This is a genomic window from Pseudomonas vanderleydeniana (assembly GCF_014268755.2).
Taxonomy (GTDB): Bacteria; Pseudomonadota; Gammaproteobacteria; order Pseudomonadales; family Pseudomonadaceae; genus Aquipseudomonas; species Aquipseudomonas vanderleydeniana.
The window spans coordinates 2,463,288-2,922,805 of the sequence record NZ_CP077093.1 but is presented as its reverse complement, the minus strand read 5'-3'; the positions used below and the strand labels follow the sequence as shown (position 1 = coordinate 2,922,805).

The window sequence follows — 459,518 nt, the reverse complement described above, 5'->3', positions numbered from 1 at the left end:
GCCAGTTGGCACAGGCGGCCGGCGGTCAGCGAATCGACCCCACCGCTGATGCCCAGTACCAGGGCCTGGCAGCCGGAACGCTTGAGCGTGGCCTTGATGAACGCGATACGCCGGGACAGCTCCGCGGCCTCATCGCCGCGGGCCAGTTGCCGATTCACCCCGAGCGCCTTGGCAATTCGATCCTGAGTTTCGGTTCCCATCTCACACCTCCAGTTGCCGATTGATTTCAGTCACCTTGAACACCTGCGCCGCATAGCGCAGGAACGACGGGTCTTCACAGACGTTCTTCACCGGATCATCGGAAAACTTCACCACCGGCTCGCCGTGCACCCGCACCAGCTTCATCACGATGCTCAGCGGCTCGACACCCTCGACATCGCACGCCAGGCTGGTGCCCATGCCGAAGCCGAAACGCGCCTTGCCCCGCACGTGGCGCATGATCGGCAGGCACTTCTCGAAGTTCAGGCCATCGGAGAACATCAGTTCCTTGCTCATCGGGTCGATGCCCAACTGCCGATAGCGCGCCAGTACCTTGTCGGCCCAGACGATCGGATCACCGGAGTCCTGGCGCAGACCGTCGTAGAGCTTGGCGAAGTACAGGTCGAAGTCCTCGAGGAAAAAGTCGGTGCTGATGCAGTCGGTCAGGGCGATCCCGAGCCGGCCGCGATACTCGCGCACCCAGTTTTCCAGTGCCGCGTTCTGGCTTTCGCGCAGGCGCCCGAGCTGCTGGTGCACCATCAGCCATTGGTGGGCCATGGTGCCGATCAGCGGCAGGTCGAACTCGTAGGCCAGGTGCGCGTTGCTGGTGCCGACGAACACGCCGGGGAAGTCGCGGCGCATGATGTCGACCACCTCGCGCTGAGCGCGGAAGGACAGCCGCCGGCGGGTCGAAAAGTCCGACACCCGCAGGTCGGCCAGCTCCTCGCGACTGAGGTTCTTCTCCAGCCATTCGAACTTCTGGTAGAGCTTGCGGCTGACGTCTTCCAGCAGCACATCCGGGTACTTCTCGCGGTTGCGCAACTCGCTGACCAGGGCCAGCACCGGCTGCTCGAACATGATGCAGTGCAACATCGGGCCACGTACGCGAATGGTCAGCTGACCGTCCACTTCGCTGACGTGGATGTAGCGCAGGTTGAAGCGGAACAGGCCGAGAAACTGCTCGAAGTCCGCGGTCAGGTACTCGCGAAACCGCCGGTTGAACAGGAAGCGCAGTTCGCCTTCGCGCATCTGCAGGCCCGCCAGCTTTTCCAGCTCGGCGCGCACTTCGGGTATCAGGTGGCCGAGCTTCTCCCGGGAACGAACGATGAACTGGTACTCCACCTCGACGTTGGGGTGCTGGTGCAACACCGCCTGCATCATGGTGAAGGTGTAGTAATCGGTATCCAGCAAGCCCTGGATGACACCGCCTTCGCGGTTGAATGCGCTTTCCATGAGTTACTCCTTGTGGCCGGTCGCACGGACCAGTTGTTCACGACTGTTGACGACCTCGATCCGCGCCTGTTGCAGATCGTGGATGGCCTGTTGCGCCCCTTCGGCACTGATGGCCCGGCAGGCCGGCAGATAGACGATGACCCTGAACCCCGCCCCTGCCAGTTGCAGCGCCGTGGTCTTGACGCAGAAATCCAGGGCCAGGCCGCCGACGATCACCTGCTGCACCCCGTGGGCGTTCAGGTATTCGATCACCCCGGTGGAGAGCTGGTGGTAGAGATCGTGGAAACAGGCTCCGTAGGGGTGCAAGGCCGGCTCCACGCCCTTCCAGACGAAATAGTCGTAGTCCTGGGGCGCCGGCAGCTCATCGAGCAGGGTAAAGCCTTCGGTGCCGGGAACGCAGTGGCTGACCCACGTCAGGTCGGCATGTTCCAGGCCGGTCGGCTTGAGCATTTGCTCATGGGACTCGACGACCCAGGGCGCCTTCGGGCTGTGCGCGTCCTTGCTGCCGACACGGATCCCGGCCAGCGATGCCATGAAGTTCAATTCGGCACCGATCAGGTGGCCACCCACCACGGGCAGTTCATCCGGGCATAGCGGCGTGAAGCCCTTCTGGGCATCGACATCGAAGGCGGCTGTCTTGATCACTTGAGCGTTCATGGCGGGTTCTCCCTTGGCGATGAAACAAAGGTACATGTCATGTACTTTCAAATCAAGCTTCGATTGAAAAAATATTCAAACAACACAAAATAGCCATTATCCACATAAATCATCCTTGACCTATAAGTACATGACACGTACTTTTAAGAAAAAGGAGATCCCATCCATGTACGAGCTCGCAATCTATGGCGGCGCCTTCAACCCACCTCACGCCGGTCACGCCCAAGTGATGATCGAGGCCTCCCGCCACGCCCGCTCGGTGTGGGTGGTGCCCTCCTTCCGGCACCCTCATGGCAAGCACATGGCTGAATACGAACGGCGCCTGCGCTGGCTGCAGGCAATCGTCGAACAGGTGCGCCCCTCCTGCTCTTCAACCCTTTCGGTCAGCCGGATCGAGCAACAGCTGGCCCAACTGACCGACGCACCGATCTACAGCTATGGGCTGCTCTGCACCCTGGCCGACATCACCGGCCTGCCAACCCGGCAGATCGCCCTGGTGGTCGGGCAGGACGTTGCCGCGCAACTGCCGGATTTTCATCTGGGCGCGCAATTGCTCGAACGCTTTTCGGTACTCTGCATGGATGAACAGGTGGGTGTGCGCAGCACCTTGCTGCGCGAGCGCCTGGCCGTGGGCGAAACACTGCCCGCCCACTGGATGGCACCGGGGATGAATCCGGTAGACTACGGACTCTATGCCGCACACAGGAACTGACATGCCGGACCCGACCCCCAGCCCACCGAAGAAAAGCGACTACCTGCACACCGTCGACCTGTGCGTGCTTTTCTACTGCCGCGAGGCGCAGGCACTGCAGATCCTGCTGCACAAACGCGAGGCCGAGCCATTCCAGGGCCACTGGGCCCTGCCCGGCCTGGTGGTCAACGGCGCGGTGCCCGACCGGACGCTGGACGATGCAGTGGAACGCCTGCGTGCCAGTGACAAGGTCAACCTGCCGCTGGCCTGGTGCGAACAGGTCGGTACTGTCGGCGATGCCTTTCGCGACCCCCGTTGCTGGTCATCCTCGACCTACTACCTGGCCATCGTCGCCGAGTCACCCAGCCTGAACGAACAACAGGCCTGGTTCGCTCTCGACAGCGTCGCCAACGGCTCGGTACGCCTGCCGTTCGACCACAACACGCTGGTGGCGGCCACGCAGGAGCGACTGCTGTCCAAGTCGCTGTACAGCAGCCTGCCACTGACCTTTCTCGGCACCGAGTTCAGCGCCCCGGAAGCCACTGCGATCTTTTCCCTGGTGCTCGCGCGCCCGGTACTCAAGACCAGTACCCGCCAACGCCTGCTGAAGATGACCGAGGCCGGCTACCTGCGCGAAACCGGACGCAAGAAACAGGGAGACGGCGGCCGTCCGCAAGCCACCCTGCAAAACCTCAAGCCCGACGCCCTCTACCTGTTCGACCGCTGCTTTCTGGAGTGATACCGCGCATGAAGCCCGACACCGAATCCGAATGCCTGCTGCACACGCCCTACTTCGACGTGGTCAAGCAAGGCAGCTACTTCATCGTCAAGGAGCGCCAGGCCATCAATGGCGTGGTGGCGATTCCCGTCATGCCCGACGGCCGCCTGATGCTGGCGGTGCTGCAGCGCCGGGCCATCGGCGCGCAGTCCATCGAGTTTCCCCGCGGCGCGATCGACCCGGGCGAGACCGCCCGCGACGCCGCCGCCCGTGAGCTGCAGGAGGAAACCGGCTGGCCGGCACGCCATGTCACCGAACTGGGGTTGCTGCACAGCAACACCTCGCTGATCGCCAGCGCGGTGGCCGTGTGCCGGGTGGATATCGAGGGCGAGGCCAGCGACAGCACCGATGGTGAGGTCGACAAGGTGCTGTTCGTGACGCGCCAGGAACTGATGACGATGATTGCCGAGGGCCGGATCACCGATGGGCACACCCTGTCGGCCGCGATGATGCTGGTCGCCCAGGCACCCGGCCCGACGCTATAGCGTCAGGCTGCCGCTGATGCAGGTCACGGCGGCGCCACCGACCCAGATCTCGTCACCGATCTGCTCCACCTGCACCCGCCCGGCACGCCCCATCGCCGTGCCCTGGCTGACCCGATAGGAGCGTGGCGCCCGCCCCGCCCCCAGCAGCCAACGGGCGATACCGGCGTTCAGGCTGCCGGTGACCGGGTCTTCAGGCATGCCATCACCGGCGATGAAAGCGCGTACCTCAAACTGGCAGTCATCGCCATCCCGCGCCGGACTCCAAGGCGCCACGACGCCAACGGCCAAGCCTTCCAGTTGCACGTAGTCAGGCTTGATCGCCAGCACCCGTGCCCGGCTGGGCAGCATCAGCACCATCCAGTCCGCACCGTTGTCGACCCACTGGGCTTCGAGCACCTCCTCGGGAGCCAACCCCAGGCCCCGTCGAGCACGCTCGCGCAGTTCCGGCTCGAGCGGTCCGGCCCGCAGCAGCGGCGGCGCGAGAAAGGCCAGGTCATTCCCCTGGCGGCGAATTCGCACCAGGCCGACACCACACTCCTGGATGATTTCTTCGCCCTTGGCTACGCCACCCGCCTCCAGCCAGGCATGGCAGGTACCCAGCGTCGGGTGGCCGGCGAACGGCAGCTCCTTGGTGGAAGTGAAGATCCGCACCCGATAGTCCGCCCGAGGGTCGCGGGGCGCCTGCAGAAAGGTGGTTTCGCTGAGGTTGGTCCAGGTCGCGAAGGCCTGCATCCGCTCGCTGGTCAGCGAGTCGGCGGCGAATACCACGGCCAGCGGATTTCCCTTGAGCGGTTCGCGACTGAAGACATCCAGTTGCTTGAAATCGTGCTGGCTCATGGTGCTACTCCCTGTCGAAAGAACGTGATCGGTGGTCTGTGCGCCATTTCAGCACACAACCCTCGTTCAAATCCCGTCGCGGGCGATGTCCATCGCAAAATAGGTCAGGATGATATCGGCGCCGGCGCGCTTGATCGCTCCCAGGCTCTCGCGCACCACCCGGTGTTCGTCGACGGCGCCGGCCTGGGCACCGAACTTGATCATCGCGTATTCGCCACTGACCTGGTACGCCGCCAATGGCAGACGCGAGGCCTCACGGATGTCGCGGATGATATCGAGGTAAGCGCCAGCCGGCTTGACCATCAGCGCATCAGCGCCTTCCTGTTCATCCAGCAGCGATTCGCGCACCGCTTCGCGGCGGTTCATCGGGTTCATCTGGTAGGCCTTGCGATCACCTTTGAGCGCGGTACCGCCGGCTTCACGGAACGGCCCGTAGAGTGCCGAGGCGAACTTGGTCGAATAGGCCATGATCGAGGTGTCGAGGAAGCCGGCAGCATCGAGCGCACTGCGGATGGCCTGGACCTGGCCATCCATCGCCGCGGACGGCGAGATGAAGTCCGCCCCCGCCTGGGCCGCGATGACGGCCTGGCGCCCGAGGTTGCGCAGGGTGGCGTCATTGTCCACCGCATCGCCATGCAGCACGCCGCAGTGACCATGAGAGGTGTACTCGCAGAAACAGGTATCGGACATCACCACCATTTCCGGCACGGTGTCCTTGCAGATCCGCGCCATGCGCGCCACCAGCCCCTGTTCGTTCCAGGTATCGCTGCCCTCGGCATCCAGGTGATGGGAGACGCCGAAGGTCATCACCGACTTGATCCCGGCGCGGGCATAGCGCTCGATCTCGCTCGCCAGCTTCTTCTCGGGAATCCGCATCACTCCCGGCATGCTGGTGATGGGCACGAAATCGTCGATCCCTTCCTCGACGAAGATCGGCAGGACCAGGTCGTTGAGGCTGAACTCGGTTTCCTGGAACAGGCCGCGCAGGCTTTCATTTCGGCGCAGGCGACGCAGGCGCGTGGTCGGAAATAGCTGTGACATGGAGTTTCCCAAACAGATTCGCGAAGACGGATTCAGAGGCTGCCGAGCTTAGGCCAATCGCCCCCCGGTTTACACCGGAAGATCGAGAAAGCTCTGTTGCACCCCTTGCAACAGTCTGCCGCTGGCCAACCCTGCGGCGCCAGTGGTTTTTGCCATGAAATCAAGACTTGCCGGTCACTTTTCGGCCAATCGGCCTGTTGGCCGAATGATCGGGCGTGGCGAATTTGCAATATGTAGTGAGATAAAAAAATCACTACAAAATCATTGACGCGCGCTTTTTGCCCTTGCATGATGAAGCCATCTCCCCGATCGGGAGTGCTGTAGAAAGCTGTTGTGACAGGCTCGACAAGCCGTCGAGCTGTTCTGGATATGTACTGCCCACAAGGCAGATTGATGAAGCTGACCTGTCGTGATCGTCCCAACGGGCGAGAAGCACCGGCCTAACGTCCTCAAAATGCTTGTGGCTGACTTCGTTACTGTCGTCGGCGCCGTTCAAGGATCGCGCTGCTGCTTCTTTTCGTCGAGACGTCCTGTGTAGCGAGCCTGGTTTCACGCTACACGAAATCACCACCGGGGTTGGAGCCACATTCAACGGGCGCTATTGCCCGCGTGCGGCACCTCAGCAATTCGCCGTCTTGGCAACGATACACACGTAAACCAGACAGATTAACGAGTGGTCAAAGGGGCTTTAACATGAATCTGAACAATCATCCGACTATCGATCAATTGGCTGGACTGTTCGCATCCCGCAAGGACAGCCACGACGACCATATCCTCTGGATCAGCGAAGCCGGAGACGTGAAACTCGACCGCCGCGCGACCCATGTCGACGAGCAGCATTTCAGCCGCGCCCAGCCCAACCTGCTGGCCTGCCTGGTGATGTACCGTCGCGGCCAGGGCTACACCGGCAAGAAGGCGGCAGCCGACCGCGACTTCATGGGCCGCGTCCTGCAGAGCCTGAAGGCCGAGTGGGCTTCGCACCACGCGCTGGCCAAGAGCGCCTGATGGTCTGAACCATCGAGCCCACCCGACACGGGTGGGCTCCCCTGCTCTGTCACTACCGTGCAAAAATCCAGAAACCCGCCGGTTTTATCCAACTCTGCATGACGTCGCGCTCCCACACTGGAATCACCGCCTGCCAGCTACGGCTCGATTCCACCGAGGAGAACTCCATGAGCGACTATGTCTTCGCCCCCCACCAAACCCCATCCCTGGCCGTTGCCGGCGAATCCGCCCGCTTCCCGATTCGCCGGGTGTTCTGCGTGGGCCGCAACTATTCCGAACACGCCCGGGAAATGGGCCACGACCCGGACCGCGAGCCACCGTTCTTCTTCATGAAACCTGCCGACGCGGTGGTTCCGGCCAGTGGCGTGATCGCCTACCCGCCCCTGACCACGGACCTGCACCATGAGATCGAACTGGTCGTGGCGATTGGCGAAGGCGGCGAGAACATCGAGCCAGAGCATGCCCTCGCCCATGTCTGGGGTTACGGCGTCGGCCTCGACCTCACCCGCCGGGATATCCAGGCCCAGGCCAAGAAGCTCGGACGTCCCTGGGATTGGGCCAAGGGTTTCGATGAATCGGCACCGTGTACGGCGCTGCATCGGGCCAGCCAGCTGGGGCACCCGCAAAGCGGTGCGATCTGGCTGAAGGTCAATGATGTCGAACGCCAGCGCGGCGACCTGGCCGACCAGATCTGGTCGGTGCCGGATGTGATCAGCCACCTGTCGCGCTCGGTCGCCCTGCGCGCCGGCGACCTGATCCTCACCGGCACCCCGGCCGGTGTCGGGGCGCTGCAGCCGGGCGATCGGGTGAGCGCCGGTATCGACGGCATCGCCACCTTCGAGCTGAGCATCGGCCAGCGTTGAGCGGGTGCCGGGATGTCGCCATTGCCCTAGGCTGTGTACGAAATTGTTTGAAACGCAGGTTAGGCAAGGCAAAAACCGGCGAGGAAGCGCAGTTGACTGGTTGTCAATGAGCATTCCGAGCCGGTTTTTAACGCCGCATAACCAAGTTTCAAGCGATTTCGTGCATAGCCTAGAATGCCGACATCCCCTCCTGGCCGCTCAAGGATCGTGTCGATGTCGAGTACTTCCCGCGTGCGCACCTACGGCATGCAGCAACGCAGCGACCGCCCGGATTTCTACATCCGTGACAAGCAGGCCCGACCGGCTATCGTCGCCCCGCACCGCCACGACTACTTCCAGATCCAGATCAACCTGGGTGGCGACACCGTGCAGCACATCGGCGGTGCCATCAGGCCCTACCCGCAGCGGGCGCTGGCGTTCATCCTGCCGCATCGCCTGCACCTGATCCCGCATCCCGAGGACAGCAACTTCGTCCTGATCAACTTCTCCCAGGCATTCTTCCTGCCGCACCTGGATTGCGACCCGCTGGACCTGGAAGACCTGTCCATTCACGAGCGCCCCGAACTCTCGCCATTCCAGTACCAGGAACACCTGGACTTCATTCTCGACGAGCAGGATTTCGCCGAAGTCCTGACGCTGCTGGAGAAAATGCGTGAGCTGGACCAGGGCCGCGACCTGGGCACCCGCCAGGCGCTCAGGGGCTGCCTGCTGCAACTGACCGGCAAGATCTGCAGCCGCTTCGGCAACGAACTCGAGGCGCTATCAGCGAACAAGGCCGCGCGGCGTGGCCGACGGGATGCCATGGCTCGGTTGTCAGGCTACCTGCGCGAGCATATCGCCGACCCGGCGCTGAACCTCAAGGACACCGCCGAGGCGGTCTTCCTGTCGCCCAACTACCTGACACACCTGTTGCGCAAGGAGACCGGCAAGACCTTTTCGGACCTGGTGCTGGAGCGACGCATGCACCTGGCGCGCACGCACCTGCTCAACGGCGATCACCCCATCAGCCAGGTCGCACGGCTGTGCGGCTTTGCCGATGAGGCATACTTCTCACGTCGTTTCAAGGCGACCCAGGGCTTGCCACCGGGTCAGTTCCGACGTCAACGCCAGGCAAACTGAATCAGGCCCGGCACTCGACCTGCAACACCCCATCCGGGCCCGAGGCACCTACCAGCTTCAGCGGCAGGAAGGCTTCGATCACCCGCATGTTGCTCTGCAGGTGCTCGGTCATCTGCGGCGTGGTTAAACTCCCGCCGCCCGCCATCGCCATGGGCAGCAGCAGTTGATCGGCCAGATGCTCGCCCACCGCCGCCTTGCTGTTCAACCAATGCCGCGCCGCGTCGACCGCCGCATCGGCGACCGCCTCGGAGCGCACGTTGAACTGCCCGAAGGCGCAGAACACCTCGCTCAACTGCGCGCAGCGGAATTCCAGCAGCAACACGTTGCCAGGGCTGTCCGCCGCGACATGCTCCGTGCGACAGGCCTCCTCGGGCAGGTGCAGGCGCTTCGCAACCCGGGCCAGCTCACGCTGGGCCACGCCGTCGACAATACCGCCGAGCAGCACCCGCGCATCACGTTCGAGCACTTCACCGCGCTCGTTCAGGTGCAGAGGCTGCAAGGTCGAAGGCTGGACGAACACTTCCAGTTCGCCACCGCCAGCTGGCACGAAACCATGGCGCAGCAGTTGCAACTCGACCTTGGCTCCCATCCGCCGCAGCAGCGGCAACCAGGCGCGCTCGAGAAACTCGAAGGGCGGAGCCAGTGGGTTGTGGGTTCCGCCGCTGATACGCACCCGGCTGGGCTGCGGTGCTTGCAGCAAGGCCGGCAGCAGGGTCTGCAACACCAGCGAGCAACTGCCGGCCGTGCCGATGGCAAAGCGGAAGTCACCACCCCGAATCGGTCCCGGTTCGAAATACAGGCTTTGTGAACCCAACTGCGCGCCTTCCAGCCGCGCCCCACAGACCTCGGCGGCCGCCAGCACCGCCGTCAGGTGCTGGCGTAGCAGGCCCGGCCGACTGCGCCGGGCGCGAATGTTACCGATACGCAGTGCCCGCCCCGTCAACATCGACAGGCTCAAGCCGCTACGCAACACCTGGCCGCCGCCCATGGCGCCGTCCAGTTCGATCATGTCCTTTTTCATATCCTTCCTGAATCATGCATAAGTACGGACCATCTCCCTCAGGTAGTGGTCCAGACGCTCACTGTTTTCGTGGGTACGTGGCAATACCGGCACCGGCTGCTCCAACTGCGCCTCGATGAATTCGTGCAACGCCGGGCGACGCGAGCCATAGGCCGCCTCGTCGGCGCCGCGCTTGAGTTGCAGCAACTCATCGACCTCCGCCAGCAGCAGCGGATCGTCGACCGTCTCGAGCAACGCATCGAAGGTCATCGGCGGCCGCCCCAGCCCACTGTCAATCCAGCGCACCGCCAACAGGGGCCGTAGCACGTAGAAGTACTTCTTGAACCGCACCGTCTCCCCCTGCAGGTAGCCACGGAAGTTCTTCCGGGCCATCGACAGGTAGTGATTGCGTGCGGCGGGCGGGCTGTAGAACGCCTCCGCCAGCTCACGCAATGAGCGGGTCGCGGCCTCCTCACTGCGATACACCAGTGGCGAATCGAGCCATTCGAGCAGGGTCGGGTTGGATTTGCGCAACAACCCCAGGGTCTTGCGCAACTCCCAACCACTGATATCCAAATCATCGTCCAGCGGCCGCTCGATCACATCCCGCGCCTCGCTGACCTGGATGAACCAGTCCGGTTTCTCCACATAGACGAAGCGCACATCGTAATCGCTGTTCGTCGACGAGAAACCCCAGGCGCGGCTGCCCGATTCGCAGGCATACAGCACCTTCACATTACGCTCGCGCTCTATCCGCGCCAGCTCCTCCAGCACCCGGGCACGCATCGCGTCATCCAGCGGGTGGCGTTCGTCATATTCCCCATTCATGCCCTTCCCTCTCCAACCAGGCCAATCACTCTACCCCTTCACACAAACCACCTGCCGCAAGGTATGCAGCACTTCCACCAGTTCACGCTGGGCGTGCATCACCTGGTCGATGTCCTTGTAGGCCATCGGGATCTCGTCGATCACCGCCTCGTCCTTGCGGCACTCGACATGGGCCGTCGCGCGGATCTGGTCCTCGACGGTGAACATCTGCTTGGCCTTGGTACGGCTCATGACTCGCCCGGCACCGTGGCTGCAGGAGCAGAACGATTCCTCGTTACCCAACCCACGAACGATGAAGCTCCTGGCGCCCATCGAGCCGGGAATGATCCCCAGCTCCCCCTTCTTCGCCGATACCGCGCCCTTGCGGGTCACCAGTACTTCCTCGCCGAAATGCCGCTCCTTCTGCACGTAGTTGTGGTGGCAGTTCACCGCCTCCAGCGCCACGTCGAATGGCTTGCGAATCACCTGGCGCGTGGCGGCGATCACCGCCTGCATCATCACCGCACGGTTCTGCCGGGCGAAGTCCTGCGCCCAGGCGACCGCCTCGACGTAATCATCGAAGTGCTGGCTACCTTCCTCGAAGTACGCCAGGTCGCGGTCCGGCAGGTTGGCGATATGCCCACGCATATCGGCCCGCGCCAGTTCGATGAACAGGTTGCCGATGGCGTTACCGACACCCCGCGAACCGCTGTGCAGCATGAACCAGACCCGGTTCGCCTCATCGAGGCAAACCTCGATGAAGTGGTTACCCGACCCGAGGGTTCCCAGGTGCTTGCGATGGTTGGCGTTCTTCAGCTTCGGGTACTTGTCGATAATGGCCTTGAACCGCGGCTCCAGTGCCGACCAGGCCAGGTCGGCCACGTCCGGAACATCTTCCCAGGCGCCCTTGTCACGCCCGCTGCGTGGACTGGTACGACCGTGGGGCACCGCCCGCTCGATGGCGCTACGCAGGCCCTGCAGGTTGTCCGGCAGATCGCTGGCGGTCAGCGAGGTGCACGCGGCAATCATTCCGCAACCGATATCCACGCCCACTGCCGCCGGGATGATCGCGCCCACCGTCGGGATCACGCTACCGATGGTCGAGCCCTTGCCCAGGTGCACGTCGGGCATCACGGCCATGTGCTTGAAGATGAACGGCATCTTCGCGGTGTTCATCAATTGCTGGCGAGCCTCGGGCTCGACCGGAACCCCCTGGGTCCAGAGTTTGATCGGTTTGCCGTTGGCGACTTCGAGCAGGGTGTAGGTCTGGTCTTGCATGTTCTTCATTTCCTGATGGCCAATTCGGCCTTGTCCTGGTTTGACGGCGACAAGGGGCGGTGAAACATGGACACGCTCTACCTCTGAGCTATCACCACTGAGCTATCACCTTGTGGTGAGCGGGAATCGAACCCGCGACAATGTAGTTCCACCAGCATTCGCCGGGTAAATCATCAAAAATGGGTGGTACGACAAGGTAAGTGACTGATCCGTGTTGCCACGGGCCGGATTCAGACCGGCATTCAGATGTACAGCCACTGGCATTCGTACCTTTCGTGGCAACCGACAAGAGGGTGATGAGACGTCTTTGGATGTAGTCCCACCGGCATTCGGTTGCCGCGAAATTCAACAGTGTGGTGCTCAGCCCATCAGGGCTGAACGGGTTTGCCTTCATTCATATCGACAGTTCGTCGATCACTTTCACCCAGTGCCGTGCACCGTAGGTACCGGCGGTGAACTGGTCGATGACATCGAACACCGCGTCACTGAAACCGCCGACATTCAGGATGTCCGGCCGATCCGGTGCCTGGGTGCTCGCCCCGGGCTGCAGGTCGATGCAGATCAGCCGCGCATCGGGGTTGATCCGCCGGATGTGCTCCCACTGCACCAGGGTTTCGCTGGCGCCGTAACGGCGATCATCGATCCAGGACTCGTTGTCCGAGACCAGGATCAGCGTATCCACCCTGGCCTGCTCGCGAACCAACTGCGCCAGCGGCGCCGAGCAGCGGGTTCCGCCACCGCCAACGGCGGCGAGTTGCTGGGCATTGCTCATGACGCTGTCGCGTGGGTTGAGTTGCACCTTCACCACCTCGTTCTCAAAGGGCAGCACCCTCGCCTGGGGCGTCTTGCGCAATACGGCGGCGGCAATCAGGGCCGCCACATCGATGCACCGCACTGCCGTGGTCGCCCCCTGGCGATAACCGGTGACCGGGCTGTGCATGGAGCCCGAGACATCCGGGCAGACCACCACCGTGCCGCGCAGGGCCGGGACATTGTCCAGCGACAACTCCAGGGCATCCTGCAACGCCTCACCTATCTGCGGAGGAACATCCTCGCCGATCATCCGGTAGGCCGCGAGCAACTGGTACGGATAAACCCGCGCCTTGGCCACCTCCTCCGGGTTCGACAACCGCGCGGCCACCGTCCCGGCACATCCCGGCACCTTGAAGGCACCGTGGCGAGCCAGGGTGTTCAGGTTCATCCGCAGGGCCTGCCAGCCCATGGTCACGGCCAGCTGCGCCCATTGTCGCGAGTCCAGCGTCTCGTTGCCCAGCAACTGGAATGGCACCTGCGGCAGTTGCCGGCTGGCCCCGGCGCGAAACTCCAGCAGCGAGCGGGTCAGCGGCGGCAAGGCATCGAACGCCACCGGCTTGCCGATCACCCAGGCGAAGAACGCCTCGCGCCAGGCCTCTGCCGGCTTGGGGTGAACCATCTTCAGCACATCGGCCAGCGACGGCTGGTTACCCACCGACGCCTGCAACAACTGGCGCTCGCTGGCGCTGTTGAGCCACTGCTGCACCAGGCGCTTGGGCTGCGAACCCAGCGACTTGCGCCCGGTGGCCCCGCTGCGCAGGATCTGCACGAAGTTGCGCAGCATCTTGCCGCTGTCCACCACCTGGGCGAACACCACCGGCAGCATGGTCGAGCGCTGGGCCGCCAGGGCGGCCAGCAGCAAGGCGGGCATGTCCTTCATGTGACCCTGCTGGCGAGCGTAGATCGCGGCCTTGGCAACGAAGGCACTGTCGACCTCGGCAACGCGCTTGAGCACCGCCTCCAACTGGCCTTGCGCACTGGCATGGTAGGTCTGGTTCAGGCAACCGGTCACCGCCAACTGTGCCAGGGCATGGCGCGCCGTATAGGCGTAGGCCACGGCGCCGGAGGCATTGCGGATGTCGCAGGCCGCAGGCTGGGTGCGGGTCTGGAACAGCTGGGTGTTGGCCATCTTGGCTTCTCGCTCTGTTGTTTCGTTCGTTGCCAGAGATATTGCAGAGCACGTGCCAGCTTCTGAAAATTCACCTAATAAAATTTTAAATATTTGATTTTATTGGAAAAAATATTTATTCCAGGAAAAACACGGCTCGATAGCCAGACGAGCCTTCATTTTTTATTTATCATTGGATATCGCCATTTATCCATAAAGATAAACATGTCCAGCAAGCGCACGGTCACCATCGGTTTCATCGGTTCCAACCTTGATCGCGTCGGCAAGGGCGCCAACCGCTGGGGCCACTGGCGGCCCAGCATCGGCCTGTGCCAGCAATCCGACCTGCTGGTACATCGTTTCGAACTGATTCATGGCACCGATGCCCGCGATGTCAGCCTGGCCGAGCGAATCCGCAGCGACATCCAGCAGGTTTCACCGGAAACCGAAGTGCGCCTGCACCCGATGCACCTGCGCAATCCCTGGGATTTCGAGGAGGTCTATGGCGCGCTGGACGACTTCACCAACGCCTATCACTTCGATACCGAGCATGAGGAGTACCTCGTGCACATCACCACCGGCACCCACGTGGCACAGATCTGCTGGTTCCTGTTGACCGAGGCACGCTACCTGCCGGCGCGCCTGGTGCAGACGTCCCCGGCTCGCCGCCTGAACGAAGAGGCACGGGTCACCGGCACCCACACCCTGATCGACCTGGACCTGTCGCGCTACGACCGGATCGCCAAGCGCTTCAGCGACAGGCAACTGGAGGGGCTGGCCTTTCTCAAGTCCGGCATTGCCACGCGCAACGCCGACTTCAACCGGACCATCGAGCAGATCGAACGGGTGGCGGTGCGCTCGAAGGCCCCGATGCTGCTGATCGGCCCGACCGGCGCGGGCAAGTCGTTCCTCGCCCGACGCATCTATGAGCTCAAGCGCAACCGGCATCAGGTCGAGGGTCGTTTCGTCGAGGTCAACTGCGCCACGCTGCGCGGCGATGGCGCCATGTCGGCGCTGTTCGGACACACCAAGGGCGCTTTCACGGGCGCCCAGAACAGCCGCGAGGGCCTGTTGCGGGCGGCCGATGGCGGCCTGCTGTTCCTGGACGAGATCGGCGAACTGGGGCTGGATGAGCAGGCGATGCTGCTCAAGGCCATCGAGGAGAAGCGCTTCTTCCCATTGGGTTCGGACAAGGAAGTCGAAAGCGACTTCCTGATCATCGCCGGCACCCACCGCGACCTGCGCAGCCGGGTGGTCGAAGGCCTGTTCCGGGAAGACCTGTACGCCCGTATCAACCTGTGGACCTTCGACCTGCCCGGCCTGGCGGACCGTCGCGAAGACATCGAGCCGAACCTGGACTTCGAACTGGAGCGCCATGCCCGCGAGCAGGGCCACCTGGCACGCTTCAACATCCAGGCGCGACGCCGCTACCTGGCCTTTGCCAGTTCCACCGAAGCCAGCTGGCTGGGCAACTTCCGCGAGCTGTCGGCCTCGATCACCCGCATGGCGACCCTGGCCGACAGCGGGCGCATCGACGAAGCCCAGGTCGAGGAAGAAATCGCCCGCCTGCGCCGGGCCTGGGGCCTGGTCGACGCAGCGGACAGCGTGGATCACCTGCTCGGCGAACGTGCCGGCGACATGGACCTGTTCGACCGCCTGCAGCTCAACGCCGTGATCGACGTCTGCCGCCGCGCCAGCAGCCTCTCGGATGCCGGCCGACAGCTGTTCAACGCATCCCGGCAAGCCAAGGCCAACCCGAACGATGCCGACCGCCTGCGCAAGTACCTGGCCCGTTTCGAGCTGGACTGGAAGCAGCTGAACGACAATCGGTAAGACGGCCAGCCTGGAGAAAGTTGATCCAAACCACGGGAAATGACGTTTTTTCGCGTCTGGAGGCCGCTTTCCGCATCATCTTCGCGGTATCAGTCTACGATTCTGTAAGACCGGTCGCCATGGAGTGTGGCCGCGACACAAGAACCACATGAAAACCGCATGAGAGAGCCATCCATGAAGACCGTCGCAGAACTGTTGAAACTCAAGGGTAGCCAGCGCCAGGAGGTTTATACCGTCCGCAACGATCACACCGTGTTCGAGGCGCTGATCAAGATGGCCGAGAAAAACGTCGGTGCCCTGCCGGTGGTCAACGAGAGTGGCCAGGTGGTCGGTATCATCAGTGAACGCGACTATGCCCGCAAAGTGATCCTGCACGGGTTGAGTTCGGTCACGACCAAGGTCAGCGAAATCATGAATACCCCGGTCATCACCGTGGATACGCACCAGAGGGTCGAGGCTTGCATGGCCATCATGACGGAGAAGCACCTGCGCCACCTGCCCGTGGTGGAAGACGGCCGACTGATCGGCCTGCTCTCGATCGGCGACCTGGTCAAGGAAGCCATTGCCGAACAGGCCAACCTGATCAATCAGCTGGAACAGTATATTCGCGGCGAATAACGCCGCGCCCCCTTACTTCGATACCGATGCCGATCACCCCACTGATCGGCATCGCCATGAAGCAGATACCCCGCAAATCCCCCGCATAAATATTTCAAAATATTGCCCAGGCACCCGAAAACGCTGGGCAAATCGCACTTCCAAATTTTTCACAACACTTTCACTTCGCGCCCACCTGCTCCTCTTTAAATTCCCATTATCGTTATCGGTATCGCTGTAGGCCGCCTGATCACGACTGTCATTTACCGGGGCGATGCCCTTCCTAGTTGTCAGACCAGCCAATGGGTGAATCCGTGGTTATCCTTAGTGCCGTTCAGTCAGTGCTGCCGCAGCCCCTCAAGCCCCGCGTCAAGTCAACCCTGCTGGCGATCAGCATGACCCTGGTGGCCTTGATGGCAACCGGCTTTGTCCTGTGGCCCAGGTCGCCCCTCGACCTGGCAGTGCGCGACCACATGCACAGCGCTGGCGTCTACGCCCAATGGAAAGCCGGGGATGTCATCGTGCTGGTGCGCCATGCCGAGCGGTGCGATCGCTCAAGCAACCCATGCCTGGGCCCAGAGGATGGCATCACCCAACTGGGCAATCGCTCCGCAGCGGATGTCGGCAGGGCCTTCCAGCAAGTCGGCATGAACAACACCGACGTACTGAGCAGTCCGACCACCCGTACCGTACAGACTGCCGAAGCGATGTTCGGCAAGAGCGCTATCACTGCAGACTGGCTGGTGAGCTGCGGGCCGACCCTGGGCCAGGATGCTCTCGCCCACAAGGCCGCGCATCGCAACCTGGTGCTGGTAACCCACAGCGGCTGCATCGATGACCTTGAGAAACAGCTGGGTTATCGACATGTCCCCAAGAGCGAATACACCAGCTCCGTGTTCGCCTCGGTGGGTGCCGACGGCCAGTTGAAAATGTTGGGGATCCTGAATGCCGAGGACTGGCAGACCGCGCTCAGCACGAAAATATGAGCGACCTGTAACGGCGCTTTGCAATTTTAAACATCACGCCCATGGAACATGGCCGTCAGTTGAATGCATCTTGCTTCACCCGTTTCCGTTGAAGCCCCGCTCGCTGCCAGATCCACCCCCTATCGCCTTTGCCCCTCGCGGGCTCAAGTCCTCTCGCGCACTTGGGCCCGCCAGGGCAGGCGTGTGCCTGGGCCTTGCAGCGTTACCGGGCGAGCAACCGCAATCGCGAATCCTGGTTAAACCCTTGTGGCGGTAGGTACCGCTAAGGCCGAATCATGAACTCTCACATGCCATACCCCTCCCCCGCGACGCTCAAGCGCTGGTCGATACCGGCGCTGATCCTCGCCTTCGGGCTGTTCTACCTGCTGCCGATGCTGTTTCACGGCCTGTGGATTCCCGACGAGACCCGTTACGCCCAGATCAGCCAGGAGATGCTCCTGAGCGGCAACTGGACCTCTCCGCACTTCATGGGCCTGCGTTATTTCGAGAAACCCATCGCCGGCTACTGGATGATTGCCATCGGCCAGGCGATCTTCGGCGAGAACCTGTTCGGCGTACGCATCGCCTCGGCGGTCAGTACCGGGCTCAGCGTCCTGCTGACCTACCTGATCGCCCGCCGCCTGTGGAACGATCCACGCAAGAGCTTCGCCTCGGCGCTGCTGTTCATGAGTTTCGGCCTCGTCGCCGGACAGGCCGGCTACGCCAACCTCGATCCCCAGTTCACCCTGTGGTCGAACCTCAGCCTGGTCGCCTTCTGGTTCGCGACCGACAGCCAGCCACGCAGCCAGCGCCTGACGGCCTGGGCCGTGCTGGGCCTGGCCTGCGGCATGGGTTTCCTGACCAAGGGTTTCCTGGCCCTGCTGCTGCCGGTGCTGATCGCCCTGCCCTACATGCTCTGGCAACGACGCCTGAGTGAGTTGCTGCGCTGCGGCCCGATCGCGGTCGTGGTCGCGGTGGCCGTCGCGCTGCCCTGGGTCCTGGCCGTCAATGCCCAGGAACCCGACTACTGGAATTTCTTCTTCTGGCACGAGCACATCCAGCGCTTTGCCGGCAACAACGCCCAGCACGCCCAGCCGTGGTGGTTCTACCTGCCCCTGCTGGTGGTGTCGTGCCTGCCATGGTCGGTAATGCTGGTGCCGACGTTCAAGCAGGCCTGGCAGGAAAAACGCCAGGCAGGCATCGGTTTCCTGTGGTTGTGGTTCGCCCTGCCACTGGTATTTTTCAGCCTGAGCCGAGGCAAGCTGCCAACCTACATCATGCCTTGCCTACTGCCTTTGGCACTGATGATGGGCAATGCGCTGATCGACCGGGTCACCCGCGCCGAGGGTCGTGCACTGCGCCTCAACGGTGTGCTCAACCTGACTCTCGGGGTGGTGGCACTGGTGGTGCTGATCGTGCTGCAGACGACCCGCTCCGTCTATGCCAACAGCCATGCCGAGGTCTTCAGCCTGTCGCTGGTGTTCATCATGCTGATGGCGTGGATCATCACCAACGCATTGCAGGTCCTGCGTCCTGTCGCGTTCTGGGCGATGCCGGCACTGGGCATCGCCCTGCTGGTGACCCTGCTGCCAGCCGGCATGCCGGCCAGCGTGGTGAGCAACAAGATGCCTGACCAGTTCATCGCCGAGCACCTGGACGAGCTGCGCCAGACCAACCGCCTGCTGAGCAACGAACTGGGGGCCGCCGCGGCACTGTCCTGGCGCCTGCAACGCCCCCAGGTCGATTTGTTCAACACCGCTGGCGAACTGAAATATGGTCTGGATTACCCTGATGCGCAGGGACGCCAGGTCACGCTCGAAAACATCGGGCAGTGGATGAGCGAAGCACGCAAACAGGGTTCGGTAGGAGTCGTCATGCGCGTCAAGGGCACTGCGGAAATGGAAGAAATCGGGCTACTGCCACCCGATGGCAAACGCTACAGGAAAGGCGACAGCGAGATCCTCATCTTCCCACAGACACAACCATGAGCCTGGGCTACTGGAAGACCGACAGGGGAGCCCTGACACTGCTGTTGGGCGTCTCGGCCTTGCTGCTCCTGCTGGGCCTGGGTTCGCGTGAACTGTGGGGAGCGGAAACCCGTTGGGCCAACATCGCCCTGCAGATGCTGCAGTCGGGCAACTATTTCGATCCCTATCTCAAGGGGCTGCCCTACTATGACAAGCCCCTGCCCTCCTACTGGCTGATCACCGCCAGCGCGAAACTGCTGGGAGGACTGGGCAACGTCTCGTTGCGCCTGTCCTCGGTGGTTGCCGCCTGGCTGAGCATATGGCTGATCTATCTGCTCGGCGAGCGCCTGTGGCGCAAGGGCACCGGCCTGGTGGCGGGCTGGATGCTGGCAACCACCTTCTACTTCGTGTTCTGGGCTCGCGTGGCCACCGCCGACATCCTCACCGTGTTCGGCGTGCTGGCCGCCGTCTGGTGGTACTGGCGCGGCCCGGATGACACGCGCCTGGGGCGCTACACGGTGTTTTTCCTGATACTGGCCCTGACCTCTCTGCTCAAGGGTCTGATCGGCTTCGTCCTGCCGGGGTTGGTGCTGCTGCCGCACCTGTTGGCCGAAGGCCGCTGGAAACGCCATTTCAATCCACGACTGCTGGTTGCCCTGCTGATCGCCCTCGCGCTCTATGCCGTACCTTTCGTACTGTCGAACCTGTACGGTTCGCCGACCTACGGTGAAAGCGGGCTGGCCCTGGTATTCAAGGAAAACGTCGTCCGTTTCTTCGACCCCTTCGACCACATGGGGCCGATCTACACCTATTTGATCTACCTGCCGGCCTACACCCTGCCCTGGGCTCCCTTCTGGGTGCTGGGCCTGTGGCTCGCGCTGCGCCAATGGAAGCGGATCGAGCCCAATACCCGCTGGCTGGTTTGGGGCCTGTGCCTGCTGTTCGTGTTCTTCACCGCCAGCGGCAGCCGGCGCAGCTACTACGTGCTGCCGCTGGTGCCGTTCGCACAATTGCTGGCAGCCTGGTGGGTGACCCGGCGCCTGGATGAGACGCGCGCCGCCGGCAAGGCCAGCGGCCCTGGCTGGACCAAAGGCTTCGCCGCGGCGGCCGCCTTCACGCTACTGGTCGTCGGTGTCGCCTATCCCTGGAGCAACGGTGGCGGTGGCGCCATGCGCTTCGCCGAGGATGTACAGACCAAGGCCAGCCAGAGAGCGCCCTGGGATGAATGGCAGATGGTGATGATCGAGGTCGACAACAAGTTGCCGATGTACCTGAACAACCAGGGCCTGCCCTTCTACTACGTGCAGGAAAACCAGGACTATCCACGCAACGGCGACAGCGATGAACTGATCGACTGGCTGGAGAAAACCAGCGGCCGTCGCTGGGACCCGACACGAACCCTGATCGTCACCAGCTTCAAGGCCGGCGACAGCCTGCCGCTGAACTACCTGGCAGCCGATCATGACGTCGTGGTGACCCAACCCAGCAATGGCGCGCGCCTGGCCCACAACCGCGAGGACGGTAGCGTGGCATACATCCCCAGGCGGGATGGACCGCTGGAAATCGAGGGTCGCACCCAGTAGCGGATCGAGCGGCGGTGCACGAACCTGCGGGTTCACGTAGAGTGGGGCTCCCGAGGCGACTCGGGGCCCCATTCATTTTTTGCAAGGACCGCCATTGATGAAGCCCAGCGTGCACCCCTGCCCGGTGCCACCCGACTCATCCATCAACCGTTTCCTGCCCAATGCCGATTTCGTCGATAGCCAGTGCATCAGCGATGATCGCCTCGAGCGCACGGCGCTGCGCCATGCCCTGAACATGATGTCGACGACACCGGCCTGGATCGACGGGCTGATGCAGTTGCGCAACCGTATCGTAGGGCTGTTCGGGCTCAAGGATCTTGGACGCCTGACCCGTATCGACCTGTCCCGGGCGGACGTCGACTACCGGGAAAACGATCGCGTGGGGATCTTCACACTGATTTCCAATCAGCCGGATGAGGTGATGCTGGCCGATTGCGACAAGCACCTCGACGTCTACCTGACCCTGCATCGCTCGCCGGTCACGGCGCAGGGAACGCGCACCCTGACGCTATCGACGGTGGTCCACACTCACAATCTGCTGGGCCGCCTGTACATGCTGCCGGTGGCGCCATTTCATCGGCTGATCGTACCCATCACCCTGAGAAACGCCAGCCGCCACTGAAACCGCGACGACCCTGACGCACAAGCCGTACGCCAGGGTCGCCAGGGGCCAGTCCTCAGTAGCCCAGCGACAACCCGGTATTGCGCCGCGGGTCATTGGCACCGTAGAAGCGGTTGTTACCCACCGGTTTGCCATCGAGCGAGGGCGCACCGACCAGGATCGCCGCCAGGTGGTTCAGCGGCTGCGGCCCGGTGAACTTGTGTCCCCAGCTTTCGAGGATCTTCTGCGTGTCGGGGCTCACCGCGTAGGTCTCGAGATTGGTTTCCTCCGGCAGCCATTGCTGGTGGAACCGCGGGGCATCCACCGCCTCCTGGATGTTCATCTTGTAGTCGATGACATTGAGGATGGTCAGCAGGGTCGCAGTGATGATCCGGCTGCCCCCTGGCGTGCCGACCACCATGACGGCCTTGCCATCCCGGGTGACGATGGTCGGGCTCATCGACGACAGCGGCGTCTTGCCGGGCGCGATGGCGTTCGCCTCGCCCTGTACCAGGCCGTACATGTTCGGCACGCCGACCTTGGAAGTGAAGTCGTCCATCTCATCGTTGAGGATGACCCCGGTCTTGCTCGCCATCACCCCGGCACCGAACCAGTCGTTGAGGGTGTAGGTCACCGACACCGCGTTGCCCCACTTGTCGACGATCGAGTAGTGGGTGGTGTTGTTGCCTTCATGAGGCGCGACGCCTGGCTTGAGGTCCTTGGAGATGCCCGCCTTGTGCGGGTCGATCGCGGCGCGCAGCTTCTCGGCGTAGGCCTTGTCCAGCAGGTGCGCTACCGGGTTCTTGACGAAATCGGGGTCGCCCAGGTAGCTGTTGCGATCGACATAGGCGTGGCGCATGGCCTCGATCTGGTAGTGCAGGCCCTGGGCCGAGTGATAACCCAGCTGCTCCATCGGATAGCCTTCGAGAATGTTCATGATCTCGCAGATCACCACGCCACCGGAGCTGGGTGGCGGCGCCGAGACGATGTGGTAGCCGCGGTAGTCGCACTCGATGGGGGCCAGCTCGCGGGTCTTGTACTTGTCGAGGTCGGCCTGGGTGATGATGCCCTTGCCGGCCTGGCTCGAATCGACGATGGCCTTGGCCACCCAGCCCTTGTAGAAGCCGTCGGTGCCCTTCGCGGAAATTTCCCGCAGGGTCTTGGCCAGGTCCTTCTGTACCAGCTTCTCGCCGACCTGCATCGGTTCGCCCTTGTTCAGGAAGATCGCGCCAGAATCATGGATGTCCTTCTTGAACTCATCGGTGGCGGTGTGCAGCAGGTCGATGTCACCCTGCTCCAGCACGAAACCGTCCTCGGCCAGCTTGATGGCCGGGGCGATCACTTCGGCGCGCTTTTTCGTGCCGTACTTTTCCAGTGCCAGCTCCATGCCCGAGACCGTGCCCGGCACGCCGACCGCCAGGTGGCCTTTCGAACTGAGGTCGGGGATGACATTGCCGTCCTTGTCCAGGTACATGTTGGCCGTGGCCGCCAGCGGCGCCTTTTCGCGGAAGTCGAGGAAAGTCTTGCGGCCGTCGGCCAGTTGCACGGTCATGAAGCCACCGCCACCCAGGTTGCCGGCCGCCGGGTAGACCACCGCCAGGGCATAGCCGACCGCGACCGCGGCATCCACCGCGTTGCCGCCGGCCTTGAGCACGTCGACACCGACATGCGTGGCCAGGTGTTGGGCCGTGACGACCATGCCGTTCTCTGCGGCGACCGGTGCCTGGGAGGCGGCATGGACAGGGGTAACAGCCAGGATCAGCGCCGTCGCCAACAGCGAGCGCGCTAGGGGTTCGAATTTCATGGGCCGATTTCTCTTTTTCTTATTTGCTGGAAACGCAGACGCCTGTCTGCGCGGGCCTTTACCAAGGTAGACGCTGGCGAAGGATTCACCTAGTACCCATCACTCGCTTTTTTGCAGGACCAGTTACATTTCCGTAACATTCGCCGCCTTTCATATAGCCCTCGCTTGCCCCCGCTGGCCCCAATCTCAGGTACACCATGAAACCCGCCCGCCTACGCGCCGATGTCCTGGCCGGACTCACCACCTCCTTTGCCCTCGTGCCCGAGTGCATTGCCTTTGCCCTGGTCGCCCACCTCAACCCGCTGATGGGCCTGTACGGTGCCTTCATCATCTGCACCCTGACCGCGCTGTTCGGCGGCCGACCGGGCATGATCTCCGGCGCCGCCGGCTCGATGGCCGTGGTGATCGTCGCCCTGGTGGTGCAACACGGCGTGCAATACCTGCTGGCGACGGTCTTGCTCGGCGGCCTGGTCATGGTCGCGTTCGGCCTGTTGCGCCTGGGCAAGCTGGTGCGGATGGTGCCGCACTCGGTGATGCTCGGTTTCGTCAACGGCCTGGCGATCATCATCGCACTGGCACAACTGGAGCAGTTCAAGGAGGGCGAACACTGGATCAGTGGTGAACCACTGGCCGTGATGCTCGGGCTGGTGGCACTGACCATGGCGATCGTCTACCTGCTGCCGCGCGTGAGCCGCGCCGTACCGCCAGCCCTGGTGGCGATCCTCGGCGTCGGCCTGCTGGTCTACCTGTGCGGCCTGCCGACCCGCACCCTAGGCGACATGGCCCACATCGCCGGTGGCCTGCCCATGCCGACACTGCCACAGGTGCCGTGGAACCTGGAAACCCTGCACATCATCGCGCCCTACGCGGTGCTGATGGCCCTGGTGGGCCTGCTGGAAACCCTGCTGACCCTCAACCTCACCGACGAAATCACCGAGACCCGCAGCTATCCGGACCGCGAATGCACGGCGCTGGGCGTGGCCAACATCGTTTCCGGCCTGTTCGGCGGCATGGGCGGCTGCGCGATGATCGGCCAGACCGTGATCAACCTCAGCTCCGGTGGCCGGGGTCGGTTGTCGGGCGTGGTGGCCGGGGTGATGATCCTGCTGTTCGTGCTGTTCCTGTCGCCACTGATCGAGCGTATCCCGCTGGCCGCCCTGGTGGGGGTGATGTTCGTGGTGTCCCAGCAGACCTTCGCCTGGGCTTCGTTGCGGGTACTGAACAAGGTACCGGTGAACGACGTGCTGGTGATCATCGCCGTCACCGTGATCACCGTGTTTACCGACCTGGCGACCGCGGTACTGTGCGGCATCCTGATCGCCGCCCTGAACTTCGCCTGGCAGCACGCCCGCGAGCTGTATGCCGATACCCACGAGCAAGCCGACGGCAGCAAGCTGTACCGCCTGCACGGCACGTTGTTCTTCGCCTCGACCACCCCCTTCCAGAACCTGTTCGACCCGGCCAACGATCCGCAGAAAGTGGTACTGGACTGCCGCCACCTGAGCTTCGTCGACTACTCGGCGATCGCTGCCCTGAAAAGCCTGCGCGAGCGTTATGCCAAGGCCGGCAAGCAGTTGCGGGTCGAGCACCTGTCCGAGCGCTGCAGGCAGTTGCTCAGGCGGGCGGGCGTGCAGCACGGCTGAAGTGCGCTCAGAGGCGTAGATTGAAGCACTGGTGCGTGCAGGGATGATTTCGTCGCGTTTCGCCTTGCCGCCCTGTCTATTCGAGCAGCCCCTCTATAGGACCGTACCGACAACCATCGGAGCAATGGCTTGGAAATATTGAGACACAACTGACCCTCCCCAACCGGACACTCCTGCATAATCGGCATGGACGGGAATACCCACCCACCTGCCAGTTTCAGTCAGTAACCACTGACGAAAAGCCTAATGAAACAAGGAATGTCAGGATGAAAACCCTTCTATTGATGATCGTCGGCCTGCCTCTGGTTGCCTGCGGTAACGACAACCCGCCAACCGCCGGTGCGGTGCTGGAGGCCCTGAAAGCCAACGGGGTGCCATTCGGTGCCGTGAGCTACCCCCAGCGCAAGCCGTTGAGCCTGTTGCCCAACACCTACAGGGAGCGGGTGGAAGTGGCGTTCCCGAGCATCGCGCCCAAGGGCGGCCAGTTCTTCGTCTGCGAAACCCGCGAGTACTGCGATCATCTGCAGGAGCATTTTCATACCCTGAGGGCCCTCGCCGGGCCGCATGTCTATCGCTCGAAAAGCGGCCGGGTCCTGGCCCAGCTCTACAGCACGCTGGAGCAGCCGGTCGCCAACCAGATCCGGGCAGCGATCGAGGAGTTGTAGAGGCGGTCAGTCCGTGGTGCCATCTGGCCGTTTGCGCCAGACCAACGCCGGAATGACGCGAACGTAGATCAACTCGCCCACCAGTTCGACCAGGGTCTGGGTGATCACGGCCGCAGCCGCCAGCCCACGGATATCCTCGGGCAAGGCCAGGGCCAGCGGCAGGACCACCAGGGAGTTGCGGGTCGAGGCACTGAAGACAACGGCCCGCGCAAGACTCGCCGGCAGCCGGCACAGGCGTGCAGCCAGCGCTCCCGCCAACGGTGCCAGCAGCAGGAAGCCGAGGTACACCGGCAGCACCGGGGCAAGGCGCTCGATATCGCCGACCACGGTAGCAATCTGCGAGCCGACCACCGCCACCAGCACCGCCGCCATCGCCGGTACCGGCAGCCAGGCCCAGGTGTCGCTCCAGAGCGCAACACCGCGCGAGCGCCGGGCCAGTGCCGAGGTCAACACCGCCAGCAGCAGCGGTGCGACGATCAGCAGGAGAAAGGCCTCGACAAACGGCCCGATCGAGATGACCACCGCGGACTGGCCATCGAGCATGAAAGTCAGGTAGGCCGGCAACAGCAGCAACTGCAACAGCAGCAGGATTGGCGTCGCCGCCAGCACCCGCCGTGAATCGCCCTGGCCGATATGGGTGAACACCACCACGTAGTCGATGCAGGGAGTGAGCAGCACCAGCAGCGCTCCCACCAGGATGGCCGGCTGCGCCACCAGGCTACGGCTCAAGGCCCAGACCAGCAGTGGAACCAGGACAAAATTGGCCAGCAACAGGGCCGACATGAAGCCCCTGCCGCCAAGCCCCCCGCGCAAATCGAGAAAGGGAATCTGCAGGAACATCGCATACATCAGCACCGCAATACCCGGCGTCACCAGGGTATCGAGGCCCTGGGCGATATCGGGAGCCATCAACCCAACCAGCATCGCGATGATCACCGCAACGAAATAGACCGGTATCTGGTTCTGTTCAAGTGTGTCCCGGCTCAAGCCGCACTCCCCTACCCCAAAAGCCCGTAAGCCTATGCAACCGCAGGGCGCTCGTCGAGCGGGGCGCTAGCGAAGTACCTTCGGCCAGCCTCAATTTTCAATAAAGCATTGAAAGTTCATCAAGGAACCGGCCGATTATCAAACGTACTGCGATCCTGCAGATTACCGACCTCGTCACTGCAATCCCGAATCCAACCAGGAAGGTAGCCCCCGACATGAACCGATCCGTGCTCGCAAGCCAGCCACCACTCATCGCGACTCGCCTGCCGGTCATGCGCCTGCTGGCGCTGACCCTGACCAGCTTCATCGCCACCGCCAACGAAACCGTACCCGCCGGACTGCTGCCCCAGATCGCCAGGGGCCTGGATGTCTCCGAGCCCCTGGCAGGCCAATGGGTGACCCTGTGCGCCCTGGGTTCGGGACTGGCGGCAATTCCCCTGACACGCGCGACGCAGGGTTGCGCAAGACGCACCCTGCTGCTCCTGACACTCGCCGTGTTTTGCCTGGGCAACGCACTGAGTGCGGGATCGTCCTCCTACGGACTGACCCTGTTGGCCCGCCTGCTGATCGGTGCCGCCACTGGCCTGGCCTGGAGCCTGCTCGCCAGTTGCGCACGGAGCATGGTCGAGGTTCCACTGCAAGGTCGAGCCATGGCCCTGGCCATGCTGGGTATCCCCCTGGCGCTCGCGCTGGGCGTCCCCCTCGGCACCTGGCTCACCCACTGGGTGGACTGGAGAACGATCTTCGCCCTGTTGTCGGCGCTGAGCCTGGGGGCGATGTTCTGGATCAGGCTGGGTGTTGCGCAAACCCCATCCACGGCATCCACCCAAGACCATTCCCTGCGCCGGGTGCTGAATATAGCGGGTGTACGACCGGTGTTGCTGGTGGTCTGGCTCTGGATCATGGCGCACTACAGCCTCTACACCTACATCGCCCCCTTCCTGGAGCGGACCAGCCCGGACATCTCGCTGGAGCATGTACTGCTGGTGTTCGGCGTCTCGGCAATGTGTGGCATCTGGCTGGTCGGCCTGCTGGTTGACCGCTGGCTGCGCCGACTGGTGCTGCTCAGCCTCTGCACCTTCGCCGGCGTGGCGCTGATCCTGGGCCTGCCGCACGGCTCGACGCCAATCCTCTATGTTGGCGTGGTGTTCTGGGGTCTGAGTTTCAGTGGCGCGCCGACACTGCTGCAGACGGCACTGGCTGACGCGGCTGGCAAAGCGGCCGATACCGCACAATCGATGCTGGTGACCGCCTTCAACCTGGCGTTCGCCAGCAGTGGAATGATCGGTGCGCTACTTCTGGACAGGTTCGGCGCGGCCTCCATTCCCTGGTCCCTGCTGGCCTGGCTGCTGCCGGCGCTGCTGATCACCTGGGCAGCCCGCCAGCATGGTTTTCCAGCGGGGCGGCGATAGCGCCTGAACGCCTGGCGATCAAACCAGGCGCTCGATCCGCTTGTGTCGCCAGACCAACTGGTAATAGGCGATCTGCAGCAACAGCATGCCGATGTAGGCGGCCGGAAATGCCATCCACACCCCTTCGAGTCCCAACCGGGCATCGAGCAGGTAGGCCACCGGCAGCTCTATGCCAACGATGCAGAAAATGATGATCAACACCGGCACCATCACCGTGCCGCTGGCGCGCATGATCCCGCCGATCAGGGCCTGGAAACCGAAGATCAGCAAGCTCCAGAGCATGATGTGCAACAGATGCTCGGCGGTTGCCCGGGTAGCAGAATCGGTGATGAACAGCCCCAGCAACCAATGGGACAAGCCATAGCCGAGAACGACCAGCCCACCGGTCAGGCAGGTATTGATCAGCATGCCCGTACGCAGGATCGGCCCGATGCGCTCCAGGCGTCCGGCGCCAATAGCCTGCGCCCCCAGGATCGAGGCAGTGATGGCAATCGACAACGCCGGGAACTGTACATAGTTGACGATCTGCGTGACCGCCCCATAAGCCGCGGTCGCCTGCGAGCCATGCTGGTTGACCAACGCCAGGATCACCAGCTCGGACAACGACAGCACGATCATCTGCAGGCCCGTCGGCAGGCCGATACGCAGGACCTTGCCGAGGATCTTCCGGTCCAGTCGCATCGCCGCCAGCATCTGGCGATCCGGCGCCATGACGCTGCGCTTGTAGCGCAGGCGCAAGCCCAGGAACAGCATGGAGCAGGCGGTACTCGCCAGGCCGGCCAGTGCGGCACTCTGAATGCCCATTTGCGGCAGCCCCAGCCAGCCACGGATCAGCGCCGGGGTCAGCACCAGGCCAATCCCGGTGGACACCAGCAGCGCCAGCAACGGCGACAGTGTGTCACTGATGCCACGCAGCAGTTGAGTGAAGAGGATGAAGACCAGCAACAGCGGCATGATCAGCATCATCACCCGCGCGTAGCCCACCGCATCGTCGAGGACATCGACGGGCGTCCCCAGCCCTTGCAGCGCTGGCCGGGCAAAAATGCTCCCGAGCACGGCCGCCACCAGCCCGATCAGCACCCCCAGGGTCAATGTCGCGCCCACGACAGCCTTGACCGTATGCGGCTCGCGTGCGCCCCAGGCTTGGCCGATCAGCACCGACGCGCCCGCCCCCAGGCCGATGATCAGGGCGATGAAAAAAAACACCACCGGGAACATCCCGGACACCGCGGCCAACGCCTCGGTACCCAGCATCTGACCGATGTAGATGCTGTTCAGGGTGCCGGAGAACGATTGCAGGAAGTTGGACAGCACCATCGGCGCCAGGAAAAACAGATAGACCTGCCACAAAGGGCGTTGCGGATGTGGCTGCATGTAGGACTCGGTTCTCGAATGAGGTACATCGACGTAGTCGCCGACTCTATCTTATAGAAGGCGTTGCGAGGTACCTGCGTCACATGTTCTGCCTCACCGCGCAGGCATGTCCTTGACCTGCTCCAGCCATTGCGGGTCAAGCCGGGTACAGTCGGGATCGAGTCCCAGTGCCTGCATCGCGGCCTTGTGCTGCTCGACCTCCGCCGCCATCTGGTCGAGGCTGCTGGTATTGCCGTCCAACTGATGCATCTGGTTCAACCCCAGGTGATAGAAACGCAGCAGCTTCATCGCCGATGGATCACCAGCCAGGACCCCGGCCTTCACCCGGTGCATGAGGTTGGTGACGCGCATCAGGCTGCGCTTGAGCTGCCAACCGTAGACAGCCGCCGCCATCCAGGGCTGTGACCAGAAGACCTGGCGCATCAGCAGCGTCATCACCAGCACGGCAGCCAGGACCCCACCCGCATTGAAACGGAAGTTGTCGCCACCCGGCGTGCCGAACAGCATCACCGCCAGCCCGGACAGCAGCATGGCCAGCGCAACAAAGACCGCCGCAATGATCAGGGTGCTACGGCGGGTCTGCTGTCGATAGGTTTCGGGGTTGAACGGTTTGATTTCGAACATCGGTACGAGGCGCCAGAGGGAGAAAGGTCGCGGCATTATGCTGCCTTGCAGACGACTCGGGGACGCCCAGGTCAATGAAAGATGTTTCTGTGGAGCCGCACGCTTCGTTTATTTGCATGCAAAAAGCTAGGTAATTACCTACAAGATCTGAAGAACGACCTGACTATCAGCTCTTGCCAGTTTGAATCGACTATCGCTCCCGAGTCGCTATCGTCTATCGCAGGAGCAATGATGAACCTATCCCTGAGCCTATACGAGGCGCTGACCGCAGCCAGCGCCCCACCCGAAAAAGCCAAGGCAGCGGCAGATGCCTGGGAGGCCGAAGTGCAGAATCTTGCGTCAAAATCCGACCTGCAACAAACCGAGGACCGCCTGCAGGCATCGATCACCGAACAGGGCAAGGATCTGCGTAACCTGATGAGTGAAGAGGTGCATGAGCTGCGTGCCACGATCAGGGAGCAGGGTCACGAACTACGCACCATGATCAAGGAGCAGAACCACGAACTACGCACCATGATCAAGGAACAGAACCATGAGCTGCGCACCCTGATCAGCGAACAGGGCAGCGAACTTCGCCTATCGATACAACAGCAGGGAGCCGATCTTCGTTTGTCGATGTCCGGGTTGCAGTCGCAGATCAATGTGATGCGTTGGCAGATTGGCCTGATCATCGTCTGTGTCGCGATACCGCTGATCAAGCTGGCGTTCGACCTGCTGACACGCTGAACCTTCAGGCTAGAGCGGTTGAATCATCATTTCGCTTGATCATTCAAATCGCAAAACAGAATTTTTTATTTGCATCCGCTCCCGGCAGGATAAGCCACCTCAACCACCTGCCGGATGCTCCACCATGAACCTGAACCTGGCCATCGCCTGCGCCATCGTCGTCTCTTTCGCCGTTGCGTTGATCCACGCCTGAGCACCTGGCGGTAGCAGACTCACAACTGGCCATTCCTGGCCTGGAGCACCCGGTCCAATGCCGCCTGTCGTGTCGATGCTCATACAGCGAGCCGATCCAGTTGCCCAATCAACCAGTCACGGAAAACCGCCATCGCCGACGTCTCAGTGCGTGACTGCAACCTTGTCAGCCAATAACTGCCCGTAACGATACCGATATCGAACGGCTGCCGGATATCACCGGCATCCAACTGCCGGGAGAACATCATCGGCGGAGCCAGGGCCACCCCTGCCCCCTGTAACGCTGCCTCCATCATCGCCAGCGACGAGTCGAAGACGACACTGTTGGCGACCAGGCTGTTGGCCGGCAGGCCGGCGTTCTCGAACCATTCGGGCCACTCATCGGTGCGGTAGGAACGTAACAGCGTCTGCTTCAGGACATCCGCCGGAGACTGCAGTTGCCGGGCGATCTGCGCCGTGCACAGCACCGACAGCGGCGCTTCCAGCAAACGCATGGCCTCGACGCCATGCCAGGCTCCCGTACCGAAGCGGATGGCGAAGTCGAGCCCTTCGGCCGCCACGTCGACCCGGTTGTTGTTGGTGGAAAGACGCAGGTCGATGAACGGGTGGCGCTCGCGAAAATCCGCCAGTCGCGGCAACAACCAACCCACGGCGAATGTCCCCACCGCTCCTACCGTCAGCACCTCCCGGTAATGCCCGCCGTCGAACCGCCCCAGGGCCAGGGCGATGCGGTCGAACGACTCGCACAGTACCGGCAGCAGGCTTTCACCCTCGGCCGTCAACATCAGGCCACGGGGCAGGCGCTTGAACAGCGCGACCTTCAACTGCTCTTCGAGACTCTTGACCTGATGGCTGACCGCCGCCTGTGTCACGCACAACTCGACCGCCGCCCGGGTAAAACTCAAGTGACGCGCCGAGGCTTCGAAAGCCCGCAGGGCATTGAGCGGCAAGTGAGGCCGGACCATACCTAGCTCCTAGTTTTTCTAATGGCTAATCCGAAATTTCATCGTTTGTCCGCAGTGGGCTCATCGCCTAGATTGGGCCTCGCACCGCAACTGCGGCTCCAGCCAGTCGATCATCACGCCCAATGGCCTGGAAGTGAACGACAGCGCAGCCCGAGAGGATGCGGGAAAAAATCAAGATCATGGAAACTGCCCGATTATGCTGAAAAAAACCCGACTTCATAGCACATTGTTCATGAGCACCCTGTGCCTGTTCGCCAGTGGGCACAGCGTTGCCGCCGAGACGCCAGCCGACCCACTCAAGGCCGTGGTGGATGCCGCGATTCAGCCGATCATGCAGGAACAGGGCATTCCCGGCATGGCCGTGGCTGTGCTCATCAATGGCAAGGCACATTACTTTAACTACGGTGTCAGCTCCAAGACCGACAAACAGCCTGTTACAGAAAACACGCTGTTTGAAATCGGTTCGATCAGCAAGACCTTCAATGCCACGCTTGCGGCCTACGCCGTGGCCCAGGGCAAGCTGTCACTCTCGGAGAACACCAGCCATTACCTGCCCGAACTGCGTGGCAGCGCGTTCGACAGGATCAGCGTGCTCAACCTGGGCACCTATACGCCTGGCGGGTTGCCGCTGCAGTTCCCGGACGATGCCGATAGCACCGACAAGATGATGAGATACTTCCAGCACTGGAAGCCGGCCTACCCCGCCGGCGCGCGCCGCCAGTATTCCAACCCGAGTATCGGCCTGTTCGGCTATGTGGCTGCCAGAAGCCTGGGCCAGCCATTCGACGACCTGATGGAAAAGAACCTGCTGCCCAAACTGGGCCTTCAGCACACCTACCTCAAGGTGCCCAAGGACCAGATGAACCGCTATGCCCAGGGCTATACCAAGGACGACCGCCCATCGCGGGTCGGCCCTGGCGCACTGGACTCGGAGGCCTATGGCATCAAGACCACCTCCAGCGACCTGCTGCGCTACGTCCAGGTGAACATGCAGCCCCAGCAGCTCGAGAAGCCCCTGCAACAGGCCATCGCCTCGACCCACGCCGGGTACTACCAGTTCGGTGACACTATCCAGGGCCTGGGTTGGGAGTTCTACCCGTACCCGGCCAAGCTCGACACTCTGCTCGAGGGCAACTCGTACAAGATGCTCGAGCCGCAGCAGCTCGACTGGTTCAAGGCACCACAACCGCCACGCGCCAATAGCTGGGTCAACAAGACCGGCGCTACCAACGGCTTTGGCGCCTACGTGGCCTACATTCCGGCGAAAAACATCGGCATCGTGCTGCTGGCCAACAAGAACTACCCGAACCCGGCCCGGGTCAAGGCCGCGTACGAGGTACTCGGTGCGGTAGAAAAACTGCAATAGCGATCGACGCCTGACGCACCTGCCGCCGGAAACGGCAGGTGCCCTGCCCCATGGGCAAAAGCCCTCGCACTTGGCTATGATCGGAGATCATGAACACCCTGCCTCCGCTCCGCCAGCCTTGTCCTCCCGGCGCCTGCAACTGCGAGCGGGATCGGCTGTTGGAGACCCCCGGTACCGATATCCGGATCCTGCGCCTGACCCGCCAGGAAGAAAAAATCCTGCTCGAACGCCTCGAAGACCTCAAGAGCCTTGCCGACCTCGAACGCATGCAGCAGCGAATGTACGAACAGCTGGGTATTCGCCTGACCATCGCACCCGGCCCCAACGAGGTCCGGACCATGCGCGGTATCGGCATTCACATCGAAGAGCTGCCGGGCCTGTGCCGCAAGACCCGCCAGTCGATCCCGGCAGCGATCCGCCGCGGCCTGGAAAAACGCCCGGAAATCGCCTACGACCTGCTCAACGCCCACGACCTGCTGGGTGGTATCTGACCCCCTTCTCAGCGGCCCGTCTGCCGGCGCTTCAAGGTCTCGCTCGGCAACTCGCGGAACAACGCGCGATAGCTGCTGGAAAAGCGCCCCAGATGCCAGAACGACCAATGCATCGCCACTTCGGCAACGGTGTTTTCCACCTTGCCGTGCAGCAGTTCGTGACGCGCGCTATTCAGGCGACGCAGGCGCAGCCATTGGCTCGGCGTCATGCCGGTGAATGCCTTGAAGGCATGCTGCAACTGCCGTAGCGGCACGCCGGCGACCTGGGCAAGCTCCAGCAGGTTCAGGGTCTCCTCGGGCGTATCGGCCGCCCACTCGCCAATGCGCTTCATGATGCCCCGCTCCTCTGCCCGCCGCTGCAACGAACCACGGTCCAGGCACACGCAGGCGTTATCGAGGATGTACAGGCAGTCATCGAGCAACTGCTGGGCCAGCACCTCCCGGCTCGGCGGGTCGAGGGTCTGGCCCAGGCGAGTCAGGGTTGCGCTCAGCCAGCGGCCGAACAAGGCATTCTGCTGCGAGTTGAGCGGTGCCATGAACAGGCCATCGAGGCGGGCAATGTCCAGTGCCTGGTGCTGGACGAACTCCGGACCGAACACCACGGCCACTTCCTGGTAGTTCTCCGGCGTGATCCAGATATTGCGACTCTCGCCGTTGAGCACGTACAGGGCGTTGTCACTGCGATCGAAGCAGAAGGCCAGCGCCCCCGCTGGCGCACTGAAGTTCTGCTCCACCCGGGTGTTCATGCACTCCTCGTAGATCTCCACTCCCTGCAGGTCCAGGTAGCGAATCTGCCCGGCGAAATGCCCAGGCGACATCTGCTGGTAATGCTGGACCCAACCTGGCGTGGCCCGGATCTGTTCGGTCACGTCGGCGGTATTGAACGCCTGGACCCGCAAGGGATTTGGCTCTGTCATGGGAGACCATTGCGCACCTTTTTGGTGCATCTTCGAGTTGGAAAAGTGGATAGATGGAAGCGCGCAGCTGACAGCAAGATAGTCGCCAACGCGCTACAGGGGAAGCCTCCTGCCGTTTACAGGCAAGCGGAGGGGCCAACCTGGCGTCGATAAAACCAACGACGAGGTCCTTATGAACGCCCCTTTCGATCAGCTGTCCTCCTGGCTGAAAGAACACAAGATTACCGAAGTGGAATGTGTGGTCAGCGACCTGACCGGCATCGCCCGCGGCAAGATCGCACCCACCAACAAGTTCCTGCATGAGCGAGGCATGCGCCTGCCGGAAAGTGTGCTGCTGCAAACGGTAACCGGGGACTTCGTCGAGGACGACGTCTACTACGACCTGCTCGACCCCGCCGACATCGACATGATCTGTCGCCCCGACGCCTCGTCGATCTACCTGGTGCCATGGGCCATCGAACCGACCGCGATCGTGATCCACGACACCTTCGACAAGCAGGGCAACCCGATCGAACTGTCGCCACGCAACGTCCTCAAGAAAGTCCTGCAGCTCTACACCGACAAGGGCTGGCAGCCGATCGTCGCGCCGGAGATGGAGTTCTACCTGACCCAGCGCTGCGAAGACCCGGACCTGCCGCTCAAGGCCCCGCTGGGGCGGTCGGGCCGCGCCGAAAGCGGCCGGCAGTCATTCTCCATCGACGCCGCCAACGAGTTCGACCCGCTGTTCGAGGACGTCTACGACTGGTGCGAAGCCCAGGGCCTGGACCTCGACACTTTGATCCACGAAGACGGGCCGGCGCAGATGGAAATCAACTTCCGCCACGGCGACGCCCTTGACCTGGCCGACCAGATCACCGTGTTCAAGCGCACCCTGCGCGAGGCGGCGCTCAAGCACAATGTCACCGCCACCTTCATGGCCAAGCCGATCGCCGACGAACCCGGCAGTGCCATGCACCTGCACCAGAGCGTGGTCGACATCGCCACCGGCAAGCCGATCTTCGTCAATGCCGACGGCACCAAGAGCGAGCTGTTCCTGCATCACATCGGTGGCCTGCAGAAGTACATCCCCAAGGTGTTGCCGATGTTCGCGCCCAACGTCAATTCGTTCCGCCGTTTCCTGCCGGACACCTCGGCACCGGTCAACGTCGAATGGGGTGAGGAAAACCGTACCGTCGGCCTGCGCGTACCGACTTCCAGCCCCGACGCCATGCGCGTGGAAAACCGCCTGCCCGGCGCCGACGCCAACCCGTACCTGGCGATCGCCGCGAGCCTGCTGTGCGGCTACCTGGGCATGGTCGAAGGTATCGAGCCCAACCCACCGGTGGAAGGTCGTGCCTACGAGCGACGCAACCTGCGCCTGCCGATCACCATCGAGGACGCCCTGGCCCACATGGAAGATTGCCCGACCCTGGACCGCTACCTGGGCAGCCAGTTCGTACGTGGCTACGTGGCCGTCAAGCGCGCCGAACACGAAAACTTCAAGCGGGTGATCAGTTCCTGGGAGCGCGAGTTCCTGCTGCTCAGCGTCTGATCCCGAATCCCGACCGCACCCAAAACAACTCAACGAGGTGTCGACATGCGTCTATTGAAATCCGTGGTCCCCTTCACCCTGGCGCTGCTGTTCAGCGCCGCGGCTCACGCCGAGCCGACCGTCAGCGTCTACAACTGGACCGACTACATCGGCGAAACCACCCTCGCCGACTTCCAGGCCAAGAGCGGGATCAAGGTGATCTATGACGTGTTCGACTCCAACGAAACACTGGAGGGCAAGCTGCTCGCCGGACGCACCGGCTACGACGTGGTGGTGCCCTCCAATCACTTTCTCGGCCGCCAGGTGAAGGCCGGGGCGTTCCTCAAGCTCGACCGCTCGCAGTTGCCGAACTGGAAGAACCTCGACCCGAAACTGCTCAAGCTGCTGGAGCAGAACGATCCCGGCAACGCCCACTCGGTACCGTACCTGTGGGGCACCAACGGCATCGGCTACAACGTCGAGAAGGTCAAGCAGGTGCTGGGCATCGACCACATCGACTCGTGGGCGGTGCTGTTCGAACCGGAAAACCTGAAGAAACTCACCCAATGCGGTGTCTCGTTCATGGACTCGCCGGACGAGACCTTCCCGGCGATCCTCAACTACATGGGCATGGACCCGCGCAGCTCCAATCCCGAGGACTACAAGAAGGCCGAAGCCAAGCTGCTGACACTGCGGCCCTACATCACCTACTTCCACTCCTCCAAGTACATCTCGGACCTGGCCAATGGTGACATCTGCGTCGCCTTCGGCTACTCGGGCGACGTGTTCCAGGCCGCCAACCGGGCCAAGGAAGCGAAGAACGGCATCACCATCGCCTACTCGATTCCCAAGGAAGGCAGCAACCTGTGGTTCGACCTGCTGGCGATCCCGGCCGATGCCGCCAACGTCAAGGAGGCCCATGCCTTCATCAACTACCTGCTCGACCCGCAGGTGATCGCCAAGGTCAGCGCCTCGGTCGGCTACGCCAACCCCAACCCGGCTTCCCAGCAGTACATGGATGCCGACCTGGTGCACAACCCCGAGGTCTATCCGCCACAGGACGTGCTCGACAAGCTCTACATCTCGACGACGCCGAAACCGGAAATCATGCGCCTGATGACCCGTTCCTGGAGCAAGGTGAAGACCAACAAATGAACCACGACAGCACCCTGGAACACGCCCGTTCCTATTACGCTGCCACCGCCCACTCGATGCCGGCTCGCCCCCGGCTCGAGTCGGACCTGGTCGCAGACGTCTGCGTGATCGGCGGTGGCTTCACCGGCGTCAACACCGCGCTCGAGCTGGCCCAGCGCGGGCTCTCGGTGATCCTGCTCGAAGGCCGGCGCATCGGCTGGGGGGCCAGCGGTCGCAATGGCGGCCAGTTGATCCGCGGGATCGGCCATGATGTCAGCGGCTTCGCCCGCTACGTCGGCGCAGAGGGCGTGCGCTATCTGGAGCGGGCCGGTATCGACTCGGTGGCGCTGGTCGCCACGCGAATCCGCGAGCATGCCATCGACTGCGACCTGCGCTGGGGCTTCTGCGAGCTGGCCAACACCGCGGCGCAGTTCGCAGCCTTCCAGGGCGAACAGGAACACCTGCTGCAGTTGGGATACGAGCACGAGACGCGGATCGTCGAACCACGGGACATGCGCCAGGTGGTGGCCTCCACTGCCTATGCCGGTGGCCTGATCGACATGGGTTCCGGCCATCTGCACCCGCTCAACCTGGTGCTGGGCGAAGCCCGGGCTGCCGAGTCGCTGGGGGTGCGAATATTCGAGCAGAGCCCGGTACTGGAACTGATCCACGGCAGTACCGTACAGGTCCGCTGTGCCCATGGCACGGTGCGGGCGGACAGCCTGGTGCTGGCCTGCAACGCCCACCTGGACGACCTTGAACCGCGCCTGGGCGGCAAGGTGCTGCCGGCCGGCAGCTACATCATCGCCACCGAACCGCTGACCGCGGCGCTGGCCGCCGAACTGATCCCGCAGAACCTGGCGCTGTGCGACCAGAAGGTCGGTCTGGACTACTACCGGCTGAGCGCCGACCGCCGCCTGCTGTTCGGCGGTGCCTGCCACTACTCCGGACGGGACCCGGCGGATATCGGTGCCTACATGCGACCGAAGATGCTCAAGGTCTTCCCGCAATTGACGGACGTGCGTCTCGACTTCCAGTGGGGCGGCAGGATCGGTATCACCGCCAACCGGTTCCCGCAGGTCGGCCGCTTGCGCCAGCAGCCGAACGTGTTCTATGCCCAGGGCTATTCCGGGCATGGCGTCAACGTCACCCACTGGACCGCCCGCCTGCTCGCCGAGGCGATTCATACCGGGCAAAGCCAGGGCATGGACATCTTCAGTGCGGTGCCACACATGACCTTCCCCGGCGGCAAGGCCCTGCGCTCGCCACTGCTGGCGCTGGGCATGCTCTGGCACCGGATGCGCGAAGTGCTGGGCTGAGCATCACGCCCAGGGTTGCAGTTGCCAGCCATCGACACCCGTCTGCAAGCGCTCGGTCAGCTTGAGCTGATCGAGAAACCGCTGGTCATGGGACACCACCAGCAGCGTGCCCTGGAACTGCAGCAACATGTTCTCCAGGGCCTGGAGCGACACCAGATCCAGGTGATTGCTCGGTTCATCCAGCAGCAGTACCTGCGGCGGCTCATCCGCATAGAGCACGCAGGCCAGCGCCCCCTTGAGCCGTTCCCCGCCGCTGAGCAGGCCGCTGGGCTGCAGGACGCACTCGGCGCCCAGGCCCAATTGCGCCAGGCGAGTACGCAACGCGCCCTCGCTCGCCTGCCGGTTCGCCGCTCGCAACTGCTCCAGGATCGAACGCTGCGGGTCGATGGTGGACAGCCCCTGGTCGAGATAGGCGAGCGTGCCATTCACGGAAAAGTCACCGCCCACGGGAGCCAACTGACCGGCCAGCACCTTGAGCAAGGTGGACTTGCCACTGCCATTGCGCCCCACCACACCGACTCGCTGCTGCCCATGCAGCACCAGGCTGAGCGCCCCTGGCACGCGGGGCAGGCGCAGTTCGTCGAGCACCAGCACCCGCCGTCGCGCCACCTGCGAACTGACCGGTGCCTGCAACACGACCGCCACTTCCTGCTCCACCGCACGGGCCGCGTCACGCACCTGTTGCGCCAGGCCTTCGCGGACGGCCACGTGCTGTGCCTGCTGCTTGCCGCGGGTCTGCTCACTGATGCCCTTGCGTCGCCCCAGCAGGATCGGCGCCTGGTTGGCCTGCCCGGCCTGGCGCTCGGCACGGGCCTGACGCTGTTCCTGGCGCTCCTGTTGCAGTCGTATCGCCTGCTCGGCACGCCTGCGTTCGAGTCGGGCATGCTCCAACTGGCGCAGGGCCTCGTCGCGCTCAACGGCCTTCTGTTGCATATAGAACGCGTAGCCACCGCCATAACTGCGCAATCCCAGGCTGGACAGCTCGACGATCCGGCTCATCTGCTCCAGCAGTTCCCGGTCGTGACTGATCACGACCAGGCCACGCGGCCAACGACGCAACTGCTCCATCAGGAACTGGCGTGCCGGCCGGTCGAGGTGGTTGCTGGGCTCGTCGAGAATCAGCGTTTGCGCATCGGACAGGCTGGCTCCGGCCAGGGCCACGCGCATCGCTTCGCCACCACTCAGGCTGGCGGCAGGACGGCTGATATCCAGACCCTTCAGCGCATGCCGTTCCAGTTCAGCCTGTAGCTGCTGGCGAATATCCCAGCGTTCACCGATCAGGTCGTAGTCGGCAGGGTCGAGACCACCGTCCTCGATACGTTCGAGGGCCGCGAGCTGTTCCCCTATCCCGAGCAGTGCGGCAATCGAAGCGTGCGGATCGATCTGCTGGGCCAGGTAATGCACCTTGCCACGACGCCGGCAATGCCCCTCGGAGGGCGACAGCTGCCCGGCCAGGATCCGCGTGAGCACACTCTTGCCGACGCCATTGCGTCCGACAATCGCCGTCGGTTGTTCATCGAATCGGGCTTCGAGCCCGGAAAAAAGTACCCGGCCATCAGCCAGTACATAGGAAACGCCTTCCAGCGCCAGGTGTGAATTCGTCATGCGAACTCCAATCAATGCCATGGACTCCACCCTGTAGCAGGGGGTATGGAGACTGGCCGTCAGGACAGACGGCGGCATTAATTGCGCATGGGACGAACACCTCAAAAGAAGATAGCAGGCTCACAGTATTGCCCTAACCGCCCCCTATGACAACCCATCAGGGCTTTTCTACAAGGGCTATGAATGAAAAGGTTTCTCATTTATATTTGCGCCTGCACCACCTCGCCCCAGGTCCATCATGCCGTTCGACCCAGCCAAGCCCTCCCTGCTCAGCACCCTGGTGCGTCATTACGACGAGCTGGTCGATCACGTGCGCCGGCGCTTCGGTGATCGCGGCTTTGCCCGCGAAGTGGTCCACGATGTCTGCGTGCAATTGCTGGAAAAGCGCGAACCGCAGGAAGTGCGTACACCACTGGCGCTGTTGCGCAAGATTTCCCACGACCAGGCTGTCGACCGCTATCGTAGCGAGCGGCGGCGCCAGGCCTGGATCGTCGAACAGCCCGAACACTTCGATGCCGTCTGCGACGCCCCTTCGCCCGCTCGCCAATACGAGGGTGAACGCGAACTGGAGCGCCTGGTCCAGGCCATCGAGCAACTGCCGGCGCGCTGCCAGATGGTCTTCGTCATGCACAAGATCCACCAGTTGCCGCAGGCAGAAGTCGCGGCACGCCTGGGCATCTCCCTGAAGACCGTGGAGAAGCACCTGAAACTCGGCCTGGCCGCCTGCCGCGCCCACCTCGACCTGTCGGAACGTGCCTCATGACCGCCCTGCCACCCTCCTCCCGTGAAGAAGAAGCCCTGGCGCGGCATCGAGAAGAATTGCGCAAGCGTTTTCCCCTGCCCGAGCCCAAGCCACGCACGCCCCGCAAGGCCCTGGGTGCCGGTGCGCTGGCCGTGCTGCTGGCCGGCGGACTGGCCTGGTTGGACCCGGCCTATCACCATGAGTCCTATGCCAGCGCAGTGGGCGAACAACGCGTGCTGACCCTGGCCGACGGCAGTCGCATGACCCTGGACAGCAACAGCCGCGCCACGGTGGAATGGCACCTGCGCTCGCGGCGGGTCGAACTGCAGGCCGGGCGTGCGCTGTTCGATGTATCGAAAACCGTGTTCCGGCCGTTCCAGGTGGATGCCGGTACGACCCAGGTCCGCGTATTGGGCACGCTGTTCAGTGTCGACCGGCTCGATCCGGCCGTGCGCGTGACCCTGGTTCGCGGCAAGGTCGACGTGGCGACCGGCGATGGCCAGCGCCTGCAACTGCTCCCGGGCCAACAGGTGGAAACACGTACGGGACAAAGCCTGCACTCGGTCAATGTCGACGCCGAGGCCGCCATTGCCTGGAAGCACAACCAACTGATCTTCGACCGTACGCCACTGGCCGAGGCCCTGAAGCAGATCCAGCGCTACCGCGCGGCGCCGATCCGCCTCGACTCCGCGGACCTGGCGAACCTGCCGATCACCGGCGTGTTCGACAGCAGCCAGGTCGAGGGCCTGCTGACCCTGCTGCCGAGCATCCTGCCCTTGAGCCTGAACAGCGACAGCGACGGCACCTTGCACATCCGGCACAAGGCAGCGAAAAAATAATCGTTTCGACAGGTAGGGTTTTCCACCGCGGCTGACGGCAGGTAGTCAAAGCTCCCACTTTCCGAGGACCACCGCCCCATGAAGCCCCTCCTGCGCAGCGCTCGCCTGCCCCTGTCACTGTTGGCCAGCAGCCTGTTGTTCGCCCTTTCCGCCCACGCCCAGGACCAGGTCGAACTCGACCTGCCCGGCTCGCGCCTGGACCAGGCGCTCAATGCCCTGGCGCGCCAGTCCTCGGTGCAGATCCTGTTCGCCAGCGATATCGCCCAGGGCCGCACCACGCAGCCGCTCAAGGGCAGTTTCACCCCCCAGCAGGCCCTGGAGCGCTTGCTGGACAACAGCGGCCTGCAACCCCAGGTCAAGGACGAGCGGACCTTCGTCATCGTACCGGCAGGCACGCCGCAGGCGGCTGCGCAAAAACCGGTGCAAACCACCTATATCGCGCCGATGGTGATCAAGGGCGACGTGCTGGGCAGTGCCAGCGACCCTGAAGTGCTGACCTACGCGGGCAGCCGCACGGTGGTCGGTGCGGACAACCTGAACAAGGCCAGTGTGCGCGGCGTCGACGATGCCCTGCAACGCGTTCCCGGGGTGAAGATCTTCGACGAAACCGGCACCGGCGCCCTGCCGCAGATCGCCGTGCGCGGCCTGTACGAAAGCCGCAGCGGGCGACTGCAGGCGCTGTCCGACGGCATTCCGCTGGCCCTGGCACCCTATGGCCAGACCGGCCTGTCACTGTTCCCCGTGACCATGGCCACCGTCGACCGGATCGATATCGTCCGTGGCGGCGCCGCAGTGCAATACGGCCCGAACAACGTCGGCGGGGTGATCAACTTCATCAGCAAGCCGATTCCCCGCGAGTGGGAGAACACCCTGCAGGAGCGCACCACCTTCAATGCCGGCGGCCGCCAACTGTGGGACACCTACTTCGGCACCGGCGGCTACCTGACCGACAACTTCGGCCTGCAACTGGACCTCAACACCCTTTCCGGCGAGGCGGGCCGCCAGCACTCCGATACCGATATCCAGAACTACCGACTGCGCGGCCAGTGGAACATCGACGACGACCGCGAGCTGAGCTTCGGCGTGCAGCACTACGAGGCCGACATGGACCTGGCCGGCGCCCTCAGCGTCAGGGACTACCGCGACGATCCACGCCAGTCGACCCGACCGCTGGACCACTTCGACGGCAACACCGACCGTGTCTGGGGCACCTACACCCAGCGCCTGGGCGCCATCGGCCCATTCGATTCGGTGGAGTTCAGCTGGACCAACTTCGCCCACGACAGCTATCGCAACTTCATCGTCGGCCTGCCCTTCACCCCGGACGGCATCGCCGCCACGCGGCAGGATGGCCCGCGCAACTTCAAGGTCTGGGGTACCGAGCCGCGCCTGAGCATGAGCATCGACGGCGATGACGTCAGCCAGACCTGGCTGGTCGGTGCCCGCTACGTCAACGAAGACATCGACTACAAGGTCAACCGCCAGAGCGTCGCCACTGGCCGGACCACGCCATTCCGCGACTGGCAGTTCAATGACGAGGCCAAGGCGTTCTACCTGAGCAACGCCATCGGCCTGTTCAACAACCGCCTGACCATCACCCCCGGCGTGCGTTATGAAGACGCACAGATGGACTACAAGGACGGCCTCTCCAGCCTCAAGCACGACAACGAGTCCAAGGAGTGGCTGCCCGGCCTGACCGTCGGCTGGCAGGCCAGCGACGACTGGTACGTCTACGCCAACGCGCAGAAATCGCTGCGGCCACCGCAGGTGACGCAGATCGTCAAGGAAGGTGATGTCGGCGCCGAACTGGCCTGGAACTACGAGACCGGTGTGCGTTATACCCCGTGGCAGGGGCTGCGGGTCGACTTCGGTGTGTACCGCATCGACTTCGACGACCAGATCGTCTACGACGCCACCAGCGACCGCTACGTCAACCTCGGCAGCACCCGCCACCAGGGCATCGAGAGCGAGATATTCTGGACCCCGGGCGCCCTGCCCGACCTCGACCTGCATGCCAGCTATGCCTACCTCGATGCCAAGCAGCGCAACGGCAGCTTCAAGGGCAACGAAGTACCGTTCTCCTCACGCAACCAGTTCAGCGTCGATGGTCGCTACCACTTCGCCGAGCGCTGGACCTACAGCCTCGACGGCCTGTACGTGAGCAGCGCCTACACCGACGCCGCCAACACCGGCGCCGAGGATGCCAACGCCTCCGTGGGCCGGCTGCCATCCTACTGGGTCTGGAACACCGCCATCGAACGCCAGTTCCCGCTGCACGACAAGACAGTACTGACGGCTTCGGCAGGCATCAGCAACCTGTTCAACCGCGAGTACTACTTCCGCGGCATCGACACCAGCCCATGGGGTCGCCAGCCGGCACCGGAACGCTCGCTGACCCTGGGGCTGAACTATCGGTTCTAGCGCCTACAGCCACCAGCGCAGGAGAAAGAAGAACGCCATGCTCAGCAACATGCTGAGCAGGGTGTTGCGGGTATAGAGCACCAGGCCGATCGCGACCAGCGAGCTGATCAGGTAGGGGTTGTCCAGGTGCAGGTTCAACTGCCGTTCCGGCAGGAACACGATCGGCCCGCAGATCGCCGTCAGCATGCCCGGCACGGCAAAACCGAGAAACTGCCGGGCATTGCTGCTCAGCCGCAACGGCAGCCGTGGTTCGAGGAAGACGTAACGGTTGAGGAACACCAGCAGCCCCATGCCGAAGATCACTGCCCAGACCATCATTCACGCCCCCGATACAGCTTGTTGCAGACAAATCCCGCCGTCATTCCCGCCAGGCCCGACAGAACCAGCGCCGAGCCCCACTGCCAATAGCTGAACAGCACCGAGCAGAACAGCGACACCGCCACGCAGACCACCGTCGGTACGCTGCGCACCACCGGCGTGATCAGGGCGATGAACGTCGCGGCAATCGAGAAATCCAGCCCCAGGTGCTCCAGGCCGGGAATGCTGCTGCCCAGGATGATCCCCGCCAGGGTGAACAGGTTCCAGGCCACATAGAACGTCAGCCCCACGCCCAGTGCGTACCAGCGATCGAACTGCTGGCGGTCATGCTGGCTGGTCAGGGCGAACAGCTCGTCGGTCAGCAGGAACCCGAGCCCCAGGCGCCAGCGTCCCGGCAATGGCGAGATCACCGAGCGCATGCTCATGCCGTACAGCAAGTGCTGCGAAGTCAGCAGCGCGGTGGTCAGCAGGATCGAGAAGATCCCCGCCCCACCCTTGAGCATGCCGATGGCCACCAGTTGTGCGGCGCCGGCAAACACGATGCTGGACAGGCCCTGGCCCTGCAGCGGGGTCAGGTTGGCCTCGATGGCCATGGAGCCAGCCAGCAGCCCCCAGGGTGCGGTCGCCAGGGATAACGGCATGATGGCCACGGCACCGCGCAGGAAGGCGGTGCGAGGCAAGGAATGTTCGGACATAAAGCTCGGACTTCAGGAAATGGCCGCTGACTGTGGCAGGCCATTTCCGTGCTGTCTTGAACAATCTTGCAACTTGAGCGGCACCAGCCGACACCGCTCAGCAAGAGCCTGGCCTCAGCGAATCGGTGGCAGGCGCACCTTGCCGTCGCGGCACTGGGTTTTCACACCCTTGCCACACGATTCGAAGCCCAGGTCCTTGTTCAGGCACACCCGTACTTCCGACAATTGCGGGCCGCTGCAACCCACGGCGATGCCGTCGGCCGGCAGGCCCGGGTTGCTCTGCTGGAACAGTTGGGCAATTTCCGCGGCGGAGTACTCGCGCACACGGGTCGATGGCTGCAGCTCATCGGGAATGTGCACCTTGCCCAGGGCCTGGTCGGTGGTATTGAGGTAGCTGTCAGCGCCCAGGCCGCTGCAGGTACCGTGTTTGCTCCACTCATGCTCGAGCAGCTTGGCCGTCGGGAACATCGTGCGTCCCTGTTGGCGTTGAGCGGCGGTCAAGGGTGTCAGCGGCGCACAGAACTGCGGCCAGCCGCCCTTGGCATACTGCGGCCAGAGCCCATGGAGGACGAAACCATAGCCCTTGCCCTTGCATTGCTCATTACCGGCATGGGTCAGGCAGAAGGTCGGAGACCATGACAGGCTCAGCAGGTAATAATCGAACTCACCTGCCTGGCCTTTCTGTTTGTTCTTGCCCGATGAAGACTGCTGATCCGCCTGTGCGCCGCCCATCGACAACATCAACACGGCCAATCCCACGGAAACCCACTTCATATTCATGCCCTGCTCCTTGTTGGGGTTGGACATCCATTACCCCGATGCCAGTGACTGCTTTACACGCATCACGTTAAATAAATTGTTAAGAAACCTTACAAAACAGTAACATTTGATACGATTATCCATCGCCCGAGCTTCTATGATGGCAGGCATCGGCTGACCTGCCAGGCCTGCTGATTCGGGCAGACCGTCACCCCGGACGGTTGCGCACCCTCACAGGGTGCTTTCCTGGGTTCCAACGCGCCATCCGGCGCCCGCCACACCTGACGCAATCGCTCTGAGGGAGCCCCGGTTCATGAGTATCCGCAACATCCGCAAGAAAATCGTCTCGCTCCTCTGGACGCTCGGCGTGCTCCTGGTCATCTACTGCTTCCCGAAAACCGTCTTCGGCTTCCTGGCGCTGGTGGTGATCTGCGGCATCTACGATTTCCTGCGCAATGGTATCTATACCGCCGAACTGGCGAAAAAATATTTCATCGGCAACGGCCGCAACACCTGGGTGCTGTCGCCATTCAATACCCTGTTCGACCTGGTCAGCCGTCGCAACCGCGGCGTCTACCGCATGCAGGACCTGCCCGAGGACTGCCAGCGCGAGTTGCAGCAGGTCATCGACCGGGCCATGGACCACAAGGACGAGATCATCCAGTTCCTCGACGGCCGCATGGCGCAGAACAAGCGCGGCATGCTGTTCTTCCAGTGGTACGGACGCAAGATCGACACCGAGCTGGACATCCGCGAGCTGCAACAGAAATACCCCTACGTGAAAACCATCGGCGTCTCGGTGTTCAACGCCAACCAGTCGACCTCGTTCCACTTCGGCCCGCTGCGCATGATGTTCCGCGTGCTCTACAACATGGCACCGGCCCCGCATCATGACGGTGTGTATATCCAATGCCGCAAGGACAAGCACTTCTGGCATGACGACCCGCTGTTCATCTTCGATGACACCCTGCTGCATGCCTCGTTCAACAAGAACGACACCAAGCGCTACTGCCTGTTCATCGATATCGTGCGGCCATCCCGCACGCCCTTCATCCTGCGTGGCGTGATCGCCGGTTTCGCCGGCGCGGTGTTCGCCCTGCGCCGGGTCTTCTACAAGAACTGGAAGCTGATCCAGTAACCCTCCCCCGCCCTGGGCGCCGGCTCTCGCGCCCAGGGTTCCCCGCTCCGACAACGCCTGCACAAAAGCGACTACCTACCCATTCGGAGTATGGTGACGCTGGCGCGCCCACCTGATAGTGGATTCACCCGCTCCCCGCGAGCTGAATCCAGCCCAAGGTGAAATGCCCATGCACAAGGCGTTAGTGGTTACCCTGAGTCTCCTGCTTGTCCCCACGGCGTTGTCCCTGCACGCCGAGGAAGTGGACGCGTCGCACACCCTGCGACTCTACAACTGGACCGACTACATCGGCGAAAACACCCTCGCCGATTTCGAGAAGGCCACCGGCATCAAGGTCATCTACGACACCTTCGATTCCTATGAGACCGTCCAGGCCAAGCTGCTCACCGGTCATTCCGGCTACGACCTGGTCACCCTCAACGCCTCGCTGGCACCGCCCTTGATCAAGGCACGGGTCTTTCAACCACTGAACAAGCAACGGCTGCCTGACTGGAAGAACCTCGACCCACGCACCCTGCAGCACCTGCAAGGCTATGACCCGGGTATCGCCTACTCCGCGCCCTACACCTGGGGCAGCAACGGCGTGACCTACAACGTCGACAAGATCCGCGAACGCATGCCCGACGCCCCCATCGGTTCGCTGGCGATGCTGTTCGACCCGAAAATCGTCTCACGCTTCGCCGACTGCGGCGTGACCTTGCTCGATGCGCCGACCGAGGTCATCCCCCTGGCACTCACCTACCTGGGCCGCGATCCGCGCAGCGCCCGACCTGAAGACCTCGAAGCCGCGCAGAAGCTGTTGATGGACGTGCGCCCCTACCTGAGGAAGTTCGACTCGGTGAACTACCTCAACAGCCTGCCCAACGGTGACATCTGCATGGCCATGACCTGGTCCGGTGACGCCGCCACCGCCCAGGCCCGGGTCCAGGAGGCCGGTTCGAATACCCATCTGGCGTACTTCATTCCCAAGGAGGGCTCGCTGATCTGGTTCGACAACCTCTACATCCCCAGCGATGCCAGTCACGTGGAAAACGCGCACAAGTTCCTCGAGTACCTGTTGCAGCCCAAGGTCATGGCCGACGTGACCAACTTCATCCACTACGCCAACAGCAACAGCGCCTCGACGCCGCTGGTCAACGCCGACGTGCGCGCCAACCCGGCGATCTACCCGGACGATGCCACCCGCCAACGGCTGTTCGCGCAGAAGACCCAGGACGCCAGGGACATGCGCGCCATCACCCGCGTCTGGAACACGGTGAAGACCGGCCTATAGGGCGAGGCTTGCCCGCGAACAGCTCCCCAATCAACTCCAACGACAAAGGACAGCCCCATGGCCATTCCAACTCCCGCCTTTCTCGCCGGTTTCGATCAGCAAGAGCTGGTCGAAGCGGACAAGGCGCACTACATGCACGGCTACCACATGTTCGACGAACACCGCGAACAAGGTGCCCTGAACATCGTCGCCGGCGATGGCGCCTACATCTATGACACCGAAGGCAACCGCTTCCTCGATGCGGTGGGCGGCATGTGGTGCACCAATATCGGCCTGGGCCGCGAGGAAATGGCCGAAGCCATCGTCGAGCAGGTACGCCAGTTGGCCTACTCCAACCCGTTCTGCGACATGGCCAACCCGGCCGCCATCCGCCTGTGTGAAAAGCTTGCCAGCCTGGCCCCCGGCGACCTGAACCACGTGTTCCTCACCACCGGCGGCTCCACCGCCGTGGACACCGCCTATCGCCTGGTGCAGTTCTACCAGAACAGCCGTGGCAAGCCGCAGAAGAAACACATCATCGCGCGCTACAACGCCTACCACGGCTCGACCACGGTGGCGATGTCGATCGGCAACAAGGCCGCCGACCGGGTGCCCGAGTTCGACTATGCCAACGACCGCATCCACCACGTGTCCAACCCCAATCCCTATCGTGCGCCGGAGGGCATGGACGAGGAGCAGTTCCTTGAATTCCTGGTGGCCGAGTTCGAGGACAAGATCCTCAGCATCGGCGAGGACAAGGTCGCGGCATTTTTCGCCGAACCGGTCATGGGCTCCGGCGGCGTGATCATTCCCCCAAAGGGCTATCTGCGTCGCATGTGGGAAGTCTGCCAGCAGTACGACATTCTGTTCGTCGCCGACGAAGTGGTGACCTCCTTCGGCCGGCTGGGCAAGTTCTTCTCGTCCCTCGACGTGTTCGACGTACAGCCGGACATCATCACCACCGCCAAGGGCCTGACCTCCGCCTACCTGCCACTGGGCGCCTGCATCTTCTCCGAGCGGATCTGGAAGGTGATCGGCGAGCCGGGCAAGGGCCGCTGCTTCACCCACGGGTTCACCTACAGCGGCCACCCGGTGTGCTGCGTCGCCGCGCTGAAGAACATCGAGATCATCGAGCGGGAAAACCTGCTGGGGCATGTCGAGGAAGTCGGCAGCTACCTGGAACAGCGCCTGGGCAGCCTGCGCGAACTGCCATTGGTGGGCGACGTGCGTTGCCTGAAGCTGATGGCCTGCGTCGAGTTCGTCGCCGACAAGCAGACCCGCGAGCTGTTCCCGGACAAGCTGAACATCGGCGAACGCATCCACCTGCGCGCCCAGGCCAAGGGCCTGCTGGTGCGGCCGATCATGCACCTGAACGTGATGTCGCCGCCGCTGATCATCAGCCGTGCCCAGGTCGATGAAATCGTCGAGACCTTGCGCGAATGCATTCTCGAAGTGGCTGACGAACTGCAGAAAAGCGGTCAGTACACCGGTCGATGAACGCACTGACCGCCACTTGGCGGACGCCACGGGCACTGGTTAGACTGCGGGGCATGAGCCCCGTAGTCGACGATACCCGCCTCTGTTGTGACGCCCTGCACCGCTGGCATGCCGGGCTGGCGGACGCCTTTGCCCACCTCGACCAGCCCGATGGCCTGAACCACCTGGCCCAGGCCTTCGCCGAGCTGGTGCCGGTCGAATCGGTGATGATCAGCCTGGAACGCAAGGACCGCCCGCCGCAACTGCTCTACCTGCAGGGTATCCCCGAGGAGTTTCGCGCCGCGCTGATCGAACGGTATTTTACCGCCGGCTACCTGCTCGACCCCTTCTGCCTGGCCGTGGAGAACGGCCTGGCCGAAGGTTTCTATCCGCTGGCGGAAATCGCCCCGGACGATTTCTTCGACAGCGAGTACTACAGGACCTACTACCTCAAGCTCGGTTGCGCCGAAGACAGCTACTACATCGTCAACCTGGACGAGCACAGCAAGATCTCCATCAGCCTGTTCCAGGGCCTCGGTGCCGAGAACCTGAACGCGGCACAGTTGAGCCTGCTGCGCGCGGTCGAACCGATGGTAAGGGCACTGGTGCGGGAGTTTTCAGGGCGGGGGCTGCAACGCCATCCGTTGCTGTTCGACCCGCCGGCCGAAGGGCTGGTCCGGGACGCCGAAGTCAGCCGACGTATCCAGGCGGCCTTCAGCCGCTTCGGTTGCCAAGTGCTGACCGAGCGTGAGCGTGAAGCGGCGCAGATGGTCCTGCGCGGCCACTCGGTGAAGTCCACGGCCAGGGAAATGAACATTTCCCCGGAAACCGTGCGCATGCACCGCAAGAATCTCTATCTGAAACTGGGGATCAGCTCCCAGTCGGAGCTGTTCGCCCAGTTCATCGACTGGCTGCGCCAGGGCTGACCTGATGTGGGAGCCGGCTCCCGCGAAATCAGGACGCCAGCGAGTAGATCAGCGCCGAGATCGAGACCAGCCCGACCAGCGTGACGAACACGTTGGACAGCTTGCCCGAGTACTGGCGCATCGAAGGCACGCGACGGATCGCATACATCGGCATCAGGAACAGCAGCGCCGCGATGATCGGCCCGCCCAGGGTCTCGATCATGCCCAGGATGCTCGGGTTCAGCGTCGCCACCAGCCAGCAGACCACCAGCATGAAGGCTGCGGTCATGCGGTCCAGCGCCTTGGCACCCGGCTTGCGGCCACTCTTGATGATCAGCCCCTTGAGGCCCTCGCTGGCACCGATGTAATGGCCGAGGAACGACTTGGAGATCGCCACGAAAGCAATCAGCGGCGCGGCAAAGGCGATGGTCGGGTTGCTGAAGTGGTTGGCCAGGTACGACAGGATCGACAGGTTCTGCGCCTTGGCTTCGGCCAGTTGTGCCGGCGACAGAGTCAGCACGCAACTGAACACGAAGAACAGCACCATCACCACCATCAACAGGTGCGCGCGGGACAGGATCTGGCTGCTGCGCTCTTCGGCGTGGACGCCATAACGACGCTTCTGGTCAACCGCAAAGGCCGAGATGATCGGCGAGTGGTTGAACGAGAACACCATCACCGGAATCGCCAGCCACAGTGTGTGCAGCAGCGCCGAAGGCTCTGGGACACTGCTGGCGGTGGCGAGGATGCCCCCGTTCCAGTGCGGGATCAGGTACACCGCCAGCAGTGCCAGGGCGACGATGAACGGATAGACCAGCATGCTCATGGCCTTGACGATCAGTTGCTCGCCGCAACGCACCACCGCCAGCAGGCCGAGGATCAGCGCCAGCGACAGGATCGCCCGCGGTGGTGGCGCAATGTGCAACTGGTGCTCGAGGAAGCTGCCCACGGTGTTGGTCAGGGCGACGCTGTAGATCAGCAGGATCGGGAAGATCGCGAAGAAGTACAGCAAGGTGATCAATGCACCGGCGGTGAGACCGAAATGCTCCTCGACCACTTCGGTGATGTCCGCGCCGTCGCGCCCGGAGAGCACGAAGCGGGTCAGGCCACGGTGGGCGTAGAAGGTCATCGGGAACGCCAGCAACGCCAGGATCAGCAACGGCCAGAAGCCGCCCAGCCCCGCGTTGATCGGCAGGAACAGGGTCCCGGCGCCGATCGCCGTGCCGAACAGGCCCAGCATCCAGGTGGTATCGTGACGGCTCCAGCTGCTCAGTGCAGCGGGCGCCGATTCATAGCGTTCGTCGACGCTGTTGGCCTGGTCATTCATCCGGTCGAGTCTCCGTTAGCCGGTCATTACCACGCGACCGGGGCGGAAAGAACAACTTGTTGGCAGCGCCCCGGCCATAAGAGGGGCGCGATTGTCCGGGATAAAGCTTGAGAAGCAAAGGGTTAGCTGAGCAACGGTCGCCTGTGTCGCGGTTTCCAGGGGCTTGTGTACGGCAGCCCGAGGGGCCGCGCGGCGCAGATGCGACCTGTCGTCACAGCACTACAAAGACAGGTTTTCCCTGATTTTATCGGCAAGAACCCAGCCGATCGGGACAGCACACCCGTCCGGCCTGGAAGCCAGGCACCCCACCCAAGATTAAGTTATTGATTAATAATGAAAAATAGAAAATCCAATGAAAATGGCCATGGCCACTCGTTCCAATACGCCGTTGAGCTCAAGACCACGTAGAAGAATCGGTTTCTTGCATCAAACTATTGATACACTGTAACAATAATGTCCATCTTCCCTTGCCAGTGCCTTCCATGACCCCTGTTCGATCCCGCGCCTGTTTTACCGCCCTGCTCCTGCTGCTCGGCGGCTCTTCCGCCCTGGCGGATGACCTGATGATCACCTGGCCCGGCAACTGGGAGGTGCAGACACTGCCACCGGCGCAAAACGCCGCTGGCGAGGTGATCAGCGGCCTGCGCCAACGCGCGGTGAAGAACGATGCCAACGGCGACCCGCTGATGGTCATGGAACTGACCCAGTCGGCCCTCACCCCCGGCCACGAGGTCAACCTGCCCGGCGTACTGCTGGAAATGCGCAAGGCGGTGCAGAAGAACTTCGTCGAACGTGGCTTCATGAGCGTCTGCAATCGCATTCACGACAGCACCCTGGGCGGCATGCCAGCGGTGGAAACCACTTGCACCATCACCCAGAACGGTGGCCACGTGATGACCCAGACCCTGGTGGCTGCGGCACGTGAGGGCAAGGCCTATTCCCTGCTGTATGCCGGCTCCGCGGACGGCTACAAGGCCCAGGAGCCAGTGGTCAACGGCATCCGCGCCAGCCTGCACCTGGAACCCTGAGGCCGGGCCCCAGCCCGCCAGGAATCCGTGGGTGAGCATCGCGGCATCTGCGTCGTGGGACACCACGGTCGTAGCTCAAACCACCCCATTTGCCGCCCTTGCGAAGACTCGATCGTTCCCACGCTCCGCGTGGAAATGCCTCTCTGGAAGCTCGGCGTCCGCGCTTGTGACGCAAAGCGTCACGGGCTGCATTCCCACGCAGAGCGTGGGAACGATCCGCTTCAGGGCAGCAGAATCACCTTCTCGCTGCTGCCCTGGTTGACCTCGGCATACCGCGCCGGCCCATCCGCCAGCGGCGATTCGCGCAAGCCCGAGGGCAACGCCAACAGCCCTTCATCAAAGAAGCGACCGAACTGTTCGAGCATCCGCGCGCATGCCACGGTGCCGTAAAGCAGCGAGTTGATGCCAACCACCGAGCCCCCCTTGCGATACAGGGCCAACGCCGGCAATTGCACATGCCCGTCGACCGGCGCGGCGATGATTGCGATGCGGCCAAACGTTGCCAGGGCTGCCACCGCCGCAGGCAACCAGAACCCCGTGGTATCGAAAATCACCTCGGCACCGCCAGGGAATACGCCATTGACCGAGGCCGCCAGGTCCTCCGGCTTGTCCAACACGATGGCATCGAAACCGCGGGCCCGCAGCGCCTCGGCCTGCTCCGGCCGACGTACCGCCGCCAGCACCTGCGCACCACGAATCTTCGCCAGGGCGATGGCCGCACTGCCGACCGCGCCGTTGGCGCCGATCACCAGCAGCCGGGTGCCGTCTTTCACCAGGCTGCGCTCCAGAGCATCCCAGGCGGTGGTGTACGGCACGCCGAGGCTGGCCGCCTGGGCAAAGCTCAGGTGCGCCGGCTTGAGCGCCACCCCATCGGCCGGCAAGGTCAGGTACTGCGCGTGGGAACCGTCGCCAGTGAAACCCAGCTCCTTGCCGGTGCCCCAGACCTCCTGACCGATCAACGCTTGCGGGCCCTCGACCACCACCCCGGCGAAGTCACGCCCAGGCACTCGCGGCAAGGTGGTGTAGGAAAAACGGCCCAGCACGTTCTTCACGTCGCTGGGGTTCAGGCCGGCCGCCTTGACCTGCACCAGCACCTCGCCGACAGCGGGTACGGGCATCGGCAGGTCGACCAGTTGCAGGGCGGACAAGTCGCCGGTTTTCAAAAATTGCAGGGCTTTCATGAAGTGCGCATCCAGACAGGGAAAGGAAAGAGTTTCAGGACAACCAGCCAGCCACCAGTTGCTTGCCCAGCGGCCAGGCCTTTTCGCCCAACTGCATGCCGAGCAGGCCCACCAGGGCCACGGCGGGAGGCGCCGGGGAACGGAAATCCAGCCCGCCGTAAAGCAACCCGACGGCAAGGCCAATGGCGAGGGAAATCAGATAGCTCATGATGAAATCCAGGCTTCAGGAGAGAATGCCCGCAGTCTATGACCGACAAACCCACGCTGTCGGCCAAAGGCTTCTGAATATCGGACAACCGCTGGAAGGAGCGGCTCAATCCACCGGGTAATGCGAGGGCGAGATGCCCAGGGCCCGACGGAACATGTCGCTGAAACTGCTGGGCGAATACCCCAGCGCGCGGGCGATGCGACTGACCGGCACGCCCTGGACCAGCTCTGCCACTGCCGTCGCCAGTTGCACCTGGCGTCGCCACTCGGCGAAACCCATGCCCAGCTCCGCCTGGAACAAGCGCGCCAGGGTACGCACGCTGGCACCGGCGGTCTCGGCATGCTGGTCGAAGGAAATCGCCAGCGACGGTGCACCCATCACCGCCTGGCACACGGTCAGCAAGCGTCGATCACTGCCGGAAGGCAGGGCGACCTTCAGCATCGACCGCCGAGCTCGCCGCAGTTCCAACAGCGCCAGGCTGGCCAGTGCTTCGTAGTACTCGCCCTGGGTCTCGTCGGCCTGCTCCACCAGGCCAATGATCAACTCACGCAACAGCCCGCCGACCTCGATCACCTGGACCGAGCTTTCCAGGGTCGCGGCCAGGGCCGGACGCAGGTAGATGTTGCGCATCTGCAGGTCCGACACCACCCGGATGCCGTGGGAGACGCCCGGTGGTAGCCAGACCGCTCGCTGTGGCGGCACCGCCAGTGCCTCGTGGGGTGTCTCGACCCACATCACCCCCGACATCGCATACAGCAACTGCCCCCAGACATGCTCGTGGGGCTCGATGAACAAGCCTCGCGGGTAGGTCCGGGCCAGCGGCTGCACTGGCCGGTTGGTGTCGCTCAGGTCGGGCGGCGCGGCCAGGGCCATGATCAGCCCGCGACAGGCGTACGCAGGGTGACGAACTCCTCGGCCGCCGTCGGATGCACGCCGATGGTTTCGTCGAAATGCTGCTTGGTGGCACCGGCCTTCAGCGCAATACCCAGGCCCTGGATGATCTCGCCGGCGTCCGGCCCGACCATGTGGCAACCCAGGACCTTGTCGGTACGGGCATCCACAACGAGCTTCATCAGGGTCTTCTCCTGGCAGTCGGTCAGGGTCAGCTTCATCGGCCGGAAACGGCTTTCGAAGATGGTCACCTCATGGCCCTGCTCACGCGCCTGTTCCTCGGTCAGGCCGACGGTACCGATGTTCGGCTGGCTGAACACCGCCGTGGGGATCTGGTTGTAGTCGACCGGGCGATACTGCTCGGGCTTGAACAGGCGACGGGCCACGGCCATGCCTTCGGCCAGGGCCACCGGCGTCAGTTGCACACGCCCGATGACATCGCCCAGGGCGAGGATCGACGGCTCGGCGGTCTGGTACAGCTCATCGACCTGAATGAAACCGTTCTTGTCCAGCTTCACCCCGGTGTTCTCCAGGCCCAGGTTGTCCAGCATCGGACGACGCCCGGTGGCGTAGAAAATACAGTCGGCGACCAGTTCGCGACCGTCCTTGAGGGTAGCCTTGAGGCTGCCATCGGCCTGCTTGTCGATACGCTCGATATCGCTGTTGAACTGCAGCGTGAGGCCCTGCTTGGTCAGCTCCTCGGCCAAGTGTTTGCGCACCGAACCGTCGAAGCCACGCAGGAACAGGTCGCCGCGATACAGCAACTGGGTCTCGGCGCCCAGGCCGTTGAAAATGCCGGCGAACTCGACGGCGATGTAGCCACCGCCGACCACCAGGATGCGCTTGGGCAGTTCCTTGAGGAAAAACGCCTCGTTGGAACTGATGGCGTGTTCATGCCCTGGAATGTCGGGAATCTGTGGCCAGCCGCCCGTCGCGATCAGGATATGCCGGGCGCTGTAGCGCTGGCCGTTGACCTCGACCTGGTGCGGATCGACCAGCTTGCCATGACCTTCGAGCAGCGTGACGCCGCTGTTGACCAGCAGGTTGCGATAGATGCCGTTGAGGCGATTGATCTCCTTGTCCTTGTTGGCGATCAGGGTCGCCCAGTCGAAGCTCGCTTCGCCCAGCGACCAGCCAAAGCCCTTGGCCTGCTCGAAATCCTCGGCGAAGTGCGATCCGTAGACCAGCAGCTTCTTGGGCACGCAACCGACGTTGACGCAGGTGCCTCCCAGGTAGCGGCTTTCGACCACCGCCACCTTGGCCCCGAAACCGGCGGCGAACCGCGCTGCACGCACACCGCCGGAACCGGCGCCAATCACAAACAGATCAAAATCGTAGGCCATTTCTATCTCCTCGGCAGGCACACAGCATACCCGCTGTAGCCTCTCAGGTCAGTTAGCCATTACCTAAGGGCAGAAAACAAAAAAGCCACCCGAAGGTGGCCTTTTTTTGCAACGCAACGAAACTGCGGGCTCTTAGTAAGCCTTGCCAGTCTTGTAGAAGTTCTCGAAGCAGAAGTTGGTGGCGTCGATGTAGCCTTCGGCGCCACCGCAGTCAAAACGCTTGCCCTTGAACTTGTAGGCGATTACGCAACCGTCCTGCGCCTGTTTCATCAGGGCATCGGTGATCTGGATCTCGCCACCCTTGCCTGGCTCGGTTTGCTCGATCAGGTTGAAGATGTCCGGGGTCATGATGTAGCGACCGATGATCGCCAGGTTCGACGGAGCGTCTTCCGGCTTCGGCTTCTCGACCATGTTGCGGACGCGGTACAGGTCGTCACCGATCAGGTCGCCAGCGATCACACCGTACTTGCTGGTTTCCTGTGGGTCGACTTCCATGATCGCCACGATGGTGCAGCGATACTGCTTGTACAGCTTGACCATCTGCTTGAGTACGCCGTCACCTTCCAGGTTGACGCACAGGTCGTCCGCCAGCACCACGGCGAACGGCTCGTCGCCGATCAGCGGACGGCCGGTCAGGATCGCGTGGCCCAGGCCTTTCATTTCGGTCTGGCGAGTGTAGGAGAACGAGCACTCGTCCAGCAGGCGGCGGATACCGACCAGGTATTTTTCCTTGTCGGTGCCCTTGATCTGGTTTTCCAACTCGTAGCTGATGTCGAAGTGGTCTTCCAGCGCGCGCTTGCCGCGGCCGGTGACGATCGAGATCTCGTTCAAGCCAGCATCCAGCGCTTCTTCAACGCCGTACTGGATCAGTGGCTTGTTCACCACCGGCAGCATTTCTTTGGGCATGGCCTTAGTCGCTGGCAGGAAGCGAGTACCGTAACCGGCTGCTGGGAACAAGCATTTCTTGATCATATGAGTCCTTAAAAAGGGCGGTGTGTACGAGTTTCGGCGCAGTCTAATCAGGCGGCAGTCACCTTACAATGCCCCGCTGATAGCATACTGACGTCAACATAGAGAAAAACTGGGGCAGATAGTTCCAAAGCATTGAAAAATTGTCGATGCCCGGTCTTGGCTACGCTCGACAAACCCGCGCCAGCCTGCCTCCAAAGCGTCAATTCTAGCCGCTGATAGCGGTTTGCGCCGCGTTCTGCGCTATCATCGTGACATTTCCCCAACCAGTGAGACGGATCGATGTCGGCAGCAAAGAAAGTGAACGGTTACCTGATTACCCAGGCCGCCGATGGCCAATGGTGGGTGGCGGGTGTCGACGGCGAACAGATCGCCGGCCCGTTCGCCAGCGAAGCCCTGGCCAGTGAAGTGGCTTCGGTGTTCGAGGATACTCCTGCCCCGGCGGCCAAGCGCCGCGACAAATAAGGCTGAACGACATGAAGCGTTTTCTGGCACTGCTCGCGGTACTGGCCCTGGCGGGATGCGCTACAGCCTCCAAGACCTATCTGAACAACGGCCAACAGGGCCTGGAGATCGACTGCTCCGGCGAAGCGATGTCCTGGGCCAAATGCTATGAAAAGGCCGATGATTCCTGTGCCGGTACCGGCTACACCATCGTCGGTACCGATGGTACGCCGCAACCCAAGGAAAGCGACAAGACCCTGGGCGTGGATGTCGGCAACTTCAAGAGCCGCACCGTGGTCGTGATCTGCAAGTGACGCAGGTGTTCAGGCCAACCTCAGGGTTGGCCTGAAATGCAGTGGGTCGCCGCATCGAGTACCGCACCGGAACGCAGCGGGTTGTTCGACATGCTCTCGTAGAGCTTGATGCTGCTGCCACTGGAGCGCTCCTCGATATCGAGCAGCGCCGCCGGCGAACTCGACAGGCGATCGCGCACCACCATCTTGATCCCGCTCTTGTGCGGCGTCAGCAACGAAGGGCCGCGGCTCTTGTTGAGGATCGTATCCACGCACCTGGCGTATTCATCGGGTTTCTTGCCCGAAATCACATTCAATGTCGGGGGTGTCTGCTGGATATCCGAGACCGTTGCACACCCTCCCAACGCCAGCACCGCCAAGCCCCAAGCGCCCCACTTCATGAAAAAACCTCCAATAAAGACGCTCCGACAGCATCCATGCGATTTTTCTCCCTTTTGACGTGGAATTTAATCCAACTTTTCTGGCGACAAGGCGGTGTAATCCGTCAGACTTGTCACCTTACCCGGAGAGTCAATCCATCGTAGCCGTAAAATCGAGCTGCGCCACGTGCTATCTTTTTGATTTTGTAGAAAAAGCCTTCTGGAGGCGGTCATGAAATTCATCCACCAGCGCGAGCACCTCAACGAAGACGACATTGTCGTGATCGAATGCTCCCAGACCTGCAACATCCGCCTGATGAGCGACGCCAACTTCCGCAGCTTCAAGAACGGCGGTCGCCACACCTACCATGGCGGCGCCTTCGACACCTTCCCGGCCCGAATCACCGTCCCCAGCACCGGCTTCTGGAACATCACCCTGGACACCGTGGTGACCAAGCGCGCCATCAGCGTCACCCGCAAGCCGAACATGAAGCACTCGATTCGCATCATCCGTCGCTCCAGCTCGAAACTGCGCTGAATCCCGACCTCACCTTCCTTTAATGAGTGGAATGATCGTGACGACAAAATATGTCATCAAATACACCCTCAACGGCGAACGCCGTTTCGAGTTCGCCCAGTTGGAGAACGGCACTGAAGCCGAAGCCCGTGCCGCGCTGGAAGCGATGCATGGCAAGGATGACGTCATTGCCGATGTGAAAGTCAGCAAGGCGCTGTAGGCAAGACGGCGAGAAACCCGCATGACCCTTGATCTGTTTGCCGACCAGGACCTGCGGCAGCCCGAACGCCACGAGCGGATCGGCGAACAATCCTGGGTACTCCGGGGTTTTGCCCTACCCCGGGTCGAGCAGTTGCTTCCCGCCCTGCGCCAGGTGCTACGCCAGGCGCCCTTTCGCCAGATGGTCACCCCGGGCGGCTTCACCATGTCTGCCAGCCTGAGCAGTTGCGGTGACTGGGGCTGGACCACCGATCGCGACGGCTATCGCTACAGCGCCACCGATCCGCACAATGGCCAGCCCTGGCCGACCATGCCCGAGGTGATTCGGCAACTGGCGGTGGACGCAGCCGAGGCAGCGGGTTTCGCAGATTTCGTACCCGATGCCTGCCTGATCAATCGTTATGTACCAGGCGCAAAGATGTCCCTGCACCAGGACCGTAACGAACACGACCTGACTGCCCCGGTGGTCTCGGTGTCGCTGGGGTTGCCGGCCATGTTCCTGTTCGGTGGGCATGAACGCGCCGACAGGAGCCTGCGCATCCCGCTACAGCACGGCGACGTGGTGGTCTGGGGCGGCGTCGACCGCCTGCGCTTTCACGGCATCCTGCCGGTCAAGGACGGTCACCATCCCGTACTGGGGGCACAGCGCATCAATTTCACCCTGCGCCGCGCCGGCCCGCGCTAACGATTGACGTCGACCACCACTCGTCCGCGCACCTGCCCGGCAAGCAGACGGGGTGCCACGTCCAGGGCTTCACGCAGGCTGATTTCCCGACTGATCAGTGCCAGTTGCTCAAGATCGAGGTCTCTTGCCAGGCGCTCCCAGGCCACGATGCGTTGCGCCCGGGGCTGGGTCACGCTGTTGATCCCGGCCAGGGTCACGCCACGCAGGATGAACGGCGCGACCGTCGCCGGAAAGTCCATGCCCTGGGCCAGGCCACAGGCGGCCACGGTGCCGTTGGCCCGGGTACTGGCGCAGACATTGGCCAGCGTATGGCTGCCCACCGAGTCGATGGCCGCCGCCCAACGCTCTTTCGCCAGCGGCTTGCCCGGCTGCGACAGCGCCTGGCGATCGATGACCTCGGTAGCCCCCAGTTGCTGCAGATAGGCGTGTTCGTCGGTCCGTCCGGTCGAAGCCACCACCCGATAACCGAGTCGTGCCAGCAGCGCTACGGCAAAGCTGCCGACGCCACCATTGGCCCCGGTCACCAGTACTTCACCCTGGTCCGGCGTCAGGCCGTTGCGCTCCAGCGCCAGGATGCAGAGCATCGCGGTATACCCTGCGGTGCCGACGGCCATGGTCTGCGCCGGGGTAAAGCCCTTGGGCAACGGGATCAGCCAATCGCCATTGAGCCGGGCCTTCTGCGCCAGGCCGCCCCAATGCCCTTCGCCGACACCCCAGCCATTGAGCAGCACCCAGTCACCGGCCTGGTAGTCGGCGTGGCTGCTGTGCTCCACCGTACCCACCAGATCGATGCCCGGCACCATCGGGAAGCTGCGCACCACCGGGCTTGCACCGGTGATCGCCAGCCCGTCCTTGAAGTTCAGGGTGCTGTAGGCCACCCGCACCGTCACGTCACCCGGAGGCAGTTGCGCCTCGTCGAGCGAGGCCAGGTTGGCCCGGTAACCGTTGTCATCCTTTTCGATCAAAATGCCGCTGAACACATTTGCCTCCGATTCAGGCCCAATTGACAGGAAGGTAAGGCCGACGCCGATGCCGCTCGATCAGCCGGCGATACCGCTAGGGATCGCCACGCTGTCAGGCCCGGTATAGGCCTCGAAATCGGTGGCATAACGACGACGCTGCCCGGGGTTCTGCTCGAAACAGGCCCAGATTCGTCCCCAGGTGGTGCGGCAACTGTAGGCGGATTTCGAGTCGCCGTCACCGGGCAACCGGCTTTCACCCAACCGTCACTGGCCTTGCCGTTGGCATTCCTGATACAACCCTGCGCTGCTGTCGTCGTCATCCCGTTACCCGCCCCGGAGAGAAGTCGTCATGAGCAACTGGCCCGACACCCGCATCCTCAAGCTGTTCGGCATTCGACACCCGATCATCCAGGGCCCGCTGGCCGGCGCGACCACCCTGGCGATGATGGTCGGCGTCGCCCGGGCCGGCGGCCTGGCCTCGCTGCCCGCCGCCCTGCTGACCGTGGAACAGCTCCGCCAGCAGATCGAGGCGTTTCGCCGTGCCGTCCAGGCGCCGCTGAACATCAACTTCTTCTGCCATCAGCCGCCCACGCCGGACCCCGAGCGCGAGAAGCGCTGGAAAGAGCGCCTGGCCCCCTACTATCGCGAGCAGGGCCTGGATTTCAATGCGCCCACACCGGTGTCCAATCGCGCGCCCTTCGACGAGGCCAGCTGCCGGCTGGTGGAAGAGTTGCGCCCAGAGATCGTCAGCTTTCACTTCGGCCTGCCACCCCAGCCACAGCTCGAACGGGTCAAGGCCACCGGCGCAATCATTGTCGGCTGCGCCACCACCGTGGACGAGGCCCGCTGGCTGCAGGAGCGCGGCTGCCACGCAATCATCGCCATGGGCAATGAGGCCGGCGGCCATCGCGGTATATTCCTGAGCAGCGACCTCAACACCCAGGTCGGCACCATGGCCCTGGTGCCGCAGATCGTCGACGCGGTGAACGTACCGGTGATTGCCGCAGGAGGTATCGGCGATGCCCGGGGCGTCGCTGCCGCGCTCATGCTCGGGGCCAGCGCGGCACAGTTGGGGACAGCCTACCTGTTCACCCCGGAAGCCAAGATCTCAGCCTCCCACCAGCAGGCGCTGCGTACGGCCAAGGAAAGCCAGACCGCCCTGACCAACCTGTTCACCGGCCGCCCGGCGCGCGGGATCATGAACCGGGTCATGCGCGAACTCGGACCGATCAGCGACCTGGCCCCGGCATTCCCCCTGGCCGGCGGCGCGCTGCTGCCGTTGCGGGCAAAGGGCGAGGCAGACTTCAGCAACCTGTGGTCGGGCCAGGCCTTGCGGCTGGGAGTGGAGCTGCCGGCAGAAGAACTGACCCGGCAGCTGGCAGAGCAGGCACTGGCCAGGTTACAGGGTCGTTGATCTCATTGAAGGGCCGCCTTCGGCGCATCGCCGGGACACCAAGGGTGGCCATTCCCCTCATGCCAGCCCAGTTCGCTCGCCATGGCCATGAAATCGCTATATATTCCAATACATAGCGATTCACCCTACCCGGCGCCGCACCCTTCTTATAACAAGCGACGCCCGCCCCCAGTGCTACCTTTGAACGGAGCTGTTTCATGATCATTCGTGCCTCACGCTTTGCCCCGACCTGCCTCGCCGCACTGTTGGGCGTCTTCGCCTTCGCCTCGGCCCAGGCCGCCGAAGTCCAGGTGGCCGTCGCCGCCAACTTCACCGCACCGATCCAGGCGATCGCCAGCGACTTCGAGAAAGACACCGGGCACAAGCTGGTGGCCGCCTACGGCGCCACCGGCCAGTTCTACACCCAGATCAAGAACGGCGCCCCGTTCGAAGTGTTCCTTGCCGCCGACGACACCACCCCGGCCAAGCTGGAGAAGGAAGGCGACATCGTTGCCGGCTCGCGCTTCACCTACGCCGTAGGTACCCTGGCCCTGTGGTCGGCCAAGGATGGCTACGTCGATGCCAAGGGCCAGGTGCTCAAGGACAACCAGTACCAGCACCTGTCCATCGCCGACCCGAAAGCCGCGCCCTACGGCCTGGCTGCCACCCAGGTACTGGCCAAGCTGGGCCTGACCGACAAGGTCAAGGACAAGCTGGTCACCGGCCAGAACATCACCCAGGCCTATCAGTTCGTCTCCACCGGCAACGCCGAACTGGGCTTCGTCGCCCTGTCGCAGATCTACAAGGATGGCAAGGTCACCAGCGGTTCGGCCTGGATCGTCCCGGCCGACATGCATGAGGCGATCAAGCAGGACGCGGTAATCCTCAACAAGGGCAAGGACAACGCCGCCGCCAAGGCGCTGGTGGAATACCTGAAAGGCCCGAAAGCCGCAGCCATCATCAAATCCTACGGCTACGCGCTGTAAATGCCGCTCGACAGTACCGATTTCGCCGCGATCTGGCTGACGCTGAAACTGGCGTCGCTGGCCACGGCGATCCTGTTGCTGGTCGGTACGCCGATCGCCTGGTGGCTGGCCCGCACCCACTCCTGGCTGCGCGGGCCGATCGGCGCGGTGGTCGCCCTGCCGCTGGTGCTGCCACCGACGGTGATCGGCTTCTACCTGCTGCTGGCCTTCGGCCCCCACGGCTTCATCGGGCAGTTCACCCAGGCCATTGGCCTGGGTACCCTGACCTTCAGTTTCACCGGACTGGTGATCGGCTCGGTGATCTACTCGATGCCGTTCGTGGTGCAACCCCTGCAAAACGCCTTCAGTGCCATTGGCACCCGCCCACTGGAAGTGGCCGCGACCCTGCGCGCCAACCCCTGGGACACTTTCTTCAACGTCGTCCTGCCCCTGGCACGCCCCGGCTTCATCACCGCCGCGATACTCGGCTTCGCCCATACCGTCGGCGAGTTCGGCGTGGTGCTGATGATCGGCGGCAACATCCCGGACAAGACCCGCGTGGTGTCGGTACAGATCTACGACCACGTCGAGGCCATGGAGTATCTCCAGGCCCACTGGCTCGCCGGCGCCATGCTGGTGTTCTCCTTCCTCGTGCTGCTGGCGCTGTACTCGAGCCGCAAGACCAAGATGGGCTGGAGCTGAGTCATGACGTCCTCGATACAGGTCCACCTGAAACAGAGCTATCCGGGCTTCACCCTGGACCTCGACCTGCACCTGCCCGGCCGCGGCGTGACCGCCCTGTTCGGCCACTCGGGCTCGGGCAAGACCACCTGCCTGCGTTGCATCGCCGGCCTGGAAAAGGCCCCGCAGGCCTTCATCCAGGTCAACGACGAAGTCTGGCAGGACAGCCGCCGCCAACACTTTGTGCCACCGCACAAGCGCGCCCTGGGCTATGTTTTCCAGGAGGCCAGCCTGTTCCCGCACCTCTCGGTGCGGGCGAACCTGGAGTTCGGCCTGCGGCGCATTCCCCGTGCTCAGCGGCGGGTGGACATGGCCCACGCCAGCGAGTTGCTGGGCATCAGCCACCTGCTGGAACGCCACCCGCAGCACCTGTCCGGCGGCGAACGCCAGCGCATCGGCATCGCCCGCGCACTGCTCACCAGTCCCCGGCTGCTGCTGATGGACGAACCGCTCGCCGCGCTCGACAGCCAGCGCAAGGGCGAGATCCTGCCGTACCTGGAACGCCTGCATGACGAACTGGACATCCCGGTGCTCTATGTCAGCCATTCGCAGGATGAAGTCGCCCGCCTCGCTGACCATATCGTGCTGTTCTCCGCCGGCAAGGCCCTGGCCAGCGGCCCGATCGGCGATACCCTGGCACGCCTCGACCTGCCCCTGGCCATGGGCGACGATGCCGGCGTGGTGATTGCCGGCCAGGTCAGTGCCTACGATCCGCACTACCAGCTCGTCACCGTCCAGTTGCCCGGCAGCCCGTCGACCATCCGCGTGGCCCATACCCCGCTGTCCGTCGGCAAGCAGCTACGCTGCAAGGTCCAGGCACGGGACGTCAGCCTCAGCCTGCAGGCGGAAGAACACAGCAGCATCCTCAATCGCCTGCCGGTCACCGTGACCGGCGAAACCGCCGCGGACAACCAGGCCCATGTGCTGGTCAAGCTCGATGCCGACGGTACCCCGTTGCTGGCGCGGATCACCCGCTACTCCCGGGATCAGTTGCAACTGCGGAGCGGGCAGCGCCTCTGGGCGCAGATCAAGGCGGTGGCGGTACTGGCCTGATTAAAACGCACCTCCGGGCACGGCTGCGGTCAATCGCTCATACCGTCTGACTCTCCCTCAAGGACGCCGCCATGCCCGATGCTTCAGCGCCCATGGAACTGCCCGCCGAACTGCATTACGTCGACGACACCCAGCCCGGCATTCGCCGCCGGAAGTGGCGTGGCGGCTTCGCCTACTTCGACGCCGATGGCGAACGCATTCGCAACCGGGACGAAATCCGGCGCCTCAACGCCCTGGCGATCCCGCCGGCCTACCGCGACGTGTGGATCTGCGCCGACCCACAAGGCCATCTGCAGGCCACCGGCCGCGATGCCCGTGGCCGCAAGCAATACCGCTATCACCCGCGCTGGCGGGAGATCCGCGACCAGGACAAATACGCAAGACTGCAGGCATTCGGCAAGGCGCTGCCCAAGCTGCGGCAACAGCTGCAGGCTATCCTGGCGACACCGGGCTTCAACCGAGACAAGGTCATGGCCACGGTGATCAGCCTGCTCGACGCCACCCTGATCCGCATCGGCAACAGCCGCTACGCCCGGGAGAACCGCTCTTATGGCCTGACCACCCTGCGCAACCGGCATGTCGAGATCAACGGCAGCGCCATCGTATTCCAGTTCCGAGGCAAGAGTGGCGTGGAGCACCGGGTCAAGGTCAGGGACCGGCGCCTGGCCACGGTGCTCAAGCGCTGCCTGGAATTGCCCGGCCAGCACCTGTTCCAGTACCTGGACGAAAACGGCGAGCGGCGTGTCGTCAGTTCCTCGGACGTGAACGCCTGCCTGCATGAACTGACCGGTGCCGACTTCACCGCCAAGGATTTCCGCACCTGGGCCGGCAGCGCCATGGCCCTGACCGTGCTGCGTGAACTGCAATGGGAACCGGAGGCCGAGGCCAAGCGGCAGATCGTCGACATGGTCAAGAGCGTCGCCAAACAGTTGGGCAATACGCCCGCCGTGTGCCGCAAGTGCTATATCCATCCTGGCGTGCTCGAAGCCTTCGCACTCGGCGAGCTGGCCAGGCTGCCCAAGCCGCGAATGCGCAAGGGCCTGCACCTGGAGGAAGTCGGGCTGGCGATGTTTCTGCAACGCCAGGCTTGAGGGCCGCCATCCCGATCAGCTTCGGGCCTTCCAGTCGCGCAGCCATTGCAGGCCGGCCGAGGTTTCGCCGCGTGGGCGGTACTCGCAACCGATCCAGCCCTGGTAGCCCAGCTGGTCGATCAGCTCGAACAGCCAGGGATAGTTCACTTCCCCGTGGTCCGGTTCGTGGCGATCCGGCACGCCGGCAATCTGGATATGGCCGATGTGGGCCAGGTCGCGCCGCAAGGTCATGGCCAGGTCGCCCTCGACGATCTGGCAGTGATAGCAGTCGAACTGCACCTGCAGGTTGGCCGCGCCGACCGCTTCGCGGATGGCGTGGGCCTGCTGCTGATGATTGAGGAAGAAACCGGGCATGTCTCGCGTGTTGATCGGCTCCAGCAGCACGGTGATGCCGACCTTGGCCGCCTCGGCGCAGGCATGGGCGAGGTTGTCCAGGTAAATCGCCTGGTGGCGTTCGCGACTGGCCTCGGCGGGTAGCAGGCCGGCCATCACATGGACATGCCGGTTGCCCAGCACGCCGGCATAGTCCAGGGCCCTGGCAAAACCGTCGCGAAACGCCTGCTCGCGCCCGGGCAGCGACACGGTTCCGCGCTCGCCTGCCGCCCAGTCGCCGGGCGGCGCATTGAACAGCACCTGGATCAGGCCATGGTCGTCCAGGCGCCGCTTGAGCTCCTGTGGCGAGTAGTCATAGGGAAACAGGTACTCCACCGCCTCGAAGCCATCGGCAGCGGCGGCCTCGAAACGATCCAGGAAGTCGTGCTCCGGGTAGAGCATGCTCAGGTTGGCGGCAAAACGGGGCATGGCAATTCTCGGTGTCCGTGAAGAAAGAGCCAGCAATATACAAGGTTGCTGGATCGAGCAATGGTTGATGAGAGGCACGAACCGGAAAACCTGCTCCGGCGATTCCCGTTTCCCCGCAGCATTTGCCTTCGCGCTCGGCCACCGTACGCCCTCGGGATCATGACGCAGGGCCAGGGACATGACGCAACAGCATACGATCGAAGTCCTGCTACGCCCCGCCGTTGAGCTATACACCGTCGCGGTGTGCCTCGTCGGCATCGGGCTGTGCCTGTTCGCTCCCTGGGTTCTGGGCCTGACACCCTTGTTCGGGGTGATCACGGCCCTCGCCTACCTGCTCCTTGGCTGGGTACGCCTGCGCCAGGCACTGGAGGTGCTGCGCTTTCGCCGCAATATCCGGCGTCTGCCACGCTACGTGATCACCAGTCAACGCATTCCGGTGAGCCCCCAGCGACTGTTCGTCGGTGCCGGCTTCAAATGGGAACAGCGCCATACCCAACGCCTGATGCAGACCTACCGTCCGGAGTTCCGCCGCTATGTCGAGCCGGCGCCGCTGTTCCAGCAGGCGCGGCGACTGGAACGGTATCTGGAACAGGCCCATTTCCCCTTGAGCCTGGTCCCCCGCCTCACGGCCTGGGACAGCCCGTTCAACCCGGTACGCCCGCTGCCACCGGTGGGCGGTTCGCCGCGCCTGCATGGCGTGGAGCCGAATGAAGTCGAAGTGTCACTGCCCCTTGGCGAACGCGTCGGCCACAGCCTGGTGCTGGGTACCACCCGAGTCGGCAAGACCCGCCTGGCCGAGCTGTTCATCACCCAGGACATTCGCCGGGCCCGGCAACTCGATGGCCGCACGGAGTTCGAGCCGGTCATCGTCTTCGACCCCAAGGGCGACGCCGACCTGCTCAAGCGCATGTACGTGGAAGCCCGCCGCGCCGGGCGCGAACAGGAGTTCCACGTGTTTCACCTCGGCTGGCCGGATGTCTCCGCGCGCTACAACGCCATCGGCCGTTTCGGACGCATCTCCGAGGTCGCCAGCCGGATCTCCGGGCAGCTCTCGGGCGAAGGCAGCAGCGCCGCGTTCCGCGAATTCGCCTGGCGTTTCGTCAACATCATCGCCCGGGCCCTGGTGGAACTGGGCTGCCGCCCGGACTACCTGAAGATCCAGCAGCACGTGATCAATATCGATGCGTTGTTCGTCGACTACAGCCACCACTACTTCGCCCGCCATGACCCGGATGCCTGGGAGCTGATCGCCGGCCTCGAAGGCAAGCTCAACGACAAGACCACCCCGCACAACATGCGTGGCCGGCCGCCACGGGTGACGGCCATCGACCAGTATCTGGCGCGCACCCGCGTCGCCGATCCGGTGATGGACGGCCTGCGCTCCGCCGTACGCTACGACAAGACCTACTTCGACAAGATCGTCGCCTCGCTGCTGCCGCTGCTGGAGAAACTCACCACCGGGCGCATGGCCGAACTGATCTCGCCCGACTACGGCGCCCTCGATGACCCTCGGCCGATTTTCGACTGGATGCAAGTGATCCGCAAACGGGCGGTGGTCTACGTCGGGCTCGATGCGCTGTCGGATCCGGAGGTCGCCACAGCGGTGGGCAACTCGATGTTCGCCGACCTGGTGTCCGTGGCCGGCCATATCTACAAGTTCGGCGTCGATGACGGCCTGCCCCACGCCGATCGGGCGCAGAAAATTCCGATCAACCTGCACGCCGACGAATTCAACGAGCTGATGGGCGAAGAGTTCATCCCGATGATCAACAAGGGCGGCGGCGCCGGCATCCAGGTCACCGCCTACACCCAGACCCTCAGTGACATCGAGGCGCGGCTCGGCAATCGCGCCAAGGCCGGCCAGGTGGTCGGCAACTTCAACAACCTGTTCATGCTGCGGGTGCGCGAAACCGCCACGGCGGAACTGCTGACGCGGCAGCTGCCCAGGGTCGACGTGTACTCGACCACCCTGGTCAGCGGTGCCACCGACAGCTCGGACACCGAGGGCAGCACCGACTTCACCAGCAACACCCAGGACCGGGTCAGCTCCACCTGCGTGCCGCTGATCGAACCGGCCCACGTCGTCAGCCTGCCCAAGGGCCAGGCCTTCGCCCTGATCGAGGGGGCGAACCTGTGGAAGGTCCGCATGCCCCTGCCCGCTCCCGATCCGGATGAGTGCATGCCCGACGCTCTGCAGGCACTGGCCGCGAACATGCGCCGGCGCTACCTCGATGGCGGGGGTGAATGGTGGAATGCCAACGGCGCACGGGGACCGGACGAATCGACCATGGTCCGGCAGGGGTTTACCCGGTAGCATGACATCCCAAAACGACCGGACGGTAACCCATGCTCACGGTGCAGGACCTGATCGATATCGACTTGCTGAAACTGCAGGCCGTCGCCGGCCTCGCCGGAACCGGCAGGCTGATCACCTGGGCCCATGCGGTAGAGTTGCCGGACCCGTGGCGCTGGGTATCTCCCGGCGATCTGGTGATGACCACCGGCATGGGCATGCCCACCGCGGCCGAGGAGCAAGTCGGCTGGCTGGAACAGTTGGTGCAGAGCAACGCCAGTGCGCTGGTCTTCGCACCCCGGCAGGATGCACCCAAGCTCTCGACCAAGCTGCTCAAGACCGCCGACCGCCTGCTCTTCCCGATCCTGCTGGGCAGCTTCGAACTCGAGTTCGTCAAGCTGTCCCACTGCGTCATCGAAAGCGTCCTGCAGGCCCAGCGCGAACGCTTCAATGCCAGCGAACGCCTGTTCCAGACCTACGCCGATGCCCTGCGCAAGGAACCCGACATGGCCGGTCGCCTGGCGATCCTCGCCCGCACCCTGGGCCTCGATCTGGCCATCGAGGATACGGCCAGTGGCGTCAATATCGTCGAAACGAAAACCGCTGCGGCGCAATCCCCAGGGTGGGTCGAGCGCATACCGATCGCCGGGCGCGCGCGGGCCAACCTGGTGCTGGCCCGCCAGGGCAAGCGGACACCGGATGACCCGATCCTGGTACGCTCACTGGTCGGCCTGCTCGGTGTCGAGCTCGAGCGCCTGATGATTCACCGCGACCTGCAACGTGAGGAAGGTTCGGCGCTGCTGCGCAGCCTGCTGGACAGCGAGACGGAATTTTCCCTGGCCCGCCCGCTGCTCGAACGACGCGGCCTGACCGGTACCCTGGTGAGCCTGGCAATCCTGCCGGGAACCTCGGGCTCCTGGCGCGCGGACGAGCTCCACCAGGCCCCTGCCCTGCACCATTGCACCCCGCTGCTGCTGGACGAAAAAGGCCTTCTGCTGGCGCTCGGTTGCGATGACAGCAACACCTTCAACGCCCTGATCGACGCACTGGGCACAGACAGCGTCATCGGTATCAGCGGACCGATTGCGACGGCCACCGGCTTTCGCGAAAGCGTCCGGCAAGCCCGCCTGGCCCTGACCCAGGCGCGGGAAATCGATGCGCAGACCCTGCGCTACGGCGAGGCCGAAACTGGCCTGATCATGGCGCCCAAGTCCCTGGCCGAGGCCAGGGCACTGGTCGGGCGCTACCTGGGGCCACTGATCGAGCACGATCGCACCCAGGGCGCCGCCCTGCTACCCACGCTGATAAGCTTCCTGGAAAACGACGGCAACTGGAAAGCCGCCGCCTTCGACCTGGGAATCCACCGCCAGACGCTGGTCTATCGCCTCAAGCTGGTGGAACAACTGACCGGCATCAAGCCCACCACCACCCAGGGCATCGCCCGCTTCTGGATCGCGATCCAGGCCGGCAAGAATACCGAACTGCTCGACAGGCCCTGAATGCAGACGGCCCCGCTGCGTGGGCGGGGCCGTCTGCCTCTCGACTAGCCGATCACCTCAGTGACTGGTCGGCATCGCGAACTCCGCGCCCTTGGCGATGGCCTGCGGCCAACGCTGCATGATGCTCTTCTGCCTGGTGTAGAAGCGCACACCCTCCTCACCGTAGGCATGCATGTCGCCGAACAGGCTCTTCTTCCAGCCACCAAAACCATGCCAGGCCATCGGCACCGGAATCGGCACGTTGATGCCGACCATGCCAACCTGGATACGCCGGCCGAACTCACGGGCAATGTGGCCGTCACGGGTGTACAGGCTTACGCCGTTACCGAATTCATGGCTGTTGATCAGTTCCACCGCCTCGGCGAAATCCTTCACACGCAGGCAGGCCAATACCGGGCCGAAGATCTCTTCCTTGTAGATACGCATGTCGGGGGTGACGTTGTCGAACAGCGTGCCACCCATCCAGAAACCATCACCGCAGCCTTCGCCAGCGGTCTGGCCGTTGAACTGGCGCCCATCGACCAGCAGGGTCGCGCCTTCCTTGACACCCCGTTCGATGTAGCCGGTGATACGCTCATGGGCAGCACGGGTGACGATCGGGCCCATCTCCGCCTCGAGATTGGTGCCGTTGAGCACCTTCAGTTCGCGGGTGCGCTCGATCAGTTTCGGCATCACCTTCCCGGCCGTGTCGTCGCCGACGAACACCGCCACGCTGATCGCCATGCAACGCTCGCCGGCTGAACCATAGGCGGCACCGATCAGGGCGTCGACGACCTGGTCGATATCGGCATCGGGCATCACCACCAGGTGGTTCTTCGCGCCACCCAGGGCCTGCACGCGCTTGCCGTGACGGGCACCGGTCTCGTAGATATGGTTGGCGATCGGCGTCGAACCGACGAAGGAGATCGCCTGCACGTCCGGGTGTTCGATCAGGGCGTTGACCGCATCCTTGTCACCTTGCACCACGTTGAACACGCCATCGGGCAGTCCGGCCTGCTTGAGCAGTTCGGCGATGAACAGGCTCGGGCTCGGATCGATCGGACTCGGCTTGAGCACGAAGGTGTTGCCAGTGGCCAGGGCCACGGGGAACATCCACATCGGGACCATCACCGGGAAGTTGAACGGGGTGATACCGGTGACCACGCCCAGCGGCTGGCGCAGGGTCCAGTTGTCGATATTGGTGCTGACCTGGTCGGTGAAATCGGTCTTGAGCAACTGCGGTGCGCCACAGGCGAACTCGACGATCTCGATGCCACGCATGACCTCGCCCTGGGCATCGGTGAACACCTTGCCATGCTCGGCGGTGATCATCCGGGCCAAATCGTCACGATGGTCGTTGAGCAGCGCCAGGAACCGGTTGAGGATGCGCGAGCGGCGCAGCGGCGACAGGTTGCTCCAGGCCGGAAACGCCGCCTTGGCCGAGGCCACGGCGGCCTCCACATCCTTTGCTGCGGACAGTTGCACCTGGCCGGTCACGACACCGGTGGCCGGGTTATAGACCGGCAGTTGCTGGCCACTGGTGGTTTCGACCGGGGTACCGGAGATCCAGTTCATGATGGTTCGAGTCATTGTTTTTCTCACATCGAAAAGTAACGGTGGCAGCGTGCGGCCACCGGGGAAATCAATAGATCGCGTAGACCTTGCGTACGGTTTCCAACACATCCCAGCGGCCGGTCCAGCCCGGTGGCAGGATGATCAGGTCGCCCCCGGTGACTTCCACCACCTCCTCCGTGCTGCTGTCGGTGAGCAGGGCCTTGCCGGAAATGATGTAGGTGAACTCGGTGTCGGGGCGCTCGATCACCGGCCAACCACCGGGCTGGCACTCCCAGACACCGAGATTGCCGACCGCTTCGGGTGCCAGTTTGTGGATGGCGATCTGCGGATCACCCTTGTCGGCACCGGCGCGCTGGCCGGCAGGGGTCAATGGCAACGCCTGGATGGCAGCGTTTTTCATGATCGTGAAGGTAGTCACGGCTTACTCCTGTTTAATGCGCACCTGTCAGCTTTTCCAGCAACATCGCAGTGCGAGATGGACGATGGGTGAAACGCTCTTCGATATCGCTCAGCGAAGCCGCGGCCAGGCCGCTGTTGATGCCGAACCAGCGCAGGGGCTCGCGCTCCCAGGATGGCGAGCGGTGGTTGACGAAGGGCAGCGTGTCGATGTCTTCGCTGCGCTCAAGAATCAGGTTGCGCAGGATCCGTCCTGCCAGGTTGCTGGTCGCCACACCGTCGCCGACATAGTTGCCGGCCCAGGCCATGCGGTTTTTCCGGTCGATGCTCACGGTCGGGCACCAGTCGCGGGACACACCCAGTGCGCCACCCCAGCGATGGGTGATCCGCGCGTTCGCCAGCGCCGGGAAGAACTCGGTCATGGTGGTGTGGATCTTGCCGTGGATGCTGTCCACCAAGTCATTGCTGTCGGACATCCGCGAGCCCCATTGATAGGGCGCGCCGCGCCCACCGAACACCAGCCGTCCTTCGGCGGTGACCTGGCCATAGACCCGCAGGTGGCGCATGTCGTTGAACGCCAGGCGATGATCGAGCCTGAGCGAAGCCAACTGGTCGCGGGACAACGGCTCGGTCGCCAGCACCAGCGAATAGAGCGGAATGACGAAGCGCGACTTGCCCGGTTGCTGCGAGGTGAAAGCCTCGGTGGCGCGCACCGTGATGTCGGCCCGGACCGAACCTCGCTCGGTATGGACGACACCCGGTGCCATCTGCAAGACGGCAGACTGCTCGAAGATTCTAGCGCCCAGGCTCTCGACCAAGCGGGCCAGCCCACGGACCAGCTTGCCGGGATGAATCAGCGCGCAATGCTCGGTGTAGAGCGCGCCCTGGACATCCTCGGCGCCGATGCGCGAACGCGCCTCGGCCCCCTCGAGCACCTGCCACTGCTCCGACAGCCCGAACTGCGTCGACGCGGCCACCGCCGCCCGTACCCGCTCCATCTGCGGGGTACTACGCGCCAGGGACAGGAAGCCCTGTTTCGCGTAGTCGGCATCCACGCCTTCCAATGCCAGGACCCGGCCGATCTCATCGACGGTTTCGTTCATCGCCGCCTGCAACTGGAGAGCCGCGGCATGGGAGTACATCTGCGCCACTCTCGGCAGGGAGATCGGAAAGATCGCCGAGGCCCAGCCACCGTTACGGCCGGACGCGCCGAAGCCGACTTCCCGCTTTTCCAGCAGCACCACGCGCAACGACGGATCGCTCTTGAGCAGGTAGTAGGCCGTCCACAAGCCGGTGTAGCCGGCCCCGACGATCACCACGTCGGCCTGTAGCGCCGCGTCCAGGCGCTCGCGCGGCGGACTCGGCTCGAACCAGAGCGGCTTGTTGGGTATCTGGGACAAATCGATTTTCGCTGACATGCTTTTGGCTTCCCATTGACGGCCCGCAATACGGGGATGTCGGATAAAACGTGATTGACTAGGTGCTACGCGCCGATTGCGCCTTGATCCCGGTTCCCTGCCGCCGCGAGCGCGACAGTTGCAGCAGCCCATAGGAGGCGCCGATTACCGCGATCGCGATCAAGCACTGGGCCAGGCTGATCTGCATCGTCGGATCGAAGGCCATGCTGACCAGCACCGCCACGATCGACGCGGTCACCAGCAGTGGCAGCCAGGGGTGTCCCCACATGGCGAATTTCAATGTGCCCTCGGCCACCCACTTGCGACGCAGCTTGAGTTGCGACAGGCAGATCACCAGGTAGACGAAGAGGAACACCGTGCCGGAGGAGTTGATCAGGAACTGGAACACGGTGTCTGGCCACAGCGCCGCGATGACCACGCAGCCATAACCCACCAGCGTCGAAGCGATCACGCCACGTACCGGTACGCCCTTGCGACTGACTCCGGCGATCCAGCGCGGCGCCTCGTCATTGGAGGCCAGGACGTACAGCAGGCGCGAAGAGGTGTAGAGCCCGGCATTGAGCACCGACAGCACAGCAACCAGGATGACCCCCGTCAGCATGTGCCCGGCCCCAGGGATACCGATATGCTCCAGCGTGGCGACGAAAGGCGACTTGCCCGGTTTGATGTCCGTCCATGGCTGCACCACCACGATGAAGAACGTCGCCAGGACGAAGAACACCAGGATCCGCAGCATCACGGTATTGACCGCCTTGCGGATGTTGCGCGACGGGTCTTCGGATTCGGCGGCGGCCAGGGTCGCGACTTCCACGCCAGTCATGGAGAAAATCACCACGACCACCCCGGTGAACAACGACGTCACACCATGGGGCAGGAAACCGCCGTGATCGACCAGGTTGCCAAGACTGGCATCCGAGCCGGGCCACAGCTTGAAGACATAGAGGCCCGCCACGACCAGGAACACCACGATGGCCGCGACCTTGATCCCGGCAAACCAGTACTCGGCCTCACCGAAGGAATGTACCGACATCAGGTTCAGCAGCGTCATGCCCACCATCAGCCCGAGGGCGATGACCCAGACCGGGATGTCCGGTAGCCAGCCGTTGATGATCTGCCCACCGACCACGGCTTCGAAGCCGACGACGATGACCCAGAAGTACCAGTAGAGCCAGCCGGTCATGTACCCCACCGGACGGCCAAAGGCCAGGCGGGAATAGTCGACGAAGGACCCCTTGGCGGGATGCGCGGCGGCCATCTCGCCGAGCATGCGCATCACCAGCGCAACGATGAGACCGGTGATGGCATAGGTGATGAAGGCACCGGGACCGGTTGAGGCGATCACGGCACTGGAACCGACGAACAGACCGGCACCGATCACGCCGCCCAGGGCGAGCATGCTGATGTGCCGAGTCTTGAGTGCACGCTTGAGGCGCGGATCATGCTCCGACTGAATAGGCATAAGTCGTCTCCTTTATTATTTAGTAATCAACGCTGCCTGCTCAGAAGGTTATGCGCCGGCCATGGCGCGGAACATCATGAAAATCCATGCGCCGACCCATCCGTTTGTACAAATGTATGAACACCATCGATGCGCAGAGGAAGCCGCCGGATGCCTGTCAGGGAGCAATCGCTACGGCCTTGCGGGGAGAGAGAAACAGTGGGAATGGACGCGCCCCGTCGGAGGCGTCGGGTGGACTTGTCTGGCCTGGCTGGTTAATGTCCCCAGGCTTGGAACACCCCCCATTCGCTTGCCAGGAAGATTTTCATATGGACGTACGCTGCACTTCGATCGAAGAGGTCCGCCAGCACATCGATCACATCGACCGCGACGTCGTCGCACTGCTGGCGCGGCGTGGCAATCTGGTCGCGCAGGCGGCCACCTTCAAGAAAACCACGGATGATGTTCGCGCACCGGCCAGGGTCGAGCAGGTGATCGCCAAGGTGCGCGCAATGGCCGGCGAAGTCGGTGCCTCACCCGAGGTGGTCGAGCAGGTCTACCGGGCCATGATCGCCGCATTCATCGAACAGGAACTGCACGCCCACGCGGCCCTGTCGGCCCGCTGAGGCCATCGGTTGCCCGCTCGACCGGGCAACCGGCCTGTCCCTCAGGCATCGCGAAGCAGGCTCGCCTTTTCCGGCTGCCCGTGCTGACGGGCCGTCACCAGCCCGATGAAGGAAATCGCCAGCGCCAGGACAATGGTCGAGGTCACTTCCGTACGGTGCTCGGGCGTCGCCATCATCACGGCCAGTGCCGCGCAGATGAAGGCGATCACCAGGTAGGTCAGCCACGGGAACAACCACATGTGGAAGACCAGCTCGATGTTCTGCCGCTGCAGCCGCCGACGCATGCGCAACTGCGAAATCGCGATCACCAGGTACACCAACAGGGCGATCGCGCCGGAGCTGGCGAGCAGGAAGTCGAACAGGCCGGCGGGGGCGAAATAGCTGAACAGGGTCACGCCGGCCCCGAGCACACTGCTGGCGATCACCGCTGCGCGCGGTACACCGGCCGACGAGGTACGCTTCAACGGCGTGGGCGCATCACCGCGCTTGCCGAGCGAAAACAGCATGCGCGAGGCGATGTAGATCGACGAGTTCATGCAGCTGGCGACGGCAATCAACACCACCGCATCCACCATGAACTTGGCGTGGGGAATGTTCATCAGTTCCAGTGCCCGCTGGTAGGAACCCACCGTGGTCAGTTGCGGATCGTTCCAGGGCACCACGGAAATGACCACGAAGATCGACAACAGGTAGAACACACCGATCCGCCAGATCACCGAACGGGTCGCCTTGGCGATATTGCGCGACGGATCGTTGGACTCGGCCGCGGCGATGGTCACCGCCTCGGTACCGATGAAACTGAACATGATGGTGATGAACGCGCCGACCACCGCCGACAGGCCATTGGGCGCAAAACCACCGTGCTGCGCCATGAGTCGGCTCAGGCCACTGGCCTCGCGCTCGGGAATCCAGCCCATCAGCACGGCGAAACCGACGCCGATGAAACCGATGATCGCGACGACCTTGGCCATGGCGAACCAGAACTCGAACTCACCGTACTTGGACACGCTGAACAGGTTGGTCACCACCAGCAGCACGATCGACAACAAGGCGAACAACCAGGCATCGACCCCGGGGAACCACTGGTTGAGCACGTGACCGGCGGCCAGGGCCTCGATCGGAATCACCAGGACCCAGAACCACCAGTAGAGCCAACCGATGGTGAAACCGGCCCAGCGGCCAATGGCCTGGTCGGCGTAGGTGGAAAAGGAACCGGTGTCCGGATTGGCGACGGCCATCTCGCCCAGCATGCGCATGACCAGCACGACGAGTAATCCGGAAAACAGATAGGCCAGCAGGACGGCGGGACCGGCTGCGGCAATCGCATGCCCCGAGCCGACGAATAGACCTGCGCCGATTATCCCTGCGATAGACAGCATCGTGACATGGCGCGGCTTGAAGCCCTGCGCCAATTGACCATTGGAATCCTTGGAGTTCGGGCTATGCATTGGTTTTTATTCCCTGGTGGCCGGCGTTGGTTCGGAGAAACTGGCGTTTCACCCTGTCGCCTTTTTATCGAAAGCGGCTCACCTCACACGCTTGCGAGCATCAACAATCAGCCGTCTTGGCGCTCATCGCAACGAGGCGGCACGCCACTTTACGGACTTTGACAGGTCGGCAAATGTCCTGAGCGCGTCACTCACCGCACTGATCTCGACATATATAGACCGGTCGGTCACGAGCGGTTTTCTGGCTGAACACCATGAAAAGAAGGCTTGGCCGAAGGGATTTGCGTAGATCGGATGGGCAAACGCCCGGAAAAACATCGACGATGCACGAGGCATGACCGACCCGGCGGTTCTACACCGAGGCGACCAGGTACTTGAAGGCCCACAACGCCGCCATCCCCACGCCCAGGGTCAGCAGGGTACTGCGGGTGAACCAGGCCACACCGGCGGCGATGATCGCTGCCGGCATCTGCGGGTTGTTCAGCACGAACTCGCCGTGCCCAGCCGGATACACCACCGCCGGCAGCACCAGGGCCGCCAGCACGCTGGCCGGGACATAGCGCAACGAGCGGCTGAGCAGCGAGGGAATACGCCAGCGGCCGTGAATTTCGATGAAACACAGGCGCAAGGCAAAGGTTCCCACTCCCACCGCCAGGAATACGCCCCAGAGCGCCAGATCACTGTTCATGAAGTTTGCTCCTGGGGTTCAGCGACTCGATTGTGCAGACTCTCGATCAACAGGCCGGCAACGATCCCACCGATGGCCGCCGTCACCAGTCCCAGGTTGTAGGGCATCCCGATCGCCAGCACCGCGATTCCTCCCCCGACCACCGCCGCCCCCAGGCTCGCCAGGTTACGCAAGGCCGGTACCAGCAGGGCAAGGAACGACAGCGGGATGGCGAACCCCAGCGACCACGACTCGGGAATCTTCGAACCCACGCAGACGCCAGCCAGCACCGACAGCTGCCAGGCCAGCCACATCGCCACGGCCGTGCCGGCGAAGAAGTGGTAACCGAAGCGCCCCAGCTCCCCCGAGGCGAACCGCAGGCTGCACAACGCAAAGGATTGATCGGAAATCAGGTAGGCCAACGGCCACCTCCAGCGCCGCGGCAAGTGATGCAGGTGCGGCGCCAGTGAGGCGCTGTACATGATGAAACGCAGGTTGATGATCAACGCCGTGAGCACCATCGCCACCGGCAGTGCTCCCTGGTGCAGCAACTGCAGCACCACCATCTGCGCCGAGCCGGAATAGAACAGCACCGTCATGCCCATTGCCGTGCCCGGCGACATGCCCATCTCCGTCGCCATCACCCCGGTCACCAGCCCGAATGGCACCACCCCCGGGATCAACGGCAGCAAGGCACGCACCCCCTGCATGAAGGCATTCGTCGCGGATGGGTAAGGCATGTGGGTTCCTTTCTTGTCGTCGCAGGCGAAGGCGCTGCCCGGCGCTTTGTGAGATAAAGTGTAAGCGCAGCCGATCGCGGGCCAGAACCGACTTTTTTTACGAGAAAACAGGCAGTTTTTGTTATGACGAACCACTCCCCGACCGACCAGGCGCTGATGCGGATGCCGTCGTTCAAGGCCATGCGCTCGTTCGTGGCGGCGGCCAAGCACCGCAATTTCACCCGGGCCGCGCAAACCCTGTGCGTGACCCAGGCGGCCATCAGCCGGCAGATCCGCGACCTGGAGATCTACCTGGGGACCGACCTGTTCATCCGCACCGGCCGCGAACTCAAGCTGACCCCTTCGGGCGCGGTGCTGTTCGATGCCGCGCAGTTGTCCCTGCTGAACATCTTCCAGGCCACCGAACGCATCCGTCGGGACCAGAGCGACAAACAGACCCTGACCCTGTGCTGCCCGCCAGCGGTCGCCGCCCTATGGCTGTCGCACCGGCTCAAGGGCTTCTGCCAGGCCAACCCGGACCTCGACCTGAACGTCATCACCACCCAGCACGTGCTGGCCATGGAGCCAGGCGTCAGCCCCGATATCTTTCTCACCAAGGTTCTCGACCTGCGCCCGGGCTACGTGCGTACGCCGCTGTTCCATGAGGTGGTCTATCCCGTCTGCGCCCCGGCTTACCTGCAGGCCCATCCCGAGGCCGGCAGCCTGGAAGGCCTGTACCGCAGTGCCCTGCTCGACCTGCATCCGTACGGTCGTGCGCAACTGTCGGAACAGGTCGACTGGGACGCCTGGTTCGCGCGCAAGTCCCCAGACCTGGAAGTGCCGCTGGAGCAGAGCCCGCAGTATTTCAGCAGCAACGACTACAACCTGCTGATCCAGCTGGCGCTGGACGGCCAGGGCGTCGCCCTGGGCTGGGATCACCTGGTCAGGCACTACGTGCAGCAGGGGCGGCTGGTGCGTCCGATCACCGAGGAGATGCACCTGCGCGAGTCGGTGATGTACCTGGTGATCGACGAACAGAAAGCCCAGGACCCGGCCTGCCAGCGCTTGAAGGACTGGCTGGTCGCGCAGTTCGCCTAGGCCTGCAACTGCTGGTGCAACTGGCGGATATGCTCTGGGCCGATACCGCAGCAGCCCCCCACGATCAGCGCGCCTTCCTCGACCCAACGCTGCGCCCATTGCAGGTACGCAGCCGGTCCCAGGTCGGCACGGATATCGAGCAGGGTGTCGTTGGCCTGCGCCTCTTCGCTGACGGGCGCAAACGCGTTGGCATACACCCCCAGTCGCAGCTCAGCGGCTCGAGCCCCCAGTGCCTGTCGCGCCTCGATCAACGCCGGTCCCATGCTCTCGGGTTGGCTGCAGTTGAACAACAACGCGCTGACCCCCAGTTCCAGCGCCACATCCACCGCCTGTGTCACACGCTCCCCTGAGCGCAGGCGCGGTGCATCACTCGGTGCGCAGGCGTCTACCAGGGTGAAGGACAACCACAACGGTTTGCCGTCATCGCCCAACGCCTCGCGTACCGCCCGTGCCTCGGCCAGGGAACTCTGGGTTTCCGCCAGCCACAGGTCGACATGTGGCCCCAGGCCGTCGATCAACTCACGATGGATGGCCAGCGCGCGCGGCTGATCGAACAGGTCGGGCCGATAGGAGCCCAGTGCCGGTGGCAACGAGCCAGCCACCTGCACGGCGGTTCCTGCCGCCGCCTCGCGGGCCAACCGACCGGCCAGCGCCGCCAGCCCGCGCCCTTCGCTGGCGAAACGTGCCTCGCCGATATGAAACGGCACCACCGCGTAGCTGTTGGTCGTGATCACCTGTGCGCCGGCATCGATGAACGCGCGGTGTACCTGGGTCACATAGTCCGGGCCCTGCAATAGCGCCAATGCCGACCATTCCGGCTGACGGAACGGCGCACCGACACGCTTGAGCTCGCGCCCCATGCCACCATCGAGCAGTGTCAACGTCGCTTGGCTCATTGCGCAGCCACCTTGTCGCCGGCAGCTTGCAGCCACTGGTTCACGGTCGACGGATTGGCCGCAACCCAGGCCTTGGCCGCCTTCTCGGGCGGTTGCTTCTCGCGCTCGATCTTCAGGATCAGGTCGTTCAGCGAAGCCGGGTCGATACTCACGTTTTCGAGGAACGCGGCGATACGTGGCGCACGCTGGCGCAGGCTGGCGGATGCGAGAATGTGCACCTTGGCGTCCGGATAGGCGCAAGTGATCCGGCTCTTGTTCAGCCAGTCGGTATCGACCGTCGGGCTGATGAATTTCCAGCAACCGTCAGCCTTGTACAGTGGGTCGCCCTTCTTGTTGTCCTGGGCGTAGCCATCGAACGGCGGTTCATCCAGGCGCCGCAGGTCATAGGCCGAGAAGATCCAGTCGGGGGTGTAGGCATAGAACACCACGCCTCGCCCAGCCTTGTAGGCCGCGTCCAGGCGCGCATAGGTCACCGAGGCCTCGGTGGAGACCGATTCGAAGTTCTTGGCAAAGCCGAAATCCTTGGCCTTGATCTCGCCGATGTAGGTCGACTCCCAGCCGGCCGGTCCCACCAGCAGTTGCGCCTGGCCACCGCCCAGCGGCGCGAACAGCTTGGCCACCTCGGGTTTCTGCAGGTCATAGACCGACTTCACCCCGTACTTGTCCTGGATGTAGCCAGGGATATAGAAGCCCTGCACACCGATGTAAGGCTGTTTATTGGGGACCAGCGAATGCGTGCCGCCGGTGACGTACTTGGCCCACGCCGCCGACTGGTTTGGCAGCCAGATATCGGTGAGCACGTCAACCGAGCCGTCGCCCTTGGCCGCTGCCGCGAACAGCACCGGTACGTCACCGGCAAGGTAGGACACATCACCGTCGAGCCGGGAACTGATGATGTCGCCGAGGATGTACTGGATGGCGATGGCGCCCGTCCAGTTCTGCTCGCCGATGACAATCTTGTCCTTGGCCAGCGCCGCGGTGGACGGCAACAGGGCTCCCAGTAGAGCGGCACCCGCCAGGGCGCGTGAGAGGAACTTGGGCATGACGTGATTACTCCTGAATGAAACGATGACGTTTGCGAAGGGAGGCCTGGATGATCCGGTCCGGTACCAGGGCACAGAAGACGATGGCGATGCCGGCGAGTACGCCCTCGCCGCCCTTGATGTTGCGCAGTGCGGTCATGACGTCGTAGCCCAGCCCGCCGGCGCCGATCAGCGCCGCCACCACCACCATCGACAGGCTCATGACGATGGTCTGGTTGATGCCCAGCAGCAGCGAACCGGCGGCCAGGGGCAGTTCGACCCGGGTCAGCGTCTGCCAGGGTGTCGCGCCATGGGCCACGGCCGCCTCCACCGCCGCCTTGGGCACCTCCTGGAGACCGAGCGCCGTGAGACGGATCATCGGCGCCAGGGCGAAGATCACCGTGGCGATGACCGCCGGTGTCTTGCCGACGGAAAAGAACGCCACGGCCGGGATCAGGTAGACGAAGGTCGGCAGGGTCTGCATGACGTCCAGCAACGGTGTCAGCAGGCGTCGCGCCAGCGGCCGCTTGGCCAGCAGGATGCCGGTGGGAATACCGATCACCAGCGACAGCAGCACGGAAGAGCCGACCAGGGCGATGGTCGAGACGGTGTGTTCCCAGAAACCGAACAGGCCGATGTAGCCCAGGGCCAGGGCGCAGGTCAGGGCCAGTGTCACCCCGGCGCTGCGCCAGGCCAGGTAGACCAGCGCCAGTGCCGGTACCGGCCAGGGGATCCAGCTCAATGCGCCCTCCACGCCCTCGATCACCGTGCGCACGGCCACGATCACCCCAACGAAAGCGCTTTCGAAGGTCAGCTGCGACCAGCCGATCAAGCGGTCGATGGCCCCCGCAATCAACAGCATGCTGTCGCGGTCGGCCGGAAACTGCAGCCACGCACCGGCCGCATCGGGGGTGAAGGCTCGCCAGAGCGTCAGCACCTGACTCGCCGACAACAGGGCCAGCGGCCATACCCAGGCTTGCGGTTCACGCCCCAGGACGTGACGACTCAACCGAACGTTGGCAACGCGGTTGCCCAGCCACACGGCCAGCGCAACGGCCAGGCCCGCTCCAGAACCTGCATGCCAGCTGCTACCCAGCACTGCCAGGGAGGCCAGCTCGATCAGCAACGCCAACCAGAACAGTCCGTTGCGCCCGGCCGCTGCCAACGCGGCCGGACCCAGCAACCAGGAGCGCAGCCCGGTGTTGCCGGAAACCTTTTCGGCCACCGCTCGGGATGGCTCCGCTGCCTGGGGAGCTGGCTCCAGCGGCGCTGCGGCGGCCCGCGGGCGTTCATCGAAGAAATCCGCCACCCCGGCATCCGCCGGCCGTTCGAGCAGTTCCTGCGGTGTGCCGACCTGGATCAGTTCGCCATTGCGCAAGACCGCGATGCGATCGGCCAGGCGCAGGGCCTCGCCCGGATCATGGGTGACCAGCAAGGTGGTGATGCCGCGCTCGCGCACCAGCTGCAGGAAGCGTCCCTGCAGATCACGGCGAATGGTCGGGTCCAGCGCACTGAACGGCTCATCCATCAGCAGGATGTCGGGCTCGGTGACCAACGCCCGTGCCAGTCCGACCCGCTGCTGCATGCCGCCGGACAGTTCATGGGGAAAGTGCTCCCCCCACTCCGTCAGGCCCACCGCCTGCAGTTGTCGCTGTGCCGCGGCCAGCCGGGAGGCTGGCGCCTCGCCACGCAACTCCAGGGGCAAGGCGACGTTGTCGCGCACGCTGCGATGAGGCAACAGCCCGAAATGCTGGAACACCATGCCGATACGCTGTGAGCGCAATTCGCGCAGGGCTTCGGTCGACAGGCTGTCCAGGGCCGTGCCATCGATCAGCACCCCGCCGCTGCTGGGCTCGATCAGCCGATTGACGTGACGCAACAACGTCGACTTGCCGCTGCCCGAGGTTCCCATCAGGCACAGCACCTCGCCCCGCCGCACCGCCAGGCTGACGCGCTCCACGGCATTCGTCGAAGCACGCCGGCCGCTGCTGGCATAGCGCTTGGTCACCTCGCGGAACTCCAGCGCAATATCGAAGGCCGGTGCAGGCGACGGGGAAACGGACGAAGCCAGTACGGCAATCTCCGCCCGGCTTCTGGAAGTGGATTGATAGTCGCTGACGCTCACATGTGCCTCTGGAATTCATGACGTTCCAGAGGTACAGGGCAGACTTCGTGCCAACCCACAAGGCCTTTGAATACAAGGCCTTATGAGCTGATCAAGGCGACCTGCCTGCTGCTAAACCAGCATCGCTGCCCGGCCACTGTTGGCTGGCGAACAGCGTTTGCACGGTATCCCGTCAGTTGCGTGGATTGAGCGTGGCGTTGTCGATGACGAAGCGGTACTTCACATCGCCCTTGAGCATGCGCTCGTAGGCATCGTTGATCTCGTCGGCACGGATCAGTTCGATGTCGGCGGTGATCCCGTGCTCGGCGCAGAAATCCAGCATTTCCTGGGTTTCGGGAATGCCACCGATCATCGAGCCGGCGATGGTGCGGCGCTTCATGATCATGTTGAACACGTTGGGCGATGGATGCGGCGAAGCCGGCGCGCCCACCAGTGTCAGGGCACCGTCACGCTTGAGCAGGACCAGGAAGGCGTCGAGGTCATGCGGCGCGGCCACCGTGTTGAGGATCAGGTCGAAGCTCCTGGCATGCGCCGCCATCTCCTGCGCATCACGGGACACCACCACTTCGTCCGCGCCCAGGGCCAGAGCCGCCTCGCGCTTGGAAGCCGAGGTGGTGAACGCCACCACGTGCGCGCCCATGGCGTGGGCCAGCTTGATGCCCATGTGGCCCAGGCCACCGATACCGACCACGCCGACCTTCTTGCCAGGGCCGGCATTCCAGTGCCGCAGTGGCGAATAGGTGGTGATGCCGGCACACAGCAGCGGTGCGACCGCAGCCAGTTGGCCTTCCGGATGGCCGATGCGCAGGACGTAGCGCTCATGCACGACGATCTTTTCCGAGTAGCCGCCCTGGGTCCAACCGGGTGCGTCAGGCGTCGGGAAGTTGTAGGTGCCGATCATGCCGTCGCAGTAGTTTTCCAGGCCCTCGTCGCAGTCGGCGCAATGCTTGCAGCTATCGACGATGCAGCCGACGCCGACCAGGTCGCCGGCCTTGAAGCCGCTGACATGAGCACCGACCGCGCTGACCCGGCCGACGATCTCATGGCCGGGCACGCAAGGGTAACGAGTGCCTTCCCATTCGGAACGCACCTGGTGCAGGTCGGAATGGCAGACACCGCAGAAGGCAATGTCGATCTGGACATCGTGGGCACCGGGCGCACGACGGGTGATCTGCAGGGATTCGAGTGGTTTATCGCCCGCGTGGGCACCATAGGCATGCACTTGCATCGGAGTTTTCCCCTGGCTGTGAATCGAATGGATGGGCTGTTGCCGGGACAACAGCGGATATCCATGGTTACAGAGAGACCCCGCGCGGTAGTAGAGCGATCCGGTCGGATTCTTGCCTGATCCTCTCGATCAGCCATGAAGCTCGATAGACAGGCGCCCCGGCAGCCCCTGCCGGAGCGCGGTGGCTCAGCGCAGCTGGCCGACCAGGGCCTTGGCCACGCCTTCGGAGCTGGCCGGGTTCTGGCCGGTGACCAGCTTGCCGTCCTCGATCACGAACGGTGCCCAGTCCGGGCCTTTCTCATACAGGCCGCCGAGCTTCTGGAACTCGTCCTCAATGAGGAACGGCACCACATCGGTCAGTTGCACCGCGGCCTCCTCGCCATTGGTGAAACCGGTCACCCGGCGGCCCTTGATCAGCGGCGAGCCGTCAGCGGCCTTGACGTGACGCAGCACGCCCGGCGCATGGCAGACGAAACCGATCGGCTTGCCGGCGCGCTCGAAAGCCTCGATCAGGCTGATCGAATGCCTCGACTCGGCCAGGTCCCAGAGTGGGCCATGACCACCCGGGTAGAACACGCTGTCGAAGTCCTGCTCGCGCACCGTCTCCAGCTTCACGGTGTTGGCCAGGGCCTGCTGGGCAGCCGGGTCGGCCTTGAAGCGGTGGGTCTGCTCGGTCTGGAAGTCCGGCAGGTCGCTCTTGGGGTCCAGCGGTGGCTGGCCACCAGCCGGCGAGGCCAGCACCACCTCGGCGCCGGCATCCTTGAACACGTAGTAAGGCGCGGCGAACTCTTCGAGCCAGAAACCGGTTTTTTCGCCGGTGTTGCCCAGTTGATCGTGGGAGGTCAGAACCATCAGTACTTTCATTTCAAATTCCTTCTTTGTCGCCTTGCGGCACTGGGATCAGTTGTTGAAAAAGGCTTCGATTGCCGGGAGCTTGTCCGCGTAGGGAGCCCGCAAGCGCAGGTTGGAGGCACCGTCCTCGCTCTGTACGACCACGGGCTTGGCGTGGGTGAAACGACGGAAACCGTGAACGCCATGGTAGGCGCCCATGCCCGAGGCCCCGACCCCACCAAACGGCAGGCTGTCGATCGACGCATGGGTCATGACGTCGTTGATCACCAGGGCGCCCGAGGTGGTGCCGGTCATGAAACTGCGGCGCTGGGCCGCGTCATCACCGAAGTAGTAGGCCGCCAGCGGTCGCGGGTGAGCATTGATGTAGGCCATGGGCTCATCGGCATGAGTGTAGGTTCTGACCGGCAACAGCGGGCCGAAAATCTCCTCCTGCATGATGTCCATGTCCTCGGTGACATCCAGCAGCAGATGCGGGGCGATCTTGCGCGATTGCGCATCGAACGCCAGCTCGCTGCCCGGAGCCAGGCTGATCAGCGTCGCGCCCTTCTGCTCGGCGTCCTTGAGCAGATCGACCAGGCGTTCGAAATGCCGCTGGCTGATGATCGAGGTGTACTCGGGGTTGCGCAGCAGGCTCGGGAAACTGTCCGCCACGAACTGCTTGGCCGCGATCACCAACAGTTCGAGGTGCTTGCGTGGCACCAGCATATAGTCCGGCGACAGACAGATCTGTCCGGCATTGAACAGCTTGATGGTCAGCGTGCGCTCGACCGCCGTGCGAATATCGGCATCCTCGGCGACCACCACGGGCGACTTGCCGCCCAGTTCCAGGGTCACCGGCACCAGGTTCTCCGCGGCGGCGCGCATCACATGCTTGCCCACGGTGGTGCTGCCGGTGAACACCAGGTGATCGAACGCCAGCGTACTGAAGGCCTGGCCCACCCGGGCATCGCCCAGCACCACGCTCAGTTCGTTCGGGTCGAAGTAGCGGGCCACCAGCTCGCCGAGCAGCTCGGAAGTCCGCGGGGTCAGTTCCGACGGCTTGAGCATGGCGGTATTGCCGGCGGCGAACACTCCGGCCAGCGGGCCGAAGGCCAGGTTGATCGGGAAGTTCCAGGGGCTGATGATGCCGACCACACCCAACGGCTGCTGCTCGATCCAGGCCTGCATGCCGGGGCCCGGGCTCTCGACCGGCTCGGCCTGCATCCACTGCTCCACATGGGCCGCCGAATGCTCGAGCATCTTGATGGTGGTGGCAAGGTCCGCAACCATCGACTGATAGGTGCTGCGATTGCCGAAGTCGGCGCTCAGCGCGTCGATGATCGCCTGGTAGTTGTCACGAATCAGTTGGACGCTGCGCTGCAGGCGATCCTGGCGCAACCGGGCATCCGCCGGGCCGGCACACAGGTGCGCGCGCTTCATGGTGCGCAGGATGGCCCGCAGGTCCTCGAGGTTGGGCTGGTCGGTCATGGCTGTTCTCCTCACCGCTGTATTCGAACGATGACGCCATCCTAGAGGGCTGGCAGAAGCAGGAATAGAAAGGGTATTTTGTGCCACCTATAAATTATTTTATGGATAGCACATGTCGCTCGTTCGCCTGCGGACCTTCATCGAGGTCTATCGCCAACGCTCCATCAGCGGTGCGGCCCGGACCCTGAACCTCACCCAGCCGGCGGTCTCGCAACACATCTCCGGGCTTGAGGCCGCCATCGGCCGCAGCCTGTTCGAACGCCAGGCGCGGGGCGTCGAGCCGACCTCGGCGGCGCGGGAGCTGGCCGCCGACATCGGGGACAAGCTGGATTCGGCCGAGGCCGCGCTGGCCTCGGCACGGGCCCGCTCGATCGAGCTGGCCGGCGCCCTGCAGATCGTCGGGCACGCCGACTTTCTCGCCGAAATGGTTTCCCGGCAGCTCAAGCCGCTGCTGGAGGAAGGCATTCGCATCCGCATGCAAAGCGGCGACCACGAACTGATCTGCCGCCTGCTGCTGGAAGGCAATTGCGACCTGGGCATCGCCGCCTCTGCACCGAACGACACGCGCCTGCGCAATGAGCTGTTGTATGTCGACGACGTGATCGCGGTAGCCGCCCCCAGCGTGGTTCAGCGCCTGACCGCGGCCCGGGACTTCCAGCGCGCGCTGGAAGCCGAGCCGGTGCTGGCCTACAGCCTGGAGCTGCCATTGATCGACTCCTGGCTAGCCATAAATAAAATCGAGATGCAGGCCCCGATGCCGGCCATGGTCGGCCAGGACCTGCGTACCCTGCGCACCTTGCTGGTCGACGGTTTCGGCTGGAGCACCCTGCCCGCCTACCTGTGCCGGGAGCACATCGAGCGTGGCGAGCTGCAGGAAATCCCGGCGCCGGTCGGGCACGCCAGTCGCGAGTACCATCTGCTGTGGACACCCAGCGCCCTGCGTCAGCCACGGGTAGCCCATGCCCGCCAGGCGTTGCTGTGGCGGCTACGGGAAAGTCGCGGCAGGAGCTGAAGCGGCGCTGCTGCGCAGGCAGCAGGCCAGCAGCAAGCGATGCTGCCCCACCACCACCCGACTCCACCCGCCCCTCCCTGCCGGTCCCGCAGGCCACGCCCCACAAGGGCTGCAGCCCTGACCGGGCGCTGGCACACATCCTGCTCAAGCCCCGGGGACTGCCGGCCCACCCGGCGCCCACGGAGCAACGCGATGATGAGAACCGCTGACGCAGTACGTCTACTGATCCTGGCCGCCCTGTTCGGCGGCGCGGTGGTCCTGGCGCCGGCACAGCCACGCCAGGACGGGTTCGCCCACGTCACTCCAGGGCATGCCGCGTGGGCTCCCAAGGACTACTGGCCAGGCCCCTGAGCCCTGCCAACGCCTTCATCCAACCAGGAAGCAATCCATGAAACTGCCGTTCAAGCTGGCCTGCGGTGCCGGCCTTCTCGCCCTGTCGCTGCAGGCCCTGGCCGCCGTGCATGTACCACGCCCGGACCCGCAACAGGGCGATGGTCGTGTCTCGCCGTTCTACACCTGGCAGCAGGAAATCCCGGCCCAACCAGGCAAGCTGCTACGCACTGAGCCACTGCCGGTGCAACTGAGCCTGGCCGAAGCTGGCGCCCAGCAACGCATCCTCTACAGCTCCACCAACGGCATCGACGGCAAGACGCCGATCGTGGTGTCCGGCGCGCTGTTCCTGCCTAGGGGCAAGGCGCCTGCCGGCGGCTGGCCGGTGGTGTCCTGGGGCCATGGCACGGTCGGCGTGGCCGATATCTGCGCGCCCTCCTGGGCCGGCCGTTCGATCCGTGACGTCAACTACCTCAATGCCTGGCTGCGCGAGGGTTATGCCGTGGTCGCCACCGACTACCAGGGTCTCGGCGTGCCCGGCGGGCATCCGCTGCTCAACAGCCGCGTCGCCGCCTACGGCATTCTCGATGCCGCCCGTGCGGTGATCGCCGGCAACCAGGGGCTGGCCAACAAGGTGCTGATCGTCGGCCAGTCGCAAGGCGGCGCCGGTGCCTACGCGGCGGCAGCCTATGCGCCGGACTACAGCCCGTCCCTGGGGGTGAAGGGGACCGTGGCGACCGGCGTGATCTACAAGATTACCGATGACAAGACCCGCCCGCCGAAGGATCCGAACCAGGTCGATGAAACCCTCGCCTACGGTTTCTATACCCTGCTCGCACAACAGCAGTACGACCCGAGCATCGATCCGAAGGACTACTTCACCCGCGAGGCCCTGCCATTCGTGGAACAGGCCCGCACCAGTTGTCTCGCTGCGCTGGAGGCGGACACGGTGTTCAGCGGCCGGACCCTTGCCAACACCCGCAAGCAGCCCAGCGCCGAAGCCGCCGCGAAACTGAAGCCGTGGGTCCAGGCGATCGACTTCCCGACATTGAAGCTCAAGCAGCCGATCTTCATCGGCGCCGGCGAGACCGATCCGAGCACCACCGCCAAGAGCCAGAGCCGCCTGGCGCGCGACAGCTGTGCCGCCGGCAGCGTGGTGGAGGCGCATGTCTATGCCGGGCTGGAACACAGTGGCACGGTCAACGCCTCGCTGAAGGACTCGATCCCCTTCGCCCGCAAGGTGTTCGCCGGTGAGCCGATCCAACCGGTCTGCGAGCCGACTGCGCAATAGTCGTGAACGCGGCAGCCGTTCTACTGCCGCGTCCCCCACGGAGCCGCCCTGGCGCTCACGACGCTACATGCCCGGGGATCAATTGAGCCACAATGGCCACTGGTCCCCCGAGCAAGAGCAACACTCGATGTCACTACGCGAGTTCCGCACCCTGGTCGCCATTGCCCAGTATGGTTCCTTCGCCCGAGCCGCCGAGGCCATCCACCTGACGCAATCGGCAGTCAGCCTGCATGTGAAGAGCCTCGAGGAAACCTTCGGCGCGCCGCTGTTCGACCGCAGCCGACGGATTGCGGTGATGACGCCGGCCGGCCACCTGGTGCTCGACCGGGCACGGGAGATCCTGGCGCTGCACGACAGCATCACCGCCGACCTGAGCGACGGTTCGCAGTTGCGCGGCACCTTGCGCATCGGCGCGATTCATACCGCCCTGTCCGGCTTCCTGCCGGCGGCCTTGGCGACCCTCAGCGCGGAACATCCGCACCTGCGGGTGAACGTGGCGTCCGGTATGTCCGCGGAACTGGCCATTCGCATCGACAATGGCGAACTGGATGCGGCCATCACCACCGAGCCGGTCAAGCCCTACCCGTTCGGACTGGTCAGCACCCCTCTGTACCAGGAAGGTTTCTGGATCGTTGCGCCAGCCGATCTGTCCTGTCGCGACCCACGCACCCTGCTGCAGGAGCACCCCTTCATCCGCTTCGACCGCCGGGCCTGGGCCGGCAGGACGATCGAGCGGGAACTGCGCAGGCTGCGCATCCGGGTCCAGACCAGCATGGAACTGGACAGCCAGGACGCCATCCTGCAAATGGTTGCCAGCGGCCTTGGCGTGTCGATCATCCCGCTGTCCCGGCAGAACCTGCCAGCGTCGCGCAAGATGCTTTGCCTGCCCTTTGGCGAGCCACAGCAGATGCGCACGGTGGTGCTGCTGGAGCGCGAGGACCGGCCGGCAGGACGCCTGGCCCAGGCCCTGGTGCGGACGGTGCGGGCCAGCGCCGGCCCCACGGCGACCCATGAGTAATTATCAAGCTGGCAGCAATTTTATATCGTTTTTTATTGTTGATCGAGAAGGCTATCTTGGGGCCGTTCCTAGCCATCCGAGAGCACCATGCCGACTCCCGACAACCGATCGACCCCCACCCCGGGAGAAACCGGACAGTCCCCCCATCCGACATCCGGAGGCGGTCGATGAATGCCACGCTGATCCTCGCGCTGATGCCCATCGCACTGCTGATTGCCCTGGGGGCATGGTTGCGGCATGCGCGCTTTCTCGCCGACGGTTTCTGGCCCCAGGCCGAACGCCTGGGCTACTACGTGCTGCTGCCGGCGCTGTTCTTCCATGGCTTATCCAGCGCGCAACTGGATGACATCCCGGTCCGGGAGATGATCCTTGCGCTGGTCCTCCCGACCCTGGCGGTGGCGGCGATACTGGTCCTGGTACGGCGCACCCTGGCGATCGACGATCCGGCCTTCACCTCGCTGTTCCAGGGCGGCGTACGGTTCAACAACTATGTTGGCGTCTCCGCTGCCGCCGGCCTGTTCGGCAGCCACGGCATCGCCCTGGCCGCGGTCGCCAATGCGGCCATTGTCCCCACGGTGAACATCCTCTGCGTGCTGGTCTTCGCCCGTTATGGCAGTGCCGGCAGACCGGGCCCGGCGGGCGTGGCGCGGCAGCTCGCCCTCAACCCGCTGGTGGTGGCCTGCACGCTGGGCATCCTGATGCAGGCCACGGGCACCCGCCTGCCAGCCGGTATCGAACCGACCCTGAAAGCGCTGGGCCAGGCCTCCCTGCCCCTGGGCCTGCTCTGCGTCGGTGCCGCGCTGGACCTGGCCGCCTCGCGCAGTTGGCTGCGGCCGGTAGGCGTTTCGTCCGTTGCCAAGTTCGTTGCCATGCCGCTGGCGACCCTGCTGCTCTGCCACCTGCTGGGCCTGCGCGGCGACGCCGCGATCGCCGCCATCCTGTTCCAGGCCCTGCCGACCGCCTCGTCCTCGTACATCATGGCTCGCCAGTTGGGTGGCGATGCGCCGCTGATGGCCGGCATCATCGCCAGCCAGACGCTGCTCGCGGGGATCACCCTGCCACTGGTGGTAATGAGTTGCGCGCAATGGTTGTGAAGCCGTCGGACGCAGGTCGAAGCTGACGCCGACCGGCTATCGCGGGTATCGTTGAGCCTGACGCTCGCAACCCCGGATATCGCCCTGATGGACTCAGACACCTCGCCCCCTGTTTCCGACTGGGTCGTGCGCAACGCACCACCCGGGCGGGTGGAACGGATCGAAGCCTGGTTCGGCGGCCATGGCTACGACCCGCACCGCCACGACACCTACTCCATCGGCCGTACCCTCTCGGGCGTGCAGAGCTTCCACTACAAGGGCTCGCTGCGCCATGGCATCCCTGGCAACACCCTGGTCCTGCACCCGGATGAACTGCATGACGGCATGGCCGGCACCGAGGCCGGCTTTCGCTATCGCATGGCCTATGTCGACCCGGCGCTGATCCAGCAGGTGCTGGGTGGCGAGCCGCTGCCGTACATCGCCGGTGGGCTTTCCCAGGATCCGCGCCTGTATCATGCCAGCGAGGCGTTCGTGCAGGCCATGGATCACCCGCTCGACACCCTGGAGGAACAGGACGCCCTGTTCGACCTGGCCATGGCCCTGCGCGCGGTCGCCGGCAAACCCCGCGGGCGCAAGCGCCTGGACTACCCGGCGGCCGAGCGGGCCCGGGAATTCATCATGGCGCACCTGCACCAGGAAATTACCCTGGACATGCTTGAACACGTCAGCGGCCGCGAACGCTGGAGCCTGTCGCGGGACTTTCGGGTCCTGTATGGCACCAGCCCCTACCGCTTCGTGACCCTGCGCCGCCTGGACCAGTTCCGGCGACTGATCCTCGACGGCTTCAGCCTGGTCGACTCCGCACTGGCCACCGGCTTCCATGACCAGAGTCACATGACCCGCCACTTCACCCGCTGCTACGGCGTGCCGCCCTCTCGCTGGCTGGAGCGCCTGCGGGCGGACGGCCAACTTGCAGGATCGTACAAGCGCCGCTGAACCGCCTTTCGCTAGCCTGACGACTCCCCTTCATAGAGAGAATTCGTCATGCCTCATTCCCAGCCCGAACCGAGTCGGCAAGCCGTGAACCTGGCCCACAAGGCCTCGCTGATCGACCAGCAGTGGAGCCCGCGGGTCGTAGCCGAAATGAACGACTACCAGTTCAAGGTGGTGCGCATCGAGGGTGAATTCATCTGGCACTCCCACCCGGAAACCGATGAAGCCTTCATTGTCCTCGAGGGCGTGCTACGTATCGACCTGCCCGAGGGCAGCGTCTTCGTCGGCCCGGGCGAGTTGTATGTGGTACCGCGTGGAGTGCAACACCGGACAGCCGCCGACGGTGAGGCCCGACTGATGATGATCGAACCACGGGGCATCCTGAATACCGGCCATGAAGGGGGAGAACGCACGGCGACCAACGACCTCTGGATCTGATCCTCCCTTGCCGGGAACGTGGCCCCTCACCGACGCCAGAGATAGGCCCAGGTGAGGCCCGCCACCGTGCCCGCCAGCAGGTACCAGCAGCCCGGAATGAACACGCCGAAGAGCACTGCCACGGCTATGCCGAACAACCACGCCGAAGTGATAGGCAGGCGACTCCCCTTTTCGGAAAAGTCTTGTCCGGGACTGCCATCGTCATTCAGGAACATCGGGACCTCGCTCAAGGATGAACGACGATGATGGCGCCCCCTTGCCCTACGGGTCTTGAAGGTTTGTGCAAGCGAGGGTCGAGCCGGCCTCTTCGGTCTGCTGCCTGGAAAAACCTCCTGAGCCTGTTGGCGGATTCCCGCGAACAGGCTCACCCCGATTCCCAGCCAACAGCATTGAGCCGGCAGCCTCCTGTCCACTATAGTTGCACGATGAAAGCAGACACCGATATCGATGCCCGCATCGGCGCGCGCATCCGCACCGAACGGGAAAGCCGCGGCTGGTCGTTGACCGAGCTGTCCCAACGCGCCAGCGTCTCGCGCGCCATGATCCACAAGGTCGAGCGCGGCGAGAGCAGCCCGACCGCCAACCTGCTCGGCCGACTCTCGGGCGCCTTCGGCCTGAGCATTTCCAGCCTGATCGCCCGCGCCGAGGTCGAACAGGGCCGCCTGCTGCGCAAGCAGGACCAACCGACCTGGACCGATCCGGAGACCGGCTACCTGCGCCGCCATGTCTCGCCACAATCCGACCTGCCGCTCGATCTGGTGCACATCACCCTGCCCGCCGGCAAGGCCGTGCCCATGCCGGCCTCGGCCTACAGCTTCCAGCGCCAGTTGATCTGGGTGCTGCAAGGCGAGCTGATCTTTACCGAAGGCAGCGTGCGCCACGCCATGCACGCGGGCGACTGCCTGGAACTGGGCCCGCCCGTGGCCTGCCAGTTCGCCAATGAATCGGCTGCCGACTGCATCTACGCCATCGCCCTGCTGAAAACTGCCTGAGCCTCACGGCCTTGCCCGACCTGGCGTCGCGGAAAGGCTTGCCTGCAAAGTCCACTATATTGGATTATAAGTCCACCATAGTGACAACCCCCAGGAGTGGCCATGCTCATCCGCGACGCAATCCCTGCCGACATCGCCGGCATCACCCCGATCTACAACGACGCCGTCCAGCACTCGACCGCCATCTGGAACGAGGCGACGGTCGATACCGCCAACCGCCTGGCCTGGCTGGCCGACCGGCAACAGGCGAACTACCCGGTGCTGGTGGCGGTGGACGAAGCCGGGAACGTGCTGGGTTATGCCTCGTTCGGCGACTGGCGGGCCTGGGACGGCTATCGGCACACGGTCGAACACTCGGTCTATATCCGTGCCGACCAGCGCGGCAACGGCCTCGGCAGCCTGCTGATGCAGCGGCTGATCGAACCCGCCCGGACGCTGGGCAAGCATGTGATGGTCGCCGGTATCGAGGCGCAGAACCTCGGCTCGATCCGCCTGCATGAAAAGCTGGGATTCGAGCAGGCTGGCCACTTGCGCCAGGTCGGTGCCAAGTTCGGCCAGTGGCTGGACCTGGTGTTCCTCCAGCTCATCCTGGATGATCGCACCACCCCGGCCCCGCGCTCGTGAGCGGGCTGATCCTCGCACTGCTGGTCGCGGCCGGCGCCGCCGTGGTCGCGCAGAACCTGCTGATGGTCCAGATCACCAGCAGCGTCTCCACGGTGCTGATCACCCTGCTGATCAACTCGGCCGCCGGCTTCGTCATCCTGCTCAGCCTGCTGCTCGGTCGCGCCGGCCTGGCCGGCATCGGCGAGGCCTTCGGCGCCTTGCGCTACTGGAGCCTCTTGCCCGGATTGCTCGGATCGTTCTTCGTCTTCGCCAGCATCTTCGGCTACCAGCGCCTGGGCGCGGCGGCGACGATTTCGGTGCTGGTCGCCAGTCAACTGCTCGTCGGGCTGGCCGTCGATTTCATTCGGGCGAGCCACCTCGACCTGCAGGGCTGTCTATCCTCCCTCTGCGGAGCAGTCCTGCTGGTGGCTGGCGCCTATCTGGTGGCGTCACGGCACTTCTGAAGCTCAGCCGGGCTGCGCGACAAAAAATGTTACGACTATGGACGCAGTTGGTGCACACTCGCCCCGCCTTGAAGCATCCTGCACATATTCAACGGCGATATCGCAATAAAAATGTGCAAGTTGCACATAAAAAAATGTAATACCTGCCTGCTTTTTCTACCGATCTCCAGCGATTGAAAGTGGGCCTGGTTATTGCTCATGCCCCGGCATCGCAAGCCAACCTTTCATTGCACCGTTTTTCGGTTCGGAGAAAAGCACATGAGTTCCACCGGCGAATTCCCCCTGAGTGAAGCCCCCTCCCATGCCCGCAAGGGACTGCTGTCCATTTCCATGGTGCTGTTCAGCTTCACCTTCTTCACCGGCACCATGTTCGCCGGCGGCAAGCTGGGCATGGCCTTCGATTTCGTCGACATGCTCTGGGTTGCGGCCATCGGCAACAGCCTGCTGGCGCTGTACGCCGCGGTGCTGGCCTTCATCGCCTCGCGCAGCGGCCTCAATACCGTGCTGATGGGGCGCTTCTGCTTCGGCGAGGCCGGCAGCCGCCTGTCCGACTTCATTCTCGGTTTTGCCGAACTGGGCTGGTACGCCTGGGGCACTGCGACCGTCGCCATCGTGCTGGTGAAAATGCTCGGCCTGGCGAGTGGCCTGACCATCCCGTTGATGATCCTGTTCGGCCTGGGCTTCAGTCTCACCGCGATCATCGGCTACAAGGGCCTGGACGTGCTGTCGCGGGTTTCGGTACCGCTGATGTTCGTGCTGCTGGTGATCTCGATGGTCATCGCCACCCGCAAGATCGGCGGCCTGCAGGGCCTGGCCGCGGTGATCCCGCATGAGGCCATGAGTTTTTCCGCCGCGGTGACCATGGTCTTCGGCACCTTCGCCAGCGGCGCCACCCAGGCCACCAACTGGACGCGACTGGCGCGCAGTGGGCGGGTCGCGGTGATCGCCAGCGTGATCAGTTTCCTGGTCGGCAACGGTCTGATGATCGTCGCCGGCGCCTGGTGTGCAATCGTCTATCAGCAGGCCGACATCGTCGAGGTGATGATGCTGCAGGGCCTGTCCTTCGCCGCCGTGGTCATGCTCTGCTTGAACTTGTGGACCATTCAGGGCCCGACCATCTACAACGTCTCGGCCGCGGCCTGCCACCTGCTGCGCAGCGAACGTCGGCGCAGCATGACCCTGGCCGCCGCCGGCGTCGGCATCCTGCTGGCGATTGGCGGCATGTATGAAATGCTCATTCCGTTCCTGGTGCTGCTCGGCTCGATCATCCCGCCGATCGGCGGCGTGATCATGGCCGACTTCTGGTACCGCCATCGCGGCCAGTACCCGCAGTTGGGCAGCGTCCAGCTGCCGCGCTACAACTTCAACGGCCTCGTCGCCTATGCCGTGGGCGCCCTGCTGGCCTACAGCTCGCCCTGGGTCGCGCCGCTGGTGGGTATCGCCGCCTCCGCGGTCTGCTACATCGGCCTGGTCGAGCTGCGCGGCCGGCGCAATGCCCTTCAATCCATGCAGGGCGGTCAATGAGCCTGACGGTCGAGGAAATCCTCAAGCTGCCCGGGCTTGAGGAGTTGCGCGTGCGGGCGGGTGCTGCCCACCTGCAGCGCAGCGTGCGCTGGCCCTACGTGGCCGAGAACGAAGGCATCGCCGAATGGGTGATGGGCGGTGAGCTGGTGTTCGTCACCGGCATCAACCATAGCCGCGAGGAAGGCAACCTGCTGGGCCTGGTCGAAGATGGAGTCGCCGTCGGCATCGCCGGGTTGGTGATCCTCACTGGCGAGGCGTTCATCCAGCGCATTCCCCCGGCCGTCATCGAACGGGCCGAACAACTCGGCCTGCCACTGATCGAACAGCCCTACCTGCTGAAGATGGTCGTGGTCACCCACGCCATCGGCACGGCACTGGCACACATGGCCCAGGCCCGGCGCTCACGGCAGGACATCCTCGGCCAGTTGCTGACCGGCGACTACCCGAGCCTGGCCATCGCCCGCCAGCGCGCGGCCCATGCGCAACTGCCGGTCGAGGGGCCACGGCGCCTGGTGGCGCTGCGGCTGTCGGCAGTCAGCCTGCTGTTCGAACGCCATGCGCCCGACCAGGCGGAGCAGTTGCTGCAGCAGACCCGCCAGGCGCTGCAGGATCACCTGGAAGCCTGGAGCCGCCAGCAGAGCGAGCCGCTGCCGGTGATCCTGCAAGGCGACCTGTTCGTGCTCCTGCTCGCCGACCAGGCCGACCTGCCCCAGGCCCTCGCGGCCCTGTATCGCAGCGCCAGCGCACACGTCGGCGAACTGAGCCTGTTCATGGGCCTGGCCAGCCGTGTCGAGGACTGCGGCCACTATCGCCGGGCCTTGAGCGAGGCACGCCAGGCGCTGGATGTCGCCGAGAGCCTGCGCCCGGCCAGCGGCCTGTGCGACTTCAGCGAACTGGGCGTGCTGCGCCTGCTGCAGGGCATCGGCGACCGCTCGCTGATCGACGACTTCGTCAGGCAGACCCTCGGCCCGCTGATTGATACCGGACGCAAGCAGCCGCTGACCCTGCTCAGAACCCTCGACGCCCTGCTCCAGGAAAACGCCAACACCTTCAAGGCGGCCAGCCGCCTGCAGATCCACCGCAACACGCTGGCCCAACGCATCCAGCGCATCGAACAACAAAGCGGGCAATCACTGGACGACCCGCTGTTTCGCATGAATGCCGCCGTGGCCCTGCTGGCCTGGCGCATGACTCAAACCTGTAAGGAGCCTGCATGAACATCATCAATGCCCGCCTGCGCGGCAAGACCGGCCTCTATCGCATCGAACTCGACGGCGAGCGCATCGGCGCCATCGTCGCCCAGCCCGGCGTCGCCCAGGCACAAGACACAGACCTGGACGCCGCACAGAACCTGGTCACCGCGCCCTTCATCGAGCCGCACATCCACCTCGACGCCACGCTGACCGCCGGCGAACCGAGCTGGAACATGAGCGGCACGCTGTTCGAAGGCATCGAGCGCTGGGCCGAGCGCAAGGCCCTGGTGACCCACGAGGACACCAAGACCCGCGCCCGCAAGACCATCGACATGCTGGTCGACCACGGCATCCAGCACGTGCGCACCCATGTCGACGTCACCGACCCGACCCTGGCCGCGCTCAAGGCCATGGTCGAGGTCCGCGAGGAAACCCGCCACCTGATCGACCTGCAGATCGTCGCCTTCCCCCAGGAAGGCATCGAGTCGTACAAGAATGGTCGTGAGTTGATGACCGAAGCGGTGGCCCTGGGCGCCGACGTGGTCGGTGGCATTCCGCACTTCGAGAACACCCGCGACCAGGGCGTGTCCTCGGTGAAGTTCCTGATGGACCTGGCCGAGCGCACCGGTTGCCTGGTCGACGTGCATTGCGACGAGACCGACGACCCGCACTCGCGCTTCCTCGAAGTGCTGGCCGAAGAGGCACGTGTACGCGAGATGGGCACCCGGGTCACCGCCAGCCACACCGTCGCGATGGGCTCCTACGACAACGCCTACTGCTCCAAGCTGTTCCGCCTGCTCAAGCTGTCCGGGATCAACTTCGTCTCCTGCCCGACCGAGAGCATCCACCTGCAGGGGCGTTTCGACACCTTTCCCAAGCGCCGCGGCGTAACGCGCGTGGCGGAACTGGATCGAGCCGGTCTGAACGTCTGCTTCGGCCAGGACTCCATCGTCGACCCGTGGTACCCGCTGGGCAATGGCAACATCCTGCGGGTGCTCGAGGCCGGCCTGCACATCTGCCACATGCTCGGCTACCAGGATCTGACCCGCGCCCTGGACCTGATCACCGACAACAGCGCCCGCACCCTGAACCTCGGCGAACGCTACGGTATCGAGACCGGCCGCCCGGCCAACCTGCTGATCCTCTCGGCGCCGGACGACTACGAGATGATCCGCCGCCAGGGCCAGGTCCTGGTGTCGATCCGCGCCGGCAAGGTGCTGCTCAAGCGCACGCCGGCGGTCGTGGAGCGCTTCTGCGAGCAGCCGTAACGTCGGTACCGGTTATCGCCGACAGCACCAGGCTGTCGGTTCCTCAGCGCAGAACCGTGCCCTGGAACCAGGCGACAGTTGGCAACCGCCACGCCCCTCTGATCTCAATTATTACCCGGGCAATATTGACCATAAATTAATACCCGGGTATTAATGGCCTCCTCACACGGAGGAATGATCAAATGTCCGACCTGCTTACCAAACCCGTCACGGCCTTCGCGGCCCATCGCCTGTTGAGCGCGGGACCGCTGGTGGAAGTGGCCTTGGCCGTCAAGGCGGCCAACGAAAGCGATACCAGCTGCACGGTGCTGGTGTTCGACGACAGCACCGGCCGGGTCATCGACCTGGACCTGCGCGGCAGCAAGGCCGACATCATCGAACGCCTGTCCCAGCCACCACGGCCATCGGCCGGGCGCTACCGTCCACCGGCAGAGGCTTCGACCGAGGCCTCGACGCAACAGTCCAGTGAACCCAAGGGCCGTGGCCGACCGAAACTCGGCGTCGTGGCGCGCGAAGTCACCCTGTTGCCACGCCAGTGGGAATGGCTCGCACAGCAGCCCGGCGGCGCCTCGGCCGTGCTGCGCCGGCTGGTCGACGATGCCCGCAAGAATGGCGGTTCACGCCAGCAGCGGCGCGCCGCCCAGGAGGCCACGTACCAGTTCATGCTCGCCATCGCCGGTGACTTCCCCGACTACGAGGAAGCGACCCGGGCGCTGTTCGCCGACGACCGTACGGCCCTGGAACAGCGCATCGCCGCCTGGCCCGAGGATATCCGCCAGCATTTGCTGCGCCTGGCGTTCGGTCCCCAGGACAACGCCCGGTAAACCATCCGACGACAGGAGTCACGATGCACAACCCCATTGCCGCCTGCTACCTCGAACCGACCTGGGAAGCCGGGCGGCGCTTCGTTCAGCAAGGCCTTGCCGGTGAAGTGACGATGCTCAACCTACTGCGCTTTCGCCAAGTCGCCGACTACAGTGCCAACCCCGAACTCGCACCGGCGCGCCCTATCAGCGGCGCCGAGGCCTTCGAGCGCTACATCGACCATACCCGACCGCTGCTGCAGCAGACTGGCGGCGAGCTGTTGTACCTGGGCAACGCTCAAGCCTGGCTGATAGGCCCCGAAAGCGAACGCTGGGATCTGGTGATGCTGGTGCGCCAGAGCAGTGTCGAGGCGTTTCTCGGCTTCGCCAGCCATGCCGGCTACCTCGAAGGCCTCGGCCACCGCACCGCGGCCCTGGAAGACTCGCGCCTGCTGCCGATGACCGCCCACCGGTTCAACGCTGTCGAAGGAGCCCGCACATGACCACCCTGCCAGCCAATGGCCTGGAACTGGCCTACGACAGTTTCGGCGCCCCCAACGACCCGGCGATCCTGCTGATCGCCGGACTCGGCACCCAGATGCTCCGCTGGACCGTGCCCTTCTGCCGAAGCCTGGCGGCCGAAGGGTTCCGGGTGATCCGCTTCGACAATCGCGACAGCGGCGGCTCGACTCATTTCAGCCAGCGCGGCACGCCGGACCTCGGCGCACTGGTCGCCACGCTGATGGCCGGGCAGCGCCCACAGGTGCCCTACAGCCTGCACGACATGGCCCGGGACGCGCTCGGGCTGCTCGACGCCCTCGCCATCGAACGTGCCCACGTGGTAGGCCGCTCCATGGGCGGGATGATCGCCCAATTGCTGGCCAGCGAGCACCCCGGGCGGGTGCTGTCGCTCACCTCGATCATGTCCAGCACCGGCAACCCCGCACTGCCCCAGACCGCCCCGGAGTTGATGGCGATGCTGATGCATCCCGCCCCCGACCCGGCCGTGGACGAAGCCGCCTACCTGGCACACAGCCTGGCGTTCGCCCGGCGTATCGCCGGCAGCGCCCAGCCCTTCGATGAAGCTGCGCAGCGTGAGTTGATTCTCGAAGAAAGGCGCCGAGCCGGTGGCACCGGCGGCCTTTCGCGCCAGATAGCGGCCATTGCCGCCACCGGTGATCTGCGCCCACGCCTGGCAACCATCCGGGCGCCGGCGCTGATCATTCACGGCGCGGATGACCCATTGATCCTGCCCGCCTGTGGCGAGGACAGCGCGGCGTCGATCCCCGGTGCCGAACTCCTGCTGGTCGAAGGCATGGGCCACGACCTGCCACCGGCGCATTATCCGCTCGTCAGCGCGGCAATCGTGCGCAACGCTCGCCGGGCCTGAATCACCGCTGGTAGGGTGCGTCGACGATCAGCGCCGGATCCAGTCCGCGAATACGGCTCTCGGAGTGATAGGCGCCGTCATCGTTGTAGCGCAGGTAGGCGCGCCCACATGCCAGGCACTCCCAGACGCCACATTGGTTGTACGGATAGTAGAGCGGTGCGATGGGGGCGGCGACCGACCAGTAGGAGGTGCCGTCGGGATGGTATTCATCGAGGGTCGCCTCCTCTTCCGCCAACTCGGCCAGCGAGCCGATCTGGCGCAGTTGGCTCTCACGCAGGGTGACCGGCCACCCCTCCCAGCCGGCCAGGGATTTGGCGGTGCATGGGCAGGTTTGGCTGACGGCTGCCGAGCGTTGCGCAATGGCGCGCAATGAAGAGACATCGAGTAGCGGCGACATGGATTCCTTCCCATCGGATGCAGGCCCCTACCCTACCGTACGGCAACTGCTCTGGCACGCAGAGAATACAGCAACTGCGCCTTGCGGTGCTGATGGCGGCCATGCTCCCAGCGCTGGGAGACCTGCGAAGCAGGCAAGGCATGGATGGGCCGCGGGATGTCGTCGACAGCGCGGTGGCCTGCGGATTCATCGGAGGGGATCTGCAGCACGCCAGGCAGTCCATTCAAGGATGGGCGGCCCTTGGCCGTTTTGAACAATAATGTGGCCATATTGCGCAATGACCTTCAGACCAGCGCCGGGTATCGTGAACTTATCGCATTAACCCCAAGGAGTAAGGACATGCAGGTCGATGACAGCCATTTCCCGCTGGTCTGGATGCAGGTCAACCGTGCCCTGGCCCCCACGGCCAACCCCTTCGCCGGCTTCGAAGCCCTGCTCGAGCGCGAGCAGGCCTTCGTCCTGCTCAACGACGAGGGCCTGGGTGAAGGTCGCTACGAACACACCCATGAAGAGAGAAAGCAGGTATCGCTCTGGATGAAGCGCCACAAGGAAGCACTGCGGGCCTTTGTGAAAGTGGCGATTTACGTCGAGGCCGATGCCGCGATACGGGCAGCGACCGAATCCTTCGCCCCGGCCTACGAGAAGTTCTGGGGCTACCCCATGCTGATCGTCGCCACCCGCGACGAAGCCCTGGCACGGGCCCGCGACTCCCTGCAAGCCTGAGGCGAAGCCCTGTCCCCCAATCAACCCACGATGGAAGGGACCATGCCCCTGGTTGCCATCAGCACCGTCGAGATCGGTGCGACCGACCACCGGTCGATGCTCCTGCAGAAGCGGCTGGCCGACCGTCTCAGGTTCGCCGCCTTTGAACTCAGTACCGCCCGCCCCACGACACTTGATCCTGGGCCACACTGAGCCCGCCCTGGTCAGCGAGCAGCAAACGCGCCTGCAAATCTGCCCGACTGGGCAGGAACCAGACACTCCGGCCCGCGTTGGACTCGCTGACGAACTCGGCCAGGGCCTCGCTGCCGCGAGTGTAGACCGCTATCTCGCCAATGATTGCCACACGCAGGCGGTAGTTGACGAACTTCTGCAGCACCACGCCGGCCAGGCCACTGCGCAGGTCGAAGAACGCCGGGGCCAGGCGCCCGACCGGAATGGCCAGCAGACTGGCGCCGGTCTCCCAGGCCACAGCGATCAGCTCCTGGGCATCCTGCTCACATGCCAAAACCGCGCCGCTGTCGGCCCAGGCCAGCACGACGACGGAGCCCATCCGGATCAATGTATTTTCACTCATTGCCGCGCGCGTCCTCATCGCACAGAAACGCCCGCACCACTTCGCCCTGCCCCCTGACATGGTGCGGTGCCTCGGCCACCAGCCGAGTCACCGCATGGGGAACCTGCGCCGCAACCCGCGCCATGGTTTCGAAGCTGTCGAGCAACACATCCTGCCCGCCGGCCACCACCAGCAGTGGCATGCCCAGGCGACGCAAGGCAGCATCATCGAGGATCGGTATCTTTTCCAGGCGCGGCCTGAGACTACGGCCGATCAGTTCCATCAACGCGAATACCTCGTGCGCCTCGGCCGACAATCCCGGTGGCGGCGGCCCCAGCACGCTCTGCCGAACCCGGCGACGCCCCCACTCTCCGAGCAACAACAATGGCAGCGCCTTGTACCAGAAGGCACGCTGCCGGCCGATGCCCGAGGGATAGAGCAACACCAATTGACGCACCCGTTGGGGATGACGCGAGGCGAAATCCACGGCCAGCCAACCGCCCAGGGATGCCCCGACCAATGCCACCTGATCGATCCCCAACTGCTGCAACACCTCGCCCAGCCACCGGGCATGGGCATCGCTGGCAAGGGCCGGGCGGATCGCCGCACTGCCGCCCGCCTCGCCGATCATGTCCAACGCATAGACGCGAAAATGCCTGGACCAATTGGCAGCGTCGAACATCCACGCCGCCGCATTGGATAACGACCCGTGCAACAGTACCAATGGCGGTGCCGCCGGATCGCCGCAAGCCACGACGAAGGTCTCGCCGAAGGTGGTCTGCAAGTGCAACTGCTGGTTGGCCACCGGCCAGTGCGAGAGCACCGCACGGTAGCGCTCGCGCACCAATCGTTCGAGCCCGGCGGACCTGTAGAACTGAGTCACTGACAGTCATCCGCCAGCGTCTGGATCAGGCTCAGCAAGGCCGCCGCGTCGGCGGGCGCAGCGATCAGCACGATCTTGAGCAATGAGCGCGACACATCATGGGCGGTCTGGCACTGGATCGGCTCGGACCCGCCCCGGCGCCCCAGCAGCGTGGCTTGCAACAGCGTGATCAAGCGCTCGGCCCGCGAGGACGACAGCGCCGGCACTTCGACGATGCAGGTGGCCCGAATCGGCTCCGGCGTCAGGCTCTCAGCCGATTCACTGCCGGCAAAGACAGCCACGTCCCCGGCCTTCAGTCGGTAGGACTTGCCAATCCGGGTCGCCGGCAGACGCCCTTCCCGGATGAAACGCAGGACGGTCTTGGCATGCAGCTGCAAACGCTCGGCAGCCTGGGCAACGGTGTAGAACTCTTCAGCCATGCTGGCACCTATTAACTCCCTATTACTCCCTAAAATACACAAAAAAGGAACAATAAAGAACAAGTAAGTGCCAAATATTGGGTTGTAACCCCTTTTTAGGGAACAATACGCCCTACGAGGAACTGCCCATGGCCTTCAGCAGCACCGGATCCCGCCCATAGATATCCGGCGCGTAGAGCAAGGTGCCATCGTGATCGACCTGCACGGTCCAGTACGCAAGCAGGATCGGCACCGGCGCCGTCAGCCGGTACTCATGGGTGGTGCCAGTCGCCAGCAGGTCGTCGGTGCGGGTGCGCTCGCCGCTGCTGAGCAACAGGTCACGCAAGTGCAACGGCTGCTCGACCCGCACGCAGCCTGAACTGAAGGCCCGCGGTCCCTTGGCAAACAGCGGCTGGCTGGGGGTGTCGTGCAGGTATACCGAGAACGGGTTGGGGAAGCGCAGGACGATCTTGCCCAGCGGGTTGCGCGGGCCGGCACCCTGGCGCAGCAGGATGTTGCCCGGCCGCTCCCAGTCGACCTCGTTCGCCGCCAGCGGGCGCCCTTCGCTGTCGAGCACCTGGAAGTTCTGCTGGGCAAGGTAGGCCGCGGGGTCCGGGCGGATGGCCGGCAGCTTGTCCTCACGCAGGATGGTCGGTGGCACGGTCCAGGTCGGGTTGAGGGTCAGGCGGGTGATGCGCGACTTGAGCAGCGGCGTCTGCCGATCGGCGCGACCGACCTGCAGGCGGGTCTGCCACAACGGTTCGCCGTCACGATAGAAGCTCAACTGGGCCGCCGCGACGTTCACCAATACGCCCTCGGGCTCCAGATCCGGCGACAGCCAGCGGAAACGCTCGAGGTTGAGGCGCAACTGCTCGCGGCGCAGCGCCGGGCTGACGTTCAACTCGACCAGGGTGCCCGGGCCGATCACGCCATCGGCCTGCAGCGAATGCCGGTACTGAAAATGCTTGACCGCCTCGGCCAGCTCTTCGCCGTAGACCTTTTCCGTATCGGAGGGCCGGTTCGGCAGATAGCCTTCGGCGAACAGCCGCCGGGCCAGCGCCGGCACCCGGGCATCCTCCATGCCGGGGCGCAACAGCGGGCCGCCATCGACGGTCGACCAGTGTGGCAGCGGTTGCTGGCGCTGCGCCGCATAGGCGCTACGCAGGTTGCGGTACAGCTCGGCGTTGGGCCGGGCCTGATTGAAAGCCTGGGCCATGTCCTGCAAGCCGGTCGCGGCCAGCGTCAGCAGCTCGGCGTCAGGTTCGCCGGTCGACGGCTGGGAGCGCCACAACGGCTCGAAACGCGCCTGCGACAGACGCCCGTAACGCAGGTCGTGCAGGGCCTGCAGGTACTGCCGGCTGACCTGGATATCGCTGCACAGCGCATCACTGGTACCGGCATCCCGGGGCAACGGATAACGCGCCGGGTCCAGTCCGTCGTCGGCCAGTTGCGGCAGTTGGGCCTGCAACGCCGCCAGCCGCCCTTCGGCGGACCACAGCGGGGCATTACCCTGCTGCTGGTAGAAGGCCTGCAAGCGCAGTTGCGTGGCCGCATCCATCTGCGCCGCCAGGCCCGGGCAGCTCGTCGACAATTGGGCCAGTGTCGCCTGCAACGGCGTGGGCGGATCGCCGAGCAGGTCGTCGGCCGTCGCGACCAATGGTGCAACGAGCAGGCAAAGGCTCAAGTAACATGCGTGTTTTTTGAACAAGGGCTAGGCTCCCATCCACGGTCATCGCGCGGGCGGTCTACGGTTATGGCAGAGGCGAATACCCTCGAGACGGCCGGGATCGCACAACCCATGGGATGCATGAACCTGCACTGAAGGCGGAGACGCTCTCTACATGCTGACATCTTGCTATCGACTCTGCCTGATCATTCTGACCCTGGCTGCTCCCTGTGGTTCAGCCCTGGCCGCCAGCGCAGTGAAACCGACGCTGTACGGCAGCCTCGCCCACGCCGCGCCGGAACTCAACCCCCTGGTGCTCAAAAGTGCGCTGAATGCGATGCAGTGCGCGGTTGGGCACGGTCATGAACAGTCCGAGCGCCTGGCCGTGATCGACTACTCGCTGCCCTCCACGGCCCGGCGCCTGTGGATCTTCGACCTGCGCAAGAGAACCCTGGTACTGCGCGACCTGGTCGCCCACGGGCAGAAATCCGGGGAGAACTTCGCCACCCGCTTCTCCAACCGGGTCGGCAGCTATCAATCGAGCCTGGGCCTGTTCCGCACCCAGGAGAGCTACGAGGGCACCCACGGCTACTCGTTGCGCATGGATGGCCTGGAACCGGGCTTCAACGACCGCGCGCGCGACCGCGACATCGTGATCCACGCCGCCGACTACGTCAGCCCCCTGTGGAGCCGGCGCGAAGGCCGCATCGGCCGCAGCCAGGGCTGCCCAGCCGTACGCCCGCAGGTGGCCAAGCAGGTGGTCGACAAACTCAAGGATGGCCAGTTCATGTTCTCCTGGTACCCGGATCGACACTGGCTCAAGTCCTCGACCTACCTCAACTGCAAGCCACAGCAGATGGCCAGCGCCAAGGCCAGGGGCGTGGCGCGCTAGGACCGGCGCCGCCCGCCGTGGGAGCCGGCGTGTTAAGGTGGGCGCTGATCAGCTCGGACCCGACATCCGTGGACGACTGACTGCCAGAAGAGAAGGAACTCAGCGCTGGACGGCATGAAGAAAACAAACCGGATCAAGACGATCTATCTACGAACACTGGGTGTCCTGATTCTTGCCCCAACGTTCCTGGCAGCCTTCCTGGCCGGCCTTGCCGCCTTGGTCATTTCCGTGTCGACCCTGACGCATGCGGGCAATGCCTGGAGCATTGTCGTGTCATGCATGGCGTACATCACTGTAGTGACAACCGGCTGGTCGGGAGTCATCACTGCCAGTTGCCTGTACGGCCATTTCATGGATTGCGACTCCCGTCCGTCCTGGTCCCCCCTTGCCTGGATCGGACTGTCGCTCGGAGTGGCAACCTCCCTGGCACTCATGATCGTCTTACCTGACGTCAAGTGGCTGTTCGGCTGGCCCATTCTCGGCGCCGTCGGGCTTGCAGCGCTGCTCCTCCATGCGAAACCAACTGCAGCACCAGCGCCTGGTTCCCAGGGCCGACCCACATCACGTCCTGCCTCGGAAGGCGCCTGGTCCAAAGGATAACTTCGTGATTTTTTGATCGTTCACACACTCTGAGTGGAAACGTGATGATCGTTCCCACGCTCTGCGTGGGAACGCAGCCCGTGACGCTCCGCGTCACCAGGACGGATGCGCAGTGCGAGAACGATCGACAGGGCCGGGTCCGGCTAGTACCGAGTGATGGTTAGCCCTTCCGCCTCGACAGGCGTGTTGAAGTAGCTGGTAATCAACTCGAACTCGGCATCGGTGGCCGCGAAGTCGTGCTCCCCCCTGGCGTTGCGTGCATGCAGGCGGGCCTTGCAGGTGGTGTCGTCGAGGTCGATGAAGTGCAGGCAGTGCTCTACTCCCGCCTGATCGGCGAGGCTGCGCAACCATTGACGGTCGGCGACGGTGTTGGCGGGGAAATCCAGTACCACCGACAGCCCCTTCGACAGCAGTCCGACTACCAACGGGCCGAGTACACCGCGAATACGCCGGGCACCGCGGACATAATCCGCCACGGACTTGATCTCGTCCGGATACAGGGCCGCCAACCACGGGTCTTCGCTCAACAGCACAGCGTCATGTTCATCCGCCAGGCGTTTCGACAGCGTGGACTTGCCCGAGGCGATCTTGCCGCACATCAGGTGCAATATGGATTGGCTCATGGCGCTCGCGCCTCCTTGCGATCAGTGCCCGTCCTGCTCGGCGGCCTCATGCTGCCGCGCATAGCTGGCCCCCGCCAGGTAGAAGCAGCCACCGGCGATGATGAACCCGGCCAGCATGTAGAACATGAACTGTGGCGCCCACCAGGCCAGGGCGAAACCGCACAGCACCGGCCCCATCGCGCCGCCCAGGGAAGACAGGTTCTGCGCCCCGTAGTACATGCCCCGCAGGTGCGCCGGCGCGATCCGGTCGATGAACATGTACTCGGCCGGGAACACGATGATTTCGCCCAGGGTGAACACCGCCATCGCCAACGACCAGTGCAGCATCGTGCTCGACAGCGCAAAGCCCGTCACCCCCAGCAGGAACAGGGTGAAGCCGGCGGTCAGCCACAGGTTCAGGTGTTCATGGCTGATACGCTTGCCTATCAGGAACTGCAGGCTGATGACCACCACGGCGTTGACCGCCACCACCGCGCTGATGATGTGGTAGGTGAATTCCGGGCTGGTGGTGGTCACCAGGTACTGCGACAGGTACGCGGTGAACTGCCCGAACACCACGGCGCTCAGCACACCCCCCAGGGTGAAGCAGACCAGCCGCTTGTCCTTGAGCAGGATCCGCCCCACGCCGATGAAGGACACCGGTACACTGGTGCGGTCGACCGGTGCCAGGTGCCGCTCGCCGAACTGGTAATACGCCAGGAACGCCACCGCCCCCAGCAACGCCGAGACCACGAACGGCAGCCGGACATCCAGGTGCGCCAACCCAGCGCCCACGAATGGCCCCACCGCATAGCCGATGTTGATCAGCGTATAACGTGCCGAGAACACCCCGGACTGCTCCGACTCCGCCAGCACACGGCCGAGGGTCGCCTTGACCACCACGTCGATCGCCGCGTAGGCGAAGTTGAACAGCACCAGGAAGAGGAAGAACAACCACAGCCGATGGGTGACGCACATGCCGATGAAACCAAGCATGAACAGCAGGGTGAAGCCCAGGATCAGGCGAAAACTGGAGCCGCGGTCCGTCAGGTAGCCGCTGTAGACACTGAGCAATGAACCGGCCACCAGCGCACAGCCGACCGTCATGCCGATCTCGCTGATCGCCAGGGAAAACTGGGTGGACAGGAAAATCACCAGGTACGGCAGCGTGATCGCCCGCCCCAGGGTCAGGACCAGCGTAGAAAACAGCAGCAGATTGACCGAAGTCGGATAACGCTTGAGTACCGCCAACATCCTTATTGTCTCCTGGCTGGCCGCCAATCAGGGCCGCTCCCTGCAAGGCTCGATGAGATCTTCTGACGAAAGGTTTCCAGTATCACAGATACCGGACCGGGCCGTCATGCTCCCCCCCAGCTCCGCCGTGCAGGGCATCTGCGCCAGAAGCCGGTAAGAAATACACACTCTGAAACATAAAGTTTCAATTTTCCCGACCGATATTCCAGCGGTGCCCCTTCGACCGGGGTACGGCCCCTTTCATATCAGCGGTTTGTCACGGCGGAGATTGCCCGAATGCTTGCCCCACTTAACAGGCTGTTGGAGAACATCAGTGTCAGAGCCAAGCTCACCTTGGGCTTTGGTGCCGTCATGCTGCTGACCCTGCTGATTGCCCTCACCGGCTGGCTGGGCATTCAGGCCCTCGGGGATCGTAGCGACCGCATCCTCGACATCGCCAAGCTCAACGACCTGACCCGCGACGTGCGCAACAGCCGGCTGTTCTACAGCATCAACCCGGACGCCGAGCGCGCCGCCGCCGTGGTCAAGCTGCTCGACAGTCTCGACAACCACCTGGCCCACGACCGCTCGGTGTTCCATTCCCCGGCCAGCCAGCCTTTGCTCGACACCGCGACCACGGTCGCCAAGAGCTACCGGGCGCACTTCAACGATTTCAGCCAGGCCGTCCAGGCCCGGGACGCCACCCGCGCGGTATTTGGCGGGCATGCCGACCTGGCCGTGGCGCAACTGAAAAAGCTCATGGAAATGGCCACCTCGCCCAATGGCGACCAGGCCCAGATCGACAACCTGGTAAAGGCGCAGACCGTGGTCCAGCAGGCACGCTTCCAGTTGCGCGGCTACAGCTACAGCCTCAAGCCCGAGTTGCAGAAACCGGCCAGGGACGCCATCGAAGATGCGATCACCTATATCAAGACCCTCCCGGGCCACCTTCCTGCGTCCTCAGACAGCGACGTGCAACGCCTGCTGCAGGCCATGACCAGCTACCGCGATACCGTCGCCCTGTTCGCCGACGCCCAGGGCAAGGCCGATAGCGCCCAGGTGCAGCTCGATGGCGATATCAGGAACCTGCTCGCTGCCACCCAGCAACTGTCGCAGGACCAGGTCGACCAGCGTCGCGATGACGTCCTGGCTGCGCGCAACCTGCTCGGCGGTGCCCTGCTCGCCGCGCTGCTGCTCGGCGTGATCGCCGCCTGGGCCATCACCCGGCTGATCGTCGGCCCGCTGATGGAAACCCTGCGCCGGGCCGAACAGGTCGCCAGCGGCAACCTGACCGACCATTCCACGGTCTCGCGTCGCGACGAACTGGGCCTGCTGCAACTGAGCATGCAACGCATGACCGTCAACCTGCGCGAGCTGATCGGCGGCCTGCGCGACGGTGTGATCCGCATTTCCGGCGCCGCCGAGCAACTGTCGGCGGTCACCGAGCAGACCCGCAGCGGCGTCAACAACCAGAAACACGAGACCGACCAGGTCGCCACCGCCATGAACGAAATGGCCGCAACCGTGCAGGACGTCGCGCGCAACGCCGAGCAGGCCTCCAGCGCCGCCGTCAACGCCAGCCACGAAGCCCGCGCCGGCGACGAGGTGCTGGCCCAGGCCATGGCGCAGATCGAGCGGCTGGCCGGCGAAGTCGGCAACTCCACCGCGGCGATGAACGACCTCAAGCAGGAAAGCGACAAGATCGGCAGCGTGCTCGACGTCATCAAGTCGGTGGCGCAACAGACCAACCTGCTGGCGCTCAACGCCGCCATCGAGGCCGCCCGTGCCGGCGAAGCCGGTCGCGGCTTCGCCGTAGTCGCCGACGAAGTACGCAGCCTGGCGCAGCGCACCCAGAGTTCCACCGAGGAAATCGAGCAACTGATCACCGGCCTGCAGGGCGGCACCGACAAGGTCGCCCTCAGCCTGGAAAGCAGCCGCGCCCTGACCCACAGCAGCGTCGAATTGACCCGCCAGGCCGGCACATCGCTGCATGGCATCAGCGAGTCGGTGCAGGCCATCGAGTCGATGAACCACCAGATCGCCACGGCGGCCGAGCAACAGAGCGCGGTGGCCGAAGAGATCAACCGCAGCGTGATCAACGTCCGCGACATCTCCGAACAGACCTCGGCGGCCAGCGAGGAAACCGCCTCGTCGAGCGTCGAGCTGACCCGCCTGGGCAACCACCTGCAGATGCTGGTGGGCAAGTTCACCCTGTAGCCACAGGGAGCGGACTAGCCACGAACGTGCATTCGGCGGCAGACTGCGTGGATCAACCCTCCACGCACGGCGGCCGACATGCACGACGATCCCTCACAGGCGCTGATCGACAGCTGGTCCGGCAACGCCCAGGCCTGGACCACGGCGGTTCGCGAGGGCCAGATACGCAGCCGCCGCGAGGTCACCAATGCGGCGATCATCGATGCCGTGCGGCCCTATCTGCCCGGCCGGGTGCTGGATGTCGGTTGTGGTGAAGGCTGGCTGTGCCGGGCCCTGGTCGAACACGGTGGCCAGCTCACCGGTGTCGACGTGTCACCGCGGCTGCTGGAGTTGGCCGCACAGGCCGGTGCCGGCGAATTCCACTGCCGGTCCTATGCCGAGGTGATTGCCGAACCACAGCGGCTCGGCACGGACTTCGACGTGATCGCCTGCAACTTCTCCCTGCTCGACGAACAGACCGCCGACCTGCTGGCGGCCCTCGCCGACACGGCCCGCCCCGACGCCCACCTGATCATCCAGACGCTGCACCCATTGTGCGTGGAGCCGCCCTATGCGGACGGCTGGCGGGTCGAGCACTTCACCGCGATGGGCGCCGGCGACTGGCAACCGATGCCCTGGTTCTACCGCACCCTGAGCAGTTGGCTCGCCACCCTCGCCCCGGCCTGGCGCCTGGAGTCCATCGAGGAGCCGCGCCTGCCCGAAGCGCCATTGCCAGCCTCATTGATCATCAAGGCCCAGCGCACCGCGCCCAACACGTAACAAGATTTTACAAGCACACCGCCACTTGGCTATGATCGACGCTCCGGAGATGGCATTCCTCCGTACCCAACCGCTGTGCTGCAGCTGATGATGCCTACAGACACCTGATCACCACAGGTCTGTAGGCGCGCGCGTGCAGATTTCCCGTTGGTCAGGCCCCCTCGATTCCTGTGGCTGACCCTATGTCCAGATTTTCACGCCCCGAACAACTCGATCTCCTGCCCTACCTTGGCAAATGGCTGCTATTGGCCTGTGTCGTGGCCGTGCTGGCCGGCAGCGCCTCGGCGTTTTTCCTGTTCTCACTGGAGCACGCCACCCAATGGCGCGAAAGCCATCCCGGGTTGATCTGGCTGCTGCCGCTGGCCGGACTGGCCGTCGGGCTGGTCTATCACTGGTTGGGCAAGCCGGTGGACGCCGGCAACAACCTGCTGATCGATGAAATCCACGACCCGAAGAAGACCGTGCCGCTGCGCATGGTTCCGTTGGTGCTGGGCGGTACGCTGGTGTCGCACCTGTTCGGCGCCTCGGTCGGCCGCGAAGGCACCGCGGTGCAGATGGGCGGCGCCCTCGCCGACCAACTGACCCATTGGCTGCGCCTGCGCCGCGAAGACCGGCGGATCATCCTCATGGCCGGCATCAGTGCCGGTTTCGCCTCGGTGTTCGGTACGCCTTTGGCCGGAGCACTGTTCGGCCTGGAGGTGCTGGCTATCGGCCGGATGCGTTACGACGCGCTGTTTCCCTGCATGGTCGCGGCCATCGTTGCCGACCAGGTCGGCCTGGCCTGGGGCGTGGTGCATAGCCACTACCCGATTGGCGAAGTGGTGCCGGTGCAGTTCTGGAGCATCACCGCGACCGTACTGGCCGGTGTCGTGTTCGGCCTGGCCGGCCTGCTGTTCGCCAGCGCCACCCACCGGCTGGGCGCCTGGGTGAAACGGCTGATCAAATACCCTCCGCTGCGGCCACTGCTCGGCGGCGCGGTGATCGCCCTCGCCGTCTGGGCACTGGATGCCCATCAGTACATCGGCCTGGGCATTCCCGGCATCGTCCAGTCGTTCCAGGTACCGGTCGCGCCGTGGGACTGGTTCGGCAAGCTGGCATTCACCGTGACCTCACTGGGATCAGGGTTCAAGGGCGGTGAAGTGACCCCGCTGTTCTACATCGGCGCCACCCTGGGCAACGCCCTCGCCCCACTGCTGCACCTGCCATTCGCCATGCTCGCCGGGCTCGGCTTCGTCGCGGTGTTCGCCGGCGCGGCCAATACGCCGCTGGCGACCATCGTCATGGCGATGGAGCTGTTCGGTCCCGAGATCGCGCCGTTCGCGGCCATCGCCTGTATCGCCAGCTACCTGGTGTCCGGCCACACCGGCATCTACAACGCCCAGCGCGTCGGCCACAGCAAGCATCGCGGCGACCTGCCCGAAGGCTTGCGCCTGGGCGAAGTGAAGCAGTACCGGGCACAGGCCAGGTCCGCCGAAAAAGACAGGAAATAAGGCCGGAGAACTCCCGCCTGAAATGATCCGGCAGGATTGGCGCCAGCGCGGCGCCAATCCCGTTGCGGTACTTACTGTTCGCCGACACCCAGCGGCGGGGTCCGCGGCGGGACCAGGCGCTTGCTGCCGGTCGCCTCGAAAGCCGCGGCCAATTGCAGCAGCGCCGAGTCGTCATAGGCCCGGCCGGCGAAGGTCAGGCCCACCGGCATGCCGATATCGGCCATCACCCCCATCGGCACGGTGACCGTCGGCACGCCCAGGTGACGGATCGCCAGGTTGCCGTTGGCGACCCAGATACCGTTGCTCCAGGCAATGTCGGCGGACACCGGGTTCACATCGGCATCGGCCGGGCCAACGTCGGCCACGGTCGGGAACAGCACCGCATCCAACCCTTGCTCCTGCATCCAGTCCTCGAGGTCGATGCGCCGGGTCTGCTCCAGCCCGCGCAGGCCGTCAGGCAGCGTGTTGATCTCGTTCCAGGGCGTGATTCCGCGCTCGGCCATGCGCACGTACTCGTCCATGCCGGCGGCCAGGTCACCCTCGCGGTTCGGCAGCGTGCCCGGGTCGTGCGGGAAGATCTTCGGCCCGTCGACGTCCACCAGGCGATTGAGCTTCGGATCGCCGTTGGCCCGCAGGAAATCGTCGAACGCCCAGGCGCTCAGGTCCCACAGTTCATGATGCAGGAACGCCTTGGACACCAGCCCGCGGGTGAACACCGTCGGCGCACCGGGACGATCGCCCTCGCAGTTGGACACCAGCGGGAAGTCCACCTCGAACACTTCGGCACCGGCGGCTTCCAGCGCCTGGCGTGCCTGTTTCCACAGGTCGATCACCGAGGCGCGGGTGTTGATGCGCTGCCCGGTCGGGCCGCCGATGCCCGGGGCGTCGCTGGTGCCCGCCTCAGGGTCGGCGTTGATGAACATGCGTGGCACGCCCAGGCGCTTGCCGGCCAGGGCCTGGGGGCCAACCGCCAGGGCCGGATAGGACTCGGGCCGCACCGAAGCCACGCTCGGAATCGCTACCCAGGGTTGCAGGCGCCACAGGTCGCCACGGGTGTCCGAATCTTCGGCAACCACCACGTCGAGCACTTCCAGCAGGTCGGCCATGGTCCGGGCATAGGGCACCACCACGTCCATGGTCGGCGTCAGCGGCCAGTTGCCGCGTACCGAAATTACCCCGCGCGACGGGGTGTAGGCGCACAGGCCGTTGTTCGAGGCCGGCCCACGACCGCTCGACCAGGTTTCCTCGGCCAGGCCGAAGGCGGAAAAGCTGGCCGCGGTGGCGGTGCCCGCACCGTTCGACGAGCCCGAGGCAAAGGGCGCCGTCAGGTAGTCGGCGTTGTACGGGCTCTCGGCCCGACCATAGACGCCCCGCTGCATGCCGCCATTGGCCATCGGCGGCATGTTGGTCTTGCCCAGGCAGATCGCCCCGGCGGCGCGCAGGCGCTCGATGGTGAAGGCATCGCGATGGGCGACCAGGTCCTTGAAGGCCGGGCTGCCGGAGGCGGCGGTGAGGCCCTTGACCAGGTAGCTGTCCTTGGCCGTGTAGGGAATCCCATCGAGCGGGCCCAGGGTCTCGCCTCGCGCCCGGCGCGCGTCGGAAGCCCGCGCCTCGTCGAGCGCCTCGGGGTTGCGTACCACCACGGCGTTGAGCGCGGTGGGCGTGTCGGCGCCATCGTAGGCATCGATCCGGGCGAGATAGGCCTGGACCAGTTCGACCGCTGTGGTCTGGCCGGATTCGAGCGCGGCGCGCAATTGCGCGATGGAAACCTCGGTTACTTCGATCATGCTGTTACCGTCGACTGCTATAAGGGGGACGCGGTGATTGGAATCGCCACATCTTACCCTAGTGTCCTGTACGGTTAATTCGAATACTTAAATTTGCGTCCAAGAGTTTGCCAGGCAAGGCGCCATGACGAGTCGTAGCAGGGCTACGGCGAGGAATGGCAACGCCGCCTGGCGAAGACTTGGACGCGAAGTTGAGTAAGCGAATTAGCCACACAGGACACTAGTGTCCAACCTGCGACGCGGCTCACGTGTCCAATGGCGATTGCGGCGTATCCGGGTTGAGCTGCTGGCGACGGAACTGCCCCGGCGGCTGGCCATGGATCTGTCGAAAGCGCCGGGAGAAATAGGCCTCGTCGGCAAAGCCGCACAGGCGCGCCACCTCGCCCACCGCACGCGTGCCATTGAGCAGGTAGTTGCGCGCCGCATGCATCCGCCGCTCCAGCACCAGCTCGGTGAAGGTCTTGCCGATCTCCTTGCGCAGCCAGTGGGTCAGGTACGTCGGCGAGAGATAGGTCGCGGCCGCCACCTTGACCAGGCTCAGGTCCGGGTCGGCGATGTTCTTGCGCAGGTACTCGGACATCCGGCTCAACGCATCGCGGCGGCTGACTTCGGCGGCATTCTCCTCGGCCAGGCGCTTGAGCGGCTCGGCATACAGGGCGCAGACGCTGCCGATCAGTTGCAGCAGCAAGCCCTTGAGCATCTCGCGGGTGCCGAACTGGCGGTTCTCGTCGAGCGCCCGCATCTGCTCGATCAGGCCGCAGACCCGGGCGAAATCCTCATCGCCGAGGATGAAGTCCAGGTGCTCCTGGAAGCGGAACGGCGACAACTCCGGGGCCAGCAGGATCGAGACCTCCTCCAGGTCCATCGGGTCGCACTGCAGGTGCGGCAGCAGGAAATGCTGGGAGAAGTTGATCACCATGAAGTTGCTCTCTTCCGGATGCGGGATCACATGCACCCGGTGCGGCAGGATGAACGCCAGGGTATTGCGCGGGAACGGCCGCTCGACACTGCCGATGTGCTGCACGGTGTCGCCACCGAGGTTGACCTGGATCTGGAAGTACTCATGGCGATGCGGGCTGGTCTCGGCGCGACGGCCCTTCTTGTCGCGAATGTAGAAGTCGGTCAACTCGCTGCGTTGCTGCATGCCATAGGTCGGTACTCGGTGGGCTGACGACATCGTCCGGGGTTCCTCGATCAGTGCGTGGGCAGGTCGGTATCGCCTCGAACGGTGCGCGCCGACAGCCTCGATTCTGCGGCTGTACCCCGACAGGATTCAATAGTGGTACGACGACACATCTTGAAACCTGTTTTTCTGCCTCCCAACCGACGAGTTCAATTGTCCAAAACGGGCAAAATCGAGAATCAATATAAATTCATTTAAAAACAACGACTTAAAATAAGAACCAGGAAACCGCCGAAAATCGATCGATTTTTGATTTTTTGGACAAGCCCACCCCACCCGGTTTCAAGCGGGAAAAATGATCTAACGCACCAATTGATTCTATCGAGTCATACGACCACTGTTATGACCAATGCAGCTCCACCTCATCCAACAACAATCAAAGGTGCGCACGTCATGACCCTGCTTCCGTCGCTTGTCGACCTCCCGCCCCCCATCGCCATGAACCCCACAGTCCGGTGCACCTGAACACCTGACAGCGCCGCCGCGCGCTCCCGATCCGCCCCCTGTTGGCCTTGTCCGCGATTTCGCGGGCGACGGATTCGGCTGCGCGCAAGAAACCGCCTACACCCACAATAACAAGGTCTACTCATGTCGAACTCACACACTTCCCCGAGCAGCGCCGCGTCCGTGGTCGCCGCGCCCATGGAGGCCGCCTCGTCCCGCAGCCTGCCCACCCGGCGCCGCTGGGTCATGCTGTCGCTGCTGCTGGTGGCCACCATCATCAACTACATCGACCGGGTGAACATCTCGATCGCCGCCCCCTTCATGGCCAAGGACCTGGGCCTGGACAAGATCGAGATGGGCCTGATCTTTTCCGCCTTCGCCTGGACCTACGCCCTGGCCCTGGTACCGGCCGGGTTCATCGCCGACCGCTTCGGTTCGCGACTCACCTACGGCGTGTCGCTGATCAGTTGGTCGACGGTCACCGTCTGCCAGGGCCTGGCCTCGGGCTTCGCCTCGCTGTTCGGCCTGCGCCTGGCCGTCGGCGCCATGGAGGCACCGGCCTTCCCGGCCAACAGCCGCGCGGTCACCGTGTGGTTCCCGGCACGGGAACGGGGCATGGCCAGCAGCATCTACGTGTGCGGCCAGTACCTCGGTACGGCCCTGTTCACCGGCGCGCTGCTGTGGCTCGCCACCACCTACGACTGGCGCCATGTGTTCTACAGCACCGGCCTGATCGGCATCGTCTTCGGCGTGTTCTGGCTGTACGTGTATCGCGACCCGCTGAACTGCAAGAAGGTCAGCCCGGAAGAACTCAAGTACATCGAGGCCGGCGGCGGCCTGGTCAAGAGCAGCCAGGAACGCACCCGCCTGAACTGGAAACAGATCGGCGAGCTGTTCCGCTACCGGCAGATCTGGGCGATCTGCATCGGCAAGTTCGCCAGCACCTCGGCACTGTATTTCTTCCTGACCTGGTTCCCGACCTACCTGATCGAGGAGCGCCACCTGACCACGATCAAGGCCGGGATCTTCGCCGTGCTGCCGTTTGTCGGCGCCACCGTTGGCATCCTGCTCGCCGGCATCGTCTCCGACCTGCTGATCCGTCGTGGCTACTCGATGTCCTTCGCCCGCAAGCTGCCACTGGTGGTCGGCTCGATGCTCGGCATGTCGATCATGCTGGTCAACTTCACCGACTCGAACCTGGTCTGCATCGCCATCCTCACCATCGCCTTCTTCGCCCAGGGCATCGCCTCGGCCTCGTGGGCGGCGGTGTCGGAAGTGGCGCCCAAGGAACTGATCGGCCTCACCGGCGGCATCACCAGCCTGGCGGCGAACATCGGTGGCATCGTTACACCGATCGTGATCGGTGCGATCGTCCACGCCACCGGCTCGTTCGCCTGGGCTTTCTGGTTCATCGGCGGCGTGGCACTGATCGGCACCCTGTCCTACTCGTTCCTGCTGGGCAAGCTGTACCGCATCGAACTCAAGGCGCGCTGAAACCAGGAACCCGGTTTTTTCCAACACGAGGCGGCTTTCGTCCAACTTCGCAAGCGAAGGCCGCCGTAAGCTCAAGCCTCCAACAAGGCCAAGAACAACATGACCATGACCGACTACGTCTTCACGCCCGATGTGCCCGTCACCCTGCCGGTCGCCGGCAGCCAGCAACGCTTTCCCGTGGGACGGGTGTTCTGCGTCGGCCGCAACTACCCCTGGCCTGACAGCCAGGGCCAGGCGCGCAAGCCACCGGTGTTCTTCATGAAACCGGCGAGCAACGTGATCGACGCCACGGGTGAAGTGCAGTACCCGACCCAGACCGAGGACTTCGCCCACGAAATCGAACTGGTGGTGGCGATCGGCGAAAGCGGCGCCAACATCCCCGAGAGCGAGGCCCTCGCCCACGTCTGGGGCTACGCCGCCGGCCTCGACCTGACCCGCCGCGACGTCCAGCGCCAGGCCAAGGAACAGGGCCTGCCGTGGGAAGGCGCCAAGGTCTTCGACGGTGCCGCGCCGATGACCGCCATCGTCCCGGTCAGCCGCGCCGGCCATCCCGCCGGCGAACTGTGGCTGAACGTCAACGGCCAGGAACGCCAGCGCGACAGCCTCGACAACCAGATCTGGTCGGTCAGCGAAGTGATCAGCCGCATCTCCCAGGCGATCCCCCTGCGCGCCGGCGACCTGATCATGACCGGCAGTCCCGCCGGCGTCGACACCCTGCACCCGGGCGACCTCATCAACGCCGGCATCGACGGCATCGGCCAACTGGAAATGCGCGTCGGCCCGCGCCCCTGAACCCCGACCCCAGCGAATCGAACAGGAGATAACAACATGTCCAATCCCACCCTGAAAGTCGCCCTCGTCACCGGCGCCGGCAGCGGCATCGGCCGCGCCGTGGCGCTGGGCCTGCTGGCCGACGGCTTCACCGTGGTGCTCGCCGGGCGCCGCCCCGAGCCGTTGCAGGCCCTGGTCGACCAAGCCGCCCTCGACGGCCACCAGGCCCTGGCCGTCCCCACCGACGTACGTGACCCCAAGAGCGTGGAAAACCTGTTCACCACCATCGACGCCCACTACGGCCGGCTCGACGTGGTCTTCAACAACGCCGGCATCAATGCCCCCGCCGTCCCGTTGGACGAGCTGACCTTCGAACAGTGGCGCAACGTGATCGACACCAACCTCAACGGTGTCTTCCTCTGCGCCCAGGGCGCCTTCGGCCTGATGCGCCGGCAGCAGCCGCAGGGCGGCCGGATCATCAACAACGGCTCGATCTCGGCGCACACCCCGCGCCCCTTCAGCAGCGCCTACACCGCCAGCAAGCACGCGGTGCTGGGCCTGACCAAATCCCTGGCCCTGGACGGCCGCGAATTCAGCATCGCCAGCAGCCAGATCGACATCGGCAACGCCCTCACCGACCTCTCGGTGCGCATGACCAAGGGCGTGCGCCAGGCCAACGGCACCATCGCCGTCGAGCCGATGGTCGACGTCCAGCACGTGGCCGATGCCGTGCGCTACATGGCCAGCCTGCCGCTGTCGGCCAACGTGCTGAACATGACCGTCATGGCCACCAACATGCCTTTCGCCGGGCGTGGTTAACCCGGCTTTTTTATTCCGCTACGCGAGGTTCACATGAAGCCAGAAGTCCTGCAGCTCAGCCCGATCCTGATTCCGGAAATCAACGCGCGACTCGCCGAGCTGTTCACCATTCGCCGCTACTTCGAACAGGCCGACAAGGCCGCCTATATCCAGGAACACGGCGCCAACATCCGCGGCGTGATCACCGGTGGCCACACCGGCATCACCCAGGCGCTGATGGCGCAGCTGCCCAAGCTGGAAGTGGTGGCGGTCAACGGCGTCGGCACCGACGCGGTCGACCTGGCCTACGCCAGGGACCGCGGCATCCGCGTGACCGCCACCATCGGCGCGCTGACCGAAGACGTCGCCGACCTGGCCATCGGCCTGCTGATTTCCGTGTGCCGCGGCCTGTGCACCAGCGACCGCTACGTGCGTTCCGGCCATTGGCCGCACAGCCCGACGCCACTGGCCCCACTGCCGCTGGCGCGGCAGGTTTCGGGCATGCGTATCGGCATCGTCGGCATGGGCCGGGTCGGCCGCGCGGTCGCTACCCGCGCCGCCGCCTTCGGCTGCCCGATCAGCTACACCGACCTGAAACCGATGAGCGACGTCAGCCACACCTTCGTCGCCGACCTCAAGCAACTGGCGCGCGACAGTGATGCGCTGATCCTCGCAGCGGCGGCCGACAAGGCCGAGGGCCTCATCAATGCCGAAGTGCTCCAGGCGCTCGGCAAGGGCGGCTACCTGGTCAACGTCGCGCGCGGCAAGCTGGTCAACGAGCCCGACCTGGTGGCGGCGCTTGCCGCTGGCGACATCGCCGGTGCGGCGCTGGATGTGTTCGTCGATGAACCACGCGTGCCGGAAGCACTGTTCAGCAACGAGCAGGTGGTGCTGCAACCGCACCGCGCCAGCGCGACCGTGCAGACGCGGACGCGGATGGGTGAGATGGTGGTGGCGAGCCTGGTGGACAGTTTTGCCGGCAAGGTTCCGCAGGGTAGCGTGACGGACTGAAAGCCATAACCTGATGTGGCTCGCGCAAGGCCAACCTCCCCGGCCGAGCGCGAGCGCATCGTTACCCGACTGCCGGGAAATACTTCGCCACCAGCGCGGCGAGGATGGCTGCAGTCTCGACGTCAAACACCCCATCATAATTCGTCGGCCGGAAATGCAACTGGAAGGCCCGGACCAACTGCTTGAAACCTGCCGGCGTGTCCGCGCCCGTCACCTCGTAACCGTACCTCTTGAACAGCGCCAGGGCCGTGGCTTGGGATGGCAGCCCATCACGGGTGTATTGCCGTTGGTAGCCATCGCGCGTCGCCCCATCGAACCAGGCCCCGACGCCCGCCAGAGACAGCTCACACCAGGGAAACGCCGCGCCCGGATCGCTCTTGCGGCTCCAGGCGATATCCGAATGACCGACCACCTGGGTCGGGCCGATATTGGGATAACGGGCGAGGATATTCAGCGACAACTGTTTCACGGCCTCGATCTGCCGGGGCTCATAAGGCGGGAAAGTGAACACGCCGCCGCTCTCGGAAGCCAGGTTGACGATCTCGATGCCGATCGAGGTGTCATTCAGGCGCGCTCTGCCGCCCCAGGCACTGGTGCCCGCATGCCAGGCGCCCTTGGTTTCGTCGACCAGGCTGAAGATTTCCTGCTGGCTGAAGCCGGCCTGGACATAGCTCGGGTCGGTGACATCGGGCACCAGGTAATGGCTGCTGACGCTGGGGCCGGTCAGCGAGGCGATTGAAGAGGCGAAGTTGCCGGCGGTGTAGTGCAGCACCAGGAAGCGCACGCGCTCCTCGAAACCCCGCGTGTTCCGATAGGCCTTGTAGTTGATTGCTTTCATGAGCGATTCCGTTCCCTGTGAATTGGCGTTGTTGAGGGGAACAGGGTGAATCGTGGGGCCAGTTGGTGAATATCGGACGAGAGGCTTGCCTCTCATAGGAGATGTCTGGGCGGGCGACTCCAACCAACCCGCACGGATGGCCGGTTGCATCAGCCGGGTTTTCAGTGGCCAGCAAGACGCCTCCCTTTCCCTTGACTGAAACTTTCTAACTCTGTACGAAATGTATCTACACTTACCCAGACTGCGTTGAAAACCGGCTCGGAATGCTCATTGACCCCAGTCAACTGCGCTTACTCGCCGGTTTTCATCTTGCCTGGCCTTCGCTCGAAAACATTTCGTACATACCCTAGAACCGCCCGACAGGTCCATGTAGACGAATGGAGAGCTGGCAGCGGCTTATGAGCAGGCCGAAGTTACGGCATATAATGCGAAACCTCCAAGGCTCGCTTCACCAGTTGGCATTGGAATAGCTAACTACGAATACCCCGCTTGGCTCGCTGCGACTTATTGAGTTTCTTTATATCAAGAGCCTGCCTGTAACACGGATGAATTTCCCACTTCATATTAAAGTCGTTATCCGTACGAGATGACAAGAGATCAGGCATCTCCCTAAAATTATAATGCTCATAGTCTCCAGACACCTCATCCGACCTCCCTACCAAAAATCCAATTCTATACAAGAAATTTGCCACCTCCAATTGCGTAGTAGCTTTTTTTGAATCTATGTATGGCGTTACATGATTCAGGATCCGATTGCGGACAAAAGTCAGCAATTCATCTCGGCTAAGTCGCCTGTCCGTGCCTCTGAATGCCGTTATAAGCTCTTCAATTTGCTTGCACTGATGTTTGTGCTCAGCCACCAAATCAGCTATTCGCCTTACCCCGTAATCCCCCCAGATATCATCAATATCTTCTTTTGATATTACTTTATTGCGCCTCCGAACAGCGCTTTTCTGAGCAAGCTTACACAGTTGAACAGCCCATCTCGGACGTTCATACGACAATGTATGGATAACTTTATAGGAGTGGACGTTCTTTTGCCCCCACTCAACCTTTGCAACAAACAGTAGATTTAGGAGACGTTCCTCGTGACTTTCGCAGCTTTCAAGCTCATCTTGTGCGGGAGGCATGATCCCGCTCTCCTTGTATTGAGACTCAATACGCTTAGCCAGGAGAGCTCTAAACTCCTCGGCACTCCAATTGATCTCCGCTACATATTGTTCCAATTTATCCAACGATTCATCGTATCTGCGAATGGTTGGCCAAACATCACTGCGCATGGTTATTCTAAAATTTACCCCTGTCACATCCTGAGCCAAATAGCGACAAGCCGAGAAGAACGTACTTAGCGACAGACATTCCAATTCCGTATTCTGAAAAGTCGCATCCAAATCATCAATAAGTATATAAATTATCGGCGTAGGATTTCTTTTCAAAATCTCAACATGATTTCTTATTTCTTGAGATTTGGCCCCAAATTTATCGAGAAACTTTTCAAAACGCGACGTAAGACAACTAATAAGATTTCGCTCTTTAAATCCATCAATTTCAGCTGATTCGACTAAAGTTATTTGGTCATCCGTCAAAGCGAGCTTGATATTCTTCGCAATCTCCCTATTAACAAGAGCGCATATCCTTATCATCCAATCTCTAATGTAGTCATTTGGTGTTATTAACGGCGCTGTAAGTTTGAAAGCATCCCTTGCCAAGTCGGAACCGCGACAGTTGATAACCATAGGCTCGCCGGGTGAGTCCCTCAGCACTGCCGCCAACCGCTTGAGTAAAGCAGATTTCCCAACCCCTTTACGCGCTGTAGTAATCAACACACGGTTATTCTTTTTCAGATAATTAGGAAAATCCTCCTGTTCGACAAAATACGACTCCAACTCCTCGTTACTCGCGTCATCCCCTGCTTCATTACCAAAGTCAAAATTTCGAAGTTCCATCGTCCTAGCCATACGAATCTCCTTAAGGAGAGATCAAATTGCCATCATTTTGCCACATCTGCAACCTGCCCCCCCTCAGAGCAGGCAGGCGCGACGGCACTGCAGTGTTGACATGCCCCTCTGGACTCGACGCGGCGCCCTTGGTCCCGTATTCACTTTTCACCTAACCAAGGGGTATGCAATCAGCAAATGAGACACACATTAGCTCCAGCTTCAAATGCCCAACTCTTGCCGATGTCTTCTTGGTCGCTAGTTCTAGTGATCAACTATCGTCGATACCTCATCCGGTACCTGAGAAGCCCTTACCAGACGACTCACCGCAGACGGCTGGCACTTGGTCTTTAGTGGGCAAACCTTTCGGAGTCGCGAGCCTCGAACACGCCACGCAGCTCATTCAACAGGCCGTCCGCAAGCGCAGCCAGTTTGCTTACACCAGCCGTCGTCGGCGCCTTATGGCGCTTTTTGTTGCACCTATTGCCAGCCGCTTGAGCCAGCTTTGCAGCTCCCAATAGGACAGCTACTTCTCCATTAGCTGAAATCTCCAAGCTCCAAGCGCTCGTAGGACTTTTCCCAAACAACAACGCCCCTGGCGGCAAGAGCCAAAAACGAGGCTCATTTAGGCCGCGGCAAGACAGCTCTCTTTTCCTTGAGTGAAATTTCCGAGACAATCCCAACTGCTTGTTTTGCGCGCCATCCCCCCGCTAGTCTTCGGCCCGTCACTGCTCATCAGTGATCGGGTTTAGCAGCCTGTCGTGCACTTGCATTGCGCAAAACACCACCTTGAGAGGTTCTCGATCCTCGTCTTTATGGTGGTCGTGCGCAGGGCGTCTTCGGGCGCGCCGGTTTCCAAGTGCACCGGTCTGCTAACCTGCGTACGGCTGCCACCTCTCGTTTAGCAGCGATGGTGATAGCTCCCAATCAAGCACTTGGAGTTATCGAATCATGTTCAAACCAACTCCCAACCCGCCGGCGCAATCCCGCTCAGCAAGCATCGACTGCAGCATCGCCGACCGGGCACTGTCTCACTACAATCTTGATCCGGATCCCGGGCCAACCTCCGCTCCACTGCCCTCCACGGCAAGCTCCCATCATTCATCGACACCAGAGAACCAGGAAGACACCCTCGTCGACATCCACTCAATTCTCCAATCCGCCGCCGCCACCGCCTACGAGCACGCCGACAACCAGACCGGCGCAAACCGCAAGCTCGCGATGGGCGTAGTGCACCTGATCGAACTCGCGCAGTTGAAAATGGACTCGGTACTGGATAAACAGAGCGCCAACGCGGTCTGTTGAGGAGGCTCAGTGGCTGGGCGGGAAGTTGCCGTTCCCGCCCGGCGCTCTCCGCCCGCACGTTTCCACGCCCTCACCTCTCATAGCACCAGGATCTTGAAGCATGAAAGCAGCACGGATAGCGACACTGCGGCCGATGATGCCCGTCGAGGAACTCGCCCGCCTGATGGGCAGCCAGTGGTCGCCGCCCGACGGCGACGGCCGCGTACCCGATACCTTCTCAAGAGGGTTCAGCGTGCAGGTGGATATGGCCGGCAAAGTCGGCAAGGTGGGCTTCTACAAGACGTTCCAGGCCAAGGAGATGATCGAGGGCCTATCCATCGGCATGCCCCTGGCGGATGCCCTGTCCGCCCGCTCCGGCTTGCAACGCCTGCCTGATGACCCCGAGATGCCCGCCGGCTGGACGCAGTATGCCGACCGGACAGAGGCAGGCTTTGCCCTGCTCATGCGCGTGCGTGACAACCGGGTCGGCGCCCTGGAGATCAGCAATCCCGAGGCGGTCTACCCCGAGCCCGAAAAGCTGCTGGCCGACCCGCGACTGACCCTCGCCTATGACCTGTTGCGTGAGCCCCAATGCCTGCAACCTGCGACCCATCGCGACACGCACTGGAACGGCGGCTGGAGCCTCGGCCTGCCCCCCGGCATCACCCCACACCAGTGGCCCCTGAGCAAAAGCCTCGGCTATCCGCTGCGTCACGCGTTCACCTTGCATCTGCCTGCGCAATACCGCACGCAGGGCGCCGACTACGTGGCGCTCAGCCTGTTCGTCGACGACCAGCTCGAAGAACTGCCGTCCAGCGAGGCGATAGAGGCCTTCTTCGCCGCTGAGCTGTCACCGCAGCCCCCCAGCGACCCCGCGCTGATGCCCTTCTGGGAACATCGCCGAGCACGCCACCCCATGAACTTCGAGATGAGCGACATCCTGGGCACGGCGTACGTAGCGATCTGGCTGACCCAGGCGGAGTTCGATGGCGCACTCTGCCCCGTGCCCGAACTGACGGGCAATCCCTTGCTGAAGCAAGCGCCTGGTTGGCTGGTGCAAAGCTATGCCGATTATTTTTACGACATGAAAGTCCGCAATTTTGATGCGCCCGCCCTTGCCTGGCTGCCGGGTGAGGGCCGTACGGCGGGCATTGAAACGGCGTTTCCCATCCGGGCGCAGGTACGCGAAGGCGACCCGAATGTCGGCAAGCCGCCACGTGAATGGGATCATGAATGTAGAGACAGCGGTTACGTAACAGCCTTCAGCGAACAAGGTGATGCGCTCGACCTGAAACGCCTGCACGGGCGCAACCACCTGGGCGGTACGATGTTTCCCGAACAGGCTTACCCCGAGTTCGGCCCCTATTACCTGGAGTTCGAAGAGGACTTTGGCGGCTTCAACTTCGGTGGCGGCAATGGGCAGTTGGACTTGCAGAAGATGGAGTTGGATTGGGCGTGCGGCTGACGGTTGCCTGCCACCAATGGCAGACCCAGTAAAGGCTGACACCCATCAGCCGACCTCGAGTCAAGGTCAAGACCACCGCGCCCTGCTGTTTTCAACGGCAGATTTTTCCTTCACCCACTTACACAGAGACTGAACACCTAACCTTTTAGGGTACGCATTATTTCCTGAACCATTGGTTTTGTGTATTTCTCACTGGGTTCAGTCTCCGGTGGATCACTACTGCGAATCCATTCGCCTTGATCAAACGCATGATAAAGCGAGTAAGCGGGCTCAGGGAGTTCGTTAGTCATGCCCAGGTCAACCACGGCATTTATCATTCCGTTCATGACAGTGTCGCAAAAATCATAAGTCAAAGCCCCCTGCAGATAGCCTTCCGCAACCGAGACGGCTAGCTCATTCAGCACATCTCGCGGCTCAACCTCAAATTGTTCGCAAGTGACGGCAAGATCACTCTGCGTCAAACAGTCTGCTTCAGCTTTTAACGAGAGCGCCTTGAGTTCACTCTTCGGCAACAACCTGATCATGAATTTCTTCCGTACCATTCGTGCGCCCGTTGTGCCATTCGAGACAGATCTTCTTTTCCATGAGTACCCGCAATCACCGCTTCTGGTCGTGATGATAGAAAAAGCCTACCCCTCAGCGAAACAGTTTTGCCAAGCTTTCCAACCACTCGACAACGCTTCTTTTTACATACTCGAGCGGTGGTACCCGTGCGCCAATACAACACACCTCGGGGTCGGCTTTGGCGTGCCACACCTCGATACTGTCGCCTCGGTTGTAACGGGCGATCGCTTCCTTCAGCCGGGTATCCGAATGGCCGTCCAGTGTTTCGGCCCAGGTCTTGAAACCGCTGTCCATTGGCGGTGTAGCTGAAGGTCAATAAAGCCTGGCCACCTATGCCGGGTTTACCTTCAACGTAAGTGACTTGACCTTCGACTATTGAGCCTTCCTTCATGCGCAATACTCTAATCGTTCGCCACACAGACCATAGGGCTCCAAAAATGGCTGCGAAAGCCTTGAGCAATAGGAGGGATGACATCGAGAAAGCAATCCTTGCTGGCGACTGGGTGTGGGTCATTATCAAGTGACATTCCGGCTATCGCCAGTGCTTGGAGTAAATGGTGATACGAGCAGTTGGTTTGTTTTCCTGCCGCCAACCAGACACCCGCGCCCCTCTGCCAGAACTCCAGAATATCAACCTGTTACAACCCGGCCACCAATGGCAATATGTCGCCCGCTCGACACACGGACGAAACCCCAGCCAAGGATTGCACATGTCAGGGACAGCAGGATTCACCGCCAACGATATCGCCCAGGCCATGAAGGCCAAGGCCGAGGAAGCGTTCGGCGACAAGGTCACGTCACCGTTCGGCGTGGAGGCCATCGAGCAGCACCGTGCGGAAATCACCTACACCGTCACCGTCGAGCATGCATTCGAGTACCAGAGCCGGGCGGTCCGCCGGGCGACCGGCCCCTTGTATGACCAGGCTCATATCCGATCCGTACTCACCCAGCGGCAGAACCAACTGCTGAATGCGCCCGGCTACCTGCGTGAACACACGCAGGCGCAACTGAAGAACAACGTCGCCCGCTACCGGGAACCCGGCAGGTTTCACGTACTCAGTGACAGCGAGGTCTGCTGCGGCGTGGAGGCTTGCCACGGCTGCGCCGGCCGAGGCACTTGCAACTGCTCGACCTGCCACGGCCACGCCAGCTACACCTGCTCCCGCTGCTACGGCCAGTGCCGGATGACATGCACCGGTTGCAACGGTCGGGGCAGCTCGCCCACCTTCGTGAACAACGCCCCACAGCGCTGTTTCCAGTGCAGCGGCTCGGGGAGGGTCATCTGCCATGGCTGCCACGGCTCGGGCCGCGTGGTCTGTCACGCCTGCCGCGGCGGCCAGGTCACCTGCAATACCTGCAGCGGCGCCGGCGAGTTGATCTACGAATATCATCTGGAAGTCCTGGCCGACACCGCCGTCAACTACGGCTGGGGCACGATGAGCGCGGACTGGATGCTGCCGGCGATGCGCGAGGTCATGAATACACCAGAGCGCCATGCGGTGTTCGCCGTGGACCGCTACCAGGTCGATAGCGACAACCCGCAAGTGTTTACCGCCAGCGGCCATGTGGTGGCCGCCCAGGCGGTGGTGTCCCATCAGCAGGCCAGCGGCACCTGTCGCTTCATCGGGCCGAAGTTGCAGGCGGTGTTCCTGGACGGCGTGTTGAGCGGTGGTTTCAAAAAGGCCGTCGACGGCGTGAAGAACCACGAGGACATCCACCAGGTCAACCGGGCATCGGGCAGCAGGATCGCCCGCCAGCTGATCCGTGAGATGGAGCAGCACGCCGACGTGCAGCAGGCTTCGCCGGTGCGCAAGGGCATCATCAGCGCGGCGGACGCCGCGGCCTTCATCCACTCGCGCCACCAGGCGCTCCAGCACATCATCGCCACGCGCCATCGCTTCCGCTGGAGTGCGGTGCTGAGGTTCGCGCTCGCCCTGTCGGTCATGCTGACGGTGTTCTATGGCCTGATGAGCCTGCTCAGCCGCCAGGTACCCAGCGCCCTGACCGGCAACGAAGGGTTCCTCGGGCTGTTCGCCCTCCAGCACAACCACGGATCGGTGGCGGCGGCTTTCCTGCAGCCGCTGAACCAGTTGGTGAACAGCGTCATCAACAAAGGCGACTATTGGCAACTGGCCTGCTGGCTGCTGGCCGCGCTGCTGTTCAACCGCTGCTTCCTGCCCAAGCTGGCACCCCGCGTGTGGGGCTGGGCTGAAGGCCGCCTGCTGCGCGGCATCCTGCTTAGCGTGCCGGGTATCGTGCTGCTCAACCTGTTCATGGCCCTGCATCCATCCGCGTACGTGACGTTGCGCTTCACCGAGCTGGTGCCGAACCTTCACTGGAACGGGGCCATGGGCCGCATCACCCAGTGGGGCATCACCTATGTACCGCAGATCTGCGCGCTATCGCTGGTGATCTCGCTGGTGCGCTACAAGGCGGCCGGCGTGCATTGGGGGCAGCGGATGCTCAGGATGCTGTTGCAGAAGCGGGATGTGTCCAAGTATCACGCGTTGATCAGGTGATATTGCACGCCTGCGTTCCACAAGGCCAGCCCGACACCCATTTGCCAAAAATCGGCCAGAACGTAGATGGCCATGACCTCACCGGTGTTTGTCGCCGCGGCGTCTTCATCACGGCTGGCTCCGAGCGATATCCAGCCGACGACCTGCCCGTCAAGCTCCGCGACGAATACCTTGCATTCGTCCGCCTCGATCGAGCGAAACCAGTGGGATTCACGCCGGGCCAGGTTCGCGCCCAACGAGTTAAGATACTCGGCAGGCATCAGGTCACGGTATGCGGATTGCCAACTGCCGACATGGATCTGTGCAATGGCCTTGGCGTCGGAGGGCAACGCGCTGCGAATCATCGAAGTGCTCCTTCTTCGAGTACTGGCTCGGGAACTCAGGGGTAGGCCTGTCGTTGAGAAACAGGCAACGAAGTCAGGCTGACTCTGCACCAATGACGTGACAATTTGGCCGTGTGCTTACCTCGCTCATCCTGAGTCGGCCGTTCCGGAAGCCCTCCAGACCGAACCCTGAACATCCAGCTTCGGGAAGTCATTGCGCGGCGAATGGAGGTGGACCCGGGTACGTCACACAGTAACCAGGGCGGATGGCAATCCACTGCCGATATCATCCGCTGGGGCGGCGAACCGGCGCAGGCGCTGCTGGACTTCGGCCGAGCCTTTGCCAACCAGCTGACGGCGGTTCATAGCGCCGAGCATGGCTTGATCGAGCCAGCCTTCGGGTGGCAGTGCAACGCCTGGGCGAACGTCAATTTCCCGGGCGACTCCAACCATCTGCATGGACATCCGGGCGCATTCTGGTCCGGGGTGTATTGGGTCGACGACGGGGGACGGCAGATGGACCCTTCCGGAGGGGGCGACATGGAGTTTCCAGATCCACGCGGCATGATGCCCTCGGTCTACAACCCGGAACTGCGGATGCGCATCGAGGGCTGCCTGACGGCTGGCTACAGCACCACCGTGGCTCCGTCGACGGGTACCTTCATCATGTTTCCCTCATGGCTCATGCATTCCGTACAGCGTTACAACGGGACCCGACCACGCATTTCGATTGCGTTGAATTTCAGCGTTTGAGCCGGTCGGCGTCACAAGTGGGTTTTATGAGAAAATCCCGATGCCTCGCAAAATCCTGAACGCACACCCAAGGAAGACCCATGTCGGAACAAACATTTGAGCGCCTGTTGGAAACGGCCACGGCCGCGTTGATGAGCAAGCAGGAGGAGCTTCATCGGCTCTACGCATTGGGTGACATGGCGCGCTGGTCGCTCGATCAGGAAACCGCCACCACGCAGTTCTTCGATGCGAGCGACCGGATGGCCGTCGAAGCGCAGATACTCAACATTGGATCGTTCTCCCCCAGGCACTCGACCTGGAAGTGGGCCTGGGGCAATCCCAGCGTGCCACAGGCCCTGCGTGAAAAGGCCCTGCCCTTGAAGGAACTGCAGACGATAACGGGCTTCGATCTCTTTGCCAGCGAAGAAGCCATTGCCCTCGAGGACGAGTCCATGGCCTGGGAACTGACGGCTCTCGCCGTTCAACACCTGGGTGCGCTGGGCTGCTACCGGGCACCCTCGACACCCGATGGGCCAACGGTGTTCCTGGCCATCACCGGCCTGAAGCACGCCAGTCACTGACACTCGCAGCCCCATGCCCAACAGTGGGCTCAATATGATCGAACGTCTTCAAGCCTGGCGCCTGTAGGAGCCGGGCTTGCCCGCGAACCGCCAAGGGCGGCCATTCAAGCCTGACAGTGAGCCGCACTCCACCGTTCGAACGCCTCCATCATCCTGCACTTGGTAAAGACATCAGCCGGGATCAGATGCTCGATCCGCAATGACTCCACAGTGATATCCAGCGGCATGCCGAACGTTGTGAAGGTGGAGAGAAAACTCAGCTCCCCTTCCAGAGTGCACACACGGGTCAACAGCACAGGGCTGGCAGCCAAAGCGTCTGAAGAAATGGCTGGCGCGGGCAGATCGCTCAGGCGCCTTGCAAGCTCCGGGTTGCTGACCGACTCCCGGGAGGCCCGTTGCCACGCAACTGCACGGACCTCTTGCGCATTGACCAATCGATCCCCCAAGCCTCCGGGACAAAGCAGTGTGTCCAACAGATTGAGGCCTGAGGTCATGTCTTGTGCAACACCGGCCATCGCCAACAGCAGGCCTGTACTCACATTGGCGGCTGCGATGTCCCAGTTGCTGTCGATCACGATTGCAGGCGCCGGGTTGTTCGCCTGCAGGATGTGTTCGATGGCGGCACGCACCACCTCCATAGCTGGCGCATCCAGCGGTGATGCGGCGTAACGGGGCGCATAGCCTGAGGCGAGGAAGACTTCGTTGCAATGCTCCAACGAGGTACCCAGTGCCGAAAGGATGGCATGCAGAGTACTGGGGCTGGCCTTCGAACGCCCCGTTTCGACGCAACTGAGATGACGCTGCGAAACCCCGGCCAGAAGCGCAAGATCGAGCTGGCTGAGCCCTGCCTTTCGACGTAAATGGCGCACCTGTTGGCCCGCCGCCAGGCCCTGCGTAGCGCGTTTATGGTGGAACAGGTGGTGAGTCATGCTTCGCCTCTGACGGTCCTTGTGCCTGGCGCTCATGACCTCTGAGGTCATTGAGCGCAAACAACGCTACCACTACTGTGCCGGGAAACCCAACCAAGGACAGGACCATGGCACTTCGTTTCATTGCGCTGGTATCGCTGGTGCTCTTTTCGCTCTATACCGGCTGGACGCTGCTGATCACCGAGCAGTCGCTCGTGGCCTTTGGGCTTGAGCTGATGTCCCGGCCTGACACGGCCCAGGTGGTCATCGACCTGTACCTGATGGCCGGGCTTTCCTGCCTATGGATGGTGAAGGACAACCGCTCGCGTGGCAGCTCAGCCCTCACCGTGCTCCCCTACCTGCTGCTGACGGCCGTGTTCGTTTCCCTGGGGCCACTGCTGTACCTGGTGATCAGAGGAGTTGATAAGGAGGGCCAGGCATGAACAACACCTTCGTCTGTGCGCTGTACGCTGGCCTATCTGAAGGGGATCCAGCCTAGGCGGACCGTGTTCTATGGCGTTGGAGCCCTGTGTCTACTAGGGCTCTGCACATGCGTCACGGTGAAGGTGGCGATGGTGTGAGCCACTATACAACATAGTCATCCGTACCCTGAATCTTGTCCATTTCGATGTACATGGCCATGTGAGCCCCCCATCATTTCAACTTGAAACGGAGGGAAATTACCCTCTCATTGAGCGGTCCTACACCAGCATTCTGTTAAGATCTCGGACCAGACTCCGGGAATTATCATGCGCATCAAGCCCCTGCTTTGCCTCCTTTCAAGCTGCACACTGGCCGCCTGCGCCATACCGTATCAGACGCCTGAAGCGAGGCACCAGATAGAGCGAGAGCTGGGCGTCGACGCCAACGACATCGTCAGCATTTCGGAAACCAATTTTTGTGCGCTGAGATACGGTGATGAGGCTGTGTGTCACGCAAAAATCGGGCTGGGAGTACTGACCCGGAAAGGGCTTGTTCTGACTCTCTACAGCGGTGGCCATTATCGCGCTGACCTGACACTGAGGTCTGAGGATGTCCTGTGTGGTTCAACGGCCACATCTCGCGAAACCCCTGAGCCGGTAAACATGTACACACGTGAATACGCCGTGGTCCTCCTCCCGCTCAATGAGCAAGGAAAATGGAACGGCAGCATGCATGCGCAGATAATCGACTACATGCTGCCAAATGGCCAGCCCTTGTTAATCGGGGCTGATGGCAAATCATCGAGACCCAGTGACAAGAGCAAGGTCGTTGCGGGAATGGTACCCGGTACAAAAATTCCTTACGCGACCACTCTTGGCTACATGGAACAGTTCAACCCCTGCCCAACAACGACTGGCGAAGGCCACTGATAGTCAGTTGGACTCTCCAATACAGCCGTCAGTTTTGAGTCGATAAAAAGCCCAACCATGGCGCAGACCTTGGAAGGAACAGCCAGAGTTGGCGACCTGCTTTTCTGTGACGCTGTTGAGTTAAAAGCGCACCGAACAGTGATAGCTCCAAAATCGCCCCCAGTCACCTGAGCTGGGCTCCCTTTAAGCATGATTATTGGCATCCTTCGCTGCCTCCTTTCATGTTCCAGCGCAAGGGCGCAATGACCATCATCAATGTCATCCAGATGAAGGTCGCCGGCCCCGCCAGCACGAAAACGAGGCTGGCGATCAGGCCCGAGGTTGCATCACCGATGACAGCTGTGAAGTAATAGAGGGAGAAGTTCCTGCCTACCTGGCGGTCGTCGGACAGGCACTGGATATTGGTCACGATGGCGATATCGACGAAGGCGCCGACGAAGCCAACCACGAACAGGATCACCAGGAACACCCAGCTGTCGAACTGCAGGGCAATTGCAGCCGCGAAGAACAACGCGCCGTACAACACCCAGTAGCGCAGCACCAGGCGGGCCGTGGTCTGCCGGTTGAACCGGGTGTACAGCATGCCTCCCAGCACGGTACCACTCGCCAGAAGCGAGAAGACATAGCCGACGGCCGCTTCCGATCCAAAGTGCTCCAGTACCGAAGCCGGCAGAATGAAACGAATCACCGACGTGGCAAACAGAGCCTGGCTTGCAGCAGCCAGCAAGACAATTCTCATTCTTTTGCCAGAGGTTTCCTGAAGAGAGCCGATCGGTTGTTTACGCGGATATCACCGGACTAGGCTCGCCAGAGTGGCAATGAAGCCACGCCCTACTCGATGCCTGCTGCTGCATCTTGCCGAGCACGTCGTTGAATCCCAGGTTTCACTACAAGGATCGTCATGAAAAAGCGTTTTGTTCTCTGTGTACTCGCTTCGACCCTGGCTGGCTGCAAGGCCGAGTACAACTTCGATGAAGTGTCCGCCCAAGCCGGTACTCTCGGCTCCCCCCATGCGCTGTATGTCGAGACCCGGTCCGGCAAGCTGCTCAATGGCACGGTGACTCACAAGATCGGTGATCGGGTGCTGCAGTCGTTCAAGGTAGAAAATGGTCGGGCGGTGGGAGAATGGAAAAAGTTCGATCGGGACGGCAGGCTGCTGGTGGAAGGCCAATTGCAAGCCGGCGTGTTCGTCGGAGCGAGAAAGACCTGGTGCCAGGGTAAGTTCGCCAGCCAACTGGACAGCCTGATGACGGAGGAAGGCGGTGTTCGCTCCGAGCAAAGCTACGATTGCGCCACCGGCCTGCAGATCGGTGACAGCACGGTCATCCCCGGCAGGGAAGTGCGCGTCGGCGAGCAGCGCGAATGGCGGGTGATCGACGGCAAGCAGAAACTGACCTTGCTGGAGACTTTTGCCAGCGACGGCTCCGACAGGCTCGATGGCCTGGTGGAGCACTATGACTACAAAGGCGAACTCAAGGACCGCGCCACCTACAGGAACGGCGAGCTCGAGGGCGTGCTCGAAACCTGGGTGACCGCCGACGGCACAAGAGTACCGGCAGACAAAGTCACCTACAGCGCCGGCAGGAAAAACGGCCCTTCTGAAACCTACTTCAGCCATGGCTGGCCTGCTGGCACCGTGGCCGAAAAAGGCAACTACAAGGATGACCGACAGGTAGGTGTGTGGATCTGGTACCAAGCCGGCAAGGCCTCGGTGCGCGACTACGACAACCCGCCAAACCGCACGCCGATGGCCAAACAGCTGTGGAAAGCAGCACACGGCGACTACCGTGCCTCGGACCGGAACAGGGCGATCCGGGACCTGGACGGCTTCGCCTATCTATTGAAAAGCTCTGGCATCGATATCAATCAACGGCTGACCGACGAGGATCGCCCACTGATCACTACAGCTACGGATAACGCCTACGACTACCTGGTGTCGGCAGGTGCCGACCCGATGGGCCGGGACTCCGAGGGGAACACGCGGTTGATGACCTGCCTGACGAACCTGAACGTTCTCAACTGCGGCCTTGAGCACATGATCATGCTGGCCGGCAAGGAGGACCTCAAGGCACACAGTGTCTACGGTGACACGGCGCTGTCACTGTTCTGCAGGCAGGCCGATGAGCTGAAGAGGCGCCATGGCGTTGGCGGACGAGAGCAGGCATTGTTTCAGGCGCTGCTCAACGGCAGTGATGTGAACGCCAAGGCCTACGGTGGCGAGACTGCGCTGCATGCCTGCATAGCCGAACACAACCTCAGCTTCGCCGAGGCCCTCGCGGGTGCTGGAGCCAACCTTGATGCGACGGACTTCAAGGGCACCCCTGCGCTGGCAGCGGTATTCCTCGAGAACTATCGCGCTGGAGAAAGCAGCTACCGTATCCGCTGGTCCGAAGAACGGATACGCTTCGTTGCCCGCTACCAGGGTCAGTCCGACTTCACCTTCGACACACCGGTGCCCGCGTTCGGTAAAACGTTTCGCCAGCTCGTGCTGGAAAACGGCGATACCGCTTCGGCGATGTTGATCGACGCCCTGGTGGGTACCGCCAAGGGCTGACCGCCGTGTCGGCAGTATTCGGGGTCGAGCACCGGGCTCAGGCCCCCAATCAATACCAGGCCACCGATCCGGCACAACCAATAGCTGCAACAATGTCGATGATAGCGGTGTTTTCTGGACATCCGTATCGTCGATCCGGCAAGCGGGCCAATGCCTTCACACTCCAGGTACCGATTTGGTAAAGAACCCTCTCCGTACTCCCTTGCGACTTTTTCGCCAGTCAAGCAATCGAGCACACCCGGTCCCAAGCCCGATAACACCAACAGAAGATCACTGTCGCGGTGAAAACCAACTTCATGCAAACCCGCGACGACATCGAGCAGACTCGACCCAAGAGAGTGATATCATATAAATATCACTCTCCGTCCCATCTGACGACCGCCTCCAACGGTAGTTCATGGGCTTAGTTCAGCAAGGAAGAACTGTGCGATCGTTGCTCCCCCTGTCGTCTCTCAAGCTATCGGCTGCCCTGCTGGCCGCCACCCTCAGCACCGCCTGCTCCAACTACCACTACAAGGATTACCAGGGCGACTGGGCGCCGGAATTGATGAAACCCCATGACCTTTCCGACAACGCCGCCGATGCACCGGTCGTGTATTTCGCGACGGTCAGGTATCGCGCACTGGGCGTGCCGTTCCACCGGTTGCTGCTGGTAACGGAAGTGGATGACCAAAGGTTACCGGGCGCCGGACGCCGCTCGATTCTCGACGTTTCCGGCATGCAGGCGCTCAAACTGACGCCTGGCAAGCATTCACTGACCTGGTGCTGGGCCTCGATGAACGCCCTGGGCACCGGCGGCGCCAAATGCGGCTTCAACGCACGCGATGTCGAATTCCTTGCGGGCCAGCGTTACATCGTGGACTTCTCGACCCGCGAAGATATCAGTGGGCCTCCGGGTCGCGAGATGTCGACCATAACCATCAAGTCCGAAATTCGAAACCTGGATACAAAGGAGGTGGTTTATCCGATTGGGAGTGCATCGCAGAAGGTACTGCAGTAATTCTGCAGACGTTTGAGAAGGTTTAATGACTGCCCCCGGAGTCAGGTTGCAGTAAACACTTTGGCCTTGATCAAAGCGCTCGGTCCTTCAGGAAGCCTGGTCATGCGAAGGCTGCGTGACCAGCAGACGATTCAGGCCACAGGTCCAGTGACAAGGGGCTGACAAACCCGCTCGATGATACGATCCAGCACCATCAACTGCCCATCGGCAGGAACCCGCAACCGCTCCCCCACTCCCCTTTCAACCGCCGCCTGCCGCAGTTCCTGCCGCGTCACCGGGCAGTGATTGATCGCCTCCAGGTGATTCGCCACCACGGTCCCGGTGCTGAGCGTGACGAGCTCCAGCACCTCCTCCCGCCCCATGATGATGTCACCACCGACATCGAAACGCGCTCCACCGGCCGGCACGACACTGACCTGCGGCTGATGCTTTTGCACGAAGCCACGGACGACGTCACTCAGCACCGTATCCCCCGCCAGATACAGACTCGGCTCACCCGGAAACTCGATGAAATAACCGACACCATGCTCCATCAGCCCGCCAACCAACCCACGTCCATGAGTGCAGCGTACCGTGCGGATACAGCCATCCAGGAATGGCACCGGCTCCTCGTGCCCCTGCGCCAGCGGTTGGACATTAAGCTTGCGCCGCCTCAGGTAGGCGGCGTCATGCGGCGTACAGATAACTGGAATCCCACGCGCCCTCAACCACCTGATGCCCGCCCGGTCCAGGTGATCGAAGTGTCCCTTCTGGCAATGCGTGATCAGGCAATGGGTCACCGACTCCAGCGCCTGCCAAGCATCCGCCGGCAACTCGACGATCGGGTTTCGCTGCCGTGCCTTCAGCAACCGCAGCGAAGGCAGCGTGCCTTTGTCGGCCAGCATCGGGTCGACCAGAACTCGGTAGGCTCCCAGTTCAAGAATGAGGGTGGCGTTACGGATCTGCTGAATCTTCATGGTTGTGCCCTGCTCGATGAGGGCCCCATGGTGCCAATCTGCAGCAATGCCCATAATGGCAGACTTGGACATTAACCATTCATTTTCAGCCATGCCCAATACACTGCGAATCGGCCTCGTTCTCTACCCCGACTGCATGCCCGCCGGACTGCTGGCCTTCGGCGATATCCTTCACGCCGCCAACCGCCGTACCGGACAGGCCCTGTTCGAAATGCAGCATGTCGGCGCGCAACGCGGGACAGTCACCTGCGCCCACGGCTTGCAACTCGCGGTCAGCCAGCGCCTCGACGAGCTGGCGCTGGATGCGGTGCTGATCCCCGGTTTCTGGGCCGAGTCCGCACAGCAGGTCGAAGCGGTATTGAAGGCAGAGAGCCAATTGCTGCAAGCACTGGCACGGCTCGACCGGCAGTGCAGTGTGTGGAGCTACTGTACCGGCGTCAGCCTGGCCGCCGCTGCGGGGCGCCTGGCCGGTGAAGACGCCACGGTCACCTGGTGGCTGGCCGATGCCCTGCTCAAGCGCTTTCCCAGCACTCGCTGGCAAACCGAGCGGCACTGCATCTTCAACGAGCGCAACGCCACGGCCAGTGGCGTAAATGGCTACCTGCCCATCGCCCAGGCACTGGTCGAGCGCCATGTGAACCCGACGGCGGCGCACGACCTGATCCGCCTGATGGTGCTGCCACGGCCGACACCGTCGCACGACGCCTTCCAGGCGCTCAGCCTGATCGAGCAGCAGAGCGAGCTGCTGCGGCAGTTGCAAATCCAGGTGCAGAAACTACCGGCCGAACACATCACCGTACAGGTGCTCGCCGATGCCCTGGGCGTCGCACAACGCACCCTTGCGCGCAGGGTCCTGGCAGAAACCGGAGAAGCGCTGGCCGCCTATGCGCGGCGAGTAAAGCTGGCGCAAGTCGGCGAACGGCTGACCTTCACCGACGCGCCGCTGAAGTCGATTTGCGACGAATTGGGCTTCAGCAGCGAGTCCAACCTGCGACGAATGTTCAAGGCACTGACCGACCTGACCCCGGCCGAATACCGACAGCGCTTCGCGAGATTCTGATCGCGTCGTGCCTCACCGCCCCCAAAACGACGCCTAGCGAATCGGCAACAGCGCGCCAAACGCGACGAAGAACCCACCACAGACCTGGTTGAAGCGTCGACCGGTCCGCGCCAGCCACGGCCGTACCCGGTTGGCGGCACTGGCCACGCCGAACTCCACGGCGAACTCGACCACCGCGTAGGTCAGCGCCATGACCACGGTCTGCCACAGCAGGTTCTGGTGCGGGTCGATGAAAGGCGTGATGAACGCCGTGAACAGCAGCAGTGCCTTGGGATTGGAGATCGCCGACAGCAACCCCTGGCGGAACAGCGACCCGTCGCTCGACACACAAGGATTCCCCAGCGACAGCGTCACCGGCTCCGCTCGCCAGAGCTTGATGCCGAGCCAGACGAGATAGAGCCCGCCGACGATCTTCAAGACCGTCAGCCAGATTATCGACGCCTTCAGCAAGGCCCCCAGGCCCAGCACGCAGAGCGCGATCACGGCGGCAAAACCGATGACACCACCGCTGATGGTGAAGAGCGTCTTGCGGTTGCCATGCAGCGCGCCATGAGTGAGCACCAGCAGCGCATTGGGGCCAGGGACAACCGCGATGCCCAGGCAGGTGAGCACATAGAACAGCCAGATATCGAATTGCATGGGGTCTCCAGATTGGGTGCTGTCAACGACAGGCCCGTGGATCATGCAAAGTATTTCGCTGGACGAAAAGCTAATATTCTGGCAATCAGCTATTCGTTTATCGAATGCATGAGGGATGCAAATGTCGCCCCGGGATCTACAGATCGACTGGCTCAAGTGCTTTGTCGCCGCAGTCGACACCGGCTCGCTTTCGAGCGCCGCCACCGAAGTGCATCGGTCGCAGTCGGCGGTCAGCATGCAACTGAAGAAGCTGGAAGCCGCGCTCGGACGCCAGGTGCTGAGCCGTGGACCACGGCACCTGCAATTGACTGACGACGGCCAGACCCTGCTGGGCTACGCACGGCGGATGCTGGCGTTGCACGCCGAGACCCAGGCGGCCTTCCGCGACGAGGAACTGACCGGGCGCATTCGCCTGGGCGTCGCCGAGGATTACGCGGCGCATTACCTCACGCCGGTGCTCAAGCGCTTTGCCCCACGGCACGGCGGCGTCGAGATAGAGCTGACCTGCGAGCAGTCGACGGCGCTGATTCCCCGCGTGATGAATGGCGATCTCGACCTGGCGCTGGTTTCGCGCGACAACCCGCGACGGGGCGCCTTCCTGTTCCAGGAACCCATGGTCTGGGTCGGCTCGGCGCAGTTCGACCTGTGGCGCCGCGACCCGTTGCCGATCGCCGTCTATGAATCAGCCAGCCTCGCCCGCCGCTGCGCGGTCAACTCCCTGGCGCGGCAAGGGCGCGACTACAAGATCGTCTACAACAGCTCAAGCCTGGCCGGCCAGATCGCCGCCGTGGAAAGCGGCATCGCCGTGGCGGTGCTCACCCGCTGCACGGTGCCGGCGCACCTGCAGATCCTTGGCAGCGAGCATGACCTGGGGCCATTGGACTCAATGGACGTTGCCGTCTATCGCAGCAAGGCGTCCCAGGGTTCCAAGGCGGTGGATGGCCTGAGGAGCTTTCTGATCAGGACGCTGGCCTCTCCAGGGACTGCGTGATCGACCTGGGGCAACCGTCTGTCGCCACTGTCATTTCTGACAGTATCGGGCGTACCCCGAACGCAGGAAAATCCTGCCCATCTGAAAAGGTATTAGGGTGGTCTTTCAGGTCATCGCTCAATGATCAGGAGACAGCTATGACCAACCATGTCATCGAGTCACATACCCTCACCGTCCAGCCGAACGACACCATCGAAATCACCCGCTGGCCGGGTGCTCAGAGCGCCGGCAACACGGCACTGCTCATCGGCAATCTGGTTCCGGCAGAGGACAGGAGCATTCGCTGCTATGCCGCGACAGTGGCCCATACGAGTGAAGGATCGGTGAAGGTTGTCAAAGTCACCGTTCCAGCGATTCCCCATGGCCATTACGGCCTGCATCTCAGTACGGGTGGGGCCTTCATTCGGGTCGTCGGCGTTCAACTCTCTTGACCGGTGGAGCGCCTGCCCCCAGGCGCTCCACGTTTCTTTCAAGGCCGGCAGTATCACCTGAGCGATGGCAACCTCCGGGCATAGCCCTTCAGGAAATCCAGGACCGAGGTTTTCCCACCCGCTCTCTCAACGCTTCCAGGTTCATCGGCTTGGCAAAGTAGTACCCCTGCGCCTGTCCTGCGCCCATCTCGCGCAGCAGTTCCAGCGTCTCCTGGTCCTCGACGCCTTCGGCCACCACGCTCAGGTCCAGCGACTCGGCCATCCGCACGATCGCGCGCACGATGGCCCGGCTGCGCGCACTGCCGGTCAGCTCGAAGATGAATGACTTGTCGATCTTCAAGCCGCTGAAACGGTACTGGTGCACGTAGCTCAGCGACGAGAACCCCGCGCCGAAATCATCGAGCACCACCGACATGCCGTTGTCGGCCAGGCGCTGCATGGTCTGCCGGGCAATCGCCGGCTCGGCCACCAGCGCGCCCTCGGTCAACTCCAGGCAGATCCGCGACGGCGAGACGCCGTGCTGCGCCAGCAGCGCCAGCACATCACCGGCAAAGTCCGGGCGCGCCATGCTGTAGCTGGAGCAGTTGACGTGCACCGGCGGCCAATGGGCATGCTCGGGCTGGGCCAGGATCGCGGCGACACTGCCGAGCATGTACAGGTCCAGCCGGCCAATCAGGCGCAGGCCCTCGAAGTCCGGCAGGAACTCGCCCGGGGCGATCACCCGGCCGCCTGGCTGATGCCAGCGCACCAGCGCTTCCAGGGCCAGCAACTCGCCAGTTTCGACACTGACGATTGGCTGGAAGTATGGCAGCAACTCATCACTGCGCTTGAGTGCGTTGCGCAGGGCCCCTTCACGCTCGACCTGGTCCGACACCTCGCGGCGCAGTTCCTGATTGAACACCGCATAGCTGTCGCGCCCGGCGCTCTTGACCCGGTACATCGCCGCGTCGGCATCGCGCAGCAGGTCGGCGGGCTCGTGGTGAAACTGATTGTCTGCGCTGACGATGCCGATGCTGCAGGAGGAAAAGACTTCATGGCCGTTGATGAAGAACGGCAGGTCGAAGGCCACCAGGATCCGTTCGGCGATTTCGCTTGCCACCTCCAACGGGGCGTCGGGAGCGAGTACCGAAAACTCGTCGCCGCCCAGCCGGGCCAGCATGTCGGTTTCGCGCAGGCAGCCGCGCAGGCGCTGCGCGGCCTGCATCAGCAGCAGGTCGCCAAAGTGATGGCCGAGGCTGTCGTTGACCATCTTGAAACGGTCGAGGTCGATGAACATCACCGCCAGGTGCCCGCCGCCGCTCTCGAAGCGCGACCAGGCCAGGCTGAGGCGCTGCTGCAGGTAGGTGCGGTTGGGCAGCCCGGTCAGCGCATCGTGGGTGTTTTCGTGCTGCAGCTTGGCATTGGCATGGTCGAGCTCGCGGGTGCGGCTCTGCACCCGGGCCTCGAGCATGAGGTTGGCGGCGTGAATCGCTTCGGCCGCGGAACGTCGCGACAGGGCGGTGTCGATATGCCGCGAGACGAAGGTCAGCAGTTCCTGGTCGCGCTGGGTGTAGTGCACCTGCGCGGTATAGCTTTGTACCGCCAGCACGCCGCGCACCACGTCGCCATCGAACAGCGGGATGCCCAGCCAGGAGTGCGAGCGGACGTTGTCCTGGGGCGCGTCGATCTCGCCGATCGAGGTCAGGCGATCCACCGCCTCGACATCGAACAGGCAGGCCCGGCGCTGGCGGATCACATACTCGGTCAGGCCGCGGCAACCACGTCGAGGCGCCGGACGGTTGGTCTGGCGCTCATCGACGTAGTAGGGAAAGGTCACTTCGCCGGTCGCGTCGTCGAACAGTGCAATGTAGAAGTTCTGCGCGAACAGCAGTTCACCGACGATGCCATGCAGGGTCTGGAACAGCTCGGCCATGTCGCCGGGCCGACTGGACAGCTCGGCGATCTGGAACAACACGCTCTGCAGGTGCTCGGCGCGCTCGCGGTCGAGCACTTCCTGGCGCAGGGCGTCGTTGAGCGCCGACAGCTCCAGGGTACGGCGCATCACCGTTTCTTCCAGGTCCGCCCGGTGCAGCATGCGGTCCAGCGCCATGGCAACGTGGCGGACCACCACCAGGAACAGCGCGCGGTCTTCCGCGCTGTAGATGCGCGACACGTCGTAAACCTGCATCGCCAGCATGCCGAACACCTCGTCCGAGGCGTTTTTCAGCGGCGCCCCCATCCAGAACTCGGGACGGTCGCCCACACAGTAGAAACGCTGCTCGGCCTGGGCCGCGAGGATGCCCGCCGAGTCGATCAGCAGCGGTTGGCCGCTGGTCAGCACCTGGCCGGTCAGGGACAGGTGGTTGGGGTCGAGGTATTCGTAGTTCTCGGACTGCAGCGCCTGGGTATCGATGATGTCGACGTAGTACGGATAGTCGATCTTGCCAGTGACCGGATCGTACAGCGCGAGGTAGAAGTTCTCGGCGTCGATCAGGCTGGCCAGGAGACGATGAATACCGACCAGGAACACCGAACGCTCGCGGGTCGAACTGGCCAGGTAGATGATTTCGTAGAGCACGCGCTGGGTGATCTGCGCTCGCGCCAGGGCATCGGCCTGCAGCCGGGTACCCAGGCGCCGGGCGAACTCGGCGAGTGTCGGGTGCGTGGCCTGAGCGCCCGGTGCGAGCAGCCAGCCCAGCACGCTCTCGCCACGGCCGGTGGGCCAGCGATGCAGGTGCCGAGCCCGGCAGAAGGCGTCGAACTCGTCATTGGAGACAATGGACGGCCACTGCGCCTGTGGGTCGCCCTGCCCGACCAGATGCAGTTCTTCGCCACTGCGGTAGACCGCCCAGGCGCGGGTCTGGACCTCGTTGCGCGCCGAGTCCAGCAGTTGCTCGATCGTCTCCTCGTCGCCGGCGATGAACGCGGCAATGTCCGAGTGACTGACCTGTTGATCCACGACAGTGTCGCAATCGTTCGTCTGCCGAGAGGAGTCGGTCAAAGGACGAAAACTCATCAGCGCTCCCAAAGCCAAAACTGGCAATACTCAGTGACTGGCTGCGAGCCACTCGCCCCCAGGTCAGTCTTGTCGCGTTCTTTCAATCGTTTATTGGTTGGGTGCCAGCCATAGCGCCTTAATGCCATATTGACAGTATCCAGGCGCGTTGAGAATGGGTTGTTGCAGGAGACTTCCGAACGGTAGATTCGATTTTATGGAACGGCTCGACCCTTTGCTACGGAGGTGGATGGCCGCCGTGGGCGGTTCGCGGGCAAGCCCGGCTCCTACGGGATTTGTGTCGTCCGCGGACTCTGTGCATGACGCATCCCCGGCAGGAGCCGGGCTTGTCGGGACGCCGTCCCGCCGCGAACAGGCACTCCAACCGTGCACATGATCTGGGAAACGCCCCGCTATAATCGGGCCGCACCCAACGGACAGGAGTCAGCATGCCTCATCATGATCCCCGCCAGGCCAGCCAGCGGCTGCTCGACTGGAACCGTCGCCACCTCACGGCCCACAGCGAGCTCGACGAAGCGGCCATCAACAGCGAGGCGGCAAACACCAGGGCGTAGGCATTGACGACCCACTGCAGGCCACGGACGTCCGTGTCTAACGCGTTCGACTATGTTTCGGAAACGGTGGGACAGGTGTTCGCCGTCTGATCCTTGGTCGACGGGCTGAAGACTCCGGCCGACACAAGCATCTGTATTAACGTCTCAGGCCATACGATGTCACGGGTGGACTTCAGCTCGCTCGCGGACCACCAGCGATGGTCCGCCATGACCTTCGCCTCCTCGGCGGTCCATCCAGCACGCGAGATAGCCCGGGGCGAGGCGTGAACCACGAAGTACCGTTCAGCGGCAAGCACCCACTCTCCATTGGGAAGGCACAAGGGGAGCGTCCGCTCCGCTATCGCCTGCGCCACGGAGTCGACCCGGATGCCGGTTTCCTCGAACAGTTCGCGAATGGCCGCAGCCTCGAACGTCTCCCCCTGTTCGAGCCCACCACCGGGCGTCGCCCAGTAATCGTCGCCCGCCAGCGCACCCTCCTTGTGAACGAACCTGAACAGAAGAACTTCCCGATCAGGATTTATCACCAACAATCGTGCTGCTTTTCTTTCACGCATTTGATCCTCTCCCTGGAACCGGGCCCTTAATCAGGGCGAGTTCAATAGAGCATTGTGCCCTATCAGTGGCTTGCGCATGGGCACACACGCCAGTTGCACGCCGTAGGGCGACTGGTAGACCGCCTGCGTATCGCCGACGAAACCACGACGCCGATAGAAGGCAGCCGCATTGAGCGTCGCCTCCAGGTGAACTTCGGCCAGGCCGGCGTCGCGGGCCAGTTGCTCAAGATAATCGAGCATTCTCAGGCCAATACCCTGCCCCATGAAATCGGGCCGCACGAACAGCGCACCGACCTCGCCACTCTCAAAGTCGATGAATCCCGTGGCAACGGCAACACCCTCCTGCCAGGCTAGGTGATAAAGCGCCTGCACCGACGCCCGATACCCTTCCGTCAGCGACATGGACGTCCAGGCCATCACTTGCTCATTCGTGTAGACACTGGCGCACTGGTGTCGTATCGCCTCTCGGCGGATGTCGAAGGCCGCCTCGGCATCCTCCGATCTGGCTGGGCAAATCTGCAGCATCCCTGCTCTCCTTTCATGACAGATACCGCCAAAGATACCCAGTCTCGTCCGGTGTCGCTTCCTTCCCGGCGAAAAGCCCGGATAATAGCCGCCATTCGTATTTTCGCTCTTCTGGTAATCCCGCATGGAAATCAAGGTCAACTTTCTCGACAACCTCCGACTCGAAGCCAAGTTCGATGACTTCACGGTGGTGGCCGATCAACCCATCCGCTACAAGGGCGATGGCTCGGCACCGAGTCCCTTCGACTATTTCCTGGCCTCCTCGGCCCTGTGCGCGGCCTACTTCGTCAAGGTGTACTGCGAAACCCGCAACATCCCCACCGACAACATTCGCCTGTCGCAGAACAACATCGTCGACCCGGAGAACCGCTACAACCAGATCTTCAAGATCCAGGTCGAGCTGCCTGCGGACATTTCCGACAAGGACCGCCAGGGCATCCTGCGCTCCATCGACCGCTGCACGGTGAAGAAGGTCGTACAGACCGGCCCCGACTTCGTCATCGAGGAAGTGGAAAACCTCGACGCCGATGCCCAGGCCCTGCTGATGCCCGGCAGCGGCTCGCAAACCAGCACCTACATTCCCGGCAAGGACCTGCCGCTGGAGCAGACCATCGCCAACATGTCCTCGATCCTCTCGGGCCTGGGCATGAAGATCGAGATCGCATCCTGGCGCAACATCGTGCCGAACGTCTGGTCGCTGCATATCCGTGATGCGCAGTCGCCGATGTGCTTCACCAACGGCAAGGGCTCGACCAAGGAAAGCGCGCTGGCCTCGGCCCTCGGTGAGTTCATCGAGCGCCTGAACTGCAACTTCTTCTACAACGACCAGTTCTGGGGCGAGGAAATCGCCAACGCCGAATTCGTCCACTACCCGGACGAGCGCTGGTTCCAGCCCGGCCGCAAGGATGCCCTGCCCAAGGAGATCCTCGACGAGCATTGCCTGGCGATCTACAACCCCGATGGCGAGCTGCGCGGTTCGCACCTGTACGACACCAACTCCGGCAACACCGAGCGCGGCATCTGCTCGCTGCCGTTCGTGCGCCAATCGGATGGCGAGGTGGTGTACTTCCCGTCCAACCTGATCGAGAACCTGTTCCTCAGCAACGGCATGAGCGCCGGCAACACCCTGGCCGAAGCGCAGGTGCAGTGCCTGTCGGAAATCTTCGAGCGCGCGGTGAAACGCGAGATCCTCGAGGGCGAAATCGCCCTGCCGGACGTGCCGCAGGCAGTGCTGGCGAAGTACCCGGGCATTCTGGCCGGCATCCAGGGCCTTGAGGAACAGGGCTTCCCGGTGCTGGTGAAGGACGCCTCGCTCGGCGGTGAATTCCCGGTGATGTGCGTGACCCTGATGAACCCGCGCACCGGTGGCGTGTTCGCCTCGTTCGGCGCCCACCCGAGCTTCGAAGTGGCGCTGGAGCGCAGCCTGACCGAGCTGCTGCAAGGCCGCAGTTTCGAAGGCCTGAACGACCTGCCGCAGCCGACCTTCGAAAGCCAGGCGCTGATGGAGCCGAACAACTTCGTCGAACACTTCATCGACTCCAGCGGCGTGGTGTCGTGGCGCTTCTTCAGCGCCAAGGCCGACTACGAGTTCGTCGAGTGGGACTTCTCCGGCCAGGGCGAAGACTCGAATGCCGAGGAAGCCGCCGCACTGTTCGGCATCCTCGAAGGCCTGGAGAAGGAAGTCTACATGGCGGTGTATGAGCACCTGGGCGCCTCGGCCTGCCGCATCCTGGTGCCGGGCTACTCGGAAATTTACCCGGTGGACGACCTGATCTGGGACAACACCAACAAGGCGCTGTTCTTCCGCGAGGACATCCTCAACCTGCACCGCCTGGACGAGGAGGGCCTGGAAGCACTGGTCGGTCTGCTGGAAGAAAGCGAGCTGGACGACTACACCGATATCACCACGCTGATCGGCATCGAATTCGATGAAAACACCGCCTGGGGCCAGTTGACCATCCTCGAACTGAAGCTGCTGATTCACCTGGCACTGAAGAACTTCGAGGAAGCCAAGGAACTGGTGGAAACCTTCCTGCAGTACAACGACAACACCGTCGAACGCGGCCTGTTCTACCAGGCGCTGAACGTTGCGCTGGAAGTGGAGCTGGACAACGAGCTGGAAATGGCCGACTACGAAGCCAACTTCCGCCGCATGTTCGGCAACCCGCGGATGGACGCGGTGTTGGGCTCGGTCGACGGCAGCGTGCGCTTCTACGGCCTGACGCCGACCAGCATGAAGCTGGAAGGCCTCGACCGTCACCAGCGGCTGATCGACAGCTACAAGAAACTGCACGCGGCACGAGCCAGGATGGTCGCCTCCCGCTAAGCCCTCCCGAGAGAAAAGCGCCCCGTGCGCTTTTTTCTCGTGGGATACCGAGGCAGCCTGAAACCGATGCCCAACGGGTCAATCCAGAGCGTCACTCGCCAGTCCATCGATGAGGTGGTCGGCTTCGTCAACGAGGCCCGCCGTCACCTCTTCCCGATGCTCGCCGGCACGCCCATGCCGGTTGACCTGGTCCGTTTCGCCGAAACCTACCTCGAAGGCGAAGGCCGGTTCCTGATCGCCCGCGACCACGGTCGGCTGGTGGCCGCCATCGGCTACCTGCCCTACGACCATCGTTTCCAACAACTGGACTATCGAGGAGTCCGGGTGGTCGAAGTGGTACGCCTGTTCGTGCTGCCGGAGTACCGCCGGCACGGCCTGGCCGCCGCGCTGTTTGGTGCACTGCGGGAGATGGCGGCGCAGGCGGGCGTCGAGTGCCTCTATCTGCACACCCACCCGTTTCTGCCAGGCGCGATCGCCTTCTGGGAGCGGCAGGGTTTTGCCATCGTGGACGTCGAGGCCGACCCGCTATGGCAGACCACGCACATGCAGTTGATGCTCGACTGAGGCGCCTTCACGCCTTCAGTCGCAGGGCCGGATTGTCTGCCGGTGCCTCGGCGAAAATCAGCAGCGGGTCCTTGAACAGATAGCCCTTGATGTCGCGGGTCTTGCGCAGGTCCTGAAGCTCGCAGGTCCAGATGTTCAGGCCCTTGCCGCTTCTGCGGTGCACTCGCCGTTTCTCGAAACAGCGCTGGACCCAGCGCCAGTCATCAAGGCCCTGCGGCCTGGCCAGCTCGGCCACCTCGGGATGCTCCTGGACATAACGGTGGAAGATACCCGGGGAAACCATGAATGCCGTGCCGGCCACACTGTGCACCTTTGCGGCGGTGGTGTTGGTCACGATCCTGCCACCGAGAATGCCCTCACGAAGCCAAACCATGAAAGCCTCGCCCTGGGCCTTGTCGGCCGTCTCCTCGCCCATTTCGTCGTCAGCGACTATTGCAACCGGAGCAGGCGATATCTCGACCGTGGGCGTCTGAAGTGTCTTGACGGGACTGCTCTCCTGCTCTCCGGCAATCGATGCCTGAATAGCCTGGATGACAAGCTCGGCCAAGGCGCCGCCCTCCTCTTCATGTCCCGCCAGGAGGTGAATCAAGGCACTCCAGAGTTCGGGGTAGCCGCTGAGCCATTGAAGCGTCGAGTGCGGCACCAGTTGGGTTAGCAACATGCCAGCTGCCACCGTATGCAGCCCATCAACGCTATCGCTGACGTATCTGAAACGATAAGGCCTGTCAGGCGGCCCCATCCAGGGATGCCAGACTGCACCATTCGACAGTTGCACATCCACCTCGACGATCAACCGGCCCATGCCACGCAGCAACGTCGCATACACCGTGGCGACGCTCCAGGCCTCCGCCTGGGCGCCCTGCTTTTCCGCACTTGCGCCGACCGGCAACAGCCGTGACTGGCGCAATTTCAGCGCATAAACCGTGGTATTCAGGCAGTGATCGAGCAGGCCACCGTGATAGGCATGATGCCCCTGCTGCGAGGCGGGAAACTGTTGGGCCAGCCCGGCGCAATGCTCGATGGGCTTGAGGTAGAGCGCATCGAACTGATCGCGCGACAGGGAAACGAGCTGCCAGACCTGCCCGAGGAGCGCCTGGCGACGCGGCGTCGAAAGAAGCTCGGCGGCCGACTGAGGCATGAAGTAGCCGACAGCGGGCTCGCCCCCAGGGGAACCTGAACCCGCAGCGTTTCGTTTCAGCAAGCGGCGCCAAAGCATCGAACTGTCATCCGTCTCCGTGGAAAGACCTTTCGAATCCCTGGACAGCCGTTCGACGAACCCAACCGCCCATGAATCCTCGTTTTCTACGCGGATTTATAAGCTTGCGCGGAGAGAACGGCCAGGGGAAAACAGGTTCGCGGCGGGCGTGTTTTCAACCGCCGCAGCGGCGCTCAGCGCTGGGAAAGAATGCAGCCGAGCAGCCCGGGAAAGCGTGCATCGAGCATTTCGGAGCGCAACGAGTTCATGTGCGTGGTACCGACGTTACGGGTATGCACCAACCCCGCATCACGCAGCACGCGAAAGTGATGGGACATGCTGGACTTGGGCCGTCCGCCGTCCAGCTCGCCGCAGGTCGCCTCGGCGACGCCGGCCAGGCAGCGAACGATTTCCATGCGCACAGGGTCGCTCAAGGCGTAGAGCACGCGTTCGAGCATGAGGTCTTCGGGAGCCGGGTGTTTGAATTCTCGCATGCCGTGATGATAACAAGACTTCCCTTTATTGCCATAGTTCGATTACCATCGAACAAACGAATCAACCTCACCCACCGTCTCCGGGAGATTTTCCATGTCGGCATTGTTCCAACCCTACACGCTCAAGGACGTCACCCTACGCAACCGCATCGCGATTCCACCGATGTGCCAATACATGGCCAACGACGGCCTGATCAACGACTGGCACCAGGTCCACTATGCCGGTCTGGCACGCGGCGGTGCCGGCCTGGTGGTGGTCGAAGCCACCGCCGTGGCACCGGAAGGCCGCATCACCCCGGGCTGCGCCGGTATCTGGAACGACGAACAGGCCCAGGCCTTCGTTCCCGTGGTCAAGGCCATCAAGGCGGCCGGCTCGGTACCGGGCATCCAGATCGCTCACGCCGGTCGCAAGGCCAGCGCCAACCGCCCATGGGAAGGCGACGACCACATTGCCGAATCCGACGCCCGTGGCTGGCAGACCCTCGCCCCATCCGCCCTGCCCTTCGGTGCGCACCTGCCGAAAACGCCAAAGGCCATGACCCTGGACGACATCGCGCGGATCAAGCAGAACTTCGTCGATGCCGCCCGTCGTGCCCGCGATGCCGGTTTCGAGTGGATCGAATTGCACTTCGCCCACGGCTATCTCGGCCAGAGCTTTTTTTCCGAGCACTCCAACCAGCGTACCGACGCCTACGGTGGCAGCTTCGACAACCGCAGCCGCTTCCTGCTGGAGACCCTCGCCGCCGTGCGTGAGGTCTGGCCGGAAAACCTGCCGCTCACCGCGCGTTTCGGCGTGCTGGAATACGACGGTCGCGACGAGAAGACCCTCACCGAATCCATCGAGCTGGCCCGTCGGTTCAAGGCCGGCGGCCTGGACCTGCTGAGCGTCAGCGTCGGCTTTACCACTCCGGATGCCAACATCCCGTGGGGCCCGGCGTTCATGGGCCCGATCGCCGAGCGCGTGCGTCGCGAAGCGGATATCCCGGTGACCTCGGCCTGGGGCTTCGGTACCCCGCAACTGGCCGAAGGCGCCCTGCAGGCAGGGCAACTGGACCTGGTCTCGGTCGGCCGCGCGCACTTGGCCGACCCGCATTGGGCGTACTTCGCGGCCAAGGAACTGGGCGTCGACAAGGCTGCCTGGACGCTGCCGGCGCCTTACGCGCATTGGCTGGAGCGTTATCGTTGAGCTGAAGCAGCGTTGAACCAGGAAGGCACCGATAGTTCGGTGCCTTTTTTGTTGCTGCATCCCCTCTAAGGGCGACAGGTTTTGGGCGCCAATAAATCAAAATCGACCGTTTTCATTGGCAAAACGCCACTACATCCCTTAGGCTTCGCATCGCGAAAAGCATGCGCCAGGGCGGCCGATACACAAGACCTGGGCGTGCCTTCCTCTCCTTTCTGCCCAAAGAGCAATGGAATGTCCCGCAATATCGGTAACGAATACCTCCAAGCCGTACTGACCGGCCTGCGCTTCGTATTCCTGATGGTGATCTCGGCCTGGCTTGCCGGCAAGTTGCAGGGGCTGTTCCACAACCACAACACCTTCGTGTTCATCGGCCTGTTGATGGTGATCTGGTTCGCTCTCAACGAACTGTGGGAACGGATCGGCAAGAAACGCCGCCGCGCGCCATCAAAAAACACTCTCAAGGATATTCATCAGCAATGAAGAGAACTCGACTGCTAACCCTGGCGCTCATCCTGGCCTTGCCCGCCTGTCACTCCAATGTCAGGGATTCCTCGCCCACCTTCCTCAAGGACGGTGTGCAACTGGGCCAGAACAAGGTCACCGTCGATGCGCAGCACGCCAAGGTCATCATGAAATCCGCGGGCAATGCCATCCCCGTGGAGTTCTCGATCCGTCGCTCGGCAGACCCCGACCAACGCAAGGAAGTGCTGGGCACAGTGGTGTATACCGGCCGTGGCCAGGTATTCGGCTGGATCGCCAAGCTCAACGAAACCAGCCACAGCGCGTTGCTGAAACACTTCCCGCAATTGGAAATGCGGGCCGATGCTGACCAGTTGCTGGAGGTATCAGGTTATGCAAGTGGCGACACCGCAGCCGCCCACTATACCTGTGGCCCCATCAGTACCCGTTTTACGCCACAGCGCAGCAAGGTCTATCTGGTCGAGTTCCAGTCCACCCAGCAGCGCTGTGAACTGCATGTCTATGACGTGACGAAGCCGAAGGAACGTATTCCTGTGGAGAGTACGCCCTCGACGGCAGAAATTTCGACGCCGCCAGGGCAATGAAGCCATAAGGGAGGGCCCGGTTCCAGGCCTTCCCTTATGCTCAAGGGCTAAACACCTCCCCTTCCCGTTTCAGGTCGACGCGGCCTGGCTATTCGCATCAGCCGTCAGCGGCTTATCCAACAACGAATCCACCCACCATTGTGCCAACTCGATCAGGTGCACGACGCCCAGCGCGACGTTGCGGTTGGAGCCCGTTTGGCTGTCGGCATTTTCGTAGGCGGTAGCAGCAGCGGACTGCAGGATGGAGTAGACGGTGACAAGGGTGGTTTCCGGGTTGTTCGTTTGCGGTGGGAACCGTGGTGGGGGAATCGAGCGCTGCGGCTGAACGTTGGCGCCGGATCATTGCCATGAGAGTTGTTCTGTCTTGGCCGTACTCATGAAAGCGAACCCGTTTCCTTCCCTCTAATCATAAAAAAACACAATACTGACCCCGGCATCACTCAGATAATAAAGCCCTTCAAGCTCTCCTGTTATACTCGGCATCGCAAAGAGTGGTTCCGAGACAAATGAAATAGGAAAATTCGAACTCATAAAATCAAAGATCCCTGGGTGTTTCTCCCAGGCGGGCTTGACAATCCCGTTCCAAAAGCAAAGGCAAGTCCCATCGTCCATGAACATGACAGGCTTCAAATACTCCACTGAGGCATTCGCATCCCAATATAAGTAACCGATATATTCCTTTCCATTGGCACAGCAGAACCGAGTTCTTATGACAACCTGGAAATCAGAGCAGACATCCTCCTTACCAATAGGGCGGACAGTCAGCTCATCCTCTGCAGAATCATCCATCGGAAAAAACCACGCCCCATACTGCGCAAAATCATCGGCAGTCAGTTCATACACCTGTTTGTCCACTACAGCCACCACTCCTTTGTCCCCCCTGCGCTCACGAATCAGCTCGCAGCTGTTTCCAGACAAATGCCGTATACAGAAGGCCAGCTATCGACCCGATCAATGCGAAAGCACCAAGACCGAGCCAGAATGCAGGGAGAAGCACAGTCGTCGACTTTTCCACGAACACCGATCCGGTAAACATCAGCCACATCAGCAAACCACTGCCCGCTCCGCCGATCACATAACGCCAGGCTGTTTTCAGGAATCGCTCCACCAGCCACAGCACCGGCCAACAGACCAGCATGCTGAGCAGTGCCCCGCTCACGAAAAACAGGAAAAATATCGGCAGAACCGACGCCTGGGCAAAAAAGAAATACACGGACGCAACGCTACCAACCACCAATCCTCCCGCCAGAGGAAGCGCCATCACCGAACGCCAGCTCCGCCCTGCCGGCGCGCCCTCCCGACCGTTCAAGCGTTCCACCCAAGGCAGAACCAGAGCGTACCAGGCGCCTAACGCAATACCGCCGAGCACCGCTGACTTGAATAACGACAGGGAAAAACTGCCGAAAAAGAGGTAAAGCACCAGGCTTTGGACCATCCCATTCGCCAAGTGCCGCGTCCTGGACATTGGCCAGCGACGATCCCCCAGCAATAACAAGGGGAGCCCCAGAGCCAGGGAACTGATGAATCCAAACAATGCCCGGGGAAACAGCGACTCGGCGGAGAGCCTGGTGCCTTCCGACAGCACCAGCGCGGCGACGAGTGCACCGCCGCTCAGCACAGCGAACAGGCGTAGCTCAAGGTTGGATTTCACTTGTAGCGTGCGGCTAGAGGTCACGGCTTCCTGCCTTTGGAAATCGAAAAGTCTATCCTGCCGTCTCAGGCTTTGGCATCAGCTTTCCAGTCATTTATTGACCACCATGGTCATGGCAAGCATGTCGCCCAGGCGCCGCCGGAGCCCGAAAAGTGCAAAGAGGGCATCCAGTACACTGAACAATACCTTCGGCACGTTGCGCAGAAACGACTGAAACACCGTGCACCGTGTATTCACAGGGAAACCGACAACCGAGATACCCATCAGCCACTTGCCCAGCGTTTGACCGCTGGGCAAGGCATCACCCAACAAAAAATAACCTAGAGCCAGAAAAAGCAGGGCCCGATGGCGCTTGACCTTGACTCGAGACCGGCTAATGGGCGTCTCCGTTTCTCTAAATTGGCTTAACCGCGAATGCGGCGCTCAGTGAATTCATAGTCTTCCTGGCAATCCCCGGAAGGGTCTGACGCCACATTCACGTAATGTACCGTGTCAGCATCGATAAATTGGTAGGTATAGACATCGGGTAACCGCACTCCATCAGTTCTCAATTCGTTCTTGCCATTGGCGGCAGACCATCTGCCATGTTCGGTTTGAATCGGCTGGGTCTGCTGAGCATCCCGGAAGAAGGTGACGGTGAAGCTGCCATCGGGCTTGAAGTCATTGTTCCAGGATAGGAACTGGCATTTGCCGTTTTCTGCCCGCAGACCTTTCCATGAACCAATCAAGGCTGGATCGTTGGCCGGTTTGTGGGCGGCACAGCCACCTAGAGCTGCAGCCAGTACAACAAGGATAAGGGAGAAATTTCGTTTCACGTAGTGCTTCCTTTTCAAATAGATTTTTCGTATTGCGAACTTCAGCAAAAAATGATTTTACAAATTTTGCGGATTATTGCGCAGCATTATTCCAAGCCCTTAAAAACAAACCCACCCTCATCTTCATCATGACCACCCGTAACACCTTATCACCCTTAAAGCAACCTATATTCACGAAATCATACATCGCAAGCCCGATAACATTTTAAATCATAGAACCGTACTTCACAGCAAGACGCCCCGCCTATACACGCAGAAAATAAATTTGTCTCCGCGACCCTGCCATCGCCTCCCTGGAAGGATAGCTAGCCACCCCAAATAAAATCCGGCTTAATGCTACACCTTAACCCAGCAACAACAAGCTCATCACGGATTTTTAAAATATCTACTGCCTTCCCACAAAATACAACAAACTCTCCCTGACAAAGATTCTCCCTGGATTTCAAAAAACCAAATCCAGACGCCTTTGAGACACACGTCACATGAGCCTTATCTTTATAATCACCAACACAGAAGATCTCATAATTCGTTTCATCAAACTTAATCCCCGATATGTCCGTAGTAACCAAAGACCAGCCACAAGCCAAACATTTGCTACCACAAACGCTACCTTCCTTGAAGGAAACTAACTCACCAGCACACTGCTCACACGCCGTTGAAGAAAAATTCGCCATCATGGCTTACCTGGATAGAAAGCTTTAAATTCACCCTGACTAGACAAACCGCGAAGACTCGGATTAATAGTAGACCTCGGTGTAGCAACCCATCTTCTTCACGCTCAAGCAGCGTCAATGCGAGCCGTGAGCGCTGTCGGGTTCGAGGAAAAATCCCCCCCACCGTTGCAGGCCAGCAATTTATGCACGGTTCCAGTGGGTTTCTGGATTGCAATGGTTATGACGCTCAGGGTCTCACCTTTGCGCAATAACCTCCAAGCTTTGATTTCTGCTCGACGGAAAACGCATACCTCTGGCGACATGATCTTCTTGCTTGCTCCAATCAACGGACCAGTGGTGTACGCTGCGTCGGCAGGTTGCGCCCGCCGCCCCTGTTTCTGAGCATGGCAGTGAAGGAGCTTTAGGAAAAAGATGACGGATTCATTTCGCAAATTTATTTCACACTTTCAGAAAATAAATCCGTCCACGTTGCTAGCCCCCGCTTCTACGGAGGCTAGCAAAAAAGTTGGCAGCCTCTGCTATCTTCCAGTGAAAAATTTCCGGTTGCTTAATAATTTCCAGAAAATATTGCTCGATCGAAGGCATGTATTCGAGAAAACCTTCACGACGGATGAACTCCAGAATCGCGGATATCTCGAAGCGCCGATTGGCAGCCAACGCAATGACCCTCGACAGAGGAGCGTACACCTGTCTCCTTGCCTCTTCGACTTCACCACGGTCAGCCAAATCTGCGAAGTAACGTAGAACGGCAAGCTGCACATGATTGTAGGTGTCATCGCAGCCATGCAGCCGATGGGTGATGAAACCCTCGAGTCCTTCGGGCTCGGCCATGCCTTTCTCCAACGCAGCCAAACCCTCATGATAGCCCCAACTGCATAGCAGCCTGGCCGCCAGGAAATGTTCCTCACGGTCGTCGCTCTTGCGCAGGATGTCCATGACTGCATCGACCCTGGCCTGCGGAATATCTTCCTTGTCGAGTTCCGTCGCATCCACGGCGTACTCGGCTCCGATGGGGACGCCGTGGAGCAACTCATAGGTTGTGAGGCTCATTTCAAATACCAATTACCTAATCGCCCATGCATGGACACTGAAGATTCTTACGGTTCAATGAAGAAAACGGTGGTGAGAAAACGGCAGACAACGGGGGCGCATTTATTTCCCAATTCTATTTCCCTTACGGTTATCTCAGGTTTTGACATTAACCTTTTCAATCAGACTCAAAAGATAAGATTCAACGATATCAAAGCGAATGACTGTTGCATATGAACGTCTCGGATCCTGTCGAGCATGCGCCCTAATCAAAGATGGAATTTTCTTGTCCAGCCACATTTCCTTGAACTGAAAAATTGCATATACATGATCATCAATTCCCTCCACAACCATATGCCCACGCCAAGAATCTTCGTATAGCGAGCCGGCAGCCAAACGACGTACAAATAACAAAGCTTGGTCCCCAACCTCCAGGACCTGATCGTGTCCCAGGACGTGGTGTAACTCATCATGGCTCTGGCCACTGAGTTTGCCGTTTAGTTGATCACGGCCGACAGCTTGGCCTGCGGATTATCGCTGACCGCCTCGAAGGCCTCCAACTGCATATAGCGCCGTTGCAGGCACCACTCGTCGTTCTGCTCCAGCAGCATTGCCCCAACCAACCGTGTAATCGCCGGATCGTTGGGGAAGATGCCCACCACTTCGGTACGCCGCTTGATCTCAGCGTTTAGCCGTTCCAGCGGGTTAGTGCTGTGTAACTGCTGTCGATGTGCCTTCGGGAAGGCCATGTGCGCCAGCACTTCATCTTCGCAGCCGTCCATGAGCGTGGCGATCTTGGGGTATTTCTCACGAAGTTGATCAGCCACCAGCCGCCATTGCTGATGGCATTCGGTTCGACTGTCCTGGGCAAACACCGTGCGCAGCAAGGCCGCTACCATGGTGCGCTGGCCCTTGCCGACATGGGCCATGGCATTGCGCATGAAGTGAACGCGACAGCGTTGCCAGGTCGCGTGGAAAACCTTGGAAACAGCGGCCTTGAGCCCTTCGTGAGCGTCAGAGATCACCAGTTTCACACCCCGCAGCCCGCGTCGCATCAGGCTTCTCAGGAAGTCCGTCCAGAACGGTTCGGCTTCCGACGGGCCAACCCGCATACCCAGCACCTCGCGCCCGCCGTTGGTGTTCACGGCCACAGCGATTATGACGGCGACCGAGACGATGCGCCCGGCCTCCCGCACCTTGACGTAGGTAGCGTCAATCCACAGGTAGGGCCAATCGCCCTCAAGCGGTCGATCAAGGAAGGCGTGGACGCGCTCATCGATCTCGCCAGCGAGCCTGGATACTTGGCTTTTCGAGATGCCGGACATGCCCATGGCCTTGACCAGTTCGTCGACCGAGCGCGTCGAAACGCCCTGGATATAGGCTTCCTGGATCACGGCTGCCATGGCCTTTTCGGCGGTGCGTCGTGGTTCGAGAAAACCGGGAAAATAGCTGCCCTGGCGCAGCTTGGGGATCTTCAGGTCAACGTCGCCAGCGCGAGTTTGCCAGAGGCGATCGCGGTAGCCGTTGCGGCTGTTTGTTCGGTCAGGGCTTTTGACGTCGAAACCGGCGCCGCACAAGCCCTCGACGTCGAACTCCATCATGCGCTGGGCAACAAACTGGATCATTTGCTTGAGCAGATCAGCGTCTGCCCCTTTCTCAACCAACTCGGTCAATGCGATAGTGGGCTTGGTCATCGTGGTTTCCTGGTGAAGGTTAAGTCCGCAAACTCAACGTTAGCCAAGAACCACGATGACCCACCTCTTTCGCCCGCAGGGCGCCTTCGGTTGGTTCAGTTACACCACTTCTAGGGACACGATCCAGGACCTTGTTCCCCCAAGCCCTGCTGCCTCGAACGAACTCAATGTCTCTCCCAAGGAGCGCATCATCAAGCCCTTTCCCGCTAGAATATACTCGTCGAACCGTTGCCTTTAGCATTTGCGGGCCAGGCTCGCCAAAAACATCTACCAAAGCAAGATCATTATGCAGAACCTTATCAAATAAAAATCTGAATTCTTAATCATTTCGCTGGTTTCCATGAGAAATGAGGGCACATTTACTTTACCAAACATCTCGCTGGTCGACCCGGACCTCGTCTCCCTACCTGTAAGCCAGTAACCCTTTCCACCTCATCCACGAAACGATCTGTCCCGGTCAACTGGCTTCGTTGCAGAGCATCGCGGATCAAACTGATTTCGTCAGCAGAAACGGCTTGTCTTACAAATATCTCATAACGATGGCGCCGCTCTTTCGCCGTATCATCCAAAAGGGTCAACACCCAGCAAACAGTCATTTCTAATCCACTCATCCGAGTCTGGTACCTCGACCATGGGTAATCCAAGGGATCAGCGACCATGCGAGCACGCACAGGATTCAGTTCGATGTAACGACAAAACGCCAGTAGAGTCTGAGTGGAGGCCGGCTTTCACCGCCTGAGTGTGTTGTAACCGGGTCGTCTGCCAAGTGAGCCCGTTGAGATTGGAGGTGTGTTTGCACGAACCACAGTTCTGCGCCACGGTTGGGACATCTTGGCGGCACCAACGTTTCTCTGGGGCAGTCAGTTGCCAGGGCGCGCGCGCAGTATCGCGACCGCTTGATCCAAATGGGTGTCAGGCACGACTCGGTCGTAGTCAGAACATGAGAAAACGGGTTCGACCGATCAGGTTGAGTTGAATGGCAAACCCTGCAGCTAAAAACAGCAGGGCGCTGTGGCTATTGACCTTGACTCGAGACCGGCTAAAGGGCGTCCCAGTTTCTGCCACGCCCTGCTGTTTCTAACTGTATTCCACACTCGAACCTCTTACCGCCCTGCCTTTTCAATCAAGCTCAAAAGGTAAGATTCCACAGCATCAAAACGAACCGCCGTTGTATGTGAGTTCTTCGGATCCGGCCTTGAGTTTTCTCTAAGCAAAGGCGGCATATCTTCATTCAACCACATTTCCTTATGCTGAAAAATAGCGTACAGATCGCCTTCAATCTCTTCAACAACCATATGCCCATGCCAGCAATCCTCATACAACCGACCACTAATGGTACTCAAAAACAAAAAAGCTTGATCTCCGACCGCTAGAGCCATATTCCCCCAAGCCATACTAGCCTGGACAAAATCAATCTCCGAACAGAGAGAGAAATCATCAAAACACTTTCCGCAAGAATATACACGCCTAACCTTTGCTCTCAATAACTGCGGGCTCGGCTCGCCAACAACATCAATAAAAACAAGATCATACTCGGAGACCTTGTCAAATAAAAACTCCGACTTACCACTCATTTAACTGGACTCCATGGCTTTCCAAGCCTCTCAAGATAAGGCATATAATTAATCATGACTCCCGTACTCTCTGGAATCTTCACACCTAAATAACTTGGAAACGTGGCGCAGTTAAAATAGCAGACACCAGGTTCAGCCCCCTCTCTACCAGGAAAAACATAACGCACGTCATCCAGAGGATTTTTAACACCTATAGAATCATGCATTTTCTGAATTTCCGAGAATTGCTCCTGCGTAACAGGGATTTTTTGCTCGTAGACAACCTGAGGTAAACCACCGCGCGCCTCACCAGGGTTATTCGCAACATATTTGAAAACACTAGTATCATCAGTCACCAACCCTGGGTAGCTGTCACCCTTCCTTAGCGACTGGATAATCTCGAAATTCGACTTCCCATAGACGTCTGGACCAAAACCAAAAATTGTCTTACCGCCATCAAATGAGTATCCCACATGCCCAGTTACTGTATATGGATGGACAGTACCATCGATCAAATCTCTGGGCGACCCCGCCCCCCGGAAACCGAAGATACTGATCTCCCTGAGGCTATCTGCAGCATTGGCCAGCTCAGCAGCCTCTCCAAGCTTGCCTAGCTTCCCAACGGTTGCAGCCTCGCCAGGCCCGGGGAGTAATAGCGTTGCAAGGTCAACGGCGTTTTTAGTGGTCTGCTGCGCCTGACCATAAACGTTATTTTGCAGGTCGAAGACAAGCTTCTGACCATCACTGATAACCTTCCAGCCACCAATTATATCTTGAGGTTCTACAAATGGGTCGAGCGTGTTATTGGCCACATTCAGCACATGGCCAGAAAAGATCTCGTTCCCCATCGAAGCCGTTGCCTGCACTAGAGACCAGAGGCTCATTCCCCCGCCAGCAAGAACTCCTCCAAGACCGTCAAAAGTCCCAGCTTTTCTGCCACTGTAATCGAGATTGAGCTTATAGAAGTCAACCAGACCATCGGTGTTGTAGGTCTTTGGATCGCCGAGATAGGCAATACCAATATCTGCATTCTTGAAATCAGACTGATGAGCCTGACCATAGCCCTTGATTAAATCCAACGTCTCGCTGGCGCTATAACCCTTTCCTCCGTTCTCAATCGCACCAACGGCACTGTCATACCTCGAAGCCAGTGGCGCAAGCGCCTTGCCCAGAGACGCCAACGTATCAGCATCAAACTGCTCACCTGCCCCGCCGATCGTTTTTTGCCAGTTGCCATCGATATAGAAGGCAAACGCCCGCGCCATCCGCTGCTCAGCCTCGGCATCACTGATACCCAGCTTGGCCGCAAGCTTCGGAGCCTCCTGCTCGATCAAGCGCGCTTCAGTCGGGTGAATCTGACGGTTGTACTGCTCAATGTTCCCCGCAATGGTCGCCCCGCTGGCCTGGCTGATACCGTTCTTGCCTACTGCAGCCCCCAGACCCGCTGCCAACAGCGCGTCAAACGCATCGCGGCTTTCAAAGCCGATACCATTCTTTTTCAGTACCTCATCCAGGGCCGGCATGAGCGCCGCCGAAGTGCCTGCACTCAAGGCCCCACTGAGCGCCGAGCCGCTGGACAAGCCTTGCGCGGCACCCGCCAGACTGTGCAGCAGGACCCGGGCAGCGCCACCCTCACCCCAGGCAGCCTGGAGAGGCTTGTCGTTGTCGCGCGTGGCTTGTGCCAATTGCTGATCGGCGTAATCACCAATCTTCTTGGCGGTGTCCGCGGCGGTCGTGTTGGCCACAAGGCCAATTGCCGTACTGCCGCCCACACCGCCCATGCCTGCAGCGATCAGGCCGGCGGCGATGTCCGCCATGAAGCGCTTGTCGCCACCTACCCCCCAGCTCTTCGCATCGGCAATGGCCGCATCACGCTCCTGCTCGGTCGTGGCCTTGTTGGCCCGTTCTATCGCGGCCTGCTGTTGCGAGCTGGCGACCTTGGAGATGACCGACTTGGACAGGGCGACGGTGCTCTGGATCAGGTCGATCCGTTCCTGCATAGCTTTTTCGTCTGGTCGATCCAGATGCGAATTCGCATTGGCGGTATCGCGATTAAGACCAACCAGATCATTAGCCCCGTCCGCGCTACGTACAATGATCGTGCCTTCGCTGACCGCACTACGGGTGGTACTGTGGTCGGAGTCTTTCAGCGACAACGGCACGCTGCCGCCAAAGTTGGTACTTGGCTTGAGGTCTCCGTAGTTGCCACTGCCGTAGGAAACCGAGATGCCTGCGGACTGGCTCTTGATCTCGCTGACATTCTTGATGTCGCTGACGATCAGCCTGTCGGTGCTCAGACGGTTCTTGTCGGCAGATGCCTCACTGGCGATCACCGAGCCCTGCAGCACCGTGTTCTTGCCAACGCTGATGTCGTAGCCATCCTTGCCGGCGAACAGGCCGCTCTGATCAGCCACCGCCTTGTATTTGCTGTTCATGTTGCTGGCGGCGAGGTTGGCTGTCGCCGTCACCGTTTCGCCATAGCAGAAAGGCGGAACACAGATGCTGGCACCAAAGCCACCACTGCCCTGCTTGTTCTTGTGCTCGGAGGTGTCCTGCCGCGAAGCGATGTTCAGGTCACCGCCAATCACGGCCTGGATGTTGTCGGCGTGGATCTGCGCCCCGGCCAGGGTTGTGTCCTTGCCGCTCTGCAGTTTCAGCGTTCCGGTATCGAGCGTGCTGTTGACCTGGGTAACGTCGTGGCCACTGCCCTTGCCCTGAGCAAGTTGCGCCCCGAGGTCGAGTGTGAAGCCATTCTGCGAACCGATGTTGAAGCTGGCACCGATCGCCGTTTTGCTATGGCTGTTCTTGTTCTCGCGATCCTCGGTGTTCTGCGCACTCTCGAATGTGATGTCGTTCTTGGCCAGCAACAACGTGTCAGCAGATTTCAGGCTACTGCCGACGACATGAATGTCGCCTGCGGTGTCAGCAGCCTTGCCAGAAGCAACGATCACCAGATTGCCGCCACTGTTGACGGTGGTCTGCTTGGCGGTGCTGCTGTCGTACTGAGTGCTGCTCTTGCTGTGGGTGCTGGCAAGCTCAGTGCCGATCTTGAACACCGCGCCGCTGGAGTTGGGCTTGCCCTGGAGGGCCGCCATGAGATCATCTGCACGGTCGCCCAAGTCATTGACCGACATCAGTGCCTGAGCACCCTTCACCGCCTTGAGACGGCTATCGTCCGAGTTCTGTGCTGCCTTGGTGCTGGCCTGGATGCTCTTGACTGTATCGACGATGGCACCACCCACCACACGCCCAACCGCAAGGCTGCTGGACTTATCGGTACTGCTCTGGCTGGCGGTTTCCATGCCTGCAGCCAGCGTCACGTTCGAACCGGCAAGGCTGGTGTTCTTGGTGCTCACCAAGTCGCTGGCGATGACACTGAGCTCACGCCCGGCAGCCAGGTTGATGCTACCCTCGCTGGAGCCCACCGTACTGCCGGTGAGGGTCGTCTGGGCGGCTTTACCGGTGTGGTTCCGACTGCTGATCGACAGATGCTGGTTACCGGTGATGTCATCAATGCCCATGTTGTTGGCAGTCAGCACACCGGTCAGGTCGCGGTTTTTCTCCTTGTGCAGCTCGTTCCGGGTGAATGTGTTTTCCGCTGCATCGATTTTCAGGTCGCGTCCGGCCTGGACATTCAGGTCCTGGGTACTGACCAGGGATGAACCGGTCACTGTGACATCGCGGGTCGACGCCACATCCACGGTATTACCCGAGATGAGACTGCCTACTGCCGTGGTTTTCGTCTCGGCAACCTGATCCTTGACCTTGCTCGACTTGAGGCCGCCCCAACTGCTTTTGCTCTTGCTGCGCTCATGGCGAGCACTGCTGCTGTCGGTGGCGGCAACGACTTGCAGGTCATTACCGGCGACCAGCGTCACGCCACCCTTTTCAGAGTCGACGGCACTGCCCTTGATCGTCATGTCCTGCCCGGCGACCAGGGTAGTCTTGTTGCCACTACTGACCGAACTGGCCATGTTGGTACTACTGGCCACCTCATCCAACTGGCTCTTCTTGCCCGAAGAGCTTTTCTTCACCTTGCTGAAGAAGCTGTAGTCGTCATTGGTCGCGGTCTGCAGCGTCAGGTTGGCGGCGGCGCTCAGGTAGGCCTCGTTGCCCGCACTGACCTTGCTGGCGATCAGCCCCAGGTCCTTGCCGGCGGTCAGTACGGCGTTGCCACCCGCCGAAACGCTGCTCGCCACCTGCTGGGTATGGTCCTCCTGGCGCGTCACCTTCCGCGTCTGGTCATAGACATGCTGCTCGTTCGCCGCCGAGGCCAGAGTCAGGTCGCCAGTGGCCGACAGGGCAACATCACGCTTGGCGTCGATCTGGCTGGCGATGGCCGTCAGATCTCGCCCCGCACCGAGCGAAACGTCGCGACCAGCCGTCAACGTCGAGCTGAGCTGAGTGACCTGCTCGGTACTGTGGCCCTTGCCAATGCTGACGGCATCGCGCTGTTCAGCGGCAATCAGGTTGATGTCACGACCGGCGACGATCTGGGTATCACGGCCGCTCTGCAGCACGCCACCCTGGCTGGTCACGTCACGGCCGGCACGCACGACCAGGTCGTTGGCCGATTCGATACGGGCCGCGCTGTCGACGACATCGCGATGGAGCGTGACATCGCCCCTGCCACTGTCGATCTGGGTGACCGTGCGCTCGTTGATCACATCGCCCGTGGTGGCGGTGAGGCTGACATCACGGCCGGCGATCACACCACCGGCCTTGTTGACGATGTTGTGCCCGGCCAGCAGGTCGAGACGGTTGTCGGCCTGGATCAGGCCGCTGTTGGTGAGGTCATTGCCGGCGCTGGCAGAGAGGTTGTTGCTGGCGCGCAAGGTCCCGGCGTTGCTCAGGTCCTGGCCGGCGATCAGTTGGACGTCGGAGCCCTGGATCAGGGCGCCGTCAGCGGTCAGGCGGTTGTTGGCATTGGCCAGGTACAGTACCGGCACCAGCACCTGCTCGCCGTTGACCTCGGTGTTTTCCAGCCAGACGATGTCATGGGTCAGGGCCGCCACCTGTTCGGACGTCAGGCTGACGCCGACGGCCAGGTTGAGTTCCTGCTTGCTCTTGATGGCGTTGTCCATCAGGTACTTGTAGAGACCTTCGTCAGACGTCTGCCCATCGATGAAACGTTGGCCGGTTCGCGCCGTCACGGCCTGCTGGATCAGTTTCTGCTCGTAGAACCCATCACCCAGGCGCTTGGCGCTGGTGTCCGGGTCATAGCCCAGATTCGACAGCATGTAGTCCGAGCTCATGAACTGCTTGAGGTCGGTTAGCACCGGGTTGGTTTCGATCAGGTACTTCTGCGGGCTGGATTTGCCCGAAACATCAGGCAGGCCCCGTACATGGTTGACGACCTGGCTGCCGGCGGGCAGCAGGACACTGCCGGCATCCCCTGGCCCGGCGACATTGCCACTCACGATGGTTGCAGTAGTCGGCCGAGCATTTTGCTCAAGCTGCAGGTCGCCTGCAGTGCCCCGAGCCGCATCGGCCAATGGCAGGTGGCGTGCCTGCCCGTCACCCGCATTCTGCTGGCGCTGGGCGGCATCGACTGCCGAGGAATGCATGCCCTGGGCGCCCGCCACCGTTACCAGCGAAACGCCCTGCCCGCTGAGGCGGAACAGACCATTCTGGCCGGATGGCAGGCTGAAGCCCGGCAGGGTCACCGGATTCACTTGTTGCTGCGCCAGGTTCGGCGGCAGTTGGGCATTGAGCAACACGACCGAAGGCAACACCTTCGCGGTAGCGGTTGCCGCCGAGCGCTGTTGTGTGATTTCGGGACGGGTGTAGTCGACGACCGAACTGTTGATCAGGTTCTGTGTTGCATTGATGGCAACGCTTCCACCCGCCTGGATCACAGCGGCTGCCAGCCCGGTCCCCCCGGACGCGGCCGTCGTGGTGTCTCCGATCAGACCGCCGCCCCAGGCCGAGGTGTAGTTGGTGAAGGCATCGACCGAAATTGGCGTCGGCGTCGATTGGGCGTTGTAGGGCACGACATAACTGCTGATGAACCCATAGTCCGAGCCCTTCTTCGCCCAGCCGGAATACCAGGTGCGGGTTCGGGTCGTACGACCAGCCACCGCGCCTTCGTTGGTCAGGTTATTGGCGGCGATGTTGATGTTGCCAGAGGCGGTCATCGCGCTGTAGCGGTTGACGATATCCCCACCGTCAATCGTCAGGTTGCGCCCGGACTGCAAACTGGCTTGCCGGGAATCCTCGTCGATCGCGCTCTGGAAGACTTCGGTGGCAATGTAGTTGGTCTGGCGGTGTTTCGAGCCGGTGTAGTAGTTGTTGACGCCAATGCTGCCGGAGACAAAGCTGCTCTTGTAGGTCAGCTTGTCCTTGCGATTGAGCAGACTCTGCGCCCGCAGGGTCATGTCCCCCTGGGACTCGAGGCTGCCGGAGATGTTTTCCAACTGGTTGGCGCGAGTGCCGTCGGCGTACCCGGATACCGTCAATGCCCCCAGGCTGTAGATGTCGCCCTGGTTGTTGGTCAAGGTATCGACCTGCAAGCCCATGTCACCGCCACTGAACAGCAGCGAGCCGTTGTTGCTCAGCAGGTCGTGCGCCTTGATCGACAGGTTCTGGGCACTGGCCAGGGTGCCGTTGTTGGTCAAGCTGCCGGAAACAACGCTCAGGCCGGCATTGGAAGTCAGGCGCCCCGCATTGCTCAGCAGGCCGCCCACGTTGAGCGTGGTATCCCCACCGCCAGCGATACTGCCGGCGCTACCCAGACTGACCGAGGCCGCATTCAGGCCCAGTGTCCCCTGGGTACTGTAGCGACCGTTACCTCCATAGCTGCCGCTCAGGTTCAAACTGGCCGTGCCATCACTGGCGATCAGGCCGTCGTTGTTCCAGTTGCCACCGGTGCCGGTCAGGCTATCGACAGCCAGCAGTTGCCCGTTGGCCGTCTGGTTCAGGGTACCAATGTTCAGCGTCAGTCGGTTGGCCTGCAGCACACTGCTATTGGTCCAGTTGTCCGCCGTCAGGGTCAGGCCACCACGGGTGGTCACGGTGCCGCCGGCGTTGAGCAGCTTGTCGGTGGCGATATCGAAGGTGCCGCTGCCCACATGCAGCAGGCTGCCGCCCTGGTTCTGGAAGCCACCGACGTTCAGGGTCAGGTCGCTGTTGGCGGTTTCCAGCTTGCCGTTACGGTTGTCGAACAGGCCGCCGATCTGGAAATCGGTCTTACCGCTGTTACCCAGGGCGCGCAGTTGGCCGGTCTGGTTGTCCAGGCTGGCGGCGCGCACGCTCAGGGTGCTGTCGCTTTCGATGATGCCCAGGCGGTTGTTCAGGACGCCGTTGAGGCTCAGGTCGATGCGCTGGCCGGCGATCTGGCCATCGTTGTCGCCGCTGTTGTCGAAGTTGTTGCCGGTGACCTGCACCAGGCCCTTGGCGTAGACGCCGCCGTTGCGGTTGTCGAAGTCGGCGGTGGTGATCAGTGCATCGCCGCTCTGGGCCGAGACACGACCACCGTAGTTGTCGAAACCGCCCAGTGCGCGGAGGTTCAGGCGTTGGCCCTGGAGGATGCCGCCCTGGCGGTTGTTGTTCAGGTCGTAGCCGTTTTTCAGCACGCCGACGATCCGGGTTTCCAGCGCGCCCTTGAGGCTGCTCAGGGTACCGCCACGGTTGTCGAGGCTGGCCGCACTGACGGTCAGGTTGCCGTTCTGGGCCAGCAGCTTGCCGCTCTGGTTGTCGATGTCGCCGGTCACGGTCAGGTTCAGTGCGCCCTGCCCTTGCAGCGCGCCCTTGCCGTTGGAGAGGCTGGCGGCGTTGACGCCGAGATCACCGTTCCGGCTGTAGATCAGGCCGTCGGCGTTGTTCTGCACGGCGCCGGAGCTGGTGATCTGCAGGTTGTCATTGGCCGCCAGCGTGCCATGGTTGCTGTTATCGAGGCTGCCGCTGAGCAGGCTGAGCAGGCCCTGGCTGACCAGTTGGCCGCCCTGGTTGCTGATCTGGCTGCTGCGGCTGATGACCAGGGGGCCGGCGCTGGCCAGCTTGCCGTTGCTGTTGGTCAGGGCGCCGAGTAGGTCGAGGGTGACCGCGCCGTTGCCGGTCAGGGTGCCGTTGCTGTTATCCAGGTCGGTGCCGGTGAAGCCGATGGCCTGTTCGGCGCTGATGCTGCCGGCGTTGTTCAGGGCCATGGCTTGCAGGGTGAGGGCCGCGCCGCTGTCGATGGAGCCGCCCTGGGTGTTGTCCAGCAGGCCGGTGACAGTCAGCTTCTGGCCCGCACCGCTGGAGAGGATGCCGGCGCGGTTGTCGAGGCTGTCGGCATTAACGGTCAGGTTCTGTTGACTGACCAGGGCGCCCTTATCTCCGTTGAGCAGTGCGCCGCTGAGGCTCACATCCAGGTTGCCGCTGCGGCTGGACAGGGTACCGCTGTTGCGGTTGTCCAGGCTCGCGCCCTTGACGTTCAGGCCCTGCCAGCCGGAGATCAAGCCGTTCTGGTTGATCAGGGTGGTGCCGGTCACGCCCAGCTGGTTGTTGCTGATCAGCTTGCCGTTGCTGTTGTCCAGGTTGCGGCCGGCGACGTCGAAGCTCTGGCGGCTGGAGAGTTCGCCGTTCTGGTTGTTCAGGTCGCGCAGGTTGTTGAGGGTCAACGGGCCCTTGGCATTGAGCAGGCCGTTGCGGTTGTCGAGGTCACCACCGGCCAGGTCGAGGCGGATCGCCTGGTCACTCAGCAGGCGCCCGCCGTTCTGGGTCAGGCTGGAGACGGACAGGTCGATATCGCCCTGGGCCGAGACTTCACCACCGTTGCTGGAGTCCAGGCTGGCTGCGCGGATGTCCAGCGCTGCGGCGGCGATCAGGCCCTTGAGGTTGGTCAGGGCCTGGTTGACACGCAGGGTGACGGTTTGGTCACCGAGCAGCTTGCCGTTGCTGTTGTCCAGGCTTTCGGCGGCCAGGGTGAAAGCCTGGGCGCTGGAGATTTCGCCGCCCTGGTTGTTCACGTCCTTGAGGTGGTTGAACACCAGCAGCGGCGCATTGATCAGGCCGTTCTGGTTGTTCAGTTGACCCTGGTTCATGTCCAGTGTCAGGGCGCTGTTGCTGAACAGCTTGCCACCCTGCTGGTCGAGGCCGGTGACGCTGGCGGTCAGGGCCTTGTCGCTGCCGATACGGCCACCCTGGTTGGTGACCTGCCCGGCCGTCAGCGTCAGGCGGTCGGCGCTGGTCAGGCTGCCGGTGCTGTTGTCGAAGGCACCGGTGGTCACTCCCACCGCGCCCTTGCCGCTGATCACACCCTGGGCAGTGTTGTCGAGGCTGGCGCTGTTGACGGTGACGCCACGGTCACTGACCAGGCGTCCGCCCTGGTTGATCAGCGCGGCAGTGGCCTTGGCGCTCAGGGGACCGGCGCTGGACAGGCTGCCGGCCGTGTTGGTCAGCTGGGCGGCACTGACGTCCAGCTGACCCTCGCTGCTGAGCAGCCCTTGGCTGTTGTCCAGGTCACCGGTAAGGGTGATGCGGCTGTCCTGGCCGCTGATCAGTTGACCGTTGGTGTTGTCGAGGGTCTGGCCATCGAGCGTCAGGCCGGTCTTGCCCTTGAGCAGGCCCTGGTTGCCGTTTAGGGTCTGGGCGCTGTCTACGGCCAGAGTGGTATCGGCCAGGACCTTGCCACCATCGCGGTTATCCAGGCGGTTGGCGGTCACATTGATGTTCGCGTTGGCGGACAGCTCACCCGCCCGGTTGTCGATCTGGTCGACGTTGAGTTTCAGCGCTTTTGTCGCCCCCACCAGACCGTTCTGGCGGTTATCCAGGGAAGTGCCGGTGAGGCTCAGGTCGCCGGTGGCGATCAACTGGCCATTCAGGTTGGTCAAGGCGCCCGTGACAGTCAGATCAGCCTGCCCACGGCTGCTGATCTGCCCCTGGCTGTTGTCCAGGCTCGCGCTGCGGCTGTCGAGGGACGCGGCGGAGACCAGGCCCTTGACGTTGTTGAGCGCCTGCTCGATGCGCAAGGTCAGGCCTTGGTTGCCCAGCAGCTTGCCGTTGCTGTTGTCCAGGCTCTGCGCCGCCAGGGTGAACGCCTGGGCGCTGGAGATTTCACCGCCCTGGTTATTCACGCCGTTGAGGTTCTTGAGCACCAGTACCGGGCCGTTGATCAGGCCTGCCTGGTTGTTCAGTTGGCCGTTGTTCAGGTCCAGGTTCAGCTGGGTCTTGCTGAATAGTTCGCCGTTCTGCTGGTCGAGGCCGGTAACGCTGGCGGTCAGGTCCTTGCCGCTGGCGATACGACCGGCCGCGTTGTTGACCTGGGCCGCGGTCAGGTCCAGGCGGTCATCGCTGACCAGACGCCCCTCCTGGCTGTTGTCGAACGTCCCGGTGGTCACGCGGACAGCGCCCAGGCCACTGATCCGGCCCTTCTGGCTGTTGTCGAGGCGCGAGCTGGCGAGGGTCAGGCCGTGATCGGTGAGGACCGAGCCGCCCTGGTTGAGCACGGCGTCGAGACTGTCGATGGACAGGTCGCCGGCGCTGCCGATCTGGCCGTTGGTGTTGTCCAGGCTGGCGGCCTTGAGGCTCAAGGTCCCTTCGCTGCTGAGCAGGCCGGTGTTGTTGAGCAGTGCGCCGTCGAGGCGGATATCCAGCCCTGTGAGCGACGAGACGGTACCGCCGGTGTTGTCCAGATTGGTACCGCTCAGACTGGCATTGCCCTTGGCGAACAGCCGCCCCTGGGTCTGGTTGATCAGTTGCGCCACAGTCAGCGCCAGGTCGGTTTCAGCCAGCAGCTTGCCGCCGTCGCTGTTGTCCAGGCGCTGGGCATCCAGCTTGACCTTGCCACCAGTGCTGGACAGTTCGCCGGCACGGTTGTCGATCTGGTCGACCAGCAACGTGACGCCCTGTTCGGCCTGGATCAGCCCCACACGGTTATCGACCGAGGCGCTGCGCAGGGTCAGTTGGTCCTTGCCCGCCAGGCTGCCGCCGCGGTTGTCCAGGCTGCCGGTTGTCAGGTCGATGGCGCCGGTGGCGCGCAGCTTGCCCTGTTCGCGGTTGTCAACGGCACCACGGACAGTGACGGCAAGACTGCCGCCGGCAGCCAGGACCGTACCGGCGGCACGGTTATCAAGGCTCGCGGCGGTGAGGTTCAACGCCCCACCGGAGCCCAGAGTCCCGGCCTGGTTGTTCAAGGCACCACTGAGGTCGATGCTCAGCCCCAGATCACCGGTAACTTGCCCCTGGACGTTATTCACGCTGGTCGCTGCGAGTGCCGTGGTCGCGGCACCGGAAATCGCCCCCTCGCGGTTGTCCAGGGCTTGAGCGGCCGTGACCTTCAGGTTGCGGCTGGCGATGATGCTCTTGCCGGCGTTGTTGACGTTCTGTGCGCGGATGCTGACGTCGCCTGCGGCATTGCGGCTGTTATCGACATTGACCCCGGCTTCGATGATGCCATTGTTGGTCAGTTGGCCGCCGCTGTTGAGCGTAATGCGGTCCTTGGCTACGAGGTTGTTCTGGCTGGTCAGGTCGCCTTGGGTCTTCACGTCCAGGGTGGTGCCGGCATAGACCGGGCCCTTGGTTTCCAGGCTCTGCGCCTTGACGTTGACCGCCCCGGTCGCCGCCGTGTCGACCATGCTCAGATGGCCGTTGGCATCGAGCTGGATGTCGCCCCCGCTGGCAACCATCTTGCCGTCGAGTTTCACCCCGACACCGGCCTCGGTACCCACCAGCTTGATCGCGCCGGCGTACATGCCGCCCAGCGCCGAAGAGTCGATCGCCAGTTGCGGAGCCGTTGCAGGATCGGCCGCTCGCGCAGTGGCCTTGAGGGTCTTGGCATCGACGTCGTTGGCACCGGTGATGATCGCTAGGTTTTTCGCCTGGATCTCGGCATTCAACTTGGCCGAGCGGGTGATGATCTCGAAACGGTCGATGTTGTTGGCGTTCAGCAGCGCGCCTTCGATGGAGACACTACCCCGGTCGACCTGGTAACCCGAGACCTGCCCGTTGGTGATCACCGCCTTGCCGGTGGTCAGCGTCGCCTGCGGCGTGTTGATGAAGCCGCAGCCGTTACAGGTGATGCCATAGGGGTTGGCAACAATGACATGGGCCGACTGCCCCGCCACTTCGGTGTAGCCACGCAATTGGCTCGGGCTGCCGCCGTTGACCTCGTTGAGAATGGTCGACGCGGCACGCCCGTTGAGGTTGCTGTTGCCGAGGATGATCCCGCCCAGTTGCGTCGACTGGGTACGGTTCGTGGCGTTATTGAGGATGACGCCCTGGCTGCCGACGTTGTAGTCCTGGAACTGGTTGTGCGACAGACCGCTGCCATTGGGTGCAGCGATGTTGACGATGGGCACGCCGTTGCCCGCCTGACCGAGCGTGGTCCCCGGCGCACTGACCACGATGCCGTCCGCCTGCGCCCATAGCGGCTGCCAGAACATGACGTTCGCCAGCAGGAAAGCGATCCCGCGTTTCGGCAACCCTAGGAAATGGTCACGGTTTTTCAGGGCAGCAGAAGGCTGGCCAACGAGGAAGGCGAACTGGCGAACGTCCATGTCAGAAAATCTCGAATCGAATACGGCGGGAAATTAAAGAAAGAAATCCAGGCGGAAGTAGATCGGCGCTTCTCGCTCCGTGATGGGCGTCGGCCGTTCCAGGGAATGGGCGAAGGTCACCGTCGCTGCCACGTGTTGGCCGCGGGCAAACAACTCCAGCGAGTCGCTGGTCATGCGCCCATGCTGCTCGGCGTTATAGCGACCATGGCGGATCACGCCCTGGTCATAGCCAAGGCTGGTGCCATACTCGGCGAACACCGGGCGCATCCAGCCCCAGGTCACCGGTCGACTCCAGCGCAGGTCGGTACGCCAGTAACCACCACTGTCTCCAGACAGGCTCTGGTCCCTGTAACCGCGAATCGACGACTGCCCCCCCAGGCTCATGCGCTGTGGGCTGAACAACACGTCCTCGCTGCGCTGGCCGGTCATCAGGCTGCTGAAGCTGAAGGACTCGCCCCACAGTTTGAACGGCTGCAGGTAGCTGATGGTGGCGGTGTACTTGCGATAGCGGGCATCCGGCTGACCCGGCTTGGGGTCGTGGTTGCCTTGGGCATCGAAGGCACCGATGCCATCCTGCATGCCCAGGTCAACGTTGACGAACGCACCGCCGATCCGTCGACCATGGTTGATGCCGAACTGCGCCTCGCTGATGCGGTTGCTGCTCAGCGCCAGCTTGCTGTCTTCAATGAAGTTGTTGGTACGCAGGTAGGACACGCCAGTATTGAGCGAGGTCTTGCTCACCGAGTCGCGATAGACCACCCGCTCCAGTTTCAACTGGTGGTTCTGGCTGTCACCACTCTGCTTGAAGGAAAAGCCACTGGCCTTGGCCTGCGCGCGGTTTTCGCTCTCATTGTAGGTGTAGCTGAGATTCCACCAGCCGAACGGGAGGTTGTAATAGAGCATCGCGTTGCGCGAGTTCTTCGTCGTGTCACCGACCACATCATGGCCGGCCCTCAAGGAAAGCTGGTCAGCCAGGCCCAATGGGCTGTCCCAATCGAAGGTCGTGCCCGCCTGCTGCAGACCGGTACTGCGCTGGCCCTCGTTGCTGTACGACAGGCCGACCCGCCAGGGTTTCTGCGGATTGTTCTTGACCAGTACTTCGCTGCCGCCCACTTCCTTGCCCGGTGCCAGTTCCATCTGGGCCTGGTTCGACGGCAGGCGATTGAGCTGGTCGACCATCTGCTCGATTTCCCGCAGATTGAGCAGGTCGCCCGGCTTGCCGGGGAAGCTCATCTTCAGCTCACGATCGGAAATGCCGCTCCCCTCGGCGCCCTTCAGGCCTTCGAGCTTGCCTTCGACCACCAGCACCTTGAGGTTGCCGCTGGACAGGTCCTGCTGCGGCAGGTAGGCGCGGCTGGTGACCAGGCCCTTCTCTATATAGGCGTCAGTGATGACCTTGAGCAGCTCGTTGAGCTGCGGCACGCCCAGGCACTGGCCGACGTAGGGCTTGAGCAGGCGCTCGCGCTCGCCGGTCGAGAGCGAGTTCGCACCCTGCAGGTCGATGGTCTTGATCGGGAAGCAGCGGGTGTCGACCGGTGCCTGCGGCGCCACCGGCGTGGCAGCCTTGCCGGGCAATTCCTTGAGTTCTTCGAGACGGCGGCGCTGTTCTTCGAGGAGGCGATCCTGGCGATCGCGGATCAGGTCGGTGATACCGGGGGTACTATCGATGGAAGCGGCTTGAGCGGTATTCAGAGCAGAAACACACAGCAACGCAACGCAAATCCTCGTCCCGAAGGCGAGTGGAGACATGTTCGATCCCTCGAAAAACAACTAGTAGCAAAATGATGGCGCGATGGTAGATAGACGTATCTATGGCGTCAACAAATGTTGCTTTTTATTTCCATATTGATACAAACGCACACGCAAAGGCACTCCTGGGCCAGTTGCGCGGGATGCGGATGGTATACTGTAGGACAGGATCGATACAAATAGTCAGGAATTGCAGCGATCCGCTCCGAACGGAGCGGACGCTGCTGCCAAGCCGTCTCAGGCCTTGGTCTTGACCGTCACGGCAGCACCGGTGCTGCCGAATTGCTGCAGGTTCTGCAGGACGTTGATAGCTTTCTTGTACGCCGGAACCATGTAGTTGGAGTAGACGTCCTTCTTCATGGCGCGATCCTGGATCGTGGTGATCTGGGTCGCGAAGTACTCCAGGGAGTTGAATTTCTCGTCGGTGTTTTTCTGGACCCCGAACTTGTCGAAATCCTGACCGGCGTTGAGCAGCAGGCTGGCGGTAAATGTATCGATCAGGCCATTATCCTTCAGGAACGTACTGATTTTCCCCAGTTGTGCCGGGCTGACCTGCTCCGGGTTGAAGTCCTTGAATTTCGCCCGCATCTTGGCGGCGGCCATCTTTCCGGTATCGAGGGCCAGCGGGTCCTTGCCGACCGTGCGCAGCAGCTGCTTGGCTTTCTCGCTCTGGATCTTGTTCTGCTGTGCCGGTGTAGCGTCCTTGACGAAAATCTTCAGCCCTGCGGCAGAGGCCCAGGCCCCTACGGTTCCCATGCTCATGGCCGGCCTCCTTGGCTCAGGTGGTTGAAAATCGGCTGCTGTGGGTGACGTGCTGGTGAGGCAGTCATAGGAAACATCCCTGAATTTGGTATGAAAAAACGAAGTCTTAGTCAGAAAAGCCTGACGGACAAGTCAGTATTCCAATTCAGTTACAATTTATCTACATTTGACTACACAAAAATGACTACCCCCTTCGGACCCGGCAAAGCCTTACCCAAGAGGCTTCCGATAATCTTGTACGATCGTACCTAAAGACCCTCGAGACGAAGCCGATAACCTGCCGAAGCCCTGAAAAGCTCACGAATAATAAAAGCCGCTTTGCAAGGACAGGTCCCATGCCCACGTTCCGCACGATCCAAGCCCGCTACACGCTGTTTCTGGTCCTGTTTGTCCTGCTGCTGTTCGTCCTGACCGTGGTCGGTATCGGCCAACTGGTGGCGCCCAAGCTGCGCCACACCGAAGAGCAGGTGGCCCTCAACCGCATTGCCGAAGTGGCGGAACAAATCCAGGGCGAACTGAACAAGGTCCAGGCCCAGCAACGCAGCATCACCCAGACCATTCCCCTGCTCGACAGCGAGGCCATCGACAAGGTCCTGCCCGGCCTGGTCGACCAGTACGGTGAGCTCAAGGTGTTCGGTGGCGGCATCTGGCCCCTGCCCGGCCAGCGCACGCCGGGGCAGAACAAGCACAGTACCTTCTGGCACCGCGACGCCAGTGGCCAGTTGAAGGTCAACACCTTCTGGAACAGCGCCGAAGCGCCCAACTACTATGACCAGCCCTGGTACAAGGGCGGCATGGCCACCCCGCGCGGCCAATGCGCCTGGGCCGCCGCCTACAAGGACGACGCCAGCCAGGAACCACGCACCAACTGCGCCATGGCGATCCAGCGCAACGGCGTCCCCTACGGTGTGTCGACCATCGACGTGACCCTGGGCTTCTTCAATGACCTGGTGGCCCGCAAGGAAAAGGACCTGGGCGCCGAAATGCTGATCGTCGAGGCCGACGGCAAGATCATCAGCAACAGCACCCATATCAACAGCCCGGTAGTCCTGAAGAACATCAACGACCTGGCCGGCAACTCCCCCTTCGCCGCGCAGATCAAGGCCGGCCTGCAGGAGCGCGACACGGGCCGGCGGCGGGTGGAATTCGATAATGCCGGCGTTGCCAGCACCTTCTTCATGCGTCCGATCGAGGGTTCGCCGTGGTTCCTCGCCACCGCCCTGCCGACCCAGTCGATCACCGCCCAGCGCGACGACGTGCTCAATACCCTGAGCCTGCTGCAGGTACCGATGATCGTGCTGCTGGTGCTGCTGCAGATCTACGCCATCCGCAAGCTGGTACAACGCATGCGCGTGCTCAAGGGCAATATCGACGCGCTGTCCAGCGGCGACGCCGACCTGACCCGGCGCATCATCATTCGGGCCGAAGACGAACTGGGCGCGATCGGCCACTCGGTCAACCGTTTCATCGTCTACCTGCAGAACATGATCGGCGAAGTCACCCAGGCTACCGGCGACATGTCCGGCAGCCTGGAGAAGCTGCAGCAGACCTCGGCGCAGACCAACCAGATCCTCGCCCGCCACGCCTCGGAGACCGACCAGACGGTGACCGCCATCACCGAAATGAGCAGCACCGCCGAGACCGTTGCACACAACGCCGCCGAAACCGCCGCCTTCACCCAGCGCGCCAATGAACACGCCGACCGTTCGCGCGTGGTGGTTGGTGAGGCCTCCGGCAGCGTCATCGCGCTGATCGACGAAGTCTCCAGTGCCACCCAGAAGGTCGAGAGCATGCAGGAGGATGCCCAGCGCATCACCGAAATTCTCGGGGTGATCGGCGCCATCGCCGGGCAGACCAACCTGCTCGCGCTGAACGCCGCCATCGAGGCGGCCCGGGCTGGCGAGCAGGGTCGCGGTTTTGCCGTGGTCGCCGACGAGGTCCGTGCCCTCGCCGCCCGTACCCAGGCCAGCACCTCGGAAATCAACGAGATGCTGACCCGCCTGACCCAGGGCGTGAGTTCCTCGGTCAGCGCCATGGAAAACACCCAGGCCAGTTGCCAATCGGCCGCCGACGCCACGGCCCGGGTCAACTCGGGACTGGACGAAATGGCCGGCTCCGTCAGCCACATCAACAGCCTGAGCACCCAGATCGCCACGGCCGCCGAGCAGCAGAGCGCGGTGACCGAGGAAATCAACCGCAGCATGGTGCAGATCCGCCAGATGGTCGAGGAACTGGTACGCAGCGGCCAGGCCACCGACGCCAATACCCGCAGCCTGCTGGACGCCAACAACCGCGTCAGCGCGCTGATGGGGCGTTTCAAGGTCCGCTGAACCCCGCCCGTCACAGTGCCCTCGCCCGATCGGCGACGGGCACTGTGACGCTCATCGCCTGCCCGGTTGCAAAGCTGGCCCATCGCCTATGCTCACACTGCTTCTTCCCTTTGAAACAAGGAATGCAGTAGGAGCCCACATGGAACAGCCCTCTTTCCAGACCTATGCCAAGAACATCAGCAACGAGATCTATATAGAAGCCGATATTGCCGCAGTGTATGCCTATGTGACGCAACCGGATCGCTGGCACGAATGGCACCCGACCTCCGTCAGCGCCGAAACCGGCCTGCAGGGCCCCGTACCCAAGGACCATCGCTTCACCGAAGTCATCGACCTGCTGGGCTTGCGGGTCGACATGAACTACCGGGTGATCGTGGCCGACCCACCCAGGGCCTTCAAGGTCGCCTTCACCTCCTCCGTCGTCGACGGCTGCATCTGCTACGAACTGACACGCCAGCGTCGCGGCACCTACTTCTGCCGGAACCTGCAGTACATCACCGAACTCAACCTCACCGGCCTGCAAGGCCGCATGATCGAACTCTCGGCCCGCGCCCTGAACAACCTCAAGCACCTGCTGGAAACCTCGCGACAGACCCTCGCCTGACAAATCCGTCATGTTCCCCTCAGGTTGCCGACAGCGGCGACGGCGCATCATCGGTGCCCGTCGCCCTCTCGCCGCGAGAATGTTGCTGACTGTTTCAGGAACGGCCACGGCGGGCGTTATCGGCGAGAATGTCGCCCTCTCACCCTTGCTTCCCGGAATGTGCCCCATGAAGAACCCGCTGCGCCTGGTCGCCCTGTCGACGCTGTTGATCGCCTCCCTGGCCAAGGCGGCCGAGCCGCTGTCCATCGACGTCCATCGCGATGCCAACTGCGGCTGCTGCAAGGCCTGGATCACCCACCTGCAAGCCAACGGTTTCAAGGTCAACGACCACGTCGAGGCGGACATGAGCGCCGTCAAGCAACGCCTCGGCGTGGCACCCCGCCTGGCTTCCTGTCACACCGCGGTCATCAATGGCAAATTCGTCGAAGGCCACGTGCCGGCCGAACAGATCAAGGCCCTGAGCCAACGCGCCGACCTGCGCGGCATTGCCGTGCCGGGCATGCCCATCGGTTCGCCGGGCATGGAGATGGGTGAACGCCGTGACGCCTTCCAGGTCATCGGCCTGACCAAGTACGGCACCGACCAGGTGGTCGCCGACTACCCGGCGCACTGAAGCGCTTTAATCCCCAGTTAATCGTTTCTGCGCAGCATCGGGCGGATTCCCCAGGAGACCGCCCATGCCCACGCCACGTGCCCTTGCCCTCGGCAGCCTGTTTCTCGCCGCCTCGCTGCCAGCCTTGTCCCATGCCGCCGAAGGCCCGGCCTACGGGCCGCAGCTGGAGGGCTTCGACTACCCCTACCCGGTCGAACATTTCGCCTTCCAGTCCCAGGGCAAATCCCTGCAGATGGGCTACATGGACGTCAAGCCCAGCGGGCCGGCCAACGGCCAGAGCGTGGTGCTGATGCACGGCAAGAACTTCTGTGGTGCCACCTGGGACAGCTCGATCAAGGCCTTGAGCGCGGCCGGCTACCGGGTCGTCGCGCCGGACCAGATCGGTTTCTGCACCTCGAGCAAACCCGACAACTACCAGTACAGCTTCCAGCAGTTGGCGACCAATACCCATGCCCTGCTGGAGAGCCTCGGCATCCACAAGGCCGTGCTGCTCGGCCATTCCACCGGTGGCATGCTCGCCACCCGCTACGCCCTGCTCTATCCGCAGCAGGTCGAGCGCCTGGCGCTGGTCAACCCGATCGGCCTGGAAGACTGGAAGGCCCTCGGCGTGCCCTATCGCACGGTCGACCAGTGGAACGAGCGCGAACTGAAGCTCAGCGCCGAGGGCATTCGCAACTACGAACGCAATACCTACTACGCCGGGCGCTGGAAGCCCGAGTTCGAGCGCTGGGTCGACATGCTCGCCGGGCTGAACAAGGGGCCCGGCCATGTTGCGGTGGCCTGGAACTCGGCGCTGATCTACGACATGATCTTCACCCAGCCGGTGTACTACGAATTCAAGGATCTCAAGGTACCCACCCTGCTGCTGATCGGCACCGCCGACACCACGGCGATCGGCAGCGATATCGCGCCGCCCGAGGTCAAGGCGCGGCTGGGTCACTACGACGTGCTCGGCAAGCAGGCAGCCAAGCTGATCCCGCACTCGACACTGGTGGAATTCCCCGGCCTGGGCCACGCGCCGCAGATGGAAGAGCCCGAGCGTTTCCACAAGGCCCTGCTCGGCTGGCTGGCCGCCCGACAATAACGAGGAGTACCCGATGACGTTGCAGATTGCGGTAATCGATGACTGGCAAGGCGTGGCTGGCGACCTGGTGGACTGGTCCGTGCTGGCCGGCATCGGCCAGGTCAGTTTCCTGCATGACTATCCCGCCGCCACCGAGGTCATGGCCGCACGCCTGGCCGGCTATGACGTGATCTGCGTGATGCGCGAACGCAGCACCTTCGATCAGGCCCTGCTGCGCCAGTTGCCGCGCCTGAAGCTGCTGGTGACCGGCGGCATGCGCAATGCCGCCCTCGATATCAAGGCAGCAACCGCCCTGGGCATCCAGGTCTGCGGTACCGAAAGCTACAAGCACGCGGCACCGGAATTGACCTGGGCCCTGGCCATGGCCCTGAGCCGCAACCTGGTCAGCGAGGCCAACTCGCTGCGCGCCGGCGACTGGCAGGTGGGCCTGGGCAACGATCTGTACGGCAAGACCCTGGGCATCCTCGGCCTGGGCAGCATCGGCCAGAAAATCGCCCGCTATGGCCAGGCCTTCGGCATGCGGGTGATCGCCTGGAGCCAGAATCTCACGGCCGAAAAGGCTGCCGAATCGGGCGTGGAGTACGTCAGCAAGCAGGCCCTGTTCGAGCAGGCCGACCTGTTGTCCGTACACCTGGTGCTCAGCGACCGCTCCCGCGGCCTGGTGGATGCCCAGGCATTGGGCTGGATGAAGCCGTCCGCCTACCTGGTCAACACCGCGCGTGGCCCCATCGTCGACGAAACGGCGCTGATCAGTGCACTGCAGCATGGCAGGCTCGCCGGGGCGGCACTGGACGTATTCGAGCAGGAGCCGCTGCCGGCCGACCATCCGTTCCGGACCCTGGCGAATGTCCTGGCCACGCCCCATGTCGGCTATGTCAGCCAGAACAACTATCGGATGTTCTACAGCCAGATGATCGAGGACATCCAGGCCTGGGCTGCCGGCACACCGATCCGCCCACTCGGCTGACTCCCCGAAAACGGTCACGCCCGTGCGCTGCGCGGGCGCGACCGGCACCTGCGCCACGCCCTCTTCTCGCCCATCCAGGACTCCCCACGCGCCAATCCGGTGCGGCTGTCCAGGCACGCTTGTTCCAGAAAGTTTCTGTCAACTTCATGCCTTATAGCTGTCATGAAACTTTTTGAAATTTGTCGTCTAAATAACGCCCTACGAGTCGCCAACATCTCTCCTACACTGTTTTTCTGGGCCGACTGACCAGTCAGTCATTTCCGCTCAAAAAAAATCGAACCTTCTGAACAGGCCGTCAGTCAGGTTAAAGGTAAGGCGCCTGGCCCGGATGGGATGGGCACGGGCGCCACCCCATTCTTTTCTTGTTCAGGTGCGTTGGGCGAGTGATGCCCAAACGCCCTGATCGAGCGTGTCCGACCAAAGGAACCGGTTTGGGCACGCTGCGTGAAAGCCAAGGATCAGATCAGTTAAATCGGGAGAGGCACATGATCAGCGCTGCGTTGGAGATTCAGGAAGAAGGTTTGATTCAGGTCAGCGAACCGGTCCACGTGCCAGTCCCTGTAACGGGAGGGAAGACGTTGTCACCGGCTGTAGCCGTCAACCCCAACAAGAAGAAAGTGCTGTTCGTCACCTCCGAGTTCGCCGACCTGGTCAAGGCCGGCGGCCTCGGCGATGTCTCGGCGGCACTGCCTCGGGCCATGCGCCATCTGCATGACGTGCGGGTGCTGATTCCCGGCTACCCGCAGGTGATCGACAGCGACAACCCGATCCATATCGTCGGCGAGCTCAGCGGTCATGCCGCCTTGCCACCCTGCCGGATCGGGCGCATGGACATGCCCGACGGCCTGGTGATCTACGTGCTGATCTGCCCTGAACTGTACGAGCGCGATGGCACGCCCTACGGCGCCAACAATGGCCGCGACTGGCCGGACAACCACATCCGCTTCGCCCGCCTGGGCCTGGCCGCGGCCGACATCGCCGCCAACCTGGCGCAGATCCATTGGACCCCGGACCTGGTCCACGCCCACGACTGGCCCGCCGGCCTGGCCCCGGCCTACATGCACTGGCGCGGCCAGCGCACACCGACCCTGTTCACCATCCACAACCTCGCCTACCAGGGCGTGGTCAGCCTGGCCTGCTGCCCGGAGCTGGGCATTCCGCCGCATGCCCTGCAACAGGAAGGCATGGAGTTCTACGGCAAGCTGTCGTTCCTCAAGGCCGGCATGGCCTACTCCAGCCACATCACCACGGTCAGTGCCACCTACGCCGAGGAAATCACCACGCCGGAGTTTGGCTGCGGCCTGGACGGATTCCTCGCCAGCAAGACCTATCAGGGCCTGCTCAGCGGTATCCCCAACGGTATCGATGAAAGCTGGGATGCGGCCACCGACCACCACCTGGTTCAGCCTTTCAACATCGGTGACTGGGCAGGCAAGGCGGTCAACGCCGCACACGTACGCCAACTGTTCGGCCTCGAATCCTCCGACGGCCCGCTGTTCGCCGTGGTCTCGCGCCTGGTCTACCAGAAAGGCCTGGATCTCACCGAAGCCGTGAGCGAGTTCATCGTCCGTTCCGGTGGCCAGATCGCGATCATCGGTCGCGGCGAGCCGGAAGAGGAAGAAGCCATGCGCCAGTTGGCCCTGCGCTTTCCCGGCCGGATTGGCGTGCGCATCGGCTTCAATGAAACCGATGCCCGGCGCATGTTCGCCGGCAGCGATTTCCTGCTGATGCCCTCGCGCTACGAGCCCTGCGGCCTCAGCCAGATGTACGCCCAGCGCTTCGGCTCGCTGCCGGTGGCGCGCAATACCGGCGGCCTGGCCGACACCATCGAGGATGGCGTGACCGGTTTCCTCTTCGACGAGTCCACCGTGCAAAGCTACGAAGCCGCGCTGCGTCGGGCCTTCAAGGTCTTCGCCTACCGGCCGCTGCTCAACGCCATGCGCTGCCGCGCCATGGCCGCACCGTTCAACTGGTGCAAGGCCGTGGAACCCTACGCCGAACTCTACGAAACCTTGGTCGCCAATTCCCGGAGCAGGTCGGGCAAGCACTGAGGAGTTTCACGGATGTCGCTAAGGACGCTGGAAACCTGGTCCCACGGCGCGGTCATGCTCGACGCGGAACACACCCGTTTCGCGTTGTGGGCACCGGACGCCTTCTATGTGAGTGTCGAACTGGAGGATGGCCGGTCCCTGGCCATGCTGCCGCAGAACGACGGCTGGTTCACCCTGGAAACCCGGTGCAGCGCCGGGACCCGCTACCGCTACAACATCGACGGCGAGCAACAGGTCTGCGACCCGGCCTCCCGGGCCCAAGCCGGAGGGGTAAAGGAAGCGAGCCGGGTGGTCGATCCCCTTGCCTACCACTGGCGCCACAAGGATTGGCAGGGCCGGCCCTGGCACAGCGCAATCATCTATGAACTGCATGTCGGCGCCCTCGGCGGCTACCGGGCAGTAGCACAGCAGTTGCCACGCCTGGCCGAGCTGGGCATTACCGCCATCGAGCTGATGCCCCTGGCCGAGTTCCCCGGCGAACGCAATTGGGGCTACGACGGGGTACTGCCCTATGCGCCGCAGTCCAGCTATGGCTCGCCCGAAGACCTCAAGTACCTGGTCGACAGCGCCCATGGCCTGGGCCTGGCGGTCATCCTCGACGTGGTCTACAACCACTTCGGCCCGGACGGCAATTACCTGGGGCGCTATGCCAGGGACTTCTTTCGCCAGGACCGCCATACGCCCTGGGGCGCGGCCATCGATTTCCAGCGCAAGGAAGTACGCAGCTTCTTCATCGACAACGCGCTCATGTGGCTGCTGGAGTACCGCTTCGATGGCCTGCGCCTGGACGCGGTGCACGCGATCGACGACAGCACCTTCCTGCGCGAACTGGCCCGGCAGGTACGCCGCCAGGTCGACCCGGCACGCCATGTCTGGCTGACCGTGGAGAACGAGTTCAACCAGGCCAGCCTGCTGGAAGAGGCCTACGACGGCCAGTGGAACGACGACGGCCACAACACCCTGCACGTGCTGCTGACCGGGGAAACCGAGGCCTATTACGCCGACTATGCCAGGGAAACCACTCAAAAGCTGGCCCGCTGCCTGAGCCAGGGCTTCGTCTACCAGGGCCACCCCAATCGCCACGGTCGCTGCCGCGGCGAACCCAGCGGCCACTTGCCGCCCACCGCGTTCGTCCTGTTCCTGCAGAACCACGACCAGATCGGCAACCGTGCCTTCGGCGAGCGCCTCAACCGGTTGTGCCCACCTGCGGCCCTGCACGCGGCCACCACACTGCTGCTGTTGTCGCCGATGATCCCGCTGCTGTTCATGGGCGACGAGACGGGCGCCGAAGAGCCGTTCCTGTTCTTCACTGACCATCACGGCGAGCTGGCCGATGCCGTGCGCGAGGGTCGGCGCGCAGAGTTCGCCGAATTTGCCGGTTTCGCCGACCCGCAACGGCGCGAGCAGATTCCCGATCCGAACGCCGCGAGCACCTTCGAAGCTTCGCGACCGGACCTGACGCCGACCGCGGAAGGCAACCGTGGTGCGACCGCAAGGCTGTACCGCCAGTTGCTGGGGATCCGCCACCGTGAACTGCTGCCGCGCCTGCCCGGTACCCAGGCACTGGGCGCCGAGGTCCTGGGCGATGGCGCCGTCAGCGCGCGCTGGCGACTGGGTGATGGCAGCCTGCTGCGCATCGACCTGAATCTTGGGGCACAGGCCATCGAGCACCATGCCGAGGACATCACCCACTGGCTGTTCGAAAGCGCCGCCGGAGCCATCCGGCAACTGGAAGAAGGCCGCCTGGCGCCCTACTGCGCGCTGGTCAGCCTGAGCAACGACGATGACATGTCGGTCCTCGATGGAGAACGTGGATGAGCGATGCGCAACTTGAAATACTCGCCAGCCGGGCGGGCCTGGCCGTGGACTGGATCGACGCCAACGGCCAGCCACAGAAGGTCCGGCCCGAGGTCCTGCGCAAGGTGCTGGCTGGCCTCGGCCATCCGGCCGATGACGATGCGGCCATCGAAGCCAGCCTGCTGCAACTGCAGCTGGCGCAGCAGGACAAGCACCTGCCCCCCCTGCTGACCGCGGACGTCGACAAGGGCCTGGACCTGGCCCGCTACTTCGCCCCCGAGACCCCCTGCGAAGTCCACCTCGAAGACGGCTCGGTCCTCAACCTGCGACTGGACAACGAAGCCGTGCTGCCCGGCGTGGTACCGGTCGGCTATCAAACCGTACACATCGACGGCCAGCACTTCACCCTGGCCGTCGCCCCCACCCGCTGCCACAGCGTGGACGCTGCCACGGACACCCGCCCGGCGCGGGCCTGGGGCCTCGGCGTCCAGCTTTACAGCCTGCAACGTCCTGCCGACGGAGGCTTCGGCGATACCCAGGCACTGGAGGAACTGGCCCGGGCGGCCGGCGAACGGGGGGCCGACGCCCTGGCCATCAGCCCGCTGCACGCCATGTTCAGCAGCGACCCAAGTCGCTACAGCCCCTATTCACCGTCCAGCCGCCTGTTCCTCAACAGTCTCTATGCCGCGCCAGGGGTCATTCTCGGCGAGCGAGCCCTGCGCCTGGCCATCGACAGCACTGGCCTGGCTGAGGAACTGCACGAACTGGAGCAGTTGTCGCTGATCGACTGGCCACGCGCCGCACGGGCCAAGTACCGGCTGCTACGAGCCCTCTACGAGGGTTTCCGGCTCGGCGATCACCCCCTTGGCGAGGACTTCGCCAGCTTCCGTCGGGCCGGTGGCGAAGCCCTGGAAAACCATTGCCGGTTCGAAGCCCTGCAGACCCGCTGCATCGCCCGCGGCGAAAGCGGCGACTGGCGCCAATGGCCGGAACAGTGGCGACAACCGGACAGCCCGGCGCTGGCCCGGTTCGCCGAGGAGCATGCCGAAGACATCGAGTTTCATGCCTTCAGCCAATGGCTGATTGCTCGCAGCCTGGAGCGGGCGCAGAACGCGGCCCGCGGCAGTGGCATGGCCATCGGCCTGATCGCCGACCTGGCCGTCGGTGCCGACGGCGGTGGCAGCCAGGCCTGGAGCCGACAGGATGAACTGCTGGCCGAACTCACCGTCGGCGCGCCGCCGGATATCCTCAATCGCGCCGGGCAGAGCTGGGGGATCTCCGCATTCGCCCCGGAAGGCCTCAAGCGCCACGGTTTCCGTGCCTTCATCGAAATGCTGCAGGCCAACTTCGCCTACGCCGGAGGCCTGCGCATCGACCACGTCATGGGCCTGCAACGGCTGTGGGTGATCCCGCTCGGCTCGCCGTCGAGCGACGGCGCCTACCTCTATTACCCGGTGGACGACCTGCTGCGCCTGCTGACCCTGGAGTCGGCACGGCACCAGGCGATCGTTCTCGGCGAAGACCTCGGCACGGTGCCCGACGGTCTGCGGGAAAAGCTGATCGCCCGCTCGATTCTCGGCATGCGCGTGCTGCTGTTCGAACAGGAGTACGGTCATCGTTTCAAGCCCATCCTCGACTGGCCGGACAATGCCCTGGCGACCACCACCACTCACGACCTGCCCACCCTCAATGGCTGGTGGCACGCCCGCGACATCGACTGGAACATCCGCCTCGGGCTGATCGACACGCCGACCGCCGAGCACTGGCGCCAGACCCGCCACCATGAACGTGATGGCCTGCACCGGGCGCTGAGCAACGACCCGCAGAACTTTCGCGACGAAGCCCATGAGACCGACCAGGTGGTCGACGCCAGTGTCCGCTTCCTCGGCCATACCCGCGCACCGCTGGTACTGCTGCCGCTGGAGGACGCCCTCGGCGTCGAGGAACAACCGAACCTGCCGGGCACCATCGACACGCATCCCAACTGGCGCCGGCGCCTGCCGGGCTACAGCAGCGAACTGCTGGATGACGTCGATGCCGCCCGCCGCCTCGAACTGCTGGCCTGCGCCCGCCTCCAGGCTGCCGAGCGTGACCGATGAGCGACAGCCTACGCGCCACGCTGCGCCTGCAATTGCACAAGGGTTTTCCACTGGATGCCGCCATCGAGTGGGTGCCCTATTACGCCCGACTGGGCATCAGCCATGTCTATGCCTCGCCGCTGCTGTGTGCCCGGACCGGCTCGATGCACGGCTATGACGTGGTCGACCCGACCCGGGTCAACCCGGAACTGGGAGGCGAACCGGCACTGCGGCGGCTGGTGGCGGCCCTGCGCGAACACGGCATGGGCCTGATCCTCGACATCGTCTCCAACCACATGGCCGTCGGCGGTGCCGACAACCCCTGGTGGCTCGACCTGCTGGAATGGGGGCGGCGCAGCCCCTATGGCGAGTTCTTCGACATCCAGTGGCACTCGCCGGACCCGCTGCTCGAAGGCCAGTTGCTGATGCCGTTCCTGGGCAGCGACTACGGTACCGCCCTGCAGGAAGGCACGGTCCCCCTGTGCTTCGATCCCGAACGCGGCGGCTTCCATGTCGAACACTACGAACATCGTTTCCCGATCTGCCCACGAGACTACGGCCAGATTCTCGCCGACCTGCCGGAGCTGGACGACCTCGCTGCGCGCTTCAAGGCCCTCAACACCCTGCCCGACGCCTACAGTCGCGCCGAGCAACTGCGCGGCGAACTCGCCAGCCGCCGCGACAGCCATGCCACCATCGTCGCCAGCCTGCACCGCTACGACTCCCGCGAAGCGGAAGGTTTCGAACGCCTGCACCGGTTGCTCGAACGCCAGCACTATCGCCTCGCCAGCTGGCGCACCGCCGGTGACGACATCAACTGGCGGCGCTTCTTCGACGTCAACGAACTGGGCGGCTTGCGCGTCGAGCGGCCGGCGGTGTTCGAGGCCACCCACCAGAAGATCTTCCAACTGATCAGCGAGGGCCTGGTGGACGGCCTGCGCATCGACCACGTCGATGGCCTGGCCGATCCGCGCGGCTATTGTCGCCGGCTGCGCCGGCGGGTCGATGCGCTGGCACCGGGGCGCCACCTGCCGATCTACGTCGAGAAGATCCTCGGCCAGGGCGAACAGCTGCACCGCGACTGGCAGGTGGATGGCACCACCGGCTACGAGTTCATGAACCAGCTGTCGCTGCTGCAGCACGATCCCTGCGGCGCCGAACCGCTGGCCAGTCTCTGGAACCGCATCACCGAGCGGCCCGCCGCATTCGGCGAGGAAGCCCGGCTGGCCCGCCAGCAGATGCTCAACGGCTCGCTGGCGGGCGATTTCGAGAGCGTTGCCCAGGCCTTGCTGCAGGTGGCCCGGGACAACGTCATGAGCCGCGACCTGACCCTCGGCGCGATCCGCCGCGCGTTGCAGGAACTGATCGTGCACTTTCCGGTGTATCGCACCTACATCAACGCCTGCGGTCGCCCGGCCGAAGACGAGGCGTTCTTCCAGCAGGCCCTGGCTGGCGCCCGTACCACCCTCGGCGAGGCCGACTGGCCGGTGCTCGACTACCTGCAGCAATGGCTCGGCGGCGAACCCTGGCGCCAGCGTCCAGCGGGGCGCGAACGCAAACTGCTCAGGCATGCCTGTGTGCGCTTCCAGCAACTGACCTCGCCGACTGCGGCCAAGGCCGTGGAAGACACGGCTTTCTATCGCTCGGCCATCCTGCTCTCGCGCAACGACGTCGGTTTCTCCAGCGAACAGTTCAGTGCGCCGGTGACGGACTTCCACCAGGCCAACCGGCAACGGCTGGCGGACTTCCCCGACAACCTGCTGACCAGCGCCACCCATGACCACAAGCGTGGTGAAGACAGCCGCGCACGCCTGGCCGTGCTGAGCGAGTGCGCGTCGACCTATGCCGGCTGGATCGCACACTGGCGTGAATTAGCGGTGGCGTTGCGCAGTGCCGCGGATGCGCCATCGGCTGGCGATGAGCTGATGCTCTACCAGACCCTGCTCGGCAGCTGGCCCCTGGGCCTGGCCGCCGACGACCAGGCGGCCTTGCGCGACTACGCCGAGCGCCTCGGCCAATGGCAGCGCAAGGCCCTGCGCGAAGCCAAGCTGCAAAGCAGCTGGAGCGCGCCGAACGAAGCCTATGAAAAGGCCTGCCACGACTTCCTCGAAGCGTTGCTGCTCAAGCCCGAGGGCCTGGTGCTACGCCAGGCCCTCGCCAATGCGGCAGCGTTCATCGCCCCGGCCGGTGCCCTCAACAGCCTCGCCCAATGCCTGCTGCGCATGACCGTGCCCGGCGTGCCGGACCTGTACCAGGGCAACGAGTTCTGGGACTTCAGCCTGGTCGACCCGGACAACCGTCGCCCGGTGGACTTCGCCGCCCGGCAGGCAGCGCTGCTGCGCCAGGATAACCCCGCCACACTGATCGACGACTGGCGCAGCGCACGCATCAAGCAGGCACTCATCGCCCGCACCCTGGCCGTTCGGGCGGAGCATGAGGCGCTGTTTCGCCGTGGCGACTATGAAGCCCTGACAGTGCACGGCGAACATGCCGCAAACGTGCTGGCCTTCAGTCGTGGCGAAGGGGCTCAACGAGCCATCGTGGTCGTGCCACGAACAGCACTGGGCCTGTTGAACGGGGACGGTCGCCCCTGGGTCGCCCCGACGACGTGGGGCGATACCCGGATCGAACTGCCGTTCGCCACCGTACACGACAAATTAAAGGGACTTTTTTCCACCAGTGCAGTCACAGCCCATGGGGAGCTGATGGCCGCTGACGCGCTGGGAGACTTCCCGGTCAATCTCTTTATCCACCCTTGAGTGTCCCTTCAGGAGCATGGCCATGAGTACCGAAGAAAAGCGCATCCGCGAATTTGCCTATCAGATCTGGGAGTCGGAGGGCCGTCCCGACGGCCAGGAAGCCCGCCACTGGGAAATGGCCCGCAAACTGGCCGAGGCCGAGGCCCTGGCCCCGAGCAAGCCGGCCGTCTCCCGGGCCAAGCCGAAGACCGCGACCACTGCGGCCAAGCCGGCCACCAAGAGTACGGCCAAGGCGGCAGTCAAGCCGGTAGCGCCCAAGGCCACGGAGCCGGCCGCGAAAAAACCCCGGGCACCGCGCAAGCCGGCCGCCAACTAGCAATTCCCTTGTGGGAGCCGGCTGGCTGGCGATAGGGGTGCATCAGTCGGCAACGATGTCGGTTGTCAGATTGCAATCGCCAGCCAGTCGACACCCACCAGGCACGAGTGAAGTCAGGGCAAAGGGAGGAAGTCCTCTCCACAGCAGGAGCACCTATGAGCAAGCCAAAGCACAGCAAACCCGGCACCCAGGGCACTCGTATCCGTGAAGGCCTGCCCTTCCCGCTCGGCGCCACCTGGGACGGTCTCGGCGTCAATTTCGCGCTGTTCTCCGCCCACGCGACCAAGGTCGAACTCTGCCTGTTCGACGCCAGCGGCGAGGTCGAACTCGAGCGCATCGAGCTGCCCGAGTACACCGACGAGATCTACCACGGCTACCTGCCCGACGCCCATCCCGGGCTGATCTACGGCTATCGCGTGCACGGTCCCTACGACCCGTGCAACGGCCATCGCTTCAACCCCAACAAATTGCTGATCGACCCCTACGCCAAGCAACTGGTCGGCGAACTCAAATGGTCCGAGGCACTGTTCGGCTACACCATCGGCCACCCGGACGCCGACCTCAGCTTCGACGAACGCGACAGCGCGCCCTTCGTGCCCAAGAGCAAGGTCATCGATCCGGCCCATACCTGGGGCCAGGACCAGCGCGTCAGCGTACCCTGGGACCGCACCGTCCTCTACGAAGCCCATGTGCGCGGCCTGACCAAGCGCCATCCGGCGGTCCCCGAAGCGATCCGGGGCACCTTCGCCGGGCTGATGACCGACGAGGTGCTGGCACATATCCGCTCCATCGGGGTTTCCTCGGTGGAACTGTTGCCGATCCACGCCTTCGTCAACGACCAGCACCTGCTGCAAAAGGGCATGACCAACTACTGGGGCTACAACAGCATCGCCTTCTTCGCCCCCGACCCGCGCTACCTGGCCAGCGGCAAGATCGCCGAGTTCAAGGAAAGTGTCGCGCACCTGCACGCCGCCGGCCTGGAGGTGATCCTCGACGTGGTCTACAACCACACCGCCGAAGGCAACGAGCAGGGCCCGACGCTGTCCATGCGCGGCATCGACAATGCCTCCTACTACCGGCTGATGCCCGACGACAAGCGTTTCTACATCAACGATTCGGGTACCGGCAACACCCTCGACCTGAGCCATCCCTGCGTGCTGCAGATGGTCACCGACTCGCTGCGCTACTGGGCCACGGAGATGCACGTGGACGGTTTCCGCTTCGACCTGGCGACCATTCTCGGGCGTTATCACGACGGTTTCGACGAGCGCCACAGCTTCCTTGTCGCCTGCCGCCAGGACCCGGTGCTGCGCCAGGTCAAGCTGATCGCCGAACCCTGGGACTGCGGCCCCGGAGGCTACCAGGTCGGCGGCTTTCCACCGGGCTGGGCCGAGTGGAACGACCGTTTCCGCGATACCGTGCGCGCCTTCTGGAAAGGCGATGATGGCCAACTGGCCGACTTCGCCGCGCGCATGACCGCTTCGGGCGAAATGTTCAACCAGCGGGGACGACGCCCCTACACCTCGGTCAACTTCATCACCGCCCATGACGGCTTCACCCTGCACGACCTGGTGTCGTACAACGACAAGCACAACGAGGCCAACGACGAAAACAACCAGGACGGCAGCAGCAACAACCTGTCCTGGAACCACGGCGCCGAAGGCCCCACCGACGACCCGGCGATCAACGCCCTGCGCCTGCGCCAGATGCGCAACTTCTTCGCCACCCTGCTGCTGGCACAAGGCACGCCGATGATCGTCGCCGGCGACGAATTCGCCCGCACCCAGCACGGCAACAACAACGCCTACTGCCAGGACAGCGAGATCGGCTGGGTCAACTGGGAGCTGGATGACGACGGCCGTTCCCTGCTCGCCTTCGTCAAGCGCCTGGCCAAGCTGCGTCAGGCCTACCCGATCCTGCGCCGCAGTTGCTTCCTGGTGGGGCGCTACAACGAGGATATCGGGGTCAAGGACGTTACCTGGCTGGCCCCCGATGGCAGCGAAATGACCACCGAGCAGTGGCACGACCGTCATGGGCGCTGCCTCGGCATCCTGCTCGACGGCCGCGCGCAAGTGTCCGGCCTGCGCCGTACCGGGGACGACGCGACGCTGCTGATCGTGGTCAACGCCCACCATGACGGGGTCAATTTCCGCCTGCCACCCGTGCCCCAGGGCCGTTACTGGACCTGCATGCTCGACACCAATGACACGGCAATCCGTGGCCTGGAACAGTTCGACTTCAACCGCGAGTACACCGTGACGGGGCGGTCACTGGTACTCTTCGAACTGCATCGGGACTAGTGGCCAGTTCGTCACAGACAGACTGGCCACTACGACGATGGTCGGGATGCGACGATAAAAGTCGCATTTCGGACAACATGAGCGATACTTGGACTTGGCGCTTCAGGATCGAGGCGCCCGCACCCGCTCGCTGAGCGCACGTGCACGAACTCCCCACACAAGGACGTGGACCATCATGAGACACCAATCCGCAGCCCGGAACGAAGCTGCGTTGCCGATCTGGAGTGCTTCGCGGCAGTTGGCCCGGGTGCCCTGCCTGAACCCCAACCGCCTGGTCGGGCCAGGTGGTCGGGTCGTGTTCATCGCCCCGCACCCAGGCGATGAGATTCTCGCCTGCGGCGGCCTGCTGCAGATGTTCTCGACCCTTGGACATCCCTTGCAACTGATCTCCCTGACCGATGGCAGTGCGATCTATCCGGGCTCCCAGCGCTGGTCGGAACAACGCCTGAGCGTGGTCTGTCCCCAGGAAACCGCCGAAGCCCTGCGGCGCCTGGGACTGGAGCTGCACAGCCTGAAGTGGATCCGGGGGGGCTTTCGCCATGGCGTGCTGGAACAGCAGGCAGATGCCATCTGCCAGTATCTGCGACGTTATCTACGTCATGATGACGTGGTCTTCACCACCTGGCGCGAGGACGGCGACAGCGATCATGACGCGGTTGGCCGCGCCACGGCCATGGCCTGTGCCGGCAGCGGCGCACGCCTGATCGAGCTGCCGGTCTGGGCCTGGTTCCGGCCGCTGCGTGACGAACACCTGATCCCCTGGCACCGGGCCCGCAAGATCCGCCTGAATACCTGGGGCGTGGCGCGCAAGCAGCACGCGCTGCACGCCCTTCACAGCCAGCTGCAGGGCGACCCGGAAAACGGCATCCCCCCCGTCCTCAAGCCCAACCTGATCGAACAGGCCCGGCAACCCTTCGAGATGGTGTTCATCTGAGCCCGCTGCACCACACCCTATGGGGCTGTGGGACTATGGGACTATGGGACTATGGGACTGTGGGACTGTGGGACTGTGGGACTGTGGGACTGTGGGACTGTGGGACTGTGGGACTGTGGGACTGTGGGACTGTGGGACTATGGGACTGTGGGACTGTGGGACTATGGGACTGTGAACACTGTGGGAGCCGGATTTATCCGCGAAGCTTTTCAGCGGCCTCACCACCGTCTTCGCGGATAAATCCGGCTCCCACCAGGTTTGCGGCAGACACCCGCCAAGTGATGGGATAGAGACCGTTGGCTCCCACAGAAACCAGGCCCCCGCACTCAAGCCTGTGCAGCAGCCAGCACTAGCCAACCGGCTGCAACATCAACACCGCCAACGGCGGCAGGTTCAGCACCAGTGAGGCGGCCTGCCCGTGGCTGGGCTTGTCCTCGGTGAACGCCCCACCACCATTGCCATAGTTGGAACCGGCATAGATCGCCGCATCACTGTTGATCACCTCCTGCCACTGCCCGGCGAACGGCACACCGATGCGGTAGCCCTCGCGGGGTACCGGGGTGAAGTTGGCGATCACCAGCAGCGGCCGTCCCTCGCGGCTCCAGCGCAACCAGGCGTAGACACTGTTGCTCGCGTCGTCGCCAATCAGCCACTGGAAACCCTGCGGAGCATCGTCCTGCTCATGCAACGCCGGTTCCTGGCGATACAGCCGGTTGAGGTCACTGACCAGCTTCTGCACGCCCTGGTGCTCGGAGTACTGCAGCAGGTACCAGTCCAGCTGCCGGTCATGGTTCCACTCGCGCCACTGGCCGAACTCACAGCCCATGAACAGCAGCTTCTTGCCCGGGTGTGCCCACATGAAACTGAGGTACGCCCGCAGGTTGGCGAATTTCTGCCAGCGGTCGCCAGGCATCTTGTCGATCAGCGAATGCTTGCCGTGCACCACCTCATCATGCGAGATCGGCAGGATGAACCGCTCGGACCAGGCATAGACCAGGCCGAAGCTCAGTTCGTTATGGTGATGGGCGCGATACACCGGATCCTGCTGGATGTAGTGCAGCGAGTCGTGCATCCAGCCCATGTTCCATTTGTAGGCAAAGCCCAGGCCGCCCTGCTGGGTGCCCTGGCTGACCCCCGGCCAGGCCGTGGACTCCTCGGCGATCACCAATGCCCCCGGTGCCTCGAGGGCCACCACGTCGTTGAGGTGACGCAGGAAGTCGATCGCCTCCAGGTTCTCGCGGCCGCCGTGGCGATTGGGCACCCACTCCCCCGCCTTGCGTGAATAGTCGCGGTAGAGCATCGAGGCCACCGCATCCACTCGCAGTCCATCGACGTGGAAGTGCTTGAGCCAATGCAGCGCCGAAGCCAGCATGAAGCCGTGCACTTCGGTGCGCCCCAGGTTGTAGATCAGCGTGTCCCAGTCCTGGTGAAAACCCTCCAGCGGATTGCCGTATTCATACAGCGCGGTGCCATCGAACTGCGCCAGGCCATGGGCATCGGTGGGGAAATGCGCCGGCACCCAGTCGAGAATCACGCCGATCCCGGCCTGGTGGCAGCTATTGACGAACGCGGCGAACTCTTCCGGCGTGCCATAGCGGGCACTCGGGGCGAATTGCGACAGCGGCTGGTAGCCCCAGGAGCCACCGAAGGGGTGCTCCATGATCGGCATCAGCTCGATGTGGGTGAAGCCCAGTTGCTGCACATAGGGAATCAGCCGCTCGGCCAGTTCGGCCCAACCGTAGTGGCGGGACACCTCGCCCGCTTCATCGGTTTCGCACTGCCACGAGCCGGCGTGCAGTTCATAGATCGACAGTGGCGCATTCGTGCGTTGCCGCTCGGCCCGAGCCTGCATCCACTCCTGGTCCTGCCAGTCGATCCGCAACGGCGCGGCCACCCGCGAGGCGGTGTCCGGCGGCAACTGCGTGGCCAGGGCCATGGGGTCGGACTTGAGCGGCAGGATCGAGTGGGGGCCGAGAATTTCGTACTTATAGGACTCCTCCGCGCACAGCCGTGGAATGAAAATCTCCCAGACACCGCTGGGGTGGCGCAGGCGCATCGGATGACGACGGCCATCCCAGCTGTTGAAATCGCCGACCACCGATACCCGCCGGGCGTTCGGTGCCCAGACGGCAAAGCGCACGCCCTCGATACCGTCGACCCGGGTCAATTGCGCGCCGAGGCAGCGGCTCAGGTCACGGTGATTGCCCTCGGCGAACAGATACAGGTCCATCTCGCCCAGCAACGGGCCGAAGCCGTAGGGGTCCTCGCAAACCTGCTCACCGCCGGGCCACTGGATGCGCAACAGATAGGGTTGCGGCGATTCCAGCCGACCGGCGTACAACCCCGGCACCTCGGTTTCGCCGAGACGGCCCAGCACCTGCCCGCCGTCCCGGGCCAGGACTTCGACACTCAACGCCGTGGGCAGGAAGGCACGGATCACCTGCCCGCCCGCACCGTCGTCATGGGGGCCGAGAATGGCGAACGGATCCTGGTGTTCGGCGCGTACCAGCGCCTCGATATCATGGGCCGCCGGCAACAGGCCGATCCTGGTTTTACCTTGTTCCTTACTCGAACTCATCACTGCTCTCCACCGGACAAGGTTTTCACCTCATTCAACAACCGGCCCAACCCCTGCAGCGGTACCCGCAACCAGGTCGGCCGGTTCTGTGCCTCGTAGGCAATTTCATAGGCAGCCTTCTCCAGACTGAACAGGACCCGCGCCGCGTCCGCGCCCGCCGGATCCTGCCATGCATGAGCAAGACTAGCTGCTGCCCGCTCGTATGCCCGGATAAAAGCCTCCCGCGAGTCCTTCAGGTAGCGCTCGGTCACCCGCACCCGCGCGCCCCGCGCCGCGTCCGAGGCGTCGACACTGAGCGAGCTGTCGAGGGCCATCGCCGCGGCATAGTCGAACGAACGCAGCACACCGCTGACGTCCTTGTACGGGCTGTGCTTGCCGCGTCGTTCCTGCAACGAGCGCGCCGGTTCGCCTTCGAAGTCGATCAGGTAGGCATCGCCCTGCACCACCAGCACCTGTCCCAGGTGCAAGTCGCCATGCACGCGGATGCGCAGGCCCCCCACCACCCGGGTCGCCAGGTTCTGGACCTGGGCGAGGATGGCTTTCTTGTCGGCCAGCAGACGGCCGACCAGGGCCTGGTCTTCGGCCTGCAACGAGCCCTGGTGCTGCTCGAGCAATTGCAGGGCGCGGGTGACCTGGCTGCCAATGTGCTTGCCCCAGGCCTGGCCGTCCTTGCCGGTACTGACCTCGGCGCGAAAATCCGGGTGGGTGGTCGGTGCGGCCAGCACCTGGTGCATCTCGCCCAGGCGCTGGCCGAGCAGGCCGGCGAAATTCGCCAACTCATCGAGCGCATCGATCGACACCTCGTGCTCCGCCGTGCCGTCCGCCAGTTCGTCGCGCAGTGCCCGCTCCAGGTTGTTCTGGGTCCAGACCCAGGCATCGCCCTGGTTGTTCAGCAGACCCTGAGCGATCATCAGCAGGCTTTCCTCGCCCGTCGGATCACGACGTATCACCGACCCCAGCAACGGCGAGATATGCCGGAAACCGGCAGCGCCCAGGTAGGCGCTCATCTCCAGTTCCGGATGGACGCCGGCGCTGACCTTGCGGATCAGCTTGAGCATCACCTGCTCACCCACCACCACCGAACTGTTGGACTGCTCGGCCGACAGGTAACGCACCTCGGCGTCCGCCGGCAGCGGTTGCGCCAGCAGCTCGGCGGTGGCCTGGAAGCGCAGCTCGCCCGCTTCACCACTGAGCACGCTGCCGGCCTGCAGGCCCTGGATCACCGCACGCACGAAGCTGTCCAGGCTGAAGGCATCGGTGATCAGTCCCACCTGCCGCCCGCGCCGAACCCGGGCCAGGGCCAGTTGCTGCGGTAGGGCCGCATTGATCTGCTCTTCGGCGAGCAGGCCGAACGGTACCTGGTAGCGGCTGACCTGGCCGTCGACGGTCACCTCGATCTCGCTGAGCAGCACCGGCTGCTGCGGCTCGCCGAAGCGCAGGCCATAAGCGATGTGCACCTGTTCGATCGGCGCCTGCTTGTCGGCGAACCAGCGCCGCATCGGCAGCCACTCGGGCAGCGAAGTCTGCTCCAGGCTGGTGCGTGCTGGCGCCTCGAGCAATTCCTCGAGGCGCTTTTTCAGTACCAGGGTGGTGAAGTCCGGCATGCACTGCGGCGGTTCCACGTGCCAGGCCGGCATCTGGCTCTGCGACGCCAGCAGGAACCAGTAGAAGCCATAGGGCGGCAAGGTCAGCAGGAAGTTCAGTTGACCGATCGGCGGGAAGGCGTTGCCACCCAGCATTTCCACCGGCACCCGGCCGGCGAATTGCGACAGTTCCAGCTCCGCCGCCTGGGCCGTGCGCGAGACGTTGGCAACGCAGAGGATGATTTCGCTCCGGCCCTCGGCATCGGTGTACTCGCGGGTATAGGCGAGAATCCGACGGTTGGCCGGCGACAGCATTTTCAGGCTGCCACGGCCAAAGGCCTTCTGCTGCTTGCGCACCGCCAGCAGGCGGCGGGTCCAGTTCAGCAGCGAATGCGGATCGCCGGCCTGGGCCTCGACGTTCACCGAGGCATAGCCGTAGAGCGGGTCCATGATCGGTGGCAGCACCAGGCTGGCCGGATCGGCACGGGAGAAACCGCCGTTGCGGTCGATCGACCACTGCATCGGCGTGCGCACGCCGTCACGGTCCCCCAGGTAGATGTTGTCGCCCATGCCGATCTCGTCGCCGTAGTACAGGGTCGGCGTTCCCGGCATCGACAGCAGCAGGCTGTTGAGCAGTTCGATGCGCCGCCGGTCACGCTCCAGCAACGGTGCCAGGCGCCGACGGATACCAAGGTTGATCCGTGCCCGACGATCGGCGGCGTAATAGTTCCACAGGTAGTCGCGCTCGCGGTCGGTGACCATCTCCAGGGTCAGCTCATCGTGGTTGCGCAGGAAGATCGCCCACTGGCAGTTGGCGGGAATCTCAGGGGTCTGGCGCAGGATATCGGTGATCGGGAAGCGGTCCTCCTGGGCCAGTGCCATGTACATGCGCGGCATCAGCGGGAAGTGAAAAGCCATGTGGCATTCGTCGCCGTTGTCGCCCTTCTGCTCGCCGAAATACAACTGGGTGTCTTCCGGCCACTGGTTGGCCTCGGCCAGCAGCATGCGGTCGGGGTAATGCGCGTCGATCTCGGCGCGGATGCGCTTGAGCACATCGTGGGTCTCGGGCAGGTTCTCGTTGTTGGTGCCATCGCGCTCGATCAGGTAGGGAATCGCGTCCAGGCGCAGGCCATCGACCCCCATGTCGAGCCAGTAGCGCATCACCGACAGCACCGCCTTCATCACCTGCGGGTTGTCGAAGTTCAGGTCCGGCTGGTGAGAATAGAAGCGGTGCCAGAAGTACTGACCGGCGACCGGGTCCCACGTCCAGTTGGACTTCTCGGTGTCGAGAAAGATGATCCGAGTCTCGTTGTACTTGTCATCGGTGTCGGACCACACATAGAAGTCCCGCGCACTGGAACCGCGCTTGGCCCGACGGGCACGCTGGAACCACGGATGCTGGTCGGAGGTGTGGTTGATCACCAGTTCGCAGATCACCCGCAAGCCGCGCTTGTGCGCTTCGACGATGAAGCGCCGGGCGTCGGCCAGGCTGCCGTAGTCGGGGTGCACCCCGCGATACTCGGCGATGTCGTAGCCATCGTCTCGGCGTGGTGAAGGGTAGAACGGCAACAGCCAGATAGTGTTGACGCCCAAGTCGGCGATGTAGTCGAGCTTGGCGATCAGGCCGGGAAAGTCGCCGATCCCGTCGTTGTTGGAATCGAAAAAGGACTTCACATGGACCTGGTAGATGACCGCGTCCTTGTACCAGAGCGGGTCATTGATGAAGGTTGCTGGGCGGACTTTCTTCGCCATGATGGACTCCTTTGTTAAGGATCACTGCCCTGAACACACGGCAATGAACAACGAACACTCTCCAAGTGGCGAGGGGGCTCGCCCCCGCTCGGCGGCGCAGCCGTCGTAGAACCGCTGCACGCATTTCTCCCGACAGGGCATGCCGGCCGGTCATGGGGCCGCTCTGCGACCCAGCGGGGGCAAGCCCCCTCGCCACCAATTTCCTCATGACCGGGACTACCCGGTAGCTGCGCATCAACCTGGAGTGATGCGCCAGATCCCGAACGGCTGGTGCCAGGGTTCGATACGCATCCACTGGGTCTTGCCGTACCAGGTCCAGGTATGGCCATTCATCAGGTCTTCGCCACGGGTCTGGGCGTCGTCGGGCAAGCCGAATTCCCACAGCGGCAATTCGAAATGCGCCTCCTGGGCGTTGTGCGGGTCGAGGCTGACCGCCACCAGGATGAAACTGCTGCGGTCGGCGGTACGCTTGCCGAAGTACAGGATGTTGTCGTTCCAGGCGTTGTAGACCTGCAGCCCCAGGTGCGTCTGCAGCGCCGGGTGCTGGCGGCGGATGCGGTTGAGCTGGGCGATCTCGGCGATGATGTTGCCCGGCGCGCTGTAGTCGCGCGGGCGGATCTGGTACTTCTCCGAATCCAGGTACTCTTCCTTGCCCGGCAATGGCGCCGACTCGCAGATCTCGAAGCCCGAGTACATGCCCCACAGGCCGGAGCCCATGGTCGCCAGGGCCGCACGGATGAGGAACCCGGCCCGGCCGGACTGGTGCAGGAAGGCCGGATTGATGTCCGGGGTGTTGACGAAGAAGTTCGGCCGATAGCACTCGCGCCACGGCGACTGGTTCAACTCGGTGAAGTAGGTGGCCAGTTCGGCCTTGGTGTTGCGCCAGGTGAAATAGGTGTAGCTCTGGGAGTAACCGATCTTGCCCAGCCGCGCCATCATTGCCGGTGCAGTGAAGGCCTCGGCGAGAAAGATCACCTCCGGATAGCGGCCGCGGACATCGGCGATCAGCCATTGCCAGAAGGGCAGCGGCTTGGTGTGCGGGTTGTCGACGCGAAAGATCTTCACGCCCTCCTCGACCCAGCCCACCACGATATCGCGCAGTTCGATCCATAGCGCGGGAACGGCGTCGGCGGCATAGAAGTCGACGTTGACGATGTCCTGGTACTTCTTCGGCGGATTCTCGGCGTATTTGATCGTGCCATCCGGTCGCCAGTTGAACCAGCCGGGATGCTGCTGCAGCCAGGGATGGTCCTGGGAGCACTGGATGGCGAAATCCAGGGCGATCTCCAGGCCGTGCTCGGCGGCAGCCGCCACCAGCCGGCGGAAGTCCTCGCGACTGCCCAGTTGCGGATGAATCGCCTCGTGCCCGCCCTCCTCGCTGCCGATGGCATAGGGGCTGCCCGGATCGTCGGGACCGGCGGTGAGCGAGTTGTTCGGCCCCTTGCGGTGACGCCGCCCGATCGGATGGATCGGCGGAAAATACAGGACATCGAAGCCCATGTCGCGAATCGCCGGCAACCGTGCATGCACATCATTGAAGGTGCCATGCCGCGCGGCATCGTCGGTGACCGAGCGCGGAAACAGCTCGTACCAGCTGGCGAACTGCGCCAGTTGGCGCTCCACGTCCAGGGCGAAGTCATGACTGAGGCTGAGATAGGCCTGGTGATCGGCCTGGCGCATCAGCACGGCGGTGGCAGGCTTGAGGAAACACTCGAACTGGCCGTCGTTCGAGCGCTGCGACAGCTCGTCATGCAGCGCTGCCAGGCGTTCGGCCAACTCACCCTGGCTGCGCTCGCTGGCTTGGCGAACGTGCTCGCGGCCTTCCTGCAGTTCCAGGTCGATGGGCACTGCGGCGACGAACTTCTTCTCCAGTTCGTAGCAATAGCTGCCGAACTGGTCGATCCAGGCCTCGATCCGGTACATATAGCGGCCCTGGCCACCGACCCGTAGCCGCCCCTGCCAGTGGTTGTTGCCCTTGTCGGTCATCGCCGCCCGCTGCCAATCCACGGCTCCGACCGGTTTCCAGGCCAGCAGCACCGCCAGCTTGTCATGGCCATCGGCGAACACCCGGGCCGTCACCGGCACCTCCTGCCCGACCACGGCCTTGACCGCGAACTGCCCGCCGTCGATGGTCGGCTGCACATCCTCGATGGCGATGCGCGGCAGCAACAGCGCCTGGGGCAACGGCAGGACTTCGGTGACCTGCTCATCCAAAGATTTATCGGCTGTCATCGAGCATCACTCCTTACGTCCTGTGGACGCTCCAGCTTGCGTGATCATCATGGGTCACGACCGGCTTCATCCTGAAAAGGCCGCTCAAGTTCGGAGCGAGACGGTCGCGCAAAAGTTCAGATGGATTTGCCGGCTAGGCCGCTCGTCCAGAAAATGCAGTCGTTTGGTCACCTGGGAGGTCAACCACTGCACCTGACAGCGATGCATGGAGGAGCCTCATGAACATCCCGATCCCGGCGGAAACCCCCGATCCCAATATCGACCAGCCGAGCCTGCCGCCGACCGAACCGCAACCGGTGCCCGAGCAGGAGCCACCGGAGACCACTCCTGCGCCCAAGATCGACCCACCGACGACCATGCCGCCGGTGATCGCGAAGCAAGCATAGACAACCCGCGAAACATGCACGCCCCGTAGGAGCGTGGCTTGCCCGCGAAAGCGTCCGTGCAGGCGACACAGCGCCTGGGTGGATGGCCGACGTTGTCGGTTCGCGAGCAAGCTCTGCTCCTACAGGGGTCGGTGGCGTTCAGGGAGAGTCCTTCTCCAGCAGCCGCACGATCCTCGGCATCAGGCTGAACACCCCCAGCGCCAAGAGCGTGCTGAGCACTGCCGTGGCCTCGCGTCCCAGCCCCGCCGCTACGCCGATGGCGGCGGTCATCCACAGGCCGGCGGCGGTGGTGAGACCCTTGACGTGCTGCCCGGCCTCATCGGCATGCCCCTTGAGAATCGTGCCGGCGCCCAGGAAGCCGATCCCGGCGATCACGCCCTGGACCACTCGGCTCATGGCATCGGCCTGGGCGCCGGACACCTGCGGGACCAAGACGAACAGCGCCGCCCCCAGGGCGACCAGCATGTGGGTGCGCACGCCCGCAGCCTTGCCCTGCTGCTCGCGCTCGAACCCGAGCATGCCGCCCAGCACGGCGGCGATCAGCAGGCGCAGGGTGATGCGGGTCACTTCCCGGATATCGCCGATGTCGGCGAATTCGGCTTGCAGGGTGATCCATACGGTGTGCCACCAGGCGTCCATGTCCTCAACCTCTCTGAGCTCGACAAGTGATGGACAGCGGATCGCTGGCGCCGGTTCGACCGACGACCGCTAATCGGCGGCATCGAACCACGGCCGCGTGCAGGGAACCTAAGGAATGTCAGCCTGAAGAAAAGGGAGAAACACCATGCCCGTCCATATCGATCCGTCCAGCAAGACCTGTACCTTGGAAGAAAACGACACCCGGATCAGCGGCCCGGCCAGGGACGTGAAGATCATCACCGATGACGCCAGGAGCATGTCCCGCGCCGAACTCGACGGCCGGCAGGTCTGGATCACCGAGGCAGAAGCCGACGCCCTGACGGTGGCCGGCGCCTTCGACGGTCGTCACCATGTGAAGGCGACGTCGAGTGATTCGGTGATTTGATTGACCCGTGTCAGCCTGCTCGCCCGGCTCCTGTGCCAGGCGCGGGTGGGCTCGGCCCGGCGCGGGCTGCAGCGGGTATGGCAAGTTGTCGCAGGGGCGTCGCCCGAAGCATCTGATCCGCTTTTTAATCAAATACCTGAGTCTGTTATGCAAACAGTTCGCTCGGCATAGTGCCCAGGCCTGATGGAGGCTGACGAGCGACAGATCATGAGCGAAAGAATCCCCGTCCAGTTAGTTGACACCTTCGAGCCTTCGCGCCCCAACAAGACGAAGGCCAAGTCGAGCGACAACCTGATTCACACCCGCAGTTTCACCGGCCTGTTCCGCACCCTGCGCATGAGTGGCGCGGGTTTCCTGTTCCTGCTGTTCTTCGGCACCGTCTGGTTGAACTGGGGCGGCCGCCAGGCAGTGCTCTGGGACCTGGCCAACAGCAAGTTCCACATTTTCGGCGCGACCTTCTGGCCGCAGGACTTCATCCTGCTCTCGGCGCTGCTGATCATCTGCGCCTTCGGCCTGTTCGCCATCACCGTGTTCGCCGGGCGCGTCTGGTGTGGCTACACCTGCCCGCAGAGTTCCTGGACGTGGCTGTTCATGTGGTGCGAGAAAGTCACCGAGGGCGAGCGCAACCAGCGGATCAAGCTGCAGGCCGCACCCTGGGGGCCGAACAAGCTGGCCCGACGCGCCGCCAAGCACACCCTGTGGCTGGCGATCAGCCTGATCACCGGGCTGACCTTCGTCGGCTACTTCACGCCGATCCGACCACTGGCCCAGGAACTGCTGAGCCTGCAACTGGGTGGCGTCAGCCTGTTCTGGGTACTGTTTTTTACCGGCGCCACCTACATCAATGCCGGTTGGCTGCGCGAGGCGGTGTGCATGCACATGTGCCCGTATGCACGGTTCCAGAGCGTGATGTTCGACAAGGACACCCTGACCATCTCCTACGATGCCGCCCGCGGCGAGAACCGTGGCCCGCGCAAGCGTGAAGTGGCACCGGCCAGCGTCGGCCTCGGCGACTGCATCGACTGCCGGATGTGCGTGCAGGTCTGCCCCACCGGCATCGACATCCGCGACGGCCTGCAGATGGAGTGCATCGGCTGCGCCGCCTGCGTCGACGCCTGCGACTCGATCATGGACAAGATGGGCTACGACCGTGGCCTGGTCCGCTACACCTCCGAACACCAGCTGCAGGGCGGCCAGACCCACCTGCTGCGACCACGCCTGGTCGGCTACAGCGCCGTGCTGCTGATCATGATCGGTGCACTGGCACTGGCGCTGGTACAGCGGCCGATGGTTTCGCTGGATGTCAGCAAGGACCGTGGCCTGTACCGGGAGAACAGCCTGGGGCAGATCGAGAACATCTACAGCCTCAAGGTCATCAACAAGACCCAGCAGCGCCAGCAGTACCGCCTGGAGCTGATCGATGGCGAGGGCTTCCAGTTGCAGGGACGCACCGAACTGAGCCTGGCGGCGGGCGAGATCGCCGACTTCCCCGTCTCGGTGGCGATGACCAGCGAACGGGCGAAAAGCAGTTCCCAGGAACTCGCCTTCCGCCTGGTCGACAGCCAGGACCCTGGCGTCTACAGCGTGGCCAACAGCCGCTTCGTCGCGCCGATGAACCGTTGATGACATAGAATCCCCGGGGCACCAACCCCAGGGCCTGCAGGGAGTATGGGACTGAACACTGTGGTGAGACTGAACACTGTGGGAGCAGGCGGTCCGGCGCCCCGGTTTATCCGCGAAGACTTTGGTGAAGCCACTAACGTCTTCGCGGATAAATCCTGCTCCCACAGGTTAGTGTTCCAACAGTTACAACAGTTCCAACAGTTACAACAGCCAGCTCCAACAAGACAGCCGAAAACCTGCCGTTGCGTGCCCGTATCCAATGAGCCAAGTCACCATGAAACGCTACGAAAAATTCGCCGATGACATCGCTGAACTGATCCGCTCCGGCGTCCTCGGCCCCGGCCAGCGGGTCCCGTCGGTCCGCTATGCCAGCCAGACCTACGGCGTCAGCCCGTCCACGGTGTTCCAGGCCTATTACCTGCTGGAACGCCGCGGGCTGATTCGTGCCCGGCCGCGCTCGGGGTATTTCGTCAATACCCACGCTCCGAGCCCGTTCTCGGAGCCGGTGATCAGCAGCCAGGTGCACGAGTCCACCGAGGTCGACGTCAGCGAACTGGTGTTCTCGGTACTCGACTCGATCAAGGACCCGACCACCGTGCCCTTCGGCTCGGCCTTCCCCAGCCCGACGCTGTTTCCGCTGCAGCGCCTGGCCCGCTCCCTGGCCAGCGCCAGCCGCGAGATGGACCCGCGCATGGTGGTCACCGACCTGTCGCCGGGCAATCCGCAACTGCGCCGGCAGATTGCCCTGCGCTACATGGTCGGCGGGCTGATGCTGCCCATGGAAGAACTGCTGATCACCAACGGCGCCCTGGAAGCGCTGAACCTGTGCCTGCAGGCCGTCACCGAGCCCGGCGACCTGGTGGCGATCGAAGCCCCGGCGTTCTACGCCTGCCTGCAAGTGCTGGAGCGGCTGAAGCTCAAGGCCGTGGAAATCCCCGTGCACCCGCGCGACGGTATCGACCTGGGCGTACTGGCGCAGAACCTCGAGAAGCATCCGATCAAGGCCGTGTGGTGCATGACCAGCTTCCAGAACCCGATGGGCGCGACCATGCCCGAGGCGAAGAAACAGGCGCTGGTGGAGTTGCTGCGCGAACACCAGGTGCCACTGATCGAGGACGATGTCTACGCCGAGCTGTACTACGGGCAGCAGGCGCCCAAGCCGGCCAAGGCATTCGACACCGAGGGGCTGGTGATGCACTGCGGTTCGTTCGCCAAGAGCCTGGCGCCCGGCTATCGCATCGGCTGGGTCGCGGCGGGACGCTATGCACAGAAGATCGAACGGCTGAAACTGATGACCTCGCTGTGCGCCTCGATGCCGGCCCAGGCGGCCATCGCCGACTACCTGCAGCATGGTGGCTACGACCGTCATCTGCGCCGACTGCGCTACGCACTGGAAGAACAGCAGAGTGCGATGCTTGCCGCCATCGCCCGCTATTTCCCGGCGCAGACGCGAGTCAGCCAACCGGCCGGCGGCTATTTCCTCTGGCTGGAACTACCGGAACAGATGGACTCGCTGAAACTGTTCCAGATGGCGCTGGCCCAGGGCATCAGCATTGCGCCGGGGCCGATCTTCTCGCCGGCCCGACGCTTTCGCAACTGCATCCGCCTCAACTACGGCAGCCCATGGAACGAGGCGGCGGAAAAGGCCATGGAGACGTTGGGGCGGATCGTGCGTTCGTTCTGAACGGGCCTATTCGCGGGCAAGCCCGGCTCCTACAAAACCGAGTCGTGTGCTGGAGTGGCGTACGACATAAACCTGTAGGAGCCGGGCTTGCCCGCGAACAGGCCGTCAAGCCTTGCGCCCAGTCATCAAATCAGCGCCCACCGGCGAGGTCGAGGAAGGTCCCGGTGGTGTAGGACGCCTTGTCCGAAAGCAGCCAGATGATGCCCTCGGCCACTTCCTCGGCACGCCCGCCCCGTCCCATGGGAATCCCCGGTTCCAGCTTGCTGACCCGATCAGGATCGCCGCTCAGCGCATGGAACTCGGTAAAGATGAACCCCGGGCGCACGGCGTTGACCCGGATCCCCTCGCCCGCCAGTTCCTTCGACAGACCCAGGGTAAAGGTATCGAGCGCGCCCTTGGAGGCCGCGTAATCGACATACTCGTTGGCCGAGCCGAGCCGCGCCGCCGCCGAGGACACATTGACGATGCTGCCGCCCTGCCCACCATGGCGCGGCGACATGCGCAGCACCGCATGCTTGGCGCAGAGCATCGGCCCCAGCACGTTGGTCTTGAGGGTCTGCAGGATGCGGAACTCGGACATCTCGTCGACCCGCGACTTGTGCCCGACCGTCCCGGCATTGTTCACCAGCGCGGTGACCGGCCCGAGCTCGGCGTCCACCCGCTGGAACAGGTGAATCACCTCGTCTTCGTCGCTGACATCCGCCCGCACCGTGATGGCCTGGGCGCCCAGTGCCCGCACCTGCTCCTGCACCCGATGAGCCGCCTCTTCGTCACGCAGGTAGTTGATGCAGATGCGATAGCCCTGTTGCGCCGCCAGCAACGCCGTCGCCGCGCCGATGCCACGGCTACCGCCGGTGATGACGATGACTTTTTCCATTGCACCTTCCCCTTCGACTGGTCATTGCGAGCCTCCAGAATAACCGTGGGAGCAGTCGCTTGTGTAGCTACCGAAGGCCGTAGCATGAGCGAGCCTATCCTCCACTGGCAGACCACTTGAGCCGACACCTTCCCTGAGCAAAAGAGCGGGTCTTGCCCCAAGCGCGCCTGATAGCCATGAGTCTGCCTGACCACCAAAGCCTGTGGGACGCTCGTCTCTATGGTTATGCCAAGAGGTTATTTAACCAACGCGCCCCTCTCTTATTAAGCTGCGTTCACCGGACCACCGGCCCCGCCCTTCTCTCAACTGTCTTCGCGAGGTGTTCATGGTCGTTCCGGTTTCCGCTATTGCCCGTTCCCGCCTGTTGCTCTGCGCCCTGGTCGTCGCCAGTGCCTTGAGTGCCTCCTACGTCGATGCCAACGAAACCCTGCGCATCGGCTACCAGAAGTCCTCGACCCTGATCACCCTGCTCAAGAGCCAGGGCACCTTGGAAAAGGCCCTGGCCAAGGAGCATATCGATGTCAGTTGGCACGAGTTTCCCAGCGGCCTGCCACTGCTCGAGTCGCTGAACGTGGGCAATGTCGACATCAGCGCCGACGTCGCCGATACCGTGCCGGTGTTCGCCCAGGCGGCACAGGCCAAGCTCACCTACTTCGCCCAGGAGGCTGCCTCGCCGGCAGCCCAGGCGATCGTGGTTCGCAAGGATTCACCCATCACCCACCTGGCCGGGCTCAAGGGCCACACGGTGGCGGTGACCAAGGCCGCCGGCAGCCACTACCTGCTGATCGCCGCGTTGACCCGGGCCGGGCTGAAGTTCAGCGACATCACTCCGGCGTACCTGACACCCGCCGATGGCCGCGCGGCCTTCGAGAACGGCAAGGTCGATGCCTGGGTGACCTGGGAACCGTTCCTCAGCGGCGTGCAACGCCAACTGCCGACCCGCACCCTCGCCGACGGTGAAGGCCTGGCGAGCTACAAGCGCTACTACCTGGCAAGCACGCCCTACGCCCAGGCACATCCGCAGGTACTGAAGCAGGTGTTTGCCGAGCTGCAGAAATCCGGCGCCTGGATCAAGGCCCATCCACAGGACGCCGCCAAGATCCTCGGCCCATTGTGGGGTGGCCTGGATGCGGCGACGGTCGAAGCCGCCAACCGGCATCGCAGCTATGAAGTGCAGGCGGTGACCGTCGACCAGTTGGGCGAGCAACAGCAGATCGCCAATGCCTTCCTCGCCGCCGGCCTGCTGCCACAGAAGGTCGATACCCGCGACGTCGGCATCTGGAAACCCTGACAGCTAGTGTCCTGTGTGGCTAATTCGCACACTCAACTCCGGGCCCATGGCTTCGCCAGCCTGCGTTGCCATTCCTCGCAGTAGCTCTGCTACGACTAGTCATGGCGCCTTGCCTGGCAAACCCCTGGACCCGAATTTGACTATTCGAATTAACCGTACAGGACACTAGGCTTTGTCTGAAAAGTCTTGAGACGAAGGTCAGGCAAGGCGAAAACCGCCGAGGAAGCGGAGTTTACTGGAGTAAATGAGCATTCCGAGGCGATTTTCAACGCAGCATCACCGAGTATCAAGATTTTTCAGACAGAGCCTAGTGTTGCGCCTGTTCGGGCAGCACCTGTTCCCAGCCACCGCCGAGGGCGCTGTACAGCCCGACCAGCGCCAGCGACACCGCCGCAGTGCTGTCCACCAGCGCATCCTCGTTGGCGAGTACCGCGCCCTGCACCGTCAGCACGTTGAGAAAGTCCACGGTGCCCTGGGCGTACTGCTGGCGGGCACTGTTCAAGGCCAGGCGGCTCTGCTCCACCGCCTCGCGCAGGCGGTCACGTCGACGCTGCCCGGCCTGATAGGCACTGAGTGCATCATCCACTTCGTGCCAGGCATCCAACACGATCTGCCGGTAGCGCAAGGCGGCTTCCTGCTGGCGGCTTTCGCGCAGTTGCAGTTGCCCTTGCAGGCGTCCGCCCTCGAACAGCGGCACGCTCAGGCTGGGGCCCACGGCCAGGGTGCGCGAGCCCCAACTGCCCAGGTCGGACAATTGCAGCGCCTGGAACCCGAGGTTGCCGGACAGGCTGATACGCGGATAGAAATCCGCCTGGGCCATGCCGATCGCCGCCGTGGCCGCATGCAGGTCCGCCTCGGCCCGGCGGATGTCCGGGCGCCGCCGCGCCAGCTCGCTGGGCAGGCCGATCGGTACACTGGCAGGCGGCACGGGAATCGCGCGCATGGCACGCAACTGCACGGCCAGGGCCTGGGGTTCTAGCCCCATCAGGCGGCTGAGGGCATTGATCAACCGCGTCTCACCCTGCTGCAGCGCCGGCAGTTGCGCCTCGATGGTGGCGACCTGCGCGGTGGCCTGGGCCACTTCCAGCTCGGTGGTCACGCCTTCGGCGCGGCGCAGGTGCGTCAGGGTCCGGGTACGCCGGGCAATCTCCAGGTTCTGCCGGGTTACCGCCTGTTCGTTCTGCAGCGCCCGCAGCTGGATATAGTCGCGGGCGGTTTCGGCCAGGATCGCCACCAGCACTGCGCGACGGTCCTCCTCGGCGACCTGCACGTTGGCATCGGCCGCCTCCACCGAGCGTTTCACCCGCCCCCACAGGTCGGCCTCCCAACTGACGCCCAGGCCGGCGCTCCAGAGGCTGTAGTCATGCCGGCCATTCTCGCCCGAGGGATCGCTCAGACCACGACGGCTATTGCGCGCGCGACTGTAGCCGGCAGCGCCATCGACCCTGGGCAGCTCATCGGCGGCGATACTGCGCCGGGCCGCGCGACTCTGCTGCAGTCGGCTGGCGGCTCGTTGCAGATCGAGGTTGCCGGCCTGGACCTGGCGCATCAGCGCGGACAGTTGCGGATCGGCAAACCCCTCCCACCAGGCCACTTCCGGCTCACCAGCGGCCGGCTGGCTATGGCCGGGCTCGCCCTGCTCCGTGCACCATTTCTCGCCCAGTTCGGCTTTCGGGGGTTGGAAGTCCGGCCCCAGCGTACAACCCTGCAGCACCAGCGTGATGATCAACAACCAGGGAAAATGCCTGTTCATCGCTGGCTCACCTCACGACCGGCTACCGAGTCGGTATCGATCCGCGCCTCCACTGACATGCCCGGGCGCAACCGCTCGAGCAGCGGCTGCCCACGATCGAGGATGATCTTCACCGGAATGCGCTGGACCACCTTGGTGAAGTTGCCACTGGCATTCTCCGGAGCGATCGCGGCAAAGGTCACGCCGGTGGCCGGTGCGATGCTCTCGACCCGGCCGGTCAGCGGCGTATCGGCAAAGGTGTCGACGCTGATGCTCACCGCCTGGCCGGGACTGACGTGGGTCATCTGGTTTTCCAGGAAGTTACCCACGACATAGGCCTCGTTTATCGGCACCACGGCCAGCAGCACATCACCCGGCTTGACGTAGGCGCCCTGGCGCACGCTACGGCGCCCGACCACGCCATAGAACGGCGCCACCAGCACGGTGTGCGTCAGATCCAGTTCGGCCCGCGCCTGTCGCGCCTCGGCCTGCTGCACGGCCGCCTGGGCGGTATCGCGCCGGGCCTGCAAGACAGCGGTCTGCCTGCGTGCCGCCTCCAGCGCCGCCCGGTGCTCGGCCAGCCGTGCCGCAGCGATGCGCTGGCGGGTTTCGGCCTGCTGGGCATTCTGCAGGGTACCGGCGCCCTGCCCGGCCAGATGCTGGTAACGCTGCCATTCATGGGCGGCGAACTGGACATCGGCCTGGTCAGCCTCGACCACCGCCCGCGCCTGCTCGATCAGCGCGTGCTGGCGCTCGAGGCTCGCCGCGGCATTGACCAGCTGCGCACGGGCACTGGCGACACCAGCGCGGGCAGCCGCCAGGTCGGCCTGATAGTCCTGGTCATCGATGCGCACCAGCACCTGCCCGGCCTGCACCCGCTGGTTGTCGCGCACCAGCACCTGGTCGATGAAGCCGGCGACCTTCGGCGCCACCAGCGTGTAGTCGGCACTGACATAGGCGTCGTTGGTCGTCTGTAGCGGGCCGCCGGCGAGCAGCAGGCGCCAGAATCCGTAGAGCAAGGCGCCGGCCAGAGCCGCGGCGAGGATCAACAGGGGTTTGCGCGGAATCGAAGTACTCATGGTGATTGTCCAGGGAGAGGGAGATCAGGCCACGGCGCGGGGTGGGTAGATGCGCGTCGGCAGGATCGGGATCAACAGGATCAGTGCGATGGCCAGGCCCGCCATGCACAGGTAGAGGTCGGCCGAGGTCAGGGTTACCACCTGCTCGTGCAGCCGCCGGGCCAGTTGCCCGGGCGCCACCGAGTCCGCCAGCCAGGGCATGCTGCCCAGGCGATCGACCAGGTGGCTGGAATGGAAGTGCTCGCGGTGGATCGTCAGGGTTTCCAGCACGCTGCCCGCCGCCACGGCGGCAAAGCCCTTGATGGTGTTGAACCAGGCCGAGGCGAACGGCCCGTCCGCCGGGGTGATGCTGCCGGTAGAGAGCATCAGCAAGGGAATCACCGCCATCGGCTGGGCAATGATCTGGATGGCCTGCAACAGGTAGAAATTCTCGCGGTTCCAGGCCACGGTGAGCCGGGAGCCGATCACGCAGGCCAGCGCCAGCAGGAACAACCCGGTAGCCAGTACCCAGCGACAGTCGACCACCCGGTTGTTGCACAGCGCGACCACCAGCGGCAGCGCCAGCAACTGCGGCAGCGCGACCCAGAGCAACACCGGTGCGGTCTGCAAGGGACGGTAGCCCTGGACCTGGGCCAGGTAGCTGGACGGGATCATGATCACCGCCAGCAACACGAACAGCACGCCGCCGAGGGTGATCAGCGCGTGGGTCAGGTTGCGGATGCCAAGCATCTGCAACTTGAAGAACGGCAACGGATGCGACCACTCGTTGATGAAGAACAGCACCAGCAACAGCAGGCCTCCACCCACCAACACACGGATGAGCTGTGCATCGAACCAGCCCAGGCGCTCGCCCTGCTGCAGCCCGAGCGCCAGCATCACCAGGCCGGGGAAACCCAGCAGCAGCCCGCGCCAGTCGAACTGGCGGAAACGCTCCAGGCGCAACGGGTCCTGCGGCATGCCCCAGGCTACGCAGGCCATGGCTACCAGCCCCAACGGAATCACCTGCCAGAACGCCCAGTGCCAGCCCGCGTACTCGACCCACCAGGCGGCCAGCGGCGTACCAAAGCTGGGGCCGAAGGTCGCGGTCAGGGCATAGCCGCCCAGACCGTAGAGCTTGATGCCCGGCGGCAGGAAACGCAGCGCCACCGACATCAGCATCGGTGGCAAGGCACCGCCGGCGAAGCCCTGGACTACGCGGATCAGCATCAGCACCTGGACGTTCGGCGCAAATGGCGCCAGCAGCGCCAGGGTAATCAGAGTGCCGATGGCACAGAGGGTGAAGCGACGCAGGGAAAAGGTCGCGGCGCACCAGGGAGCGAAGGCCATGGCACTGACCGACAGCGCAGCGTAGGCCGCAATCAGCCAGGTACCCTGGTCATGGCTCAGGCCCATGGCGCCGCGGATATCGGCCATCGCCACCTTGGTCACGTTTTCGTTGAAGCCCGAGGCCAGTACTGCCAACAACACGCCGACCAGGCCGATACCTATGCGCAGGCCAAACGGTGGGGCGGCCGCTGCGGGTTTGGCCGCAGCCGCCAGCGGCAGGCTGGTTTGCAGGGCCGTCATGAGCCGACAGCCCCGGCGGGCTCGGAGAGAAGGTACATCGTGGGAAACTCCGGTTTCACTGGGAAACCCGAGTCTATGCAGCGAGTTGATCTATAAAAATTGATAAATAACTACATCTGGATTGCACCGAACGCAACCATCAATCCAGGGTACCGTCACACATGTCCTTCAGGCTGCGGCGCAACCAGCGGTGCGCATGGTCGTTGTCCAGCCGTGGATGCCAGGCCTGGACCATGACGATGGTTTCCACCGGCACTGGCAGTTCGAAGGTGCGCAGGCGCAAGCCCAGGCCCATGAGATTGCGCACCATCGGCCGCGGAATCGATGGCAGGATCAGGTCGGAACCGGCCACGGCGAACATCGCCGCATGGAAGGTCGGCAGCACCAGGGAAATCCGCCGCTGCAGGTTCAATTCGGCCAGCAGCGTGTCGATCGGCCCGCGGGCCCGGCCACGGCGCGATACGCTGATGTGGTCGAAGCTGGCGAAACGTTCGGCATCCAGCTCCTCGTCGAACAACGGATGGCCTTCCCGGGCGATGCCGATCAGCGAGCTGTTGAACAGCCGCTGCACCTTGATATCGGCGCCGAACTTGCGAGTGGCGCAGACCGCCAGGTCGATACGGCCCTCGTTGAGCGCATCGTCGTCGATGTCGCCCTCCGGCACCATGCGCAGCGTGGCATTGGGCATGTCCCGGGCCAGCCGTTCGAGCAGCTGGTTGCCGAAGGCGCCGAAGAACATGTCGTTGGCACGCACGCTGAAGGTCCGCTCAAGCATCGTGAGATCGGTTTCCTGGCCGGGGGCGAAGACGCCATGGGCCAGCTCCACCACGCCGCGCACCTGCTCGCGCAGCTCCAGGGCTCGCGGGGTTGGCGCCAGGCCACGGCCGGACCGTACCAGGATCGGGTCATTGAGGGCTTCACGGATGCGTGTCAGCGTGCGGCTCATGGCCGGCGCACTGAGATTCATGCGCCGGGCGGCGCCGGTGACCGAGCCCTCTTCGAGCAGGATATCGAGGGCGATCAGCAGGTTCAGATCAGGTATTTGCATGGACTGAGCATAACCAGCGGCTTGCGCAATCATCAAGCATTCGATTGCACCACTTGCAACACCCTGTGGCGAGGGGGTTTGCCCCCGTTGGAGTGCAAGGCGCTCCCCAACCGCCTGACGCAATCAGTCAGTCACACCGGGAATACTGGCTTTACGGCTGCCTTGCAGCCGAACGCGGGCAAGCCCGCTCGCCACCAGAGTTGATCACCCCCAATGCTCGACCTTTCCAAATACCCTGTGGCGAGGGGGCTTGCCCCCCGCTGGAGCGCAGAGCGCTCCCAAACCGCCTGACGCAATCAGTCAGTCACACCGGGAATACTGGCTCTACGGCCGCCTTGCAGCCGAACGCGGGCAAGCCCGCTCACCACCAGATTTGGTCACCACCGGACCTGTTCACTGCAAGGTTCGCTCGCCACGGACCGCACAGGCCAGCGCACTGAGGGCAATCGCCAGGCCAGCCAGGGAATAGACCCAACTAGCCGAGGCAACCGGGAGCAACACCCCCGCCAGCAACGGGCCAACACCGGCACCGATGTCACGCCACACCGCATTCGAGGCCAGGGCCTGGACCCGCCCGGCACCAGGATTGCGCTCGGCCACCAGGGTCACCACCAGCGGCAGTTGCAGCGCCCGCAGGACCAGCACCGACCCGGCCCCGAGAATCAGCCAGTGGCTGCCGAACGCCGCCAGGGCCAGGCCACTGAGGATCGAGAACAGCAACAGCATGCGCACCACGCCATAGCGGTCGGCCACTCGCCCACCGAGGGGGCTGAGAAACATTTCCGAGACGTATCGCAAGGCCATCAGCACCCCGGCGATGATGACCGCATTCCCCCCCAACACGGCGCTGGCCTGCAGCGACAGGCCGAAGATGAACAGGCCGTCCAGCGCCACACCCTCGACGAAGGACCAGACCGCCACGCTGTCGGGCCACTTGAAGCGCCGCCCGGCCGGTGCCGCCAGCTCGTGCCCCTGGCTCGGCAGGCCGCGCGCCACCCACAGGCCGGCCAGCGAGGCGGCGCACAGCAGCAGGAAAATCAGTCGCGGCCCGATCTGCAGGCTCAACCAGCCGCCCAGGGCCAGGGCGATCATCGGGCCGATGGCGATGATCCCGCGCGAGCGCCCGGCCCGGCGAGCGGCACCGGCGGGTTCGAGGGTCGCCAACACCTGCGTCGACAGGTTCAGCGCGGCAAACGACAGCCCCCAGCCCAGGCGCAACAGCAGCAACCAGAAGAACCCCGAGATCAGCGAGTTGCCCAGCGCGCACAGGGCACTGACCGCCGCGGCCAGCATCAGCGTCGCACGGTCGCCCTGGCGGGCGTAGTAGCGCAGCACGTAACCGTAGCCGAAGATCCGCACCAGGCGGTTCGCCGCCAGCAATACGCCGGCCTGGGCCAGGGTCACGCCGAAGGCCTGGGTGTTCAGCGGCAGCAGCAGGTACAACAGAACGTCGCTGGGTAGGCACAACGCCAGGACTGTCGCGGCACGGCGGGAGGCGGAATCGGTCGAGTGGGCGGCCACGGTGGACATGGAGGACGGATCTTCGCGCGAAGGAACAAGCCCGTCAGCATGCCGGGTCAAAACGGCCAGCAGCAACACTTTTTGAAACATGTTTGTCATGTTGCTGGAGCAACAGCGATTCAACAGAGTGCCTGCAAACGAACAGCGGCGCCCCTCCTGAGGGGGATTCCATGGTTTGGCGCAAGGCTGTGGGATCTCTTCGCGGGCAAGCCACGCTCCTACAGGTTTTGATCGGATGCACCCGTTATGTACGACACAAAATCCGTAGGAGCGTGGCTTGCCCGCGAAGAGGCCCGAAAGCCTCGCCCACAACTGGCACAGAGCCTGCATTATTCCTTTTAAGCAGCTCACCAGCACCGTGACTGTTTAATTAAGAATAAGCCTTGCAGTCCCTCTCCCTGGAGCATCCGATGAAATCCCTCAACCCGATCACCCGGGCCGCCCGCCTGCTGGCCGCCACCACGGCGCTGGTACTCGGCCTGCAACCATGGGCCCAGGCCGCCGAAACCGCTCCGGCCGAGGTCAAGCTGGACTATGCCTATTACTCGCCGGTCAGCCTGGCCCTGCGGCATTTCGGCTGGCTGGAAAAAGCCTTGCCCCAGACCCGGGTCACCTGGGTCCTGAGCCAGGGCAGCAACCGTTCCCTGGAATACCTCAATAGCGGCGGCGTCGACTTCGGCTCCTCCGCCAGCCTTGCCGCCGTGCTCAGCCGGGCCAACGGCAGTCCGATCAAGTCGGTGTATGTCTACAGCCGTGCCGAATGGACCGCGCTGCTGGTGCGCAAGGACTCGCCCTACAAGAGCCTCGCCGACCTCAAGGGCAGGAAGATCGCCGCCACCAAGGGCACCGACCCCTACCTGTTCACCCTGCGCGCCCTGCAGCAGGCCGGCCTGGGCAAGAACGACGTGGAGCTGGTGCACCTGCAGCACCCGGATGGGCGCACCGCCCTGGAAAAAGGCGACGTCGACGCTTGGGCCGGGCTCGATCCACACATGGCCGCCAGCGAGATCCAGGCCGGTTCGCGCCTGCTCTACCGCAACCCCGACTTCAACAGCTACGGGGTGATCAGCGTTACCGAGCAGTTCGCCCAGGAACACCCGCAAACCATCGAGACCGTGCTCGGTGCCTACGAAAAGGCCCGTGAGTGGGCCCTGAAGAACCCGGACGAACTGGCCGCTCTGCTGGCCAGCGAGTCCGGCCTGCCGCTGGATGTCGCCAAGCTGCAACTGTCGCGCACCGACCTGAAGAACCCCCGCCTCGGCCCGCAGGACCTGCTGGCCTCGAAGGCAGCGGCACCGATCCTGGTGTCCGAGGAACTGGTGCGTCGCGGAGTGAACGTCGACCAGGTGATCGATCAGTTGATCGACAGCCGTTTCAACCCTGTCGCGGTCGCCCACCAGTAACCGCCGCCTGGAGCGCCCATGAACGCCAAGAGCAAAGCCCTGCCTGCCACCCTGAACACGCCTGCGCCGACGGCCGACACCCCATCGGCCTGGCCACGGCGGCTCAAGGGACTGGTGCTGCCGGTGCTGATCATCGCCTTGCTGGAGGTGGTGGTCCGCCTCGGCTGGGTGCCCGCCTACCAGATGCCGGCACCCAGCGATATCGTCCTGACCCTGCGCGACCTCGGTGAAGGGGCGCTGTGGAAGCACATCGGTGCCAGCCTGCTGCGGGTGCTCAGCGGGTTTGCCATCGGTACCGGCCTGGCCTTGCTGTTCGCCGCCTGGGTCGGCCTGAGCCGGGAAGCCGAGGCCTATCTGGAGCCGACGTTCGCCGGCCTGCGCTCGATCCCGAGCCTGGCCTGGGTGCCCTTGCTGCTGTTGTGGCTGGGCATCGACGAGACCTCGAAAATCGTCCTGATCGCCATCGGCGCATTTTTCCCGGTGTACCTCAACGGCGTCGCGGCAATCCGCAACATCGATCGCAAGCTGGTGGAAGTCGGCCAGATGCTCGGTTTCGGCCGCTACCGGCTGGTGCGCCGCATCCTCCTGCCGGCCGCCCTGCCCGGCCTGTTCACCGGGCTGCGCAGCGGCATGAGCCTGGCCTGGATGTTCCTCGTAGCAGCCGAACTGATCGCCGCGACCAAGGGCCTGGGTTATCTGCTCAGCGACGGCCGGGAAACCTCGCGGCCGGATATCGTGCTGGCGGCGATCATCGTCCTGGCGCTGCTCGGCAAGCTCAGCGACGGCCTGCTGGCCGGCCTGGAAAAACGTTTGCTGGCCTGGCGCGACACGTTCAACGGCCAGGATCGGGAGTCATGAACATGCGTGAATCACTGCTGGACCTCCATGTCGAACGCAAGGCGTTTGCCCAGACCACGGTGCTCAGGCAGGTCAGCCTGCAACTGCACGCCGGGGAGGCCGTCAGCCTGCTGGGCCCCAGCGGCTGTGGCAAAAGCACATTGCTGCGGATCGTAGCCGGGCTGGAAAAGGACTTCGAAGGCGAGCTGAAACACACGACCTCGCCCATCGCCTTCGTCTTCCAGGAACCACGCCTGATGCCCTGGCTGACGGTGGAACAGAACATCGGTTTCAGCGAGGACGACCATTATGACCACGCCTGGGTGGCGCAACTGATTGAGGAAGTCGGGCTGGCCGGCTTCGCCCAGGCCTTGCCCAAGCAACTGTCCGGCGGCATGGCGCAACGGGTGGCGATTGCCCGCGGGCTGTATTCGAAACCCCGGGTGCTATTGCTCGACGAGCCGTTCAGCGCAGTGGACGCGTTTACCCGCATGAAGCTGCAGGACTTGCTCCTGCAACTGGCCCGTCGGCATGGCATTGCCCTGCTGCTGGTCACCCATGATGTCGACGAGGCGCTATACCTCAGCGACCGGGTGCTGGTGATGGATAACCGTCCCAGTCGCATCCGCCAGGCCCTGGCGGTCGACCTGCCACATCCGCGCGATCGTCGCGATCCGCGGCTGGCCGACCTCAAGGCCCGGGCGCTGACCGAGCTGCACCTGGCTCACGTGATCTGAGTGCAGCCCGGGCCAGGGCTTACACCAGCAGGGCGCGACGCTTGAGCTCGCTGTTGAGAATGAAGTCATTCTCCGAGTAGTCGATCGGGCAGTCGATCACGTGCACGCCCGGGGTCTTGATGCAGTGCTCGAGCAGCGGCAGCAGGCCTTCGGCGCTTTCCACGCGGTGACCGTTGGCGCCATAGGCTTCGGCGTACTTGACGAAGTCCGGGTTGCCGTAGTCCAGGCCGAAGTCGGTGAAGCCCATGTTCGCCTGCTTCCAGCGGATCATGCCGTAGCCGTCGTCACGCAGGATCACCACGGTGATGTGCATGCCCAGGCGTACCGCGGTCTCCAGCTCCTGGCTGTTCATCATGAAGCCGCCGTCGCCGCAGACCGAAATCACCGGGCGATCCGGGTGCACCAGGTGCGCCGCCATCGCCGACGGCAGGCCGGCGCCCATGGTCGCCAGGGCGTTGTCCAGCAGAACGGTGTTGGGCTTGTGGGCCTTGTAGTTGCGGGCGAACCAGATCTTGTAGATGCCGTTGTCCAGCGCGACGATGCCTTCGGACGGCAGCACGCGACGGATATCGGCCACCAGGCGCTGCGGGTAGACCGGGAAGCGGTTGTCGTCGGCGCCTTCGGCGATCTGCGCTTCGTTGGCCTCGCGGATCGCCATCAGGCGGCTGAAGTCCCAGTGCGGGTTGTCGCCCAGCGCTTCGCCGATCTGCCAGACGGCGTTGGCGATGTCGCCGATCACTTCGATCTGCGGGAAGTACACCGCATCGACTTCGGCGGAGCGGAAGTTGATGTGAATGACTTCGGTACCGCCACGGACCATGAAGAATGGCGGCTTCTCGATCACGTCGTGACCGATGTTGACGATCAGGTCGGCGGCCTCGACCGCGCGGTGGACGAAGTCACCGGAGGACAGCGCGGCGTTGCCGAGAAAGCGCGGGTGACGCTCGTCGACCACGCCCTTGCCCATCTGGGTGGTGATGAACGGGATGCCGGTCTGGTCGATCAGTTGCTTGAGCACCTTGGCGGTCATCTTGCGGTTGGCGCCGGCGCCGATCACCAGGATCGGGCTGCGGGCCTTCTGCAGTTTCTCGACGGCGGCCTCGACCGCCTTGTGCTCGGCCAGCGGACGGCGGTGCAGGCTCGGCGGGATCGGCATCGAGTCGGTCTGCTCGGCGGCGATGTCTTCCGGCAGTTCCAGGTGCACGGCGCCCGGCTTCTCTTCCTCGGCCAGACGGAAGGCTTCGCGCATGCGCGCCGGGATGTTGTCGGCCGAGGCGAACTGGTGGGTGTACTTGGTGATCGGGTCCATCATGCCGCAGACGTCGATGATCTGGAACCGGCCCTGCTTGGACTTCTTGATCGGCTTCTGGCCGGTGATCATCATCATCGGCATGCCGCCCAGGTAGGCGTAGGCGCTGGCGGTCACCAGGTTGGTGGCACCGGGGCCGAGGGTCGACAGGCTGACGCCGGTCTTGCCGGTCAGGCGGCCATAGGTGGCGGCCATGAAGCCGGCGGACTGTTCATGACGGGTCAGGACCAGCTTGATCGGCGACTTGCGCAGCGACTCCAGCAGGTCGAGGTTTTCCTCGCCAGGAATGCCGAACACATACTCGACACCTTCGTTTTCCAGGCATTGCACAACGACATCGGCGGCCTTGGCCATTGATCTACCTCAATCTCGATAAGCGCTTTCGCGCGTCTTGCAGTTGTTGTCAGGGGGACGAACCCGGTTTCTCACGCAGGCGGTGCCACAGTAACATCGCTCTGGCCACTCAGGACCAATGCGGCGCGCACAAAACCTTCGACTTTGCGACGTTCCACGAAGTCACGGACATAGGCCGCTGCGGCCTTGCGACGAATTGGCACAGCCATGGCCTGGCGAATCGAGGTGAAGGCGCCGTCCAGCACCCGCAGGCGTGGATCACCCGCTGCAACCTTCTCCAACGGTTGACGCACCCCCGCCGCCGCGTCGAGGCCCCGAGCCAGGTACAGGTCCACCGCTCCCGCCGAGGTGTCCGCACGCTCGAGTTGCGCATGCTGCAACGTGCGAGACAGGAACAGATCGTAGGCAGCGCCCTTGCCGACGGCCAGGCGCAAGCCTGGCTGATCGAGATCCTCGACCTTCAGGTAGGGCGAATCGGCCGCCACCAGATAGGTCCCCTCAATCAGCACGTAGGGCTCGCTGAAAGCGATCTGCTGCGCGCGCACCGGTTCGATTGCCAGGAAAGCGACGTCCCAGGCGCCCTCCTCCAGCGCGGTGAACACCTTCCCGGCGGCATCGAAGGTGACCATTTCCAACAGCACGCCGAGTTCTTCGGCGAGAGCCTTGGCCAGCGCGACGGAAACGCCTTGGGGCGTACCGTCCCGGCCCTGCTGGGCCAACACGGGATTGCCATAGTTGATAGCCGCACGCAGCACGCCGCGTGGAGCCAGTTCATCGATGACCGCAGGGTCGGTAACACTCATTTTCTACTCCCGGAATGAGGTCGGTGAAATGCTTACCAGATGGGTAAGGTGTAAGAAACGATGAGGCGGTTCTCGTCGACACCGCGGGCAAAGTTGGACCGGTAGCTCGCATTGCGCCACTTGAAACCGACGTTTTTCAGCGCGCCGCTCTGGATGACATAACCGATATCGGTGTTGCGCTCCCATTCACGTCCCTCACTGGCCGAGGTCTTGGCATCAGCGTGATCACCACTGATATAGCGGGTCATGAACGTCAGCCCGGGTATGCCCAAAGCGGCGAAGTCATAGTCGTAGCGCAGTTGCCAGGAACGCTCGCCCGGTTCGGCGAAGTCGTTGATCTGGATGTAGTTGACCAGGTATGGATCGGTACCATTGAGGTAGGGCATCGAGGTCGAACCGTTCATTTTCTGCAGCCCCAGGCCGAAGGCATGCCCGGCCAGGCTGTAGGTCAGCATGCCCCCCAGGGCCGTGCTGTCGATGGCCCCGCCACGGGCCGCCCCGGCATCGTTGCTACGCATGTAGCGCAGGTCACTCTTGAGTGTGCCCGGCCCAAGACCGAGGTTGTGCACCAGGCCCAGGAAGCTCTGCCGGTAGAAGTCCTGCAACTCGGCGTATTGGTAGCTGAGCAGCAGCGACTTGCCGAGCTGATAGTCGGCGCCACCGATCCGGTAGTCATCGCCGCGCGCGGTACTGGTGAAACGCCGGTTGCGGTTGTTCAGGGTGATCGGCTGGGCATCCGATGAGTCACGGTCGGTTACCCGGTTGAAGCGCACGCCAGTGAGCGTAAGGCCGTCGATCTCCTTCATCGTGACCATGCCACCTTCGAACGTCTGCGGCAGGATGCGGCCGGTATTGGCCTGCACCGTCGCCAGTTTAGGGATGAAGGTGCCGTACTTGAACTCGGTTTTCGACACCTTGGCCTTCGCTGTCAGCCCCAGGCGACTGAAGTCATCGGCCGCGCGGCCGTCCGAGTTGACCGGCAGCAGACCGGTGCCGGAGCGATCAGGACTGGAGTCCAGTTTCACACCGAGCATGCCCATGGCATCGAGACCGAAGCCGACCGTACCCGGGGTATAACCGGAGCGCAAATCGAGGATGAACCCTTGGGCCCACTCCTCGCGCTTGTTCTGTCCGCTGCCGTCGCGAAAGTCGCGATTCAGGTAATAGTTGGACATCTGCAAATTGGCCCGGCTGTCCTCGACGAAACCCTCGGCACCGACCAGTGTCGACGCCAGGCAAGGGGAAAGACCGACCAGGGTGCATATCACATTCTTATTCTTGTTCATGCCTGCTCCAGCTACCGCACGATGAAAAGGCCTGCCCCTCCCGGGGACAGGTGCCAATGAGAAATACCCAGGAAAAAGAGAGGTGGCGAAGGCTCAATGCGCCTGGCGACTGACCGGTGCGTCGGACTCGACCGGTTCCTTGTTGTTGACTCGCATCAGCAGGGTCATCAGGAAACCGGCCACCAGCAGCGCACTGAGGAATAGCAGGCCATTGGCCGCACTTTGGCTGTTGCCCTTGACCATACCGATCAACGAAGGGCCAACGAAGCCACCGAGGTTGCCGACCGAGTTGATCACCGCAATGGACACCGCAGCCGTGGTACGGTCAAGAAACAGCGTGGGCAAGGCCCAGAATGGCGACTTGAAACTGTACAGGCCGGACAACGCCAGGCAGATCATGAGCATCGCCACATAGGGGTTCTGCAACAGACCCGCGCCGATCAGGCCAAAGGCGGCGACGAACAGCGGGATCGCCGAATGCAGCTTGCGCTCGTTGCGTTTGTCCGAGCTGCGTGACCAGACGATCATCGAGGCAGTGGCGATGATGTAGGGCAGCATGGCCAGCAGGCCAATCTGGGTGTGGCTGAGCGAATCGGAGAAGCCCTTGATGATCTGCGGCATCCAGTAGCCAATGCCCAGGCTGCCGCACTGGTAGACGAAGTAGATGAACGCCAGGTAAAGCACCTTGGGATTAGCCATGGTTTTGAGTACACCCAGGCTCTTGACGTTCCTGCGGCTCTGGCGGTCGCGCTCGAGCTCGGCCAGCAGCCACTCGCGCTCCTCGGGCTTGAGCCACTTGGCCTGCTGTGGCTTGTCGGTGAGGAAGAAGAAACAGGCAACCCCCAGGAACACCGCCGGGATGCCCTCGAGGAACAGCATCCAACGCCAGCCGCTCCAGTCCAGCCAGTGGACGTTGTCCATGATCCAGGTGCTCAGGGGCGCGCCGATGATATAGCTGACCGGGATCGCCGCGGTGAACAGCGCGACCGTGGTAGCCAACTCCTTGGAGCGAAACCAGTAGGTCAGGTAGACGATGATGCCGGGGAAAAAACCAGCCTCGGCGATGCCGAGCAGAAAACGCAGCACATACAGTTGATTGGCGGTCTGGGCGAACGCAGTCAGCGCGGCGATGCAACCCCAGGTCACCAGGATCCGGGCAATCCACACCCGGGCGCCGAACTTGTTCAGCATCACGTTGCTCGGTACTTCGAAGAGAAAATAGCCGATGAAGAAGATCCCCGAGATGAAGCCGAAGGCTTCGCTGGAGAGCGCCAGTTCCTTGTTCATCTGCAAGGCGGCATAGCCGATGTTGGCCCGGTCAAGATAGGAAACGATGTAGAGCAGGAAGACAAAGGGAATGATGCGCAACGTGACCTTGCGGACGATGGCGCTTTCATCAGGCTTATTGTTATTCATGACGACCTCTGTGGGGGCAGGCTGATGCCCGCCCCTGTCATTGCATTAGTGTAAATCCGAACGCGCTCAGGCCGAGAAGACCATGCACACCGGGCTGCCCGTGCTCACCGAGAAACCGGTCTCGCGCAGGCCACCGGTGTGCGGATCCACCGCCAGCGAGACGATACTGTCGCTGTCCTCGTTGAGCGCGAACAGAAAACGGCCATTGGGGGCCAGGCTGAAGAAACGCGGGGTCTTGCCGGCCGTTGGCGCGAACTCCACGGGACTCAACAATCCGCTGCCCTGGTCGATGGCGAACACCGCAACGCTGTCGTAGCCACGATTGGAGGCATAGAGGAAACGGCCGCTGCGATCGACCTCGATCTCCGAGGCCCGGCTGTTGCCGGTGAAGGTCGCGGGTATCGACGGCACGATCTGCACGGCGGTCAGCGCGCCATTGTGGGAATCGAAACGGTAGGTGGTGACGGTGGAGTCCAGCTCGTTGACCACATAGGCGAACGCCGCCTTGGGGTGCAAGGCCAGGTGACGCGGCCCGGCCCCTTCACGGGTGGTGACGAAAGGCTGTTCGGCCGGCAGTAACTTGCCGTGTTCGAAGCGGAAGCTGAAAACCCGGTCCAGCCCCTTGTCTGGTACCAACACGAATTGGCCGGAATGGTCGAACAGGTTGAAATGCGGCTTGGCAAACGGTTGCTCGACACGGTGCGGCCCCAGCGGCCCCTCCAGCTTGAGCAATTGGTTGAGCGTACCGAGCGAGCCGTCTCCGGCGATGTTCATCACCGCCAGGCTGCCGGTGATGTGATTGGACACCACCAGGAAGCGCTCGCTCGGGTCCAGCGCCAGGTGTACCGGGTTCTTGCCTTCGCAGCTCTGGCGGTTGATGAACGTCAACTGGCCGCTGGACTTGTCGACCCTGAAGGCGCTGACATCGCTCAGGTCGCCATGGACCGTGTAGAGGCGATCGCCGGCCTTGTTCAGGGCCAGGAAGGACGGGTTGACCAGGTCCTTGACGACCTGGAGGAGAGACAGCGAGCCCTCCTCCTGATCGACCTTGTAGACACTGATGCCTTCACCACGGGCGTTGCGCTCGCGGGTGGTCCGTGACCCGACATAGGCGTACATAGGGGTGGTTCTCCGAGTAGCGGGTTGAGGATTGAGAAGCCGGGTCGCCTGGGCAAGGCCCGGTGGCAGCAGCGAGCCGAGCGCCGAGACACCGGCGACCGTGGCCATCTGCTGCAGCAGTCTTCGCCGGGTCGCTCCGGCCGAGGGAGTGGCTGAAACCTGGATTGCGGGCTCGGACAGGCCTGCGTCGTGTTCATCGCCGTGCATGGTTGCGTTTCCTTGTTATTGTTGATCGCAGTAGTCGGCCCCTGGGCGGGGCCTGGCTTCAAACTCGCTGGCGGGTACGTTTGACCACCTTGCGGATCACGAACGGCAGCACCCCGCCGTTGACCAGGTAGCGGACCTCCTGCGTGGAGTCGATGCGCACGCCCAGTTCCACTTGCCGTGTCGTGCCATTGGCACGATGAATCAGCATGTCGACACGGTTATCACCCACATCCAGGTCATCGAGCCCCAGGAAGTCGAAACGCTCATCGCCCTGCAGTTGCAGGTCGTCGACCGACTGGCCGGCCCTGAACTGCAACGGGATCACGCCCATGCCGATCAGGTTGCTGCGGTGGATGCGCTCGATGCTCTGCGCCACCACCGCCTTGACTCCCAGCAGGGCCTGGGCTTTGGCCGCCCAGTCGCGGCTGGAGCCGGCGCCATAGTTGATCCCGGCGAACACCACCATCGGCGTGTGCTGCGCCGCGTAGCTGCGGGCCGCCTCGTAGAGCGGCAGGCATTCGCTGTGATCGGCATTCCAGGCCCAGGCACCTGGTCCGGGCTGCTGGTCACCGAGCAGGCGGTTCTTGACCGCCTTGTTGGTGAAAGCCCCTCGCAACATCACTTCGTGGTTGCTGCGGCGAGTCGAGTACTGGTTGAGATCACGCGGATCTTCGCCATGCGCCAGCAGCCATTGCCCGGCCAGGCTGTCGGCGGGGATGGAATAGGCCGGCGAGATATGGTCGGTGGTGACGTTGTCACCCAGCACCATCAGCGTGCGCGCAGCACTGATGGCCAGGCTGGTCTTCGGTTCGGCGGGAATGTCCGCCAGGTACTGCGGACGACGCAGGTAGGTCGAGTTCGGACTCCAGGGGAACTGTACGCTGCCCTCGGCCGACAGCGACTGCCAATGGTGGGTCCCCTCCCAGACTTTGGCCAGGCGCTGCTGGAAAAACGCCGGCTTGACCACTCTTGCGGCCTCGGCGGCAATCTCCGCATCCGACGGCATCAGATCGCGCAAGTACACCAGGCTGCCGTCACGGCCCACGGCCAGGGCTTGGGATTCGAGATCGATATCGATGGTACCGGCGATGGCATAGGCCACGCACAGAGCCGGGGAGGCCAGGTAACCAGCGGGGACCTTGGGGTTCACCCGACCTTCGAAGTTGCGGTTGCCGGACAGTACCACCACACCCTTGAGGCCCTGGTCGGCAAAGAGCTCGACGTGCTCCTCGAGCGAACCGGAATTGCCGATGCAGGTCATGCAGCCAAAGCCGGCCAGATCGAAACCCAGGGCGGAAAAATCTTCCAGCAGGTTGGCTTCCTGCAGATAGTCGGCGACCACCCGCGAGCCGGGCGACAGCGAGGTCTTCACCCAGGGCTTGCGGTTGATACCCAACTGGCGCGCCTTGCGGGCCAGCAGGCCGGCCTGGATCATCTGCGCCGGATTGGCGGTGTTGGTACAACTGGTGATCGCACTGATCACCACCGCGCCATGGGTGATGGGCTCGCCGAAGGACGGTTCGAGGAAGCGCTGCTCGGCAGGCGCGTTGATCAGCTTGCCGTCCCCCATCACTTCCTGCCGGAACGAGGCGGCGGCGTTCGAAAGTTTCTGCCGTTGATGCGGCTGGTGCGGGCCGGCGACGCTGATCTCGATACTGGCCAGGTCGAGCTCGATCAGTTCGTCGAATTGCGGCTCGGCCAGGTCGTCACGCCGCCACAACGGCTGGGCGCTCATGTAGCTGACAACCTTGCGATATAGCGCTGGCGAACGACCGCTGAGCTCCAGGTAGGACAGGGTTTCGTTGTCGAACGGGAAGAACACCACGGTGGCACCGTACTCGGGCGCCATGTTCGACACGGTGCCGCGGGCAGCCCAGCTCAGCGTGGACAAACCTGGGCCGGTGAACTCGACGAACTTGCCGACCACCGAACGCTGGCGCAGGATCTCGGCTACATGCAGCGACAGGTCAGTGGCCGTGACACCCGGGCGCAGGGCATTGGTCACCCGGATGCCGATGACCCGTGGGAAGCTGATCGGCACCGGTTCGCCCACCATCGCCGCCTGCCCCTCCAGGCCACCAACGCCCCAGCCCAGCACGCCGATGGCGTTGATCATCGGGGTGTGGCTGTCGGTCGCGACCATGTCGTCAGGGTGCAGCAGGCGCTGGCCGTCTTCGGTGCGACTTTCCCAGACCACCTGGGCCAGCGCCTCCATGTTCATCTGATGAATGATGCCGGTACCCGGCGGGATCACGCCGAAATTGTCCAGGCTCTTCTGCGCCCACTTGATGAAGCGATAGCGTTCGCTGTTGCGACGGAAGTCGATATCGAGGTTCTTCTCCACAGCGTCGGCCTCGGCGTAACGCTCGACGATCACCGAGTGGTCGATGGTCAGCACTGCCGGGATCAAAGGGTTCATCGCCTGCGGATCGCCCCCCAGCTCGGCAACCACATCGCGCATGCCGGCAAAGTCGGCCAAAGCCGGCAGGCAGGTGGTGTCGTGGAACATCAGGCGGTTGGGCTGGAACGGCACTTCGCAGTCCGGGCCCTGGCCGGTGGCTCGCGCCAGCACCGAAGGCAGCGACTCGGGCGAGCAGCGTGCCACGTTCTCCAGCAGGATACGGATCGAGTACGGCAGTCTCGACAGCTGAGCGGGCGACAGCATCCTGCTCAGGTCAACGTAGGCGAACAGCTCATTGTCGACCGTCAGGTGGTTGATAAGGTCGCGGGCAGTCTCGGTCATGCTCATATCGCTCAGGCTTTTATAAGGATCGCGGGGGCTGGGGCCACCGCTGATGAGCCGATACTAGGAGCAATGCCGGGTGCTGAAAATTGATCAATTACCACAGCAGCGTTCGCCGATGGAGAACGCTACAAGGACAGCCTCAAGCCAGGCGAAGTTGGTCGATCAGGGTTTTCAGGGTCGGTGAAGCGGTGTCGTACCTCCTGAACGCCAACAGCAGCGAACGTTGCGCCCAGGGCTCGTCCAGGCTCACCGCCTTGAGCCTGTGGCTGTGCAGATACTGGTTGACCACGCTGCGCGGCAGCACCGCCAGCCCCAGTCCATTGGAGACCATCCGGCACATGCAATCGAAGCTGCTGATGCGGATCCTCAGCTTGAGCGCCATGCCCAGTTTCTCCGCTTCGCTGGTCAACAGTGTGTGCATCGAGCTCTCCAGGTGCGGGCCGACGAACTCGTATTCGAGCACTTCCCGGAAGTGGATCGACTTGCGCGCCGCCAGGGCATGCCCGGCCGGCACCACCAGGGCCAGCTCATCGTGGCGATAGGGACAGGTCTCCAGCCCCTGGGCCGAGGTCTGCACGGCAATGATGCCAAGGTCCGCCCTCCCGTCGGCGACCGCGCGGATCACGGCGGAACCGACCCGCTCCTCGATGTCGAACTTGATCTGTGGATACAGCGCGACGAAACGCGCGACATCGCCCGGCAGGAACTGCGACAGCGCCGAGGTAATGGCATGGATGCGGATATGGCCCTTCACCCCGGCGGCGTAGTCGCCCAGTTCATGGTCCAATTGTTCGATGGTCTGCTTCACTTGCCGCGCGTAGTACAGCAGCGACTGCCCGGCCGGCGTCAGGTCGACGCCGCGGGCATTACGAATCAGCAACGGTGAGCCGACCTGGGCCTCCAGCTCGGTGATGCGCTTGCTGATGGCTGATACAGCCAGGTGCTTGATCCGACCGGCCCGGGTCAGGTTGCGCTCCTCGGCCACGGTGATGAACAGATCCAGGCTGGTAATGTCGTATCGCACCTGTTGAAACCTCGCCGAGTGGGTGTGCGCGCGTTTTCTCACACCCCACTCGATTGGGAAAGGGTTTCGTCGCTACGAATCTCAGAAGTACTTGAGCCAGGTGATGTCCCGCCGCCGCTGCTTGAGCCGGGCGAACCAGCGTGTCGGGAAGAACAGCACGAAGCACAGCAGCACACTCAGCAGCCAGATGCTGGACAACTGGCTGAACGCATAGACCTCGCCCTCGGTCGCGCCCCAGATGGCCAATGCCGGCACGTACATCGCCTTCAGCACATACAGGTGCAACAGGTAGAAGAACATCGGCGCCCCGCCATAGAGCGCCAGGATGGCCACCGCCTTGTGCTGTTGCAGCCGCTCGAACAGCGCCAGCAGCAACAGGCCCACCCCGAGGGTCGGCAACAGGAACATCAGCGACGGCGGATACTTTCTCGCGCTGAGGAAGCTCATGAGCGTGCGCAGGCTATCGCCGGTGTGTACCCAGGGCGCATCGCCGTAGACGTTCAGGTAGCGGATCACTACGAAGGCCAGCAGCAGCCCGCCGCCGAGCTTCAACAGGCGCGCACGGCGCACCGCCGATTCGACGCTGCCGGCGAACCACGGGCCAAGGCTCCAGCCGAGCAGGATCACGCCGATCCACGGCAGCACCGGGTAGGTGGTGCGGGCACGGGTGTACTCGGTGAGCTGGATGAAGACCTTCTGGTGCAGCACCGACCAGGGGATGAAGAACGGCGACTCGGGCCCCAGCACCACACCGTCGAGCAGATTGTGCCCGCCGACGATCACCAGCCCGAGCAGCACCAGCCAGGCCCGCCGCAGGTGCAGCAGGCCGGCCAGCACGATCATGCAGATGCCGATACACCAGATCACCTGCAGCCACAGGGTCCGGGGTGGGAACTCGCCGTTCCAGGCGAAGCAGACCAGGGTCAGCTCCAGCAACACCAGGAACACCCCGCGCTTGAGCAGGAAGATCGAGGTTTCCCGGGCGCTGTGCTTCTGGCTGTAGAGAAAGGCCGACAGACCGGTGAGGAAGATGAACACCGGCGCACAGAGGGTGGCGAGCAAACGGGTGAAGAACAGGTCCGGCGCGACCGTCAGCGCATCGATCGGGTCGCTGACCTGGCGGTGCATGAAAAAAGTTTCACGAACATGGTCGACCACCATGCACAGCATGACAAAGCCACGCAGGGCATCGATGGCGGACAGACGGAGAGGGGAACCCGCCGATGAGGCAAGCGGCCCGGAAGTGGACGTCATGGCGATAGCTTATGGAGAGGAATGGGGCGGCCGAATCTAATTTCGATACGATATAACATCAATAAAAGAAACATCTTGAAACGCTTCTTCCGAGGCTTTCAGGCATCTCCTCCCAGGATCGCCCTCTCCGCCCTCCTCGCCTTTTGGCGGAAGCCACTGCAATAAAGCCCCTAAATCCGGTGCTTCTTGCTATCTTGTGCGCCGATTTAATAGCCAGCTATGCATTTTCTCTATTAGCCACCCCTTTCATAGTCAATTTTCTTTGCACGAGACAGGTTCCCGATGTCCGATCCCATTCATCTCAAGGATCACGAGACCGAAAAACGCCTGGTCAACAAGCGCCTGATCGCCTGCGGGCTACTGGTACTCGGCCTGGCTGGCGCCCTGGTGGGCCGCCTGTATTTCCTCCAGGTCGTCGAATTCAGCTACAACTCCACCGTTTCGGAGAACAACCGCGTTCATGTCCTGCCGATTCCACCGGAGCGCGGGATCATTTTCGACCGCAACGGTGAAGTGCTGGCCGACAACCAGCCCAGCTTCAACATGACCCTGACCCGCGAACGCGCCGGCAACGTCGCCCAGGTGCTGGATACGGTGATGAGCGTGCTCAACCTGCCGGAAGAAGACCGCACGGTGTTCGGCAAGGCACTCAAGCAGTCGCGCCACCCGTTCGAACCGGTGACCCTGCTCTACGAACTGACCGAACAGCAGATCGCCCTGCTGGCGGTGAATGAATTCAAGCTGCCGGGGATCGAGGTCGAGCCGCAGTTCGTCCGCCATTATCCGCTGGGCGACCACTTCGCCCACTCGGTGGGGTATGTCGGGCGGATCAACGAAAAGGAAATCAAGCAACTCGATCCGGTGGAGTACCGCGGCACCCAATCCATCGGCAAGACCGGCATCGAACGCTTCTATGAAAGCGAACTGCACGGCCACGTCGGCTACGAGGAAGTCGAGACCAACGCCCAGGGGCGGGTCATGCGGGTGCTCAAGCACACCGATCCGATTCCCGGCAAGAACATCGTCCTGAGCCTGGACATCAAGCTGCAGGAAGCCGCCGAAAATGCCCTGGGCGACCGCCGGGGCTCGGTGGTGGCAATCGATCCGAAGACCGGCGAGGTGCTGGCGATGGTCAGCAAGCCGAGCTTCGACCCCAACCTGTTCGTCACCGGCATCCGCGCCAAGGACTATTCGGCCCTGCGCGACTCCATCGACCGCCCGCTGTTCAACCGCGCGTTGCGCGGGCTCTATGCGCCGGGCTCGACGATCAAGCCGGAAGTGGCCATCGCCGGCCTCGACAGCGGCGTGATCTCGCCGACGACGCGGGTGTTCGACCCCGGTTATTTCCAGCTGCCGAACGTCGACCACAAGTACCGCAACTGGAACCACAGCGGTGACGGCTGGGTCGACCTGAACGCGGCGATCATGCGTTCCAACGACACCTACTTCTATGACCTGGCCAACAAGCTCGGCATCGACCGCCTGCATGAGTACCTGGACAAGTTCGGCCTCGGCCAGAAGGTTTCCCTGGACATGTTCGAAGAGTCCCCGGGGCTGATGCCCTCACGCGAATGGAAACGCGCCACCCGACGCCAGGCCTGGTTCCCGGGCGAAACGGTGATCCTCGGCATCGGCCAGGGCTACATGCAGGTCACGCCACTGCAACTGGCCCAGGCCACCACCCTGATCGCCAACAAGGGCGTGTGGAACCGCCCGCACCTGGCCCGGACCATCGGCCAGGTGCCGCCGGTGGACGAGCATCCGATCCCGAACCTGGTCCTGCGCGATTCGCGCGAATGGGAGCAGGTCAACTACGCCATGCAACTGGTGATGCACGACCCGCGCGGTATCGCCCGGGCGGCGGCGCAAGGTGCGCAATACCGGATCGCCGGCAAGAGTGGTACCGCGCAGGTGGTGGCGATCAAGCAGGGCGAGCGCTACGACCGCCTGAAGACCGCCGAGCGTCACCGCGACAACGCCCTGTTCGTTGGCTTCGCCCCGGCGGAAGACCCGCAGATCGTGATTTCGGTGATGATCGAGAACGGCGAGGCCGGTGGCCGGGTCGCCGGCCCGGTGGTGCGCGAGATCCTTGACGCCTGGCTGCTGGACAAGGATGGCAAGCTCAAGCCGCAATATGCGCACCCGCTCAAGACGCATGAGGACCCCAAAGTCTGAGGTCATCCCATCTGTAGGAGCCGGCTTGCTGGCTCCTACAGGTGATCGAGTACGGCACAAGTCCTGTAGACGCCGGCAGTGCGCGTCAGTGGTTGGCCCCACGCCGGTAGAACGCCAACACCCCACCCAGCGTCATCAACAACCCGCCGGTCACCCGGTTGAACGCCCGCAGGTGCCCGCCCTGCAAACGGCTCAGCAACCGCGCACCACACAATGCGTAGAACAGCATGATGCTGACGTTGAGCAACGTCAGTACCACCGCCAGCGCTGCGTACTGCGGCAGTTGCGGCTGCGTGCTGTCGATGAACTGCGGCAGGAAGGCCGACATGAACAGCAACGCCTTGGGGTTGGTCAACGCCACCACGAAGCAGCGCACGAACAGCCCGGCACTACGGCTCGAGCCCTGCTGCACCGGCACCTCGGCCAGGGTCCCGCTCGAACGCAGCATTTTCCAGCCGAGCCACACCAGGTAACCCGCCCCCACCCACTTCACCGCCTGGAACAGCGTTTCGCTGGCCTGCAACAGGATGCCCAGGCCACAGGCCACCGCCGTGACCAGCACGGCATCGGCCAGCACCGCACCTGCCATGCCCCAGGCCGCCGCCCGCACACCGTGGTTGGAACCGTTGTGCAGGGCCAGCAGCACGGTCGGGCCAGGCATGGCGATGATCGCCGCGGAACTGATCAGGAACAGAAGCAACGTTGCCAACGTCATAAATGAAGGTCGCCTTGAAGATGAAAACCGGGCGTCATTCTGCGGCCTGAACCCCCGGCCTTCAACCGCGCCCTGCCGACCTGCCGTTTGTACTGGACGGGACTAAGATGTTTCGTGATAAAACAGCAGGAAGCACTGAAGCGTTTCAGCGTCCTTCCTTCCAGACAGGGTATTGCCTCATGACCGATCAGAAGCTGCTCGACTCACTGTTTCCCACCGCTGCGGACATTCCGGAAAAGTACCGCCTCGAGGGTCAACTGGAACAACGCGACTACCTGGTCGACGGCGCCTTGCGCACCTGGAACGGCCCGCTGGCGCAAGTACGCAGCCCGGTGTACCTGGCCGGTGCCAATGGCGACGAACAGGTGATACTCGGCAGCACCCCGCTGCTGGACGCCGAAACCGCCCTCACCGCCCTCGACGCGGCGGTTCGTGCCTATGACCGCGGCCAGGGCCAATGGCCGACGATGCGCGTGGCCGAGCGTATCCAACACGTCGAAGCCTTCCTGCGGCGCATGCGCGAACAGCGCGAGGTGGTGGTCAAGCTGCTGATGTGGGAAATCGGCAAGAACCTCAAGGACTCGGAGAAGGAGTTCGACCGCACCTGCGACTACATCGTCGATACCATCAACGCCCTCAAGGAACTGGACCGCCGCTCCAGCCGCTTCGAACTGGAGCAGGACACCCTTGGCCAGATCCGCCGCGCGCCGATGGGCGTGGCGCTGTGCATGGGCCCCTACAACTACCCGCTGAACGAGACCTTCACCACCCTGATCCCGGCGCTGATCATGGGCAACACCGTGGTGTTCAAGCCGGCCAAGCTCGGTGTGCTGCTGATCCGCCCCCTGCTCGAGGCCTTCCGCGACAGCTTCCCGGCCGGGGTGATCAACGTGATCTACGGCAGCGGCCGGGAAACCGTCAGCGCACTGATGGCCAGCGGCAAGATCGACATCTTCGCCTTCATCGGGACCAACAAGGCTGCCAGTGACCTGAAGAAGCTGCACCCGCGCCCTCACCGCCTGCGCGCGGCCCTGGGCCTGGATGCGAAGAACCCGGGGATCGTGCTGCCGCAGGTCGACCTCGACAATGCGGTCAACGAGTCGGTGACCGGTTCGCTGTCGTTCAACGGCCAGCGCTGCACCGCGCTGAAGATCCTCTTCGTGCACGAGGATGTGGTCGACAGCTTCATCGAGAAATTCAACCGCAAGGTGCAGAGCCTACTGCCCGGCATGCCCTGGGACAACGGCGTGGCGCTGACGCCGTTGCCGGAAGCGAGCAAGGTCGACTACCTGGGTGGCCTGGTGGCCGATGCCGTCGCCAAGGGTGCGCGGGTGGTCAACCCCGGCGGCGGCCAGACCCGCGCCTCGTTCTTCTATCCGGCAGTGCTGTACCCGGTGAATGCGCAGATGCGCGTGTACCAGGAGGAGCAGTTCGGCCCGGTGGTCCCGATCGTGCCCTACCGTGACCTGGAGACCGTGATCGACTACGTGCTGGAGTCGGACTTCGGCCAGCAGTTGAGTATCTTCGGTACGAACTCGGCCCAGGTCGGACGGCTGGTCGATACCTTCGCCAACCAGGTCGGTCGGATCAACATCAACGCCCAGTGCCAGCGCGGTCCGGACACCTACCCGTTCAACGGTCGCAAGAACTCCGCCGAGGGCACCCTCTCGGTCCACGACGCCCTAAGGGTGTTCTCGATCCGTACGCTGGTGGCGACCAAGTTCCAGGAGAGCAACAAGACGCTGGTCAGCGACATCATCCGCAATCGCGAGTCGAGTTTCCTGACCACCGACTACATCTTCTGAGTCAGAGAAACAGGTACACCGCGAGCAATACCAGTGACACTACCAGCAGGGCTTCCCCGAACAGTTCGAGGGAGCCTTCGCGCTCCGGACCATAGCTCCAGCTGACGCTCGGCTGGCGCGTGGCCCAGCGCCGCTGTGGTCGCCTGTCGAAATGCCCCAAGGCCCAGATGGCCGCCCCGATGGCGCCGAGTTCGAGCGCGATGATCAGGAAAAATGTCATACCGCTGTCCTTTTCAGGTCGGATAATCAAGACATTAGGGGCCTGCCGGAGAAAAACGTTCGTCCTGGAGCAGCTTTTTTTTACCGACCGCCCTGATGTCCTCACATCCTCCAGCGCGCACTGTTCTATCATTACCCCCTGGCTCCTTCGGCCATCGCTCCCGCCCATTCTCACAAGAACCTCATGCCACGTATCGACCTCCGCCGATTGATCCTGCTGCTCTCGCTTGCCGTTGTCACCCTGACCGCCGGCAACCTCTTCTTCGCCAGTTACCAGACCCAGCGCAATTTCCTCATGGCCCAGACGCTGGAGGCCAACCGCATCTACGCAGTGAAACTCGCCAGCTCCACCGATGACTTCTTCAAGTCGAGCCAGCAGCAACTGGCCTTCAGTGCCAACCTGCTCGCGCCGATCTGGGACCAGCCGGAACAGCTTTGGCAGGAAGTGCATCGCCTGCGCCGACAGACCAACAGCTTCAATTCGGTGATCGTCATTCGCGCCGACGGCAAGATCATCGCCTCCTCGCCCCTGTCGATGAACCTGACCGGAACCTTCTCCAACAGCGAGGGTTATCACCAGGCCAGCAAGGCACGCCAGCCTTTCATTTCCAGCCCCTACGTCGGGGCCAACAACCACTTGATGATCCAGATCACCCATCCGGTCTTCGACGACCATGGCAACTACCTGGGTTATCTCGGTGCGGGGATCTACCTCAATGAGCCGAACATCCTGCATTCGCTGCTGGGCGAGCACTATTACCGCGACGGGTCCTACCTCTATGTGGTCGATACCAAGGGCCAGCTGATCTACCACCAGGACCCGACGCGAATCGGCGATGTGATCAAGGGCAACCCGGCCATCGACGCGGTGATCGCCGGCGAAACCGGCAGCCTGCGCCTGCACAACTCCAAGGGTATCGACATGCTCACCGGCTATGCGCCGGTGAACCGGATCGGCTGGGGCGTGATCAGCCAGCGGCCCACCGACATCACCCTCGAAGGCCTGCAACGGCTGATGCTGGAGGTCGCCGGTTATGCCGTGCCGCTGTTGCTGCTGTCATTGCTGGGCATCTGGTGGATTTCGACGCTGATCACCCGGCCTCTCTGGCAACTGGCCAACTCGACCCAGCACTGGGGCTCCTCGAGTGCCGCCCAGTCGGTGAGCAAGGTCAGGGCCTGGTACTACGAAGCCGCACAGTTGAAATTCGCCATGCAGAAGGCGCTGATGTCCCTGCACCAGCAACTGGGCCGGCTCAACCTGGAGAACGTCACCGACTCGCTCACCGGCCTGACCAACCGTCGTGGCATGCAACTGATCCTCAAGGACTGGGAAAGCCATCGCCAGCAGTTCTCGGTACTGGCCGTGGACATCGACCACTTCAAGCAGGTCAACGACAGCTACGGGCACAGTGCCGGTGACCTGGTGCTGCAACACGTGGCCCAGCAGATGCGCCGGCTTTCGCGGGAAAGCGACGTACTCTGCCGCCAGGGCGGCGAGGAATTCCTCATGCTGCTACCCGCCACCCCGCTGAACCAGGCGCTGCAGGTGGCCGAACGGCTGCGTGGAGCGATGGCCTATACCGAAAGCCCGAACGGCATCCCGGTCACCGTGTCCGTGGGCGTCACCGACTGGCCGCGCGAAGGTGAAACCGTCGCCCAGGCCCTCAAGGAAGCCGACCTGGCGCTGTACCGGGCCAAGGGCAAGGGACGCAATCGCGTCGAACCCGTGCCGCCGACCACCACGACCGGGTAGACTGCTCAACGATGACGGACACCGGGCCTGCTAGCGCGGGTCCGCCGTCCCAGGTTCCGAACACCCGACGATTTCGGGGATTTCCCGCGAGACTTTCCGCCAGCATGACTTTCAATTTCGACACCCTGCTCGATCGTCGCCACACCGGCAGCACCAAGTGGAGCCGCTACCCTGCCGATGTCCTGCCCATGTGGGTGGCGGACATGGACCTGCCGGTCGCCAACGAGATCACCCAGGCCCTGCACAAGCGCCTCGAACACCCGCAACTGGGCTACAGCGTGGCCCAGGACGCCCTGCGCGAAGCCATCGTCGCCGACCTATGGAACAAGTACGCCTGGCGGATCGAACCCCAGGACCTGGTGTTCCTGCCGGGCGTCGAGCCGGGTTTCAACATGGCCCTGCGCGCGTTCGTAGAACCGGGTCGCAACGTCGTGGTGCAGACCCCGAACTACCGACCACTGCGCCTGGCGCCAGGGAACTGGGAACTGCCGAAGGTCGAACTGCCCTTCGAGCGTGACGCCCAGGGCAACTACGTCACCCCCATCGCCGCCTTGCGCGACAGCCTGCAGGACGGTGGCGCACTACTGCTGAGCAACCCGCACAACCCGCTGGGCAAGGTCTTCCCCCGGGAGGAACTGCAACAGGTGGCCGAGGCCTGCCTGGAAAGTGGCGCGCTGATCATCTCCGACGAAATCCATGCCGACCTCTGCTACGACGGGCGCCGCCACGTCCCAACCGCCTCCCTGGGAACGGAGATCGCCCGGCGCACCATTACCCTGATGTCGGCGAGCAAGGCCTACAACATCGCCGGCCTGAAGACCGCCTACGCAATCATCCAGGACCCGGTCGTGCGGGAACGCTTCAACGCTGCCCGCGGCGGCATGGTCGACAGTGTCAACGCGCTCGGCCTGGAGGCCACGACGACCGCCTACCGTGAGTGCGGTGCCTGGCTCAAGGCGCTGGTGGAATACCTGCAGGGCAACCGCGACTACCTGCAGCACGCGGTACAGACCCGCCTGCCGGGCGTGGTCATGCAACCGGCCCAGGGCACCTACCTGGCCTGGCTCGACTGCAGTGCATTGGGGTTGGAGGATCCGTACCAGTTCTTCCTGGACAAGGCCAAGGTCGGCCTGAGTGCGGGTATCGAGTTTGCCGATGATGCCCGCCAGTTCGTCCGCCTGAACTTCGGCTGCCCGCGGGCCTTGCTCGAGGAAGGGATCAGCCGGATGGAGAACAGCCTGCGCCAGCGCTGAAGGCCCTGCTGTGGGAGCCGGGCAAGACCGGCTCCCACAGGGGCGGCGGGATCAGAACTCGTCGGCAACCGACTCGAGGATCTTGCCCATCAGGTACACGGTGGTACGCGCCACCTGTTTCACCGCTTCCTTCTCCTCGTCGGTTTCCACCCAGCGATCGATGGCCGCATTGACCTCCTCGGAGTGCTTGGCGTCGATGATCGCGTGGGCGACGAAGAAGGTCATCTGCTTGTCGGTCAGCTTCAGGCTGTTCTTGCAGATGTCCATCATCGGTTCGAGGTGCTCATAGGAGTCCTCGGCCCAGAAGCTGTAGCCCAGGCGCGGAATGATGCCGCGACAGACCGAGACATAGTCCAGGTAGCCGTAGAAGGCCTCGGTGGCCGGCAGCATCGGCTTCTCGAACTCGGCCGGGTCCACGCCGATGGCGATCAGGTCGTTGTAGGCCATGTTTTCATGGCCCAGCTCTTCCAGCGCATGCTTCATGGCGAAACGCAGCAGGCCGACCTTCTTGTGGTCCTGGTTCCAGCAGGCCACCGCCTGGTTGATCGCGTTGTTCTTGGTGTAGTGATACACCTGCACGATCGACTTGATGTACAGCTCGCGCTGCAACTCGGGGCGCTTCATCATCTGAAAGAAACGCCCGGCCTTGATCTTGGCCCATTCGGCGTCGCAAACGGCCTTCAGCTCGGTTCGAAACTCAGTCATTTCACTCTCTCCCTGGTGGTTTATGAATCGCTTCTGACATTTGTCATGAATTACAGGCGCAATACGGACTTGATGATGTACATGAACTTGGAGAAGAACCCGAGACCTTCGATAGTGTCCCAATGCTCCATCAGCACACCATTCTCCACGCGATAGATATCGATCACCTTGTACTTCACGGTAAAGAACCGATGTTTCGCCCAGTGCGTGGCATAGAGGAAAACATAGTCGCCTTCGGCACACACCTGCTTGATATGGGTTCCGGACTCTGGAAAGGTCTTGAAGAACTGCGCAAAATACTTCTTGAAACCTTCACGACGTGGCGGAATGAATACATTGTTATGCTGCACATAGTTCTCGGCAATCAATGTATCGGCGACCGCCAGCTCACGCTGGGCAAACATGCGTTCATAGAACTCGATAACCACGGCCTTGTTCTGGGCTTCCATCTGACATCAACCTCGATAGTGTCGTTTTATTGTGTTTTTCAAACCGCCAGCACCTGGCGGGTAGCACGCGCGGCCAGGGTATGGCGCATCAGCGCATCGATGTCCCGAAGATCCGCCGGAAACTGTTCCAGGCCGAAATAGGTCGTCACCGACGGCAGCAGTTCACCCTTGTACAGGGCGTAGTAGTGATCACCACGAGCCGGGATCTGGAACAGGATGCCGTCCTGGTCGAACACCGAACTGTCGAATTTCGGCGCCAGGCGTGGCTTCACATAGGTGATGAAGGTCTTGTAGCCACCCAGCAGGGCCACCAGCGAAGCGCCGGTCATGGCCAGGGCGGTGACCACGTTCTTCACCGGTGCATGCTTGTCGACGATCAGCCGGGAGAGCTCGACGCACTCGTTCTCGTAGCCCGGGCCGGAGAACTGCAGCAGGCGCTGGTGATCGATGTACTCGCCGGATTCGTGAGGAAACGGCGTAATACGCTGGGTACCAATGATCTCGCCATCGTAATAACAGGCAAAGACATAGGAACGGGAGTCATACTCGTCGAGACAGACTGTTTCATCGACCGAGTCACCGAACAGGGTACGGTAATACACCTTGCGCTGGCCATATAACCGATAACGGGCGCGCGACAACTCGGAAAACTGTTCAGGTGTTACAACCTGCCTGACCTTGACCTTGTCGGATTGGCAATGTTCCTGCAGTACCGAATCATAAAAGGCATGAATCGCCGCACCGGCCGAATCATCTTTCACCAGTTGCATGGTAGTAAACGGCAATACCGATTTGTTACTTCCGTATGACGACATGAGACGCTCCCTTATTATTATGTTTCGTATATTTTCTCTCGACCAGACACACGACACGGAACCCATGAATCCACTCATGAGTTCACCTCTTGCATACGCATATTGTTCAAAAGCTCCCGTGCAGGAGCCGACCGGCTGGCGATGGAGGCCAGCAGGCAACAATCGATAGACAGAACACTGCGCCGCAGCCGACGACTCCCCAGTCGGCGGCTACACGCTACATTTTGCTCAGCGTTGTTCCAGGGCCGAACGAATCAGCTCGGCACGCTCACCCAGCACCTGCGGGTTGGCCATGGGAATATCGCCGTGCGCGAGGTCGAAGCCATCGCCGACGAATCGCGCGATCACATGCAGGTGGGCATGGCCGACCGTCTGGCCGGCCACGGCGCCATCGCACAACAGCAGGTTGATGCCCTCGCAAGGCTGTCCATCGAGTTGCAGGCCGCTGTTGCGCAATGCATCAGCCACGCGCTGTGCGACCAGCATCACATGGCCAGCAATGGCAGGAGGAACTTCACTCAGGCCACTGGCGTGGGCCTTGGGAATGACCAGCACGTGACCGGGCGTGATCGGCTGGATGGAAAGAAAGGCCAGGCACTGCTCGTCTTCATGGACGATGCTCGCAGGTGCCAGCTTGGCGACGATTGCACAGAAAATGCAGTTCACGGGTTAGCTCCCTCTAATTGTTATGTGCAGGCCCGCTGGAGGGGGTTGCCCCGGGGCTTGCTACAGGCTGAATTCCATTACAGACCCATACCGCTGATCGAACAGCTTGCGGCGAAAATACGCTGACGCTTGAACGGCTGTACACGCCAGTTTTGAAATTTTTTGTATCCGGCGCCCCCGAAAAACAGCTAAGGCGCTGATTTGTTTTCAGAAAACCCTTCAAAAAATATCGACTGCCCTTGCGCCGCAGCCCCAAAAAAAAACCGGAGCCCTCGCGGACTCCGGATTCTTCAACGCCACGGGAGCCTCAGCCCACCGCCCGGCGTGATCTCACGCCAGTTTTTTCAGGCGTGGCCTGGCCTTGGGAAAATAGGGCCGCCTCAACAACCCACTCGGTGCCGGCTGGCTGGTCCGAGTCGAAGCCTCCTGCACGGGCGCCTCCCCCCCGAAATCGGCGGCATAGGGCGTCTGCCCGCAGCGCAGCAGATTGTTGATCGGGAACTCATCGCCATTGTCTTCCATGTATGCCTTTTTCATTCGGCCACTCCTTTCCAAGGTTGATCACCGCCGGCCGGCTGCCGGCGCCTCAAAAACCTTGAGCGTAGACCAGTCAGGGCAATGCGCAGGCTCTGTTGCAAGGTTCCGACGAATGACCGGTCGGTCACGGAAATCCTTGCAGCCGTTCCTCGGTGGCTACACTGCCTCCTCAGGCGAGCCGCTGCGTCAGGCGGCGGAAGGCCTCCAGCACCTGCCGGGGTTTTTCCAGCATCAACTGGTGCCCGCACGCCTCCAGCACCTCGAAGCCGGCGTCGGGCAACTGCCGGGCCAGGGCCTCGCCGCCACTGGCCGGGGTCAACCCGTCGCTGTCGCCGGAGACCACCTCGATCGGCAGCCGGAGGCTCGCCAGGTGGCCGGCGTCCGGCCATTGCACACCTTCGAGCAGTCCCTTGAACACATACAGCCGGTTGTTCTCGGTAACCTTCTCCTCATAGGCGACCAGTTGCCGATCGGCCGCGGCGTGCCAGGCACGCTGGCGAAAGCCCTTGGCCAACACCGGACGGATCAGCTCCAGCACCCAGGCCGGCAACGCCATCAGCCCGCCGCGACTCAACGGCCGGTGCAGTTGCGAGCCCAGCAACAGCGCGCCACTGACCGCCTGCGATTGCAACAACGTGCTCATCGACAGGCCGGTGCCGAAGGAATGCGCGACGATCAGGTTGCGCCGGCCACCGAAGCGCCGCAGCAGCGCCTGGTAGTCGGCCACCAGCTCGGCCCAGGCATAGGCCGCCGACCGGCGCGGCTTGTCGCTGCCGCCATGGCCGAGCAGATCCCAGGCCACCAGGCTGTAGCCTTCTTCGCCCAGCGCCTGCCACTGATGGCGCCACTGGTCCTTGTTGCCGCCGGCACCGTGGCAGAAGAACACCACGGTGTCGGCCTGCGCCTGGCCGGGCCGGTGCGCCACACTCAAGCGGCGGCCCGGGCGGATTTCGAGCAGTTCACCGCGCACTCGCGGCAGCTCAACGGAGGAAAAAGCTTCAGCCATGGGCTGTGGCTCCTGTCGGATGGATAGGAATGGCGCTCACCAGGCGCCCTCGCGGGTGGCGGCCGGGGATATCGGCTCAGCGACTCGCGGCGACGCCCCGAGCAAGGTCCGGGTGTAGGCCTGTTGCGGTTCGGCGAACAGCCGCGCGGTCTCGCCCTGCTCGACGATCCGCCCGCCCTGCATCACGGCGATGCGATCGCACAGCCGCGCCGCCACCCGCAGGTCATGGGTGATGAACACGATGCTCAGCCCCAGGCGCCGTTGCAGGTCTTCCAGCAGTTCGAGTATCTGCACCTGGATCAATGCATCCAGTGCCGATACGCATTCGTCGGCAATCAGGATCTTCGGCCGCACCGCCAGGGCCCGGGCAATGCCGATGCGCTGGCGCTGGCCGCCGGAGAACTCATGGGGGTAACGCTCGAAGGCGGTCGACGGCAGGCCGACCAGTTCCAGTACCTCCCGGGCACGACGCTGCGCCTCGTGGGCCGCAACACCCTGGGCCAGCGGCCCGGTCATGACGATCTGGCCCACAGGCTGGCGTGGATTGAGCGAGGCGAACGGGTCCTGGAAGATCATCTGGATCTCGCCGCGCAGCGGCCGCAGCCGGCGCTGGGACAACGTTGCCACCTCGCGCCCCTGCCATTGCAGGTGCCCGCTATCCGGTTGCAGCAGGCGCACCAGGCAACGCCCGAGGGTCGACTTGCCGGAACCGGACTCGCCGACGATGCCCAGGGTCTCGCCTTCACGCAGGTGCAGGTCGACCCCGGCCAGGGCGCGATTGGCGCGCTTGCGCCACCAGACGCCGTGCCGGGTGTAGGCCTTCTCCAACTGCCGCGCCGCCAGCACCGTCGGTGCCTGCGCCAGCGTCGGACGCGCTGCCGGCGGGCTGGCCGAGGCAGCCGACAACAGGCGCCGGGTGTACTCCGCCTTCGGCGCCTGCAGCACCTGGCGAGCACTGCCCTGCTCGACCAAATGGCCTTTCTCCAGCACCAGCACGCGGTCGGCAATCGCCTGGACCACGGCAAAATCGTGAGTGATGAACAGCACCGCCATGCCCTTGTCGCGCTGGATACGCCGCAGCAGCTCGAGGATCTGCGCCTGGGTGGTCACATCCAGCGCCGAGGTCGGCTCGTCGGCGATCAGCAGGGCCGGATCGAACGCCAGCGCCATGGCGATCACCACCCGCTGGCGCTGGCCACCGGACAATTCGAAAGGATAGGCATGCCGCAGCCGCTCCGGGTCCGGCAGGCCAACGTAACCGAGCAGGTCCAGCACCCGCCGGCGACGACTCGCCGCCGCCTTCATACCATGCGCCGCGAGGGTTTCATCGATCTGTCGGCCGATGCTCAGCAACGGATTGAGCGCACTCATCGGTTCCTGAAAGACCATGCTGATGTCGCGTCCGCGCAGCTGGCGCATGGCCGATTCGTCGAGCCCGGCCAGGTCCTCGCCACGCCAGCGAATGCGCCCGCTCTCCAGTGTCAGCGTCTGCGGCAACATCCGCAGCAGCGCCTTGGCCAGCATCGACTTGCCCGAACCGGACTCGCCGACTACACAGAGCAGTTCGCCGCGTTCCAACTGCAGTGACAGGTCGTACAGCGCATGGCTGCGATCGGCACCGGGGGGCAAGGCGATGCGCAGGTGTTCGATACTCAGCAAGGGGATTTGACTGTCGGTCATGAGGCGACTCCTGGTTGCCGCAGCGGCTCGCAGGCCACCCGCAGGCCCTCACCGACGCGGTTCACCGCCAGCACGCTGAGCAGGATCGCCAGGCCCGGCCACAGGCTCATCCACCAGGCATCGCGCAGCAACCCACGGGAGGCATTGATCATGTAGCCCCAACTCATCGCCTCGGGGTCGCCGAGACCGAGAAAGGCCAGGGCCGCTTCGGTGAGAATCGCGGTGGCCATGACGAAGGTCAGGGTCACCAGCAGCGGTGCCAGGGCATTGGGCAGGATCTGGCGGAAGATGATCGCCGTCGACGACTGCCCGAGCACCCGTGCCGCCTGGACGAATTCGCGCTGGCGCAGGCTGAGGAATTCACTGCGTACCAGCCGTGCCACGGCCGGCCAGGCGACCAGGGCGATGGCCAGCACGATCGAACCCAGTGACGGTTCGAGCACCGCCACCAGGATCACCGCCAGCACCAGTTGCGGGACGATCTGGAAGAACTCGGCGAGGCGCATCAGCACACCGTCGAGCCAGCCCCCGAAATAACCGGCCAGGGCACCGACCACGGCCCCCACCAGCAAGGTCGCCAGGCTGGCCAGCGAGGCCACCGCCAGGGACACCCGCGCGCCGTACAACAGGCCACTGCCCAGGTCGCGGCCGAGCATATCGCTGCCCAGCCAGTGCGCCGAATCGTGGAACGGCGCGAGCATGGGCGGGCTGTTCATCTCCCACGGCAGGCTGTCGGTCAGCCAGGGGGCCGCCAGCGCCAGCAGGCCCAGTCCCGAGAGAAACAGCAACCCGGCCACCGCCGAGGGCTGGGCGAGGAAGCGCCGCCAAAAGGAATGACCGGCCATCAGTGCTGCCCTCCGGCGCCAATTCGTGGATCGAGCCAGCGACAGGCCAGGTCGGTCAGCAGGTTGAAACTCACCACCATCAGCGAAATTACCAGGAAGCCGCCCATCAGCACGCCGTAGTCGCGCTGAGCCAGTGCCTCGTACATCAAACGGCCGATCCCCGGCCAGGCGTAGACCACCTCGATCAGCAGAATACCGCTGGCCAACTGCCCCAGTTGCAGGCCGGCGAAGGTCACCACCGGCAACAGCGCATTGCGCAGCACATGGGCCCAGAGAATCCGGCGCGGTGAAAGGCCCTTGGCGTGGGCGGTGCGCACGTACTCCTGGCCGAGCGCTTCCAGGGTCGCGGCGCGAGTCAGGTGGATGTACAGCGCGAGAAACAGGAAGCTCAGCGACAGGCAGGGCAGCACCAGGTGGCGGAGCCGGTCGCCCCACCAGGCCAGGCCCTGATAGTTCGCGGCGACGGTTTCCATGCCGAAGGCCGGCAACCAGTCGAGGCTGACCGAGAACAGCAGGATCAGCAGCATCGCCAGCCAGAACGACGGGGTCGCATAGAGCAGCAGCGCGCCCTGGGAAATCAGTTGGTCGAGCCATGGCCGCCGTTCCCGGCTACGCGCCGCGAGCACACCAAGGGCGATGCCCGCCAGCGACGACACCAGGAAGGCCGAGCCCATCAGCGCCAGGGTCGCCGGCAAACGCTCGGCGATCAGCGACCAGACCGGTGCCTGGTTGCGATAGGAGTAGCCCAGGTCCAGCCGTGCGACGTGGCCGAGGTAGATCAGCAACTGCTGGGCCACCGGCTTGTCCAGGCCCATGTCCTGGCGCAGTTGCGCGATGTACTGCGCATCGTCGACTCCGGCCTCCCCGGCCAGCATCAACGCCGGGTCACCGGGTGCCAGGCGGATCAGCAGGAAGCTCAGCACCAGCACCCCGAGCACCATCGCCAGTGCCCGTAGCAGCCGCGAGCCGAGGAAGATCACCCCGCTCATGGCGTCGGCGCGTCGAGGTAGACGCTTTCGTCATCCTCGTTGAGGCTGGTGGCGGTCTGCAGCAGGTTCCTGACCTGGCTGTGATAGAGCGTCGGGTAGCGCATCTCGAAGATCGGCACGATCGGCAGGTCGGTGTTCAGGCGGTTCTCCAGCTGGCTGTAGGCCTCGCGCCGCGACTCGCCTTCCGGGGTGTTGGCGACCTTGCGCCACAGGGCATCCGCCTCCGGGCTGTCGTAGCCGCTGACGTTGGCGAACGGCGAGGTCTTGAGGATGTAGTCGGAGCGGTAGAGATAAGCGGTGGTCAGGTACGGGTCGCCCACCTGGAAGATGAAGTTGTAGGTCAGGTCGAAGTCCCAGTCGCTGACTCGCTGGAACCAGGTCGCGGCGTCCGAGGTAACCACCTGGACCTTGAAGCCCAGTGGCTGCAGGGCCTGCTTGGTGTATTCGGCGGCGCGCTCCCAGGCACCGCCCTTCTCGCCATTGAGCAGGCGGATGCGCACCGCGCCGACATCGACACCGGACTCGGCGATCAGCGCCTTGGCCTTCTTCAGGTCATAGCTGTACTGCGGCAGTTGCGGGTCGTGATACGGCGAGCTGGAGACGAAGGGCCCCTGGGCGACCTTGCCCGAGCCGAAGAAGATGTTGTCGACGATGAACGGCCGGTTCAGCGCATAGAGGATCGCCTGGCGCACCTTGGGATTGTTCAGCGGTGGCTTGCGGGTGTTGACCTGCAGGAAGGCCAGGCCGGAATACAGTTCCCAGCCCTGCTCCGAGGACTGCACGCCTGGCAGGCTGCCCAGGCGCTTGAGGTCGGAATAGTCGGCATCGCCGCTGCGCAGCACCTGCACGTCGCCCCGCTCGAAGGCGGCGGCCCGCGAGGACGCGTCGGGGATCACGTGGAAGACGATGCCATCCAGGTGCGGCAGGCCCTTTTTCCAGTAGTCGGGGTTCTTGCCCAACTTGATGTAGGCGCCACGCTTCCACTCCTGGAACACGAACGGGCCGGTACCGACCGGCTTCAGGTTATAGGGATTGTTGCGAAAATCGGTGCCTTCGTAGAGGTGCCTGGGCACCACCGGACGCAGGCCGCTGCCCAGCGACGAGAGCAGCGGCTCGAAGGGTTTCTTCAGGTGGAAGGTCACCTGCAGCGGGCCGTTGGCCTCGATGGACGCCACGAACTCGGTGAAGACACCACCGAGGCGCTTGTCCACTTCCGGGTAAAAGGTCTGGAAGCTGAACACCACGTCGTCCGCGGTGAACGGCTGGCCGTCGTGCCAGCGTACGCCGTCCTGCAGTTCGAAGGTGTAGGTCAGGCCATCGGCGGAGACGGTCCAGCTCTTGGCCAGTACCGGCTTGGGTTGCAGGTGGGTATCGTAGGTCAGCAGGCCCTGGAGGATCTTGCCACTGACATACTGGGTCGAGACATGCGAGACCACGCCGTGCATCAGCGACGGCGGTTCCGGCTGGGCCACCAGGTTCAACACGCCGCCATCGCGGGGCTGGGCCTGTACGCTGCCGGCCAGGATCAGCGCACTGGCGGCCAGGCCGAACAGGGCCCGGCGCAGCGGCCGGGTGCGAGACGAAGGGGTCGGGGAGAAATCAGGCATGGGGGCTCCGCAGGAAAGATTCGGCAGGCGCGGCACGGCAGGTGCGAGCGACCCTTTCCAGCGATTTAGCAAGGCCTGTGCCAGTGCCTTTGCGCCTGCATTTGCGAGGCCTGGCTCGGTAATCGACTGATGAAAAATCCACAACCCGCGCCCGGCACTGTGGAAAAAGCAGCACCCGACATGAACCGAGCCATCCGGCCAGATGACCATTTGTGGCGAGCGGGCTTGCCCGCGCTGGGCTGCAGAGCCGCCCCTAGGCTTGATCGTTCCCACGGCCCCGTGGAAACGCCGCCCAAGACGCTCGGAGTCCGCCCCGGCGACGCCGAGCGTCTTGGGCTGCATTCCCACGCGGAGCGTGGGAACGATCGGAATCCACAACCCGCGCCCGGCACTGTGGAAAAAGCAGAACCCGATATGAGCCGAGCCATCCGGCTAGATGACCATTGTGGCGAGCGGGCTTGCCCGCGCTGGGCTGCAGAGCAGCCCCTAGGCTTGATTGCTCCCATGGCCCCCGTGGAAACGCCGCCCAAGACGCTCGAGTCCGCCCCGGCGACGCCGAGCGTCTTGGGCGGCATTCCCACGCGGAGCGTGGGAACGATCGGACTGTGTTTTTCGCCCCTGGCACAACCCTTGCGACAGCTGCGGTCTTCGAACCACCGAGCTTTCCTGCCATGTCTCTGGATTACCTGGGCAACCCCATCGATAGCGACCTCCCCGCCACCCGACTCGGCATCGACGACTTCGTCGGTGGCTTCCTCGGCTACCACCCGCGCGCCGAACACATCCTCGCCGCCGCCGATGCCGATCCGGGCTCGCGCCTGGCCAATGCCCTGGCCGGCATCCTGCTGATGTTCAGCGAATCGCCCGAGGGCCCGCGCCTGGCCGAGCGTTATCGCCAGCGCGCCAGTGAAGTGGAAGCCGGCCAGCTGCGGGCCGATCTCTACCTGGCCACTCTCGAAGCCTGGATCGCCGACGACCTGGGCCGGGTGCTGGGCCTGACCGAACAACTGCTCGGGCATTTCCCCCGCGACCTGTTCGCCGCCAAGCTCAACCAGTACGTGGAATTCAACCGCGGCAACTGGCCGGCACTGCTGCGTATCGCCCTCAAGGCACGCGACGCCGCGCCGGAAATCGCCCACAGCCACGGCCTGCTGGCCTTCGCCTACGAACAGTGCCACCTGCTGGACGAAGCCGAAGCCGCCGCCCGCCAGGCGCTGGCGCTACAGGCCGATGAAGCCTGGGCCCAGCACGCCCTGGCCCACGTGTTGCTGACCCGTGGAAGGATCGAGGAAGGCATCGATTTCCTGGAAAGCGTGAAACACCACTGGCAGGGTCTCAACTCGTTCATGTACACCCACAACTGGTGGCACCTGGCGCTGTTCTACCTGGCCCGCGGGCAGGCGCAACGGGTACTGGAGATCTACGACCGGCATGTGTGGGGCATTCTCCCGGAGTACTCCCAGGACCAGGTCGGCGCGGTGTCATTGCTGGCCCGCCTGGAACTGGCCGGCATCGATGTCGGCCAGCGCTGGCAGGCGCTGGCGCCGTACCTGCGGGTGCGGGTCGGCGATACGGTACAGCCGTTTCTCAGCGTGCAGTACCTGTATGGCCTGGCGCGTGCCGGCCTGGCTGAGGCGGACCAACTGCTCGACGCCCTGCGCGAACGCAGTCTCTCTGCGCCGGCCTTCAGTCGCGGCACCTGGGCCCAGGTCACCCTGCCCCTGGCCGAAGGTTTGCTGGCCCATGCCCGTGGTGGCTGGGACACCGCAGCGCAACGCCTGGGCAGCGTGCTGCCACGCCTCAATGATATTGGCGGCAGCCATGCCCAGCGCGACCTGTTCGCCCAGATCGAACTGGACGCGCGGCTGCACGCGGGCGACTGGCTGGTGGCGCAACAGACCCTGGAGCTGCGCCGCGGCTACGATGCGCTGGATGTGCCGACCAACCGGCATCTGGTGCGGGTGTACGAGGCCTTGGGATTGCCGACGGAGGCCGAGCGGGCCAAGGCTCGAATCGAGCACCGGTCGGCCGGGCAATAATTACCGCAGACGCCGCAAGACTGGATTGCCCCCAAGGGTTGGATGGATCTCCAACTTCTTGGGGCAGTCCAAACCGTAGGAGCCAACAGTCTTTAGCCCGCAACTGATGAGCGGCAAAACTGGCTCCCAGGCTGTGTATGAAATTGTTTGAAACGCAGGTTAGGCAAGGCAAAAACCGGCGAGGAAGCGCAGTTTACTGGCGTAAATGAGCATTCCGAGCCGGTTTTTAACGCCGCATAACCAAGTTTCAAGCGATTTCATACATAGCCTAGGAAGTACAGCAGTGACCACCTGGCTGGTGTACACCGCAGAACCGTGGGAGCCGGACCGCCGGCTCCCACGGTTCTGCGGTGGACTCATGAGGGATTGGCGCAATCACTTGCGCGCTTCGAACACTCCCCGCGCGATCGCCCGGGCCACGCAATCGGCCGCCGCCGAGCCGATGTAGCCGATCTGCACCTGTCGGCGCGGCCCTTCCACCAACGCCAGCTCACCAGACGCCAGGGCAAACACGGTATCGCCATCGAACGGCAGGTGCGCCGGCCGCACCGCACGGGCGATGCCGTCCTGGGCCATGATCGCCACGCGCTTGCACTCGGCGGTGCTCAGCCGGGCATTGCAGGCCACCACCACCAGCGTGGTATTGGCCCCGGCCTGCAGGCGGCCCATGCTGTCCAGTCGCGACAGTTCCGGCATCGGGTCACTGGCGTCCACCGTCCCGGCAGGGCGCGCTCCGCCGAACTCGCCAGCGATCTCCCAGGGCCAGGACCAGAAGGTCTGGCCGTCCGGCATGTACACCGAACCGATCGGGTTGGCCACCACCAGCGCCGCCACCACCAGGCCATCCTCCAGCGCCAGCGACGCCGAGCCGAGCCCGCCCTTGAGTACACCGGCCATCGCTCCGCGGCCAGCCCCTACCGAGCCCAGCGCGAAATCCTCGGCGGCATTGTCCAGCGCCTCGAAGCCCAACCGGCGATACGGCGGCTCCAGCCCCCACTGCTTGTCACCGCCGTTGGCCAGGTCATGCAGCACCGCCGCCGGTACGATCGGAATCGCCGGCGCCCCGGCCTTCAGGTGCAAGCCGACCTCCTGCTGCGACAGCGCCGCCGCCACTGCATCCGCCGCGCCCAGACCGAACACCGAGCCGCCGGCGAATACCAGCGCATGCAGTTGCCCGACCATGTTTTCCGGCTCCAGCGCCGCCGACTCCCGACCACCCGGCCCGCCACCCCGAATGTCGATGCTGGCCGTCCAGGCGCCGTCGGTACGGATCACCGTCACGCCCGTGTCGACCCGCAGGTCGGTGGCGTTTCCGACGCGAACGCCAGGTACATCGGTCAACAGGTTACGGGGTCCCGGTAGCGGCATAGTCATGTCCTGAGTTGAAGAAGGCGACATCCTGTAGGAGCGGGCTTGCCCGCGAATGGGCCCTTGAGATCGCAAAAGCTTCGCGGGCAAGCCCGCTCCCACAACGGCGGTAAACAATGTATCGGGAGTATTCAGCAAGTGATGTGCCAGCCGCCGATTTCCCCGTGTTGATTCGACAAGCGCCACAGCGCCCTGTTGCTAACCCAGCAGCCACCGTCGCGACTGCTGACAAAGCAACACTCGCCTTCCCCGCCACGCCCAGCCACAGCGCGCTGTAGAAAAACCAGCAGCCTGAATCACCGCCGTTGGAAAAACACCAGCCGCTCCCTGCCGCCTAAGCCAAGCCATTGATTCCAAAGGGTGAAAACAGCTGGCACAGGCCTTGCTCTATCGCCACCAGCAGAGCTTGAGACCGCGGCCATCGCGCCGGTCCGGCAACAAGCCGTCACTGACCACGCTTGCGACGACCCGCCACGACACCGTCGCCTTACCCGACAGGGCTGGCCCCGCCAAGGGCCATGCCGGGGAACCACTGGAGCGATTCACATCATGAGTTCGACACATGCCGCCGGCCGCCAGGCCCGTACCACCTTCACCCACAGCCTGCTGTTCCTCGCCGTCTGCGAGGCGCTGAGCCATAGCAGCCTGGCCCTCGCCGCCGACACCGCCAGCAGCGACAACCCGCTGGATACCGTGGTGGTCATCGGCAACCGCGGCCAGGCCCGCACCCTGGCCGAAAGCCCGGCCCCGGTGGACGTCATTTCCTCCAAGCAACTGCTCGCCACCGGCCAGGGTGACCTGACCCGTGCACTGAGCAAGGTGCTGCCGTCGCTGAACCTGCCGGCCTCTTCCGGCTACGGCTCGGCCTCGGTGGTCCGTCCCATCAGCCTGCGCGGCCTGAACGGTGACCAGGTGCTGGTGCTGGTCAACGGCAAGCGTCGCCACAACAGCGCCCTGCTCAACAACGGCACCTTCCTCAACTCCGGCTCGCAACCGGTGGACCTGGACATGATCCCCACCGCCCTGGTCGATCACGTCGAAGTCCTGCGTGACGGTGCCTCGGCCCAGTACGGCTCCGACGCCATCGGCGGCGTGGTCAACATCGTGCTCAAGCAGACCGACCACGGCGGCAGCCTGTCCACCAGCTACGGCCAGAACTTCGAGAACGGCGATGGCGAGACCGCCCGCCAGACCGGCAACCTCGGCCTGTCGCTGCCCAACGACGGTTTCATCAACCTGGCCCTGGACGTGAAGAAACAGAACATCTCCGACCGCTCGGACGATGCGCCCTATACCGACAGTGCCGGCAATACCAGCCTGCGCCACACCTATTACGGCACCGGTCTGCCGGAGGCGCGCAACTTCAGCTTCGGCTACAACGCCGAGCTGCCGGTGGACGACGCCCTGACCCTGTATTCGTTCTCCACCTACACCCGGCGCAACTCGGAAAAACCCCTGGCCTTCCACCAGCCGGCCAGCTTCGACGGCATCGCCACGCCGTTCCCCGAGGGCATCGAGGACACCCTGCGCTTCATCGAGAACGACTTCCAGGTCGCGGTCGGTGGCAAGGGCAAGCTCGCCGGCTGGGACTACGACCTGTCCAGCACCTACGGCCAGGACCACGCCCAGGCCACCCTGCGGCACACCTACAACCTCAGCTACGGGCCGGACTCGCCAACCTCGGTCGACACCGGGGTCAAGACCTTCAGCCAGTGGACCAACAACCTCGACCTGACCCGCGCCTTCGATCTCGGCCTGGCCAAGCCGACGCAGATTTCCTGGGGCCTGGAACAACGCTACGAGAACTACAAGATCGGCAAGGGTGACTACGAGTCCTATGCCCTGGGCGACTTCAGCACCGGTGCCAGCGGCAACCCGATCGCACCGGGCACCATTTCCGGCGCCGGCACCACGCCAGCCGATGCCGCGCAGAAGGGCCGCACCAGCGTCGCCACCTACGCCGAGATCGGCCAGGACCTGACCGACCAGTGGCACGTCGACCTGGCCGGCCGCTACGAGCACTACAACGACGGTTCCGGCACCACCACCAACGGCAAGCTCGCCACCCGCTACCAATTGACGCCGATCCTCGCCGTGCGCGGCAGTTTCAGCACCGGCTTCCGCGCACCGTCGCTGGCCCAGCAGATCTACAGCTCGACCTCGCAGAGCAGCGTCAACGGCAACCTGATCGACTACCGCAACGTCGCGGTCGACTCCGCCGTGGCCAAGGCCCTCGGCGCCGAAACCCTCAAGCCCGAGAAGTCGACCAACTTCGGCCTGGGCCTGACGCTGCAGCCGATCGACAACGCCAGCGTCACCCTCGATGCGTATCAGATCAAGATCAAGGACCGCATCGCCCAGACCGGCTACCTCGGCGGAACCCCGCAGATCAACGCGATCCTCGCCGCAGCCGGGCTCAACACCAACCAGGCGGTCACCTACTTCACCAACGCCCTGGACACCACCACCCGCGGCATCGACCTGGTCGGCGACTACCGCCAGAACCTCGGCGCCTATGGCAGCCTGCGCTACACCCTGGGCTTCAACTGGAACACCACCGAGATCGATGCGATCCACGCCTCGGACGTCGCCCAGCAGGCGCTCGGCCCGGACGGTGGCTACGACCGCCAGCGCCAGGGCAACCTCAAGCACGGCACGCCGGAATCCAAGCTGCTGCTGGGCGGCACCTGGACCATCGACAAGTTCGATGTCGGCCTGAACCTGACCCGCTATGGCGAGTACACCCAGTACGGCACCGCGGCGATCTACGACCGCACCTTCGCGCCGACCTGGATCACCGACCTCAATGTCGACTACCACGTGACCAAGGCCATCACCCTCACCGCCGGGGCCAACAACCTGTTCAACATCTATCCGGAGCGCACCAAGCTGGCGAGCAGCTCGGGCGGCTTCCCCTACGGCAACTTCTCGCCCTACGGCACCACCGGCGGCTACTGGTACACCGGCGTGACCTACAACTTCTGACCCACCTGGCGGCGCCAGCGATCGAACGGATCGCCGGCGCCGCCCGCCCAACGGGAGCCCGTTCATGACCCGCCGAACCGACCAACTCAAGCTCGGAGCCTTTCTCGCCAACAGCGGCCATCATGTCGCGGCCTGGCGTCACCCCCTGGCCCAGGCCGATGCCAGCCTGGATTTCGCCCACTTCAGGGCGATTGCCGAAACCGCCGAACGCGGCAAGTTCGACGCCCTGTTCATCGCCGACGTGGTCGCGCTCTGGGGCCACCACCACGATGCCCTGAGCCGCACCGCCCGCGCCGAGCACTTCGAACCCCTGACGCTGATGTCCGCCCTGGCGGCCGTCACCACCCACATCGGCCTGATCGCCACGGCCACCACCAGCTACAACGAGCCGTACCACATCGCCCGCAAGTTCGCTTCCCTCGACCATCTCTCCGGCGGCCGCGCAGCCTGGAACCTGGTGACCTCGGTGGTTTCCGACGAGGCCTGGAACTTCGGCCGCGAGCAGCACATCGACCACGGCGACCGCTACCAGCGCGCCGAGGAATTCCACGACGTGGTCAAGGGCCTGTGGGACAGCTGGGACGACGACGCCTTCGTTCGTGACAAGGCCAGCGGCCAGTACTTCGACCCCGCCAAGCTGCACACCCTCAACCATCGTGGCGAACACTTTGCCGTGCGCGGCCCGCTGAACGTCGCCCGGCCCCCCCAGGGCCATCCGGTGCTGGTCCAGGCCGGCGCCTCGCCAGCCGGCCGGACCCTCGCCGCCCGTGTTGCCGAAGTCATCTTCGCCTCCGCCAGCGACCTGGCCGACGCGCAGGCCTTCTACCAGGACATCAAGGCCCGTGCCGCCGACCTCGGCCGCGACCCGGACCATATCAAGATCCTCCCCGGCATCACGCCGTTCATCGCCGAGAGCCGCGAACAGGCCCAGGCCCTGTTCGACGAGTTCCAGGCGCTGATCGACCCGGTACTCGGCCTGCGCCTGCTGGCCGACACCCTCGGCGAGGATATCGACCTGAGCGGTCATGACCTCGACGGCCCGTTGCCGGAGACCCCGGTCGGCCAGCGCGGCAGTCGCCGCGACAAGGTGCTGGAACTGGCACAGAAGGAGAACCTCAGCATCCGCCAGCTGTACCTGCGCCTGGCCGGCGGCAACCCGGTGATTGGCACCGCTGCCGATATCGCCGACCACTTCGAGGCCTGGTTCGAGGCTCGCGCCTGCGACGGCTTCAACGTGTTCTTCCCGTACTTTCCGGGAGGCATCGAGGTGTTCGTCGACCAGGTGATTCCGCTGTTGCAGGAACGCGGGCTGTTCCGCCGTGAATACCAGGGTCGGACCCTGCGCGAGAACCTCGGACTGCCACGTCCGGCCAACCGGTTCAGTCGACCATGAGCGGCGGTTTTTCCCTCGGTTTTCTCAGCCGCGTCTACCGTCCGATCTTCGACCCCCAGGTCTACCGCGACACCCTGGAGCTGTTTCGTGTCGCCGGGGAACTGGGCTTCGACAGCGGCTGGGTGGCCCAGCATCACTTCGCCAGCGAACAGGGGCGCCTGCCCTCGCCGCTGGTGCTGCTGGCGGCGGTCGCCCAACGTACCCGGCGCATTGCCCTGGGCACCGGAATCATCGTGCTGCCCCAGGAGGATCCATTGCGCCTGGCCGAGGACGCGGCGGTACTCGACCTGCTCAGCGGCGGCCGCCTGGAACTGGGCCTGGGTGCCGGTTTCGACCCGCAGACCTACGACGCCTTCGGTCTCGACCACGGCGAGCGTCACCGCGACTACGAAACCCGCCTGCAGCGCCTGCGCTCGGCCCTCGGCAATGCGCCGCTGAGCGACGACGGCCCGCGCCTGCTGCCCCGTGCCGAAGGTCTCGGGCGGCGGTTGTGGGAAGCGACCTCGCGGGTCGAGTTGGTCGCTGCTCGTGGCAACGGGCTGATCATGGCCCCCAATCCGCACCTGCCGCCCGAGGCCGGCGTGGAACTGGTGGAGCGCTATCGCCAGGCCTGGACCGGCGACAACGGCACCCCGGCGCGAGTGGCCAGGGTGCAGGCGGTGTTCCCCGGCGCGGATGCCGCAGCGCCCGGTTCGACACTGCACAGCGATATCCTCGCCTACGTGCGCCGCCAGCAGAGCATCGGCGTCTACCGGGCCGGACTCGATGCCGACTTCAACCAGGTGCTCGCCCGTCTCGGGGTGCTCCACGGGGAGCCGGAACAGATTGTCGAGGCGCTCGCCCAAGGGCCGCGCCTGGGCGTCAACGACCACCTGGTGCTACAGGTCCAGACGGCCAATACGTCACTGCGCGAGGCCATCCGGGCCTTGGAAATCATCCGCGAACGGATCGCCCCCGCGCTGGGTTGGCAGCCGAACCCGCCGCGCCCCTCGCCTTCGGAGCAACAGCACGCATGAGCAACGCCAGACCCTTCAAGCTGGGTTTCCTCAGCCACGCCTTTGGTGACGACCCGCAACAGGTCTACCGTGACCTGATCGAACAATTCGAAGTGGCCGAGGCCCTGGGCTTCGACGGTGGCTGGATCGCCCAGCATCACCTGAGCAACGGTTTCGGCCGCCTGCCCTCGCCCTTGATCCTGTTGTCGGCGATCACCGAACGCACGCAGCGGATCGAACTGGGCACCGGCGTCATCGTCCTGCCGTTCGAAGACCCGGTGCGCCTGGCCGAGGACGCCAGCGTGCTCGACAGCCTCAGTGGCGGCCGGGTGCAACTGGGGCTGGGCAGCGGGGGAGCCAACCTCGACAACTTCGCCGCCTTCCGGCGCGACGCCGAGACGCGTCAGCGGGACTTCACCCGCCATCAGCAGCGGCTGCAGCAACTGCTCGAGGGCGGCCCGGTGGACGCTTCCAGTGACCTGACCCTGCAACCGCCGGCGACGGGGCTTGCACGGCGTCTCTGGCATTCCCATGGCAGCCTTGAGGGGGCGGCCCATACCGCACGACAGGGCAACGGCCTGCTGCTGGGCACCGCCACGCATGATCCGCTGACCGTGCAGAAACCGCTGGCAGACGCCTACCTGAACGCCTGGCCGCACATCGACCGGGCGCCACGCATCGGCGTGGTCCGGGCGATCTTCCCGGCGGCCGATCGCGTCAGCGCCCAGGCCGAACTGGCGGTGGACATCGAACGGCATATCCCGCGCCTCAAGCGCGAGGGACTGATCGACGAAGCCGTCGACCTGCAGGAGCACCTGCGGCTGATGAACGTCCATCACGGCCACCCTGATGAAGTGGTGGCGAGCCTGCGCCAGGACCCCTCGCTGCTACCCTATGCCGATTATGTGATTGCCGTGGTCCAGGCCGAAAGCTCGACCCAGGCACAGATCCTGCGCCGACTGGAAATCCTCGCCGGCGAAATCGCCCCGGCCCTGGGCTGGAAGCCCGTTATCGCTCCGAGAACTGCGCATGGCACTTGAATTCAGCTGGCAACTGCCGCTCTGCGGCCCAAGCCAAACCCCGGGCTGGGCCCAGCGCCCCGGCGAGTGGATGCAACTGGCCCAGGCCGCGGAATACGCCGGGCTCGACGGCCTGTGGATTCCCGGCGGCGCGCATTGCGCCGACAGCCTCGGCGTGGCGGCCGCGCTCTGTGCCCATACCCGGCACCTGCAACTGACCGTCAGTGTGCCGCCGGAAGTCATGCTGCCCGCCGCGCTTGCGGCCACGCTGCAGAGCCTGCAGTCGATCAGTTCCCAACGCGTGCGCCTGCACCTGCCCGACAGCGAACAGGGCAGCCTGCGCAGCGCCTTCGGCGAATGGCTCAACCGTGACCAGCGTAACGAGCGCATCGGCGAATACCTGGAAATCCTCGGCCCGCTGTTGCAACCCGAAGGCAGCGAGTTCAACTATGACGGCCGCTACTTCCAGCTGGAAAACGCCGGCATCGGCCGCCGTCCGTTACCAGCGCCGCCGCTCATCCTGGACGATTCCCAGGACGCTGCGCTGATCGCCCGTCACGCCCAGGTCTGCCTGCTGCGCTCCGGCGCACCGGACTGGCTGCGGCAAGCCATCGAACGCCTGCGCGACGACCAGGGCCGGCTGGTCTTCGCCAGCAGTTTCGGACTGATCGCGCGCGACACCGAGGACGAAGCCTGGGACGCCGCCGAGAGGGTTCTGCAACAGGCCCGGCTGAGCCTCCCGGAAACGCCCGCGCAGGTCCTGCCGCTCAAGCGCCACCGGCACCCGGCACGGCGCTTCGAGATCCATCCCAACTTGTGGCAACCGCACAGCGACCAACCGTTGTGCCTGGTCGGCACGCCACATCAGATCGCCACCCGCCTGCAACAGCTGCACGGACTGGGGCTGGGCCAGGTGATCATCCAGGGCGAGCCGGCGGTGCGCGAGCTGTTGCGCTTTGGCGAACAGATCCTGCCGTTGCTGACGGCCCAAGGTTTGCGCAAGGAGCGCTGCTGAAATGATCCAAGAACACCGCTCGCCCCTGGAAATCGACTGGTTCCTGCCCACCAACGGCGACGGCCGCCACCTGACCAGCAGCGGCCTGCCCCGCACCGGCCTGTTGCAGGCCGGCGAACGGGCGCCGACCCTGGACTACCTGCGCCAGATCGTCCGGGCCAGCGAACTGGCCGGCTTCGACTCGATCATGGTGCCGACCGCCAGCGGCTTCGAAGACCCCTGGCTGATCACCGCCGTGCTGGCCCAGGAAGTACGCCGGCTGAAATTCCTGCTGACCCTGCGCCCCGGCCTCGAACTGCCCGCCTACACCGCGCACCGCGCCGCGACCCTGCAACTGCTCAGCGAGAACCGCCTGGCCCTGCATGTGGTCAGCGGCTCCAGTCGTTTCGAGCAACGTTCGCTGGGCGACTACCTCGAACACGATGAGCGTTATGCCCGCACCGCGGAGTTTCTCCAGGTGTTCCAGGCGGTCTGGTCCGGCAAGGGCCTGCCCTTCCACGGTCGCTACTACCGCAGTACCAGCGCCACGCCGATCAGCCCTCACGCGGCGGCGCCGGCGATCTATTTCGGCGGTGCCTCGGCAGCGGCCGAACAGGTCGGCGCGACCCACGCCCAGACCTACCTGATGTGGTGCGAACCACCGGCGATGATCGCCGAACGCATCCAGCACATGCGCGAACTGGCCGCACGGCAGGGGCGCAGCCTGCGCTTCGGCTTGCGCCTGCACATCTTCGCCGCGGCCACCGACGACCAGGCCTGGGCCCATGTCGAGAAGCTGCTGGAAGAAATTCCCAAGGAGGCCATCGACCGCGCGCAGACACAGATGGCGGCCTATGAGTCGGTTGGCCAGAGCCGCCAGACACAGTTGGTCCAGGGACGCGGCAGGCGGGCGCGGGAGCTGGAAGTGTCGGCGAACCTGTGGGCCGGTGTCGGCCTGGTGCGCGGGGGCGCCGGTACCGCGCTGGTCGGCAGCTACGAACAGGTGGCGCAGCGGATCGAGGAATATCACCAGTTGGGTGTCGACAGCTTCATCCTGTCAGGCTTTCCTCACCTTGAGGAAGCGATTCACCTGGGCAGTGAGCTGTTGCCGCGGTTGCGGCGGATCGGTGCGACGCAGCGGCAGGCCGGGAAGCTTGGTTGAGGTTTTGTCGTGTATGTGGGGGCCCTTTCGCGGATAAATCCGGCTCCCACAAGGTTCAGCGGCGATCATGAATAAGGTGGACAGCGCAACACTGTGGGAGCCGGATTTATCCGCGAAGAGGCCCACAAACCCTGCACAAAACCCTAAAACTCCCCACAGGTTCAGGCCTTGCTGCGCCCCTTGAGCATGCCGTGATTGACCAGCAGCGTACGCATCGCGTTGCGGGTAATCCCCAGCAGCTCGGCACTGCGCAACTGGTTGAACCCGGAAAAGGCAAACGCCTCGCGGACGATCAGGTCCTCGATATCGTGCAACAAACTCTCCCCCGGCACCTCGAACAGGCGCAGCAGTTGCTCGCGGATCACCTCCTGCGGCACCCGTGACACGGCGCTGCTACTGGACTGGCTCGTCGCGCTGAGGCCGGCGGAGAACTTCAGGTGTTCCGGACGAATCGGCTTGTCACCCGCCACCAGCAAGGCCAGGTGCACGACATTCTCCAGCTCGCGGATATTACCCGGCCAGGGATAGTCGAGCAGCGCCTGGGTGGCCGCCTCGGAGAGCATCGGTTCGACGATTTTCAGCCGCTGGCTGTAGAGTTTGCGAAAGTGCTCCACCAGCGGCAGGATGTCCAGCGGCCGCTCGCGCAGCGGCAGTACGCGGACTTGGGCAACGTTGATGCGGTAGAACAGGTCGAGACGGAAATTGCCCGCCTCCACCGCCTGTTCCAGGTCGATGTTGGTCGCCGTGACCAGGCGGATATTGATCCGGATCGGCTTGCGCGAGCCGACCCGGACGATCTCCTGCTCCTGCAGCGCCCGCAGCAGCTTGACCTGCAACGGCAGCGGCAGGTCGCCGATCTCGTCGAGGAACAGCGTGCCGCCATCGGCCTCCTCGAACCAGCCGGCACGCCGCCCGACCGCGCCGGAAAAGGCACCGGCCTCATGCCCGAAGAACTCGCTTTCGGCCAGGGTTTCGCTGATCGCCCCGCAGTTCACCGCAACGAAGGCACCGCTGCGACCGCTGGCCGAGTGAATGTAGCGCGCCACCAGCTCCTTGCCGGTGCCAGTCTCGCCATTGATCAGCACCGGCGCCTCGCTCGGTCCGACTCTTTGCAGGTAGTCGAGCAACTGCCGCGAGCGCGGGTCGGCAAACACCAGGGCCTTGGCACGAATCGACAACGGGTCCTTTTCGCCCTGCGGCAGGGTCAGGATCGGGCCGGGCTGCCCGGCGCGGGTACTCATAGCTTGGCGATGGACACTTCGGTGGACTTGACGAAGGCGATCACCTCGCTGCCCACCGACAGCTCGAGGTCGCGCACCGAGCGCGTGGTGATCACCGAGGTGACGATACCCGAAGCGGTTTGCACATCGATCTCGGACAATACCTGGCCGAGATTGATTTCCTTGATGACGCCACGGAACTGGTTGCGGACGTTGATAGCCTTGATGGTCATGGGCAGCTTCCTGTCTGGGAGAGTGGTGCGCACGTCGTACGCCTTGCCGCTAAGTTGCACGTTTCTCCGACTTTTCAAAAGGAATTAATAATCATCATTTTATTCCTTTTGGAAATAACACAATGAATCTTCCCGGCCATTTGCCCGCCATGACTAGTGGCCTGTACGGTTAATTCGGGTACTTAAACGCTTGGACTCGAATTTGAGTATGCGAATTAACCGTACAGGCCACTAGACTCATTCTTGCGCGGCGGAACCCCGTGGACCGACCGTTGCCACATGGATAACCCCGATTTCCCGAGGAGGCTTCAATGCGAACGCTCGATCTGGCCGGCGTGGCCGTTCCCGTCATCGGCCAGGGTACCTGGCGCATGGGCGAGGATCGCCAGCAGCGGGCCCATGAGGTGCGAGCCCTGCAAACCGGCATCGACCTGGGCATGACCCTGATCGACACGGCCGAAATGTATGGCGAAGGCGGTGCCGAGGAAGTGGTCGGCCAGGCCATTGCCGGGCAGCGCGACAAGGTGTTCCTGGTCAGCAAGGTCTACCCGCACAACGCCAGCCGCAAGGGCATTCCCCTGGCCTGCGAGCGCAGCCTCAAGCGCCTGGGCACCGAGTACATCGACCTGTACCTGCTGCACTGGCGCGGCCAGTACCCGCTGGAGGAAACCGTCGAGGCCTTCGAACGCCTGCGCGAGCAGGGCCGGATCGGCCGCTGGGGCGTGTCCAACTTCGATGTCGACGACCTGCAGGAACTGGCCTCGCCGTTCTGCGCCACCAACCAGGTGCTGTACAACCTGGAGGAGCGCGGCATTGAATTCGACCTGCTGCCCTGGTGGCAGCAACACAACCTGCCACTGATGGCCTACTGCCCGGTCGGCCAGGGCGGCGCCCTGCTCGACAGCCCGACGCTCCAGCAGATCGCCGCGCGCCACGACGCCACCCCGGCACAGGTGGCACTGGCCTGGGTGATCCGCCATGAAGGTGTGCTGGCGATTCCCAAGGCAGTCAACCTGGAGCACGTACGCCTCAACGCGGCTGCCGTGCAACTGGAGCTGGACGAACACGACCTGGACGCCATCGACCGGATCTTCATGCCGCCCAAGCGCAAGCATCGGTTGGCGATGGTGTAATTCCCAACAGACGGGAATCACCTCGATAAAAAAACAGGGGTTCCAGGAAAAAAATCCCGCACAGTGGTATTTCTCTGCAAAAAAGAGAGGAATACCCATGGAAGCCGGAAAAGGCACCGCCGCGCTGGAGAAGGCCTTCGACCTGCTCGAAGCCATCGGCCTCGCCCCCGAAGGCCTGGACACCCAGCAGTTGGCGGCCCGGGTCAATCTGCCCCGCTCCACCCTCTACCGTCTGCTCGGCCTGCTGGTCGAACGGGGCATGGTCCGCCGCGACGCCCACCAGAAGCGCTACCGCCTGGGCTTTCGCTACCTGGAAATGGTCCGGGGCGCCTGGCTGGAACCGGACCTGGTGGCCGCCGCCAGCTTCGAGTTGCGCGCCCTGCGCGACCTGACCGGCGAAACCACCTACCTGGCGATCCGCGATGGCGACCAGGTGCTGTCGCTGGAACGTTGCGACGGTGCCCACAGCCATCGTTCCGCTGCCGCCATGGGCCAGAACAAGCCCATGTATTGCACCGGCCAGGGCAAGGCCATCCTCAGCGCGATGCCCGACAGTGAACGCCGTGACCTGCTCAAACACATGCAGTTGGTGCCGCTCACGCCGCTGACCATCACCGACCGCGACCGCCTGCAGATCGAACTGGAGGTCACCCGTACCCGCGGCTACGCGATCGACGACGAGGAAATTGCCCTGGGCATCCGCTGTGTCGCCGCGCCGGTGGTCGACTCGGCAGGCCAGGTGCGCGGCGCGCTGAGCATCGCCGGGCCGGCCTATCGCCTAACCCGCAAGCGCCTCGACCTGCTCGGGCCGGAGGTCGCCGCCTCGGCCCAGCGAGTCGGCAGCCAACTGGCCGTGCGGCACATCTCGGACCATCCGGACGCCCTGCAGCCGCTCAGCGAACGGTGGGCGTTCCTCGGTGGGCAGCCGCGCTGGAGCGAACGCGAGGCCTGTCTCTACTGGACCGACCGGCTTGGCCCGGCCGTCTACCGGCACGGTGCCCACGGCACGGAAAAGGTATTCCATTGCGAGCGGCCGATTCTCGGCATGGAACTGACCGCCGACGGGCTGTTCGTCGCCCTCGACGAGGAATACCTGTTCGTCACCGAAGGCCGCATACGCAGCCGGGGCCAATGGGGTTTCGGTACGCCGACCTGCCTGTGCAGCGACCGCGAGGGACGGCTATGGGCGGCGATCCGGATGGGCAGCGGCCACTGGAAGGTCGGCGAGGTGCACCGCGACGGCACCCTCGCCAGCCACTGGCAGTTCAACGAGGCGATCAGCGCCCTGTGCTGGGACTCACAGCACAGCCAGCTGTTTGCCCTGGGCGCCGATTCGGGCACCCTCTTTCGCCTCGAACACAGTGGCCAGGTGCGCCGCTTCGCCACTCTGCCCAAGGGCTCCGGGCTGCTCAGCGGATTGGCGGTGGATCATGACGGCAGCGTCTGGACGGCCCTCTCGGGCGGCTGGAGCATCGTCAAGTTCGACCGTGGCGGCAATCTCGAACGCATGGTCGGCGTACCCGTCGCCTCGCCGACCGACCTGTGCTTCGGCGGCGCCGACGGGGCCACGCTGTACATCACCTCGGCCCGCCAGGCGGTCAGTCGTGAAGCACTGAAGACCGCGCCCTGGTCCGGCACGGTCATGAGCACGCCGGTGGACAGTCGCGGAGCCCCGGCCGCCGTCACCCGGGGCCCCGCCTGAGGCTACTTGAGGGCGAAGGTGTAGCTGAGGATCACCCGGTTCTCGTCGCGGCGCTTGGTCACGTCGCCCTGGATCTCGACGTTGCGCCAGCGCAGCGCGAGGTCCTTGAGCGGTCCGCTCTGGATCACGTAGCTGACATCGAGGTTGCGTTCCCATTCCTTGCCGGCATGGCCGTTGACCTGGAAGTTGTCGCCATACACGTAGCGGGTGAAGGCGCTCAGGCCCGGTACGCCGAGGCCGGCGAAGTCGATGTCGTAGCGCGCCTGCCAGGAGCGCTCGCGGGCCCTGTCGAAACGCAGTACCTGGATCGCGTTGGCCACGCCCGGCAGGTCGGTGTCGTGCAGGAACGGCAAGGCACTGTCGCCGGCATTGAACTGGTAGCCCATCGTCACCTTCTGGAAACCATGGGCGGCACTGAGCAGCCCCGAGGTCATGCGGCTGTCGAGCACCCCGGCACGAGCCTGGCCGCTTTCGCTGCTGTCCAGGTAATTTAGGGTGCCGCTGAGCCGCCAGCTTCCGACATCGACGAATTTGGTGCCGGTGTACAGCGTCTGCTGGTAGACGTTCTCCAGGCGCCCGCCCCAAATACCCAGGGACAGGCTCGGGTCCGGGTTCCAGGTACCGCCGAGGTAGTTGAAACGGTCGCTGGTGACGTTCAGATAGTTGCCGGTCTGCATGTCGCGCGAGCCGCTGAACTCGCGGTAGTTGACCTGACGCATCTGGCCGAGACTGAAGCTGAAGTGTTCCAGCTCGTTGACGTCCAGCATCGCGCCCTCGAAGAACTGCGGCAGCAGGCGCGAGTCACCGGCATACACCAGCGGGATCTTCGGGAACAGCCCACCGACCTTCAGTTCGGTTCTGGAGATTTTCATCTTCAACGCCGCCGTGGCCTCGGAGTACTGGTTCTCCGAGCTCGGATCGGCATTGCGCGGCCCACCGGCCCGGTTGTAGGCACCCGGCAGCAGCGCGCTACCGCTGCGGTCCGGGGACGAATCGAGCTTGAGACCCAGGCCGGCGTAGAGGTCCACGCCAAAGGCCACCGGCGTGTCGGTGTACCCCGACTGCGCCTTGAGGATGAAGCCCTGGGCCCACTCCTCGATCTTCGACTGTGCCGGCGGCGTGGAGTCGCGCAGGTCGTGGTTGTAGTAGAAGTTGCGCAGGGTCAGGTTGGCCTTGCTGTCTTCGAAGAAATCCGCCCGGGCGCAGGCCGGCAACAGGCCGGTAACACACAGTGCGAGAACGGGAACGGACGGGGAGCGCAGCGGACGGAATTGCATTGTTATTATTTTCCTTCGGTCGAGTGATGTTGCGGCACCGGCCCATGGAGCCGGTGCGGATTCAGCGGGCTTGCCAGTTGAATACGAGGGTGCTGCCCAGGCGCTGCCCGGGCTCCAGGACCTGGGTGCCCTGGGCGGGCCATTCGGCGACCGGGCTGTTGAAGGCGTCGGCCAGATGCGAGACCGGCTCCAGGCACAGGTAGGCGGCGTCCACCGGGGCAAAGGCGACGAAATGCGTCAACGGCGCCTGCGCCTGCATCAGCAGGCGGCCCTGCGGGTACTCCACCCGCAGGACGCCGTCCCATTGCGAGCCGTACAACGCGAGTTCCTGCTGCAAGCTGTCGTCGATGACCAGTGGCTGCTCCAGGGAGCGCGAGCGGCCGGTCGGCAGGTAGGCGGCATCGATTTCCCAGGAGCGGCCGACGTTCAGCTCGATCCGCATGCCCGGATGACGCTGGAAATAGGGATGCAGGCCGAGCCCACCGGGCATCGACGAGTGCCCGAGGTTGCTCAGGCCCAGGTCGATACGCAGTTGCGGGCCTTCGAGGCGGAAACGCTGTTCGAAGCGCACCGGCCACGGCCAGTGTTCACCGCTGTATTCGCAGGCCAGGGCGACATGCCCGACGCCCTGTTCCACCACCTGCCAGGGCAATGTCTGGGCCACCCCATGCAAGGTATGCGGCAGCGCCGCGGGATGCGCGGGCAAGGCATGGCTGGCACCGGCATGCTCGAGCCTTGCGTCACGCAGGCGGTTGGAATATGGCAGCAGGGGGTAGATCCCGCCGCGCGGCCAGGCCAGCGGGTCGAAGGTCTCGGCGCGGATCGGCGTCATGATGTCCAGGCCATCGGCCTGCAGCAGTGCCACGCGCCCACCCCATTCAGGCAGTAGCGCCAGGGACCAGGTCGCGTTCGTCAGTTCCATGCGTTTCATCGACAGCTCCAGATTCGAGGCATGCAGAGTCCCGTCCGGCGTGTTTTCACGCGCCGGCGGGGGGTTTTCAGGACTATCGGGAGGGGTTCTAGCGTCGGAACCGCTCGAACACGGCCATGTCCAGCTCCAGGCCGAGTCCGCTGCCGTTCGGCACCTGCATCAGGCCGTCCTGCAGCAGGCCCCTGACGTCATGCAGCCAGCCATCGGTCTCGACATAGTGGAATTCCACCAGTGGTACATCGGGCTGGACCGCCGCCAGGTGCAGGGTCGCCAGCAGCCCCGGACCGAAGTACGGGCTGTGGGGCAGCACCAGGGTGTCATGCCGGCCCGCCAGCTCGGCGATGCGCAGGCACTCGCTGATACCACCGACCTTGGTCACCGAGGGCTGGATCGAGTCCACCGCGCCCTGGCGTATGGCGCTTTCGAACTGCACCGCAGTGCACCAGTTCTCCCCTGCCGAGATCGGCACGCCATGGCCACGCAGGCTGGCCAGCGCCGGGAAATCCTCGGGCGGAAAGATCGGCTCCTCGAGCCAGGCCAGTTCGAGTTCCGCCAGCGCCGGCAGCCACTCGCGGGTATCGTCCAGGCTCCAGGAGCAGTTGACGTCGGTCGCCAGCGGAATGTCGCGGCCAACCGCACGGCGGCAGGCAGCCACCTCCGACACCGTGTTCTCGTGCAGCTTGATGTGCCTGAAACCTTCACGCAGCGCCCGCTCGCACATCGCCGGGGCGAGGCCGTTGTCGCCGTAGCGAACCAGGCTTGCATAGGCGGGAATGGCCTCGCGGGTGGCCTGGCCGAGCAGGCGGTGCAACGGCAGCCCTTCGCGCTTGGCCTGCAGGTCCCACAGCGCCATGTCGACCCCGGAGAGGCCGAACATCGTCACCCCGTAGCGACCGAAGATGTGCAGGCGCAACTGGGCGTTGAGGTTCCAGGCCGTGATGTCGGTGATCGTCTGGCCGACGGTCAGCGGCGTGATCAGCCGGTCAATCATCGAACGCACCGAATCCGCCACGAAGTAACCGAACGCCTCGCCCCAGCCGACGTTGCCCTGTTCGTCCTCGACACGGACCAGGACGTTCTCCAGGGTGTGCCAGGTCATCGGCGTGATAGCCTTGGCCGGGCCGCCATCGTGAAACGGGATCTCGACGATGAACGTTTGGACGCTGGCGATTTTCATGGACGGGCACCCAGCAGGCTGACCAGCGTGGCTCCGGCGTAGGCGCCACCGACATGGTCGCGACCGGAGGTCATCGGATCCATGGCCTCGTAAGGCAGGTAGCCCGGCGCAAGATGATCCTCGGCATTGTCCTGCGGCTGATAGCCCAGCTCCCGAGCGCGCCGGTTGTGGAACAGCGGATGGGGGCTTTCGGAAACCCCATAGACCACCTCATGGCGCACCTGCGGGTGCTCAAGGCCAATGCGCACCAGTTGCGCCAGGTCGCGGGCACTGGTCCACATCCGCAACCGGCGGGCATCGGCCACCTGCGGGTCGGCGTTACCGATACGGATGATGAACGTCGCCAGATCGTAACGCAGGCTGAAGGCGGCACAGGCCGCTTCGCCGAACACCTTGCTCATCGCATAGTAGCTGTCCGGTGCGGCGGGCACGTCATCGAAAGTCTCGGCGACGTCGGTACGGTACTGCCCGACCACATGGTGGCTGCTGGTGAACAGGAAGCGCCGGGCGCCCTGGCGCTGCGCGGCTTCGAGCAGGTACAGGGTGGCGTGGTAGTTCGGCTCCACGGTGCTCTGGAAAGCGATGTCGGTACCGTGGGCACAGGCCAGGTGCAGGATGCCGAAGACCCCCTCGACCGCGCGCTCGACCAGCGCCGGATCGGTCAGGTCACCGACGATTTCGCTCTCGCCCGGCTGCAGGTCGCCGACCGGACGGCGATCGAGCAGGCGCAGTTGATAGTGTTCGCGCAGCAGGGGCCGCAGGGCGGTGCCGACGATGCCGGCCGCGCCGGTGATCAACAGGGTTTGCATGAAATGGATATCCTCGTTCTACAGTCGGCCGTGCCGGTGGGCCGGCACGGCCGTTGAATGATCAGGCCGCGATCAGGGCGGGGTTGGCCACGGTCCTTTCGGTGACGAAGATCGCCACGATCAGTGCACCGATGATGCCCAGCAATCCGGCGAGGGCGAAACCACTGGCGAAGGTGCCGGTGTACTGGATGATCAGCCCGGTCACGGTCGGGGCGACGATACCGGACAGGTTGGCCAGGCCGTGCATGAAGCCGCCGGCGGTACCGACCTGGTGGTCCGGCACCGCGTCCTGAATCATCGACCAGTACGCCGGGGCGGACAGCATCAGGAAACCGACGGCGATGGTCATCACCGCCACCGCGCCGGTGATGCTCTCCAGCTGCCCGGTCAGGCCGACGCAACTGGCGGCGACCAGCAGGCAGCAGACCAGCACCACCTTGCGCGAGAACAACCGCCGCCCGGTGCGCTTGAACACCCAGTCGATCAGCAGGCCACCGCCGATGAAGCCGAAGGTACCGACCAGCCAGGGCAACGCGGTGACCATGCTCATGGACTTGAGGTCGACGCCCTTGGCATCGATCAGGTAGCTGGGAAACCAGGTCATGAAGAAATAGAGGATGTAGTTGTAGCAGAACAACGACAGCCCCGAGATCAACACCGCGCGCTGGCGGATGACCTCGATCACCGGCGTGGCCGGCAGGTCACTGGCAACCTGCACCGGCGTCTCGCGATCGGCATTGATCAGTGCCAGTTCCTCCTGGCTCACCTCAGGGTGCTCCTGGGGGGTCGAGGTCGCCAGGCGCCACCAGGCGATGGCCCAGAGAATACCGACCAGCGAAATCACCACGAACGCCACGCGCCAGCCCAGCCAGATCGCCAGGAAGCCGACGATCGGCCCCGCCAGCGCGCCACCCAGCGGGCCACCGGCCTGGGCGATACCGATGGCACGGGCACGCTCGGTGATCGGGAACCAGCTGTTGATGGCCTTGTTCGCGGTGGTGCTGACCGGGCCCTCGCCAATGCCGAACAGCGCCCGTACGACCAGCAGCGACCAGAAGTTGAAGGCCAGCGCGGTGGAGCCGCACAGCACCGACCAGAACGACATCGACCAGGTCAGTACCCGCTTGGGGCCGAAGCGGTCGGCGAAGTAACCGCCAACGAAACAGAACAGCGCGTAGCCGAAGAAGAAGCTGCTGAAAATCAGTCCCTTCTCGGCCGGCGTGAGGTGGTAATCCTGGGTAATGAACGGCATGGCAATGGACAACGCCGCACGATCGACGTAGTTGATCACCATGGCGATGAACAGCATCGCCAGGATGGTCCAGCGAAAGGACTTCTTGTTCTTCATCGGTGTCTCCGCGCGCCCTCGTTGGGGCGCGTCTGTTGTTATTACGGTTATTGCGGCGAGCGATCAGGCGGTGTAGTCGACCGCCACCCACTCGAAGTACTGCTTCAGGTCCTGGACCAATGCCTGGTGGGCCGGGTGAGGCAGGTAGCGCGCTACCGACTCGGCATCGTCGAAGCTGGAATCAAGCAGGTAATCCCAGCAGATCGGACGATCCAGTTCGTTGGCCGCCACATGCCAGCCACGAATGAAGTCGATGCGCTGTGGCAGCAGGCGCATGCGTTCGACCAGCTCAGCCTCGAGTTCAGGCTGGGCGGGCACATCCGGCAGGCGGCGAAACATCACGAGATGACGCATCATGCTTTCACCCTCCCCTCATCCCTGGGCCCAGGCCGGCGCATCCTGCAGCGCGACCGGACGCAGGAAACGCTCCAGCGCGGCATAACCGACCGAGGTGGTCTGTGGCGCAGTGGACGATGGCCATGGCCCGCCGTGTTGCTGCGCCGCACAGACCGCGACGCCGGTCGGCACGCCCTGGAACAGCACGCGACCGGAAACCTGCCCGGCGACTCGCGCCAGGGAACGGTTGGCCGGCGTGTCGTCGCTGGCCCCCCAGAGGGTGGTGGTCAAGGTCCCGCCGATCGCCGCCAGCACCTGCTCGACCTGGGCCAGATCATCGGCGACCACGACCAGCGCAGCCGGACCGAACATCTCCTCGCGCAAGGCCGGATTGGCGATGAACGCCGCCGCATCGGTGCGATACAGCCGTGGTGCCGGGCCCGCCGCAGCGGTCCCGGCGAACAGCGTCGCGGCGTGCCCGGCCACCACCGAACTGGCGTGCTCGAATCCTTCGCGCATGGACGGCGTCAGCATCGCATGGGTACGTACCGGTTCAAGCGCCGCGCCCAGTTGTGCGACGAAACGCTCGCTGGCCTCGCCCTTGAGCAGCACGATCACCCCCGGACTGGTACAGAACTGACCGCAACCCAGGGTGATGGAACCGGCCAGGGTGTTGGCCAGGCCCTGGCTATCCGCTGCCAGCGCGGCCGGCAGGGCCACCAGCGGGTTGATCGAGCCCAGCTCGCCGAAGAACGGAATCGGTCGCGGCCGCTCGTTGGCCAGCCGCCACAGCGCGGTGCCGCCCTGGTACGAACCGGTGAAGGCCACGGCGGCGATCCCCGGGTGCTGCACCAGATAACCACCGGCACCACGGGAGGCGCCCTCGACCAGGGTCAGCACACCTTCCGGCAGGCCCAGGGCCAACACCACCTGGCGCGCCAGGTCGAACACCGCCCGGGACAGGCGCGGATGACCGGAGTGAGCCTTGACCACCACCGGACAGCCAGCGGCGAGCGCCGACGCGGTATCGCCGCCAAGCACGGAGAAGGCAAACGGGAAGTTGCTCGCCGAGAACATCGCCACCGGCCCCACCGGGCGCAGGACGCGCACCAGGCGCGGACGCCCGGCCGGCGGTGCGCCGGCAACCGCTTCATCCACTACGCGACGGATGGCACCGGCTTCCAGTTGTTCGGCAAAGCCACGCAGTTGGAACGCGGTGCGTGCCACTTCGCCATTCAGGCGTACGGTACCGAGATGGCTCTCTTCATCGGCGATCGCGACCAGGTCGGCCTGGTGCGCTTCCAGCGCCGCCGCCAGGCCGCGGAGCAAGCCGGCACGTACGGTCACACTGGCCTCGGCCCAGGCCGGAGCGGCCTGTACCGCCAGATTGACCGCCTGGTCGATCGGTTGATGCGCGTTGTTCCCGGTCATGCCTGGTCTCCACGTGATTGCGGCTCAAGGTGATAACCACGGCCGGCATAGTCGAAATCGACCAGCTCGTTGATGGCGACATTCTTGTCCGCAGGCGAGGCGTAGAACGCGCGGATTTCGCTGATCAGGCCGCTGTCCCTGTCGAAGATGTACCACTCGTCACCACGCAGGGCGGTTCCCAGCTTGCTTTTCCAGTGGGTCCACTCGATCACCGCCTCATCGCTGTCGTGGCTGACCAGGATCTTGTCGATGGTCCATTGCGAGCCCAGGTTCTCGACGCACCAGACCCATTTGCGGGCGATGGTGTCGGCACTGCGCCATGGGACATCCGGCAGGCCGGCCGGGAAGTAGTGCACGGCATCGGGGGTGAAGCAGGACACCAGCTTGTCGTAGTCGCCTTCGTTGCAGGCGGCGAAGTAGCGGCGAATGGTCTGCGCGTGTTTATGCTCTGCCATGATCGGGGTCCTTATCGGGCGATGATCGAAGGGATGGCCGGGCGGCCGGAGGCGACCCAGTCCTGGTAGGCGGCGATGGCCTCGGGGCTCGGCGGGTAGACACCCCACAGCGGCTCGCCCGCGGCGATGCGCATGGCCAGGTAGTTCTCGATGTCGTCCTGTTCCAGGCAGACCTCGGCCAATTCCTCGGCCAGGTGCGCGGGGACCAAGGTCAGGCCATCGGCGTCACCGACGATGACGTCGCCCGGGTAGACGGCGATGCCGGCGCACCCGATCGGCACTTGCAGGTCAGCCACGTGGTGGTAGGAGATGCGCGTGGTCGCGGTGATTTCGCGGGCATAGGCCGGCAGGCTCATTTCGGCGATCTCGCTGCCATCGCGCAACGCACCGTCCGTGACGATGGCCCGGGCACCACGGGCCAGCAGGCGGGTCACCAGGATGTTGCCGGCGGAAGCGGCGGCCGGGTCGTTGCGGCTGTCGATCACCAGCACGTCGCCCGGCTGGATCTGCTCGACGCCCTGCCATTGCAGGTTGTCGCCATTGGGCCGGGTGGTCATGGTGCCGTAGGTGTCGATGTCTTCACGGGCCGGGATGAAACGCATGGTGAAGGCACGCCCGGCGAATGGCTTGGCGTTGCGACTCATGGCTTTCAGCCCGACGAACGCCGGCTGGCGAAAACCGCGCTTGAACAGTTGCGTGGTCAGCGAACCACTGGAGCAACGCGAGAGTTTTTCGAGAGTCGCATCGCTGACCGACACCTTGCGATTGGCGCTGTTGTCGTAGTCTTCGGCGTATTGGTGAATCGCCATTATTGTTCTCCAGGCTGAATGGGACGGCGGGCTCGTCGAGCCGGCAACTGGAGACCGATCCTAGGGGCAAGCCCGGCTGCGACAAAACGTCATCACCCGACAACCGGGCCGCTTGTCCCACATGGCGAGAATCGCCCCTGGCGACACTGGCGGAAAAAAACCTCGCGAAGGCAGGTGGCGCTAGGCTGCGCGGGACTTTCCACCGGAGCCTTCGGCATGTCCGCCTACCCACTCGATCCCAACCTCGCCGCGTATGTGGCGCACAGCGCGACCTTCACCCCGGAGAACGACAGCCTGGCAGCTCGTCGCGCGGCCTTTGCCAGGGCCTGCCGGCATTTCACCCCGGAACGGCCGGCCCGCGTTCGGGTCGAGGACGAACACCTCGACGGCCTGGCCGTGCGCCTCTACACGCCCCTACAGCCGGCACCGGCAAACGGCTGGCCAACGCTGCTCTACCTGCATGGCGGCGGTTGGAACATGGGCAGCCACACCACCCATGACTGGTTCGCCTTCGCGCTGCTCAAGCGACTTGCCGTGGCCATCGTCGCGGTGGACTACCGCCTGGCGCCAGAGCATCCGTTCCCGGCCCCGCTGGAGGATGTGCTGACAGTCTGGCACGCCCTGCGCCGCGGGCATTGGCCACGATTGGACTCGGAGCAGTTACTGGTCGCGGGCGACAGCGCCGGCGGTTCGATCGCCGCCGGCCTGTGCGTTGCCCTGCGCCAGCTCGACTTGCCGCAGCCGCTGCTGCAGGCGCTGGTCTACCCGGTACTGACGGCAGACGAGACACTGGAGTCGATGCAGGCCCATGCCCATGCGCCGATGCTGACCGCCGCCGGGCTGCGGGCATCGCTGGCCGGTCATCTACCGGATGCCGGGCACCGGACCGACCCTCGCGCACTGGCCCTGACGATCAATAACGCCGCCGGCCTGGCGCCGGCCTTCATCGGTGTCGCCGAATACGATCCGCTGTTCGACCACGGCCGGCAGTACGCACAGGTGCTGCAACGCGCCGACGTCCCCGTCCACCTGCACATCGGCCAAGGCCTGGTGCATGCCAGCCTGCGAGCGGCCGGGGTGGCGGCGGTGGAACAGTTCTACGATGCCCTGGCCGAGGCCCTGGGCAAGGCGCTGGCTCCCTAACGACATCGCCGAGATTCCCACAGTGCGGGACGCAACACCGCTCGGCCAGGCCGGAACGATTGCGGCCCGCCGCCCTTTTTCACACGCTGCACCGCATTCCACTTCATCCAAAAACAATCAGGGGAATGCAGCATGAAAGTCTTCATCACCGGCGCCAGCGGGCGCGTCGGCAGCCAGGTCGCCAAGGCGCTGATGCAGCGCGGCCACACGATCAGCACCGTGGTGCTGCCGGGCGACCGCAATCTCGCCACGACCCAGGCCGCCGGCATCGAGTGCATCACTGGCGACCTGGCCGACCGCAACTGCGTCCGCCAGGCCATGGAGGGCGCCGAGGCGGTGTTCCACCTGGCGGCACTGATCTCCTTCAGGACCGAGGATCGAGATCGCCTGTGGCAGGCGAACGTCACCGGCAGCTACAACGTCTTCGACTGTGCGGCACAGCAGTCGGCCGAACGGCCGGTGCGGCTGGTGTTCGCCTCCAGCGACCAGGTCTACCCGACGCGCTTCGCCCGCTATCGTCCGGTGGACGAACACCACCCGCGCGAGCCCTACAGCTTCTACGGCATGACCAAGCTGCTCGGCCAGGACCTGCTGGACTTCTTCGCCCGCACCCACCCCAACCTGAAAGTCACCACCGCAGTGTTCTCGCACATCGAGGCGGCAGCCGAAGTGGTCGACCCCAATGGCGAATACTCGCGCCCGGCGTTCTCCCTGCAAGGGCGCATCGACAGCCTGCGCGCCGCCAGCAGCCACAACGCCAACTCGGCAGCCAGTGACGTGCAGCGCCTGCTGGATATCCTCGAACCGCTGGCCGCTGATGACGACCCGCTGCTGCTCGCCCGCGATGCCAACGGCAATGCCCATACCCAGGAGCTGACCGACGTGCGCGACATCGTCGACGCACTGCTGCTGATGCTCGACAAACCGGCGGCCATCGGCGAAACCTTCAACCTGGCGCCACCGAGCCTGGTCGGGCTGGATACCTTCATCCCTTACCTGGCCAAGGCCACCGGCCGGCGCTATGTCGAGGCCAACCTGCCGGCCGAGCTCGGCCAGCCGCACAGCACCGCCGCCAAGGCGCGCGCCCTGCTGGGCTGGTCACCGCGCTACAGCCTGTTCGACATGGTCGACGAAGCCGTGGACCTGCAGCAGCGCTGACGCCCTCTCTTCCCCAACACCCTCACGCAGGTCGCCCCGGCCTGCGTGTGCCTGCACAGGCGAACCTTCATGAACAAGAACAAAAGCCAATACCGTTGGTTCATCGTGACCCTGCTGTTCATCGCCATGGTCATCAACTACATGGATCGCGCAGCGCTGTCGGTCGCCATGCCCTTCATCACCAAGAGTTTCGAACTCACGCCCAGCGAAAAGGGCATGGTGTTCAGCGGTTTCTTCATCGGCTACGCCGCCTTCAACTTCATCGGCGGCTACCTGGCCGATCGCTACGGGCCCAAGCGCGTGTTCCTCTGGGCAATGTGCATCTGGTCCGCGCTGTGTGCGCTCACCGCCACGGCCTACAGCTTCTGGTCGCTGCTGATCGTGCGCGCGCTGTTCGGCATCGGCGAGGGCCCTGTGCCGACCACGGCGAACAAGGTGGTCAACAACTGGTTCCCGATCCGCGAGCGGGCACGGGCGGTCGGTATCAACCAGGCCGGGGGGCCGCTGGGCGGTGCGCTGGCCGGGCCGGTAATCGGCGTACTCGCACTGTCGCTGGGCTGGCAATGGTCCTTCGTCATCGTCGGGGCCATCGGCGTGGTCTGGGCGATCGCCTGGAAACTGATCGCCACCGACCATCCGGCCCAGCACCCACGGGTGAGTGCCGATGAACTGGCCGATATCCAGGCCGGGCGTGACAGCGCCACGACGACCGATGACGCCACCGACAAGCCGAGCCTGCTCTGCGTGCTGCTGCGCCCGGCCGTGCTGTGCACCGGGTTCTCGCTGTTCTGCTACAACTACACGCTGTACTTCTTCATGACCTGGTTCCCCAGCTACCTGGTGGACACCAAGGGCGTCAGCCTGCAGCAGATGAGCTGGATCACCGCCTTTCCCTGGCTGGTCGGGGCCTGCGGCATGGCAGCAGGTGGCTTCCTGATCGATCGCATCTACCAGAAAACCGGGCGCCAGCTGTTCTCGCGCAAGGTGGTGCTGGTCAGTTGCCTGACCATCGCCGCAGCCTGCATCGGCCTGAGCGGCCGCTCCGAGTCCACGCACCTGGTGGTGTTCTTCATGTCCATCGCGATCGGCTTCCTGATGCTCACCGCCTCGGCCTACTGGGCGCTGATCCAGGACACCGTGCCCAGCTGCTACGTCGGCACCGCCGGTGGGCTGATGCACGGCATGGGCAACTGCGCCGGGCTGTTCGCACCAACCCTGACCGGGTTCATCATCCAGATGACCGGTACCTACAGCGCGGCGTTCGTCGTCACCGGCGTGCTGGGCGTGGCCGGGGCGCTGGCGGTCGGCTTGTTCGTCCGCGAGCGCAATGAAATGCCCAGCCAGCGGACGGTGACCACCGGCTAGGGGGGAGCGGGCGGCCACCGGCAGGCGCACAACGACGCCGTCATCGGTTAGACTCGCCGCCCACATTCGACAACAGGGAAGTCAACATGAGTGTTCGAGGCAAGGATCGGCAGATCGACAACATCGAGTTCAACGTCAGCGACATCGCACGCAGCAAGGCCTTCTATGGCGAGGTGTTCGGCTGGAGCTTCGTCGACTATGGCCCCAACTACACCGAGTTCAGCGACGGCCGCCTGACCGGCGGCTTCACCACCGGAGAGCCGGTGCGGCCGGGTGGGCCGCTGGTGATTCTCTATGGGCAGGACCTCGAGGCGATCCAGCGGAAGCTCGAAGCCGCGGGCGCGACCATCAGCCGGGCACGGTTCTCGTTCCCCGGTGGCAGCCGCTTCCACTTCATCGACCCGGATGGCTACGAGCTGGCGGTCTGGAGCGACCAGCAGCCATAGTACGGTACGCGGTCCCTGTGGGAGCCGGCTTGCTGGCGATAGTGAACTGTCAGGCGAGAACTTCGCCAACTGATGCACCGCTATCGCCAGCAAGCCGGCGCCTACAGGGACCGCGTTGCCCCTCTTTCCTTGTCCACCCCGTGACCCCGTATACTGCCGCCCTCTCCCCTCATTCAAGGATGAATCGTGCGTATCATCGTCATCGGCGGCCTGGGCAATTTCGGCGCGCGTATCTGCCGGCGCCTGGCGCTGGAGCCCGGCCTGGAACCGATTGCCGCCAGTCGCAGCGCCAGCGCGGGCCGGCACCCATTCGACAATGGGCAGACCGTCGCCACCTTGCGCCTTGATATCGAGGCCAGCGATTTCGAGCAACGCCTTGTCGAAGCCAGGCCGGACCTGGTCATCCACTGCGCCGGGCCCTTCCAGGGCCAGGACTATCGGGTTGCCCTGGCGGCATGTGCCGCCGGCGCACACTACATCGACCTGGCCGACGGCCGCGACTTCGTCGACCGTTTCGCCGCCAATGTCGATGCGCAGGCACAGGCGGCCGGTGTCCTGGCCGTCTCCGGTGCCAGCAGCGTACCGGGTCTCTCCTCTGCGGTAGTCGACCACCTCGCCAGCTCGTTTTCCCGCCTGGATGGCATCAGCATCGCCATCGCCCCGGGCCAGCAGGCACCCCGGGGCGTGGCGACCATCCAGGCGGTATTCGGCTATGCCGGCCAGGCCTTCGACCGCTGGAATGACGGTGCCTGGGTCAAGCGCCATGGCTGGCAGGACATCCGCAACTTCCACTTCACCGGCATGGGCCGGCGCTGGGGCGCGGCCTGCGACGTGCCGGACCTGGCGCTGTTCCCGAGCCGCTACCCTGGAGTACGCGACGTCGAGTTCCATGCCGCACTGGAACTGCGCCTGGAGCATGCTGGCCTGTGGCTGGCGGCAGGCTTGCGGCGCCTGGGCATACCACTGCCGATCAGCCGGTTCGCCGCACAGCTGGATGCCTTGTCGAGAAAGGCCCTGGACCGCTTCGGTAGCGACCTGGGCGCCATGCGTGTCCACCTGCGCGGCCTGCGCCAGGACGGCACGCCCGGCAGCCTGACCTGGCAACTGACCGCGCCCGGCGGCCATGGCCCGGAGATTCCCTGCATGGCTACCGTACTGCTGGCCTGCAAACTGGCGAAGGGGCATATCGACCAGCGTGGTGCGATGCCCTGCATGGGCCTGTTGCAACTGGAAGAGTTCGAACCGGAATTCCAGCGCTGGAATTTCACCTCGGCGATTGTCGAGGGCGCTCAGTGACACAACGTCGAATCACGCTGGTCATGCCCGCCAGCGCAGCCGACGCCTTCGAGGCGTTCCACAACCATGAGGTACGCCGGCAGTGGGACACTCTGCTCTCCGCCGCCGGGGTTGAAGGTGGTGGCAGCCATCCCTACATCGGCGCCATCACCTTCAACCAGGGGCGCGGCTGGAAGCGCCACTTTTCCCTGCGTACCCGCTTCGTCAACTACGTGCCATCCAAGGTCGCGGCTGCGGTGCTGGTCGAACCGGCCGGCTGGTTTCACGGATGGGCCGCGTCGATGCGCCACCGTGACCTGGGTAACGACACCTCGGAGCTGATCTACACCTTCAACGTGCAACTGCGACCACGCTGGCTCGGCTGGCTGCTGGACCCGCTGGTCAACCGGATTTTCGAACATGAAACCCGGCAACGCTTTGCTGCGATGGCCGGGTATCTGCGTAACAGGAAGGACAATCAAGCCTGCTGATGCCTGTGCGGCTTGAGCAACGGCGTCAGCACCAGCATCGCCAGCGAGGCCGCGACCAGCAGGCCGTAGGAGGCCTCGAAGGTGCCGGTGTGGTCACGCAGGAAGCCGAAGGCGAATGGCCCCAGCGCCGCCACCAGGTAGCCGATGAACAACATGAAGGCAGTCCACTGCCCTGCTTGTTCATGGGTGTGGGTGTTGTCCAGCGGCAAGGTCATCGCCAGGGCGAAACAGGTGCCCTGGCCCAGGGCGATGGCGACGATCGGCAACGCACCGAGCAGGCCCGGGGCCAGCCAGAGTGCTGCAGCCCCGGCGGCCGAGAGCATGGCCGACCCGCCCAGCCAGGCACGGCGATCAGGCGTGGAACGGGTCATGACCCCGGAAACGAAACTGCTGATCGCGATGATGGCCGCGAACAGGCCCAGGTTGAGCCCTGAACCCAAGCTGTTGATCGCCAGCTCACGACTGCTCTCGCCCACCCAGGCGAAGCAGGCGTAGCAGACGAACTGGCCCAGGCCGAAGTACACCGCGATCAGCCAGGCCCGGCCACGGCGAAATGCCGGCTGGCTGACCGGGCTGCTGGCGCCTTGCACGGCCTGCGGCCGGGACGGGAACACAGTCGCCAGGCGCTGCCAGCTGATCATGGCGAACACGCAAAGCACCGCCCAGATCCCCGCCGCCAGGCGCCAGCCACCTTCGGCCAGCGCCACGTACTCGCTGCCCACCGCCGCCAGGGTGGCACCGATGCCCAGCCCGGCGGCGTAGATGCCCATGAGCATGGCCGCATGGCTGGCGAAGTGGCTCTTGATCCAGCCGCCGATCAACGGCCCCGAAATGGCGACACCGACACCCACCAGGAAGGTCGAAAACAGCAGGCTGGCCGACGACCCGGCGTAGGCCCGCAGGACCATCGCGGCCCCGAGCAGGGCCAGGGAAAACAGCACCACCCGATCATTGCCGAAACGGCGGCCGATGCGCGGGATGAAGATGGCGAACAGGCCCATGCACACGTCCGGTATCGCTGTCAGCAACGCCGCCTGGGCGTGCCGCAGGCCGAACTCGGCCTGTATCGCGCCGACCAGCGGCCCGACCGAGACGATGCCCGGGCGCAGGGAAAGCGCCAGGATAAACAGGCCGAGGCCCGCCATGAATTCGATTGCTCGTGTTCTCTGTACCACTGCGATTGACATGCGCTGCCTCCAGATCTCTATCGCTGAACTGATTTCTGTGGCAAATACTAATTTCGCCATCGACCTGGACGGTTTTGCATGAATGCCAACATTCGTCGCCAAAGTGACAGCCTCAAATCCGAGGGGCACAGCGACGACTATCACGACTACCAGGACCTGCCCCGGGTGATCACCGCCTTCTCCCGCGATCAGGCGGCGGGCAGCTACAACGCGCCGCACAGCCACCCACGGGGGCAGTTCCTCTACGCCAGCAAGGGCCTGATGCGGGTCGCCAGTGAAAATGGCATCTGGTACATCCCGCCCCAGCGCGGGTTATGGATTCCGGCGGGAGTGGTGCATGACCAGGTCATGCTCAGCGACACACGGATGCGCACGATCTACGTCGAGCGCAGCCAGGCCGAACGATTTGGCGAGCGGGTCAAGGTGATCGAGGTCGACACGCTGCTGCGCGAACTGATCCTGGCCCTGGCCGAACAGCCGATGCTGTACCCGGACGACCTGCCCAACCGCAGCATCGTCGCGCTGATCCTGCACAAGCTCGAACACTCGCGGACGGTACCGCTGGAGATTCCCTGGCCGCAGGACCGTCGCCTGGCCGCGATCTGCCAGCAGATCCTGGAGGAACCGGCCGAGTCGCGGACCATCGAGCAGTGGTCCGAGGTGGTCGGTGCCAGCACCCGGACCCTGATCCGGCTATTCATCAGGGAAACCGGCATCACCTACCGGCAGTGGGTACAGCAGGTCCGGGTGGCCCGGGCCCTGACCCTGCTCGAAGCGGGCGAACCGATCAATCGCATTGCCGACAGCCTGGGCTTTGCCAGCCCCAGCGCCTTCTCGGCGATGTTCAGGCGCCTGCTGGGCGAGTCGCCCCGGGACTACCTGGAGCGCCGTTGACCCCTTCCTGCCGTGATCCCGGCGCCAGAAAGTCAGCTTTTGGCCGTTTTCACATTAATGACATAAAGCCATCATGTAATACTGTTACAAATCATGACGTAGCGTCCAAGAGAGCCCGCCGTCGTGAAATTCCGTTTTGCCTTTCTCCGCAAGCCGTCCCACCGCCCCGCCCTGCTACGCCGCCTGAGCATCGGCAAGCGCCTGCTGGCCAGTTTCGGCCTGTGCGCCCTGCTGCTGGTTGCCCTGGGTGGGCTGTGCCTGACGGCCCTGCAGCACATTCGCCACGAAGGCGAATTGATCGAGCAAGGACCGCTGTCGAGTATCGCCCAGGCCGACGCCATTGCCATCGACCTGGGCAAGATGCGTACCGAGGCCGCCCTGTTGCTGGTGTATGCCAACGATCCGGCCGAACTGACCAACCGCAAGATCAACCTGCAGCAGCTCAGTGCCGAGGTGGACCAGGGCTTCACCGACTACCTGGCGAAGGTGCCGGAAGGCACCGAGCGCGACTCGATCAAGTTGCTGCAGGATGCCGCGCAGCAGTTCGTCGACCTGTTCAGGCAGGCCATCGAGCTGGTCGAGCAGAAGCGACTGAGCGAGGCCAGCAACCTGTCCGGCAACGGCCTGGCCAACCAGGGCGCGTTGATGGACATGCAAGTGCAACTGCTGCGCGAACTGAACAAGCAGACCAGCGCGCAATCCCTGGAAAACGCCGCCAGCACCTTCCAGCAGGTGCGCCTGCTGCTGCCGATCGTCATCGCCGTGGCACTGGCGCTGATGCTGTTGCAGGCCTGGCGCCTGGGCGTGAGCATCACCCGGCCGCTGCAGCAGGCCCTGCAGGTGGCCAAGACCGTGGCCGCCGGCGACCTCAGCCAGCAAGTGGTCGACCATGGCCGCGACGAAGTCGCGCAACTGCTGCAGATGCTCGGGCACATGCGCGACCAGTTGCACGGGGTGATCCAGCAGATCGGTGGTGCCGTCGGCCGCCTGAACGCGGCCACCCAGGAAATGGGCGCGATCATGCACGACAGTGCCCAGGACCTGCACCAGCAGTACGGCGAGATCGAACACGCCGCCACTGCCGTGACCCAGATGAGCCAGGTGGTGGAGGAAGTCGCCCGCAATGCGGTGGAAACCTCCAGCGAATCGCGCAGTTCCAGCAGCGCCGTGCGCGAGGGCCAGGCGCAACTGGACGAGACCATGGCCGATATCAGTGTCCTGGCCGACCAGGTCGAACAGGCGAGCCTGCGGGCCCAGGCCCTGGCGAACGAAACCCAGGGCATCAGCAAGGTGCTGGAAGTGATTCGCAGCGTCGCCGCCCAGACCAACCTGCTCGCGCTCAACGCGGCCATCGAGGCGGCCCGGGCGGGGGAAGCCGGCCGCGGCTTCGCCGTGGTGGCCGACGAGGTGCGCGGGCTGGCGCATCGCACCGACGCCTCGACCCGGGAAATCGAACAGATGATGGAAGGCATTCACCAGGGTACCGACCAGACGGTCCAGGCCCTGGCCGAGAGCGCCACCCAGGCCGGCCATACGCGCCAGCGCGCGCAGGTGGCCAAGGACGTGCTGGGGAGCATTTCCAGCTCGGTGGCCGGCATCGACCAGCGCAACCTGGTGATTGCCACCGCCGCCGAGCAGCAGGCCCAGGTGGCCCGTGAAGTGGACCGCAACCTGGTGCGCATCCGCGACCTGTCGATGCAAACGGCCAGCGGCGCGGCACAGACCAGCAGCGCCAGTCAGGAACTGGGCCGCCTGGCGGTGGAACTGGATGGAATGCTGGCGCGGTTCTCGTTGTGAGGCCTGGGCCCGGCGCCTGACCGGCAAGCCCCGGGTGCAACGGTGCAAGGCCGTTGCACCCAAGTCAGCATATCGATCTGCACCCGGCGCCCGAGCCGGAGGGCACTAGATCGGCTTGATCGAAACCACGTCGAAATAGCGGAACTTCTTCTTTTTCGCCGCAGCCTTGGCTTCCTGCTCGGCGGTGAAGGTGCTGAGGGTATTGGCGTCATACACCAACTCCTCGATCTCGCCTTCGAACTCCCTGGTCGCATGCAGGATCACCCGCAGCTTGGGCGACAGCGCCTTGGCCACCGGCCGGCGCTTGGGTGGAGCGGCAGGTGTGACAACCACCTCGGGTTCAGGGGCTGGCGGGGCGATCGGTTCGGCACTCGGACGCGAAGAGCCGAACAGCGCCAGGCGCATCTCCTCTTCGCTCAGGTCATTGCTCATTGCGGGTGTCTCGATTACAGGTAGGCAACTTGATATGTAGTAAGCTAACGAACTTTACCAGAGTTGTCTGTCGTCTGCTGTGATCGGTTTAATGATTCTCAACACGACAGGCCTGGTTACAGAACCGACAGTTGCCAATTATCGAAGGGAGAGAGATTGCGTGCATTGGATTCAGGTTCTCATCGGACCGCTCGAAACGCTGACAAAAGCCCGCAGCCTGCTCCCGGCAGCAGCGATATGTCCCCTTCCCCAGGGACTGGCCCTGATTCCTGTCACCCACACGGTCGAAGTGCAATTGCAGAGTCAGGCAACGGCTCACACGACGGCAGCAGTGCCTCATTCGGGCGAGCTGGCCGTGGGAATCACCGAGCTGGCGTCAAGGCTTTCCGACCAGGGGCCTATCCTCTATGCAGCTACCTACATTCACGGAGGCACTGGCGGACAGGACGCCGTTATCTGGCACAAGGGCGAGGTCATCCTGAATCTGGGCGACGACGAGGACCACATGAGCGCCTGGCCCGACTCTCCGATCAGTCGGGCATTGCGCCATATCGGCGTCACGGTGCAAACGGGCCAGGACGAATTCGACGCACTGGGGCTGGGCCGCTATCGCAGTAACGAGGCATGGGCCGAGAAGGCCTCTCAGGCATAGGGAAGCAGTGTGCGTTTGAAAATAGACGGCGACGAAGCTCACCTCTTCGGTGCTCCGAAAGACTTCAATACCATCTCGCGGGCCATTCGCAAATGCAGAGTCGGGACAACTACTCGTTTGCCCATCGAACAGAGCCAGGCTGGCCCTGCGACATTGAACCTCATCTGTACGGGAACTGGCGGCTCCATTGAATACCAGGGCGTTGATCTGCTCATCGCATTTCCCGAAAGGCTGCGCAACCAGCTCTCCCCCTGTTTCTCGATGCCGGCTGAAACCCAGGCAGGATCAATGTTCTTTATCAGCAGATCGCAGATCGACTTTCTCCACGACATGAAAAACGGCGCCCTGAACATCGTCCTCCATGTCGTTTAACAGCACACGAACGTGCCTGTCCAGACACGCTCAAGCATCATCACACCTGGATCAGAAGCCGACGGTCGCCGACAGCAGATAGGTCCTTGGCGTCGACAGGGTCAGCCCGGGCTCGCTGTCATCCGAGGCGCCGGCCGAGCTCCAGTAGCGCTTGTCCATGACGTTCTCGACGCTGGCACGCAGGGTGATGGCCTTGTCGTCGAACTTGAAGGCGTAGCGGGCACCGACGTCGAATCGCTCCCAACTGTCGATTTCCTTGCTGTTGGCCTGGTCCAGGTACTGCGAGCTGGAGTAGATGCCGCGGCCGGTCAGGGTCAACCCCTCGACACCGGGAACATCCCATTCGGCACCGAGGTTGACGTTGTACTCGGGCGTGGCCGGGGCACGGTTGCCGTCATAGGTACCGTTGGTGGTGTTGGTCAGCTTGCTGTCGATGTACATCACCCCACCGAGCAGGCGGAAGCCCTTGAGCGGCTCGCCGAACGCGCTCAGCTCCACGCCGCGGTTCTGGCGCTTGCCGTTCGGACCGAAGAGCCGCGAGGTGGCGTTGGTCTCGTAGGCCGGCTGGCGGATCTGGAACGCCGCGGCAGTCAAGGCGAAGGAACCGAAGTCATACTTGGCACCGACCTCGACCTGGCGACTGATGAATGGCGGGAAGATCTCGTCCTCGTTGCGTGAGGTCGACGGGGCGATCTTGCCCTGGCTCAGGCCCTCCATGTAGTTGGCGTACAACGACAGCTCGTCGGTGGCCTTGAACAGAATGCCGCCCGATGGCGAGATCTTTTCTTCGTCGTAGGAAGTTTCGCCCTTGATGCCGTTGGTCCAGTCATCGACCTTGACCCGCTGCCAGCGGGCACCCAGCGTCAGCAACAGGCGGTCATCGAAAAAACCCAGCGTATCGGACAGTGCCAGGCCAGTGAAGCGGTTCTCGGTATAGACCTTGTCGTCGTAGCGGGTGGGCGTGACCGGCTCCGGTGTCTGTACCGGGTTGTAGAGGTTGCTGCTGCCCGCCGCGTAACGGGCACCGCCGTTGGTGAAGTCCATGTAGAAATCGCTGGCCGCCAGGTTCAGCTCATGGCTGACGGCGCCGGTGTGGAACCAGCTGCGTACGCCCATCGTCGCGGTGCGGACGTTCTCGTCACGGGTGAAGTCGCGCGGCGGCACGCTGAAATCGCCAGCATTGTTGGTGATCGAGACGGCATGGCGCAGAAAGTCGTGGTTGCTCTTGCGCAGGCCGACACCGCCATAGACCATCACCGAGTCGCTGAGGTCGTACTCGCCATTGAGCGTGCCGAAGGTGTCCTTGGTGTGCGCCCAGCTCCAGGCCTGCGCATAGTTGCGGTGTACATCGTTGGGGTTCGGCACCTTCGCATTGGCGCCAATCTGTACCCGCTCCTGCGGCGCATCGGTGTCACGCTCGGTGTGGCCGATGTCCGTCGACAGGCGCAGGCGTTCACCACGGAAGTCCAGGCCCAGCACCGCCATTTGACGGTCGACGCTCTGGTGATCCCAGGTGGTGTCGCCGGACTGCTTCACCCCGTTGAAGCGGACACCGAACTGGTTCTCGTCACCGAAACGTCGCCCGATATCCACAGCGCCGCCGGTCTGGCTGTCAGAGGCATAGCTGCCGGTGAACTCGGTGATCGGCTTGTCGGTGGCGCGCTTGGGCACCACGTTGATGCCACCGCCGACGCTGCCGCGCGGCGAGATGCCGTTGATCAGCTGGCTCGGGCCCTTGAGGATGTCCACACGGTCGGCCATTTCCATGTCGATGGTGTAGGTCGGCAGTACGCCATACAGGCCGTTGTAAGACACATCGCTGTTGAACAGGCTGAATCCGCGGATGGTGAACTGCTCGTAGCGCCCGCCCGCCGGATTGGTCGCCCGCACCGAAGGATCGCTGGCGATCAAGTCGCCAAGAGTCCGCGCCTGCTGGTTCTTCACCGCCTCGCTGGTGTAGGTGGTCATGCTGAACGGGGTCTCCATGAAGTCCCGCGAGCCCAGCAGGCCCTGCGAGCCCCGCCGCGCGACCTGGCCACCGGCATACGCCTGGCCAGCCGTCGTCCCATCGGCACCGAGAATCGAGGTGGCCGGCAACTGCAGGCTGCCACTGCCCTGCGGGGCAGGAACCAGGGTGTAGGCCTGGTTGCCCACCGGCACCAGTTGCAGGCCCGAGCCCTGCAACAGACGAGCGAAGCCCTCTTCGACCCCGTATTCACCGGACAGGCCGCTGCTGGCGTGCCCACTGACCAGCGCCGGATCGACCGAGAGGTTGACCCCCGCCAGCCCGGCGAACCGGGTCAGGGCCGCGCCGAGGCTGCCGGCCGGGACCTCGTAGCTACGGCGGGCACCGTTTTCCGCCCAGGCGGATGCAACCAGCAACGGTGTGGAACTGAGGCTCAGCACAAGGCCGAAACGCAACAACGGACGCAAACGCAAAGGGGGGACTGCCGGCATGGGAGAAAGCTCTCGTATTTTGTTCACTTACCTGGAATGACCGGTGAGGTGAAAAAAAGGGACAGCCTTCAGGCACTGTTTTTTCCTGCGGTTTTTTTGCGCGGCGCCAGGGTGACCCAGTAGCGGGTGCGCATGTGTACGTCCACCGGCAGGCTGGCGGTCAGCAGTTCGAGGATGCGGTCGGTATTGTCGAGGCGGAAGCTGCCGGTCAGGCGTAGCGTTTCGAGCACCGGATCCCAGCGCAACAGGCCGCTGCGATAGCGACCCAGCTCGCGCAGGAAGTCGCCCAATGGCTGGTTCTGTGCCATCAGCACACCCTCGCGCCAACCCGGCAGCTGTCCGTCGAATGCCTTCGGCACTCCCGCACCGGAAGCACCCAGGATGACCTCCTGGCCCTCGCCCAGCGATATCGGCGGCCCCTGCAGCGGCTGCACCTGCACCGCGCCACTGACCACCGATACCCGGCACGCCTGTGTATCAAGGCGTACGCAGACTTCGCCGTGGCTGACGGCAATGCGGCCGTACGGTGCCTGGATGGTCAGGGCGGTGCTGCCCGGAACCTTGAGGGCCATTTCGCCACGCACCAGGGTCAGCAACCGCGCCTGCAGGTCGACATTCACCGCACTGGCGGTGTTGAGTTGCAGGGTGCTGCCATCGGCCAGCGGGAAGCGCTTGCGCTCGCCCGTCGCGGTCTGCAGGTCGGCCTGCCAGGCATCCAGCGGCAGTTGCCGGCTGATCAGCCAGGCGGCCGGTACCAGCGCCGCCACGCCGAGGGCACGCTTGAGCACGGCGCGCCGGCCCGGGTCCGGACGGTCCAGGGTAGCCATGGCCAACGCCGTGGGCAGGCCGCAGAAGCGCTGGCGCAACAGCTGGGCCTTCTGCCAGGCGGATTCGTGGGCACTGCTGCTGTCACGCCAGTGCTGCAACTGGCGGCGATCGTCATCGTTGGCCGCGCCCGACTCCATCAGTGCCAGCCATTGTCCTGCGGCGCGTGCGACAGCCCGGGCTTCGGGCGTAACGGCGGACGGCATCAGAGCTCCACCAACAGGCAGTGCTCGTAGGCCTGGGCCATGTAGCGCTTGACCGTGCGCTCCGAGACCTGCAAGCGCTCGGCGATCTCGCGATAGCCCAGCCCTTCGAGCTGGCTCCAGAGAAAGGCGCGCCGGACCACGGCGGGCATGCCATCGAGCAGTTCGTCCAGCGCCTGCAGGGTTTCGAGCAGCAGCCAGCGCTGCTCCGGCGACGGTACGCAGGCCTCGGGCAACTGCGCCAGGGCCTCCAGATAGGCCTGCTCCAGGCTGCGCCGGGTGTAGAAATTGCTCAGCAGGCGCTTGCCGACCGTCAGCAGGAACGCCCGCGGCTCACGCAGGTCGACCAGCGGCTGCGCGCTGGACAGCACCCGCAGGAAGGTGTCATGACTCAGGTCGGCGGCATCCCAGGCATTGCCCATGCGCCGCCGCAACCAGCCCTCCAGCCAACTGCCGTGATCACGGTACAGCGTGTGCAGGGTTTGCTCCGTTGGCGTCACGGCATCAGTCATGGGAGAGGACCTGGGCGAGGTGTTAAATGAGACTGATTCTAATTAGTGTTCCATCCACAAACCAAGTCTTTTCGTACAAAACACTCGCACTCCGATGTCGGCACGCCCCGGATTTGGCACCGTTTAGCGCTGGATTTAGCACCCCGTTCGCGGATAAACCAGGGCTGCTAAGCTGCGATGAATAATAACAACAGCTGGAGCCGCACCATGCGCAACCCCATCCCGGACTTCCGCGCGCGTTACCGCGCCGCGATTCACCCCCGCTACAACCCCTGGCTGCACGGTGGCTTCGTCCTGGCCTACGGCGTGTCCTGCATCGCCCTGCTCTGGAGCTCGCTGCACCAGGTGCAGGGGCTGGAGTGGCTGGCCCTGCCGCTGTCGTTGTTGTTCTTCAACCTGTGCATCTACGTCGTGCACCGCTGGCTGGGCCACCACCGGCAGGCTTTCGCCCGGCTGTTCTACGCCCGCCATACCGGTGACCACCACAGTTTCTTCGGCCCCGGCTACATGACTTGCGATCAGGCCCGGGATTGGCGGGTGGTGCTGTTCCCCGCCTGGCTCATCATGCTCCACAGTCTGGCATTCGCCCTGCCGCTGTGGCTGCTGATCCTGCCATTCAACGCCAATGTCGCGGCGCTGTTCGCCAGCGGCACCCTGCTCGGCTACCTGGCCTACGAGGTGTTCCATGCCTGCGAGCACCTGCCGGCGAGCCATCCGCTGGCACGCCTGCCGTGGATCCGCCAGATGCGCCGGCTGCATGAGCTGCACCACCGGCGCGAGCTGATGCAGGAGCGCAACTTCAATATCGTCCTGCCGCTGATGGACTATCTGTTCGGCACCCTGCACTGGGAGCCGCTGGAAGACTGACCGCCCTCAGCCGCAGGGTGTTTCCGGCAGGTTCGGCAGCAGTTGACTGAGCTGCTGCGGCGGCTGGTGAACCAGTCCGGTGGGGGACTCGCAGACCCGCTGGATGAAGTTGTCGCCGAACAGCAGCTTGCCATGCACGAAATACTCGTTGGCGCGCTGGTTGGGATTGTCGATGCGCGTGCCCAGCCGTGCCGCCAGCCAACGCCCGGCCTCGTAATGGCTGACCCAGCGCTCGGCGGCCATTTCCTCCAGCGCACCACTCGGGGCATCGCGCGATACCACGATCACCGGCACATCGCTGACCTGCGGCACCAGGTCGTTATGCCCCCACTGGCCGTCCTCGCCCAGGCGCTGGCCGTGGTCGCCGGTGATGATCAGGTAGCGCTCGCCTTCCAGTTTGTCGAAGTCCTCGACGATCTGCGCCAGCAGCGAGTCCAGGTAGTGGATCGAGTTGTCGTAGGCATTGGCCTGGCCACCGCTGCCGGTGTCCGGCCAAGGCATCGGCCGGCGCTCGTGGCGGTAGTTGTTCGCGTAGGGCAGGTGCGCGGTGCGCAGGTTCAGCACGACGAAATTGCGCGGTCCCCAGCGCTGCTGGTCGAGCACGTCCAGCAGGGCCCCGTCCTGACTCTGCAGGAAACGCAGCGGATGGTCCTCGCGGGTGATCGACACATCCATGTAGCGGCTGCCCAGGTTCGCCAGCAGCTTGGATTCCTGGGACGACAGCCAGTAGGTACGAAAGCCTGCCGCCTGGGCCAGGCGGAACAGGCTGGTGTCGCCGCTGCGCAGCCGGTGGTCCTGGCCCGGCTCGCGGATCGGGTTGAGCAGATACGGCAGGCTGACATCGGTGGCGACCCCGGCGGCAATCCCCGGGCGCACCAGCGCGCTCGGATGCCGCGCCAGATACTCGGCGAGTCGCGGCGTGGTATCGCGCTCATAACCGAACACTCCGAGGCGATCACTGCGCAACGAGTCGGCCACCACCAGCCAGACATGCCTGGCACTGCTGGGAATGGAGGTCAACTCATAGGGCTTGAACGGCGCCACCGGCAACACCGTCTCGGGTCGGAAGGCCAGGCGCACCGACCAGGCCGAGAAGCTGTTGAGGCTGTTGTGCAGCGCACTACGGCTGGCACTCGGAACGAAGGCGTCGAGGTTGCGGTAGGTGGCCCGGTAGGGTTTGGACAACAGTACCACGGCAATCAGCAGCAACGCCCAACGGCTGGCCGGCAACTCGATCCGCCCCGGCAGGCGCAGATGCAGGTAGATCAGCGCACCATAGGGAAAGGCGACGCACAGCAGCACCGGCCAGTGCCCGGCCAGCCCGTACCAGGCTCCGGCGCGCACTTCGCCCAGGTCACCGCTCATGGCCTTGAGATCGATGGCGCTCAGCGGCTCCCCGAAAAAGCTGATATTGCCCAGTTGCAGCAACTGCATGCCGGCAAACAGCAGCAGGATCGCCAGCACCACGTAACGCAGGTTGCACAGCCAGAGCGCGGCGCTGAACAGCCACAGGGTCACCACATAGGCCAGTTCCAGCTCGGCACGGTTGTTCGCGGTGAACAACTGTTGCAGGAAATCATCGAGCAGCAACAACAGGCAACTGAGGGAGGTCAGCCCCAGCAGGTTGAGCCAGGCGCGCGAGCGGCCAGAGGGACGGGAGGACAACAGGGAGATCGACATGGGCAGGTCCGCAAGTGAATCGAGCACGACCCAAGATCGGGGCCGAAGCTTAATCCAGTCTTAGCGGGCAACGGGTTGTTACATTTGAACCCTGTCCGAATGCTCCGCGATAGCGATGATGGCGCCTTTGACGGGCATGAGGACCGGGCTGTGCGGGTATTACTGGTGGAAGACGATGAGGCACTGGCGCGCGGGATCCAGGTGGCCCTGCGCGGCGAAGGCTACGCACTGGACTGGCTGGCCGACGGTCGCCAGGCCGCCCATGCCTTGCGCTGCGAGCGTTTCGACCTGGTCCTGCTGGACCTCGGCCTGCCACAGCTGGACGGGCTGAGCCTGTTGCGCGAGACCCGTGCCCTGCCCCACGGCGACGTCCCGGTGCTGGTGCTGACCGCCCGCGACGCCAAGGCCGACCGGGTGCTGGGCCTGGACGCCGGCGCCGACGACTACCTGGTCAAGCCCTTCGACCTGGACGAACTCAAGGCGCGCATCCGCGCCCTGCTACGGCGCAGCCAGGGGCGTGCCCAGCCATGGCTGGAACACGCCGGCATCCGCCTGAACCCGGCGACGCAACAGGTGCATTACCTGGGCCGGCCAACGCTGATGACTCCCATGGAGTATCAACTGCTGCACCAGTTGCTCAGCCGTCCGGGCGCCGTCATCACCCGCGAACGCCTCAGCGCCGCGCTGTATGGCTGGCAGGACAGCGGACCGGGCAACACCCTTGAGGTGCTGATCCACAACCTGCGCAAGAAACTCGACAGCAGCCTGATCCGCACGGTGCGCGGGGTCGGCTACCTGCTGGCCGCGCAGCCATGATGTCCATCCGCACCCGGATCCTCGCCCCGACCCTGCTGCTGGTGATCGTCGGCAGTCTGACCCTGGCCTGGCTGGCGCTGCGCGACAGTCACCGGGAAATCGAGGAAATCTACGATGCGCAGATGGTGCAGTCGGCTCGCCTGCTGCAGGGCCTGCTCGAACAGCAGCCCACCCGGGACACCGACTGGGGCCGCTTGCAGGCGGCCTTCGGCCGGGCCATGTCACGGATCGGCAACGAGGGGCACATGCACCCCTACGAAACCCTGCTGACTTTCCAGATCTGGGATGACCAGGGCCGGCTGCTATCGCGCTCCCTGGATGCCCCGGCGCTGGCCACACCGCCACCCGCCGGCGCCCATGACTTCAGCGACGGCGACCGGCAATGGTGCGGATTCCTGCTCAGGGACGAGCAACAGGGCCTGCAGATCTGGGTCGGCGAACGCGACGACCTGCGCCAGGACCTGATCCAGCGTATCGTCCAGCACACCCTCTGGCCGACGCTGATCGGCCTGCCACTGCTGGTCGTGGTGATCTGGGCGCTGCTGGGCTGGGGCCTCAGGCCGTTGCAGCGCCTGCATCGCCACCTGCGCAACCGGGCAGTGGACAGCCTCGAGCCACTGCAGGCCGGCCCGTTGCCACCGGAACTGCAACCCATGCGCGCTACCCTGGACCGCCTGTTGGAACAACTGGGCAGGCTGCTGGAACGCGAAAGACGTTTCATTGCCGACGCCGCCCACGAACTGCGCACGCCATTGGCAGTGCTCGACATCCATGCCCGGAACGCCCAGGCCGCAACCACCGCCGAAGAGCGCGACGAGGCCCTGGCCTTCCTGCGCCAGGGCGTCAGCCGGGCGACCCGAATCGTCAGCCAACTGCTGACCATGGCCCGCCTGCAACCGGAAGACCAGCCACGGCAGCTGTTGAACCTGGCCGCGTTGGTGCGCGAGGAACTGGCCGAGCTGACGCCCCTGGCGTGGGGGCGCCAGGTCGAACTGATACTGGACAGCGATGATGACGTTCCGCTGCTCGCCGACCCCACTGCCCTCTCCATCCTGCTGCAGAACCTGGTAGGCAATGCGCTGAACTTCGCCCCGGCGCAAAGCGAAATACAGATCGTGCTTGAACGCAGCGGCCCGGACACGCGGCTGCGGATCATGGACCAAGGGCCAGGCGTGAGCGACGAATTGCTCGGCCGCTTGTGCGACCGGTTCTACAGCGCCGGCAACCCGCAGGGTGCGGGGCTCGGCCTGTCGATCGTCGAGGTGATCGCCCGGCGCCTGGGGGGCAGCCTGGCGTTCAGCAATCGGGCCCAAGGAGGATTGTGCGTGGAACTGAACCTGCCGACGCCAGGCGACACTTGATCCCAAGGCCCAGCAGCAGGCACATTGATGGCCCCGCGATGACTCAGCAACAGCCAGAATCACTTTATTTTCAGGCAGTTAGGTTGAGTTTAAATGCGAACCCTATGGACCACGCTGATCTCGTTTTCCCTGGCAGGCGTTGCGCTGTGCGCTGACGGCAGGGAACTGAAGGCCAATGATCGCTACATGTGCAGTTGGGGCGCCGGCACCGCGGCACGGGCACAGGAACTGAAACTGTCGGGGGTGTCGCTGTACGCCGCGCGGCAGAAGATCCAGGCCTACAAGTTCAGCAAGGGCTGGATGCGCATGATGGCCCTGGGCATCACCGAACAGACCTATGACAGCAAGTCGCGGCTCAAGCCTGAGGCCATTCGCCGCGGTTTCTACGAGGATTGCGTCAAGTACAAGCTGGCACGCCGCTGATCGCGGCGCGTGCTCAGTTAGTCGCCACCCGGTCGACACCGCCCGAAGTCACCAGGGCCTTGAGCGAAGCATCGAACTGTTTCAGCGCATCGACCTGCAGGTCACGCTGCTGGTTGATCTGCGCGGCGATTTCCGGTGCAGCCTTGCCCTTGACCCACACGGAAGACAGTTGCTTGCCGGTGGAGCCTTCGGCCTGGCCGATGTACTGCAGGTTCGAGTCATAGAACTTGGCGATGAAACGGGCCTCGAACTGGTTGTTGCGCTTGGTCACCAGGCGGCTGTAGGTATCGAGCATCACCACCACGTCGGGACGGGCCTTCACCACGGCATCGAGGTTGTCGTAGACGGTCACCGAAGCGAACTGCTGCTGTAGCGAAGCCTTGAGCCAGTCGATCGCCAGTTTCGGGTCGGAGCTGCTGACGAAGGCGCTGCTGATGCGCGAGTCGAGGGCATCGTTCTTCGCCCCGTTCAGCGCCACGCTGTGGTAGCGCTCCAGGTACTCGAGGGTGTTGACGGTGTTTTCGCTGTAGAGCACCCCGACCGAACGCGCCTGCTTCAGGCTGAAGCTGCTGTCGGCCACCGGCAGGAAGTGGCAGGACTGGTCGCCCTTGGTGCTTTCGGCAGCCTGGGCGGGAACGGTGGCGATACCTGTGGTGAGGACGGCGACAAAAGCCAGCAGGGTTGAAATTTTCATCGCTTGGGTTCCTTCAAAAGCAGGTTCGGTATGACGCTATCTTCCTCTTTCGCCCAAAAAACAGAACTTGCGTTTTTTGATGGTCACTATCAACCGAACGAATGATGAAAGGTAGCGAGCTGCAAGGGCTGACATGTGCGCCGACCTCGAACCTCCTTCCCTGGCAGTAGGCCGAGCTACTGCTTACGCAACCGCCACACAGATGCTGCAGATACAGGCTCTAGCCTAGCAGAGCGCTAGCACCGATGTAGGGTTTTTCTGACGCTTTGGACAGCCTGCGTTCAATAATCCACAAGCCCCGGGCCAGAGCTATAACCCGCTGGACTATCGAGCCTGAAATCCAGGTTTTTGCGTCTGAGCAACAGCCTTTCGAGAACCTTTCTCAGACGGTGGATGGCAGGCTGTCGACGACAGCGGACTGCGCCCGGCGCAACAGCGCCTCGAGCCAGGGAACGTCCGAGGGGTTGATCAGCGCATAACGCTCCGGTGCGAAGAACGTCCAGTGATGGGCGATGCGGGCCAGCCTGTCGAGATCGCCGCGGCTCAACCAATGGCCGGTTTCAGCCAGCGCCAGCGCTGCTCCGGAAAAACGCAGCCCGAGGGGGATGTTGGTCCGGGGAGCGAAGGCGATCGCCAGCTCCTCGCTCAACGGCCACTGGCTGGCCGCTGCTGGGCGCACTTGCGTGCCATGGCCGCGAAACACCCCGGCAACCCGCTCGCACAGCACCAGCCAGCGGCCCTCGGCGGTCTGCGCCAACAGCCACTGCACCACCCCACTGTCGGCGACCTGCTGAATTCGCCCATCGGCCCACCGCGCGACTTGCGGATTATCCGGGTCGTAATTGCTCGACCACAGGCTGAACGCCGACACCAGGGTGTGCCGCTCCAGCTCGACCTCGGCCACCTCGGGCAGGTCCCGCCAATAGAGCAGTCGTGGATCGTGGCGCGCACGGTGGCGGTTCCAGGCCACCCACACGATGAAAAGCAACAGGGTGCTCGCCTGTATGGCCGTGAGGATGGCCTCCCTATGCTGCTGCGGATCGAACCCGGGCGCGAACAACGCCTGATAGGCCAGCAACACCAGGATGATGCACACCATCGGCGCCCACAGACCGATCACCACCGGCAGGATCACCCAGTTCAGCCAGCCACTGCGGTGTCCACTGCCCTTGTCCAGCGCCCAGGCCTTTTCTTCCGGGGACATCGCGGCCCGCTCGCGTTCGGCGATGCGCGGGTCCGGCGTGTGGAACCGGGCGTAGCGTTCGTAGTCAGTGTCGGCCATGGTGCCTGGCAATCCTGGTCTTGGCGGGGTTCGAGCCAGCCTTCACGGTAACACAGGCCTGGCGGGCAACCGTGATCAGGAGGCGGCCTCGACCACCCACCGGACCTTGCGCAGCGCCTCGCGCAACACCGCCAGGTCCACCGAACCTAGCGCCAGGCGCAGCGCATGCGGTACATGGGCGCCGACCGCAAACGGCTCGGCGGTCGAGACCGAGACATCCAGGTCGAGCAACGCCTTGGTGATCCGGTCCGCCCGCGCCTCTTCGGCCAGCGGCAGCCATAGGAAGTAGGAAGCCGGATGGGTGATGCACGGCAATCCCGCCAGTACTTCGGCAGCCAGCGCCTGGCGGACGCGGGCGTCGCGGCGCTTCTCGGTTTCCAGGCGCGCCACCGTGCCGTCCTCGAGCCAGGCGCAGGCCAGGGCCGTCATCACCCCCGGGGTATTCCAGGTGGTGGCCCTGATTGCCCGCTGCAACAACGGCACCTTGGCCAATGGCGCGGCGACGAAACCGACCCGCAGGCCGGTGGCGACATTCTTCGACAGCCCCGAAACATAGATCGTCCGCTCCGGTGCCAGCTCGATCAGCGGTGCCGGCGGGTCTTCGGCCAGGAAGGCATAGGCGCCATCCTCGATCAGCAACAGATCGTGCCGACGGGCCAGCGCCACCAGTTGCTCGCGCTGGTCGAGGTCCAGTACCCAGCCCAGTGGATTGTGCAGCGTCGGGATGCTGTAGAGCGCACGGACTCGGCGGGTTCGGCAGAGCTGGTCCAGCGCCTGCAGGTCGGGGCCGTGGTCGAGCACCGGGATCGGCAGGATTTCCAGGTGCAGGGCCTCGGCGATGACCTTGAAGCCGGAATAGGTCAACGCATCGGCGGCGATGACGTCGCCGGGTTGCAGCAAGGCCATCATCGTCACCGCCAGGCCATGCTGGGCACCGTCGACGATCAGTACCTGCTCGGCACCGACCTTGACCCCACGAACCCGCAGGTGACGTGCCACGATAGCGCGCTCGTGCTGGCGGCCCGCATGGGGCTGGTAGCGCAGCAGCGATTCCAGGTCACCTGACAGTGCCAGTTGCCGCAGGCCGTTGCGCAGCAATTCCGACTGGCCGGGCAACGAGGGGTAGTTGAAGTTGAGGTCAGCCACGCCCACGGCAATCTCCGGCTGGTCGATGCCCTGCCCCGGCGGCAGGGTGGTTTCCCGGACGAACGTGCCGCGACCGGTTTCGCCGCTGACCAGGCCCATGTTTTCCAGCTCGCCATAGACCCTGGTCGCCGTCACCAGCGCCACACCGTGGGTTTCGGCCAACTGGCGATGGGTCGGCAGGCGGCTGCCGGGCGACAGCCGGCCCGAACGGATATCCGCGGCCAGGGTGTCGACCAGGGTCTTGTAGCGCAGGCGAGGCATGCAAAGTGTATCCATGACAATTTTTTGATTGTCATCATAGTCGATCCTAGCATGCCTTTCATGCAACCCCGATCTGGGGACGCGCCCCCTGCCCAGGAGACTGCTGCCGGATGGAACAGCTATCGAACGTACAACAATCGACGACCCGCCAGCGCACGAGTGGCTGGCTCAACGGCCTGATCGGCGTGGTGATCTTCAGCGGGTCCCTGCCCACCACGCGGTTGGCGGTGCTGGAGTTCGACCCGGTGTTCCTCACGGTGGCCCGGGCGAGCATCGCCGGCTTGCTGGCTCTGGCCCTGCTGTGGCTGTTCAGGGCGCGGCGCCCGGCCCGGGAGCAGTTGCTGCCGCTGCTGGTGGTGGCCCTGGGCGTTGTCGTCGGCTTTCCGTTGCTGACGGCGCTGGCGTTGCAGTATGTGACGTCGGCGCACTCGATCGTGTTCGTCGGCCTGCTGCCGCTGGCGACGGCGGTCTTTGGTGTGCTGCGTGGTGGTGAGCGGCCACGGGCGGCGTTCTGGTGTTTTTCAATACTGGGCAGCCTGCTGGTGGTGGGGTATGCACTGGCCCAGGGGCTCAGTGCCGCGCCCCTGGGGGACCTGCTGATGCTGCTGGCGATTCTGGTCTGCGGGTTGGGCTATGCCGAGGGGGCCAGGCTGTCGCGCACACTTGGCGGTTGGCAGGTGATCTGCTGGGCGCTGGTGTTGTCGTTGCCGGTGATGCTGGTGTTGAGCGGGTTCTGTAGGCCGGCGAGCTTTTCGGGCATCAGTTCGGCGGCCTGGATTTGTCTGGGGTATGTGTCGTTGTTCAGTATGTTGATCGGGTTTGTGTTCTGGTATCGGGGGTTGGCCCAGGGGGGGATTGCGGCGGTGGGGCAGTTGCAGTTGTTGCAGCCTTTCTTCGGGCTGGCGCTGGCGGCGACGTTGCTGCATGAGCAGGTGAGCCTGGGGATGCTGGGGGTGACGGTGGCGGTGATTTTTTGTGTGGCGGGGGCCAGGAGGTTTTCTCGGTAGCCTCGGTTGTTGAATCGATGGTTTGTGTGTTTGTAGAGAGTGGGGACATATCCGTTTGCGCGTTTGGCTGATGTCTCTGTTTCGCCCTTTACGGGCGAGTTCCTTTTGGCAAACGCCCCAAAAGGAACCAAAAGGTCTAGCCCCTCCATTGGCCCTCGCTACGCGAGGGTTCCTTCGCTGCGGTCCTGTTTCGAGAGCACGCCGTGACGGGCCATCCATGGCCCAACACGGCTCGCCCGGCCTCCCTGCCGGGCGACTCTCGAAACAGAACCTCCACTCAGCCGGCTGGGAACAGGGCCGGTAGATCAAAAGCCAAAGCAGAAGCAGAACGTTGAGGTGTTCTGGATATTCCAGGCACCACCACCCCCTGTAGGAACCGGCTTGCTGGCGATAGCGTGAGCCCAGACAACACAGAACCAATAATCCTTCCCTTCCTCAACAATCAAACTATTTTTGTAGTCCTTAAGCCACAGCCACTTCCCACATATATTCACGCACAACCCTAAAACAATACTTCTTATTTCCAAATAACAAAAAAACTATCCGTTCGGGTAGTTATCAAACAAATTCAAAAAATATCAAATATCCGCTTACAAAAATAAACACTGGCCTTCCCACAGCCAAGAGATCAATACCGCCGCCTGCCTGATCGAAAGACAAGACATGGGACCATCTATTTTGATTGAAAATCGAATCTGGAGTTAAAAATGAAAATCAGCCACATACTGCTAGCCATATTCTTCCTGCCAGCCGTCAGCTTCGCGCAGTCACCCATCATTTCATCGCTTGAAGCCAAAGGCATCAAAGTAACTGTCCTTGATGACGAAAGCCTCAGCAAGATCAAAGGCACTGCAAGAATTACTGGCCATCCCTACCCCAGCGTTAAGCAAGGCCTGAAGACATACAACATCCGACTGAAGCGTTTTGGCAATGAGCACGACTACAGATCTTACTACTCGGTAGGTAGCGAGTGGAATCCTCATAAAAACCATAAATACATAGAAAACGGAAAAGAATATCTGGCTGCCGGAGACCGTTGGCTTGCAGATAAATCGGACGCCCCCGGAGGAAACTGGAATGCAAGCAATGCAGTAGAGGTCGACCATCATTATCAGGCGCTCAGCGACAATGGTACGCCATTAAATTTCGGCTGGAGAGAAACCAGCTGGAATCGACCAATCTCGACTTTCTCTTGGTGACCCAGTCTTAACAACCGCTCCCAAAAAACATCCTCCCACGAAAGGCACCCTCATGAATATCAACAGCAGCCTATCACCATACACATATAACTCGTCCACCCAGAAAACAATAACGCCTCAAAAAAAAGACCAGGAGCATTTTTCAATAGCCCCCCCTGAAAGCACGAAAAATCGCTCTGACCAAGTCAGCATCAGCGCCGCTGCCGCCGAGACATCCGATGTTATGGACCCGCCTGTTCCAGTAGGGACGATACCAAGCTGGTGGAGTGAGTTCGTGATCGAAATCATCATTCTACCAGATGGAACATCAGCCATTGGCGATGCAAAATTTTCGAGTCTTTCGTCCGGGGAATTAGATGACTACTTCAATCTGCTGCAATCTCACATGAAAGCGCTGTACGAACGAAACGGTCTCATCGACGACGATTCGAAATACGCCGCCCTCAACTCTCGTTCCATGAACGAAAAGCTCCATCAGGAGTTCCTCGAAGGCATAAGAAACGATCCGAAGATGGCCGAGTATGTCAGCCGGCTCGGCATCGCACTGTCCTGACTCCCCGCAGCAACCCACCAGGCCACGCTCTCTCGGCGTGGCTGGCTACTGCCTCGGCATGAGGCAAGGACGCAACAATGCTCAGCCCCTTGAAGTTGCTCGGCAGTATCAGCGTGATCTTTTTCTATCTCTACGACACCCCGCCGGCATTGGCCGACAACCTGCTGCTGAAGAACGGCGACCGGTTGTCCGGTAGCATCATCTCGTTCAGTGACGGGCTATGCATCTTCGATACTCACTACGGCTCGGCCGTCAGGGTACCGACAACGGATATCCTCGCGATCGGCAGCAATACCCCCTATACCCTGCTGTTTGCCAGCGGCGAAAAGGCCACCGGGCAACTGAAGGCCACCACGGACAACCGAACGCTGCTGGAATCAGCGACATTCGGCACCACGCCTGTCGATGTCTCCCAGATCGTAAGCCTGGCTCGCTTCCGTCCCAGCGGTCCCCTCATGCAGGAAAACACCAAGGCCGGGGCTTCGGATCATCGCTACGGCGAGGACCAACCGGCCCAACCTCCGCTCGATTTCCTTACGGGTTCCACCGTGCTGCTCCCCCCCGGCGAACATGAACTGGACCTCGGCCTCGCCTACAAGCAGAGCCGGATCCAGTACGGCCTGCCCCAGGCCGGTCACTTTCAGCGCTCGTCCTATTCGGCACGCCAGCTGGAGCTGCGTCCGACCTTGCGCACCGGACTCCAGCGTCACCTCGAGGCCTATCTCAGCCTGCCGCTGACCTACAGTCATGTCCAGGACATCTCCGGCAACGAGTTCGTGCGCAAGGCCGATGCCTGGCGCCTGGCCGATATCGCCCTCGGGGTCCAGTACCAGATCGTCGAGGAGGACGCCGACACGCCGGCGATCGCCCTCAGCCTGGATATCAACATCCCGACCGGGCAGAAGCGCTACAACGATGTTTTCAACAGTTGGAAAGACCCGCTGAACAACGGCTCCGGGCACTGGAGCCTGACGCCCGGGATAGCCTTCGTGCGTAGCACCGACCCGGCCATCCTCTTCGGCGGAGTCGGCTACCAGTACTCCTTCGCCAGAACCCTCGACGGTTATCACATAAAGCCCGGCTGGGTACTCAAGGGCTATGCCGGGGTCGGCTTCGCCCTCAACGAACGACTGTCTCTCGGCGGCCGGTTGTCCTATGCCTACAGCGCCAACCTGCGGGCCGACCACCAGACCATCCACGGCTCCGATGCGGATCCGCTTGAACTGTCCTTCAGTGCCGCCTATCGGCTCAGCGAGGACTGGGTGGTCTCCCCGGAAATCAGCCTCGGCCTGAACGACGAGGCCGGACCCGCCGCCCTGTCGACCCATTTCAAGCGGCGCTTCAATTGAACGCCCCATGGCTGCTGGGCGTGCTGGTGCTGCTCCTGCTCGGGCTGCCCAGCAGCCCGGTCGTCGCGACAGCCGGGCCACGGTTGCAGTCGATAAGCCAACTGCGCCTGCACGGCATCCAACGCCAGACCCTCGATTACTCCTGCGGTGCTGCGGCCCTGACCATACTGCTGGAACACTACCTCGGCGAACCGGTCAGCGAAGAACATGTCCTGGCGGATATCGTGCTGCGCCTGTCGGAAGCCGAGATGCACGAGCGGATTCTGCAAGGATTCTCGATGCTGGACCTCAAGGGGGCCGCCGAGCACTTGGGCTACGAAGCCTCCGGCGTGCTGCTGCCACCAGAGGCGGCACACCAGTTGGACGTTCCGGTGATCATCCTGCTGCGCCGGCAACGGCTCAATCATTTCGTGGTGCTCAAGGGCATCAGCCAGGGCCATGCCTTTCTCGCAGACCCGGCGCGCGGTCACCTGCGCATGCCACTGTTCGAGCTGTTCAGGCAATGGCGGGGAGAAACACTGATCGTCGGCCGTACCGGCGCCAGCCGCGCCGGGGCGCCCCTGCTGGCGCTTCCGGGCAGCCGCCAGGTGGCCCCAGAGACCGAGGTGGTCAGGACCCTGCTGGGCCCGTCCAGCCGTTGAGCCGGACGGGCCCGGGTACTCAGCCCAGTGCCGGACGCGACAGCGCCAGCCACTCCTGCACCGCCGGATGCTGCCATTGGCGCCGGGCATAATCGACCAGCCCGGCCGGTACCGGATCACCATTGAGGATCAGCCGGTTGAGCATCAACGCCAGGTCGATATCGGCAATCGACCACTGGCCGCACAGGTACTCGCGGCCATCGCCCAACAACAGCTGCGCCGCCTCGATCAGCTTGCGCGCCGCCGCTTCGCCGGCGGCCGATAGCGGACCGGCCTTTTGCCCATAGAAAATCACCAGGGTCGAACGTTCCTGGCGCAGCGCCTGCAGGTCGCTGCGCAGCCAGGCCTGGACCTGGCGCACCCGCGCCCGTTGCCGGGCATCGCGCGGGTAGATCGGCGCCTGCGCGAACTGTTCCTCCAGGTACTCGGTGATCGCCGAGGACTCGGACAACGCAAAACCGCCCTGCTCCAGGGTCGGCACCCGCTGGGTCAGGGACAATCCGGCATAACCCTGCGCCTGCTGCTCATGGGCATCCAGGTCCAGTGGCTGCAGGTCGAATTCGAGCGCCTTCTCCCGTAGCGCGACGAATACCGACAGGGCATACGGGCTGGTGTACTGGGCATCGACATACAAACGCAGACGGGCATTGTTCACGGCACACTCTCCTTGGGATGAGTGCCACACGCTACGGGATCCACCGGCACAAATAAAATCACGGATTTTCATGGACGCATTCCCGAGCGGAATACTGGGAATTCGGCTATGGTTAAAGGCCGCTGCTCCAGGCTCGTCTCTTGAGAAGCGCATGTTCGGACTTTGAAACTCATGGATGAAACGATGAACTCACAACTGCTGTTCCCACATATTGGCAAGGTCATCGCCAGCACTGGCAGTCGCAGTTTCCCACGGATGTTGCACGACCTGATCCTGACCCAGCTGGCCGTCGACGCCACCCACATCCGCAAGTTGCCGATGGATTCGGAGAGTTCGCCAACGTCGGCCAGTACCGACAACCAGATGATCGGCCACATCGACCTGATCACCTCGGCCTCCAACGCCAAGGAGTCGGCCCTGCACCTGACCCGGCGCAAGGACGACTGCAGCTACACCATCTCGGTGTACCGCTCGAACCAGTCACAGCGATTTTCCGCACAGGAACAGAGCATCCTGCAGGACTTCTCCCCGCTGCTGCTGCCGATGGTGGAAAAGCACATCACCGCCCTGCAACCGCAGCCGGCGGTAGCCGCCAGCCCGGCGGGCAGCGCCGACGGCGTGGAAAACCTGGGTTTGCAGACCCTGCGCCTGCGCTTCAACGAGCGCCTGTCGCAATCGGGGCTGGCGCTGTCGAATCGGGAGATGGAAGTCTGTATCGGCCTGCTGTCCGGACGCACCGCGCCGGAACTGGCCGAACAGTTGCAGTTAAAGGTCAATACCGTGGAGAGCTACCTCAAGCGCGCCGCCATCAAGATGGGCATCAGCGGGCGCCACTCGCTGATGCGCTGGATGTACGCCGCCGAGGAAATCCAAATAGCGCCATCTCCCTTGTGATTCCAGCCCTGACAGGAGCCAGCAGATAAAAACGCTACTGCGGTAGTTCAAAAGATACCGCTGCGAGAGAACAAGCTTGAGATTTAACTTAGATCAACCTGCCACACCATGAACGACGCTCTTGTCCCAATAACCACACAATAGGCCGCGCCCCTTCCATGTAATTTTTTGTCCCCGCTTTCCACTACAGACGTAGGATGTATCCATAGGCTTAAATCTCGTGCGAAATCATGTTCAGGGAGAAGTGATCGCTCGTAGGGGCATGCGGCACAGTGTTTGGCAACAGCTTTACTTCAAGGATGACAAGGACATGAACCTGACCAGTAGCATTCGAGACATAGAAGGCCCGGCTTTCTATCTTGAATTGGGAGAACTGATCTCAAGCGCCGGTAACGATCGATTTGCAGCGAACCTGCTCGGTCTCGTGGACAAGCTGGTACCCATCGAATGGATTGTCCTGAGCGAGTGGACGCTGGATGAACACCAGGCCCGCGTGGTCGACATCACGCCCTTGGGCAGCGCCAGCCTCAAGGGCTGCCCGCCTCCCGAATCACTGCTTCCTGAAGATGATCATCCGTTGCTCAAGCAGGTGACAGAAATGAGCGACTCCCTGCTGATTCAGATGAGCACCCAGGCCAAGGGACGCGAAGCCGCCCACCAGTGCAACCTGGTATCACGCAAATCCAATCGACGCTGCCTCATATCGCTTTACCGCCTGCATACCCAGAGAAGCTTCTCCCTCTCCGAGCTGTCCTTTCTCAAAAGCTTTTCGGATACCCTGCTGCCACTTATCGAGCGTCATGCCCAGGTAAACCGCCAGAGGCCACTGAAAAAAGTCATTGGCAGCCAGCCAGGCCCACAGCCAGAGCTCGAACAGTTGCCCCTGCAGCAGGCCTTTACTGAACGGCTGGCCCTGGACGACATTATCCTTTCGGCCCGGGAAAGGGAGGTCTGCCTCGGACTGCTGGTTGGCGGCACAGTACCGCAGATGGCCCAGAAGCTGAGCGTCAAGAACAGCTCCATCGAGACCTACCTCAAGCGCGCGGCCGCCAAGCTCGGGGTCAGCGGCCGTCACGGGCTGGCACGCTGGATGGCCGGCGCCTAGTACTTGTGTCTCTTCAACCACGGAGAATCGGACTCACACAATCGCCCGCCGCACGGGGCACCGGCCACTCGCCACGGGGACCGGTCTGACAGTCCCGGATGAGATGACGCAGGCGAACCTCCACTCCGCGCCCGGCACTGTTCCAGGGTCTACGGCTGGTGGCCGACTACCGCGAGCTGACGGCCCGTGTCCGCCGTCGTGCCGGCGCATTGCAACGACAGCATGCCCTCGTGCCCGGCGATAGAGTCGCTCTGTTCATGAAGAACAGTGGCGACTATCTGGAACTGCTCTACGCAATCTGGTGGGTCGGTGCTGTTGCGGTACCAATCAACGCCAAGCTGCACCCGACGGAGGCCGCCTGGATCGCCACGGATGCCCAGGCAAGCCTGGTGTTCAGCGACGACGGTCAATGCCTGGCTCCCGACCAACTGCCAGCGGGCCGCCGCGAGCTGGCCGCAGGATCGGTCGTCGCTGTTGCCCACTGCGCCACCGTACAGCCAGCGCAGCCGTCGAGAGCGATGACACTCCGCGCCAATTGAAACCATTTGGGCACACCATCACGATAGCGTCATATTCATCAGGCAGACTTCATACAGTCAAAAGGATTTGACCCATCTGTCGAAAGCCCGCTCTTGAACCAGCGGGCTTTTTGCTTTCTGCGCCCATGCAACGCCAAAGCCTTTGGGCAGAGCCGAATTGCAGCCAGCCCAGCCTTCTTCACGCGAGTGAAACTCAAGGTGTAACAGGGCTGCGTCAGGATGTTCCCGGACCTTTCGACAGGTACGCTGGATCGCTCAATGGGCGAAATGCGCCCACTAACCTTTCGATATGAGCCAACTAAGGGCACAATGCGCGTCCTTTTTTTGGCTAGCCCTGCCGGAGGCCTCGAAATGATCAAGACGCCGTACTACCTCATCGACAAGCAGAAGCTGCTGGTCAACCTGCAGAAGATCGCCTACGTGCGCGAACAATCCGGAGCCAAGGCGCTCCTGGCACTCAAGTGCTTCGCCACCTGGTCGGTGTTCGACCTGATGCAGCAATACATGGATGGCACGACGTCCTCGTCGCTCTACGAGCTCAAGCTCGGCCGCCAGAAGTTCGCCGGCGAGACCCACGCCTACAGCGTGGCCTGGGCCGACGACGAAATCGGCGAGATGCTGGAGAACTGCGACAAGATCATCTTCAACTCCATCGGCCAACTGCAGCGCTTTGCCGAAGCCTCGGCGGGCAAGACCCGTGGCCTGCGGGTCAACCCCCAGGTGAGCAGCTCCGACTACCTGCTGGCCGACCCGGCGCGGCCGTTCAGCCGCCTCGGCGAATGGGACCCGGCGAAGATCGAGCAGGTCATCGAGCAGATCTCCGGCTTCATGTTCCACAACAACTGCGAGAACGGCGACTTCGGCCTGTTCGACAAGATGCTGTGCACCATCGAGGAACGCTTCGGCCACCTGCTGCACAAGGTCGAATGGGTCAGCCTCGGCGGCGGTATCCATTTCACCGGCGAAGGCTATGCCCTGGATGCGTTCTGTGCCCGCCTCAAGGCCTTCTCGCAGAAGTACGGCGTGCAGGTTTACCTGGAGCCGGGCGAAGCGGCGATCACCCAGAGTGCCTCGCTGGAAGTCACCGTGCTCGACACCCTGTACAACGGCAAGAACCTGGCCGTGGTCGACAGCTCCATCGAAGCGCACATGCTCGACCTGCTGATCTATCGCCTCAACGCCAAGATGGAACCGAACGACGGCAGCCACACCTACATGGTCTGCGGCAAATCCTGCCTGGCTGGCGACATCTTCGGCGAATACACCTTCGATCGGCCGCTGGCCATCGGCGATCGACTGTCGTTCATCGATGCGGCAGGCTACACCATGGTCAAGAAAAACTGGTTCAACGGCCTGAAAATGCCGTCCATCGTAGTGAAACAACTCGACGGTAGCGTCGAGACCGTTCGTGAGTTCAGCTACGACGACTACCTGTCCAGCCTCTCGTAAGCTGGCCGTTCCAAGGAGAAATGAGCAAATTGAAGAAGAACGTACTTATCATTGGTGCAGGAGGTGTCGCCAAGGTGGTGGCCCACAAGTGCGCGCAGCACAACGATGAACTCGGTCGTATTGCTATCGCGTCGCGCAACATCTCCAAATGCCAGGCCATCATCGACAGCGTCAAAGCCAAGGGCAGCCTCAAGCAGCCCGCCGACATCAAGGCTTTTGCACTGAACGCCCTGGACGTCGAAGCGACCAAGGCGCTGATCCGCGAGACCGAATCGCAGATCGTCATCAACGTCGGCTCCGCGTTCCTCAACATGTCGGTCCTGCGCGCCTGCATCGACACCGGCGTGGCCTACCTCGACACCGCCATCCACGAAGAACCGGGCAAGGTCTGCGAGACCCCGCCATGGTATGGCAACTACGAGTGGAAGCACCTCGAGGAATGCCAGCAGAAGAACATCACCGCCATCCTTGGCGTAGGCTTCGACCCGGGTGTGGTCAATGCCTATGCGGCACTGGCACAGCAAAAGCATTTCGACCGCATTGACTCGATCGATATTCTCGACGTCAACGCCGGTTCCCATGGCAAATACTTCGCCACCAATTTCGATCCCGAGATCAACTTCCGGGAGTTCACCGGGCAGGTGTGGAGCTGGCAGGACAGCCAGTGGACCAGCAACACCATGTTCGAAGTCAAGCGCACCGACGACCTGCCGGTCGTGGGCTCGCAGAACCTGTACCTGACCGGCCACGATGAAGTGCACTCGCTGTCGAAGAACCTCGACGTGCCCAACGTGCGCTTCTGGATGAGCTTCGGCGAGCACTACATCAACGTCTTCACCGTGCTGAAGAACCTTGGCCTGCTCTCCGAGAAACCGGTCAAGACCGCTGAAGGCCTGGAAGTGGTGCCACTGAAAGTGGTCAAGGCCGTACTGCCCGACCCTGCCTCGCTGGCTCCGGGCTACACCGGCAAGACCTGCATCGGCGACCTGGTCAAGGGCACCAAGGATGGCCAGCCGCGCGAGCTGTTCATCTACAACGTGGCCGACCATGAGGACGCCTACGCCGAGACCGACAGCCAGGGTATCTCCTACACTGCCGGCGTACCGCCCGTGGCCGCCGCCCTGCTGGTCGCCCGTGGCGAGTGGGACGTGCAGCGCATGGCCAATGTCGAGGAACTGCCAGCCGAGCCGTTCCTCAAGGCGCTGGACGTGATGGGCCTGCCGACCCGCATCAAGGACGAGCGCGGCGATCGCGCCTGGGACGCTATCGCCTGATAGCTCCCCTGCCGGGCCTCGACGAGGCCCGCGTGAACGAGAAACGCCCCGGCCGTTGTGGTTCGGGGCGTTTTCGTTCCAGGGCCTGGCAGGAACGCGTTCCGGGTGAAGTCCTGCCGGCGGGCGGGCGCCAGGCAGCACGGCGGTCCACCGATCAGCTCCTGCTCCGCTTGACCGGGAGCGTGCCCTGGCGTCCCTCCTGCAGCAGGGTCCTGGGCAAGGCGAAACCATCGAAACTGCGCTGGGTGATCGGATTGTTGGCTTTTTCCGCCCAGACCCGGTAGCGCATCCGTCCATCGGCAACGGCGAAGGTCAGATCGACGCTGGTGGTGGTACGGGCATTGAGCTGTCCGCGACTGAGCAGGCGGAACAACGACCAGGGCCCGCGATACCCCAGGGACGCCGTGTTGCCAGTGCTGTGCACCAGTGTCAGTTGGCTGCCGCTGACATCGCCCAGGCCATTCGGCCAGACCAGCCCGACGCGCTGTGCCACGCCATGCTCAAAGGGAATCAACTGGCCATCAACCCTGAGCAGGCTGCTACGTCGCTTCACGTCGAGCGCCAGGGGTTCGATGCTGAGCTGTACCGCCAAGGCGCCCCGGTGGTTGAAGAACGTTTCGCGAATACGCTCGGCCTTCTTCAATTGCTCCAGTACATCGCCACGCACCAGGTAGCTGCCACGGCTTTCGGAGTACAACGCATCGAGGTTGTCCTTGAGGAACACATCGAGGTACTGCTCATGGAATTTTTGCAGTCGCCCCTGTGGCCCGAAGAACGCCTCGAAGTCTTCCAGGGAAGCATCCTCGCCACTGGGTCTGAAGGGATAGCGGTTGGCCAGGCGTTCACGGTAGAAGCTGTAGATCTCGGTGTTCCAACGTTTTTCCAGCTCGCGTAACGCAGCGACCAGCAACACCTGGGAGGTCTGCTCGGCCAGTTTTCTCACCTGCTGGTTGAGTGGCTCGGGCAGACCGGTGGCAATGCGTTGCAGGTTGCCGATCGGGTCCGTGCCGCCCAGCGCAAAACGCTCCAGTACGACCTTGAGGGCCGCCTTGCCGGGGTCGGGATGGTCGTGCACGGTCTTGGTATGGTCGTACACCGCACTGATCGAGCGCAGGGCTTCCTCGTAATGGGAGGGGCGCTCACCTCGGGCGGCGATCAGCTCCGACAAGCTGGAAAACGCCCGCCGAATCGCCATGGCCTGTTGTTGATCATCGGAAAGCCTGGCCGTTTCGACCGGGGCCTGCCCCTCCAACACCAGCGTCGCCGGATGAATCAGCGTATTGTCACGCAGGGTTTCCAGCAGGCGCCGCAACGGTGCCGATGGGCCGGTGATCTGCTCCAACACGCTCACGCCGTGACCCAGGTCGCGAAAGTCGGTGACCGCGAACTGATTCAGCGCCCGCCGCCAGCTGTCGACGTAGTCGGCGCTGTAAAGCGTGCGGATCCGCTGGGTCAATACCTTGCGGTCCTCCTGGGAGTAGTCCAGTTTCTGCCGCTCACCGAGCACCCACTGGTCGATCACCGCCAGTTCGATGATGTCCTGCGCACTCGGTTCGAAGTAGTCCCTGAAGCCTTTCGCGGTAAGCAGCGGCGCCAGCAGCAGCCCGCTGTCGGTCGGATCGGAAGACAGCGGACGGTAGACGATATCGAACGCCGGGCCGATCTCGTTGCGCAGGTCCAGTGCATGCGAAAAATGGCCCTCGGCATCCTGTTTCAGGGTCAGGTAGACCCGCTCCGCCATGGGTTGCTGACGCAACTGCCGTTGTACCTGGGCAATACGTTCGCGCTGCGACGAGAGATCGGTATCGGCGTATTTCAAGGCATAGTCCAGGTGGCGCAACAGCGCAGCCTGCAACTGCCCCTGGCCGGGATAGGCCCTTTGCCATTGCCGGGCGACCCACTCGCGAACCATTGCTGGCCGGCGATTGCTGCGGTCCTCCAGCATCCGGTAGATCCGCAGGGCGGCCAACTGCTGGTTGCTGCCCTCGGGGGCGGTGTTGATCGCCTCCAGTACACCGCTGGCGATGGCCGGCAGAAAGCGCTTGGACAGCAGGTTCAGGTAGGCTTCATCCACCGTCGGGCCGATCGCCGAGCCCTGGTACAGGCCCATGTCCGCCAGCAACGGCCAGGCTTGGCGATAATCGCCATAGATCGACAATGCATCGCGGATCTTGTCCAGCGGCTCCAACAGGTTGCGCCCGGTGGTATCCAGCGTGGTAGCGATATCCCAGGCACTGAACTCCTGGCTCCTGGCCAGAACGTCGCTGGCCTTGTCGCGGTTGATCTGGAAGTAAATCTGCCACAGCCCCGCCGCCAGCAGGCAGCCCAGCGCCGCGACGCCGAAACCGGTGGCCAGCAGGCGCCGCTTGCGCCGGGCGATCTTGAGGTTGTCACCCGCCAGGCCAGCCTCGGGGTAGATGACCTGTGTAAAGAGTTTCCCGGTGAAATACACCCTGTTCCCTCCGGTTGCCCGGGCAGTGGCAATCGGCATGTCCACCCCCTGCGCCTCGGCAGCCGCTTCGACGAAGCTGTTGAGCAACACACCCTGCTGATGTATCGAGGAAAAGTACACACCGCGCATCAGCACCGACGAGGCATGCTGGCCACCGCTCAGGGCATTGAGCAGAAAGGCGCTCAGCAGGTTGCGCATGCCCGCCAGCTGGCGTGAAACGGCGAACAGGCTGTGACGTTGCCTGGACAGGCTCGGCTCGCACAAGGCATCGAGCAGGTGCTCGCCGAAGCGGGTGACGAAACGGGCATAGTTGTGGTCGAACTCCTCCAGCCAGGCGTCATGGCTGTGCGCCGCCGGCAAGGAAAAGGTGAACCCCATTACCTCGTCCCGCACCTTGGCCGGCAGCCGCCCGAAGAACTGCTCGAAGCCTTCCAGCAGGTCGATCTTGCTGAGCACCACGTACACGGGCAGGCGCGTCCCCAACTGGCGGGTCATTTCTTCCAGACGCGAGCGTATCGAGGCCTGCACCTGCTTGCGCTCTTGCGGTGACTGGGTCATCAGCTGCCCCAGGTCGACCGTCAGCACGACGCCATTGAGCGGCCGACGACTGCGGTTTTCGCCCAGCCAGCCCAGCAGATGCTGCCAACGCCGGGCATGGATCGAAGGGCTGCCGTCTTCGGCCGTCTCCTGGCGACTGACGAAGGCGCCAGGGGTATCGATCAGCACGGCCTCATGTCCCAGCCAGCACAGCACCTGATCCTGAGCCCCGCCAGGCTGCCCATCGTCGGCGAGGGTCAGCGGGACAGGGTCTTCGAGCTGGGCGACCAGGCTACTCTTGCCCGAGCTCTTGCTGCCCAGCACCAGGTACCAGGGCAAACGGTAGATGTCATCGTGCAGCAGTTGCTTGCGCAAGGCGGCCAGGCTGGCATCCAGGCTCTGCTGCTGGCATTCGAGGTCACGCAGGCAGGCATCCTGCGCAACGGCTGCAAGCCGACGCTGCTCGGCCTGCCATTGCCGATAACGCCGTTGCACGCGCCATGCCCAAAGCAGCAGCGGTAGCAGTACCACCACGGCGCTGGCGGTTATCCGCAGGGACAACGTGCCCAGTGGCTGGTACTCCCGCCAGTGCCATCCCGGCCCCAGCCACCAGATGGCCGCCAGGATGAACAGCACGCCGAGCGCGACCATGACCGGCATGGCCAGGTGGAGTTGATGTCGAGCGGCAGTGACCGCCGTCCCGAGAGTTTTCCAGAGATTCAGCATGGGCTTGCTCCTAGCGGCGGCACGGCGGCTCAGGCCAGTTTTGGCAGGATGTCGGTGTCGATGCAGTAGTGCTGCGGGCGTTGCGGGTCGATCCAGACCTGGATGTGCTTACCCGTCAGGTAGGGAGAGGGGTCGAACCAGAAGTGCTTGCTGTAAAACAGTCGGACCTGGTTGGTGTTGGGATCGAGCCATTGGGCAACGATTCGCCATGGATTCTGACCGTTGAGGTTAATCGTCTCATCGCGCTCCGCCCCCATCAGGAGCGCGTTCAGTTGCCTGCCGGTCATCTTGAGCCTGTTCATACGGCGTTCAGCACGCCAACCATTCAAGGTCACCACCCACACAAAAACACCACCTATTCCCAGAAAGCCAAGGGCCATCCCCCCCATCGCAATGCTGAAGAACCATTTGTGCGTGATGTCATCGATATAGGCGTTGTTGGGGTTCTGCGGCGAATAGAGAACGGGGACTCTCTCCTCCAGGTCGTATGCCGGTGGCCGCTGGCAGACATTGCCGCCGAATTGCACGGGCCGATTCTCGAACGTCTTGAACTGAACGGTAAGACAGCCCTTATCACTCATGGCCACGACCGTGCCATCTGCAGGAATCATCGTGGACAGTTCCGTAACACGCTGGCTGTAGACAACAACCGCCGAGACCAAGAGCAGGACGCCCACTATGACAAACATCCACAGTGCTGCTTTTGTCTTTTTCATAACTTCTCCTTGGCTTTATTCAGGATGATGCGATCCACCAGGGTTGATATTGTCGTTTTCACTTCAACATCAATCCTGTTTTTTAAAACTGTCAACGACAGCAACTACTTTCTTAGCTCTTAGAGCACGATCTCACTGGCATGGCCCAATAACTTACCAAAAGCACACCACGGCCATCCTGGAATCGTTCATGCTCCGCTGCCCTTACTTCAATGGCCCGCTTTGTTGGATGGAGCAGCGATAGCTATCTTGGGCGTAATATTCTTGCATTATCGGTTTTTCATTGCGCCGCCACATAGTCATAGCAAGCTGTGGAGAAGATAGCGAATCACTCCCTCGTCTGACTTTCTCCGTTCCTGTTTCCGGGCCCCGAGGATTATCGACGGGGGAAGTTTGGTAGTAGTCGGCGGCGTACCAATCATTCACCCACGATATAGCGTTCTCCCCCATTTCATATAGACCCAACGGATTAGGAGGAAAGGAACCAACAGGCTTTATCCTCCTATCATCGTGAACGTTTCTCCCTATGGCGATACTTCCAGTATCTGTGGGATATACGACATATCGCCCTCTGGAACGAGCGGCATACTCATACTGAGCTTCAGTAGGTAAATCTACGGAAAGTCCACTCAGCTCACCCAGCCACAAACAGTAGTCCTTGGCTTCCTGCCAAACTTTGCTATAAGCAGGAAAATCTTTATTGAACATATCCGGATTTCTTTCCCGGTACGGCCTTGTCAAACCGTCCCTGACATCCTCTTCTGTAAGGTCCATTAGATACAAAGGAAGCCCAGTGAAATATCGAAACCGATCATCTTCCGCGATGGTGGTGTGGTACTTGGCCATGTAGAAGCTATCGAGCCGTACGGTGTGCAACGGTCTCGAATCCGACTTGGGGACCAGAAACCAAAGTTCATCCCGAGGCATGCCACATGGCCATTCACACATGTCGGCGGGATCGTATTGACCTACCCAGCCAAAATCCCCCATCTCGAACGTTCCGCCTTCGACGAACACCATGTTGTCGATAGCGGTCACCACCTGTTGCAGCAACGCCTGGCGTTCGGAGACGGGCTGCTGCGGATAGCGCTGATCGATACGTTCGGCAATTTCCTTGATGTGCTGCGGGGCCAGCGACTGACTGAGGACCGGGTTGGCCTGGTTGCAACCAGACAATACCGGCAATAGCGCAATAGAGAACAACCAACGCATATTCCATTTCTTTTGTTCAGGCACAAAGTCCCACTGTCTCAACTTTCGATCCGCGTGCGAATTTGCAAAACCGAAGTTCTGCATAGCGCTGGAAACAATCATTTCAATGGCCCGCTTTGCTGGATGGAACAGCGAAAACTACTTTGGGCGTAATAGTCCCTCCTTACCGGTTTATCACTGCGGCGCCACATGGTCATAGCAAGCTGTGGAGAAGACAGCGAATCACTGCCTCGCCTGACTTTCTCCGTTCCTGTTTCCGGCCCCCGAGGATTGTCTATTGGTGAATTTTGGTAGTAGTCGGCGGCGTACCAATCATTCACCCACGACACAGCGTTCTCCCCCATCTCATAAAGACCTAGTGGGTTAGGAGGAAAATAGCCAACAGGATATATGAACTGACCATCATGAACATTTTCCCCTCTAGCGATACTACCAGTATCGGTGGAGTACACGACATAACGTCCTTTGGAACGAGCAGCATATTCATACTGAGCTTCAGTAGGTAAATCTACGGAAAGTCCACTCAGCTCGCCCAGCCACAAACAGTAGTCCTTGGCTTCCTGCCACAACTTACTGCGAGCGGGGTAATCTGGCAGGTACAGCTCTGGACTTCTTTCCCTCGATGGCTTTGTCAAACCGTCCCTGAGATCTTCCTCTGTCAGTTCCATTCGATAAACAGGAAGCCCAGTGAAATACCGAAACCGATCATCTTCCGCGATGGTAGTGTGGTATTTGGCCATATAAAAACTATCGAGCCGTACGGTGTGCAACGGTCTCGAATCCGATTTTGGGACCAGAAACCACAGCTCATCCCGAGGCACGCCACATGGCCATTCACACATGTCGGTGGGATCGTATTGACCTACCCAGCCAAAATCCCCCATCTCGAACGTTCCGCCTTCAACGAACACCATGTTGTCGATAGCGGTCACCGCCTGTTGCAGCAACGCCTGGCGTTCGGAGACGGGCTGCTGCGGATAATGCTGATCGATACGTTCCGCTATCTCCCTGACGTGCTGCGGTGCCAGCGACTGACTGGGGACCGGGCTGGTCTGGTCACAGCCGGCCAATACCGGCAATAGCGCAATAGAGAACAACCAACGCATATTCCATTTCTTTTGTTCAGGCACAAAGTCCCACTGTCTCAACTTTCGATCCGCGTGCGAATTTGCAAAACCGAAGTTCTGCATAGCGCTGGAAGCAATCATTTCAATGGCCCGCTTTGCTGGATGGAACAGCGAAAACTACTTTGGGCGTAATAGTCTTTCCTCACCGGCTTATCACTTCGGCGCCACATGGTCATTGCAAGCTCTGGTGCAGAAATGGAATCACTCCCTCGCCTGACTTTTTCGGTCCCTGTTTCTGGACCTCGAGGATTATCGACCGGGGAAGTTTGGTAGTAGTCGGCGGCGTACCAGTCATTGACCCAAGACACTGCATTGCCCGCCATATCATAGAGCCCCAGTGGATTTGGTGGATAAGCACCCACGGAATATACGTCAGTATCCCCACTTACATTTCTTTCTTTATTGATGCTTCCATTATCAGTAGCATAAACCACATAGCGACCACCAGAACGAGCGGCATATTCGTACTGGGCTTCGGTGGGTAGATCCACAGGCAACCCGCTCAACTCTCCTAGCCAAAGGCAATAATCCTTCGCCTCCTGCCATAACTTGCTGCGGGCTGGAAACTCAGGCTTGAACGAATCGGGATTTCTAAGTCGATGGGGAATAGTCAATCCATTTTCCAGGTCCCTTTCAGTTAGCTCCATTCGATACTGAGGAAGCCCCGTGGAATACCGAAACCGATCATCTTCCGCGATAGTGGTGTGGTACTTGGCCATATAAAAACTATCGAGCCGTACGGTGTGCAACGGTCTCGAATCCGACTTGGGGACCAGAAACCACAGCTCATCCCGAGGCACGCCGCACGGCCATTCACACATGTGGGCGGGATCGTATTGACCTACCCAGCCAAAATCCCCCATCTCGAACGTTCCGCCTTCGACGAACACCATGTTGTCGATAGCGGTCACCACCTGTTGCAGCAACGCCTGGCGTTCGGAGACGGGCTGCTGCGGATAGCGCTGATCGATACGTTCCGCTATCTCCCTGACGTGCTGCGGTGTCAGCGACTGACTGAGGACCGGGCTGGTCTTATTGCAGCCGGCCAATACCAGCAGTAGTGCAACAAATGGCAGCCGGTACATGTTCCGCGCCTTTCGTCCAGACACAACGTTCCACTGCACCGTTTTCCGAAAAGCGCACGCAGATATAAACCGGAAGCTATGTATCAGGCGACGGGCATTCATTTCAATGGCCCGCTTTTTTGAATAGAGCAGCGATAGCTATTTTGAGCGTAGTAGTCCAGAAGAACCATTGGGCTGTTTATGCGGCGCATGGTCATGGAGGCGCTGGGAGTCCAGAGCGCAGTACCTCCACGCTGAACTTTTTCAGTGCCTGTCTCTGGTCCGCGGGGATTTTCTACCGGGGAATTCTCATAGTAATCTGCGGCATACCAATCGTCGACCCAGGAGACTGCATTTTCACCCATTTCATATAAACCGAGCGGATTTGGAGGAAAGTGCCCAACAGGATAGATATCTCCTTTAGCATGAACATTTTTCCCTCTAATCACGCTGCCCGTATCGGTGGAGTATACAACATAACGCCCACCAGAACGTGCCGCATATTCGTATTGGGCCTCGGTGGGAAGATCCACCAGTAACCCACTCAGTTCACCCAGCCACAGGCAGTAATCCTTCGCTTCCTGCCATAACTTGCTACGGGCGGGATAATCCGGTTTAAACATCTCTGGAACTCGAATTCGGTACGACTGAGTCAGGTTATCTCTTCGGTCCTCGTCGGTGAGTTCCATTCGGTATTGAGGCAACCCTGTAAAATAGCGAAACAAGTCATCTTCCGCTACAGTAGTATGGTACTTGGCCATATAAAAACTATCGAGGCGCACGGTATGTAGCGGCCTGGAATCCGAGTCCGGTACTAAAAACCACAACTCATCCCTAGATACTCCGCATGGCCATTCACACATATTTTCCGGATCGTACTCACCAATCCAGCCGAAGTCGCCCATCTCGAATGTCCCACCTTCGACAAACACCATGTTGTCGATAGCCGTTATCACTTGTTGTAGCAACGCTTTCCGCTTGGCGGCCGGCTGCTGCGGATAGCGCTGGTCGATACGTTCGGCAATCTCTCTGACGTGCTGCGGTGCCAATGACTGACTGAGGACCGGACTGGTCTGGTTACAGCCGGCCAAGACCAGCAGTAGTGCAACAGGAAACAATCGATTCCTGCATCGCTCCTTTCGCTCAAACATAGCGATTCGCCTCCCAGTATTCCCGTGCCGCCATCAGTTCTTCGAATTTTCCGTTGACGTACAACGGCTGCCAAGGCTGCCACTTTGGCAAGGGCTGGCCGGGCTGTGCCTCGTCGGCATGTTCGCCCAGGTGCTTGATGAAATCGGAGAATTCTTCCTGCTGCTGCCCACTCAAATAACTGCGGATACGGTCGATGCTATCCACCGCTTTGACAACGTTGGCAGTCGGATGCATACGTTCCAGCACCAAGTAAAACTGGCGCCAACTGCTGACCTGCCTGAGCAGATGGATAATGGCTTTTTCCGTATTGTCCCTGGGACTTAGAAGATAGTACTCGCTAAGCATGTACAGAGCCGGCCCCAGCACCTCGGGCGGCAGGCGGGACAGAGGGATACGCTGAGTTCCGAGTAAAAGTGGTTCGTCGTTCAGTATGCGGTCGGCCAGTTGACCAACTGAGGCAATGTTCTTTAATCGCCCCGTCCACCAATCCTTCAACACTGTCGGTCCTTGCCCTATCAGGTCACTGAGAGTCCTCCTCGGCTCACTCAACAACCTTGAGACACCCTGATAGAAAAGCTCGAACGCATCCCCATCAATTCCAAACAGATACCGAAAATCCACCTCACTCAACGCTTGATAAATCACCCCAACCAGCTCAGCGGCTTTCTCAAAATCCACCAACGTGCCAAACCCACCGCCGGCGCCCGGACCAAATACCACCTGTCCTTTGAAATGCAGATACAGACGCTGCTTATCGAGCACCACCTGAAAATCCCTCTCTCCTCCCACTCCATAAGCCATATTCCCCTCCGCCCGCACCTCCACCAAAGGCGCCCACGGAGCATCTGGCCGATGCTGCAGCTCCGGCATCATCCACTCCAATGCCCCGGTCAGCGACCCACCGAACTGCCCCCCCAACAACCCGCTCCCCCTTATTTGCACCTTGCCGCCCCGTGATTCCAGCTCAGGGCTCAGCAACAAGGCGCTGGCCCCCGAGGGCGCCTCCTTCCACTTGACCTCGGTAGTGGCCGAACCCGCCGCCGTGATTCCGGAAAAGCAGCTCAGCTCCACCGAGCCGCGCAGGCGCAAGGCTCCGCAACGCAGATAGTCCCGCTTGCCAGCGGCATTCTTGTAGGCAATGAACAGATCGCGACCACCCTGGCTGGGCATGAAGTGGGAGAACGTGATCTTGCCTTCCGCCAGGGAGAAGCTGGCCTGCCCCTTGAGGCCCAGCGAGACCGTTCCCTGCTTGGGATCGAAACCGGAAAATCCCACGCTGGCCTGGGCCGCGAAACGCAGAAAATGGGCTTCGGTACTAACGGCATAACGTGCCTCATCGCTGTCGTCGGAAGTCCAGTCGAACTCCTCGTGCAAGGCATTGATGGCGCTGTCCTTGGGGAACACCCAGCTCTTGAGCCGGCCTTCCAGATTGCCCAGCGGTTTGGCCAGGTCGGCCTTGATCCGCTTGCCGATTTCTTTCTTGATGTCACCGACCAGCGTCCCGGCACGGGCCTTGAGTCCGGCGCTATCGAGAGGCTTGGATACCGGTTGACGTCCGACCTCCACGCTCATGGATTCACGCAACCCATCAGCCGCCGATCGGGATATGTAATAGCGACGATCCGGCTTGCTCAACACAATGACTTCCGTCACCCCATTGTTGCCGTGGACCCGGGTGACACTCTTCCCTGAAATGACTTTCGCGCCCAAGGCAGGGTCCGGCAGCGTGTCGGTGGCGATCAGGCTGGCGCTCTTTTGAGCGGCATCCAGTTGCGACTTGAGCGCAGCCCGCTCGGTGTCGATGGTCTCGATGATTTTTTCACTGATGGTGCAAGTGGTCTTGCTGCTGAACACACCGCACAGTTCCAGGAACTGCTTACGCCGTTGAGTGAGTTCACTGATCCGCCCCTGTATATCGTCGTTGGCTGTCAGTCCCACTTCTTCAGCCTGCACCCGTGCCTGGTGCAGGCTGAGCAGGCCCGCTTTTTCAGCCTTGCGAGCCCACGCCTGCTTCTGGCAGGCCTCGCAGTCACAGGTTTCCTCGCCGGGCCAACACCCCCCTGCGCTACAGGATCGTGCCTGCTGGGGTGGGCTCTGGATGATTTTCTGGAACTCCTTCATCAGCGATTCGACGACCTGGATCGCTTCAAGCAGGCGCCGTTGCTCGGGAGCGGACAGCACATAAAAAGTGCTGCCCTCACCGGTGATGTGCACGGCGTCCACCCGGGGCTCCTGGCAGGGCGGCGTGCTGACCGGGTTGCAGCTGTAGGTGCTATCCGCGAACAAAGGCGGCGGCAGGTCAAGGAGTTCGGAAGCGGTCATGGTTTTACTCCAGGTAATGGCTGTGCCTCCAGCCGGCACAATCTCTGTTCCAAGGGGACATCCGTCGTGAGCCATGCCTCGGTCTCGGACACGAGCCAGAACTCGCCCAGGCGCAGGTACTGGCGTAGCCAACGCTCCTGCTGGCTTGCAGTGACATAACCGAACCGGCGAGCCGCCGAGAGCAGATCGAAGACTTTCGCGACAGCCTTGTCGAGCGGCACCGGGAGGTGCCCGGCATAGCGCTCAACCAGAACCAATACCTGATCCCACTGCCGCTCTTGTGCCACCCGCTCAAGCACATCGTGGTCCAGTGCCCATGTCACTGGCGGCTCATGTCCCGACAGTGGAGTGCCAGGCCGGGACCACTGATACCAGCCATGCCCCGAGTGCCAGGTCAACGAGGCAAAGGGAGCGGTCAGCGCCTCGCGTTGTGTGGGGGACAACCCCATCAACAACGCCCTCAATCCTCTGGGATCGTACCAGCGGCACAGTGCGCGACGACCGTCTGGAGCTTCAGCCCACAGGTGCTGACGGCAGTGCTCGACAAGGGACTCCCAGGCCATCCCTTCCCGAGGCTGAAAGACGATACCCAGGGGCTCGTTTACAAGACGCGGCAAAATATTCGCCAGGCTCGCGCTGTCTTGTGGCAGCGCAACCAGATGAGGGCCGACGGCTCTCATTTGCCGGTACGCGGTACCGCTGAACAGGGGTTCGACGGCCCACCCCGTCAACAGGCGATCGCTGTGAAGCAATACCGACAACGACTCATCCTGAATCAGGTCCAGCAGTAGATACTGATCATCGAGAGCCAGATCCTGGGGCATGAGGTCAGGGCAGTTCAGCCCTGGCAGGCGCCTAGTGATGAGGGTGCAACTTGCAGTTTCCATGGGTATCGAACTCACAGGAATTGATTAACAAGGCGCCTTCTCGCGACACTTGACGCAAGAAAGTCAGGGGAATGGCGACCTCGACGGCAGCCAGGGAAGCAAGCACGCTCGGCGCCGCCCCCAGGTCCAGCGCCACGCTGGAATGAATCCCGGCCGGATCCAGCCGCAGGCAGTGGCCGCCGGCCTGCAGGGTCAGGCTGACCCCTGCATCGAGAACGATCTCATCGCCCGCCTGCAGGTGAATCTGCCGGCCGCTGTCCAGGCCGAAACGGCCCGACACCTTCAAGCTCCGGCTACCGCCCACCTCCAGGTGGTCATCGGTTTCAACCACGGTGGTGCGCGTGCCCTTCACCCGGTGTTGCTGTTCGCCGTCGACCTGCGAATGACTGTTGCCGTGGATCGCCAGGTGGCGGTCGTTGCCGGTCTCGATGTACTCGTCATGCCCGACCCGCTGCCTTCGGTCATGGCCGACCTGGAGGCCCTGGTCGTGGCCGACCTCGGTGTTCTGGTCGCGCTCGGCATGCAGGTACAGTTCCTCCTGGCCCTTCTCGTCCTCGAAACGCAGTTCGTTGAAACCCTGGCCCTTGTGGGTCCGGCTCTTGATGGTCATCCGCGTCTTGTGCCGGGGCAGTTCGTAGGGCGGCAGGTGCGTGGCGCGGTAGGTGCGCCCGGTGGCGATCGGCTGGTCGGGGTCGCCGTCCAGGTAGCTGATGATCAGTTCCTGGCCGACCCGCGGCACCGCCATCGCGCCCCACAGGGTGCCGGCCCAACCCTGGGCGACCCGGATCCAGCAGGAGCTGTATTCGTCCTGGCGGTCGCGGCGATCCCAGGGGAAGCAGACCTTGACCCGTCCCCACTCGTCGCAATAGATCTCTTCGCCGGGCGGTCCGACCACGGTGGCGACCTGCGGGCCGTCGATGCGCGGCTTGGCGTGCAGCGGGGCCTTCCACTCGGCGTTCCAGCGTATGGCCGTGCCCTCCAGCTCATAGGAAGTGCCGCTGTCGCTGCCGAAGGCTTCCTCCAGCAGGCTGCTGTGCTGTTTGCCAGTGTGTTTCAGATGAACGCTGCGCCAGCGATCGTTGAGGTCAGCCCGTGGGTGCTCTTGCAGATCAAAGGTCATGCCCGGCTGCAGGCGTGCATCGTCGCCGACCAGGCAGGCCCCGATCGCATCGCTGCGCAGGGCAGCCAGCCGGGTCCGGGTGAAGGGTTTGCCAGCCGCATCGCGCTTGTAGCGGCCGGGGTAGTCGTAGCGTTCGTAGTCCTTGTGCTGGTTTTTCAGCGCCGGGCCGCCATCGGCGGTGTGCTGCTGGTTGTAGCGCGGGTGGGTGAAGCTGTAGTCGCGTTGCACCTGGCGGGCGGTGCGCACCTGCTCGCTGTAGTGAAAGCGGCGCAGGGCCGGTTCGTGGGCGTCGCCACCGGCCATGGGCTGATAGTTGACCGACCCGCCCTCGATAGCGCCCACGCCGGTGACATCATCGGTGATGAACAGCAGGTGCCCGTCGCGGCGATGTTCGAAGGTGTAGAGCAGGCCCTCCTCGGCGGCGAGGCGGGCAATGAAGTCGAAGTCCGTTTCCCCGGCCTGGACGCAGTACTCGCGGGGCTGATGGGGAAAGCGCAGGAACAGTTGCACATCGGTCAGGTGCAGCCCCTTGAGCACCGTGGTGATGATTTCGGGCACGCTCTTGTGCTGGAAGATCCGCCAGTTGGAACTCAACGTGGCACGCGCCAGCAGCGGTTCGAGCTCGACCTCGTAGCGGGTACGGCGAAAGCCGGTGTCGCCCTGGCTCAAGCGGCTGACCAGGCCGTGGACATGGCGGATCGGCGTCTGGCCACGCCACAGGGTGAACACCGCGGGCAGGTCCAACAGGCGGTTGAAGTCGACCGCCGGATCGCCGCTGGCCAGCTCCAGCTGGAGCTTGAACGGCTTGGACAAGCCTTCGTCCAGGGTGAAGGAGACCACGTCGAAGGCATCGCCTTGCAGGGGTTCAAAAGTGAAGCGCAAATCGCTCTGGCGAGGCATGTCGGTTAATCCTCCCTGTTGCCGTTATCAAGGTTCGTGACCTTGCGATACAACGCCGGCTCCCACGCCTGGGCGGTGAGCTCGCGCATCTGTCGGGCGACGCTGGCGTAGAGATCGCCGGCCAGCCACGACAGCCCGCGCGAGGCCAGCAGGTCGGCGGCAATCACCGTGGCGTAGTTGCGTTGGCGCGGGTCGTCGCTAGTGCTGTGCAACTGCTGCAGGCGCATCAGCACCACCTCGATCCCTTCGCGAGCGAGCTGGTCGTGCAACTCGTCGCGCAGCCCGGACAATTCCCGAGCCGTCTGGTCGCTGGCAGTGGCTTGGTCGCCACCGCTGATCCACGCCTGGGTCTGCGCATCGACAAACGCGGTGCCGTCGCTGAAGCACAACTGGGTCAACACCGGCAACCGACAGACGAAACGCTCGCAGCTCTGGCGGATCGCCGCGGCCACCCCCTCCATCGCCAGGCGCGAGGCGACAGTGGCGGCCAGGTAGCTGCCACGCAGCCAATAGGGCGATGCCGAAACGCTTCGTTCTATGCGCAACAGCAGGGCAGGTTCCAGGGCGTTGGCAGCCAGCGCCTGCTGGTAGGCTTCGACGATGTCGCGGGGAACCACCGTCAGTTCGGTCCGCCCTTCACGGGTGACCGCCGGCGCCGTACTCAGGTGCGCCCATAGGCCGAAGCGGCGCAGTTGATAGCCGGCCGGGTCATAGGGGTCTTGCCGATTGATCTGCTCGGCCATGTCCAGCAAGGCACGCCGCTGCTCGCGCTCCCTGGCCGGTGGCAGGATCTGCACGCTTGAGAAAAGGCCCGCCCCTGCCGCAGGGCCTACGCGCTCGATCACGGGCACTGCCGCCTGCGCGTCTTGGCGCTCCAGTTTTTGTTGCAGCGACTGGATCGCCTCCTGTTCCAGCTTCGCGTCGCCGGCTGCCTGCGCCAGGGCCTCCAGAGCCTGCTGGGCGCTGGCCTGGTGCATCTCGCAAAAGCTGCTGCGTTCCAGGAGCGGCAGCGCCTGCTGCAGGTTTTCCAGCCAGCGCTGTACCTGTTTGCGCTTGTTCGGGTAGCCGGTCGGCCCCGGCTTCGGATGGGCGCTGCTCCAGAACTGACCGACCATGCCGGCCAGCAGGTGCAACGCGTCGACCCAATGCGTCCACTGGCGGGTGCGCAACCACACCGCCTGGAGGTGCCCGACGACCCGGAAGTGTTTGCACTGGGTGCCGAGGTAGAGGCAGGACGCGCTATCGACATACGCCCAGTCGATCCCCGCCTCGTGCAGGCCACCGAGCTTGACCATCTCCAGGTCGATGGCCTGGTAGGTTTCGTCCTCACTGTCGAAGTGACCGGCAGGCTGTCGTGGATCGATCGGCAGCAGCAGCGCCTGCACGCCTTGTGGCGGCCCCTCGATTACCAGCGACATGCCTGGCGCTCCTGCTCGATCAGTTCGCCCAGGCCCTCGGCGTCGAACAACAGGCCATCCAGTGCGGGGTAGTCGCTGGCCAATCGCAAACGCTGGCCACCGCCCATCTGGCGCAACAGGGCGATGGCCGGCAAACCACGCCCGGCGTCCACCACCAGCCCCGAATCCAGCACCCGCCAGGCATGGGCCGGGGCAACCGGTCGTTCATCGTTGAACAACTGGATACGGATCGTGTTGGGCTTTGGTGCCTGCTCCAGCACCAGTTGCAAACGGGTGATCTGCGCTTCGCAACTGATGACCAACAGTGGCCGGAGCAACCCCACGCCCAGGGCCGGTGCCGACGCCACCACCTGCAAGCGGTGCGGGTGGGTGGGCTCGGGCTGGCTGGAGATGAGGAAACGCCCATCCCCGGGCTGACGGCCGGTCTCGTTCTGCCGTGCCAGTTCGACAATGGCCGGAACCGGCCCGGAGGCAACTGGCGGCACCGGTAGCAACCGCGCCGGAGTACCCGCCGCCCGATCGAAACATTCAAGACGCTTGAGCGACGAGACGATCGCGGGGCAGTCCTGGCTCACCGGCATGGCCTGTACCTCGGCAACGGCCAATACCAGCAACATTCCCCATGGCCATCCTTGTCCGCCAGTGCGCATGAACGCCCTCCTGATGTTCTCGCCAGGCGAGTGCCTGACAGACCGATACTTCAACTCGACAAGACACGAAGCCTCAGACTTTAAACTTCGGCCGACATCCAGATAAAACCCAAGCATTAAAATTCGCCCAGAGACAGATAAATAATCAAGAGAAAAAACACGAAAACAGTCGTGAAATACAAATAACAGAAGCGGACTTCAGAAAAAGAGAAAGCAAGCGAGCGAAATGTCCCAAAATCAAATGAAAACCAAAACGACAAAAATGCGTACACCAATCTAGGAAAAGTCCGACATGACAGAAATAGGATTAACACGCCTTAATGAATACACCTGCCAAAAAGGGCTTTTCCCATGTCAAATTTTCACGGTTCCGTCGCCCCCAAAGAACGTATCAACATCAGGTACGTTCCTGCCACCGGAGGGCAGCAGGCGGAGGTGGAACTACCACTCAAGTTATTGATAACCGGGGACTTCAAGGGGCGCAACGACGCCACTGCCCTGGAGGATCGGCAGCCCGTGCGCATCGACAAGGACACCTTCAACGAGGTACTGGCCATGGCCGACGTCAATCTGGAGATGGCAGTGCCTTCGATGCTGGGCGGCGATGCGGACAGTGACTTGACGGTCAACCTGCAATTCAGTTCGATCAACGACTTCGGCCCCGATTCAATTGCACGCCAAATCCCACAATTGAACGCCCTGCTTGAACTTCGCGAAGCGCTGGTCGCATTAAAAGGGCCCATGGGTAATGTCCCGGCCTTTCGTAAACATCTGCAAACCTTGCTTTGCGACGAAACAGCACGCGAACAACTGACCAACGAACTTCAACTGGCACTCGACACACCCGGGAACTGAGAAATCGTCCCTGTACAACTTGTCTTTCCAACGGAGTTTCACTTCATGCAAATGGAAAACGCTGCCGAATTGGCCCAGGCCAACGATAATTCCCCGTCACTGCTCGACCAGTTGCTGGCCAACACCACATTGCGCCCCGCCCAGGAAGGTTATGCCATTGCCCGCCAGGGTGTGGCGGCCTTTATCAGCCGTATCCTGCAAAGCGGCGATCACCAGCAGCCGGTCAACAAGCAACGGGTGGACCAGATGATCGGCGAGATCGACCGTGTCCTCGGCCGGCAGATGGACGTGATCCTGCATCAACCGCGGTTCCAGCAACTGGAGTCGGCCTGGCGCGGCCTGAAACTGCTGGTCGATCGCACCGACTTTCGGGAGAACATCAAGCTGGAGGTGCTGCACGTCACCCAGGAGGAATTGCTCGACGACTTCGACAACGCCGCCGACATCACCCGCAGCGGCCTCTACAAGCACGTCTATAGCGCCGGTTATGGCCAGTTCGGTGGCGAGCCGATCGCCGCGATGATTGGCAACTACACCTTCGGCCCCTCCTCCCCGGACATCCGCCTGCTCGGCTACGTCGCCTCGGTGGGCGCCATGGCCCATGCCCCGTTCGTGATGGCCGCAGGGCCCGAGTTCTTCAACATCAAGAGTTTCCAGGAGTTGCCCGGCCTCAAGGAAATCAACGACATCTTCGAGGGCCCTGGCCACACCAAGTGGCGCGCCCTGCGCGAACAGGAAGACGCCAAGTACCTGGCCGCGACATTGCCACGCTTCCTGCTGCGTGCCCCGTACCACGATATCGAGAACCCGGTGCGCAGCTTCAGCTACGACGAGACCATCGAGGGTCAGCACGACAACTACCTCTGGGGCAACACGGCCTTCCTGATGGCGAGTCGCATCACCGACAGTTTCGCCCGCTACCGATGGTGCCCGAACATCATCGGCCCGCAATCGGGCGGTGCGGTGGACGACCTGCCAGTTCATCTCTATGAGTCCCTGGGCCAGTTGCAGGCCAAGATTCCCACCGAAGCACTGATTTCCGACCGCAAGGAATATGAACTGGCCGAAGCCGGCTTCATCCCACTGACGCTACGCAAGAACAGCGACAACGCCGCGTTCTTCTCGGCCAACTCGGTACAGAAACCCAAGCTCTTCCCCAGGACCGCCGAAGGCCAGGAAGCCCAGACCAACTACCGGCTGGGCACCCAATTGCCCTACCTGTTCATCGTCAGTCGCCTGGCCCACTACATCAAGGTCCTGCAACGCGAACAGATCGGCAGTTGGAAGGAACGCCAGGACCTGGAACGCGAACTGGGCAAGTGGCTCAAGCAGTACATCGCCGACCAGGACAACCCCAGCACCGATGTGCGTAGCCGACGCCCCCTGCGCAGCGCGCGGATCGAGGTGCAGGAGGTTGCCGGCAACCCGGGCTGGTACCAGGTCGCCCTCGCGGTTCGCCCGCACTTCAAGTACATGGGCGCCAATTTCGAAATCTCCCTGGTTGGCCGGCTGGATGCCCAGTAAGTGGTTGGCCTCAGCCTGTTCGAGCGCCTGGAGTCCGGCCCGCGTCATGAGGGTGAACAACCCTACGGTCAATGCATCAGTGCGATCAAGCGCCATCTGGAACAGTTGTTCAACGTGCGTCGCGGCTCTGCGCAAAGCAACCCCGAACTGGGACTGCGCGACCTCAACGAAGCCGCCCCGGAAGGGGGCGACCTGGCGCGTGCCATCAGCGACGACATCCGCCGTTCGATCGAAGCGTTCGAGCCGCGGGTCCAGGTGGTCGCGGTGCGTTTTCAACCGGACCGGGAGCAGCCGCTGGTGCTGAATTTCCAACTTGACTGCCAGGTGTGCCTGGGGCCGGGCCGGGTTGGCCCGCTCCAGATCGGCGTGACCCTGGATAACCGCGATCGATACACCCGCGTCACCTGAACGCCGTGATGGACCTGAGGCCTGTGAGAACAGCATGGACTTGAAAGAACGCTTTCGCGAAGAACTGATCTACCTGCGCGAGCTGGGCCGGGAGTTTGCCGAGGACAACCCGCAACTGGCGCGGTTTCTCGGCGAGCAGGCCAACGACCCGGATGTGGAACGGCTGCTGGAGGGTTTTGCCTTTCTCACCGCTCGACTACGCATGAAGATCGACGATGACCTGCCGGAGCTGACCCACTCGCTGCTGCAGATGCTCTGGCCCAATTACCTGCGCCCCCTGCCCAGCACCACGATCGTACGCTTTACCCCATTACTCGAAACGATCAGCCAGCAGCAGGTCCTGCCCAAGGGCACACGGCTGTTTACCCAGCCGCTAAAAGGCGTCAGTTGCGAGTTCCGTACCTGCACCGAGATCAACCTGTACCCCCTGGCCGTGCTGGAGGTCAGCGACGCTCATAGCCGCGAGGCCTCGACCCTGCGCGTCGACCTGGCCGTCCTGACGAAACAGCCACTCGACCAGTTGGGCTGCGATCGGCTGGAGTTCTACCTGGGTGGTGACGAAGCCACGGCGCAGACCCTGTACCTGTGGATCGCCCGCTACCTGAAGAAATTGACACTGCATGTGGCCGACCAGCAATACGAGATGAACCCGCAGGATGTGGGTTTCCCCGGTTTCACCGCCGAGGAGGCGCTGTTGCCGTACCCGCGCAATGCCTTCGATGGTTACCGGATCCTCCAGGAATATTTCGTCTTCCCGCAGCGCTTCCATTTCTTCAGCCTGGAGCGGCTGTCGCGGATCTGGCCCGACCTCTGCACAACACAATTTCGCATCGAGTTTCAGTTTTCGCGGCCCATGCCGCCCAATACCCGGCTGCGCACCAGCGACCTGCACCTGTTCTGTACCCCGGCCGTCAATCTGTTCCAACATCATGCCGAACCCATCACGCTCGACGGGAAAAGCCTGGAATACCGTGTCCGGCCCAGCGGCGGTCGTGCCGAGGCCTACGAAATTTTCAGCATCGACCAGGTGCTCGGCAACCCGCCTTGCGAGAGGCAGGGCTCGGATGATTCCGTTCGGGTGTACAGGCCGTTCGAGTCGTTCCAACACGAGGTGGAACAGGCCCAGGGGCGCCCCGCGCTGTACTTTCGCAGCCATATCGAGGCCAGCCATGGGCGCGCGGGGCTTCAACACCGTATCGCTTTCATGCGCGATGACGAACGCCTGCACGTCGGCAAAATGGAAACCGCATCGATCGACCTGACCTGCAGCAATGGCGACCTGCCCCAACTGCTCGGTGTCGGCGACCTGTCGCTGTCCAACGAGGACACCCCGTCCTTTGCCACCTACACCAACCTGACCGCCCCGACCCGCACCTATCGGCCGATACTCGACAGCAGCCTGCACTGGACACTGATCTCCAACCTGTCACTGAACTACCTGTCATTGCTGTCGGCCGAGCCGCTCAAGGCGGTCATCCGCGCCTACGACTTCGCTGCGCTGCACGACCTGCAGCAGGCCCGCGCCACACGCAAGCGCCTGGACGGCATCGGCGAAGCCACCACCATCCCGGTCGACTGGCTGATGAAGGGCCTGCCGGTGCGCGGCATGCACACTCGCCTGAAACTGGACCAGCAAGCCTTTCTTTGCGAGGGCGAGCTGTACCTGTTCGCCAGCGTGCTGTCGCGGTTCTTCGCCCTCTACGCCAGCATCAATTCCTTCCATCGCCTGGAAGTGATCAATACCACCAACAACGAGCATTATGAATGGCCACTGTTGAGCGGCAGACAACCCGTGATCTAGCCGGCCTCCTGCTGGCCGACGCGCGTAACACCTCGTTCCACCGCCTGGTGGAACACCTGCATGGCCTGCACGCCGACGACCTGGAGGCTGGGTCGTCGAGTCGGGCCAGCCGTCGAATTCGCCTGCAAAGCCATGCCGGGCTGGGGTTTCCAGCCGCCGACGTGTTGCTCGCCGAACACCTGGACGACAGCACGGTTCCCGAACCTGAAGCTCGCTACAGGGTCCTGACCAGCTTTCTCGGCCTGCACGGCCCCGACTCACCGCTGCCGGCCTACTACCTGGATCGCCTGGCATACGAACAGGCACAGGGGCTGGGTATTCGCCCCGCGTTCCTGGACTTTTTCAATCATCGCCTGCTTACCCTGCTGCACCTCAGTTGGCGCAAGTATCGCTACCACATCCGCTTCCAGGCTCAGGCCAGCGACCGTTTTTCCCGCTATGTGTTCTCCCTGATCGGCCTGAACGACAGCGAACTGCGCGGCTCGACACCCCTGCCCTGGGCGCGCCTGCTCAGTTTTACCGGGCTGATCGCCAGCCGCAGCCGCTCGCCCTCGGTGGTGTCCGGGATCGTCGCCCATTGCTTCGACCTGGGCGATGTCCATATCCGCGAGTTCGAGGCACGCAGCATCAGGTTGCCGCAAGCTCAACGGCTGTTGCTGGGAACCGCCAACGGCACCCTGGGCGCGGACCTCGTGCTGGGCGAACGCAGCCGGACCCGTTCCAGTCACTTCACTCTGGTCATTGCCGGGTTGACCCAGCCGCGCTTTCGCCAGTTCCTGCCCAGCGGCGAACAGTACGGACGGCTACGCCAGTTGATGGATTTCCTGCTACGCGACGTCACCGCCTATGACCTTGAACTGGGCCTGCGCGAAGAGGACGTGCCACCGTTCAACCTGCAACGCCAGGACGGTACCCACCTGGGTTGGACCAGCTTCATCGAGCGCCAGGCACACCGGCGCCCGGCGCAGGTGCGCATCCGGGGGCGTGCATGAAGGTCTTCCGTCCAGATCGGCTGCTGACGGCCGCCCGTCATGCCCGACTGAACCTGTTGCTGCTGGCGTGCCTGCCTTTGGCAGGCTGCACGATGCTGGGCAAGATTGGCCAGGTGATCTGGACACCGTCGATCCCGGTCGGTGCTCCCGGCGACCAACCCAGCCTCTACTCCCTGAGCCTGTATGCCGACGGCAACGTCAATCCGCGCCTGGTGGTCCCGGAGTTCGACTCCTCTGGCACGCCCCTGATCCCGAGCTATACGTTGAATGTGCAAGCCGACAGCCCACAGGACCTGACGCAAAGGCTGCAGTCGCTACTGACCCACATCCATCAGGACATTCCGGCGCAGTCGCCGCTGACGGACGCGACCGCCACGGGCATGTCGCCAGTCGAACCCTATCGACTGGCCGAGTACGACGCTCCGGGTGTCGAGCTCTCCCTGCCGGACCAGCAGGCCGGCCCCCAGGTGATCGCCAGCCCCATCGCCTTCAAGGTGCTGCAACTGCGCGACGACTCGATGCTGCAGGGTGCCCAGCGCATGGCCTTGATCGCCGACCCGAAAAAGGCCCTGGGCAGCACCTTGATCCACGCCGACGACTACCAGCTCGACCCCGGCCAATTCAAATTCATCGACCTGCGGGCTCTCGACGAAAGCGCCCATTTCGTCGCGGTGTTCGCCGTTTACCAAAGCAGCGATGCCAGCCAGTGGAAACAGGTGCTGCGCGTCGAGCCCAAGGGCCGCCAATACGCGCTGCTGGTGCACCTGGGCGACCTGCAGGTCGAGCTCAAGGGCGAAACCCGATGAGTCCACCTTCACTCCTCCTTGCACAGGAAATCCGTCGATGAGTTCACCCCATCCCGTCATCTGGCACGAGGGCCTGTTCGTCAAGCCCCAGCACTTCCAGCAACAGGCCCGGGCCGCCGAAGTCGCCGTGCAGCAACGCCTGAGCAGCCTCAACGACAGCCTGTATGGCTTCACCGAACTGCAACTGAACAGCGAGTTCCTGAGCTTCGGCAAGATCGCCATCATCCGGGCCCGAGGCATCATGCCCGACGGCACGGTCTTCGATATTCCCAATGACCTGCCGCCACCGGCGCCGCTGGAGATCGCCGACAGCAGCGCAATCGGCAAGGTGGTCATCTTGGCCTTGCCGCTGGGCAGCGACAGCCTGTTGGAAGTGCGCTGGCCCGAGCAATACGCCAACAGCCGCTACATCGCCCACCGCCAGGCGGTGCATGACACCCAGAGCATCGATGGCGACCAGGTGTCGATCGACCTGGCGCTACCGAACCTGCAACTGATGCTCGACACGAACGAGCGCAGCGCCTTTACCCATATCGCCCTGGGCAAGATCCTCGACAAACGCCCGGGCGGCAGCCTGGTGATGGATGAAAACTTCTACCCCACCAGCCTGTCACTGCAGGCGGTGCCGGCGTTGCAACGCTACCTCGGCGAAGTCACCGGGCTGATGCGTGCACGGGCCGGCCTGCTGGCCGAACGTATCGCTTCGCCCGGGCAATCGGCAGTGGCCGACGTCACCGACTTCAACCTGCTGCAAACCCTCAACCGCCTGTTCCCGCTGTTCCAGCACCTGGCCTGCCAGCACCATGTGCACCCGGCGCAGCTCTACACCACGTTCGCCCAGGCGTGCGGCGAACTGGCGACCTTCACCGACGAGGGCCGCCTGCCCCAAGTGTACCCAGCCTACCAGCATGACAATCTGCGCGAGTCATTCATGGCCCTTGAGCATACCCTGCGCCGAGCCCTGAGCACGGTGTTGCGAGCCCGCGCGGTGTCGTTGCCAATTGAACGCCAGCCGTTCGGCGTGATGAACGCCCCACTCCTCGACAAGCGCCTGTTGGTCGACTCCGATTTCGTCGTCGCGGCTCGTGCCGCGTTGCCGCTGGAAACCTTGCGCCAGCAGTTCCCCCTGCAGGTCAGGGTCAGTTCCACGGAAAACCTCAACCGCCTGATCAACCAGCAACTGCCCGGCATCCCGCTGATCCCACTGCCGGTGGTGCCCCGCTACCTGCCCTTCCACGCGGGCTTCAGCTACTTCGAGCTCGACCGTCACCATCCGGACTGGAGCAACCTGAAAGACGGCAGCGGGTTCAGTTTCCATATCGCCAGCGAGTTCCCGGAACTGGAACTGCAGTTCTGGGCCATCAGGAGTGAAAGGGATGAATGACTCACAGTTCCAACTGCGCGGCCTGGCCTGGAATCCCCTGTGCGATGCCGCCATGCCCCTGTTGGGCCTGGCACTGCACGTACGCACCCTGGATACGCACGCTGACGTGCCGGCCTTCTACCAGAGCATCCACAGCCAGGTCGGCACGGTGATGGAAGAGGTCCGCCAGCTGGATTACGACCTCGACACCCTGCAGGCCTACTCCTATGCGCTATGCCTGTTGCTCGATGAGACGGTCATGAGCACTCCGTGGGGCCGGTCCTCCTCCTGGAGCGAACGCTCGCTGCTCGGCGCTTTTCACCAGGAAAGCTGGGGCGGCGAGAAATTCTTCACCCTGCTGGCGCTCCTGAGCGTCGACCCCCGCCGGTACCAGCATGCACTGGAGTTCATGTACCTGTGCCTGTGCCTGGGTACCCGGGGCAAATACGGCCAACTGGCCGGTGGCGATGACGAAGCCCAGAAGATCATCACCCGACTGCACGGCCTCCTGCGTCCACTGCGTGGCGAAGTAACCGGGCAACTGAGCGAGCCACTGGCCAATGTCGCCTCGCGCGACTACCGGTTCAGGCGCCGTTGGCCGCTGTGGACGCCCTGGGCCATCGCTGGACTCGTATCGTCGGCCACCTATACAGCCTACCACCTGCACCTGAGCGCCATTACACGCGAAGTGCTGGCCTCACTGGACAAGCTGCTCAAACTTTAGCGCGATCTCGCCGCGCTCCCCCTGAGCAGCCGAAAAGACCCGGCCCGGCAGGGCCACGTACCAGGCGACCGTCAAGTCGCCCTACCCTCACGACAAGGAGCTTGTCATGGCAACACCGGCATACATCAGCATCCACGGGAAAACCCAGGGCCATATCACCCAGGGTGCCTTCACCAGCGACTCGGTCGGCAACGGTTATGTCGAAGGTCACGAAGACGAGATCCTGGTCCAGGCCGTCGACCATCGCATCAAGACCCCCACCGATCCGCAAAGCGGCCAGGCCTCGGGCCAGCGCGTACATGAACCGCTGGCCTTCACCTGCTCGCTGACCAAGGCCGCCCCCATGCTGTACCAGGCCCTGGCTACCGGCGAAATGCTGCCTACGGCCGAACTGCGCTGGTACCGCACGTCCATCGATGGCAAGCAGGAACACTTCTTCAGCACACTGATGGAGGACGCCACCATCGTCGACATCCATACCGTACTGCCCAATGCCCAGGACCCCGCCAGTGCCCCCTACAGCCAACTGATCAAGGTCAGCCTGGCCTACCGCAAGATCACCTGGAAACACACCATCGCCAATACCGAAGCCTCGGACGACTGGCGCAAACCGGCCTGACCTGGCCCACGCCGTTACGGCTCAGGCAGCACCTGTGCCAGGATCTCCGCCAACTGCCCCTGGCTGTAGGGTTTGAAAAGCCTCGGCAACTGCACGGCCAGGCCCTCCAGATGCCCGGAATAGCCTGTGGCCAGGATGATCGGCAGGTCGGGGTGCAACTTGCGCACGACTTCAGCCAACTGAGCGCCATCCATCTCCGGCATGATCATGTCGGTGATCATCAGTTCGATCCCCGGCTGTTGCTCCAGGCAGAGCAGCGCCTGGGCGCCGGAGGTCGCGCAGACCACCCGGTGCCCCAGGTCCTCGAGCAGCAACACGGTACTGTTGAGCACCAGGCTGTCATCATCGACCAGCAGCACCGTCAGCGGCTTGAACGAGGGCTGCTGCCGGCCCTCGGTGAGCGGGAGCACTCCCGGATCGGCATCCTTGTCCACCGGCAGCCAGAGCTCGGCGGTGGTGCCCTGGCCCTTGCGACTTTTCAGGACCAGGCGGCCTCCCAGTTGCTCGGCCAGGCCATGCACCATCGACAGCCCCAGGCCGGTGCCCTTGCCCACGCCCTTGGTGGTGAAGAACGGATCGGCGGCATAGGCCAGGACATGCTCGTCCATGCCCTCGCCATCGTCGATGATCGACAGGCACACGTATTCATCGTGCGGCAACCGGTCGACCCGGCCGTGAACCGCGCCGACGATACGAATGCTGCCGCCCGCCGGCATCGCATCACGGGCGTTGCTCACCAGGTTGAGCAAGGCCAGTTCCAACTGGTTGATATCGACATGCACTGCCGGCAACGTCTCGCCCAGTTGCGCCAGGACCGTCACCTGGGGGCCTGCCGAACTGCGCAGCAGGCCGAGCAGATTGTCCACCAGCTGCGGCAAGTGCACCGCCTCGGTCCTGAGTTCCTGGCGCCGGGCGAACGCCAGCATGCGCTGGGTCAGGGACACTCCGCGCTCGGTGCCCTGCAGGGCGTTGTCCACCAGCCGGGAAAGTCGCGGGTCGCCATCGACGCGCTTGCTCAGCAATTCGAGGTTGCCGCGGATCACGGTCAGCAGGTTGTTGAAATCGTGGGCGATACCGCCGCTGAGCTGGCCGATGGCTTGCAACTTCTGTGACTGGAACAACGCTTCGCGCGCCAGGTCCAGTTCCTTCTGCGCCAGGACCGATTCGGTGATATCGCGGGTGATCTTGGCAAAGCCGAGGATGTCGCCATTGGCGGCACGGATCGGGTCCAGTATCACGTGGGCCATGAACCGCGTGCCGTCCTTGCGTAGGCGCCAGGCCTGCTTCTCGAAACGCCCCTCGGTCGCAGCCACCGACAATGCCCGCTGTGGCTCACCGTTGGCCCGGTCCTCGTCGGTATAGAACATCGAGAAATTTCGACCGAGCACTTCCTGCGCCGAGTAGCCCTTGATGTGCTGCGCCCCCCGGTTCCAACTGCTGACCCGTCCCTGCGGGTCGAGCATGTAGATCGCATGATCGGTCAAGGCATCGACCAACAGACGAAAACGGTCACCATCGGTCACGTTTCCAGGCACGGGTTGATCGGACATGGGGGCCTCGGCAGTGGTTTTTGCGCTACCTTACACCGCCCACCTCTGGACTCCCAACAGAGAAAAACAGGTAGACTGGCACGCTTCCCAACCTCAGGTATCGGGCCCTCCCAGACAAAGGATCAGCCAGCGTGTCCAGAAACAGCGATGACCACCACGAAGAGACAGCGCAAAGCACCTCGGACTTCAACAACAAGTCCGTCATCAAGGCGACCATGCTGCTGACCGAACTGGGCCGACATCTGGAGGGCATCACGGTCACCGAACTGGCCCAGCATGTGCGACTGCCACGGCCGACCGCCTTTCGCCTGCTGCTCAGCCTGGAGCAGACAGGGTTTGTCGAACGCGTCGACAACAAGTACCGGCTGGGCTGGAAGATCGCCCGCCTCGGTCGGCTCGCCGATCCGTACAAGGGCCTGATCAGCAGGCTGCAACCGCTGCTCAAGGGCATCGCCGACGAGCTCAACGAGATGATCGGCTATGCGGTGGTCAACGGCGAGGCGGACTTCGACCTGATCGCCGAGGCACACGGTTCGCGCCTGCTGACGCTGTCCAAGGGCTACGTGGGTACCGAGTTCCCGGTGCATGCCAGTGCCACGGGTAAACTGGTCATGGCCGAACTGTCTGACGACAAGGTCAGGAAGCTGTTGCCGGCCAAGCTCGAATCGCTGGCCAGCCAGACGATCACCAGCCGTGAGGCGTTCATTGCTTCGCTGACCGAAATTCGTGAGAAGGGCTACTCGATCGTCGATGACGAACTGGAAGAGGGCCTGTTCGCCCTGGCTGTCGCGGTCCGCGACACATCGCAACGGCTGATCGGTGTCCTGGCCATCACCGGCCCCTCGCAACGCATGCGCGCCCGTACGATCGCGAGCATCGTCGATCCGTTGAGCGCCACCGCGCGGATCATCGCCGGGATTCTCCAGGAAGGCCAGGCAGCCAATTGAGGTGCAAGGGGAGCCGCGAGGCTCCCGTTGCGAAGCACAGGCCGTGTTTTCGCGGATCACGAAAACACGCCTGGGTGCGGCGGCCATGAAGCGCTATCAATCATCACGGCAGGCCTTTTGAGCCAGCCGCGTTCGTCCGCGAAGTTCTCAGAGAACCATCTGCCCCTCGACCCGCCGCGCAATACCTTCCGGGTTCGAGTCCTGCAACGCTGGCGGCAGCAACGCCTGCGGCAGGTCCTGGTAGGACACCGGCCGCAGGAAACGCTCGATCGCCAAGCTGCCGACCGAGGTGGTACGGCTGTCGGAGGTCGCCGGGAATGGCCCGCCGTGCACCATCGCATGCGCCACCTCGACACCGGTACCGAAACCGTTGATCAGGATTCGCCCGACTTTCAGCTCCAGGTCGGCGATCAGTGCACGTGCGGCCCGATGATCACTTGGCGACAGATGCAGCGCAGCAGTCAACTGGCCTTCGAGCACATCGATGACCTGGCGAACCTGAACGATGTTCGCACAGCGCACCACCAGCGAACTGGAACCGAAGACTTCCTCACGCAGCCGATAGTCGTCGAGGAAATCCTCGGCCGCGACCATGAACAGCGCCGCCTGGCCCTGGTTGATGCCACCGGCGAGGCCCTTGGCCAATGGCTGCACCCGCGCGTTGGACTCGAGCGAATGGACACCATGACAATAGCTGCGATAGATGCCCGGGGTCAGCATGGTCTGCGCAGCCACCTTGCCCAGCGCCTCGCTGGCACTGCGGATGAAGTTCTGCAGGCCCTCGCCGTCGACCGCGATCACCAGTCCGGGATTGGTGCAGAATTGCCCCGCGCCCAGGGCCAGCGAACTGACGAAGGCCTGGCCGATCTGCGCGCCACGCTCCTGCAGCGCACCTGGCAGCAGCACCACCGGGTTGATCGAGCTCATTTCGGCATAGACCGGAATCGGCTCGGGGCGCGCCGCGGCGATGTTCATCAGGGCCACGCCACCGACGCGCGAACCGGTGAAGCCGACCGCCTTGATCCGCGGATCGGCCACCAGCGCCTGGGCAATCTCGCGACCGGAATCGAACAGCAGCGAAAACACCCCCTCCGGCAGTTCGCACTCGCGTACCGCCCGCTGAACCGCCTGCCCTACCAGCTCGGAAGTTCCCGGGTGCGCCGAGTGCGCCTTCACCACCACCGGGCAGCCGGCCGCCAGGGCCGAAGCGCTATCACCACCGGCCACGGAGAACGCCAGGGGGAAGTTGGACGCACCGAATACCGCGACCGGTCCCAGCGGGATATTGCGCAGGCGCAGGTCCGCTCGTGGCAGCGGCGTGCGCTCGGGCATGGCCCGGTCAATGCGTGCATCCTGGAAACTGCCCTCGCGCACGACACTGGCAAACAGCCGCAGCTGTCCCATTGTCCGGCCACGCTCGCCTTCGACACGCGCCCGGGGCAGGCCGGTCTCGGCCATGCAGCGTTCGACCAGTGTGTCACCCAGTTCGAGGATATTCTCGGCGATCCGCTCGAGGAACCTGGCGCGGGTTTCCAGCGATGTCTCGCGATAAGGATTGAATGCCTCGCGAGCCAGGGCGCAGGCCCGATCCAGGTCATCCAGCGTGGCGCCGCCGAAGCCCGGCTCCAGGCGCTCGCCGGTCGCGGCGGCAATGCCCCACAGCGCCGGATTGCTGCCTGCCACCTCGGCCTGGCCAATCAGGTTGAAGCCTTTAACCGACATCGTCATCTCCATCGTTGTCTAGCAAGCCCTTGATCGGGATCAGTCGGCCTTCACGTATTCGAAGCCCACTTCCCAACCGGCGAAGCTGCCCACCACCTGGCTGCCCGGAACCAGTTCGACCGCAGCCAGGCAACTGCCCGGCAGGATCACATCGCCCTTCTTGAACGACACGCCGAAAGCGGCGACGCGGCGGCACAGCCAGGCGATGGCCGACACCGGGTTGCCGAACACCGCCGAGGTGTTGCCGCTGGCAACCACTTCGCCGTTGATGCGGATCTCACCGGCCAGGTCCGACAGGTTCAGGTCGGTCAGCTTGCGTGGCTGGGACGACAGGATCACCCCACCGACCGAGGCACCGTCCGCCAGGGTTTCGAAGATGCCGATCTTCCAGTCCTTGATGCTGGAGTCGATGATCTCCAGCGAAGGCAGCACGTAGTCGGTCGCCGAAATGACGTCCGCGACCGTCACATGGGCACCGCCCAAGTCTTGCTTGAGCACGAACGCCGGCTCCAGTTCGACATAGGGGGCCAGGAACTGGTCGCTGGTCAGGCGATGGTTCTCGTAGCGCAAATGCGAGTCGTACAGGTAGCCGAAGTCCGGCTGATCCACCCCGAACTTGCTCTGCATCGCCTTGGCGATATTGCCGAGCTTGAACCCGACGATCCGCTCGCCCTGTGCCACGCGGCGGCGCATGACTTCCTGCTGGACACGCATGGCGTCCTCGATACTGGTTGGCGTTCCCACCGGCACCAGCGATTCCAGGGGCTCACGCGTCTTGCGTGCGTGCATCAGTTTGCTGGCGAGTGCGTTTACATCAATCGACATCTTGAAAACTCCCATTCCCGTTTCACAGGCCCTGCCCGACGCCGGGCCTGCCTTGGTGGTGCTGAATTTCAGAACACGTTGTTGAGCGGTCAGGCGACCTTGTGATTGCCCAGGTGCCAGATATGCATGGACGAAAGCAGCTCGCGCGGATCCCAGACCACCCACTCCTCGGTGATCCGGCCGTTCCTGTGGCGAATGAACGAGGCGCCGTGCACGGTGACGTTGCGCTGGGTCGGCGGCACATCCATGAACACCCCGGTGTGCTTGGCGATGGTGCGCCAGTGCAGCGAAATCAGGCCCTCTTCCTCGGTCGCGTGGAGAATCTCGACCTTGAAGTCGCTGAACGCGGCATGGGACTCCTGGATCTGCAGCAGCATTTCCGGCAGGCGCACCATCTCGCCCTGCTTGGAGTGGCGCACGTAGTCGGGAGCGACCAGGGCTTCGAAGGCACCGGTGTCACCCTCGCCCCAGGCCCGGCTCCAGGCGTCGCTGATGCGGTTGAGCAGGCTCGGCTCGCAAGTGGCCGAGGCCTGTTGCTCAGTCGGGTCCCACAGGTTGCAGTCACCGAACCGGCCACCGCTGAAGATCAGCGCGTCGCCACTGCCGACCTTCATCGCGTTGACCGAGCCAACGATCATGAAGTGATCGCCCGCGACCACTTCGGAGAGCACGGTGCAGTCGATCCAGGCCACGGCGTTGCGCAGGTGCGGCGTGCCGAAGGCGGTCTGGTCAAAGTCCAGGCCCTTGAATTTCTCCTCGCCCTTGCGGCCCAGCGCCTTGCACACGTCCAGTTGCCGGTTGGACAGCACGTTGGCGGTGAAGCGCCCCTGGGAACGCAGGATCGGCCAGGTGCTCGAGGTCTTGGCGATGCTGAAGGTCACCAGGGCCGGCTCCAGGGACAGCGACTGGAAGGTGCCGACGATGAAACCGGTCGGGGTGCTTTCTGCGGTGACGCCACTGATGGCGACCACGCTGGTGGGCAACAGCCCGTACACCTTGCGCTGTTCGGCAGGGCTCAGCATCGGGCTCGGAATGGATTGCACGCTAGTCATTTTCTTGTTCTCAGGCTTGAAACGTTATTGGGAGAGGCGCCGGGCGATCGCAGCACCCGGATGGTCGTCGGCCAGGCGCGACTGGCCAGCACCGAACAGGCTTTCGCGCAGGGTCGAACCTTCGTAGCCCCTGCGCATCACGCCACGGCGCTGCAGCTCCGGGACCACCAGGTCGGCGAAGTCCTTGATGTCCTGGAACTTGACCGCATGACCGAGGTTGAAACCGTCGATGCCGGTTTCCTCGACCCAGGCGACCAGCTCATCGGCGACCTTCTTCGGCCCACCGACGATGACCGGTGCGGTGCCACCGATACCGATGTATTCGGCGATATCGCGAGGCGTCCATTCCTTGGTCGGGTCCATCTTGGAGAACAGGTCGACCATGGTCTGGCCGGCGTTGGTCTTGACGTGGCGCAGCGGGACATCAGGGTCGAAGGTCGACATGTCGAGACCGGCCCAACCGCTGTAGCGGGCCATCGCCCCTTCGTAGTCGACCAGGCGACGGTATTCCTCGAAGCGTTGCTCGGCTTCTTCGTCGGTGCGTCCGGTGACCACGGTGATCATCTGCAGTACGGCGATATGCGACGGGTCACGCCCGGCTTCGGCGGCCTGGGCGCGCAGGCGGTCCACCTGGTTCTTCAGGCCGGCCTTGGAGGTCGCGTTCATGAACACCGCTTCGGCGGTGGCGGCCGCCAGGGCCACGCCACGACTGGAGCCGCCGGCCTGGAAGATCACCGGGGTGCGCTGCGGCGAGGGCTCGCACAGGAAGATCCCGGGCACCTTGAAGTGCTTGCCTTCGTGTTTGATTTCATGCACTCGCCTGGGGTCGACGTAGGTGCAGTTTTCACGGTCGCGAACCACGGCGTTCTCTTCCCACGAGCCTTCCCACAGCTTGAGCGCTACCTCGATGAACTCTTCGGCGATGCCGTAGCGGTCATCGTGGGCGTTCTGCACGCCGGAGCCAAGGTTGCGCGCGGCGCTGTCGGCGTACGAGGTCACGACGTTCCAGCCGATGCGGCCAGCGGTCAGGTGATCGAGCGTGGCGAACTTGCGTGCCAGCGAATACGGATGGTCGTAGGCGGTGGTCGAGGTGACACCAAAGCCCAGGTGACGGGTCGCTGCCGCCATGGCTGGAATCAGGTAGGCCGGATCGTTGGCCGGAATCTGTGCGGCATCGCGCAGGGCGGCATCCACCGAGCCCTGGTAGACATCGTGGTAGCCAACGTTATCGGCAAAGAAAATCCCGTCGAAGCAAGCGTTCTCCAGCAGCCTGGCGTACTCCACCCAGAACTGCAGGGACTGGTATTCGCTGCTGCAATCCTCCGGGTGACGCCACAGTCCAGAGGACAGGTGGGCCGGACCACTGAAGTCGAATGCGAAGAGTTTCATTTGCCTGGACATCATCAGCACCTTTTATTCTTGTTCACATATTGAACGTTACGTTTGATTTGCGAACAAACTCTACAAGTGCAAAATCAGGCCGTCAAGCAAGCGTCCACAAAACGAACGCCACGTTCATTTTTATTGACTATCCGAAACTGGTATGCCAAAGATAAAAACGCCTGCGCACACTGGAGCGTCCTCAGGGACGATGACCCTCCAGGGCGACAGGCCTGCGTGCCCCCAAAACATCCAACGATAAGAACAAAGAGGAGATGTACCTGTGTCCCAGCACACCTCTGCCCAAATTCCGCCCGCCCGGGCGATGTCGGACAAACAACGCAAATTCATCATCAAGCTCACCGCCCTGATCTCGGGTGGGATGCTGATCGACGGTTTCATCCTGGGCGCCATCGGCATCGTGATGCCCGCCATCACCCACGACCTGCAGCTGTCCCTGGCCTGGCAAGGCCTGATCGGTGCCTCGGCGCTGATCGGGATCTTCATTGGCGGCCCCCTGGGCGGCTACCTGGCGGACAAGATCGGCCGCAAGCCGATGTTCACCCTGGACCTGGCGATCTTCCTGGTCGGCTCGGTTGCGCAGTTTTTCGTCACGGAAGGCTGGCAACTGTTCGCGGTGCGGGTGCTGATGGGAGTCGCGATCGGTGCCGACTACTCGATCGGCTGGCCCCTGCTGGCGGAGTTCGCCCCGGCGCGCCTGCGCGGCAAACTGCTGTGCATCCAGGAAGTGGGCTGGTACGTCGGCTACCTGCTGTCCTACGCCTCGGGCTATGTGCTGACCATTTCGCACACGGCCAACTGGAACGTGATCCTCGGCCTGAGCACCATTCCGACCGTGATCGTCCTGCTGGCCCGGCTCGGTACGCCGGAGTCGCCACGCTGGTTAATGAGCAAGGGTCGCCGCAAGGAAGCACTGGCACTGGCCGACGAGTACATGGACCCGGAGGAGCGCGGCGATCTCGAAGCCACGCCCAAGGCCAGCAACTCGCGTGGCTTCCTGCAGCTGTTCTCACCGGAGTACATCAAGGCGACCGTATTCGTCTCGGTGTTCTGGATCTGTAACGTCACGCCCTACTTCGCCATCGGCACCTTCGTGCCGGCGGTCCTCGAACACCTCGGCCTGGAAGACGGCCTGACCGCAGGCCTGGGCATCAACGCCATCGCTGTGCTCGGCACACTGATCGCAGCCGCGCTGATCGAGAAAGTCGGCCGGCGCAAACTGGCGATTCCGCCCTACGGTGTCGCAACCCTTTCGTTGCTGGTGGTGGCCTTCTTCTATGAGGCCTCGCCGATGGTCACGGTGATCTGCTTCCTGACCTTCTCCCTGGCGAACGCCATTTCCACCACGCTCACCGGTGTTTACCCGGGCGAGGTTTTTCCTACCGAGATTCGTGGCGTCGGCGTCGGCTTCGCCACTGCCACCTCGCGGATCGGCGCGGCGGGCGGGACCTTCTTTCTGCCGTTCTGCATGACCCAATACGGCATCACCACCACCGTACTGATCGCGGCGGGTATCAGCCTGTTCGGCTGGGTCGTGTCCTACCTGCTCGCCCCGGAAACCAAGGGCAAGCGGCTGAGCGAAACCTCGGCACCGAGTGCCACGACACGGCAGTTCAGCGCTTCAAGCCTCGAGGCGAACCGCTAGGGGCCTGTACGGTTTCGGATACCCACATTCAAGTCCAAGGGTTTGCCAGGCAAGGCGCCATGACGAGTCGTAGCCGGCTACGGCGAGAAATGGCAACGCAGCCTGGCAAAGACCTGGGCCGAAGTTGAGTATGCGAATTAGCCACACAGGCCAGCAGAGGCAAGCCCTGGCCGGTCCACCCGCCGAAGCTTTTTCATGACTGGAGAGAATGTTCAATGAAACGATTCGAGAACAAGGTAGCCCTGGTCACGGGCGGCCGCAGCGGCATCGGTCGCGCCATCGCCCTGCGCCTGCGGGACGAAGGCGCCCGTGTCATCACCGCCCAGCGCGGCAGCGACCCGAGCTTTGAAAGCATTTGCGTCGACTTCGGCGACCCGGCCAACGCCGCCCACGCCATGACGCAAACCCTCGCGCTGGCCGGGCGGCTGGACGTACTGGTCAACAACGCCGGCATGATGCAGGAGATCCTGGCCGAGGACATGTCGCTGCAAGACTGGAACCGCAACCTCACCGTCAACCTGACCACCCCGTTCGCCCTGATCAAGGCCGCCCTGCCGCATCTACGCCAGAGCCGCGGGAGCATCGTCAACATCGGCTCAACCGAGGGCCTTGGCTCCAATCCGAAGCACGCCGCCTACTGCGCCTCCAAGGCCGGCCTGCACGGCCTGACCCGGGCCATCGCCATCGACCACGGTTTCGAGGGCATCCGCTGCAACGCCGTCGCCCCAGGCTGGATCGATACCGACCTGAACATCGACTTCATCGAGCACATGCCCGACCCGCAGGCCTTCCGCCAGGGCCTGGGCCGCATCCACCCGGTCGGTCGCACCGGCACGCCCGAGGAAGTCGCCAGCCTGGTGGCCTGGCTGGCCAGCGAAGAAGCGGGTTTCGTCACCGGCCAGGTCTGGACGGTGGACGGCGGGCGCATGGCCAAGCTCAGCCTTCCCGGCTGAACACTGCGCATGCCCCGGGAGCCGGCCTCCAGCCATAACGTAAACTCATCAAAAGCCCGCAGAAAATGTCGATTCTCGCGGCCGGGAGCCTCGCCCTAGACTGTTGTCCAGATACCGTGCAGCGATCAGAAAAACAACAACAGGACCCGCAAAGCCATGATGACCTCACCCTTCTCGATCCCTCCGCATTCCCGCCGCATCGACCCGGCGCGCAACCGGGCCGCCCAGCTCAAGCTCGACGGCTCCGTGGACGACAACGATCGCGTGGAGATCGGCCCGACCGCCCTGGCGTTCGCCGAATGGGCGCGTCTGGGCCTGGAGCCCCCCCATTTGCCAACGATGCGCGAGTATCGCCTGCAACGCCTGCGCGAGCAGTTGGTGGCGCGCGACCTCGGCGGCATCCTGCTGTTCGACCCGCTGAACATCCGCTATGCCACCGACACCACCAACATGCAGTTGTGGACGACCCACAACCCGGCCCGGGCCTGTTTCATCAGCGCCAGCGGCCATGTGGTGCTTTGGGATTTCCACGGCTGCGATCACCTGTCGGCACACTTGCCACTGGTCAGCGAGCTGCGCAGCGGCGCTTCGTTCTTCTATTTCGAAACCGCTGAGCGTACCGAGGAGCACGCCAGGCGCTTCTGCGGCCAGGTCGATGAGCTGCTGCGCCAGCACGCCGGCAGCAACCGCCGCCTGGCGGTGGATCGCATCGAAGTCTCCGGACTACGGGCACTCGATGCGCTGGGGGTGCAGGTGTGCAGCGGCCAGGAGGTCACCGAGTTCGCCCGGATGATCAAGGGACCGGACGAGATCAAGGCCATGCGCTGCGCGGTGGCGTCCTGCGAGGCGGCCATCGGCGAGATGCACCGGGCCATGCGCGCAGGCCTTTCGGAGAACGAGATCTGGGCCGTGCTGCACGCCGGCAACATCCGTCGTGGCGGCGAATGGATCGAAACCCGCATCCTCAGTTCGGGGCCGCGTACCAACCCGTGGTTCCAGGAGTCGGGCCCGCGCATCCTCAGTGATGGCGACCTGCTGTCGTTCGACACGGACCTGATCGGGGTGTATGGCATGTGCGTGGACATGTCGCGCAGCTGGATCTGTGGCGGCCTGGAACCCACCACCGAACAGAAACGCCTGTACCGCATCGCCCATGAGCACGTGCGGTACAACACCGATCTGGTCAGGCCGGGCGTCGGTTTCACCGAGCTCACGCAAAAGGCCCACCGACTGCCACAGAGCTGCCGCGAGCAGCGCTACGGCGTCATCTACCACGGCGTCGGCCTGTGCGATGAATACCCCAGCATCCGCTACCCGGAAGACCTCGAATCCTACGGCTACGAGGGCCAGTTGCAAGCCGGCATGGCCCTGTGTGTCGAAGCCTACGTCGGCGAGGTGGGTGGGCGTGACGGCATCAAGCTGGAAAACCAGATACTCGTCACCGAGAGCGGTTACGAGCTGTTGACCCACTACCCCTTCGACGAGAGCTTCCTGCGCGACTAGAGCCACGGCCTGCCGGCGCTCCCGGGTGCCGGCAGGCGGTTCGAAGCCCGAGAACAGCAACGGTACGGCATCGCCCAATGAACAACATCAAGAGAACGTTCAGCCCGACCTTCCAGGACCGCAACTTCCAATACCTGGAACAACCCCGGACGCGCCCGTCGACACGGACCATCGGTTTCCTGCTGCTCGACAACTTCTCCCTGCCCTGCTTCACCCAGGCGCTGTCGGTGCTCAAGACCGCCAACTCGATCCAGCCGGGCAGCACCCGGGTCCACACCTTCAGCTACAGCAATACCGAGGTGATGAGCGACCTCGCGATCCCGATCCGCCCCGACACCCCGTTGACGGATGTACGGCTCGCCGGGCTGGACCTGATGATCATCTGCGGCGGTATCCAGACCCCCAGGACCTTTCCCGCATGGCTGAGCACGTTGCTGCAGAGGCTGTCGAAACTGTCGATCGCCCTCGGCGGACTGTGGAATGGCGCCTGGTACCTGGGCCAGTCCGGCCTGCTCGATGGCTATCGCTGCGCCATTCACCCGGAGCAGCGCATGGCCCTGTCCGAGCATTTCCCGAACACCAGCGTCACCCAGGAAAACGGCGTATTCGATCGGGACCGGATCACCGCCGCGACCCCGGCAGGCGCCTTCAAGGTGATGACCCAATGGCTCGGCATCGGCTGCGGACAGAAACTGGCGGATGCGGTGGTCGACCTGCTCGATGGCGACCCGTCGAGATTCCGTAGCGCCAGCTCGGACCAGCACCGCACACTCAGCGGCCCGATTCGCGAAATCATCGCGCTGATGGAGGCCAACCTCGAGGAGACCCTGAGCCCGGAGCAGCTGGCCTTCTACGCCGGACTGTCAACGCGGCAGATCCAGCGCCTGTTCAAGATCCACCTCGACACCACGCCGCAGCGCTACTACCTGCAACTGCGGGTGACCGAGGCCCGACGCCTGATCCAGCACTCGGCGATGCCGCTGATCGATGTGGCGATCGCTTGCGGATTCGCCACCGGCAGTCATTTCAGCAAGGTCTACAGCGACTTCTTCAGCTACCCGCCGTCACGGGAAACCCGCTTCGAACTCAGGGCCTGAACCGGCCCTGAACCCGGTCAGGCTCAGTACCCCCTGGAGCGGTCGACCACATTGAGCAGCGCATCACCGCGACGCTCGCGCCGCAGGTTCTCGAGGATCACCGAGACGGCGCCGTCGATCTGCACGGTGCTGGCGACATGGGGTGTCATGAGCACCTTGGGGTGCGACCAGAACGGATGCTCCGGCGGCGGCGGCTCCTGCTCGAACACATCCAGGATCGCCCCACCCAGCCGGCCCTCATCCAGTGCGCGAACGACATCGGCCTCGACCAGGTGCGCGCCCCGGCCGACATTCACCAGGCCGGCGCCCATCGGCAGGCAATCGAGCCGCTCACGGTTGAGAATGCCGGTGGTCTGCGGCGTCAGCGGCAGCAGGTTGATGAGGATGTCGCACTGCGCCAGGAACGCCGGCAACTGTTCCATGCCGACGTAGCAGCGCCCGCCCGGCACGGCCTTCTCGCTACGATTCCAGCCGCTGAGCTGAAAGCCCAGCGGATGCAGGCGCTCGAGCACCGCCAGTCCCAGGTTGCCGATGCCCATCACGCCGACACGGCGCCGGGCGGCCGGAATGATCGGCAACTCGGCCCAGACGCGGGCTGTCTGCTGCGCACGATAGCTGAGGATATCCCGATGCAGGGCCAGGACCGCGAATTGCACGTATTCGGTCATGATGCTCGCCATCGCCGGATCGACCAGCCGGACCAGCGGGACATGGGCCGGCAAGAGCGACAGGTCGAACTGGTCGACGCCAGCGCCAGCCGAATAAAGCACCCGCAGGTTGGGGAAGCGTTCGATCAGGTCAGCGGAGGATTCCCAGGCGATCAGGTAACGGACATCGCCGGGGTCACCGATATCCGGCGCCAGGCGAAACTCGAGTTCCGGGGCCAGCCGGGCGAAAGCCGCCCGCCATTGCTCGGCGTCGCTGGGCCACGCCATGTAGAGAATACACATGCCAACTCCTGGGGCTATCGGGTTTCACATAGTGCTGGAGCCCACCGCGATTGACCACCACGCTTTTCAGCTACGGCACTGTTCATAGAGTGCCCTTAACCGCTGGACCGCCTCATCCAACTCGCCCTCCCTGATCCCGCCGTAACCCAGCACCAGCAGGTTGCCATCATCGGCCTGTGGGTCGAGGGTGTAGGCACCCCGCAGGCTCAGGCCGAATGCGCCGGCCTGTTCGAGCATTTTCCTGGCCGTGCCGGGTGGGCCGATGCGCACGGCCAGATGCAGGCCGGCCTGGCCGTGGCTGTAGTGAATGGCCTGGCCGAAGTGCGTCTCCAGGGACGACTTCAACAGGCGCCGGCGCTCGGCATAGACACCGCGCATTCGCCGAATGTGGCTGGCGAAGTGGCCTTCGCTGATGAAGTCGGCCATCGCGGCCTGCGTCGCCAGGAAGCCCGGACGATAGAGTTGGGTCATGCCCTTGGCGAAGGCCTCGGCCAGCACGTCGGGCACCACCAGGTAGCTGAGACGCAGACCGGGAAACGTCACCTTGCTGAAGGTGCCGAGATAGATGACCCGGCTCTCGCTGGTCAAGCCCTGCATGGCCGGCAAGGGGTCGATGTCGTAGCGAAACTCGCTGTCATAGCCGTCTTCCACCAGCCAGAGATTACGTGCCCCGGCAAAGGACAACCAATCACGCCGACGCTGCAGGCTCATGACCCGGCCCGTCGGGTACTGGTGCGATGGGGTGACGAACGCCAGGCGGGCATCGGTCTCGCCGTCGGGCAGGCACGCGCCCTCTTCGTCCAGTTGCAGCGCCGCGCACTGCAGGCCGGCGGCGGAGAACACCACCGGTGCCCCCCAGTGGCACGGACTCTCCACCAGTGCGGTGTCGCCCGGATCGGTCAGCAGCTTGGCCAGCAGGTCCAGCGACTGGTGGGTACCGCAAGTGACGATGATCTGCCGGGGGCTGCAGCGGACCGCCCGCGAGGCGTACAGGTAGGTGCACAGCGCCTCGCGCAACGGCAGGTAGCCACCCTGTTCGACATAGCCGGCCAGCTCGGCGTGGTTGCGCTTGAGGTAGCGGTTCTGCAGGCGGCGCCAGATGTGGAAGGGAAAATACTGCGCATCCGCCACTCCCGGGACGAACGCTCCAGCGCCACGGGCCAGCGCGGTGACCCGGGCGGTGATACCCAGCCCCCGCGCCGACAACAGGCTCTCGGCTGTCGCGAGCGGCTCATGCCGGTCGCTGCGCCGATGACTGCGCGGCAAGGTATCGGCAACGAAGGTACCACTGCCCGAACGGCTGAACAGGTAGCCTTCGTTGATCAACCGCTCGTACACCAGGGCCGTGGTGACCCGCGACACATTCAGTTGCTCGGCCAGGCCCCGGGTCGACGGCATCCGCGCATCGACCGGCAAGTGGCCTTGCAGGATCGCCGCCTGGATCCCTTCGTAGATCTGCCGTTGCAGGCTGGTCGGACCATCGCGCCGCAGCGCATCCAGCAGCAGTTCCTGGAGTTGTAGTGCCATGCAGGGCCTCGAACGGAGCGATTGATCATGACCGGGCGACCGCAAAGTGGCCTTATCGACAGATCCTATCTGGATATAACGGATAGCTCCACAACTGACCTATCTTCATACCAACGCTGGCTCGGCCCGAGCCAGTTCCCAGGCCTTTCACCCGAGTGAAGATCCGTGACGCCTCACACCACCCTTGCCGCTGACGATCTCCTCGCCGCCGCCCCCGCCCGGGTTTCCGACGACCAGGCCGTCGCACTGGCGGCACAACTGTATGGCCTCGAATGCAGCGCGAGGCTGCTGGTCGGTGAACGCGACCTGAATTTCCACCTCACCGGCGCCGATGGCCGGCAGTGGCTGCTGAAGGTCTCCAATCCGCTGGAAAATCCGCACGTCGCCGACTTTCAGAACCGGGCGCTGCGACACATCCAGGCGTGCGATCCCGAGCTGCCGGTGCAGCGGATTTTTGCGTGCAGCCAGGGTGCCCTGCAAACATCGGTCTCGGTCGACGGCCAGCAGGTGCTGGTACGCCTGTTTTCCTTCGTCGAGGGGGTTGCGCTGAGCCGCATCGCCGAACCCGGTGAGGTGTTTCGCCAAAGCCTGGGCGCACACCTCGCCCGCCTGGGGCTGGCCCTGCGCGGCTTCTTCCACCCGGCTGCCGGCCACGAACTGCTGTGGGACCTCAAACATGCCATGCGCCTGAAAGCCATGAGCGCGTTGATCGAGGACCCGCACGCACGGAAACTGGTCCAGCTGTTCCTCGGCCACTTCGAGCGCTTCGCCCTGCCCCGACTGCCCCGCCTGCGCGCCCAGGTGATTCACAACGACCTGAACCTGCACAACGTCATCGTCGACGCCCAGCCACCCCACGAGCTGCGCAGCATCCTGGACTTCGGTGACATGGTACATGCGCCGCTGGTCAACGACCTGGCGGTCGGTGCGGCCTATCAGTTGGGCGCCGTGGGCAATCCCCTCGAACGGGCCCTGCCCTTCATCGCCGCCTACCACCGGGTCAGCCCCCTGGAAGCCCAGGAGCAGGAAATCCTCTTCGACCTGATTGCCACCCGCCTGGTGCTGACCGTGGTCATCACCAACTGGCGCGCTTCGCTCTACCCACAGAACCGCGACTACATCCTGCGCAACGCCCCCTCGGCGCTGAGCGCGCTGCAACGCTTCGCCCAGCTGTCGCGCCAGGATGCCCGGGACCAGATCAGACAAGCCTGCCAGCAGGAGAACGAGTAAATGAGCATGATCAACGGCTTCACCACCGCCGATGCACAACAGCTGTCGAGCACCGAGCGCGCGCTGATCGAGCGCCGCGAACGCACCCTGGGCCCGGCCTACCGGCTGTTCTACGAACGCCCGCTGCACATCGTCAGGGGCGATGGCGTATGGCTGTACGACGCCCAGGGCAAGCGCTACCTGGATGCCTACAACAATGTCGCGTCGGTGGGCCACTGCAACCCGCGGGTGGTCGATGCGATCTGTGCCCAGGCCAGGCAGCTCAACACCCACACGCGCTACCTGCACGAAGGCATCCTCGACTACGCGGAAAAGCTGCTGGCGACCTTCCCGTCCGAACTCAGCCAGGTGATGTTCACCTGCACCGGCAGCGAGGCCAACGACCTGGCCCTGCGGATTGCCCGCCAGTGCACCGGTGGCACCGGGATCATCGTCACGCAACTGGCCTATCACGGCGTCACCGAGCAACTGGCCAGCGCCTCGCCGTCGCTGGGCGCCGGCGTCCCCGCCAGCCCACACGTGCGCAAGGTGCGCGCGCCCGACGCCTATCGGCTGGGCGCACAAAACGTCTCGCGGCTCTTCGCCGAGGATGTCCGCGCGGCCATCGCGGACCTGCGCAGCCACGGCATCCAGCCTGCGGCCCTGCTGTTCGATGGGATCTTCGCCAGCGACGGCGTGCTGGCCGATCCGGCCGGCTTCGCCCGCGAAGCGGTGGCAGTGGCGCAGGCCGAAGGCCTGCTCTACATCGCCGACGAGGTGCAATCGGGATTCGCCCGTACCGGCTCGCACATGTGGGGCTTCCAGCGCCACGGCGTGTTGCCCGACATCGTCACCCTGGGCAAGCCGATGGGCAACGGCCAGCCGATTGCCGCCGCCGTCATGCGCCCCGACGTGGTCCGCGAGTTCGGCAACAGCACCCGCTACTTCAACACCTTCGGCGGCAACCCGGTGTCCTGCGCGGCGGCCAATGCCGTGCTCGAAGTGATCCAGCAAGAGCAGCTGCAGGACAACTGCGCGCAAGTCGGGGACTACTTCAAGGCCGGACTCCAGTCCCTGGCCCGACAACACGCCGTCATCGGCGACGTACGCGGCGCCGGCCTGTTCCTCGGCGTCGAACTGGTGAAGGATCGACAGGGCAAGGCACCCGACGCGACCACCACGCGCCATCTGGTCAATGGCTTGCGCGAACGCGGCGTGCTGATCAGTTCCGCCGGTGCCGGCGAGAACATCCTGAAAATCCGCCCGCAGCTGATTTTCCAGCGCGAGCATGCCGACCTGTTCCTGGAGACGCTCGACGCCGTGCTACGTGAGTGCTGAGCACTCCGGGAGCGACAGGGCTATCTGCATTCTCGCCAGGCCCTGTTCGTGCAGGCTGCATGAGCGCCATTCGCCATCACCCGCCTCAAGCCGTTGAAAAACAGACGGTTTCGGTGTCCGTACAACTGGCATGACAAATGCGAAAGCTCTGTCGACACCCCGTGCCGACAGAGATCGGCCGGTCCTCCATACGTGATAGCGAGGTCACCCGCATGAATGCCATCGAACTGCTGAAAGCCGACCATGAAAAAGTCAGGACCCTCCTCACCCAACTGAGCGAGTCGACTGACCGGGCAGAGAAGAAACGCACCGAACTGCTCCAGAAGCTGGAACTGGAGGTCACCATCCATACGCAACTTGAGGAGCAGATTCTCTATCCTGCCTTCAAGGAAGCGGGCAACAGGAAGGATGACGAAATGTACTACGAGGCCAAGGAGGAACACCGTACGGTCGACTCCCTGGTCCTGCCCGACCTGAAAAAAACCTCCCCGACCACCCCGGAATTCGCCGGCCGCGTGAAAGTGGTCAAGGAACTGCTGGAACACCACATCGAGGAAGAGGAAAGCGAAATGTTTCCCGAGGCCGAGAAGATCCTCGGCAAGGAGAAACTCGAAAGACTGGGCGAGGAAATGCAAGTTCTCAAAGCATCGCTGAAGAAAAGCCTGAGTGCCTCGAAGCTGGCCGCCTGAGGTTTTGCAAACAGACGCAGGGGAATCTCGCCGGCCCGTGCATCGAGGCCGGCGAGCCCCTGCTGGCGAGCACCATCGGCTTGTCACAGGGCGCTCAGCGGCAGGCCTGGCGCGCCGCGCTCACCAGGCCGTCCAGCCAATCCTGGTGGCCGTTGATCATCGGGTTCGGTCGGGCCCTGGCCAGTTCCTCGGCCGGCCTGCCCTTCTGGGTCTCCTGGGTAAGGATGCGCACCCGGCCTTGGGGAAGGTCCTCGACCAGCCAGGCATGGTGGACATCCAGGCGGGTCTCGCCCTCGCCGGCCCAGCCGTGCCAGGCGATCCGTCCCGGTGTCCCGGCAGAGGGTGGCACGTACTCGTTGCACTGCGCCTCGACGGGAAAACCGAAGGTCTCGAAATAGAAACGGACCCCCTCCTGCAGATCAGGCCCGTCGTGGTCATGCAGGCGTACGTTCGCCGAATTGGCATAGTAGCCAGGCCACCGGCCAGCTTCGCTCAACAGCGGCCAGATATCCGCCGCCGAGAGGCCGGCGACGATGACTTCATTGGAGACGAAATTCTCGGTAAAGCCGGGAAGATAGCCTTGCGGCCAGATGATTTGGTTCATGGCATATGCACCTGGGGTAATGGACTGGAGCCATCATGGGTGCTAGCGTGAAATAAGACCAATCGTGATATTTTATCCGACGCATCATGAATCCTGATATCAGAAACCTGGACTTCAACCTGCTCAAGACGCTCGACGCCCTGCTCGACGAGCGCAGCGTAACCCGCGCCGCCGATCGGCTGTCACTGACCCAGCCGGCAGTCAGCGGCATGCTCAACCGCCTGCGCGAAAGCTTCGGCGACCCGCTGTTCGTCCGCACGCAACGGGGTATCGTCCCGACGCCACGTGCCGAACAACTGGCAGCGCCGGTCAAGCGAATGCTGGCGGACGTGCAGGCCATGCTGCAGCCCCGGGCCTTCGACCCGGCCACTGCGAGCATGACCGTCAAACTGGCCTCGACCGACTATGCCCTGCGCGCCGTGGTGGTGCCGCTGCTCAGCGCATTGCGCGAACAGGCGCCGAACATTCAGCTGGCGGTCACCCCGGTCGAGCCGACGGCGCTGCACGCACAACTGGATCGTGGCGATATCGACCTCGCCCTGGTCACGCCGGACCAGGTCGTCCCCGGGCTGCACGGCGCGCCGCTGTTCGAGGAGCGCTATGTCTGCGTCATGCGCGCCGATCACCCCGAGGCCCGCAACGGCTCGCTCACCCTCGAGCGGTTCTGCGCGCTGGACCACGCCCTGGTGTCGTCCTCCGGCGGTGCCTTTCGCGGGGTCACCGACGAAGCGCTGGCGCGCATCGGCAGAAGCCGGCGGGTCACCCTCTCGGTTACCAGTTTCCTGATCCTGCCGGACATCCTGCTGACCAGCGACCTGGTTGCCGTCGTTCCGCGCCGCCTGGCTGTCAACCTCAGCGGCCTGCGCATCATGGAACCACCGGTCGAAATCCCCGGTTTCAGCAAGATGCTGGCCTGGCATGAACGCACCGACCGCGATACCGGACAACAATGGGTTCGAGAACGGTTGATTGCGACCTGCCGATCAATCGCCTGAACCAGCCTGCCGGGAAGGCACCAGCCAGCGGGCACAGAGCAGGCTGGCCACCCCGAAGACGAGCATGACCGCCGCCATCGGCCGGGGCGTACCATCGGCCAGGGTGCCGACCAGGCCGGAACCGAGAATGCCGGTGCCGTACTGCAGCGAACCGACCAGCGCCGAGGTCGCACCCGCCACCTCGGGAAACGCGCCCATGGCACCGACGATCGAGTTGGCGACGATGAAGCCGGTGCTCGCCACGAACAGGAACAACGGTATCACCAGCCCGGCCAGGCCGCCCCAGTCGGTCCAAGCGGAGACAGTCAGCAACACCGCCGACAGCACCGCGCCCAGGATCCCCAGGCGCATCAGGCGATCGCTTCCATGGCGCACCACCCAACGCGAGTTGAGCTGGGTCGAGAGCATCTGCGCGGCCCGATGACCGCTGTACAGGTCGCGCACCATGGCCCGCGCCAGCACCACGCTGGCGCAGGCGCCGACGGCCTGCACCGCGCGCCAGGCGATCATCGCTTCGGCGCTCCCGGACAGCGCACAACCGGCGGAGCCGATGATGAACAGCATCAGCCCGAGGGCGATCGGCAGGCGCCGGCCATGACGATCACCGATCGGCCCCCACAGCAGTTGGCCCAGGCTGAAACCGATCAGATAGCCCGAGATGGTCAGTTCCACCTGGCCCGCATCGGCATGCAGGGCATCGGCCATTGCAGGCAGCGCCGGCAGATAGAGATCGGTCGAAATCGAGGCAAAGGCCATCAGCATGCTGAGGATGGCCAGGGTCCACAGGCTTTGTCGGTCGGAAGGCGAGACAGCGGTGCAACTATCGGGCATGGGCTGCGGGTTCTCATGAAGGGCTACCCGCCGGCGTGAGACTGCGGCGGGAGGATGGCGGCACGGATCAGCGGTCGACGTTCTTCTGCAGGTGGGCCGGATAACGCTCGCCGACGATTTCGATCTGGCGCAGCGCCGACTCGATGGCACCGAGGTCGTCGCTGCTGAGTTCGATCGCGGCCGCGCCGATGTTTTCTTCCAGCCGGCTCAGCCGGGTGGTGCCCGGAATCGGCGCGATCCAGGGTTTCTGCGCCAGTAGCCAGGCGATGGCGATCTGCGCGCGGGTCGCCGCCTTGTCACCGGCCAGGCGGCCGAGCACATCGACCAGTTGCGCGTTGGCCTTGCGGTTTTCCTTGCTGAAGCGCGGCACCACGTTGCGGAAGTCGTTCTCGGCGAAGGTGGTGCCAGCATCAATGGCACCGGTCAGAAAACCCTTGCCCAGCGGGCTGAAGGGCACGAAGCCAATACCCAACTGTTCCAGCAGCGGCAGAACAGCCTTCTCCGGCTCACGCCACCACAGCGAGTATTCACTCTGCAGCACCGCCACCGGCTGCACGGCATGGGCGCGCCGGATCGAGTCGACGCCGGCCTCGGAGAGGCCGAAGTGCTTGACCTTGCCCTCGGCGATCAATTGTCCGACGGTGCCGGCCACCTCTTCGATCGGCACGTTGGGATCGACACGGTGCTGGTAGAACAGGTCGATGCGATCGGTCTTCAGGCGCTTGAGCGAGGCTTCGGCCACCGCGCGGATATGCTCCGGACGGCTGTCCAGGCCCTGGGCAACTTCACCGTTGCGAAAGCCGAACTTGGTGGCGATCACCACCTGGTCACGAAACGGAGCCAGCGCCTCGCCAAGCAGTTCCTCGTTGGTGAATGGGCCGTAGGCTTCGGCGCTGTCGAAGAAGGTCACGCCGCGTTCGAAGGCGCCGCGAAGCAGTTCGATGGCGGCGGCCTTTTCCATCGCCGGCCCGTAGCCGAAGCTCATGCCCATGCAGCCCAGACCGATGGCGGATACGTTCAGGCCGTTGTGGCCCAGTGTGCGCGTTTGCATTGCAGTCTCCTCGAATGGGGTCTGCATACGTTATATTCCTGTGCCAAGCTCAACAATCCGCTGCCCGCTGCATGACTACGTGAGGAAAATTCACAAATGATTCGTGCCGACCTGCCGGAGCTGACCGCTTTCATTGCCATCGCCGAGCACCAGAGTTTCAGCGGCGCGGCGCGCGTGCTGGGGCTGTCGCCCTCGGCCCTGAGTCATTCCATGCGCAGCCTGGAAGCCCGCCTGGAGATGCGCCTGTTCAATCGCACCACCCGCTCGGTGGCGCTGACCGAAGCCGGCGAGCAACTGCTGCAGGGCGTGCGGCCCCTGCTCAATGACCTGACCCGGGTGGTCAACGACGTCACCTCGGCGCGCCATTCGCCGTCGGGCACGATCCGCATCAGTGCTTCCGAATCGGCCCTGCGCCCATTGATGCGCCATGTGGTGCCGGACTTCCTGAAACAGTATCCGCAGATTCACCTGGAGTTCGTGGCGGACGGCAAGCTGCAGGACATCGTCGCCGAAGGTTTCGACGCCGGCATCAGGATCCTCGACGACGTCCCCCGCGACATGATCGCCGTGCGCTTCGGCCCCGACATGCGCATCGGTGCGGTGGCCTCACCGGACTATCTGCAGCGCCATGCTGCGCCGCAGGCCCCCCACGACCTGCGGGAACATCGCTGCATCCGCTTCCGTTTCGCCAGCGGTGCGCTGTTTCGCTGGGACCTCAAGCATCTGGAACAGAGCGCCAGTGTCGATGTCGACGGGCCGATGACCCTGGACAACATCAACCTGATGATCGAGGCCGCACTGGCCGGCATCGGTATCGGCTGGGTGCCGCTGGAGCAGGTCGAGGAGCATCTGCTGGCCGGACGCCTGGTGCAGGTGCTCGCTCAGTGGAGCCCGGTGTATGGCGGGCTTTGCCTGTATTATCCGGCCAACCGCCATCCGCCCATTGCGTTGCGTCTGTTCGTCGAAGCCGTGCGCGACTGGGCGCGCCGCGAGGGGCAGTCCCCCATGAACACCCCTGAAGACAGGAGCCTTGCCAGTGCCATCCGTGGACATGAATGAGCTTCCCAAGGCCGGTACCGGCCATGACGAGAAGATGCGCAGCAAGATCCGCACGGCCGTCACCACCAGAAACCTCGCCAGCGCCGCCAACAACACCCGGTGGGATGAGCTGATCAGGCATTTTCGCGAGCTCGACGGCTGGTCGCCTTCCTATCGATTCAAGTACGTCACGGGCCATATCTCGGGCTGGGATGTCGAGTGGTTCTACCATCTGCCGTTTTCCTTCGCGGGGGTGGAATGGTTCGATATCGGCTTGTGGCAGATGGCACCTTCGCTGGGTCGGCTGCTGCCTCGTACGACCATCGACCACACCGAGGAGATATCAGCGGTCGTCGCCCGCATCGGTTTCGAATTCGAGGTGCGCGGCGACGTGTTGCGAATCTGGGGCTACCTGCCCAAATCCTACGAGGACTTCCCGCCGGCCTGACCGGCAGGTCGGCTCGGGTTGGCCTGGATGTACTGTTCCAGTGCGTCGATGAACACCCGAACCTTGTGCGGCACCAGTCGTGAGGTGGGGTAAACCGCCCAGATACCCAGAGGCTCGGGTTCGGCGTCCGCCAGCACGAGCCGCTCGACGACACCGCTGGCGAGCGCGGGCTCGACGTACCAGCTGGAAAGGTTGGCAATGCCCAGGCCACCCACGCAGGCCTCGTAAAGAGCATCGATCGAACTCGCGGCAAAGCGCCCCGCCACCCGCTGCCGGACACTCTTGTCCGCGCAGACGAACGACCAGTGCGAAGTCCCCGAAATCACCAGGCAATCATGGGCCGACAGCTCTGCCAGCGTACCCGGCTGGCCATGTTTCACCCGGTAGGCCGCTGCGACGCACAGCACCCGCGGGCTGTCGGCCAGGCGCCGGGCCACCAGGCGATTGTCGCGCAGCGGGGCGATACGGATCGCCACATCGATGCCCTGCGCGACGATATCCACCTGCTCGTCCGTGGAAAGCAGGTCGACCCGCAGCGCCGGGTGCCGGGCCATGAACGCGGCCAGCATCGGCGCGACCACCTTGCGGGCAAAAGCGGCCGATGCGGTGATGCGCAGGTGTCCGGACAGCGCATTGCCATGGGGACGCAGATCCGCCAAGGCGTTGTCCCGGCCCTCGAGCAGCGCCTGTGCGTGCGGCAGGAACGTTTCGCCATCACTGGTGGGTGACAGCGAGCGGGTCGTGCGGTGTACCAGCCTGACGCCGAGTTCGGCTTCAAGATTGTTCAGGCTCCTGGAAGCGGCCATGGCCGTCAGGGAAAGCCGACGGGCTGCTCCCGCCAGGCTGCCGACCTGCACCGCTTCAACGAAGACCTCGACATCTTCGAGTTTCATTACGTCGTTTTCCGTTAGATTGCCGTATCAGTTTTAACATCTACACCAGTTTTGGTTATAGCGCCATAGTTGCCCACACATCACGGCGCCCTCACAGCCTCAATGTCTGAGGCCGGTGGAACGGGTGATCGCGCAAGGGCAAACCATGAACAGCACAACCGCACTCGAGCAAGAGGCCAGCGTCCCGTCGCGGATCAACACGGGGCTCACCTTCGCCATGGCCACCTCCGCCGGACTGGCAGTGGCGAACATCTATTACAACCAACCCATGCTGGGCATCCTGGAGAACGAACTCCCCGGCAGCCTGACGACGCTGGTGCCAACCGCCACGCAACTGGGCTACGCCATCGGCCTCTTCGCCCTGGTGCCCCTGGGCGATCTCATCGAGCGGCGTCGCCTGATCATGACCCAGTTCGCGCTGCTCGCCGCCACCCTGATCGCCGCCGCCCTGGCCCCTACCGCAGCGGTCCTGCTGATGGCCTCGTTCTTCCTCGGCATGACCTCGACCGTCGCGCAACAGATCGTCCCCTTCGCCGCACAACTGGCGCAGCCGGAAAGACGCGGTGCGGTGGTCGGCACGGTGATGTCAGGGGTGCTCTGCGGCATCCTGCTCAGCCGGACGCTGTCCGGCTTCATCGCGGCGCACTATGGCTGGCGAGCCATGTTCTGGCTTGGCGTACCACTGGCGCTGTTTGCCGGCACGCTCATGGCCGTGGCCCTGCCGCGCAGCCTGCCGACCGCCAAAACCACCTATACCCGCCTGATCGGTTCGATGCTGCACCTGTGGCGCGCCCATGGTGAGCTGCGTGTGGCGGCCATTACCCAGGCGCTGCTGTTCGCCGCCTTCACTGCCTTCTGGACCGTGCTCGCCCTGCGCCTGGAGGAACCCGGCTTCGGTCTGGACGCCCAGGCCGCCGGCCTGTTCGGCATCATCGGAGCGATCGGTATCCTCGCCGCCCCGCTCGCCGGGCGTATCGCCGACCGTCGCGGCCCACACAAGGTGATCATCGTCGGCACGCTGCTGACCTTCGCCTCGTGGATGCTGTTCGGCCTGTGGACCTCCCTCACCGGCATCGTGATCGGCTGCATCCTGCTCGACTTCGCCGTGCAGAGCGTCCTGGTCTCCAACCAGCACATCGTCTACACCCTGCAACCCGAGGCCCGTGCCCGCCTGAACACAATCTTCATGGGCTCGATGTTCCTCGGCGGCGCCGTCGGTGCCGCGGCCGCGACACAGGTCTGGCAGAGCAGCGGCTGGTTCGGCATCTCGGTTCTCGGCGCAGCCCTGGCCATCGCCGCCACGCTGGTGCAGCTCAACGCCATCCTGCGCCGTCGCTCCCGCTGAGTCCGCACGAGCCATCCATTCGGTTCGACCATCGAACCGAATGGAACGCCGGCCCGCGAGCGCACATTCCCTTACACCCATGACCTTTTACACATGACCTTGAAGAGCTCAACCATGAACATTCCGGCACGCATCATCGGACTCGCCAGCCTGGCCCTCATCAACCAGGCCATGGCACAGGCACCCGCGCAGGTTCAGCAGCAGGTTCCCGGGTACTTTCGCCAGGCCGTCGGCGAGTATGAAGTCACCGCCCTCTTCGACGGCTACAACGATCTTTCCCCTGGCCTGCTCAAGGGCCTGTCTCCCGAACAGATCCGTGGCCTGCTCAAGCGCCAGGCGATCGGGTCGGAGCGGATGCCAACCACCTTCAACGCCTACCTGGTCAATACCGGCAGGCACCTGGTGCTGGTCGACAGCGGGGCCGGCCACTGCGTACCGCAAACCGCCGGGCAACTGGTGCCCAATATCCGTGCTTCCGGCTACCAGCCGGAGCAGGTCGACACGATCTTCCTGACGCACCTGCACCTGGACCACGTGTGTGGACTCGTCGACGCCGAGGGCAAGGCGCTGTTCCCCAACGCGACGGTCTACATCGCCCAGGCCGAGGCCGACTTCTGGCTGGACCCGCAGCACAAGGCCAGCGCGCCGGAAAATGCCCGGGAGTATTTCGACATCGCCACACGCGCCCTGGCGCCCTATCGGGATAGCGGTCGCTTCAAGACCTTCACCCCGCCCGCTTCGCCGATTCCGGAGGTGCAAGCGGCCTATGCCATCGGCCACACCCCGGGCAGCACGGTCTACCGCTTCGCCTCGAACGGTTCGGCGATCAGCTTCATCGGCGACCTGATCCACAACGCGGCCGTGCAGTTCGACCATCCCGAAGTCGCCATCCGCTTCGACATCGACCCGCAGAAGGCCATCCAGGCACGGGAAAGCGAGTTCTCGAAACTGGCGGCCGATGGTGAATGGCTGGCGGCCGCCCACCTGCCCTTCCCCGGTATCGGCCATGTGACACAGGCCGGCAGGCGTTTCAACTGGGTGCCGGCGCTGTATGGCCCCTACACCCGCGCGGCCGACGTCCCCTTGCTGAAATAACCCACTCGTTCAAAAGCAGGTGCAACATGAAAAGCTATACCGTCACTGCCAACGGCATCCGTCAATTCGTGGTCGAGGAAGGCGAAGGCGCCCCGGTCATCCTGCTGCACGGCTTCCCGGAAACCCACTTCGCCTGGCGCTATCAGATCCCGGTGCTGTCCAGGCACTTTCGCGTGATCGCACCCGACCTGCGCGGCTATGGCGAAACGGACAAGCCGGCTTGCGGCTACGACAAGCGCAACATGGCTCGCGACATCCGTGAACTGATGCGCGAACTGGGTATCGAGAAGGTCGCGCTGGTCGGCCACGACCGTGGCGCCCGCGTGGCCACCCGCTTCGCCAAGGACTACCCGGAGCTGGTGGATCGCCTGGTGGTGATGGACAACGTGCCGACCCGTATCGTCGCGCGGGATCTCAATGCCGCGATCGCCAAGGCCTACTGGTTCTTCCTGTTCCACCTGGTGCCGGACCTGCCGGAAGCCCTGATCGCCGGTCGCGAACACATCTGGCTGCGGCATTTCTTCTCGGATTGGACCTACGATCCCTCGACCATCAGCGGCGAAGCATTCGATACCTATGTCCGGGCGTACCAGGCACCGGGCGCGGTCAGGGGTGCGATGGCCGACTATCGGGCCAATGCCGAGGATGTCGCCCAGGACCTGGAGGACGCCGAGGTGAAGATCGCCTGCCCGGTGATGTCGCTATGGGGCAACGACTTCCACGCTGTCGGCAAGCTGTTCGACATGGCCAGCGTCTGGGCGGAGATGGCCGATGACCTGCAGGCCCACCCCATCGAGCAATGCGGACACCTGCCACAGGAAGAGCAGCCGGAAAAGGTCAATCAACTGCTGCTGGACTTCCTCGAGGGCTGGTGCGGGAAGTGACCCATGGATCGGGTCATGTCCTCACTCGGTGCTGTGCACCACCACCAGCAGCTCCGCCTGCTCCGATGAAACCGTGCGGATGCGATGGGCCTTCTGCGCATTGAAGTGCAGGGCGTCGCCCTCCTCCAGGGTCAGGCGCTCCGTACCGAAGTCGACCTCGACACTGCCACGGTGTACGTAGACGAACTCCTCGCCCAGGTGTTCCTTGAACGCCGAATGCCCGAACGAGCGTGGCGGATAGACCAGGAACGGCAGCAAGGCCCGCTGGCCGATGTGTCGCGCGAGCGGTACATGGGTCGGCGCGGGCTGGTCACCGGATGCCTCATGCGGTTGCCGGCGGACCAGGCTGTAGCCTTCCTCCGGCACCGCTTCGGAACTGAACAGTTCCTCGGCCGGGGCATTGAGCGCCTTGGCCAGCTTGAGCGCCACCGCGATCGACGGCGAGCTCATGCCCCGCTCCACCTTCGACAGATAGCTCTTGGTCAGCCCGGTGTGCCCGGCCAGCTGCTCCAGGGTCATGCCCATCTTCTTACGCAAAATTCTCAGCTGCACCGACATCCAACGCCGTTCCTTCAAAATTGATGACACAAGTATTGTACATGACACAAAGTGTCATTAAGATCACCGTGTGTCCTGGCGCCGTTGCAGCGGCCACCAGGTAGACATCGCCTATTTCCCGTTCAGGTACCGACCGTGACCACGACCTTGCAGACCCCGAAGGACCAGCTCGTCAAGCTCGCCGAGAAGCAGATGCTGACGGCGCTGATCGATAATACCTACACCCCTCGGCAGAAACTCGCCCTGACCTGCCGCATCCTGTTCGACGGTGGGCATGATTCGGGCCTCGCCGGCCAGATTACCGCCCGTGCGGCAGAACCGGGCACCTATTATACGCAACAGCTGGGCCTGGGCTTCGACGAGATCTCGGCGTCCAACCTGCTGGTGGTGGACGAGGACCTGAACGTGCTCGACGGCCGCGGCATGGCCAACCCCGCCAACCGCTTCCACAGCTGGCTGTACCGCGCCCGCCCCGATGTGAACTGCATCATCCACACCCACCCGCTGCACAGCGCCACGCTGTCGATGCTGGAAGTACCGCTGCAGGTGTCGCACATGGATATCTGCCCGCTGTTCGACGACTGCGCGTTCCTCAAGGACTGGCCGGGCGTACCGGTGGGCAACGAGGAAGGCGAGATCATCTCGAAGGCCATCGGCGACAAGCGCGCCATCCTGCTTTCGCACCACGGCCTGTTGATCGCCGGTGGCTCGATCGAGGAAGCCTGTGTCCTGGCCCTGCTCTTCGAACGCGCGGCAAAAATGCAGCTGCTGGCCATGGGTGCCGGCGAGATCCGTCCGATTCCCGAGGCGCTCGGCAAGGAAGCCCACGACTGGATCTCCACGCCCAAGCGCCACGGTGCCGCCTTCAGCTACTACGCGCGCCGTGCCTTGCAGGCTCACGGCGACTGCCTGAGCTGATCGACGCGGTACTCATTTCCAGAAAACAGTAAGAGGTGCCTTGCATGTCCACCCCTCAGATTCGCGGCGTTATCGGCTACACCATCACCCCCTTCGCAGCAGACGGCTCGGTCGACCTGGCTGCACTGGGCCAATCCATCGAACGCCTGATCCAGTCCGGCGTGCACGCCATCGCACCGCTGGGCAGCACCGGCGAAGGCGCCTACCTCAGCGATAGCGAGTGGGAGTCGGTGGTGCGCTTCAGCCAGGAAAACATTGCCGGGCGCGTGCCGAGCGTGGTCAGCGTGTCCGACCTGACCACCGCGCGCACCGTGCAGCGTGCACAACTGGCCCAGGCCTGCGGCGCCACGGCGGTGATGGTGCTGCCGGCGTCCTACTGGAAGCTGACCGAGACCGAGATCGTCGATCACTACAAGGCGGTCGGGGCGGCGATCGATATTCCGATCATGCTCTACAACAACCCGGGCACCAGCGGCACCGACCTGTCGGTGGAGCTGATCCTGCGCATCCTGAACGAGGTGAAGAACGTCACCATGGTCAAGGAAAGCACCGGTGATATCCAGCGCATGCACCGCCTGTACAAGGCCACCGGCGGCCAGGTGGCGTTCTACAACGGTTGCAACCCGCTGACCCTCGAAGCCCTGGTGGCCGGCGCGGCCGGTTGGTGCACCGCCGCGCCAAACCTGATTCCACAGTTGAACCTGGCCCTGTGGGACGCCGTGCAGAAGCACGACCTGGAACAGGCCCGCAGCCTCTTCTACCGCCAGTATGAACTGCTGGAGTACGTCACCCGCCGTGGCCTGCCGACCACCATCAAGGCCGGCCTGAAAATGCTCGGATTGGACGTCGGCGCCCCGCGGCTGCCATTGCAACCGCTGGACCCGCAGGGCAGCGCCTACCTCAAGGGCCTGCTGGACGAGTTGGCCGTCAGTCGCTGAACCCGGTCTCGCAGAAGGTCTGGCACGAGCAGATCGCCGGACCTTTTGCCCTCCAGTCATTGAAGAGAACACCTCATGAAAGTCCACTTCATCGTTCACGAAGCCTTCGAAGCGCCTGGTGCCTATGACACCTGGGTGAAGGAACGAGGTCATGCCGCCAGCTACTCGCGTGTGCATGCAGGCCAGGCACTGCCCGCCCATGCGGACGCCATCGACCTGCTGGTCGTGCTGGGCGGCCCCCAGGATCCGGCCACCACCCTCGAACAATGCGCACATTTCGATGCAGCCGAGGAATGTCGCCTGATCAGCCAGGCGATCGCTGCCGGAAAAGCGGTGGTCGGCGTCTGCCTGGGCTCCCAGCTCATCGGCGAGGCGCTGGGCGCCCGGTTCGGCCATAGCCCGGAAAAGGAAATCGGCAAGTTCCCGATCAGCCTGACCGAAGCCGGCAAGGCGAACGCCAAGTTCGCCCACTTCGGCGACATGCTGCAGGTCGGCCATTGGCACAACGACATGCCCGGCCTGACCGCCGACGCGACGATCATCGCGACCAGCGAAGGCTGCCCCCGCCAGATCGTCGAATACAGCAAGCTCGTCTATGGATTCCAGTGCCACATGGAATTCACCCGTGAGGTCGTCGAACTGCTGATCGCCGCTTCCGAGCGCGAACTGGCCACCCTCCTCGATCGCCGCTTCGTCCAGCAGCCGGCGGCCTTACGGGCCAACGACTGGGAGGAGATGAACCAGAAGCTGTTCGTCTTTCTGGACAAGTTGGTTGAGGAGTACAGAGTCGCCCAGGCCGAGTGAAAGACTTCACTCCAGCAGCGACACCAGCCGAGACTCGATCGAGTCCCCCCGCACCTCCAGCAGCGCCAGCGTCACCGGTAGTTTGAACCGTCGCGGACCGGCACTGCCCGGGTTCAAGTACAGGCACTCGCCACGCCACTCGATCAGCGGTTTGTGCGAATGGCCGGTGATCACGACTCGGGGCATCTCGTCCAGCAGCGCTGGCACATCGGCGATGTCGTGCACCAGCAAGGCCGACCAGCCGTCCAGGTCCAGGCGCAGAACATCGGGCAGGTGCCCGGCCCAGGGCAGGTGCTGGTCGTTGTTGCCACGCACGACGGCCAGTGGCGCGATGGCCCGGAGCTGCTCGAGTACCTCGGCCTTGCCGATGTCACCCGCGTGAATGATCCGCTCGCAACCCTGCAAGGCGGTAACAGCCTCGGGACGAAGCAGGCCATGGGTATCGGAGATCACGCCCACTTTCATGTCATTTCCCCACCGACGCCACTCGTCGTCGTTTTTCCAAATTATTCAAACTTTGCCTTCCTCGCCCTCTTCCAAAGATCAGGGACGACACGATTGCCCCCCACCCGTCGGCCAGGCCGCCTGCGCGAGAGGAATGACGGCACGGGACGCCGGACAGACAATCCATTTTGTACGAGGAATATCCGATGAAATCATCCATCGCAAGACTCCTGACAGCAGCCGGCCTGGTATGTGCCTTCAGCACTGCAGTACTCGCCGCAGGCACCACCGGCACGGGAACAAACGGCACCATGGGCAACACCGGCAATGGGGCCTCCTCATCGACGCCGGGCTCGACCGGTTCAGGTTCGGCCCTTCCGCCAGGCTCCTATCCGGGCAGCTCGCAAAGCGGCAACGGTGGTAATCCCAGTGGCACCAGCACCAACCCGGGCTCCGGCAACACCAGCGGTGGCGAAGGCGACGGTGGTGCGGGCAACGGCGGCAGCGGCGGAACCGGTTCGGGCTCGGGCTCAGGCGGAGCATCCGGTGGCTCTTCCGGTGGTGGTGCCGGTGGCGGTGCGGGCGGCAGTTCGGGGGGTTGAGGTCGTATAGCCCTGGGCCTGGTGGCCGGCCGAAGTACCGGTCACCCGCGCCCCCGGAAAGAAGCCCTCAGGTGAGCGCAGTTCCCGCGTCCCAGCCCTTCCCGGCTCGTGTTTCGACAAGCGACCCGGCCAGCAACCCGGCGACAGGGTCATGACAGACCAGTGCCGCAGCAAAAGAAACGTCAGCCCAAACCCGCAGAACTTGCCCATGGTTCTCCTTCAGCCATCATGTCCTGAATGGACACTCCATTTCCCTGCCAGCGTAGAGCGGTTTTTGCCAGCCCTGGCGCGCTGAATCAAAAAAACCGGCACAGAGAATCAAGACATCCGCCGCGCCAGGGCTCTTAATGGGAGCCATCGATGACAGAGTCTCCCGGACTCCCTGCCTTGAGCTTTCCTTCACTTTTTCAGGCTGCGCCATGATCAATATCGAAACGCCCACCTACTACACGGCCACCAAGAAATACAACCTCAGCTTCCCGACCCTGGAACAGGATGTGGAAGCCGACGTTGTCGTCATCGGCGGCGGTTTCTCCGGCATCAACACCGCCCTGGAGCTTGCCGAAAAAGGCATCACCAACATCGTCGTGCTGGAAGCCCGCTACCTGGGCTTTGGCGGCACCGGGCGCAACGGTGGGCAGATCATGGCCGGGATCGGCCACGACCTGGAAAAGATCAAGAAGGACGTGGGTGAAGACGGCCTGCGCCGAATCTTCGAGATCAGCGACCTGGGCGCCGACATCATCAAGGGCCGCATCGCCAAGTACGACATCGACGCCGACTTCTGCCACGGCTACGGCTACATGGGTTTCAACGCCCGCCAGGAAAAGACCCTGCGGGCCTGGGAAAAGGATTTCAAGTCGATCAACAGCCAGCACGAGATCCGCTTTCTCGCCGGCTCCGAGGTCAAGCAGATCATCGGCTCCGACGCCTACAGCAGCGCCCTGCTGCACATGGGCGGCGGCCACGTGCACTCGTTGAACCTGCTGCTCGGCGAAGCCAAGGCGCTGGTCGGCCATGGCGCGCGGATCTTCGAGAACAGCCCGGCCCTGGAAGTGCGCTACGGCGAACAGATCACCGTGCGTACCGGGCGCGGCTCGGTCAAGGCCAGCAAGCTGCTGTGGGCCTGCGACAGCTTCCTCAACAAGCTGGAACCGGAACTGCACCGTTCGACCATCAACACCTACGCCTTCCAGATGATGACCGAGCCGCTGTCGGAGGAACTGATCAACCGCATCAGCCCGATCCGCGGCGCCTACAGCGACATCCGCCCGGTGATCGACTACTACCGCGTCACCAATGAAAACCGCCTGCTGTTCGGCGCAGCCACGCCGTTGGTCGAGCACATCCCGCGCGACCTCAAGGCCTGGAACCGCAACCTGATGCTGAAGATCTTCCCATACCTCAAGGACGTGAAGATCGACCTGGCCTGGGGCGGTCCGATGGCCTGCAGCCCGAACCTGTTCCCGCAGATCGGCACCCTGCCCGGCCGGCGCAACGCGTTCTATGTCCAGGGCTACTCCGGTTTCGGCGTGACCCCGAGCCACATCATCTGCAAGGTCCTGGCCGAAGGCATGAGCGAAGGCTCGGCGCGCTACGACCTGGTCAGCTCGATCCCGCGCCCGACCATCATCGGCAAGGACCTGATTCGCCCGCTGCTGCTGACCGGCGGCAAATCCTGGCACCAACTCTCGGGCTACTGGAACGGGCGTCGCTGATCGCCAAGACGCCCTTCCCTTTCACTTTCACTCATCAGGAGCAACTGCCATGACCCTCACGACCGTCAAGAAAGATGTCCAACTGTCCGAACTCGATGCCTGGGGCACCGTTGCCGACCTCGGCTCGCAGATCCTCGAAGGCGAAGTCCGCGCCTTCGGCAAGATGACCTTCGGCGCACCGACCGATCCGGTCAGCAGCGCCTACTTCGGCACCACCCAGGGCAAGTTCCGCATGGTCTATCCTTTCGCCGAACAGGCGACAGTGGTCACCGGCGAAGTGATCCTGACCGACGAGAACAGCGGCCAGAGCACCCGCTACAAGGCCGGTGACAGCTGGTTCGTGACCAAGGGCACCCCGGTGCTCTGGGAAGTCGTCAGCGAGAGCTTCGTCAAGCACTACTTCGCGGTCGCCTGATCACTGCGGCTGCCGGCTCCCCCGGCAGCCATCGTCGAGGCCGGGCAAGCATGAACAGCATTCCCCTCCAGGAAGTCGCGCAGCAGTGCCTGCACGCCTTCACCCAGCTGGTCCCGGCCAGCCGGGCAGCCTTCTATCGCGTCGACCGCCAGCTGCAGGCCCGTGATTTCCGCCTGCACGGCATGACCGGCGAGATGCACCGCGACTACCTCGACCACTACCGGCAGTTCGACCCGCTGCAACCGCGCAACTGCCTGTCCAGCGGCTTGACCGTCGTCCCGATCGAACTGGCCATGACGCGCCAGCCCAGACGTGACAACCAGCGCTATCGCGATTTCCTGCAACGCCACGGCATCGTCGACGTGGTGGAAGTCCTCGCCCACCGCGCCGGCCAACCCCAGGCGGCGATTTCGCTGCTGCGCACGGCCGAACAGGGTGCCTTCAACAGCGAGCAACTGGCCCGCCTCGAAGCCCTGCAGTCACTCCTGCAGATGGCGGTCGCCAACCTGCAGCCCTGCGAAGACCCACTGCTCGACCTGACTCCCAAGGAACGCCAGATCGCCCACCTGCTGCGCCAGGGCGCCAGCAACAAGCAACTGGCCCAGGAACTGGGCGTCAGCCTGGCGACGATCAAGACCCACCTGATCAATCTGTTCCGCAAGACCGGTGTCAGCAGCCGCACCGAACTGGTGGTCAACCTCTTTCTCTAGGCGCTCAACCATCCGGTTGATAGGCGGGCAAAGCCGCCAGCGGCATGATCCGACAGGTCCATCCAACCAATCGGAGTCTCAACATGACCGCAAACAACAAAGACTGGATCACCGTTGGCGCCCTGGCCGACGGCTTTGCCCCGCAAGCCTTCATCCTGCCCAACCTGGCCGACCTGCAGGGCAAGACCTTCACCCTGCATTTCGCCAATGGCTGGCAGATCGAGCACCGCTTCGAGCGCGAAACCCTGTCCTGGAACGCCGCCGATGGTCACTCCAGCGGCACCGCCCACTACCGCGCGACCTCCGTGCGTCCCGGCCTGTACCTGGTGGACTTCATCAAGCACGAAGGCGGCCAGGCCTGGTCGATCAGCCTGGTGCTCGACACCGCCCAGGCCGCCTTCACCGCCGTGATCGGCCGCATGCCGAGCGCCGAGCAGACCCGCGAGGGCCTCTACAGCCGCGCCCTGGCCGGCAAGGACCTGACCACGGTCGAGGCCGAGTTCCTTCATGGCAGCCTCGACCGCCCATGGCAGAAAGGCCTCTGCCCGCATTCCCCGACCAGCGAGCTGAGCGGCCTGCGCAACCATTACCGCTACAGCCCGAGCGAAGTCTACGAACACATTTATCTCAACGACCAGTTCTACACCTGGCAGTGCCTGGAAGGCGTGGAAAAGGGCCTGTGCGACACCGATCGCTGCCATTACTACAAGATCGCCGATGAACTCTATCTGTTCGTCTGGCGCGAAAAGATCGTCCCGACCCTCGGCCTGGTACTGATCGACCTGCAACAGCACCGCAGCGACGGCAAGATCTTCGGTTATGCCGGTGCGGCCTTCGACGAGCTGTCGAACTTTCCGGTCAGTTCCTACTGCCAGGTCCTCAACCGCACGGAGTACCCCGATGCCTGAGCCACGGACCGTCGTCATCACCGGTGCCGGCACCGGCATCGGTGCGGCCTGCGCGCGGCTCTACGCCGCGCAGGGCGACAACCTGGTGCTGATCGGCCGGCGTCGCGAGCCGCTGGAGCAGATCGCGGCAGAGACCGGTGGCCTGGTCCTGATCGGTGATGCCGCCTGCCCGGATACCTGGGAGGACTTCATCGCCCGTATCCGCCAACGCCATGGACGCCTCGATGTGCTGCTGGCCTGTGCCGGCGGCCACGGCCTGGGCAGCGCCACCGAGACCACCCCGCCGGGCTGGCAGGCGGCATTGCGCAGCAACCTCGACAGCGCCTTCTACAGTGCCCGGGCCTGCCTGCCACTGCTGCGGGAAACGGCCGGCAACATCGTCCTGATCGGCTCGATCGCCTCGCTGGCGGCAGGTCCGGAGGTTTGCGGCTACACCACGGCCAAGCACGCCCTGCTCGGCCTCAACCGCTCCCTCGCCAGGGACTACGGCCCCCACGGCGTGCGGGTGAATGCCGTGTGCCCGGGCTGGGTACGCACGCCAATGGCCGACCAGGAAATGCAGCCGCTGATGGACCGGTACGGCGACACCCTGCAACAGGCCTATGACCGGGTCTGTGCCGACGTGCCGCTGCGCCGCCCGGCCAGCGCCGAGGAAATCGCCCGGGTCTGCCGCTTCCTGGCCTGCGACGACGCCTCGATCATCACCGGGGCGACCCTGGTCGCCGACGGTGGCTCGAGTATCGTCGACGTGCCGACGCTGGCCTTTGCCCATAGGGAGCCCGCCGATGCCTGAAGACCTGAATTTCAGCGGTCGCCGTGTGCTGGTCACCGGTGGTGCCCAGGGCATCGGCCGGGCGATTGTCGAGGCCTTCGCCCTGCGCGGCGCCGAGGTACTGGTCGCCGACCTGCGCCTGCCCCAGGCCCAGGCGCTGGCCCGCGAGCTACGGGCCAGCGCTTGCCAGGTCGAAGCCGTGTGCGTCGACCTGGCGGACGCCAATGCCGTGTTCAAATTGGTCGGGGCACTGGACCGGCTGGATATCCTGGTGCACAACGCCGGGTACTTCCCGCTGACGCCGTTCAGCGAGATCACCCCGGCAGTGCTTGAACGGACCCTGGCGGTCAATCTCTCGGCACTGTTCTGGCTGACCCAGGCCGCGCTGCCGCTGTTCCGTCGCCAGGGCCAGGGCTGCGTGCTGGTCACCTCCTCGGTCACCGGCCCGAGGGTGGCCTACCCGGGGCTGAGCCACTACGCGGCGTCCAAGGCCGGGGTCAACGGTTTCATCCGCAATGCGGCGCTGGAACTGGCCGCCGACAACGTCCGGGTCAACGGGGTCGAACCGGGCATGATCGCCACGCCGGCCATGGCCAACCTGGGCGATGCGCAACAGAACGAGGCGATCGCCAGCCGGGTGCCGCTGGGACGCTTGGGCCAGGCTTCGGACATTGCCTCGGCCATGCTGTTCCTGGCCTCGGACCTGGCCGCCTACATCACCGGACAGACCTTGGTGGTCGATGGAGGAGCGACCTTGCCGGAAGTTTGACCAGGTGTCTGTAGAAACGCGAAAGGGGCTGAACAGCCCCTTTTTCATGTCCGCTCGATCAAGCCGCGCCCAGCGCCTGCTGCAGCCGAGTGGAGCGGAAGTCCTTGGGGGACAGCTCGAACTGCTTCTTGAACGAACGACTGAAGTGCGCCGAATCGGTGAAGCCCCACTTGTAGGCGATCGAGGTGATCGATTCGCTGCGCAACAGCGGGTTGGTCAGGTCATCGGCACTGCGCTTGAGGCGTGCCCGCTGGATATAACGGCAGACACTGTCATCCTGCTCCTCGAACAGCCGGTAAAGGTGCCGCACCGAGATATTCAGGCGATTGGCCAGACCCGCAGGGCTGAGCCCGGGCTGGGTCAGCGACTCGTCGATGACCTTCTGCACATAGCTGCGCAGGCTGCTGCCCTGCAACGGCGTGGCGTCCTCGCCCGGTTCCGGGTCTTCTTCGAACGCCGAACCGAGCAACGACACGAAAGCCGACTGCAACGCCTCGCCTTCGGCGGCCACGCCGGCACCCACCCCGCCATCCTTGCACAACTGGTCCACCAGCACGTGCAGCATCCGCCCGCAGGCCTTGCTCGAGGAAATCTTGCCGAAGGTCCTGGACTGGCCGCCCAGCTGCCGGCAGACCTCGCTGCGCGACAACGACACCGAAACGTGTTCGATCAGGCCGAACGGACTGATCTCGATGGCCGCCGCCGAGTCCATCAGCAGCAGGTCACCGGGCGCCAGCCGAATGCTCTGGCCATGCTGGGTAATCTGGCAATAACCGCCACGCTGGCTGACCAGGAAGCAGTCCTGCTCGTTGTCGTGATCGGCGTTGGGCCGGTCACGCCTGATCATCCCGGCGTTGGTACGCAAGGTCGCCAGCGGCAAGCCACCGCGGGAAAACTCGGACACCTCGCCGATGAACAGCGCACGGTGGCAGGCCAGTTCCGTTTCGAAATGACCACAGGCGGCACGCAGGTCGCGATTCCAGGTTTCCAGACCGTCTGGCACAGATTGATGGATGCTCATGGGGCTCTCCATGGTGGCTTTTTGTTTTTGTTGCGCAATAGTTAACATGTTATCTATATAGGCGCAACAAGTACGTGAGTGCCACTCTGCACAAGCACTAAAGGTGCCAGGTCGGTCTGGGGATCAGCAGGTACGCAACAGTCGCTGCAGCCCGGCCAGCGCCTGGAACAGGCTGTCGCGCTGCTCGCGGCTCAGGGCGATGTAACGGCGAAAGGCCGGCATCCGGTTGACCACTTCGCTGCCGCCCATGTGCTCCAGCCGCACGCACCACTGCCGGTCCTGCAGGTCGATACGCAGGCGCTTGAAGTCCAGCGGCATCAGCGCCTGATGCAGCGCACTGCCCGGCTGCAACCCGGCCTCGAGTGCGACCTGCAGCGAACGGTCACCGGAGCGCTGCCGACAGCGAACAGCGGTCCGCCGAATCGCCCCGCCATGGTGCAGTTCGAAGCAGGCGGTGCCCTCACTCAAGGCGGGTACCCTGAGCACGAACTCGGTCATGACCAGGTGCATGAACAGCTGCGACTCGGTGCGTTCGCGCACCTCCAGTTGCAGCCCATCATCCAGCCTGACCTGCGCGCTGGCCGGCCCACTCTGTTCGAAACCGTTCACGCCGAGGTTACGGCGCAGATGCTCCAGGGTCACTCCGGGCCGGTAGCCGGTCGGTGCACGACCTGCACCGAACAGCTCAGACAGCTTTTGCAGCATGGTCGGTATAGCCGTTGTGAGACTGCCCAGGTTCATTGGCGAACTCCTTGGCCAGCACCTCTTCCACCGATGCCGGCTTGAATGGATTGACCCGTTGCACCACCAGCGTCCAGAACAGCGCATAGGCGGCGGTGCCCCCCAGCATCACGCCGAACGGGATATAGATGTCCGCCGGATTCATGCCAGGTGGGGTGATGAACCACATGCCCAGCAGGATACCGGCACTGGAGACGATCTGCGGCAGCGGGAACAGCGGCGAACGATAGGCCCGTGGCAGGTCCGGACGACGGATGCGCAGGATCACCACCGACAGCGTCACCAGCAGGTAGGCGAAGCTCCAGGCACACACGGCCGCCAGCACCAGGTGCATGATGTTGTCGGTGTTGCCGCCCAGGTACAGCGCATGCAGGCAAGGGATCAGCATCGCCACCAGGATGCACAGCAGCGGCGTCTTGAAGCGCGGGTGCAGGTAGGTGAACACCTTCGGCAAGGCGCCGTCGACCGCCATGCCGTAGAGAATCCGCGGCACCCCGGCCATCAGCGTATTGATGGTCGCCGCCCCGGCGAACAGGAAGCCCAACCCCAGCCACATCGGACCGACATGCCCCATCACCTGCTCGGCGAAGCGTGGAATCGCCATCGGCGTATCCAGCAGGTGCACGCCGGCAGTGGCATCGAGCAGCACGTTTTCCACCTGGCGCTTCATCGCGGCGCCATAGATGAACATGCAGGTCGCGACACCGAGCAGGCCGAGCACCATCGCCCGCGGCATGACCCTGGCCGAGTTGCGCAGGTCCGGTGCCAGCGGCGTGACGAACTCGCAGCCGACGAACATGAACATCGCCATGCCCACCAGTGACAACACCGTCACCGGGTCGGTCCCCACCAGCGACGCGCCGAACCAGCCATCGAGCTGGACCGCCGGCGCGGCGATCAGGCCCAGCACGCCGAACACCATCAGGGTGGTCCACATGCCGAAGGTCAGGATGATCTCGGCCTTGCCGAACACGCTGACGCCAAAGGCGTTGAGGATACCGAAGACAATGACGAAGCCCACGCCCAGCAACCAGGAACCGCCAGCCGACTCGGCCAGGGTATTGAGATGCTCGAAGTTCACCAGCGCCATGACCCCGGACAGGATGGTTTCCGCGGTGCCGGCGAACACATGGACGATCAGGTAGGCCGACAAGGTCCCGGTGATCGCGAAGAAACGGCCCATGCCGCAGTTGATGTAGTCGTAGACCGAACCGGTGGTCGGCAGCACCGACGCAGCCTCGGCGAAGGTGGTCGCCTGGGCCAGCATCATCACCACGGCGATCAGGATGGCCACGGCGAAGGTACTGCCGCCGATGCCAAAACCCATGGTCGCGGTGAGAATGACCGGGCTGGCCATGATCAGGCCGATGGTGCTGGCCAGTGCGGTGGGAAAACCGACCGTGCCACGTTTCAGATGCTCGGTGAGTCTGTCGTTGATCGACATGGTGCAGATCCTCGAAAGCGAATTGTTATTGTGTATTTCGCGAACCGTTCGAGGAGTCGGCGATCCCCCTCCCTGCCTGTCCCTGAGCAAACGGCGCCTTGTACCCAGGCACTGTGCGCCCCTCCCACCCCGACCGTCTTGCCCCTGTCTGCCGGGGGTTTTGTTGCTGCCTGCCACGACACGACGCCTGGCCGACAGGATCAATTATCTGGCACGCAGGAGAAAGACTTTGCCCTTTGCGGTCGCCCTAATGCGCACTCGATTCAGTGAGCTGTCCAACAAGATCGGGGAAAACAATAATGAAGCAAACACCGAAAACACGGTCGCTGTCCAAGGCCGTTGGCCTGGGGATGGCGCTCCTGCTCGTCGACTCGTCGGCCGGGGCCTATGAGCTGTATGCCGATGGCGACACCAAGGTCACCGGCAACTTCCTGGCAGTCTACGGGATGTTCAACAGCCGCAAGAACTACGACGGCCGAAGCGGTGGATCCAGTTGGCGCGAGGGCTTCATCAAGTATGGCCTGAGCATCGACCAGACGCTGGGCAACCTGGGCAGCGCCTATGGCACCGCCAACCTGGTCAGCTCCGGGACCTGGGGCGACGGCGATCCGGCCGGCCTGAGCACCGGCACCGAGCGCACCACCAAGTTCGACGAGGCCTTCGCCGGCTGGCGCTCGGGCGACCTGTTCCCGATGCTCGGCAAGGATGGCGTGGACGTCTCGTTCGGCCGCCAGATCATCACCCTGGGGGACGGTTTCATCATCAATGACGACGGCCTGAACTTCGGCAAGGGTCCGGCCGACGGCGAACTCAATCGCGGCGGTGCCTACTACCTGGCGGCACGCCATGCCTTCGACCAGACGGCCGTCCTGCGCCTGGGCGGCAAGGAAGGCGTGCACGGCAGCGTGATGTGGATCAAGTCCGACAACCGTGCCCAGGCCAAGACCGAAATGGCCGCCGGCACCCTGGAGTACACTGCCGATCCTGGCACCCTGGGGCTGACCTACATCCACGGCATCAGCGTCGACGACCGTTATGCCAGCGACTTCCAGAAACAGCGCGAGGGCATGAACATCTACAGCCTGCGCGGTGCCGGCAACGCCGGTATCGAGCACGCCCACTTCGGCTTCGAGTACGCCTGGCAGGACAAGGATGCCGGTGCGCAAAAGGCCTGGTACACCGAGGCCGGCTACACCTTCGCCGACCTGCCCTGGTCGCCGGACCTGACCTACCGCTACAGCCGCTATTCCAAGAACTGGGACTCGATGTTCAACGGCCTGAGCCGCGGCTACGGCACCTGGTTCCAGGGCGAGGTGACCGCCAACTACGCGGGGCCTTTCAACACCAACACGGCGATCCAGCATGTGGCACTCAAGGTCAAGCCGGTGGAGCCGCTGACCCTTGGCGTGCTGTTCTTCGACTACAAGACCCTGCACAAACAGGACATGCTGAACCTGGACGGCCGCGAGCTGGACCTGTACGCCGAATGGGCAGTGAACGAACACCTGATCGTCACCCCGCTGCTGGGGCTGTACAAGCCGGACAAGGACGCCAGCAACGGCGGCAACCAGGTCGGCGGCAACGGCACCAACGTCTACAGCCAGGTCACTGTCGCCGTACCGTTCTGATCCCCCTCCCGGGAGCGGCCTGCGCGGCTCCCCACCCAGCCCGGCAGCCACAGTCAAACTGCCGGGCAGGCACAGTCAAGCCAATCCGGCTGGCCTTCAATACCCTCGGGTTTTTCCGCTGTTTCCACAGGAAAACCCCATGAGCGATATCGCGCTGCTGCCCCAAGTCGAAGCCTTCCTTCGCCGAAGCCCTGCCCTGTTCATCGACGGTACCACCGTCCCGAGCCATTCCAGCCGGACGCTGGAGGTGATCAACCCGGCCACCGACCAGGTCATTGCCCAGGTCGCCGATGCCGACCAGGCCGATATCGATGCCGCCGTGGACTCGGCCCGGCGCGGCTTCCGGCAGTGGTCGCAGACCGCCCCGGCGGTGCGCGGCAACGTGCTGCTGAAGCTGGCCGACCTGCTCGAGCGCAACCGCGAGGAACTGGCGCAGATCGAAACCCTGCAGTCGGGCAAGATCATCCAGGTGGCACGGGCCTTCGAGGTCGACCAGGCGGCGCACTTCCTGCGTTACTACGCGGGCTGGGCCACCAAGATCAGCGGCCAGACCATCACCCCGTCGCTCCCCTCCTTCGCCGGCGAGCGCTACACCGCGTTCACCCTGCGCGAGCCGGTCGGCGTGGTGGTGGGCATCGTGCCGTGGAACTTCTCGACCATGATCGCCCTCTGGAAACTCGCCTCGGCGCTGGTGACCGGTTGCAGCATCATCATCAAGCCCAGCGAGTTCACCCCGCTGACCATCCTGCGCATCGCCGAACTGGCGATCGAGGCCGGCCTGCCGGCGGGCGCGCTGAACGTCCTGACCGGTGGCGGCCTGGTCGGCAAGCGCCTGATCGAACACCCCGGTACCGACAAGGTCTCGTTCACCGGCTCGGTCCCGACCGGCATCGCGGTCGGCCAGGCGGCCATGGGCGCCAACCTGACCCGTGCGACCCTGGAGCTGGGCGGCAAGAACTCGGCGGGGTTCCTGCGCGACGTAGACCTGGACAAGGCGGTCAACGGCATCATCGAGGCCGGCTTCCTGCATTCCGGGCAGATCTGTGCCGCCGCCGAGCGCTTCTTCGTCCACCGCTCGCAGATCGAACCGATCATGGACAAACTGTCCCAGCGCCTGGGCCAGTTGAACATCGGCTCGCCACTGGACGAGCGCACCGAGTTCGGCCCGGTCACCAACCGCCAGCACCAGCTCAAGCTGGAAGGTTTCTTCGCCAAGGCCCGTGCCGAAAACAACAGCATCATCCACGGCGGCAAGCTGATCGATCGGCCCGGCTGCTATGTCGAGCCCACCGTGATCCTCGCCAACAGCGTCAACGATACCCTGCTCAACGAGGAAACCTTCGGCCCGATCGCCACCTTCCTGCCCTACGACACCGAGGAAGAACTGCTGGAACTGATGAACAACACCCCCTACGGACTCAGCGCCAGCCTCTGGACCAACGACCTGGGCAAGGCCCTGCGCATGGTGCCGGCTGTCAATGCGGGGACCGTGTGGGTGAACATGCACACCCTGCTCGACCCTGCCGTACCGTTTGGCGGCAACAAGGCCTCCGGCGTCGGACGCGAGTTCGGTGATGCCTTCATCGAGGACTACACCGAACTCAAGTCGGTGATGATCCGGTACTGATTTACCGCGCGCCGTCTCCGAGTGAAATCCCTGGGGCTCCTGAAACAGTGGAGCCCCCTGGCATCGGCATGAACAACCTTCACGAAAATGTTAACTCTTGCGAGGCCCCTGCAACGCCACAGCTCTATATCATCGCCCTCTGGAACGCTGGGGTCCGCCCTGGATGCGCCCCTTCTCGCAAGGCCGGCTCCAGCCATCCGCCACAAGAGCAATGGAACGAGCGATGTCAAAACTGCAGATCAACTCAAAACGCACCTGGCTGGCGTCTGTCGCGATCATCGGTATTGCCGCGACACTGACCGGTGCATTGGCCTGGACCGCCGGCTGGATCGGCACACGCCCGACCAGCAAGGGCCTGGTCGGCCAGGCACCCGCCTCCTTTCCTCCCGGATTTCGCCGTGCCCACGGCAAGGGCCTGTGCTTTGTCGGTACGTTCAGGCATCACCAGGATGCGCAAGCACTCTCAAAGGCGCGGGTCTTCACGCAGGCAGAAGTGCCTGTCATCGGCCGTTTCTCGATCGGCGCGGGCAATCCCCACGCCGCCGACAACTCGACCGGCACGGTGAGCATGGCGCTGTTGCTGACCACCGACGACCAGCAGCAATGGCGCATGGCCCTGAACAACCAGCCATACTTCGCCACCCACGATGCCGAGGGATTCAGCGCCATGCTCAAGGCGACGGCTGCCGATCCGGCGACCGGGCAAGCGAACCCCGAGCGCCTGGCAGCCTTCCTGGAACGCTACCCGGAGGCGAAGAAATTCCTCGCCTGGCGGGCAGCGGCTCCGGCGCCCGCCAGCTTCTCGGGTGTGGAATTCTTCGGCATCAATGCCTTCTACCTGGTCGACACCCAGGGGCAGCGGCAGGCCGTGCGCTGGTCGATGCGCTCGCAAGTGCCCTTCCAGCCGCTCGCCAACGAGCAGCGGCAAGCGGCGCCCCATGACTTCCTGTTCGACGACATGCGCCAGAAACTGGCGCAACAGCCACTGCACTGGGACCTGGTGATGCAACTGGCCCAGCCTGGCGACCCGGTGGACGACCCCTCCCAACCCTGGCCACAGCAGCGACGGCAGGTGGTGGCTGGCACACTGGAGGTGACCCAGGTCATCGAGCAGGCCGTGGGTGCCTGCCGCGACGTCAACTATGACCCCTCGATAGTGCCAGCCGGCATCGAGGTCTCGAACGACCCTGTGCTCAGTGCCCGCTCGGGAGCCTATTCGCACTCGTTCAACCTGCGTGTGGGCGAGATCGGTCATGGCCAGGCCAGCGAAGCCATCGGCAAGCAGGAGGAACCGTGAAAATGACAGCCCCTAATCGGCATTTCAACGGCCTTGCGCGATGGCTGCACTGGTTGATGGCCTGCATGATCCTGACCATGCTCTTCATCGGCGTGGGCATGACGACGTCCCTGAACCATCGGATCTGGCTGATCGACCTGCACCGACCGCTCGGTATCGCCATCCTGGTGCTGGCCGTGATCCGCCTGGCCAACCGCTGGCGCCATCCGCCGCCGCCACTGCCAGACAGCCTGCCGCGTTGGCAGCAGTGCGCAGCGATCGCCTCCCATGGCCTGCTGTATGCGCTGATGCTGGGGCTGCCGGTGATTGGCTGGGCGTTGCTGTCGGCCGGTGGCTATCCGATCGTGTTGTTCGAGGGATTCAACCTGCCTGCGATCATACCGGCCAACCCGGTTTCATATGCCTGGCTACGTGATGCGCATGGCGTGCTGGCCTGGTTGCTCTACTTCGTCGTCGTCGGGCACCTCTCGGCAGCCCTGGTGCACGCCTGGATCCATCGGGACGGGGTGTTCTCCAGCATGGCCCGGGGTGCGAGGGATTCCGACTGAACAGTTGCGGCCAAGATGAAATTTCACGCCGGGGCCCCCAGCCGTCTGGACCGTGCCGAATTATCTGCAATGATTGGCGCGCACTCGTCTGGCGAGCCCAAAAGGGGCTGGCCGTGCCAACCACCCAGGGAAAATGTGATGTTTGGAAAACTGTCTGTCGCAGTGCTTGGCCTGATGTGTTCCTCGGCGTATGCCGAGTCGATCGACCAGCCTGCCCTGAAGGCCGGGGACAACTGGGTCTATACCGTCACGGTGGAAACCGGGCAGCAAGGTTTCTCGCGCAAGGAAGAGCTGGTGACGGTCGAGCGCGTCGACAGCAACGACGTGCTGATCAGCACCCGGCAGAACGGTTCGAACCAACCGCCGATCGAGGCCATGATGGGCCGTGACTGGAGCCGCTCGCGGGATATCAACGGCAAGCAGGAGGTGGTCAACCGACCGTTCGAATTCCCGTTGGTCCAGGACAAGAAGTGGACGGTCGACTACACCGAACAGCACCCCAACCGACTGCACACCAGTGAGACCTTTCACAACGACTACGTGGTGACCGGCTGGGAAGACATCCAGGTACCCGCCGGCACGTTCAGGGCCATGAAGATCGAAGCCCAGGGGCAGTGGACGGCCGTCGTGGCCCCCACCGCGCTGGTCGGTGCGCAGGCACTGGCGACGCCCGGGGCGGTCACCACGGTCGCGCAAGCCCAGCACACCGCCTCGCGCACGGCCAGCGGGAGCCTCTACAAGGCATTCTGGTACGTGCCGGCGGAGAAACGCTTCGTCAAGTCAATCGAAGAGTACTACAGCAGCAAGGGCATCCGCTCCGAACGCTACACCATGGAACTGAACTCGGCCAAGGTCAGTTGATACCCTGAACAACCCGGGGCCACCTGGCGTGCAATGCACCAGGGCCCCGGGAAGCCAGAACCATCAGGCGCTGCCCCCGGTCTCCCCCTCGCGGACAATCCACAGCCCCGCATAGGCACCAGTGTTGATACCATGGTCGACATCTACTTCAGGTCGAACCTGGTCCACACACCTGCCTGCGAGACTCCCATGACGGATGAAACCCTGCGTCGTTCGGTTGAAGGCGCTTCACCGGCCCGCCTGCGCTTCGCCCAGAAATTCAAGCAGGCCCGTCGGGCTGCCGGGCTGACGCAGGCCGACGTGATGAATCGCTCCGGCGTGCAGCGCACCACCCTCTCGGATATCGAGCAAGGCAAGCACAATGTCACCATCGACATGATGGACCGCCTGGCGAATGCGGTCGGCTATCCGCTGGCCGAGCTGCTCTGAGCCCCACCCGGTCCACGCCCATAAAAACAGCCTGAGTGGCTTGTCGCATCAAAATGTAGGATATAACCTACATTCAATTTAAACAGACGACACACCCTCGAAATGCAAACCCGTCGAGTCCCGCGCCATGCCCGAAACCGCCGAGCCATTGCCTGCCAGGCTTCCAACAGCCGCCTTCCTGCCTTTTCTGATCGCGGGCGTCATCATCGCCGCCGCCTACGGTTCCAGCTTTCTGCTGCCGGAATACCTGCGGACAATGGCCTTCGACAACACCAGCATCGGCCGCGTGATATCGGCTGGAATGGTCACCACCCTCTTGTGCTGTTGCCTGGCCGGCTGGGCGGCTCAGCACATCGGCGTCATGGGCAGTATCACCGCAGCTGCCGTAGCGATGGCCGGGGCGATGGTCGCGTTTGCCTGCGTGCCTCTGGCACCGGAGGCGGCGTATGCCGGCGGACTGTTGCTGGGTGTCGGCTGGTCGGTCTTCTATATCCTGGCCCCGCTGCAGATCATCCATCACCTGCAACCCAGCGCTCGCCTGCAGTACTTCACGATCCTCTCCGGGGCGCAGATGGCCGGGCTCGGCTTGGCAACCCCGCTGGGCCACCTGATCGTCCAGGCAAGCGCGAGCTACGGCCTGTTTTATGAGTTGGCGGGCAGCGCCTGCCTGGTGTCGGCGCTTTGTCTGGTGATCGCGCAGCGGGCCATGGCGCAACTCCCGAAGTCCGCCACCCGGCAGGTCTCGCTGCGCCTCACTGATCTCAAGGCCCTGCTGGGCAGCCAGGCGGCCTTGCCGATTGCAATGATCTTACTGGGGGCATGCATTTTCTCCGGTCTTTCCACCTACCAGGCCAGCTATGCCGAGGGCCGCCAGTTGCGAGCGGACAATTTTTTCATCACCTTCACCCTGACCAGTGTCCTGCTGCGCTTCTCGGTCGCACGTTCAATCGGACGCCTGCCGCTGCAGCGCCTGGCGGTCGGGCTGTTCCTGTTCACCAGCCTGTCGCTGGGCATGTTTCTGCTCAACCGCGGCAGTACGTCGCTTTATCTACTGGCGACGGTGGTCTTCGCCGTCGGCTACGGGCTGAGCTACTCCACGCTCAACAGCCTGGCGGTCAACCAGGCGGAAGCGAATGGCCTTTCCCCTTCGGTCACCTCGCAGGTCTTTACGCTGGCCTACTTCATCGGGCTGTTCGGCTTTCCATCGCTCGGCGGTGCGATCATGGGTCATTGGGGCATCGACTGGGTATTGGTGTGCCTGCTTGCTGCTGCGCTGATCAATCTGCTGCTGATAGCGAGTACCCACTATCGCCGGCTGCCGAGCATTTGAGACCTGGTTGCCGATCGCGCTCGGCAGCCAGGCGCTCGAAAAACGCCGTCGCACGCGGATCGTCGGCATAGGCGACATTGATGCGAATCCAGTCGCTGTCCTGGCCGTCCAGATAGTAGGCATCACCACTGGACAGCATGACGCCGCAGGCCGCCGCGACTTGATTCAACCGGGCAAAGCCGAACGGTGCGCAACGCGCCCAGACGAACATTCCGCCGACCGGCTCGGCGAAGGTTTCCCAGCCATAGGCTTCCAGGTGCCTGAGGGTCTGGGCCATTGCCTTGTCGAGGCGCTCGCGCAACCGTTGCAGCAGCTTGCGATAGGCACCGTTACCAAGCAGCGTGGCAACCACGCTCTCGACGAACCGGGACGTACCCAGGCTCGTCACCGACTTGAACTGAGCCAAACGCCGCACCTGATCGGCACTGGACACCAGGTAGCCGACCCGTAGCGACCCGCTCAGGGTCTTGGAAAAACTGGCGACGTAAATCACCCGGTTCTGCGAGTCCAGGCTGGCCAGTCGGATACCGGCACCATTGTGCAAGTCAGCATAGGTATCGTCCTCGATGATATGGAAGTCGTGGATCTCTGCCAGTTGCAACAGACGATGCGCAGTCGCCGGGCGCAACGAGGTACCCGTGGGGTTGTGGTACATGCTGTTGATGAAGAGGCATCGCGGCCGGTGCTCCTGCAGCAACGCCTCGAGGCGCCGGATGTCCGGCCCGTCCTGCGTTCTCGATATGCTCAGCAGGCGCACGCCAGCGGCTTGCAACAGATTGAACAGGTTCGGGTAGCCAGGCGACTCGACCAGAACGCAGTCACCTGGCTTGAGCAGGCTCCTGACCAGCAGGTCCATGGCATGGCTTACCCCCTGGGTGGTGAGGATCTGTTCGTGACCGACCCGGACATCCATGCGCTCCAGGCGCTGTTGGATCTGCTGGCGCAAGAGCGGCAGGCCCAGCGGCGAACTGTAGCTGAATAGACTGTCGGGGTCGGTCCTGGTCACCTGGCGGATGGCAAAACCCACCACCTGTGGCTCGCGCCAGGCGTCGGGAATCCAGCCACAGCACAGGTTCAACCGATCCTGGCTGGGCTGGGTCAGAGGTTGCCAGGACGCATCGTTGACCTGCGGCGTGTCTGCCGCATCGTCGCTCTGCGCGGCAAGCGGCTCAGCCAGGAAGAACCCCTTGCCCTGGCGGGACTCCAGAATCCCCAGGGAAACCAGTCGCTCATAGGCTTCAATCACTCGCGAGTGGCTGACCTGCTTGTCCCGGGCCAGCTGGCGAATCGACGGCAGGCGTGTACCCGGCCGAATGCGCCGTGCCTCGATCCACCGACAGATACCGTTGACCAGTTGCTGCGTCAGGGACAGCTCATCGTCCTTGCTCACCCGGAAATCTTTCACTGGAACGTCCACTGTTCGGTGTTATTGGGAGAACAGTTAAACATAAATGAGTCGGAACTGTTACTTGTTGCAACATGAGACACCCTCGATAGTGAGCCCCACGACAGGGCCCTGCGCCTGTGGATAAAGGGCATGCCCTACGTGAAAGACCGAATATCGCCGAGGTGTCGATGCTTGAAGTGAGCACAGAAGAGTTGGACAGCAGGCCGACAAGTCCAGCCCCGGTATCGGCCGCCAGGTACTGCGAGACACAACTTGAGGCACTGGGCCGGCTGTTCACGGCGGCGCAGGACTTGAGCCTGGAGGCCTCCCGCTGTGCCTTGTTTCTATTGGGTTGGTACTACCCTGCCGAAGTCGGCGGCGTCGACCTCTCGCTGGTCGGCTGGAGAGTCTCCTCACCGGTGGCCACCGACATGGCCCTGGTCTTCCAACTGATGCTGCACCTGCAGCAAAGCGGCGCCGGTGTGTCCCAGCTCGGTTTTGACACTCAGGCCCGCTCCTTGCTGGCCATATGGTTTCCCGAAGCTCTCGGCATGCCCCCCAGACCGGCGACCGGGCCTGAGCTGAAGGCCTTTCGTCAACGTCATGACCTGACCCGGCAAGCCTGTGCCGCCTTGGTCAGGGTACCAACTTCCGTCTACAGGGAATGGGAACAGGATCGCTACCCGATTCCCATGGCGCTGTGGATCGAACTGCGCACCCTGATGGGTGAGCGTCGCCTGCGCTCGACCCCGCGAGGGGCGGCGGCAGAACGGGTGGTGTGGGGGCGTTTCGGCTGACGCGATAGCCCCTGTCGCGCCGGCATGAATGCGTTGTCGTCCACTGGCCGTTTTCCCTGATCAAGGATCATCGGGCCACGCCCCTCAGAGCAGCGTGGGAAGACCGTTCTGCTGCCTGACAATGTTGATCAGTGTTTGCAGAGCGGGATGGTTGTAGCGTCGGCTGTTGTAGTAGATGTGGATCGGGTCTTCGTCTAACGCGTGCTGAGGAAGCACCAGACTGAGGGCCCCCTCGCGCAACTCTTTCTCGACACGGCTTTCGAGCACGTAGGCAATTCCCAATCCCGCGCGCGCGGCGTGAATCGTCGTCACGGTGTCATTGATGGTCAAGGACCCGGGCACCCGAATCCTGCGCATCTGGCCACCATCGCTCAACTCCCAACGGAAACTCGAATTATCCCCCAACAGGAGCTGCAAACAGGTGTGATTGGCCAAGTCATCGATTGACTGTACAAGCCCCCGCCGGGCGATGTATTCGGGCGAGGCCACCAGCACCCAGCGCTGACGTCCGGTCAACGGCAGCGCAATCATGTCCTTGGGCACATGGTGTCCGTAGCGCAAACCTGCGTCGTACCCCTCTGCGACGATATCAATGGGCCGGTTGTCGACCACGATAGTGAGGCGAACCTCGGGGCAGCGTCGGACAAACTCCGCCAGCGCCGGGGCTATCAGCAGTTCAGCCGCATCGGCAAATACATTTAGGCGAATTTCACCCAGGCTTGCGGCCCCTGGCGCCGCCACTGTCTCCAACGCCCAACCGATCTGGTTGAAGCCCTCCTCGAGGCGGGCAGCGAGCTCCGCGCCTTGCACGGTTGGAGACACTGCGCGGCTTGAGCGATTGAGCAGCTTCGCGCCTAACCGATCCTCCAGCCGCCGTAAGGCATGGCTGAGTGCCGACGGCGTCTGCCCCAATTCACCCGCAGCTGCCTTGAAACTACCGCGACGCACGATAGCCAGGAATACCTTCAAGTCGGCGAAATCAACCCGATCTGTTTTTGACATGAGTGACCCAAGTTCATCGAAGGACTGAAATTCATTCATTTTATTGCATGCGATCATCCCTGTCTCAACGTCCAGGGCAGACCCTGGCTACATCAGCGGCCAGACAATCGAGGCCAACGATGGACAATCGATGCCATGCAAGAGGAGAAGAAGATGCACAGCAGACCATTCGGCAACACTGACGTAGAGGTTTCCGAGATTGGATTTGGCGCTTGGGCCATTGGCGGCTCCTGGGGGTCGGTTTCCGAAGAGGACGCTAGAGCCGCATTGCACGCGGCGTTGGATAACGGGGTCACTTTCATCGACACAGCGGACGTCTACGGCGATGGCCGCTCCGAACGCATCATCGCAGACGTCATGAAGTCTCGCCCCGGTGATCGGCCCTTCATTGCAACAAAGGCTGGCCGCCGGCTGGATCCTCACGTGGCCGGTGGGTACACCCGCGCCAACCTGAACGCGTTCGTTGAGCGGTCACTGAAGAATCTGGAAACCGAGTGCCTGGATCTCGTTCAGTTGCACTGCCCGCCGACCGAGGTGTATTACCAACCCGAGGTCTTCCAGGTGATGGAAGACATGGTTGCCGCCGGCAAGATCCGTCGATACGGCGTATCAGTGGAAAAAGTTGAGGAGGCACTCAAGGCCATCGAGTTTCCCAACGTTGCTTCGGTCCAGATGATCTACAACATCTTCCGTCAGCGGCCTGCTGCACTGTTCATGCAAGAAGCCAAGCGGCGCGCAGTAGCGGTGATTGTCCGAGTCCCGCTCGCATCAGGCCTGCTGACGGGGAAAATGAACGCGTCCACGGCCTTTGCCCCTGATGACCATCGACTCTTCAACAGAAACGGCGAAGCATTTGACAAGGGCGAAACCTTCGCCGGCGTACCGTATGAGCTCGCCCTCGAGGTCGTGGAGCAAATCCGTCCGCATGTACCCGATGGCGTGACCCTGGCCCAATTCGCCCTACGCTGGATTCTGATGGAAAGCGGAGTGACCACCGTGATCCCCGGAGCCAAGAACGCCCAGCAGGCCCTGGGCAACAGCGCGGCCAGTGACTTGCCGCCGATCTCGCCGAGCACGATGGACGCGCTGCGCAGTCTTTACCAGAGCAAGATCGCTCCCCATGTGCATCATCAGTGGTAACCCATCCAGCTCGCACCCGGGCTGATCGGGGCAGCATGGACCCCGACGATATGGCGCCGATGCTTTTGAAGCTGGTTTTGCCAGGCACCTGCAACAACGGCTGATCGCCGCGCAATACAGTGCCCACTGCCAACGGCTTCAACGCCCCGACTCGTTCGGGGCGCTGGCCTTGTATCGTTGGTGGCTTTCGGCCCGGCATCTGGGCCACGCCATATTCTGATAAACTCCCGCCATCAAGCCCCACACGCCACTCAAGCCGACGCCCTACCCCATGCGCCGGCTGCGCCCACAGCGACCGATTTTCCATGCCCTTGAACGACGCTACACCTACCCGCTCCGAGCCCTCGCGCCGCTTCAGCGTTGCGCCGATGATGGATTGGACCTATTTACCCTAAAACCCTTTCTCTACATGCCTTACAGACGAACCGATAAGGATTCGTACCATTTTTGTACCACCAGCCCAACTAGTGCAGGGTAGAAAGATAGCAACCCGCTGCACGGAGATGGTGTTCAGTCACAGCCTGAAACAACGACTCAACCAGCACCCGCAGGCGCTCTACCTCTAGAGGAGCCGCGTTGGATTTCGCAATCTCGTAGCACCGCAAAGCATCAATAGCCTGCTGGATCAGCAACTCACTTGCCCTGATTTCTCGGTCCAACTCTCGTTCCATCTCCTGCCCCCACCCATGCGACGCCATCAACAAGCTAAGCCCACCCACCACCACCGCCATCAGTCCTGTCTGTGAATAGCTTCAGGCAAGCCAGAAATGGGTAATGCGAAATTTCCCTATAGGCTGCACTCGGTCGACTCAGCCGAAAAGTCGGCCCTAGAGCAGAAAGCAAGCGCCGAAGATTGGATCTGCTCTAGAGCATACTTGTTACTCTATAACCCCGCCAAGATGGCAAGAGGCCATTGCGCTTACAGTTTAGCTTTAGGTACAGTCGGAGCTTAGATCAAGGAGAGAGCGACCATGAAATCAATGCGCGACCAGCTATATGGAATCAAGAGAAAAATAAAGAAGGACTCTAAAGTTACTCTTGTACTACCAAGCGAATTCACCTTCAATAGAAGCGAAATAAAACACTTTGACCAAGTATTGTCAGTATTCAACTGGAAGCTACGAAACGTTCCAGTTGAAATTGACTTTCGCTCATGCAGCAGTGCAAACTATCAGGCCGCATCTTTATTAATCCTGTATTGCTGGAGACTAAAACAGCAAGGGTGCACTGTATCAATTCTATTAGAAAATGAAGCAGATCCTAACGGCAGTAGAGTTTGGAGAATGCTAGGCGCGCAAGGGTTGTTTGCAGTTTGCACGGACCCAAAAGTAAATTTCAATTCAAACGAGCACAAACCTCTTTTTGCCATCAGAAACTCAGACGACTTTAAGTCAGCACTGAAATCTATGGACGACTTCACCCTAAACTTCGGGGTCGAATATCAGAAAACCTTAAGATATGTAATATCTGAACTTTTATATAACGTACATGAACATGGCGCATCAGACTTTCACTGGAAGGGCAAAAGATACCCCACACCATCACTATTGCAATTCACATGGTATGAAAGAGCAAACGAACTACACTTCATTGTTGGCGACATAGGAATCGGCATAAAAAACCATATCAGCAAGGCTTACCCAGGAATTTCAACTGACGAAGAGGCTATTCGACTAGCCATCCAACCTGAAATATCTGGAACTTTCACCACCAAAGATCCATACGAGACACGCAACAACGCGGGCATGGGGCTATTTATATCATCAAACATTCTAAAAAAACTACGCGGCGACATGCACATCATATCTGGCCGCGGAGCCGTCCATATATCACCAACAGATACAACTGCAAAAACCTTAGAGACAACCTGGCCGGGTACATTTGTACTGGTAACAGTACGACTTGATCGCGGTACGGAATTCGCATTAGATGCAATGATGAGTGAGTTCCGCGATCATGCCAAAGCTGAAATCGCCGCGAGAACCAATGCGGCAACCACACAGCAATTATATGTCGGCATGTATAATTATTTTGGGAAAAATGCAGACCTCAAGTCGGAAGCCATTAGATACAGAGACAAATACATAATCCACGCACTCTCTGAAGGAAAATCACTCCTATTAGATTTTGTAGATGTAGACTCATCAACGCACAGTTTCCTTAACGCCCTACTAGCCACACCAATAAGGCGCCTAGGCTTAATTGCATACAAAAAAATCAGAATAATAAACGCAACAAACGAAATCAGGGAGACAATAGATTATATTCTTGATGACAACACTAGTGATGGTGTCGCGCCAAATTCAAATCATGAAGAGTAACTTCACCAACACGAGCAAAGTCTATGAACAACAAGAACTTCTGTGCCCTCTGTGAAAAGCCAATTGAAATTTCCAACAACTCTCGCGAGCACATTATTCCGCGATCAATCGGTGGTCGACGCAAAATCCGCTCATTCATTTGCATCGATTGCAATAGCCGTTCGGGTGACAGTTGGGATGCTGAGATCTGGCAGCAGTTTTCCCACGTAGCCATGATGCACGGTGTTGAACGAGAAAGAGGAGACCCGCCGGATATCAAGATTCAGACTATCGACGGGAAACACTACCTCTTGCTTCCTGATGGCAGTATGACAATACCAAATGCAATCTACCAGACCGAGCCGAGCGAAAAAGGTTTGAGAATCCATATCACAGCAAGGGATGAGTTAACAGCTCATAAAATGGTTCGTCAGGTTGCGAAAAAGAACCCTAAGGTAGATGCTGCTTCATTTTTGAGAGGCATGACAGTAACTGAGACTCCCCTTGAGACCCCCATAACCTTTTCAGCTCAATTTGGCGGAGAACTTGCGGGGCGCTCAATGGTCAAAACTGCTGTCGCATTAGCAGTAGCTTCCGGTGTTAGTGTTCAGTCCTGCGATACAGCGATGCAGTACTTAAAAAACGATACTGCAACACCGCCCTACGCTTTCTTTTATCTGCGAAATTTGGTCATGAACCGACCATCAACTCACGCCTTTAATTGTGTAAGCGTTCTCAGCATCCCTTCTAAGCGAAAACTTTTAGGTTATGTTGAGTATTTTTCCATGTCGCGAATCGCGATCATCCTAAGTGAACAATATGATGGCCCCATGGTGAATGCCACTTACTCCTTCAATCCCGCCAGTAACTCTGAGCTCGACCTTAACGTGGACCTCAACCTTTCCGAAAATGAGTTAGAGCTGATCAGAACCAATCAAGCATTTACAACTGAAACCTATGCTGCCGCTCTCAAAGCAGGATTCGACATAATTTATAACCGCAGCCAGTCTAGACATTTAGAACGAGAGGCAAGCAATGCTTTCGAATACGTGTGTAAAACCATGGAAATTCCGAAAGAAGGCATAATTCCACTCGAACGTGCGCAAGAATTCTCTAAGCTTTTCGCTGATTATTTCGTATCGAAAATTTCGCATATGATTCGCCATTAATCATCACTCCATCTTCAACTCTCAGACCTGCTACAACTTACGGGCACAGGTTTTACAGGACTCGCACATTGATAGTTAAAACAACCCGCATAGCGCGGCCGGCTCCCAGTTCATGATCACCAGCTCACCCGTCACCTCGGCCTTTCCCTGCCGCTGATTGGCCGTGGTGTAGCGGATATCCACCGTCTCGAAATGGAAGCCCGCAAACACACGCCGAATGTCCGGGTGGTCGTTGATGCTGACCATCACCTTACCCTTACATCGCCGCATGAAGTCCGCCATCCGTTCGTACTCCTCGAACGGGAAGTCGACACCATAGCCGGCCGTCTGCCAGTAAGGTGGGTCCATGTAGTGGAAGGTGTGTGCCCGATCATAGCGCTCGGCGCACTCAAGCCAGGGCAGGTTCTCGACGTACGTGCCGGCGAGACGCTGCCACGCGGCCGAGAGGTTCTCCTCGATCCGCAGCAGGTTGATGGCCGGCCCGGTGGTCGCGGTGCCGAACGTCTGGCCAGAGACCTTGCCGCCGAACGCGTGCTGCTGCAGGTAGAAAAACCGGGCCGCGCGCTGGATGTCAGTCAGCGTTTCGGGGCGGGTCATCTTCTGCCACTCGAAGATCTGCCGTGAGGACAGCGCCCACTTGAATTGGCGCACGAACTCCTCGAGATGGTTCTGCACAACGCGATACAACGTCACCAGGTCGCCGTTGAGGTCGTTCAGAACCTCCACGGGCGCAGCCTGGGGACGCATGAAGTAGAGCGCGGCACCGCCGGCAAATACTTCGACGTAGCATTCATGGGGAGGAAAGAGAGGGATGAGGCGGTCGGCCAGGCGGCGTTTGCCGCCCATCCAGGGAACAATCGGAGAGGACATTGAGAGCAAGACCTTTACTGTATAGATAAACAGGTGCTAGGCTCCTCGCGCTTTGTGCACGAAGCAGGAGCCTTGGCTGGACCTTGCAGGGATCAGCTGCGGGGGACGGCGGCCGGAACGGGTGCAGCAACACCCAGACCGGCCGCTCCTTTTATTGCGGAGTTGAAACTTCCTTCACGTAGGCCTGACAGGCCTGCAGCGCGATCAGTCCTTGATCGCCGTCGTCGGTGATTCCGACAATTCGTTGAGCATGCGCCGGGTCAAGTCTGGCGCGCGGGGCTGCATGAACCACGCTGCCGGCGGCGGTGGTGGTTGGCACCGCACATCCGGCGGCAGGGTCGCTCCGATCGAGGAGGACTGACAGCCGCAGATCGGCAGTAGCAAGGCGATCGCGCAGGCGAGCCTGATTCTGTTGCACATCGTTCAATTCCTTCGAATGGATCTGATCACTGGTCTGAAGCCGCTGCTCCAGGGCCAGGCGCTTGTCCTGCTCGGCAAGCTGCAGCGCGGCCGAGGCGAGGGACTGCTCGTTGAGCGCGTCCGCCTGCAGTCGGGCCTGATGCTCCAACTGCTGGCCGTAGCGCCAGTTCTGAACCTGCCAGGACGCAACCGCCGAACCACCGGCCACCAGGGCCAGCAGCACGACGAATGCCGCCAGGCGGTAAGGTGCTGGGATCAGTTCGAGGAGGCGCATAACACTGCCCTCGCCCGCGCCCAGATCTGCAGGCGATCCTCCAGACCGTTCAGACCGCCATTGATCCGGCGGGTAATGCTGTTGAACTGGTCGGCATCGGCCAGCTCGTTGAGCCTCTGCTGCTGCCAGAACCACGCGGCCGACTCAGCGGCCCACTGTGGCTGCTCAAGCAGCTCAGGCTGCTGCAGCAGACGTTCGTCGCCGAACAGCGCAACACTGCACTGGCGATAGTTGGAACGGCCAGTGATCTGGATCAGCCCGCGACCGCGATAGCGCTGGCCATCACCGTCGGCGGCCGGGGTGTTGCCCAGGCGAGCAGCGAGGGTACCGGTGTCGTACTTGCTCAGGTACTGGTCGCTGCCCAGCTCGCGCACGTAGAGCAGTTGCGCGGACTCGTGACCGACCTGGGCCAGGAACGCTGCAGCACGCTTGGGAGTGTCGATCTGCCGGCGGTCCATGGCCGCGTTGAGGGCAGACACAAAAACGCCGGCTTTCTTGCCGGCGTTCGGGAGGATCTGCTGAAGCTGTTGCACGGTGACTGTCATTGCTGTGCTCCTGTATTGGCCGACCCGTCAGGTCGGTTTCACGTCGACCACCTTCAGTGGCTTGGTTTCCTTCTTTTTCTTGCCCTTGGCTTTCGCCTTGCCCTTCTTGCCACCGTTGCACTCGACGACGGTCGTCCAGCCCGAGGCGTCGAAGGTCTGCTCGACCTTGTCCACCAGGTACTCGCCATCGAGGCCGACCTTGAAGCCCTGGGCGTTGATCATGCGTTCGGCAAAGAGGTCGGTACGCCCGGCCATCTGCAGGCGCACCCCGGCGGTGCTGCGGTTGAATGCGGCCAGCTTGGCCTTGGCGGCCTGCTCGGCAGCGGTCTTGTTCGGATAGATGTGCCGATCAGTGTGGACACCCGGCAGGCCGGAGGGAGCGTCGTCGTTCCCCAGCTCGACCGTTACCAGCTTCCCGTCCTTTTTGTGCTTGGTCTTCACCGCCTTCTGCGAGCTGCGATCGCCGAGGTGGAACTGCCACCGGCTGACGTCGGCCGGGGCGATCGTGATCGCCGCGAATGACTTGCCGCTTGCGCTTTTGCCGGCTTCCCGGGGCATCACCAGCAGCTTGCCGTCGGCGACCTTCGCCGTGCAGTCGTACAGCTTGGCCAGGCGGGTAATGAAGTTGAAGTCCGATTCGTTGCGCTGGTCGATCCGCTCGACCTTTGTCTGCACCGGGCATACCGGCGTCCAGCCGTTGCGCGCGGCCACGTCGCTGACGATCTTCGAGAGGGGCACGTTCTCCCAGGAACCGCTACGGGTGGTCTTGCCAGAGCCCCGCATGTCGCTGGCCTTGCCTCGGATGACCACTGTACTCGGCGGACCTGATACCTCGATCTCGTCGACCGCGTATTTGCCCAGGCGGGCCAGCGCCTGCCCGGCATACCCCATGTAGATCTCAACGCCCGCCCCACGGCGCGGCAACGCCACTGCCGCGTCTCGATCGTCAATCCGCAGCTCGAACTCGTCAGAGTCCATGCCGGGCTTGTCGGTAGTCCGAAGCAACAGAAGCCGGTCATTGATCAACGCCGTGATGTCCTTGCCGTCAGCGACAACACGAAATGTCGGTTGCATGTGCACTCCAGAAAAGAAAAGTCCCGCACATGACGGGGCTCAGTGAATGAACGAGATCAATCCCAAAGCAGGACAGTCTCGGTGGATGGTGCCGGCAGGTCCGGCAGTGTGATAAGGACGCCGGCACGGTACGGCTGCGGCTCGTCGGCCAGGCCCTGATTGGCCTCCAGCACCGCCTCCATGGTGCCGTTGAGGTGCCCGTAGTAGCGGTAGCACAGGGTATCGAGCAGATCCCCGCTAGACGTTCTGCATGTCTTCGCCATATTTCACAAACTCAAGTGAGAAGCCTTGTTTGCGCGGGATCCCGCCGGCCAGGAATGCGCTCTGCTCTTCGTCGATGCTGACCAGGCACCAGGTGCCGAGCACTTCGCCGTAGCCGGTCACCAGGCTCACTGGTTTCAGCGATCGAGCGATCGAGCGGATCTTGTCCAGTTGCTTGAGCCCGCCCTTGAATCCCGGGTAGATGGCCCCCTTGAGGCTCAGTTTGTCTTCGCCGTGGCCCACCGCCTGCTGCGCGATATCGCGGGTCAGACGCTCCTGTGCGGCCCAGCGCGCCGAGGTCTGTCGCCGCAGCTCGTCAAAGGTCGCCGTATCGAGGTTGAAGTAGTACGGCTGCAGCTTGTGATCCAGCGGCTGCAGGATCAGCAGATGCGGGAACGGCTTGATAGCTGCCGCTGCCGGCGAGCTGCCCGCCGTGATCGCACTGGTCGGCAGGATGCCGGTAAGCGATGGACTGACCTGGCCGGCGATGCGATTGATCGCCGCGCTGGCCTTGCCCGCCTGCTCGCTCAACGAACCCAGGCGCTCCTGCACGGCAGTTGCCCCAGTGGCCACCCGGCTGTATGTCGATGCAATCTGCCCCACTGTGGACTGCGCCGCACTGATAGCCCGCATCGTCCGCTGCAGCTTCTCCCCGACTGCAGGGCCAACCACCGGCAACCCCTCCAGCTCGTCCACAGCCCCAGACATGTCGCTGACGGCGCTAGTCAACGGGACAACCATGCCGTCGAGGCTGGTACGGCCAGCCTCCCCCGCTGCAAACAACGACGAGAGCGTTGACTGCATTGACTCCATGTATGCCATACACCCTCCTTAAACATGGGGTTCATCGAACAACTGGCCGGCCGACTGCCGAGACATCGACTCCCGCGACCACTGCTCCCAACTACTCCGGAGCCGCGATTCAAGAGAGCGGAACAGCTGATCCGGATCCTTGGCATCGCCCTGTACAGTGACCTGCAGGTTCGGCGCGTACGAAAACTGCTGGTCGACCCGGGGCGATTGGCTCGGCTTAGCCTGCTCCAACGCCTGGGCCACGACCGGCGCCGTCGGTGCCGGTGCGGTCGCCGCGATCGAGCGAGCGATATCACCAGGTGCTGCCGCCTTGGCCTTCTCCGCATCAGCGACCTGCTCGTCTTCACCGAACCACTTCTTGCCGAGCCAGCTACCCAGGCCCTCGCCGCCCATGCCGCCCAGCGCCGCACCGATCGCGCCGCCGATCGCGGTACCAATGATCGGCACCACAGAGCCAATCGCCGCACCTGCAGCACCACCGGCCAGGGCGCCGGCCAACCCGCCTGCTGCACCACCGTAGCCCTCGGCTTTTTCGTCCTGGGTTTTGGCGTTGAGCGCGGTATCGAGGACAGACATACCGGCGTCAACGATCTTGCCGCCGGGCAGCTTCGCCGCGACCTTCGAAGCCCCTTTCAGCGCCCCGACGACCCGCCCCATCCGGCCAGCCTCTGCAGCGACCGGGACGATCGTTGCCGCCCCAGCAACCGCAGCACCCACACCACGCCCGCCCCGGCGCCGACGACCGCGACGGCGGCGCCCTCCAGGCTCGCCTACACCACCAGTGGACCCGATGCCGCCGATCTCCCGGGCGTTCACAACGAAAACCCGCTGCGGCTCGCCGAGAGCGGCACCGACGTCGTTCGCAGCACCGTTCCCGAGCACCTTGCCCAACGCGCCCAGGCCTGCGTCGACCACCTTGTTACCGGTCTGTGGCACCTCGCCGTCACCAGCTGCAGCACCACGACCGCGTCGGCCGCGAACCACATTCAGCATGCCGCGACCAATCTTCGCCGTGCTGTACAGGGTGATCAGCCCACCGACCGCCGCCGTGATGCCGGCGATGCCCATGACAACCTTGGGCGAACTGTCCGACAGCTCTGTCAGCTTCTTGGCCACGAACGTGATGCCCTCCGCGACCTTGTCAGTAGCCGGCCGGATGGCATCACCGACACTACGCATGCTGTCGTTGATCGACTGCATCGTCTCGGCCCACATCTGCGAGGACGTCTCCCGGCGCTCCGCCAGGTTCTTATCCAGAATCCCGGTGGCATTGGCCGAATCACTCTTGAGCTGGGTGTAGAGGTCCTTGTTCTGCGAATACGCAGTCAGCGCGGCCTTGACCTGCATGTCGGCAAACAAGTCACCGGTACGCAAGGTCTTCTCCAGGGCATCCAAAGCCGCTTTCGCCTTCTCCGGATCCGCTTCCTTGCTGATCGCCGCCTTCGCGTCCTTGATCTTTTTGGCCTTGGCCGGATCCGTGGCCTCGACGTACTTCATGGCCAGGGCCATCGACGACTCAATCGTCGACATCCCTTTCTGGATGCCCGTGTTCAGGGAGGCCTGATAGTCGATGCCCGCATCCTTGTAGGCCTTGACCACATCACCCGCGCCGATCTTCTCGACCCAGTTCTTGAAGTTGTTCGCCGCCTCGTCAGAACTACCGGCGGTTTTCATCTGTACCTGCAGCATCGAGCCAAGCGACGTCACCGCGTCCAGGCCGGTGCTGCCGTTCTTCTCCATGCTCGCCAGCAACTGGGGGAACCAGCGGGCCATGTCCGACGCTTCGAAGCTACCCGCCTGGCCTTGATACGCGATCGCCTCCAGCGCCTGCTGCATCACCTTCGGGTCGTTGATCTTGGCGTTCTGCTGCAGCGCCATGATCATCGACGCCGTGTCGACGCCGCTGGCCCCCTGGCCGACCGCGAACTTCGCCGCGATCGGTGCGTAGGACAAGGCCTTGTCCAGCTCCATGCCGGCGCCAACGAGTTGGTTGACCAGGTCGGCCACGTCATTACGAGACATGCCCGTGTCTTTCGACGTGTCGAGGACTGTCCGTGTCAGTTGCGCTTCCTCGGGCTTGTTCGCGACATCCGCCTTGATCGCGATGTCGCGGACGATCGCCTGGTAGTCCGCGCTGACCTTCGTCGGGATCGCGGCCATACCGACACCCACGACGGCGGCCCCCACCGTCGACTTGAGCATGGACCTGCCCGAGTCGATCTGCTGCCGGCCCTTCTCCTGCATTTCCGCCGCTTTCACCTCGCGGCCGAGACGCTGGTACTCACGTGACAGGCGCCCGACTTCGACGCCCTGCCGCTTTAGGGCATCAAGATTGCCCTCCAGCTTGCGCAACAGCCCTGCGGCGGATGCGGCCCCGCTGTCATGGGCACGCTTCCACTCGTCCCGCAGCTTGATCGTTTCGCCGATGGTGTTCTTCAACACCTTCGCCTTGCTGCCCGCGTCTTCCAGTTTCTTGATGTGGCCCTGGGCAGTACCAAAGGCGGCGCCGAGCGACGACGCCACGGCACCGCCAATTTCCAACGCAATCGCCAAACGCGCCATGCGTCACCTCCTGCAGGCTCAATCCGTGAGCCACCAAATCATGTCGCTCCACGGCATCACCGAAATCTCGGCTGCCGAGAAGCCCAGCTCGGCGGCCAGCCGTTTGGCCAGCCGCTTTTGCGTGCCAGGATCAAAGCTCGTCGTCTTGCACCAGACGAAAATAGCCGGCCTGCAGACGGTTGTAGTCCTTCAGCGGGAGCGCTTCGAGATCCTTCACATGGATCTCAGCCAGCGAGGAAAACAGGTTCAGCTCGCGCACCTCATCATCGCCATTGGCGGTGGCTTGGGCGGCACGCACGTCACGTACGGTCGGGGCTCGCATCACCAGGGTATCGACCCGGATGCCATTGGCCTCGGCGGGTTTGCTCAGTTTCACAACAACGCGATCGGCATCGATCTCGAGGTAGGTAGGAACTTTCTTGCTCATTGAATTGTTTCCTTACGGATAGAGGGACAGTGGTTACAGGCCCAGTGCCTGACGCGTTGCCGCGAGTTGGTCGACACCGTTGATGGTGCGCTTCATGCCGAGCGCATCGATCTCGTAGATCTCGCGACCGTCTACTTCGAGCCGGTAGTAGATGAGCGCCACCGAGTGCTTGATCTCGGCCTTGTCGCCGGGCTTCCAGTCGCCCATGTCGACCTCTTTCAGGGTGCCGCGAAGGGTGACAATCACCGGGGTGATCTTGCCCTTGAGCCCCTTGTAGGCACCCCGGAACGTGCCGTTGAAGGCCGAGCCATCGGCCAGGCCGAAGAACTTCAGCGACTCGCGCCGAACGCCGGTCGTGGTAAAGCCGGCCTCCTGCTTTTCCATGCCCATTTCCAGCTCGATCGGCACGTCCATGCCACCGCCCCGGTGTTCGTCCATTTTCAGGGTCAGTTTCGGGAGGGTCAGACTGGGGACATCGCCCTGGAAGCTCACACCGTCCACAAACAGGTTCAGGTTCGACAGGGTTTCGGGAATCATTGCCATGATGTGGGTCGCTCCTTAGGCGGCGGTATCGAGGACTTCGGTCAGCCACTGGTTCGTGACTTCGACGAGGAAGTTGGGGTTTTCGGCAGGCGGGACATCGGTAAAGCGAATGACCCAGTACACCTTGCCCTGTTCGAGCTGGGAGGCCGTGTTGCGATCCGGATCGGCATAGACCTCGAAATTGATGATCGCGCCCTGGTTCTTCAGGTCGCGCATGAACGCCTGCAGGCCTTCGGTTACGTCCTTGACGTAGGTCGCGGTGATCGAGCGGTCGACCGCCCACTTGTGCCCGTACAGGATCGCGTCCATGACAATGTCCATGGTCCGCACGCGGGTGACAAACGCCCATTTCGGATCGCTCGACAGGGTTCGGTTGCCCCACAGGCGGTAGCCGTCATCACGAATGATCGTGGCGATGTTCGCGTTGTTCAGCAGGTTGGCACGGCAGGTTTCGTCGCCGTCGAGGAACTCGATCGGGCGGGTCGTGCCAGTGATGCCGGTGAACTCCTTGTTCGACGGCGATGCCCAGAAGCCGTACTCGCTGTCAGTCCAGGCGAACAGCCCAGCGACCCAGGCCGAGGCTGGGGCATCAACCGTGGCACTGGCGGTGGTGTCCCAGTACTGAACACCGGGGTCTACCAGGTAGGCACGCTTGGCACCGAAGTTCTTGGCGTAGGCCTGTACTGCTTCGTCGGTGGTGTTTGGCCCGTCGAGGATCGCCAGGCCACGCAGCTTGTCTGCCAGGCCAATCAAAGCGGTACCGACCGGCAGGGCCGAGCTGTGCTTCGGGGTGATCAGCAACCGCGGCTGGGCGTTGAAACGACTCTTGCCGTCGAGCAGCGCCTGCAGGCCGGTTCGCTTGCCGTCGGCCAGAACGCCGCCGATGATCGCCGAGGTCTGCTGGGCCGCGTCGGCGACCTTCGCCACGCCACAGGCGACGATGACCGCCTTCGCACGCTGGTAGATCGCCTGGCAGGCTTTCGTGATCGCCGCGTCAGGCCCCCAGGCCGCGATCGCCTCACTCTCGCGGGTGATCAGCACCAGATCATTCGGCTGCGCGGTGTACTCCGGCGCCGGGGTGAAGGTGTCGACAAGACCGATGATCGAGGACGACGGCAAAGAAATGGTGCGGCTGCCGGTGTCGACGTTCGTGACGGTAACGCCGTGGAAGAAACTCATAAGCTGTTCTCCAGAAACGACAAAGCCCCGCAGTGCGGGGCCATGAGGGGTTTAGAAGCGGGTAAAAAAGTGCCCCAACAATGCAGGGCGGTTATTCGGCCTGATCAACATCCCAGACTGGGGCGACCGGCCGCTTCGCCTGATCGGGGAAGTCTGGCGACTGCGGCCAATCGCGCAAATCCTGGATGTAAGCCAACAGCTCAGCGAACTGATCGGCTGTCAATGTCGTTGCCACGCCAAGCTCAATCTGATCGCGGTGACGGTCACGCAGCCAGACTTGCTTCGCAAGTTCAGAGTCCCGCCAGGCTCGCTCTGTTGTCGCCGAGGTATCGACCTGCAACAGCTCCAGCTCCTCAACTGACAGCCACTCCTCAGCGAAACCGGCCTGGCGATTCTCGAACTCACCGACCACAAGCCCCTCCGCATCACGTTGTACGTATGGCATGGTTTACTCCTCAGTCCAGCCTTGGGTGTACAGCCAGGCCTCCACCAGCGTGTAGCCTCCACCGACGTAGACCTGCGCAACAACCTGTCCAGCGGTGTTCGTGCGTGACTCACAGTAAGCAGCCAAGTTCTCACCAGCTAACGCAGAGTTACCGGTACCAATGCCTCCGGCGTAGGAATTGGTCACGTTGTTCGCAATACCCCCCAATACAGCTTCATCTGCATCAGGAGACCGGACGAGGATCACGCAGTTTTCAGCCGTTACAGCAGCGTAATGCCGAGACACAACGGAAACACCTGGAGGGACGCTCACCGTTACTGTTGTGCTGCGAGTGACACCACCGGTAATCCGCATATCACGCTGCAACGTCTTGAAGTCAGTGCTACGACCGTAGTTGAGGAACGGGACAATATTGCCTGTGGCGTCGGTCTTGATCGACCGCCCGCGAAGTCGGAGCACCAGTTCATAGCCATTCGGTACAGAAGGTGTCATCGAGCTGGACAGCAGCATGTCCCTCTCTCCTCCTACCACCTTTCGGATCACGTAAGCGTGATACCAGGCGCCAGCAGCTCGGCCACCTACGTCAAGCTTGTTACCTCCAGAACCCGCCGACCAGGCACCAGCCGACTGCAACACGCAACTGATTACTGATTCAGACCAGGCAGCACTGCCAGACCCTCGTGCGCGCCCAGGACCAAAGTCGACAACACTTAGGGGTGAGGTAGCATTCATCGACATGATGAAGCCGGATGCAAAATCAACCGGGATCATCTGGATCCCCTGGGTGATTTGCGCCGCAAGTGCAGCAATGTCGATATTCCCTTGGTTGATCGGCGCGTTCCAGGCCTTGATGCACCACATCACAGCCAAGTTACGCGGCCGGGTTTCAGTACCACCTTGGAGCTGGATATATGCGGAACCATCATCCAGTTGAGTCCCCGACGAATACATAGTGGTGAAGCCACCACCTGCAGCCGCCTCTTTCGTTTTCAGACCGTGGGAGTGCGCTTTGAACTGATCCGCCTGCCAGGTGCCAATACCGCGCCCAGCATCAACCCCACGGCCATGATCCCAACCACGCAGGAACTCACCGCGAGAATCAGGCAGCCGGAAGTTACCAGCTCCCTCATCGCCCTTGTTGAACGATGTACCGAGGTAAGCGGCCAGATCCGGATAGGTCGCAGTACTCTGCACGCTGCCATCTAGCTCCAGAAAACCGGGCGGTACCGTTCCCTTGGGAAACGCCACCATCGAGCCAAGCGGCAGCGAGGAAGCCTGCGCGACCTTGGAATCGACCTCGGTCTTGCTGTATGCATCGGTGATACCGTAGCCGGCCAGCGTCGTCGGGCTCGTACCCGCGATGACCCGGCCGTTTTTATCCACGGTCAGTTTCGTGTAGGTGCCAGCAGTAACCCCTGTCCGTCCGGCGATCATCTCGAACGCCAATGGCGTGGTACCCAGTGTGATCGGCGCATCGGTGATCAGTTGCCAGACGCTGTCGCCACTGGCAACACCCTGCTCGACATGCACAAATAACCCGGGCGTGACCTCGATGCTCGTATCGGCATCGGCCGCACGGGGCCATGCCCCTGCCGCCACCAGGTAGATACCGTTTTCCTTGCCAGCAGCCTGATCCTTGACCAGCACCCGAGCACCGGCCGCCAGCGCTACACCGTCGACCGTCTGCAGGCCACTCAGCGCGATCTGCGCGGTGGTCGCCACCTGCACCGAGTGCTTGAAGTCCTGCTTGTTCAGCGCCGCGACAATCGAGGTGTCGACATACTCGCGCGTTGCCAGCACCACCGCCGGGTCAATCTTGAGCTGAATGTTCGCCGTGTTGCTGGTGACGATGTGCATCCGCACGACCTGGTTGCGGCCCGAGCCCTGGACCAGCAGCGGCTTGTAACTCGGCGCGCAGTTCGCCACGGCCGAGAACACGCCGTCGATATCCTCCAGGGCCAATTCGCGGATCCACCAGCCCCCGACGTCCGGAGGCAGCACCAGTTCCGCAACCAACACATTCGCGTCGGTCGGAGACACGTACAGCTGATTGAGCGGGGCCCGATAGACCTGGTTGATCAGCTTGGCCTGCGTGGGTGACGGCACCGGGTCAGTGCCATTGGCATCACCGATCAGCATATGGCTCGGCTGCCAGGGGATGCCCAAGGCATCGCAGTTGGTTTTCTTGGCGGCACCGGCATTCGTCAGCATGCCGCCAAAGATGGAGTTTTGGTTAACCATTCAGGTACACGTCCTGTTCGTCATTCGTGATTGTGTGGACGCCGTAGGTGCCCAGCACCTGCACGTCGATATCGGGGTTTTCCCAGGGGTAAACATCAAGCTCGTCGCCGTCGTAGGCCATGACACCGACAACGCAGGTGACGGGGCTCTGCAGGCTGATGTTCAGCGATGACATGTGCCGGCTGACTGGTTTGGCGTCATCGATCAACGCCGTCAGCTCGGTGTACATGTCTTCGGTGATGCCGGTGTCTAGTACACCGACCTCCAGAGCGAAGGTCGCGGGCTCGCCCATGGGCTGGGTCTGCCACCACTCGGTGACCTTCAGCAGAAAGCCCAGCGGCTCGACAACGCGCCGGATCGCGCCGATCGTGCCTTTGCGCGAGTGCACAAAGAACGCCGATCGGCACACCGCTCGCTTGGTCGCCTCGGGCCAGGCGTTATCCCAGCGATCCACCGACCAAGCCCAAGCAAGCTGGTACAGCAGGTGCGCCGGGCAGGTATCAGGGTTGTACAGGGTGCGCAGGGGAACCTCGACGACCTCGTCAGCAGCGGCCTCGATGGCACGCTCCAGCTCGGTGCTGTTGTTCGGGAGAAGACTGTCCATCAGCTCTCCCCCATCACAACGTTGAAGCCCGTGCAGTACGCCGCCTGCGACCGGCTCGGCGTGATATCCACCCAGTTGGCCAGCTCGACCTTACGCACACCGCTGATGTGCAACTGCGCGTCGACCGCCGATCGCGACACTTCGACGCCCAGCCGACGCCGGGGGTTGATCCAGGCAGCAAGGCGCCGCTGGCACTCGGCCAGGATCGCCTCGTTTTCAGATCCGGAACCGGCCATGTGCACCACAGCATCGATCCGGTACCGCAGGATCTCAGCAGCCTGAACCAACACCCGGTCACCCAGCGGTCGGACATCCTCGTCACTCAGTGCCGTATGCACCGTATCCAGCAGATCCTGGCCAGCAACCCCCTCGCCGGCCAGGGCCAGCACCGTGACCACCACCACCGCCGGCGACGGGCTTTGCGCCTCAGCGTCGGCCACCTGGCCGGAAGCATTGCGGGCATGCAGGATGTAGCTGCTACGCGGCCCCGCCGTGGTCAGACCCTCGTAAACGAGCTGGATCCGTTCGCGCAGTGCATCGTCATCTTCCAGGACCTGCTCGACGGGAGGCACCGCTGCCAGATCCTCGGCCTGGACAACCAGGCGCTGCAGTCGGACATTGGCGGCCAACTGATCGAGGTCACCACGCTTTGCATGGGCCAGCAGCAACGACCTTGCCGCATCGTTGACCCGGGCCCGATTGCCGACCTTACGATAGGCACCGACTTCCAGCAGCTTAAGGACCGGGTCGCTCTCCAGTTGCGCGGTCCAGTTCTCCCCCATGTACAACCGGAAGGTGCCGAGGTCGGCCTGATACACCTCCTCGAAATCCAGGCTCTCAAGCACCTGCGGTGCAGGAAGCGTCGACAAATCAACAATACTCACGCGGCCACCTCCATCAGCAGACTATCGCCCAGGTACTGACCGGCCAGCTGCAGCGAGATCTGGCCACCCAACACAGCAAGAACCCTCACCCGCTCCAGCTTGAAACGAGGCTCCCACCGCGCCAGCGCACGGGCGATCTCGGCCTGTACGGCGCTTTTCCAGCCATCGTTGACTGGCAGATCGACAAAGCGGCGCAGGTCGCAGCCGTACTCCGGGCGCTGCCGCCGGCTGCCGATCGGCGTCGTCACGATGTCCCCGATCGACTGCACAAGGTGTTCACGATCGGAAAGGGGCAAGCCGGTACGGCGATCCATTCCGATCATCGCGATTACTCCTGCAGGGGTTCGAACTCGGGGTGGGCCTTCAGGAAGGCGTATTGATCGTCGCCGGCCGCGCTGACACGGCCACGGGCGACGGGGATGGTGCTGCCGTCCGACATGACGAGCGTGCGCGAGGTGTAGACCTTGTCGCGAAAGACACGCGCGGGGCCGACGGCGATTGCCGCGCTGACAGTGTCAGGGGCCACTGCCTGGCCCTCTGCCGAATCGGGCGGCACAACGGGGCTCGATTTGCTCATGGGATGCTCCAGAAACGAAAAAAACCGCACGCGGCGGGCTGGTTGATAGGTAAGTGTCAGTGTTTGTGGTTAGGGCTGTTGCCGGTCGTATCCATGATCGAGCCAGCGCTGGTGATGTTGCCGGTGGTGTCGAGCTTGCCCTTGATCGTGACAGCGCCCACCAGGTCGATCTTGCTCGACAGTACGCTGATCTGATCAGGCGTGACCTGAAGCTGCGAGCCACCGACCTTGACCGTGACCGTCCCGGCCGGCAACTCGATGGTGTAGCTGTTGGCCTGCCAGTCGTAGACCAGGCTGCCGCCATCATCGAAGCGCCAGACCTCGACGTGATCACGATTGTCCGCCTGCGGACCCGCCTTGCCGTACAGGCCCGGCACAAAGGTCCCTTGGGCCGGATCCCCGCTCGGACTGAACAAGATGCCCTCCTCATTCAGGCTTGGCGCCCGCCAGTGCCGCGCCTTGCCTGCCGCCTGCGAATGCCATTTCACCCAGGCGCTGGACCAGCCGTCGCCATCGGAAACCCGCACTTTGCCAGCCTCCAGATCAACTGCAACAACAAAGCAAGGCAGCACCAGATCGGCAATCATCCGGTCGTGCTGCGCAGAGACGTAGCTCATACAGGATCCCCAAGGTCGACCGGCGTACCGTCAGGGCCTGGCACCATCGGTTTGCCTCCAGGCTCAATCGGCCACGGCCACTCCTCTTCGCCGAGGTAGATGACCTGCGTCCATTCGACGACCCACACCGCCATGTTATCCAGCTCCGGACGGCTCCAGTCGCGTTCAGCACGCACGAACTGTGCGGGCTCGACCTCGATACCCCAGGTCTGAATGCGCAACAGGACAGCCAACTGAGCCGCCACAAACGCTGCAACATGCAGGTGATCGTCGTTCTCGACCCCCACGATGACCCGCGCCTCAAAGCGCGCGTCAATCGCCACCTCACCCGTGCCAGGATCGTGGTCTGCCGGCTCGAAACCAGACAGTTCCAGCACGACGGCCGGCACCGCGATGGTCTCAAGGTGACCGGGCATCGTGCCCACATACGCCAAACCGGGGATGGCATCGTAGATGCCCGCTTCGATTGCGCCGTAAACCCGCCCGAGCGGGATCGGATCATCAAGCATTGCGAACCCTCCCTAAAAGCTTCTGCAGTTCAAAGTTGAGTTCCTGTGCCATGACCACCAGCAGCCGCTGGTGGGCTCGATTCGTCCATGACTCAAAGTGCGGCCGGACCTCTGCTAACGAGATCTTGGCCTTGGCCAACGGATAGCGGCTGTCATTCTCGGCAATCCAGCCCGAGCGGGGTCTTCCCGACGCAGATATCACACTCTCCGGATAGTCGCTCGCCCTGAAATGCCGGCTCGCCGTCCGTATCCAGATATCTGGCTTGTCTCCATACACCTGTTTGTAGAAAGCCCCCGCATAGCGCCGTCCTGCAACAGACACGCCTGTGCGCGACTGTCGGGGCCTCCCCGCCCGGCTAGCCTCAATGGGATTGAGGCCAAACCAGAGCTTGCCCTGACTGTTACTCCCCGCCCGGTAAGCCTTCAGGCGCTGCCGTACCGCCGAAATGGCAATACGCTCCTGCTGGCCTACCGACCGGGCAATGTGGGTTCGCAGCCAACCCAACGTCTTGTTGATCGCACGACGTTGTGCGGCGGTGATGGCCTTGGGCGCCAGTTCCGTGAACTGGTCAAACCCCTGAACATGCCGGGCGTTAGCCTGCAGCGTGATCAGCCCCTCTCGGGATGTCTGCCTGTAGTAGCTTCCAACGCTCATCGCACCTCCCGCAGGATGAAGTTGACCCAGCCAGTACCATCGGGCTCCCGCTTGGCGATGACATACCGACCGCCACCGTCCTCGGGATCCAACGCGCAAACCAGGTGCTGGCCTTCCTTGATGCCATTGGCATCACCGACGCGAACCGAGTAGACAGGCTGCCGAAGACCGGTATTGATGGTGCCGACCTTCGGTTGCTGCCACGGCACGGAGAGAAACCCGCGTACCGGACCTTCGACCCCCTCGATCTCGGCTTCATCGCCCAGGACGTCCAGCAGCGCCTCGTCCATGAACGCCACCTGGTCACGAAAGGCCATGATCAGTCGTCCCCGCCCGAGTCATCGTCGTTGTCGTCACCGCCGGCAGCGCCGCCACCTGCCTGGCCACCCTGAGCCCCGCCAGGAGCCTGGGAGCCGCCGGTCTGCTGGCTACGGCCGGAAGACCGCGCAGTAGATGGATCCAGCTTCCCGCGAGCCACGATCTTGCCTTCATCCAGCAACAGATCCCGGATCTCAGTGGAGGGAGCCACGTACACCTCCCCCTTCACATAGACTTTCTTGCCGTCCTGAATGCTGCCATCAACCACCATGTACTCGACTTTGGCCATGTCACACCACCTTTGCATAGAGGAAAGCGTTCGGTTCGAGCAGGGCGGCCAGAGGAGCTGCTTGCAGCTTCAGCCAACGCACGCTCGGCTCTTGGGTGACCCAGCTCTTCGGAAAGCGGGCCGCTTCCACCAGGCCGCTCTCGATGGCCTCGATGTCCTGAATCGCGGCGTACAGCATGGCGTTGCGCGTGGAAGTGGAACCGAGGATCAGCCCCCCCGCCGGAATGATCGGCTGAGCCTGACCGTCCTCGGGCACCACCCACTCGTCGTAGGTGTAGATGTCGAGGCCCGGATCGTTCAGGTAGCCGAGGTAAGTGACCCCATCAGGAAGCTCCTCCGGCTTGATCATCCCCATGTCCACACGGCGGGTGTTGAGTTGCTTCATCACCAGCTCGTTGCCTTGGAATGCGTCCTGCGCCTCACCACTGAACACCGCGACGTTGGCCGAGCGGCCACTGTCCTTGGCAATCAGGCGCCGCCACTGCCGCAGGTTGGCAATGGGGTCAGAGCCGGAGGTGTTCCAGCGACCGCTGGCCAGGGTCACCTTGTGGCTGTCCTCCATGAGGAAGTCGATAGTGTCATCCACACCCTCACCGACCACACGGACGCGGCCGGTGGTGAGCGCCTGGGCACACATCCACTCCTCGCTGCGGGTGATCTCTTCGTCGAGATCCACCAGGTCGCGACCGAGCATCTCACCTGCACGCTCGGCAGGACTACGTGCCGAGAACGGGTTATCACCCGCCGCACGCTTCAGAATCTGCTCTGCTCGGGTCGGCCGCTTGGGCTGGATATAGGGAGGCTTGTAGGTCGCGCTCTCCATACCCTTGCGCAGCGAAACGCTACCGGGAAGGCTCGGGTGAACGAACGGCGCCATTTTGCGCTGGCCCTTGATGATGTCGATGGTCACCGCCTCGGTGCCAAAGGTCTCGGGGTTCGCCGCGTTGAAAAAGGTGTTCATGAGGAAGCGGCGCGGCAGCGTCATCTGCTCGACGGCTTCCAGCATGGTCAGGGTGTCGAAAATGTCAGTCATGGTGTCTCCGATCAACGAATGAAGAGGCTGAAAGGCCGCAGAGCGACCTTCAAGATGGCAAGGGAAAGCCCCTCGCCGAGGACCAGTTGGCTGCCCAGCACCTGGCCGGTCAGGCGCACCGGAGCGCTTCGGGCCCCATCGGTGGTGTCGACGTCCTGATCAAGGATGACGGACGGCGTCTGCGACCCGTCCTGGGCAGCGGTCTTGGACAGCACGTACTCCTTGGAGGCCGTGACCTGACCGAGTACCGAACCGCGCTTGAGCTGCTGGCCGGTAGCGATGACAACCGCCTCCATCACGACAGGAAAGTCACCTGCCGCGAGCTGGCTCGGGATGTAGGATTTGCGTTCGGGGTTGCTCATGGGATCTCCTTCAACGGCGGTTCTTGCCGGCAGCACCAGCAACAATGGAGCTGACAGCGGCCTTGCGTTCGCCCGCTTTGCCGTCAGCGTTCGGGGTGGTTCCGGTGACGCCTTGGGCGTCGTTCTTGATCGCGCTCAACGAGATGCCGCGATCCTGGGCAGCCTTGAACAGCACCAGGGCCGTGGCTTCGACCGAGCTGCCGTCGTCGATCGCCGCCTCGATCTCCTTCTCGAAGCCCTTGCTGGCCAGCGCGTTGATGCCCTTGATACGGGTGCGCTCAGCCACTGCCGCTTCAGTACGGATCGCGCTGACATCCGGCTGGCTGGCCTGGGCGATCTCGATGGTGTTGGGGTCAGTACCGGCTGCCAGAGCGGTACGCAGTTCTGCCGTGCTATTGACGGTGGTCATGGTGTGTATCCTTGGTGAGTTGATGGCCGGCTTGGCCAGTTCGGTGATCAGGGATTCCAGCGAGCCCGTGCGGTGGGCCAGACCGTGCTTGACGGCATCGGCACCGACACGAAGACCGCCGTGGTCCCCCATCTCGGGGACTTTCTCGGGGTCAGCCCCCAGGTTGCGGGCGACCTTGGCCACGAAGACATCGCCCAGGGCGTCGATCGTCTCGCCCAGCTTGGCGCGCCCCTCCTCCGTGGAGAGGTCAGGCCGCTTGTTTGGGGCATTGCGGCTGACGATCGAATAGCGCTTTCGACCGCTCGCGCCGTCGTTCTCGACCACCGCCTCCACAACAACCCCGATGCTCCCCGCCAGGCTGGCTTCGTCGATGACGATTTCATTGGCTGCCGAGGCGATCCAGTAAGCGGCACTGGCCCCAATGCCACCGATGTAGGCGACGATGCGTTTGCGGGATCGACCGGCGTAGATCATCTCCGCCAGCTCATTGATGCCCGATGCGACACCGCCCGGACTGTCGATGTTAAGTACGATGGAGCGCACCTTCGGATCATCCAGGGCTCGCTGGATGTCGGTTGCCAGGACCTGGGTGCTGGTCGCACCACTGATCTCGGTAAACAGATTGGCGTAGCGGAAGATCGGGCCAACAACCGGCACCACGGCTACGCCATTGCGCATCGTGACCTTGCGGGTGTCTTCCAGCCGCTCGCCACGCTTGGTCGCCAGCGCCATCGGATCGCCCATGCGATCAGAGATGGTCAACAGGTTGTCCAGCGCGTCGGGCAGCATCAGCCAGGGCTGCGAGGCAGCCAGCTCAAGTGCTCGCGGCATGCTTATTCCTCTTGGGGGGTAGGATCTGGCGGGTTTTCAAGCCCGCCCTTGGGCAACGGCTGCAGGTTGTTGGCCCGACGCAGCTCGACTTCACGCACGCGCTGACGGAACACCTGCTGCCAGGGTTCGCCAGTCATCGCCGCCGTTTCCAGCGTTTCATTGCTGACACCGATCTCGATGCGCTTGCCGGCGGCGTTGGCTTCCTTCAGTTCGTCAATCGCGCCACGAGCCGGGCCAATCCAGATGGCCTGGCAGTAGGCCTTGCGCTTGGCCGGATCGGAGTAACCAGGTAGGTCGATCATCCCCCTGGCCACCGCCTCATCAATCAGCAGCTCGCGACTGGGCTGGCAGAAGTCACACGCCAGCCACCAGCGGCGTAGGCTGTAGAACCGCCATGCCTGCAGCATCGCTGCACGGGCGGCGCTGTAGCTGCTGCTGTAGTGCAACAGCAGCTCCTCCATCGGCAGCTCCAGCGCGGCGCCGATCTCCTTCACCACGGCAGTGAAGAACGGGTCGAACTGAGCGTTGGGCCGGCCTGGGTTGGCCACCACCGGCTCCTCACCGACGCCCAGGTCGACCACAGCGCCCTCGCCCAGGCTCAGTTCGCCATCGGAGGTGTCATCGCCGCCGGGTTGCTCATCGCTCAGCGCAGTCATCGGGAGGTTCCCGCTCTGGAACTCCGAGCCCTTTTTGATGAACACGGTGAACATGGCCGAGATCACCGCCGCCATCAGCTCGGCGCTGCTGTAGCGCTCCAACTTCTGCAGGGGCTCCAGCACCGGGGCCAAGTAGGGAGCCCCACGTTTCTGGCCGGGCCGTTCCTTATCAGACAGCACATGCAGCACCCGGCGGCGACCGGTGTGGGCACCGAAGGCGCTCAGCCGCTCCCAGACCAGCGGCTTGCCGGCGAGATGCTCACCGGGGTAGCCAGTGCAAACGTGGTACGCCACCGGAGCGCCCAGGTCGTCGAACTCGACGCCGTCCACCAGGTTCGTCTGATCAAGGCCGTTGTTTGGATTGCCGACCCGGTCGGACTCGATCAGTTGCAGCCGGGTGCTGAAGATGCAGCCCGGCCGCTCCTTGTCCGGAGTGGCCACCAACACGTCGCCGCCAACGAGTGACGACACCAGGACCAGCGCCTGCAGTTGATAGTGGTTGAGCGTGGCTTCGGCATCACACTCTCGCGGGTCGTCCGCGTACAACGACCACAGGCGGTCGAGCCGACCGTTGAGGTCATCGGCCTGTTCCTCCGTCAGGCCCAGCGCGCCATGGTCGACCTGAGCCCGACAAACCAGGCCGGTGCCCACTACGTTGGTGCGCAATCGGGTGATAGCCGCCCGAGCCACCAGGTGGTTGCGCATCGCATCACGCGACCGCGCCACCAGCATCCGGCGCTCGCCCCGGTTGAAGTCACGACGCGGGCTACCGAGCCCAGGGATCCAGCTGGCCATGCTCCTCAGCATCCGCGAGGCGCCGCGCCAGCGGGTTTCGACGCCGCCACCACCACCCTGGGCGACGATCTGCTGGCCGTCGACTGATGCCCTGGCCACCCGGATCGCTTCCTGCATCAACTGCTCAGCAGCGCCGTCCCGCTTTCTGAATGGCCACATGGTCAAATCCCCAAGTACGAAACGCGACTACGGCCACGGTGCTGCAGGGCCGCCTGCTCGTTGGCGACCTCCTGGGCGTACTGCTTTTCCAGCAAGCGCAGGCTGTTCAACTCCGCCAGCTGGACCTCGCGGTCCTGCCGACGGACCCGCTGGCCGTTTTTCAGGACGGCCGAGATCGCCGCCCGGACCTCTGCAAGGCGTTTTTGTGCATCTGTCATGGTGAACCTCGGTTAGCCGACGCGGCTCCGGGTGCCCCTGCCGCGAGCGACTACGCGACGGGGAACTGGCGCCACCGCCTGCTCGGTAGTGAAAAGGGTTGGCTGGAGCTGTTGCTGCTCCAGTTGGTCCCACTCGTTGTCGCGCAACAGGTGGGTCTTCAGGCTGCGGGCCGCGTGCAGGGCATACACCTCACAGTCCAGCGCCTCGTTGCGCCGGCCGGCCTTCTTCTGCCAGACCATCTTGCTGGGTTGACGGGGGTGCGGGGCCAGGACCTCGTTGGTCAGTTGCTCGTAGTAGTCCGCGCGGATCTCGCTGTACCAGTGCATGCGACCAGGTCCGTTACCCTTCAGCCGGATCCGGCCGTCGATCAACGTCTTGGCCTTGTGCGTGCCGACGATGAACACCCGAAGCCCGTATTTGGCTGCCTTGGTGTTGTCCTGGGTGGTGTCGATCGACTGGGCCGGCTTGGTGAAGATCTCCCGATCCCGACTGTCGATCGAGGCGCCCTTGATCGCCATGATGTTGAAGCGCTGGCGATCCCGAACGTAGGTGTACACCGCATCGCTGGTGTTACCGTCCGAGCTGTCGATGCTGACCGCCGAGACGGCGAGCTGTGCACCGCCCTCAGTCGAGATCGGCGTGGAGATGATCCTGTCCAGCTCCGACCACACCGGGTCGTTGACGTCCTTGGGGTTGCCGTCCAGCTCGCCCCAGTAGAGGCGCCACGATTCCTCCCCCCGCCCCCAACCTACGATGACCAGCGCCAGGCGATCGCCCTGAACGTCGACACCGACCGTGACCAGCAGCACCCCCTTCGGAGCAGTCAGCTCGGCGTAGGGTTCGGCCCGTTTCTCCAGCTCGTCGGTCTTGGGCGCGTTGCTCTTGTACTCATAGCTCTCACCCTTGGAGCTGTTGGTGAAGGCGATCATGGGACCAATGTTGCCCAGCGACATGGCGTGCTCGGCCTGCAGCTTCTTCTCCATCAGCACTTCGAAACGCGAGCCGTGGAACGTGGCGTACAGCTCGTTAAGGATGTACCCGGCGATGCCGCGAAACTCGGCAGTGGCCTCCCAGCGTCCACGCTTGAGGTTGGCGTTTTTCTGGTGGTCATCCCACACCTCGCCGCAGTGTGGACAGGCGTAGTACGCCGTTTCCGGGCGGCGCTTACCGTAGATCTCGTGGTGGTAGCTCTCGTCCTCGTCGCAGTGCAGGTGGTCGAAGCTCAACGCGTGCGACTGACCGCAACCGTGGCAAGGGACCAAGCCAATGCGTTTGTCCGACAGCTCCAGCTCCGCGTCGATCGCGGACAGGCCCTTGATGGTCGGCGTGCCACCGATGATGATTTTCGACCGCCGGAACGTCTTGAGACGCTCCTTCGCCAGCTTGATGCTGTCGCCCTGCCCCCGCAGGTTCAGGTTGCAGTCATCGGGCTCCTCGATCGCGACCCGAGGCACTGGGGTCGACTTCACACTGGACGGGCTGTTTGACCCGACCATCTTGAGGAACCCACCGGGAAACCGCTTGAAGTCCTGCCGTTGCTGCAGCTTGCGGCTACGCAGGTCGACCTTCTTGCTCAGACGACGGGTCGCCTCGATCATGGGCTCCAACTTTTCCGCGACGTACTGTTTGGCCGCTTCGGCCTTGGGGAACAGGATCAGGATCGGCGAAGGATCCAAGTCGATCCACTTGCCGATCGCGTTACCCAGCACACCAGAGGTCCAGGCCACCTGGGCGGATTTGCGACCAACAATCTCGATCACGTTCGGATCGTCCAGCGCCTCAAGCGGCCCACCTGGCCACACCAGGTGCGGGGTCTTGTCGAAACGGTACTTGCCGGGGCTGGCCGACTCCTCCGGCGAGAGCCAGCGGTACTTGGCCGCCCACTCGATAATGCTCATGCGTGGTGGCGGTGCCCACTTGCGGCAAACCCGCTCCATCGCCTTATTCGCCGTCTTCCTCAGAGCACTCCTCGTCGTCCGGCTCGTCAGAATCGTCAGCGAGATCGTCGTCCTCGTCATACTTGGACAACCTCCTCAGTATTGATTCGATGGGCGTCCGGATCAGTTGGTCATCTACCGCCACGCCGTAGGTCGCCGACAGCGTTGCCGCCAGCTCATCGGGAAAGGTGTTCAACAGCTCGATCTTGGCCGCCGTGATCACCGCCTCGAAGCGCTCGACCATCTCAGCCTCAACCACCACCTCGCCGAGATCCTTGGCCAGCGCCAGCTCTTCGCGGTCGCCGCGCAGCCTGTCTAGTCGGTCCCGAGTGGACTCCTTTTTGCCGTTCAGTGCAGCCTGCCGCATCAGCCACTCGATCACCGCCTGGGTGTCGTACTGGTTTTCGTTGCCGCGTCCCAGGCCGAACTCGTTCACCGGCATTCCATCCTTCTGCCACCGGCTCAATGTGCGCTCGTCCCGGCCGATGATCTCGCCGAGTTCGAGCTTGCTGACTGTCTTGCCCATCGCTAAGTCCTTGAAAAGACGGACATCCCTGTACATTTCTCAGCTACAGGGAAACCGCGAGTCTGCGCACCCGTGTAGGGGGCGGGTAGGAAGGAGGACCCAAAAAATCCGGCCCCCACCCCCTCCTGCCGGCCGGGTCACTGACCCGCCTCGCCATTTGCCGGGGGCTGCTGGGTCAGGCCCAGCCGCTTTGCCGCCCAGCGTTCGTACAACCCGATCGCCACATCGGCGCCGGCCATCGCGGTGATGCACCCAATGCTGCCCGCCGCCAGGATCGAAACCCCGGCGGCGTTCAACAGCATCATGGTCGACAACCCGCAGACTACGCAGGCACCGGAGCGAAGTGCGAGGCGCCGCATCAGCGGCCACCCGCGCATGCCGGCCTTGTCGGCCCGCCATGCCTCCCCCGAAACCCCACCGACCAGCGACAGTACAATCACCATCCAGATCGGCATTTCAATCAACGCTTGCTGCTCGCTCGTCATTTTTCACTCCATAGCGCTGGCCATCACTGTAGTGGCCATTCGGGAAATACCTGCTAGTTTCAATTCGCCAACTCAAAACGGCTCGGAGGCCGCATGAATTTTTTGCACACACGGGAACATTTGGAACAAGGCGACATCGTGGTGGTTGAATGCTCACACCAATGCAATGTGCGCTTAACAACCGATACCAATTTTGCGAAGTTCAAAAGAGGTGGTGCCCATGAATACTTCGGTGGCTTCTACAAGGTGCTGCCTGCTCAGATTGCAGCACCTCACACCGGTTACTGGAACATCACCATCGATCTAGGTGGTGGCAGCGCAAACATCCGCCACTCGATCAGTATCATCAGAAACAGCTGACTCTCCCTGACACTGGTACAGCGCTGATTCGAGGGCCCCTTGAATCAGCCCCAGGGTTGAGTCTTTACTGTACGAGGCTGAAGTGAAGCCACCGACTGCGCTTCTAGCCCAAATCAAGTTTCCTTCGTCATCGACTACCCGTACTTCCATAGCAATCCCATCCCAATCATTCACCCAAAAACGCAAAAACCCGGCGCAATGGCCGGGTCTGGTGTGGAGTGCCTGCCGCATCATGCGGTCGCACCTATCGAAGATGACTACTTTTTACAGGTCGATTCTCATGGCAGCAACCCCACTTTAATGCCACCCGGTGAATATGTGGGTTACACCGGGCGAACGTCTAGCGAATGTCGGCGAATATCTAACCTCGGCATTCTGTTCTTTCGGCGTTGCCCCATATGTCCCATGGCTCAGAATCTCTATGGGACGCCTGATGACCGCTTAATTCGGGGCTTTGCCCCATTGTCCTATCTATTTCTTCCTTTTCTCGCGTAAAAGAAGAAAATCTAAAAACACGCATGCGCGCGATAGCGCGTACAGGTATGCGCTCCGCTCATGCGGGCGAGCGGCGCTTCTGATGGGACAATGGGACACGCCAATAAATATAAGGCCTGCGCTCAGTCCCATAATGTAAAAACACAATGGGACAGTGCGGGACAATGGGACAGCAACAACCAAGGTCATTGGGATCACGCAGCCTTTCCCATCAGCATGCCGCCGATCAGCACATGCGCTTCGTGCAACCGGCGGTAGTAGGTTGGAGCACTGCACCCGCAATACAACATCTTCTGTGACAAGAAGCTGTCGTGGTTGCAGTAATGCTCCCGGACAAGAACCGACAGTGGCGCAGGCAGATGCTTGTTCACGATTAGTTCGATATCCGCCGACTCGTCCAGTAGCACCCGACTGCCACGAGTCCCCCGTATCAGCTCGCCTTTGCACTCCATCAGCATGGCGATCATGTTGCCGCCCCCCAGCTCCGAACCACCCTCGTGCGGGCTGTGCAGATCCTCAGCCCACAGTTTGAGCATTTCGTCGATTCGCTTAATCAAAGCAAGGCTCCTCGAACGCTTCCCGTTGCAACGCCGACGCAACGCCCCAGCCGACCGGTTTTTTGTAAGCCCAAGGCCGCTGGCCGCTTTTGACCAATGGAGGCAAGCGCACCCGCCGCCAACCCAGCCGGTGCATGATTGCCCCGACCCTTATCTGCTCCGGCTTGCTCCAGTGCCCGTAGTCCAGTTTCAGCGCGCTGGTTAAGACCTCGCTGCCTGTGGTGGTCTCACCGATCTGCGACTCCTCGAGCCATTTCAGAATTGGCCCCTCCCACTCATCGACCACGAACCGCTCTTCCTGGGCTTCCGCGAACAACGGGGACTCGTCACGGTTGACCCACCAGACGTCGCCGGCCATGTAGCAATACATTGCCTCGGCCCACAGTTGGTCGCGGACCTCCCGTAACTGATCAAGATCGACCTTGGTACATGCCACCGGCCAATAGCGCCGGTTGCCGGTAGCGTCCTTGAGATACTCGTCTTGGTTGGTCGTACCCACGAAAACACACTGGCGTGGCACGTCCATTGTTCTGCGGCCATAGCTCTCGCGGTAGGTGTCGGTCGAGGCCGAGAAGAACTGCTTGGCCTTGGTCGATTCGGCCTTGTTGAAGCTGTCCAGCTCACCCAGCTCGACGATCCACTTGCCACGGATCGCCTGGAAGCCGTCCTTGTCGCCGAGGGCGAATGGGGTATCCATGAACCACTCGCCGCCAAGTACCGACATTGCTGTCGACTTACCGGCGCCCTGCGCGCCTTCGAGGATCATCACTGAGTCGGCCTTGCAGCCGGGCTTCATGACGCGGCCGACCGCCGAGATCATCCAGCGTTTACCGACCTTGGAGCTGTAGTCCGTCGGCGCTACACCCATGATGTCGGTCAACCATGTGCTGAGACGTGGCACACGGTCCCATTCCAGTTTGTTCAGGTAGTCACGGACAGGGTGGAACTTGTGGTCATGGGCAACGACGCTGACAGCCTCGATCACGCTGCTGGCTTTCACACGCAGGTTGTACTGCTGCGCGAGCCACTTCATCACCAGCATGTCGTCGATGTCCGCCCAGTCGCCGGTACCACCACCGTAAGGAGCCGCCCTCAGCTTCACGATCTTCGAACTGAACGAGCTGAAGCCGATTACGCCGGCCCAGCGCTCATCGTTGCCGAGGATCAGTTCGACGTTCTGCATATGAGCGATCAGCATGCCGGTCTCGGTCCTGGCCAGTTGGTCCTTCCAGCCACCAGCTGCTGGTGGACGAACGACCGCCAGCACCTGGCGGCGGACAGCGTCCAATCCCTCGGCGCAGTGCAGATCGTTGAAGTCGGTCCACTTGTCCTCGCGATCGCCGGAGAACACCGGAGGCACCACCTGACCACCGACAACCGTGGCGGCGTTTGTAGCCTTCTCCTCGCCGGGGTTCCAGGGCTCGCCATTCGGGCGTTTGGTCTTCCAGTCGTCATCGCGACAAATGATGATTGGGCGGCCTGGCCTGCGCTCACGCATAGCCTTGCAAACAGCCACGAGGTTACCCGCATCAAAGGCAATGGCGACTGTCAATGAAGTTGCCATGTGCAGTGAGGCGCCGGTCGCATAGCCCTCACACACCAGTATCGGCTCGCCCGGGTTTGGGTCCGGACCTATAAGGTGAAAAGCCCCGTCCTTTGACATGCCGGCCGGCCAGTAAGATTTATCCCGCCCAGTGCTTTCCTGCTTTTCCGGGTAGATCACTTGCAGACCGACGACCTGGTCGCGGGCGTTGCACATCGGCACAAGCACCGCGCCTGACCGAGGGGCATAGCGAACCCGAAAACCCACAATCTGCTTGCGATCGAGGTACGCGCTGCGTCCTTTCTCCGGCATGCGATTGAACATGCCCGTAGCCCGGCGAGCAGCACTACGAGCCCGGTTTTCTGCAACCTCAGCAGCCCTACGCTTGGCATCCTCCTGCCGCGCACGCAGGACTTCCCGGTCCTCGGCGCTCATCTTGCCGGCCTTGACCTTGATCTTCTGCGTCTCACCCGAGCGCCAGTCACCAAAGCTGCCGAAGATCAGCGTCTCGCCCTTCTCCGTGCGATGCTCATGCACCACGTACCAGCCATTCTTTTCAGTGCCCTTATCAGTACCCGACTTGCAGCGGGTCAGTTTGCCGAACACCAAAGGCTGCGCGGGCTCCAGACCGTAGTCGCTGAACTGGTTCAGAACTTCATCGAGCATGGCGGGCCTCATTCAGCTCGTTGACGCCCTGGCAGATCACGCAGAAGGTGCAACCACGAATAGCAAGGCGACGGGCCTCAGGAATCGGATCGTCGCAGCACTCACAGAACATGAAGGAATGCGCCGCGACAACGGGCGCCTTAGCGCGGCGATCGGCAAGCGCACGATCCAGCCCCTCTTGCACCAGATCGTTTGCGAAGTCAGCAATGTCAACCACGGGTCACCCCACGCGTCGTCTGGTTCACGTAAGAGGCACGGTTGAAAAGCCCGAGCAGGTTCTGAATACCGCGAAACACCTGTAGGCGGATCTCGGCCAGTTCCTGATCGCTGACCACACCATCGCCAATGCTCTTGGCCCAGGTGTCGGCGAGATCGGCGACATGACGGAAGTAGGTAGCAATGCCGGTGGTCAACGTCTCCGGCATATCACCCGTGTACGTATCGGAAAGGTCTTGCCACATGGTGTCGCCGACCAACGAATGCACCGCATCGAGAATGCGGCGATCTTTGGTCAGCTCGAGGATCTCGCCAAACTCCTGGATGTTCACGGAGTGGCTTGGGTGGGTCGGGGACAGCTTGTGCTGCAGGGTTGTCGCGTTGCGGCCGGTAGTGGCAGCGATAGCGGCGGCGCCGCCCGGGTAGTCACGGACAGCATGGTAAAGCGCGAGGTCGAGCGGCAGGACTTCCCGCTTCGCCCGATCAACGCTGTGCAGAGCAATACGGCTCATGGCATTAATCCTTGTAAGTTGCCAGTGCCGCGCGACATGTAGTGGTGATACATTTGCCGCGTGGCTTGAAAGGGCCCAAAAGCCGGCCAGATCCGCAAGATCAAAACCGGCACCGTGCCGAGGCAAGTGATCCGTCGCTCACCCCTGGCGCAACAGTTGCCAATCTGTGGTGGAGAGGCAACAACCCAAGGCATCCGTGCCTTGGCATACGCGGTAAAGATCGGCGGCTTTTTGCATGTGGTGTGCATGCCGACCTTCATCGCGGCCCGACAACGCTGTGGTGGCGCGAGTCGGGGGAAACTGGGCGACCCTTGGGTCGCCTTTTTTCTAGGCAGCTTTCGAAGAAACAACTGCCGATGAACGTAAGTACTGCCAATCAATATCTGGCCGCAAATCCTCGCAGGTCACCTGAGCGTCAGTACCACGATCGATGGCGATAGCGAGCCCAGCGCTGGCCCGGCGATTGCCATAGGCCACTTGTTTCAGTTGTCCAGTGGACGTGGCGCAACTGGCCGCGAGCGCCTCAAGACGGGATGGATCTAAGCTTTTGATGTAGTCAAGAAAGTTCATAAACACCTCCAATTGCAGCCAAAGATTAGCAATTGCTAATTGGATTCGCAATAGCTGTTTGTAATTTACATTTTGCTAATTCAAAAGACATGATTCGCAGATGAATATCTATGAGAAACGCCTCACCATCCTCAGAGCCCTCATCGGTGAAAACTCCCTGAAGGAATTTGCGGCATGCCATGACGACATCGATCCCTCATACCTCTCACAGATTCTGAACGGCCATCGGACCCTGGGAGACCGAGCCGCGACCAACCTAGCTAAGAAGCTTCAGCTTCCGGTCGAATTGCTCACTACCGGAAACTACAGCACTCAAGACCAGGCACTGATTGCACGCAGGTGGCTTACCTTGGGCCTCAAACCCCCCGCCCTCCCTCACCCAGCCTTTTTTAATTCATCTATCAACGAGACCGCAGAACGGAGCGCGGAGGAACGCGAAAAAGCCAAGCACCAGCGCCCTGCCCCCGTACCTGTGGTAGGAAAAGCTATGCTCGGCACGGACGGCTATTTTGACGCATTGGATTACCCTGACGGGCATGGGGATGGCTACATAGACATTGTTAGCTCAGATCCATACGCATACGGCTTGAAGGTAGTGGGGAACAGCATGCACCCCCGGATCAAGAATGGGGAATTTGTGCTAATTGAGCCAAGCCACCCCTACCGCACAGGGGATGAGGTCCTGATCAAGACAGCCGACGGCAGGGCCATGGTGAAGGAGTTCATCTACCTGCGAGACGGCCAGTACAGACTCGACAGCATTAGCGACGGCTATCCGCCAATCTTTATCGATGAGCATTCCGTCGAAAAAATTCACTACGTAGCAGCAATTTTGAAGCCGTCTAAGTACCTCGACCTCTAAAATTAGCAAATGCTATTGCAAATAAATTTAGCTATTGCTAATTTTGCCTCACCTCTCCACCACAGAGCCGAGGCAATACCATGCACACCACAGCTACGTTGCACGCCCACCCGGCGTGCAAACCAATCCGCGTATTCGAGGTTCGCTACCTAGCTCGCGAGCACGGCTGCACCTTCATCGCTAGCAAACACAAGCGCTCGACCCGCTCGGCGCCTGCTCCGTTCGACCCCAACGACGGAGGCCGTGCAGCATGAAGTTCAAACTGAACAACCGCACGCTGTCCCTGCTGAAGGCCCAGTCATGCCTAACCGAGACCTTCACTCACACCCTGAGGTCTGAGCCGCAACGCCAGGTGGTGTCGTTCCGCCTGGCTGTCGAGCGCAACCAGGCCAGCACCACCTTCGGCATCCTGCTCGGCAGCGAACACCACACGCTGACCCTGCCCAACAGCCCGAAAATGCACCTCAAGCTGGCCGACTTCATTGAAGAGATCGTCAATGGGCCGGCTGACACTGTCACACCGGCCGAGCTGCCCCATGCGGAACGCGAGTACGGCAACTTTGAGATCGAACACAAGCAACAGGTGTTCGAACTGATCAGCCGCGGCGGATCGGCGAGCCTCGACCTCGGCTTTGCACTGCCGATCAACATCTCCGTACACCGCAATCAGACCCGTACCGGCGTCACCACGATCATGAGCATCGGCAACTCGCGCCCGCGCACCAAGTGCTTCACGGTGTGCGGTAGCGACATCGAGATCTACAAGCGCCTGATCCAATCCCTCGACCACCTCGCCGCCGCCGCTACGCCGGCCGCGCATGCGGCGTAAGGGGGACGACATGGACCGCGACCTCCAGAAAACCGCCAGGTACTTCGGCACCACCCGTCCAAAGCTGATCGAGCTGATGCGCGAGAAAGGCCTGCTCACAGAGAAGAACCTTCCGGCCTTCCCTGTTCGCGACCGCGAGTACCTGCGCGTCAAGGACAGCAGTTGGTACCACGAATGCTTTGGCATGCAGTACAGCCAGTCCACCCGGATCCGGCAAGCCGGCATCCCGTGGCTGGCCAAGCAGCTTGGCCTCGAACTCCCTGCCGTCCCGGCAGATCGCCGTGACGTGGCCTAGGGAGTATGCCCGCCAGATCGTAGCCCTTCCGACACGCGAGCAGCGCAACGCCGCACTGCTCGACGTGCCGGAACATCTGCGCGAGCTGACCAAGCGCCACTGCCTGAACTACTGGAACCACCCCAAAAGGAAGCAGAGCAGCACATGAAGGAATCCAACCAACCCCCGCTTCGGCTCATGCCAGCACCGGAGACGGCCACCGTCGAGCTGCTCTACCGCACTTTCGGCGACGTGCTGATCCCGCTGGAAAAGCTGCGCGTGCAGTACTTCCGCAACCTGAACGAGCAGACCTTCGCCACGGAGATCCAGAACGGCCGCATTCAGTTGCCCGTCACCACCCTGGATAACAGCCGCAAGGCACCGAAGTTCGTGCACATCAAGCACGTCGCAGCCCTGATCGACATCCGCGCATACAAGGCCGACGAGGACCAGGCACTACAGAGAACCGAAGCCCCCGAGCAAGACCAGTAACCCAACAGCGGCCACCACCCGCCAGCAAACCACCAGGAGTACACCACATGACTACCATGCAGATCTGCGCACTGATCATCGCCATCCTGTTCATCGGCCTGACCTACTGGGCCGGCTATCGGAGCGGCCTGCTCGACGGCCGCGCCGAGGGCCACCTTGAAGGCATCGAGGAGGGCAAGGCCATCCAGCATTCGGACGACCACGGGACACTGCAGGACCTGCAGTTGTTGCTCGATCAGGCCCGCGAGAACCACAACAAGCTGTACACCCACTATCAGCGCGCCCTGCAGGCATCGAAGCTCAGCACTGACGACCGCACCACCCTGCTCGCGACGGCCAAGCAGCTACAACTCGCGGCTGACACCTTCCTGGCACTGAAGGCCCCGACCAAGGCAACAAACGCCCGCGCTCTACGGGCCAAGATCCTGGCGATCGCAGCCCTACTTGAGCAGGCCGAGCAGGAGACCGCAGCATGAAGCGGCCCATCCCACTGCTGCGCCTCTCCCCAGAGGCTGCCGGTCAACTGCAACAGCAGCACGACAAGGCCAGCACCGAGCTGGCCGCACTGCTCCGCCACAACAAGGAGTTCGACCGCCAGCTCAATGAGCTGATCGGCCCAGACGCCCTGCGCCGACTGCACAAGGCGACCGAGAACGCCCTGCTGCTGGTCGACCTGAAAAAGGAGGCAGCGTGATGTCGCGAACCCTCACTCACACCGGCAAGAGCTTTGACGTCCTCGCGCCACAGGTCGAATGGATCCGCCCGTGGTCGGCCACCGAAGCCCGGCTCACGTTTCACCAGCGCCTGATGGATCAACTCGCTATCGAACACCGGAGGAAAGCGGCATGACGCACGCACAGGACACCACAAAAGCCCAGGCCGCTTTGCTCCGCAACGACAGCGGGATCGCCACGCCTATAACAGACTGCGGCTGCGAAGCAGCCAGCATTATTGACCCTCTCAGCACCACCACCGAGGGTCTTGTACCCCACGAAAAGCTGCGCGAGGCAGCCACACCCAAAGCCTCGCTGATAGCTCTGGATCGCTCACCCGCGCAGCTTGCCGAGGGGTATACGCACCCTACGTCAACTGCAGGAAGCCGTGCGGGTGCCCGCGCCATGCAACCTGAACTACCCAAGCGTGCCGCTCAAGCCACTGATGATGCCATTACCGAAGTTCGCGCACAGGAGTTGCCGCAATGAGCCAGTGGATCAAATGCAGCGACAGGCTGCCTGGGGATGAGCTTGATGGAATGATGGTGATCGTTGCAGTGCAGCACTGCAGGCGCGGCCTCATTGCGGAAGCGGATATTTGGCGCAAAGGCAAGCGAAAGGGGAGTTTCGATTTTTGGAGCAAGGCTACCCACTGGCAGCCCCTCCCTGCACCTCCGGATGCCGACGAGCTGGAGCAGCAAGCTCAGCACCAGGGCAAGGCGGTCAAGCCATGACCGCCTTCCGCAAGCACAACCTCGCCGAGGCCGTCTATTACGGGCAACTGTCCCTCAACCTCAAGCCGTACCTGAACATCGATCTGTTTGCTGGCGGCGGTGGCGCCTCCAAGGCCATGGAGCAAGCCACGGGCGAGTGCGTTGACATCGCCGTCAACCATGACGACGACGCCGTCAGCATGCACATTACAAACCATCGCCAGGCGACCCACTACCGAGAGGACATCCGGAAAGTCCAGCCACTCGACGCTACCAAGGGCCTCCCCGTGGGGCGGCTTCATGCGAGCCCCGAGTGTACCCACCACAGCCAAGCCGCCGGCGGCCAACCACGCAGCAAAGAAAGCCGCGCCCTCTCATGGATGGTCATCAAGTGGGTCGGTCAGACACGACCGCTGATGCTCACCATGGAGAACGTGATGCAGATCCTCCAATGGTGTCCGCTGGTCGCTAAGCGCTGCGCGAAAACCGGCCGGGTTGTCACCCTTGACGTGGTGCCACACCCGGTCACCGGGAAGCCCTTGAACCGCGTTGCCGAACCAGGCGAGCGCGTGCCCGTTCAGCGCCAGTACCTGGTGCCCGACCCCAAGCGCAAAGGCCGGACCTGGGCACGCTTCCTACACCTGCTGCGCGACCTCGGCTACGAGTACCACTACGACAAACTCGTTGCCGCCGACTTCGGTGCAGCTACCACCCGGGAGCGCCTGTTCTTCATTGCTCGGCGCGATGGGGTCAAGCTGAACTGGCCGGTAGCCACCCACGCCAAAGTACCTGGCCCCGGCCAGCTACCCTGGAAACCGATCGCGAGCTGCATCGACTGGAGCCTGCCTTGCCCGTCCATCTTCCTCGATGCTGCAGAAGGCAAAGCGGCCAAGGTACGGCGCCCGCTCAAACCCAAGACCATGGAACGGGTACGCAAGGGCATTCGGCGCTACCTGCTGGACCACCCCAACCCCTTTATCGTCAGCGTCAACCACAGCGGCAGCGACTTCAGGGGGCAATCAACGATCGAACCTGCAGCGACAATCACGGGCGGTCACGGCTTCGCACTGGCACAACCAGTCGTAGCCCCATTCATCACCGAGCATGCCAACTCCAGCAATCAACGCAACATGCCGGCGGACGAGCCGGGACGGACGATCTGCAGCGAGGTGAAAGGCGGGCACTTTGCAGTTGTGGCTGCGACCGTGGTGAGTGCCGGCGGCTTCGAGCATGCCGAGAATCAGACCGTTGCCTACATCGCCCAGCAGAACGGGGGTTACAACCAAACAGCAGGCCGACACCCGACCGAGCCATCAACCGCACTGACCACGACGGGCAGCCAGCAGAACGTCGTCACCGCAAGTCTAGTAACCCTGCGAAACAACAGCGTCGGCGAGGATCTGCGAGACCAGGCCCCAGCAATCACTGCCGGCGGAACACACCTCGCCGTCATGCAGTGCACCTTATCTCCAGAGCACCAGGCGGGAGCCGAACGTGTGGCAGCGTTCTTAATGGGCTACTACGGCAGCGACAACACCTACGACGCCCGGGATCCGGCAGCCACCATCACCACCAGGGACCGCCTGGCTCTGGTGACAGTGACGATCAGAGGCAATCCGTACGTGATCGTCGACATCGGCATGCGGATGCTAACACCGCGCGAACTGTACCTGATCCAGGGCTTCCCGCCTGACTATCAGATCGACTTCGGGCACGACGGCCGACGGTTCTCCAACAAGGCCAAAGTCAGGATGTGCGGCAACTCGGTATCACCGATGCCCTATCGAGCGCTACTCGAGGCTAACCCATTATTCCCCGAAGCAGAAATGCGGGAGGCAGCATGAACACGGCCTTCATACTCATGGCCCAGTACGACGGCCAAGCCATCATTCCTTTGGAGCGGATCTGCAAGGATTACTTCACTCACCTCACGCCAGACATGTTTCAGCGCAAGGTGTTAGCCGGTCACATAAAGCTGCCGATCACCCGCCTCGAGGCCAGCCAGAAGAGCGCCAGAGGAGTTCATATTGCTGACCTGGCGATTTACCTAGATCAGCAGCGAGACGCTGCGCGCAAAGAGTGTATGCAATTGAACAAGGCACTTCAGGCAGGCTGACTGCACTGGTCGGCTCCTGTATACGACCCAGCCAGTTGCATTCAATTCACCACTCCTTTGTCGATGGCCGTCTACAATCGGCGGCTATCGACAAGAAGCTGCCGTTTACTACTCATGAGTCGATTGAGCTGGCCTGGGACTCTGGAAGACCGATCGCTAAGCCAGTTTCCCACGAAAAAAGATCTAAAGACTTACCCCTCGAAGTTACAGCGCTGTAAGCACGCCCTTATAAAGCACCGGACCTGTCGGCTGCCCTGTTGGCGATCCACCCTCCGGCTCAAGACTGACAGCCAAAGTGCTTGAGTCACTAATCAGAGCTTTCTGAGCGCTACCCAATTTGATCTCCCACTCTCCCCCTAGCGGTATCACCCCAAGGGAAACGGGTTTACCACCTGGCGGAATAAGCCACATCTCCAGGCTGCGTCCCTTTTCAACTTTTGCCAACGCTTGCGGTTTGATTCTCAGGTAATCCTCTCGCGTTTCAATGCTCATCCAAGACTGTGCGTCAGCACTATGCAACGTGGCACCGTAGCGTACATCGTTACGGTTGTAGATAACGCCCAGCGTTACTGCTGCTGCCAGTGAACACGCTGCAATCGTCACTCGGAACCAGCTCCAGAGAGGCCGTTTCACAGGCGGCTGCATTGCTTGCGGATCTATGCGCGCCGTAACTTTATGCCAAACACGATCCGGTACAGGTTGCTCAGGCAGAGTTTCAGTAAGGCTCATGAGGCACTCCTGCCATTGCGCAAGCTCTACGCAGAGTTCCGAGTCTATTAGCAGCAGCTGCTCGAAGCGCCGGCTCGCAGCGGGCGGCATCAACCCGATGGCATAGTCGGCGGCAAGTGCGCGGCGCAGACTTGGAGTTTGGTAGTTCATGACTCAAGGCACCTGCGTAGATGGTCCATGCCCCGGCGTATCCAAGACTTCACCGACCCTAGCGGTGCCGAAAGGTACTCGGCCAACTCTGAACAGGAGAGCCCTTCGAAGTAGGCAATGGTGATTGATTGGCGTTGCATCCCCTCTAGCTTACTCAAGCACCGATTCAACGCTTTGATCTCACGGTAACTGTTCAATTGGTTATGTGCAGAGGGGCTGTCATCAATCAACATTTGCGCGTCGAGATCATTTAGCGGACGGTCTCGATACTTTCTTAATTGGTCGATGGCCTGGTTTCGCGTTATGTTGATCATCCAGGTCATCGGTGCCGACAGGCGGGGTTGGTAGCGCGAAGCATTACTCCAAATACGTACAAAACTTTCCTGCAGCACTTCTTCAGCGAGATCCGAGCGTCCCATGAGTCGCAGAGCCACGCCATGCAATCGCGGACTCACGCTACGATACAGCGTTTCAAATGCGCGCCGATCACCCAGTGAACACTGGGCTAAAAGGTGTATTAGTTGGTCGGTGTCGGCGATTGGAATAGTATTTCTCCAAACGATTAAGTCGTGAGGTGCTAAATTTCGATTGCAGCTAGAGGTTAGCCCACGACGCGCGGTTGCTCCATTCACGGGTGGGCTCCTCATAAAACTCGCCGATCTTACTGATGGTGACCTGCGATGCCAGTCAACTTTTCGGCAGCAGCACCTTATCGATGACCTGTATCACACCGTTCGACTGGTACACGTCATAGGTGGTGATGTCAGCGACGTTACCTTTCTCGTCTTTGATGGTGATGTTGTGCGGACCATTCATCATTGCCCACAGCTTGCCTCCTGAGACAGTGGTGAGTTCGGCCTTGCCGCCACCGGCCTTGATTTTCTCGGCAAGGGTGGCCATGTCCAGTTTACCGCTCACAACGTGGTAAGTGAGGATCTTGCTGAGGGTTGCCTTGTTTTCTGGCTTCAGCAACGTATCCACGGTTCCGGCGGGCAAAGCAGTGAAGGCTGAATTGACCGGTGCGAACACGGTAAAGGGACCTTTACCCTTGAGGGTGTCGACTAGGCCGGCAGCTTTGACAGCAGCGACCAGGGTAGTGTGATCTGCAGAATTTACCGCGTTATCAACGATATCTTTACCTGGCAACATGCTTTGACCGCCTACCATGACACTGTCGTGACCCATGGTCGCCGCTTGCACGGTATTGAAAACGAAGCCACCACCTACCGCTAAGGCCAAGAAGCTCGCAATCAATGGTGCTTTGATCGAAATGCGTTTCATCGTGATGATCCTTTGTGGAGAGAGTCGGCCAGGAAAGTCTGTCCGTGCTTGATATACGTGGCAGCGTCCGGTATGGATGCAGTAACGAAGTTTTTTTTTCGATGACCTGGAAATTACGCGCGCCCAGTGACCACTGCTTCTTGGGCAAGGTGGCGACATTCCTGCTGGAAGGTAGTTTTTGTGAGCTGCTGCTCTTGGCTGTGGATTCAACCGCTACGCCGGCAGTTGTTCAACCCGAGCACCGAGGGTAACTGACGCATGGATAACCCTATCCATCCACTCCCAACTCTTGAAACGATCACCCCGCCCTCGCAAATGGGTGTACCGTCGCAACGAGTTCCAATCTCGATGACCAGACACACTTGAAACCCTCGGAATATCCCAGTCCATTTCAAACAGCCGGCTCACCCCTTCATGACGCAAATCATGAAAGTGTAGATCTTCGATTCCAACCGTCCTGCACGCCCTGGACCACGCAGTGCCGATTGAGTCCGTATTGTATGGGAAGATCTCGGGGCACTGTCGCGGCATGCTCTGCACAATCTGCCAGGCCTCATCCGGTAGATGGCACCAGACATCATTTCCGATTTTCTGTCCGGGGTTTTTCATATCCCGAACTTTTACTGCGTGCTGGTACTCGTCCAGATCATCCCAGAGTATGCGAGTGATCTCGTCCATACGCCGAGTAGAGAAGATCGCAAACGCCATGACCTTGGGCATGTGAATCGCGGTAGGTCGGCGCTTCAATACATCGAAGAAATGCTCCAGCACCTTGTTAAGCTCATCTAGCGTAGGGCGCCGATCTCGCTCGCGACTCTTCATGTTGTAGCCGAGCCGCTTCAGCACGAGACGAGCATCAGGCATCGCCTGCGGATCAATCTCATACCCCCAAGCGGCCCTGGCCAGGGACAACACCGAGCCCAAGTGAGCCATGTCATTGCCAGCAGTCTGAGGCTTGACTGAGCCGCCCTCGGGCCCCATGCGCCAGAGCGCGTAATCCACTAGCACCTGTTGAGTGATGTTGGAGTCGACCAGTTCACCCAGGTAGCTGTTCTTGATGGCATTGAGCGTCCGCCGCTTGGTCTCTCCTAACGGTCGAGCTTTCTCGGCTTCGACTAGGTAGCTGTTGATCATCTGCTTGACCGTGTGACCAGTGCGGCTAGCCCGCTCGATCGCTCCCGGCTCTGCCAGCTCAGTCTCCCGTCGCTTAGCCCATGCCTGAGCAGCCTGCTTACGGGCGAATGTCTGGGCTTCGGTGTAGACTATGACACCCTTTTTCTTGAGGCGGATCTGGACGGTGTAGCTGACCGTTCCATCGGCCTTTTTCCTTGCTCTGATCGTAGCCATAATTTTCGGTGGTACAAAGCTAATTGGCGGTGGTACATCGTACCACTCTCACACCAAAAACGCCCTAAAACCCCCGAAATTGGTACAAAACGCGTATACCAAAATGCCCCCAGAAATCGCTTCACATCCGCTAAACACAAGGCCTGAGCCCTCTCGTCGCTTCAGCGTGGCGCCGATGATGGACTGGACTGACCGCCATTGCCGGTACTTCCTGCGCCTGCTCTCCAGGCACACCCTGCTCTATACCGAAATGGTCACCACCGGTGCCATTCTCCATGGCGATCGCGAGCGGTTCCTGCGCTACAACGTCTCCGAACACCCGCTCGCGCTGCAGCTGGGCGGTAGCGTTCCGGCCGACCTGGCGGCCTGCGCGCGCCTGGCCGAGGAAGCCGGTTATGACGAGGTGAACCTCAATGTCGGCTGTCCGAGCGATCGGGTGCAGAACAACATGATCGGCGCCTGCCTCATGGGCCACCCGCAACTGGTGGCCGATTGCGTGAAAGCGATGCGTGATGCGGTGTCGATTCCGGTGACGGTCAAGCACCGCATCGGGATCAATGGCCGGGACAGCTACGAAGAGCTCCGCGATTTCGTCGGCAAGGTCCGCGAAGCCGGTTGCGCAAGCTTTACCGTGCATGCGCGGATCGCGATCCTGGAAGGCTTGTCGCCCAAGGAGAACCGCGAGATTCCACCTCTGCGTTACGACGTGGCGGCGCAGTTGAAACGGGATTTCCCGGCGCTGGAGATCGTGCTCAACGGCGGGATCAAGACACTGGAACAGTGCCAGGAGCACCTGCAGACCTTCGACGGGGTGATGCTGGGGCGCGAGGCCTATCACAACCCGTATCTGCTGGCCGAGGTGGACCAGCAGTTGTTCGGCAGCACGGCGCCGGTGATTTCCCGGGCCGAAGCGCTGGCGCAGTTGCGGCCCTATGTGGCTGAGCATATTGCCAGTGGTGGCGCGATGCATCATGTGACGCGGCATGTGCTGGGGCTGGGGACCGGGTTCCCGGGGGCGCGGCGGTTCCGGCAGTTGCTGTCGGTGGATATTCACAAGGCCAAGGACCCCCTGGCGCTGCTGGATCAGGCCGGGGAGTTGCTGGAGGGGCGCTGATTGCCGCCCTGGGAGTCAGTTGGGACGGTGTCATCGTTCATCGTTCATCGCCAGCAAGCCGGCTCCCACTGAAAAGCTCGCGCCACCGGACATTGCACACTGGCCTTTGACCGGGCCAGCGCAAAAAGGGCGGCATCCGTGAGGATGTCGCCCTTTTTTGTACGCCTTGAGGCGTCAGTGGCTCAACTGCGCTCCAGCGCGTTCACCAAGTCGTGAAACGCTTCGCGGTTGGAGTCGTTCAAGCCCATCAGGATCTTGTGCGCTTCCAGCACCTTGACCCGCACCACTTCTTCCGACTGGTCCTGCGATGGCAGGTCGGTCAGGCATTCCGGGCACGGAATCGGGCGGTTGACGATGTTGAACACCTGGTCGAAGCCCATGGACTGCAGCAGGCGGGTAATGTCGTCATGGACGGTCACTACGGTCGGCAACAGGCCGACCTTCTGCCGCGACAGGATCGACAGCTTGGCCAACAGGCCCAGGGTCGTGCTGTCGATGCTGCGGGTTTCGGTCAGGTCGATCACGATCGCAGTAAAGTTCAGCGCTGTGAAGATCTTCTCGATCGTGGCATCCAACGCTGAACAGAGGGTCAGGCGCACTTCACCCACGAACTTCAGAACGAAGGTGCCATCCTGCTCGGCGAATTGGATTCTACCGGTACTCATCAAAGGTTCCTGCTCAACACTAACAGGGCGATATCATCCGGCATCTCCCCTAGCGTGGCCAATCCAAAAACCTGGCGCAAGCCATCCAGGCTGCCACCGGCTGTTCTTACCAACTCAGGCAAGGCAGCCTCTTTCTCTTTGAGTGTATCTTGTTGCAAAAGGTCCAGAATGCCATCAGACATAAGTGTAAGACTGAATGTCGGAGGCAGTTCCAGAATATGGTCCTCGTAGGTCGCCTCGTTGAACAGGCCGACCGGAAGACCACGCCCTTCCAGGTAACGCACGCTGTCCGGGGTGTAGAGCACCGGCAGCGGTAGATGGCCACCGATGCTGTAGGTCAACAGTCCGGTTTCCTCGTCGATCACACCACCGACCATGGTCACGTGCTTGCCCAGCTTGCAGTTGATCAACCCGCGGTTGATATGGCCCAGCACCTGGGAAGGCTTGAACTCCGGCAGGGTGCCGTTGCGCTTGGACTCGAACAGCAGTCGGGTGGTCATGAACTTCAGCAGCACGGTGACGAACGCCGATGAGGCACCGTGGCCGGAGACATCCGCCAGGTAGAAAGCCACCCGCCGCTCATCGACCCGGAAGTAGTCGACGAAATCGCCGGACAGGTACAGGGACGGGATGATCTGATGGGCAAAGTGGAAGTCGTCGATGCTCCACGGGCTGACCGGCAGCATGTTCATCTGCACCTGGCGCCCGGCATTCTGGTCTTCCTGCAGCAGGTGCAGGCTGGCCTCGAGCTCGCGATTGGCGGCTTCGAGCTTCTCGCGGTAGCGCTGGTTTTCCAGCAACAGCCGCGCACGATCCAGGGCCCGGCGCACCGAGTGCTCCAGCACGGCGAGGTCTTCGAGAGGCTTGATCAGGTAGTCCGCTGCGCCCAGGCGCAGGGCCTCGACGGCATCGTTCATGACACCAGCGCCCGAAACCACGATCACCGGGGTCTGCGGCGCCAGGTCGGAAACCTGGCGGATCAGTTCCAGGCCGCCCATCTGGGGCATGCGCAGGTCACAGATAACGAGGTCAGGCCTTGCTTGCTCGAATACCTGAAGTCCCTGCAGGCCGTTGCTGGCTTGCAGGACGCTGAATCCGCTGTCTTCCAAGTAGGCTGCAAGGCTTGCGCGCACTACTTCGTCGTCATCTATTATCAGCAGCGTGGCACTGGTTTTCTGCATGTGGGCAAACGGCGCCAGAATTAGGTTGGCGTAGACAGCAGGGCCCGGGGCCCGCTCGTACTACTGGATTCGCTTTCTAGCCTCTCCGGTTCGAGCGACCGAACGATCAGGTCCGGTGCATCGGTATCAGAGGTGCCCTTCTAAGGCGCAGACGGTACTCCCATCCGCCGGGCGTTTCAAGCTCATGCCGATGGTCGCTTGAGGTCTTTACACCTCAAATCACCGGGAGTTATAAGAAGTGTGAAAACCACAACAGAATCGAAGGACAGAGTCGATGAGCCAAACCGATCGTGACTACACTGAAAAGCGTGATTACATCCGGATGCGCGTCGATGCCGACGTGACGCTGATCCATGCCGGGCTGGAGATTTCGGCGGTGTGCGTGGACCTTTCCAGCAGTGGCATGCAGGTGGCCGCGCCACGGGCGTTCAAGGCTGGCGATACGTTGCTGGTGCGGATCGAGTCCGATCATCCGTCGTTGAAGGGACTGGAAGCGGAGACGGAAGTGGTGTGGGTCAGAGATCAGGATGGCGGGCAGCGGCTGGGGTTGCATATTCTCAAGATGAGCTGAGATCGCGAAGGATGGCCGCCTGCGGCGGATCGCCAGCCAGCGGAGCGCCGCCCGGCCGTCTCCCACACCAGCAACCGTCGTCCACGGCACACGGTGTTTTCAGGCGGGCATGAAAAAGGCGACTCTGGGAGTCGCCTTTTCGTTTGCCGGGCCGAAGACTAGAAGTCGTCGACGACCTTGCCGTCCTTCACCTTGAACTCGCGGTTCTGCAGGTAGGCGTTGCGGATGAAGATGTACTTGTCGCCGCTGATCAGCTTCTCGCTCGACAGCAGGCTGGCACGGGTGTCGATCAGGTTCAGGCCGAAGGTGATGTTGCGCGCCGGCACGTCGTGCATGTAGCGGTAAGGCACGGTATAGCTGTCGACCAGCTTGGACGGCGCATCACGCAGGGTGCTCGGGCCGAAGAACGGGATGACCACGTACGGGCCGCTATTCACGCCCCAATGGCCGAGCGTCTGGCCGAAGTCTTCGTCGTTGCGCTGCAGCCCCATTTTGGTGCCGACATCGAAGAAGCCACCGAGGCCCAGGGTGGTGTTGAACAACAGGCGTGCGGTGTCGACACCGGCCGCCTGGGGCTTGAATTGCAGGATGTCGTTGACCAGGTTACCGACGTCGCCGAAGTTGCGGAAGATGTTGTGAATGCCGTCTTCCAGGAACTGCGGGGTCACCGTCTGGTAGCCTTGAGCCAAGGGTTTCAGGGCATAGGTGTCCAGCGTGTCGTTGAACTTGAAGATTGGACGGTTGACGCTTTCCCACGGATCTTCGTCCGCCGCCTGCGCGGCAAATGGCGCCAGCACCATGCTGGCACACAAAGACACTTGAGCTAGACGATCGATCCAGCGCATAAAAAGAAACTCCTTGAATGAAACGGGATACGGGCGCCATGCCCTGATAATTGGGGTCAGTATAAAGCGGATACCCGCATTTAGGCACTATGACCCAGACAAGTCCTACAAAGAATTACAAGTGATGCTGACAGCTGCACGTCATCCTACTGTCATGGCAACGCCTTATCCTGCGAAGTCATTTCAAGGACGCTGCCATGCCACTCACCGCCGCCGCACCATTGCCCACGCCCACCGCCCTGCTCTTCGGCCTGACTGGCTGCCTGGTGGACTTCGGGGCACGCGTCCGGCACGGCCAGCGTCCGGATGAGCACAGCCATGCCACCCCTGGCGCACTGGAAGTGTTGCAGGATCTGCAACAACTCGGCATCCCCTGCGCCTGGATGGATGAGCTGCCCCACGAGATCAGCCAGCCACTCGCCGCAACGCTGCCAGACTGGGTGAAACCGGCCGGTGTCGCCAACGACACCCACTGGCCATCACCGAACGCCTGCTGGCAGGCACTGATGGAACTGGGCGTGCCACAACTGGAAGGTTGCGTGCTGGTCAGTGGCGAACCCCGCCTTCTGCAATCGGGGCTCAATGCCGGGCTCTGGACCATCGGCCTGGCCTCCTGCGGCCCACTGTGCGGCCTGGCGCCGGTGGAATGGCAGGCGTTGAGCCGCCAGGAACGCGAACGCAAGCGCGGCAAGGCCACCGTCGAGCTGTTCAGCCTCGGCGTGCATTCGGTCATCGACCACCTGGGCGAGCTGTCCACCTGCCTCGCCGACATCGCCCAACGCCGTCTCAAGGGCGAGAAACCCTGACGCGTCGATCTTGACCGGGATCAGGCACGAATCGCCACGGTGGATTACTCTGAAAGTCAGGCACCGACCTTTCTTGTCGCGACAAGGTCTATGCCAGTGACTCTCCATAGAAGGAAACCACCATGCCTGCCCGCGAACTGCAAGAACAACTCAACACCCTGCGCGAGCAACTTGAACAGAACCCGCCGCTGTCCGAGGCCGAGCGCGCCCACCTGCAGGACCTGATGCAGCAGATCGAGCTGCAGTTGCAGCTGGAAAGCGCTACCCAGGACAACAATCTGGCCGACGGGGTGAACCTGGCGGTCGAACGTTTCGAACTTGAACACCCGACGATTGCCGGTACCCTGCGCAATATCGTGCGGACCCTGGGCGACATCGGTATCTGAAGCCCCGAATCGAACCCGAAAAAAAGCCCCGGCTCTCACGAACCGGGGCTTTTTAGTTACAGCTCATTTCAGGCTATTACAGCCCTGTCTGGCCACTCAGGGCCAGGTCCATCAGCTCACGGTTGGCCACCGCGTACATGGCGTAGTCGGTGCCACTGGCGGCACGGATTTCCACCAGCATCGCACGCCAGCGATCGGCCATGCTCGCGTTCTGCTCCAGCCACAGGGCCACGCGGGCCTCCATGTCCTGCGGGGCATCGGCCAGCTTGAGCACCGAGATGGTGATCGCACGCTGCTGCCAGTCGACGTCGTCGCGGAACGCCTCGCGGGCCTGGGCCTGCCAGTTGTTGGCCACGCGCAGGTCGCTGATCTGCTGGGAGTACCAGGTCAGGTCCAGGGCACTGCCCACCGCGAAGTAGGCCTTGGCCACTTCGGCGGCGTCGTGACCGGTCACGTCGGCAGCCTCGATGATCGGCAACAGGGTGTACAGGTGCGTGGTACCAGCCACCATGCGCGCCAGCAGTTCCGGTACTCCGGCCTTGACGTAGGCCTGGTAGCGGGTCTGCCAGAGCTCGCGGGTCGGGCCTTCCAGCAGTTCGTCGAGCTTGAGGCCCAACGCCGCCAGGTGCGGACCGAAGTGCGCGACGTCACGGGCAGCATCCTGCTCGTTGCGCCGGCTGCGCAGGAACCAGCGCGTGGCGCGACGGCCCAGGCGCATCAGCTCGTCCATCAGCTCCAACTGGGTCTCGGCCGAGACCTTGTAGTCCAGGGCCTCGATCTGACGGAACCAGTGCGGCAGGTGGAAGATGTCCCGCACGATCACGTAGGCACCGGCGACGTTCGCCGGGCTCATGCCGGTGGACTCCTTCAGGCGCTGCACGAAGGTGATGCCCATGTGGTTGACCAGGTCGTTGGCGATCTGGGTGCTGACGATTTCGCGCTTCAGGCGGTGACGGCGCATGGCATCGGCGAACTTGCTCACCAGCATCGGTGGGAACGCGGTTTCCATGTCGCGGGTCAGGTAGTCGTCATCCGGCACCTTGGAGTCGAGCAACGCGGCCTTGAGGTCGATCTTGCTGTAGGAGATCAGTACCGACAGCTCGGCGCGGGTCAAGCCCTGGCCGGCGGCGACGCGCTCGGCCATCTGTTCTTCCGACGGCAGGAACTCGATGGCACGGTCCAGCTTGCCACGGCCTTCCAGGTCGCTCATCAGGCGCTTGTACTCGGCAATCCGGTCGTAGGCACGCCGGGCCGCCAGGGACAGGGCCTGGGTCTGCTTGTAGTTGTTGCCCAAGACCAGGCCGCCGACTTCGTCGGTCATGCTGCCCAGCAACTGGTTGCGCTGCTTCTCGGTCATATCGCCAGCCTGCACCACTTCGTTGAGCAGGATCTTGATATTCACTTCGTGGTCGGAGCAGTCCACGCCACCGGCGTTGTCGATGAAGTCGGTGTTGGAACCACCGCCATTGAGGCCGAACTCGACACGACCAAGCTGGGTCATGCCCAGGTTGCCGCCCTCGCCCACCACCTTGCAGCGCAGTTCGTTGCCGTTGACGCGCAGGGCGTCGTTGGCCTTGTCGCCGACGTCGGCGTGGCTTTCGGTGCTGGCCTTGACGTAGGTACCGATACCGCCGTTCCACAACAGGTCCACCGGCGCCTTGAGCAAGGCGTTGAGCAGCTCGGTCGGGGTCAGCTTGTCGGCGCTGATGTCGAAGCGCTCCTTCATCTGCGGCGAGATGGTGATGCTCTTCGCGCTGCGCGAGAAGATACCGCCACCCTCGGACATGATGCTGGTGTCGTAGTCCGACCAGGCCGAACGCGGCAGGTCGAACAGGCGCTTGCGCTCGGCGAAGCTGGACGCCGGTTCCGGGTTCGGGTCGATGAAGATGTGCAGGTGGTTGAACGCCGCGACCAGCTTGAGCTTGTCGGACATCAGCAGGCCGTTGCCGAACACGTCACCGGCCATGTCGCCGATGCCGACCACGGTCACGCTGTCTTCCTGGACATTGATGCCACGCTCGCGGAAGTGGCGCTGTACGCCCACCCACGCGCCCTTGGCGGTGATGCCCATCTTCTTGTGGTCGTAGCCGGCCGAGCCACCGGAGGCGAAGGCGTCGCCGAGCCAGAAGCCGTAGTCGATGGCGATGCCGTTGGCGATGTCGGAGAAGGTCGCGGTGCCCTTGTCGGCGGCGACCACCAGGTACGGGTCATCGTCGTCATGGCGCACGACGTTGGCCGGTGGCACCAGCGCGCCATCCTTGAGGTTGTCGGTGATGTCCAGCAGGCCGGAGATGAAGATGCGGTAGCAGGCGATGCCTTCGGCCGCGATCTCGTCACGGCTGCCGCCCAGCGGCAGGCGACGCGGCAGGAAGCCACCCTTGGCGCCCACCGGTACGATCACCGAGTTCTTCACCTGCTGGGCTTTTACCAGGCCCAGGACTTCGGTACGGAAGTCTTCCTCGCGGTCCGACCAGCGCAGGCCGCCACGGGCGACGTTGCCGAAGCGCAGGTGCACACCCTCGACCCGTGGCGAATAGACGAAGATCTCGAATTTCGGCACCGGCTTGGGCAGCTCGGGAATCGCGTGCGGGTTGAACTTGAAGCTGAAGTACGACTTGTTCTGGCCGTTGGCGTCGGTCTGGTAGAAGTTGGTCCGCAGGGTCGCCTTGATCAGGTCGAGGTAGCGACGCAGGATGCGGTCTTCGTTCAGTACCTGAACGTCGTCCAGGGCGGTCAGGATCGCCTGCTCCAGGCGCTGCTGCTTGTCGTCGAGGTCTTCGGCGCTGAGCTTGCGGGCCAGGTAGAAGCGGGTCTTGAACAGCCGGGTCAGCTCGCGGGCGATATCGGTGTGGTTGTTCAGGGTGCTGGCGATGTAGCCGAGGTCGAAGCCCAGGCGGATCTGCTTGAGGTAGCGGGCGTAGGCACGCAGCAGCGCCACGTCGCGCCATGGCAGGCCGGCAGTCAGCACCAGGCGGTTGAACGCATCGTTCTCGGCATCGCCACGGACGATGTGGACGAAGGCGTCCTGCAGGGTGTCGTTAAGCTGCTGGATGTCCAGGTCCAGGCCTTCGGCGGCGGTGAAGGCGAAGTCATGGATCCAGAACTCGCGGCCGCTGGTGTGGCGCAGGCGGTACGGGAACTCGCCCAGCACGCGCAGGCCGAGGTTTTCCAGGATCGGCAGCACGTCGGACAGTGCCAGCGGGTTGTCGGCGTGGTAGAGCTTGCAGTGCAGCTCGCGCTGGCCGGACACCTGGCCCAGCGGCTGGTAGAAGCTCATGACCAGCGGATTGGCTTCGGTCAGGCTCAGCAGGTGCTGCATGTCGACCACCGCCGAATGCGCGGCGAAACGCTCGCGATAGCCGGCCGGGAAACCTTTCGGGAAGTCGGTCAGCACGTTGGTGCCGTGGGCTTCGCCGAAGCTCTCGACCACCAGGCTGGCGTAATCGTCCTGCCAGCTGCGGCAGGCCTGGATCACTTCCTTCTCCAGCAGCACCGGGTCGATATCCAGGCGGTTCTTCGGGTCGACCCGCAGGATCAGTTGCACACGGGCCAGCACGGATTCGGAGAAGAAGGTCCAGAACTCGCAGTCGCTGGCCTTCAGGCGATCCATCAGGACCTGCTGGATCTTCTGGCGGACTTCGGTGGAGTAGATGTCACGCGGCACATAGGCCAGGCAGTAGCAGAAGCGCCCGTACGGGTCCTTGCGCAGGAACACGCGGATCTTGTTGCGTTCCTGGATCTGCACGATCGACATCACGGTGCTGAACAGCTCGTCGACCGGAGTCTGGAACAGGTCATCACGCGGCAGCACCTCGAGCACCTGGGCCAGCTCCTTGCCCAGGTGGGCCTTGGACTGGAAGCCGGAGCGGCGCTCGATTTCCTCGACCTTGCGGCGGATGTACGGAATCACCCGCACGCTCTCACCGTATACCGAGGAGGTGTAGAGACCGAGGAAGCGGCATTCCTTGACCACCTTGCCATCGGCGTCGATCACCCGCACGGAAACGAAGTCCGGGTAAGCCGGGCGATGTACGCGGCTCGGGTGCGCGGCCTTGGCGAACGACAGCGGGGTCGGTTCGGCCAGGTAGGCGACGGCGTAGTCCTCGATGCGCAGGTCATCGGCGGTGAGGCCGGCGCGCAGCAGCTTGGTCAGGCCGAGGAAGGAGTTCTGGTCATACTCGATGTGACCGCCGTCCTGGTCGCCCTGGACCACGAACTCTTCATAACCGAGGAAAGTGAAGTGGTTGTTCACCAGCCATTCGAGGAAGCTCTTGATCTCGGCCTTCTCGTCGGCGGCGATGGTGAACTGGCTGTTGTCGATGCCCTGGATCAGCTCCTGGACCTTGGCCTTCATCGGTTCGAAGTCGGCAACCGCGACCCGCACCTCCGCCAGCACCTGTTCCAGTTCCTTGGACAGCACGTTCAGTTCGGCGGCGTTGGCGCAACGGTCGATTTCCAGGTACATCAGCGATTCGTTGAGAATCCCTTCGCCCTGGGTGCCTTTTGGCAGGATTTCCAGCAGCTCGCCCTTGCTGCCGCGGCGCACGCTGAGCACGGTGGTCTGCAGGGTGTGGATGCTGTAGCCACGGCGGTTGAGTTCGGTGCGCACCGAGTCCACCAGGAATGGCAGGTCGTGGTGCAGGACTTCCACTGCGGTATGGGTCGATTGCCAGCCATGGCGTTCATAGTCCGGGTTGTAGACCCGCACTTGCGGCTGGGCGTGGTCGAAGCGCTCCAGCAGGCGCCAGGCTGACAGGGTACAGCCGGCGAGGTCGGAGAGTCGACGCTGGGTCAGTTCGTCCAGGGAAATGATGCCGAAGAACTGTTCAGCAAACAGCGCCACTTGTGGCAGTGCCTGCTCGCTGATGTGCTGCGCCAGTGCCGCTTTCAGTTGATGCTGGAAGTCGGCCTTGCTGGCTGCGGTGAAGAACGCCATCTGTGGTACTCCGCTTGGGCTTTGTTATATAGAGAGAAGCGTCGCGAGTTTTCCCCAAAAAAGGGGACCTTCATCACTGGGCAGGTGTAGCTTGGGCAGTGCGCAGTGACAGGTTGATGATGCTGATCGCGACCCAGGGGTCACATCCACGTTCGAAGAGTAGCCTCTTCCACGGCCACCGCCCGGTTTTGCGGGTCGGGGCCGGGGAAAAACTATCCGTTGCGAAGCTTAACGAGAGGGTCGGCACGCGTTCTTGCGACGCTGCGACATATTCGGACATTGACAGGCAACATCCAGCGGGCACAGGAATTTCTCACCCGATCGCTGGCGTGTCCGCGCGCCCCAGATCAAGCGCAGATATTGGCAACAGTCAGCTTTCGCGTTTGCCATCCCCCTGAAGGCCGGCAATCTCATCGTCCAGCGCCTGCCTGAGATTATGCAGCAGCGCCAGATAGTTCATCGGATCACGGGCATGATCGAGAAACCAGGCCTTGCAGCCGCCATACCTGAGCTCATCCAGCTGCAATTGGTTTTCGACAAAATCGCCCCTGGGCAATTCACTGCGGTTGGGGCCCGCCCCTTTTTTCAGAAAAGCCACACCGGGGTAGACATGCAACGCCTCGATCTCCCAGTCCGGAATCAGTGCTTTCATCTCCTGGGAAAGCAGGTTGTTCCGATTGATGATATCGATGGCCTGTTTAAGCCAGCGCACAGGCGTATCGAGGAAATCCTTGGCCAGGGTCGAGCCGTCATAAACGGGCCAGTAGGACGTAAAGTAATCCTCGAGAATGTAATATCCTCCGGCCACTACTCCGGTTATCAGATTGAACAGGCTGGTCAACTGATCGCTGCGCCTGTGGCTGCCATCGTCGATGATGATGTCGAATGGACCGTGTCGTTTCATGAAACGATCCAGTGCGAGCGGATCACCCTGGTCGACAACAAAGGTACGGATCCTGTCGCTGTCCAGGGCGCTTTTATCGTAGATGTCCAGGCCATGGACCCTTGCCAGAGGAAAAACCTCAGCCCATAGCTTCAGTGAAGCACCGCCCGGGTCTGCGCTCTCTCCACCCACGCCGATTTCCAGCAGTTTGAACGGGCGCCCTACGTAATCGCGCAGGTGAGTCGCGTAGAAACCCTGGTAGTTGTGCGGGACCACCTTGTCACAACCATATTTGATACCGACAGCACGGAGACACTCCTCGAGGTCTTTTTCACTTTGCATCGGCAAAAACCTCCCGGATGAATACTCGATGTTTTTCAGTCCAGGTTTCCGCCCAGGACCTGGGCCAATTCACTGCAGCATTTTCATAACGGGACTGAACATCATCAGTACGCCTGACGCCCTCGATGAGGGCCGAGGACAATTGATGCAGATCAGGGTGCACCGCAATGATGTTCCTCGATATATCGGAAAGATAATCCGGGGTCTTGGTGGCAAAGGTATTGGTGACGACAATGGCCCCCGAAGCGGCAAGGTCCATCGGGATCAGACTGGGGTGTGGTGAGGACATCAGCGTCAGGCAGAGATCGAAGGTCTTGGTGACCGCCTCATATTCATCCAGAGGCATTCTGGGCAACTGCACCACCTCCACTCCCTCAGCCAAGCGAACCGAGGCATTGCCGATGCCCATACCGTAGAACTCCCAGTCCCCTCCATCGAATGCCCCTTTCTTGAACGCATCGATCAAAGCCAGCGCAGCCATTTCGAACATGTTCCGGTTTACCGCAGGGCGACTGTAGAACACAAACCGCTTGCGCCCCCTCCTCTTTTGCTCATGAAACTCTTCCTGCGCATAAATCGAAGAAGAGCAGGCATTATCAAAGCTCATCGACTGCAAGGCCTGCCGCTCAGGAATGATGGCGTTGCTCTTGAGATACTCCAATAGAGCACTCGACGACGACAAGGTGTGGTAATTGAAATCGTAGGAATTTCTGGAGATACAATACTGACTGTTGAACGGATGAAAGGCCGCCTCAAAATCCTGAATCAGATAAAGAAATGGACGCGCCCCCGTCATTTGGGCAATTTTGTTGGCAAAGTAGGCACTATACCAGACGGTAGCGACGCAGTTATCTCTTGGCGAAACCCTCAATGGTACGATCCGCGAACCTATGTACTCGATCTCCATCAATTCGAAGAGGCTTTCCATCGAGGGAAACTTCTTCAAAGATTCCCGAAACTCCTCTTCGACATAATAGAAGTTATCAAACAGCACCAGGCGAACGCGATAGCCCTGCTGCGCAATAAACATCGCCACATTGAAAACACCAAAAAAACCCGCAGAGATAGTATTGATCGTAAAGGCAGGCACCAGCACATTTATACGCACGGGGGCCTGCTCATCGACAACCACCTCTGGCAAATCATAAGCCCTGTTGACCATCAGATTGAGCAAATGCTCATCATAGAGTTGTGGTCGTTCGAGCTCCGACTTTTCCTGTTCGCGCATCAAGGCGGACAATGGAAGGAACACATTCGCCGCTTTCAGCAGGTAATAGGCCAACCTGACCCGCGAAGAAAGACCGGATAGCGGCCGCCCCTCACGCAAGCTTGCCAAGGCGAGCCGGCAGGCATATGGACCCAATATCTCGAATGCGGTCACTTTGGCAATCCTGAAAATTGCAGCCTTACTCATACCCTCTCCTTGATCGACTCGATCGCCACGATGCTGCCCGATTCGAGCCTGATGGTTTTATTACAGAACTTGTTAAGCAACTCCTTCGAATGCGAGGCCATGACCACTATCTTCGAACTGTGCATCATGTTTTCCATACGCTGCCGCGCCTTCTCCTGGAAAGATTCGTCGCCAACGCCGAAGACTTCGTCGATCAGCAGGATGTCACTGGAATAGAGGGTCGAGATGGCGAATATCAGCCGCAGTTGCATACCCGAGGAATAGGATCGGATCGGCAGATCCAGATAGCCGCCCAATCCGGAAAACTCCTCGATCTCGGCAATGTCCTGCTGCACCTTGCGCAACGGAAAACCGTAAAGCCGCGCCAGGCGATCGATATTCGCCCGCCCCGACAATTCATGGTCCATACCGACGCCAAGCTCGAACAGGGCACGAACGCTACCTTGCAGATGGCGAGTACCGCTGGAAGGCGTATAGATTCCGGCCAGCGTCCTGAGCAGGCTGCTCTTGCCTGAACCATTGTGACCGACCAACCCCACTCGGTCGCCATCGACCAGCGTGAGGCTGATGTCTTTCAATGCCTGGATATGAACCGTGTGGGAGTTATCACTGGAGATACTTCCTCCGGTGCTCATCCTGACCAACTGCTTTCTGAGTGACGCACCCGCCTCGGTAATAACCGGGAAGCGCAGAGAAAGATCCTTCAACTGTATGGATGCCATATCAGACCCAAAAGACAATGTGTTTTTTATGTCGCCCAAAAACCACGACAGCCAGAACCCAGCCAGCCAGGCTGAAAATGGCCATGCTCAAATAGTCGAAAGTATCGACCGGCAATGAAAGCAGCGGATTCTTTACCAGGGAAAACAGCGTGGCGATGGGATTGAAGGCAAACCAGGAAAGACTGGAAACAACATCGGATTTCTTATAGAGAATCGGCGTCATGAAGAACAGAATCGGCATCAAGGCGTCGATGCACGGCCCGAGATCCCGGAACCTGGCGCCCAGAGTAGCGATCAGCAAGGCCATCCACCAAAGGTTCACGATGACCAGCAGGAGACCAAGTAACGCCCTGGAAAAGTTAATGGCCGTTGGAAAGCCGTATATGCAGAAGACAATCAGCACAATCGATACATTGTGCGAAAAGTTGATCAGATGCTTGGAAAGCAGACGCAGTATATGCAGTGACAGTGGCAACGAGTAATTCCGAATGATGGCGGACTGATTGACAAAGCAATTCGACGACTCGGCAATGACCCCGGAAATCATGAACCACAGGACCAGGCCCACGGCGAGATTGGGCAACATCGTCCGCAGCTCCAGCCCCATGACCGCACTCCATACCAGGCCCAACCCGATGACCCCCAAGCCGGTACCCAGGGTTATCCACCAGGGCCCCAGCGTACTTCTCGCATAACGCGCCCGGGTGTCGCTCAGAGCGAAACTCAGCCAGATATCCCGCCTGGAGGCCGCCGCCAGCAGATCCCTGAGTCCCTCCATCATGGGCGGTTCCTTCTCGTCGATGAATGCATGGAGTTCTTCACAGGCCACCCATGTTCAGGCCGTTGTCCACGAGCGCAATGCCGCGCGCCTCCTCCGCCAGAGGGTCATGATGCGATCGGATCAGCAGCGCCTCGTCACACCAGTGCAACTGCCGATGATCGTTGCGCTCGCCATCGGCAATGGCGACCTGAATGACATAGTCGCCCCTGGCCAGCCTGGGCATGAGGAACTCGAACTCCACCGTCAGCCAGGCACCCGCCGCCGCGGCACCCGGCTTGCCCATGGGACCGGTACAGACGTGATCACCGAACAGGGTCTGCCCCAGGGAGTCCTTGACGGAAAACCCGATGACGGGGCGTTCCGTCTGAACATGCACCTGCGCCTCGACCCGCAGAGCGACCCGTTCGCCACCGGACACCCAGGTGAGTCCGACACCGGCAAGATCATTGAGGCCGACGCGAACGATGCGGGCCTCCCATCCGCCGAATGTGCCGGAAGCGCCGGGATCAAAACGGAACACCTGCAGGTCGGCAACTAGGCCACGAGCGTTGATCTCACCGATACGTCGGGCCGGCCCCGACGAAACCCCAGGCCCGAATGGCGTGGACGGTTGCCCCTCTTCATCAGTATCTGAGCGCCGCCCAACCTTCGTCGAAACCGCCAGATCATCCCTATAGGCCCCACAGACCGCGCCAGGCTCTCCGAGCTGCCTTCGCGTACCCCGGTCCAGCCAGATCACCCTGTCACACAAATCGATGATCGCCGCCGTATCGTCGCTGACCACAATCACCGAATTCCGCTGCTTGAAACCATGAAGAAAACGCAGGCACCGCTCGACAAAGCAGCCATCAGCGATCGCCAGCACTTCGTCGATCAAGAGGATATCGGCGTCGACATGGGCAATAACGGCAAATGCCAGGCGCACGTGCATACCCTTCGAATAGGTACTCACCGGTTGCTCCATGAAGCCGCCGATATCGGCAAAGGCGGCAATAGCGGAAAACCGCTGATCGATCTCGTCCTTGCCCAGGCCATGCAGGGTGGCGACCATATAGACATTTTCGCGCCCCGTGAGCCGGGGATTGAAGCCGGCCCCGAATTCCAGCAGCGCAGCCACACGCCCATTGACGAAAACGCTTCCCGAGGTAGGGCTCAGGGTCGTACAGATAAGTTGCAACAGCGTTGACTTGCCAGCCCCCTTACGACCGACGACACCAATCGCCTCGCCCCTGTTCATTTCGAACGAGACATTCTCCAGCGCCCTGAACTCACGACAGGGAAAGCCGTGCGCCAACGGCAGCATCTGCAGCAACCGGTCGCGGGGCCTGCCATAGCTCCGGTAACACTTTGACAGCCCCTCGACACACAAGACGATCTCAGAGGACATCGGCAAATCCTCCGCGAGCTCTCTGAAAAAACACCAGGCCGAACCAGGCCACTCCAGCACTGGCCAATACCGACAACGACCAGGTGGAGAGATCCGGCAGCCGCCCCCAAAGCATCACCTGCCGGGTGTTTTCGATCACCAGGGTCAACGGGTTGAGATACATGAGGTCGCGCCAGGACTCAGGCACCGCCTCGATCGGATAGAAGATCGGCGACAGAAACAACAACGCCGTCAGCAATACGCCGACCAACGGTCCCAGATTGCGCAGGTAGGTACCCAGCGAGGCCAATATCCAGGACACCCCCAGAGTGAAGAGCAGCAATGGCAATATCACCAGAGGCAACAACAGCGAACTCAAGGGCGGTATCTGAAAAAACAGTGCGCAAAGGATCAACCAGGCGCAGAGGTTGATCAGGAACTGAAGGGCCCCACCTGCCAGCAGCGCCAGCGGTAATACCTCAAAGGGGAAAACGATCCGCTTCACGTAGTAGCTGTGGGCAAGCACCAACTGTGGTGATCGAGCAATGCATTCGGAAAAAAGACTGAAAACAATCAGGCTGATGAAAAGAGTCAGGGGAAAAGAAAAAGGCAAAGTGCCATCAACGCTCCAGTTGGACTTGAGCACTACACCAAAGACAAACGTATAGACAGCCACCATGAACAGCAGATAGACCGACGACCCTAGCAGTTTCAAAAGCGCCCCATGACAACGCCTGGCAAGTTCATGCCGAACCAACATCAGTATAAGATTTCGCTGGTGCCACAGCCCTCTGGACATATCTCTCGATTTGCTCGTGAGTGGATGCATGCAATGAAACCCCTGACAATAGGAAACACCTGAGTTGCAATCAGGTCAGACAGAAACCGGAGGAACGCGAAGACAGCAACTCAGATCTTTCTGATCAAGGCTGCAAACATCAGCCCCAGATTTCCGCCGGTTGTCTGCCTGCGCACACCGGAACGCCTGATAGCCGAGAGCCGGTAAAACAACGGTTGCTCGCGAGCGGTCTTGAAGAGAGACAGTATTTCGACGTTGCTTCTATCCAGTCGATGCCCCATCAACTCCAGCGCCTGGATGTTCTGCCGGTTCCACTCATGAAAACGGCCATGGATCAACAGGCGTATCCGAGAGAGACGAGCCAGCCAACCGGCATTGCTGCCGACCAGGTTGGCCTTGTGCTGGCGATAGAGCGTCCTGGGCTGGGGATCGTAGAAAACCACCCCGTTACGGGCACCGGATACCAACTGGTAGGCCCACCAGTCATGGGAAGGGATGCACACGTCCGGCCCCGCCTCGCGCAGCAGTTCACGAGCGGCATGGTTGAACACCATGGTGTTGCCACCGCCGATGCTCTGCACCAGGGCATTGGCAAAATCCGGGGGCTGGGAGAAACGCGGGGACCGGCCGGTGCCGATACCCAACTCCGAGATCAGTTGGGTACGACCGCAATACAGCGCCGGAACCTGTTCGGGAATACCCTGCAGCCACATCAGCGCAGTTTCGAGCTTGTCTTCGTTCCAGATATCGTCCTGATCCGACCAGGCATAAAAATCGGCCTGAACTTCGGGACGAAAGGTCAACGATAGGAAATTGGCGACAAATCCCTTGCGCGGTCCGGAAAATACTTGCAGGCGTCCTACCGGCCAATCACCAGCACAACTTTCGACTACTTCCAAAGTGGCATCACTGGAGCCGTCATCGGATACCGCCAGACTCCAATTGGAGTGACTCTGGCGTTCAAAGGAGTTGATCTGCTCGGCCAGGAAGCGCTGGCCATTATACGTGCACATCAGGATCGAGACTTTCAAGGCCTTATTCCTCCGTTAGAAGATTTCCAGGAAAATCTTGAACCGGACAACGCGGAAACTCGGCTTGGCGATGATTATCAAGACTTCGACACATATCGTCTACTGTCAGAAATGACAGGTCTATACGAGAACTCTGAACACTTCATGGAATGCTGGAAGTTCAAGCCAAGATACTTCCTACAATCATCCGCTTGAGGCCCGACGCGAAGAAAAAACGTCCCAGACATCGGGTGACCTTCATCCACTTCTGAAAAATATCGCGGATACAGGCAAAATATCCCTTCTACCCCGTTCCCCACAGGACACCCAGACCATGCCGTTCAGTACCGCCCACCTCATCGCCAACCCCTGCGACGATGAAGAAGACAACATGGCCATGCTCTGCTGCCACAGCGACAAGGGCGAGATGTTCCTGATGACCCGCTACCCGGACGAGGACGAGCTGGAAATCACCCTCGACGGCGAGCCTTCGACCCTGGACGGGGTCAAGGTGACCTTCAGCGCCACCCGCCTGCTGATCGAGGTCGCACCCGGCGATGCCGACGCCCTCAATGGCGCGGACCACCTGGAAATCCTGCACCACACCGACGCGTCTGAACTGGGCGAGGTCGAGCAGACACTCAAGAACATTCTCGACGGCACCGGCACCTACGTCAGCGAACTGGGCTGAAAATCGCAAGTACGCCACATTCGTGAGAAATGACTCTCAACAACGCAGGATTTTTCCCGAAAAATCGCAAAAATCCCTTTGTCCGTTAGTCGCCACGACCCTCGATGGATTAAAGTAACGCCCCCGGCGACGACATTTATCCGCGTGCCGTCGCCCACCCTCTCCAGGAACACTCATCGATGGAACATCGTGAAGCGCTGCTGGCGCTGCGAACCTTTCTCTCAGCGCAGATTCTCGGCCAGGAAAAGCTGATCGAGCGCCTGCTGATCGCCTTGCTGGCCGACGGCCACATGCTGGTCGAGGGGGCTCCCGGCCTGGCCAAGACCAAGGCCATCAAGGAGTTGGCCGAAGGTATCGAGGCGCAGTTCCATCGCATTCAGTTCACTCCCGACCTGCTGCCCGCCGATATCACCGGCACCGAGATCTATCGCCCGGAAACCGGCAGTTTCGTGTTCCAGCAGGGACCGATCTTCCACAACCTGGTGCTGGCCGACGAAATCAACCGGGCTCCGGCCAAGGTCCAGTCGGCGCTGCTCGAAGCCATGGCCGAGCGCCAGGTCAGCGTAGGGCGCAGTACCTATGACCTGTCGCCGCTGTTCCTGGTGATGGCGACCCAGAACCCGATCGAGCAGGAAGGCACCTACCCGCTGCCGGAAGCCCAGCTCGACCGCTTCCTGATGCACGTCAAGATCGGCTTCCCCGACGCCGCCGTGGAACGGCGCATTCTCCAGCAGGCCCGCGGCGAAGCGCTGAACGGCGAGGCCAAGCCCGAGCGCCGGGTCAGCCAGCAGGCGATCTTCGCCGCGCGCAAGGAAATCCTCGGCCTGTACATGGCCGACGCCGTGGAGGAATACCTGGTCCAGTTGGTGATGGCGACCCGCAGCCCGGCCAAGTTCGACGCGGAAATGGCCGAGTGGATCGCCTACGGCGCCAGCCCCCGCGGCTCGATCGCCCTCGACCGCTGCGCCCGTGCCCATGCCTGGCTGGCCGGGCGTGACTTCGTCAGCCCGGAAGATATCCAGGCGGTGCTGTTCGATGTGCTGCGCCACCGCATCATCCTGTCGTTCGAGGCCGAAGCGGCGGGGATCGACCAGGACCGGGTCGTCCAGCGGATTCTCGACGTCGTCGCCGTCGCCTGACCTCGACAATGATCACCCCCCTACCCGCCGAGCCCGGCATCCGCACGACTCTCGCCGAGTTGATCGAGATGCGTCATCGCGTGCGTGAAGTTCAGCTGTTCTCGACGCCGAGCCAGCGCAGTCCGCTGATCGGCCTGCACCATTCGAAACTGCGCGGCCGTGGCGTGGACTTCGATCAGGTTCGGGTCTACCAGGCCGGCGACGACGTGCGGACCATCGACTGGCGCGTCACGGCGCGGACCCAGGAGCCGCACACCAAGCTGTTCCACGAGGAGCGCGAGCGACCGATCTTCATTCTCGTCGAACAGAGCCGGCAGTTGTTCTTCGGTTCCGGGCAGATGTTCAAGTCGGTGCTCGCCGCGCAGGCCGCCAGCCTGATTGGCTGGGCCGCGCTGGGGCATAACGACCGGGTCGGCGGGCTGGTCTATGGCGATAACGAGCACTACGAAATCAAGCCGCGGCGCAGCAAACAGAGCCTGCTGCAACTGCTCAACCGACTGGTGCGGGTCAACCACTCGCTGCACACCGACACCGCCGCCGCGCAGGACACCCTCGGCCAGGCGCTGATCCGTGCGCGCGAAGTCCTGCGTCCGGGCAGCCTGGTGATCGTGATCTGCGACGAACGCGCCCTGACCGATGCCGCCGAGCGCCAGCTGAGCCTGCTGTCGCGTCATTGCGACCTGTTGCTGCTGCCGGTGTCCGACCCGCTCGACCACGCCCTGCCCGCCGCCGGCCTGTTGCGTTTCGCCGATCGCGGTGCGCAGTTGGAGATCGACACGCTGAACCCGGAGCTGCGCCAGGCCTATCGCGCCCAGGGCGATGCGCGAGCCGCACGCTGGGAGCTGCTGGCGCAGAAACTGCGGGTATTGCTGATGCCCTTGAGCACCCAGGGCGAGATGGTCGAACAACTGCGCGAATACCTCAATCCGCAACGGCCGGGGAAACCGTCATGAGCGGCCTGGACCAACTGCAACCGCTGATCACCCCGCCAGTACCGGGCTTCTGGCCGCCGGCTCCAGGCTGGTGGCTGCTGGCGCTGTCGATGCCGTTGCTGGGCGTCGGTCTCTGGTACCTGCGCCGCTGGCTGCTGGGCAGGCGCCCGGTGCCACGGGCCGAGCAGCCGCTGGACCCTTTGCGGCTCGCTGCACTGGAAGAACTGGCGCGCCTGCCCAAGCCCTATGACGGCGCGCCGGCCGGTGCCTGGCTGCAGCAACTCAACGGACTGCTCAAGCGCCTGTGTCGCAACCATTATCCCGGCAGCCAGAGCCATACCCTCAACGGCCGCCAATGGCTGGCCTTCCTCGACAACCGCTGCCCGGCCGCCGGCCTGACGCGCTGGATGGTGCTGGTCGAAGGCGCCTACAAGCCCGAGTGCAAGCTCGACGACAAGGCCATCGCCGGCCTGAACCAGGCTATCGACACCTGGATCCGCAAGCATGTTTGAGTTCGCCTGGCCGTGGATCTTCGCCCTGTTCCCGCTGCCCTGGCTGCTGCGGCTGGTGCTGCCCGTGGCCGACAGTGGCGAGGCGGCGCTGAAGGTCAGCTTTCTCGCCGACCTCGAAACCCTGGCCCGCCGCCGCGCCCGGCTCAACCTGCCCGGCTGGCGCCAGCAGGCGCGCTTCGTGCTGCTGTGGCTGTTGCTGTTGATTGCCGCAGCCCGCCCGCAGTGGCTGGGCGAGCCGCTGCCGATCGCCGCCAGCGGCCGCGACCTGCTGGTGGCGGTGGACGTCTCCGGCTCCATGGAGTACCCCGACATGCGCTGGCAGGGCGAGGACGTCAGCCGCCTGAGCCTGGTCCAGCACCTGCTTGGCGACTTCCTCGAGAGCCGCGAGGGTGACCGCGTCGGGCTGATCCTGTTCGGCAGCAAGGCCTACGTCCAGGCGCCGCTGACCTTCGACCGGCCCACCGTACGGACCTGGCTGGATGAAGCGAAGATCGGCATCGCCGGCAAGAACACCGCCATCGGCGATGCGATCGGCCTGGCCCTCAAGCGCCTGCGCCAGCGCCCGGCACAGAGCCGGGTACTGATCCTGGTCACCGATGGGGCCAACAACGGCGGCCAGATCGATCCAATCACCGCCGCCCGCCTGGCCGCCGAGGAGCATGTGAAGATCTACCCGATCGGCATCGGTGCCGACCCGGCGCAGAGCGGCGGCCTGTCCATGCTCGGCCTGAACCCGAGCATGGACCTGGACGAGCCGTCCCTCAAGGAGATCGCCCAGGTCACGGGTGGCCAGTATTTCCGCGCCCGCGACGGCCAGGAACTGCAAGCGATCCGCAGCACGCTGGACAAGCTCGAACCGGTCGCCCAGCAACCGACCCAGGCCCGCCCTGCGCGTGCGCTCTACCATTGGCCGCTGGCCCTGGCGCTGGTCCTGAGCCTGTTGCTGGTCGCCCGCGAGCAGTGGCCGGACAACCTGCTGCAGCGCTGGCTGGCCCGCCGCCAGTTTCTCCCGCAGCACCCCGAATGGCGTGAACGCCTCAAGCGCCTGCGCTTGCGGAGGCGTCGATGAGCGGTGAATTCTTCCAGGCCTTGTGGCCTCACTGGTTCCGCCCCGGCTGGCTGGTGCTGCTGCCCCTGCTCGGCTGGTTGCTGTGGCAGCTGTGGCACCGGCAGAAACGCGCCGGGCGCTGGCAGATGATCCTGCCGCCGGCCTTCCACCGGGTACTGCTCGGAGGTGGCAGCGGCCGCGACAGCCGGCTGCCGTGGGTGGTGCTCGGCCTGGGCTGGGCTCTGGCCGTGCTGGCCCTGCTCGGCCCGAGCTGGCAACGGATCGAGCAATCGACACAGAAACCCCAGGACCCGCTGGTGGTGCTGCTGGAGCTGACCCCGGACATGCTCGCCACCGACCTTGTGCCGAACCGCCTGGAGCAGGCCCGGCGCAAGCTGTACGACCTGATGCGCGCACGCAGCGACGCGCAGACGGCGATCATCGTCTATGCCGGCAGCGCCCACACCCTCGTGCCGCTGTCCGATGACATGGGCACCAGCCGCAACCTGCTGGATGCGCTCAAGCCGTCGATCATGCCCGAGCCGGGAAACCGCGCCGACCTCGCGGTCGCCAGGGCACTGACCCTGCTTGAGCGCGGCGCACAGGGCCAGGGGCGCCTGCTGCTGATCGGCTCGTCCCTCAGCGAACAGGAGCGTGAAGGCATCCGCCAGGCGCTGGACAAACATCCGCACAGCCTGCTGATCCTCGGCGTTGGCACCCCCGACGGCGCCCCGGTCACCCAGGAGAACGGCAGTTTCCTCAAGGACGCCCAGGGCGCGATCCGCGTCCCCCGGCTCGACAGCCCGAGCCTCAAGGCCTTTGCCGGCGAAGTCGGCGGGCGCTATCGCCAGAGCCGGGTCGACGAAAGCGACCTGCGCGGCCTCGGCCTGCTCGACGGCCCACGGCAGTTACGCGACGACGGCCAGCTCGTCCAACTCGACAGCTGGGAGGATCAGGGCTACTGGTTGTTGCTGCCATTGCTGTTGCTGGCCGCCTGCGCCGGCCGACGCGGCTGGCTGTTCTGCCTGCCGCTGTTGCTGCTGTTCCCGCCACCGAGCCAGGCGTTCGAATTCACCGACCTGTGGCTGCGCCCGGACCAGCAGGGTATCCGCCTGCTCGACCAGCAGCGCCCGCTGGAAGCGGTCAGGCATTTCGACGATCCGCAATGGCAGGGCCTGGCGCTCTACGAAGCCGGCGACTACGCGGCCGCCGCCCGCAAGTTCGCCGAAGGCGACGATGCCAACGCCCACTACAACCGGGGTAACGCCCTGGCCCAGAGCGGCGAACTGGAAGCCGCCCTGGATGCCTATGAACAGGCCCTCGAACGCCAGCCCGACCTGCGCCCGGCCCTGAGGAACAAGGCCCTGGTGGAACAGATCCTGGAAGAGCAGCGCAGCCAGGCCGCCGCCCAGCCGGAGAAACCCGCCGAAACCGCTGCCACCGGCGAGGCCTCCGAGGCCATCCACGACGCCCCGGCCGGCAGCGCCACGACGGCGCAGCCGCAGGCCAGCGACACCCCGCCACAACCACACGAACAGCCGCCGAACAGCGAGCCGACCGATACCCAGGCCACGCCAACAGGCGATAATGACGTACCGGGCAGCGAGCTGGGCGACGAACAGACCACCCGTCCACCGCTGCACAGCGCCGCACAGAACCTCGAGGGCGAGCAACGCCAGGCCCTGGAGCAGTGGCTGCGGCAGATCCCCGACGATCCGGGCGAACTGCTCAGGCGCAAATTCTGGTACGAACAACAGCTCCATCAGGACAAGACCCGATGATCAACCGCTTTTCCGTTCTCTTGCTGTGGCTGCTCTGCTGGAGCCTGCCGGCCCACGCCGACGGGTTGCTCGCCAGTGTCGACCGCACGCGCCTGAATTCCGGTGAATCGGTGGAGCTGACTCTGGAATCGCGGGACGTCACCCAGTTCGGCAAGCCGGACCTGGAGCCGCTGGCCAGCGAGTTCGAAGTCCGCGGTACGCGCCAGGTCAACCAGTTGACCACCTTGGGCGGCGACAGGCAGGCCACCACCCGCTGGATTATCACCCTGCTGCCCCGGCACAGCGGCAACGTGGTGATTCCCGCGCTGCAACTGGGCGAACTGCAGAGCCAGCCGATCACCCTACAGGTGGTGCAGAGCGACCAGGAACCGTTGAACAGCCTGGCGTCGGTGTTCATCGAGACCAGCCTCGACCAGGACAGCGTCTACGTCCAGGCCCAGGCCGTACTGACCCTGCGCATCTACCATTCGGTGTCGCTGTATGACGACAGCAACCTGAGCCCGCTGCAACTGGGTGATGCACGCATCGAACAGCTGGGCGAGTCGCGTACCTACGAAAAACTGATCAATGGCGTGCGTCACGGCGTGATCGAGCTGCGCTATGCCATCTATCCGCAACACAGTGGCACGCTGGTGATTCCCGCACTGGTATTCAGCGCCACCCTGGCGGAAACCGGCCAGAATCAGGGCCAGGCACCGGCCGGCCCCAAGCCCGGCAAGCTGATCCATGTCAGTTCGGCCGAGATGAACCTGGACGTCAAGCCGCAACCGGCGGCCTGGCCGGCCGACGTGCCGTGGCTGCCGGCGCGCAGCCTGAGCCTGGGCGAGAGCTGGAGCCCGGAGCCGGATCACAGCCAGGTCGGCGACTCGCTGACCCGCAGCCTCACGATCAAGGCCGAAGGACTGTCCAGCGCCCAACTGCCACCACTGCCGGCCACCAGCGTCAATGGCCTGCGGCGCTACCCCGACCAGCCACAACTGAGCAACCAGAACAGCGAGCGCGGCCTGATCGGCAGCCGCGAAGAACGTGAGGCCCTGGTCCCGACCCACAGCGGCACCTTCGAGCTGCCGGCGGTCACGGTGGTCTGGTGGAACACCCACGAGGAACATATCGAACGCAGCACCTTGCCAGCGCGTGCCGTGCAGGTGAGCAACAACCCAAGCCTGGCAGTGGACACGCCGGTCGGCGGCCTGCCGGCGAATATCGCCGCCGACGCGGCGAGCCTGTGGATCTGGAAACTCAGCACGTTGCTGCTGACCTGCACCACCCTGCTCGGCTTCGGCCTCTGGTGGCGGGCCCGCTCGCAGCCGGCGGTGCACCGGACCGCCCAGGCCGGACCGAGCCCACGGACCCTGCTCGATGACCTCAAGCGCACCTGCCTGGCCAACGATCCCCAGGCCACGCGCCAGGCGCTCGACGCCTGGGCCCGGCAGCAGCCGGAAACCCTGGCCGAGATGGCCGCACGCTTCGTACCGCTGTCCGATGCCCTGGACGGCCTGAACGGCGCGCTGTACAGCGAAACCGGCCAGTATTGGCAGGGCGAGGAACTGTGGCGGGTGGTGCGCGCCATTCCGACCGCCGAACGGGTGCAGGACCCGGTCGGTGACAGCGGGCTGCCACCGCTCTATCCCAAGTAATCCAGAGGAACAACGCCTCTCTCGGGCATAACACCTACCTGGACCTGACACGTTCGTGGACCCGACACATTCCTGTAGGAGCCGGGCTTGCCCGCGAAGCTTTTGGCGGTTTTGAGAACGCCTTCGCGGGCCAGTCGGATCACCACACCGCCTCCTCTACAGAGGATCGGTACGGAGGCGAAATTTCCTGCTCCCTGAAAGACCCCGGCGCCCACTCCCCACGGATTTACCAGTAGACTTGTCGGTCTTTCGCACCGCCACTCGTCCTGGGCGGTCGCCATCGTCTTCGCGGAGTTTGTCTTGCGCCTGTTTCATACCTCCGACTGGCACCTGGGCCAGAATCTTCATGGCCAGGAGCGGGATTTCGAACACGCCTGCTTCCTGAGCTGGCTGCTTGCCCAACTGGCCAGCCAGCAGCCGGACGTCCTGCTGATCGCCGGCGATATCTTCGATACCGTCAACCCGCCGGTCAAAGCCCAGGAGCGCCTCTATGACTTCATCGTCAACGCTCACGAACAGCAGCCGCAACTGACCATCGTCATGATCGCCGGCAACCATGATTCCGGCTCACGCATCGAACTGCCCGCGCCACTGATGCGCCGCCTGCGTACCCACGCCCTGGGCCGGGTGCTCTGGCTCGACGACGGCCAACTCGACAGCGAGCGCCTGCTGATCCCGCTGCCCGCGGCCAACGGCGACATCGCCGCCTGGTGCCTGGCGCTGCCCTTCCTGCGGCCGGCCGAAGTCACCGGTACGCTGCTGGGCGACGACTACCTGCGCGGCATCGGCCAGGTACACCGCTGGCTGATCGAGGCGGCCAATGCCAAGCGCCAGCCAGGCCAGGCACTGGTCGCCATCAGCCACGCGCACATGGCTGGCGGCTCGGTTTCGCAAGACTCCGAACGCAGCCTGATCATCGGCAACGCCGAGGCCCTGCCGGCCAGCCTGTTCGATGCCAGCGTCAGCTACGTCGCCCTCGGCCATCTGCACAAGCCGCAGAAGGTCAATGGCGAGGAGCGCATCCGCTACAGCGGCTCGCCCATTCCGCTGTCGTTCTCGGAGATCGGCTACAAGCACCAGATCCTCGATATCGTCCTCGACGGTGAAACCCTGGTCAGCGTCGAACCGCGCCTGATCCCGCGCGCCGTCGACCTGCAGCGCCTGGGGCCACTGCCCTTCGCCGAGATCCTTGAACAGCTCGCCGAGCTGCCGGATGTCGACCTGCTGGCCGACCTGCAACGCCAACCCTGGCTGGAAGTACGGGTACGCCTCGACGAGCCGCAGCCGGACCTGCGCCAGCAGGTGGAAGGCGCGTTGCTGGGCAAGGCCGTGCGCCTGGTACGCATCGCCGCCGAATACGCCGGCAGCGGCTCAGGCGAAGAGGACGACGAAGGGGGACGCCTGGTCGATCTCGACCAGCTCAGCCCCCAGGATCTGTTCAGCCGCGCCTGGCTGGACAGCTACGGCAGTGAAGTCGACCCGCAGACCCTCGCCGACTTTGCCCTGCTGTTGCAGGACGTGCAGCTGGAGGACGAGCAGCCATGAAGATTCTTGCCATTCGCCTGAAGAACCTGGCGTCCCTGGCCGGCCCGTTCGAACTGGACTTCACCGCCGAGCCGCTGGCCAGCACCGGGCTGTTCGCCATTACCGGACCGACCGGCGCCGGCAAGAGCACCCTGCTCGACGCCCTCTGCCTGGCGCTGTTCGGCGCCGTACCACGACTGAACAACGCCTCGCGCGATGCCAAGGTGCCGGACGCCGACGGTGAAATCGGCACCGGCGACCCGCGCACCCTGCTGCGCCGCGGCACCGGTGCCGGCTTTGCCGAGGTCGACTTCGTCGGCATCGACGGCCGCCGCTACCGCGCCCGCTGGGAAGCCAACCGCGCCCGGGACAAGGCCAACGGCAAGCTGCAGGCCAGCCGCCAGAGCCTGCGCGACCTCGACAGCGACCAACTGCTGGCCAGCCAGAAAGGCGAATACAAGACCCAGCTGGAAGCCTGCCTGGGCTTGAACTTCGAACAGTTCACCCGGGCCGTGCTGCTGGCCCAGAGCGAGTTCAGCGCCTTCCTCAAGGCCGACGACAACGAGCGCAGCGAACTGCTGGAAAAACTCACCGACACCGCGCTCTACACCAGGCTCGGCCGCCGCGCCTTCGACAAGGCCAAGGAAGCCCGCGAGGCCCACAAGCGGCTGCAGGACCAGGCGGTCGGCCTCACCCCCATGAGCCCCGAAGCCCGCGCCGAACTCGACGAACGTTTCAAGGGTGCCCAGCAACAACTGGAACTGCACAAGGCCCAACTGCGCCAGCTGGAACAGCAGCACAGTTGGCTCAAGGAATTGCGCCAGCTACAGGACGCCCACCAGGCCGCCGCCGAACAGCTGGAAAGCGCCCGGCAGCAGGAGCAGGCGCTGACCGGGGAACGCCTGAAACTGACCCGACTGGAGCAGTTGGCCCCGCAGCGGCATCACTTCGCCCGCAAGCTTGAAGTCGACGGGCAACTGACGCCCCTGGTCGAACAGATCGCCCGTCATCGCCAGCAGCACGACGAGCTGAGTGCCAGCCAGGAACAACTGCAACAGCGCCTGACCGACGCCCAGGGCGCGCTGAGCACCGCGCAACAACAGCAGAGCAGCAGCGCCCCCCTGCTGCGCCAGGCCTTCGAGGAACAGGGCAACCTCGCCCGCCTGGCCAGGGACACCACGCTCGCCGCACAGGCGCAGGACAGCGCGCAGCAGGCCCGGGACCAGGGCCGGGACACGATCCAGGCACTGCAGGAGCGGCAACGGCAGGTCGCCGAACGCCTGCAGCAGATCGCCACGCAACTGGCGCAAGGCACCGACCTCGCGCCCCTGAGCGAAGCCTGGAATGCCTACCGCGATCGCCTGCAACAACTGATGCTGATCGGCAACCGGCTCAACCAGGGCCAGGCCGAACTGGCCGGCCTGGAGCAAAAGGCCGGCGAAACCGCGCAAACGCTCGCGGCGCAGAAACAGCAACTGGAAGTGCTGTACCAGGAGGCGGCGGCCGAGCCTGATGCCGTGGCCGAGCAGATCGGCATTCTCGGCAGCCTGCTGCAGGACAACCGCAAGCAGTTGCGGGCCGTCGAGGACCTCGCTCGGCTATGGTCCAGCCAAAAGGAGCTGGACAAGCGCGGCGCCGAATTGCAACAGCGCCTGACCAGCGCCCAGCAGGAGCGCGAGCGCCTGACCCAGGACGGGGTCAAGGCCAAGGCCGAGCTGGCCATCGCCGAGCAGGCCTTCCACGTCACCCGCGAACTGCTCGAACGCCAGCGCCTGGCCCGCAGCGCCAGCGTCGAGGAACTGCGCGCGCAGTTGCAGGATGACCAGCCCTGCCCGGTCTGCGGCAGTCACGAGCACCCTTATCACCAGCCCGAGGCCCTGCTGCAGAGCCTCGGCCGCCACGATGAAAGCGAACAGGCCAACGCCCAGGCCGCAGTCGATCGGCTCAAGGAGCGACTCACCGAGCTGCGCACCGAGGTGGGCGGATTGATCGCCCAGCAGAAGGAACTGCTGGCGCAGCAGGAACAACTGGCAAGCCAGCAGCAGGCCCTGGCCCCCAGCCTGGAAGCCCATCCGCTGGCAGCCCAACTGCTGGACCAGGACACCCAGCAGCGCGATGCCTGGCTGGAACGGCAAGCCAGCCAGTTGAACCAGAACCTGACGCGCGACGAGCAGCGCCAGGGTGCCCTGCTCACCCTGCAACAGGATGCCGCGCGCCTGACCCAACAACTGCGCCAGGCCGAGGCAGCGCACCAGCAGGCCGCCCAGCAGCTGGAGCACCAGCAGCGCGAACTGGCCAGCGACCGCCAACGCCTGGATGACGAACTGGCAGCTTTTGCCACACTGCTACCGGCCCCGACCCTGGAAGCCCTGCGCAACGAGCCGGCGGCGACCTTCCTGCAACTGGACCGGCAGATCGCCGAACGCCTGCAGCAGCTCGAACAGCAGCGTGATGAACTGGCTGAACAGCAACAACGCCAGCAGTCACTGGAGCTGGAACTGGAACGCCAGCAGAGCCGCGAGCAGCAACTGCAAGGCGCCCAGCAGCAATTCGAGGCGCTGGCCGGACAACAACAGGCCAGCCAGCAGCAACTGGGCCAACTGCTCGGCGAACACGAGAGTGCCGAACAGTGGCAGCAGCAACTCGAACAGGCGGTGGAACAGGCACGCCAGGCCGCAAGCGGCACGACCCAGGCGTTGCAGGAGGCCAGCACCCAGCGGGTACAGATCGCCACCGAGCTCAAGACCCGCGAGGAACGCCAGCAGGCCCTGGAGCAGGAGGCCGCCGCCCTGGCCGGCAAGATCGCCGAATGGCGTGCCGGCCATCCGGAACTGGACGACAGCGCTCTGCAAGCCTTGCTCGAGCTGGACGACGAGCAGGTCGGCGAGCTGCGCCAACGCCTGCAGCAGAACGAAAAGACCATCGAACAGGCCCAGGTGCTGCTGCTGGAGCGCGAGCAGCGCCTGCAAGCGCATCAGGCGCAGCACAACGGCAATCTCGACGCCGAGCAATTGGCCCACGCACTTGCCGAACACCAGCAGCAGTTCAGCGCCAGTGAACAGCAATGCGCCGAGCTGCGCGCCGAGCAGGCCGATGACCAACGCCGGCAGCAAGCCAACCAGGCACTGGCGCAGCGGATCACCGAGGCCTATGCCGAGTATCAGCGCTGGGCCCGCCTGGACGCGCTGATCGGCTCGGCCACCGGCGACCGTTTCCGCAAACTGGCCCAGGCCTACAACCTCGACCTGCTGGTCCATCATGCCAACGCCCAGCTACGCCAACTGGTGCGGCGCTATCGCCTCAAGCGCGGCGGCAGTATGCTCGGGCTGCTGGTGATGGACATCGAAATGGGCGATGAACTGCGTTCGGTGCATTCGTTGTCCGGCGGCGAGACCTTCCTGGTCTCGCTGGCCCTGGCCCTCGGCCTGGCCTCGATGGCGTCGAGCACGCTGAAGATCGAGTCGCTGTTCATCGACGAAGGTTTCGGCAGCCTCGACCCGCAATCCCTGCAACTGGCGATGGACGCCCTCGACGGGCTGCAGGCCCAGGGGCGCAAGGTCGCGGTGATTTCCCACGTGCAGGAAATGCACGAGCGGATTCCGGTGCAGATCCAGGTGCAGCGCCAGGGCAACGGCCTGAGCACGCTGGAAGTGAAATGAGAACGGCCATCCTCTACTCGTTCCGCCGCTGCCCCTACGCCATGCGCGCCCGCCTGGCGTTGCGCTATTCAGGCGTGACGGTGCACATCGAGGAGGTCAGCCTCAAGGCCAAGCCGGCGGCCATGCTCGCGTTGTCGAGCAAGGGCACGGTGCCGGTGCTGGCCTGCGACGACGGCCAGGTGATCGAGCAGAGCCTGGAGATCATGCTCTGGGCCCTCGCGCAGGACGATCCCGAGGATTGGCTGTTGCAGGGTGACCCGTTGGCTGCGCAGGCCACTGCCGCGCTGATCGAGGAAAACGACGGCGACTTCAAGGTCCGACTCGACCGCTACAAGTATGCGGTGCGCTACCCGGAGTTTCCCATGGAGCATTATCGGGCCGAAGCCGAGCCGTTCCTGCAAAAGCTGGAAGCGTTGCTGCAACAGCGCGACTGGTTGCTGGCCGACCACCGCAGCCTGGCCGACATGGCCGTGGCCCCGTTCATCCGGCAGTTCGCCCACGTCGATCGGGAATGGTTCGCGCAGACGCCCTATCGGCGCCTGCAGGATTGGCTGCAACGGTTCCTGGCCTCGGAGCTGTTTGGCTCGGTGATGGCCAAGCCGAGCGCGGTCGCCGACGGAGCCGATGCGTCAGGCGGTTGATCAGGCCCCGGTGTCGGCGCTGTGCGTGATCACGCCGGCGGACTGGGTCTTGTGTTCGAGCGGGATGCTCGGCGTCGCCAACTGGATCGCCGCATCATCCGAGCCGTGCAGCATGCTGGACAGACTGACCACCAGCACCAGCACCACGTACAGGCCGATAGCCAGGTAGGCGCCGTGTCGGGCAGATGTCAGAAGGTTGCTGGCCATGGTGTTCTTTCTCCACAGGCGAATGTCATGCCTATAGGATCCATCATAACCGCAGAACTAAGTAGGCAACTATTCAAATAGTCGTCATCAGCAAATTTAATTACCAAGAGTCAATAAGCCAGCGTCAATTAATTCGGCCTACATGAGTTTTATTGCAACTAAAACGGCGTATGCGACAACGCCGGGGCGAATTCACTCTCATGGCAGGCGGTCAATGGACCCACTGCCGAATGAGTGCATTCGCTCCGGCGTTGCGAGGTATTTCAGCGCTCAGTGTTGAGCCTTGTGATCCAGGGCGGCGTAGAAGTTGGCGCTCTGTTGCAGGTACTTGGGGGTGTAGCTCTGGGTATGGGATTTTTTCTCGCCGATCTCGACGTTGGCACTGGCTGGCAGGGCAACGGAAGCAGAGATGGCGGAAGCGGCGATGATGGAGAAAAGATTGAAGTTCATGTCGAAAACCCTCGAATGTCAGTTGGCTGGCTTGCCCTTTCAGGCCGTGAGTCCAAAGTACATCCGAGGGGTGTTCGGGTTGAAATTCATTGCAGCAGTAGCGGATATCAGCGTGATTAATAGAAGTGCAAGCCCCTTGTAGACCGGGGCCTGCGGTCTATTGTCGCGGCAGGAATCCGAGGTAGCTCGGGGCATCGAAGGGCAAACTCTGCACGGTTTTACCCAGCAGGCCGGTGTCGACGTCGCGCTCGATTACCACGATCTGGTTGCTCTTCTGGTTGGCCACCAGCAGGAATTTGCCGCTCGGATCGAGGGTGAATTCGCGCGGATGATCGCCTTCCACGGCACGGCGTTGCAGCTCCTTGAGCTCGCCGCTGGCCGGGTCGATGGCAAAGACCAGCAACTGGTTGGCGGTGCCGCGGTTGCTGACATAGAGGAACTTGCCGTCCTTCGAGGCGTGCAAGGCTGCGCCGGCCTTGTCCGACAGCGGTTGCTGGTCGGCCAGTTCGACCCGCTGCTTCTGGGTGAGCTTGCCCTCCTGGTAGTCGAACACGGTGATCTGCGCGCTCATCTCGCTGGTCAGCCAGGCATGCCTGCCATCGGCGCTGAACAACAGGTGGCGCGGCCCGCTACCCGGTGGCAACTGGACGTAGGCCGGGTTGGCCGGGGTCAGCGGCATTTCCGGGTTGGCCTTGGGATCGTATTTGTAGACGAACACCTTGTCCGCGCCCAGGTCGCTGGCGAAGACGAAACGCCCATCCGGCGACGACACCACCGAATGCACGTGGGCCGATGCCTGACGCTCCAGGTTGACCAGGCTGGCCGGATGGCTGCTGAGCTGCACCGGTGGCGAGAGCTTGCCCTTGGCATCCACCGGCAGGACCGCCAGGCTGCCGCCCGGATCCTCCAGCACCGAATAGTTGGCGACGAACAGGTAGCGCTGGTCAGCGCTCAGGCTGGCGTGGGTCGGCTCGTTGCCCAGGCTCTGCACCTGGTTGATCGGCTTGAGCTGATGACTCTTGGGGTCGATCGAGTAGCCGCTGACCCGACCCACCGGGTCTTTCTGGCCGGGACCGTTTTCATTGACCGCGTACAGCCGGCGCTGGTCAGGCGACAGGGCCAGCCAGGACGGGTTGGCGGTCTTGATCACCTGCAGCGGTTTGGAATCGAGCTTGCCGGTGCGGCTGTCGAACTGCAGGCGGTAGATGCCTTCGCTCTTGCCGGCAGTGTACGAGCCGACCAGCAACTGGACGGTATCGGCGGAAGCCGCCAGGACCGGCATCGAACCGATACTGCCGGCCATCAGCAAGGGCCAGAACTTA

Annotated in this window: 422 protein-coding genes, 8 pseudogenes and 1 riboswitch (3 of these 431 running past the window's edge); of the genes and pseudogenes, 218 read left to right on the top strand and 212 right to left on the bottom strand. The window is 63.0% G+C overall.

The window, feature by feature from the left end:
- The 3 genes in view from nadE to HU752_RS13240 are tightly spaced (at most 3 nt apart) and all read right to left on the bottom strand, a layout consistent with a single transcriptional unit that may run on beyond the window.
- A protein-coding gene (gene nadE, locus HU752_RS13250) for an NAD(+) synthase (protein WP_186680002.1) crosses the window boundary here: on the bottom strand, positions 1–200 show its 5' end (the start). The gene continues 628 nt to the left of window position 1, outside the view; 200 of the gene's 828 nt are visible here — the first part of the coding sequence; the start codon lies at positions 198–200; its stop codon lies beyond the left edge, outside the window.
- A gap of 1 nt (position 201) precedes the next feature.
- A complete protein-coding gene (gene pncB / locus HU752_RS13245; protein ID WP_186680000.1) occupies positions 202–1,431 on the bottom strand; it encodes a nicotinate phosphoribosyltransferase in 1,230 nt (409 codons plus the stop codon).
- 3 nt (positions 1,432–1,434) lie between these two features.
- Positions 1,435–2,088, bottom strand: coding sequence for an isochorismatase family protein (locus tag HU752_RS13240; protein WP_186679999.1), 654 nt, complete (start codon positions 2,086–2,088; stop codon positions 1,435–1,437).
- Between the two features lie 166 nt (positions 2,089–2,254).
- Here HU752_RS13240 and HU752_RS13235 point away from each other — a divergent pair, with 166 nt between their 5' ends.
- Genes HU752_RS13235 through HU752_RS13225 form a run of 3 tightly spaced genes read left to right on the top strand, consistent with a single transcriptional unit; the run spans position 2,255 to position 4,042 of the window.
- Positions 2,255–2,800 (top strand): adenylyltransferase/cytidyltransferase family protein, encoded by a 546-nt coding sequence (locus HU752_RS13235; protein WP_186679998.1) that lies wholly within the window; start codon positions 2,255–2,257, stop codon positions 2,798–2,800.
- 1 nt (position 2,801) lies between these two features.
- Positions 2,802–3,518, top strand: a complete 717-nt coding sequence (locus HU752_RS13230) for an NUDIX hydrolase (protein WP_186679997.1) — start codon at positions 2,802–2,804, stop codon at positions 3,516–3,518.
- Between the two features lie 8 nt (positions 3,519–3,526).
- Positions 3,527–4,042: an NUDIX hydrolase gene (locus HU752_RS13225; protein WP_186679996.1), complete on the top strand. Its 516-nt coding sequence runs from the start codon at positions 3,527–3,529 to the stop codon at positions 4,040–4,042.
- Here the strand turns inward: HU752_RS13225 and HU752_RS13220 are convergent.
- Together HU752_RS13220 and hemB are read right to left on the bottom strand one after the other, a co-directional pair.
- Positions 4,037–4,879, bottom strand: coding sequence for a PhzF family phenazine biosynthesis protein (locus HU752_RS13220; RefSeq protein ID WP_186679982.1), 843 nt, complete (start codon positions 4,877–4,879; stop codon positions 4,037–4,039). The two genes, HU752_RS13225 and HU752_RS13220, sit on opposite strands and share 6 nt — an antisense overlap.
- Before the next feature lie 66 nt (positions 4,880–4,945).
- Positions 4,946–5,920 carry a porphobilinogen synthase gene (gene hemB / locus HU752_RS13215; protein ID WP_186679978.1) on the bottom strand — a complete coding sequence of 325 codons (975 nt, stop codon included), beginning with the start codon at positions 5,918–5,920 and terminating at the stop codon, positions 4,946–4,948.
- A gap of 693 nt (positions 5,921–6,613) precedes the next feature.
- Between hemB and HU752_RS13210 the strand changes: the two genes are divergently transcribed.
- From HU752_RS13210 to HU752_RS13200, 3 genes are all read left to right on the top strand, one after another.
- Complete coding sequence (locus HU752_RS13210) at positions 6,614–6,925, top strand: hypothetical protein (RefSeq protein ID WP_186679976.1); 312 nt, start codon at positions 6,614–6,616, stop codon at positions 6,923–6,925.
- Between the two features lie 167 nt (positions 6,926–7,092).
- A complete protein-coding gene (locus HU752_RS13205) occupies positions 7,093–7,788 on the top strand; it encodes a fumarylacetoacetate hydrolase family protein (protein ID WP_186679973.1) in 696 nt (231 codons plus the stop codon).
- 213 nt (positions 7,789–8,001) lie between these two features.
- Positions 8,002–8,907 (top strand): helix-turn-helix transcriptional regulator, encoded by a 906-nt coding sequence (locus tag HU752_RS13200; protein ID WP_186679971.1) that lies wholly within the window; start codon positions 8,002–8,004, stop codon positions 8,905–8,907.
- A gap of 1 nt (position 8,908) precedes the next feature.
- On the opposite strand, the gene rtcA is transcribed toward HU752_RS13200, so the two are convergent.
- The 4 genes from rtcA to HU752_RS13180 form a co-directional block, all read right to left on the bottom strand.
- Positions 8,909–9,928: an RNA 3'-terminal phosphate cyclase gene (gene rtcA / locus HU752_RS13195; protein ID WP_186679969.1), complete on the bottom strand. Its 1,020-nt coding sequence runs from the start codon at positions 9,926–9,928 to the stop codon at positions 8,909–8,911.
- A gap of 12 nt (positions 9,929–9,940) precedes the next feature.
- Complete coding sequence (locus tag HU752_RS13190) at positions 9,941–10,735, bottom strand: nucleotidyltransferase domain-containing protein (RefSeq protein ID WP_186679967.1); 795 nt, start codon at positions 10,733–10,735, stop codon at positions 9,941–9,943.
- 30 nt (positions 10,736–10,765) lie between these two features.
- Entirely contained in the window at positions 10,766–11,992 is a 1,227-nt protein-coding gene (locus HU752_RS13185) for an RtcB family protein (protein ID WP_437182344.1), read from the bottom strand.
- A gap of 394 nt (positions 11,993–12,386) precedes the next feature.
- The gene (locus HU752_RS13180; RefSeq protein WP_186679963.1) at positions 12,387–13,934 is read right to left on the bottom strand and encodes a TROVE domain-containing protein; all 1,548 of its coding nucleotides are present in this window, start codon (positions 13,932–13,934) and stop codon (positions 12,387–12,389) included.
- A gap of 204 nt (positions 13,935–14,138) precedes the next feature.
- On the opposite strand from HU752_RS13180, the gene rtcR reads away from it, so the two are divergent.
- The 6 genes from rtcR (at position 14,139) to HU752_RS13150 (ending at position 21,480) form a co-directional block, all read left to right on the top strand.
- Positions 14,139–15,746, top strand: coding sequence for an RNA repair transcriptional activator RtcR (gene rtcR, locus HU752_RS13175; protein ID WP_186679961.1), 1,608 nt, complete (start codon positions 14,139–14,141; stop codon positions 15,744–15,746).
- A gap of 174 nt (positions 15,747–15,920) precedes the next feature.
- Complete coding sequence (locus tag HU752_RS13170) at positions 15,921–16,364, top strand: CBS domain-containing protein (protein ID WP_186679958.1); 444 nt, start codon at positions 15,921–15,923, stop codon at positions 16,362–16,364.
- Between the two features lie 320 nt (positions 16,365–16,684).
- Positions 16,685–17,329, top strand: coding sequence for a lipopolysaccharide core heptose(II)-phosphate phosphatase PmrG (gene pmrG, locus HU752_RS13165; RefSeq protein WP_225920135.1), 645 nt, complete (start codon positions 16,685–16,687; stop codon positions 17,327–17,329).
- Between the two features lie 287 nt (positions 17,330–17,616).
- The gene (gene arnT, locus HU752_RS13160) at positions 17,617–19,296 is read left to right on the top strand and encodes a lipid IV(A) 4-amino-4-deoxy-L-arabinosyltransferase (RefSeq protein ID WP_186679956.1); all 1,680 of its coding nucleotides are present in this window, start codon (positions 17,617–17,619) and stop codon (positions 19,294–19,296) included.
- Positions 19,293–20,858 carry an ArnT family glycosyltransferase gene (locus tag HU752_RS13155; RefSeq protein WP_225920134.1) on the top strand — a complete coding sequence of 522 codons (1,566 nt, stop codon included), beginning with the start codon at positions 19,293–19,295 and terminating at the stop codon, positions 20,856–20,858. Before arnT ends, HU752_RS13155 begins: the two co-directional genes overlap by 4 nt.
- 97 nt (positions 20,859–20,955) lie before the next feature.
- Positions 20,956–21,480, top strand: coding sequence for a DUF2867 domain-containing protein (locus tag HU752_RS13150; protein ID WP_186679954.1), 525 nt, complete (start codon positions 20,956–20,958; stop codon positions 21,478–21,480).
- 55 nt (positions 21,481–21,535) lie between these two features.
- Here HU752_RS13150 and ggt read toward each other — a convergent pair whose 3' ends face one another.
- Positions 21,536–23,263: a gamma-glutamyltransferase gene (ggt, locus tag HU752_RS13145; RefSeq protein ID WP_186679952.1), complete on the bottom strand. Its 1,728-nt coding sequence runs from the start codon at positions 23,261–23,263 to the stop codon at positions 21,536–21,538.
- Positions 23,264–23,460: 197 nt separating this feature from the next.
- Here ggt and HU752_RS13140 point away from each other — a divergent pair, with 197 nt between their 5' ends.
- Positions 23,461–24,906, top strand: a complete 1,446-nt coding sequence (locus tag HU752_RS13140; protein WP_186679951.1) for a SulP family inorganic anion transporter — start codon at positions 23,461–23,463, stop codon at positions 24,904–24,906.
- Positions 24,907–25,172: 266 nt separating this feature from the next.
- Positions 25,173–25,571 carry a hypothetical protein gene (locus tag HU752_RS13135; RefSeq protein ID WP_186679948.1) on the top strand — a complete coding sequence of 133 codons (399 nt, stop codon included), beginning with the start codon at positions 25,173–25,175 and terminating at the stop codon, positions 25,569–25,571.
- A 6-nt stretch (positions 25,572–25,577) separates the two neighbouring features.
- Here the strand turns inward: HU752_RS13135 and HU752_RS13130 are convergent, their stop codons facing one another.
- Positions 25,578–26,558 carry an arsenic resistance protein gene (locus HU752_RS13130; RefSeq protein WP_186679946.1) on the bottom strand — a complete coding sequence of 327 codons (981 nt, stop codon included), beginning with the start codon at positions 26,556–26,558 and terminating at the stop codon, positions 25,578–25,580.
- A 215-nt stretch (positions 26,559–26,773) separates the two neighbouring features.
- Here HU752_RS13130 and HU752_RS13125 point away from each other — a divergent pair, with 215 nt between their 5' ends.
- Positions 26,774–27,970: an MFS transporter gene (locus HU752_RS13125; RefSeq protein WP_186679943.1), complete on the top strand. Its 1,197-nt coding sequence runs from the start codon at positions 26,774–26,776 to the stop codon at positions 27,968–27,970.
- Positions 27,971–27,988: 18 nt separating this feature from the next.
- Here the strand turns inward: HU752_RS13125 and HU752_RS13120 are convergent, their stop codons facing one another.
- Positions 27,989–29,344: an MATE family efflux transporter gene (locus HU752_RS13120; RefSeq protein WP_186679940.1), complete on the bottom strand. Its 1,356-nt coding sequence runs from the start codon at positions 29,342–29,344 to the stop codon at positions 27,989–27,991.
- Positions 29,345–29,437: 93 nt separating this feature from the next.
- Positions 29,438–29,968 carry a DUF3087 domain-containing protein gene (locus HU752_RS13115; RefSeq protein ID WP_186679937.1) on the bottom strand — a complete coding sequence of 177 codons (531 nt, stop codon included), beginning with the start codon at positions 29,966–29,968 and terminating at the stop codon, positions 29,438–29,440.
- 81 nt (positions 29,969–30,049) lie between these two features.
- Here HU752_RS13115 and HU752_RS13110 point away from each other — a divergent pair, with 81 nt between their 5' ends.
- Complete coding sequence (locus HU752_RS13110; RefSeq protein WP_225920133.1) at positions 30,050–30,694, top strand: apolipoprotein A1/A4/E family protein; 645 nt, start codon at positions 30,050–30,052, stop codon at positions 30,692–30,694.
- A gap of 272 nt (positions 30,695–30,966) precedes the next feature.
- Here HU752_RS13110 and HU752_RS13105 read toward each other — a convergent pair whose 3' ends face one another.
- On the bottom strand, positions 30,967–31,851 hold the full coding sequence (locus tag HU752_RS13105; RefSeq protein ID WP_186679934.1) for a LysR family transcriptional regulator: 885 nt from the start codon (positions 31,849–31,851) through the stop codon (positions 30,967–30,969).
- Positions 31,852–32,047: 196 nt separating this feature from the next.
- Between HU752_RS13105 and ampC the strand changes: the two genes are divergently transcribed.
- A complete protein-coding gene (gene ampC, locus HU752_RS13100; RefSeq protein WP_186679931.1) occupies positions 32,048–33,217 on the top strand; it encodes a class C beta-lactamase in 1,170 nt (389 codons plus the stop codon).
- Between the two features lie 89 nt (positions 33,218–33,306).
- On the top strand, positions 33,307–33,708 hold the full coding sequence (locus HU752_RS13095) for a hypothetical protein (protein ID WP_186679928.1): 402 nt from the start codon (positions 33,307–33,309) through the stop codon (positions 33,706–33,708).
- Positions 33,709–33,716: 8 nt separating this feature from the next.
- Here HU752_RS13095 and HU752_RS13090 read toward each other — a convergent pair whose 3' ends face one another.
- The gene (locus HU752_RS13090) at positions 33,717–34,625 is read right to left on the bottom strand and encodes a helix-turn-helix domain-containing protein (RefSeq protein ID WP_186679925.1); all 909 of its coding nucleotides are present in this window, start codon (positions 34,623–34,625) and stop codon (positions 33,717–33,719) included.
- A gap of 172 nt (positions 34,626–34,797) precedes the next feature.
- On the opposite strand from HU752_RS13090, the gene HU752_RS13085 reads away from it, so the two are divergent.
- The 3 genes from HU752_RS13085 to HU752_RS13075 are packed head-to-tail and all read left to right on the top strand — an operon-like array spanning position 34,798 to position 38,588.
- A complete protein-coding gene (locus tag HU752_RS13085; RefSeq protein ID WP_186679922.1) occupies positions 34,798–36,156 on the top strand; it encodes a glutamine synthetase family protein in 1,359 nt (452 codons plus the stop codon).
- Positions 36,157–36,201: 45 nt separating this feature from the next.
- Positions 36,202–37,290 carry a polyamine ABC transporter substrate-binding protein gene (locus HU752_RS13080; RefSeq protein WP_186679919.1) on the top strand — a complete coding sequence of 363 codons (1,089 nt, stop codon included), beginning with the start codon at positions 36,202–36,204 and terminating at the stop codon, positions 37,288–37,290.
- Positions 37,287–38,588, top strand: a complete 1,302-nt coding sequence (locus HU752_RS13075; protein ID WP_186679917.1) for an NAD(P)/FAD-dependent oxidoreductase — start codon at positions 37,287–37,289, stop codon at positions 38,586–38,588. The genes HU752_RS13080 and HU752_RS13075 overlap by 4 nt, the downstream gene beginning before the upstream one ends.
- A 3-nt stretch (positions 38,589–38,591) precedes the next feature.
- Here the strand turns inward: HU752_RS13075 and HU752_RS13070 are convergent, their stop codons facing one another.
- Positions 38,592–40,193 carry an ABC-F family ATP-binding cassette domain-containing protein gene (locus tag HU752_RS13070; protein WP_186679914.1) on the bottom strand — a complete coding sequence of 534 codons (1,602 nt, stop codon included), beginning with the start codon at positions 40,191–40,193 and terminating at the stop codon, positions 38,592–38,594.
- A 238-nt stretch (positions 40,194–40,431) separates the two neighbouring features.
- Here HU752_RS13070 and HU752_RS13065 point away from each other — a divergent pair, with 238 nt between their 5' ends.
- The 3 genes from HU752_RS13065 (at position 40,432) to HU752_RS13055 (ending at position 44,195) form a co-directional block, all read left to right on the top strand.
- A complete protein-coding gene (locus HU752_RS13065) occupies positions 40,432–40,956 on the top strand; it encodes an RNA polymerase sigma factor (protein ID WP_186679911.1) in 525 nt (174 codons plus the stop codon).
- The gene (locus HU752_RS13060) at positions 40,953–41,774 is read left to right on the top strand and encodes a FecR family protein (RefSeq protein ID WP_186679909.1); all 822 of its coding nucleotides are present in this window, start codon (positions 40,953–40,955) and stop codon (positions 41,772–41,774) included. The genes HU752_RS13065 and HU752_RS13060 overlap by 4 nt, the downstream gene beginning before the upstream one ends.
- A 78-nt stretch (positions 41,775–41,852) precedes the next feature.
- On the top strand, positions 41,853–44,195 hold the full coding sequence (locus HU752_RS13055) for a TonB-dependent siderophore receptor (protein WP_186679907.1): 2,343 nt from the start codon (positions 41,853–41,855) through the stop codon (positions 44,193–44,195).
- Between the two features lie 3 nt (positions 44,196–44,198).
- On the opposite strand, the gene HU752_RS13050 is transcribed toward HU752_RS13055, so the two are convergent.
- From HU752_RS13050 to HU752_RS13040, 3 genes are all read right to left on the bottom strand, one after another.
- The gene (locus HU752_RS13050) at positions 44,199–44,510 is read right to left on the bottom strand and encodes an AzlD domain-containing protein (RefSeq protein WP_186680283.1); all 312 of its coding nucleotides are present in this window, start codon (positions 44,508–44,510) and stop codon (positions 44,199–44,201) included.
- The gene (locus HU752_RS13045) at positions 44,510–45,208 is read right to left on the bottom strand and encodes an AzlC family ABC transporter permease (protein ID WP_186679904.1); all 699 of its coding nucleotides are present in this window, start codon (positions 45,206–45,208) and stop codon (positions 44,510–44,512) included. Before HU752_RS13045 ends, HU752_RS13050 begins: the two co-directional genes overlap by 1 nt.
- A gap of 114 nt (positions 45,209–45,322) precedes the next feature.
- On the bottom strand, positions 45,323–45,982 hold the full coding sequence (locus tag HU752_RS13040) for a ribonuclease T2 family protein (RefSeq protein ID WP_186680281.1): 660 nt from the start codon (positions 45,980–45,982) through the stop codon (positions 45,323–45,325).
- 298 nt (positions 45,983–46,280) lie between these two features.
- On the opposite strand from HU752_RS13040, the gene HU752_RS13035 reads away from it, so the two are divergent.
- The 4 genes from HU752_RS13035 to HU752_RS13020 all read left to right on the top strand — a co-directional run bounded on the left by HU752_RS13035 (position 46,281) and on the right by HU752_RS13020 (position 50,759).
- Positions 46,281–47,105, top strand: coding sequence for an aspartyl/asparaginyl beta-hydroxylase domain-containing protein (locus HU752_RS13035; protein WP_186679901.1), 825 nt, complete (start codon positions 46,281–46,283; stop codon positions 47,103–47,105).
- 169 nt (positions 47,106–47,274) lie between these two features.
- A complete protein-coding gene (locus HU752_RS13030) occupies positions 47,275–48,378 on the top strand; it encodes a polyamine ABC transporter substrate-binding protein (protein ID WP_186679898.1) in 1,104 nt (367 codons plus the stop codon).
- A 57-nt stretch (positions 48,379–48,435) separates the two neighbouring features.
- On the top strand, positions 48,436–49,854 hold the full coding sequence (locus HU752_RS13025) for an aminotransferase (RefSeq protein ID WP_186679896.1): 1,419 nt from the start codon (positions 48,436–48,438) through the stop codon (positions 49,852–49,854).
- Positions 49,851–50,759: a helix-turn-helix transcriptional regulator gene (locus HU752_RS13020; protein ID WP_437182343.1), complete on the top strand. Its 909-nt coding sequence runs from the start codon at positions 49,851–49,853 to the stop codon at positions 50,757–50,759. The genes HU752_RS13025 and HU752_RS13020 overlap by 4 nt, the downstream gene beginning before the upstream one ends.
- Before the next feature lie 28 nt (positions 50,760–50,787).
- Here the strand turns inward: HU752_RS13020 and HU752_RS13015 are convergent, their stop codons facing one another.
- The gene (locus tag HU752_RS13015; protein WP_186679889.1) at positions 50,788–52,065 is read right to left on the bottom strand and encodes a serine/threonine transporter; all 1,278 of its coding nucleotides are present in this window, start codon (positions 52,063–52,065) and stop codon (positions 50,788–50,790) included.
- Between the two features lie 482 nt (positions 52,066–52,547).
- Between HU752_RS13015 and HU752_RS13010 the strand changes: the two genes are divergently transcribed.
- Positions 52,548–53,093, top strand: coding sequence for a DUF4946 domain-containing protein (locus tag HU752_RS13010; protein WP_186679886.1), 546 nt, complete (start codon positions 52,548–52,550; stop codon positions 53,091–53,093).
- Positions 53,094–53,314: 221 nt separating this feature from the next.
- Here the strand turns inward: HU752_RS13010 and HU752_RS13005 are convergent, their stop codons facing one another.
- The 5 genes from HU752_RS13005 to galU form a co-directional block, all read right to left on the bottom strand.
- Positions 53,315–54,274 carry a quinone oxidoreductase family protein gene (locus HU752_RS13005; protein ID WP_186679883.1) on the bottom strand — a complete coding sequence of 320 codons (960 nt, stop codon included), beginning with the start codon at positions 54,272–54,274 and terminating at the stop codon, positions 53,315–53,317.
- Between the two features lie 34 nt (positions 54,275–54,308).
- Positions 54,309–54,482, bottom strand: a complete 174-nt coding sequence (locus HU752_RS13000; RefSeq protein WP_186679880.1) for a DUF1427 family protein — start codon at positions 54,480–54,482, stop codon at positions 54,309–54,311.
- A gap of 105 nt (positions 54,483–54,587) precedes the next feature.
- Positions 54,588–55,355 (bottom strand): AraC family transcriptional regulator, encoded by a 768-nt coding sequence (locus HU752_RS12995; protein ID WP_186679877.1) that lies wholly within the window; start codon positions 55,353–55,355, stop codon positions 54,588–54,590.
- Between the two features lie 2 nt (positions 55,356–55,357).
- Positions 55,358–56,716 (bottom strand): glutathione-disulfide reductase, encoded by a 1,359-nt coding sequence (gorA, locus tag HU752_RS12990; protein WP_186679874.1) that lies wholly within the window; start codon positions 56,714–56,716, stop codon positions 55,358–55,360.
- A gap of 132 nt (positions 56,717–56,848) precedes the next feature.
- Positions 56,849–57,688, bottom strand: coding sequence for a UTP--glucose-1-phosphate uridylyltransferase GalU (galU, locus tag HU752_RS12985; RefSeq protein ID WP_054059651.1), 840 nt, complete (start codon positions 57,686–57,688; stop codon positions 56,849–56,851).
- Positions 57,689–57,967: 279 nt separating this feature from the next.
- On the opposite strand from galU, the gene HU752_RS12980 reads away from it, so the two are divergent.
- Together HU752_RS12980 and HU752_RS12975 are read left to right on the top strand one after the other, a co-directional pair.
- Positions 57,968–58,150, top strand: a complete 183-nt coding sequence (locus HU752_RS12980; RefSeq protein WP_186679871.1) for a hypothetical protein — start codon at positions 57,968–57,970, stop codon at positions 58,148–58,150.
- Positions 58,151–58,161: 11 nt separating this feature from the next.
- Positions 58,162–58,443: a hypothetical protein gene (locus tag HU752_RS12975; protein ID WP_186679869.1), complete on the top strand. Its 282-nt coding sequence runs from the start codon at positions 58,162–58,164 to the stop codon at positions 58,441–58,443.
- Between the two features lie 20 nt (positions 58,444–58,463).
- Here HU752_RS12975 and HU752_RS12970 read toward each other — a convergent pair whose 3' ends face one another.
- Complete coding sequence (locus tag HU752_RS12970; protein ID WP_186679867.1) at positions 58,464–58,823, bottom strand: hypothetical protein; 360 nt, start codon at positions 58,821–58,823, stop codon at positions 58,464–58,466.
- A gap of 211 nt (positions 58,824–59,034) precedes the next feature.
- Here HU752_RS12970 and HU752_RS12965 point away from each other — a divergent pair, with 211 nt between their 5' ends.
- The 3 genes from HU752_RS12965 to alkB are packed head-to-tail and all read left to right on the top strand — an operon-like array spanning position 59,035 to position 60,223.
- On the top strand, positions 59,035–59,340 hold the full coding sequence (locus HU752_RS12965) for a DUF1883 domain-containing protein (RefSeq protein WP_186679865.1): 306 nt from the start codon (positions 59,035–59,037) through the stop codon (positions 59,338–59,340).
- A 37-nt stretch (positions 59,341–59,377) separates the two neighbouring features.
- Positions 59,378–59,539, top strand: coding sequence for a hypothetical protein (locus HU752_RS12960; RefSeq protein WP_186680309.1), 162 nt, complete (start codon positions 59,378–59,380; stop codon positions 59,537–59,539).
- Positions 59,540–59,560: 21 nt separating this feature from the next.
- Entirely contained in the window at positions 59,561–60,223 is a 663-nt protein-coding gene (alkB, locus tag HU752_RS12955; protein ID WP_186679863.1) for a DNA oxidative demethylase AlkB, read from the top strand.
- On the opposite strand, the gene acuI is transcribed toward alkB, so the two are convergent.
- Together acuI and HU752_RS12945 are read right to left on the bottom strand one after the other, a co-directional pair.
- Complete coding sequence (acuI, locus tag HU752_RS12950; protein WP_186679861.1) at positions 60,220–61,203, bottom strand: acrylyl-CoA reductase (NADPH); 984 nt, start codon at positions 61,201–61,203, stop codon at positions 60,220–60,222. The genes alkB and acuI overlap by 4 nt on opposite strands.
- A 60-nt stretch (positions 61,204–61,263) precedes the next feature.
- Positions 61,264–61,386: pseudogene (locus tag HU752_RS12945) on the bottom strand (GyrI-like domain-containing protein); the annotation flags it as partial.
- A gap of 148 nt (positions 61,387–61,534) precedes the next feature.
- On the opposite strand from HU752_RS12945, the gene HU752_RS12940 reads away from it, so the two are divergent.
- The 5 genes from HU752_RS12940 to HU752_RS12920 all read left to right on the top strand — a co-directional run bounded on the left by HU752_RS12940 (position 61,535) and on the right by HU752_RS12920 (position 66,428).
- A complete protein-coding gene (locus HU752_RS12940) occupies positions 61,535–62,599 on the top strand; it encodes an NAD(P)H-dependent flavin oxidoreductase (RefSeq protein ID WP_186679858.1) in 1,065 nt (354 codons plus the stop codon).
- A gap of 197 nt (positions 62,600–62,796) precedes the next feature.
- Positions 62,797–63,564 (top strand): molybdate ABC transporter substrate-binding protein, encoded by a 768-nt coding sequence (modA, locus tag HU752_RS12935; RefSeq protein ID WP_225920131.1) that lies wholly within the window; start codon positions 62,797–62,799, stop codon positions 63,562–63,564.
- Positions 63,565–64,245 (top strand): molybdate ABC transporter permease subunit, encoded by a 681-nt coding sequence (gene modB / locus HU752_RS12930; RefSeq protein WP_186679856.1) that lies wholly within the window; start codon positions 63,565–63,567, stop codon positions 64,243–64,245. It abuts the gene before it with no gap.
- 3 nt (positions 64,246–64,248) lie between these two features.
- Entirely contained in the window at positions 64,249–65,337 is a 1,089-nt protein-coding gene (gene modC / locus HU752_RS12925; protein WP_186679851.1) for a molybdenum ABC transporter ATP-binding protein, read from the top strand.
- A gap of 71 nt (positions 65,338–65,408) precedes the next feature.
- Complete coding sequence (locus tag HU752_RS12920) at positions 65,409–66,428, top strand: DNA topoisomerase IB (protein WP_186679849.1); 1,020 nt, start codon at positions 65,409–65,411, stop codon at positions 66,426–66,428.
- A 15-nt stretch (positions 66,429–66,443) separates the two neighbouring features.
- On the opposite strand, the gene otnI is transcribed toward HU752_RS12920, so the two are convergent.
- Positions 66,444–67,229, bottom strand: a complete 786-nt coding sequence (gene otnI, locus HU752_RS12915; protein WP_186679848.1) for a 2-oxo-tetronate isomerase — start codon at positions 67,227–67,229, stop codon at positions 66,444–66,446.
- 178 nt (positions 67,230–67,407) lie between these two features.
- Here otnI and traD point away from each other — a divergent pair, with 178 nt between their 5' ends.
- Both traD and HU752_RS12905 read left to right on the top strand, forming a co-directional pair.
- A complete protein-coding gene (traD, locus tag HU752_RS12910; RefSeq protein WP_186679846.1) occupies positions 67,408–69,543 on the top strand; it encodes a type IV conjugative transfer system coupling protein TraD in 2,136 nt (711 codons plus the stop codon).
- Positions 69,544–69,575: 32 nt separating this feature from the next.
- Entirely contained in the window at positions 69,576–71,021 is a 1,446-nt protein-coding gene (locus HU752_RS12905; protein ID WP_186679843.1) for a PucR family transcriptional regulator, read from the top strand.
- A 57-nt stretch (positions 71,022–71,078) separates the two neighbouring features.
- Here HU752_RS12905 and HU752_RS12900 read toward each other — a convergent pair whose 3' ends face one another.
- The 4 genes from HU752_RS12900 to HU752_RS12885 are packed head-to-tail and all read right to left on the bottom strand — an operon-like array spanning position 71,079 to position 75,848.
- Positions 71,079–72,590 (bottom strand): CoA-acylating methylmalonate-semialdehyde dehydrogenase, encoded by a 1,512-nt coding sequence (locus tag HU752_RS12900; protein WP_186679841.1) that lies wholly within the window; start codon positions 72,588–72,590, stop codon positions 71,079–71,081.
- A gap of 52 nt (positions 72,591–72,642) precedes the next feature.
- Positions 72,643–72,993: a cupin domain-containing protein gene (locus HU752_RS12895; RefSeq protein ID WP_186679839.1), complete on the bottom strand. Its 351-nt coding sequence runs from the start codon at positions 72,991–72,993 to the stop codon at positions 72,643–72,645.
- Positions 72,994–73,006: 13 nt separating this feature from the next.
- The gene (locus HU752_RS12890) at positions 73,007–74,389 is read right to left on the bottom strand and encodes an NAD(P)/FAD-dependent oxidoreductase (RefSeq protein ID WP_186679838.1); all 1,383 of its coding nucleotides are present in this window, start codon (positions 74,387–74,389) and stop codon (positions 73,007–73,009) included.
- Between the two features lie 58 nt (positions 74,390–74,447).
- A complete protein-coding gene (locus HU752_RS12885; RefSeq protein WP_186679832.1) occupies positions 74,448–75,848 on the bottom strand; it encodes an amino acid permease in 1,401 nt (466 codons plus the stop codon).
- Positions 75,849–76,156: 308 nt separating this feature from the next.
- Here HU752_RS12885 and HU752_RS12880 point away from each other — a divergent pair, with 308 nt between their 5' ends.
- Entirely contained in the window at positions 76,157–76,453 is a 297-nt protein-coding gene (locus HU752_RS12880) for a chorismate mutase (protein WP_186679830.1), read from the top strand.
- A 41-nt stretch (positions 76,454–76,494) separates the two neighbouring features.
- Here the strand turns inward: HU752_RS12880 and gabP are convergent, their stop codons facing one another.
- The 3 genes from gabP to HU752_RS12865 form a co-directional block, all read right to left on the bottom strand.
- Positions 76,495–77,901: a GABA permease gene (gabP, locus tag HU752_RS12875; protein WP_186679828.1), complete on the bottom strand. Its 1,407-nt coding sequence runs from the start codon at positions 77,899–77,901 to the stop codon at positions 76,495–76,497.
- Positions 77,902–78,253: 352 nt separating this feature from the next.
- Complete coding sequence (locus HU752_RS12870; protein WP_186679820.1) at positions 78,254–78,589, bottom strand: AzlD domain-containing protein; 336 nt, start codon at positions 78,587–78,589, stop codon at positions 78,254–78,256.
- Positions 78,586–79,308: an AzlC family ABC transporter permease gene (locus HU752_RS12865; RefSeq protein ID WP_186679819.1), complete on the bottom strand. Its 723-nt coding sequence runs from the start codon at positions 79,306–79,308 to the stop codon at positions 78,586–78,588. Before HU752_RS12865 ends, HU752_RS12870 begins: the two co-directional genes overlap by 4 nt.
- Positions 79,309–79,431: 123 nt before the next feature.
- On the opposite strand from HU752_RS12865, the gene HU752_RS12860 reads away from it, so the two are divergent.
- Positions 79,432–80,385 (top strand): LysR substrate-binding domain-containing protein, encoded by a 954-nt coding sequence (locus HU752_RS12860; RefSeq protein WP_225920130.1) that lies wholly within the window; start codon positions 79,432–79,434, stop codon positions 80,383–80,385.
- On the opposite strand, the gene HU752_RS12855 is transcribed toward HU752_RS12860, so the two are convergent.
- The 6 genes from HU752_RS12855 to HU752_RS12830 all read right to left on the bottom strand — a co-directional run bounded on the left by HU752_RS12855 (position 80,382) and on the right by HU752_RS12830 (position 87,975).
- Positions 80,382–81,281, bottom strand: a complete 900-nt coding sequence (locus HU752_RS12855; protein WP_186679818.1) for a homocysteine S-methyltransferase family protein — start codon at positions 81,279–81,281, stop codon at positions 80,382–80,384. The two genes, HU752_RS12860 and HU752_RS12855, sit on opposite strands and share 4 nt — an antisense overlap.
- Entirely contained in the window at positions 81,278–82,324 is a 1,047-nt protein-coding gene (locus tag HU752_RS12850) for an ABC transporter substrate-binding protein (protein WP_186679817.1), read from the bottom strand. Before HU752_RS12850 ends, HU752_RS12855 begins: the two co-directional genes overlap by 4 nt.
- A gap of 7 nt (positions 82,325–82,331) precedes the next feature.
- Complete coding sequence (locus tag HU752_RS12845) at positions 82,332–84,383, bottom strand: ATP-binding cassette domain-containing protein (RefSeq protein WP_186680272.1); 2,052 nt, start codon at positions 84,381–84,383, stop codon at positions 82,332–82,334.
- Positions 84,384–84,600: 217 nt separating this feature from the next.
- Complete coding sequence (locus HU752_RS12840) at positions 84,601–85,656, bottom strand: NAD(P)-dependent alcohol dehydrogenase (RefSeq protein ID WP_186679815.1); 1,056 nt, start codon at positions 85,654–85,656, stop codon at positions 84,601–84,603.
- A gap of 186 nt (positions 85,657–85,842) precedes the next feature.
- Positions 85,843–86,520, bottom strand: coding sequence for a type 1 glutamine amidotransferase domain-containing protein (locus HU752_RS12835; RefSeq protein ID WP_186679812.1), 678 nt, complete (start codon positions 86,518–86,520; stop codon positions 85,843–85,845).
- A 36-nt stretch (positions 86,521–86,556) separates the two neighbouring features.
- Positions 86,557–87,975: a coniferyl aldehyde dehydrogenase gene (locus HU752_RS12830; RefSeq protein ID WP_186679809.1), complete on the bottom strand. Its 1,419-nt coding sequence runs from the start codon at positions 87,973–87,975 to the stop codon at positions 86,557–86,559.
- A gap of 112 nt (positions 87,976–88,087) precedes the next feature.
- Between HU752_RS12830 and HU752_RS12825 the strand changes: the two genes are divergently transcribed.
- From HU752_RS12825 to HU752_RS12795, 7 genes are all read left to right on the top strand, one after another.
- On the top strand, positions 88,088–88,987 hold the full coding sequence (locus HU752_RS12825) for a LysR family transcriptional regulator (protein WP_186679807.1): 900 nt from the start codon (positions 88,088–88,090) through the stop codon (positions 88,985–88,987).
- A gap of 192 nt (positions 88,988–89,179) precedes the next feature.
- Positions 89,180–89,338, top strand: a complete 159-nt coding sequence (locus tag HU752_RS12820; protein WP_186679806.1) for a hypothetical protein — start codon at positions 89,180–89,182, stop codon at positions 89,336–89,338.
- Between the two features lie 37 nt (positions 89,339–89,375).
- Positions 89,376–90,608, top strand: coding sequence for an alpha/beta hydrolase (locus HU752_RS12815; protein ID WP_186679804.1), 1,233 nt, complete (start codon positions 89,376–89,378; stop codon positions 90,606–90,608).
- A gap of 127 nt (positions 90,609–90,735) precedes the next feature.
- A complete protein-coding gene (locus HU752_RS12810) occupies positions 90,736–91,626 on the top strand; it encodes a LysR substrate-binding domain-containing protein (RefSeq protein ID WP_186679802.1) in 891 nt (296 codons plus the stop codon).
- A 167-nt stretch (positions 91,627–91,793) separates the two neighbouring features.
- Positions 91,794–92,720, top strand: coding sequence for an AEC family transporter (locus HU752_RS12805; protein WP_186679800.1), 927 nt, complete (start codon positions 91,794–91,796; stop codon positions 92,718–92,720).
- Positions 92,721–92,807: 87 nt separating this feature from the next.
- Positions 92,808–93,656, top strand: a complete 849-nt coding sequence (locus tag HU752_RS12800; RefSeq protein ID WP_186679797.1) for an AraC family transcriptional regulator — start codon at positions 92,808–92,810, stop codon at positions 93,654–93,656.
- A gap of 48 nt (positions 93,657–93,704) precedes the next feature.
- The gene (locus HU752_RS12795) at positions 93,705–94,091 is read left to right on the top strand and encodes a cupin domain-containing protein (RefSeq protein WP_186679794.1); all 387 of its coding nucleotides are present in this window, start codon (positions 93,705–93,707) and stop codon (positions 94,089–94,091) included.
- Between the two features lie 26 nt (positions 94,092–94,117).
- Here HU752_RS12795 and HU752_RS12790 read toward each other — a convergent pair whose 3' ends face one another.
- Positions 94,118–94,306 carry a hypothetical protein gene (locus tag HU752_RS12790; RefSeq protein WP_186679791.1) on the bottom strand — a complete coding sequence of 63 codons (189 nt, stop codon included), beginning with the start codon at positions 94,304–94,306 and terminating at the stop codon, positions 94,118–94,120.
- Positions 94,307–94,516: 210 nt separating this feature from the next.
- On the opposite strand from HU752_RS12790, the gene HU752_RS12785 reads away from it, so the two are divergent.
- From HU752_RS12785 to HU752_RS12745, 9 genes are all read left to right on the top strand, one after another.
- Entirely contained in the window at positions 94,517–95,083 is a 567-nt protein-coding gene (locus HU752_RS12785) for a helix-turn-helix domain-containing protein (RefSeq protein ID WP_186679788.1), read from the top strand.
- A 96-nt stretch (positions 95,084–95,179) separates the two neighbouring features.
- A complete protein-coding gene (locus HU752_RS12780; RefSeq protein WP_275959761.1) occupies positions 95,180–95,707 on the top strand; it encodes a GNAT family N-acetyltransferase in 528 nt (175 codons plus the stop codon).
- Entirely contained in the window at positions 95,704–96,150 is a 447-nt protein-coding gene (locus tag HU752_RS12775) for a DMT family transporter (RefSeq protein ID WP_186679772.1), read from the top strand. The genes HU752_RS12780 and HU752_RS12775 overlap by 4 nt, the downstream gene beginning before the upstream one ends.
- 258 nt (positions 96,151–96,408) lie before the next feature.
- Positions 96,409–97,674 (top strand): cytosine permease, encoded by a 1,266-nt coding sequence (codB, locus tag HU752_RS12770; RefSeq protein ID WP_186679769.1) that lies wholly within the window; start codon positions 96,409–96,411, stop codon positions 97,672–97,674.
- Positions 97,671–98,891 (top strand): PucR family transcriptional regulator, encoded by a 1,221-nt coding sequence (locus HU752_RS12765; RefSeq protein ID WP_186679765.1) that lies wholly within the window; start codon positions 97,671–97,673, stop codon positions 98,889–98,891. Before codB ends, HU752_RS12765 begins: the two co-directional genes overlap by 4 nt.
- Positions 98,888–100,135, top strand: coding sequence for a cytosine deaminase (codA, locus tag HU752_RS12760; RefSeq protein ID WP_186679762.1), 1,248 nt, complete (start codon positions 98,888–98,890; stop codon positions 100,133–100,135). The genes HU752_RS12765 and codA overlap by 4 nt, the downstream gene beginning before the upstream one ends.
- A 182-nt stretch (positions 100,136–100,317) precedes the next feature.
- On the top strand, positions 100,318–100,959 hold the full coding sequence (locus tag HU752_RS12755; RefSeq protein WP_186679759.1) for a DUF2239 family protein: 642 nt from the start codon (positions 100,318–100,320) through the stop codon (positions 100,957–100,959).
- Positions 100,960–100,982: 23 nt separating this feature from the next.
- Positions 100,983–101,441, top strand: coding sequence for a DUF1330 domain-containing protein (locus tag HU752_RS12750; RefSeq protein ID WP_186679757.1), 459 nt, complete (start codon positions 100,983–100,985; stop codon positions 101,439–101,441).
- Complete coding sequence (locus tag HU752_RS12745; protein WP_186679754.1) at positions 101,438–102,328, top strand: alpha/beta fold hydrolase; 891 nt, start codon at positions 101,438–101,440, stop codon at positions 102,326–102,328. The genes HU752_RS12750 and HU752_RS12745 overlap by 4 nt, the downstream gene beginning before the upstream one ends.
- Position 102,329: 1 nt before the next feature.
- On the opposite strand, the gene HU752_RS12740 is transcribed toward HU752_RS12745, so the two are convergent.
- Positions 102,330–102,725: a hypothetical protein gene (locus HU752_RS12740; protein ID WP_186679750.1), complete on the bottom strand. Its 396-nt coding sequence runs from the start codon at positions 102,723–102,725 to the stop codon at positions 102,330–102,332.
- Between the two features lie 339 nt (positions 102,726–103,064).
- Between HU752_RS12740 and HU752_RS12735 the strand changes: the two genes are divergently transcribed.
- The gene (locus HU752_RS12735) at positions 103,065–103,448 is read left to right on the top strand and encodes a hypothetical protein (protein ID WP_186679747.1); all 384 of its coding nucleotides are present in this window, start codon (positions 103,065–103,067) and stop codon (positions 103,446–103,448) included.
- A 148-nt stretch (positions 103,449–103,596) separates the two neighbouring features.
- On the opposite strand, the gene HU752_RS12730 is transcribed toward HU752_RS12735, so the two are convergent.
- From HU752_RS12730 to HU752_RS12715, 4 genes are all read right to left on the bottom strand, one after another.
- Positions 103,597–104,022, bottom strand: coding sequence for a DUF4180 domain-containing protein (locus HU752_RS12730; protein WP_186679745.1), 426 nt, complete (start codon positions 104,020–104,022; stop codon positions 103,597–103,599).
- Positions 104,015–104,884, bottom strand: a complete 870-nt coding sequence (locus HU752_RS12725; protein WP_186679742.1) for an alpha/beta fold hydrolase — start codon at positions 104,882–104,884, stop codon at positions 104,015–104,017. The genes HU752_RS12730 and HU752_RS12725 overlap by 8 nt, the downstream gene beginning before the upstream one ends.
- The gene (locus tag HU752_RS12720; RefSeq protein WP_186679740.1) at positions 104,881–105,303 is read right to left on the bottom strand and encodes a helix-turn-helix domain-containing protein; all 423 of its coding nucleotides are present in this window, start codon (positions 105,301–105,303) and stop codon (positions 104,881–104,883) included. Before HU752_RS12720 ends, HU752_RS12725 begins: the two co-directional genes overlap by 4 nt.
- A 112-nt stretch (positions 105,304–105,415) precedes the next feature.
- On the bottom strand, positions 105,416–106,990 hold the full coding sequence (locus tag HU752_RS12715) for a L,D-transpeptidase family protein (RefSeq protein ID WP_186679737.1): 1,575 nt from the start codon (positions 106,988–106,990) through the stop codon (positions 105,416–105,418).
- Between the two features lie 133 nt (positions 106,991–107,123).
- Here HU752_RS12715 and HU752_RS12710 point away from each other — a divergent pair, with 133 nt between their 5' ends.
- Together HU752_RS12710 and HU752_RS12705 are read left to right on the top strand one after the other, a co-directional pair.
- Positions 107,124–107,840 (top strand): murein L,D-transpeptidase catalytic domain family protein, encoded by a 717-nt coding sequence (locus HU752_RS12710; RefSeq protein ID WP_186679735.1) that lies wholly within the window; start codon positions 107,124–107,126, stop codon positions 107,838–107,840.
- A 114-nt stretch (positions 107,841–107,954) separates the two neighbouring features.
- Complete coding sequence (locus tag HU752_RS12705; protein ID WP_186679732.1) at positions 107,955–108,440, top strand: hypothetical protein; 486 nt, start codon at positions 107,955–107,957, stop codon at positions 108,438–108,440.
- 143 nt (positions 108,441–108,583) lie between these two features.
- Here the strand turns inward: HU752_RS12705 and HU752_RS12700 are convergent, their stop codons facing one another.
- Complete coding sequence (locus HU752_RS12700; RefSeq protein ID WP_186679729.1) at positions 108,584–109,063, bottom strand: P-loop nucleotide/nucleoside kinase family protein; 480 nt, start codon at positions 109,061–109,063, stop codon at positions 108,584–108,586.
- Positions 109,064–109,084: 21 nt separating this feature from the next.
- Positions 109,085–110,296 (bottom strand): MFS transporter, encoded by a 1,212-nt coding sequence (locus tag HU752_RS12695; protein WP_186679725.1) that lies wholly within the window; start codon positions 110,294–110,296, stop codon positions 109,085–109,087.
- 276 nt (positions 110,297–110,572) lie between these two features.
- Here HU752_RS12695 and HU752_RS32150 point away from each other — a divergent pair.
- The 4 genes and pseudogenes from HU752_RS32150 to HU752_RS12680 all read left to right on the top strand — a co-directional run.
- Positions 110,573–111,637: pseudogene (locus tag HU752_RS32150) on the top strand (methyl-accepting chemotaxis protein); the annotation flags it as partial.
- Positions 111,620–112,492, top strand: coding sequence for a methyl-accepting chemotaxis protein (locus HU752_RS32145; protein ID WP_437182366.1), 873 nt, complete (start codon positions 111,620–111,622; stop codon positions 112,490–112,492). The pseudogene HU752_RS32150 and the gene HU752_RS32145, both read left to right, overlap by 18 nt.
- A 78-nt stretch (positions 112,493–112,570) precedes the next feature.
- On the top strand, positions 112,571–113,251 hold the full coding sequence (locus HU752_RS12685; RefSeq protein WP_186679711.1) for a class I SAM-dependent methyltransferase: 681 nt from the start codon (positions 112,571–112,573) through the stop codon (positions 113,249–113,251).
- Between the two features lie 36 nt (positions 113,252–113,287).
- Positions 113,288–113,355, top strand: a riboswitch (Fluoride riboswitch).
- A gap of 78 nt (positions 113,356–113,433) precedes the next feature.
- On the top strand, positions 113,434–114,741 hold the full coding sequence (locus tag HU752_RS12680) for a voltage-gated chloride channel family protein (RefSeq protein ID WP_186679708.1): 1,308 nt from the start codon (positions 113,434–113,436) through the stop codon (positions 114,739–114,741).
- Positions 114,742–114,812: 71 nt separating this feature from the next.
- On the opposite strand, the gene HU752_RS12675 is transcribed toward HU752_RS12680, so the two are convergent.
- Positions 114,813–116,528, bottom strand: a complete 1,716-nt coding sequence (locus tag HU752_RS12675) for an amidase (RefSeq protein ID WP_186679706.1) — start codon at positions 116,526–116,528, stop codon at positions 114,813–114,815.
- A gap of 244 nt (positions 116,529–116,772) precedes the next feature.
- The gene (locus HU752_RS12670; protein ID WP_186679704.1) at positions 116,773–117,705 is read right to left on the bottom strand and encodes a helix-turn-helix transcriptional regulator; all 933 of its coding nucleotides are present in this window, start codon (positions 117,703–117,705) and stop codon (positions 116,773–116,775) included.
- A 594-nt stretch (positions 117,706–118,299) separates the two neighbouring features.
- On the opposite strand from HU752_RS12670, the gene HU752_RS12665 reads away from it, so the two are divergent.
- The 4 genes from HU752_RS12665 (at position 118,300) to HU752_RS12650 (ending at position 122,229) form a co-directional block, all read left to right on the top strand.
- On the top strand, positions 118,300–119,649 hold the full coding sequence (locus HU752_RS12665) for an MFS transporter (RefSeq protein WP_186679702.1): 1,350 nt from the start codon (positions 118,300–118,302) through the stop codon (positions 119,647–119,649).
- Between the two features lie 99 nt (positions 119,650–119,748).
- Positions 119,749–120,441 (top strand): fumarylacetoacetate hydrolase family protein, encoded by a 693-nt coding sequence (locus tag HU752_RS12660; protein WP_186679701.1) that lies wholly within the window; start codon positions 119,749–119,751, stop codon positions 120,439–120,441.
- Between the two features lie 36 nt (positions 120,442–120,477).
- On the top strand, positions 120,478–121,239 hold the full coding sequence (locus HU752_RS12655; protein ID WP_186679700.1) for an SDR family oxidoreductase: 762 nt from the start codon (positions 120,478–120,480) through the stop codon (positions 121,237–121,239).
- Between the two features lie 33 nt (positions 121,240–121,272).
- Positions 121,273–122,229 carry a 2-hydroxyacid dehydrogenase gene (locus HU752_RS12650; RefSeq protein WP_186679699.1) on the top strand — a complete coding sequence of 319 codons (957 nt, stop codon included), beginning with the start codon at positions 121,273–121,275 and terminating at the stop codon, positions 122,227–122,229.
- Positions 122,230–122,290: 61 nt separating this feature from the next.
- Here HU752_RS12650 and HU752_RS12645 read toward each other — a convergent pair whose 3' ends face one another.
- Both HU752_RS12645 and HU752_RS12640 read right to left on the bottom strand, forming a co-directional pair.
- Positions 122,291–123,067: an N-acetylmuramoyl-L-alanine amidase gene (locus HU752_RS12645; protein ID WP_186679698.1), complete on the bottom strand. Its 777-nt coding sequence runs from the start codon at positions 123,065–123,067 to the stop codon at positions 122,291–122,293.
- Between the two features lie 470 nt (positions 123,068–123,537).
- Positions 123,538–125,025 carry a P-loop ATPase, Sll1717 family gene (locus tag HU752_RS12640; protein WP_186679696.1) on the bottom strand — a complete coding sequence of 496 codons (1,488 nt, stop codon included), beginning with the start codon at positions 125,023–125,025 and terminating at the stop codon, positions 123,538–123,540.
- Positions 125,026–125,955: 930 nt separating this feature from the next.
- Here HU752_RS12640 and HU752_RS12635 point away from each other — a divergent pair.
- Together HU752_RS12635 and HU752_RS12630 are read left to right on the top strand one after the other, a co-directional pair.
- Positions 125,956–126,309 carry a DUF6124 family protein gene (locus HU752_RS12635; protein ID WP_186679694.1) on the top strand — a complete coding sequence of 118 codons (354 nt, stop codon included), beginning with the start codon at positions 125,956–125,958 and terminating at the stop codon, positions 126,307–126,309.
- A 100-nt stretch (positions 126,310–126,409) separates the two neighbouring features.
- A complete protein-coding gene (locus tag HU752_RS12630) occupies positions 126,410–127,753 on the top strand; it encodes a DUF7256 domain-containing protein (protein ID WP_186679690.1) in 1,344 nt (447 codons plus the stop codon).
- A gap of 137 nt (positions 127,754–127,890) precedes the next feature.
- On the opposite strand, the gene HU752_RS12625 is transcribed toward HU752_RS12630, so the two are convergent.
- Both HU752_RS12625 and HU752_RS12620 read right to left on the bottom strand, forming a co-directional pair.
- Positions 127,891–128,277, bottom strand: a complete 387-nt coding sequence (locus HU752_RS12625; protein ID WP_186679688.1) for a hypothetical protein — start codon at positions 128,275–128,277, stop codon at positions 127,891–127,893.
- A gap of 112 nt (positions 128,278–128,389) precedes the next feature.
- Positions 128,390–128,611, bottom strand: a complete 222-nt coding sequence (locus HU752_RS12620) for a hypothetical protein (protein WP_186679685.1) — start codon at positions 128,609–128,611, stop codon at positions 128,390–128,392.
- 416 nt (positions 128,612–129,027) lie between these two features.
- Between HU752_RS12620 and HU752_RS12615 the strand changes: the two genes are divergently transcribed.
- Positions 129,028–130,836 (top strand): DnaJ-like cysteine-rich domain-containing protein, encoded by a 1,809-nt coding sequence (locus HU752_RS12615; protein ID WP_186679683.1) that lies wholly within the window; start codon positions 129,028–129,030, stop codon positions 130,834–130,836.
- Here HU752_RS12615 and HU752_RS12610 read toward each other — a convergent pair.
- Positions 130,836–131,180, bottom strand: a pseudogene (locus tag HU752_RS12610) (GNAT family N-acetyltransferase); the annotation flags it as partial. The gene HU752_RS12615 and the pseudogene HU752_RS12610 overlap by 1 nt on opposite strands.
- Before the next feature lie 204 nt (positions 131,181–131,384).
- Here HU752_RS12610 and HU752_RS12605 point away from each other — a divergent pair.
- Positions 131,385–131,912 (top strand): putative 2OG-Fe(II) oxygenase, encoded by a 528-nt coding sequence (locus tag HU752_RS12605; RefSeq protein WP_186679677.1) that lies wholly within the window; start codon positions 131,385–131,387, stop codon positions 131,910–131,912.
- A gap of 80 nt (positions 131,913–131,992) precedes the next feature.
- Positions 131,993–132,472: a DUF6882 domain-containing protein gene (locus HU752_RS12600; protein WP_186679675.1), complete on the top strand. Its 480-nt coding sequence runs from the start codon at positions 131,993–131,995 to the stop codon at positions 132,470–132,472.
- A gap of 104 nt (positions 132,473–132,576) precedes the next feature.
- Here HU752_RS12600 and HU752_RS12595 read toward each other — a convergent pair whose 3' ends face one another.
- On the bottom strand, positions 132,577–133,401 hold the full coding sequence (locus tag HU752_RS12595; protein ID WP_186679673.1) for a helix-turn-helix domain-containing protein: 825 nt from the start codon (positions 133,399–133,401) through the stop codon (positions 132,577–132,579).
- Between the two features lie 107 nt (positions 133,402–133,508).
- Here HU752_RS12595 and HU752_RS12590 point away from each other — a divergent pair, with 107 nt between their 5' ends.
- A complete protein-coding gene (locus HU752_RS12590; RefSeq protein WP_186679671.1) occupies positions 133,509–133,823 on the top strand; it encodes a DUF2834 domain-containing protein in 315 nt (104 codons plus the stop codon).
- Between the two features lie 306 nt (positions 133,824–134,129).
- On the top strand, positions 134,130–134,732 hold the full coding sequence (locus HU752_RS12585) for a hypothetical protein (protein WP_186679651.1): 603 nt from the start codon (positions 134,130–134,132) through the stop codon (positions 134,730–134,732).
- Between the two features lie 193 nt (positions 134,733–134,925).
- Here the strand turns inward: HU752_RS12585 and HU752_RS12580 are convergent.
- Positions 134,926–135,438 (bottom strand): annotated as a pseudogene (locus HU752_RS12580) (MFS transporter); the annotation flags it as partial.
- A 195-nt stretch (positions 135,439–135,633) separates the two neighbouring features.
- Between HU752_RS12580 and HU752_RS12575 the strand changes: the two are divergent.
- Positions 135,634–137,286 (top strand): hypothetical protein, encoded by a 1,653-nt coding sequence (locus tag HU752_RS12575; RefSeq protein ID WP_186679648.1) that lies wholly within the window; start codon positions 135,634–135,636, stop codon positions 137,284–137,286.
- 424 nt (positions 137,287–137,710) lie between these two features.
- Positions 137,711–138,286, top strand: a complete 576-nt coding sequence (locus HU752_RS12570; protein ID WP_186679646.1) for a hypothetical protein — start codon at positions 137,711–137,713, stop codon at positions 138,284–138,286.
- 131 nt (positions 138,287–138,417) lie between these two features.
- Here the strand turns inward: HU752_RS12570 and HU752_RS12565 are convergent, their stop codons facing one another.
- Positions 138,418–139,242: an MBL fold metallo-hydrolase gene (locus tag HU752_RS12565; RefSeq protein ID WP_186680266.1), complete on the bottom strand. Its 825-nt coding sequence runs from the start codon at positions 139,240–139,242 to the stop codon at positions 138,418–138,420.
- Positions 139,243–139,333: 91 nt separating this feature from the next.
- Between HU752_RS12565 and HU752_RS12560 the strand changes: the two genes are divergently transcribed.
- Positions 139,334–140,302, top strand: coding sequence for a GlxA family transcriptional regulator (locus HU752_RS12560; protein ID WP_186679644.1), 969 nt, complete (start codon positions 139,334–139,336; stop codon positions 140,300–140,302).
- Positions 140,303–140,335: 33 nt separating this feature from the next.
- Here HU752_RS12560 and HU752_RS12555 read toward each other — a convergent pair whose 3' ends face one another.
- Positions 140,336–140,941, bottom strand: a complete 606-nt coding sequence (locus HU752_RS12555) for a LysE family translocator (RefSeq protein WP_186679641.1) — start codon at positions 140,939–140,941, stop codon at positions 140,336–140,338.
- A 121-nt stretch (positions 140,942–141,062) separates the two neighbouring features.
- On the opposite strand from HU752_RS12555, the gene HU752_RS12550 reads away from it, so the two are divergent.
- The gene (locus tag HU752_RS12550) at positions 141,063–141,932 is read left to right on the top strand and encodes a LysR family transcriptional regulator (protein WP_186679638.1); all 870 of its coding nucleotides are present in this window, start codon (positions 141,063–141,065) and stop codon (positions 141,930–141,932) included.
- A 137-nt stretch (positions 141,933–142,069) separates the two neighbouring features.
- Positions 142,070–142,363: a hypothetical protein gene (locus tag HU752_RS12545; protein ID WP_186679635.1), complete on the top strand. Its 294-nt coding sequence runs from the start codon at positions 142,070–142,072 to the stop codon at positions 142,361–142,363.
- A gap of 88 nt (positions 142,364–142,451) precedes the next feature.
- On the opposite strand, the gene HU752_RS12540 is transcribed toward HU752_RS12545, so the two are convergent.
- On the bottom strand, positions 142,452–145,358 hold the full coding sequence (locus HU752_RS12540; RefSeq protein WP_186679633.1) for a sensor domain-containing phosphodiesterase: 2,907 nt from the start codon (positions 145,356–145,358) through the stop codon (positions 142,452–142,454).
- A gap of 428 nt (positions 145,359–145,786) precedes the next feature.
- Here HU752_RS12540 and HU752_RS31905 point away from each other — a divergent pair, with 428 nt between their 5' ends.
- Positions 145,787–145,912 carry a hypothetical protein gene (locus HU752_RS31905; RefSeq protein ID WP_264083995.1) on the top strand — a complete coding sequence of 42 codons (126 nt, stop codon included), beginning with the start codon at positions 145,787–145,789 and terminating at the stop codon, positions 145,910–145,912.
- A 50-nt stretch (positions 145,913–145,962) separates the two neighbouring features.
- On the opposite strand, the gene HU752_RS12535 is transcribed toward HU752_RS31905, so the two are convergent.
- Positions 145,963–146,466 carry an NUDIX hydrolase gene (locus HU752_RS12535; protein ID WP_186679631.1) on the bottom strand — a complete coding sequence of 168 codons (504 nt, stop codon included), beginning with the start codon at positions 146,464–146,466 and terminating at the stop codon, positions 145,963–145,965.
- Positions 146,467–146,496: 30 nt separating this feature from the next.
- On the bottom strand, positions 146,497–146,991 hold the full coding sequence (locus HU752_RS12530; RefSeq protein ID WP_186679630.1) for a GNAT family N-acetyltransferase: 495 nt from the start codon (positions 146,989–146,991) through the stop codon (positions 146,497–146,499).
- A gap of 124 nt (positions 146,992–147,115) precedes the next feature.
- On the opposite strand from HU752_RS12530, the gene HU752_RS12525 reads away from it, so the two are divergent.
- Positions 147,116–149,317, top strand: coding sequence for an OsmC domain/YcaO domain-containing protein (locus tag HU752_RS12525; RefSeq protein ID WP_186679628.1), 2,202 nt, complete (start codon positions 147,116–147,118; stop codon positions 149,315–149,317).
- Between the two features lie 66 nt (positions 149,318–149,383).
- Positions 149,384–149,881 (top strand): GNAT family N-acetyltransferase, encoded by a 498-nt coding sequence (locus tag HU752_RS12520; RefSeq protein ID WP_186679626.1) that lies wholly within the window; start codon positions 149,384–149,386, stop codon positions 149,879–149,881.
- A gap of 7 nt (positions 149,882–149,888) precedes the next feature.
- On the opposite strand, the gene HU752_RS12515 is transcribed toward HU752_RS12520, so the two are convergent.
- Complete coding sequence (locus HU752_RS12515; RefSeq protein WP_186679624.1) at positions 149,889–151,097, bottom strand: TraI domain-containing protein; 1,209 nt, start codon at positions 151,095–151,097, stop codon at positions 149,889–149,891.
- Positions 151,098–151,270: 173 nt separating this feature from the next.
- Positions 151,271–151,570 (bottom strand): ArsR/SmtB family transcription factor, encoded by a 300-nt coding sequence (locus tag HU752_RS12510; protein WP_186679618.1) that lies wholly within the window; start codon positions 151,568–151,570, stop codon positions 151,271–151,273.
- 94 nt (positions 151,571–151,664) lie between these two features.
- Here HU752_RS12510 and HU752_RS12505 point away from each other — a divergent pair, with 94 nt between their 5' ends.
- From HU752_RS12505 to HU752_RS12495, 3 genes are all read left to right on the top strand, one after another.
- Entirely contained in the window at positions 151,665–152,756 is a 1,092-nt protein-coding gene (locus tag HU752_RS12505) for an NADH:flavin oxidoreductase/NADH oxidase (RefSeq protein WP_186679617.1), read from the top strand.
- 231 nt (positions 152,757–152,987) lie between these two features.
- The gene (locus tag HU752_RS12500; RefSeq protein ID WP_186679615.1) at positions 152,988–153,236 is read left to right on the top strand and encodes a hypothetical protein; all 249 of its coding nucleotides are present in this window, start codon (positions 152,988–152,990) and stop codon (positions 153,234–153,236) included.
- Positions 153,233–153,820, top strand: coding sequence for a hypothetical protein (locus HU752_RS12495; RefSeq protein WP_186679613.1), 588 nt, complete (start codon positions 153,233–153,235; stop codon positions 153,818–153,820). Before HU752_RS12500 ends, HU752_RS12495 begins: the two co-directional genes overlap by 4 nt.
- 69 nt (positions 153,821–153,889) lie before the next feature.
- Here HU752_RS12495 and HU752_RS32140 read toward each other — a convergent pair whose 3' ends face one another.
- From HU752_RS32140 to HU752_RS12440, 12 genes are all read right to left on the bottom strand, one after another.
- Positions 153,890–154,129, bottom strand: a complete 240-nt coding sequence (locus HU752_RS32140) for a DUF6124 family protein (RefSeq protein ID WP_437182365.1) — start codon at positions 154,127–154,129, stop codon at positions 153,890–153,892.
- A 93-nt stretch (positions 154,130–154,222) separates the two neighbouring features.
- Positions 154,223–154,675, bottom strand: coding sequence for a hypothetical protein (locus HU752_RS12490; RefSeq protein WP_186679610.1), 453 nt, complete (start codon positions 154,673–154,675; stop codon positions 154,223–154,225).
- A 31-nt stretch (positions 154,676–154,706) separates the two neighbouring features.
- A complete protein-coding gene (locus HU752_RS12485; RefSeq protein ID WP_186679607.1) occupies positions 154,707–155,495 on the bottom strand; it encodes a spermidine synthase family protein in 789 nt (262 codons plus the stop codon).
- Positions 155,496–155,561: 66 nt separating this feature from the next.
- Positions 155,562–155,801: an RDD family protein gene (locus HU752_RS12480; RefSeq protein ID WP_225920171.1), complete on the bottom strand. Its 240-nt coding sequence runs from the start codon at positions 155,799–155,801 to the stop codon at positions 155,562–155,564.
- Positions 155,802–155,875: 74 nt separating this feature from the next.
- Positions 155,876–156,286 (bottom strand): hypothetical protein, encoded by a 411-nt coding sequence (locus HU752_RS12475; RefSeq protein ID WP_186679604.1) that lies wholly within the window; start codon positions 156,284–156,286, stop codon positions 155,876–155,878.
- 305 nt (positions 156,287–156,591) lie between these two features.
- On the bottom strand, positions 156,592–156,963 hold the full coding sequence (locus HU752_RS12470) for a hypothetical protein (protein WP_186679603.1): 372 nt from the start codon (positions 156,961–156,963) through the stop codon (positions 156,592–156,594).
- A gap of 468 nt (positions 156,964–157,431) precedes the next feature.
- Entirely contained in the window at positions 157,432–158,010 is a 579-nt protein-coding gene (locus tag HU752_RS12465) for a hypothetical protein (protein WP_186679601.1), read from the bottom strand.
- A 476-nt stretch (positions 158,011–158,486) separates the two neighbouring features.
- A complete protein-coding gene (locus tag HU752_RS12460; protein ID WP_217838493.1) occupies positions 158,487–159,683 on the bottom strand; it encodes an IS256 family transposase in 1,197 nt (398 codons plus the stop codon).
- Positions 159,684–160,786: 1,103 nt separating this feature from the next.
- Complete coding sequence (locus tag HU752_RS12455; RefSeq protein WP_186687910.1) at positions 160,787–161,257, bottom strand: hypothetical protein; 471 nt, start codon at positions 161,255–161,257, stop codon at positions 160,787–160,789.
- A complete protein-coding gene (locus HU752_RS12450; protein WP_186687925.1) occupies positions 161,254–173,712 on the bottom strand; it encodes a two-partner secretion domain-containing protein in 12,459 nt (4,152 codons plus the stop codon). Before HU752_RS12450 ends, HU752_RS12455 begins: the two co-directional genes overlap by 4 nt.
- A gap of 33 nt (positions 173,713–173,745) precedes the next feature.
- A complete protein-coding gene (locus tag HU752_RS12445) occupies positions 173,746–175,461 on the bottom strand; it encodes a ShlB/FhaC/HecB family hemolysin secretion/activation protein (RefSeq protein ID WP_186687927.1) in 1,716 nt (571 codons plus the stop codon).
- A gap of 237 nt (positions 175,462–175,698) precedes the next feature.
- Entirely contained in the window at positions 175,699–176,223 is a 525-nt protein-coding gene (locus tag HU752_RS12440; RefSeq protein ID WP_186687929.1) for a hypothetical protein, read from the bottom strand.
- Between the two features lie 335 nt (positions 176,224–176,558).
- Between HU752_RS12440 and HU752_RS32135 the strand changes: the two are divergent.
- The 13 genes and pseudogenes from HU752_RS32135 to HU752_RS12380 all read left to right on the top strand — a co-directional run.
- A pseudogene (locus HU752_RS32135) lies at positions 176,559–177,692 on the top strand (cache domain-containing protein); the annotation flags it as partial.
- Positions 177,693–178,028: 336 nt separating this feature from the next.
- Positions 178,029–178,553 (top strand): annotated as a pseudogene (locus tag HU752_RS32130) (methyl-accepting chemotaxis protein); the annotation flags it as partial.
- 139 nt (positions 178,554–178,692) lie between these two features.
- The gene (locus HU752_RS12430; protein WP_186687933.1) at positions 178,693–179,157 is read left to right on the top strand and encodes an SRPBCC family protein; all 465 of its coding nucleotides are present in this window, start codon (positions 178,693–178,695) and stop codon (positions 179,155–179,157) included.
- A 166-nt stretch (positions 179,158–179,323) separates the two neighbouring features.
- Positions 179,324–179,770 carry a DUF411 domain-containing protein gene (locus HU752_RS12425; protein WP_186687935.1) on the top strand — a complete coding sequence of 149 codons (447 nt, stop codon included), beginning with the start codon at positions 179,324–179,326 and terminating at the stop codon, positions 179,768–179,770.
- Between the two features lie 64 nt (positions 179,771–179,834).
- Positions 179,835–180,854, top strand: a complete 1,020-nt coding sequence (locus tag HU752_RS12420; RefSeq protein ID WP_186687937.1) for an alpha/beta fold hydrolase — start codon at positions 179,835–179,837, stop codon at positions 180,852–180,854.
- Positions 180,855–180,867: 13 nt separating this feature from the next.
- On the top strand, positions 180,868–181,821 hold the full coding sequence (locus HU752_RS12415; protein WP_186687939.1) for a D-2-hydroxyacid dehydrogenase family protein: 954 nt from the start codon (positions 180,868–180,870) through the stop codon (positions 181,819–181,821).
- A gap of 485 nt (positions 181,822–182,306) precedes the next feature.
- On the top strand, positions 182,307–183,872 hold the full coding sequence (gene glgA / locus HU752_RS12410) for a glycogen synthase GlgA (protein ID WP_186687942.1): 1,566 nt from the start codon (positions 182,307–182,309) through the stop codon (positions 183,870–183,872).
- Between the two features lie 12 nt (positions 183,873–183,884).
- On the top strand, positions 183,885–185,690 hold the full coding sequence (gene treZ, locus HU752_RS12405) for a malto-oligosyltrehalose trehalohydrolase (RefSeq protein ID WP_186687945.1): 1,806 nt from the start codon (positions 183,885–183,887) through the stop codon (positions 185,688–185,690).
- The gene (gene malQ / locus HU752_RS12400) at positions 185,687–187,768 is read left to right on the top strand and encodes a 4-alpha-glucanotransferase (protein WP_186687948.1); all 2,082 of its coding nucleotides are present in this window, start codon (positions 185,687–185,689) and stop codon (positions 187,766–187,768) included. The genes treZ and malQ overlap by 4 nt, the downstream gene beginning before the upstream one ends.
- Complete coding sequence (locus HU752_RS12395; protein ID WP_186687950.1) at positions 187,765–190,506, top strand: malto-oligosyltrehalose synthase; 2,742 nt, start codon at positions 187,765–187,767, stop codon at positions 190,504–190,506. The genes malQ and HU752_RS12395 overlap by 4 nt, the downstream gene beginning before the upstream one ends.
- A gap of 22 nt (positions 190,507–190,528) precedes the next feature.
- Complete coding sequence (locus HU752_RS12390) at positions 190,529–190,822, top strand: DUF2934 domain-containing protein (protein WP_186687952.1); 294 nt, start codon at positions 190,529–190,531, stop codon at positions 190,820–190,822.
- A 155-nt stretch (positions 190,823–190,977) separates the two neighbouring features.
- Positions 190,978–193,122, top strand: a complete 2,145-nt coding sequence (gene glgX / locus HU752_RS12385; RefSeq protein ID WP_186687955.1) for a glycogen debranching protein GlgX — start codon at positions 190,978–190,980, stop codon at positions 193,120–193,122.
- A gap of 175 nt (positions 193,123–193,297) precedes the next feature.
- Positions 193,298–194,056: a PIG-L deacetylase family protein gene (locus HU752_RS12380; protein WP_186687958.1), complete on the top strand. Its 759-nt coding sequence runs from the start codon at positions 193,298–193,300 to the stop codon at positions 194,054–194,056.
- A 349-nt stretch (positions 194,057–194,405) separates the two neighbouring features.
- Here HU752_RS12380 and glgB read toward each other — a convergent pair whose 3' ends face one another.
- The 3 genes from glgB to HU752_RS12365 form a co-directional block, all read right to left on the bottom strand.
- Complete coding sequence (gene glgB, locus HU752_RS12375) at positions 194,406–196,634, bottom strand: 1,4-alpha-glucan branching protein GlgB (protein ID WP_189656788.1); 2,229 nt, start codon at positions 196,632–196,634, stop codon at positions 194,406–194,408.
- Entirely contained in the window at positions 196,634–199,969 is a 3,336-nt protein-coding gene (gene treS / locus HU752_RS12370; protein WP_186687974.1) for a maltose alpha-D-glucosyltransferase, read from the bottom strand. The genes glgB and treS overlap by 1 nt, the downstream gene beginning before the upstream one ends.
- Positions 199,970–200,203: 234 nt before the next feature.
- Positions 200,204–202,201, bottom strand: a complete 1,998-nt coding sequence (locus HU752_RS12365; protein ID WP_186687977.1) for an alpha-1,4-glucan--maltose-1-phosphate maltosyltransferase — start codon at positions 202,199–202,201, stop codon at positions 200,204–200,206.
- Positions 202,202–202,419: 218 nt separating this feature from the next.
- On the opposite strand from HU752_RS12365, the gene HU752_RS12360 reads away from it, so the two are divergent.
- Positions 202,420–202,587: a hypothetical protein gene (locus HU752_RS12360; protein WP_186687980.1), complete on the top strand. Its 168-nt coding sequence runs from the start codon at positions 202,420–202,422 to the stop codon at positions 202,585–202,587.
- 138 nt (positions 202,588–202,725) lie between these two features.
- On the opposite strand, the gene HU752_RS12355 is transcribed toward HU752_RS12360, so the two are convergent.
- Positions 202,726–203,226 carry an MgtC/SapB family protein gene (locus tag HU752_RS12355; protein WP_186687983.1) on the bottom strand — a complete coding sequence of 167 codons (501 nt, stop codon included), beginning with the start codon at positions 203,224–203,226 and terminating at the stop codon, positions 202,726–202,728.
- Positions 203,227–203,371: 145 nt separating this feature from the next.
- Between HU752_RS12355 and HU752_RS12350 the strand changes: the two genes are divergently transcribed.
- The 3 genes from HU752_RS12350 to mapR all read left to right on the top strand — a co-directional run bounded on the left by HU752_RS12350 (position 203,372) and on the right by mapR (position 206,918).
- Positions 203,372–203,611 (top strand): DUF3203 family protein, encoded by a 240-nt coding sequence (locus HU752_RS12350; RefSeq protein ID WP_186687986.1) that lies wholly within the window; start codon positions 203,372–203,374, stop codon positions 203,609–203,611.
- 207 nt (positions 203,612–203,818) lie between these two features.
- Positions 203,819–205,234: a cytochrome c oxidase accessory protein CcoG gene (gene ccoG, locus HU752_RS12345; RefSeq protein ID WP_186687997.1), complete on the top strand. Its 1,416-nt coding sequence runs from the start codon at positions 203,819–203,821 to the stop codon at positions 205,232–205,234.
- Between the two features lie 274 nt (positions 205,235–205,508).
- On the top strand, positions 205,509–206,918 hold the full coding sequence (gene mapR / locus HU752_RS12340; RefSeq protein ID WP_186688000.1) for a GntR family transcriptional regulator MpaR: 1,410 nt from the start codon (positions 205,509–205,511) through the stop codon (positions 206,916–206,918).
- Positions 206,919–207,048: 130 nt separating this feature from the next.
- Here the strand turns inward: mapR and HU752_RS12335 are convergent, their stop codons facing one another.
- On the bottom strand, positions 207,049–207,795 hold the full coding sequence (locus HU752_RS12335; protein ID WP_186688003.1) for an SDR family oxidoreductase: 747 nt from the start codon (positions 207,793–207,795) through the stop codon (positions 207,049–207,051).
- A gap of 325 nt (positions 207,796–208,120) precedes the next feature.
- On the opposite strand from HU752_RS12335, the gene HU752_RS12330 reads away from it, so the two are divergent.
- Complete coding sequence (locus tag HU752_RS12330; RefSeq protein WP_186688006.1) at positions 208,121–209,086, top strand: aliphatic sulfonate ABC transporter substrate-binding protein; 966 nt, start codon at positions 208,121–208,123, stop codon at positions 209,084–209,086.
- 307 nt (positions 209,087–209,393) lie between these two features.
- Here HU752_RS12330 and HU752_RS12325 read toward each other — a convergent pair whose 3' ends face one another.
- The 5 genes from HU752_RS12325 to HU752_RS12305 form a co-directional block, all read right to left on the bottom strand.
- The gene (locus tag HU752_RS12325) at positions 209,394–210,839 is read right to left on the bottom strand and encodes an efflux transporter outer membrane subunit (protein WP_186688009.1); all 1,446 of its coding nucleotides are present in this window, start codon (positions 210,837–210,839) and stop codon (positions 209,394–209,396) included.
- Positions 210,836–211,897 (bottom strand): HlyD family secretion protein, encoded by a 1,062-nt coding sequence (locus HU752_RS12320; protein ID WP_186688012.1) that lies wholly within the window; start codon positions 211,895–211,897, stop codon positions 210,836–210,838. Before HU752_RS12320 ends, HU752_RS12325 begins: the two co-directional genes overlap by 4 nt.
- 24 nt (positions 211,898–211,921) lie before the next feature.
- Entirely contained in the window at positions 211,922–213,463 is a 1,542-nt protein-coding gene (locus HU752_RS12315; RefSeq protein ID WP_186688015.1) for an MFS transporter, read from the bottom strand.
- A 139-nt stretch (positions 213,464–213,602) separates the two neighbouring features.
- The gene (locus HU752_RS12310; protein WP_186688018.1) at positions 213,603–214,511 is read right to left on the bottom strand and encodes a LysR family transcriptional regulator; all 909 of its coding nucleotides are present in this window, start codon (positions 214,509–214,511) and stop codon (positions 213,603–213,605) included.
- 393 nt (positions 214,512–214,904) lie between these two features.
- Positions 214,905–216,041, bottom strand: a complete 1,137-nt coding sequence (locus HU752_RS12305) for an MFS transporter (RefSeq protein WP_186688021.1) — start codon at positions 216,039–216,041, stop codon at positions 214,905–214,907.
- Positions 216,042–216,442: 401 nt separating this feature from the next.
- On the opposite strand from HU752_RS12305, the gene HU752_RS12300 reads away from it, so the two are divergent.
- The 3 genes from HU752_RS12300 to HU752_RS12290 are packed head-to-tail and all read left to right on the top strand — an operon-like array spanning position 216,443 to position 219,009.
- Positions 216,443–217,435, top strand: coding sequence for an aliphatic sulfonate ABC transporter substrate-binding protein (locus tag HU752_RS12300; RefSeq protein ID WP_186688024.1), 993 nt, complete (start codon positions 216,443–216,445; stop codon positions 217,433–217,435).
- A gap of 18 nt (positions 217,436–217,453) precedes the next feature.
- Positions 217,454–218,293 (top strand): ABC transporter permease, encoded by an 840-nt coding sequence (locus tag HU752_RS12295; RefSeq protein WP_186688027.1) that lies wholly within the window; start codon positions 217,454–217,456, stop codon positions 218,291–218,293.
- A 2-nt stretch (positions 218,294–218,295) separates the two neighbouring features.
- Positions 218,296–219,009 (top strand): ABC transporter ATP-binding protein, encoded by a 714-nt coding sequence (locus HU752_RS12290; protein WP_186688030.1) that lies wholly within the window; start codon positions 218,296–218,298, stop codon positions 219,007–219,009.
- A gap of 19 nt (positions 219,010–219,028) precedes the next feature.
- On the opposite strand, the gene HU752_RS12285 is transcribed toward HU752_RS12290, so the two are convergent.
- The 8 genes from HU752_RS12285 to HU752_RS12250 form a co-directional block, all read right to left on the bottom strand.
- Entirely contained in the window at positions 219,029–220,672 is a 1,644-nt protein-coding gene (locus tag HU752_RS12285; RefSeq protein ID WP_217838503.1) for an acetolactate synthase large subunit, read from the bottom strand.
- A gap of 71 nt (positions 220,673–220,743) precedes the next feature.
- Positions 220,744–221,475 carry a transporter substrate-binding domain-containing protein gene (locus HU752_RS12280; RefSeq protein WP_186680311.1) on the bottom strand — a complete coding sequence of 244 codons (732 nt, stop codon included), beginning with the start codon at positions 221,473–221,475 and terminating at the stop codon, positions 220,744–220,746.
- Positions 221,476–221,507: 32 nt separating this feature from the next.
- Entirely contained in the window at positions 221,508–222,761 is a 1,254-nt protein-coding gene (locus HU752_RS12275) for an OprD family porin (protein WP_186680313.1), read from the bottom strand.
- 93 nt (positions 222,762–222,854) lie between these two features.
- Positions 222,855–224,177 (bottom strand): MFS transporter, encoded by a 1,323-nt coding sequence (locus HU752_RS12270; protein WP_186680315.1) that lies wholly within the window; start codon positions 224,175–224,177, stop codon positions 222,855–222,857.
- 66 nt (positions 224,178–224,243) lie between these two features.
- The gene (locus HU752_RS12265) at positions 224,244–225,296 is read right to left on the bottom strand and encodes a lactonase family protein (RefSeq protein ID WP_186680793.1); all 1,053 of its coding nucleotides are present in this window, start codon (positions 225,294–225,296) and stop codon (positions 224,244–224,246) included.
- Positions 225,297–225,561: 265 nt separating this feature from the next.
- Complete coding sequence (gene acnA, locus HU752_RS12260) at positions 225,562–228,246, bottom strand: aconitate hydratase AcnA (protein WP_186680317.1); 2,685 nt, start codon at positions 228,244–228,246, stop codon at positions 225,562–225,564.
- Between the two features lie 142 nt (positions 228,247–228,388).
- Positions 228,389–229,273, bottom strand: coding sequence for a LysR substrate-binding domain-containing protein (locus HU752_RS12255; RefSeq protein WP_186680318.1), 885 nt, complete (start codon positions 229,271–229,273; stop codon positions 228,389–228,391).
- An 81-nt stretch (positions 229,274–229,354) separates the two neighbouring features.
- Entirely contained in the window at positions 229,355–230,527 is a 1,173-nt protein-coding gene (locus tag HU752_RS12250; protein ID WP_186680320.1) for an acetyltransferase domain-containing protein, read from the bottom strand.
- 282 nt (positions 230,528–230,809) lie between these two features.
- Between HU752_RS12250 and mrdA the strand changes: the two genes are divergently transcribed.
- Positions 230,810–232,702 carry a penicillin-binding protein 2 gene (mrdA, locus tag HU752_RS12245; protein WP_186680323.1) on the top strand — a complete coding sequence of 631 codons (1,893 nt, stop codon included), beginning with the start codon at positions 230,810–230,812 and terminating at the stop codon, positions 232,700–232,702.
- Positions 232,703–232,787: 85 nt separating this feature from the next.
- Here mrdA and HU752_RS12240 read toward each other — a convergent pair whose 3' ends face one another.
- A complete protein-coding gene (locus HU752_RS12240; protein WP_186680326.1) occupies positions 232,788–233,417 on the bottom strand; it encodes a LysE family translocator in 630 nt (209 codons plus the stop codon).
- 179 nt (positions 233,418–233,596) lie between these two features.
- Between HU752_RS12240 and HU752_RS12235 the strand changes: the two genes are divergently transcribed.
- A complete protein-coding gene (locus tag HU752_RS12235; protein ID WP_186680329.1) occupies positions 233,597–235,222 on the top strand; it encodes an NADP-dependent glyceraldehyde-3-phosphate dehydrogenase in 1,626 nt (541 codons plus the stop codon).
- A gap of 1 nt (position 235,223) precedes the next feature.
- Here the strand turns inward: HU752_RS12235 and HU752_RS12230 are convergent, their stop codons facing one another.
- The gene (locus HU752_RS12230) at positions 235,224–235,442 is read right to left on the bottom strand and encodes a hypothetical protein (protein ID WP_186680331.1); all 219 of its coding nucleotides are present in this window, start codon (positions 235,440–235,442) and stop codon (positions 235,224–235,226) included.
- 183 nt (positions 235,443–235,625) lie between these two features.
- On the opposite strand from HU752_RS12230, the gene HU752_RS12225 reads away from it, so the two are divergent.
- Together HU752_RS12225 and HU752_RS12220 are read left to right on the top strand one after the other, a co-directional pair.
- On the top strand, positions 235,626–237,194 hold the full coding sequence (locus tag HU752_RS12225) for a sensor domain-containing diguanylate cyclase (protein ID WP_186680334.1): 1,569 nt from the start codon (positions 235,626–235,628) through the stop codon (positions 237,192–237,194).
- Between the two features lie 104 nt (positions 237,195–237,298).
- Entirely contained in the window at positions 237,299–238,447 is a 1,149-nt protein-coding gene (locus HU752_RS12220) for a MalY/PatB family protein (RefSeq protein WP_186680337.1), read from the top strand.
- Positions 238,448–238,498: 51 nt separating this feature from the next.
- Here the strand turns inward: HU752_RS12220 and HU752_RS12215 are convergent, their stop codons facing one another.
- The 10 genes from HU752_RS12215 to HU752_RS12170 all read right to left on the bottom strand — a co-directional run bounded on the left by HU752_RS12215 (position 238,499) and on the right by HU752_RS12170 (position 247,746).
- Entirely contained in the window at positions 238,499–239,152 is a 654-nt protein-coding gene (locus HU752_RS12215; protein ID WP_186680340.1) for an iron-containing redox enzyme family protein, read from the bottom strand.
- A 50-nt stretch (positions 239,153–239,202) separates the two neighbouring features.
- A complete protein-coding gene (locus HU752_RS12210; RefSeq protein ID WP_010452204.1) occupies positions 239,203–239,601 on the bottom strand; it encodes a nuclear transport factor 2 family protein in 399 nt (132 codons plus the stop codon).
- A gap of 38 nt (positions 239,602–239,639) precedes the next feature.
- Complete coding sequence (locus tag HU752_RS12205; protein ID WP_225920127.1) at positions 239,640–240,416, bottom strand: N-acyl amino acid synthase FeeM domain-containing protein; 777 nt, start codon at positions 240,414–240,416, stop codon at positions 239,640–239,642.
- A gap of 228 nt (positions 240,417–240,644) precedes the next feature.
- Positions 240,645–241,082: an HIT family protein gene (locus HU752_RS12200; protein ID WP_186680342.1), complete on the bottom strand. Its 438-nt coding sequence runs from the start codon at positions 241,080–241,082 to the stop codon at positions 240,645–240,647.
- Positions 241,083–241,412: 330 nt separating this feature from the next.
- Positions 241,413–241,619 (bottom strand): hypothetical protein, encoded by a 207-nt coding sequence (locus HU752_RS12195; RefSeq protein ID WP_186680345.1) that lies wholly within the window; start codon positions 241,617–241,619, stop codon positions 241,413–241,415.
- A 169-nt stretch (positions 241,620–241,788) separates the two neighbouring features.
- Positions 241,789–242,625 (bottom strand): alpha/beta fold hydrolase, encoded by an 837-nt coding sequence (locus tag HU752_RS12190; RefSeq protein WP_186680348.1) that lies wholly within the window; start codon positions 242,623–242,625, stop codon positions 241,789–241,791.
- A 36-nt stretch (positions 242,626–242,661) separates the two neighbouring features.
- On the bottom strand, positions 242,662–244,305 hold the full coding sequence (locus HU752_RS12185; protein ID WP_186680350.1) for a dipeptide ABC transporter ATP-binding protein: 1,644 nt from the start codon (positions 244,303–244,305) through the stop codon (positions 242,662–242,664).
- Positions 244,302–245,150: an ABC transporter permease gene (locus HU752_RS12180; RefSeq protein WP_186680353.1), complete on the bottom strand. Its 849-nt coding sequence runs from the start codon at positions 245,148–245,150 to the stop codon at positions 244,302–244,304. The genes HU752_RS12185 and HU752_RS12180 overlap by 4 nt, the downstream gene beginning before the upstream one ends.
- The gene (locus HU752_RS12175) at positions 245,150–246,139 is read right to left on the bottom strand and encodes an ABC transporter permease (RefSeq protein ID WP_186680355.1); all 990 of its coding nucleotides are present in this window, start codon (positions 246,137–246,139) and stop codon (positions 245,150–245,152) included. Before HU752_RS12175 ends, HU752_RS12180 begins: the two co-directional genes overlap by 1 nt.
- Positions 246,136–247,746, bottom strand: a complete 1,611-nt coding sequence (locus HU752_RS12170; RefSeq protein WP_186680358.1) for an ABC transporter substrate-binding protein — start codon at positions 247,744–247,746, stop codon at positions 246,136–246,138. The genes HU752_RS12175 and HU752_RS12170 overlap by 4 nt, the downstream gene beginning before the upstream one ends.
- A gap of 671 nt (positions 247,747–248,417) precedes the next feature.
- Here HU752_RS12170 and HU752_RS12165 point away from each other — a divergent pair.
- Positions 248,418–249,785, top strand: coding sequence for a tetratricopeptide repeat protein (locus HU752_RS12165; protein WP_186680361.1), 1,368 nt, complete (start codon positions 248,418–248,420; stop codon positions 249,783–249,785).
- A 375-nt stretch (positions 249,786–250,160) separates the two neighbouring features.
- On the opposite strand, the gene HU752_RS12160 is transcribed toward HU752_RS12165, so the two are convergent.
- Positions 250,161–251,153, bottom strand: a complete 993-nt coding sequence (locus HU752_RS12160) for a P1 family peptidase (protein ID WP_186680364.1) — start codon at positions 251,151–251,153, stop codon at positions 250,161–250,163.
- 549 nt (positions 251,154–251,702) lie between these two features.
- On the opposite strand from HU752_RS12160, the gene HU752_RS12155 reads away from it, so the two are divergent.
- From HU752_RS12155 to HU752_RS12130, 6 genes are all read left to right on the top strand, one after another.
- Positions 251,703–254,138: a TonB-dependent receptor plug domain-containing protein gene (locus HU752_RS12155; protein WP_186680367.1), complete on the top strand. Its 2,436-nt coding sequence runs from the start codon at positions 251,703–251,705 to the stop codon at positions 254,136–254,138.
- A 64-nt stretch (positions 254,139–254,202) separates the two neighbouring features.
- Positions 254,203–255,531 carry an LLM class flavin-dependent oxidoreductase gene (locus tag HU752_RS12150; RefSeq protein WP_186680370.1) on the top strand — a complete coding sequence of 443 codons (1,329 nt, stop codon included), beginning with the start codon at positions 254,203–254,205 and terminating at the stop codon, positions 255,529–255,531.
- Complete coding sequence (locus tag HU752_RS12145) at positions 255,528–256,547, top strand: LLM class flavin-dependent oxidoreductase (protein ID WP_186680373.1); 1,020 nt, start codon at positions 255,528–255,530, stop codon at positions 256,545–256,547. Before HU752_RS12150 ends, HU752_RS12145 begins: the two co-directional genes overlap by 4 nt.
- Entirely contained in the window at positions 256,544–257,566 is a 1,023-nt protein-coding gene (locus HU752_RS12140) for an LLM class flavin-dependent oxidoreductase (protein WP_186680376.1), read from the top strand. The genes HU752_RS12145 and HU752_RS12140 overlap by 4 nt, the downstream gene beginning before the upstream one ends.
- Positions 257,556–258,560, top strand: coding sequence for an LLM class flavin-dependent oxidoreductase (locus HU752_RS12135; protein ID WP_186680379.1), 1,005 nt, complete (start codon positions 257,556–257,558; stop codon positions 258,558–258,560). The genes HU752_RS12140 and HU752_RS12135 overlap by 11 nt, the downstream gene beginning before the upstream one ends.
- A gap of 1 nt (position 258,561) precedes the next feature.
- Positions 258,562–259,701, top strand: a complete 1,140-nt coding sequence (locus HU752_RS12130; RefSeq protein ID WP_186680382.1) for an LLM class flavin-dependent oxidoreductase — start codon at positions 258,562–258,564, stop codon at positions 259,699–259,701.
- Positions 259,702–259,862: 161 nt separating this feature from the next.
- Here HU752_RS12130 and HU752_RS12125 read toward each other — a convergent pair whose 3' ends face one another.
- Positions 259,863–260,942 carry a sigma-54 interaction domain-containing protein gene (locus tag HU752_RS12125; RefSeq protein WP_186680384.1) on the bottom strand — a complete coding sequence of 360 codons (1,080 nt, stop codon included), beginning with the start codon at positions 260,940–260,942 and terminating at the stop codon, positions 259,863–259,865.
- Complete coding sequence (locus tag HU752_RS12120) at positions 260,939–261,154, bottom strand: TOBE domain-containing protein (protein WP_186680386.1); 216 nt, start codon at positions 261,152–261,154, stop codon at positions 260,939–260,941. Before HU752_RS12120 ends, HU752_RS12125 begins: the two co-directional genes overlap by 4 nt.
- A gap of 311 nt (positions 261,155–261,465) precedes the next feature.
- Here HU752_RS12120 and HU752_RS12115 point away from each other — a divergent pair, with 311 nt between their 5' ends.
- On the top strand, positions 261,466–262,287 hold the full coding sequence (locus tag HU752_RS12115; RefSeq protein ID WP_186680388.1) for an aldo/keto reductase: 822 nt from the start codon (positions 261,466–261,468) through the stop codon (positions 262,285–262,287).
- Positions 262,288–262,384: 97 nt separating this feature from the next.
- On the top strand, positions 262,385–263,989 hold the full coding sequence (locus tag HU752_RS12110; RefSeq protein ID WP_186680390.1) for an IclR family transcriptional regulator domain-containing protein: 1,605 nt from the start codon (positions 262,385–262,387) through the stop codon (positions 263,987–263,989).
- Between the two features lie 2 nt (positions 263,990–263,991).
- On the opposite strand, the gene HU752_RS12105 is transcribed toward HU752_RS12110, so the two are convergent.
- The 9 genes from HU752_RS12105 to HU752_RS12065 form a co-directional block, all read right to left on the bottom strand.
- Positions 263,992–265,266, bottom strand: coding sequence for an OprD family porin (locus HU752_RS12105; RefSeq protein ID WP_186680392.1), 1,275 nt, complete (start codon positions 265,264–265,266; stop codon positions 263,992–263,994).
- 61 nt (positions 265,267–265,327) lie between these two features.
- Complete coding sequence (locus HU752_RS12100) at positions 265,328–266,197, bottom strand: aldose epimerase family protein (RefSeq protein WP_186680394.1); 870 nt, start codon at positions 266,195–266,197, stop codon at positions 265,328–265,330.
- A gap of 88 nt (positions 266,198–266,285) precedes the next feature.
- Complete coding sequence (locus HU752_RS12095; RefSeq protein ID WP_186680396.1) at positions 266,286–267,374, bottom strand: mandelate racemase/muconate lactonizing enzyme family protein; 1,089 nt, start codon at positions 267,372–267,374, stop codon at positions 266,286–266,288.
- Positions 267,371–268,183 carry an NAD-dependent epimerase/dehydratase family protein gene (locus HU752_RS12090; protein ID WP_186680399.1) on the bottom strand — a complete coding sequence of 271 codons (813 nt, stop codon included), beginning with the start codon at positions 268,181–268,183 and terminating at the stop codon, positions 267,371–267,373. Before HU752_RS12090 ends, HU752_RS12095 begins: the two co-directional genes overlap by 4 nt.
- Positions 268,184–268,244: 61 nt before the next feature.
- Positions 268,245–269,531 carry an MFS transporter gene (locus HU752_RS12085; protein ID WP_186680401.1) on the bottom strand — a complete coding sequence of 429 codons (1,287 nt, stop codon included), beginning with the start codon at positions 269,529–269,531 and terminating at the stop codon, positions 268,245–268,247.
- 63 nt (positions 269,532–269,594) lie between these two features.
- Complete coding sequence (locus HU752_RS12080) at positions 269,595–269,888, bottom strand: Dabb family protein (protein WP_186680404.1); 294 nt, start codon at positions 269,886–269,888, stop codon at positions 269,595–269,597.
- Positions 269,889–269,903: 15 nt separating this feature from the next.
- Complete coding sequence (locus HU752_RS12075) at positions 269,904–271,298, bottom strand: aldehyde dehydrogenase (NADP(+)) (protein WP_186680407.1); 1,395 nt, start codon at positions 271,296–271,298, stop codon at positions 269,904–269,906.
- Positions 271,295–271,753 carry a nuclear transport factor 2 family protein gene (locus HU752_RS12070; RefSeq protein WP_186680409.1) on the bottom strand — a complete coding sequence of 153 codons (459 nt, stop codon included), beginning with the start codon at positions 271,751–271,753 and terminating at the stop codon, positions 271,295–271,297. Before HU752_RS12070 ends, HU752_RS12075 begins: the two co-directional genes overlap by 4 nt.
- 11 nt (positions 271,754–271,764) lie before the next feature.
- The gene (locus tag HU752_RS12065; RefSeq protein ID WP_186680412.1) at positions 271,765–272,562 is read right to left on the bottom strand and encodes an RraA family protein; all 798 of its coding nucleotides are present in this window, start codon (positions 272,560–272,562) and stop codon (positions 271,765–271,767) included.
- Between the two features lie 216 nt (positions 272,563–272,778).
- Here HU752_RS12065 and HU752_RS12060 point away from each other — a divergent pair, with 216 nt between their 5' ends.
- From HU752_RS12060 to HU752_RS12035, 6 genes are all read left to right on the top strand, one after another.
- Positions 272,779–273,705, top strand: a complete 927-nt coding sequence (locus HU752_RS12060; RefSeq protein WP_186680415.1) for an alpha/beta hydrolase — start codon at positions 272,779–272,781, stop codon at positions 273,703–273,705.
- A 132-nt stretch (positions 273,706–273,837) separates the two neighbouring features.
- Positions 273,838–274,863 (top strand): NAD-dependent epimerase/dehydratase family protein, encoded by a 1,026-nt coding sequence (locus HU752_RS12055; RefSeq protein ID WP_186680418.1) that lies wholly within the window; start codon positions 273,838–273,840, stop codon positions 274,861–274,863.
- Positions 274,864–274,932: 69 nt separating this feature from the next.
- Positions 274,933–276,228, top strand: a complete 1,296-nt coding sequence (locus tag HU752_RS12050) for an MFS transporter (protein WP_186680420.1) — start codon at positions 274,933–274,935, stop codon at positions 276,226–276,228.
- Between the two features lie 86 nt (positions 276,229–276,314).
- A complete protein-coding gene (locus tag HU752_RS12045; protein WP_186680422.1) occupies positions 276,315–276,674 on the top strand; it encodes a VOC family protein in 360 nt (119 codons plus the stop codon).
- A 186-nt stretch (positions 276,675–276,860) separates the two neighbouring features.
- On the top strand, positions 276,861–277,970 hold the full coding sequence (locus tag HU752_RS12040; protein ID WP_186680424.1) for a saccharopine dehydrogenase family protein: 1,110 nt from the start codon (positions 276,861–276,863) through the stop codon (positions 277,968–277,970).
- On the top strand, positions 277,967–278,440 hold the full coding sequence (locus HU752_RS12035) for a hypothetical protein (protein ID WP_017903523.1): 474 nt from the start codon (positions 277,967–277,969) through the stop codon (positions 278,438–278,440). Before HU752_RS12040 ends, HU752_RS12035 begins: the two co-directional genes overlap by 4 nt.
- On the opposite strand, the gene HU752_RS12030 is transcribed toward HU752_RS12035, so the two are convergent.
- The gene (locus HU752_RS12030; protein WP_225920126.1) at positions 278,428–279,627 is read right to left on the bottom strand and encodes an MFS transporter; all 1,200 of its coding nucleotides are present in this window, start codon (positions 279,625–279,627) and stop codon (positions 278,428–278,430) included. The two genes, HU752_RS12035 and HU752_RS12030, sit on opposite strands and share 13 nt — an antisense overlap.
- Before the next feature lie 78 nt (positions 279,628–279,705).
- Between HU752_RS12030 and HU752_RS12025 the strand changes: the two genes are divergently transcribed.
- The 3 genes and pseudogenes from HU752_RS12025 to HU752_RS32120 all read left to right on the top strand — a co-directional run bounded on the left by HU752_RS12025 (position 279,706) and on the right by HU752_RS32120 (position 282,318).
- The gene (locus HU752_RS12025; protein WP_186680426.1) at positions 279,706–280,521 is read left to right on the top strand and encodes an AraC family transcriptional regulator; all 816 of its coding nucleotides are present in this window, start codon (positions 279,706–279,708) and stop codon (positions 280,519–280,521) included.
- Between the two features lie 123 nt (positions 280,522–280,644).
- Positions 280,645–281,460, top strand: a pseudogene (locus tag HU752_RS32125) (MCP four helix bundle domain-containing protein); the annotation flags it as partial.
- Positions 281,443–282,318 (top strand): methyl-accepting chemotaxis protein, encoded by an 876-nt coding sequence (locus tag HU752_RS32120; RefSeq protein ID WP_437182364.1) that lies wholly within the window; start codon positions 281,443–281,445, stop codon positions 282,316–282,318. The pseudogene HU752_RS32125 and the gene HU752_RS32120, both read left to right, overlap by 18 nt.
- A gap of 105 nt (positions 282,319–282,423) precedes the next feature.
- On the opposite strand, the gene HU752_RS12015 is transcribed toward HU752_RS32120, so the two are convergent.
- Positions 282,424–282,750, bottom strand: coding sequence for a hypothetical protein (locus HU752_RS12015; RefSeq protein ID WP_186680430.1), 327 nt, complete (start codon positions 282,748–282,750; stop codon positions 282,424–282,426).
- Between the two features lie 160 nt (positions 282,751–282,910).
- Here HU752_RS12015 and HU752_RS12010 point away from each other — a divergent pair, with 160 nt between their 5' ends.
- On the top strand, positions 282,911–283,402 hold the full coding sequence (locus tag HU752_RS12010) for a hypothetical protein (protein ID WP_186680432.1): 492 nt from the start codon (positions 282,911–282,913) through the stop codon (positions 283,400–283,402).
- A 9-nt stretch (positions 283,403–283,411) separates the two neighbouring features.
- On the top strand, positions 283,412–283,774 hold the full coding sequence (locus HU752_RS12005; protein ID WP_186680435.1) for a hypothetical protein: 363 nt from the start codon (positions 283,412–283,414) through the stop codon (positions 283,772–283,774).
- 51 nt (positions 283,775–283,825) lie between these two features.
- Here HU752_RS12005 and HU752_RS12000 read toward each other — a convergent pair whose 3' ends face one another.
- From HU752_RS12000 to HU752_RS11990, 3 genes are all read right to left on the bottom strand, one after another.
- Positions 283,826–286,231 carry a TonB-dependent receptor gene (locus HU752_RS12000; protein ID WP_186680437.1) on the bottom strand — a complete coding sequence of 802 codons (2,406 nt, stop codon included), beginning with the start codon at positions 286,229–286,231 and terminating at the stop codon, positions 283,826–283,828.
- Between the two features lie 68 nt (positions 286,232–286,299).
- Positions 286,300–287,262 (bottom strand): FecR domain-containing protein, encoded by a 963-nt coding sequence (locus HU752_RS11995; RefSeq protein WP_186680438.1) that lies wholly within the window; start codon positions 287,260–287,262, stop codon positions 286,300–286,302.
- Positions 287,262–287,771, bottom strand: coding sequence for a sigma-70 family RNA polymerase sigma factor (locus HU752_RS11990; RefSeq protein ID WP_186680440.1), 510 nt, complete (start codon positions 287,769–287,771; stop codon positions 287,262–287,264). Before HU752_RS11990 ends, HU752_RS11995 begins: the two co-directional genes overlap by 1 nt.
- 207 nt (positions 287,772–287,978) lie before the next feature.
- On the opposite strand from HU752_RS11990, the pseudogene HU752_RS11985 reads away from it, so the two are divergent.
- Positions 287,979–288,626: pseudogene (locus tag HU752_RS11985) on the top strand (sterol desaturase family protein); the annotation flags it as partial.
- Between the two features lie 18 nt (positions 288,627–288,644).
- Here HU752_RS11985 and HU752_RS11980 read toward each other — a convergent pair.
- Entirely contained in the window at positions 288,645–290,318 is a 1,674-nt protein-coding gene (locus tag HU752_RS11980; protein ID WP_186680444.1) for a phosphoethanolamine transferase, read from the bottom strand.
- Positions 290,319–290,468: 150 nt separating this feature from the next.
- Here HU752_RS11980 and HU752_RS11975 point away from each other — a divergent pair, with 150 nt between their 5' ends.
- The 3 genes from HU752_RS11975 (at position 290,469) to HU752_RS11965 (ending at position 292,918) form a co-directional block, all read left to right on the top strand.
- Positions 290,469–291,134 carry a response regulator gene (locus tag HU752_RS11975; protein WP_186680797.1) on the top strand — a complete coding sequence of 222 codons (666 nt, stop codon included), beginning with the start codon at positions 290,469–290,471 and terminating at the stop codon, positions 291,132–291,134.
- Entirely contained in the window at positions 291,131–292,495 is a 1,365-nt protein-coding gene (locus HU752_RS11970) for an ATP-binding protein (protein ID WP_186680445.1), read from the top strand. The genes HU752_RS11975 and HU752_RS11970 overlap by 4 nt, the downstream gene beginning before the upstream one ends.
- 93 nt (positions 292,496–292,588) lie before the next feature.
- Entirely contained in the window at positions 292,589–292,918 is a 330-nt protein-coding gene (locus HU752_RS11965; protein ID WP_186680447.1) for a hypothetical protein, read from the top strand.
- A gap of 13 nt (positions 292,919–292,931) precedes the next feature.
- Here the strand turns inward: HU752_RS11965 and HU752_RS11960 are convergent, their stop codons facing one another.
- From HU752_RS11960 to HU752_RS11950, 3 genes are all read right to left on the bottom strand, one after another.
- Positions 292,932–293,612, bottom strand: coding sequence for an ATPase (locus HU752_RS11960; RefSeq protein WP_186680449.1), 681 nt, complete (start codon positions 293,610–293,612; stop codon positions 292,932–292,934).
- Between the two features lie 382 nt (positions 293,613–293,994).
- Complete coding sequence (locus tag HU752_RS11955) at positions 293,995–294,894, bottom strand: hypothetical protein (protein WP_186680452.1); 900 nt, start codon at positions 294,892–294,894, stop codon at positions 293,995–293,997.
- A gap of 75 nt (positions 294,895–294,969) precedes the next feature.
- Positions 294,970–296,301 (bottom strand): aminotransferase-like domain-containing protein, encoded by a 1,332-nt coding sequence (locus HU752_RS11950; protein ID WP_186680455.1) that lies wholly within the window; start codon positions 296,299–296,301, stop codon positions 294,970–294,972.
- A 110-nt stretch (positions 296,302–296,411) separates the two neighbouring features.
- Between HU752_RS11950 and HU752_RS11945 the strand changes: the two genes are divergently transcribed.
- The 5 genes from HU752_RS11945 (at position 296,412) to HU752_RS11925 (ending at position 301,050) form a co-directional block, all read left to right on the top strand.
- Complete coding sequence (locus HU752_RS11945) at positions 296,412–297,308, top strand: DMT family transporter (protein ID WP_186680458.1); 897 nt, start codon at positions 296,412–296,414, stop codon at positions 297,306–297,308.
- Positions 297,309–298,015: 707 nt separating this feature from the next.
- Positions 298,016–298,507, top strand: coding sequence for a hypothetical protein (locus HU752_RS11940; RefSeq protein WP_186680461.1), 492 nt, complete (start codon positions 298,016–298,018; stop codon positions 298,505–298,507).
- A gap of 52 nt (positions 298,508–298,559) precedes the next feature.
- A complete protein-coding gene (locus HU752_RS11935; RefSeq protein WP_186680464.1) occupies positions 298,560–299,060 on the top strand; it encodes a hypothetical protein in 501 nt (166 codons plus the stop codon).
- A gap of 77 nt (positions 299,061–299,137) precedes the next feature.
- On the top strand, positions 299,138–300,409 hold the full coding sequence (locus tag HU752_RS11930) for a transporter (protein ID WP_186680466.1): 1,272 nt from the start codon (positions 299,138–299,140) through the stop codon (positions 300,407–300,409).
- A complete protein-coding gene (locus HU752_RS11925) occupies positions 300,406–301,050 on the top strand; it encodes a C39 family peptidase (protein ID WP_225920125.1) in 645 nt (214 codons plus the stop codon). Before HU752_RS11930 ends, HU752_RS11925 begins: the two co-directional genes overlap by 4 nt.
- Before the next feature lie 19 nt (positions 301,051–301,069).
- On the opposite strand, the gene yfcF is transcribed toward HU752_RS11925, so the two are convergent.
- Positions 301,070–301,705, bottom strand: coding sequence for a glutathione transferase (gene yfcF, locus HU752_RS11920; protein ID WP_186680469.1), 636 nt, complete (start codon positions 301,703–301,705; stop codon positions 301,070–301,072).
- 183 nt (positions 301,706–301,888) lie between these two features.
- On the opposite strand from yfcF, the gene HU752_RS11915 reads away from it, so the two are divergent.
- From HU752_RS11915 to HU752_RS11895, 5 genes are all read left to right on the top strand, one after another.
- Complete coding sequence (locus HU752_RS11915; RefSeq protein ID WP_186680471.1) at positions 301,889–302,599, top strand: helix-turn-helix transcriptional regulator; 711 nt, start codon at positions 301,889–301,891, stop codon at positions 302,597–302,599.
- Positions 302,600–302,909: 310 nt separating this feature from the next.
- Positions 302,910–303,704 (top strand): helix-turn-helix transcriptional regulator, encoded by a 795-nt coding sequence (locus HU752_RS11910; protein ID WP_186680801.1) that lies wholly within the window; start codon positions 302,910–302,912, stop codon positions 303,702–303,704.
- Between the two features lie 158 nt (positions 303,705–303,862).
- The gene (locus HU752_RS11905) at positions 303,863–304,243 is read left to right on the top strand and encodes an AMP-binding protein (protein ID WP_437182342.1); all 381 of its coding nucleotides are present in this window, start codon (positions 303,863–303,865) and stop codon (positions 304,241–304,243) included.
- A gap of 351 nt (positions 304,244–304,594) precedes the next feature.
- On the top strand, positions 304,595–305,692 hold the full coding sequence (gene nspC / locus HU752_RS11900) for a carboxynorspermidine decarboxylase (protein WP_186680473.1): 1,098 nt from the start codon (positions 304,595–304,597) through the stop codon (positions 305,690–305,692).
- Between the two features lie 29 nt (positions 305,693–305,721).
- The gene (locus HU752_RS11895; RefSeq protein WP_186680804.1) at positions 305,722–306,966 is read left to right on the top strand and encodes a saccharopine dehydrogenase family protein; all 1,245 of its coding nucleotides are present in this window, start codon (positions 305,722–305,724) and stop codon (positions 306,964–306,966) included.
- Positions 306,967–307,120: 154 nt separating this feature from the next.
- Here HU752_RS11895 and tssM read toward each other — a convergent pair whose 3' ends face one another.
- From tssM to vasI, 11 genes are all read right to left on the bottom strand, one after another.
- The gene (tssM, locus tag HU752_RS11890; protein ID WP_186680475.1) at positions 307,121–310,681 is read right to left on the bottom strand and encodes a type VI secretion system membrane subunit TssM; all 3,561 of its coding nucleotides are present in this window, start codon (positions 310,679–310,681) and stop codon (positions 307,121–307,123) included.
- Positions 310,682–310,710: 29 nt separating this feature from the next.
- Positions 310,711–311,397 (bottom strand): DUF3592 domain-containing protein, encoded by a 687-nt coding sequence (locus tag HU752_RS11885; RefSeq protein WP_186680477.1) that lies wholly within the window; start codon positions 311,395–311,397, stop codon positions 310,711–310,713.
- Between the two features lie 204 nt (positions 311,398–311,601).
- Complete coding sequence (locus HU752_RS11880; RefSeq protein ID WP_225920124.1) at positions 311,602–312,711, bottom strand: formylglycine-generating enzyme family protein; 1,110 nt, start codon at positions 312,709–312,711, stop codon at positions 311,602–311,604.
- Positions 312,708–313,817: a formylglycine-generating enzyme family protein gene (locus HU752_RS11875; protein ID WP_225920123.1), complete on the bottom strand. Its 1,110-nt coding sequence runs from the start codon at positions 313,815–313,817 to the stop codon at positions 312,708–312,710. Before HU752_RS11875 ends, HU752_RS11880 begins: the two co-directional genes overlap by 4 nt.
- Positions 313,814–314,821, bottom strand: coding sequence for a formylglycine-generating enzyme family protein (locus tag HU752_RS11870; RefSeq protein ID WP_186680478.1), 1,008 nt, complete (start codon positions 314,819–314,821; stop codon positions 313,814–313,816). The genes HU752_RS11875 and HU752_RS11870 overlap by 4 nt, the downstream gene beginning before the upstream one ends.
- 98 nt (positions 314,822–314,919) lie before the next feature.
- Positions 314,920–315,951: a formylglycine-generating enzyme family protein gene (locus tag HU752_RS11865; protein WP_186680480.1), complete on the bottom strand. Its 1,032-nt coding sequence runs from the start codon at positions 315,949–315,951 to the stop codon at positions 314,920–314,922.
- Positions 315,944–318,274 (bottom strand): hypothetical protein, encoded by a 2,331-nt coding sequence (locus HU752_RS11860; protein WP_186680482.1) that lies wholly within the window; start codon positions 318,272–318,274, stop codon positions 315,944–315,946. The genes HU752_RS11865 and HU752_RS11860 overlap by 8 nt, the downstream gene beginning before the upstream one ends.
- Positions 318,271–319,098: a DUF4123 domain-containing protein gene (locus tag HU752_RS11855; protein ID WP_186680484.1), complete on the bottom strand. Its 828-nt coding sequence runs from the start codon at positions 319,096–319,098 to the stop codon at positions 318,271–318,273. The genes HU752_RS11860 and HU752_RS11855 overlap by 4 nt, the downstream gene beginning before the upstream one ends.
- Before the next feature lie 31 nt (positions 319,099–319,129).
- A complete protein-coding gene (locus HU752_RS11850; RefSeq protein ID WP_186680486.1) occupies positions 319,130–321,181 on the bottom strand; it encodes a type VI secretion system Vgr family protein in 2,052 nt (683 codons plus the stop codon).
- Between the two features lie 5 nt (positions 321,182–321,186).
- Positions 321,187–322,599: a type VI secretion system protein TssA gene (gene tssA / locus HU752_RS11845; RefSeq protein ID WP_186680489.1), complete on the bottom strand. Its 1,413-nt coding sequence runs from the start codon at positions 322,597–322,599 to the stop codon at positions 321,187–321,189.
- Positions 322,587–323,216 (bottom strand): type VI secretion system-associated protein VasI, encoded by a 630-nt coding sequence (gene vasI / locus HU752_RS11840; protein WP_186680491.1) that lies wholly within the window; start codon positions 323,214–323,216, stop codon positions 322,587–322,589. The genes tssA and vasI overlap by 13 nt, the downstream gene beginning before the upstream one ends.
- A gap of 384 nt (positions 323,217–323,600) precedes the next feature.
- On the opposite strand from vasI, the gene tssB reads away from it, so the two are divergent.
- The 9 genes from tssB (at position 323,601) to HU752_RS11795 (ending at position 332,341) form a co-directional block, all read left to right on the top strand.
- Entirely contained in the window at positions 323,601–324,104 is a 504-nt protein-coding gene (gene tssB, locus HU752_RS11835) for a type VI secretion system contractile sheath small subunit (protein ID WP_186680493.1), read from the top strand.
- A 45-nt stretch (positions 324,105–324,149) separates the two neighbouring features.
- Complete coding sequence (gene tssC / locus HU752_RS11830; RefSeq protein WP_437182341.1) at positions 324,150–325,628, top strand: type VI secretion system contractile sheath large subunit; 1,479 nt, start codon at positions 324,150–324,152, stop codon at positions 325,626–325,628.
- Complete coding sequence (gene tssE / locus HU752_RS11825; RefSeq protein WP_186680494.1) at positions 325,629–326,036, top strand: type VI secretion system baseplate subunit TssE; 408 nt, start codon at positions 325,629–325,631, stop codon at positions 326,034–326,036.
- A 34-nt stretch (positions 326,037–326,070) separates the two neighbouring features.
- Entirely contained in the window at positions 326,071–327,837 is a 1,767-nt protein-coding gene (tssF, locus tag HU752_RS11820; protein ID WP_186680496.1) for a type VI secretion system baseplate subunit TssF, read from the top strand.
- Positions 327,801–328,829 (top strand): type VI secretion system baseplate subunit TssG, encoded by a 1,029-nt coding sequence (tssG, locus tag HU752_RS11815; RefSeq protein WP_186680498.1) that lies wholly within the window; start codon positions 327,801–327,803, stop codon positions 328,827–328,829. The genes tssF and tssG overlap by 37 nt, the downstream gene beginning before the upstream one ends.
- Positions 328,826–329,635 (top strand): type VI secretion system lipoprotein TssJ, encoded by an 810-nt coding sequence (tssJ, locus tag HU752_RS11810; protein WP_186680500.1) that lies wholly within the window; start codon positions 328,826–328,828, stop codon positions 329,633–329,635. Before tssG ends, tssJ begins: the two co-directional genes overlap by 4 nt.
- A 37-nt stretch (positions 329,636–329,672) precedes the next feature.
- The gene (gene tssK / locus HU752_RS11805; RefSeq protein ID WP_186680503.1) at positions 329,673–331,019 is read left to right on the top strand and encodes a type VI secretion system baseplate subunit TssK; all 1,347 of its coding nucleotides are present in this window, start codon (positions 329,673–329,675) and stop codon (positions 331,017–331,019) included.
- The gene (icmH, locus tag HU752_RS11800) at positions 331,012–331,722 is read left to right on the top strand and encodes a type IVB secretion system protein IcmH/DotU (RefSeq protein WP_186680505.1); all 711 of its coding nucleotides are present in this window, start codon (positions 331,012–331,014) and stop codon (positions 331,720–331,722) included. The genes tssK and icmH overlap by 8 nt, the downstream gene beginning before the upstream one ends.
- A gap of 106 nt (positions 331,723–331,828) precedes the next feature.
- Positions 331,829–332,341 (top strand): Hcp family type VI secretion system effector, encoded by a 513-nt coding sequence (locus HU752_RS11795; RefSeq protein ID WP_186680507.1) that lies wholly within the window; start codon positions 331,829–331,831, stop codon positions 332,339–332,341.
- Positions 332,342–332,355: 14 nt separating this feature from the next.
- On the opposite strand, the gene HU752_RS11790 is transcribed toward HU752_RS11795, so the two are convergent.
- Complete coding sequence (locus HU752_RS11790) at positions 332,356–333,891, bottom strand: ATP-binding protein (protein WP_186680509.1); 1,536 nt, start codon at positions 333,889–333,891, stop codon at positions 332,356–332,358.
- Between the two features lie 131 nt (positions 333,892–334,022).
- On the opposite strand from HU752_RS11790, the gene HU752_RS11785 reads away from it, so the two are divergent.
- Entirely contained in the window at positions 334,023–334,838 is an 816-nt protein-coding gene (locus HU752_RS11785; RefSeq protein ID WP_225920122.1) for an IclR family transcriptional regulator, read from the top strand.
- A 147-nt stretch (positions 334,839–334,985) separates the two neighbouring features.
- On the opposite strand, the gene HU752_RS11780 is transcribed toward HU752_RS11785, so the two are convergent.
- From HU752_RS11780 to HU752_RS11765, 4 genes are all read right to left on the bottom strand, one after another.
- Positions 334,986–336,560, bottom strand: coding sequence for an aldehyde dehydrogenase (NADP(+)) (locus HU752_RS11780; protein ID WP_186680511.1), 1,575 nt, complete (start codon positions 336,558–336,560; stop codon positions 334,986–334,988).
- Positions 336,561–336,599: 39 nt separating this feature from the next.
- Complete coding sequence (locus HU752_RS11775; RefSeq protein WP_186680513.1) at positions 336,600–337,385, bottom strand: 2-keto-4-pentenoate hydratase; 786 nt, start codon at positions 337,383–337,385, stop codon at positions 336,600–336,602.
- Between the two features lie 89 nt (positions 337,386–337,474).
- Positions 337,475–338,437 (bottom strand): flavin reductase, encoded by a 963-nt coding sequence (locus HU752_RS11770; RefSeq protein ID WP_186680515.1) that lies wholly within the window; start codon positions 338,435–338,437, stop codon positions 337,475–337,477.
- 24 nt (positions 338,438–338,461) lie between these two features.
- Positions 338,462–339,826 carry an LLM class flavin-dependent oxidoreductase gene (locus HU752_RS11765; RefSeq protein WP_367616491.1) on the bottom strand — a complete coding sequence of 455 codons (1,365 nt, stop codon included), beginning with the start codon at positions 339,824–339,826 and terminating at the stop codon, positions 338,462–338,464.
- 274 nt (positions 339,827–340,100) lie between these two features.
- Here HU752_RS11765 and HU752_RS11760 point away from each other — a divergent pair, with 274 nt between their 5' ends.
- From HU752_RS11760 to HU752_RS11745, 4 genes are all read left to right on the top strand, one after another.
- Positions 340,101–341,483, top strand: coding sequence for an MFS transporter (locus HU752_RS11760; protein WP_225920121.1), 1,383 nt, complete (start codon positions 340,101–340,103; stop codon positions 341,481–341,483).
- Positions 341,484–341,698: 215 nt separating this feature from the next.
- A complete protein-coding gene (locus tag HU752_RS11755; protein ID WP_186680520.1) occupies positions 341,699–342,436 on the top strand; it encodes an SDR family NAD(P)-dependent oxidoreductase in 738 nt (245 codons plus the stop codon).
- Between the two features lie 156 nt (positions 342,437–342,592).
- Complete coding sequence (dddP, locus tag HU752_RS11750) at positions 342,593–343,939, top strand: dimethylsulfonioproprionate lyase DddP (RefSeq protein ID WP_186680522.1); 1,347 nt, start codon at positions 342,593–342,595, stop codon at positions 343,937–343,939.
- Positions 343,940–344,016: 77 nt separating this feature from the next.
- Positions 344,017–345,036 (top strand): GlxA family transcriptional regulator, encoded by a 1,020-nt coding sequence (locus tag HU752_RS11745; protein ID WP_186680524.1) that lies wholly within the window; start codon positions 344,017–344,019, stop codon positions 345,034–345,036.
- Between the two features lie 23 nt (positions 345,037–345,059).
- On the opposite strand, the gene HU752_RS11740 is transcribed toward HU752_RS11745, so the two are convergent.
- Entirely contained in the window at positions 345,060–345,986 is a 927-nt protein-coding gene (locus tag HU752_RS11740; RefSeq protein ID WP_186680526.1) for a 2-hydroxyacid dehydrogenase, read from the bottom strand.
- Positions 345,987–346,052: 66 nt separating this feature from the next.
- The gene (gene pdxR / locus HU752_RS11735; protein WP_225920120.1) at positions 346,053–347,513 is read right to left on the bottom strand and encodes a MocR-like pyridoxine biosynthesis transcription factor PdxR; all 1,461 of its coding nucleotides are present in this window, start codon (positions 347,511–347,513) and stop codon (positions 346,053–346,055) included.
- Between the two features lie 165 nt (positions 347,514–347,678).
- Between pdxR and HU752_RS11730 the strand changes: the two genes are divergently transcribed.
- From HU752_RS11730 to HU752_RS11720, 3 genes are all read left to right on the top strand, one after another.
- Positions 347,679–348,743: a phosphotransferase gene (locus HU752_RS11730; protein ID WP_186680528.1), complete on the top strand. Its 1,065-nt coding sequence runs from the start codon at positions 347,679–347,681 to the stop codon at positions 348,741–348,743.
- Positions 348,744–350,060, top strand: coding sequence for an aspartate aminotransferase family protein (locus tag HU752_RS11725; protein WP_186680530.1), 1,317 nt, complete (start codon positions 348,744–348,746; stop codon positions 350,058–350,060).
- Between the two features lie 212 nt (positions 350,061–350,272).
- Entirely contained in the window at positions 350,273–350,749 is a 477-nt protein-coding gene (locus tag HU752_RS11720) for a PA2171 family ribosome-binding persister protein (RefSeq protein ID WP_186680532.1), read from the top strand.
- 94 nt (positions 350,750–350,843) lie between these two features.
- Here HU752_RS11720 and HU752_RS11715 read toward each other — a convergent pair whose 3' ends face one another.
- Positions 350,844–351,353 carry an SRPBCC family protein gene (locus HU752_RS11715; RefSeq protein ID WP_186680534.1) on the bottom strand — a complete coding sequence of 170 codons (510 nt, stop codon included), beginning with the start codon at positions 351,351–351,353 and terminating at the stop codon, positions 350,844–350,846.
- Between the two features lie 86 nt (positions 351,354–351,439).
- Between HU752_RS11715 and HU752_RS11710 the strand changes: the two genes are divergently transcribed.
- Positions 351,440–352,348, top strand: coding sequence for a LysR family transcriptional regulator (locus HU752_RS11710; protein ID WP_186680536.1), 909 nt, complete (start codon positions 351,440–351,442; stop codon positions 352,346–352,348).
- On the opposite strand, the gene HU752_RS11705 is transcribed toward HU752_RS11710, so the two are convergent.
- Together HU752_RS11705 and HU752_RS11700 are read right to left on the bottom strand one after the other, a co-directional pair.
- Positions 352,337–353,179, bottom strand: coding sequence for an MFS transporter (locus tag HU752_RS11705; protein WP_202894682.1), 843 nt, complete (start codon positions 353,177–353,179; stop codon positions 352,337–352,339). The genes HU752_RS11710 and HU752_RS11705 overlap by 12 nt on opposite strands.
- Before the next feature lie 67 nt (positions 353,180–353,246).
- A complete protein-coding gene (locus HU752_RS11700) occupies positions 353,247–354,230 on the bottom strand; it encodes an aldo/keto reductase (protein ID WP_186680539.1) in 984 nt (327 codons plus the stop codon).
- A gap of 96 nt (positions 354,231–354,326) precedes the next feature.
- Between HU752_RS11700 and HU752_RS11695 the strand changes: the two genes are divergently transcribed.
- Together HU752_RS11695 and HU752_RS11690 are read left to right on the top strand one after the other, a co-directional pair.
- The gene (locus HU752_RS11695) at positions 354,327–355,289 is read left to right on the top strand and encodes a LysR family transcriptional regulator (RefSeq protein ID WP_186680542.1); all 963 of its coding nucleotides are present in this window, start codon (positions 354,327–354,329) and stop codon (positions 355,287–355,289) included.
- Positions 355,282–355,716, top strand: coding sequence for a DUF6678 family protein (locus HU752_RS11690; protein WP_186680543.1), 435 nt, complete (start codon positions 355,282–355,284; stop codon positions 355,714–355,716). Before HU752_RS11695 ends, HU752_RS11690 begins: the two co-directional genes overlap by 8 nt.
- Here the strand turns inward: HU752_RS11690 and HU752_RS11685 are convergent.
- Positions 355,692–356,609, bottom strand: a complete 918-nt coding sequence (locus tag HU752_RS11685) for a LysR family transcriptional regulator (RefSeq protein WP_186680545.1) — start codon at positions 356,607–356,609, stop codon at positions 355,692–355,694. The genes HU752_RS11690 and HU752_RS11685 overlap by 25 nt on opposite strands.
- Before the next feature lie 145 nt (positions 356,610–356,754).
- Here HU752_RS11685 and HU752_RS11680 point away from each other — a divergent pair, with 145 nt between their 5' ends.
- The 3 genes from HU752_RS11680 (at position 356,755) to HU752_RS11670 (ending at position 359,933) form a co-directional block, all read left to right on the top strand.
- Positions 356,755–357,954 carry an MFS transporter gene (locus HU752_RS11680; protein WP_186680547.1) on the top strand — a complete coding sequence of 400 codons (1,200 nt, stop codon included), beginning with the start codon at positions 356,755–356,757 and terminating at the stop codon, positions 357,952–357,954.
- Positions 357,955–358,068: 114 nt separating this feature from the next.
- On the top strand, positions 358,069–359,049 hold the full coding sequence (locus tag HU752_RS11675) for an MBL fold metallo-hydrolase (RefSeq protein ID WP_186680549.1): 981 nt from the start codon (positions 358,069–358,071) through the stop codon (positions 359,047–359,049).
- A gap of 26 nt (positions 359,050–359,075) precedes the next feature.
- Positions 359,076–359,933: an alpha/beta fold hydrolase gene (locus HU752_RS11670; RefSeq protein WP_186680551.1), complete on the top strand. Its 858-nt coding sequence runs from the start codon at positions 359,076–359,078 to the stop codon at positions 359,931–359,933.
- A gap of 21 nt (positions 359,934–359,954) precedes the next feature.
- Here HU752_RS11670 and HU752_RS11665 read toward each other — a convergent pair whose 3' ends face one another.
- Complete coding sequence (locus tag HU752_RS11665) at positions 359,955–360,491, bottom strand: helix-turn-helix domain-containing protein (RefSeq protein WP_186680553.1); 537 nt, start codon at positions 360,489–360,491, stop codon at positions 359,955–359,957.
- A 135-nt stretch (positions 360,492–360,626) separates the two neighbouring features.
- Between HU752_RS11665 and HU752_RS11660 the strand changes: the two genes are divergently transcribed.
- The 3 genes from HU752_RS11660 to HU752_RS11650 all read left to right on the top strand — a co-directional run bounded on the left by HU752_RS11660 (position 360,627) and on the right by HU752_RS11650 (position 363,151).
- A complete protein-coding gene (locus tag HU752_RS11660) occupies positions 360,627–361,409 on the top strand; it encodes an aldolase (RefSeq protein WP_186680555.1) in 783 nt (260 codons plus the stop codon).
- Positions 361,410–361,453: 44 nt separating this feature from the next.
- The gene (locus tag HU752_RS11655) at positions 361,454–362,347 is read left to right on the top strand and encodes a dihydrodipicolinate synthase family protein (RefSeq protein WP_186680557.1); all 894 of its coding nucleotides are present in this window, start codon (positions 361,454–361,456) and stop codon (positions 362,345–362,347) included.
- Between the two features lie 75 nt (positions 362,348–362,422).
- The gene (locus tag HU752_RS11650) at positions 362,423–363,151 is read left to right on the top strand and encodes a type 1 glutamine amidotransferase (protein ID WP_186680560.1); all 729 of its coding nucleotides are present in this window, start codon (positions 362,423–362,425) and stop codon (positions 363,149–363,151) included.
- A gap of 6 nt (positions 363,152–363,157) precedes the next feature.
- On the opposite strand, the gene HU752_RS11645 is transcribed toward HU752_RS11650, so the two are convergent.
- Complete coding sequence (locus HU752_RS11645; RefSeq protein ID WP_186680563.1) at positions 363,158–363,616, bottom strand: metallophosphoesterase family protein; 459 nt, start codon at positions 363,614–363,616, stop codon at positions 363,158–363,160.
- A gap of 185 nt (positions 363,617–363,801) precedes the next feature.
- On the opposite strand from HU752_RS11645, the gene HU752_RS11640 reads away from it, so the two are divergent.
- The 7 genes from HU752_RS11640 (at position 363,802) to HU752_RS11610 (ending at position 369,489) form a co-directional block, all read left to right on the top strand.
- Positions 363,802–364,197: a hypothetical protein gene (locus HU752_RS11640; protein WP_186680565.1), complete on the top strand. Its 396-nt coding sequence runs from the start codon at positions 363,802–363,804 to the stop codon at positions 364,195–364,197.
- Between the two features lie 419 nt (positions 364,198–364,616).
- Entirely contained in the window at positions 364,617–365,915 is a 1,299-nt protein-coding gene (locus HU752_RS11635; RefSeq protein WP_186680568.1) for an NAD(P)/FAD-dependent oxidoreductase, read from the top strand.
- Positions 365,916–365,964: 49 nt separating this feature from the next.
- Positions 365,965–366,330, top strand: a complete 366-nt coding sequence (locus HU752_RS11630; RefSeq protein WP_054060869.1) for a cupin domain-containing protein — start codon at positions 365,965–365,967, stop codon at positions 366,328–366,330.
- A 50-nt stretch (positions 366,331–366,380) separates the two neighbouring features.
- Positions 366,381–367,040 (top strand): helix-turn-helix transcriptional regulator, encoded by a 660-nt coding sequence (locus tag HU752_RS11625; RefSeq protein ID WP_186680571.1) that lies wholly within the window; start codon positions 366,381–366,383, stop codon positions 367,038–367,040.
- 83 nt (positions 367,041–367,123) lie between these two features.
- Entirely contained in the window at positions 367,124–367,948 is an 825-nt protein-coding gene (locus HU752_RS11620) for a molybdenum cofactor biosynthesis F family protein (protein WP_186680573.1), read from the top strand.
- Entirely contained in the window at positions 367,941–368,741 is an 801-nt protein-coding gene (locus HU752_RS11615) for an SDR family NAD(P)-dependent oxidoreductase (protein WP_186680576.1), read from the top strand. The genes HU752_RS11620 and HU752_RS11615 overlap by 8 nt, the downstream gene beginning before the upstream one ends.
- Positions 368,734–369,489, top strand: a complete 756-nt coding sequence (locus HU752_RS11610; RefSeq protein ID WP_186680579.1) for an SDR family oxidoreductase — start codon at positions 368,734–368,736, stop codon at positions 369,487–369,489. The genes HU752_RS11615 and HU752_RS11610 overlap by 8 nt, the downstream gene beginning before the upstream one ends.
- Before the next feature lie 58 nt (positions 369,490–369,547).
- On the opposite strand, the gene feaR is transcribed toward HU752_RS11610, so the two are convergent.
- From feaR to HU752_RS11595, 3 genes are all read right to left on the bottom strand, one after another.
- Positions 369,548–370,510 (bottom strand): transcriptional regulator FeaR, encoded by a 963-nt coding sequence (feaR, locus tag HU752_RS11605; RefSeq protein ID WP_186680581.1) that lies wholly within the window; start codon positions 370,508–370,510, stop codon positions 369,548–369,550.
- 123 nt (positions 370,511–370,633) lie between these two features.
- Positions 370,634–371,215 carry a DUF3156 family protein gene (locus HU752_RS11600; RefSeq protein ID WP_186680584.1) on the bottom strand — a complete coding sequence of 194 codons (582 nt, stop codon included), beginning with the start codon at positions 371,213–371,215 and terminating at the stop codon, positions 370,634–370,636.
- Positions 371,196–372,695, bottom strand: coding sequence for an APC family permease (locus tag HU752_RS11595; RefSeq protein ID WP_186680586.1), 1,500 nt, complete (start codon positions 372,693–372,695; stop codon positions 371,196–371,198). The genes HU752_RS11600 and HU752_RS11595 overlap by 20 nt, the downstream gene beginning before the upstream one ends.
- Positions 372,696–372,994: 299 nt before the next feature.
- Here HU752_RS11595 and HU752_RS11590 point away from each other — a divergent pair, with 299 nt between their 5' ends.
- The 7 genes from HU752_RS11590 to HU752_RS11560 all read left to right on the top strand — a co-directional run bounded on the left by HU752_RS11590 (position 372,995) and on the right by HU752_RS11560 (position 380,415).
- Entirely contained in the window at positions 372,995–374,323 is a 1,329-nt protein-coding gene (locus tag HU752_RS11590) for an alginate export family protein (protein WP_186680588.1), read from the top strand.
- A gap of 139 nt (positions 374,324–374,462) precedes the next feature.
- Positions 374,463–375,950: an aldehyde dehydrogenase family protein gene (locus tag HU752_RS11585; RefSeq protein ID WP_186680591.1), complete on the top strand. Its 1,488-nt coding sequence runs from the start codon at positions 374,463–374,465 to the stop codon at positions 375,948–375,950.
- A 223-nt stretch (positions 375,951–376,173) separates the two neighbouring features.
- Positions 376,174–377,247, top strand: coding sequence for a catalase family peroxidase (locus tag HU752_RS11580; RefSeq protein ID WP_186680594.1), 1,074 nt, complete (start codon positions 376,174–376,176; stop codon positions 377,245–377,247).
- A gap of 2 nt (positions 377,248–377,249) precedes the next feature.
- A complete protein-coding gene (locus HU752_RS11575; RefSeq protein ID WP_186680597.1) occupies positions 377,250–377,795 on the top strand; it encodes a cytochrome b in 546 nt (181 codons plus the stop codon).
- Between the two features lie 138 nt (positions 377,796–377,933).
- A complete protein-coding gene (locus tag HU752_RS11570; RefSeq protein WP_202894683.1) occupies positions 377,934–378,656 on the top strand; it encodes a hypothetical protein in 723 nt (240 codons plus the stop codon).
- 189 nt (positions 378,657–378,845) lie between these two features.
- On the top strand, positions 378,846–379,085 hold the full coding sequence (locus HU752_RS11565) for a helix-turn-helix domain-containing protein (protein ID WP_186680599.1): 240 nt from the start codon (positions 378,846–378,848) through the stop codon (positions 379,083–379,085).
- 127 nt (positions 379,086–379,212) lie between these two features.
- Positions 379,213–380,415 carry an MFS transporter gene (locus HU752_RS11560; protein WP_186680602.1) on the top strand — a complete coding sequence of 401 codons (1,203 nt, stop codon included), beginning with the start codon at positions 379,213–379,215 and terminating at the stop codon, positions 380,413–380,415.
- Here the strand turns inward: HU752_RS11560 and HU752_RS11555 are convergent.
- Positions 380,363–381,805 (bottom strand): aminotransferase-like domain-containing protein, encoded by a 1,443-nt coding sequence (locus tag HU752_RS11555; protein WP_225920119.1) that lies wholly within the window; start codon positions 381,803–381,805, stop codon positions 380,363–380,365. The two genes, HU752_RS11560 and HU752_RS11555, sit on opposite strands and share 53 nt — an antisense overlap.
- Positions 381,806–381,990: 185 nt before the next feature.
- On the opposite strand from HU752_RS11555, the gene HU752_RS11550 reads away from it, so the two are divergent.
- Positions 381,991–382,599 carry a helix-turn-helix domain-containing protein gene (locus tag HU752_RS11550; protein WP_186680606.1) on the top strand — a complete coding sequence of 203 codons (609 nt, stop codon included), beginning with the start codon at positions 381,991–381,993 and terminating at the stop codon, positions 382,597–382,599.
- Between the two features lie 84 nt (positions 382,600–382,683).
- Here the strand turns inward: HU752_RS11550 and HU752_RS11545 are convergent, their stop codons facing one another.
- Positions 382,684–383,658 (bottom strand): LysR family transcriptional regulator, encoded by a 975-nt coding sequence (locus HU752_RS11545; RefSeq protein ID WP_367616487.1) that lies wholly within the window; start codon positions 383,656–383,658, stop codon positions 382,684–382,686.
- A 78-nt stretch (positions 383,659–383,736) separates the two neighbouring features.
- On the opposite strand from HU752_RS11545, the gene HU752_RS11540 reads away from it, so the two are divergent.
- From HU752_RS11540 to HU752_RS11530, 3 genes are all read left to right on the top strand, one after another.
- A complete protein-coding gene (locus HU752_RS11540; RefSeq protein ID WP_202894684.1) occupies positions 383,737–384,741 on the top strand; it encodes an aldo/keto reductase in 1,005 nt (334 codons plus the stop codon).
- 971 nt (positions 384,742–385,712) lie between these two features.
- The gene (locus HU752_RS11535; RefSeq protein WP_081009926.1) at positions 385,713–387,062 is read left to right on the top strand and encodes an STAS-like domain-containing protein; all 1,350 of its coding nucleotides are present in this window, start codon (positions 385,713–385,715) and stop codon (positions 387,060–387,062) included.
- A 23-nt stretch (positions 387,063–387,085) separates the two neighbouring features.
- A complete protein-coding gene (locus tag HU752_RS11530; RefSeq protein ID WP_186680608.1) occupies positions 387,086–388,210 on the top strand; it encodes an HNH endonuclease in 1,125 nt (374 codons plus the stop codon).
- Positions 388,211–388,285: 75 nt separating this feature from the next.
- Here HU752_RS11530 and HU752_RS11525 read toward each other — a convergent pair whose 3' ends face one another.
- From HU752_RS11525 to HU752_RS11385, 29 genes are all read right to left on the bottom strand, one after another.
- On the bottom strand, positions 388,286–389,080 hold the full coding sequence (locus HU752_RS11525) for a DNA adenine methylase (RefSeq protein ID WP_186680610.1): 795 nt from the start codon (positions 389,078–389,080) through the stop codon (positions 388,286–388,288).
- Between the two features lie 151 nt (positions 389,081–389,231).
- Positions 389,232–389,774, bottom strand: a complete 543-nt coding sequence (locus HU752_RS11520) for a lysis system i-spanin subunit Rz (RefSeq protein WP_186680611.1) — start codon at positions 389,772–389,774, stop codon at positions 389,232–389,234.
- Complete coding sequence (locus HU752_RS11515; protein ID WP_186680613.1) at positions 389,756–390,319, bottom strand: glycoside hydrolase family 19 protein; 564 nt, start codon at positions 390,317–390,319, stop codon at positions 389,756–389,758. The genes HU752_RS11520 and HU752_RS11515 overlap by 19 nt, the downstream gene beginning before the upstream one ends.
- Before the next feature lie 27 nt (positions 390,320–390,346).
- Positions 390,347–391,393, bottom strand: coding sequence for a phage late control D family protein (locus HU752_RS11510; RefSeq protein WP_186680615.1), 1,047 nt, complete (start codon positions 391,391–391,393; stop codon positions 390,347–390,349).
- Between the two features lie 56 nt (positions 391,394–391,449).
- Positions 391,450–391,656, bottom strand: a complete 207-nt coding sequence (locus tag HU752_RS11505) for a tail protein X (RefSeq protein ID WP_186680617.1) — start codon at positions 391,654–391,656, stop codon at positions 391,450–391,452.
- The gene (locus HU752_RS11500; protein WP_186680619.1) at positions 391,631–392,476 is read right to left on the bottom strand and encodes a phage tail protein; all 846 of its coding nucleotides are present in this window, start codon (positions 392,474–392,476) and stop codon (positions 391,631–391,633) included. The genes HU752_RS11505 and HU752_RS11500 overlap by 26 nt, the downstream gene beginning before the upstream one ends.
- 9 nt (positions 392,477–392,485) lie before the next feature.
- Positions 392,486–395,029: a phage tail tape measure protein gene (locus HU752_RS11495; RefSeq protein ID WP_186680622.1), complete on the bottom strand. Its 2,544-nt coding sequence runs from the start codon at positions 395,027–395,029 to the stop codon at positions 392,486–392,488.
- Between the two features lie 130 nt (positions 395,030–395,159).
- Positions 395,160–395,456, bottom strand: a complete 297-nt coding sequence (locus HU752_RS11490) for a phage tail assembly protein (RefSeq protein ID WP_186680625.1) — start codon at positions 395,454–395,456, stop codon at positions 395,160–395,162.
- A gap of 33 nt (positions 395,457–395,489) precedes the next feature.
- Positions 395,490–395,999 carry a phage major tail tube protein gene (locus HU752_RS11485; RefSeq protein WP_186680628.1) on the bottom strand — a complete coding sequence of 170 codons (510 nt, stop codon included), beginning with the start codon at positions 395,997–395,999 and terminating at the stop codon, positions 395,490–395,492.
- A gap of 15 nt (positions 396,000–396,014) precedes the next feature.
- The gene (locus HU752_RS11480; RefSeq protein ID WP_186680631.1) at positions 396,015–397,178 is read right to left on the bottom strand and encodes a phage tail sheath subtilisin-like domain-containing protein; all 1,164 of its coding nucleotides are present in this window, start codon (positions 397,176–397,178) and stop codon (positions 396,015–396,017) included.
- A 91-nt stretch (positions 397,179–397,269) separates the two neighbouring features.
- The gene (locus HU752_RS11475) at positions 397,270–397,623 is read right to left on the bottom strand and encodes a phage tail assembly chaperone (protein WP_186680634.1); all 354 of its coding nucleotides are present in this window, start codon (positions 397,621–397,623) and stop codon (positions 397,270–397,272) included.
- A 3-nt stretch (positions 397,624–397,626) separates the two neighbouring features.
- Entirely contained in the window at positions 397,627–399,864 is a 2,238-nt protein-coding gene (locus tag HU752_RS11470) for a phage tail-collar fiber domain-containing protein (protein WP_186680637.1), read from the bottom strand.
- Positions 399,857–400,468, bottom strand: a complete 612-nt coding sequence (locus HU752_RS11465; RefSeq protein WP_186680640.1) for a phage tail protein I — start codon at positions 400,466–400,468, stop codon at positions 399,857–399,859. Before HU752_RS11465 ends, HU752_RS11470 begins: the two co-directional genes overlap by 8 nt.
- Positions 400,468–401,352, bottom strand: coding sequence for a baseplate assembly protein (locus tag HU752_RS11460; protein WP_186680642.1), 885 nt, complete (start codon positions 401,350–401,352; stop codon positions 400,468–400,470). The genes HU752_RS11465 and HU752_RS11460 overlap by 1 nt, the downstream gene beginning before the upstream one ends.
- Positions 401,349–401,675: a GPW/gp25 family protein gene (locus HU752_RS11455; RefSeq protein WP_186680646.1), complete on the bottom strand. Its 327-nt coding sequence runs from the start codon at positions 401,673–401,675 to the stop codon at positions 401,349–401,351. The genes HU752_RS11460 and HU752_RS11455 overlap by 4 nt, the downstream gene beginning before the upstream one ends.
- A 5-nt stretch (positions 401,676–401,680) precedes the next feature.
- Positions 401,681–401,929 carry a hypothetical protein gene (locus tag HU752_RS11450; RefSeq protein WP_186680835.1) on the bottom strand — a complete coding sequence of 83 codons (249 nt, stop codon included), beginning with the start codon at positions 401,927–401,929 and terminating at the stop codon, positions 401,681–401,683.
- A 56-nt stretch (positions 401,930–401,985) separates the two neighbouring features.
- Entirely contained in the window at positions 401,986–402,546 is a 561-nt protein-coding gene (locus tag HU752_RS11445) for a phage baseplate assembly protein V (protein WP_186680649.1), read from the bottom strand.
- The gene (locus HU752_RS11440; RefSeq protein ID WP_186680652.1) at positions 402,543–403,055 is read right to left on the bottom strand and encodes a hypothetical protein; all 513 of its coding nucleotides are present in this window, start codon (positions 403,053–403,055) and stop codon (positions 402,543–402,545) included. Before HU752_RS11440 ends, HU752_RS11445 begins: the two co-directional genes overlap by 4 nt.
- Positions 403,048–403,710: a hypothetical protein gene (locus HU752_RS11435; RefSeq protein WP_186680655.1), complete on the bottom strand. Its 663-nt coding sequence runs from the start codon at positions 403,708–403,710 to the stop codon at positions 403,048–403,050. Before HU752_RS11435 ends, HU752_RS11440 begins: the two co-directional genes overlap by 8 nt.
- Positions 403,707–404,027 (bottom strand): head-tail joining protein, encoded by a 321-nt coding sequence (locus HU752_RS11430; RefSeq protein ID WP_186680658.1) that lies wholly within the window; start codon positions 404,025–404,027, stop codon positions 403,707–403,709. The genes HU752_RS11435 and HU752_RS11430 overlap by 4 nt, the downstream gene beginning before the upstream one ends.
- A 2-nt stretch (positions 404,028–404,029) precedes the next feature.
- Positions 404,030–404,317, bottom strand: a complete 288-nt coding sequence (locus HU752_RS11425; protein WP_186680660.1) for a hypothetical protein — start codon at positions 404,315–404,317, stop codon at positions 404,030–404,032.
- A gap of 1 nt (position 404,318) precedes the next feature.
- On the bottom strand, positions 404,319–405,350 hold the full coding sequence (locus HU752_RS11420) for a major capsid protein (RefSeq protein WP_186680662.1): 1,032 nt from the start codon (positions 405,348–405,350) through the stop codon (positions 404,319–404,321).
- 11 nt (positions 405,351–405,361) lie between these two features.
- On the bottom strand, positions 405,362–405,712 hold the full coding sequence (locus HU752_RS11415) for a head decoration protein (protein ID WP_186680664.1): 351 nt from the start codon (positions 405,710–405,712) through the stop codon (positions 405,362–405,364).
- 10 nt (positions 405,713–405,722) lie between these two features.
- On the bottom strand, positions 405,723–406,952 hold the full coding sequence (locus HU752_RS11410) for a S49 family peptidase (RefSeq protein ID WP_186680666.1): 1,230 nt from the start codon (positions 406,950–406,952) through the stop codon (positions 405,723–405,725).
- A gap of 2 nt (positions 406,953–406,954) precedes the next feature.
- On the bottom strand, positions 406,955–408,562 hold the full coding sequence (locus HU752_RS11405) for a phage portal protein (protein WP_186680668.1): 1,608 nt from the start codon (positions 408,560–408,562) through the stop codon (positions 406,955–406,957).
- Between the two features lie 2 nt (positions 408,563–408,564).
- Complete coding sequence (locus tag HU752_RS11400; RefSeq protein ID WP_186680670.1) at positions 408,565–408,780, bottom strand: hypothetical protein; 216 nt, start codon at positions 408,778–408,780, stop codon at positions 408,565–408,567.
- 12 nt (positions 408,781–408,792) lie between these two features.
- Positions 408,793–410,679, bottom strand: coding sequence for a phage terminase large subunit family protein (locus HU752_RS11395; RefSeq protein ID WP_186680672.1), 1,887 nt, complete (start codon positions 410,677–410,679; stop codon positions 408,793–408,795).
- Positions 410,680–410,722: 43 nt separating this feature from the next.
- Entirely contained in the window at positions 410,723–411,244 is a 522-nt protein-coding gene (locus HU752_RS11390; RefSeq protein WP_186680675.1) for a DUF1441 family protein, read from the bottom strand.
- Between the two features lie 137 nt (positions 411,245–411,381).
- Positions 411,382–411,729 carry a phage holin family protein gene (locus HU752_RS11385; protein WP_186680677.1) on the bottom strand — a complete coding sequence of 116 codons (348 nt, stop codon included), beginning with the start codon at positions 411,727–411,729 and terminating at the stop codon, positions 411,382–411,384.
- A gap of 93 nt (positions 411,730–411,822) precedes the next feature.
- Here HU752_RS11385 and HU752_RS11380 point away from each other — a divergent pair, with 93 nt between their 5' ends.
- Positions 411,823–412,089 carry a DUF1883 domain-containing protein gene (locus HU752_RS11380; protein WP_186680680.1) on the top strand — a complete coding sequence of 89 codons (267 nt, stop codon included), beginning with the start codon at positions 411,823–411,825 and terminating at the stop codon, positions 412,087–412,089.
- Positions 412,090–412,778: 689 nt separating this feature from the next.
- On the opposite strand, the gene HU752_RS11375 is transcribed toward HU752_RS11380, so the two are convergent.
- The 5 genes from HU752_RS11375 to HU752_RS11355 all read right to left on the bottom strand — a co-directional run bounded on the left by HU752_RS11375 (position 412,779) and on the right by HU752_RS11355 (position 416,648).
- The gene (locus tag HU752_RS11375; protein ID WP_186680682.1) at positions 412,779–413,141 is read right to left on the bottom strand and encodes a PA0613 family protein; all 363 of its coding nucleotides are present in this window, start codon (positions 413,139–413,141) and stop codon (positions 412,779–412,781) included.
- Positions 413,134–415,350, bottom strand: a complete 2,217-nt coding sequence (locus HU752_RS11370; RefSeq protein WP_186680684.1) for a VapE domain-containing protein — start codon at positions 415,348–415,350, stop codon at positions 413,134–413,136. The genes HU752_RS11375 and HU752_RS11370 overlap by 8 nt, the downstream gene beginning before the upstream one ends.
- Positions 415,340–415,567 (bottom strand): TraR/DksA C4-type zinc finger protein, encoded by a 228-nt coding sequence (locus HU752_RS11365; protein ID WP_186680686.1) that lies wholly within the window; start codon positions 415,565–415,567, stop codon positions 415,340–415,342. The genes HU752_RS11370 and HU752_RS11365 overlap by 11 nt, the downstream gene beginning before the upstream one ends.
- Entirely contained in the window at positions 415,560–416,078 is a 519-nt protein-coding gene (locus tag HU752_RS11360; protein ID WP_186680688.1) for a phage regulatory CII family protein, read from the bottom strand. Before HU752_RS11360 ends, HU752_RS11365 begins: the two co-directional genes overlap by 8 nt.
- 327 nt (positions 416,079–416,405) lie before the next feature.
- Positions 416,406–416,648, bottom strand: a complete 243-nt coding sequence (locus HU752_RS11355) for a transcriptional regulator (RefSeq protein WP_081009837.1) — start codon at positions 416,646–416,648, stop codon at positions 416,406–416,408.
- A gap of 100 nt (positions 416,649–416,748) precedes the next feature.
- On the opposite strand from HU752_RS11355, the gene HU752_RS11350 reads away from it, so the two are divergent.
- The 12 genes from HU752_RS11350 to HU752_RS11295 all read left to right on the top strand — a co-directional run bounded on the left by HU752_RS11350 (position 416,749) and on the right by HU752_RS11295 (position 422,647).
- Positions 416,749–417,510: a LexA family transcriptional regulator gene (locus HU752_RS11350; RefSeq protein ID WP_186680691.1), complete on the top strand. Its 762-nt coding sequence runs from the start codon at positions 416,749–416,751 to the stop codon at positions 417,508–417,510.
- A 250-nt stretch (positions 417,511–417,760) separates the two neighbouring features.
- Positions 417,761–418,339, top strand: a complete 579-nt coding sequence (locus HU752_RS11345; protein WP_186680694.1) for a hypothetical protein — start codon at positions 417,761–417,763, stop codon at positions 418,337–418,339.
- Positions 418,340–418,349: 10 nt separating this feature from the next.
- Complete coding sequence (locus HU752_RS11340) at positions 418,350–418,634, top strand: phage antirepressor KilAC domain-containing protein (RefSeq protein WP_186680697.1); 285 nt, start codon at positions 418,350–418,352, stop codon at positions 418,632–418,634.
- Positions 418,621–418,782, top strand: a complete 162-nt coding sequence (locus tag HU752_RS11335; protein ID WP_162491359.1) for a hypothetical protein — start codon at positions 418,621–418,623, stop codon at positions 418,780–418,782. The genes HU752_RS11340 and HU752_RS11335 overlap by 14 nt, the downstream gene beginning before the upstream one ends.
- On the top strand, positions 418,779–419,105 hold the full coding sequence (locus HU752_RS11330) for a pyocin activator PrtN family protein (protein WP_186680700.1): 327 nt from the start codon (positions 418,779–418,781) through the stop codon (positions 419,103–419,105). The genes HU752_RS11335 and HU752_RS11330 overlap by 4 nt, the downstream gene beginning before the upstream one ends.
- 47 nt (positions 419,106–419,152) lie before the next feature.
- Entirely contained in the window at positions 419,153–419,581 is a 429-nt protein-coding gene (locus HU752_RS11325; protein WP_186680703.1) for a hypothetical protein, read from the top strand.
- A complete protein-coding gene (locus tag HU752_RS11320; protein WP_186680705.1) occupies positions 419,578–419,799 on the top strand; it encodes a hypothetical protein in 222 nt (73 codons plus the stop codon). Before HU752_RS11325 ends, HU752_RS11320 begins: the two co-directional genes overlap by 4 nt.
- Positions 419,799–419,954 (top strand): hypothetical protein, encoded by a 156-nt coding sequence (locus HU752_RS31720; RefSeq protein ID WP_225920118.1) that lies wholly within the window; start codon positions 419,799–419,801, stop codon positions 419,952–419,954. The genes HU752_RS11320 and HU752_RS31720 overlap by 1 nt, the downstream gene beginning before the upstream one ends.
- Positions 419,951–420,307: a hypothetical protein gene (locus HU752_RS11310; RefSeq protein WP_186680708.1), complete on the top strand. Its 357-nt coding sequence runs from the start codon at positions 419,951–419,953 to the stop codon at positions 420,305–420,307. The genes HU752_RS31720 and HU752_RS11310 overlap by 4 nt, the downstream gene beginning before the upstream one ends.
- The gene (locus HU752_RS11305; protein ID WP_186680711.1) at positions 420,304–420,552 is read left to right on the top strand and encodes a DUF551 domain-containing protein; all 249 of its coding nucleotides are present in this window, start codon (positions 420,304–420,306) and stop codon (positions 420,550–420,552) included. The genes HU752_RS11310 and HU752_RS11305 overlap by 4 nt, the downstream gene beginning before the upstream one ends.
- Positions 420,549–422,375, top strand: a complete 1,827-nt coding sequence (locus HU752_RS11300) for a DNA cytosine methyltransferase (protein WP_186680713.1) — start codon at positions 420,549–420,551, stop codon at positions 422,373–422,375. The genes HU752_RS11305 and HU752_RS11300 overlap by 4 nt, the downstream gene beginning before the upstream one ends.
- On the top strand, positions 422,372–422,647 hold the full coding sequence (locus tag HU752_RS11295; RefSeq protein WP_186680714.1) for a pyocin activator PrtN family protein: 276 nt from the start codon (positions 422,372–422,374) through the stop codon (positions 422,645–422,647). The genes HU752_RS11300 and HU752_RS11295 overlap by 4 nt, the downstream gene beginning before the upstream one ends.
- A 204-nt stretch (positions 422,648–422,851) precedes the next feature.
- On the opposite strand, the gene HU752_RS11290 is transcribed toward HU752_RS11295, so the two are convergent.
- From HU752_RS11290 to HU752_RS11275, 4 genes are all read right to left on the bottom strand, one after another.
- Positions 422,852–423,526 carry an anti-sigma factor gene (locus HU752_RS11290; RefSeq protein WP_186680716.1) on the bottom strand — a complete coding sequence of 225 codons (675 nt, stop codon included), beginning with the start codon at positions 423,524–423,526 and terminating at the stop codon, positions 422,852–422,854.
- Positions 423,523–424,158 (bottom strand): sigma-70 family RNA polymerase sigma factor, encoded by a 636-nt coding sequence (locus HU752_RS11285; RefSeq protein ID WP_225920117.1) that lies wholly within the window; start codon positions 424,156–424,158, stop codon positions 423,523–423,525. The genes HU752_RS11290 and HU752_RS11285 overlap by 4 nt, the downstream gene beginning before the upstream one ends.
- A 55-nt stretch (positions 424,159–424,213) precedes the next feature.
- Positions 424,214–424,807 (bottom strand): fasciclin domain-containing protein, encoded by a 594-nt coding sequence (locus HU752_RS11280; RefSeq protein ID WP_186680720.1) that lies wholly within the window; start codon positions 424,805–424,807, stop codon positions 424,214–424,216.
- Between the two features lie 213 nt (positions 424,808–425,020).
- Positions 425,021–426,154 carry a site-specific integrase gene (locus HU752_RS11275; protein ID WP_186680722.1) on the bottom strand — a complete coding sequence of 378 codons (1,134 nt, stop codon included), beginning with the start codon at positions 426,152–426,154 and terminating at the stop codon, positions 425,021–425,023.
- Positions 426,155–426,257: 103 nt separating this feature from the next.
- Between HU752_RS11275 and dusA the strand changes: the two genes are divergently transcribed.
- On the top strand, positions 426,258–427,268 hold the full coding sequence (gene dusA / locus HU752_RS11270; protein ID WP_186680724.1) for a tRNA dihydrouridine(20/20a) synthase DusA: 1,011 nt from the start codon (positions 426,258–426,260) through the stop codon (positions 427,266–427,268).
- Positions 427,269–427,450: 182 nt separating this feature from the next.
- On the opposite strand, the gene rssC is transcribed toward dusA, so the two are convergent.
- Entirely contained in the window at positions 427,451–427,933 is a 483-nt protein-coding gene (gene rssC, locus HU752_RS11265; protein WP_017127881.1) for an anti-sigma factor antagonist RssC, read from the bottom strand.
- The gene (gene rssB, locus HU752_RS11260; protein ID WP_186680726.1) at positions 427,933–429,114 is read right to left on the bottom strand and encodes a two-component system response regulator RssB; all 1,182 of its coding nucleotides are present in this window, start codon (positions 429,112–429,114) and stop codon (positions 427,933–427,935) included. Before rssB ends, rssC begins: the two co-directional genes overlap by 1 nt.
- A 274-nt stretch (positions 429,115–429,388) precedes the next feature.
- Here rssB and HU752_RS11255 point away from each other — a divergent pair, with 274 nt between their 5' ends.
- A complete protein-coding gene (locus tag HU752_RS11255) occupies positions 429,389–429,685 on the top strand; it encodes a PilZ domain-containing protein (protein WP_186680728.1) in 297 nt (98 codons plus the stop codon).
- Positions 429,686–429,843: 158 nt separating this feature from the next.
- Here the strand turns inward: HU752_RS11255 and HU752_RS11250 are convergent, their stop codons facing one another.
- The gene (locus HU752_RS11250) at positions 429,844–430,530 is read right to left on the bottom strand and encodes an MlaA family lipoprotein (protein ID WP_186680730.1); all 687 of its coding nucleotides are present in this window, start codon (positions 430,528–430,530) and stop codon (positions 429,844–429,846) included.
- 197 nt (positions 430,531–430,727) lie between these two features.
- Here HU752_RS11250 and pcrP point away from each other — a divergent pair, with 197 nt between their 5' ends.
- A complete protein-coding gene (gene pcrP / locus HU752_RS11245) occupies positions 430,728–431,336 on the top strand; it encodes an HAD superfamily inactivated hydrolase PcrP (RefSeq protein ID WP_186680732.1) in 609 nt (202 codons plus the stop codon).
- A 122-nt stretch (positions 431,337–431,458) separates the two neighbouring features.
- Complete coding sequence (locus HU752_RS11240; RefSeq protein WP_186680734.1) at positions 431,459–431,722, top strand: DUF4404 family protein; 264 nt, start codon at positions 431,459–431,461, stop codon at positions 431,720–431,722.
- Positions 431,723–431,798: 76 nt separating this feature from the next.
- On the opposite strand, the gene HU752_RS11235 is transcribed toward HU752_RS11240, so the two are convergent.
- From HU752_RS11235 to HU752_RS11200, 8 genes are all read right to left on the bottom strand, one after another.
- Positions 431,799–436,658, bottom strand: coding sequence for an NAD-glutamate dehydrogenase (locus HU752_RS11235; protein ID WP_186680735.1), 4,860 nt, complete (start codon positions 436,656–436,658; stop codon positions 431,799–431,801).
- A gap of 370 nt (positions 436,659–437,028) precedes the next feature.
- Positions 437,029–437,883 (bottom strand): hypothetical protein, encoded by an 855-nt coding sequence (locus HU752_RS11230; protein ID WP_225920116.1) that lies wholly within the window; start codon positions 437,881–437,883, stop codon positions 437,029–437,031.
- Complete coding sequence (locus tag HU752_RS11225) at positions 437,873–439,297, bottom strand: rhamnosyltransferase WsaF family glycosyltransferase (protein WP_186680737.1); 1,425 nt, start codon at positions 439,295–439,297, stop codon at positions 437,873–437,875. Before HU752_RS11225 ends, HU752_RS11230 begins: the two co-directional genes overlap by 11 nt.
- Positions 439,294–440,019 carry an ABC transporter ATP-binding protein gene (locus HU752_RS11220; protein WP_186680739.1) on the bottom strand — a complete coding sequence of 242 codons (726 nt, stop codon included), beginning with the start codon at positions 440,017–440,019 and terminating at the stop codon, positions 439,294–439,296. The genes HU752_RS11225 and HU752_RS11220 overlap by 4 nt, the downstream gene beginning before the upstream one ends.
- A gap of 1 nt (position 440,020) precedes the next feature.
- Positions 440,021–440,800, bottom strand: coding sequence for an ABC transporter permease (locus tag HU752_RS11215; RefSeq protein ID WP_186680741.1), 780 nt, complete (start codon positions 440,798–440,800; stop codon positions 440,021–440,023).
- 37 nt (positions 440,801–440,837) lie between these two features.
- Entirely contained in the window at positions 440,838–442,187 is a 1,350-nt protein-coding gene (locus HU752_RS11210; RefSeq protein WP_186680742.1) for an ABC transporter ATP-binding protein, read from the bottom strand.
- On the bottom strand, positions 442,177–442,995 hold the full coding sequence (locus tag HU752_RS11205) for an ABC transporter permease (RefSeq protein WP_225920115.1): 819 nt from the start codon (positions 442,993–442,995) through the stop codon (positions 442,177–442,179). The genes HU752_RS11210 and HU752_RS11205 overlap by 11 nt, the downstream gene beginning before the upstream one ends.
- Positions 442,996–443,075: 80 nt before the next feature.
- On the bottom strand, positions 443,076–443,996 hold the full coding sequence (locus HU752_RS11200; RefSeq protein ID WP_302471900.1) for a glycosyltransferase family 2 protein: 921 nt from the start codon (positions 443,994–443,996) through the stop codon (positions 443,076–443,078).
- A gap of 313 nt (positions 443,997–444,309) precedes the next feature.
- Between HU752_RS11200 and HU752_RS11195 the strand changes: the two genes are divergently transcribed.
- The 10 genes from HU752_RS11195 to HU752_RS11150 all read left to right on the top strand — a co-directional run bounded on the left by HU752_RS11195 (position 444,310) and on the right by HU752_RS11150 (position 457,539).
- On the top strand, positions 444,310–444,666 hold the full coding sequence (locus tag HU752_RS11195; RefSeq protein WP_186680743.1) for a hypothetical protein: 357 nt from the start codon (positions 444,310–444,312) through the stop codon (positions 444,664–444,666).
- Positions 444,667–444,845: 179 nt separating this feature from the next.
- Positions 444,846–445,805, top strand: a complete 960-nt coding sequence (locus HU752_RS11190; protein ID WP_017907085.1) for an AAA family ATPase — start codon at positions 444,846–444,848, stop codon at positions 445,803–445,805.
- Between the two features lie 8 nt (positions 445,806–445,813).
- Positions 445,814–446,758, top strand: coding sequence for a DUF58 domain-containing protein (locus tag HU752_RS11185; protein WP_186680744.1), 945 nt, complete (start codon positions 445,814–445,816; stop codon positions 446,756–446,758).
- On the top strand, positions 446,755–447,249 hold the full coding sequence (locus HU752_RS11180; protein WP_186680745.1) for a DUF4381 domain-containing protein: 495 nt from the start codon (positions 446,755–446,757) through the stop codon (positions 447,247–447,249). Before HU752_RS11185 ends, HU752_RS11180 begins: the two co-directional genes overlap by 4 nt.
- Positions 447,242–448,318 carry a vWA domain-containing protein gene (locus HU752_RS11175; RefSeq protein WP_186680746.1) on the top strand — a complete coding sequence of 359 codons (1,077 nt, stop codon included), beginning with the start codon at positions 447,242–447,244 and terminating at the stop codon, positions 448,316–448,318. The genes HU752_RS11180 and HU752_RS11175 overlap by 8 nt, the downstream gene beginning before the upstream one ends.
- On the top strand, positions 448,315–450,078 hold the full coding sequence (locus HU752_RS11170) for a tetratricopeptide repeat protein (RefSeq protein WP_186680748.1): 1,764 nt from the start codon (positions 448,315–448,317) through the stop codon (positions 450,076–450,078). Before HU752_RS11175 ends, HU752_RS11170 begins: the two co-directional genes overlap by 4 nt.
- On the top strand, positions 450,075–451,715 hold the full coding sequence (locus tag HU752_RS11165; protein ID WP_189656541.1) for a BatD family protein: 1,641 nt from the start codon (positions 450,075–450,077) through the stop codon (positions 451,713–451,715). Before HU752_RS11170 ends, HU752_RS11165 begins: the two co-directional genes overlap by 4 nt.
- Positions 451,716–452,015: 300 nt before the next feature.
- Complete coding sequence (locus HU752_RS11160) at positions 452,016–453,260, top strand: exonuclease SbcCD subunit D C-terminal domain-containing protein (RefSeq protein ID WP_186680750.1); 1,245 nt, start codon at positions 452,016–452,018, stop codon at positions 453,258–453,260.
- Positions 453,257–456,898, top strand: coding sequence for an AAA family ATPase (locus HU752_RS11155; protein ID WP_186680752.1), 3,642 nt, complete (start codon positions 453,257–453,259; stop codon positions 456,896–456,898). Before HU752_RS11160 ends, HU752_RS11155 begins: the two co-directional genes overlap by 4 nt.
- Positions 456,895–457,539, top strand: a complete 645-nt coding sequence (locus tag HU752_RS11150) for a glutathione S-transferase (protein ID WP_186680754.1) — start codon at positions 456,895–456,897, stop codon at positions 457,537–457,539. The genes HU752_RS11155 and HU752_RS11150 overlap by 4 nt, the downstream gene beginning before the upstream one ends.
- Here HU752_RS11150 and HU752_RS11145 read toward each other — a convergent pair whose 3' ends face one another.
- Entirely contained in the window at positions 457,540–457,746 is a 207-nt protein-coding gene (locus tag HU752_RS11145) for a hypothetical protein (protein ID WP_186680756.1), read from the bottom strand.
- A gap of 270 nt (positions 457,747–458,016) precedes the next feature.
- A complete protein-coding gene (locus HU752_RS11140) occupies positions 458,017–458,196 on the bottom strand; it encodes a hypothetical protein (RefSeq protein WP_017907075.1) in 180 nt (59 codons plus the stop codon).
- Positions 458,197–458,353: 157 nt separating this feature from the next.
- Positions 458,354–459,518, bottom strand: partial view of a lactonase family protein gene (locus tag HU752_RS11135; RefSeq protein ID WP_186680758.1) — the 3' portion only. Its footprint extends 8 nt past the window's final position; the window shows 1,165 of its 1,173 coding nt (coding positions 9–1,173); the start codon falls outside the window, past its right edge; its stop codon occupies positions 458,354–458,356.
- Positions 459,516–459,518, bottom strand: the 3' portion of a protein-coding gene (locus HU752_RS11130) for a DUF5629 family protein (RefSeq protein WP_186680760.1). Its footprint extends 282 nt past the window's final position; the window shows 3 of its 285 coding nt (coding positions 283–285); its start codon lies off the right edge, out of view; its stop codon occupies positions 459,516–459,518. The genes HU752_RS11135 and HU752_RS11130 overlap by 11 nt, the downstream gene beginning before the upstream one ends.

Excerpts from the sequence above, each read along its gene's own strand:
- pncB (WP_186680000.1), bottom strand. The coding sequence starts at position 1,431 with ATGGAAAGCGCATTCAACCGCGAAGGCGGTGTCATCCAGGGCTTGCTG.
- HU752_RS13240 (WP_186679999.1), bottom strand. The coding sequence starts at position 2,088 with ATGAACGCTCAAGTGATCAAGACAGCCGCCTTCGATGTCGATGCCCAG.
- HU752_RS13235 (WP_186679998.1), top strand. The coding sequence starts at position 2,255 with ATGTACGAGCTCGCAATCTATGGCGGCGCCTTCAACCCACCTCACGCC.
- HU752_RS13230 (WP_186679997.1), top strand. The coding sequence starts at position 2,802 with ATGCCGGACCCGACCCCCAGCCCACCGAAGAAAAGCGACTACCTGCAC.
- HU752_RS13225 (WP_186679996.1), top strand. The coding sequence starts at position 3,527 with ATGAAGCCCGACACCGAATCCGAATGCCTGCTGCACACGCCCTACTTC.
- HU752_RS13220 (WP_186679982.1), bottom strand. The coding sequence starts at position 4,879 with ATGAGCCAGCACGATTTCAAGCAACTGGATGTCTTCAGTCGCGAACCG.
- hemB (WP_186679978.1), bottom strand. The coding sequence starts at position 5,920 with ATGTCACAGCTATTTCCGACCACGCGCCTGCGTCGCCTGCGCCGAAAT.
- HU752_RS13210 (WP_186679976.1), top strand. The coding sequence starts at position 6,614 with ATGAATCTGAACAATCATCCGACTATCGATCAATTGGCTGGACTGTTC.
- HU752_RS13205 (WP_186679973.1), top strand. The coding sequence starts at position 7,093 with ATGAGCGACTATGTCTTCGCCCCCCACCAAACCCCATCCCTGGCCGTT.
- HU752_RS13200 (WP_186679971.1), top strand. The coding sequence starts at position 8,002 with ATGTCGAGTACTTCCCGCGTGCGCACCTACGGCATGCAGCAACGCAGC.
- rtcA (WP_186679969.1), bottom strand. The coding sequence starts at position 9,928 with ATGAAAAAGGACATGATCGAACTGGACGGCGCCATGGGCGGCGGCCAG.
- HU752_RS13190 (WP_186679967.1), bottom strand. The coding sequence starts at position 10,735 with ATGAATGGGGAATATGACGAACGCCACCCGCTGGATGACGCGATGCGT.
- HU752_RS13185 (WP_437182344.1), bottom strand. The coding sequence starts at position 11,992 with ATGCAAGACCAGACCTACACCCTGCTCGAAGTCGCCAACGGCAAACCG.
- HU752_RS13180 (WP_186679963.1), bottom strand. The coding sequence starts at position 13,934 with ATGGCCAACACCCAGCTGTTCCAGACCCGCACCCAGCCTGCGGCCTGC.
- rtcR (WP_186679961.1), top strand. The coding sequence starts at position 14,139 with ATGTCCAGCAAGCGCACGGTCACCATCGGTTTCATCGGTTCCAACCTT.
- HU752_RS13170 (WP_186679958.1), top strand. The coding sequence starts at position 15,921 with ATGAAGACCGTCGCAGAACTGTTGAAACTCAAGGGTAGCCAGCGCCAG.
- arnT (WP_186679956.1), top strand. The coding sequence starts at position 17,617 with ATGCCATACCCCTCCCCCGCGACGCTCAAGCGCTGGTCGATACCGGCG.
- HU752_RS13155 (WP_225920134.1), top strand. The coding sequence starts at position 19,293 with ATGAGCCTGGGCTACTGGAAGACCGACAGGGGAGCCCTGACACTGCTG.
- HU752_RS13150 (WP_186679954.1), top strand. The coding sequence starts at position 20,956 with ATGAAGCCCAGCGTGCACCCCTGCCCGGTGCCACCCGACTCATCCATC.
- ggt (WP_186679952.1), bottom strand. The coding sequence starts at position 23,263 with ATGAAATTCGAACCCCTAGCGCGCTCGCTGTTGGCGACGGCGCTGATC.
- HU752_RS13140 (WP_186679951.1), top strand. The coding sequence starts at position 23,461 with ATGAAACCCGCCCGCCTACGCGCCGATGTCCTGGCCGGACTCACCACC.
- HU752_RS13135 (WP_186679948.1), top strand. The coding sequence starts at position 25,173 with ATGAAAACCCTTCTATTGATGATCGTCGGCCTGCCTCTGGTTGCCTGC.
- HU752_RS13125 (WP_186679943.1), top strand. The coding sequence starts at position 26,774 with ATGAACCGATCCGTGCTCGCAAGCCAGCCACCACTCATCGCGACTCGC.
- HU752_RS13120 (WP_186679940.1), bottom strand. The coding sequence starts at position 29,344 with ATGCAGCCACATCCGCAACGCCCTTTGTGGCAGGTCTATCTGTTTTTC.
- HU752_RS13115 (WP_186679937.1), bottom strand. The coding sequence starts at position 29,968 with ATGTTCGAAATCAAACCGTTCAACCCCGAAACCTATCGACAGCAGACC.
- HU752_RS13110 (WP_225920133.1), top strand. The coding sequence starts at position 30,050 with ATGTTTCTGTGGAGCCGCACGCTTCGTTTATTTGCATGCAAAAAGCTA.
- HU752_RS13105 (WP_186679934.1), bottom strand. The coding sequence starts at position 31,851 with ATGGTCCGGCCTCACTTGCCGCTCAATGCCCTGCGGGCTTTCGAAGCC.
- ampC (WP_186679931.1), top strand. The coding sequence starts at position 32,048 with ATGCTGAAAAAAACCCGACTTCATAGCACATTGTTCATGAGCACCCTG.
- HU752_RS13095 (WP_186679928.1), top strand. The coding sequence starts at position 33,307 with ATGAACACCCTGCCTCCGCTCCGCCAGCCTTGTCCTCCCGGCGCCTGC.
- HU752_RS13090 (WP_186679925.1), bottom strand. The coding sequence starts at position 34,625 with ATGACAGAGCCAAATCCCTTGCGGGTCCAGGCGTTCAATACCGCCGAC.
- HU752_RS13085 (WP_186679922.1), top strand. The coding sequence starts at position 34,798 with ATGAACGCCCCTTTCGATCAGCTGTCCTCCTGGCTGAAAGAACACAAG.
- HU752_RS13080 (WP_186679919.1), top strand. The coding sequence starts at position 36,202 with ATGCGTCTATTGAAATCCGTGGTCCCCTTCACCCTGGCGCTGCTGTTC.
- HU752_RS13075 (WP_186679917.1), top strand. The coding sequence starts at position 37,287 with ATGAACCACGACAGCACCCTGGAACACGCCCGTTCCTATTACGCTGCC.
- HU752_RS13070 (WP_186679914.1), bottom strand. The coding sequence starts at position 40,193 with ATGACGAATTCACACCTGGCGCTGGAAGGCGTTTCCTATGTACTGGCT.
- HU752_RS13065 (WP_186679911.1), top strand. The coding sequence starts at position 40,432 with ATGCCGTTCGACCCAGCCAAGCCCTCCCTGCTCAGCACCCTGGTGCGT.
- HU752_RS13060 (WP_186679909.1), top strand. The coding sequence starts at position 40,953 with ATGACCGCCCTGCCACCCTCCTCCCGTGAAGAAGAAGCCCTGGCGCGG.
- HU752_RS13055 (WP_186679907.1), top strand. The coding sequence starts at position 41,853 with ATGAAGCCCCTCCTGCGCAGCGCTCGCCTGCCCCTGTCACTGTTGGCC.
- HU752_RS13050 (WP_186680283.1), bottom strand. The coding sequence starts at position 44,510 with ATGGTCTGGGCAGTGATCTTCGGCATGGGGCTGCTGGTGTTCCTCAAC.
- HU752_RS13045 (WP_186679904.1), bottom strand. The coding sequence starts at position 45,208 with ATGTCCGAACATTCCTTGCCTCGCACCGCCTTCCTGCGCGGTGCCGTG.
- HU752_RS13040 (WP_186680281.1), bottom strand. The coding sequence starts at position 45,982 with ATGAAGTGGGTTTCCGTGGGATTGGCCGTGTTGATGTTGTCGATGGGC.
- HU752_RS13035 (WP_186679901.1), top strand. The coding sequence starts at position 46,281 with ATGAGTATCCGCAACATCCGCAAGAAAATCGTCTCGCTCCTCTGGACG.
- HU752_RS13030 (WP_186679898.1), top strand. The coding sequence starts at position 47,275 with ATGCACAAGGCGTTAGTGGTTACCCTGAGTCTCCTGCTTGTCCCCACG.
- HU752_RS13025 (WP_186679896.1), top strand. The coding sequence starts at position 48,436 with ATGGCCATTCCAACTCCCGCCTTTCTCGCCGGTTTCGATCAGCAAGAG.
- HU752_RS13020 (WP_437182343.1), top strand. The coding sequence starts at position 49,851 with ATGAACGCACTGACCGCCACTTGGCGGACGCCACGGGCACTGGTTAGA.
- HU752_RS13015 (WP_186679889.1), bottom strand. The coding sequence starts at position 52,065 with ATGAATGACCAGGCCAACAGCGTCGACGAACGCTATGAATCGGCGCCC.
- HU752_RS13010 (WP_186679886.1), top strand. The coding sequence starts at position 52,548 with ATGACCCCTGTTCGATCCCGCGCCTGTTTTACCGCCCTGCTCCTGCTG.
- HU752_RS13005 (WP_186679883.1), bottom strand. The coding sequence starts at position 54,274 with ATGAAAGCCCTGCAATTTTTGAAAACCGGCGACTTGTCCGCCCTGCAA.
- HU752_RS13000 (WP_186679880.1), bottom strand. The coding sequence starts at position 54,482 with ATGAGCTATCTGATTTCCCTCGCCATTGGCCTTGCCGTCGGGTTGCTT.
- HU752_RS12995 (WP_186679877.1), bottom strand. The coding sequence starts at position 55,355 with ATGGCCCTGGCCGCGCCGCCCGACCTGAGCGACACCAACCGGCCAGTG.
- gorA (WP_186679874.1), bottom strand. The coding sequence starts at position 56,716 with ATGGCCTACGATTTTGATCTGTTTGTGATTGGCGCCGGTTCCGGCGGT.
- galU (WP_054059651.1), bottom strand. The coding sequence starts at position 57,688 with ATGATCAAGAAATGCTTGTTCCCAGCAGCCGGTTACGGTACTCGCTTC.
- HU752_RS12980 (WP_186679871.1), top strand. The coding sequence starts at position 57,968 with ATGTCGGCAGCAAAGAAAGTGAACGGTTACCTGATTACCCAGGCCGCC.
- HU752_RS12975 (WP_186679869.1), top strand. The coding sequence starts at position 58,162 with ATGAAGCGTTTTCTGGCACTGCTCGCGGTACTGGCCCTGGCGGGATGC.
- HU752_RS12970 (WP_186679867.1), bottom strand. The coding sequence starts at position 58,823 with ATGAAGTGGGGCGCTTGGGGCTTGGCGGTGCTGGCGTTGGGAGGGTGT.
- HU752_RS12965 (WP_186679865.1), top strand. The coding sequence starts at position 59,035 with ATGAAATTCATCCACCAGCGCGAGCACCTCAACGAAGACGACATTGTC.
- alkB (WP_186679863.1), top strand. The coding sequence starts at position 59,561 with ATGACCCTTGATCTGTTTGCCGACCAGGACCTGCGGCAGCCCGAACGC.
- HU752_RS12940 (WP_186679858.1), top strand. The coding sequence starts at position 61,535 with ATGAGCAACTGGCCCGACACCCGCATCCTCAAGCTGTTCGGCATTCGA.
- modA (WP_225920131.1), top strand. The coding sequence starts at position 62,797 with ATGATCATTCGTGCCTCACGCTTTGCCCCGACCTGCCTCGCCGCACTG.
- modB (WP_186679856.1), top strand. The coding sequence starts at position 63,565 with ATGCCGCTCGACAGTACCGATTTCGCCGCGATCTGGCTGACGCTGAAA.
- modC (WP_186679851.1), top strand. The coding sequence starts at position 64,249 with ATGACGTCCTCGATACAGGTCCACCTGAAACAGAGCTATCCGGGCTTC.
- HU752_RS12920 (WP_186679849.1), top strand. The coding sequence starts at position 65,409 with ATGCCCGATGCTTCAGCGCCCATGGAACTGCCCGCCGAACTGCATTAC.
- otnI (WP_186679848.1), bottom strand. The coding sequence starts at position 67,229 with ATGCCCCGTTTTGCCGCCAACCTGAGCATGCTCTACCCGGAGCACGAC.
- traD (WP_186679846.1), top strand. The coding sequence starts at position 67,408 with ATGACGCAACAGCATACGATCGAAGTCCTGCTACGCCCCGCCGTTGAG.
- HU752_RS12905 (WP_186679843.1), top strand. The coding sequence starts at position 69,576 with ATGCTCACGGTGCAGGACCTGATCGATATCGACTTGCTGAAACTGCAG.
- HU752_RS12900 (WP_186679841.1), bottom strand. The coding sequence starts at position 72,590 with ATGACTCGAACCATCATGAACTGGATCTCCGGTACCCCGGTCGAAACC.
- HU752_RS12890 (WP_186679838.1), bottom strand. The coding sequence starts at position 74,389 with ATGTCAGCGAAAATCGATTTGTCCCAGATACCCAACAAGCCGCTCTGG.
- HU752_RS12885 (WP_186679832.1), bottom strand. The coding sequence starts at position 75,848 with ATGCCTATTCAGTCGGAGCATGATCCGCGCCTCAAGCGTGCACTCAAG.
- HU752_RS12880 (WP_186679830.1), top strand. The coding sequence starts at position 76,157 with ATGGACGTACGCTGCACTTCGATCGAAGAGGTCCGCCAGCACATCGAT.
- gabP (WP_186679828.1), bottom strand. The coding sequence starts at position 77,901 with ATGCATAGCCCGAACTCCAAGGATTCCAATGGTCAATTGGCGCAGGGC.
- HU752_RS12870 (WP_186679820.1), bottom strand. The coding sequence starts at position 78,589 with ATGAACAGTGATCTGGCGCTCTGGGGCGTATTCCTGGCGGTGGGAGTG.
- HU752_RS12865 (WP_186679819.1), bottom strand. The coding sequence starts at position 79,308 with ATGCCTTACCCATCCGCGACGAATGCCTTCATGCAGGGGGTGCGTGCC.
- HU752_RS12860 (WP_225920130.1), top strand. The coding sequence starts at position 79,432 with ATGACGAACCACTCCCCGACCGACCAGGCGCTGATGCGGATGCCGTCG.
- HU752_RS12855 (WP_186679818.1), bottom strand. The coding sequence starts at position 81,281 with ATGAGCCAAGCGACGTTGACACTGCTCGATGGTGGCATGGGGCGCGAG.
- HU752_RS12850 (WP_186679817.1), bottom strand. The coding sequence starts at position 82,324 with ATGCCCAAGTTCCTCTCACGCGCCCTGGCGGGTGCCGCTCTACTGGGA.
- HU752_RS12840 (WP_186679815.1), bottom strand. The coding sequence starts at position 85,656 with ATGCAAGTGCATGCCTATGGTGCCCACGCGGGCGATAAACCACTCGAA.
- HU752_RS12835 (WP_186679812.1), bottom strand. The coding sequence starts at position 86,520 with ATGAAAGTACTGATGGTTCTGACCTCCCACGATCAACTGGGCAACACC.
- HU752_RS12830 (WP_186679809.1), bottom strand. The coding sequence starts at position 87,975 with ATGACCGACCAGCCCAACCTCGAGGACCTGCGGGCCATCCTGCGCACC.
- HU752_RS12825 (WP_186679807.1), top strand. The coding sequence starts at position 88,088 with ATGTCGCTCGTTCGCCTGCGGACCTTCATCGAGGTCTATCGCCAACGC.
- HU752_RS12820 (WP_186679806.1), top strand. The coding sequence starts at position 89,180 with ATGATGAGAACCGCTGACGCAGTACGTCTACTGATCCTGGCCGCCCTG.
- HU752_RS12815 (WP_186679804.1), top strand. The coding sequence starts at position 89,376 with ATGAAACTGCCGTTCAAGCTGGCCTGCGGTGCCGGCCTTCTCGCCCTG.
- HU752_RS12810 (WP_186679802.1), top strand. The coding sequence starts at position 90,736 with ATGTCACTACGCGAGTTCCGCACCCTGGTCGCCATTGCCCAGTATGGT.
- HU752_RS12805 (WP_186679800.1), top strand. The coding sequence starts at position 91,794 with ATGAATGCCACGCTGATCCTCGCGCTGATGCCCATCGCACTGCTGATT.
- HU752_RS12800 (WP_186679797.1), top strand. The coding sequence starts at position 92,808 with ATGGACTCAGACACCTCGCCCCCTGTTTCCGACTGGGTCGTGCGCAAC.
- HU752_RS12795 (WP_186679794.1), top strand. The coding sequence starts at position 93,705 with ATGCCTCATTCCCAGCCCGAACCGAGTCGGCAAGCCGTGAACCTGGCC.
- HU752_RS12790 (WP_186679791.1), bottom strand. The coding sequence starts at position 94,306 with ATGTTCCTGAATGACGATGGCAGTCCCGGACAAGACTTTTCCGAAAAG.
- HU752_RS12785 (WP_186679788.1), top strand. The coding sequence starts at position 94,517 with ATGAAAGCAGACACCGATATCGATGCCCGCATCGGCGCGCGCATCCGC.
- codB (WP_186679769.1), top strand. The coding sequence starts at position 96,409 with ATGAGTTCCACCGGCGAATTCCCCCTGAGTGAAGCCCCCTCCCATGCC.
- HU752_RS12765 (WP_186679765.1), top strand. The coding sequence starts at position 97,671 with ATGAGCCTGACGGTCGAGGAAATCCTCAAGCTGCCCGGGCTTGAGGAG.
- codA (WP_186679762.1), top strand. The coding sequence starts at position 98,888 with ATGAACATCATCAATGCCCGCCTGCGCGGCAAGACCGGCCTCTATCGC.
- HU752_RS12755 (WP_186679759.1), top strand. The coding sequence starts at position 100,318 with ATGTCCGACCTGCTTACCAAACCCGTCACGGCCTTCGCGGCCCATCGC.
- HU752_RS12750 (WP_186679757.1), top strand. The coding sequence starts at position 100,983 with ATGCACAACCCCATTGCCGCCTGCTACCTCGAACCGACCTGGGAAGCC.
- HU752_RS12745 (WP_186679754.1), top strand. The coding sequence starts at position 101,438 with ATGACCACCCTGCCAGCCAATGGCCTGGAACTGGCCTACGACAGTTTC.
- HU752_RS12740 (WP_186679750.1), bottom strand. The coding sequence starts at position 102,725 with ATGTCGCCGCTACTCGATGTCTCTTCATTGCGCGCCATTGCGCAACGC.
- HU752_RS12735 (WP_186679747.1), top strand. The coding sequence starts at position 103,065 with ATGCAGGTCGATGACAGCCATTTCCCGCTGGTCTGGATGCAGGTCAAC.
- HU752_RS12730 (WP_186679745.1), bottom strand. The coding sequence starts at position 104,022 with ATGAGTGAAAATACATTGATCCGGATGGGCTCCGTCGTCGTGCTGGCC.
- HU752_RS12720 (WP_186679740.1), bottom strand. The coding sequence starts at position 105,303 with ATGGCTGAAGAGTTCTACACCGTTGCCCAGGCTGCCGAGCGTTTGCAG.
- HU752_RS12710 (WP_186679735.1), top strand. The coding sequence starts at position 107,124 with ATGCTGACATCTTGCTATCGACTCTGCCTGATCATTCTGACCCTGGCT.
- HU752_RS12705 (WP_186679732.1), top strand. The coding sequence starts at position 107,955 with ATGAAGAAAACAAACCGGATCAAGACGATCTATCTACGAACACTGGGT.
- HU752_RS12700 (WP_186679729.1), bottom strand. The coding sequence starts at position 109,063 with ATGAGCCAATCCATATTGCACCTGATGTGCGGCAAGATCGCCTCGGGC.
- HU752_RS12695 (WP_186679725.1), bottom strand. The coding sequence starts at position 110,296 with ATGTTGGCGGTACTCAAGCGTTATCCGACTTCGGTCAATCTGCTGCTG.
- HU752_RS32145 (WP_437182366.1), top strand. The coding sequence starts at position 111,620 with ATGCAACGCATGACCGTCAACCTGCGCGAGCTGATCGGCGGCCTGCGC.
- HU752_RS12685 (WP_186679711.1), top strand. The coding sequence starts at position 112,571 with ATGCACGACGATCCCTCACAGGCGCTGATCGACAGCTGGTCCGGCAAC.
- HU752_RS12680 (WP_186679708.1), top strand. The coding sequence starts at position 113,434 with ATGTCCAGATTTTCACGCCCCGAACAACTCGATCTCCTGCCCTACCTT.
- HU752_RS12675 (WP_186679706.1), bottom strand. The coding sequence starts at position 116,528 with ATGATCGAAGTAACCGAGGTTTCCATCGCGCAATTGCGCGCCGCGCTC.
- HU752_RS12670 (WP_186679704.1), bottom strand. The coding sequence starts at position 117,705 with ATGTCGTCAGCCCACCGAGTACCGACCTATGGCATGCAGCAACGCAGC.
- HU752_RS12665 (WP_186679702.1), top strand. The coding sequence starts at position 118,300 with ATGTCGAACTCACACACTTCCCCGAGCAGCGCCGCGTCCGTGGTCGCC.
- HU752_RS12660 (WP_186679701.1), top strand. The coding sequence starts at position 119,749 with ATGACCATGACCGACTACGTCTTCACGCCCGATGTGCCCGTCACCCTG.
- HU752_RS12655 (WP_186679700.1), top strand. The coding sequence starts at position 120,478 with ATGTCCAATCCCACCCTGAAAGTCGCCCTCGTCACCGGCGCCGGCAGC.
- HU752_RS12650 (WP_186679699.1), top strand. The coding sequence starts at position 121,273 with ATGAAGCCAGAAGTCCTGCAGCTCAGCCCGATCCTGATTCCGGAAATC.
- HU752_RS12645 (WP_186679698.1), bottom strand. The coding sequence starts at position 123,067 with ATGAAAGCAATCAACTACAAGGCCTATCGGAACACGCGGGGTTTCGAG.
- HU752_RS12640 (WP_186679696.1), bottom strand. The coding sequence starts at position 125,025 with ATGGCTAGGACGATGGAACTTCGAAATTTTGACTTTGGTAATGAAGCA.
- HU752_RS12635 (WP_186679694.1), top strand. The coding sequence starts at position 125,956 with ATGTTCAAACCAACTCCCAACCCGCCGGCGCAATCCCGCTCAGCAAGC.
- HU752_RS12630 (WP_186679690.1), top strand. The coding sequence starts at position 126,410 with ATGAAAGCAGCACGGATAGCGACACTGCGGCCGATGATGCCCGTCGAG.
- HU752_RS12625 (WP_186679688.1), bottom strand. The coding sequence starts at position 128,277 with ATGATCAGGTTGTTGCCGAAGAGTGAACTCAAGGCGCTCTCGTTAAAA.
- HU752_RS12620 (WP_186679685.1), bottom strand. The coding sequence starts at position 128,611 with ATGGACAGCGGTTTCAAGACCTGGGCCGAAACACTGGACGGCCATTCG.
- HU752_RS12615 (WP_186679683.1), top strand. The coding sequence starts at position 129,028 with ATGTCAGGGACAGCAGGATTCACCGCCAACGATATCGCCCAGGCCATG.
- HU752_RS12605 (WP_186679677.1), top strand. The coding sequence starts at position 131,385 with ATGGAGGTGGACCCGGGTACGTCACACAGTAACCAGGGCGGATGGCAA.
- HU752_RS12600 (WP_186679675.1), top strand. The coding sequence starts at position 131,993 with ATGTCGGAACAAACATTTGAGCGCCTGTTGGAAACGGCCACGGCCGCG.
- HU752_RS12595 (WP_186679673.1), bottom strand. The coding sequence starts at position 133,401 with ATGACTCACCACCTGTTCCACCATAAACGCGCTACGCAGGGCCTGGCG.
- HU752_RS12590 (WP_186679671.1), top strand. The coding sequence starts at position 133,509 with ATGGCACTTCGTTTCATTGCGCTGGTATCGCTGGTGCTCTTTTCGCTC.
- HU752_RS12585 (WP_186679651.1), top strand. The coding sequence starts at position 134,130 with ATGCGCATCAAGCCCCTGCTTTGCCTCCTTTCAAGCTGCACACTGGCC.
- HU752_RS12575 (WP_186679648.1), top strand. The coding sequence starts at position 135,634 with ATGAAAAAGCGTTTTGTTCTCTGTGTACTCGCTTCGACCCTGGCTGGC.
- HU752_RS12565 (WP_186680266.1), bottom strand. The coding sequence starts at position 139,242 with ATGAAGATTCAGCAGATCCGTAACGCCACCCTCATTCTTGAACTGGGA.
- HU752_RS12560 (WP_186679644.1), top strand. The coding sequence starts at position 139,334 with ATGCCCAATACACTGCGAATCGGCCTCGTTCTCTACCCCGACTGCATG.
- HU752_RS12555 (WP_186679641.1), bottom strand. The coding sequence starts at position 140,941 with ATGCAATTCGATATCTGGCTGTTCTATGTGCTCACCTGCCTGGGCATC.
- HU752_RS12550 (WP_186679638.1), top strand. The coding sequence starts at position 141,063 with ATGTCGCCCCGGGATCTACAGATCGACTGGCTCAAGTGCTTTGTCGCC.
- HU752_RS12545 (WP_186679635.1), top strand. The coding sequence starts at position 142,070 with ATGACCAACCATGTCATCGAGTCACATACCCTCACCGTCCAGCCGAAC.
- HU752_RS12540 (WP_186679633.1), bottom strand. The coding sequence starts at position 145,358 with ATGAGTTTTCGTCCTTTGACCGACTCCTCTCGGCAGACGAACGATTGC.
- HU752_RS31905 (WP_264083995.1), top strand. The coding sequence starts at position 145,787 with ATGCCTCATCATGATCCCCGCCAGGCCAGCCAGCGGCTGCTCGACTGG.
- HU752_RS12535 (WP_186679631.1), bottom strand. The coding sequence starts at position 146,466 with ATGCGTGAAAGAAAAGCAGCACGATTGTTGGTGATAAATCCTGATCGG.
- HU752_RS12530 (WP_186679630.1), bottom strand. The coding sequence starts at position 146,991 with ATGCTGCAGATTTGCCCAGCCAGATCGGAGGATGCCGAGGCGGCCTTC.
- HU752_RS12525 (WP_186679628.1), top strand. The coding sequence starts at position 147,116 with ATGGAAATCAAGGTCAACTTTCTCGACAACCTCCGACTCGAAGCCAAG.
- HU752_RS12520 (WP_186679626.1), top strand. The coding sequence starts at position 149,384 with ATGCCCAACGGGTCAATCCAGAGCGTCACTCGCCAGTCCATCGATGAG.
- HU752_RS12515 (WP_186679624.1), bottom strand. The coding sequence starts at position 151,097 with ATGCTTTGGCGCCGCTTGCTGAAACGAAACGCTGCGGGTTCAGGTTCC.
- HU752_RS12510 (WP_186679618.1), bottom strand. The coding sequence starts at position 151,570 with ATGCGAGAATTCAAACACCCGGCTCCCGAAGACCTCATGCTCGAACGC.
- HU752_RS12505 (WP_186679617.1), top strand. The coding sequence starts at position 151,665 with ATGTCGGCATTGTTCCAACCCTACACGCTCAAGGACGTCACCCTACGC.
- HU752_RS12500 (WP_186679615.1), top strand. The coding sequence starts at position 152,988 with ATGTCCCGCAATATCGGTAACGAATACCTCCAAGCCGTACTGACCGGC.
- HU752_RS12495 (WP_186679613.1), top strand. The coding sequence starts at position 153,233 with ATGAAGAGAACTCGACTGCTAACCCTGGCGCTCATCCTGGCCTTGCCC.
- HU752_RS12470 (WP_186679603.1), bottom strand. The coding sequence starts at position 156,963 with ATGATGGCGAATTTTTCTTCAACGGCGTGTGAGCAGTGTGCTGGTGAG.
- HU752_RS12465 (WP_186679601.1), bottom strand. The coding sequence starts at position 158,010 with ATGAGCCTCACAACCTATGAGTTGCTCCACGGCGTCCCCATCGGAGCC.
- HU752_RS12460 (WP_217838493.1), bottom strand. The coding sequence starts at position 159,683 with ATGACCAAGCCCACTATCGCATTGACCGAGTTGGTTGAGAAAGGGGCA.
- HU752_RS12455 (WP_186687910.1), bottom strand. The coding sequence starts at position 161,257 with ATGAGTGGTAAGTCGGAGTTTTTATTTGACAAGGTCTCCGAGTATGAT.
- HU752_RS12450 (WP_186687925.1), bottom strand. The coding sequence starts at position 173,712 with ATGGACGTTCGCCAGTTCGCCTTCCTCGTTGGCCAGCCTTCTGCTGCC.
- HU752_RS12445 (WP_186687927.1), bottom strand. The coding sequence starts at position 175,461 with ATGTCTCCACTCGCCTTCGGGACGAGGATTTGCGTTGCGTTGCTGTGT.
- HU752_RS12440 (WP_186687929.1), bottom strand. The coding sequence starts at position 176,223 with ATGAGCATGGGAACCGTAGGGGCCTGGGCCTCTGCCGCAGGGCTGAAG.
- HU752_RS12430 (WP_186687933.1), top strand. The coding sequence starts at position 178,693 with ATGGAACAGCCCTCTTTCCAGACCTATGCCAAGAACATCAGCAACGAG.
- HU752_RS12425 (WP_186687935.1), top strand. The coding sequence starts at position 179,324 with ATGAAGAACCCGCTGCGCCTGGTCGCCCTGTCGACGCTGTTGATCGCC.
- HU752_RS12420 (WP_186687937.1), top strand. The coding sequence starts at position 179,835 with ATGCCCACGCCACGTGCCCTTGCCCTCGGCAGCCTGTTTCTCGCCGCC.
- HU752_RS12415 (WP_186687939.1), top strand. The coding sequence starts at position 180,868 with ATGACGTTGCAGATTGCGGTAATCGATGACTGGCAAGGCGTGGCTGGC.
- glgA (WP_186687942.1), top strand. The coding sequence starts at position 182,307 with ATGATCAGCGCTGCGTTGGAGATTCAGGAAGAAGGTTTGATTCAGGTC.
- treZ (WP_186687945.1), top strand. The coding sequence starts at position 183,885 with ATGTCGCTAAGGACGCTGGAAACCTGGTCCCACGGCGCGGTCATGCTC.
- malQ (WP_186687948.1), top strand. The coding sequence starts at position 185,687 with ATGAGCGATGCGCAACTTGAAATACTCGCCAGCCGGGCGGGCCTGGCC.
- HU752_RS12395 (WP_186687950.1), top strand. The coding sequence starts at position 187,765 with ATGAGCGACAGCCTACGCGCCACGCTGCGCCTGCAATTGCACAAGGGT.
- HU752_RS12390 (WP_186687952.1), top strand. The coding sequence starts at position 190,529 with ATGAGTACCGAAGAAAAGCGCATCCGCGAATTTGCCTATCAGATCTGG.
- glgX (WP_186687955.1), top strand. The coding sequence starts at position 190,978 with ATGAGCAAGCCAAAGCACAGCAAACCCGGCACCCAGGGCACTCGTATC.
- HU752_RS12380 (WP_186687958.1), top strand. The coding sequence starts at position 193,298 with ATGAGACACCAATCCGCAGCCCGGAACGAAGCTGCGTTGCCGATCTGG.
- glgB (WP_189656788.1), bottom strand. The coding sequence starts at position 196,634 with ATGAGTTCGAGTAAGGAACAAGGTAAAACCAGGATCGGCCTGTTGCCG.
- treS (WP_186687974.1), bottom strand. The coding sequence starts at position 199,969 with ATGGCGAAGAAAGTCCGCCCAGCAACCTTCATCAATGACCCGCTCTGG.
- HU752_RS12365 (WP_186687977.1), bottom strand. The coding sequence starts at position 202,201 with ATGACAGCCGATAAATCTTTGGATGAGCAGGTCACCGAAGTCCTGCCG.
- HU752_RS12360 (WP_186687980.1), top strand. The coding sequence starts at position 202,420 with ATGAACATCCCGATCCCGGCGGAAACCCCCGATCCCAATATCGACCAG.
- HU752_RS12355 (WP_186687983.1), bottom strand. The coding sequence starts at position 203,226 with ATGGACGCCTGGTGGCACACCGTATGGATCACCCTGCAAGCCGAATTC.
- HU752_RS12350 (WP_186687986.1), top strand. The coding sequence starts at position 203,372 with ATGCCCGTCCATATCGATCCGTCCAGCAAGACCTGTACCTTGGAAGAA.
- ccoG (WP_186687997.1), top strand. The coding sequence starts at position 203,819 with ATGAGCGAAAGAATCCCCGTCCAGTTAGTTGACACCTTCGAGCCTTCG.
- mapR (WP_186688000.1), top strand. The coding sequence starts at position 205,509 with ATGAAACGCTACGAAAAATTCGCCGATGACATCGCTGAACTGATCCGC.
- HU752_RS12335 (WP_186688003.1), bottom strand. The coding sequence starts at position 207,795 with ATGGAAAAAGTCATCGTCATCACCGGCGGTAGCCGTGGCATCGGCGCG.
- HU752_RS12330 (WP_186688006.1), top strand. The coding sequence starts at position 208,121 with ATGGTCGTTCCGGTTTCCGCTATTGCCCGTTCCCGCCTGTTGCTCTGC.
- HU752_RS12325 (WP_186688009.1), bottom strand. The coding sequence starts at position 210,839 with ATGAACAGGCATTTTCCCTGGTTGTTGATCATCACGCTGGTGCTGCAG.
- HU752_RS12320 (WP_186688012.1), bottom strand. The coding sequence starts at position 211,897 with ATGAGTACTTCGATTCCGCGCAAACCCCTGTTGATCCTCGCCGCGGCT.
- HU752_RS12315 (WP_186688015.1), bottom strand. The coding sequence starts at position 213,463 with ATGACGGCCCTGCAAACCAGCCTGCCGCTGGCGGCTGCGGCCAAACCC.
- HU752_RS12310 (WP_186688018.1), bottom strand. The coding sequence starts at position 214,511 with ATGCAAATACCTGATCTGAACCTGCTGATCGCCCTCGATATCCTGCTC.
- HU752_RS12305 (WP_186688021.1), bottom strand. The coding sequence starts at position 216,041 with ATGTCCACCGTGGCCGCCCACTCGACCGATTCCGCCTCCCGCCGTGCC.
- HU752_RS12300 (WP_186688024.1), top strand. The coding sequence starts at position 216,443 with ATGAAATCCCTCAACCCGATCACCCGGGCCGCCCGCCTGCTGGCCGCC.
- HU752_RS12295 (WP_186688027.1), top strand. The coding sequence starts at position 217,454 with ATGAACGCCAAGAGCAAAGCCCTGCCTGCCACCCTGAACACGCCTGCG.
- HU752_RS12290 (WP_186688030.1), top strand. The coding sequence starts at position 218,296 with ATGCGTGAATCACTGCTGGACCTCCATGTCGAACGCAAGGCGTTTGCC.
- HU752_RS12285 (WP_217838503.1), bottom strand. The coding sequence starts at position 220,672 with ATGGCCAAGGCCGCCGATGTCGTTGTGCAATGCCTGGAAAACGAAGGT.
- HU752_RS12280 (WP_186680311.1), bottom strand. The coding sequence starts at position 221,475 with ATGAGTGTTACCGACCCTGCGGTCATCGATGAACTGGCTCCACGCGGC.
- HU752_RS12275 (WP_186680313.1), bottom strand. The coding sequence starts at position 222,761 with ATGAACAAGAATAAGAATGTGATATGCACCCTGGTCGGTCTTTCCCCT.
- HU752_RS12270 (WP_186680315.1), bottom strand. The coding sequence starts at position 224,177 with ATGAATAACAATAAGCCTGATGAAAGCGCCATCGTCCGCAAGGTCACG.
- HU752_RS12265 (WP_186680793.1), bottom strand. The coding sequence starts at position 225,296 with ATGTACGCCTATGTCGGGTCACGGACCACCCGCGAGCGCAACGCCCGT.
- acnA (WP_186680317.1), bottom strand. The coding sequence starts at position 228,246 with ATGACCGAGACTGCCCGCGACCTTATCAACCACCTGACGGTCGACAAT.
- HU752_RS12250 (WP_186680320.1), bottom strand. The coding sequence starts at position 230,527 with ATGACGTCCACTTCCGGGCCGCTTGCCTCATCGGCGGGTTCCCCTCTC.
- mrdA (WP_186680323.1), top strand. The coding sequence starts at position 230,810 with ATGTCCGATCCCATTCATCTCAAGGATCACGAGACCGAAAAACGCCTG.
- HU752_RS12240 (WP_186680326.1), bottom strand. The coding sequence starts at position 233,417 with ATGACGTTGGCAACGTTGCTTCTGTTCCTGATCAGTTCCGCGGCGATC.
- HU752_RS12235 (WP_186680329.1), top strand. The coding sequence starts at position 233,597 with ATGACCGATCAGAAGCTGCTCGACTCACTGTTTCCCACCGCTGCGGAC.
- HU752_RS12230 (WP_186680331.1), bottom strand. The coding sequence starts at position 235,442 with ATGACATTTTTCCTGATCATCGCGCTCGAACTCGGCGCCATCGGGGCG.
- HU752_RS12225 (WP_186680334.1), top strand. The coding sequence starts at position 235,626 with ATGCCACGTATCGACCTCCGCCGATTGATCCTGCTGCTCTCGCTTGCC.
- HU752_RS12220 (WP_186680337.1), top strand. The coding sequence starts at position 237,299 with ATGACTTTCAATTTCGACACCCTGCTCGATCGTCGCCACACCGGCAGC.
- HU752_RS12215 (WP_186680340.1), bottom strand. The coding sequence starts at position 239,152 with ATGACTGAGTTTCGAACCGAGCTGAAGGCCGTTTGCGACGCCGAATGG.
- HU752_RS12210 (WP_010452204.1), bottom strand. The coding sequence starts at position 239,601 with ATGGAAGCCCAGAACAAGGCCGTGGTTATCGAGTTCTATGAACGCATG.
- HU752_RS12205 (WP_225920127.1), bottom strand. The coding sequence starts at position 240,416 with ATGTCGTCATACGGAAGTAACAAATCGGTATTGCCGTTTACTACCATG.
- HU752_RS12195 (WP_186680345.1), bottom strand. The coding sequence starts at position 241,619 with ATGAAAAAGGCATACATGGAAGACAATGGCGATGAGTTCCCGATCAAC.
- HU752_RS12190 (WP_186680348.1), bottom strand. The coding sequence starts at position 242,625 with ATGGCTGAAGCTTTTTCCTCCGTTGAGCTGCCGCGAGTGCGCGGTGAA.
- HU752_RS12185 (WP_186680350.1), bottom strand. The coding sequence starts at position 244,305 with ATGACCGACAGTCAAATCCCCTTGCTGAGTATCGAACACCTGCGCATC.
- HU752_RS12180 (WP_186680353.1), bottom strand. The coding sequence starts at position 245,150 with ATGGCCGGTCATTCCTTTTGGCGGCGCTTCCTCGCCCAGCCCTCGGCG.
- HU752_RS12175 (WP_186680355.1), bottom strand. The coding sequence starts at position 246,139 with ATGAGCGGGGTGATCTTCCTCGGCTCGCGGCTGCTACGGGCACTGGCG.
- HU752_RS12170 (WP_186680358.1), bottom strand. The coding sequence starts at position 247,746 with ATGCCTGATTTCTCCCCGACCCCTTCGTCTCGCACCCGGCCGCTGCGC.
- HU752_RS12165 (WP_186680361.1), top strand. The coding sequence starts at position 248,418 with ATGTCTCTGGATTACCTGGGCAACCCCATCGATAGCGACCTCCCCGCC.
- HU752_RS12160 (WP_186680364.1), bottom strand. The coding sequence starts at position 251,153 with ATGCCGCTACCGGGACCCCGTAACCTGTTGACCGATGTACCTGGCGTT.
- HU752_RS12155 (WP_186680367.1), top strand. The coding sequence starts at position 251,703 with ATGAGTTCGACACATGCCGCCGGCCGCCAGGCCCGTACCACCTTCACC.
- HU752_RS12150 (WP_186680370.1), top strand. The coding sequence starts at position 254,203 with ATGACCCGCCGAACCGACCAACTCAAGCTCGGAGCCTTTCTCGCCAAC.
- HU752_RS12145 (WP_186680373.1), top strand. The coding sequence starts at position 255,528 with ATGAGCGGCGGTTTTTCCCTCGGTTTTCTCAGCCGCGTCTACCGTCCG.
- HU752_RS12140 (WP_186680376.1), top strand. The coding sequence starts at position 256,544 with ATGAGCAACGCCAGACCCTTCAAGCTGGGTTTCCTCAGCCACGCCTTT.
- HU752_RS12135 (WP_186680379.1), top strand. The coding sequence starts at position 257,556 with ATGGCACTTGAATTCAGCTGGCAACTGCCGCTCTGCGGCCCAAGCCAA.
- HU752_RS12130 (WP_186680382.1), top strand. The coding sequence starts at position 258,562 with ATGATCCAAGAACACCGCTCGCCCCTGGAAATCGACTGGTTCCTGCCC.
- HU752_RS12125 (WP_186680384.1), bottom strand. The coding sequence starts at position 260,942 with ATGAGTACCCGCGCCGGGCAGCCCGGCCCGATCCTGACCCTGCCGCAG.
- HU752_RS12120 (WP_186680386.1), bottom strand. The coding sequence starts at position 261,154 with ATGACCATCAAGGCTATCAACGTCCGCAACCAGTTCCGTGGCGTCATC.
- HU752_RS12115 (WP_186680388.1), top strand. The coding sequence starts at position 261,466 with ATGCGAACGCTCGATCTGGCCGGCGTGGCCGTTCCCGTCATCGGCCAG.
- HU752_RS12110 (WP_186680390.1), top strand. The coding sequence starts at position 262,385 with ATGGAAGCCGGAAAAGGCACCGCCGCGCTGGAGAAGGCCTTCGACCTG.
- HU752_RS12105 (WP_186680392.1), bottom strand. The coding sequence starts at position 265,266 with ATGCAATTCCGTCCGCTGCGCTCCCCGTCCGTTCCCGTTCTCGCACTG.
- HU752_RS12100 (WP_186680394.1), bottom strand. The coding sequence starts at position 266,197 with ATGAAACGCATGGAACTGACGAACGCGACCTGGTCCCTGGCGCTACTG.
- HU752_RS12095 (WP_186680396.1), bottom strand. The coding sequence starts at position 267,374 with ATGAAAATCGCCAGCGTCCAAACGTTCATCGTCGAGATCCCGTTTCAC.
- HU752_RS12090 (WP_186680399.1), bottom strand. The coding sequence starts at position 268,183 with ATGCAAACCCTGTTGATCACCGGCGCGGCCGGCATCGTCGGCACCGCC.
- HU752_RS12085 (WP_186680401.1), bottom strand. The coding sequence starts at position 269,531 with ATGAAGAACAAGAAGTCCTTTCGCTGGACCATCCTGGCGATGCTGTTC.
- HU752_RS12080 (WP_186680404.1), bottom strand. The coding sequence starts at position 269,888 with ATGATGCGTCATCTCGTGATGTTTCGCCGCCTGCCGGATGTGCCCGCC.
- HU752_RS12075 (WP_186680407.1), bottom strand. The coding sequence starts at position 271,298 with ATGACCGGGAACAACGCGCATCAACCGATCGACCAGGCGGTCAATCTG.
- HU752_RS12070 (WP_186680409.1), bottom strand. The coding sequence starts at position 271,753 with ATGGCAGAGCATAAACACGCGCAGACCATTCGCCGCTACTTCGCCGCC.
- HU752_RS12065 (WP_186680412.1), bottom strand. The coding sequence starts at position 272,562 with ATGGCGATTCACCAATACGCCGAAGACTACGACAACAGCGCCAATCGC.
- HU752_RS12060 (WP_186680415.1), top strand. The coding sequence starts at position 272,779 with ATGTCCGCCTACCCACTCGATCCCAACCTCGCCGCGTATGTGGCGCAC.
- HU752_RS12055 (WP_186680418.1), top strand. The coding sequence starts at position 273,838 with ATGAAAGTCTTCATCACCGGCGCCAGCGGGCGCGTCGGCAGCCAGGTC.
- HU752_RS12050 (WP_186680420.1), top strand. The coding sequence starts at position 274,933 with ATGAACAAGAACAAAAGCCAATACCGTTGGTTCATCGTGACCCTGCTG.
- HU752_RS12045 (WP_186680422.1), top strand. The coding sequence starts at position 276,315 with ATGAGTGTTCGAGGCAAGGATCGGCAGATCGACAACATCGAGTTCAAC.
- HU752_RS12030 (WP_225920126.1), bottom strand. The coding sequence starts at position 279,627 with ATGTCAATCGCAGTGGTACAGAGAACACGAGCAATCGAATTCATGGCG.
- HU752_RS12025 (WP_186680426.1), top strand. The coding sequence starts at position 279,706 with ATGAATGCCAACATTCGTCGCCAAAGTGACAGCCTCAAATCCGAGGGG.
- HU752_RS32120 (WP_437182364.1), top strand. The coding sequence starts at position 281,443 with ATGCTCGGGCACATGCGCGACCAGTTGCACGGGGTGATCCAGCAGATC.
- HU752_RS12015 (WP_186680430.1), bottom strand. The coding sequence starts at position 282,750 with ATGAGCAATGACCTGAGCGAAGAGGAGATGCGCCTGGCGCTGTTCGGC.
- HU752_RS12000 (WP_186680437.1), bottom strand. The coding sequence starts at position 286,231 with ATGCCGGCAGTCCCCCCTTTGCGTTTGCGTCCGTTGTTGCGTTTCGGC.
- HU752_RS11995 (WP_186680438.1), bottom strand. The coding sequence starts at position 287,262 with ATGCCGTCCGCCGTTACGCCCGAAGCCCGGGCTGTCGCACGCGCCGCA.
- HU752_RS11990 (WP_186680440.1), bottom strand. The coding sequence starts at position 287,771 with ATGACTGATGCCGTGACGCCAACGGAGCAAACCCTGCACACGCTGTAC.
- HU752_RS11980 (WP_186680444.1), bottom strand. The coding sequence starts at position 290,318 with ATGTCGATCTCCCTGTTGTCCTCCCGTCCCTCTGGCCGCTCGCGCGCC.
- HU752_RS11970 (WP_186680445.1), top strand. The coding sequence starts at position 291,131 with ATGATGTCCATCCGCACCCGGATCCTCGCCCCGACCCTGCTGCTGGTG.
- HU752_RS11965 (WP_186680447.1), top strand. The coding sequence starts at position 292,589 with ATGCGAACCCTATGGACCACGCTGATCTCGTTTTCCCTGGCAGGCGTT.
- HU752_RS11960 (WP_186680449.1), bottom strand. The coding sequence starts at position 293,612 with ATGAAAATTTCAACCCTGCTGGCTTTTGTCGCCGTCCTCACCACAGGT.
- HU752_RS11955 (WP_186680452.1), bottom strand. The coding sequence starts at position 294,894 with ATGGCCGACACTGACTACGAACGCTACGCCCGGTTCCACACGCCGGAC.
- HU752_RS11950 (WP_186680455.1), bottom strand. The coding sequence starts at position 296,301 with ATGCCTCGCCTGCGCTACAAGACCCTGGTCGACACCCTGGCCGCGGAT.
- HU752_RS11945 (WP_186680458.1), top strand. The coding sequence starts at position 296,412 with ATGGAACAGCTATCGAACGTACAACAATCGACGACCCGCCAGCGCACG.
- HU752_RS11940 (WP_186680461.1), top strand. The coding sequence starts at position 298,016 with ATGAAAATCAGCCACATACTGCTAGCCATATTCTTCCTGCCAGCCGTC.
- HU752_RS11935 (WP_186680464.1), top strand. The coding sequence starts at position 298,560 with ATGAATATCAACAGCAGCCTATCACCATACACATATAACTCGTCCACC.
- HU752_RS11930 (WP_186680466.1), top strand. The coding sequence starts at position 299,138 with ATGCTCAGCCCCTTGAAGTTGCTCGGCAGTATCAGCGTGATCTTTTTC.
- HU752_RS11915 (WP_186680471.1), top strand. The coding sequence starts at position 301,889 with ATGAACTCACAACTGCTGTTCCCACATATTGGCAAGGTCATCGCCAGC.
- HU752_RS11910 (WP_186680801.1), top strand. The coding sequence starts at position 302,910 with ATGAACCTGACCAGTAGCATTCGAGACATAGAAGGCCCGGCTTTCTAT.
- nspC (WP_186680473.1), top strand. The coding sequence starts at position 304,595 with ATGATCAAGACGCCGTACTACCTCATCGACAAGCAGAAGCTGCTGGTC.
- tssM (WP_186680475.1), bottom strand. The coding sequence starts at position 310,681 with ATGCTGAATCTCTGGAAAACTCTCGGGACGGCGGTCACTGCCGCTCGA.
- HU752_RS11885 (WP_186680477.1), bottom strand. The coding sequence starts at position 311,397 with ATGAAAAAGACAAAAGCAGCACTGTGGATGTTTGTCATAGTGGGCGTC.
- HU752_RS11880 (WP_225920124.1), bottom strand. The coding sequence starts at position 312,711 with ATGATTGTTTCCAGCGCTATGCAGAACTTCGGTTTTGCAAATTCGCAC.
- HU752_RS11875 (WP_225920123.1), bottom strand. The coding sequence starts at position 313,817 with ATGATTGCTTCCAGCGCTATGCAGAACTTCGGTTTTGCAAATTCGCAC.
- HU752_RS11870 (WP_186680478.1), bottom strand. The coding sequence starts at position 314,821 with ATGTACCGGCTGCCATTTGTTGCACTACTGCTGGTATTGGCCGGCTGC.
- HU752_RS11865 (WP_186680480.1), bottom strand. The coding sequence starts at position 315,951 with ATGTTTGAGCGAAAGGAGCGATGCAGGAATCGATTGTTTCCTGTTGCA.
- HU752_RS11860 (WP_186680482.1), bottom strand. The coding sequence starts at position 318,274 with ATGACCGCTTCCGAACTCCTTGACCTGCCGCCGCCTTTGTTCGCGGAT.
- HU752_RS11855 (WP_186680484.1), bottom strand. The coding sequence starts at position 319,098 with ATGCCCCAGGATCTGGCTCTCGATGATCAGTATCTACTGCTGGACCTG.
- HU752_RS11850 (WP_186680486.1), bottom strand. The coding sequence starts at position 321,181 with ATGCCTCGCCAGAGCGATTTGCGCTTCACTTTTGAACCCCTGCAAGGC.
- tssA (WP_186680489.1), bottom strand. The coding sequence starts at position 322,599 with ATGTCGCTGGTAATCGAGGGGCCGCCACAAGGCGTGCAGGCGCTGCTG.
- vasI (WP_186680491.1), bottom strand. The coding sequence starts at position 323,216 with ATGTTGCTGGTATTGGCCGTTGCCGAGGTACAGGCCATGCCGGTGAGC.
- tssB (WP_186680493.1), top strand. The coding sequence starts at position 323,601 with ATGTCAAATTTTCACGGTTCCGTCGCCCCCAAAGAACGTATCAACATC.
- tssC (WP_437182341.1), top strand. The coding sequence starts at position 324,150 with ATGCAAATGGAAAACGCTGCCGAATTGGCCCAGGCCAACGATAATTCC.
- tssF (WP_186680496.1), top strand. The coding sequence starts at position 326,071 with ATGGACTTGAAAGAACGCTTTCGCGAAGAACTGATCTACCTGCGCGAG.
- tssG (WP_186680498.1), top strand. The coding sequence starts at position 327,801 with ATGGCCACTGTTGAGCGGCAGACAACCCGTGATCTAGCCGGCCTCCTG.
- tssJ (WP_186680500.1), top strand. The coding sequence starts at position 328,826 with ATGAAGGTCTTCCGTCCAGATCGGCTGCTGACGGCCGCCCGTCATGCC.
- tssK (WP_186680503.1), top strand. The coding sequence starts at position 329,673 with ATGAGTTCACCCCATCCCGTCATCTGGCACGAGGGCCTGTTCGTCAAG.
- icmH (WP_186680505.1), top strand. The coding sequence starts at position 331,012 with ATGAATGACTCACAGTTCCAACTGCGCGGCCTGGCCTGGAATCCCCTG.
- HU752_RS11795 (WP_186680507.1), top strand. The coding sequence starts at position 331,829 with ATGGCAACACCGGCATACATCAGCATCCACGGGAAAACCCAGGGCCAT.
- HU752_RS11790 (WP_186680509.1), bottom strand. The coding sequence starts at position 333,891 with ATGTCCGATCAACCCGTGCCTGGAAACGTGACCGATGGTGACCGTTTT.
- HU752_RS11780 (WP_186680511.1), bottom strand. The coding sequence starts at position 336,560 with ATGTCGGTTAAAGGCTTCAACCTGATTGGCCAGGCCGAGGTGGCAGGC.
- HU752_RS11775 (WP_186680513.1), bottom strand. The coding sequence starts at position 337,385 with ATGTCGATTGATGTAAACGCACTCGCCAGCAAACTGATGCACGCACGC.
- HU752_RS11770 (WP_186680515.1), bottom strand. The coding sequence starts at position 338,437 with ATGACTAGCGTGCAATCCATTCCGAGCCCGATGCTGAGCCCTGCCGAA.
- HU752_RS11765 (WP_367616491.1), bottom strand. The coding sequence starts at position 339,826 with ATGAAACTCTTCGCATTCGACTTCAGTGGTCCGGCCCACCTGTCCTCT.
- HU752_RS11755 (WP_186680520.1), top strand. The coding sequence starts at position 341,699 with ATGAAACGATTCGAGAACAAGGTAGCCCTGGTCACGGGCGGCCGCAGC.
- dddP (WP_186680522.1), top strand. The coding sequence starts at position 342,593 with ATGATGACCTCACCCTTCTCGATCCCTCCGCATTCCCGCCGCATCGAC.
- HU752_RS11745 (WP_186680524.1), top strand. The coding sequence starts at position 344,017 with ATGAACAACATCAAGAGAACGTTCAGCCCGACCTTCCAGGACCGCAAC.
- HU752_RS11740 (WP_186680526.1), bottom strand. The coding sequence starts at position 345,986 with ATGTGTATTCTCTACATGGCGTGGCCCAGCGACGCCGAGCAATGGCGG.
- pdxR (WP_225920120.1), bottom strand. The coding sequence starts at position 347,513 with ATGGCACTACAACTCCAGGAACTGCTGCTGGATGCGCTGCGGCGCGAT.
- HU752_RS11725 (WP_186680530.1), top strand. The coding sequence starts at position 348,744 with ATGAGCATGATCAACGGCTTCACCACCGCCGATGCACAACAGCTGTCG.
- HU752_RS11720 (WP_186680532.1), top strand. The coding sequence starts at position 350,273 with ATGAATGCCATCGAACTGCTGAAAGCCGACCATGAAAAAGTCAGGACC.
- HU752_RS11715 (WP_186680534.1), bottom strand. The coding sequence starts at position 351,353 with ATGAACCAAATCATCTGGCCGCAAGGCTATCTTCCCGGCTTTACCGAG.
- HU752_RS11710 (WP_186680536.1), top strand. The coding sequence starts at position 351,440 with ATGAATCCTGATATCAGAAACCTGGACTTCAACCTGCTCAAGACGCTC.
- HU752_RS11705 (WP_202894682.1), bottom strand. The coding sequence starts at position 353,179 with ATGCCCGATAGTTGCACCGCTGTCTCGCCTTCCGACCGACAAAGCCTG.
- HU752_RS11700 (WP_186680539.1), bottom strand. The coding sequence starts at position 354,230 with ATGCAAACGCGCACACTGGGCCACAACGGCCTGAACGTATCCGCCATC.
- HU752_RS11695 (WP_186680542.1), top strand. The coding sequence starts at position 354,327 with ATGATTCGTGCCGACCTGCCGGAGCTGACCGCTTTCATTGCCATCGCC.
- HU752_RS11690 (WP_186680543.1), top strand. The coding sequence starts at position 355,282 with ATGAATGAGCTTCCCAAGGCCGGTACCGGCCATGACGAGAAGATGCGC.
- HU752_RS11685 (WP_186680545.1), bottom strand. The coding sequence starts at position 356,609 with ATGAAACTCGAAGATGTCGAGGTCTTCGTTGAAGCGGTGCAGGTCGGC.
- HU752_RS11680 (WP_186680547.1), top strand. The coding sequence starts at position 356,755 with ATGAACAGCACAACCGCACTCGAGCAAGAGGCCAGCGTCCCGTCGCGG.
- HU752_RS11675 (WP_186680549.1), top strand. The coding sequence starts at position 358,069 with ATGAACATTCCGGCACGCATCATCGGACTCGCCAGCCTGGCCCTCATC.
- HU752_RS11670 (WP_186680551.1), top strand. The coding sequence starts at position 359,076 with ATGAAAAGCTATACCGTCACTGCCAACGGCATCCGTCAATTCGTGGTC.
- HU752_RS11665 (WP_186680553.1), bottom strand. The coding sequence starts at position 360,491 with ATGTCGGTGCAGCTGAGAATTTTGCGTAAGAAGATGGGCATGACCCTG.
- HU752_RS11655 (WP_186680557.1), top strand. The coding sequence starts at position 361,454 with ATGTCCACCCCTCAGATTCGCGGCGTTATCGGCTACACCATCACCCCC.
- HU752_RS11650 (WP_186680560.1), top strand. The coding sequence starts at position 362,423 with ATGAAAGTCCACTTCATCGTTCACGAAGCCTTCGAAGCGCCTGGTGCC.
- HU752_RS11645 (WP_186680563.1), bottom strand. The coding sequence starts at position 363,616 with ATGAAAGTGGGCGTGATCTCCGATACCCATGGCCTGCTTCGTCCCGAG.
- HU752_RS11640 (WP_186680565.1), top strand. The coding sequence starts at position 363,802 with ATGAAATCATCCATCGCAAGACTCCTGACAGCAGCCGGCCTGGTATGT.
- HU752_RS11635 (WP_186680568.1), top strand. The coding sequence starts at position 364,617 with ATGATCAATATCGAAACGCCCACCTACTACACGGCCACCAAGAAATAC.
- HU752_RS11630 (WP_054060869.1), top strand. The coding sequence starts at position 365,965 with ATGACCCTCACGACCGTCAAGAAAGATGTCCAACTGTCCGAACTCGAT.
- HU752_RS11625 (WP_186680571.1), top strand. The coding sequence starts at position 366,381 with ATGAACAGCATTCCCCTCCAGGAAGTCGCGCAGCAGTGCCTGCACGCC.
- HU752_RS11620 (WP_186680573.1), top strand. The coding sequence starts at position 367,124 with ATGACCGCAAACAACAAAGACTGGATCACCGTTGGCGCCCTGGCCGAC.
- HU752_RS11615 (WP_186680576.1), top strand. The coding sequence starts at position 367,941 with ATGCCTGAGCCACGGACCGTCGTCATCACCGGTGCCGGCACCGGCATC.
- HU752_RS11610 (WP_186680579.1), top strand. The coding sequence starts at position 368,734 with ATGCCTGAAGACCTGAATTTCAGCGGTCGCCGTGTGCTGGTCACCGGT.
- feaR (WP_186680581.1), bottom strand. The coding sequence starts at position 370,510 with ATGAGCATCCATCAATCTGTGCCAGACGGTCTGGAAACCTGGAATCGC.
- HU752_RS11600 (WP_186680584.1), bottom strand. The coding sequence starts at position 371,215 with ATGCTGCAAAAGCTGTCTGAGCTGTTCGGTGCAGGTCGTGCACCGACC.
- HU752_RS11595 (WP_186680586.1), bottom strand. The coding sequence starts at position 372,695 with ATGTCGATCAACGACAGACTCACCGAGCATCTGAAACGTGGCACGGTC.
- HU752_RS11590 (WP_186680588.1), top strand. The coding sequence starts at position 372,995 with ATGAAGCAAACACCGAAAACACGGTCGCTGTCCAAGGCCGTTGGCCTG.
- HU752_RS11585 (WP_186680591.1), top strand. The coding sequence starts at position 374,463 with ATGAGCGATATCGCGCTGCTGCCCCAAGTCGAAGCCTTCCTTCGCCGA.
- HU752_RS11580 (WP_186680594.1), top strand. The coding sequence starts at position 376,174 with ATGTCAAAACTGCAGATCAACTCAAAACGCACCTGGCTGGCGTCTGTC.
- HU752_RS11575 (WP_186680597.1), top strand. The coding sequence starts at position 377,250 with ATGACAGCCCCTAATCGGCATTTCAACGGCCTTGCGCGATGGCTGCAC.
- HU752_RS11570 (WP_202894683.1), top strand. The coding sequence starts at position 377,934 with ATGTTTGGAAAACTGTCTGTCGCAGTGCTTGGCCTGATGTGTTCCTCG.
- HU752_RS11565 (WP_186680599.1), top strand. The coding sequence starts at position 378,846 with ATGACGGATGAAACCCTGCGTCGTTCGGTTGAAGGCGCTTCACCGGCC.
- HU752_RS11560 (WP_186680602.1), top strand. The coding sequence starts at position 379,213 with ATGCCCGAAACCGCCGAGCCATTGCCTGCCAGGCTTCCAACAGCCGCC.
- HU752_RS11550 (WP_186680606.1), top strand. The coding sequence starts at position 381,991 with ATGCTTGAAGTGAGCACAGAAGAGTTGGACAGCAGGCCGACAAGTCCA.
- HU752_RS11545 (WP_367616487.1), bottom strand. The coding sequence starts at position 383,658 with ATGATCGCATGCAATAAAATGAATGAATTTCAGTCCTTCGATGAACTT.
- HU752_RS11540 (WP_202894684.1), top strand. The coding sequence starts at position 383,737 with ATGCAAGAGGAGAAGAAGATGCACAGCAGACCATTCGGCAACACTGAC.
- HU752_RS11535 (WP_081009926.1), top strand. The coding sequence starts at position 385,713 with ATGAAATCAATGCGCGACCAGCTATATGGAATCAAGAGAAAAATAAAG.
- HU752_RS11530 (WP_186680608.1), top strand. The coding sequence starts at position 387,086 with ATGAACAACAAGAACTTCTGTGCCCTCTGTGAAAAGCCAATTGAAATT.
- HU752_RS11525 (WP_186680610.1), bottom strand. The coding sequence starts at position 389,080 with ATGTCCTCTCCGATTGTTCCCTGGATGGGCGGCAAACGCCGCCTGGCC.
- HU752_RS11520 (WP_186680611.1), bottom strand. The coding sequence starts at position 389,774 with ATGCGCCTCCTCGAACTGATCCCAGCACCTTACCGCCTGGCGGCATTC.
- HU752_RS11515 (WP_186680613.1), bottom strand. The coding sequence starts at position 390,319 with ATGACAGTCACCGTGCAACAGCTTCAGCAGATCCTCCCGAACGCCGGC.
- HU752_RS11510 (WP_186680615.1), bottom strand. The coding sequence starts at position 391,393 with ATGCAACCGACATTTCGTGTTGTCGCTGACGGCAAGGACATCACGGCG.
- HU752_RS11505 (WP_186680617.1), bottom strand. The coding sequence starts at position 391,656 with ATGGCGAAGACATGCAGAACGTCTAGCGGGGATCTGCTCGATACCCTG.
- HU752_RS11500 (WP_186680619.1), bottom strand. The coding sequence starts at position 392,476 with ATGGCATACATGGAGTCAATGCAGTCAACGCTCTCGTCGTTGTTTGCA.
- HU752_RS11495 (WP_186680622.1), bottom strand. The coding sequence starts at position 395,029 with ATGGCGCGTTTGGCGATTGCGTTGGAAATTGGCGGTGCCGTGGCGTCG.
- HU752_RS11490 (WP_186680625.1), bottom strand. The coding sequence starts at position 395,456 with ATGAGCAAGAAAGTTCCTACCTACCTCGAGATCGATGCCGATCGCGTT.
- HU752_RS11485 (WP_186680628.1), bottom strand. The coding sequence starts at position 395,999 with ATGGCAATGATTCCCGAAACCCTGTCGAACCTGAACCTGTTTGTGGAC.
- HU752_RS11480 (WP_186680631.1), bottom strand. The coding sequence starts at position 397,178 with ATGAGTTTCTTCCACGGCGTTACCGTCACGAACGTCGACACCGGCAGC.
- HU752_RS11475 (WP_186680634.1), bottom strand. The coding sequence starts at position 397,623 with ATGCCATACGTACAACGTGATGCGGAGGGGCTTGTGGTCGGTGAGTTC.
- HU752_RS11470 (WP_186680637.1), bottom strand. The coding sequence starts at position 399,864 with ATGGTTAACCAAAACTCCATCTTTGGCGGCATGCTGACGAATGCCGGT.
- HU752_RS11465 (WP_186680640.1), bottom strand. The coding sequence starts at position 400,468 with ATGGACAGTCTTCTCCCGAACAACAGCACCGAGCTGGAGCGTGCCATC.
- HU752_RS11455 (WP_186680646.1), bottom strand. The coding sequence starts at position 401,675 with ATGATCGGAATGGATCGCCGTACCGGCTTGCCCCTTTCCGATCGTGAA.
- HU752_RS11450 (WP_186680835.1), bottom strand. The coding sequence starts at position 401,929 with ATGAGCAAATCGAGCCCCGTTGTGCCGCCCGATTCGGCAGAGGGCCAG.
- HU752_RS11445 (WP_186680649.1), bottom strand. The coding sequence starts at position 402,546 with ATGAGCTACGTCTCTGCGCAGCACGACCGGATGATTGCCGATCTGGTG.
- HU752_RS11440 (WP_186680652.1), bottom strand. The coding sequence starts at position 403,055 with ATGCTTGATGATCCGATCCCGCTCGGGCGGGTTTACGGCGCAATCGAA.
- HU752_RS11435 (WP_186680655.1), bottom strand. The coding sequence starts at position 403,710 with ATGAGCGTTGGAAGCTACTACAGGCAGACATCCCGAGAGGGGCTGATC.
- HU752_RS11430 (WP_186680658.1), bottom strand. The coding sequence starts at position 404,027 with ATGGCCTTTCGTGACCAGGTGGCGTTCATGGACGAGGCGCTGCTGGAC.
- HU752_RS11425 (WP_186680660.1), bottom strand. The coding sequence starts at position 404,317 with ATGGCCAAAGTCGAGTACATGGTGGTTGATGGCAGCATTCAGGACGGC.
- HU752_RS11420 (WP_186680662.1), bottom strand. The coding sequence starts at position 405,350 with ATGACTGACATTTTCGACACCCTGACCATGCTGGAAGCCGTCGAGCAG.
- HU752_RS11415 (WP_186680664.1), bottom strand. The coding sequence starts at position 405,712 with ATGAGCAACCCCGAACGCAAATCCTACATCCCGAGCCAGCTCGCGGCA.
- HU752_RS11410 (WP_186680666.1), bottom strand. The coding sequence starts at position 406,952 with ATGCCGCGAGCACTTGAGCTGGCTGCCTCGCAGCCCTGGCTGATGCTG.
- HU752_RS11405 (WP_186680668.1), bottom strand. The coding sequence starts at position 408,562 with ATGTGGCCATTCAGAAAGCGGGACGGCGCTGCTGAGCAGTTGATGCAG.
- HU752_RS11400 (WP_186680670.1), bottom strand. The coding sequence starts at position 408,780 with ATGACAGATGCACAAAAACGCCTTGCAGAGGTCCGGGCGGCGATCTCG.
- HU752_RS11395 (WP_186680672.1), bottom strand. The coding sequence starts at position 410,679 with ATGAGCATTATCGAGTGGGCGGCCAAGTACCGCTGGCTCTCGCCGGAG.
- HU752_RS11390 (WP_186680675.1), bottom strand. The coding sequence starts at position 411,244 with ATGGGCAAGACAGTCAGCAAGCTCGAACTCGGCGAGATCATCGGCCGG.
- HU752_RS11385 (WP_186680677.1), bottom strand. The coding sequence starts at position 411,729 with ATGACGAGCGAGCAGCAAGCGTTGATTGAAATGCCGATCTGGATGGTG.
- HU752_RS11380 (WP_186680680.1), top strand. The coding sequence starts at position 411,823 with ATGAATTTTTTGCACACACGGGAACATTTGGAACAAGGCGACATCGTG.
- HU752_RS11370 (WP_186680684.1), bottom strand. The coding sequence starts at position 415,350 with ATGCTCGATGAAGTTCTGAACCAGTTCAGCGACTACGGTCTGGAGCCC.
- HU752_RS11360 (WP_186680688.1), bottom strand. The coding sequence starts at position 416,078 with ATGAGCCGTATTGCTCTGCACAGCGTTGATCGGGCGAAGCGGGAAGTC.
- HU752_RS11355 (WP_081009837.1), bottom strand. The coding sequence starts at position 416,648 with ATGAACTTTCTTGACTACATCAAAAGCTTAGATCCATCCCGTCTTGAG.
- HU752_RS11350 (WP_186680691.1), top strand. The coding sequence starts at position 416,749 with ATGAATATCTATGAGAAACGCCTCACCATCCTCAGAGCCCTCATCGGT.
- HU752_RS11345 (WP_186680694.1), top strand. The coding sequence starts at position 417,761 with ATGAAGTTCAAACTGAACAACCGCACGCTGTCCCTGCTGAAGGCCCAG.
- HU752_RS11340 (WP_186680697.1), top strand. The coding sequence starts at position 418,350 with ATGGACCGCGACCTCCAGAAAACCGCCAGGTACTTCGGCACCACCCGT.
- HU752_RS11330 (WP_186680700.1), top strand. The coding sequence starts at position 418,779 with ATGAAGGAATCCAACCAACCCCCGCTTCGGCTCATGCCAGCACCGGAG.
- HU752_RS11325 (WP_186680703.1), top strand. The coding sequence starts at position 419,153 with ATGACTACCATGCAGATCTGCGCACTGATCATCGCCATCCTGTTCATC.
- HU752_RS11320 (WP_186680705.1), top strand. The coding sequence starts at position 419,578 with ATGAAGCGGCCCATCCCACTGCTGCGCCTCTCCCCAGAGGCTGCCGGT.
- HU752_RS31720 (WP_225920118.1), top strand. The coding sequence starts at position 419,799 with ATGTCGCGAACCCTCACTCACACCGGCAAGAGCTTTGACGTCCTCGCG.
- HU752_RS11310 (WP_186680708.1), top strand. The coding sequence starts at position 419,951 with ATGACGCACGCACAGGACACCACAAAAGCCCAGGCCGCTTTGCTCCGC.
- HU752_RS11305 (WP_186680711.1), top strand. The coding sequence starts at position 420,304 with ATGAGCCAGTGGATCAAATGCAGCGACAGGCTGCCTGGGGATGAGCTT.
- HU752_RS11300 (WP_186680713.1), top strand. The coding sequence starts at position 420,549 with ATGACCGCCTTCCGCAAGCACAACCTCGCCGAGGCCGTCTATTACGGG.
- HU752_RS11295 (WP_186680714.1), top strand. The coding sequence starts at position 422,372 with ATGAACACGGCCTTCATACTCATGGCCCAGTACGACGGCCAAGCCATC.
- HU752_RS11290 (WP_186680716.1), bottom strand. The coding sequence starts at position 423,526 with ATGAACTACCAAACTCCAAGTCTGCGCCGCGCACTTGCCGCCGACTAT.
- HU752_RS11280 (WP_186680720.1), bottom strand. The coding sequence starts at position 424,807 with ATGAAACGCATTTCGATCAAAGCACCATTGATTGCGAGCTTCTTGGCC.
- HU752_RS11275 (WP_186680722.1), bottom strand. The coding sequence starts at position 426,154 with ATGGCTACGATCAGAGCAAGGAAAAAGGCCGATGGAACGGTCAGCTAC.
- dusA (WP_186680724.1), top strand. The coding sequence starts at position 426,258 with ATGCCCCCAGAAATCGCTTCACATCCGCTAAACACAAGGCCTGAGCCC.
- rssC (WP_017127881.1), bottom strand. The coding sequence starts at position 427,933 with ATGAGTACCGGTAGAATCCAATTCGCCGAGCAGGATGGCACCTTCGTT.
- rssB (WP_186680726.1), bottom strand. The coding sequence starts at position 429,114 with ATGCAGAAAACCAGTGCCACGCTGCTGATAATAGATGACGACGAAGTA.
- HU752_RS11255 (WP_186680728.1), top strand. The coding sequence starts at position 429,389 with ATGAGCCAAACCGATCGTGACTACACTGAAAAGCGTGATTACATCCGG.
- HU752_RS11250 (WP_186680730.1), bottom strand. The coding sequence starts at position 430,530 with ATGCGCTGGATCGATCGTCTAGCTCAAGTGTCTTTGTGTGCCAGCATG.
- pcrP (WP_186680732.1), top strand. The coding sequence starts at position 430,728 with ATGCCACTCACCGCCGCCGCACCATTGCCCACGCCCACCGCCCTGCTC.
- HU752_RS11240 (WP_186680734.1), top strand. The coding sequence starts at position 431,459 with ATGCCTGCCCGCGAACTGCAAGAACAACTCAACACCCTGCGCGAGCAA.
- HU752_RS11235 (WP_186680735.1), bottom strand. The coding sequence starts at position 436,658 with ATGGCGTTCTTCACCGCAGCCAGCAAGGCCGACTTCCAGCATCAACTG.
- HU752_RS11230 (WP_225920116.1), bottom strand. The coding sequence starts at position 437,883 with ATGCAAAGTGAAAAAGACCTCGAGGAGTGTCTCCGTGCTGTCGGTATC.
- HU752_RS11225 (WP_186680737.1), bottom strand. The coding sequence starts at position 439,297 with ATGAGTAAGGCTGCAATTTTCAGGATTGCCAAAGTGACCGCATTCGAG.
- HU752_RS11220 (WP_186680739.1), bottom strand. The coding sequence starts at position 440,019 with ATGGCATCCATACAGTTGAAGGATCTTTCTCTGCGCTTCCCGGTTATT.
- HU752_RS11215 (WP_186680741.1), bottom strand. The coding sequence starts at position 440,800 with ATGATGGAGGGACTCAGGGATCTGCTGGCGGCGGCCTCCAGGCGGGAT.
- HU752_RS11210 (WP_186680742.1), bottom strand. The coding sequence starts at position 442,187 with ATGTCCTCTGAGATCGTCTTGTGTGTCGAGGGGCTGTCAAAGTGTTAC.
- HU752_RS11205 (WP_225920115.1), bottom strand. The coding sequence starts at position 442,995 with ATGCATCCACTCACGAGCAAATCGAGAGATATGTCCAGAGGGCTGTGG.
- HU752_RS11195 (WP_186680743.1), top strand. The coding sequence starts at position 444,310 with ATGCCGTTCAGTACCGCCCACCTCATCGCCAACCCCTGCGACGATGAA.
- HU752_RS11190 (WP_017907085.1), top strand. The coding sequence starts at position 444,846 with ATGGAACATCGTGAAGCGCTGCTGGCGCTGCGAACCTTTCTCTCAGCG.
- HU752_RS11185 (WP_186680744.1), top strand. The coding sequence starts at position 445,814 with ATGATCACCCCCCTACCCGCCGAGCCCGGCATCCGCACGACTCTCGCC.
- HU752_RS11180 (WP_186680745.1), top strand. The coding sequence starts at position 446,755 with ATGAGCGGCCTGGACCAACTGCAACCGCTGATCACCCCGCCAGTACCG.
- HU752_RS11175 (WP_186680746.1), top strand. The coding sequence starts at position 447,242 with ATGTTTGAGTTCGCCTGGCCGTGGATCTTCGCCCTGTTCCCGCTGCCC.
- HU752_RS11170 (WP_186680748.1), top strand. The coding sequence starts at position 448,315 with ATGAGCGGTGAATTCTTCCAGGCCTTGTGGCCTCACTGGTTCCGCCCC.
- HU752_RS11165 (WP_189656541.1), top strand. The coding sequence starts at position 450,075 with ATGATCAACCGCTTTTCCGTTCTCTTGCTGTGGCTGCTCTGCTGGAGC.
- HU752_RS11155 (WP_186680752.1), top strand. The coding sequence starts at position 453,257 with ATGAAGATTCTTGCCATTCGCCTGAAGAACCTGGCGTCCCTGGCCGGC.
- HU752_RS11150 (WP_186680754.1), top strand. The coding sequence starts at position 456,895 with ATGAGAACGGCCATCCTCTACTCGTTCCGCCGCTGCCCCTACGCCATG.
- HU752_RS11145 (WP_186680756.1), bottom strand. The coding sequence starts at position 457,746 with ATGGCCAGCAACCTTCTGACATCTGCCCGACACGGCGCCTACCTGGCT.
- HU752_RS11140 (WP_017907075.1), bottom strand. The coding sequence starts at position 458,196 with ATGAACTTCAATCTTTTCTCCATCATCGCCGCTTCCGCCATCTCTGCT.